Source organism: Citrobacter sp. RHB36-C18 (assembly GCF_013814485.1).
GTDB lineage: Bacteria > Pseudomonadota > Gammaproteobacteria > Enterobacterales > Enterobacteriaceae > Citrobacter > Citrobacter braakii.
Genome location: NZ_CP057125.1, coordinates 286698 through 748070, shown reverse-complemented (window position 1 = coordinate 748070; position 461373 = coordinate 286698). Strand labels below are relative to the sequence as shown.

At 52.6% G+C, this 461373-nt stretch carries 448 protein-coding genes, 6 tRNA genes, 4 rRNA genes, 1 other RNA gene, 4 pseudogenes and 1 riboswitch (2 of these 464 running past the window's edge); of the genes and pseudogenes, 201 read left to right on the top strand and 262 right to left on the bottom strand.

Translation table 11 applies throughout. The features are described 5' to 3' along the window. The 9 genes and pseudogenes from tssH to HVZ52_RS03600 all read right to left on the bottom strand — a co-directional run. Window positions 1-2525, bottom strand: the 5' portion of a protein-coding gene (gene tssH / locus HVZ52_RS03640; RefSeq protein ID WP_181598873.1) for a type VI secretion system ATPase TssH. 130 nt of this gene lie to the left of the window's left edge; only the first 2525 of its 2655 coding nucleotides appear in the window; it begins with the start codon at window positions 2523-2525; the stop codon falls past the left edge of the window. Between the two features lie 172 nt (window positions 2526-2697). Next, window positions 2698-3189 carry a type VI secretion system effector Hcp gene (gene hcp / locus HVZ52_RS03635; RefSeq protein WP_016154476.1) on the bottom strand — a complete coding sequence of 164 codons (492 nt, stop codon included), beginning with the start codon at window positions 3187-3189 and terminating at the stop codon, window positions 2698-2700. A gap of 5 nt (window positions 3190-3194) precedes the next feature. Further along, on the bottom strand, window positions 3195-4904 hold the full coding sequence (locus HVZ52_RS03630) for an OmpA family protein (RefSeq protein WP_181598872.1): 1710 nt from the start codon (window positions 4902-4904) through the stop codon (window positions 3195-3197). Continuing rightward, window positions 4901-5590, bottom strand: coding sequence for a type VI secretion system protein TssL, short form (gene tssL / locus HVZ52_RS03625; RefSeq protein WP_181598871.1), 690 nt, complete (start codon window positions 5588-5590; stop codon window positions 4901-4903). The genes HVZ52_RS03630 and tssL overlap by 4 nt, the downstream gene beginning before the upstream one ends. Beyond that, window positions 5587-6927 (bottom strand): type VI secretion system baseplate subunit TssK, encoded by a 1341-nt coding sequence (gene tssK / locus HVZ52_RS03620; protein WP_181598870.1) that lies wholly within the window; start codon window positions 6925-6927, stop codon window positions 5587-5589. The genes tssL and tssK overlap by 4 nt, the downstream gene beginning before the upstream one ends. Window positions 6928-6944: 17 nt before the next feature. After that, the gene (gene tssC / locus HVZ52_RS03615; RefSeq protein ID WP_181598869.1) at window positions 6945-8492 is read right to left on the bottom strand and encodes a type VI secretion system contractile sheath large subunit; all 1548 of its coding nucleotides are present in this window, start codon (window positions 8490-8492) and stop codon (window positions 6945-6947) included. 33 nt (window positions 8493-8525) lie between these two features. Next, complete coding sequence (gene tssB, locus HVZ52_RS03610) at window positions 8526-9023, bottom strand: type VI secretion system contractile sheath small subunit (RefSeq protein ID WP_016154481.1); 498 nt, start codon at window positions 9021-9023, stop codon at window positions 8526-8528. Between the two features lie 579 nt (window positions 9024-9602). Beyond that, window positions 9603-9777, bottom strand: a pseudogene (locus tag HVZ52_RS03605) (IS3 family transposase); the annotation flags it as partial. 111 nt (window positions 9778-9888) lie between these two features. After that, the gene (locus tag HVZ52_RS03600; protein WP_141875638.1) at window positions 9889-10476 is read right to left on the bottom strand and encodes a MarR family winged helix-turn-helix transcriptional regulator; all 588 of its coding nucleotides are present in this window, start codon (window positions 10474-10476) and stop codon (window positions 9889-9891) included. A gap of 183 nt (window positions 10477-10659) precedes the next feature. On the opposite strand from HVZ52_RS03600, the gene HVZ52_RS03595 reads away from it, so the two are divergent. From HVZ52_RS03595 to HVZ52_RS03585, 3 genes are read left to right on the top strand one after another with little or no spacing between them, the layout of a single operon-like run. Next, the gene (locus tag HVZ52_RS03595; RefSeq protein ID WP_046276182.1) at window positions 10660-10899 is read left to right on the top strand and encodes a thioredoxin; all 240 of its coding nucleotides are present in this window, start codon (window positions 10660-10662) and stop codon (window positions 10897-10899) included. Between the two features lie 8 nt (window positions 10900-10907). Next, window positions 10908-11648 carry a hypothetical protein gene (locus HVZ52_RS03590; protein WP_109018349.1) on the top strand — a complete coding sequence of 247 codons (741 nt, stop codon included), beginning with the start codon at window positions 10908-10910 and terminating at the stop codon, window positions 11646-11648. Window positions 11649-11689: 41 nt separating this feature from the next. Next, window positions 11690-12229: a redoxin domain-containing protein gene (locus HVZ52_RS03585; protein ID WP_053388763.1), complete on the top strand. Its 540-nt coding sequence runs from the start codon at window positions 11690-11692 to the stop codon at window positions 12227-12229. 180 nt (window positions 12230-12409) lie between these two features. Here HVZ52_RS03585 and gss read toward each other — a convergent pair whose 3' ends face one another. Both gss and HVZ52_RS03575 read right to left on the bottom strand, forming a co-directional pair. Beyond that, window positions 12410-14272, bottom strand: a complete 1863-nt coding sequence (gene gss / locus HVZ52_RS03580) for a bifunctional glutathionylspermidine amidase/synthase (protein WP_181598868.1) — start codon at window positions 14270-14272, stop codon at window positions 12410-12412. 153 nt (window positions 14273-14425) lie between these two features. Then, window positions 14426-16714: an FdhF/YdeP family oxidoreductase gene (locus HVZ52_RS03575; RefSeq protein ID WP_181598867.1), complete on the bottom strand. Its 2289-nt coding sequence runs from the start codon at window positions 16712-16714 to the stop codon at window positions 14426-14428. 218 nt (window positions 16715-16932) lie between these two features. Here HVZ52_RS03575 and yghU point away from each other — a divergent pair, with 218 nt between their 5' ends. Beyond that, window positions 16933-17799 carry a glutathione-dependent disulfide-bond oxidoreductase gene (yghU, locus tag HVZ52_RS03570; protein WP_016154488.1) on the top strand — a complete coding sequence of 289 codons (867 nt, stop codon included), beginning with the start codon at window positions 16933-16935 and terminating at the stop codon, window positions 17797-17799. Between the two features lie 50 nt (window positions 17800-17849). On the opposite strand, the gene hybG is transcribed toward yghU, so the two are convergent. The 11 genes from hybG to yghX form a co-directional block, all read right to left on the bottom strand. Further along, the gene (gene hybG / locus HVZ52_RS03565; RefSeq protein WP_003024459.1) at window positions 17850-18098 is read right to left on the bottom strand and encodes a hydrogenase maturation factor HybG; all 249 of its coding nucleotides are present in this window, start codon (window positions 18096-18098) and stop codon (window positions 17850-17852) included. Between the two features lie 30 nt (window positions 18099-18128). After that, the gene (gene hypA / locus HVZ52_RS03560; protein WP_016157467.1) at window positions 18129-18470 is read right to left on the bottom strand and encodes a hydrogenase maturation nickel metallochaperone HypA; all 342 of its coding nucleotides are present in this window, start codon (window positions 18468-18470) and stop codon (window positions 18129-18131) included. Beyond that, window positions 18463-18951 carry a hydrogenase-2 assembly chaperone gene (gene hybE / locus HVZ52_RS03555; RefSeq protein ID WP_016154490.1) on the bottom strand — a complete coding sequence of 163 codons (489 nt, stop codon included), beginning with the start codon at window positions 18949-18951 and terminating at the stop codon, window positions 18463-18465. The genes hypA and hybE overlap by 8 nt, the downstream gene beginning before the upstream one ends. Then, window positions 18944-19438 carry a HyaD/HybD family hydrogenase maturation endopeptidase gene (locus tag HVZ52_RS03550; protein WP_016157468.1) on the bottom strand — a complete coding sequence of 165 codons (495 nt, stop codon included), beginning with the start codon at window positions 19436-19438 and terminating at the stop codon, window positions 18944-18946. Before HVZ52_RS03550 ends, hybE begins: the two co-directional genes overlap by 8 nt. Then, a complete protein-coding gene (hybC, locus tag HVZ52_RS03545) occupies window positions 19438-21141 on the bottom strand; it encodes a hydrogenase 2 large subunit (RefSeq protein ID WP_003024476.1) in 1704 nt (567 codons plus the stop codon). The genes HVZ52_RS03550 and hybC overlap by 1 nt, the downstream gene beginning before the upstream one ends. Next, the gene (hybB, locus tag HVZ52_RS03540) at window positions 21138-22316 is read right to left on the bottom strand and encodes a Ni/Fe-hydrogenase cytochrome b subunit (RefSeq protein WP_016154492.1); all 1179 of its coding nucleotides are present in this window, start codon (window positions 22314-22316) and stop codon (window positions 21138-21140) included. The genes hybC and hybB overlap by 4 nt, the downstream gene beginning before the upstream one ends. After that, window positions 22306-23292 carry a hydrogenase 2 operon protein HybA gene (gene hybA / locus HVZ52_RS03535; protein ID WP_003828357.1) on the bottom strand — a complete coding sequence of 329 codons (987 nt, stop codon included), beginning with the start codon at window positions 23290-23292 and terminating at the stop codon, window positions 22306-22308. The genes hybB and hybA overlap by 11 nt, the downstream gene beginning before the upstream one ends. Before the next feature lie 2 nt (window positions 23293-23294). Further along, window positions 23295-24413 (bottom strand): hydrogenase 2 small subunit, encoded by a 1119-nt coding sequence (hybO, locus tag HVZ52_RS03530; RefSeq protein ID WP_016154493.1) that lies wholly within the window; start codon window positions 24411-24413, stop codon window positions 23295-23297. Window positions 24414-24602: 189 nt separating this feature from the next. Then, complete coding sequence (locus HVZ52_RS03525) at window positions 24603-24890, bottom strand: DUF2623 family protein (RefSeq protein WP_047358639.1); 288 nt, start codon at window positions 24888-24890, stop codon at window positions 24603-24605. An 85-nt stretch (window positions 24891-24975) separates the two neighbouring features. Next, window positions 24976-26616 carry a methyl-accepting chemotaxis protein gene (locus tag HVZ52_RS03520; protein ID WP_181598866.1) on the bottom strand — a complete coding sequence of 547 codons (1641 nt, stop codon included), beginning with the start codon at window positions 26614-26616 and terminating at the stop codon, window positions 24976-24978. Between the two features lie 214 nt (window positions 26617-26830). Then, a complete protein-coding gene (gene yghX / locus HVZ52_RS03515) occupies window positions 26831-27718 on the bottom strand; it encodes a YghX family hydrolase (RefSeq protein WP_047499231.1) in 888 nt (295 codons plus the stop codon). Window positions 27719-27873: 155 nt separating this feature from the next. Between yghX and HVZ52_RS03510 the strand changes: the two genes are divergently transcribed. Next, window positions 27874-28914, top strand: a complete 1041-nt coding sequence (locus HVZ52_RS03510; RefSeq protein ID WP_053388758.1) for an aldo/keto reductase — start codon at window positions 27874-27876, stop codon at window positions 28912-28914. A gap of 68 nt (window positions 28915-28982) precedes the next feature. On the opposite strand, the gene HVZ52_RS03505 is transcribed toward HVZ52_RS03510, so the two are convergent. Continuing rightward, a complete protein-coding gene (locus HVZ52_RS03505) occupies window positions 28983-29486 on the bottom strand; it encodes a hypothetical protein (protein WP_016154498.1) in 504 nt (167 codons plus the stop codon). 104 nt (window positions 29487-29590) lie between these two features. Between HVZ52_RS03505 and HVZ52_RS03500 the strand changes: the two genes are divergently transcribed. Both HVZ52_RS03500 and HVZ52_RS03495 read left to right on the top strand, forming a co-directional pair. Then, on the top strand, window positions 29591-29995 hold the full coding sequence (locus HVZ52_RS03500; protein WP_046276175.1) for a hypothetical protein: 405 nt from the start codon (window positions 29591-29593) through the stop codon (window positions 29993-29995). Between the two features lies 1 nt (window position 29996). Then, window positions 29997-30404, top strand: a complete 408-nt coding sequence (locus HVZ52_RS03495; RefSeq protein WP_016154500.1) for a hypothetical protein — start codon at window positions 29997-29999, stop codon at window positions 30402-30404. A 71-nt stretch (window positions 30405-30475) separates the two neighbouring features. Here HVZ52_RS03495 and exbD read toward each other — a convergent pair whose 3' ends face one another. Beyond that, entirely contained in the window at window positions 30476-30901 is a 426-nt protein-coding gene (exbD, locus tag HVZ52_RS03490) for a TonB system transport protein ExbD (protein ID WP_016154501.1), read from the bottom strand. A gap of 6 nt (window positions 30902-30907) precedes the next feature. Further along, a complete protein-coding gene (exbB, locus tag HVZ52_RS03485) occupies window positions 30908-31642 on the bottom strand; it encodes a tol-pal system-associated acyl-CoA thioesterase (RefSeq protein ID WP_075848586.1) in 735 nt (244 codons plus the stop codon). A gap of 250 nt (window positions 31643-31892) precedes the next feature. On the opposite strand from exbB, the gene metC reads away from it, so the two are divergent. Both metC and yghB read left to right on the top strand, forming a co-directional pair. Continuing rightward, complete coding sequence (metC, locus tag HVZ52_RS03480) at window positions 31893-33080, top strand: cystathionine beta-lyase (RefSeq protein WP_016157474.1); 1188 nt, start codon at window positions 31893-31895, stop codon at window positions 33078-33080. A 131-nt stretch (window positions 33081-33211) separates the two neighbouring features. Beyond that, window positions 33212-33871, top strand: coding sequence for a DedA family general envelope maintenance protein YghB (gene yghB, locus HVZ52_RS03475; protein ID WP_016154504.1), 660 nt, complete (start codon window positions 33212-33214; stop codon window positions 33869-33871). A gap of 77 nt (window positions 33872-33948) precedes the next feature. Here the strand turns inward: yghB and HVZ52_RS03470 are convergent, their stop codons facing one another. Then, a complete protein-coding gene (locus HVZ52_RS03470) occupies window positions 33949-34848 on the bottom strand; it encodes an AraC family transcriptional regulator (RefSeq protein WP_029139662.1) in 900 nt (299 codons plus the stop codon). Between the two features lie 194 nt (window positions 34849-35042). Here HVZ52_RS03470 and yqhD point away from each other — a divergent pair, with 194 nt between their 5' ends. The 3 genes and pseudogenes from yqhD to HVZ52_RS03455 all read left to right on the top strand — a co-directional run. Beyond that, a complete protein-coding gene (gene yqhD / locus HVZ52_RS03465; protein ID WP_003838168.1) occupies window positions 35043-36206 on the top strand; it encodes an alcohol dehydrogenase in 1164 nt (387 codons plus the stop codon). Window positions 36207-36511: 305 nt separating this feature from the next. Further along, a complete protein-coding gene (dkgA, locus tag HVZ52_RS03460) occupies window positions 36512-37339 on the top strand; it encodes a 2,5-didehydrogluconate reductase DkgA (protein ID WP_016154506.1) in 828 nt (275 codons plus the stop codon). 48 nt (window positions 37340-37387) lie between these two features. Further along, a pseudogene (locus HVZ52_RS03455) lies at window positions 37388-37568 on the top strand (hypothetical protein); the annotation flags it as partial. 85 nt (window positions 37569-37653) lie between these two features. Here the strand turns inward: HVZ52_RS03455 and HVZ52_RS03450 are convergent. Next, entirely contained in the window at window positions 37654-39825 is a 2172-nt protein-coding gene (locus HVZ52_RS03450) for a YgiQ family radical SAM protein (protein WP_003024532.1), read from the bottom strand. A gap of 199 nt (window positions 39826-40024) precedes the next feature. On the opposite strand from HVZ52_RS03450, the gene HVZ52_RS03445 reads away from it, so the two are divergent. Beyond that, entirely contained in the window at window positions 40025-41500 is a 1476-nt protein-coding gene (locus HVZ52_RS03445; protein WP_131405359.1) for a TrkH family potassium uptake protein, read from the top strand. Window positions 41501-41516: 16 nt separating this feature from the next. On the opposite strand, the gene ftsP is transcribed toward HVZ52_RS03445, so the two are convergent. The 4 genes from ftsP to HVZ52_RS03425 all read right to left on the bottom strand — a co-directional run bounded on the left by ftsP (window position 41517) and on the right by HVZ52_RS03425 (window position 46706). Next, a complete protein-coding gene (gene ftsP, locus HVZ52_RS03440; protein WP_016154508.1) occupies window positions 41517-42929 on the bottom strand; it encodes a cell division protein FtsP in 1413 nt (470 codons plus the stop codon). A 71-nt stretch (window positions 42930-43000) separates the two neighbouring features. Next, window positions 43001-43738, bottom strand: a complete 738-nt coding sequence (gene plsC / locus HVZ52_RS03435; protein WP_016154509.1) for a 1-acylglycerol-3-phosphate O-acyltransferase — start codon at window positions 43736-43738, stop codon at window positions 43001-43003. 195 nt (window positions 43739-43933) lie between these two features. Then, window positions 43934-46192 carry a DNA topoisomerase IV subunit A gene (gene parC, locus HVZ52_RS03430; RefSeq protein ID WP_049283274.1) on the bottom strand — a complete coding sequence of 753 codons (2259 nt, stop codon included), beginning with the start codon at window positions 46190-46192 and terminating at the stop codon, window positions 43934-43936. Between the two features lie 118 nt (window positions 46193-46310). Continuing rightward, a complete protein-coding gene (locus tag HVZ52_RS03425) occupies window positions 46311-46706 on the bottom strand; it encodes a YgiW/YdeI family stress tolerance OB fold protein (RefSeq protein WP_016154511.1) in 396 nt (131 codons plus the stop codon). A gap of 152 nt (window positions 46707-46858) precedes the next feature. On the opposite strand from HVZ52_RS03425, the gene qseB reads away from it, so the two are divergent. The 4 genes from qseB to HVZ52_RS03405 all read left to right on the top strand — a co-directional run bounded on the left by qseB (window position 46859) and on the right by HVZ52_RS03405 (window position 49900). Further along, on the top strand, window positions 46859-47518 hold the full coding sequence (gene qseB / locus HVZ52_RS03420) for a quorum sensing response regulator transcription factor QseB (RefSeq protein WP_181598865.1): 660 nt from the start codon (window positions 46859-46861) through the stop codon (window positions 47516-47518). Further along, window positions 47515-48864 (top strand): quorum sensing histidine kinase QseC, encoded by a 1350-nt coding sequence (qseC, locus tag HVZ52_RS03415; protein ID WP_181598864.1) that lies wholly within the window; start codon window positions 47515-47517, stop codon window positions 48862-48864. Before qseB ends, qseC begins: the two co-directional genes overlap by 4 nt. A gap of 109 nt (window positions 48865-48973) precedes the next feature. Beyond that, window positions 48974-49555 (top strand): NAD(P)H-dependent oxidoreductase, encoded by a 582-nt coding sequence (locus HVZ52_RS03410; protein ID WP_181598863.1) that lies wholly within the window; start codon window positions 48974-48976, stop codon window positions 49553-49555. A 30-nt stretch (window positions 49556-49585) separates the two neighbouring features. After that, window positions 49586-49900 (top strand): putative quinol monooxygenase, encoded by a 315-nt coding sequence (locus HVZ52_RS03405; protein WP_016154515.1) that lies wholly within the window; start codon window positions 49586-49588, stop codon window positions 49898-49900. A gap of 100 nt (window positions 49901-50000) precedes the next feature. On the opposite strand, the gene parE is transcribed toward HVZ52_RS03405, so the two are convergent. The 5 genes from parE to nudF are packed head-to-tail and all read right to left on the bottom strand — an operon-like array spanning window position 50001 to window position 54406. Then, entirely contained in the window at window positions 50001-51893 is a 1893-nt protein-coding gene (parE, locus tag HVZ52_RS03400) for a DNA topoisomerase IV subunit B (protein ID WP_003024571.1), read from the bottom strand. 28 nt (window positions 51894-51921) lie between these two features. Further along, entirely contained in the window at window positions 51922-52503 is a 582-nt protein-coding gene (yqiA, locus tag HVZ52_RS03395) for an esterase YqiA (RefSeq protein ID WP_019077695.1), read from the bottom strand. Then, window positions 52503-53330 carry a 3',5'-cyclic-AMP phosphodiesterase gene (cpdA, locus tag HVZ52_RS03390; RefSeq protein ID WP_016154517.1) on the bottom strand — a complete coding sequence of 276 codons (828 nt, stop codon included), beginning with the start codon at window positions 53328-53330 and terminating at the stop codon, window positions 52503-52505. The genes yqiA and cpdA overlap by 1 nt, the downstream gene beginning before the upstream one ends. A gap of 24 nt (window positions 53331-53354) precedes the next feature. Then, window positions 53355-53777: a DUF1249 family protein gene (locus tag HVZ52_RS03385; protein WP_016154518.1), complete on the bottom strand. Its 423-nt coding sequence runs from the start codon at window positions 53775-53777 to the stop codon at window positions 53355-53357. Beyond that, window positions 53774-54406, bottom strand: a complete 633-nt coding sequence (gene nudF, locus HVZ52_RS03380) for an ADP-ribose diphosphatase (RefSeq protein WP_019077696.1) — start codon at window positions 54404-54406, stop codon at window positions 53774-53776. The genes HVZ52_RS03385 and nudF overlap by 4 nt, the downstream gene beginning before the upstream one ends. A 199-nt stretch (window positions 54407-54605) precedes the next feature. Between nudF and tolC the strand changes: the two genes are divergently transcribed. The 3 genes from tolC to HVZ52_RS03365 all read left to right on the top strand — a co-directional run bounded on the left by tolC (window position 54606) and on the right by HVZ52_RS03365 (window position 58075). Next, entirely contained in the window at window positions 54606-56084 is a 1479-nt protein-coding gene (tolC, locus tag HVZ52_RS03375; RefSeq protein ID WP_094168678.1) for an outer membrane channel protein TolC, read from the top strand. Window positions 56085-56231: 147 nt separating this feature from the next. Further along, a complete protein-coding gene (locus HVZ52_RS03370; protein ID WP_016154521.1) occupies window positions 56232-56909 on the top strand; it encodes a DUF1190 family protein in 678 nt (225 codons plus the stop codon). A gap of 5 nt (window positions 56910-56914) precedes the next feature. Next, window positions 56915-58075, top strand: a complete 1161-nt coding sequence (locus HVZ52_RS03365; protein ID WP_019077698.1) for a glutathionylspermidine synthase family protein — start codon at window positions 56915-56917, stop codon at window positions 58073-58075. Between the two features lie 85 nt (window positions 58076-58160). On the opposite strand, the gene ygiD is transcribed toward HVZ52_RS03365, so the two are convergent. Next, window positions 58161-58949 (bottom strand): 4,5-DOPA dioxygenase extradiol, encoded by a 789-nt coding sequence (ygiD, locus tag HVZ52_RS03360; protein WP_016154523.1) that lies wholly within the window; start codon window positions 58947-58949, stop codon window positions 58161-58163. A gap of 147 nt (window positions 58950-59096) precedes the next feature. Between ygiD and zupT the strand changes: the two genes are divergently transcribed. Further along, on the top strand, window positions 59097-59870 hold the full coding sequence (gene zupT / locus HVZ52_RS03355; protein ID WP_016157488.1) for a zinc transporter ZupT: 774 nt from the start codon (window positions 59097-59099) through the stop codon (window positions 59868-59870). 65 nt (window positions 59871-59935) lie between these two features. Here the strand turns inward: zupT and HVZ52_RS23140 are convergent, their stop codons facing one another. Next, window positions 59936-60112 (bottom strand): hypothetical protein, encoded by a 177-nt coding sequence (locus HVZ52_RS23140; protein ID WP_016154525.1) that lies wholly within the window; start codon window positions 60110-60112, stop codon window positions 59936-59938. 397 nt (window positions 60113-60509) lie between these two features. On the opposite strand from HVZ52_RS23140, the gene HVZ52_RS03350 reads away from it, so the two are divergent. From HVZ52_RS03350 to dsbI, 3 genes are read left to right on the top strand one after another with little or no spacing between them, the layout of a single operon-like run. Further along, the gene (locus tag HVZ52_RS03350) at window positions 60510-62306 is read left to right on the top strand and encodes an aryl-sulfate sulfotransferase (RefSeq protein WP_016154526.1); all 1797 of its coding nucleotides are present in this window, start codon (window positions 60510-60512) and stop codon (window positions 62304-62306) included. Between the two features lie 23 nt (window positions 62307-62329). Continuing rightward, on the top strand, window positions 62330-62998 hold the full coding sequence (locus HVZ52_RS03345) for a thiol:disulfide interchange protein DsbA/DsbL (RefSeq protein ID WP_181598862.1): 669 nt from the start codon (window positions 62330-62332) through the stop codon (window positions 62996-62998). A 14-nt stretch (window positions 62999-63012) separates the two neighbouring features. Then, entirely contained in the window at window positions 63013-63690 is a 678-nt protein-coding gene (gene dsbI, locus HVZ52_RS03340; RefSeq protein WP_049041403.1) for a protein-disulfide oxidoreductase DsbI, read from the top strand. 83 nt (window positions 63691-63773) lie between these two features. On the opposite strand, the gene ribB is transcribed toward dsbI, so the two are convergent. Next, window positions 63774-64427, bottom strand: a complete 654-nt coding sequence (ribB, locus tag HVZ52_RS03335) for a 3,4-dihydroxy-2-butanone-4-phosphate synthase (protein WP_016154529.1) — start codon at window positions 64425-64427, stop codon at window positions 63774-63776. Window positions 64428-64533: 106 nt separating this feature from the next. Continuing rightward, window positions 64534-64683: riboswitch (FMN riboswitch) on the bottom strand. A gap of 132 nt (window positions 64684-64815) precedes the next feature. On the opposite strand from ribB, the gene ubiK reads away from it, so the two are divergent. After that, the gene (gene ubiK / locus HVZ52_RS03330; protein ID WP_003024618.1) at window positions 64816-65112 is read left to right on the top strand and encodes a ubiquinone biosynthesis accessory factor UbiK; all 297 of its coding nucleotides are present in this window, start codon (window positions 64816-64818) and stop codon (window positions 65110-65112) included. A gap of 34 nt (window positions 65113-65146) precedes the next feature. Here ubiK and glgS read toward each other — a convergent pair whose 3' ends face one another. The 4 genes from glgS to HVZ52_RS03310 form a co-directional block, all read right to left on the bottom strand. Then, window positions 65147-65353 carry a cell surface composition regulator GlgS gene (glgS, locus tag HVZ52_RS03325; RefSeq protein WP_019077704.1) on the bottom strand — a complete coding sequence of 69 codons (207 nt, stop codon included), beginning with the start codon at window positions 65351-65353 and terminating at the stop codon, window positions 65147-65149. Window positions 65354-65660: 307 nt separating this feature from the next. Then, a complete protein-coding gene (gene hldE, locus HVZ52_RS03320; RefSeq protein WP_016157492.1) occupies window positions 65661-67094 on the bottom strand; it encodes a bifunctional D-glycero-beta-D-manno-heptose-7-phosphate kinase/D-glycero-beta-D-manno-heptose 1-phosphate adenylyltransferase HldE in 1434 nt (477 codons plus the stop codon). Window positions 67095-67153: 59 nt separating this feature from the next. Then, entirely contained in the window at window positions 67154-69994 is a 2841-nt protein-coding gene (glnE, locus tag HVZ52_RS03315) for a bifunctional [glutamate--ammonia ligase]-adenylyl-L-tyrosine phosphorylase/[glutamate--ammonia-ligase] adenylyltransferase (RefSeq protein WP_181598861.1), read from the bottom strand. A gap of 125 nt (window positions 69995-70119) precedes the next feature. After that, entirely contained in the window at window positions 70120-71421 is a 1302-nt protein-coding gene (locus HVZ52_RS03310; RefSeq protein ID WP_047414043.1) for an inorganic triphosphatase, read from the bottom strand. Between the two features lie 241 nt (window positions 71422-71662). Here HVZ52_RS03310 and HVZ52_RS03305 point away from each other — a divergent pair, with 241 nt between their 5' ends. Beyond that, window positions 71663-72283 carry a TIGR04211 family SH3 domain-containing protein gene (locus HVZ52_RS03305; protein ID WP_016154533.1) on the top strand — a complete coding sequence of 207 codons (621 nt, stop codon included), beginning with the start codon at window positions 71663-71665 and terminating at the stop codon, window positions 72281-72283. Window positions 72284-72344: 61 nt separating this feature from the next. Next, the gene (locus HVZ52_RS03300) at window positions 72345-73580 is read left to right on the top strand and encodes a multifunctional CCA addition/repair protein (protein WP_047414044.1); all 1236 of its coding nucleotides are present in this window, start codon (window positions 72345-72347) and stop codon (window positions 73578-73580) included. Window positions 73581-73632: 52 nt separating this feature from the next. On the opposite strand, the gene bacA is transcribed toward HVZ52_RS03300, so the two are convergent. Together bacA and folB are read right to left on the bottom strand one after the other, a co-directional pair. Then, entirely contained in the window at window positions 73633-74451 is an 819-nt protein-coding gene (gene bacA, locus HVZ52_RS03295; RefSeq protein WP_016154535.1) for an undecaprenyl-diphosphate phosphatase, read from the bottom strand. Window positions 74452-74537: 86 nt separating this feature from the next. Continuing rightward, entirely contained in the window at window positions 74538-74906 is a 369-nt protein-coding gene (gene folB, locus HVZ52_RS03290; protein WP_003828442.1) for a bifunctional dihydroneopterin aldolase/7,8-dihydroneopterin epimerase, read from the bottom strand. Window positions 74907-75012: 106 nt separating this feature from the next. Here folB and plsY point away from each other — a divergent pair, with 106 nt between their 5' ends. After that, window positions 75013-75630 (top strand): glycerol-3-phosphate 1-O-acyltransferase PlsY, encoded by a 618-nt coding sequence (gene plsY, locus HVZ52_RS03285; protein WP_016154536.1) that lies wholly within the window; start codon window positions 75013-75015, stop codon window positions 75628-75630. A gap of 31 nt (window positions 75631-75661) precedes the next feature. On the opposite strand, the gene HVZ52_RS03280 is transcribed toward plsY, so the two are convergent. Next, a complete protein-coding gene (locus tag HVZ52_RS03280) occupies window positions 75662-76603 on the bottom strand; it encodes a LysR family transcriptional regulator (RefSeq protein WP_016154537.1) in 942 nt (313 codons plus the stop codon). Between the two features lie 212 nt (window positions 76604-76815). On the opposite strand from HVZ52_RS03280, the gene ttdA reads away from it, so the two are divergent. The 10 genes from ttdA to ureG all read left to right on the top strand — a co-directional run bounded on the left by ttdA (window position 76816) and on the right by ureG (window position 84891). Then, window positions 76816-77724 (top strand): L(+)-tartrate dehydratase subunit alpha, encoded by a 909-nt coding sequence (gene ttdA, locus HVZ52_RS03275; protein ID WP_016154538.1) that lies wholly within the window; start codon window positions 76816-76818, stop codon window positions 77722-77724. Then, window positions 77721-78326: a L(+)-tartrate dehydratase subunit beta gene (gene ttdB / locus HVZ52_RS03270; protein ID WP_016154539.1), complete on the top strand. Its 606-nt coding sequence runs from the start codon at window positions 77721-77723 to the stop codon at window positions 78324-78326. Before ttdA ends, ttdB begins: the two co-directional genes overlap by 4 nt. A 48-nt stretch (window positions 78327-78374) precedes the next feature. Continuing rightward, entirely contained in the window at window positions 78375-79838 is a 1464-nt protein-coding gene (locus HVZ52_RS03265) for an anion permease (RefSeq protein WP_049283285.1), read from the top strand. A gap of 123 nt (window positions 79839-79961) precedes the next feature. Further along, entirely contained in the window at window positions 79962-80786 is an 825-nt protein-coding gene (locus HVZ52_RS03260) for an urease accessory protein UreD (protein ID WP_220132813.1), read from the top strand. A gap of 10 nt (window positions 80787-80796) precedes the next feature. Next, window positions 80797-81099 (top strand): urease subunit gamma, encoded by a 303-nt coding sequence (locus tag HVZ52_RS03255; RefSeq protein WP_016154542.1) that lies wholly within the window; start codon window positions 80797-80799, stop codon window positions 81097-81099. 9 nt (window positions 81100-81108) lie between these two features. Beyond that, a complete protein-coding gene (locus HVZ52_RS03250; RefSeq protein ID WP_016154543.1) occupies window positions 81109-81429 on the top strand; it encodes an urease subunit beta in 321 nt (106 codons plus the stop codon). Next, window positions 81422-83125, top strand: coding sequence for an urease subunit alpha (gene ureC, locus HVZ52_RS03245; RefSeq protein WP_019077710.1), 1704 nt, complete (start codon window positions 81422-81424; stop codon window positions 83123-83125). Before HVZ52_RS03250 ends, ureC begins: the two co-directional genes overlap by 8 nt. Before the next feature lie 9 nt (window positions 83126-83134). Continuing rightward, window positions 83135-83593 carry an urease accessory protein UreE gene (gene ureE / locus HVZ52_RS03240; protein ID WP_016157501.1) on the top strand — a complete coding sequence of 153 codons (459 nt, stop codon included), beginning with the start codon at window positions 83135-83137 and terminating at the stop codon, window positions 83591-83593. Continuing rightward, on the top strand, window positions 83593-84264 hold the full coding sequence (locus HVZ52_RS03235; RefSeq protein ID WP_181598859.1) for an urease accessory protein UreF: 672 nt from the start codon (window positions 83593-83595) through the stop codon (window positions 84262-84264). The genes ureE and HVZ52_RS03235 overlap by 1 nt, the downstream gene beginning before the upstream one ends. A gap of 9 nt (window positions 84265-84273) precedes the next feature. Continuing rightward, entirely contained in the window at window positions 84274-84891 is a 618-nt protein-coding gene (gene ureG / locus HVZ52_RS03230) for an urease accessory protein UreG (protein WP_181598858.1), read from the top strand. Between the two features lie 48 nt (window positions 84892-84939). Here the strand turns inward: ureG and tsaD are convergent, their stop codons facing one another. Then, window positions 84940-85953 (bottom strand): tRNA (adenosine(37)-N6)-threonylcarbamoyltransferase complex transferase subunit TsaD, encoded by a 1014-nt coding sequence (gene tsaD / locus HVZ52_RS03225; RefSeq protein ID WP_181598857.1) that lies wholly within the window; start codon window positions 85951-85953, stop codon window positions 84940-84942. A gap of 235 nt (window positions 85954-86188) precedes the next feature. On the opposite strand from tsaD, the gene rpsU reads away from it, so the two are divergent. The 3 genes from rpsU (at window position 86189) to rpoD (ending at window position 90399) form a co-directional block, all read left to right on the top strand. Continuing rightward, window positions 86189-86404: a 30S ribosomal protein S21 gene (rpsU, locus tag HVZ52_RS03220; RefSeq protein ID WP_001144069.1), complete on the top strand. Its 216-nt coding sequence runs from the start codon at window positions 86189-86191 to the stop codon at window positions 86402-86404. Window positions 86405-86644: 240 nt separating this feature from the next. Next, window positions 86645-88390, top strand: coding sequence for a DNA primase (gene dnaG / locus HVZ52_RS03215; protein ID WP_019077713.1), 1746 nt, complete (start codon window positions 86645-86647; stop codon window positions 88388-88390). A gap of 164 nt (window positions 88391-88554) precedes the next feature. Next, complete coding sequence (gene rpoD, locus HVZ52_RS03210) at window positions 88555-90399, top strand: RNA polymerase sigma factor RpoD (RefSeq protein WP_016154549.1); 1845 nt, start codon at window positions 88555-88557, stop codon at window positions 90397-90399. A 45-nt stretch (window positions 90400-90444) separates the two neighbouring features. Here rpoD and mug read toward each other — a convergent pair whose 3' ends face one another. Beyond that, a complete protein-coding gene (gene mug / locus HVZ52_RS03205) occupies window positions 90445-90951 on the bottom strand; it encodes a G/U mismatch-specific DNA glycosylase (protein ID WP_181598856.1) in 507 nt (168 codons plus the stop codon). 125 nt (window positions 90952-91076) lie between these two features. On the opposite strand from mug, the gene HVZ52_RS03200 reads away from it, so the two are divergent. Further along, window positions 91077-91152, top strand: a tRNA-Ile gene (locus HVZ52_RS03200). Between the two features lie 538 nt (window positions 91153-91690). Further along, window positions 91691-92716 (top strand): phage portal protein, encoded by a 1026-nt coding sequence (locus HVZ52_RS03195; protein WP_181598855.1) that lies wholly within the window; start codon window positions 91691-91693, stop codon window positions 92714-92716. A 27-nt stretch (window positions 92717-92743) separates the two neighbouring features. On the opposite strand, the gene HVZ52_RS03190 is transcribed toward HVZ52_RS03195, so the two are convergent. The 8 genes from HVZ52_RS03190 to HVZ52_RS03155 form a co-directional block, all read right to left on the bottom strand. Next, the gene (locus HVZ52_RS03190) at window positions 92744-94414 is read right to left on the bottom strand and encodes a hypothetical protein (RefSeq protein WP_181598854.1); all 1671 of its coding nucleotides are present in this window, start codon (window positions 94412-94414) and stop codon (window positions 92744-92746) included. 324 nt (window positions 94415-94738) lie between these two features. Beyond that, entirely contained in the window at window positions 94739-95011 is a 273-nt protein-coding gene (locus HVZ52_RS03185; protein WP_023225877.1) for an ogr/Delta-like zinc finger family protein, read from the bottom strand. Then, on the bottom strand, window positions 95011-95772 hold the full coding sequence (locus HVZ52_RS03180; RefSeq protein ID WP_181598853.1) for a septation initiation protein: 762 nt from the start codon (window positions 95770-95772) through the stop codon (window positions 95011-95013). Before HVZ52_RS03180 ends, HVZ52_RS03185 begins: the two co-directional genes overlap by 1 nt. A gap of 399 nt (window positions 95773-96171) precedes the next feature. Next, window positions 96172-98844 (bottom strand): TOPRIM and DUF927 domain-containing protein, encoded by a 2673-nt coding sequence (locus HVZ52_RS03175; protein ID WP_181598852.1) that lies wholly within the window; start codon window positions 98842-98844, stop codon window positions 96172-96174. After that, the gene (locus HVZ52_RS03170; RefSeq protein ID WP_001075577.1) at window positions 98841-99224 is read right to left on the bottom strand and encodes a DUF5375 family protein; all 384 of its coding nucleotides are present in this window, start codon (window positions 99222-99224) and stop codon (window positions 98841-98843) included. The genes HVZ52_RS03175 and HVZ52_RS03170 overlap by 4 nt, the downstream gene beginning before the upstream one ends. After that, window positions 99221-99505 carry a hypothetical protein gene (locus HVZ52_RS03165; RefSeq protein ID WP_181598851.1) on the bottom strand — a complete coding sequence of 95 codons (285 nt, stop codon included), beginning with the start codon at window positions 99503-99505 and terminating at the stop codon, window positions 99221-99223. The genes HVZ52_RS03170 and HVZ52_RS03165 overlap by 4 nt, the downstream gene beginning before the upstream one ends. 31 nt (window positions 99506-99536) lie before the next feature. Then, a complete protein-coding gene (locus tag HVZ52_RS03160; RefSeq protein ID WP_181598850.1) occupies window positions 99537-99896 on the bottom strand; it encodes a hypothetical protein in 360 nt (119 codons plus the stop codon). Beyond that, entirely contained in the window at window positions 99889-100065 is a 177-nt protein-coding gene (locus tag HVZ52_RS03155) for a host cell division inhibitor Icd-like protein (RefSeq protein WP_024134542.1), read from the bottom strand. Before HVZ52_RS03155 ends, HVZ52_RS03160 begins: the two co-directional genes overlap by 8 nt. A gap of 175 nt (window positions 100066-100240) precedes the next feature. Here HVZ52_RS03155 and HVZ52_RS03150 point away from each other — a divergent pair, with 175 nt between their 5' ends. Next, window positions 100241-100417, top strand: coding sequence for a YlcI/YnfO family protein (locus HVZ52_RS03150; RefSeq protein ID WP_170872875.1), 177 nt, complete (start codon window positions 100241-100243; stop codon window positions 100415-100417). A 30-nt stretch (window positions 100418-100447) separates the two neighbouring features. On the opposite strand, the gene HVZ52_RS03145 is transcribed toward HVZ52_RS03150, so the two are convergent. From HVZ52_RS03145 to HVZ52_RS03130, 4 genes are all read right to left on the bottom strand, one after another. Further along, entirely contained in the window at window positions 100448-100639 is a 192-nt protein-coding gene (locus tag HVZ52_RS03145; RefSeq protein ID WP_058657987.1) for a helix-turn-helix domain-containing protein, read from the bottom strand. A gap of 146 nt (window positions 100640-100785) precedes the next feature. Then, window positions 100786-101568 (bottom strand): hypothetical protein, encoded by a 783-nt coding sequence (locus tag HVZ52_RS03140; RefSeq protein ID WP_064042835.1) that lies wholly within the window; start codon window positions 101566-101568, stop codon window positions 100786-100788. After that, window positions 101565-102965: a site-specific integrase gene (locus tag HVZ52_RS03135; protein ID WP_181598849.1), complete on the bottom strand. Its 1401-nt coding sequence runs from the start codon at window positions 102963-102965 to the stop codon at window positions 101565-101567. Before HVZ52_RS03135 ends, HVZ52_RS03140 begins: the two co-directional genes overlap by 4 nt. Window positions 102966-103663: 698 nt before the next feature. Continuing rightward, window positions 103664-103975 carry a hypothetical protein gene (locus HVZ52_RS03130; RefSeq protein ID WP_181599315.1) on the bottom strand — a complete coding sequence of 104 codons (312 nt, stop codon included), beginning with the start codon at window positions 103973-103975 and terminating at the stop codon, window positions 103664-103666. Window positions 103976-104588: 613 nt separating this feature from the next. Between HVZ52_RS03130 and HVZ52_RS03125 the strand changes: the two genes are divergently transcribed. The 3 genes from HVZ52_RS03125 to HVZ52_RS03115 are packed head-to-tail and all read left to right on the top strand — an operon-like array spanning window position 104589 to window position 105813. After that, window positions 104589-105071 (top strand): Hcp family type VI secretion system effector, encoded by a 483-nt coding sequence (locus HVZ52_RS03125; RefSeq protein ID WP_101701232.1) that lies wholly within the window; start codon window positions 104589-104591, stop codon window positions 105069-105071. After that, a complete protein-coding gene (locus HVZ52_RS03120) occupies window positions 105068-105547 on the top strand; it encodes a DUF2778 domain-containing protein (protein WP_181598848.1) in 480 nt (159 codons plus the stop codon). Before HVZ52_RS03125 ends, HVZ52_RS03120 begins: the two co-directional genes overlap by 4 nt. Beyond that, window positions 105547-105813, top strand: a complete 267-nt coding sequence (locus HVZ52_RS03115) for a hypothetical protein (RefSeq protein ID WP_047499199.1) — start codon at window positions 105547-105549, stop codon at window positions 105811-105813. The genes HVZ52_RS03120 and HVZ52_RS03115 overlap by 1 nt, the downstream gene beginning before the upstream one ends. A gap of 483 nt (window positions 105814-106296) precedes the next feature. Here HVZ52_RS03115 and HVZ52_RS03110 read toward each other — a convergent pair whose 3' ends face one another. The 5 genes from HVZ52_RS03110 to HVZ52_RS03090 form a co-directional block, all read right to left on the bottom strand. Beyond that, the gene (locus HVZ52_RS03110) at window positions 106297-106620 is read right to left on the bottom strand and encodes a DUF1889 family protein (RefSeq protein WP_071524484.1); all 324 of its coding nucleotides are present in this window, start codon (window positions 106618-106620) and stop codon (window positions 106297-106299) included. A gap of 113 nt (window positions 106621-106733) precedes the next feature. Then, window positions 106734-108545, bottom strand: coding sequence for a diol dehydratase reactivase subunit alpha (locus HVZ52_RS03105; RefSeq protein WP_181598847.1), 1812 nt, complete (start codon window positions 108543-108545; stop codon window positions 106734-106736). 10 nt (window positions 108546-108555) lie between these two features. Continuing rightward, window positions 108556-108984 (bottom strand): diol dehydratase small subunit, encoded by a 429-nt coding sequence (locus tag HVZ52_RS03100; protein ID WP_047358662.1) that lies wholly within the window; start codon window positions 108982-108984, stop codon window positions 108556-108558. A gap of 2 nt (window positions 108985-108986) precedes the next feature. Continuing rightward, window positions 108987-109571, bottom strand: coding sequence for a propanediol/glycerol family dehydratase medium subunit (locus HVZ52_RS03095; RefSeq protein ID WP_019077735.1), 585 nt, complete (start codon window positions 109569-109571; stop codon window positions 108987-108989). 11 nt (window positions 109572-109582) lie between these two features. Next, entirely contained in the window at window positions 109583-111250 is a 1668-nt protein-coding gene (locus HVZ52_RS03090) for a propanediol/glycerol family dehydratase large subunit (protein WP_181598846.1), read from the bottom strand. 391 nt (window positions 111251-111641) lie between these two features. On the opposite strand from HVZ52_RS03090, the gene HVZ52_RS03085 reads away from it, so the two are divergent. Genes HVZ52_RS03085 through HVZ52_RS03070 form a run of 4 tightly spaced genes read left to right on the top strand, consistent with a single transcriptional unit; the run spans window position 111642 to window position 114157 of the window. Then, window positions 111642-112070: a heme-binding protein gene (locus tag HVZ52_RS03085; RefSeq protein ID WP_003828504.1), complete on the top strand. Its 429-nt coding sequence runs from the start codon at window positions 111642-111644 to the stop codon at window positions 112068-112070. 22 nt (window positions 112071-112092) lie between these two features. Continuing rightward, window positions 112093-113256: a 1,3-propanediol dehydrogenase gene (dhaT, locus tag HVZ52_RS03080; RefSeq protein WP_016157511.1), complete on the top strand. Its 1164-nt coding sequence runs from the start codon at window positions 112093-112095 to the stop codon at window positions 113254-113256. A gap of 16 nt (window positions 113257-113272) precedes the next feature. Beyond that, the gene (locus HVZ52_RS03075; protein WP_016154583.1) at window positions 113273-113626 is read left to right on the top strand and encodes a glycerol dehydratase reactivase beta/small subunit family protein; all 354 of its coding nucleotides are present in this window, start codon (window positions 113273-113275) and stop codon (window positions 113624-113626) included. Continuing rightward, window positions 113627-114157, top strand: coding sequence for a cob(I)yrinic acid a,c-diamide adenosyltransferase (locus HVZ52_RS03070; protein ID WP_016157513.1), 531 nt, complete (start codon window positions 113627-113629; stop codon window positions 114155-114157). It abuts the gene before it with no gap. On the opposite strand, the gene dhaR is transcribed toward HVZ52_RS03070, so the two are convergent. Beyond that, entirely contained in the window at window positions 114135-116060 is a 1926-nt protein-coding gene (dhaR, locus tag HVZ52_RS03065) for a dihydroxyacetone kinase operon transcriptional regulator DhaR (protein WP_016154585.1), read from the bottom strand. The two genes, HVZ52_RS03070 and dhaR, sit on opposite strands and share 23 nt — an antisense overlap. A gap of 92 nt (window positions 116061-116152) precedes the next feature. Beyond that, window positions 116153-117250 carry a glycerol dehydrogenase gene (locus tag HVZ52_RS03060; protein WP_016154586.1) on the bottom strand — a complete coding sequence of 366 codons (1098 nt, stop codon included), beginning with the start codon at window positions 117248-117250 and terminating at the stop codon, window positions 116153-116155. A gap of 561 nt (window positions 117251-117811) precedes the next feature. Between HVZ52_RS03060 and HVZ52_RS03055 the strand changes: the two genes are divergently transcribed. Then, window positions 117812-119470, top strand: a complete 1659-nt coding sequence (locus tag HVZ52_RS03055; RefSeq protein ID WP_181598845.1) for a glycerone kinase — start codon at window positions 117812-117814, stop codon at window positions 119468-119470. A 65-nt stretch (window positions 119471-119535) separates the two neighbouring features. On the opposite strand, the gene cfa is transcribed toward HVZ52_RS03055, so the two are convergent. Next, the gene (cfa, locus tag HVZ52_RS03050; protein WP_019077741.1) at window positions 119536-120690 is read right to left on the bottom strand and encodes a cyclopropane fatty acyl phospholipid synthase; all 1155 of its coding nucleotides are present in this window, start codon (window positions 120688-120690) and stop codon (window positions 119536-119538) included. A 67-nt stretch (window positions 120691-120757) separates the two neighbouring features. Here cfa and HVZ52_RS03045 point away from each other — a divergent pair, with 67 nt between their 5' ends. Beyond that, entirely contained in the window at window positions 120758-121606 is an 849-nt protein-coding gene (locus HVZ52_RS03045) for a helix-turn-helix transcriptional regulator (RefSeq protein WP_016154589.1), read from the top strand. Here the strand turns inward: HVZ52_RS03045 and HVZ52_RS03040 are convergent, their stop codons facing one another. Then, the gene (locus HVZ52_RS03040; protein WP_019077743.1) at window positions 121607-122380 is read right to left on the bottom strand and encodes a siderophore-interacting protein; all 774 of its coding nucleotides are present in this window, start codon (window positions 122378-122380) and stop codon (window positions 121607-121609) included. 236 nt (window positions 122381-122616) lie between these two features. On the opposite strand from HVZ52_RS03040, the gene HVZ52_RS03035 reads away from it, so the two are divergent. After that, window positions 122617-123291 (top strand): PadR family transcriptional regulator, encoded by a 675-nt coding sequence (locus tag HVZ52_RS03035; protein ID WP_181598844.1) that lies wholly within the window; start codon window positions 122617-122619, stop codon window positions 123289-123291. A gap of 52 nt (window positions 123292-123343) precedes the next feature. Here the strand turns inward: HVZ52_RS03035 and HVZ52_RS03030 are convergent, their stop codons facing one another. Further along, window positions 123344-124864: a PAS domain-containing methyl-accepting chemotaxis protein gene (locus tag HVZ52_RS03030; protein WP_016154592.1), complete on the bottom strand. Its 1521-nt coding sequence runs from the start codon at window positions 124862-124864 to the stop codon at window positions 123344-123346. 430 nt (window positions 124865-125294) lie between these two features. Between HVZ52_RS03030 and ygjG the strand changes: the two genes are divergently transcribed. After that, entirely contained in the window at window positions 125295-126674 is a 1380-nt protein-coding gene (gene ygjG / locus HVZ52_RS03025; protein WP_049259762.1) for a putrescine aminotransferase, read from the top strand. Between the two features lie 90 nt (window positions 126675-126764). On the opposite strand, the gene HVZ52_RS03020 is transcribed toward ygjG, so the two are convergent. Further along, on the bottom strand, window positions 126765-127097 hold the full coding sequence (locus HVZ52_RS03020; RefSeq protein WP_016157522.1) for a tRNA-binding protein: 333 nt from the start codon (window positions 127095-127097) through the stop codon (window positions 126765-126767). Between the two features lie 209 nt (window positions 127098-127306). Between HVZ52_RS03020 and ebgR the strand changes: the two genes are divergently transcribed. The 4 genes from ebgR to HVZ52_RS03000 all read left to right on the top strand — a co-directional run bounded on the left by ebgR (window position 127307) and on the right by HVZ52_RS03000 (window position 133534). Continuing rightward, window positions 127307-128290, top strand: a complete 984-nt coding sequence (gene ebgR, locus HVZ52_RS03015) for a transcriptional regulator EbgR (RefSeq protein WP_181598843.1) — start codon at window positions 127307-127309, stop codon at window positions 128288-128290. A 206-nt stretch (window positions 128291-128496) separates the two neighbouring features. Continuing rightward, entirely contained in the window at window positions 128497-131589 is a 3093-nt protein-coding gene (ebgA, locus tag HVZ52_RS03010) for a beta-galactosidase subunit alpha (RefSeq protein ID WP_181598842.1), read from the top strand. Further along, window positions 131586-132035: a beta-galactosidase subunit beta gene (locus HVZ52_RS03005; RefSeq protein ID WP_016154597.1), complete on the top strand. Its 450-nt coding sequence runs from the start codon at window positions 131586-131588 to the stop codon at window positions 132033-132035. The genes ebgA and HVZ52_RS03005 overlap by 4 nt, the downstream gene beginning before the upstream one ends. A gap of 65 nt (window positions 132036-132100) precedes the next feature. Next, a complete protein-coding gene (locus HVZ52_RS03000) occupies window positions 132101-133534 on the top strand; it encodes an amino acid permease (RefSeq protein ID WP_016154598.1) in 1434 nt (477 codons plus the stop codon). Between the two features lie 212 nt (window positions 133535-133746). On the opposite strand, the gene HVZ52_RS02995 is transcribed toward HVZ52_RS03000, so the two are convergent. The 5 genes from HVZ52_RS02995 to HVZ52_RS02975 are packed head-to-tail and all read right to left on the bottom strand — an operon-like array spanning window position 133747 to window position 139374. Next, window positions 133747-134805, bottom strand: coding sequence for a glycoside hydrolase family 130 protein (locus HVZ52_RS02995; RefSeq protein ID WP_049283294.1), 1059 nt, complete (start codon window positions 134803-134805; stop codon window positions 133747-133749). After that, window positions 134789-136372: an alpha-glucosidase gene (locus HVZ52_RS02990; RefSeq protein WP_181598841.1), complete on the bottom strand. Its 1584-nt coding sequence runs from the start codon at window positions 136370-136372 to the stop codon at window positions 134789-134791. The genes HVZ52_RS02995 and HVZ52_RS02990 overlap by 17 nt, the downstream gene beginning before the upstream one ends. 11 nt (window positions 136373-136383) lie before the next feature. After that, entirely contained in the window at window positions 136384-137211 is an 828-nt protein-coding gene (locus tag HVZ52_RS02985; protein ID WP_016154601.1) for a carbohydrate ABC transporter permease, read from the bottom strand. After that, complete coding sequence (locus HVZ52_RS02980) at window positions 137212-138078, bottom strand: sugar ABC transporter permease (protein WP_181598840.1); 867 nt, start codon at window positions 138076-138078, stop codon at window positions 137212-137214. A 9-nt stretch (window positions 138079-138087) separates the two neighbouring features. Further along, a complete protein-coding gene (locus HVZ52_RS02975; RefSeq protein WP_181598839.1) occupies window positions 138088-139374 on the bottom strand; it encodes an ABC transporter substrate-binding protein in 1287 nt (428 codons plus the stop codon). A gap of 211 nt (window positions 139375-139585) precedes the next feature. Between HVZ52_RS02975 and HVZ52_RS02970 the strand changes: the two genes are divergently transcribed. From HVZ52_RS02970 to HVZ52_RS02955, 4 genes are all read left to right on the top strand, one after another. Beyond that, complete coding sequence (locus HVZ52_RS02970) at window positions 139586-140632, top strand: LacI family DNA-binding transcriptional regulator (protein WP_181598838.1); 1047 nt, start codon at window positions 139586-139588, stop codon at window positions 140630-140632. Between the two features lie 25 nt (window positions 140633-140657). Then, a complete protein-coding gene (locus HVZ52_RS02965; protein ID WP_101701246.1) occupies window positions 140658-142046 on the top strand; it encodes a phosphomannomutase CpsG in 1389 nt (462 codons plus the stop codon). Beyond that, on the top strand, window positions 142043-143110 hold the full coding sequence (ugpC, locus tag HVZ52_RS02960) for a sn-glycerol-3-phosphate ABC transporter ATP-binding protein UgpC (RefSeq protein ID WP_181598837.1): 1068 nt from the start codon (window positions 142043-142045) through the stop codon (window positions 143108-143110). The genes HVZ52_RS02965 and ugpC overlap by 4 nt, the downstream gene beginning before the upstream one ends. A 141-nt stretch (window positions 143111-143251) precedes the next feature. Beyond that, window positions 143252-145270: an NADPH-dependent 2,4-dienoyl-CoA reductase gene (locus HVZ52_RS02955; protein WP_181598836.1), complete on the top strand. Its 2019-nt coding sequence runs from the start codon at window positions 143252-143254 to the stop codon at window positions 145268-145270. Between the two features lie 56 nt (window positions 145271-145326). On the opposite strand, the gene rlmG is transcribed toward HVZ52_RS02955, so the two are convergent. Then, entirely contained in the window at window positions 145327-146463 is a 1137-nt protein-coding gene (rlmG, locus tag HVZ52_RS02950; protein WP_181598835.1) for a 23S rRNA (guanine(1835)-N(2))-methyltransferase RlmG, read from the bottom strand. An 83-nt stretch (window positions 146464-146546) separates the two neighbouring features. Here rlmG and HVZ52_RS02945 point away from each other — a divergent pair, with 83 nt between their 5' ends. The 4 genes from HVZ52_RS02945 (at window position 146547) to sstT (ending at window position 150845) form a co-directional block, all read left to right on the top strand. Continuing rightward, window positions 146547-147047 carry a M48 family metallopeptidase gene (locus tag HVZ52_RS02945; protein ID WP_016154609.1) on the top strand — a complete coding sequence of 167 codons (501 nt, stop codon included), beginning with the start codon at window positions 146547-146549 and terminating at the stop codon, window positions 147045-147047. 72 nt (window positions 147048-147119) lie between these two features. Further along, window positions 147120-148118, top strand: a complete 999-nt coding sequence (locus HVZ52_RS02940) for a Gfo/Idh/MocA family oxidoreductase (RefSeq protein ID WP_016154610.1) — start codon at window positions 147120-147122, stop codon at window positions 148116-148118. A gap of 271 nt (window positions 148119-148389) precedes the next feature. After that, the gene (locus HVZ52_RS02935; protein WP_016154611.1) at window positions 148390-149358 is read left to right on the top strand and encodes a TerC family protein; all 969 of its coding nucleotides are present in this window, start codon (window positions 148390-148392) and stop codon (window positions 149356-149358) included. A gap of 242 nt (window positions 149359-149600) precedes the next feature. Beyond that, window positions 149601-150845 (top strand): serine/threonine transporter SstT, encoded by a 1245-nt coding sequence (gene sstT, locus HVZ52_RS02930; protein ID WP_016154612.1) that lies wholly within the window; start codon window positions 149601-149603, stop codon window positions 150843-150845. 14 nt (window positions 150846-150859) lie between these two features. Here sstT and HVZ52_RS02925 read toward each other — a convergent pair whose 3' ends face one another. From HVZ52_RS02925 to uxaC, 3 genes are all read right to left on the bottom strand, one after another. After that, entirely contained in the window at window positions 150860-151414 is a 555-nt protein-coding gene (locus tag HVZ52_RS02925; protein ID WP_103284267.1) for a YgjV family protein, read from the bottom strand. Window positions 151415-151620: 206 nt separating this feature from the next. Continuing rightward, window positions 151621-153108, bottom strand: a complete 1488-nt coding sequence (locus HVZ52_RS02920) for an altronate dehydratase family protein (protein WP_016154614.1) — start codon at window positions 153106-153108, stop codon at window positions 151621-151623. Between the two features lie 15 nt (window positions 153109-153123). Then, a complete protein-coding gene (gene uxaC, locus HVZ52_RS02915) occupies window positions 153124-154536 on the bottom strand; it encodes a glucuronate isomerase (protein ID WP_181598834.1) in 1413 nt (470 codons plus the stop codon). Between the two features lie 472 nt (window positions 154537-155008). Between uxaC and HVZ52_RS02910 the strand changes: the two genes are divergently transcribed. The 11 genes from HVZ52_RS02910 (at window position 155009) to HVZ52_RS02860 (ending at window position 162285) form a co-directional block, all read left to right on the top strand. Next, the gene (locus HVZ52_RS02910; protein WP_016154616.1) at window positions 155009-156310 is read left to right on the top strand and encodes an MFS transporter; all 1302 of its coding nucleotides are present in this window, start codon (window positions 155009-155011) and stop codon (window positions 156308-156310) included. Between the two features lie 134 nt (window positions 156311-156444). Beyond that, on the top strand, window positions 156445-157221 hold the full coding sequence (gene exuR / locus HVZ52_RS02905) for a transcriptional regulator ExuR (protein ID WP_047499647.1): 777 nt from the start codon (window positions 156445-156447) through the stop codon (window positions 157219-157221). 348 nt (window positions 157222-157569) lie between these two features. Continuing rightward, window positions 157570-158232: a DedA family general envelope maintenance protein YqjA gene (gene yqjA, locus HVZ52_RS02900; RefSeq protein WP_003024820.1), complete on the top strand. Its 663-nt coding sequence runs from the start codon at window positions 157570-157572 to the stop codon at window positions 158230-158232. A gap of 18 nt (window positions 158233-158250) precedes the next feature. Then, complete coding sequence (mzrA, locus tag HVZ52_RS02895) at window positions 158251-158619, top strand: EnvZ/OmpR regulon moderator MzrA (RefSeq protein WP_029139667.1); 369 nt, start codon at window positions 158251-158253, stop codon at window positions 158617-158619. A gap of 147 nt (window positions 158620-158766) precedes the next feature. Continuing rightward, window positions 158767-159135, top strand: a complete 369-nt coding sequence (locus HVZ52_RS02890; protein ID WP_016154619.1) for a DUF1090 domain-containing protein — start codon at window positions 158767-158769, stop codon at window positions 159133-159135. Between the two features lie 33 nt (window positions 159136-159168). Further along, a complete protein-coding gene (locus HVZ52_RS02885; protein WP_003024832.1) occupies window positions 159169-159474 on the top strand; it encodes a YqjD family protein in 306 nt (101 codons plus the stop codon). Window positions 159475-159476: 2 nt separating this feature from the next. Further along, entirely contained in the window at window positions 159477-159872 is a 396-nt protein-coding gene (locus HVZ52_RS02880; RefSeq protein ID WP_016157537.1) for a phage holin family protein, read from the top strand. Beyond that, complete coding sequence (locus tag HVZ52_RS02875; RefSeq protein ID WP_003024845.1) at window positions 159872-160171, top strand: YqjK-like family protein; 300 nt, start codon at window positions 159872-159874, stop codon at window positions 160169-160171. Before HVZ52_RS02880 ends, HVZ52_RS02875 begins: the two co-directional genes overlap by 1 nt. Window positions 160172-160343: 172 nt before the next feature. After that, the gene (locus HVZ52_RS02870) at window positions 160344-160736 is read left to right on the top strand and encodes a DoxX family protein (protein ID WP_003024847.1); all 393 of its coding nucleotides are present in this window, start codon (window positions 160344-160346) and stop codon (window positions 160734-160736) included. A 72-nt stretch (window positions 160737-160808) separates the two neighbouring features. Beyond that, window positions 160809-161795: a glutathionyl-hydroquinone reductase YqjG gene (gene yqjG, locus HVZ52_RS02865; protein WP_016154622.1), complete on the top strand. Its 987-nt coding sequence runs from the start codon at window positions 160809-160811 to the stop codon at window positions 161793-161795. 124 nt (window positions 161796-161919) lie between these two features. After that, window positions 161920-162285 carry a DUF805 domain-containing protein gene (locus tag HVZ52_RS02860; RefSeq protein ID WP_016154623.1) on the top strand — a complete coding sequence of 122 codons (366 nt, stop codon included), beginning with the start codon at window positions 161920-161922 and terminating at the stop codon, window positions 162283-162285. 64 nt (window positions 162286-162349) lie between these two features. Here HVZ52_RS02860 and yhaJ read toward each other — a convergent pair whose 3' ends face one another. Further along, entirely contained in the window at window positions 162350-163246 is an 897-nt protein-coding gene (gene yhaJ / locus HVZ52_RS02855) for a DNA-binding transcriptional regulator YhaJ (protein ID WP_016154624.1), read from the bottom strand. Between the two features lie 104 nt (window positions 163247-163350). Here yhaJ and HVZ52_RS02850 point away from each other — a divergent pair, with 104 nt between their 5' ends. Both HVZ52_RS02850 and HVZ52_RS02845 read left to right on the top strand, forming a co-directional pair. Continuing rightward, window positions 163351-164052, top strand: a complete 702-nt coding sequence (locus tag HVZ52_RS02850) for a pirin family protein (protein WP_016157539.1) — start codon at window positions 163351-163353, stop codon at window positions 164050-164052. Between the two features lie 26 nt (window positions 164053-164078). Next, on the top strand, window positions 164079-164228 hold the full coding sequence (locus HVZ52_RS02845; protein ID WP_016157540.1) for a hypothetical protein: 150 nt from the start codon (window positions 164079-164081) through the stop codon (window positions 164226-164228). Between the two features lie 53 nt (window positions 164229-164281). Here HVZ52_RS02845 and HVZ52_RS02840 read toward each other — a convergent pair whose 3' ends face one another. The 14 genes from HVZ52_RS02840 to garP all read right to left on the bottom strand — a co-directional run bounded on the left by HVZ52_RS02840 (window position 164282) and on the right by garP (window position 181828). Next, window positions 164282-165592, bottom strand: coding sequence for a serine dehydratase subunit alpha family protein (locus HVZ52_RS02840; RefSeq protein ID WP_016154627.1), 1311 nt, complete (start codon window positions 165590-165592; stop codon window positions 164282-164284). A gap of 24 nt (window positions 165593-165616) precedes the next feature. Beyond that, window positions 165617-166948, bottom strand: a complete 1332-nt coding sequence (locus HVZ52_RS02835) for an amino acid permease (RefSeq protein ID WP_016157542.1) — start codon at window positions 166946-166948, stop codon at window positions 165617-165619. 326 nt (window positions 166949-167274) lie between these two features. Continuing rightward, window positions 167275-168639: an L-serine ammonia-lyase gene (gene tdcG, locus HVZ52_RS02830; protein WP_181598833.1), complete on the bottom strand. Its 1365-nt coding sequence runs from the start codon at window positions 168637-168639 to the stop codon at window positions 167275-167277. A gap of 87 nt (window positions 168640-168726) precedes the next feature. Next, the gene (locus tag HVZ52_RS02825) at window positions 168727-169122 is read right to left on the bottom strand and encodes an enamine/imine deaminase (RefSeq protein ID WP_016157544.1); all 396 of its coding nucleotides are present in this window, start codon (window positions 169120-169122) and stop codon (window positions 168727-168729) included. Between the two features lie 13 nt (window positions 169123-169135). Further along, the gene (gene pflB, locus HVZ52_RS02820) at window positions 169136-171430 is read right to left on the bottom strand and encodes a formate C-acetyltransferase (protein ID WP_016154631.1); all 2295 of its coding nucleotides are present in this window, start codon (window positions 171428-171430) and stop codon (window positions 169136-169138) included. 28 nt (window positions 171431-171458) lie between these two features. Further along, the gene (gene tdcD / locus HVZ52_RS02815) at window positions 171459-172667 is read right to left on the bottom strand and encodes a propionate kinase (protein ID WP_016154632.1); all 1209 of its coding nucleotides are present in this window, start codon (window positions 172665-172667) and stop codon (window positions 171459-171461) included. A gap of 31 nt (window positions 172668-172698) precedes the next feature. After that, a complete protein-coding gene (gene tdcC / locus HVZ52_RS02810) occupies window positions 172699-174030 on the bottom strand; it encodes a threonine/serine transporter TdcC (protein WP_016154633.1) in 1332 nt (443 codons plus the stop codon). Between the two features lie 22 nt (window positions 174031-174052). Then, the gene (gene tdcB / locus HVZ52_RS02805; protein WP_003828594.1) at window positions 174053-175042 is read right to left on the bottom strand and encodes a bifunctional threonine ammonia-lyase/L-serine ammonia-lyase TdcB; all 990 of its coding nucleotides are present in this window, start codon (window positions 175040-175042) and stop codon (window positions 174053-174055) included. A 98-nt stretch (window positions 175043-175140) separates the two neighbouring features. Then, window positions 175141-176079 carry a transcriptional regulator TdcA gene (tdcA, locus tag HVZ52_RS02800; protein WP_003828596.1) on the bottom strand — a complete coding sequence of 313 codons (939 nt, stop codon included), beginning with the start codon at window positions 176077-176079 and terminating at the stop codon, window positions 175141-175143. Between the two features lie 1088 nt (window positions 176080-177167). Further along, an RNA gene (gene rnpB, locus HVZ52_RS02795) (RNase P RNA component class A) lies at window positions 177168-177544 on the bottom strand. Window positions 177545-177576: 32 nt separating this feature from the next. After that, window positions 177577-178722, bottom strand: a complete 1146-nt coding sequence (gene garK / locus HVZ52_RS02790) for a glycerate 2-kinase (RefSeq protein WP_047358544.1) — start codon at window positions 178720-178722, stop codon at window positions 177577-177579. Window positions 178723-178787: 65 nt separating this feature from the next. Then, window positions 178788-179678 carry a 2-hydroxy-3-oxopropionate reductase gene (garR, locus tag HVZ52_RS02785; protein WP_016154635.1) on the bottom strand — a complete coding sequence of 297 codons (891 nt, stop codon included), beginning with the start codon at window positions 179676-179678 and terminating at the stop codon, window positions 178788-178790. 29 nt (window positions 179679-179707) lie between these two features. After that, the gene (garL, locus tag HVZ52_RS02780) at window positions 179708-180478 is read right to left on the bottom strand and encodes a 2-dehydro-3-deoxyglucarate aldolase (RefSeq protein WP_016157546.1); all 771 of its coding nucleotides are present in this window, start codon (window positions 180476-180478) and stop codon (window positions 179708-179710) included. A gap of 15 nt (window positions 180479-180493) precedes the next feature. Beyond that, window positions 180494-181828 carry a galactarate/glucarate/glycerate transporter GarP gene (garP, locus tag HVZ52_RS02775; RefSeq protein ID WP_065554768.1) on the bottom strand — a complete coding sequence of 445 codons (1335 nt, stop codon included), beginning with the start codon at window positions 181826-181828 and terminating at the stop codon, window positions 180494-180496. 403 nt (window positions 181829-182231) lie between these two features. Here garP and garD point away from each other — a divergent pair, with 403 nt between their 5' ends. Beyond that, on the top strand, window positions 182232-183803 hold the full coding sequence (garD, locus tag HVZ52_RS02770; protein ID WP_016154637.1) for a galactarate dehydratase: 1572 nt from the start codon (window positions 182232-182234) through the stop codon (window positions 183801-183803). Window positions 183804-183861: 58 nt separating this feature from the next. Here garD and HVZ52_RS02765 read toward each other — a convergent pair whose 3' ends face one another. Beyond that, window positions 183862-184671 carry a DeoR family transcriptional regulator gene (locus HVZ52_RS02765; protein ID WP_181598832.1) on the bottom strand — a complete coding sequence of 270 codons (810 nt, stop codon included), beginning with the start codon at window positions 184669-184671 and terminating at the stop codon, window positions 183862-183864. A 267-nt stretch (window positions 184672-184938) separates the two neighbouring features. Here HVZ52_RS02765 and kbaZ point away from each other — a divergent pair, with 267 nt between their 5' ends. The 12 genes from kbaZ (at window position 184939) to HVZ52_RS02705 (ending at window position 195363) form a co-directional block, all read left to right on the top strand. After that, the gene (kbaZ, locus tag HVZ52_RS02760) at window positions 184939-186216 is read left to right on the top strand and encodes a tagatose-bisphosphate aldolase subunit KbaZ (RefSeq protein ID WP_249417954.1); all 1278 of its coding nucleotides are present in this window, start codon (window positions 184939-184941) and stop codon (window positions 186214-186216) included. 19 nt (window positions 186217-186235) lie between these two features. Continuing rightward, window positions 186236-186709, top strand: a complete 474-nt coding sequence (gene agaV / locus HVZ52_RS02755; RefSeq protein ID WP_016157550.1) for a PTS N-acetylgalactosamine transporter subunit IIB — start codon at window positions 186236-186238, stop codon at window positions 186707-186709. 10 nt (window positions 186710-186719) lie between these two features. Further along, window positions 186720-187499, top strand: a complete 780-nt coding sequence (gene agaW / locus HVZ52_RS02750; protein ID WP_003839998.1) for a PTS N-acetylgalactosamine transporter subunit IIC — start codon at window positions 186720-186722, stop codon at window positions 187497-187499. Further along, the gene (agaE, locus tag HVZ52_RS02745) at window positions 187489-188367 is read left to right on the top strand and encodes a PTS N-acetylgalactosamine transporter subunit IID (protein WP_003024929.1); all 879 of its coding nucleotides are present in this window, start codon (window positions 187489-187491) and stop codon (window positions 188365-188367) included. Before agaW ends, agaE begins: the two co-directional genes overlap by 11 nt. Before the next feature lie 16 nt (window positions 188368-188383). After that, window positions 188384-188818 carry a PTS galactosamine/N-acetylgalactosamine transporter subunit IIA gene (gene agaF, locus HVZ52_RS02740; RefSeq protein ID WP_065554769.1) on the top strand — a complete coding sequence of 145 codons (435 nt, stop codon included), beginning with the start codon at window positions 188384-188386 and terminating at the stop codon, window positions 188816-188818. Beyond that, entirely contained in the window at window positions 188815-189948 is a 1134-nt protein-coding gene (gene nagA / locus HVZ52_RS02735; RefSeq protein WP_181598830.1) for an N-acetylglucosamine-6-phosphate deacetylase, read from the top strand. Before agaF ends, nagA begins: the two co-directional genes overlap by 4 nt. 301 nt (window positions 189949-190249) lie before the next feature. Then, a complete protein-coding gene (locus HVZ52_RS02730) occupies window positions 190250-191404 on the top strand; it encodes an AgaS family sugar isomerase (protein WP_016157554.1) in 1155 nt (384 codons plus the stop codon). A gap of 12 nt (window positions 191405-191416) precedes the next feature. Continuing rightward, window positions 191417-192292 (top strand): tagatose-bisphosphate aldolase subunit KbaY, encoded by an 876-nt coding sequence (kbaY, locus tag HVZ52_RS02725; RefSeq protein WP_016157555.1) that lies wholly within the window; start codon window positions 191417-191419, stop codon window positions 192290-192292. Between the two features lie 185 nt (window positions 192293-192477). Then, window positions 192478-192954 (top strand): PTS galactosamine transporter subunit IIB, encoded by a 477-nt coding sequence (gene agaB / locus HVZ52_RS02720; RefSeq protein WP_047413959.1) that lies wholly within the window; start codon window positions 192478-192480, stop codon window positions 192952-192954. Window positions 192955-193008: 54 nt separating this feature from the next. Further along, window positions 193009-193809 (top strand): PTS galactosamine transporter subunit IIC, encoded by an 801-nt coding sequence (gene agaC / locus HVZ52_RS02715; protein WP_181598829.1) that lies wholly within the window; start codon window positions 193009-193011, stop codon window positions 193807-193809. Next, window positions 193799-194590, top strand: a complete 792-nt coding sequence (gene agaD / locus HVZ52_RS02710; RefSeq protein ID WP_047499692.1) for a PTS galactosamine transporter subunit IID — start codon at window positions 193799-193801, stop codon at window positions 194588-194590. The genes agaC and agaD overlap by 11 nt, the downstream gene beginning before the upstream one ends. Window positions 194591-194643: 53 nt before the next feature. Further along, complete coding sequence (locus HVZ52_RS02705) at window positions 194644-195363, top strand: galactosamine-6-phosphate isomerase (RefSeq protein WP_016157559.1); 720 nt, start codon at window positions 194644-194646, stop codon at window positions 195361-195363. Between the two features lie 137 nt (window positions 195364-195500). Here the strand turns inward: HVZ52_RS02705 and rsmI are convergent, their stop codons facing one another. Further along, window positions 195501-196364 (bottom strand): 16S rRNA (cytidine(1402)-2'-O)-methyltransferase, encoded by an 864-nt coding sequence (gene rsmI / locus HVZ52_RS02700; protein WP_016154652.1) that lies wholly within the window; start codon window positions 196362-196364, stop codon window positions 195501-195503. 63 nt (window positions 196365-196427) lie between these two features. Between rsmI and HVZ52_RS02695 the strand changes: the two genes are divergently transcribed. From HVZ52_RS02695 to dolP, 4 genes are read left to right on the top strand one after another with little or no spacing between them, the layout of a single operon-like run. Then, window positions 196428-198479: a penicillin-binding protein activator gene (locus HVZ52_RS02695; protein WP_181598828.1), complete on the top strand. Its 2052-nt coding sequence runs from the start codon at window positions 196428-196430 to the stop codon at window positions 198477-198479. Next, window positions 198437-198832, top strand: a complete 396-nt coding sequence (locus HVZ52_RS02690) for a YraN family protein (RefSeq protein WP_016157561.1) — start codon at window positions 198437-198439, stop codon at window positions 198830-198832. The genes HVZ52_RS02695 and HVZ52_RS02690 overlap by 43 nt, the downstream gene beginning before the upstream one ends. Window positions 198833-198866: 34 nt before the next feature. After that, the gene (diaA, locus tag HVZ52_RS02685; RefSeq protein ID WP_003024948.1) at window positions 198867-199457 is read left to right on the top strand and encodes a DnaA initiator-associating protein DiaA; all 591 of its coding nucleotides are present in this window, start codon (window positions 198867-198869) and stop codon (window positions 199455-199457) included. A gap of 9 nt (window positions 199458-199466) precedes the next feature. Further along, window positions 199467-200042 carry a division/outer membrane stress-associated lipid-binding lipoprotein gene (gene dolP / locus HVZ52_RS02680; RefSeq protein ID WP_181598827.1) on the top strand — a complete coding sequence of 192 codons (576 nt, stop codon included), beginning with the start codon at window positions 199467-199469 and terminating at the stop codon, window positions 200040-200042. A 49-nt stretch (window positions 200043-200091) separates the two neighbouring features. Here the strand turns inward: dolP and HVZ52_RS02675 are convergent, their stop codons facing one another. Then, entirely contained in the window at window positions 200092-200727 is a 636-nt protein-coding gene (locus HVZ52_RS02675) for an NAD(P)H-binding protein (protein ID WP_016154656.1), read from the bottom strand. A 37-nt stretch (window positions 200728-200764) separates the two neighbouring features. Continuing rightward, entirely contained in the window at window positions 200765-201193 is a 429-nt protein-coding gene (locus tag HVZ52_RS02670) for a YhbP family protein (protein ID WP_181598826.1), read from the bottom strand. Window positions 201194-201236: 43 nt separating this feature from the next. On the opposite strand from HVZ52_RS02670, the pseudogene HVZ52_RS02665 reads away from it, so the two are divergent. Next, window positions 201237-201546 (top strand): annotated as a pseudogene (locus HVZ52_RS02665) (GIY-YIG nuclease family protein). Here HVZ52_RS02665 and HVZ52_RS02660 read toward each other — a convergent pair. Together HVZ52_RS02660 and HVZ52_RS02655 are read right to left on the bottom strand one after the other, a co-directional pair. Continuing rightward, window positions 201533-202036: an N-acetyltransferase gene (locus HVZ52_RS02660; RefSeq protein ID WP_016154659.1), complete on the bottom strand. Its 504-nt coding sequence runs from the start codon at window positions 202034-202036 to the stop codon at window positions 201533-201535. The pseudogene HVZ52_RS02665 and the gene HVZ52_RS02660 overlap by 14 nt on opposite strands. Next, on the bottom strand, window positions 202030-202554 hold the full coding sequence (locus HVZ52_RS02655; RefSeq protein WP_016154660.1) for an SCP2 domain-containing protein: 525 nt from the start codon (window positions 202552-202554) through the stop codon (window positions 202030-202032). Before HVZ52_RS02655 ends, HVZ52_RS02660 begins: the two co-directional genes overlap by 7 nt. Window positions 202555-202773: 219 nt before the next feature. Between HVZ52_RS02655 and HVZ52_RS02650 the strand changes: the two genes are divergently transcribed. From HVZ52_RS02650 to HVZ52_RS02640, 3 genes are all read left to right on the top strand, one after another. Continuing rightward, window positions 202774-203769 carry a peptidase U32 family protein gene (locus tag HVZ52_RS02650; protein WP_016154661.1) on the top strand — a complete coding sequence of 332 codons (996 nt, stop codon included), beginning with the start codon at window positions 202774-202776 and terminating at the stop codon, window positions 203767-203769. A gap of 8 nt (window positions 203770-203777) precedes the next feature. Further along, complete coding sequence (locus tag HVZ52_RS02645; RefSeq protein ID WP_181598825.1) at window positions 203778-204656, top strand: U32 family peptidase; 879 nt, start codon at window positions 203778-203780, stop codon at window positions 204654-204656. 80 nt (window positions 204657-204736) lie between these two features. Next, on the top strand, window positions 204737-205744 hold the full coding sequence (locus tag HVZ52_RS02640; protein ID WP_181598824.1) for a luciferase-like monooxygenase: 1008 nt from the start codon (window positions 204737-204739) through the stop codon (window positions 205742-205744). An 89-nt stretch (window positions 205745-205833) separates the two neighbouring features. Here the strand turns inward: HVZ52_RS02640 and mtr are convergent, their stop codons facing one another. The 12 genes from mtr to HVZ52_RS02580 form a co-directional block, all read right to left on the bottom strand. Further along, a complete protein-coding gene (gene mtr / locus HVZ52_RS02635; RefSeq protein WP_016154664.1) occupies window positions 205834-207078 on the bottom strand; it encodes a tryptophan permease in 1245 nt (414 codons plus the stop codon). 153 nt (window positions 207079-207231) lie between these two features. Then, window positions 207232-209163, bottom strand: a complete 1932-nt coding sequence (locus HVZ52_RS02630) for a DEAD/DEAH family ATP-dependent RNA helicase (RefSeq protein ID WP_016157565.1) — start codon at window positions 209161-209163, stop codon at window positions 207232-207234. Next, window positions 209156-209236: a protein YrbN gene (gene yrbN, locus HVZ52_RS02625; RefSeq protein WP_010723222.1), complete on the bottom strand. Its 81-nt coding sequence runs from the start codon at window positions 209234-209236 to the stop codon at window positions 209156-209158. The genes HVZ52_RS02630 and yrbN overlap by 8 nt, the downstream gene beginning before the upstream one ends. Window positions 209237-209342: 106 nt before the next feature. Next, entirely contained in the window at window positions 209343-210227 is an 885-nt protein-coding gene (gene nlpI, locus HVZ52_RS02620) for a lipoprotein NlpI (protein ID WP_003024982.1), read from the bottom strand. 109 nt (window positions 210228-210336) lie between these two features. Next, a complete protein-coding gene (gene pnp, locus HVZ52_RS02615) occupies window positions 210337-212469 on the bottom strand; it encodes a polyribonucleotide nucleotidyltransferase (protein WP_008785911.1) in 2133 nt (710 codons plus the stop codon). Between the two features lie 246 nt (window positions 212470-212715). Continuing rightward, window positions 212716-212985: a 30S ribosomal protein S15 gene (gene rpsO / locus HVZ52_RS02610; protein WP_000059465.1), complete on the bottom strand. Its 270-nt coding sequence runs from the start codon at window positions 212983-212985 to the stop codon at window positions 212716-212718. 272 nt (window positions 212986-213257) lie between these two features. Next, a complete protein-coding gene (gene truB / locus HVZ52_RS02605; RefSeq protein ID WP_016157566.1) occupies window positions 213258-214202 on the bottom strand; it encodes a tRNA pseudouridine(55) synthase TruB in 945 nt (314 codons plus the stop codon). Next, window positions 214202-214606 (bottom strand): 30S ribosome-binding factor RbfA, encoded by a 405-nt coding sequence (gene rbfA, locus HVZ52_RS02600; protein ID WP_003024988.1) that lies wholly within the window; start codon window positions 214604-214606, stop codon window positions 214202-214204. Before rbfA ends, truB begins: the two co-directional genes overlap by 1 nt. Before the next feature lie 220 nt (window positions 214607-214826). Further along, complete coding sequence (infB, locus tag HVZ52_RS02595) at window positions 214827-217517, bottom strand: translation initiation factor IF-2 (RefSeq protein WP_016154667.1); 2691 nt, start codon at window positions 217515-217517, stop codon at window positions 214827-214829. Between the two features lie 24 nt (window positions 217518-217541). After that, window positions 217542-219029 carry a transcription termination factor NusA gene (nusA, locus tag HVZ52_RS02590; protein ID WP_003024992.1) on the bottom strand — a complete coding sequence of 496 codons (1488 nt, stop codon included), beginning with the start codon at window positions 219027-219029 and terminating at the stop codon, window positions 217542-217544. A 28-nt stretch (window positions 219030-219057) separates the two neighbouring features. After that, window positions 219058-219510, bottom strand: a complete 453-nt coding sequence (gene rimP / locus HVZ52_RS02585) for a ribosome maturation factor RimP (RefSeq protein WP_003024996.1) — start codon at window positions 219508-219510, stop codon at window positions 219058-219060. Between the two features lie 207 nt (window positions 219511-219717). After that, window positions 219718-219794, bottom strand: a tRNA-Met gene (locus tag HVZ52_RS02580). A 334-nt stretch (window positions 219795-220128) separates the two neighbouring features. Here HVZ52_RS02580 and argG point away from each other — a divergent pair. Next, on the top strand, window positions 220129-221472 hold the full coding sequence (argG, locus tag HVZ52_RS02575) for an argininosuccinate synthase (protein WP_181598823.1): 1344 nt from the start codon (window positions 220129-220131) through the stop codon (window positions 221470-221472). A 204-nt stretch (window positions 221473-221676) separates the two neighbouring features. Here the strand turns inward: argG and HVZ52_RS02570 are convergent. The 3 genes from HVZ52_RS02570 to HVZ52_RS02560 all read right to left on the bottom strand — a co-directional run bounded on the left by HVZ52_RS02570 (window position 221677) and on the right by HVZ52_RS02560 (window position 223166). After that, window positions 221677-221763: transfer RNA gene (locus HVZ52_RS02570), tRNA-Leu, on the bottom strand. 9 nt (window positions 221764-221772) lie between these two features. After that, window positions 221773-222105 (bottom strand): preprotein translocase subunit SecG, encoded by a 333-nt coding sequence (secG, locus tag HVZ52_RS02565; protein WP_003025000.1) that lies wholly within the window; start codon window positions 222103-222105, stop codon window positions 221773-221775. 167 nt (window positions 222106-222272) lie between these two features. After that, the gene (locus tag HVZ52_RS02560; RefSeq protein ID WP_181546457.1) at window positions 222273-223166 is read right to left on the bottom strand and encodes a LysR family transcriptional regulator; all 894 of its coding nucleotides are present in this window, start codon (window positions 223164-223166) and stop codon (window positions 222273-222275) included. Window positions 223167-223314: 148 nt separating this feature from the next. Here HVZ52_RS02560 and iadA point away from each other — a divergent pair, with 148 nt between their 5' ends. After that, on the top strand, window positions 223315-224448 hold the full coding sequence (gene iadA, locus HVZ52_RS02555) for a beta-aspartyl-peptidase (protein ID WP_016154669.1): 1134 nt from the start codon (window positions 223315-223317) through the stop codon (window positions 224446-224448). A 10-nt stretch (window positions 224449-224458) separates the two neighbouring features. Then, a complete protein-coding gene (dcuC, locus tag HVZ52_RS02550) occupies window positions 224459-225925 on the top strand; it encodes a C4-dicarboxylate transporter DcuC (protein WP_019077781.1) in 1467 nt (488 codons plus the stop codon). A 45-nt stretch (window positions 225926-225970) separates the two neighbouring features. Here the strand turns inward: dcuC (HVZ52_RS02550) and glmM are convergent, their stop codons facing one another. From glmM to rlmE, 4 genes are all read right to left on the bottom strand, one after another. Next, window positions 225971-227308, bottom strand: a complete 1338-nt coding sequence (glmM, locus tag HVZ52_RS02545) for a phosphoglucosamine mutase (RefSeq protein WP_169329727.1) — start codon at window positions 227306-227308, stop codon at window positions 225971-225973. Next, entirely contained in the window at window positions 227301-228149 is an 849-nt protein-coding gene (gene folP / locus HVZ52_RS02540; RefSeq protein WP_103767066.1) for a dihydropteroate synthase, read from the bottom strand. Before folP ends, glmM begins: the two co-directional genes overlap by 8 nt. A gap of 98 nt (window positions 228150-228247) precedes the next feature. After that, complete coding sequence (gene ftsH / locus HVZ52_RS02535) at window positions 228248-230182, bottom strand: ATP-dependent zinc metalloprotease FtsH (RefSeq protein ID WP_019077783.1); 1935 nt, start codon at window positions 230180-230182, stop codon at window positions 228248-228250. 99 nt (window positions 230183-230281) lie between these two features. After that, window positions 230282-230911, bottom strand: coding sequence for a 23S rRNA (uridine(2552)-2'-O)-methyltransferase RlmE (gene rlmE, locus HVZ52_RS02530; RefSeq protein WP_003025015.1), 630 nt, complete (start codon window positions 230909-230911; stop codon window positions 230282-230284). A gap of 125 nt (window positions 230912-231036) precedes the next feature. On the opposite strand from rlmE, the gene yhbY reads away from it, so the two are divergent. After that, window positions 231037-231330 carry a ribosome assembly RNA-binding protein YhbY gene (gene yhbY / locus HVZ52_RS02525; RefSeq protein ID WP_003025016.1) on the top strand — a complete coding sequence of 98 codons (294 nt, stop codon included), beginning with the start codon at window positions 231037-231039 and terminating at the stop codon, window positions 231328-231330. A 153-nt stretch (window positions 231331-231483) separates the two neighbouring features. On the opposite strand, the gene greA is transcribed toward yhbY, so the two are convergent. Next, the gene (gene greA / locus HVZ52_RS02520) at window positions 231484-231960 is read right to left on the bottom strand and encodes a transcription elongation factor GreA (RefSeq protein ID WP_016154674.1); all 477 of its coding nucleotides are present in this window, start codon (window positions 231958-231960) and stop codon (window positions 231484-231486) included. Window positions 231961-232208: 248 nt separating this feature from the next. On the opposite strand from greA, the gene dacB reads away from it, so the two are divergent. Next, a complete protein-coding gene (dacB, locus tag HVZ52_RS02515) occupies window positions 232209-233642 on the top strand; it encodes a serine-type D-Ala-D-Ala carboxypeptidase (RefSeq protein ID WP_181598822.1) in 1434 nt (477 codons plus the stop codon). Between the two features lie 95 nt (window positions 233643-233737). Here dacB and cgtA read toward each other — a convergent pair whose 3' ends face one another. From cgtA to rplU, 4 genes are all read right to left on the bottom strand, one after another. Further along, window positions 233738-234910 carry an Obg family GTPase CgtA gene (gene cgtA, locus HVZ52_RS02510; RefSeq protein ID WP_016154676.1) on the bottom strand — a complete coding sequence of 391 codons (1173 nt, stop codon included), beginning with the start codon at window positions 234908-234910 and terminating at the stop codon, window positions 233738-233740. Window positions 234911-234925: 15 nt separating this feature from the next. Beyond that, entirely contained in the window at window positions 234926-235891 is a 966-nt protein-coding gene (locus HVZ52_RS02505; RefSeq protein WP_016154677.1) for a DMT family transporter, read from the bottom strand. A 127-nt stretch (window positions 235892-236018) separates the two neighbouring features. Continuing rightward, window positions 236019-236276 carry a 50S ribosomal protein L27 gene (rpmA, locus tag HVZ52_RS02500; protein ID WP_003025030.1) on the bottom strand — a complete coding sequence of 86 codons (258 nt, stop codon included), beginning with the start codon at window positions 236274-236276 and terminating at the stop codon, window positions 236019-236021. Between the two features lie 19 nt (window positions 236277-236295). Next, window positions 236296-236607, bottom strand: coding sequence for a 50S ribosomal protein L21 (gene rplU, locus HVZ52_RS02495; protein WP_003025032.1), 312 nt, complete (start codon window positions 236605-236607; stop codon window positions 236296-236298). A 257-nt stretch (window positions 236608-236864) separates the two neighbouring features. Between rplU and ispB the strand changes: the two genes are divergently transcribed. Then, window positions 236865-237836: an octaprenyl diphosphate synthase gene (ispB, locus tag HVZ52_RS02490; protein WP_046276012.1), complete on the top strand. Its 972-nt coding sequence runs from the start codon at window positions 236865-236867 to the stop codon at window positions 237834-237836. Between the two features lie 221 nt (window positions 237837-238057). After that, window positions 238058-238342: a DNA-binding transcriptional regulator SfsB gene (gene sfsB, locus HVZ52_RS02485; RefSeq protein WP_016154679.1), complete on the top strand. Its 285-nt coding sequence runs from the start codon at window positions 238058-238060 to the stop codon at window positions 238340-238342. A 59-nt stretch (window positions 238343-238401) separates the two neighbouring features. On the opposite strand, the gene murA is transcribed toward sfsB, so the two are convergent. The 7 genes from murA to mlaF all read right to left on the bottom strand — a co-directional run bounded on the left by murA (window position 238402) and on the right by mlaF (window position 243250). After that, a complete protein-coding gene (gene murA / locus HVZ52_RS02480) occupies window positions 238402-239661 on the bottom strand; it encodes a UDP-N-acetylglucosamine 1-carboxyvinyltransferase (RefSeq protein ID WP_003839949.1) in 1260 nt (419 codons plus the stop codon). Between the two features lie 53 nt (window positions 239662-239714). Next, a complete protein-coding gene (ibaG, locus tag HVZ52_RS02475) occupies window positions 239715-239969 on the bottom strand; it encodes a BolA family iron metabolism protein IbaG (protein WP_003025040.1) in 255 nt (84 codons plus the stop codon). A 169-nt stretch (window positions 239970-240138) separates the two neighbouring features. Next, window positions 240139-240432 carry a lipid asymmetry maintenance protein MlaB gene (gene mlaB / locus HVZ52_RS02470; RefSeq protein ID WP_016154680.1) on the bottom strand — a complete coding sequence of 98 codons (294 nt, stop codon included), beginning with the start codon at window positions 240430-240432 and terminating at the stop codon, window positions 240139-240141. Further along, on the bottom strand, window positions 240432-241067 hold the full coding sequence (gene mlaC / locus HVZ52_RS02465) for a phospholipid-binding protein MlaC (RefSeq protein WP_016154681.1): 636 nt from the start codon (window positions 241065-241067) through the stop codon (window positions 240432-240434). The genes mlaB and mlaC overlap by 1 nt, the downstream gene beginning before the upstream one ends. Before the next feature lie 18 nt (window positions 241068-241085). Beyond that, a complete protein-coding gene (mlaD, locus tag HVZ52_RS02460; RefSeq protein ID WP_016154682.1) occupies window positions 241086-241643 on the bottom strand; it encodes an outer membrane lipid asymmetry maintenance protein MlaD in 558 nt (185 codons plus the stop codon). A 4-nt stretch (window positions 241644-241647) separates the two neighbouring features. Then, window positions 241648-242430: a lipid asymmetry maintenance ABC transporter permease subunit MlaE gene (mlaE, locus tag HVZ52_RS02455; protein ID WP_003025053.1), complete on the bottom strand. Its 783-nt coding sequence runs from the start codon at window positions 242428-242430 to the stop codon at window positions 241648-241650. 7 nt (window positions 242431-242437) lie between these two features. Beyond that, on the bottom strand, window positions 242438-243250 hold the full coding sequence (gene mlaF / locus HVZ52_RS02450; protein WP_016154683.1) for a phospholipid ABC transporter ATP-binding protein MlaF: 813 nt from the start codon (window positions 243248-243250) through the stop codon (window positions 242438-242440). A 214-nt stretch (window positions 243251-243464) separates the two neighbouring features. Here mlaF and HVZ52_RS02445 point away from each other — a divergent pair, with 214 nt between their 5' ends. From HVZ52_RS02445 to npr, 11 genes are all read left to right on the top strand, one after another. Further along, on the top strand, window positions 243465-244442 hold the full coding sequence (locus HVZ52_RS02445; RefSeq protein WP_181598821.1) for a calcium/sodium antiporter: 978 nt from the start codon (window positions 243465-243467) through the stop codon (window positions 244440-244442). A 13-nt stretch (window positions 244443-244455) separates the two neighbouring features. Beyond that, complete coding sequence (gene kdsD / locus HVZ52_RS02440) at window positions 244456-245442, top strand: arabinose-5-phosphate isomerase KdsD (protein ID WP_016154685.1); 987 nt, start codon at window positions 244456-244458, stop codon at window positions 245440-245442. Between the two features lie 20 nt (window positions 245443-245462). Continuing rightward, the gene (gene kdsC / locus HVZ52_RS02435; protein ID WP_047358521.1) at window positions 245463-246029 is read left to right on the top strand and encodes a 3-deoxy-manno-octulosonate-8-phosphatase KdsC; all 567 of its coding nucleotides are present in this window, start codon (window positions 245463-245465) and stop codon (window positions 246027-246029) included. After that, window positions 246026-246601, top strand: coding sequence for an LPS export ABC transporter periplasmic protein LptC (gene lptC / locus HVZ52_RS02430; RefSeq protein ID WP_047358522.1), 576 nt, complete (start codon window positions 246026-246028; stop codon window positions 246599-246601). The genes kdsC and lptC overlap by 4 nt, the downstream gene beginning before the upstream one ends. Beyond that, window positions 246570-247118 carry a lipopolysaccharide ABC transporter substrate-binding protein LptA gene (gene lptA, locus HVZ52_RS02425; RefSeq protein ID WP_016154688.1) on the top strand — a complete coding sequence of 183 codons (549 nt, stop codon included), beginning with the start codon at window positions 246570-246572 and terminating at the stop codon, window positions 247116-247118. Before lptC ends, lptA begins: the two co-directional genes overlap by 32 nt. Window positions 247119-247124: 6 nt before the next feature. Beyond that, window positions 247125-247850 (top strand): LPS export ABC transporter ATP-binding protein, encoded by a 726-nt coding sequence (lptB, locus tag HVZ52_RS02420; protein ID WP_003025073.1) that lies wholly within the window; start codon window positions 247125-247127, stop codon window positions 247848-247850. A gap of 46 nt (window positions 247851-247896) precedes the next feature. After that, the gene (rpoN, locus tag HVZ52_RS02415; protein WP_016154689.1) at window positions 247897-249330 is read left to right on the top strand and encodes an RNA polymerase factor sigma-54; all 1434 of its coding nucleotides are present in this window, start codon (window positions 247897-247899) and stop codon (window positions 249328-249330) included. Between the two features lie 22 nt (window positions 249331-249352). After that, entirely contained in the window at window positions 249353-249640 is a 288-nt protein-coding gene (gene hpf, locus HVZ52_RS02410) for a ribosome hibernation promoting factor (protein WP_003025078.1), read from the top strand. Between the two features lie 83 nt (window positions 249641-249723). Then, window positions 249724-250215 (top strand): PTS IIA-like nitrogen regulatory protein PtsN, encoded by a 492-nt coding sequence (gene ptsN / locus HVZ52_RS02405; protein ID WP_016154690.1) that lies wholly within the window; start codon window positions 249724-249726, stop codon window positions 250213-250215. Window positions 250216-250260: 45 nt separating this feature from the next. Next, complete coding sequence (gene rapZ / locus HVZ52_RS02400; RefSeq protein ID WP_003025085.1) at window positions 250261-251115, top strand: RNase adapter RapZ; 855 nt, start codon at window positions 250261-250263, stop codon at window positions 251113-251115. Then, window positions 251112-251384 carry a PTS phosphocarrier protein NPr gene (gene npr, locus HVZ52_RS02395; RefSeq protein WP_003828770.1) on the top strand — a complete coding sequence of 91 codons (273 nt, stop codon included), beginning with the start codon at window positions 251112-251114 and terminating at the stop codon, window positions 251382-251384. Before rapZ ends, npr begins: the two co-directional genes overlap by 4 nt. A gap of 98 nt (window positions 251385-251482) precedes the next feature. On the opposite strand, the gene mtgA is transcribed toward npr, so the two are convergent. The 4 genes from mtgA to HVZ52_RS02375 form a co-directional block, all read right to left on the bottom strand. Continuing rightward, complete coding sequence (gene mtgA / locus HVZ52_RS02390) at window positions 251483-252202, bottom strand: monofunctional biosynthetic peptidoglycan transglycosylase (protein WP_181598820.1); 720 nt, start codon at window positions 252200-252202, stop codon at window positions 251483-251485. Next, window positions 252199-252852 carry an isoprenoid biosynthesis glyoxalase ElbB gene (elbB, locus tag HVZ52_RS02385; protein ID WP_016154692.1) on the bottom strand — a complete coding sequence of 218 codons (654 nt, stop codon included), beginning with the start codon at window positions 252850-252852 and terminating at the stop codon, window positions 252199-252201. Before elbB ends, mtgA begins: the two co-directional genes overlap by 4 nt. 229 nt (window positions 252853-253081) lie before the next feature. Continuing rightward, complete coding sequence (arcB, locus tag HVZ52_RS02380; RefSeq protein WP_016154693.1) at window positions 253082-255418, bottom strand: aerobic respiration two-component sensor histidine kinase ArcB; 2337 nt, start codon at window positions 255416-255418, stop codon at window positions 253082-253084. Between the two features lie 167 nt (window positions 255419-255585). Next, window positions 255586-256515: a TIGR01212 family radical SAM protein gene (locus HVZ52_RS02375; protein WP_049040958.1), complete on the bottom strand. Its 930-nt coding sequence runs from the start codon at window positions 256513-256515 to the stop codon at window positions 255586-255588. Window positions 256516-257199: 684 nt separating this feature from the next. Between HVZ52_RS02375 and gltB the strand changes: the two genes are divergently transcribed. From gltB to HVZ52_RS02355, 4 genes are all read left to right on the top strand, one after another. Then, entirely contained in the window at window positions 257200-261660 is a 4461-nt protein-coding gene (gene gltB / locus HVZ52_RS02370) for a glutamate synthase large subunit (RefSeq protein WP_181598819.1), read from the top strand. Window positions 261661-261672: 12 nt separating this feature from the next. Beyond that, window positions 261673-263091, top strand: a complete 1419-nt coding sequence (locus HVZ52_RS02365) for a glutamate synthase small subunit (protein ID WP_046276017.1) — start codon at window positions 261673-261675, stop codon at window positions 263089-263091. Window positions 263092-263276: 185 nt separating this feature from the next. Then, a complete protein-coding gene (gene codB / locus HVZ52_RS02360) occupies window positions 263277-264527 on the top strand; it encodes a cytosine permease (RefSeq protein ID WP_047358527.1) in 1251 nt (416 codons plus the stop codon). Continuing rightward, window positions 264517-265797 (top strand): cytosine deaminase, encoded by a 1281-nt coding sequence (locus tag HVZ52_RS02355; RefSeq protein WP_181598818.1) that lies wholly within the window; start codon window positions 264517-264519, stop codon window positions 265795-265797. The genes codB and HVZ52_RS02355 overlap by 11 nt, the downstream gene beginning before the upstream one ends. Before the next feature lie 60 nt (window positions 265798-265857). On the opposite strand, the gene nanQ is transcribed toward HVZ52_RS02355, so the two are convergent. The 6 genes from nanQ to nanR form a co-directional block, all read right to left on the bottom strand. Then, window positions 265858-266325: an N-acetylneuraminate anomerase gene (gene nanQ, locus HVZ52_RS02350; protein WP_181598817.1), complete on the bottom strand. Its 468-nt coding sequence runs from the start codon at window positions 266323-266325 to the stop codon at window positions 265858-265860. Between the two features lie 2 nt (window positions 266326-266327). Then, the gene (gene nanK / locus HVZ52_RS02345) at window positions 266328-267197 is read right to left on the bottom strand and encodes an N-acetylmannosamine kinase (protein ID WP_181598816.1); all 870 of its coding nucleotides are present in this window, start codon (window positions 267195-267197) and stop codon (window positions 266328-266330) included. Continuing rightward, on the bottom strand, window positions 267194-267883 hold the full coding sequence (locus HVZ52_RS02340) for an N-acetylmannosamine-6-phosphate 2-epimerase (protein WP_019077794.1): 690 nt from the start codon (window positions 267881-267883) through the stop codon (window positions 267194-267196). Before HVZ52_RS02340 ends, nanK begins: the two co-directional genes overlap by 4 nt. A 47-nt stretch (window positions 267884-267930) precedes the next feature. Continuing rightward, on the bottom strand, window positions 267931-269421 hold the full coding sequence (nanT, locus tag HVZ52_RS02335) for a sialic acid transporter NanT (protein ID WP_016154702.1): 1491 nt from the start codon (window positions 269419-269421) through the stop codon (window positions 267931-267933). A 116-nt stretch (window positions 269422-269537) separates the two neighbouring features. Next, the gene (gene nanA, locus HVZ52_RS02330; RefSeq protein ID WP_016157581.1) at window positions 269538-270431 is read right to left on the bottom strand and encodes an N-acetylneuraminate lyase; all 894 of its coding nucleotides are present in this window, start codon (window positions 270429-270431) and stop codon (window positions 269538-269540) included. Between the two features lie 134 nt (window positions 270432-270565). Next, window positions 270566-271357, bottom strand: coding sequence for a transcriptional regulator NanR (nanR, locus tag HVZ52_RS02325; protein WP_016154704.1), 792 nt, complete (start codon window positions 271355-271357; stop codon window positions 270566-270568). Between the two features lie 359 nt (window positions 271358-271716). On the opposite strand from nanR, the gene dcuC (HVZ52_RS02320) reads away from it, so the two are divergent. Continuing rightward, window positions 271717-273084, top strand: coding sequence for an anaerobic C4-dicarboxylate transporter DcuC (dcuC, locus tag HVZ52_RS02320; RefSeq protein ID WP_181598815.1), 1368 nt, complete (start codon window positions 271717-271719; stop codon window positions 273082-273084). Window positions 273085-273127: 43 nt separating this feature from the next. Here dcuC (HVZ52_RS02320) and sspB read toward each other — a convergent pair whose 3' ends face one another. From sspB to zapE, 5 genes are all read right to left on the bottom strand, one after another. After that, entirely contained in the window at window positions 273128-273631 is a 504-nt protein-coding gene (gene sspB / locus HVZ52_RS02315; protein ID WP_047358534.1) for a ClpXP protease specificity-enhancing factor, read from the bottom strand. A 5-nt stretch (window positions 273632-273636) separates the two neighbouring features. Then, the gene (sspA, locus tag HVZ52_RS02310; protein ID WP_003025132.1) at window positions 273637-274275 is read right to left on the bottom strand and encodes a stringent starvation protein SspA; all 639 of its coding nucleotides are present in this window, start codon (window positions 274273-274275) and stop codon (window positions 273637-273639) included. 316 nt (window positions 274276-274591) lie between these two features. Further along, the gene (gene rpsI / locus HVZ52_RS02305; protein ID WP_003025138.1) at window positions 274592-274984 is read right to left on the bottom strand and encodes a 30S ribosomal protein S9; all 393 of its coding nucleotides are present in this window, start codon (window positions 274982-274984) and stop codon (window positions 274592-274594) included. A gap of 15 nt (window positions 274985-274999) precedes the next feature. Further along, window positions 275000-275428: a 50S ribosomal protein L13 gene (gene rplM, locus HVZ52_RS02300; RefSeq protein ID WP_003025141.1), complete on the bottom strand. Its 429-nt coding sequence runs from the start codon at window positions 275426-275428 to the stop codon at window positions 275000-275002. A 218-nt stretch (window positions 275429-275646) separates the two neighbouring features. Continuing rightward, window positions 275647-276774 carry a cell division protein ZapE gene (gene zapE / locus HVZ52_RS02295; protein ID WP_181598814.1) on the bottom strand — a complete coding sequence of 376 codons (1128 nt, stop codon included), beginning with the start codon at window positions 276772-276774 and terminating at the stop codon, window positions 275647-275649. A 192-nt stretch (window positions 276775-276966) separates the two neighbouring features. Between zapE and zapG the strand changes: the two genes are divergently transcribed. From zapG to degS, 3 genes are all read left to right on the top strand, one after another. Then, window positions 276967-277365, top strand: a complete 399-nt coding sequence (zapG, locus tag HVZ52_RS02290) for a Z-ring associated protein ZapG (RefSeq protein WP_003025147.1) — start codon at window positions 276967-276969, stop codon at window positions 277363-277365. Between the two features lie 168 nt (window positions 277366-277533). Further along, window positions 277534-278913 carry a serine endoprotease DegQ gene (gene degQ / locus HVZ52_RS02285; protein ID WP_181598813.1) on the top strand — a complete coding sequence of 460 codons (1380 nt, stop codon included), beginning with the start codon at window positions 277534-277536 and terminating at the stop codon, window positions 278911-278913. Between the two features lie 89 nt (window positions 278914-279002). Continuing rightward, on the top strand, window positions 279003-280070 hold the full coding sequence (gene degS, locus HVZ52_RS02280; protein ID WP_181598812.1) for an outer membrane-stress sensor serine endopeptidase DegS: 1068 nt from the start codon (window positions 279003-279005) through the stop codon (window positions 280068-280070). Window positions 280071-280190: 120 nt separating this feature from the next. On the opposite strand, the gene mdh is transcribed toward degS, so the two are convergent. After that, on the bottom strand, window positions 280191-281126 hold the full coding sequence (mdh, locus tag HVZ52_RS02275) for a malate dehydrogenase (RefSeq protein ID WP_008785953.1): 936 nt from the start codon (window positions 281124-281126) through the stop codon (window positions 280191-280193). Between the two features lie 436 nt (window positions 281127-281562). Here mdh and argR point away from each other — a divergent pair, with 436 nt between their 5' ends. Both argR and yhcN read left to right on the top strand, forming a co-directional pair. Further along, window positions 281563-282033, top strand: coding sequence for a transcriptional regulator ArgR (argR, locus tag HVZ52_RS02270; protein WP_003025162.1), 471 nt, complete (start codon window positions 281563-281565; stop codon window positions 282031-282033). A gap of 376 nt (window positions 282034-282409) precedes the next feature. Next, window positions 282410-282676: a peroxide/acid stress response protein YhcN gene (gene yhcN / locus HVZ52_RS02265; protein ID WP_003025165.1), complete on the top strand. Its 267-nt coding sequence runs from the start codon at window positions 282410-282412 to the stop codon at window positions 282674-282676. Window positions 282677-282732: 56 nt separating this feature from the next. Here the strand turns inward: yhcN and HVZ52_RS02260 are convergent, their stop codons facing one another. From HVZ52_RS02260 to aaeX, 4 genes are all read right to left on the bottom strand, one after another. Beyond that, window positions 282733-283011, bottom strand: a complete 279-nt coding sequence (locus HVZ52_RS02260) for a barnase inhibitor (protein ID WP_016154709.1) — start codon at window positions 283009-283011, stop codon at window positions 282733-282735. A gap of 119 nt (window positions 283012-283130) precedes the next feature. Then, window positions 283131-285098: a p-hydroxybenzoic acid efflux pump subunit AaeB gene (gene aaeB, locus HVZ52_RS02255; RefSeq protein ID WP_016154710.1), complete on the bottom strand. Its 1968-nt coding sequence runs from the start codon at window positions 285096-285098 to the stop codon at window positions 283131-283133. Window positions 285099-285103: 5 nt separating this feature from the next. Next, window positions 285104-286036: a p-hydroxybenzoic acid efflux pump subunit AaeA gene (gene aaeA, locus HVZ52_RS02250; RefSeq protein WP_016154711.1), complete on the bottom strand. Its 933-nt coding sequence runs from the start codon at window positions 286034-286036 to the stop codon at window positions 285104-285106. A 7-nt stretch (window positions 286037-286043) separates the two neighbouring features. Further along, the gene (aaeX, locus tag HVZ52_RS02245; RefSeq protein WP_003025177.1) at window positions 286044-286247 is read right to left on the bottom strand and encodes a p-hydroxybenzoic acid efflux pump operon protein AaeX; all 204 of its coding nucleotides are present in this window, start codon (window positions 286245-286247) and stop codon (window positions 286044-286046) included. Between the two features lie 184 nt (window positions 286248-286431). On the opposite strand from aaeX, the gene aaeR reads away from it, so the two are divergent. Further along, the gene (aaeR, locus tag HVZ52_RS02240) at window positions 286432-287361 is read left to right on the top strand and encodes an HTH-type transcriptional activator AaeR (protein WP_016157586.1); all 930 of its coding nucleotides are present in this window, start codon (window positions 286432-286434) and stop codon (window positions 287359-287361) included. Window positions 287362-287455: 94 nt separating this feature from the next. On the opposite strand, the gene tldD is transcribed toward aaeR, so the two are convergent. The 8 genes from tldD to csrD form a co-directional block, all read right to left on the bottom strand. Continuing rightward, window positions 287456-288901, bottom strand: coding sequence for a metalloprotease TldD (gene tldD, locus HVZ52_RS02235; RefSeq protein WP_016154713.1), 1446 nt, complete (start codon window positions 288899-288901; stop codon window positions 287456-287458). 146 nt (window positions 288902-289047) lie between these two features. Then, window positions 289048-292848, bottom strand: coding sequence for an AsmA2 domain-containing protein YhdP (gene yhdP / locus HVZ52_RS02230; protein WP_046275080.1), 3801 nt, complete (start codon window positions 292846-292848; stop codon window positions 289048-289050). A 114-nt stretch (window positions 292849-292962) separates the two neighbouring features. Next, window positions 292963-294432, bottom strand: a complete 1470-nt coding sequence (gene rng / locus HVZ52_RS02225; protein ID WP_003828822.1) for a ribonuclease G — start codon at window positions 294430-294432, stop codon at window positions 292963-292965. Further along, window positions 294422-295015, bottom strand: a complete 594-nt coding sequence (locus HVZ52_RS02220) for a nucleoside triphosphate pyrophosphatase (protein ID WP_016157589.1) — start codon at window positions 295013-295015, stop codon at window positions 294422-294424. Before HVZ52_RS02220 ends, rng begins: the two co-directional genes overlap by 11 nt. Before the next feature lie 7 nt (window positions 295016-295022). Then, window positions 295023-295511: a rod shape-determining protein MreD gene (gene mreD, locus HVZ52_RS02215; RefSeq protein ID WP_003025196.1), complete on the bottom strand. Its 489-nt coding sequence runs from the start codon at window positions 295509-295511 to the stop codon at window positions 295023-295025. Further along, a complete protein-coding gene (gene mreC / locus HVZ52_RS02210; RefSeq protein WP_049283194.1) occupies window positions 295512-296534 on the bottom strand; it encodes a rod shape-determining protein MreC in 1023 nt (340 codons plus the stop codon). A gap of 64 nt (window positions 296535-296598) precedes the next feature. Further along, complete coding sequence (mreB, locus tag HVZ52_RS02205; RefSeq protein ID WP_000913396.1) at window positions 296599-297642, bottom strand: rod shape-determining protein MreB; 1044 nt, start codon at window positions 297640-297642, stop codon at window positions 296599-296601. Between the two features lie 306 nt (window positions 297643-297948). Beyond that, the gene (csrD, locus tag HVZ52_RS02200; protein ID WP_094761398.1) at window positions 297949-299889 is read right to left on the bottom strand and encodes an RNase E specificity factor CsrD; all 1941 of its coding nucleotides are present in this window, start codon (window positions 299887-299889) and stop codon (window positions 297949-297951) included. A gap of 225 nt (window positions 299890-300114) precedes the next feature. Here csrD and HVZ52_RS02195 point away from each other — a divergent pair, with 225 nt between their 5' ends. From HVZ52_RS02195 to HVZ52_RS02140, 12 genes are all read left to right on the top strand, one after another. Beyond that, complete coding sequence (locus tag HVZ52_RS02195; protein WP_046275077.1) at window positions 300115-301089, top strand: MDR family oxidoreductase; 975 nt, start codon at window positions 300115-300117, stop codon at window positions 301087-301089. Between the two features lie 119 nt (window positions 301090-301208). After that, the gene (msrP, locus tag HVZ52_RS02190; protein WP_103284293.1) at window positions 301209-302213 is read left to right on the top strand and encodes a protein-methionine-sulfoxide reductase catalytic subunit MsrP; all 1005 of its coding nucleotides are present in this window, start codon (window positions 301209-301211) and stop codon (window positions 302211-302213) included. Beyond that, on the top strand, window positions 302214-302813 hold the full coding sequence (msrQ, locus tag HVZ52_RS02185) for a protein-methionine-sulfoxide reductase heme-binding subunit MsrQ (protein ID WP_181598811.1): 600 nt from the start codon (window positions 302214-302216) through the stop codon (window positions 302811-302813). Window positions 302814-303205: 392 nt separating this feature from the next. Next, window positions 303206-303676, top strand: a complete 471-nt coding sequence (gene accB, locus HVZ52_RS02180; RefSeq protein ID WP_003025210.1) for an acetyl-CoA carboxylase biotin carboxyl carrier protein — start codon at window positions 303206-303208, stop codon at window positions 303674-303676. 10 nt (window positions 303677-303686) lie between these two features. Next, window positions 303687-305036, top strand: a complete 1350-nt coding sequence (gene accC, locus HVZ52_RS02175; RefSeq protein WP_003828838.1) for an acetyl-CoA carboxylase biotin carboxylase subunit — start codon at window positions 303687-303689, stop codon at window positions 305034-305036. Window positions 305037-305143: 107 nt separating this feature from the next. After that, entirely contained in the window at window positions 305144-305386 is a 243-nt protein-coding gene (locus HVZ52_RS02170; protein ID WP_016154721.1) for a YhdT family protein, read from the top strand. Next, entirely contained in the window at window positions 305376-306827 is a 1452-nt protein-coding gene (gene panF, locus HVZ52_RS02165; RefSeq protein ID WP_016157593.1) for a sodium/pantothenate symporter, read from the top strand. Before HVZ52_RS02170 ends, panF begins: the two co-directional genes overlap by 11 nt. A 12-nt stretch (window positions 306828-306839) precedes the next feature. Beyond that, window positions 306840-307721 carry a 50S ribosomal protein L11 methyltransferase gene (prmA, locus tag HVZ52_RS02160; protein ID WP_016154723.1) on the top strand — a complete coding sequence of 294 codons (882 nt, stop codon included), beginning with the start codon at window positions 306840-306842 and terminating at the stop codon, window positions 307719-307721. Between the two features lie 360 nt (window positions 307722-308081). Continuing rightward, window positions 308082-309047 carry a tRNA dihydrouridine synthase DusB gene (gene dusB, locus HVZ52_RS02155; RefSeq protein ID WP_003025224.1) on the top strand — a complete coding sequence of 322 codons (966 nt, stop codon included), beginning with the start codon at window positions 308082-308084 and terminating at the stop codon, window positions 309045-309047. Between the two features lie 25 nt (window positions 309048-309072). Then, on the top strand, window positions 309073-309369 hold the full coding sequence (fis, locus tag HVZ52_RS02150; protein WP_000462905.1) for a DNA-binding transcriptional regulator Fis: 297 nt from the start codon (window positions 309073-309075) through the stop codon (window positions 309367-309369). Between the two features lie 88 nt (window positions 309370-309457). Then, window positions 309458-310342: an adenine-specific DNA-methyltransferase gene (yhdJ, locus tag HVZ52_RS02145; protein ID WP_181599266.1), complete on the top strand. Its 885-nt coding sequence runs from the start codon at window positions 309458-309460 to the stop codon at window positions 310340-310342. Window positions 310343-310424: 82 nt separating this feature from the next. After that, entirely contained in the window at window positions 310425-310589 is a 165-nt protein-coding gene (locus HVZ52_RS02140) for a DUF2556 family protein (RefSeq protein ID WP_003025279.1), read from the top strand. A 46-nt stretch (window positions 310590-310635) separates the two neighbouring features. On the opposite strand, the gene envR is transcribed toward HVZ52_RS02140, so the two are convergent. Next, a complete protein-coding gene (gene envR / locus HVZ52_RS02135; RefSeq protein ID WP_016154726.1) occupies window positions 310636-311292 on the bottom strand; it encodes an acrEF/envCD operon transcriptional regulator in 657 nt (218 codons plus the stop codon). 413 nt (window positions 311293-311705) lie between these two features. Here envR and HVZ52_RS02130 point away from each other — a divergent pair, with 413 nt between their 5' ends. The 7 genes from HVZ52_RS02130 to HVZ52_RS02100 all read left to right on the top strand — a co-directional run bounded on the left by HVZ52_RS02130 (window position 311706) and on the right by HVZ52_RS02100 (window position 321104). Continuing rightward, window positions 311706-312869 carry an efflux RND transporter periplasmic adaptor subunit gene (locus tag HVZ52_RS02130; RefSeq protein ID WP_181598810.1) on the top strand — a complete coding sequence of 388 codons (1164 nt, stop codon included), beginning with the start codon at window positions 311706-311708 and terminating at the stop codon, window positions 312867-312869. Between the two features lie 11 nt (window positions 312870-312880). Continuing rightward, a complete protein-coding gene (locus tag HVZ52_RS02125) occupies window positions 312881-315994 on the top strand; it encodes an efflux RND transporter permease subunit (protein WP_142418145.1) in 3114 nt (1037 codons plus the stop codon). A gap of 272 nt (window positions 315995-316266) precedes the next feature. Then, a complete protein-coding gene (locus tag HVZ52_RS02120) occupies window positions 316267-316488 on the top strand; it encodes a lipoprotein (RefSeq protein ID WP_003025292.1) in 222 nt (73 codons plus the stop codon). Between the two features lie 460 nt (window positions 316489-316948). Next, window positions 316949-317974: an amino acid ABC transporter substrate-binding protein gene (locus HVZ52_RS02115; protein WP_003025295.1), complete on the top strand. Its 1026-nt coding sequence runs from the start codon at window positions 316949-316951 to the stop codon at window positions 317972-317974. A gap of 69 nt (window positions 317975-318043) precedes the next feature. After that, complete coding sequence (locus HVZ52_RS02110; RefSeq protein WP_049040272.1) at window positions 318044-319225, top strand: amino acid ABC transporter permease; 1182 nt, start codon at window positions 318044-318046, stop codon at window positions 319223-319225. A 9-nt stretch (window positions 319226-319234) separates the two neighbouring features. Continuing rightward, window positions 319235-320338, top strand: coding sequence for an amino acid ABC transporter permease (locus HVZ52_RS02105; protein ID WP_016157600.1), 1104 nt, complete (start codon window positions 319235-319237; stop codon window positions 320336-320338). A 7-nt stretch (window positions 320339-320345) separates the two neighbouring features. Continuing rightward, window positions 320346-321104 (top strand): amino acid ABC transporter ATP-binding protein, encoded by a 759-nt coding sequence (locus HVZ52_RS02100; RefSeq protein WP_016154732.1) that lies wholly within the window; start codon window positions 320346-320348, stop codon window positions 321102-321104. Between the two features lie 85 nt (window positions 321105-321189). Here the strand turns inward: HVZ52_RS02100 and rrf (HVZ52_RS02095) are convergent. The 7 genes from rrf (HVZ52_RS02095) to HVZ52_RS02065 form a co-directional block, all read right to left on the bottom strand. Then, window positions 321190-321305: ribosomal RNA gene (gene rrf / locus HVZ52_RS02095) — 5S ribosomal RNA — on the bottom strand. A 38-nt stretch (window positions 321306-321343) separates the two neighbouring features. Next, a tRNA-Thr gene (locus tag HVZ52_RS02090) sits at window positions 321344-321419 on the bottom strand. A 14-nt stretch (window positions 321420-321433) separates the two neighbouring features. Further along, window positions 321434-321549 (bottom strand): 5S ribosomal RNA (gene rrf / locus HVZ52_RS02085). A 98-nt stretch (window positions 321550-321647) separates the two neighbouring features. Further along, window positions 321648-324554, bottom strand: a 23S ribosomal RNA gene (locus tag HVZ52_RS02080). Between the two features lie 208 nt (window positions 324555-324762). Continuing rightward, window positions 324763-324838: transfer RNA gene (locus HVZ52_RS02075), tRNA-Ala, on the bottom strand. 108 nt (window positions 324839-324946) lie between these two features. Next, window positions 324947-325023, bottom strand: a tRNA-Ile gene (locus HVZ52_RS02070). A 71-nt stretch (window positions 325024-325094) separates the two neighbouring features. After that, window positions 325095-326636: ribosomal RNA gene (locus HVZ52_RS02065) — 16S ribosomal RNA — on the bottom strand. The 16S, 23S and 5S rRNA genes sit together here with 3 tRNA genes alongside, the layout of an rRNA operon. A gap of 469 nt (window positions 326637-327105) precedes the next feature. Between HVZ52_RS02065 and HVZ52_RS02060 the strand changes: the two genes are divergently transcribed. Then, on the top strand, window positions 327106-327660 hold the full coding sequence (locus HVZ52_RS02060) for a gamma carbonic anhydrase family protein (RefSeq protein ID WP_019078186.1): 555 nt from the start codon (window positions 327106-327108) through the stop codon (window positions 327658-327660). Here HVZ52_RS02060 and HVZ52_RS02055 read toward each other — a convergent pair. From HVZ52_RS02055 to dprA, 6 genes are read right to left on the bottom strand one after another with little or no spacing between them, the layout of a single operon-like run. Next, the gene (locus tag HVZ52_RS02055; protein ID WP_181598809.1) at window positions 327636-327893 is read right to left on the bottom strand and encodes a DUF1488 domain-containing protein; all 258 of its coding nucleotides are present in this window, start codon (window positions 327891-327893) and stop codon (window positions 327636-327638) included. The genes HVZ52_RS02060 and HVZ52_RS02055 overlap by 25 nt on opposite strands. Continuing rightward, on the bottom strand, window positions 327890-328711 hold the full coding sequence (gene aroE, locus HVZ52_RS02050; RefSeq protein WP_181598808.1) for a shikimate dehydrogenase: 822 nt from the start codon (window positions 328709-328711) through the stop codon (window positions 327890-327892). The genes HVZ52_RS02055 and aroE overlap by 4 nt, the downstream gene beginning before the upstream one ends. Window position 328712: 1 nt before the next feature. After that, window positions 328713-329285 (bottom strand): L-threonylcarbamoyladenylate synthase type 1 TsaC, encoded by a 573-nt coding sequence (gene tsaC / locus HVZ52_RS02045; protein WP_019078184.1) that lies wholly within the window; start codon window positions 329283-329285, stop codon window positions 328713-328715. A gap of 4 nt (window positions 329286-329289) precedes the next feature. Next, a complete protein-coding gene (locus HVZ52_RS02040) occupies window positions 329290-329832 on the bottom strand; it encodes a type I DNA topoisomerase (protein WP_181598807.1) in 543 nt (180 codons plus the stop codon). Between the two features lie 26 nt (window positions 329833-329858). Beyond that, window positions 329859-330332 (bottom strand): DUF494 family protein Smg, encoded by a 474-nt coding sequence (gene smg, locus HVZ52_RS02035; protein WP_003031162.1) that lies wholly within the window; start codon window positions 330330-330332, stop codon window positions 329859-329861. Further along, the gene (gene dprA / locus HVZ52_RS02030) at window positions 330304-331428 is read right to left on the bottom strand and encodes a DNA-protecting protein DprA (RefSeq protein ID WP_181598806.1); all 1125 of its coding nucleotides are present in this window, start codon (window positions 331426-331428) and stop codon (window positions 330304-330306) included. Before dprA ends, smg begins: the two co-directional genes overlap by 29 nt. A gap of 129 nt (window positions 331429-331557) precedes the next feature. Here dprA and def point away from each other — a divergent pair, with 129 nt between their 5' ends. From def to mscL, 5 genes are all read left to right on the top strand, one after another. Beyond that, window positions 331558-332067, top strand: coding sequence for a peptide deformylase (gene def, locus HVZ52_RS02025; RefSeq protein WP_003031159.1), 510 nt, complete (start codon window positions 331558-331560; stop codon window positions 332065-332067). A gap of 14 nt (window positions 332068-332081) precedes the next feature. Then, window positions 332082-333029, top strand: a complete 948-nt coding sequence (fmt, locus tag HVZ52_RS02020; RefSeq protein WP_016154740.1) for a methionyl-tRNA formyltransferase — start codon at window positions 332082-332084, stop codon at window positions 333027-333029. A 51-nt stretch (window positions 333030-333080) separates the two neighbouring features. Further along, window positions 333081-334370, top strand: coding sequence for a 16S rRNA (cytosine(967)-C(5))-methyltransferase RsmB (gene rsmB / locus HVZ52_RS02015; RefSeq protein WP_181598805.1), 1290 nt, complete (start codon window positions 333081-333083; stop codon window positions 334368-334370). Window positions 334371-334391: 21 nt separating this feature from the next. After that, the gene (gene trkA, locus HVZ52_RS02010; protein ID WP_003031153.1) at window positions 334392-335768 is read left to right on the top strand and encodes a Trk system potassium transporter TrkA; all 1377 of its coding nucleotides are present in this window, start codon (window positions 334392-334394) and stop codon (window positions 335766-335768) included. 141 nt (window positions 335769-335909) lie between these two features. Further along, window positions 335910-336323 carry a large-conductance mechanosensitive channel protein MscL gene (gene mscL, locus HVZ52_RS02005; protein ID WP_047414930.1) on the top strand — a complete coding sequence of 138 codons (414 nt, stop codon included), beginning with the start codon at window positions 335910-335912 and terminating at the stop codon, window positions 336321-336323. Here mscL and arfA read toward each other — a convergent pair. The 33 genes from arfA to HVZ52_RS01840 all read right to left on the bottom strand — a co-directional run bounded on the left by arfA (window position 336320) and on the right by HVZ52_RS01840 (window position 353259). Continuing rightward, the gene (arfA, locus tag HVZ52_RS02000) at window positions 336320-336538 is read right to left on the bottom strand and encodes an alternative ribosome-rescue factor ArfA (protein ID WP_016157605.1); all 219 of its coding nucleotides are present in this window, start codon (window positions 336536-336538) and stop codon (window positions 336320-336322) included. The two genes, mscL and arfA, sit on opposite strands and share 4 nt — an antisense overlap. 56 nt (window positions 336539-336594) lie before the next feature. Next, window positions 336595-337020, bottom strand: a complete 426-nt coding sequence (gene zntR, locus HVZ52_RS01995) for a Zn(2+)-responsive transcriptional regulator (RefSeq protein WP_016154744.1) — start codon at window positions 337018-337020, stop codon at window positions 336595-336597. A 10-nt stretch (window positions 337021-337030) separates the two neighbouring features. Further along, window positions 337031-337399, bottom strand: coding sequence for a DUF1992 domain-containing protein (locus HVZ52_RS01990; RefSeq protein WP_181598804.1), 369 nt, complete (start codon window positions 337397-337399; stop codon window positions 337031-337033). Window positions 337400-337505: 106 nt separating this feature from the next. Then, entirely contained in the window at window positions 337506-337889 is a 384-nt protein-coding gene (gene rplQ / locus HVZ52_RS01985; RefSeq protein WP_001216370.1) for a 50S ribosomal protein L17, read from the bottom strand. A gap of 40 nt (window positions 337890-337929) precedes the next feature. Continuing rightward, complete coding sequence (gene rpoA, locus HVZ52_RS01980; protein WP_003031139.1) at window positions 337930-338919, bottom strand: DNA-directed RNA polymerase subunit alpha; 990 nt, start codon at window positions 338917-338919, stop codon at window positions 337930-337932. A gap of 25 nt (window positions 338920-338944) precedes the next feature. Continuing rightward, complete coding sequence (rpsD, locus tag HVZ52_RS01975; RefSeq protein ID WP_003031138.1) at window positions 338945-339565, bottom strand: 30S ribosomal protein S4; 621 nt, start codon at window positions 339563-339565, stop codon at window positions 338945-338947. A gap of 33 nt (window positions 339566-339598) precedes the next feature. After that, window positions 339599-339988 carry a 30S ribosomal protein S11 gene (rpsK, locus tag HVZ52_RS01970; protein WP_003031137.1) on the bottom strand — a complete coding sequence of 130 codons (390 nt, stop codon included), beginning with the start codon at window positions 339986-339988 and terminating at the stop codon, window positions 339599-339601. A 16-nt stretch (window positions 339989-340004) separates the two neighbouring features. Continuing rightward, window positions 340005-340361, bottom strand: a complete 357-nt coding sequence (gene rpsM, locus HVZ52_RS01965; protein WP_003031135.1) for a 30S ribosomal protein S13 — start codon at window positions 340359-340361, stop codon at window positions 340005-340007. Between the two features lie 146 nt (window positions 340362-340507). Further along, on the bottom strand, window positions 340508-340624 hold the full coding sequence (gene rpmJ / locus HVZ52_RS01960) for a 50S ribosomal protein L36 (RefSeq protein ID WP_000868187.1): 117 nt from the start codon (window positions 340622-340624) through the stop codon (window positions 340508-340510). 30 nt (window positions 340625-340654) lie between these two features. Continuing rightward, window positions 340655-341986 (bottom strand): preprotein translocase subunit SecY, encoded by a 1332-nt coding sequence (gene secY, locus HVZ52_RS01955; protein ID WP_001118864.1) that lies wholly within the window; start codon window positions 341984-341986, stop codon window positions 340655-340657. 7 nt (window positions 341987-341993) lie between these two features. Continuing rightward, window positions 341994-342428 carry a 50S ribosomal protein L15 gene (gene rplO / locus HVZ52_RS01950; RefSeq protein WP_003031132.1) on the bottom strand — a complete coding sequence of 145 codons (435 nt, stop codon included), beginning with the start codon at window positions 342426-342428 and terminating at the stop codon, window positions 341994-341996. 3 nt (window positions 342429-342431) lie between these two features. Then, on the bottom strand, window positions 342432-342611 hold the full coding sequence (gene rpmD, locus HVZ52_RS01945; RefSeq protein WP_001140434.1) for a 50S ribosomal protein L30: 180 nt from the start codon (window positions 342609-342611) through the stop codon (window positions 342432-342434). A 3-nt stretch (window positions 342612-342614) separates the two neighbouring features. After that, complete coding sequence (gene rpsE, locus HVZ52_RS01940) at window positions 342615-343118, bottom strand: 30S ribosomal protein S5 (RefSeq protein WP_003031131.1); 504 nt, start codon at window positions 343116-343118, stop codon at window positions 342615-342617. Between the two features lie 14 nt (window positions 343119-343132). Further along, entirely contained in the window at window positions 343133-343486 is a 354-nt protein-coding gene (gene rplR, locus HVZ52_RS01935) for a 50S ribosomal protein L18 (protein ID WP_000358960.1), read from the bottom strand. A gap of 9 nt (window positions 343487-343495) precedes the next feature. Continuing rightward, window positions 343496-344029 carry a 50S ribosomal protein L6 gene (rplF, locus tag HVZ52_RS01930; RefSeq protein WP_003031129.1) on the bottom strand — a complete coding sequence of 178 codons (534 nt, stop codon included), beginning with the start codon at window positions 344027-344029 and terminating at the stop codon, window positions 343496-343498. Window positions 344030-344041: 12 nt separating this feature from the next. After that, entirely contained in the window at window positions 344042-344434 is a 393-nt protein-coding gene (gene rpsH / locus HVZ52_RS01925) for a 30S ribosomal protein S8 (protein ID WP_003031127.1), read from the bottom strand. Window positions 344435-344464: 30 nt separating this feature from the next. Next, window positions 344465-344770, bottom strand: coding sequence for a 30S ribosomal protein S14 (gene rpsN, locus HVZ52_RS01920; protein WP_003031125.1), 306 nt, complete (start codon window positions 344768-344770; stop codon window positions 344465-344467). A gap of 14 nt (window positions 344771-344784) precedes the next feature. After that, on the bottom strand, window positions 344785-345324 hold the full coding sequence (gene rplE, locus HVZ52_RS01915; RefSeq protein ID WP_003031123.1) for a 50S ribosomal protein L5: 540 nt from the start codon (window positions 345322-345324) through the stop codon (window positions 344785-344787). Window positions 345325-345338: 14 nt separating this feature from the next. Continuing rightward, on the bottom strand, window positions 345339-345653 hold the full coding sequence (rplX, locus tag HVZ52_RS01910) for a 50S ribosomal protein L24 (protein ID WP_003031122.1): 315 nt from the start codon (window positions 345651-345653) through the stop codon (window positions 345339-345341). A gap of 10 nt (window positions 345654-345663) precedes the next feature. Continuing rightward, a complete protein-coding gene (rplN, locus tag HVZ52_RS01905; protein WP_000613954.1) occupies window positions 345664-346035 on the bottom strand; it encodes a 50S ribosomal protein L14 in 372 nt (123 codons plus the stop codon). A 163-nt stretch (window positions 346036-346198) separates the two neighbouring features. Then, window positions 346199-346453 carry a 30S ribosomal protein S17 gene (rpsQ, locus tag HVZ52_RS01900; protein WP_003031120.1) on the bottom strand — a complete coding sequence of 85 codons (255 nt, stop codon included), beginning with the start codon at window positions 346451-346453 and terminating at the stop codon, window positions 346199-346201. Beyond that, complete coding sequence (gene rpmC, locus HVZ52_RS01895) at window positions 346453-346644, bottom strand: 50S ribosomal protein L29 (RefSeq protein WP_000644742.1); 192 nt, start codon at window positions 346642-346644, stop codon at window positions 346453-346455. The genes rpsQ and rpmC overlap by 1 nt, the downstream gene beginning before the upstream one ends. Beyond that, window positions 346644-347054 carry a 50S ribosomal protein L16 gene (rplP, locus tag HVZ52_RS01890; protein ID WP_000941212.1) on the bottom strand — a complete coding sequence of 137 codons (411 nt, stop codon included), beginning with the start codon at window positions 347052-347054 and terminating at the stop codon, window positions 346644-346646. The genes rpmC and rplP overlap by 1 nt, the downstream gene beginning before the upstream one ends. Before the next feature lie 12 nt (window positions 347055-347066). Continuing rightward, entirely contained in the window at window positions 347067-347768 is a 702-nt protein-coding gene (gene rpsC, locus HVZ52_RS01885; RefSeq protein WP_000529945.1) for a 30S ribosomal protein S3, read from the bottom strand. A 17-nt stretch (window positions 347769-347785) separates the two neighbouring features. After that, on the bottom strand, window positions 347786-348118 hold the full coding sequence (rplV, locus tag HVZ52_RS01880) for a 50S ribosomal protein L22 (protein ID WP_000448832.1): 333 nt from the start codon (window positions 348116-348118) through the stop codon (window positions 347786-347788). Between the two features lie 14 nt (window positions 348119-348132). Then, the gene (gene rpsS / locus HVZ52_RS01875; RefSeq protein WP_001138115.1) at window positions 348133-348411 is read right to left on the bottom strand and encodes a 30S ribosomal protein S19; all 279 of its coding nucleotides are present in this window, start codon (window positions 348409-348411) and stop codon (window positions 348133-348135) included. A 16-nt stretch (window positions 348412-348427) separates the two neighbouring features. Beyond that, complete coding sequence (rplB, locus tag HVZ52_RS01870) at window positions 348428-349249, bottom strand: 50S ribosomal protein L2 (RefSeq protein ID WP_016154746.1); 822 nt, start codon at window positions 349247-349249, stop codon at window positions 348428-348430. 17 nt (window positions 349250-349266) lie between these two features. Further along, a complete protein-coding gene (gene rplW / locus HVZ52_RS01865) occupies window positions 349267-349569 on the bottom strand; it encodes a 50S ribosomal protein L23 (protein WP_000617546.1) in 303 nt (100 codons plus the stop codon). Next, window positions 349566-350171: a 50S ribosomal protein L4 gene (gene rplD / locus HVZ52_RS01860; RefSeq protein WP_003031119.1), complete on the bottom strand. Its 606-nt coding sequence runs from the start codon at window positions 350169-350171 to the stop codon at window positions 349566-349568. The genes rplW and rplD overlap by 4 nt, the downstream gene beginning before the upstream one ends. 10 nt (window positions 350172-350181) lie before the next feature. After that, on the bottom strand, window positions 350182-350811 hold the full coding sequence (rplC, locus tag HVZ52_RS01855) for a 50S ribosomal protein L3 (RefSeq protein ID WP_003031117.1): 630 nt from the start codon (window positions 350809-350811) through the stop codon (window positions 350182-350184). A 32-nt stretch (window positions 350812-350843) separates the two neighbouring features. After that, window positions 350844-351155 (bottom strand): 30S ribosomal protein S10, encoded by a 312-nt coding sequence (gene rpsJ, locus HVZ52_RS01850; protein WP_001181005.1) that lies wholly within the window; start codon window positions 351153-351155, stop codon window positions 350844-350846. A 206-nt stretch (window positions 351156-351361) separates the two neighbouring features. Then, a complete protein-coding gene (locus HVZ52_RS01845; RefSeq protein ID WP_181598803.1) occupies window positions 351362-351745 on the bottom strand; it encodes a hypothetical protein in 384 nt (127 codons plus the stop codon). After that, window positions 351745-353259 (bottom strand): peptidoglycan-binding protein, encoded by a 1515-nt coding sequence (locus HVZ52_RS01840; RefSeq protein WP_181598802.1) that lies wholly within the window; start codon window positions 353257-353259, stop codon window positions 351745-351747. Before HVZ52_RS01840 ends, HVZ52_RS01845 begins: the two co-directional genes overlap by 1 nt. Before the next feature lie 166 nt (window positions 353260-353425). On the opposite strand from HVZ52_RS01840, the gene gspC reads away from it, so the two are divergent. From gspC to HVZ52_RS01780, 12 genes are read left to right on the top strand one after another with little or no spacing between them, the layout of a single operon-like run. Further along, window positions 353426-354223: a type II secretion system protein GspC gene (gspC, locus tag HVZ52_RS01835; protein ID WP_181598801.1), complete on the top strand. Its 798-nt coding sequence runs from the start codon at window positions 353426-353428 to the stop codon at window positions 354221-354223. 50 nt (window positions 354224-354273) lie between these two features. Next, complete coding sequence (gene gspD, locus HVZ52_RS01830; protein WP_249417953.1) at window positions 354274-356226, top strand: type II secretion system secretin GspD; 1953 nt, start codon at window positions 354274-354276, stop codon at window positions 356224-356226. A 6-nt stretch (window positions 356227-356232) separates the two neighbouring features. After that, the gene (gene gspE / locus HVZ52_RS01825) at window positions 356233-357723 is read left to right on the top strand and encodes a type II secretion system ATPase GspE (RefSeq protein WP_181598799.1); all 1491 of its coding nucleotides are present in this window, start codon (window positions 356233-356235) and stop codon (window positions 357721-357723) included. Continuing rightward, on the top strand, window positions 357720-358931 hold the full coding sequence (gene gspF / locus HVZ52_RS01820) for a type II secretion system inner membrane protein GspF (RefSeq protein ID WP_181598798.1): 1212 nt from the start codon (window positions 357720-357722) through the stop codon (window positions 358929-358931). The genes gspE and gspF overlap by 4 nt, the downstream gene beginning before the upstream one ends. A 54-nt stretch (window positions 358932-358985) precedes the next feature. Continuing rightward, a complete protein-coding gene (gene gspG / locus HVZ52_RS01815) occupies window positions 358986-359378 on the top strand; it encodes a type II secretion system major pseudopilin GspG (RefSeq protein WP_047358922.1) in 393 nt (130 codons plus the stop codon). Window positions 359379-359383: 5 nt separating this feature from the next. Continuing rightward, entirely contained in the window at window positions 359384-359875 is a 492-nt protein-coding gene (gene gspH, locus HVZ52_RS01810; RefSeq protein WP_181220918.1) for a type II secretion system minor pseudopilin GspH, read from the top strand. Further along, window positions 359872-360258, top strand: coding sequence for a type II secretion system minor pseudopilin GspI (gene gspI / locus HVZ52_RS01805; RefSeq protein ID WP_181220919.1), 387 nt, complete (start codon window positions 359872-359874; stop codon window positions 360256-360258). The genes gspH and gspI overlap by 4 nt, the downstream gene beginning before the upstream one ends. Next, a complete protein-coding gene (locus tag HVZ52_RS01800) occupies window positions 360242-360814 on the top strand; it encodes a type II secretion system protein GspJ (RefSeq protein WP_181598797.1) in 573 nt (190 codons plus the stop codon). The genes gspI and HVZ52_RS01800 overlap by 17 nt, the downstream gene beginning before the upstream one ends. Further along, the gene (gene gspK, locus HVZ52_RS01795) at window positions 360811-361797 is read left to right on the top strand and encodes a type II secretion system minor pseudopilin GspK (protein WP_181598796.1); all 987 of its coding nucleotides are present in this window, start codon (window positions 360811-360813) and stop codon (window positions 361795-361797) included. The genes HVZ52_RS01800 and gspK overlap by 4 nt, the downstream gene beginning before the upstream one ends. Window positions 361798-361807: 10 nt before the next feature. Continuing rightward, a complete protein-coding gene (gene gspL, locus HVZ52_RS01790; RefSeq protein WP_181598795.1) occupies window positions 361808-362953 on the top strand; it encodes a type II secretion system protein GspL in 1146 nt (381 codons plus the stop codon). Next, window positions 362950-363417 (top strand): type II secretion system protein M, encoded by a 468-nt coding sequence (locus tag HVZ52_RS01785; RefSeq protein WP_181598794.1) that lies wholly within the window; start codon window positions 362950-362952, stop codon window positions 363415-363417. Before gspL ends, HVZ52_RS01785 begins: the two co-directional genes overlap by 4 nt. Further along, window positions 363414-364193 (top strand): A24 family peptidase, encoded by a 780-nt coding sequence (locus HVZ52_RS01780; protein WP_181598793.1) that lies wholly within the window; start codon window positions 363414-363416, stop codon window positions 364191-364193. Before HVZ52_RS01785 ends, HVZ52_RS01780 begins: the two co-directional genes overlap by 4 nt. A gap of 37 nt (window positions 364194-364230) precedes the next feature. Here the strand turns inward: HVZ52_RS01780 and bfr are convergent, their stop codons facing one another. From bfr to fkpA, 11 genes are all read right to left on the bottom strand, one after another. After that, the gene (bfr, locus tag HVZ52_RS01775) at window positions 364231-364704 is read right to left on the bottom strand and encodes a bacterioferritin (protein WP_016154761.1); all 474 of its coding nucleotides are present in this window, start codon (window positions 364702-364704) and stop codon (window positions 364231-364233) included. A gap of 71 nt (window positions 364705-364775) precedes the next feature. Continuing rightward, on the bottom strand, window positions 364776-364970 hold the full coding sequence (gene bfd / locus HVZ52_RS01770; RefSeq protein ID WP_114681385.1) for a bacterioferritin-associated ferredoxin: 195 nt from the start codon (window positions 364968-364970) through the stop codon (window positions 364776-364778). A gap of 185 nt (window positions 364971-365155) precedes the next feature. Next, the gene (tuf, locus tag HVZ52_RS01765) at window positions 365156-366340 is read right to left on the bottom strand and encodes an elongation factor Tu (RefSeq protein WP_003031109.1); all 1185 of its coding nucleotides are present in this window, start codon (window positions 366338-366340) and stop codon (window positions 365156-365158) included. A 69-nt stretch (window positions 366341-366409) separates the two neighbouring features. Continuing rightward, window positions 366410-368524, bottom strand: a complete 2115-nt coding sequence (gene fusA / locus HVZ52_RS01760) for an elongation factor G (RefSeq protein ID WP_016154762.1) — start codon at window positions 368522-368524, stop codon at window positions 366410-366412. A 96-nt stretch (window positions 368525-368620) separates the two neighbouring features. Continuing rightward, complete coding sequence (rpsG, locus tag HVZ52_RS01755) at window positions 368621-369091, bottom strand: 30S ribosomal protein S7 (RefSeq protein WP_016154763.1); 471 nt, start codon at window positions 369089-369091, stop codon at window positions 368621-368623. Window positions 369092-369186: 95 nt separating this feature from the next. After that, a complete protein-coding gene (gene rpsL, locus HVZ52_RS01750) occupies window positions 369187-369561 on the bottom strand; it encodes a 30S ribosomal protein S12 (protein WP_003023654.1) in 375 nt (124 codons plus the stop codon). Window positions 369562-369686: 125 nt separating this feature from the next. Continuing rightward, on the bottom strand, window positions 369687-369974 hold the full coding sequence (tusB, locus tag HVZ52_RS01745; protein WP_137352407.1) for a sulfurtransferase complex subunit TusB: 288 nt from the start codon (window positions 369972-369974) through the stop codon (window positions 369687-369689). A 7-nt stretch (window positions 369975-369981) separates the two neighbouring features. After that, complete coding sequence (gene tusC / locus HVZ52_RS01740; protein ID WP_153689958.1) at window positions 369982-370341, bottom strand: sulfurtransferase complex subunit TusC; 360 nt, start codon at window positions 370339-370341, stop codon at window positions 369982-369984. Next, window positions 370341-370727, bottom strand: a complete 387-nt coding sequence (gene tusD / locus HVZ52_RS01735; RefSeq protein ID WP_016154766.1) for a sulfurtransferase complex subunit TusD — start codon at window positions 370725-370727, stop codon at window positions 370341-370343. The genes tusC and tusD overlap by 1 nt, the downstream gene beginning before the upstream one ends. Beyond that, window positions 370727-371449: a transcriptional regulator gene (locus HVZ52_RS01730; RefSeq protein WP_003023643.1), complete on the bottom strand. Its 723-nt coding sequence runs from the start codon at window positions 371447-371449 to the stop codon at window positions 370727-370729. Before HVZ52_RS01730 ends, tusD begins: the two co-directional genes overlap by 1 nt. A 167-nt stretch (window positions 371450-371616) precedes the next feature. Beyond that, a complete protein-coding gene (gene fkpA / locus HVZ52_RS01725) occupies window positions 371617-372435 on the bottom strand; it encodes an FKBP-type peptidyl-prolyl cis-trans isomerase (RefSeq protein ID WP_181598792.1) in 819 nt (272 codons plus the stop codon). A gap of 232 nt (window positions 372436-372667) precedes the next feature. Between fkpA and HVZ52_RS01720 the strand changes: the two genes are divergently transcribed. Beyond that, on the top strand, window positions 372668-372886 hold the full coding sequence (locus HVZ52_RS01720; protein WP_003023639.1) for a protein SlyX: 219 nt from the start codon (window positions 372668-372670) through the stop codon (window positions 372884-372886). A gap of 49 nt (window positions 372887-372935) precedes the next feature. Here HVZ52_RS01720 and slyD read toward each other — a convergent pair whose 3' ends face one another. The 4 genes from slyD to kefG form a co-directional block, all read right to left on the bottom strand. Next, on the bottom strand, window positions 372936-373541 hold the full coding sequence (slyD, locus tag HVZ52_RS01715) for a peptidylprolyl isomerase (RefSeq protein WP_003023634.1): 606 nt from the start codon (window positions 373539-373541) through the stop codon (window positions 372936-372938). 94 nt (window positions 373542-373635) lie between these two features. Next, a complete protein-coding gene (locus HVZ52_RS01710) occupies window positions 373636-373836 on the bottom strand; it encodes a YheV family putative zinc ribbon protein (protein WP_016154768.1) in 201 nt (66 codons plus the stop codon). A gap of 8 nt (window positions 373837-373844) precedes the next feature. Beyond that, window positions 373845-375650: a glutathione-regulated potassium-efflux system protein KefB gene (kefB, locus tag HVZ52_RS01705; RefSeq protein ID WP_101700382.1), complete on the bottom strand. Its 1806-nt coding sequence runs from the start codon at window positions 375648-375650 to the stop codon at window positions 373845-373847. Then, a complete protein-coding gene (gene kefG, locus HVZ52_RS01700) occupies window positions 375650-376201 on the bottom strand; it encodes a glutathione-regulated potassium-efflux system ancillary protein KefG (protein WP_003023629.1) in 552 nt (183 codons plus the stop codon). The genes kefB and kefG overlap by 1 nt, the downstream gene beginning before the upstream one ends. A 132-nt stretch (window positions 376202-376333) precedes the next feature. Between kefG and HVZ52_RS01695 the strand changes: the two genes are divergently transcribed. The 4 genes from HVZ52_RS01695 to HVZ52_RS01680 all read left to right on the top strand — a co-directional run bounded on the left by HVZ52_RS01695 (window position 376334) and on the right by HVZ52_RS01680 (window position 380546). Continuing rightward, window positions 376334-378235, top strand: coding sequence for an ABC transporter ATP-binding protein (locus HVZ52_RS01695; RefSeq protein ID WP_016154771.1), 1902 nt, complete (start codon window positions 376334-376336; stop codon window positions 378233-378235). 150 nt (window positions 378236-378385) lie between these two features. Then, on the top strand, window positions 378386-379408 hold the full coding sequence (locus HVZ52_RS01690; protein WP_016154772.1) for a hydrolase: 1023 nt from the start codon (window positions 378386-378388) through the stop codon (window positions 379406-379408). Next, window positions 379405-379623, top strand: coding sequence for a YheU family protein (locus tag HVZ52_RS01685; protein ID WP_003023615.1), 219 nt, complete (start codon window positions 379405-379407; stop codon window positions 379621-379623). Before HVZ52_RS01690 ends, HVZ52_RS01685 begins: the two co-directional genes overlap by 4 nt. Before the next feature lie 53 nt (window positions 379624-379676). Continuing rightward, complete coding sequence (locus tag HVZ52_RS01680; protein WP_003827751.1) at window positions 379677-380546, top strand: phosphoribulokinase; 870 nt, start codon at window positions 379677-379679, stop codon at window positions 380544-380546. A gap of 93 nt (window positions 380547-380639) precedes the next feature. Here the strand turns inward: HVZ52_RS01680 and HVZ52_RS01675 are convergent, their stop codons facing one another. After that, the gene (locus tag HVZ52_RS01675; protein ID WP_016154773.1) at window positions 380640-381047 is read right to left on the bottom strand and encodes an OsmC family protein; all 408 of its coding nucleotides are present in this window, start codon (window positions 381045-381047) and stop codon (window positions 380640-380642) included. A gap of 308 nt (window positions 381048-381355) precedes the next feature. Here HVZ52_RS01675 and crp point away from each other — a divergent pair, with 308 nt between their 5' ends. Together crp and HVZ52_RS01665 are read left to right on the top strand one after the other, a co-directional pair. Continuing rightward, complete coding sequence (gene crp / locus HVZ52_RS01670) at window positions 381356-381988, top strand: cAMP-activated global transcriptional regulator CRP (protein WP_000242758.1); 633 nt, start codon at window positions 381356-381358, stop codon at window positions 381986-381988. Between the two features lie 51 nt (window positions 381989-382039). Beyond that, the gene (locus HVZ52_RS01665) at window positions 382040-384127 is read left to right on the top strand and encodes a YccS/YhfK family putative transporter (protein ID WP_016154774.1); all 2088 of its coding nucleotides are present in this window, start codon (window positions 382040-382042) and stop codon (window positions 384125-384127) included. Window positions 384128-384169: 42 nt separating this feature from the next. Here the strand turns inward: HVZ52_RS01665 and HVZ52_RS01660 are convergent, their stop codons facing one another. From HVZ52_RS01660 to ppiA, 5 genes are all read right to left on the bottom strand, one after another. After that, window positions 384170-385387 carry an aspartate aminotransferase family protein gene (locus tag HVZ52_RS01660; protein WP_181598791.1) on the bottom strand — a complete coding sequence of 406 codons (1218 nt, stop codon included), beginning with the start codon at window positions 385385-385387 and terminating at the stop codon, window positions 384170-384172. Window positions 385388-385472: 85 nt separating this feature from the next. Next, window positions 385473-386036: an aminodeoxychorismate synthase component 2 gene (gene pabA / locus HVZ52_RS01655; RefSeq protein WP_016154776.1), complete on the bottom strand. Its 564-nt coding sequence runs from the start codon at window positions 386034-386036 to the stop codon at window positions 385473-385475. A gap of 31 nt (window positions 386037-386067) precedes the next feature. Next, on the bottom strand, window positions 386068-386670 hold the full coding sequence (locus tag HVZ52_RS01650) for a putative adenosine monophosphate-protein transferase Fic (RefSeq protein WP_046275257.1): 603 nt from the start codon (window positions 386668-386670) through the stop codon (window positions 386068-386070). Next, complete coding sequence (locus tag HVZ52_RS01645) at window positions 386660-386827, bottom strand: YhfG family protein (protein ID WP_016157626.1); 168 nt, start codon at window positions 386825-386827, stop codon at window positions 386660-386662. Before HVZ52_RS01645 ends, HVZ52_RS01650 begins: the two co-directional genes overlap by 11 nt. Window positions 386828-386933: 106 nt before the next feature. Next, window positions 386934-387506 carry a peptidylprolyl isomerase A gene (ppiA, locus tag HVZ52_RS01640; RefSeq protein WP_019078158.1) on the bottom strand — a complete coding sequence of 191 codons (573 nt, stop codon included), beginning with the start codon at window positions 387504-387506 and terminating at the stop codon, window positions 386934-386936. Window positions 387507-387770: 264 nt separating this feature from the next. On the opposite strand from ppiA, the gene tsgA reads away from it, so the two are divergent. The 6 genes from tsgA (at window position 387771) to HVZ52_RS01610 (ending at window position 394962) form a co-directional block, all read left to right on the top strand. After that, window positions 387771-388952, top strand: a complete 1182-nt coding sequence (gene tsgA / locus HVZ52_RS01635; RefSeq protein WP_016154778.1) for an MFS transporter TsgA — start codon at window positions 387771-387773, stop codon at window positions 388950-388952. 327 nt (window positions 388953-389279) lie between these two features. After that, entirely contained in the window at window positions 389280-391823 is a 2544-nt protein-coding gene (gene nirB, locus HVZ52_RS01630) for an NADPH-nitrite reductase large subunit (protein ID WP_016154779.1), read from the top strand. After that, window positions 391820-392146, top strand: coding sequence for a nitrite reductase small subunit NirD (nirD, locus tag HVZ52_RS01625; protein ID WP_016154780.1), 327 nt, complete (start codon window positions 391820-391822; stop codon window positions 392144-392146). Before nirB ends, nirD begins: the two co-directional genes overlap by 4 nt. 139 nt (window positions 392147-392285) lie before the next feature. Further along, window positions 392286-393095 carry a nitrite transporter NirC gene (gene nirC / locus HVZ52_RS01620; protein WP_181598790.1) on the top strand — a complete coding sequence of 270 codons (810 nt, stop codon included), beginning with the start codon at window positions 392286-392288 and terminating at the stop codon, window positions 393093-393095. Between the two features lie 11 nt (window positions 393096-393106). Next, on the top strand, window positions 393107-394480 hold the full coding sequence (gene cysG / locus HVZ52_RS01615; protein WP_053388951.1) for a siroheme synthase CysG: 1374 nt from the start codon (window positions 393107-393109) through the stop codon (window positions 394478-394480). A 311-nt stretch (window positions 394481-394791) separates the two neighbouring features. Beyond that, complete coding sequence (locus HVZ52_RS01610) at window positions 394792-394962, top strand: YhfL family protein (RefSeq protein ID WP_016154783.1); 171 nt, start codon at window positions 394792-394794, stop codon at window positions 394960-394962. Window positions 394963-395039: 77 nt separating this feature from the next. On the opposite strand, the pseudogene HVZ52_RS22990 reads toward HVZ52_RS01610, so the two are convergent. The 13 genes and pseudogenes from HVZ52_RS22990 to HVZ52_RS01550 all read right to left on the bottom strand — a co-directional run. Further along, a pseudogene (locus HVZ52_RS22990) lies at window positions 395040-395117 on the bottom strand (hypothetical protein); the annotation flags it as partial. Between the two features lie 158 nt (window positions 395118-395275). Continuing rightward, window positions 395276-396280, bottom strand: a complete 1005-nt coding sequence (gene trpS, locus HVZ52_RS01605; protein ID WP_016154784.1) for a tryptophan--tRNA ligase — start codon at window positions 396278-396280, stop codon at window positions 395276-395278. Next, window positions 396273-397031, bottom strand: coding sequence for a phosphoglycolate phosphatase (gene gph, locus HVZ52_RS01600; RefSeq protein WP_016154785.1), 759 nt, complete (start codon window positions 397029-397031; stop codon window positions 396273-396275). The genes trpS and gph overlap by 8 nt, the downstream gene beginning before the upstream one ends. After that, a complete protein-coding gene (gene rpe, locus HVZ52_RS01595; protein ID WP_003023561.1) occupies window positions 397024-397701 on the bottom strand; it encodes a ribulose-phosphate 3-epimerase in 678 nt (225 codons plus the stop codon). The genes gph and rpe overlap by 8 nt, the downstream gene beginning before the upstream one ends. 17 nt (window positions 397702-397718) lie before the next feature. Beyond that, window positions 397719-398555: an adenine-specific DNA-methyltransferase gene (gene dam, locus HVZ52_RS01590; RefSeq protein ID WP_016154786.1), complete on the bottom strand. Its 837-nt coding sequence runs from the start codon at window positions 398553-398555 to the stop codon at window positions 397719-397721. A 117-nt stretch (window positions 398556-398672) separates the two neighbouring features. After that, window positions 398673-399959: a cell division protein DamX gene (gene damX / locus HVZ52_RS01585; protein ID WP_046274532.1), complete on the bottom strand. Its 1287-nt coding sequence runs from the start codon at window positions 399957-399959 to the stop codon at window positions 398673-398675. A 96-nt stretch (window positions 399960-400055) separates the two neighbouring features. Further along, window positions 400056-401144: a 3-dehydroquinate synthase gene (aroB, locus tag HVZ52_RS01580; RefSeq protein ID WP_181598789.1), complete on the bottom strand. Its 1089-nt coding sequence runs from the start codon at window positions 401142-401144 to the stop codon at window positions 400056-400058. Window positions 401145-401201: 57 nt separating this feature from the next. Beyond that, window positions 401202-401723: a shikimate kinase AroK gene (aroK, locus tag HVZ52_RS01575; RefSeq protein ID WP_003023552.1), complete on the bottom strand. Its 522-nt coding sequence runs from the start codon at window positions 401721-401723 to the stop codon at window positions 401202-401204. Between the two features lie 404 nt (window positions 401724-402127). Further along, window positions 402128-403375 carry a DNA uptake porin HofQ gene (hofQ, locus tag HVZ52_RS01570; RefSeq protein WP_029139733.1) on the bottom strand — a complete coding sequence of 416 codons (1248 nt, stop codon included), beginning with the start codon at window positions 403373-403375 and terminating at the stop codon, window positions 402128-402130. Continuing rightward, on the bottom strand, window positions 403278-403691 hold the full coding sequence (locus tag HVZ52_RS01565) for a HofP DNA utilization family protein (RefSeq protein ID WP_153689952.1): 414 nt from the start codon (window positions 403689-403691) through the stop codon (window positions 403278-403280). Before HVZ52_RS01565 ends, hofQ begins: the two co-directional genes overlap by 98 nt. Then, window positions 403681-404136, bottom strand: a complete 456-nt coding sequence (locus HVZ52_RS01560) for a hypothetical protein (RefSeq protein ID WP_046274530.1) — start codon at window positions 404134-404136, stop codon at window positions 403681-403683. The genes HVZ52_RS01565 and HVZ52_RS01560 overlap by 11 nt, the downstream gene beginning before the upstream one ends. Continuing rightward, window positions 404120-404659, bottom strand: a complete 540-nt coding sequence (locus HVZ52_RS01555) for a PilN domain-containing protein (protein ID WP_181599265.1) — start codon at window positions 404657-404659, stop codon at window positions 404120-404122. Before HVZ52_RS01555 ends, HVZ52_RS01560 begins: the two co-directional genes overlap by 17 nt. Then, window positions 404659-405438 (bottom strand): hypothetical protein, encoded by a 780-nt coding sequence (locus HVZ52_RS01550; protein ID WP_016157634.1) that lies wholly within the window; start codon window positions 405436-405438, stop codon window positions 404659-404661. Before HVZ52_RS01550 ends, HVZ52_RS01555 begins: the two co-directional genes overlap by 1 nt. 120 nt (window positions 405439-405558) lie before the next feature. Between HVZ52_RS01550 and mrcA the strand changes: the two genes are divergently transcribed. After that, entirely contained in the window at window positions 405559-408111 is a 2553-nt protein-coding gene (mrcA, locus tag HVZ52_RS01545; protein ID WP_016157635.1) for a peptidoglycan glycosyltransferase/peptidoglycan DD-transpeptidase MrcA, read from the top strand. A 58-nt stretch (window positions 408112-408169) separates the two neighbouring features. Here the strand turns inward: mrcA and nudE are convergent, their stop codons facing one another. After that, on the bottom strand, window positions 408170-408730 hold the full coding sequence (gene nudE, locus HVZ52_RS01540) for an ADP compounds hydrolase NudE (RefSeq protein WP_016154795.1): 561 nt from the start codon (window positions 408728-408730) through the stop codon (window positions 408170-408172). A gap of 322 nt (window positions 408731-409052) precedes the next feature. On the opposite strand from nudE, the gene igaA reads away from it, so the two are divergent. The 4 genes from igaA (at window position 409053) to hslO (ending at window position 413234) form a co-directional block, all read left to right on the top strand. Beyond that, on the top strand, window positions 409053-411188 hold the full coding sequence (gene igaA, locus HVZ52_RS01535) for an intracellular growth attenuator protein IgaA (protein WP_181598788.1): 2136 nt from the start codon (window positions 409053-409055) through the stop codon (window positions 411186-411188). Between the two features lie 62 nt (window positions 411189-411250). Further along, the gene (gene yrfG / locus HVZ52_RS01530) at window positions 411251-411919 is read left to right on the top strand and encodes a GMP/IMP nucleotidase (protein ID WP_016157638.1); all 669 of its coding nucleotides are present in this window, start codon (window positions 411251-411253) and stop codon (window positions 411917-411919) included. A gap of 10 nt (window positions 411920-411929) precedes the next feature. After that, the gene (gene hslR / locus HVZ52_RS01525; protein ID WP_016154798.1) at window positions 411930-412331 is read left to right on the top strand and encodes a ribosome-associated heat shock protein Hsp15; all 402 of its coding nucleotides are present in this window, start codon (window positions 411930-411932) and stop codon (window positions 412329-412331) included. Window positions 412332-412355: 24 nt separating this feature from the next. After that, window positions 412356-413234, top strand: coding sequence for an Hsp33 family molecular chaperone HslO (gene hslO / locus HVZ52_RS01520; protein WP_016157640.1), 879 nt, complete (start codon window positions 412356-412358; stop codon window positions 413232-413234). An 82-nt stretch (window positions 413235-413316) separates the two neighbouring features. Here the strand turns inward: hslO and HVZ52_RS01515 are convergent, their stop codons facing one another. Then, a complete protein-coding gene (locus tag HVZ52_RS01515) occupies window positions 413317-415035 on the bottom strand; it encodes a DUF4153 domain-containing protein (protein WP_181598787.1) in 1719 nt (572 codons plus the stop codon). Window positions 415036-415413: 378 nt separating this feature from the next. Between HVZ52_RS01515 and pckA the strand changes: the two genes are divergently transcribed. Further along, the gene (pckA, locus tag HVZ52_RS01510; protein ID WP_016154801.1) at window positions 415414-417036 is read left to right on the top strand and encodes a phosphoenolpyruvate carboxykinase (ATP); all 1623 of its coding nucleotides are present in this window, start codon (window positions 415414-415416) and stop codon (window positions 417034-417036) included. Window positions 417037-417110: 74 nt separating this feature from the next. Here the strand turns inward: pckA and envZ are convergent, their stop codons facing one another. Beyond that, entirely contained in the window at window positions 417111-418463 is a 1353-nt protein-coding gene (envZ, locus tag HVZ52_RS01505; protein WP_029139732.1) for a two-component system sensor histidine kinase EnvZ, read from the bottom strand. Next, window positions 418460-419179, bottom strand: coding sequence for a two-component system response regulator OmpR (gene ompR / locus HVZ52_RS01500; protein ID WP_001157751.1), 720 nt, complete (start codon window positions 419177-419179; stop codon window positions 418460-418462). Before ompR ends, envZ begins: the two co-directional genes overlap by 4 nt. 225 nt (window positions 419180-419404) lie before the next feature. Between ompR and greB the strand changes: the two genes are divergently transcribed. The 6 genes from greB (at window position 419405) to HVZ52_RS01470 (ending at window position 426741) form a co-directional block, all read left to right on the top strand. Beyond that, on the top strand, window positions 419405-419878 hold the full coding sequence (gene greB / locus HVZ52_RS01495) for a transcription elongation factor GreB (protein ID WP_016154802.1): 474 nt from the start codon (window positions 419405-419407) through the stop codon (window positions 419876-419878). A 98-nt stretch (window positions 419879-419976) separates the two neighbouring features. After that, window positions 419977-422310, top strand: coding sequence for a Tex family protein (locus HVZ52_RS01490; protein ID WP_016154803.1), 2334 nt, complete (start codon window positions 419977-419979; stop codon window positions 422308-422310). A 431-nt stretch (window positions 422311-422741) separates the two neighbouring features. Continuing rightward, window positions 422742-422969: a ferrous iron transporter A gene (gene feoA, locus HVZ52_RS01485; protein ID WP_003023519.1), complete on the top strand. Its 228-nt coding sequence runs from the start codon at window positions 422742-422744 to the stop codon at window positions 422967-422969. 18 nt (window positions 422970-422987) lie between these two features. Further along, on the top strand, window positions 422988-425306 hold the full coding sequence (gene feoB / locus HVZ52_RS01480) for a Fe(2+) transporter permease subunit FeoB (RefSeq protein WP_053388953.1): 2319 nt from the start codon (window positions 422988-422990) through the stop codon (window positions 425304-425306). A gap of 11 nt (window positions 425307-425317) precedes the next feature. After that, window positions 425318-425554, top strand: coding sequence for a [Fe-S]-dependent transcriptional repressor FeoC (gene feoC, locus HVZ52_RS01475; protein ID WP_003023516.1), 237 nt, complete (start codon window positions 425318-425320; stop codon window positions 425552-425554). Window positions 425555-425790: 236 nt separating this feature from the next. Further along, window positions 425791-426741, top strand: a complete 951-nt coding sequence (locus tag HVZ52_RS01470; protein ID WP_094168849.1) for an Rpn family recombination-promoting nuclease/putative transposase — start codon at window positions 425791-425793, stop codon at window positions 426739-426741. Between the two features lie 44 nt (window positions 426742-426785). On the opposite strand, the gene bioH is transcribed toward HVZ52_RS01470, so the two are convergent. Continuing rightward, window positions 426786-427556, bottom strand: a complete 771-nt coding sequence (gene bioH, locus HVZ52_RS01465) for a pimeloyl-ACP methyl ester esterase BioH (protein ID WP_016157646.1) — start codon at window positions 427554-427556, stop codon at window positions 426786-426788. Between the two features lie 37 nt (window positions 427557-427593). Here bioH and gntX point away from each other — a divergent pair, with 37 nt between their 5' ends. The 3 genes from gntX (at window position 427594) to gntT (ending at window position 430607) form a co-directional block, all read left to right on the top strand. Further along, window positions 427594-428277: a DNA utilization protein GntX gene (gene gntX, locus HVZ52_RS01460; RefSeq protein ID WP_080859333.1), complete on the top strand. Its 684-nt coding sequence runs from the start codon at window positions 427594-427596 to the stop codon at window positions 428275-428277. Window positions 428278-428335: 58 nt separating this feature from the next. Next, window positions 428336-428911, top strand: a complete 576-nt coding sequence (nfuA, locus tag HVZ52_RS01455; protein WP_003023509.1) for a Fe-S biogenesis protein NfuA — start codon at window positions 428336-428338, stop codon at window positions 428909-428911. A 379-nt stretch (window positions 428912-429290) separates the two neighbouring features. Next, complete coding sequence (gntT, locus tag HVZ52_RS01450) at window positions 429291-430607, top strand: gluconate transporter (protein WP_003023507.1); 1317 nt, start codon at window positions 429291-429293, stop codon at window positions 430605-430607. An 80-nt stretch (window positions 430608-430687) separates the two neighbouring features. On the opposite strand, the gene malQ is transcribed toward gntT, so the two are convergent. Beyond that, window positions 430688-432775, bottom strand: a complete 2088-nt coding sequence (gene malQ / locus HVZ52_RS01445; RefSeq protein ID WP_181598786.1) for a 4-alpha-glucanotransferase — start codon at window positions 432773-432775, stop codon at window positions 430688-430690. Window positions 432776-432784: 9 nt separating this feature from the next. Then, window positions 432785-435178, bottom strand: coding sequence for a maltodextrin phosphorylase (gene malP, locus HVZ52_RS01440; RefSeq protein WP_181598785.1), 2394 nt, complete (start codon window positions 435176-435178; stop codon window positions 432785-432787). 629 nt (window positions 435179-435807) lie between these two features. Here malP and malT point away from each other — a divergent pair. Further along, window positions 435808-438513, top strand: coding sequence for an HTH-type transcriptional regulator MalT (malT, locus tag HVZ52_RS01435; protein ID WP_016154810.1), 2706 nt, complete (start codon window positions 435808-435810; stop codon window positions 438511-438513). 41 nt (window positions 438514-438554) lie between these two features. Here the strand turns inward: malT and HVZ52_RS01430 are convergent, their stop codons facing one another. The 3 genes from HVZ52_RS01430 to glpE form a co-directional block, all read right to left on the bottom strand. Then, window positions 438555-439313 carry a DeoR/GlpR family transcriptional regulator gene (locus tag HVZ52_RS01430; RefSeq protein WP_003023499.1) on the bottom strand — a complete coding sequence of 253 codons (759 nt, stop codon included), beginning with the start codon at window positions 439311-439313 and terminating at the stop codon, window positions 438555-438557. Between the two features lie 15 nt (window positions 439314-439328). Beyond that, window positions 439329-440159, bottom strand: a complete 831-nt coding sequence (gene glpG / locus HVZ52_RS01425) for a rhomboid family intramembrane serine protease GlpG (RefSeq protein ID WP_016154811.1) — start codon at window positions 440157-440159, stop codon at window positions 439329-439331. Between the two features lie 170 nt (window positions 440160-440329). Further along, on the bottom strand, window positions 440330-440656 hold the full coding sequence (gene glpE, locus HVZ52_RS01420) for a thiosulfate sulfurtransferase GlpE (RefSeq protein ID WP_003023495.1): 327 nt from the start codon (window positions 440654-440656) through the stop codon (window positions 440330-440332). A gap of 198 nt (window positions 440657-440854) precedes the next feature. Here glpE and glpD point away from each other — a divergent pair, with 198 nt between their 5' ends. After that, window positions 440855-442363, top strand: coding sequence for a glycerol-3-phosphate dehydrogenase (gene glpD / locus HVZ52_RS01415; protein ID WP_016154812.1), 1509 nt, complete (start codon window positions 440855-440857; stop codon window positions 442361-442363). Window positions 442364-442467: 104 nt separating this feature from the next. Here glpD and glgP read toward each other — a convergent pair whose 3' ends face one another. The 6 genes from glgP to asd all read right to left on the bottom strand — a co-directional run bounded on the left by glgP (window position 442468) and on the right by asd (window position 453307). Beyond that, window positions 442468-444915 (bottom strand): glycogen phosphorylase, encoded by a 2448-nt coding sequence (glgP, locus tag HVZ52_RS01410; RefSeq protein ID WP_016154813.1) that lies wholly within the window; start codon window positions 444913-444915, stop codon window positions 442468-442470. A gap of 19 nt (window positions 444916-444934) precedes the next feature. Next, window positions 444935-446368, bottom strand: coding sequence for a glycogen synthase GlgA (gene glgA / locus HVZ52_RS01405; protein WP_016154814.1), 1434 nt, complete (start codon window positions 446366-446368; stop codon window positions 444935-444937). Beyond that, entirely contained in the window at window positions 446368-447663 is a 1296-nt protein-coding gene (gene glgC / locus HVZ52_RS01400) for a glucose-1-phosphate adenylyltransferase (protein ID WP_016154815.1), read from the bottom strand. Before glgC ends, glgA begins: the two co-directional genes overlap by 1 nt. A gap of 13 nt (window positions 447664-447676) precedes the next feature. Next, window positions 447677-449653 (bottom strand): glycogen debranching protein GlgX, encoded by a 1977-nt coding sequence (gene glgX / locus HVZ52_RS01395; RefSeq protein ID WP_181598784.1) that lies wholly within the window; start codon window positions 449651-449653, stop codon window positions 447677-447679. Next, on the bottom strand, window positions 449653-451836 hold the full coding sequence (gene glgB, locus HVZ52_RS01390) for a 1,4-alpha-glucan branching enzyme (RefSeq protein WP_016154817.1): 2184 nt from the start codon (window positions 451834-451836) through the stop codon (window positions 449653-449655). The genes glgX and glgB overlap by 1 nt, the downstream gene beginning before the upstream one ends. A 364-nt stretch (window positions 451837-452200) precedes the next feature. After that, window positions 452201-453307 (bottom strand): aspartate-semialdehyde dehydrogenase, encoded by a 1107-nt coding sequence (gene asd, locus HVZ52_RS01385; protein ID WP_181598783.1) that lies wholly within the window; start codon window positions 453305-453307, stop codon window positions 452201-452203. Between the two features lie 191 nt (window positions 453308-453498). Here asd and yhgN point away from each other — a divergent pair, with 191 nt between their 5' ends. After that, a complete protein-coding gene (gene yhgN, locus HVZ52_RS01380; RefSeq protein ID WP_003023480.1) occupies window positions 453499-454092 on the top strand; it encodes an NAAT family transporter YhgN in 594 nt (197 codons plus the stop codon). A gap of 488 nt (window positions 454093-454580) precedes the next feature. Further along, window positions 454581-455027, top strand: a complete 447-nt coding sequence (locus HVZ52_RS01375) for a hypothetical protein (RefSeq protein ID WP_149382074.1) — start codon at window positions 454581-454583, stop codon at window positions 455025-455027. A gap of 94 nt (window positions 455028-455121) precedes the next feature. On the opposite strand, the gene gntU is transcribed toward HVZ52_RS01375, so the two are convergent. From gntU to HVZ52_RS01350, 5 genes are all read right to left on the bottom strand, one after another. Next, window positions 455122-456462: a gluconate transporter gene (gene gntU / locus HVZ52_RS01370; RefSeq protein ID WP_016154820.1), complete on the bottom strand. Its 1341-nt coding sequence runs from the start codon at window positions 456460-456462 to the stop codon at window positions 455122-455124. Beyond that, window positions 456462-456992 (bottom strand): gluconokinase, encoded by a 531-nt coding sequence (gntK, locus tag HVZ52_RS01365; protein ID WP_003023475.1) that lies wholly within the window; start codon window positions 456990-456992, stop codon window positions 456462-456464. Before gntK ends, gntU begins: the two co-directional genes overlap by 1 nt. Window positions 456993-457133: 141 nt before the next feature. Beyond that, a complete protein-coding gene (gene gntR / locus HVZ52_RS01360; RefSeq protein WP_016154821.1) occupies window positions 457134-458129 on the bottom strand; it encodes a gluconate operon transcriptional repressor GntR in 996 nt (331 codons plus the stop codon). 223 nt (window positions 458130-458352) lie between these two features. After that, the gene (gene yhhW, locus HVZ52_RS01355; protein WP_016154822.1) at window positions 458353-459048 is read right to left on the bottom strand and encodes a quercetin 2,3-dioxygenase; all 696 of its coding nucleotides are present in this window, start codon (window positions 459046-459048) and stop codon (window positions 458353-458355) included. Window positions 459049-459171: 123 nt separating this feature from the next. Beyond that, window positions 459172-460209 carry an oxidoreductase gene (locus HVZ52_RS01350; protein ID WP_016157655.1) on the bottom strand — a complete coding sequence of 346 codons (1038 nt, stop codon included), beginning with the start codon at window positions 460207-460209 and terminating at the stop codon, window positions 459172-459174. A gap of 455 nt (window positions 460210-460664) precedes the next feature. Between HVZ52_RS01350 and yhhY the strand changes: the two genes are divergently transcribed. Both yhhY and HVZ52_RS01340 read left to right on the top strand, forming a co-directional pair. Further along, the gene (yhhY, locus tag HVZ52_RS01345; RefSeq protein WP_046274516.1) at window positions 460665-461153 is read left to right on the top strand and encodes an N-acetyltransferase; all 489 of its coding nucleotides are present in this window, start codon (window positions 460665-460667) and stop codon (window positions 461151-461153) included. Window positions 461154-461199: 46 nt separating this feature from the next. Further along, window positions 461200-461373, top strand: the beginning of a protein-coding gene (locus HVZ52_RS01340; RefSeq protein WP_181598782.1) for a hypothetical protein. 711 nt of this gene lie beyond the right edge of the window; 174 of the gene's 885 nt are visible here — the first part of the coding sequence; it begins with the start codon at window positions 461200-461202; its stop codon lies off the right edge, out of view.

Sequence of the window (461373 nt, the reverse complement as noted above, 5' to 3'; positions counted from 1 at the left end):
AGAATCTGCTGATTCAGCAGACTGTCGACGTTACGCGCCCCGGTATCCGGAAGCAGGCAGGCGGCGGTCAGCGCGTCATACAGGCTCTCTTCAATATTCGTGGTCAGGCCGTAGTGACGGTTGAGGCGTTTGCTCACCTGCGCCAGCTTCATTTCCACGATGGTGCGCATCGCCGCTTCCGCTAGCGGACGATAAATCACGGTCTGGAAGCGGGCCAGCAGTGCCGGCTGGAAGTGGTCGCGTAAAATCGGGCGCAACAGCTCGTGCAGATCCGCTTCGGTCGCTTCCGGCTGTTCGTCCAGCAGTTGCATGATGTGGTCGCTGCCGAGGTTCGAGGTCATCAGAATAACCGTGTTGCGGAAGTCGATTTCGCGCCCTTCGCCGTCGCGCATAAAGCCACGGTCGAAGACCTGGTAGAACAGGTTCATCACGTCGCGGTGCGCCTTTTCCACTTCATCGAGCAGCACCACGCTGTACGGACGCTTGCGGACCGCTTCGGTCAGAATGCCGCCCTGACCGTAGCCGACGTAGCCCGGCGGCGAGCCTTTCAGCTGGGACACCGTGTGCGGCTCCTGGTACTCGGACAGGTTGATGGTGATGAGTGACTTCTCGCCACCGTACAGCACATCCGCCAGCGCCAGCGCGGTTTCAGTTTTGCCGACGCCACTTGGACCGACCAGCAGGAACACACCCTGCGGACCATTCTCTGACGTCAGCCCGGTCTTCGCCGCGCGCAAGCGCTGGGCGATAGCGTTGAGTGCCACGTCCTGACCCACCACGCGTTTGCTGATTTCATTTTCCAGGGTCAGCAGCTCAGTTTGCTCGTCTTTCATCAGGGAAGAGAGCGGCACACCGGTCCAGTCGGCAATCACATTGGCGACGGTGCGGACGTCCACATCCACCGACAGCAGCGGGTTGCTGTGCTGTATGCCGTTCAGCGCCTGTTGCAGCGCGTGCGCCTCACTCTGACGGGAGATGTCCTGGCGGCTTTCCAGCAGTTGTTCGGTGAGTTTCAGCTCCTCGCCGTACCGGGCTTCCAGTTCGTCAAGTTCAGCGATAAGGTCCTTCTCTTCCTGCTCAATGGCGGTCAGGCGTTCGCCGTGGCTCTGATTGCCAACTGCGATATCTTCCAGCAGCGCCTGCTTCTCTATGTCCAGCGAGGTCATCAGCGCGCGAATACGGGTCAGCGGCTCCGGCACGGTGTCGAGGCTCATCCGCACGCGGGCGCTGGCCGTATCGAGTAAATCGACGGCCTTGTCCGGCAACTGGCGGCCCGTCAGATAACGGCGGGACAGCGTGACGGCGGCGCGTACCGCATCGTCAGTAATATGCACGCCATGGTGTTCGGCATAGCGTGATTTCAAGCCACGGAGCATCAGGCAGGCCGTATCGTCATCCGGCTCGTCCACTTTCACCATCTGGAAGCGGCGCTCCAGCGCGGCATCGCGTTCAAAATACTGTTTGTACTCGCTCCATGTAGTGGCGGCGATGGTGCGCAGTTCACCGCGGGCCAGCGCCGGTTTCAGCAGGTTGGCCGCATCCGCGCCACCGGCTGAATTCCCTGCACCGATAATGGTGTGGGCTTCATCGATAAACAGCAGAATGGGTACGGGCGAATGCTGCACCGCATCAATCACATTTTTCAGACGTTGTTCAAATTCACCTTTCACACCCGCCCCCGCCTGCAGCAGGCCGAGGTCGAGGGTACGCAGTACCACGGTTTTCAGGCTTTCCGGCACGTTGCCTTCAGCGATTCGTAGCGCCAGGCCTTCCACCAGCGCAGTTTTGCCGACACCCGGCTCGCCGACCAGAATCGGGTTGTTCTTACGACGACGGGAAAGAATATCCACCATCTGGCGGATTTCAGTGTCGCGACCGAATACCGGGTCGATTTTGCCCTCTCTGGCTTTGGCAGTGACGTCGAGAGTGAATTTATCCAGCGCGTTCTGCAGGGCCGGGCTCAGTTCTCCCTCTTTTACCTCCGCGCCGACAGGACGCCCGACGAACTCCACTTCTCCGCCATGGCTCTGTGCCAGTTCGGCTTCCTGCTGTACTTCTGGGCGTTCATCGGACTGCGCGTCGAGCAGCGGGCGCAGGCGTTCCAGTTGGCTCTGCCCCAGGGTCAGCAAAGGCCACAGACCATCACAGTGAGCAAGTCGCTGGTTCTCCGTCAGCGCCATCAGCAGATGCACGCTGCGGATGTGTTCTTCGCCAGCGAGGGAGGCCAGTAGCCAGGCCTCCTGCAGCAGGCTCTGAATGTTGTCAGAGAGCTGTGGACGGCTGCGCACCGAACGCGACAGATTGTCGAGCCACGCCAGCAAATCCTGCCACAGTGCATCCATATCCCACTCATAACGGCGCGCCAGCACCGTCAGGTCGCCCTCGCCCTGCTCCAGCAGTTTCAGCAGCCAGTGCTCAGGCAGAATTTCCGCATGGGCACGGGTCTGGCAGAGCGAGGCAGCCCCTTCCATCGCGCGGGCACAGTACGGATTCAGACGACGTAACAGGATGGCTGGATTTTCCATTTTTCTCTCTCTTGATGGCTTCCGGGCACGCTACCGCCCTTCGCTGTTTCCCGTTCAGGGGACCAAAGCGCATGCGGTCGGGCTGGCGGTTTATGTTTTTTTTGCTCAACGCCCGACGGGCAGACGCTCAGCAAAAAGAAAAGCGGACAGAGAAGCTCTGCCCGCTCGTGACTTACGCGGTGGCGCGTTCGTTCCAGGAATCGGAATGAATGATGTTGCCGTCTTTGTAGGTCCAGGTGATTTTTTCGTAGCGCAACTCAATCTGCTCCAGATGGTTGTGCTTTTCGTAGGAAGGATCCTTGATGTCGTGCATCACCGGATTCACCTTCACCACCTTCACGTTCTCAAGCTTCGTGTTGAAGTACTCAACTTCCTGACCCGCGTCGTTGATTTTGTACCACTTGAATTCCGCAGACTTGAGGGTCTGACCGGTAGTCACCGCCTTGTACAGATACGGGCTGGACGAGTCGATTTCCTTGGTGAACAGGAACGGGGTGTGGATACGGGTACCGGTCAGCTTGCCGGTGTTGTTATCGGTCGGGATGTACAGGTTATGCTCCTGAGCGACAACTTCGATGCTGCCTTCACGATCCTGAACGTCCACAGAACCTTTAATGTCCGCGCCGCCGTCGTCTTTCAGCCAAAGATAAACAGGAATTGCCATGTGATTTACTCCATTACAGTTTTATCTGCGCCATCATCCGATGACGCCTGGGGATTGCCCGGTATCTGACAGGCATCGGCCTGCGGTACCAGACTGATTTCGACACGACGGTTAAGTGCGCGCCCTTCCGGGGTGTCGTTCGTTGCGATCGGGCGGCTTTCGCCATAGCCCTGCACCGCAAAACAGCTTTCCGGTACATCACCGGTATCACGCATCCAGTTGCGCACCGCTTCGGCACGCTTAAGTGAAAGCGTCTGGTTCAGTTTTGGATTGCCGGTGTTGTCGGTGTGACCTGACACCACAATCAGCCAGCCCGGTTTAGCTTTGATGCCAACCAGGGAGGTCACCAGCATTTTGGTGGAGCCCGGCTTGAGGTCGGATTTACCGGAATCGAACAGCGACATGCTGTCGAGGCGGACAATTTTCGGTACCGGTTTGGGTTTCGGCTGTGGTTCAGGCGGCGGAGGTGGAGGCACCCAGGAACGGATCGCATCCAGCACAGGCATTCGCAGACGCTCCCCCTGATACAGACCGAGCCCCATCCGCATCGGTACGCCATTGCGCGACCAATCATTCAGCTCTGCCGCATCGTCACGCAGGACAGCAACGGCATCGGCTTTGGGTCCGAAATCATGCATCGGGATACGGTCATAGCGGGAAATATCGAAGCTCACACGCTGCAGCAGCTGGCGATTGTTCCAGCCACTACTGAGCAGCGCAGTAATGGCCGCCAGCGTGAAAATCCCGAGCGCACAACGAAAGGCTCGCCCACGCGGCGTCAGGCCTCGCCCTTCGGGCAGCAGTGGCAGGATAAAATCCGGGAAGGGGGAGATAACCGTACTGTCCGTTCCTACCGGCTGCCAGCCCGCTACCTGCTGCATCGCAGTGTGACGGGAAAGCCACGCAGTCCAGGCAGATGTGGCCAGACTTCCGGCAAGGATCGGGCCCATTCCCCACAGCACCGCGACAGGCGCAATGACAGGAACGTCGGGGTTCTTATCCATAAAGACAGCTTTGACGTGCTGATGGAACCAGCTCATCAGGCTGTTCATCAACACCTGTTGCTGCATCGCAGGCGACCCACCGGTGGTAACCCATGTAGCGATTGAACTCGGCGCTGAAGATTCACGCCAGACCCTCACCCCTTCCCCCGGGATAGCCGCCTGCCAGAGCAGATCATTCGTCATCGCACTGCCAACCTGACCATTCAGAACCAGCGGCACGGAATGCCCGGTTTCTTTACGCAACTGGCTGATTTGCCAGCGCAGGGCCAGCAGACGACTGGTAAGGCGCTCGCTGTCGGCGTGTTTCTGTGGACAGACGCTGACCATCACCGACAGCTGGCGACCCCAGTCAGGTCGCAACCACAGTACCTGGCGGGCTGCCTGCTCCAGATCCTGATGATCCTCCACGCGGATCCAGCATCCCTGCGTGACAGTGAGCACCGGTGACTGCTGCATACATGCCAGCGGCAGATCGCCACAGACCAACACCACGGGCTGACGATAAGTGGCTTCCGGGAGGTCATCCAGACGCAGGGTGACGTCATGCTCAGCACGACGACTGGCGACATACCAGAACGCCAGGATAAGCCCCAGCATCGCCAACAGAACAAGCAAAGAAACCAGTCGGGACACCGGCAGGAAACCCAGGCAGACCACTGCACTCAGCAGGGCGGCCCACAACGCAAGCCCGCGCTGTTGTTCAGGACTCATTTCACGGCTCCCGGTAGCAGGGTCAGCAGCGTCTGATCCAACCAGTGATCCAGTCCCCACCAGAGTGCGGCGACTACCATCACGCTCAGGCCGATACGCACGGGCCATGACGCCAGCCAACCACCCATTCCTCGTCCGGTACGGCTTTCTGCCAGTATCGGGTGAGCCTGCGGATAGCTGAACGGCGTGACATGTTCACTGAGCGCGTTGACGAGTTTCTGGCGCTCCGGATCGTTCAGCGAGCGGAAACTGCCGAGAAACCCCAGCATCATGACCCGCTGGAAGCAGGTCACAACAGCGTGGTCGGGCGCCGGTTCACGCAGCACATCGCGCATCCGATCGCACAGCGTATCACCGGCATCCATGGTGCCAAGGAAGTGCCCCTGCAGAGGAATGTCATACCACTGCAGGCAGGCATCATCCTCCAAACCGCGACCTTTGACGGCTTCATCAAGCAGCGCACACTGTGCAGTGAGAATATGCTGACAGCTGGCTTCATCGAGTTCGCTCGCTTTCAGCTCACGCTGCACGCGTTCGACATCAGCAATGCAGCGCTCCCACAACGTGCGCCCTTCTCCATCCTGAAACGACGGACCGTGACGCAGGCTGATCACCTGCAGCCAGGTGTCCTGCAGCAGGGCATCAATATCAATGGACGCAGCAGCGCTGCGTTTAGGCTCACTCATGTTCTCAGTACCGCAAAGAGTTCAAGTTCAGGCTCGCCGAGCATGCCCGGAACGTAAAACATACAGGTGCCGCCCTGAAGCATTTCGCTGGCCAGAGGATGAGAGACATCGAGGCTGAAATACTGGTTTTCCAGACGCAGTGGGATGGCGGCTGGCACATGACGCAGGGGCATCAGGGGCACACCCACCCGTGATGAATTGACGATACTCCTGACATGATCGGGACTGCCGACCTTGCACTGGCGCGGGAATTGTTCCTGCAGCTGTGCCACCGGTATCGGTGAACGCACGGAGAGGTAGTAATCCGCCCCTTCGCGCAGGCGTGGGTCATGCAGACGGGCCTGCCAGAAGTGAAGCCGGGCATCATGCTCAAGCTCGATCGCTACCACCCGCGACGGCAGGCTGGCTTCCAGCAGGTCGCCCAGTAGGTCAAAGAGCGGCGGGAAGACGTTATTCAGTTGCTCATGCTGCCAGACAGGAATAGCACTCACCTGGTGTTCCAGCGAGAAGGTCAGCAGACTGCCCGCGAGCCTTGCCAGCTCCGGATACAGACGCTCCGGCGGACTTTGCGGGTGTCGCTGAAACTGTCCGAGCACGGGTTCTGCGCTGTTCAGGGCATTGAGCAACCAGAACAGAGACACGTCAGCCACGGCAAAATCGGCCATGCGCTCGTTACTTTCACGACGCATGTCCATCAGGCGACTCAGACGGGCACGCAGTTGCATCATCAGCTGTTCCAGTTGGGTCACCAGCCAGCGGCTGCCCTGCAGAGCCAGCAGTGGCGGAAGAAAGGTTTCATCGAGTGCCCAGCTCCCCTGTGAATCCTGCTGTAGACGGGCGACCGGACAGGTCAGGTAATCACTGTTGTTCTGATGGGCGAAACGCAACGTCAGCTCGGGCTGCATCACCGCAATCTGACGGGTATCGTCCCCAAAGGCGTTACGGACATCCCGCCAGCGCTGGCGATAACGCACAGGGCGCTCGACCACCTCATCGGGTTTAAGACAGTTGCCGCCATTTGCCCGCAGTAGCGGAAGCGCCAGAACCACCGCCACTTCCTGTGATTCGCCCTCAAGCGCCAGCACCGGCGGCAGGGAGTCGGCATTATCCGTGTCGATAAGCGTGCCGTCGGGGAAACGGATGTGCAGATGACGGGCCTGCAGGCGGCCCAGTTTCAGTGCATCCGGTTCGAAAGTGGCATCAATCATCCCCCAGGGATGGGAGAGGCCCAGTCGGGCAATGCATTCCGCAGACCAGGCCGCGTATGCGGCCTGTTGCTGGAAGTGCTGGGGAGAGACCATAACGCCCCTGCCCCATAACGGTTGTTCCGTTTTCATTGGCTTCCTGCCTTAGCTTATGACTTGGCTTTCGGCATCTGGGAAACCAGTGACAGATTGACGTCCATGCCTTCCACCTGGAAGTGCGGTACGGCGTACAGCTTCACGCGGAAGAAGCCCGGGTTGTCTTCAATGTCTTCCACTACCACTTTGGCGTCACGCAGCGGGTGAGAAGCCTGCAGCTCGTCGCCCGGATCGGTCATTTCAGTCACCAGACTGCGCACCCAGGTGTTGAGCTCAAGCTCCAGCAGACGACGGTCTTTGGTGGTGCCGATGTTTTCGCGCTGGATAAGCTTCAGGTAGTGCGCAATACGCGACAGCAGGAAGATGTACGGCAGACGGGCGTTGATACGGCTGTTAGCCGTGGCATCCGCGGTGTCATACAGTGCCGGCTTCTGGGTGGAGTTAGCGCTGAAGAAGCAGGAATAATCTCTATTTTTATAGTAGGACAGCGGAATGAAGCCCAGATTCGCGAATTCAAATTCGCGGGTTTCCGGGATCATCACTTCTGACGGGATCTTGACCTGATTGCCGGTGCCCAGATCGTACAGATGAATAGGCAGATCCTGCACGGCACCACCGGCCTGCGGGCCACGGATTTGCACACACCAGCCGTTGTTGATGAAGCTGCGAACCATATTAGAAGCGAACGCAAACGAGGCGTTAGTCCACAGGTATTTGTCGTGATCCGGACCTTTCACTTCTTCCACATAGTTGAAGCTGCGCACTGGCACGGTGTCCGGACCATAAGGCAGACGACCCAGTACACGCGGCATCACCAGACCGATATAGCGGGCATCGTCCGTCTCGCGGAAGGATTTCCACTTGATGTACTCCGCACGGTCAAAGTAGTTACCAATATCTTTGATGGCCGCCACTTCCTCCATTGAATCCTTGAGGAAAAATTTCGGGCCGGCTGAGCCGATAAACGGCATATGCGCTGCGGCAGACACTTTTGAAATATTGCGCAGCAGAGCGACATCCTGCGCAGAGGCATCGAATTCGTAGGCAGAAATCAGCGCGGCAATCGGCTCACCGCCCGGGGTGTCATACTCATCAATGTATGTATGTTTATACAGTCCACTCTGGATGATTTCCGGGCTGTCTTCGAAGTCCTGACGCAGGTCTTCTTTGGACATATCCAGCAGTTCAACCTTCACGTTCTGACGGAAATCAGTTTTGTCGACCAGGGATTTCACGCCGCGCCACAGGCTCTCCACAGCCTGGAATTCTTCGCTATGCATTACCGCATCCAACTGACGGCTAATCTGGTAGTCCAGCTCTGCGATATGGTGGTCAATAAGGTTTTTATCGAGTTTTTCAACTTTTGAGCCCGCTTTCGTCAGGCATTCGAGAAATACCTGCATCCCCGCCGTTAGACGCTCATTCGCAGTCGCATCCGACATCGCCTGCGCATCCTGCCAGATATCCAGCGCACTCAGCTCAGAGACCGGGTTCAGGTTGATTTTTTCAAACAGGGACGCATAAACCCCGCCCGCAGCAGGACGTTCCAGCACCACGCTTTCGCCACCAGTCGCATTCTCATTTTTTACAGACATCAGCATCTTCCTTTTTAATCCGTTAAATCATCGTGACCGTTATGGCTGTTTAGGTGCCAGAGCAGACAGCTCTGAGCGGAGTTCTGCGCTTAACGCCGGGTCGAGCAGAATTTTTTCCAGCTCCTTTCGGAAAGCCTGATTGTCCAGCAGGTTCGCTTTTAAATCGCGAAGCAGGTTACGCATGGAAAGCATTGCCTTCAGCTGAGGGATCTGTCGGGAAACCTGCTCCGGGGTGAAATCTTTCATGCTCTGGAATATCAGACTGATATTGTCTTCGCTACCATCACTGGCGAGCGTGTTTTTAACGGTCAGATTGACTTTTGGGGAATATTCGGAAAGAACTGAGTCGAAATTATTCTTGTTCAAGTTAACTTTTTTGCGCTCAGACAGTGGTGCAGATTCCTGACCATTACTGAAGTCGCCCGCCACCAGTAATTTCAGAGGGAGCTCAGTTTTCTTGCTGGCTCCCCCTGTATGCAGGTCAAGCTTTAGATTAATACGTGCCTTTGGCACTTCATTCTGGAAACTATCAGCCATCTCATCATCCCTCGGTTTATCACTGCGTGCATCTTTCAAACGAAAGTTCTTTACATGTGATAATAGAACAATGATCGACAATAGATCAAATTTACCGATCTTTAATCTATTTTAAGTAAATTCTTAGGAATTTTCCTCTAAATGTTAATAGTGAATAGTGCTGAGATGTCAGTAAAATGGACTATTACCAGCACACAAAACAAACATTTATGTCGCAGTAGTTAAAATGAACGGATAATTATTGATAAATGGATCTTGACTTGATCTACATCAATATAAGAAAGTTAAAAACACCAATGCGCTTTCAAGGAAATGGTTTTAGATCAGAAAGAAATCAAAGGGGGCAGTAAGTCATAGCCTTGCTTCATGTGGGAAACACCGCAATAGCCATAAGGAAAGCATCAGGAACATAATCGGTTTTATGTCCCGAAAGAGAGCGTTTCATTTAATGTCAGGGCTGTATGGCGCTCCTGTCAGGCTTCAGCATGACGGCCAGGAGTGCACGGGCCTGGGAAACCGCCATACACGATGACAAATCCCCAGTCACAAGAAATTCAATCGGTGCAATCAGCCTGCCCTCATCCGGAAGCCTCTCAGCGTTGACATGGTCACGATACTTCTTGCGCCAGCAAAACCATGGTTGATGTTATGCAACGCCAGAACCTGACCGCGTAATACAGCCCGTCTGCCGTCTGGTTTTTCAGGGGGTTTAACTGCTGCGATGAACCCCGAACACGTGGCAGAGTGAGCATATCACCTCTGTTCAGGTGGCCAAATTCAGTGTTCCACTACAAAATGCAGAGAATGCGCATACCATTTTCTGGATTTTTTTATGTCCGCACTTTACCCGTTCAAAAGCCAGTATCTAGCCCTTTCTCTCATTCTGAGCGCTAACGCTGCAACTATTTTCCGGCTCCTCAAATTCACGACAAATTAATGTGATACTTTCCATGGGAATCGGCTCTTCTGTTAGACCACACCAGGGATGCCCATTTATCGACTGATGAAACCGGCAAAAACGGCACTCACCAAACATTCTGGCCCCCTGATTTTTCTGCATACTCCGCAGATGGGCCAGAAAAACTGTTTTCAGCTGTTCCTCAGAAAAAGCTAATGAATCCCACGGCTCCTGCAGTGTCTCCTGCATGATGCTATGCATCACTTCACTCGCTTTGGATGTCAGAACCAGATGGACAACCCGTTTATCCTTACCGTCATTTTCTCTTCTAATCCAACCTTCACGCTCTAGTTTATTCAGGGACTGCGATACCGTGCCTTTAGTCAGCCCGAGGTATTCCGTGGTTGCAGCGGGCGTATTGGAATAACCATTGCATCGCGTTAAATAGAAAAGAATCTGAACCCATGTTGTGGGGAGTCCTTTCAGTTGCGGATGGCGATAAAAGCTGCCCATTTGCAGGCTCACCAGGCGTTCAAGAATATCAAAGAGTGTCACAGTTACCTGCCTCTGCTTGCCGGGATACGTGCTGGATAAGCAAACGTCCAGACTTTCTAACGATAGGGATTTACTGTCATCAATAGTATCGATTCAAAACCATATTGACAATATTTTCAGTGTGTGTGTAATATTAAATGATGTCGACTCGATACTATTTAATATTACACAAGGAAAGTCATCATGAGTAAAAAAGCCGTTTTCTTTCATGCAGGTTGCCCGGTATGCGTAGATGCAGAACACCAAATCGCACTGGCACTGGATCCCGCACAATACACGGTAGAAATCGTTCATCTCGGAAATGATAAAACCCGACTGAATGAGGCCATCGAAGCTGGTGTGCAATCTGTTCCAGCCCTGGTACTGGATGGTGGTATCCCGCTTCACATCAACTTTGGTGCGTTTATTAAAGATCTGCTTTAAGGATAAAAATGAAACGTATTGCGATTGTATTAGCAATGGCTATCGCCACCTCTGCCAGTGCACATGGCAATGAGCCTCATCAGGGCGGTATTAAAACCAGCGCCGACAAGGCTGTATTGGCTGAGTTTGATATTGTGCACACTAAAGTCACTACCGAAGGGAATGTTGCCACCTTCCATATGGCAGTTTCCGGCAAGGCAGGTAAAAGTAAGCCTGCAGTAACAGGTAAGCTGGCGGGAACGGAAATTTTCTCTTATGTCTGGCCGACAACGATCGATCCGTATGAAGTGGGATTTGAACATAAGGCCGGTATCCTGGCGCTGGCGGTAACATCCCATCCTGATCTGGATGATACGCCGCTGTATGATGAAAATGGCGATGGTAACCGCAACAATGATGGCGATCTGTGGCATACCCACTGGGTGGTGCTGAAGCCTAACGAGGTCTGCGGGCCTGGCGCACTGGCCGTAGTTGATATTCCTGAGGGACAAAAACCCCGGCTGCCAAAAACCTGGCCTGGCTTGCCGGTACTGTTGGACAGTCCGGGCTGGAATCCTACGCTGACAGGTGAAACTGTAGAAGTGAAAGTTCCGTTCGATAATATTGGCGTGGTCACTGCCAGCCAGTTTGATGGCGTAACTGCCGGGCTACGAGTTAATGCCTCCGTTCATGCGCCGCTACTTTGCGTCGAGGATGTATTTAAAGTGGCCTCTGGCAAGCTGACGCTGCCGGGGAAAGTAAACCAGTAACGGAAATTAACCCGCACCACAGTGCGGGTTCTGGAGTTAACATGAATATCATTCGTCATCCGCGAGCACCAGCATTGACAATTGAACGCTGGTTTAATACGTCACAGCCGATAACCCTGGAATCATTACGCGGCAAGGTCGTGGTAATGGAATCATTTCAGATGCTGTGTCCTGGCTGTGTTTCCCATGGACTGCCGCAGGTTTCACGTGTGTACGCCACTTTTCCACCGGATAAGGTGGCCGTTATTGGCCTACATACGGTTTTTGAACATCATGAGGTAATGACCGCACAGGCACTGGAAACCTTTCTATCAGAATACCGCATCCCTTTCCCCGTCGGGGTGGATATGCCGTCTCCTGACAATGATGTCCCCCAGACCATGCTGTCCTACGCTATGCGCGGTACACCTACGTTGACGTTAATTGATCAGCAGGGATACCTACGCCAGCAATATTTTGGTCAGGTAGACGACCTCGCGCTGGGAGCAGAAATCGGGGCGTTATTGAATGAGTCGTTGTCTGTTTCCGAGGACGCGTCTATGGCATCAGGGTGCAGTGATGGGCAGTGTGCCACTACATAATGAGATACTGGATATGGCGGAGAGTTTTTTCCTGCCCGTGGGAAGAGTGAAACATTATCCCCGGGCAGTGAAAAAGAAACCGCAACGCTATGCATTACGGTTTCCATCAAAAGCTAAACTGACAAGCATTAGGAGATATACTCCGGCTTTTCGCATTTCAATCAAGAACTCGCAAAAAGATTACTCTTCCTTCACTACAATCAGCGGCTCGATATCGCTCTCTTTTTTAATCACCAGCGACTCATCGCCGCGCAGGCAGGTCCCCCCATAGTTACCGCCTACGGTGAAGGTACAAACCTGAATATATTTACCGGCAATTTTTGGCAGACACCAAAGCTGCTGATAAATGTTCTTCTGCTCGGCAAACTTACCGCTGGTTTTATCCAGTAACTCTTCCTGATGGCTCACCAGATCGATGTTGCTGCCACAACGTCCTGCAATAGGTTTCACTGCATAACCGGTTTGCGCCAGCTCTTCATTAACAGTGAAATCAGTATCAAGCAGATAGCGGTGGTGTGGGAACAGTTGCCACAGGATCGGCAGAATCGCTTTATTACCAGGGATCACCGTCCACAGAGGTTCAAAGACCAGCACTTCCGGGCGCAGCAACACGTCGATTAAACGCACTTCCTGATTCGTATGCCCGGTACGAATTGGTACCGCAGCGTACTCCGTTTCACTGACCTCTCGCACCTGCTCAATCGCGGTTTCCCACGCCCAGGTTTTCCAGACGCAGTTCACCAGACGACCGTCCCCGTCAATCAGCTGACCGGCGTCATCCCAACGTAGCTCATCGAGGCCACGCAGAATTTTACTGTCAAACCCGGCCTGACGTAGCGCCTGCTGCATAAACTGAGCGTGGTAGTTTTCCTCTATATCTTTATCCTGCATGATGTGGACAAAAGGACGCGCGCGGCTGTGCTTCCAGGCCCCCGCCAGTTCGTTGATCAATCCTTCAGCTGGGTTGTGTCCCTGTCCTGTATAGCCCCGCTCGGCCCATCTTTCGAGGATCAAACCAGCTTCGGTATGGCACGATGCAGAATCGGCGTTGTACTCATACACCTTCAGTCCGCGTTCATCCATACAGAAATCCATACGTCCTGTAATCATATGATGCCGACGACGCTGCCAGGAAAGACGCAGACGCGGCCAGAGGATTTTCGGGATATCGAACAGCGCCAGCAGGTTGTCATCTTTCAGCACTTTGTCGGTCGCGTGCAGATACATCAGGTGCAGCTCGTTGGTGGCTTTGATCAGTTCCTGCTCTGCACTCTCGGTAATAGTGAAGTACTGATGCGGATCCTGATTAATCACGTGGCCGTTCGCCAGCACGTAGGCTTTCTGCAGCGGATCCTGTTCATCAAGCCATTTACCGTCAAACTGCCCGTTATCTTCCAGTCGCGCGCCGCCAATTCTCAACGAATCGTTGGCGATCTCCGGCTGCGGCAGGCTGTCACGGGTATCATCGGTCTGGATCATCCAGCCAAGGATGGTGGTGTCGTCAAAGGTATCACGCAGGGTGTAACAACCGTTTTCAACCACCATCTCCAGTTCGCGGGTCCACTGCTGTCCGGGAGGCAACGGCGTATGGAGCACGTTCTGTTCGGCAATACGGATTTTGTTTTCCAGCAACTGGGTGACGACCGCCACATGGCCGGTATCGTTAAACTCACCGCCTTTTTGCCAGATAAGCAGAGCACCGGCTACCGGCGCGCGGGGTGAACCATTCGGAAATGCCTGTAACGGCAGGATATTGTCATTCACTACTTCGCGTAGAAAGCGTAAGGAAAAGATCTCCCAGGCCATGCCTACATCGGTGAAGACCACGCCATAATTAAGGAAGAGAAAGCGGCGTGCGAACTCTACGCACTGCCATTTGTGGCCCATGTATTCGTCGTCGATATAGCTGCGAAATGCCGCATCATCGTCGTAGTCCCGTGGGTCGAGGGAGCTGTAATCTGAAGAGTAGATTGCTACGCCGCCTGGGGCGTAGCCCAATAATGTCCCGAATGGGGCATCCTGACTGGTCGTTCCTTTGCTCATGCACCTTACCTCAAAACAATACAGCCTGAGCAGGTTGGCGTGAATTTTTCGCTCTGATTGCCTGCTCTGCGACACTAACCGGACAGAGGTCGACATCATCATACACCTCAACGCAGCGGCTGGCGCTCAGAGGCGAAAAATTCGCAGCAGGAACTACGCTTTTGTCACGGTGACCGGTACGCTTTTATACGCCGGAGTCAAACTTTGTGTGTCCACCGCATCCAGCGAAAGCAGGACATTCGCTTCTGGCAGATAAGCGCCTATTGAGCCCACCGCCATGTTGTAAATCACCACCGTCAAGCCGCACATAATGCGATCCGCACAGGGCTGGCCGCGGTCGTCCAGCGCCTGAACGTTGACCACATCTCCCTGGCTCAGACCGCGAGTCGCCGCTTCTTCAGCGCTTAAAAACACCACATCCCGACGACCGGTAATGCCACGGTAGCGATCGTTCATACCATAAATAGTGGTGTTGTATTGATCGTGGCTGCGCAGCGTCGCCAGAACCAGTGCATCGGCAGGCTGATTTTCTCGCTCTACCGCCCGCTGATGGCTGACGATAAAGTTGGCTTTACCATTCGCCGTTCGCCATTCACGGCGCGAAGCGGGCGTATCCATACGAAATCCGCCCGGCTCGGCAATACGGGCATTGTAATCGTGGAACGCCGGGATCACGGCTTCAATGGCGTCACGGATCAGCGCGTAGTCCCCGGTTAACGCTTCCCAGTTGATCGGCGAAAGCGGCAGAGTGGCGTGTGCCATGCCCGCCACAATCGCGGGCTCCGATTTTAACCAGCGGGAAGCTGGCTTCAGCGCGCCGCAGGAAGCGTGGACCATCGACATCGAGTCTTCGACGGTCACCGACTGGATCCCCGTCGCCTGAATGTCGCGCTCCGTTCGACCTAATGCAGGCAGCAGGTAATTATGCTTTGCCAGCAGCAAATGCGATCTGTTCAGCTTGGTCGCAATATGCACCTGCAGATCCAAATTTTTCATCGCCGCAAAGGTACGCTGCGGCTGCGGCATCGCCACCGCCAGATTGCCACCCATGCAAATGAGCGCTTTTGCCTCTCCCAGTTCGATGGCCCGAATACTCTCCACGCTGGAGCGGCCATGTTTACGCGGCACACGGATAGAAAAATGCGTCTCAAGGCGCTGCAGGAAGTCTTCGGATGCCGCTTCGTTGATCCCCACGGAACGGTCGCCCTGCACGTTAGAATGACCGCGCAACGGGCAGATCCCCGCCCCAGGCTTACCCATATTGCCTTTCAGCAGCAGCAGGTTTACCAGTTGCTGGACGTTCTCAGTACCGTTTTTATGCTGGGTGATGCCCAGACCATAACAAATAATAGTGGCACGAGATTTACTGTAGCTGTGTGCCAGGTCCTCCATCTGACTGCGCGTCAGGCCCGAGTCCTGTTCCAGCTCCGCCCAGTTATGCTGACGTAAGTCATCATACAGCGCTGCATATCCAGCAGTATGCTCATCGATAAACGCATGATCGAGTGTCGGTTGCTGATCCAGTAAGATCCGCGCTTCATCCATTTCGATCAGCGCCTTCATGATGCCTTTGAGCAGCGAGGCGTCACCGCCCATTTTTACCTGGTAGTAGTCGTTGCTCAGCTGCGTCGACTGGCCGGTGAACATCTCTTTCGGGCTTTGCGGGAAACTAAAGCGCTCAAGCCCCCTTTCGTTCAGCGGATTGATAGAGATAATTTTAGCCCCGCGTTTGGCAACGTCGCGTAAGGTGGTCAGCATACGTGGATGATTTGTGCCAGGGTTATGCCCGATACAAATCACCAGATCGCAATGGTCAAAATCGTCAAGTTGAACGGTCCCTTTTCCAAGGCCAATGGCCGGCGTTAGCCCTGCGCTGGTCGGTCCGTGGCACATGTTTGAGCAATCAGGAAAGTTGCTGCTGCCATATTCGCGGGCAAAAAGCTGATACAGGAACGCCGCTTCATTTGACGTTCTGCCGGAGGTGTAAAACTCAACCTGCTGGGGTGAATCATAGCTGCGCAGACGCTCGCCGATCTCCTGGAAGGCGATATCCCAATCCACCGCCTGCCAGGTATCTGATGCTGCATCGTATTTCATCGGATGCGTCAAACGACCGATATTTTCCAGCTCATAATCGCTGTAGTGCCAGAGTGTGGAAACCGGGTGACGGCTGAAAAATTCCGGTGACGCTTTTTTACTGGTTGTCTCCCAGGAGACCGCTTTAACGCCATTTTCGCACAGCTCCATTGGCGCACGGTGCCCTGGGTCCGGCCACGCACAGCCCGGACAATCGAACCCTTTCACCTGGTTCATTTTGAACATCGCGATAATGTCGCGGGCGACAGCCTTTTGCGAAAACACCGAAGCAGTGACGGCTTTTACCGCGCCCCACCCACCCGCCGGGCCCTGATAACCGCTTACTCCTGGAACACCATTTTTCATTATTACTGCTTATTCACCGCCAATTTTTAATGGTGAATACGGTAGCAACTTCCGTCCAACATTGATTTCCTCTTCATGGAGTACGGACCGGGTACAATGAACGGGTTAGATTTATCTTCCCCTTTCAGCACAAAGCGACATAAAGTCCCAATCTGTTAAATTGAGTTCTACCTAACTGCTACACTGCATCAACACAACCACTCAGAAGGCAGGTCAATATGTCAGACAATACCTATCAGCCCGCGAAAGTCTGGACGTGGGAAAAATCGAACGGGGGCGCATTCGCCAATATCAACCGCCCGGTTTCCGGAGCCACCCACGAGAAAACGCTGCCGGTTGGCAAACATCCGCTGCAGCTCTATTCGCTAGGTACGCCAAACGGGCAGAAAGTGACGATCATGCTGGAGGAGTTGCTGGCGCAGGGGGTGAAGGGCGCGGAATACGATGCCTGGATTATCCGCATTGGCGATGGCGATCAGTTTTCCAGCGGCTTTGTTGAGGTGAATCCGAACTCGAAGATCCCGGCGCTACGCGATCACTCGCAAAACCCACCGGTTCGCGTATTCGAATCTGGCGCAATCCTGCTCTATCTGGCGGAGAAATATGGTTATTTCCTGCCGCAGGATTTGGCAAAACGCACCGAAACGCTGAACTGGTTATTCTGGTTACAAGGCGCAGCACCGTTCCTCGGCGGAGGCTTTGGCCACTTCTATAACTATGCTCCGGTAAAAATTGAGTACGCTATCAATCGCTTCACCATGGAAGCCAAGCGCTTACTCGACGTGCTGGATAAACAATTGGCGCAACATCAGTTTGTGGCCGGAGATGAATACACCATTGCCGATATGGCGGTCTGGCCATGGTTTGGCAATGTGGTTCTGGGCAACGTCTACGACGCAGCAGAGTTCCTTGACGCAGGAAGCTACAAGCACGTACAACGCTGGGCAAAAGAGATTGCAGCGCGTCCGGCGGTTAAGCGTGGTCGTATTGTAAACCGCACTAACGGACCGCTGAACGAGCAGCTTCATGAACGCCATGACGCCAGCGACTTCGATACCCAAACCGAAGATAAGCGCCAGAACTAAAATAAATTGCCGGATAGCAACCGCTATCCGGCAATTTCATTCAGGATTTGTCACGCGCTGGTGACGTCGTACTCCATGCGGCGAAGTGCGTCTAACGTGGCTTTAGCTTCATCTTCATCAATGATGCTCATGGCGAACCCTACGTGCACCAGCACCCATTGCCCGACCAGCTCAGCTGTATCACCTTCACAAATCAGGGCAATATTGACATCACGTTTGATGCCGCACACTTCAACCTGCGCAAGCTGGTGAATATCTTCACCAACGGCCAGAACCTGACCAGGGACTCCAATACACATATCTGACTCCGCCCCATAGCAACCTATGGGTTATTCGACTTCAATACTTTTCACTTTCAGTGAATCGCCAGCATCAACCCGCAGGCGATCGCCCTGACATTGTGGACACTGCGCATCATGCTGGGTGATTTCCACAACCTGACTGCAATCCCAGCACCATGCCTGGGCTGGCTTGTAATCAATATGCAGCTCACAACCCTGAGCCAGCGTCCCCTGACAGACGATGTCGAAACTGAAACGAACAGCGCTCTCTTCAACGCAGGAGAGCGCCCCGATTTCCAGCCAAACACCGGTTACACGTTTGACACCGTGCTGCTCTGCCTGCTGTTGAACAATCTCAACCGCGCTCTGACAAAGGGACAGCTCATGCATTTTCGCAGTTCCGACGACCCAGCAGCAACGCGCGGCGATTTAGCTGCGGCGCATTCGGATCGCTAACCGGCAGCGATAACAGCATTCGCGCGCAATCGTCAGTCAGACGCATGCCTTCTTGCGCCGACATACTGTGCGAAAGCGGCGACATCAGTGAGCAGGAAAGGTATTGCGATACGCCCTCCAGTTCACCAACGGTAAAGGTCATCTCGCCATACGGCAGACGCAGTCCGATTTTTTCGCTGACTTTACGCACCGGCCAGATCTGGTCCGGTCCGGGGAAAATCAGTGCGCTGAGCATCCAGGGCGTGATAACACACCCCGTCCACTGTCCTTCAAACAACGTAAATTCAGAGACATATACTGGCATGTTCGGATGCAGGAAAGAGAGATCGTGCATTGAACGCCGGGCAACCTCTTCAAACGCTGCCTGAATTTGCATCTTCGGGGCCGTCTGAAAACCGACAAACTCCTCAGACATGAGCCGCCTCCCGCGGGATCGCTTCAACACCTGATTCGCGAAGCGCGGCAAGAACCTGCTCAAGCGCAGGTTCAATCATCGCTTCAACCGTTGGCGTTAGTCCGATATGCGGCTCCAGCGATTCCGGAATAACACCGACTAACGTCAGCTTTTTCGGAAACTCGCCGGTGAAACGCAGGGCCGACAATACGTCGGCCAGACCAAGCTGGTGCGGTGAGATTTTGTTGGTAAACAGCGCCGGGATCTCTTCATCCCGCAGGACCATCATCGTTCCTGGCGTGTTTTTCTTCGACACAATGGCGTCAGCAATGATCAGATGATCTCTGTTCGCCATATCACCGAGAAGCTCCATCCCAGCCGTACCACCGTCCAGAACATCAACAAAGTCTGGCAGGACGTACCGTTGTTCTAATGCCTCAACGATACGTACCCCGATGGCTTCGTCGGTCAGCAAAATATTGCCGACCCCTAAGACTAATATCCGCATTACAGAACCTTAACTGAGACCACTTCGTTCCCATCAACGTCCACCACATGCACCGCACATGACATACAAGGGTCGAAGGAGTGAATGGTACGAACCACTTCCAGCGGTTTGTTTGGATCGGCAATCGGCGTACCTACCAGCGAGCGCTCATACGGTCCCACTTCATCATTAAAGTTACGTGGGCCAGAGTTCCAGGTTGACGGTACTACCGCCTGGTAGTTGCTGATAATGCCATCTTTGATCACCATCCAGTGAGACAGCATACCGCGCGGCGCTTCGAGGAAACCGACACCTTTAAATTCACCCGTTGCCGGGATATCCGGTTTCACGAAGGTAGTGTGGTCGCCTTTGCCGATGTTCACAATCAGCGCATTGTACTGATCCTGCAGAACGTTCTGCAGTTCACAGCAGTGAACGGTACGGCCAATAATACGGCCCAACGTAGAGTGCAGCTGTGACACTTCGATAGTTTTACCGGTCAGCTTGGTGTAAATCGCGATGATTTCATTCAGCTTGGCATGGGTAGACTCGCGTTTGGCCGCCAGTTTACACAGCATGTTGGCCAACGGCCCCACTTCAACCGTTTTACCGTAGAAGGTCGGTGCTTTAACCCAGGAGTACTTGCCATCATCTGACCAACCGGTGTAATCAGGAACCGTTGTGCCTTCCCACGGAGCCTGCGGCGCTTCGTCTTTGTACCAGGCGTGTTTCGCACTCTCCTGAATCCCTTTGATCAGGTACTCATCGGAGTGAGAGGTGATCGGACGATAGGTCGACAGATCTTCATTGGTGATGTAACCACCCGGGAACAGGAAGCTGCCGTTTTTACCGTCAGTCGGGAATTCCGGTGCGCTCAGATAGTTAACCGCACCTTGACCACGTTCCAGCCACTCAGGGTAGAACGCAGCAATAACCGCGGTATCAACCTTGTAAACCTGCTCAACGAAGTCGCTCAGCTTATCGATAAAGGACTTGATATACATCAGGCGCTCAAGGTTCAGCACGCCAAGGCCGTCGAGGTTAATTGGGTTAGCAACCCCGCCTACCGCCAGGTTCTGAATGTGCGGCGTTTTACCGCCCAACAGCGCCACAACACGGTTAGCATCACGCTGGCATTCCAGCGCCTGCAGGTAGTGAGCGACCGCAATCAGGTTCACTTCTGGCGGCAGTTGCATTGCCGGGTGACCCCAGCAACCGTTGGCAAAAATGCCTAACTGACCGCTGGCAACAAGGTCTTTGATCTTGTTCTGAACCTTAGTGAACTCTTCTGCGCTGTTCAGGTGCCAGGAGGACACGCCGTTCAGCATGGCAGACGCTTTCGCTGGATCTGCTTTCAGTGCAGAGGTGATATCCACCCAGTCCAGCGCAGAGAGCTGATAGAAGTGAACAATGTGGTCATGCGTGGTGTGCGCGGCCAGAATGATGTTACGGATATACTGTGCGTTCACCGGAACATCAATATTCAGCGCGCTTTCTGCTGCACGAACGGAAGAGATAGCGTGAGTGGTAGTACAAACGCCACAGATACGCTGCACAATCATCCAGGCATCGCGCGGATCGCGGTTTTTCACGATCTCTTCCATGCCACGCCACATGGTACCGGAAGCCCATGCTTTAGATACCACGCCATTTTCGATTTCGCAGTCGATGCGTAAATGACCCTCAATACGGGTTACCGGATCAATAGTAATTCTCTGGCTCATGCTTTGCTCGCCTCATGACGATTTTGATCGTTTTGTTTTAAAGGAGGAAGTATCGGCAGTAGACGAATGAGTACGATGTATGCACAAATCTCAATAGCCACAAAACCAATAGAAATCAACAGTTCTTCCCAGGTCGGGAAGTAGTGGTAGCCACCACCAGGATTGAACGCCACCAGCGAATAGGACAGACGCCATGTCGCACAACCCAGCAATGCGCTCAGCGCAGACAGATACAGCATGCGCGAGTCGTTACGCAACTTAGTGACGCGCAGCACCACCAGCGGGAAGACCATCAGCACGACTTCAATCCAGAACATCAGGGAGTAAAGATCGCCTGAGAACGCATAGGACAGCTTGTCGCGATAGATCAGTTCGCCAAAGCGCAGGACCACGAAAATCGCCAACAGCACACTGATGGTATTCGTCAGCTTGATGAACAAACTTTTCTCGTCCGGACCATTACCTTTCAGCCCGGCTTGTACCAACGAGCCTTCAAAGATGACGATCGAGAAGCCCATAATAAAAGCGGTTAATACGGAGAAAAGCGGCAACATTTCATAAGCTTGCCATAGCGGATGCACTTTATAGCCCGCAGAAATCATCAATGAACCCATTGAAGACTGGTGCATAGTTGGCAGCAGAGCGCCAAGGGCAATAATAAAGAACATCACTTTATTCAAACGTTTGAGAGAGACTTTCCACCCCAGACGTTCAAACAGAGCCGGAGCAAATTCCAGCGCCATGATGCCGATATAGATGGTCATGCAGACCGCCGTTTCGAACAGTACCGAGTTCACGTTGAAGTGGCCCGGAATGTAGAAATACGGCAGGTTCCAGTAACGACCGACGTCAATGGTGATCGACAGACCACCCAGCGAGTAGCCAAACAGGCTCGCCAGCAGCGCCGGACGTACCAGTGGATGGTATTGTCCTCTGTTGAAAACATACACCGCCCACGCCAGAGCCCAGCCACCGCACGCGAAGCCGGTACCAATCAGCAGGTCAAACGCGATCCATACACCCCATGGGAAACCGCCGTTCAGATCGGAGACTGAGCCCAATCCGAAGACCAGACGTTTCACGATCAGGAGCATACACAGGACGATAAGCGGCCCAAAAATAATGACCGGTTTGCTGATTATTTTTCCGCCCAGCGGTTTAGGATCATGACTCATGATCGTCTCCTCCATCGTGATGGTCGTTTTTCGTGTTACGACGAACCAGCACGGTTAAGCCCGCCAGCGCAGCCAGGGGTAATATCATGCCCTTGTACAAGGAATGTTGAACATGTTCGGAACGCGCACCGGTTGAAAGATCATCCAGTTTCGGCAGATCCAAATCCTCGTAAGGAACGCCCGTCAGTACCATAACCTGTGTACCACCACCCTCTTTCTCGCCGTACAGATGGGGGTAATACTTCGGTACCGTATGCAGATAGGTATCGCCTGCTTTCACCGTCTGACGCGGATAGTGGTATTCGCTGCCAGGCTTCAGCGCGAGACGTTTTTTCGCCTCAGCCATCAGCTCTTCACGCGTACCAAAAATCACCGCACCAGCAGGGCACACTTCAACACAACCCGGTAAACCGCCTTTGTCCAGACGCTCAACACCTTTCTGGTTACACAGTTCACATTTGTGAAGCGCACCAAACGGGTTGTTGTAGTCATACTTAGGCACATTGTACGGGCAGGCGACCATGCAGTAACGACAGCCCGTGCAGACATCTTTGTCATAGTGGACGATGCCAGTTTTCGGATCTTTCTTCAGCGCGGAGACCGGGCAAACGGAGACGCAGTTCGGATCGACACAGTGCATGCACTGCTTCTTAATGTATGCGTAGCCGTTTTCTTCCTGGTCTTTGTTAACGCCTGTTCCGCTACGCCACACCTGGATGATGTTATTGGTATACGGTGACAGTTTGTCGTTGTTCGACCAGGTCTGCTCGCCTTCCGGGTTACGCGCCGGGAAGTTGATATCCTGACACTTGGTAACACAGGCCTGGCAGCCTACGCACAGCGTCGAGTCATAGAGCATCCCAAGAGAACCAGGGATCGGCGGACGGTTTTCTGCAGCCGCATGGCTGATGGACGGCGCAGCGCCCAACAGCAATGCCCCGCTGGAGGCTGCTTTAATAAAGTTACGTCTGTTCACGGTTATTCTCCCCGTGAGTCAGCGTTATCTTTCTTCTGCTGACGCCCCAGTTCACGAACCGCCATCACGCTGACACCGGCAACCAGTCCTACTACGCCACCAAGCAGCCCAATCGCCCCGGCAGAAATATTGCCGCCTTCTTTCATATTGACGTCAGGTTTCTCGGAACGCGGTGTTTGGTTTTCCACATGAGCAAGCTGGTGAATACCTTTATGGAAACCGACACCTTCTTCGTTACAGCCGTAGCAAGGGTGACCGATTGCCACCGGCCACACGCCGCCAACATCGCAGAATTGCAGCGTTGAGCAGTTGCCGTAGGTTTCTGGTCCTTTACAGCCCAGATGGTAGAGGCACCATCCTTCACGGTGACCTTCATCGCCAAACTCTTTAGCAAAACGACCTGCATCGAAGTGCGGGCGACGTTCGCAGTGTTCGTGAATCAAACGACCATAGGCAAATGTCGGACGGTTTTTGGTATCCAGCTTCGGCGGCTTACCGTAAGTGATGATATGCGCGACCGTTGCAAGGAAGTTGTGCGGGTTCGGAGGACAGCCGGGGATGTTGATGATGGTTTTGCCTGGCAGAACTTCCTGCAAGCCGACGGCCCCCGTTGGGTTAACGCCAGCAGCAGCAACACCACCCCACGCGGCACAAGAGCCGATGGCAATGATAGCGGCAGCGCCTTCTGCGGCCCGGCGGATGTGATCTACGATCGGCTCACCGGCAACCATGCAGTAAATACCATTGTCTTTCAGTGGGATAGAACCATCTACAACCAAAACATATTGCCCTTTGTACTTCTCCAGAGCGTTATGTTTATTCTCTTCGACCTGGTGGCCGAAGGCGGCAGAGAGTACCTCATGGTATTCCAGAGAGATTGTCTCCAGAACGAGGTTTTCCACTGTAGGGTGTGTCGCGCGAAGTAGCGATTCAGTACAACCCGTACACTCCTGCGCACCAATCCAGATAACCGGTGGACGCTGAGGACGAGAAACTGATTCGGCCATTTCTGCGGCGGCTTTGCTACTGAGCCCCATGGTAGCGGCCAGTGCTGCACAAAGCTTCATGAAATCACGGCGATTGATGCCGTTCGAATTGATGAGAGAGTTATCTCCAGTCATTTTATAGTTATTCCGTTGCGAAGACCTGGCTTTTATTTTGCACCTTTCGCATGTTGCATATTGCGATCGGCGCGCCATTTACCACACTTTTTATATGGTTATGTGCATTATAATACTTCGGCGGAGCAACAAAACGAAGGCGTAGGTCAATAGTGTAATTAATTAAAGCAAGATAATACCCCTTTCGGATCAAGCTTCGAGACGATAGCCAGCCATGAAAAAACGAATTGTTGTACTGGACTGGTTCTCTTTAAAGAAATCCATAACCATCTCTTTATCCAGCCCATAGCGACGCGTGAGGATCCCCGCTTCCCACGCGCTGAGCTGTCGATCGCCCGTTTTTTCAAACATTCGATGAGAAAATCCCAGCACAAAACCGCGTTTATAATCAGCACAAAAATTGGCCGCCGTGCGTGCGCTATCCGCACTTGACGCGTTTAATCCGGCCATCAAGCCTTTTCCAAAATGGTTGTTCATGCATAACCTCCAATCGCTATATAATAAATTATATAGCGATTTTTTAAGCAAAGACCAGAGGTATCACGTACTTTTTTATGCCCGCTTAAAAGGACACCCATTCATCCTTTTTAGCAGTTGCAGACGTTTTGCTGTCTGCTGAAGGGGAAACGGTGCTGGCAGCGGCGTACTGCACATCGTTTGCTGAAAGGCGGAACTGTTGTACCGAGCGTTGCAGCTCTTCCGTTTGCCGTTCAAGCGCCACAGCTGCGGCGGAAACTTGCTCTACCAGCGCGGCGTTCTGTTGCGTTACGCTGTCCATCTGCGTGATCGCCACGCTCACCTGCGAAATGCCCTTATTCTGTTCTTCTGAGGCAGAAGCAATTTGCTTCATGATAACGGTCACTTCGGTGGCTCCGCGCAGAATCGCCTCCATGGTTAATCCCGTCTCTTTAACCAGTCGAGCGCCCTGATCGACGCGACGCGACGATTCGCCAATCAGCGTCTCAATCTCTTTCGCCGCCCCGGCGCTACGGCTGGCGAGGTTACGCACCTCACCGGCAACAACGGCAAAACCACGCCCCTGCTCACCTGCTCTGGCAGCTTCAACTGCCGCGTTCAGCGCCAGAATATTAGTCTGGAAGGCAATGCTATTAATAACAGACGTAATTTCCGCGATCTGTTTAGAGCTGGCGGCAATGCCGTCCATCGTCTCAACCACTTCTGAAACCAGGCTGCTCCCTTTACCTGCCGTCTCTGTCGCCGTATCGGCAAGCTGGCTGGCTTCACGCGCGTTTTCGGCGTTCAGTTTTACCGTTGCGGTCAGTTGCTCCATGCTGGCAGCGGTCTCTTCCAGCGCCGCAGCCTGCTCCTCAGTACGCGATGAGAGATCGTTATTGCCGGTGGATATTTCCGTAGCCCCTCGCCAGATGTTGTCACTACCTGAGCGAATTGTACTGACGGCTTCGCGCAGGCTGTCCTGCATCGCGCACAATAACGGCACCAGTTGGCCCACGCAGTTACGGCCAAAATCTTCGATTGGATGGCTGAGATCGCCCTGAGCAATCTGCTGGAACTGCTGGCGGATACGTCCCAGGGGTTTCACCATCATGGCGACGAGGTAACGGTCTGTGAAGAACAGGAGAGCAATACCGAGGATCACGGCGGTAATAATTAGCGTCCGGATGATAGACGTTTTGCCATCGACCATGACGCGCGTGGTATCAAGCCGCTCACCTGCCGTGGCGTTAAAACGTTCGGCACTGGCGCCAAATTCACGGCTCAGCGCTGGCGTAACGGTGCTGGCATGCTCCGCAAAGGCCGTAAGCGTGCCCTGCTGCGCCAGTTGCATTTGCGGAACCACCCCGTTATCCAGCAGCGCCTGCCACTTCGTCAGTACCGCCGCGGCAACGTCCGGATCCATAGGCCCCGGAGACAACGTTTTCATCTCCTGGAGTTTTTTGCTCATATTCTCCAGGGACTGCTGCGCTGGTGCAAAATCAGGCGTTCCGCCGCTCATTTTGACATCCATGGCGCGACTTAAGCGCGTTACGAAGCGAAAATACTGATCGTTCCCCTGACTGAGCACCGTCATCTGATGGACAAGATGACGGTCAATATCATTGCCTTCAGATATTTTTGATAAAGAATGAAGACTGAATAAACCCACGCCCGACCAGAGCAGGCAAAAAAGTCCCAGTATTGCCAACATGACAATACGAATAGTGAAGTTTTTCAGCAAACGCATAATAATTTCCTTGCCGTTGATGAGGAATTCGCCATCAGGCGATACTTATCCTTGTTATCGGCAGGCAACAGAGAAGATATAATGCATTCTTTATTTTTTTACTTTCTTAAGTATATCCAATATTATTTACACTATATCAACATGAATGCTAATGAAATTAGCTAGCATTATTATTCAGATAATTAACCTGAAGCATTAAATAATCCCTTGTTTTCTATCGTAAATATTTGTTAAACCATGCAAGAGTACGCTCCCAGGCCAAATCAGCGGCAGCATTATCATAACGCGGTGTCGAGTCATTATGAAAACCATGATTAACGCCGGGATAGATATATGCCTCATAGACTTTCTTATTGGCTTTGAGCGCCGCTTCATAGGCAGGCCATCCCTCATTAATTCGGGTATCTAATTGCGCATAGTGCAGTAATAAAGGCGCTTTTATTTTAGGGACATCTGATGCAGGAACCTGACGCCCATAAAAAGGCACTGCGCAGGCCAGTTCAGGAAAAGCAACTGCTGCGGCATTCGATACGCCGCCACCGTAGCAAAATCCGGTGATACCCACCTTTCCCGTCGCGCCTGAATAACGCTGCATAAATTCAATGGCGGCAAAGAAGTCGTTCATCAGCTTTACCGGGTCAACCTGCTGCTGCAACTCCCGACCTTTATCATCATTGCCAGGATAGCCCCCTACTGAACTTAATCCATCAGGCGCGAGTGCAATATAGCCCGCCTTCGCCACCCGCCGTGCCACATCCTCAATATACGGATTCAGCCCACGATTCTCATGCACCACCACTACCGCCGGAACTTTCCCCGTCGCTTTCGCAGGTTTAACCAGATACCCACGCACATCACCATGCCCTTCAGGTGAAGGATAAGTCATGTATTCCGCCAGGATATCAGGATCGGTGAACTCCACCTGCGTTGCGAGGGCATAATTGGGTTTCAACACATTGAATAATGCCAGCGCCGTCATACCACCGACTGCATATTTCGCAGCAAGATTGAGAAACTCGCGTTTCGTTATTTTGCCATGAGCGTAATAGTCATAGTAGTCGAGCAATTCTTGCGGAAAGTCTTTGGCAGTTAGACGCGGCATGGCAGCACTCCAGATCGATGTTTTTTTAAGCAAAGCACAGTGGTCTGTTTTTGCCCAGTTTTTCATTCCAGTGTGACCTGGTGAACGGGATATTCATCATGAACCCGCTAGAATAGAAACGTTGTTTCGAAATTCACCTGCACTAAGGAGATCTCATGGACTGGTTTGCCAATCCTGAACGTTACGAGCAGATGCTCTATCGCTACTGCGGGCGCAGCGGTTTACGTTTACCCGCGCTATCGCTGGGTTTGTGGCACAGTTTTGGGCACGTTCAGGCGCTGGATTCACAGCGCGCTCTGCTGCGTAAAGCATTTGATTTAGGCATCACGCATTTTGATTTAGCCAATAACTACGGGCCGCCTCCGGGCAGCGCAGAAGAGAATTTTGGCCGATTATTGCGCGAGGATTTTGCACACTATCGTGATGAACTGATCATCTCCACCAAGGCAGGCTATGACATGTGGCCAGGGCCATACGGTTCTGGCGGTTCGCGCAAATACCTGCTCGCCAGCCTCGACCAGAGCCTGAAACGCATGGGCCTCGACTATGTCGATATCTTCTACTCGCACCGCGTTGACGAAAATACGCCAATGGAAGAGACCGCCTCAGCGCTGGCCCATGCGGTGCAAAGCGGTAAAGCGCTGTATGTCGGCATCTCATCCTATTCTCCGGAGCGTACGCAGAAAATGGCCGAGCTGATGCGGGAATGGAAAATTCCGCTGCTGATCCACCAGCCTTCTTACAACCTGCTTAACCGTTGGGTAGACAGCAGCGGTCTGCTGGATACGCTGGAATCCAACGGCATGGGCTGCATCGCATTTACGCCGCTGGCCCAGGGGCTGCTGACGGGGAAATACCTCAACGGCATTCCGGAAGGTTCACGCATGCAGCGTGAAGGGAAAAAAGTTCGTGGGCTGACGGAAAATATGCTGACGGAAGAAAACCTTAACAGCCTGCGTTTGCTCAATGAGATGGCGCAACAGCGCGGACAGTCGATGGCGCAAATGGCCTTAAGCTGGCTGCTGAAAGACAACCGGGTGACGTCGGTATTAATTGGCGCCAGCCGACCGGAGCAACTGGAGGAGAACGTTCAGTCATTGGCTAACCTGACGTTCAGCGCCGAAGAACTGGCGCAGATCGATAAGCATGTCGCGGATGGTAAGCTGAATCTGTGGCAGGCCTCATCTGACAAATAGCCGTTTGTAACTCTGTGCCGGGAAGCGGCGTTAGCCTCCCCGGCACGTAACAGGGCCAGCCAATCCCTTCACACCTCTTCCGCTTTGATCTCTGGACGTTGAAATTCCGGCCACACCAGCGCGACAAGCGCAGGATAAGCCTCCAGACTGAACTCCCTGAAGCACTGGCGTAAGTTAAGCACATCCAGATCGGCATGCGGGACTTTCTCACCGCTCAGACAGCGCTTTTTTATATTGTCGTAATATTTATACACCGCAGAGTTGAGATCGCTACAACGCCGCTGTGCATCAAATAGCCCTGGCGTCTCATTTAGCTCCACCATTGTCATCCGCTTGATCGTTGAGTGGATAAAATCGATATATTCGTGATTAACGCGCCAATACCATACTGGGGTAATCGAATTCATCAGTACCGAAAAATGATCTTCCCCCTCTTCTTTACTCAGCATTTCCGGCTGGTTTTCAGAGTGCCCATTTTCTGCATATCGGTTTTTATTTGCACTGCGCATCAACAAAAGTACCCCGCAGGTAAGCAATAGCAGGGTAATAACAGAATAAAATATACTGTTCATATACTGGCTCCATTTTTTTTGATTTTAAAATTACGCCATGCTATTGTCAACGCAGCCTGGTTTATTTAGAACAACATATCATTGGCATCAAAGGATATTTCAACATGCTTCCCGAGCATCTTGTTCCCTCGCGTTTTCACTTATCCAGCTCATCTACTAATACCAGTCCCACAGATAATAGTGAAAATTTGACTCAGGGAAAGAGAACATTAAGCGATTACGAACCCGATATTTTGATTAGCTCTACCGCTAACGGCCAGGCGCGCAATATGTTATTTGAAGAGTGCGATCGCCATTTAAAAGAGCGCCTGTTTCGTGCCGCGAAAATTGAGTCCTTCACTCGCCTGCTCAATTCACTACAAGCGGAAGGCGACATTAACGCTCAAGAATTAAGTAAAATTTTATCGACAAAAACAGCCAGCGTAAATGAACAGGGCAATAAAATTTGGCTTAATTTAATTACGCGTGAGACCAGCGATCCTATTTTTTATTCTCTGGAAGAGAAATAAAATGAAAGATGTTGAGGATAATAATGTTTATTTGGCTTTAGATGACCATAAAAGCGATGAGTTTGTCTTAAAGCAAAATTTGGCCGTATTGATTGCCAATAAAAATGCGACGTTGGAAAGCGTTGCCCAGGAGATGGTTTCTATTCCCGCCGCGCTGGTGCGGATGAAATGGCAAAATCGTCGCGAAATTTATGCGCTACAGGCTAAAGAAGAGATCTATGGCGCCGCGATTGAAGCCATTATGGAGCAGCAACCAGAACTACGGGACAAAATCATGGCCCGGCTGGAGAGCACATACCAGCATATACTCAAGCGAGAAACAGCCACCTTACGCCTGACGCGTAAACTGTCTGAAGGGAACTACGAACCCACCAGGATAACGGCAGTCGCACTGGATGAGGACAGATAAGGGCGTGTGGGGAGAGCTGAATCAGGAGAGGAAGGCCGGGTAAGGCAACAACCATTACCCGGCAATCAGGATTACTTCGCTTTCACGGTCTCTTCACCGACCAGACCAATCTTCAGGAAACCCGCCTGATGCAGCGTATCCATAACTTTCATCATGGTTTCATAATCGACGGTTTTATCCGCACGGAAGAAAATCGTGGTGTCTTTCTTCCCATCGGTCAGCGTATTTAATTCGCTAATCATGGTGTCATCCGTCACCTGATTGTTGCCAATAAACATACTCTTATCGGCTTTAACAGACAGGTAAACCGGTTTTTCCGGACGCGGCTGCGGCGTGCTGGTGGAAGCCGGGAGATTCACCTTCACATCCACCGTTGCCAACGGTGCGGCCACCATAAAGATGATCAATAAAACCAACATAACATCGATAAACGGCGTCACGTTGATTTCATGCATTTCACCGTTATCGTCCAGGTTTTCATTAAAGCTCATTGCCATGGAACATTATCCTACACGTAATTTCTGCGCAGCACGTACCGGATGGGCAGAAGCGCTAGCGTTCAGGTCCAGATCGCGACTTTGCAGCAACAATACCTGTGCCGCGACATCGCCCAGCATCGCTTTATAGCTGCCAATCTGACGTGCGAAAATGTTGTAGATAACGACCGCAGGAATTGCCGCGATCAGACCGATCGCCGTCGCTAACAGTGCTTCTGCGATACCCGGCGCAACAACGGCCAGGTTGGTCGTTTGGGTTTGTGCAATGCCGATGAAGCTATTCATGATCCCCCATACGGTACCGAACAGACCCACAAATGGAGAGATAGCCCCGATGGTGGCCAGGTAGCCGTTACCACGTCCCATATGACGACCTACCGCCGCCACACGACGCTCCAGACGGAAGCCGGTACGCTCTTTAATACCTTCGTTGTCGTCGCTGCCTTCTGACAATTCCAGTTCGTTCTGCGCTTCGTAAATCAACTGTGCGCCCAAGCTTTTGCCATCAAATCCTGCAGCAATCTCATTTGCCTGGTCTAAAGAGCGGGCGTCCGCCAGCAGTTGCTGTTCACGCTTAAGGCGGCGTTTCTGAGTAAAGAACTCAAGGCTCTTACTAAAGAAGATAGCCCAGGTGACCACTGATGCCAAAATCAGCCCAATCATCACGCACTTAACCACGATATCGGCGTGCTGATACATACCCCAGACGGAAAGATCCGTCTGCATCAAATTATTACCCACTCTGTATCTCCAGGACGCAAATCACAAAATCTGAGCGTAATGATATCAAAACGACGTCGAATTGATAGTCGTTCTCATTACTATTTACATATTGCCGCACCTTTGGTTTCTTTTCCTTGCGCTTACGCAGTAAAAAAGTCACCAGAAGCATTTTGAGATTATTTTCTACTGTATGACCGTTCTGCAGGATGCGTCATCTTTGATTCATGGTAGTTTAGACATCCAGACGTATAAAAACAGGTAAGACGACATGGCAGATAAGCAACTTGAAACCAAACTCGTTCACGCAGGACGCAGTAAAAAGTACACGCTGGGCGCGGTAAATAGCGTGATCCAGCGCGCTTCTTCGCTAGTGTTTGACACCGTAGAGGCCAAAAAGCAGGCTACGCACAACCGTGCTAACGGTGCGCTTTTCTATGGACGTCGCGGAACCTTGACGCATTTTTCCCTGCAGGAGGCAATGTGTGAACTGGAAGGCGGCGCGGGTTGTGCGTTATTCCCCTGCGGCGCGGCGGCCGTTGCCAACACCATCCTCGCCTTTGTGGAACAAGGGGATCATGTGCTGATGACCAACACCGCCTATGAACCCAGCCAGGATTTCTGCACCAAAATTCTCGGCAAACTCGGCGTGTCCACCGGATGGTTCGATCCGCTGGTTGGTGCCGATATTGTGAAGCACATACAGCCGAACACTAAAGTCGTATTTCTGGAATCTCCCGGCTCTGTCACCATGGAAGTACATGATGTCCCTGCTATTGTTGCCGCCGTCAGAAGCGTCGCGCCGGATGCGATCATCATAATTGATAACACCTGGGCTGCCGGGGTGCTGTTCAAAGCACTGGATTTTGGCATCGACATTTCTATTCAGGCTGGTACCAAATATCTGATTGGCCATTCCGACGCCATGGTCGGCACTGCGGTAGCTAATGCCCGTTGCTGGGATCAACTGCGCGAAAATGCCTATCTGATGGGGCAAATGCTGGACGCCGATACCGCCTATATGACCAGCCGCGGACTGCGTACGCTAAGCGTTCGCCTGCGCCAACATCATGAAAGCAGCTTAAAGGTCGCCGAGTGGCTGGCCAGCCATCCGCAGGTCGCCCGCGTGAATCACCCCGCGCTACCCGGCAGTAAAGGCCACGAATTCTGGAAGCGTGATTTCACCGGCAGCAGCGGACTGTTCTCATTTGTATTGAATAAGAAACTAAATCATGAAGAGCTGGCCGCGTATCTCGACCACTTCAGCCTGTTCAGCATGGCCTACTCCTGGGGCGGTTTTGAGTCGCTGATTCTCGCTAATCAGCCGGAACACATTGCGGCAATCCGTCCGCAAGGCGAGGTGGACTTCAGTGGAACGCTCATCCGTTTGCATATCGGTTTAGAGAATGTTGACGATCTGATTGCCGATTTGGCCGCAGGATTTGCCCGAATCGAGTAAAATTGCCATAGATGGACATATATGCAGACACTTCTGGTGGAAAAGTCTGCAATTGTTGCGTCCGGGATCAAGGCATCCCGGACAATTCAGGAGTACAATCCACACATAAACGCTGTTCCACAGGAAAGTCCATGGTAGTCATTCAAGATATTGTCTCCGCGCTTTGGCAACACGATTTTGCCGCGTTGGCGGATCCGCACGTTGTGAGCGTGGTGTACTTCGTAATGTTCGCCACACTGTTTTTAGAAAATGGCCTGCTGCCTGCCTCCTTTTTACCCGGAGACAGCCTGTTATTGCTGGCAGGGGCGCTGATCGCTCAGGACGTGATGAGTTTTATACCTACCATAGCTATTCTGACTGCCGCAGCCAGTCTGGGCTGCTGGCTGAGCTACATTCAGGGACGCTGGCTGGGCAACACACGGACGGTAAAAGGCTGGCTGGCGCAATTACCTGATAAATATCATCAGCGCGCTACCTGCATGTTTGACCAACACGGGCTGATGGCACTGCTGGCTGGGCGTTTCCTGGCATTCGTTCGTACCTTGCTGCCAACAATGGCGGGAATTTCGGGCCTGCCAAACCGTCGGTTCCAGTTTTTTAACTGGCTGAGCGGTCTGCTGTGGGTCACCGTCGTCACCGGCTTTGGCTATGCGCTGAGCATGATCCCGTTCGTCAAACGCCATGAAGATCAGGTGATGACCTTTTTAATGATCCTGCCGATTGCCCTGTTAACCGCGGGTCTGTTGGGAACCCTGTTTGTCGTGATTAAAAAAAAATACTGTAGCGCCTGAGCATTAACCGTAGGCCGGGGTTCCCCCGGCATTTTCGCCTGATGACGTTTCGCTTATCAGGCCAGCGCTGAGCAAGTTTAACTCCCCTGCATCATTCGAATTCTGGCTGCATCCTCCCCCGGCGTTACGCCAAAGAAACGTTTGAATTCCCGACTGAATTGCGATGCGCTCTCATAGCCGACGCGCATGGCAGCCGCACTGGCCTTCATCCCGTCGTGGATCATCATCATCCGTGCTTTATGCAGACGATAGCTCTTCAGGTATTGCAGCGGCGACGTGCTGGTCACCGCTTTAAAATTATGATGAAACGCCGACACGCTCATGTTCGCTTCTGCCGCCAACTGTTCGACATTGAGATTTTCGGTGTATTTGGTTTCAATGCGCTTCAGCACCCGGCTTATCAAACTGAAATGCGTCTGGCGGCTAACCAGCGCCAGTAATGCGCCGCCGCGCGGCCCGGTCAGCACATGGTAGAGGATCTCGCGAATAATCTGTTTCCCCAGAATACGCGCATCCAGCGGTCGCTCCATCACATCCAGCAGGCGCTCAGCGGCGCACAGTATTTCGTCAGAAAGCGTCGCGGAGTTGATCCCGCTGGCCGCCATGGCGGGCTGGAACAGCTCATCTTCCCCAATGTCCATCAACAGCTCCTGCAATTGCAGAATATCGACATTCAGGTAGATACCGGCCAGGGGAACCTCCGGCGTTGCATACGTTTCACATTCAAAGGGTAACGGTACGGTTAGCAACAGGTATTCGTTGGCGTCATAACGAAATACACGTTCATTGATATAACCAATTTTATGTCCCGAAAAGAGAAATATGATTCCTGGCTGATACATTACCGGTGTACGCGCTGCCGGCTCAGTTCCGTGCAGCAGGCGGACATCTGGCAGCAGTTCGCTGAGTTTATTTTCATTGTTTTTCAGCTGCTTAATTTTATCTGTCAGCAGAAGGCAGATCTCATCACGGTTCATAGAGCACCATTTCATCATCGGTTTGCAACCATGACATAATGCGCAGATTTATCCGTTTTCTCCAGCAGTCTGTAGAAATGGGCAAGACATCGGCAGAAATGAGCATTGAGAGCAGCGCGGCTGACGACCACAATGTTCATCATCCGGCAGATACTCTCCTGCCCTCTTTTTTTACCCACATAAGGGAACGAGCAATGAACAACTTTAATCTCCATACCCCAACCCGCATTCTGTTTGGTAAAGGTGCGATTGCTGAGCTGCGCGATCAAATCCCTCAGGATGCTCGCGTATTGGTTACCTATGGCGGCGGTAGCGTGAAAAAAACCGGTGTCCTGGCACAGGTTCAGGATGCGCTGAAAGGCCTGGACGTGCTGGAGTTTGGCGGTATTGAGCCGAACCCGTCTTATGAAACGCTGATGAACGCGGTAAAAATCGTGCGTGATGAGAAAGTGACGTTCCTGCTGGCGGTAGGCGGCGGTTCGGTGCTGGATGGCACCAAATTCATCGCGGCTGCGGCACAATACGCTGACGGCATCGATCCATGGCGCATTCTGGAAACCCACGGCAACGACGTAACAAGCGCTATCCCGATGGGCTCCGTATTAACCCTGCCAGCAACCGGCTCTGAATCTAACTCCGGCGCGGTCATTTCGCGTAAAACCACCGGCGATAAGCTGGCCTTTATGACCCCATTTGTGCAGCCGGTATTTGCCGTGCTGGATCCGGTTTACACCTATACCCTGCCGCCGCGTCAGGTTGCGAACGGCGTCGTAGATGCCTTCGTACATACCGTTGAGCAGTATGTGACTTATCCGGTTGACGGGAAAATTCAGGATCGCTTTGCTGAAGGTATTCTGCTTACGCTGGTAGAAGAAGGCCCGAAAGCATTGCAGGAGCCGGAAAATTACAACGTGCGTGCGAACGTTATGTGGGCGGCAACCCAGGCGCTGAACGGTCTGATTGGCGCAGGCGTACCACAAGACTGGGCAACGCATATGCTGGGCCACGAACTGACCGCAATGCACGGTCTGGATCATGCTCAAACATTGGCTATCGTTCTGCCAGCGCTGTGGAATGAAAAACGCGATACCAAACGTGCCAAACTGCTGCAATACGCAGAGCGTATCTGGAATATCACTGAAGGTTCCGATGACCAACGCATCGACGCCGCTATTGCCGCAACCCGCGCTTTCTTCGAACAAATGGGCGTACCGACTCGTCTGTCTGACTACGGCCTGGACGGTAGCTCCATCCCGGCGCTACTGGAAAAACTGCAAGCGCACGGCGGTACAAAACTGGGCGAACATCAGGACATTACGCTCGAGGTCAGCCGTCGGATTTACGAAGCTGCCCGCTAAGGTTTTTTCACCTCCGCCTTTCATTTTTGGGTATTTATATTCTAAATATTTCGAGTTGCATAAAGGCGGCAAAGGAGAGAATCCCAGGAGCTTACATAAGTCAGTGACTGGGGGTGAAACGACAAACCTGCCGGGAGCAGATTTGAACGCTGCTTGCAGCGGACCTGAAAGGGCGAGGCTCATGGATGGGCCGCGTAATAAAGCCAACGCATATGCAGCTTGAAGTATGACGAGGATAGGCCAGACTTAAGTCACACCTAACTTACCGGGGCTTGCCTCGGTAAACTCAATTCAGGGGAGGAATTATGACCGGTCCAACCATTATTAAACTACAGGATGGTAACGTCATGCCGCAACTGGGCCTGGGGGTCTGGAAGGCAAGTAACGAAGAGGTCATCACTGCCATTCATAAAGCGCTGGAAGTGGGGTATCGCTCAATTGATACCGCTGCAGCGTACAAAAACGAAGAAGGTGTCGGCAAAGCAATACGCGATGCGGGCGTACCGCGGGAAGAGTTATTCATCACCACCAAGCTGTGGAATGATGACCAGAAACGCCCTCGGGAAGCCTTGCTCGAAAGCATGGAGAAACTCCAGCTCGATTACCTCGATCTTTATCTGATGCACTGGCCAGTGCCGGCGATCGACCACTACGTTGAAGCGTGGGAAAGCATGATCGATCTGCAAAAAGAAGGGCTGATTAAGAGCATCGGCGTGTGTAACTTTCAGATCAATCATCTCCAGCGACTGATGGATGAAACCGGCGTACCACCGGTGATTAACCAGATAGAACTTCATCCGCTTATGCAACAGCGCCAACTGCACGCCTGGAACGCAACGCATAAAATCCAGACCGAATCCTGGAGCCCGCTGGCGCAGGGCGGCAAAGACGTCTTTGATCAAAAGATCATCCGCGATCTCGCAGAGAAATATGGCAAATCACCGGCGCAGATTGTCATCCGCTGGCATCTGGATAGCGGCCTGGTGGTTATTCCGAAATCAGTCACCCCTGCGCGTATCGCAGAAAACTTTAACGTCTGGGACTTCCGCCTGGATAAAGATGAATTAGGCGAAATCGCAAAGCTCGATCAGGGCAAACGTCTGGGACCAGACCCGGACCAGTTCGGCGGTTAACCCCTTCTCTCCTGCCCGACCTCTCGTCGGGCCTTTACTGATTTGAATTTCGACGTAGACCACGTGCACAGCTAATTGAGTCCCATGCGATCTGCCCCACTGGAAGCCGATTGAATCGCAGCAGAACCAATTTTTCGAGCAGTATGAAGGATATCTGTCGTCACACGATCGTGAACGGGCGGATGATGCAAAATTGGCCGCATTAGCGGCCAGAATTCGTGAGGCATAATTACTGAGCACTTCTGCCAGATGGCACCTTATCCGGCCGACGGTCTTTCAGGCCCGGTAAACATTTCACTCCCGGGCAAGACAGATTAGCGCCCTGCTACTTTCCCACGTTTTTTGTTGGCGGCGGGCGTCTGGCGCTGATGCGCCACAGGCGTGTGCTTGGTCAACGCCGGACGGGTATGACGGTTCTGGCGACGCGCTTCGCGCATCTCTTCCAGCGTAGGCGCCGGAACCAGACATTCGCGACGACCACCGATAAGATGCTTTTTCCCCATATCTTCCAGCGCCTGGCGGATTAACGGCCAGTTGGCTGGGTCGTGGTAACGCAGCAGCGCTTTATGCAGACGACGCTGTTTATCACCTTTCGGCACCACCACGTCTTCACTCTTGTAACCAATTTTACCCAGCGGGTTTTTCCCGGTGTAATACATGGTTGTGGAGTTCGCCAATGGTGATGGATAGAAGTTCTGCACCTGATCCAGACGGAAACGACGTTGCTTCAGCCACAGCGCCAGATTCACCATATCCTCGTCACGCGTCCCAGGATGCGCAGAAATAAAGTACGGGATCAGGTACTGCTCTTTACCGGCCTGTTTAGAGTAGGTGTCGAATAATTCCTTAAAGCGATCGTAGCTGCCCATCCCCGGCTTCATCATCTTCGACAGCGGGCCTTCTTCAGTATGCTCTGGCGCAATCTTCAGATAGCCGCCCACGTGGTGGGTCGCCAGCTCTTTGATATAGCGCGGATCTTCAACCGCGATGTCATAGCGCACACCTGAAGCGATAAGGATCTTTTTAATGCCTTTCAAATCACGCGCACGGCGATAGAGGTTAATCGTCGGCTCGTGGTTGGTATCCATATGCGGACAGATATCCGGGTAGACGCATGACAAACGACGGCAGGTTTGCTCCGCACGCGGTGACTTACAGCGCAGCATATACATGTTCGCCGTTGGGCCGCCGAGATCGGAAATCACGCCGGTAAAGCCCGGAACGGTGTCGCGAATAGCTTCGATTTCATTGATGATCGAGTCTTCAGAGCGGCTCTGGATGATGCGGCCTTCGTGCTCGGTGATCGAACAGAACGAGCAGCCGCCAAAACAGCCACGCATAATGTTGATCGAGAAACGGATCATCTCATAGGCCGGAATGCGGCTGTCGCCATACGCCGGATGCGGCACGCGCTTGTACGGCAGCGCAAAGACGCTGTCCATTTCTTCGGTAGAGAGCGGAATGGCTGGCGGGTTGATCCAGATGTAGCGATCGCCATGCTTTTGCATCAGCGCACGCGCACAGCCTGGGTTGGTTTCGTGGTGCAGGATACGCGACGCATGTGCATACAGCACTTTATCGCCCTTCACTTTTTCGAAGGACGGCAGCAGCACGTAGGTTTTTTCCCACGGTTTCGGGCGCGGCGGCTGTACGGTTACCGCTTTCGCTTCCTGCTTTTTCGGTGCGACAGGTTTGTTGTCGGCACACGGCAAATCCTCACCGTATGGATGCGGGATCGGGTCAATTTTGCCCGGCGTGTCGAGACGCGTGGAATCCACCCCACTCCAGCCCGGCAGCGCTTCTTTAACCATAATCGCGGTGTTACGCACGTCACGGATCTGATCGATAGTTTCACCCATCGCCAGACGATGCGCCACTTCCACCAGCGGACGTTCGCCGTTACCGAACATCAGCATGTCGGCTTTTGAATCCACCAGCACGGAGCGACGAACGGTATCAGACCAGTAGTCGTAGTGCGCGGTACGGCGCAGGCTGGCCTCAATACCGCCGAGAATAACCGGCACATCTTTCCATGCTTCCTTACAGCGCTGGGTATAGACCAGCGTCGCGCGGTCCGGGCGTTTGCCCGCCACGTTGTCTGGCGTATAAGCATCGTCATGGCGCAGTCGGCGATCGGCGGTATAACGGTTGATCATCGAATCCATGTTGCCTGCGGTTACACCAAAGAACAGGTTCGGTTTACCCAAACGCATAAAATCGTCTTTGTTGTTCCACTCCGGCTGGGCGATAATCCCAACACGAAAGCCCTGCGCTTCCAGCATACGGCCGCAAATTGCCATGCCAAAGCTGGGATGATCGACGTATGCATCGCCGGTAACCAGAATGATGTCGCAGCTATCCCAGCCAAGTTGGTCCATTTCGTCGCGTGACATCGGCAAAAATGGTGCCGGGCCAAAACAGGCAGCCCAGTACTGCGGCCAGGAGAAAAGGTCTCTGTCCGGCTGGATCAGGGATATTGCGCTCATAGTGCTTCCAAAAATGGTAAAAAAATAATCAAAGGCCGGGGATTATACGCTGTATGTCGGCAAGAAATGAAGTGGAGTCTGAGTCAGACAAGTAGAAAGTGATTTAAATTGTTAAATTTTACGACGCCCATTTTTATCATTCATAATTAACACCATGCCGGCCAGCTGAGATAACTCTTTTTCGGCGGGGGATTTTTCATTGCGACTCAACGATTCACTGCATATTTCCCAGTTACGGGTAGTTGTTCACCTGTGCGGATTTCTGGTTCTTCTCTACAGCTTCTCCATGCTGCCGCCGATGACCATTGCTCTGTTAAATAAAGAGCGGAGCTTTTTCGCTTTTTTCAGCACATTTATGACGTTCTTTACCCTCGGCGGTGGAGCGTGGCTGGCAACCAAACATGCAGGAATTCAACTACGAACCCGGGATGGATTTGTCATCATCGTCCTGTTCTGGCTGCTGTTTTCGTTTATCAGCGCCATGCCGATGTGGATGGACGATGGCTTAAATCTCTCCTTTGCCGATGCCCTGTTCGAAGGGGTTTCCGGGATAACCACCACTGGCGCTACGGTGATTGACGACGTCAGCGCCTTGCCGAAATCGTATCTGTACTATCGGGCTCAGCTCAATTTTATTGGCGGCCTGGGGGTTATTGTCCTTGCCGTGGCGGTATTACCCCTGCTGGGTATTGGTGGTATGAAGCTGTATCAGTCTGAAATGCCAGGTCCCTTTAAAGAAGAACGCCTCACGCCAAGGCTTGCTGATACCGCACGTACGCTGTGGCTGACCTACGTCATTCTCGGCCTTATTTGTACTCTGGCCTACTGGATTGCCGGGATGTCGTTTTTCGATGCCTTATGCCACGGGCTGTCGACGGTCTCTCTCGGCGGATTTTCCACCCGTAGTGAGAGCATCGGCTTTTATAACAGCCACGCTATTGAGTTAGTCGCCGGACTGTTTTCACTGCTGTCTGCGTTTAACTTCACCCTCTGGTACGTTGCTATTGTGAAACGTACCTTTAAGCCCTTTCGTCGTAATGCCGAGCTGCGTTTCTTTCTGCTTATTGCGCTGGTTGTCACCCTGATCGCCACCTGGCAGGTCTGGCGGGCGGGTATGTACGGGATAACGGACAGCCTGGTGCATGCCTTTTTTCTGGCCAGTTCGATGCTGACAGATAATGGCCTGTCGACGGCGGATTATGCGCAGTGGCCTTCGCACACGATATTCATGCTGCTCAGCGCCAGTTTCTTCGGCGGTTGTATCGGCTCGACCTGTGGGGGGATTAAGGTGCTGCGTTTTTTGATTATGTTCAAGCAATGCCGTCAGGAGTTACACCAGCTCGCGCATCCTCGCGCCCTGCTGAATATCAAAGTGGGCAATAACGTGGTAAGCGACCGAGTAGTGCGTTCGGTATGGAGCTTTTTCTTTCTCTACGTTTTATTTACCAGCTTTTTTATCTGGGCGCTCAATCTGATGGGCTACGATCTCTTCTCCTCTTTCGCCACCGTTGCCGCCTGCATCAATAACATGGGGCTGGGATTTGGCATCACCGCAACGACGTTTGGCACCTTAAACGAGGAGGCAAAACTTCTGATGTGCGCGGCCATGATCATGGGGCGTCTGGAGATTTACCCCATTCTGATCCTGTTCTCGCGCATGTTCTGGCGGGCGTAACGGAAACTCCGGCGCATTACGGCGCCGGGTTCACCAACATCTGTCCGATCGATCCACGATCCGCCATTTCCAGCGTCTGACTGTTAAAGTAGAACGGGAAATGAGCCCAGGAAGGTTGTCCATAGTAGACCAGTAATTCAACCTGTCCGTCGACCCAGACGGTATCTTTCCAGCCCCGGTCTTCCGGGAACGGCATTGCGCCATTCACATTACGGATCAGGAACGAGACGCCTTCGATATGGAAAGACTGAGGCATATCCGCTCGTACCGTCCAGCGCTCCCAGGAGCCCTGCTGAGCGGTAATATCCATGCGGTTGACGTCCCACAGCTGACCGTTGATGCCGGGGTCGTCATCCAGACTGATATCACGGCTGCGAATCGGTGAACCACTGAGGATTTCCGTTGGCAGCAGGCGCATTGGCAGACTGTCGGTCACCAGCGGCAGGAGACCCGTCGGGCGCAGCGTCAATACCAGCGTAGAGATGAGAATACTGGAAGGCTCAAAGAATCCGCGGATCCTGTCGACAATGCTGGCCGCCTCACCACAGGTGATAGAGACCTCATTTCCGTTAGTCATATCCACCAGGATCTCACGGCGCTCGCCAGGCGCCAGCGAGAGCTGCTTCACCGAAACGGGCGCAGGTAAAAAGCCCTGATCGCTGGAAATCACATGCAGCGCGCGGCCATCGCTCATTTGCAACTGGTAACGACGCGAGTTTGAAGCGTTCAGCAAACGCAAACGCACCCAGCCGCGAGAGACTTCGACATACGGGCTTTGCGCCCCGTTGACCAGCAGCGTATCACCGACAAAACCACCGCTGCCGGGTTCGCTGTATTCCGGCGTACCAAAGTTGTCCAGACGCTTGTCCTGGATAATGATCGGAAAATCATCCACGCCGTAGTGGTTGGGAATAGACAGTGATTTACTCACTTCATCTTCAATCAGCCACATTCCGGCAAGACCGTTATAAACCTGCTGGGCAGTACGATTTGGCGTATTGGCGTGATACCACAGCGTAGCGGCATTCTGACGAATCGGCAGCACTGGTGCCCAGTCTGCATTAGGGGACATCATGCGCGCCGGGCCGCCCATCAGCGGGCCTGGCACCTGTAATCCAGCGACAGTCATCGAGACATTTTCAGTCAGACGGTTGCTGTAGATAAGCTTGACGTCATCCCCTTTCCAGACGCGGATCGTCGGTCCCAGGTAGCGACCGTTAATCCCCCAGACAGGTGCGCGCGTGCCTTGCGTGAAGGACCAGTGGGCGCGTTGCAGCGTCATAAATAACGGCTGCCCCCGACGGGACTCCAGCAGCGGAGGTACGGGTAACGGTTGTTGCTGACCGGCAGCATTAGCCTTCAGCGGAACAGCACCTGCACACAGTGCGATCCCCGATGCCTGAATGAACTGACGCCGACTGAATGACATATAAACTCCATGAAAAACTGGCGATTAACACGCAGGAAATCTTTTCCTGTAAAAAACCCGAATTGCGCGGATTAAACCTTACCGGCGGCTTCCCGCTCAGCAACTTCTTTATCGAGTTCTGCGATTTTTTGTTCCATCAGCGTACGGCAATGCGCTGCCAGTTCACGAACCTGATCTTTCCCAAAATGGCTAATATCTACCGGTGGCAACATCTCTACAATCGCCAGACCATTATTGAGTCGGTTGAGTTTTATCTTGTTCGAGGTGGTTGAAACGCACACCGGAATAACCGGGACACCCGCCGCAATCGCCGCATGAAACGCGCCGGTTTTAAACGGCAGCAGACCGCGACCACGGCTGCGCGTTCCTTCCGGGAACATCCAGATAGAAATACGACGTTTTTTGAAATGATTCACCACCGCCGCAATGGTGCTGTGCGCTTTGGTACGGTTGTTTCTGTCAATCAGCAGGTTGCCGGTTAACCAGTACAGCAGCCCGAAGAATGGGATCCACAACAGGCTTTTTTTACCTACCGTCACCGTCGGCGGCTGAACGATATTCGCAGCGGTAACCATGTCATAGTTGTTCTGATGATTACAAATATAGATAGCATTACCATAGTTCTGCGCGTCTGCCGGCATGCGGCACTCAACCTTCAGGCCATAAAGGGGAGCCAGGCGGCCAAACATATGACCGAACGTTGCGACGTGTTTTGGATTTCGTGGGCTGAACAGACAGTATATGCAACCGAAAATACAGACCAGAACGCAGTAAATAACAGTAATGATTAAACGAAAAATATATAGCATAACAACCTCTGAGGCCTAAGAGCCTGGCATTTTACGTCACCTGATTCATCACGCAGTATCAGGTTAGGGCTTTGTTAAGGGCGGCTCTCTGGAAAAGCGTATTGTTAATCGCAACGCACGAATAAACAACGGTTTCACGGGAATTTTTAACCTTGGCTCTCCCCGGGCTAAAACAGGGAGAGCCGGACGGTAGCGTTATTCTTCGCTGTCGCCGTGACTGGCGCGTCGAGGCGAGTCAATGTCAATGCGATCGATACGCTGCAGACCACGCATTAGCGTACCGCGACGGCCACGCTCGCCGGTCACTTTCTGCAACTCTTCAGGACGCAGTTTAATTTTGCGCTTACCGACGTGGATAGTCAGCGTGCTTTGTGGCGGCAGCACGTAGAGCTGCGCCAGGCCATCTTCACCTTTCGCCGCTTCCGCTGAAGGGATATTGATAATCTTGTTCCCTTTGCCTTTTGACAATTGCGGTAAATCGCTTACCGGGAACATCAACATGCGACCGGCCTGGGTGATTGCCAGCAGCATATCGGTTTCATCTTCAATCACAACCGGCGGCATAACGCGCGCATTTTCTGGCAGCGTAATCAATGCCTTACCAGCACGGTTACGAGCTACCAGGTCGTTAAAGGTGCAGACGAAACCGTAACCCGCATCGGATGCCATCAGCAGTTTCTGATCGTCGCCTTCCATCAGCATGTGCTCAACCGTCGCGCCCGGCGGCAGCGTGAGCTTCCCGGTCAGCGGTTCACCCTGTCCACGCGCCGACGGCAGCGTAATTGGATCGATGGCGTAGCTGCGTCCGGTCGAGTCCACGAACACCACTGGCTGGTTGCTCTTACCCTTCACCGCAGACTTAAAGCTGTCGCCCGCTTTATAGCTTAATCCCGGCGCATCAATGTCGTGGCCTTTCGCGCTACGCACCCAACCACTCTGGGACAGCACAATGGTCACTGGCTCTGACGGCAGCATGTCGTGCTCGCTCATCGCCTTCGCTTCTTCACGTTCCTGCAGCGGAGAGCGGCGTTCGTCGCCATAGGCCTCGGCATCAGCCTGCAGCTCTTTCTTCAGCAGGTTACTCATTTTACGCTCGGAAGCCAGAATGCCTTGCAGCTGATCGCGCTCTTTCGCCAGCTCATCCTGCTCGCCGCGGATTTTCATCTCTTCGAGTTTGGCAAGGTGGCGCAATTTCAGCTCAAGAATGGCTTCAGCCTGGGTTTCAGAAATGCCAAACCGCGACATCAGCTCGGGCTTAGGTTCATCCTCATGACGAATAATTTCGATCACTTCGTCAATGTTGAGGAACGCCACCAGCAAACCTTCAAGGATATGCAGGCGTTTAAGCACTTTTTCCAGACGATAGTTCAGGCGACGACGTACGGTATCGCGGCGGAACGCCAGCCATTCGGTGAGAATCTCCAGCAGATTTTTCACCGCCGGACGACCATCAAGACCGATCATATTCAGATTGATGCGGTAGCTTTTTTCCAGATCGGTGGTGGCAAACAGGTGGTTCATCACCTGCTCCATATCCACACGATTGGAGCGCGGGACAATCACCAGACGGGTCGGGTTTTCGTGATCCGATTCGTCGCGCAGGTCGTCTACCATCGGCAGCTTTTTATTGCGCATTTGAGCGGCGATCTGCTCCAGCACTTTTGCCCCGGAAACCTGATGCGGCAGTGCGGAAATCACCACCGCGCCGTCTTCTTTCGTCCATACCGCACGCATACGTACGGAGCCACGTCCGTTTTCGTAAATCTTACGAATCTCCGCCCGCGAGGTAATGATCTCCGCTTCGGTCGGGTAGTCCGGCCCCTGCACGATGTCCAGCAACTGATCCAGCGTCGTTTTCGGCTGCTCAATCAGGGTAATCGCCGCTTTCGCCACTTCACGCAGGTTGTGTGGCGGAATGTCCGTCGCCATACCAACGGCAATACCGGTCGTGCCGTTCAACAGAATATTTGGCAGACGCGCAGGCAGCATCTTCGGCTCCTGCATGGTGCCGTCGAAGTTTGGCACCCAGTCCGACGTTCCCTGGCCGAGTTCACCCAGCAGAACTTCCGCATATTTAGACAGGCGGGATTCGGTATAACGCATCGCCGCGAAGGATTTCGGATCGTCCGGCGCCCCCCAGTTCCCCTGCCCGTCGACCAACGGATAACGGTAAGAGAACGGCTGCGCCATCAGTACCATCGCTTCATAACAAGCGCTGTCGCCGTGTGGGTGGTATTTACCCAGTACGTCACCGACGGTACGGGCGGATTTTTTAAATTTGGCGCTGGCATTCAGCCCCAGTTCGGACATCGCGTACACGATGCGACGCTGAACGGGTTTCAAACCATCGCCAATAAACGGCAACGCCCTGTCCATGATGACGTACATGGAGTAGTTCAGATAGGCGGTTTCCGTGAATTCATGCAGCGCCAGGCGCTCTGCCATATCGCTCATTAATCGTGGTTCCTCAACTTTGTACCCCTCTATTGAAGGGCAATATTGCCGCAGATACTACCCTATCTGGCGTGTTGAGTCACAAAGAAAAGGGCCACGAGTGCGGCCCTGATGGGGATTATTTGGCAACTTTGGTAATCTGTTTCACGTCGATTTCAACGGAGTTCCAGTCTTTATCCACTTCCCCCTGGATTTCAACCACATCCTGTGGTGTGACGGTTACGCCGTTCCAGCGCTTGTGGTCGATATCCACATTCACCGTGCCGGTCGCATCTTTAAACACATACAGGTCGTCGGAAATACGCTCAACGATGTTCCCGCGCAGGGTAACCCAAGTGTCATCACGCAGTGATTTGGCGCTTTCTACCGTCGCGCTGCTACCATTCGGGCCGACAAATCCGCCATTTTGGCTTTGCGTGGTGGTTGTCGGTCCAGAGAAACCGCCCTGCTGCGCTGCCAGAACAGGTGCGGAACACAGTGCCATTACAGCAACCATTGCAGCTAATTTTTTCATCGTCATGTCTCCCTTTCATTTTGGTTTACGACTATTAAATAAGTTAATCCTTAACAAGTTCTTAAGGCAAAAAAAGATACTTTTTTTGCTGTACAGAGGCTGTAGTCACAAGGTTTACTGACGCTAATGAGAGCGGCTGCAGGGAAGAACATATGCGTATTTTACTGATCGAAGATGACATATTGATCGGCGACGGCCTGAAAACAGGTCTGAGTAAAATGGGTTTCAGCATCGACTGGTTTACCGAGGGTCGCCAGGGGAAAGAAGCGCTCTACAGCGCCCCTTATGATGCGGTGATCCTCGACCTGACGCTGCCAGGCATCGACGGACGGGACATCTTGCGCGAATGGCGAGCCAACGGAAAGCAGGAGCCAGTGCTGATTCTGACCGCTCGCGACGCGCTGGCGGAACGCGTTGAGGGTCTGCGTCTCGGCGCGGATGACTATCTGTGCAAACCCTTTGCGCTGATCGAAGTTGCCGCCAGGCTGGAGGCGCTGGTGCGCCGTGCCAGCGGCCAGGCGAGCAACATATTGCGCCATGGCCAGGTGACGCTCGATCCCGGCGCGCTGGTTGCCACGTCGGCAGATGAGCCTTTGTCTCTCAAACCCAAAGAGTTCGCTCTACTGGAGCTGCTGATGCGCAATAAGGGTCGCGTCCTGCCCCGCAAACTGATTCAAGAAAAACTGTATACCTGGGACGAAAACGTCTCCAGCAATGCGATTGAGGTACACGTCCATCACTTACGCCGTAAGCTCGGCAGCGACTTTATCCGTACCGTGCATGGCATTGGCTACACCTTGGGTGACACATGAAACTCACACAACGCCTCAGCCTGCGCGTCAGGCTAACGCTTATTTTTCTGATTCTGGCATCAGCGACCTGGGCCGTTTCCAGCTTTGTAGCCTGGAAGCAGACCACCGACAATGTCGATGAGCTGTTTGATACCCAACTGATGCTGTTCGCCAAGCGGCTCAGCACGCTGGATATCAGCGACGTCACCACCTCAAGCAATATGGCTCGCACGCCGAAGAAGCTCAAGCACGGCCATATTGATGACGACGCGCTGACGTTTGCCATCTTCACCATCGACGGCAAAATGGTATTGCACGATGGCGACAACGGCCAGGACATTCCCTACAGCTACACCCGCGAAGGCTTTACCGATGGCCAACTCAAGGGGGACAACGATGCATGGCGTTTTATGTGGCTGAATTCCGCTGACGGCAAATACCGCATTGTGGTAGGCCAGGAGTGGGAGTATCGAGAGGATATGGCGCTGTCGATCGTCACCGCCCAGTTAACACCGTGGTTGATTGCGCTGCCGCTGATGTTGCTAATCCTGGTGGTCATGATTAGCCGTGAACTCAGGCCGCTAAAAAAACTGGCGCAAGCTCTGCGCTGGCGCTCACCGGAATCGGAGGAGCCGCTCGACCCGAAAGGTGTGCCAAGCGAAGTACGCCCGTTGGTTGAATCGCTCAATCAGTTGTTTACCCGCACCCATTCCATGATGGTCCGCGAACGGCGCTTCACTTCTGATGCTGCCCACGAGCTGCGCAGCCCGTTGACCGCGCTGAAAGTACAAACTGAAGTGGTGCAACTGTCAGACGACGACCCGCAAACGCGGGAAAAAGCGCTGGTACAGTTGCATGCGGGAATTGAACGCGCCACCCGACTGGTCGATCAGTTACTGACGCTTTCACGCCTCGACTCCCTCGACAATCTTCAGGATGTGGCGGAAATCTCGCTGGAGGAGCTTTTGCAATCCGCGGTGATGGATATCTACCATCCAGCCCAGCAGGCGCACATCGACGTGCGTTTGCAGATTAACGCGCATAACATCATGCGCACAGGACAGCCGCTGTTGCTGAGCCTGATGGTACGAAATCTGCTGGATAATGCGATCCGCTACAGCCCGCGGGGTAGCATTGTGGAAGTGACGCTCAACGCCCGTAATTTTAGCGTCAAGGATAATGGTCCTGGCGTTGCGCCAGAGGTCCTGACGCACATCGGGGAACGCTTTTATCGTCCACCGGGACAAAGCGTGACCGGCAGCGGTCTCGGCCTATCGATTGTCCGCCGTATCGCAATATTGCATGGAATGTCAGCCTCGTTTGGCAACGCTCCGCAAGGTGGCTTTGAAGCGAAGGTCAGTTGGTAATTGCGTTATTATTGCTCAAATAGCAAAAGACTTTGCACATTTTGCTAATTTCACCGCGTCGCTGGTAGGGGTAAAATCGTCTTCAAACGTATTTCCCTGAGGACACAAAATGAGCAACATTCTGATTATCAATGGTGCGAAAAAATTCGCCCACTCCAACGGTCAGTTAAACGACACCCTGACCGAGGTCGCGGATAGCCTTCTGCGCGACCTCGGGCATGATGTTAAAGTCGTGCGCGCCGACAGCGACTATGACATTCCTGATGAAGTACAGAACTTCGTCTGGGCCGATGTGGTTATCTGGCAAATGCCTGGCTGGTGGATGGGTGCGCCGTGGACCGTGAAAAAATACATTGATGACGTGTTTACCGAAGGTCACGGTACGCTGTACGCCAGCGATGGTCGCACGCGTTCAGATGCGTCTAAAAAATACGGCTCCGGTGGGCTGATTCAGGGCAAAAAATACATGCTGTCACTGACCTGGAACGCACCGATGGAAGCTTTTACTGAAAAAGATCAGTTCTTCCATGGCGTTGGCGTTGATGGCGTTTATCTCCCGTTCCATAAAGCAAACCAGTTCCTGGGAATGGAAGCGCTGCCGACCTTTATCACCAATGACGTGATTAAAATGCCGGACGTCCCGCGTTATATCGCAGAATATCGCAAGCATCTGAACGAAATTTTTGGTTAACTGGTAACCTAGAATTAGAAGGAGTTAACCATGCTTACCGTTATTGCAGAAATCCGTACACGTCCAGGTCAACATCACCGCCAGGCGGTACTGGATCAATTCGCTAAAATCGTTCCAACCGTATTGAAAGAAGAAGGCTGCCACGGCTACGCGCCGATGGTCGATCATGCTGCTGGCGTCAGTTTTCAGACCACAGCCCCGGACTCAATCGTGATGGTTGAACAGTGGGAAAGCATTGCGCATCTTGAAGCGCATTTGCAGACACCGCATATGAAAGCCTATAGCGAAGCCGTGAAAGGCGACGTGCTGGACATGAGTATTCGTATTCTGGAGTCTGGCATTTAAGATTGTCGATTTGCCGGATAACGCCATAAACAGACGTATCCGGCTTATATTGCAATCCTCAGGCCTGGTAAGCCCAGCGCCACCAGGCATTCACGGTCAATTACCCTTCGAGATCCGCCAGGTCGCCTTTCTCCTGCAACCAGTTACGGCGATCTTCAGAACGCTTCTTGGCCAGCAGCATATCCATCATTGCGTTGGTACGCTGATCGTCTTCGTCATCGATGATGAGCTGCACCAGGCGGCGAGTGTTCGGATCCAGCGTGGTTTCACGCAGCTGCATCGGGTTCATTTCACCCAGACCTTTAAAGCGCTGCACGTTCGGCTTGCCTTTCTTGCGTTTTAACTGCTCCAGCACGCCCGCTTTCTCTTCTTCCGTCAGCGCGTAATACACCTCTTTACCGAGGTCGATACGGTATAACGGCGGCAGCGCCACATAGACGTGACCGTGTTTCACCAGCGTACGGAAGTGTTTCACAAACAGCGCGCACAGCAGCGTGGCGATGTGCAAACCATCGGAATCCGCATCCGCCAGAATACAGATCTTACCGTAGCGCAGCTGGCTCAGATCATCACTGTCCGGATCGATGCCGATCGCCACCGAAATATCGTGAACTTCCTGCGAGGCCAACACTTCATCGGAAGAGACTTCCCAGGTGTTGAGGATCTTACCTTTCAGCGGCATGATCGCCTGATATTCACGATCGCGCGCCTGTTTAGCCGATCCGCCCGCCGAGTCACCTTCGACGAGGAACAGTTCGGTGCGATTAAGATCCTGTGCGGTACAGTCCGCCAGTTTCCCCGGCAACGCCGGACCGCTGGTCAACTTTTTACGCACCACTTTTTTCGCCGCACGCAGACGACGCTGGGCACTGGAAATCGCCATCTCAGCCAGCAGTTCGGCTGATTGCACGTTCTGGTTCAGCCACAGGCTGAAAGCATCTTTCACCACGCCAGAGACGAATGCCGCGCACTGCCGCGAAGAGAGGCGCTCTTTGGTTTGTCCGGCAAACTGCGGATCCTGCATTTTTACCGACAGCACGTAAGCACAGCGATCCCAGATATCTTCCGCCGACAGCTTCACACCGCGCGGCAGAATATTGCGGTATTCACAGAACTCGCGCATTGCATCCAGCAGACCCTGACGCAGGCCGTTAACGTGCGTACCGCCCTGCATGGTTGGGATCAGGTTCACATAGCTTTCAGTCAGCAGCTCGCCGCCTTCCGGCAGCCAGAGCAGCGCCCAGTCCACGGTTTCTGTTTCACCGCTGAAATTACCGATAAACGGTTTTTCCGGCAGCGTCGGCAAGCCATTTACCGCTTCGCTCAGATAGTCATTCAGGCCATCCTGGTAGCACCAGCGCTGTTCACTGTTATTGACCTCGTCCTTAAAGGTGATCTCAACGCCTGGGCACAGCACCGCTTTGGCTTTCAGTACGTGCGTTAAGCGCGAAACGGAAAAACGCGGGCTGTCAAAGAAGCTTTCATCCGGCCAGAAGTGCACGCTGGTTCCGGTATTGCGTTTACCGCAGGTACCGACAACCTGTAAATCTTGCACCTTATCGCCGTTCTCAAACGCGATGTTGTACACCTGCCCGTCGCGGCGCACGTTCACTTCCACACGCTTCGACAGGGCGTTGACCACGGAGATCCCTACCCCATGTAAACCACCAGAGAACTGATAGTTTTTGTTGGAGAACTTACCGCCCGCGTGCAGACGACAGAGGATCAGCTCTACCGCCGGAACACCCTCTTCAGGGTGAATGTCTACCGGCATGCCGCGGCCATCATCAATAACTTCCAGAGACTGGTCGGCATGTAAAATCACGTCCACGCGTTTTGCGTGGCCCGCCAGTGCTTCATCCACACTGTTATCAATCACTTCCTGTCCAAGATGGTTCGGACGGGTTGTATCGGTGTACATCCCCGGGCGACGGCGTACCGGCTCAAGCCCAGTGAGTACCTCAATGGCATCAGCGTTATAAGTTTGCGTCATGGTTTAAATAAGCAATTCGAATTGATCGTCAGAAACTGTGCAGTCCAAGGAAATCGACAATCGGGTTGAAATAATCTTCGAAGCCCGTGAATGCGTGGTTTCCGCCCTCAATAACTGTCTGGCGGCAGGAGGCGTAATACGCCACCGCCTGGCGGTAGTCCAACACTTCATCGCCCGTTTGTTGAAGCAGCCAGATCAAATCCGGCGCTTCCAGCGGGTCAATCTGCATGACTTTAAGATCGTAAATATGGCGTGACTCTAGCACATATTGCTGCCCCGTGTAGGGGTTCTCGTTTTGACCGAGATAGTCGACCAGCAGTTCATAAGGTCGGACAGCAGGGTTCACCACCACCGCGGGCAGCATAAAACATTGCGACAGCCAGGTGGCGTAATAGCCTCCTAGCGAGGAACCGACAATTCCCAGCGACTCTCCGCCATGTTCAAGAATGATCGATTCCAGCATTTCTGCGGCCTGGGCCGGATACGGTGGCAACTGGGGTACGATCATCTCAATGTGCGGATGATGCTCCGCCAGCCAGTTTTTGAGCAAACATGCCTTCGCCGAACGAGGAGAACTATTAAATCCGTGAAGATAAAGAAGCGTAGACATCAGTAGCCTTCTGAAGCGGTATCAGGGTGGAACCGATTACCCTGCAGACGGCGCACCTGAGTCTGCAACGTCCCGTCAGCAAAAAGCTCCAGCGTCCGCCAGCCTGGGCTGATGGTATCTAACGTGAAGTTGGAACAGTGTGGCTTAAACTGCACACAGGTCGACGGCGTCGCCAGCAGGCGGCGTCCGTTCCAGTCCAAATCCAGTTCCTGATGAATATGCCCACACAACAAATACTTGGCACGAGGATAATTCACCAGCACGTTATCCAGCTCTGCGGCATTACGCAGGCTATGCTGATCGAGCCAGCTACAACCTGCTGGCAGAGGATGATGATGCAGAAGCAGCAAAGTATTGCGCTCAGGCGCATCGGCAAGTTTACGTTCCAGCCATTCGAGCTGAAATTCGCTTAATTCACCGTGGGGAACGCCGAACACCTGGCTGTCCAGCAACAGGATTTGCCACTGTTCACCAATAAAGACGCGTTTAGCGGGTGAAATCCCCGCGTCCTGTAGCGCGCTGTACATTGCCGGCTGAAAATCGTGATTGCCCGGTAGCCAAACGCAGGGCGCACGAAAGCTTGCGATGCCCTCAGCAAAATGCTGATAGGCCGCAGCGGATTGGTCCTGCGCCAAATCACCAGTCGCGACGATCAGATCGTATTCAGGCGACTCTGCATGTATTGCATCCAGTACGGATTGATAGCTGTCCCAGGTGTTTACACCCAGCAGCGTTTCATGCTTTTCGGCAAACAGGTGAGTGTCTGTAATTTGTAAGATCCTGACTCTGGCCTCACCAGCCAAAGGAAGGGTTAACAGGCTTTCCAAATGGTGTCCTTAGGTTTCACGACGCTAATAAACCGGAATCGCCATCGCTCCATGTGCTAAACAGTACCGTAACCAGTCGGCCAGAAACTGATTAATTTGATGCTTTTCGTCGCGTTGATGCAACTTTTTATTTGGATAATCATACCGCGCTTTGAAGCGAAAGATCTGCTGACTCGAACACACTTCGGCCACCCTCGCGTCATGATACAGGCGGACTGTCAATGACGGCAGGCTCCAGTAAGTGACCGCGGGTGCCGTTTGTTCGATCGCGACAAGCGTAGTGTATCGGGTCGATTCAACGATCGTTAACCGATATTGTGCGTTTGCGACCTGATAGCTCACTGTTTCATCGGCTGCGTCATTACGCGGCAGCAGACGGCGCAATTGCGAATAGTTGGTTTCGCACAGGCGCATCATTTCAGGGAAGTCAGGTGTGTAACGCTTCATTTTTTCCACTCAGTTTTTAACTCTTGATAGTGCAGTTGTAACCATTGCAAGGCGATGACAGAAGCCGCGTTGTCGATTTTCCCCTCTTCAACCCATTGATAAGCCTGCTCCCGGCTCACCACATGAACACGAATATCTTCGTTTTCATCAGCCAGACCGTGGATCCCGCTCGCGGTCGTGGCGTCCACTTCGCCAACTAAAATAGACAGGCGCTCACTGGTGCCACCAGGGCTTGCCAGATAGCTCAGAACGGGCTTCGTACGTTTAACTTCCAGCCCGGCCTCTTCCATCGCTTCACGACGAGCCACTTCCTCAACGGTTTCGCCCTCTTCAATCATTCCGGCCACCATTTCCAGGAGCCACGGACTTTCGCTGGTATCAAACGCTGCGATACGGATCTGCTCGACCAGAACAACTTCGTCCCGCTCAGGGTCAAAGGGTAGCAAGACTGCCGCGTGTCCGCGCTCAAAAATTTCGCGCTTTACCTCACCGCTCATACCCCCGTTAAACAGGCGATGGCGGAACCGATAAAGATCCAGTGAAAAAAAACCGCGGTATAGCGTTTCTCGTGCAATAATTTCTACATCATTTTTAGTGAAAGTCATTGGCAAGTTGTCTGGTTTACGCATTGTGCTGTCCTGAAACCAATAGTGATTAAAATGTGAATTTCAAGGTCGTTTGACTGATGTTTGAACGCCCTTGTGTTAAATTGATGCAAATTAACGCCGTATGGCACGTAACGCCAACTTTTTGAAGTGGCGGATTCTGCTAGAATCAGCAAATATTTTTACAATTTGATCAGCGCTAAATACTGCTTCACAACAAGGAATGCAAATGAAGAAATTGCTCCCCATCCTTATCGGCCTGAGCCTGTCGGGGTTCACTACTTTGAGCCAGGCAGAAAACCTGATGCAGGTTTATCAGCAAGCACGCCTGAGCAACCCGGAATTGCGTAAATCCGCCGCCGATCGCGATGCTGCATTCGAAAAAATTAACGAAGCGCGTAGCCCATTACTGCCGCAACTAGGTTTAGGTGCCGATTACACCTACAGCAATGGCTACCGTGATGCAAATGGCGTCAACTCCAACGCAACCAGCGCGTCATTACAATTGACTCAGACGCTGTTCGACATGTCTAAATGGCGTGCCCTGACGCTGCAAGAAAAAGCAGCAGGCATCCAGGACGTAACGTATCAGACCGATCAGCAAACGCTGATCCTGAATACCGCTACCGCTTATTTTAACGTACTGAACGCGATTGACGTGTTGTCTTACACTCAGGCACAGAAAGATGCGGTCTATCGTCAGTTAGATCAGACTACACAGCGTTTTAACGTGGGCCTGGTCGCCATCACTGACGTACAGAACGCCCGTTCACAATACGATACCGTACTGGCGAACGAAGTTACCGCGCGTAACAATCTGGACAACGCGGTAGAACAGCTGCGCCAGGTGACCGGTAACTACTACCCGGAACTGGCTTCGCTGAACGTTGATGGCTTTAAAACCAACAAACCGCAGGCGGTGAACGCGCTGCTGAAAGAAGCAGAAAACCGCAACCTCTCATTATTGCAGGCGCGTTTGAGCCAGGATCTGGCGCGTGAACAGATTCGTCTGGCGCAGGATGGTCACTTACCGACGCTGGGTTTGACCGCCTCTACCGGCGTTTCTGACACCTCCTACAACGGGTCGAAAACCAACACCTCCCAGTATGACGACAGCAACATGGGCCAGAACAAAATCGGTCTGAACTTCTCGCTGCCGCTGTACCAGGGCGGGATGGTTAACTCGCAGGTGAAACAAGCGCAGTACAACTTTGTTGGCGCGAGCGAACAACTGGAAAGCGCACACCGTAGCGTGGTGCAAACCGTGCGTTCTTCGTTCAACAACATTAATGCTTCTATCAGTAGCATTAACGCGTACAAACAAGCGGTTGTCTCTGCCCAAAGCTCTTTAGATGCGATGGAAGCAGGCTATTCCGTAGGTACCCGTACCATCGTGGATGTGTTGGATGCCACCACCACGCTGTACAACGCCAAGCAGCAACTGGCGAATGCGCGTTATACCTATCTTATCAACCAGCTTAACGTCAAATCTGCACTCGGTACGCTGAACGAGCAGGATCTGGTGGCGCTGAACAATACGCTGGGTAAACCGATCCCGACTTCTCCGGATAGCGTCGCGCCGCAAAATCCGCAGCAAGATGCCGCTGTGAATGACTTTAACAGCAACGGCAATATGCCTGCGGCTCAACCAACGGCTGCACGTTCAACCAGCAGCAACGGTAACAACCCGTTCCGTAACTGATGCTGATGACGGGGCTTCGGCCCCGTCTGAACGTAAGGCAACGTAAAGATCCACCCCTTCTTCCGCATTCTCGCCTCTTCCCGCTTCAATTTCGACCAGTCATCCTCTATTCTGAGCAGAGTTACCACTGGGTCCTGGAAGACATAAATGAAACGGACAAAATCTATACATCACGCCTCGTTCCGCAAAAGCTGGAGCGCGCGCCACCTGACTCCTGTCGCTCTGGCAGTTACCGCTGTTTTTATGCTCGCGGGCTGTGAAAAGAGTGACGAAACGGTTTCGCTTTATCAGAACGCGGACGACTGCTCTGCAGCTAATCCGGGTAAAAGCGCCGAATGTACCACCGCGTTTAACAATGCGCTGAAAGAAGCTGAACGCACCGCGCCAAAATACGCCACTCGCGAAGACTGTATCGCTGAATTCGGCGAAGGCCAGTGCCAACAGGCACCTGCACAAGCGGGCATGGCGCCGACCGGTGAAGGTCAGGCTCAGGCGCAGAATCAAAGCAGCGGCAGCTTCTGGATGCCGCTGATGGCAGGCTATATGATGGGCCGCATGATGGGTGGCGGTATGGGCGCTCAGCAGCCGCTGTTCAGCTCGAAAAATCCGGCCAGCCCGGCATACGGCAAATATACGGATGCCGGCGGTAAAAACTACGGCGCCGCAACGCCAGGTCGCACCATGACCGTACCGAAAACCGCCATGGCGCCGAAACCGGCTACCACCTCTACCGTAACCCGCGGTGGATTTGGCGAATCTGTGGCTAAACAGAGCACCATGCAGCGTAGCGCAAGCGGTACTACCACTCGTTCAATGGGCGGCTGATCGTCATGGAAAGAGTCAGTATTGTTGAGCGCCCGGACTGGCGCGATAAAGCCACCGAATACGGTTTCAACTTTCACACTATGTACGGCGAGCCGTACTGGTGTGAGGATGCGTATTATAAGCTCACGCTTGCTCAGGTCGAAAAGCTGGAAGAGGTCACCGCAGAGCTGCATCAAATGTGTCTCAAAGTGGTGGAAAGGGTCATCGCCAGCGATGAGCTGATGACCAAGTTTCGCATTCCGAAGCATACCTGGGGCTTTGTCCGCCAGTCCTGGCTGACACAGCAGCCGTCGCTCTATTCGCGTCTCGATCTGGCGTGGGACGGCACGGGCGAGCCTAAGCTGTTAGAAAACAACGCCGATACGCCAACCTCTCTGTACGAAGCTGCGTTTTTCCAGTGGATCTGGCTGGAAGACCAACTCAATGCAGGCAACCTGCCGGAAGGCAGCGATCAATTCAACAGTCTGCAGGAAAAGCTGATCGAGCGTTTCGCCGAGCTGCGTGAGCAGTATGGTTTTCAGTTGCTACATCTGACCTGTTGTCGCGATACGGTGGAAGATCGCGGAACGATCCAGTATCTGCAGGATTGCGCTGCCGAAGCTGAAATCGCCACTGAATTCCTCTATGTCGAAGATATTGGTCTTGGTGAAAAAGGTCAGTTCACGGATATGCAGGATCAGGTCATTGCTAACCTGTTCAAGCTCTATCCGTGGGAATTCATGCTGCGCGAAATGTTCTCCACTAAGCTGGAAGACGCTGGCGTTCGCTGGCTCGAACCAGCCTGGAAGAGCATCATCTCCAACAAAGCGTTATTACCGCTGTTGTGGGAAATGTTCCCGGATCATCCGAATCTGCTGCCTGCGTATTTCGCCGAAGATGACTATCCTCAGATGGATAAATTCGTCGTAAAGCCGATCTTCTCACGTGAAGGCGCGAACGTTTCAATTATCGAAAACGGTAAAACGATCGAAGCAGTGGAAGGGCCGTACGGCGAAGAAGGTATGATCGTGCAGCAATTCCATCAGCTACCGAAGTTTGGCGACAGCTATATGTTGATCGGCAGCTGGCTAATCAACGATCAACCAGCTGGCATTGGCATTCGCGAAGACCGCGCGTTGATCACGCAGGATCTCTCGCGTTTCTATCCGCATATTTTTGTCGAATGACTGAGAGTGCCGGGTGGTGGCTGCGTCTTACCCGGCCTACAGCATGAACTGTAGGCTCGATAAGCGCAGCGCCATCGGGCATTTATCATCCGACCTGCACCGACAACATACTCAAACTTCCCATCTCAATCCCGTCAACAGGAATAGTCACCGGCTCTTTGCCGTCCCAGGCACCTAATACGTACAGCAGCGGCAGATAGTGATCCGGTGTCGGGTTCGATAACGATCCCCCTTCATGATCGAGATAGTTCACCAGCGGGTGCTGTTCAACCGGTCCCTGCCATGTCAGGTTTGCTTTAACATATTCGTTGAATGAGGTCGCCCACGGATATGGCGTGTTCTCACCATGCCAACGCGCAGTGCGCAGGTTATGTACCACGTTGCCGCTGGCTACCAGCATAATGCCCTCATCACGCAGTGCCGCCAGCTTGCGGCCAATTTCAAAATGCCAGGCCGCAGGTTTAGTACTGTCAATGCTCAGTTGCACCATCGGAATATCCGCATGCGGGTACATCTTGATCAGCACGCCCCATGAACCGTGGTCAAAACCCCACGCCTCTTTGTCTAAGGTAACGGGCACCGGGGCCAGCAAGTCAACCAGATGCTGCGCCAGTTCCGGTGATCCAGGAGCCGGGTAATGGGTGTCATACAGCGCCTGCGGAAAACCGCCAAAATCGTGGATCGTTTTAGGCGCTTCCATCGCCGTCACGCCCGTGCCACGAGTGAACCAATGCGCCGAGACCACCACAATGGCTTTCGGGCGCGGCAACGTTTCCCCCAGTTGCTGCCAGGCGCGGGTATAAACGTTATCTTCCAGAACATTCATCGGGCTACCGTGACCCAAAAACAATGCTGGCATACGAGTTGAAGACATGATGATATCCTTACTGAGGGAGTCATTTTGATACCACCACAATACGCTTATTCGGCTGATGAAGAACTCAGATAACCATGATGAAGATCATCAGTTATTTTGACGATCCGACCCGGACAGCAGATTGATAAGGAGTTTTATTTGTCGATGTCAGTACCTTTACTTCTGACTTTACTGGCAGGCGCCGCCACGTTTATCGGCGCATTTCTCGGCGTGTTAGGGCAAAAACCCTCCAACCGCGTGCTCGCCTTTTCGTTAGGCTTCGCCGCAGGGATTATGTTACTGATCTCACTGATGGAGATGCTCCCAGCCGCACTGGCTGCTGAAGGCATGTCGCCGGTATTGGGCTACGGAATGTTTATCGTTGGCTTACTGGGATACTTTGGCCTGGACCGCCTATTGCCGCACGCGCACCCTCAGGATCTGGTACAGAAAACCACGCGGCCACTGCCCGGCTCCATTAAACGTACCGCGATTTTATTAACGCTCGGCATTAGCCTGCACAACTTCCCGGAAGGGATAGCGACGTTTGTTACCGCCAGCAGCAACCTCGAGCTGGGCTTTGGTATTGCCCTTGCCGTCGCATTACACAATATTCCTGAAGGATTAGCCGTTGCGGGTCCAGTCTATGCAGCCACGGGCTCCAAACGTACGGCGATATTCTGGGCCGGGATCTCGGGCATGGCGGAAATCCTGGGTGGCGTACTGGCGTGGTTAATTCTGGGGAGCCTGATCTCGCCGGTAGTGATGGCGGCAATAATGGCAGCAGTCGCAGGAATTATGGTAGCGCTGTCCGTCGATGAGCTAATGCCGTTGGCAAAAGAGATCGACCCGAATAATAATCCCAGCTATGGGGTACTTTGTGGAATGTCGGTGATGGGGTTAAGTCTTGTCATCCTCCAGTCCATGGGGATCGGCTAATTCAGAGGGCGGATGCCACCCTGCTAATTTACAGCATCCGCTCATCCATAGCAGAACGTGAAGGACTATTCCTGTTCCTTAACCGCGCTGTTATCTTCGCCAGAACGACGAAAGAGTTTGTTTCGCGCCTCGAGTAATGCATCCCGGTCTTGCCGAAATGCCCGACAATAACGCTTCATATGGCAATAATAACCAACTGCAACGAGTGCAATTAATACAATCCAGTACCAGGCGATAAACATTCTTTTACCCTTAAAATTTAACATCATTAAACATTTAACGTTAAAATTTTACACAACCTTATTCTTACATACTCCTATAGTGGCATATTCCAGAAACAAATATATGATTTCGATCATATAAACCAGCAGCTATGCAAATAGTTGACACCGTTATAAAAAATAAAACAATGTCGACAAGATCACACTGCGCAATAATAAATAATGCCCTTAAAATAACGCACTCATACCATCCAAAAAATAATAAAAATTAGCGCCTGCAAAATAATACACCACATCAATATTAATATATTCACCATAAAAGTAGCATCGGCAACACCATTTTTTATTATATTCACATCGTAAAAACATAATATATTCAGCACTGTTATATCTAAAGATAATATAAGGAGATATATCCATGTTTACACAGTACCGAAAAACACTTCTAGCCGGAACGCTTGCACTGACGTTTGGCTTTGTCGCAGGTAATTCATTTGCCGCGGGTTTCCAACCAGCCCAGCCTGCAGGAAAATTGGGTGCGATAGTCGTTGACCCATACGGAAACGCCCCTCTTACCGCACTGGTTGAATTAGATAGTCATGTTATTTCGGATGTTAAAGTTACCGTTCATGGTAAAGGTGAAAAAGGAGTCCCAATTACCTATACCGTCGGCAAAGAATCCCTCGCCACCTACGATGGGGTTCCTATTTTTGGCCTTTATCAAAAGTTCGCTAATAAGGTCACTGTTGAATATAAAGAAAATGGCAAGGCCATCAAGGAAGATTACGTGGTGCAAACATCTGCCATCGTTAATCACTACATGGATAACCGTTCTATTTCCGATTTACAGCAAACAAACGTTATTAAGGTCGCACCTGGCTTTGAAGACCGTCTCTATCTGGTGAATACCCACACCTTTACCGCGCAGGGCGCAGAATTCCACTGGCATGGTGAAAAAGATAAAAATGCCGGTATCCTGGATGCTGGTCCGGCCGGTGGCGCATTACCCTTTGATATCGCACCCTTTACCTTTGTCGTTGATACGGAAGGCGAATATCGTTGGTGGCTGGATCAGGACACTTTCTATGACGGTCATGACATGGATATCAACAAGCGCGGTTACCTGATGGGGATACGGGAGACACCGCGCGGCACCTTCACCGCCGTACAGGGCCAGCACTGGTATGAGTTCGATATGATGGGCCAGATTCTGGCCGACCATAAGCTGCCGCGCGGATTCCTCGACGCATCGCATGAGTCCGTCGAAACGGTGAACGGCACCGTACTGCTTCGCGTGGGTAAACGTGATTATCGTAAGGAAGATGGCATTCACGTACAAACTATCCGCGACCAGATTATTGAAGTCGACAAATCCGGTCGTGTTGTTGACGTGTGGGATCTGACAAAAATTCTCGATCCGATGCGTGATGCACTGCTGGGTGCGTTGGATGCGGGCGCGGTATGCGTCAACGTGGACCTCGCTCATGCCGGCCAGCAGGCAAAACTGGAGCCAGATACCCCCTACGGTGATGCCCTCGGCGTGGGTGCGGGTCGTAACTGGGCGCACGTTAACTCCATCGCCTTTGACGCCAAAGACGACGCCATCATTATCTCTTCCCGCCATCAAGGGGTTGTCAAAATCGGTCGCGATAAACAGGTTAAGTGGATCCTTGCACCGTCTAAAGGCTGGAATAAGGCGCTGGCAAGCAAGCTGTTAAAACCGGTTGATGATAAAGGCAACGCACTGAAATGTGATGAAAATGGCAAGTGCGAGAATACCGATTTCGATTTTACCTACACTCAACACACCGCATGGCTCTCCAGCAAAGGAACGCTTACCATTTTTGACAACGGCGATGGCCGCGGACTCGAACAACCGGCTTTACCAACGATGAAATACTCCCGTTTCGTCGAATATAAAATTGACGAGAAAAAAGGGACCGTCCAGCAAATTTGGGAGTACGGAAAAGAGCGCGGTTATGATTTTTATAGCCCTATCACCTCGGTTATCGAATATCAAAAAGATCGCGACACCATGTTTGGCTTTGGTGGTTCGATTAATTTATTTGACGTTGGACAGCCAACCATCGGCAAAATCAACGAAATTGACTACAAAACAAAAGAAGTCAAAGTCGAAATTAATGTCCTGTCAGATAAGCCAAATCAAACTCACTACCGTGCATTGCTGGTTCATCCACGCCAAATGTTTAAATAATTACATTAGATTAAGGATTAATTATGTCATCTAAATGGATCACTTCATTATTTAAAAGTGTGGTATTAACCGCCGCGCTTGCCTCACCGTTTGCAGCATCAGCGTTTACTGAAGGCACTGATTATATGGTTCTGGCAAAACCAGTTCCCAATGCCGATAAGACGTTGATCAAAGTATTCAGTTACGCCTGCCCATTTTGCTACAAATATGATAAAGCCGTGACAGGGCCCGTGTCAGACAAAGTCGCCGATGTCGTTACTTTCACTCCGTTTCATCTGGAAACCAAAGGGGAATACGGTAAGCAGGCCAGTGAAATCTTTGCCGTAATGATTGCCAGGGACATGGCTGCAGGTATTTCATTGTTTGACGCCAAATCACAGTTTAAAAAAGCCAAGTTCGCTTATTACGCCGCCTACCACGATAAGAAAGAGCGCTGGTCAGAGGGTAAAGATCCCGCCTCATTCATCAAAACAGGGTTGGATGCAGCGGGCATGAGCCAGGCTGATTTTGACGCGGCATTGAAGGATCCAGCCGTCCAGCAAACGCTGGAGAAATGGAAAGCAGCATATGATGTCGCCAAAATCCAGGGCGTTCCGGCTTACGTCGTCAATGGTAAATACCTGATCTACACCAAAAATATCAAATCTATTGATTCCATGGCTGAGCTTGTCAGAGAGCTCGCGAAAAAATAAACAGGGACCCGGCTATGGCTTTCATAAAAGGATCGTGGCGAGACTTACGCAATACACCGGTTGATACCCTGGTGAGATGGCAGGAACAGCGCTTTCTGTGGCTGTTGATGGCTTGCGCAATGGGTGGATTGATTATTCTGGCGCACTCGTTCTTCCAAATCTATCTCTACATGGCCCCCTGCGAGCAATGTGTCTACATTCGCTTTGCCATGCTGGTGATGGTTTTTGGCGGATTGATTGCGGCAATCAACCCCAAAAATGTTGTACTGAAGCTCATCGGTTGTATCGCGGCATTTTACGGCAGCATCATGGGCATTAAGTTCTCCATCAAACTTAACGGCATTCATTATGCTGTACATAACCCGGACCCGGATTCGCTGTTTGGCGTACAGGGATGTTCCACCGATCCGACATTCCCTTTCAATTTACCTCTGGCCAACTGGGCACCGGAGTGGTTTAAACCCACAGGAGATTGCGGCTATGACGCTCCCATCGTTCCCGACGGCGTGGCGCTCAGCAGTACGCAAAAGTGGTTTGTCGATCTGTACCAGCAGTCAGAAGGCTGGTATCTGATCCCGCCTTGGCATTTTATGAACATGGCGCAGGCCTGTTTGTTGGCCTTTAGTTTGTGCTTACTGTTGCTCGTCATTATGAGCGGCGCATGGGCATTAAAGCGGGTGAGAACCAAATAATCGGGGCAAGAAACAAAAAAACCGAAGCCTGGAAGATGGCTTCGGTTTTTTATGCTTACCGCGACTAACGTGGTAATTTGCGATTAGCTGGCTTTGCGCTCATGCGCCTGACGGTAAGCCACCAGGTCTTCGATAGTAACTACCGCCATATTATGCTTGCCGGCAAATTCGATACATTCTGGCGCACGCGCCATGGTGCCATCGTCATTGGTCAGTTCGCACAGCACGCCTGCCGGTTTAAACCCTGCCAGCGTCATCAGGTCGATGGTTGCTTCAGTGTGACCACCGCGGGTCAACACGCCACCTGCCTGAGCACGCAGCGGGAAAACGTGCCCCGGACGGTTAAGATCGGAAGGTTTAGCGCCATCCTGAATTGCCGCACGTACCGTAGTAACACGGTCCGCAGCGGAAACGCCGGTGGTCACGCCTTCTGCGGCTTCAATGGTGACGGTAAAACCGGTACCGTAAGCGCTGGTGTTATTTTCCACCATCATTGGCAGATCGAGCTGTTTGCGTCGGTCTTCAGTGATGCACAGGCATACAATACCGCTGCCGTGACGAATGGTCAGAGCCATCTGTTCAACAGTCATGGTTTCTGCCGGGAAAATCATATCGCCTTCGTTTTCACGATCTTCGTCGTCAAGCACCATCACACCGCGTCCTTCACGCAGCGCAGACAGCGCAAGTTCAACACGTTCGAAAGGCGTACCAAAAGAGGAAAGTAGCGTCTGATTCATGGTAAAAAAACCTCACTAAAATTATGGTTACCAGAATCAGGGCAGTCTTAGGAGTACCGTCTAAGCGGCAAAAAAATAACGTGAGCGGGTCCATGCCCGACTGGATCGTTACTCTCTCCCATCCGGACTCTAACCGTCGGCCCCGGAATTACACCGGATCTGCTGACCTTTGAGTTTGCACCCAAAGCGCTCGCGGGCTTTCAACCTGAGTTGATTTACCGCCGGTGGGGAATTTCGCCCCGCCCTGAGAATAAGCGGGTTAACTATAACGCTATTGATTACCTTCATCAACGCCTTTGCTCGTCTTAGCTTCACACAATTCTGGTTTATGCCTGTGCCAGTTCGCACTACAATAGGCAACAACACGTACCAGTTCAGGGAAACCACAATGATTGACCCGAAAAAAATTGAGCAGATTGCTCGTCAGGTTCACGAGTCGATGCCGAAAGGGATCCGCGAGTTTGGCGAAGACGTCGAGAAGAAAATTCGTCAAACGCTGCAGTCACAGCTGACCCGTCTGGATCTGGTAAGCCGTGAAGAGTTTGATGTACAGACTCAGGTTTTGCTGCGTACCCGTGAAAAGCTGGCGCTGCTTGAGCAACGTCTGACTGAGCTGGAATCGCGTGAAAAAACGGCAGAAGTTAAACCTGCTCCCGCGATCCCGTCAGTCGATCCGCAAGAGTAAAAACGACAACGGGCCGCAAGGCCCGTTTTTTCTGTTAGTGTTCCAGTTCTAGCTTCCTGGCCTCCGTCGCCTGCTGGCAGTACAGCGCATAGCGTTTGCAAAACCAGCTACGATGTTCTTCATCCATATTCCCAGTTATCGCCTGGATATCTACGGGATGGCCCTCAGCTTGCATCCTGGCAAAACTACGGGCCAGGAAATCGAAATTGTTCATTGAATACATATTGCTGTTCATGAGCATACCCTCCAGTTATTGAATATCTGTTAAGGCCATATGCTTTTTCTAATTTCAGTATTTCCCTGGATGCGAAGTTATTCTGTACATATTGTGCGCAAACGCACTGCGCTGGTTCACAGTTTCCCACGAAATCTAAGAGGGGTCGGATTTAAGGTCAGCGTGACGCACGCTTATTGTAACGTCATGTAAAAGTAAATCGGGAGGAGAAATCCCCTCTCCCCTTATTCCTTTACTCTGGGTTAAAGAAAACAGCAGCATCAATAGCAAGAAACGTATCGAATCCAAAAGTTCGATACGTTTCCAGCATTTGTTATTTATCGCTGTCTTTTTGGATCTTCTTGATGATATTGGTCGTTGAGCAGCCATCTTCAAAGTTCAGCACCAGCACTTCTCCGCCGTTCGCCCACACTTCTTTGCTGCCCGCAATATCTTCCGGCTTATAGTCGCCGCCTTTTACCAGCAGATCCGGCAGGATGCCGGCAATCAGACGCTGTGGTGTGTCTTCTTCAAAAGAGACCACCCAGTCGACGGCTTCCAGCGCGCCCAGCACGATCATGCGCTGTTCCAGCGGGTTGACCGGACGCGTTTCGCCTTTCAGACGTTTGGTCGAAGCATCGCTGTTTACCGCCACGATCAGACGATCGCCCAGCTTGCGCGCATTCGCCAGATAGGAAACGTGGCCCGCATGCAGGATGTCGAACACGCCGTTGGTCATCACCACTTTCTCACCGCGCTTGCGGGCGCTGGCTACGGCCTGTTTCAGCTCAGACTCGCTCATCACGCCAAAGCCAGTGTCGGCCCGACCGCGCACGGCGTTTTCCAGTTCAATCGGGGAAACGGTGGAAGTCCCCAGTTTACCGACGACAACACCCGCTGCGGCATTAGCAAAATAGCACGCCTCTTCCAGAGTGTTCCCCGCCGCCAGCGTCGCTGCCAGCACGCCGATCACCGTATCGCCCGCCCCCGTCACGTCATACACTTCCTGCGCCTGCGTCGGCATATGCAGTGGCGATTTGCCCGGTTGCAGCAGTGTCATACCCTGTTCGGAACGCGTGATCAGCAGCGCGGAAAGGTCGAAATCTGCAATCACTTTCATGCCGCGCTCAACCAGTTCATCTTCGCTTTTGCACTTACCGACCACCGCTTCAAATTCAGACAAATTCGGCGTCAGCAGCGTTGCGCCACGATAGCGTTCAAAATCGGTCCCTTTCGGATCGATAAGCACCGGCACCCCAGCCTTACGCGCCAGAGCAATCATCTGCTGCACGCTTGCCAGCGCGCCTTTGGCGTAATCGGAGAGCACCAAAGCGCCAATGGAGCCCAGAGCCTGGTTAATACGCTCATGCAGTGGCTGCGGATCCACGCCTTCAAAACCTTCTTCGAAATCCAGGCGAATCAGTTGCTGGTTGCGGGAAAGCACGCGCAGTTTGGTGATCGTCGGATGAGTTGGCACAGAAACGAAGTCACATTTTACGTTCACATCCGCCAGCGTTTTGCTCAGCGCACGCGCCGCGTCGTCAATCCCAGTCAGGCCAACCAGACGCGAATTCGCTCCCAGAGAGGCAATGTTCATCGCCACGTTTGCTGCGCCACCGGGACGTTCTTCAATGGTATCAACCTTCACCACCGGAACCGGCGCTTCAGGTGAAATACGGCTGGTAGGACCGTACCAGTAGCGATCTAGCATCACATCACCGACAACCATGACTCCTGCACGTTCAAACTCTGGCAGCGTTACTTTCATTCCTGTCTCCTGAGAGATTCTCTGAGGGTCTTAAAATTTGCGCGCGATAATAGCACACTTCACTCGGCAACCAGCCACTTCTGCCAGCTGTCACGCACCAGCGTACGTTCAGCGTCGAAGAGCTCCGGCGCCACATGGCCCGGAAGTTCCTGCAATGCAAGATGATGAAGTTCATCGCGCAGCGTCGTATAAGCACGGGTAAGCGCCAGCGCTTCCTGCTCATCCATAATGTCGTTTTGCGCCAGTAACTCCAGAATGCGCACGTTATCCGACCAGCGCGTCAGCTTCGGTTTTTCATGCGCATAGCGCAGCACCAGGTATTGCGTAATAAACTCAATGTCGGTGATGCCGCCTTCATCCGCTTTGATATCAAAACGATCGCGATGCTTATTGCCCAAATGGGCCCGCATTTTCTCACGCATTTCGCGCACATCGGTCTGCAAGGTTTTCGCATCGCGGACGAGGGTCATGATATCGCGACGAATCGCATCAAACTGAGAGGTCAACCGTGGGTCGCCGTACACCACTCGAGCGCGCACCAGCGCTTGATGCTCCCACGTCCAAGCTTCGTTGCGCTGGTAATCAGCGAAAGCCTCGGTTGATGTCACCAGCATTCCCGCCGCGCCGGACGGACGCAACCGCGCATCCACTTCATACAAAATACCGGATGAGGTGCGGGTGCTGAAAAGGTGCATAATGCGCTGCGACAGACGCAAATAGAACTGTCGCCCGTCAATCTCACGCTCACCATCCGTCATCACGTCCATAGGACAGTCATGCAGGAAGATCAAATCAAGATCCGAACTGTAGCCCAGCTCCCAGCCGCCCAGTTTGCCATACCCGACGACGGCAAAACCGCGCCCCTCGCGCCCGTCAAGATGAGTGGGTTGCCCGTAGCGAGCGACCATCTGCATCCACGCCTGCTGGACTACCGCATCAATAATAGCTTCCGCCAGCCAGGTTAAGTGGTCGCTCACCTTCATCACCGGCAGCGTACCAGCGATATCTGCCGCGGCAATGCGCAGCAATTGCGTTTGCTTAAACTGACGCAGCGCTTCCAACTGCTGCTCTTCGTCATCTTCCGGTACGCGCAGCAAATACTGGCGCAGTTCATCACGGTAGGCATCCGTCGCGGTGGGTTGATACAGGGTGTTTGGATCCAGCAGTTCATCGAGCAACAGCGGATACCGCGCCAGCTGGCTGGCGATCATCGGCGAGGCAGCACATAACGAAATCAGATGCTTAAGCGCTCCGGGGAATTCGCTCAGCAGCTCCAGATAGGTCGTACGGGTCACAATGCCTACCAGCAGCGGTGTGATGCGCGACAGCGGTACTGAGGCGTCGTCACGCGAACAGACATCGCTCAGCAGATGTGGCATTAAGTGATCCAGCACCTGGCGTCCGCGTGGGCCAATGGTGCGTTTATCCAGCTCTTTGCGAAAATCGGCAATCAGAGACAGCACGCGCCGGCGATCGTCATCCGCCAGATGCGTCAGCACCGGCGTGGTGTCATCTTCCTGTAATGCGTCCTGCCACAGTTCACGCCACTGTTCTGAGAGCGACTCTTCCTGGGTTTCTGCTTCGTCATCGCCAATCAACTCGTTAAACACCCGGCGCACGTTGTCCATATGACTGGCCAGCACATCGGTTAGCTGCTGCCAGTCATCGACGTTCATCCCCCACGCCAGCCGCGCGCGGTTCAGTTCATCGCCTGGCAACGTCTGGGTCTGCTCATCATTGATACTTTGCAGCAGGTTCTCCAGACGACGTAAATAGAGATAGGCTGCGTGCAGTTGTTCCGCGTCGGTATCTGACAGCAGGTGCAACGCATTGATGGCGCTGAGCGTGGGTAACAGCGAGCGGGATTGCAATGACGGCTCGCGCCCACCGCGAATAAGCTGGAATACCTGCACGATAAATTCGATTTCACGAATACCGCCCGCGCCCAACTTAATGTTGTCTTTCAGGCCACGGCGGCGCACTTCGCGGGCAATCATTCCTTTCATGTTACGCAGAGACTGGATCACGCTGAAATCAATATAGCGGCGGAAAACAAAAGGCCGCAGCATAGCGCGAAGCTCACTGACGTAAGTACCGTCGCAATCGCCCATAATGCGGGCCTTGACCATCGCATAGCGTTCCCAGTCGCGCCCTTGTTCCTGGTAATAATCCTCCAGCGCGGAGAAGCTCAGCACCAGCGGGCCGCTGTCGCCAAACGGGCGTAAACGCATATCCACCCGATAGACAAATCCATCCATTGTGGGCTGATCCAGCACTTTGATAAGCCGCTGGCCCATACGGGTAAAGAACTGCGCGTTATCCAGCTCGCGACGTCCGCCCTGCGTACTGCCGTGCTCCGGCCAGGCAAAAATCAGATCGATATCAGAGGAAAAATTGAGTTCGCCGCCGCCCAGTTTCCCCATGCCTAAAATCAGCAGCGGTTGCGCAACACCTTGTGGATTACAGGGCGTACCCCATTCACGACAGCAGGCGGTGTATAACCAGTCACGCGCGGCGACGATCAGCGTTTCAGCCAAATGGCTTAGCTGCTGCAAGATACTCTCTTCCGTCACCAGCGACAGCGTCTGCGCCCAGGCGATACGCACCATGATGCGACGGCGAAACAGGCGCAGCTCACGCATCAACGTGTTTTCATCGCTAACGTCGACCAATGCTTGCTGTAACCAATCAGCATAGTGTTGCCATTCATCCGCCTCGGGTGGCGTGCTTTCCAGTTCGACCAGCCATTCGGGATGGGCAATAATGCTGTCGCGAAAAAAATCACTGAATGTAAGCACTGACTTCGCCTGAATGCTAAGCGAGGACTCAGATATTGCTGCTGGCAGCCGCTCAACAACGGTCGGCCAGTACTGCTGTAACGGTGAAGAGAGCTGCTTCATTTATGGATTATCCTTTGAATAGTACCGGGCAGCGGCATGTTGCCTTATCCAGTCTGCATGACGCTTCCGCCCATCGCGTAAGCCTGATAGGCGCAGCGCCATCAGGCATCCCGGCCTCACCCTGATTATCGTTTTCCGCTGTGCAGCCAGAACGGTTCCAAAGCAATCGCCTCGTTGCGGAAGTGTTCAATTTCAATGTATTGGTTGGCCGCAATGGCGTGACGTAAACCCTGCCAGGTGGCGATCCATTCCGATGCGACCTTTTCGTCGTAGTATCCCGCCAGCATCAGCATGCTATCAATATTGCGCGTCAGGCGCGGAAGTTGATCGGCGTACTGATCGCCCAGCGGCTGAGCAAAAGCTGTTTTCAGTTCAGCAGCATGGCGCGAGAGATGGGTATCCGAGAAACGCTTAAAGGAGTCGGCTATTTTACCCTGCGCCTTCGCATCAAGGAACGGCTGCCACCCTTTGGTCACCAGCCATTCGGTCAGCGCCAGCTTGGCCATCGCCGTTTGCGTGCTGTAAACCGCGGAAACGGCAGAAACGTCAGACGCAATGATCGCTTCCGACTGGGTCAGCAAATCACGTAAGTGAGCACTCGCTTTTCTCGGCACATTACCGCCAAACAGCATCAGAATGTGACGCACCAGGCCCATCGCAGCCAGCACCTCGGCTTTCGCCCCTTTGACGCCGCGCACCCACAGCTCTTCATGGTACTGCCACTGTGATAATGCCAGCTCCAGCGCCGCTTCCAACCCTTGCTCAATACTCGCTTTTGCCGGAACCTTCAAAATGCGCGTCGGTTTGAGTTCACGCGGTGCATTCCCCTGAGCCAGATGATAGCCGCGCGCCGCTTTACTCAGGCTGCCCTGGCGTAAACCGGTTTGCGATACCAGCTGGTTTGCCAGCTTCAATACTGCTCGGGTATCGCCGCTTAACAGCTCCAGTTCAAGCTCACAGATAGGTTCAGCCAACTCGCCCGCTTTCACTTCCCCGAGATCGAGGGCCATTTCAATGCGGCTACCGTCGATATCAAGGTGCCATTTCTCACGGTAAAAATCGGTGCTGAAGAGCGGCTGTACCTGAGAGGCAAGTTCAGCGGGCAGTTCGCCATCAGGCCAGACTTCCGTTGGAAACAGGGAGAGATCCAACTCTGGCGCGTTCAGCGCAACGTTAAACTCCGGCCGCTGATGCAGGCCACCCGTCACTCGTCCGGCAATTTTCATGGTCATTTCGTAATGACCGTTCTCACCGCGAATACGCAGCCCCATATCGTGACCACGCAGCCACGCATCGGGCGTTTCGTAGTAGATATTCAGCAACTGGCTGGGCGCATGATGCTCTCCCCCCAGCGTATTCAGACGTTCACGTAGCGCATCTACGGCGTCACTATTGACGATAAATTTTAATTCGATTTCCTGGGCCATGGTCTTGTACTTATGGGTTATGTCACAGTTGAGAAAACTGACTGCGAACTAAGCTCGTTCTTTATTGTCAGTAGATAGTATTTTGCGCCAAATTGCCATGCAACGAGCAATTTGACGGGCGTAAAAGTTTCGAGTGGTGGCAAAAAGGACACAGATGATTCCGATTGATGTCGAATGCTTTGCGTAGAGACACTGATGCCACTACTATCGTTCCACTTTCTATGACAATAACGACAGCCTGATGCCAAAATTACGCCTGATTGGATTAACTTTACTCGCACTTAGCGCCACTGCAGTCTCTCATGCCGAAGAAAAGCGCTATGTTTCTGACGAACTGAACACCTGGGTCCGCAGCGGTCCGGGAGATAATTATCGCCTCGTGGGTACGGTTAACGCCGGCGAGGAAGTCACGCTATTACAGACCGATGCCAACACCAACTACGCCCAGGTGAAAGACAGCACCGGACGTACCGCCTGGATCCCACTGAAAGAGCTGAACAGTACGCCGAGCCTGCGTACCCGCGTTCCCGATCTGGAAAACCAGGTCAAGACCTTGACCGATAAGCTCAATAATATCGACACCACGTGGAATCAGCGCACCGCCGATATGCAGCAAAAAGTGTCGCAAAGCGACAGCGTAATCGACGGGCTGAAACAAGAAAACCAGAAGCTGAGGAACGAGCTTATCGTGGCGCAAAAGAAGGTCAGCGCAGCCAACCTTCAGCTTGATGACAAACAGCGCACCATCATCATGCAGTGGTTTATGTACGGCGGCGGCGTGCTAGGTCTTGGTTTGCTGCTCGGCCTGGTTCTGCCACACATGATCCCCAGCCGTAAACGTAAAGATCGCTGGATGAACTGAATCGCCTTCTCCGCCACACTGACATATGATTAAGGGATCATAATTTCAAAAGGAAAGTGGCGTGAAGATTTATCTGGTCGGTGGTGCTGTTCGGGATGCGTTATTAGGGCTACCGATTAAAGATAAAGATTGGGTTGTTGTCGGCGCCACGCCGCAAGAGATGCTCGACGCGGGCTACCAGCAGGTAGGCCGCGATTTTCCCGTGTTTCTGCATCCGCAAACCCGGGAAGAGTATGCGCTGGCGCGTACCGAACGCAAATCAGGCTCGGGGTATACCGGATTCACCTGTTACGCCGCGCCGGATGTGACGCTGGAGGCCGATCTTCAGCGTCGCGATCTGACCATCAACGCAATGGCCCGCGATGACGACGGCGAGATTATCGATCCGTATAACGGACGCGACGATCTGGAAAACCGTCTGCTACGCCATGTGTCCCCCGCCTTTAGCGAAGATCCATTGCGCGTGCTGCGCGTGGCGCGCTTTGCTGCCCGCTATGCGCACCTCGGTTTTCGTATCGCTGAAGAAACCATGACGCTGATGCGCGATATGAACGCCGCAGGGGAACTGGAGCACCTGACGCCAGAGCGAGTGTGGAAAGAAACAGAAGGTGCTTTAACCACCCGTAACCCACAGGTATTTTTTCAGGTCCTGCGCGACTGCGGCGCACTGCACGTCCTGTTTCCGGAAGTAGATGCCCTGTTTGGCGTTCCCGCGCCCGCGCAATGGCACCCGGAAATTGATACCGGTATTCACACGCTGATGACGCTGTCGATGGCGGCCATGTTAAGTCCGGAGGTCGACGTGCGTTTCGCCACGCTGTGCCACGATCTTGGCAAGGCATTGACGCCAAAAGCACTGTGGCCACGCCACCACGGTCACGGTCCGGCTGGCGTGAAGCTGGTCGAGCAACTGTGCCAACGCCTGCGCGTGCCGAATGACATCCGTGATTTAGCCAAACTGGTAGCCGAGTTTCACGACCTCATTCATACCTTCCCGATCCTGCAGCCGAAAACCATCGTTAAGCTGTTTGATTCCATCGATGCCTGGCGCAAACCGCAGCGCGTGGAGCAAATCGCCCTGACCAGCGAGGCCGACGTGCGTGGGCGGACCGGTTTTGAAGCGGCGGATTATCCGCAAGGCAGGCTGTTGCGTGAAGCCTGGCAGGTTGCGCAGGCGGTACCAACGAAAGACGTCGTTGAGGCGGGATTCAAAGGTCAGGCTATTCGCGAGGAACTGACCCGGCGTCGGATCGCGGCGGTGGCCGCCTGGAAAGAACAACGTTGCCCAAAAGCGTAGACAGAGCATTGCCGGATAAGCTTTAACGCCGCTATCCGGCAAGCTAGCAAAATCAGAAGAACACGACGTAAACGGCTGCCGCCACAATAAAGCGGTAAATCGCAAACGGAATAAACGAGATGCGCTTAATCAGCTGCAGGAAGGTTTTGATCGCCACCAACGCCACGATAAACGCCGTCACGAAACCAACTGCAAACATCGGAATATCTGATGCGCTGAGGAACGTCCAGCTTTTGTAGAGATCCAGCGCCGTTGCGCCCATCATCATCGGCACGGCCAGCAGGAAGGAGAATTCGGAGGCCGCGTAACGGCTTACTCCCATCAGCATACCGCCAGAAATCGTCGCCCCGGAACGAGAAAAACCCGGCCACAGCGCCAGACACTGGAAACAGCCAATCATAAACGCCTGGCGATAGGTCATATCATCCAGACCCGGCGCACGCGGCTCTTTCGGCTTCAGACATTCTGCGGCAATCAGCAGCACGCCCCCTACCACCAGCGCATACATCACGTTGATCGGGTTAAACAGCGATTTGATGATGTCGTGGAAAATCAGTCCCAGTACGACGGCAGGAACCATCCCCAACAGGATATGGCCCAGCGTCAGCCGACCTTTGCCAGTGCCTTCATGTGGGACCTTACCGAAGTGAATGCCAATCAGGCCAAACAGACGTCGCCAGAACATCACCACGACCGCCAGGATAGAGCCCAACTGGATAACCACCTCAAATGTTTTTGCGGTGTCACCCTCAAAACCCAGCAAGTGGCCAACAATAATCATATGGCCGGTACTGGAAACGGGTAAAAACTCCGTCAATCCTTCGACCACACCCAAAATTGCCGCCACCAGCAGCGAGTGCATATCACTCATTAATGAACCTCTAGATAGAGAAACCACGGCGAAAACGAGCCGACATAAAGACCCTTTTATACCCGTTTGATTTAGATATTATTAAGTTAATTATTTTCTTTCAGATTATTGCCACGCTCAATGATAACCCCGACGTTCGCCGCACGGGCTACCGCGCCAGGTTTACTGAGTTTGATCCGCACCCATGGAGAATTAAAACGGCTCAGCAGCAGATCCGCCACCTCTTCCGCCACACGTTCGACCAGCGCAAAGCGCCCGCCTTCCACATGATTAACAACCGTTTGAGCAATATCAGCATAGCTCAGACAATCAGCCACATCATCGCTTTTAGCCGATTTACGGTTGTCCCACGCCATTTCGATATCGAACACCAACTGTTGTTCGATCGTTTGTTCCCAGTCGTAAACACCAATAGTGGTGATTACAGAAAGTTGCTCTATAAATACAATATCCATCACGACCTGCCTGCTTTTTGGCTAACCCGGATACCACTTCCGGCGAAATATGCGTATTATCCACAGAAGTAGCGTTTTACACGACATTTTCAAAACGGAACAGCTTATGAGTGCAATCGCGCCTGGAATGATTATCTTCGCGTACCTCTGTGGCTCAATTTCCAGTGCTATTCTGGTATGCCGCCTTGCTGGATTACCGGACCCGCGTGACAGCGGCTCTGGGAATCCGGGCGCGACAAACGTATTGCGCATCGGTGGCAAAGGAGCCGCCGTCGCGGTGCTGATTTTCGACGTCCTGAAAGGTATGTTACCCGTCTGGGGTGCCTATGCGCTAGGCATTAGCCCCTTCTGGCTGGGATTGATCGCGATCGCCGCCTGTCTGGGTCACATTTGGCCGGTCTTCTTCGGCTTTAAAGGTGGGAAAGGCGTTGCCACCGCCTTTGGCGCAATTGCGCCGATTGGTTGGGATTTAACCGGCGTGATGGCCGGAACCTGGCTGCTGACCGTCTTATTAAGCGGCTATTCATCATTAGGCGCTATCGTCAGCGCGCTGATCGCCCCCTTTTACGTCTGGTGGTTCAATCCCCAGTTCACTTTCCCGGTGTCCATGCTGTCGTGCTTAATTCTGTTACGCCACCATGACAACATTCAGCGTCTGTGGCGTCGTCAGGAGCCAAAGATCTGGACCAAGCTGAAGAAAAAACGCGAAAGAGACCCAGAGTGATTTTAATGTCGGATAGCGACGCCACAGCGTCTTATCCGGCGTGGGGAATGTGATACCCCTCTACCGGTTTGCCTAATCGGTGCTGGCACCACGTCGCCAGAAACTCCACGCACACCCGAAGCTTCACGCTGCGGTACAGCGGCTCCTGATAAACCGCCCAGATATTGGCGCTTTGCGCATAGTCCGGCAGCACGCGCACCAGTTCACCGCTTGCCAGAAACGGCTGCAGGTCCCATTCGGAACGCAGCATAATCCCTTTTCCCTGTAGCGCCCACTGCAACACAATCTCGCCGCTGTTAGAGGAGAGATGTCCCGCCACCTTGACCGACTTTTTCTCCTGGCCGTTATCCAGCTCCCACACCCCGTGCGTCATATCGCGTTCTTTAGTGACCAGGCAATCATGACGACTTAATTCCTGCAGCGTTGTCGGCTCACCGTATTTTTGTAAATACGTCGGCGCTGCACATAATATTCTTCTATTTTTCGTTAACAAATGCGCAATATAATAATCCGGAATCTCGTCATTAATACGAATATCCAAATCGATATTATCCTGCGCCAAATCAATTTGCCGATCATAAAGTTCAAAATGCACCTGTAATTCAGGATAGCTATGCATCAGTTCGGTAATAGCCGGTGCAATATAACTGCGCCCAAAGCCAAAGCTACAGCCGATACGAATCATCCCTGCCGGGCGCGTTTTGAGTTGCGTGACGTCATCGACCAGATGCTGATAGCCCGCAAGAATAGCCTGCGCATGTTCATAACAACGTTGACCACTCTCCGTGAGTGTCACGCCGCGCGCGGAGCGGCTTAGCAGCGTCGTCCCCAGCGTGGACTCAAGGATCTGAATGCGTTTCGTCACAAACGCGGGCGTTTGTCCGAGCGCCGCGGCGGCGGCACTGAAGCTGCCGCTATGAACAATTTCAACCAGGACCTGCAGGTCTTTCGCGAGGGGATACGTGTTCAGCATGATCGGTATATCCGTAAAGTTGTTAACCGCAGTGTAATTCCCTCATGCATATTAAACCCTGCCTTTGCGCAATTTTTATTGCTTATCTGAACATCATTCACGATCTGTTAATTGGATATTCACAGTGGCAAATAATATAAACCCACATTTTTAGTGGTAGTTTGTGGAGGAGAATTTATTTCCAGATAAATAAAAGAACTGGAGTTAACAAGATGAGCAATCAAAATAACCAAAATGCGATAACTACGCTGACAAACATTGTCGCCGATTTTACCGCCATGATTTCTACCCGCATGCCTGACGACGTCGTAGATAAATTAAAACAGCTGCGTGAAGGCGAAACTTCGCCGATGGGTAAAATCATCTACCACACCATGTTTGACAACATGCAGAAAGCTATCGACCTGAACCGTCCGGCCTGTCAGGACACCGGCGAGATTATGTTCTTTGTGAAGGTCGGCTCCCGTTTTCCGCTGCTGGGCGAACTGCAAAGCATCCTGAAACAGGCCGTTGAAGACGCCACGGTAAAAGCGCCGCTGCGCCATAACGCGGTCGAGATTTTTGACGAAGTGAATACCGGCAAAAATACCGGTACCGGTGTGCCGTGGGTCACCTGGGACATCATCCCTGATAACGACGACGCGGAAATCGAAGTCTACATGGCAGGCGGCGGTTGTACGCTGCCGGGACGTTCGAAAGTGTTAATGCCTTCTGAAGGCTACGAGGGCGTGGTGAAATTTGTCTTCGAAAATATCTCCACGTTGGCAGTCAACGCTTGCCCGCCGGTGCTGGTGGGCGTAGGTATTGCCACCTCTGTGGAAACCGCCGCCGTCCTTTCTCGTAAAGCGGTGCTACGTCCTATCGGATCACGTCATCCGAATCCAAAAGCGGCCGAACTGGAACTGCGTCTGGAAGAAGGGCTGAACCGTCTGGGCATTGGCCCGCAAGGGTTGACCGGGAATAGCTCGGTGATGGGCGTGCATATCGAATCCGCCGCACGCCATCCGTCGACTATCGGCGTTGCCGTTTCTACCGGGTGCTGGGCACACCGTCGCGGCACTCTGTTGGTTCATGCTGACCTCTCCTTCGAAAACCTGTCTCACACCCGGAGCGCGTTATGAAAAAGATCCTCACAACCCCGATCAAAGCCGAAGATCTGGCCGACATTCGCGTTGGCGATGTCATCTACCTGACCGGTACGCTGGTGACCTGCCGTGACGTGTGTCACCGCCGCCTGATCGAACTGAAGCGCCCGATTCCTTATGACCTGAACGGCAAAGCCATTTTCCACGCGGGGCCCATCGTACGTAAGAACGGTGAAAAATGGGAGATGGTCTCCGTTGGCCCAACCACCAGCATGCGTATGGAAGCGTTTGAGAAAGACTTTATCGAGCAGACGGGCGTCAAACTGGTGGTCGGCAAGGGCGGCATGGGACCGCTAACGGAAGCAGGCTGCAAACAGTTTAAAGCGCTGCACGTAATCTTCCCGGCAGGTTGTGCGGTCGTGGCGGCAACCCAGGTTGAAGAGATCGAAGAGGTACACTGGACCGAACTTGGCATGCCGGAATCCCTGTGGGTATGTCGGGTTAAAGAGTTCGGCCCGCTGATCGTTTCCATCGATACCCACGGCAATAACCTGATCGCCGAAAACAAAAAGCTGTTCGCCGAACGTCGCGATCCTATCGTCGATGAAATCTGCGAACACGTGCACTACATCAAATAACCCTCCCGGAGAGGCGCTGCGCCTCTCCCTTTTCGTAGGGATATAACAATGGCACCTTTAGCTGGTTGGTGGCGATACCTGGCTCCGCTGGTGGTCATCGCCATTATTGCTGTACTGCCCGTCCCCAACGGCCTTGAGAGCCACACCTGGCTCTATTTTGCCGTTTTTACCGGTGTGATTGTGGGGCTTATTCTGGAACCTGTACCGGGCGCGGTGGTGGCGATGATTGGCATTTCGATCATCGCCGTCCTTTCACCGTGGCTGCTGTTCAGCCCGGAGCAACTCGCGCAGGACGGTTTTAAATTTACCGCCAAATCGCTGTCATGGGCGGTCTCTGGTTTTTCAAACTCGGTAATCTGGCTTATCTTCGCGGCCTTTATGTTTGGTACCGGCTATGAGAAAACCGGGCTCGGTCGACGTATCGCGCTGATGCTGGTGAAAAAGATGGGGCACCGGACGCTGTTTCTCGGCTATGCGGTGATGTTCTCTGAACTTATCCTCGCTCCCGTCACGCCATCCAACTCCGCGCGCGGGGCCGGAATAATCTACCCGATTATCCGCAACCTGCCGCCGCTGTATAACTCGCAGCCCAATAGCGCCAGTTCTCGCTCCATTGGCTCGTACATTATGTGGATGGGCATTGTCGCCGACTGCGTCACCAGCGCCATTTTCTTAACGGCGATGGCGCCGAACCTGCTGTTAATCGGCCTGATGAAAGGCGCGTCCCACACGGCGCTGAGCTGGGGCGACTGGTTCTTAGGCATGCTGCCGCTGAGTATTTTACTGGTGCTGATTGTGCCCTGGCTGGCGTACGTGTTGTATCCACCGGTGCTGAAATCCGGTGATCAGGTTCCGCGCTGGGCGGATACAGAGCTAAAAGCAATGGGACCGCTCTGCGCACGCGAGAAAAAGATGTTGGTGCTGATGGTCGGCGCACTGGTGCTGTGGATTTTCGGCGGCGATTACATTGACGCCGCGATGGTCGGATACAGCGTAGTGGCGTTGATGCTGGTACTGCGCATCATTAGCTGGGATGACATCGTCAGTAATAAAGCCGCGTGGAACGTCTTTTTCTGGCTGGCCTCGCTGATAACGCTGGCGACCGGGCTCAATAACACCGGTTTTATTACCTGGTTCGGCAAGCTGCTGGCAAACGGGTTGAGCGGCTATTCGCCGATGATGGTGATGGTGGCGCTCATTGTGGTGTTCTATCTGCTGCGCTACTTCTTTGCCAGCGCCACGGCGTATACCTCCGCCCTGGCACCGATGATGATTGCCGCCGCGCTGGCGATGCCGGAAATTCCACTTCCGGTCTTCTGCCTGATGGTCGGCGCAGCCATTGGTCTCGGCAGCATTCTGACCCCGTATGCCACCGGTCCTAGCCCTATCTACTACGGCAGCGGCTATTTGCCGACGGTAGATTACTGGCGACTCGGTGCTATTTTTGGCCTGATTTTCCTTGTGCTGCTGGTGATTACCGGTCTGGTCTGGATGCCCCTCGTTTTACTGTAAAACCCCATTGGGGCGGCATATTGTCGCCCCTTTATCCATAAGCTTCTCATATGATCGATTTCCCGATGCGCTGAGGCATACTTTTTTGTATGCAAACACCCTCATGCTGATAAGGGAAACGCTCTGGACACGGTTGCGCACGAGACACTCACACGGGGCTGGCAGGCCGAACTGGATCTGCATTTCACCCGCACTGGGCACAACACGGTGCTCGCCTCGGCGCGTCATCATGGTCCATTGACGGTTCAGCGCCCGTTTTACCCGGAAGAGGACGTCTGCCACCTCTATTTGCTTCATCCACCCGCGGGGATCGTCGGCGGGGATGAACTACACATTGGCGTAACTCTCAACGAAAACAGCCATGCGTTAATCACCCAGCCCGGCGCGGGAAAGTTTTATCGCAGCGGTGGGCCGCAGGCGTTGCTGCGCCAACATTTCACGCTCGCCCCGCACGCCACGCTGGAGTGGCTCCCCCAGGATACGATCCTCTTTCCCGGCGCCAACGCCACTATCCAGTCCGTCTTTCACATCGCGTCGGAGAGTCGACTGCTGGCCTGGGATCTGCTGTGCCTTGGGCGACCGGTTATGCAGGAGTCCTTCAGCCACGGCACGCTGCAAAACCGTCTGGAAGTGTGGCGAGATGGGCAGCCGCTGCTGATAGAGCGCTTGCAGTTGCAGAAGGGGGAGCTGAGCGGCGTCGCGCACCATCCCTGGGTCGGCACGTTGCTGTGTTATCCGGCCACTGAAAACATGCTGGAAGGCACGCGCGAGCGGCTGACGCCGCTTGGCGATTACGCCGGGGCAACGCTTAACGACTCACTGCTGACGATCCGCTTTCTTGCCGACGACAACCTGATTGTTCAGCGCGTTATGCGTGACATCTGGCAATTTCTGCGCCCGCTTTTGACACACAAACCGCCCGTACTACCGCGAATCTGGCAAACCTAAGAGACCCCATATGGAACTAACCCCCAGAGAAAAAGACAAGCTGTTGCTGTTTACCGCCGCGCTGGTGGCAGAACGTCGCCTGGCCCGCGGGCTGAAGCTGAACTATCCGGAATCGGTGGCGCTAATTAGCGCTTTCATCATGGAAGGGGCACGCGATGGTCAAACCGTGGCCTCGCTGATGGAAGACGGGCGTCACGTCCTGCGCCGCGATCAGGTGATGGAAGGCGTACCGGAGATGATCCCAGATATTCAGGTTGAAGCGACGTTTCCGGACGGATCAAAGCTGGTCACCGTCCACAACCCGATCGTTTAAGGAGCGGCAATGATCCCAGGTGAATATCAGATAGCCAAAGGCAATATCGCGCTCAATCAGGGGCGGGAAACCTGTACGATCGTGGTGGAAAACCATGGCGACAGACCCATCCAGGTGGGATCGCACTATCACTTTTCCGAGGTGAACCCGGCGCTGCGCTTTGACAGGCGGGCTGCACGCGGCTTTCGTCTAAACATTCCTGCGGGCACGGCGGTACGTTTTGAGCCGGGACAAAAACGCGAAGTCGAACTGGTGCGCGTCGCTGGCGCACAAAGGATCGTGGGTTTTCGCAGCGAAGTGATGGGGGCACTGGAGGCAAATGATGAGTGAAATTTCACGGCAGGCGTACGCCGACATGTTTGGCCCAACCACCGGCGATAAGGTACGTCTGGCGGATACCGACCTGTGGATTGAGGTGGAAAAAGACTTCACCACCTACGGCGAAGAGGTCAAATTCGGCGGCGGGAAAGTGATCCGCGACGGCATGGGTCAGGGACAAATGCGCGCGCAAGCGTGTGTGGATCTGGTGATAACCAACGCCCTGATCGTCGATCACTGGGGGATCGTGAAAGCGGATATCGGCATCAAGGACGCCAGGATCTTCGCCATCGGCAAAGCGGGTAATCCCGATATTCAGCCCGACGTCACGATCCCGATCGGCGTGGGAACTGAAGTCATCGCCGGGGAAGGCAAGATCGTCACCGCGGGCGGCGTGGATACGCATATTCACTGGATCTGCCCACAGCAGGCACAGGAGGCGCTGGTTTCCGGCGTAACGACGATGATCGGCGGCGGTACCGGCCCGGCAGCAGGAACTAACGCCACCACCTGCACGCCGGGTCCGTGGTACATCGCGCGCATGCTGCAGGCGGCAGACGCCTTGCCGGTTAACATCGGTTTGCTCGGCAAAGGCAACGGCTCAAACCCTGACGCCCTGCGCGAGCAAATCACCGCGGGCGCCATTGGCCTGAAAATCCATGAAGATTGGGGCGCTACGCCAGCCGCCATCAACTGTTCCCTGGAAGTAGCAGAGGAGATGGATATCCAGGTGGCGCTGCACAGCGATACGCTCAATGAGTCCGGTTTCGTTGAAGATACGCTGGCGGCGATTGGCGATCGCACCATTCATACTTTCCACACCGAAGGCGCGGGCGGCGGCCATGCGCCAGATATCATCACCGCCTGCGCGCATCCGAATATTCTGCCCTCCTCCACTAACCCGACGCTGCCCTATACCGTCAACACCATCGACGAGCATCTCGACATGCTGATGGTTTGCCACCACCTCGATCCGGATATCGCCGAAGACGTGGCCTTTGCCGAATCACGCATTCGCCGGGAAACGATCGCTGCCGAAGATGTGCTGCATGACATTGGCGCGTTTTCCCTGACCTCGTCCGATTCACAGGCGATGGGGCGCGTGGGCGAAGTGATCCTGCGCACCTGGCAGGTGGCGCACCGCATGAAGGTTCAGCGTGGTCCGCTGGCGGAAGAAACAGGCGACAACGACAACCAGCGCGTTAAACGCTACGTCGCCAAATACACCATCAACCCGGCGCTAACCCACGGCATCGCCCACGAAGTTGGCTCCGTTGAGCCTGGCAAACTGGCCGATCTGGTGCTGTGGTCCCCAGCCTTTTTTGGCGTAAAACCAGCGACGATCGTAAAGGGCGGGATGATCGCCTGTGCGCCGATGGGCGATATCAACGCCTCGATCCCCACCCCGCAGCCGGTGCATTACCGCATGATGTTCGGCGCACTTGGCGCGGCGCGGCATCGTACTCGGCTGACCTTTATTTCGCAGGCCGCTAACGCGCAAAACATCCCGCAGCAGCTCAATTTGCAAAGCGCCATCGCCGTCGTCAAAGGCTGTCGGACGGTGAAAAAGGCCGACATGATCCACAACGGCCTGCAACCCAATATCACCGTCGATGCTCAGACTTATGAGGTGCGCATTGATGGCGAACTTATCACCAGCGAACCGGCAGACGTTTTGCCGATGGCGCAACGCTATTTCCTGTTTTGAGGAGTGACGATGATCTACCTGACCCAACGCCTTGACCACGCCCACCGCGTCACCGCAAGCGTCACGCTACCCATTGATATTCGAGTAAAAAGCCGTGCCAGAGTGACGCTGAACGACGGTCGCGAAGCCGGGCTAATGCTTCCGCGCGGTTTGCTGTTACGCAGTGGTGATCTGCTGACCACCGAAGATGGCAGCGAGGTGATCGAAGTGATCGCCGCGCCGGAGTCGGTTTCCGTGGTGCGCTGCGCCGATCCTTTCCTGCTCGCCAAAGCCTGTTATCACCTCGGCAATCGCCACGTTCCGCTGCAAATTCTGCCGGATGAGTTGCGCTACCATCACGATCATGTGCTGGACGCCATGTTGCGCCAGTTCAGCCTGGAGGTGACGTTCGCTCAACTACCGTTTGAACCGGAAGCAGGCGCTTATGCCAGTGAATCACACGGGCATCATCACGCCCATGCGCACTGATGCATAACATCCAACAGTTGCGTCTGATGCAGCTCGCCAGCAGCGCTCTCCCGGTGGGGTCGTTTACCTGGTCCCAGGGTCTGGAGTGGGCGGTTGAAATCGGCTGGGTGAAAAGCGCCGATGACTTCTCTAACTGGCAAATCCAGCAGATGGAGCAGAACTTCTTTACCGTCGACCTACCGCTACTGGCGAGACTGTATCGCGCCTGCGAGCAGGACGATCTCGCTGCAGCACGCCGCTGGAGCGCTTACCTGTTGGCCTGTCGGGAAACCCGCGAACTACGGGATGAAGAACGCAGTCGGGGCGCGGCGTTTACGCGGCTGGTCACCGACTGGGAAGCAGATTGCTCGCGGGAGTGGCGCACGCTCTTTGTCGACAGCCAACTCTGCGGTATGGCCTGGCTGGGCGTGCGCTGGAAAATCCCCCTGACGGAGCTGGCGTTAAGCCTCGGCTACGGCTGGATTGAGAGCGCAGTGATGGCTGGCGTCAAACTGGTTCCATTTGGGCAGCAGGCGGCCCAGCGTTTGATCATTGCGCTCTGCAATCGGTATGCGCAAGGTTTGGCACAGGCGCTGGCGTGTTCTGACGCCAGCCTCGGCTCCGCAACGCCGTTGGCGGCCATCGCATCTGCCCGGCATGAAACCCAATATTCCCGATTATTCCGCTCCTGAGGAGAAAAAATGAGTAACAACAAGCATCCCCTGCGCGTGGGCGTTGGCGGCCCGGTTGGCTCCGGCAAAACGGCGCTGCTGGAAGCGTTATGCAAATCCATGCGCAGCAGCTATCAACTGGCGGTGGTAACCAACGATATCTATACCAAAGAAGATCAGCGCATTCTCACCGAAGCAGGCGCACTGGAGCCAGACAGGATCGTCGGCGTGGAAACCGGCGGTTGCCCGCACACCGCTATCCGTGAAGATGCGTCGATGAATCTGGCCGCCGTAGAGGCGCTGAGCGAGAAATTCGGCAATCTGGATCTGATTTTTGTGGAAAGCGGCGGCGATAACCTGAGCGCCACCTTCAGCCCGGAATTAGCGGATCTGACGATCTATGTGATCGACGTTGCCGAAGGTGAGAAGATCCCGCGTAAGGGTGGCCCGGGGATCACCAAATCTGATTTTCTGGTGATCAATAAAACCGATCTGGCCCCTTACGTGGGCGCCTCGCTGGAGGTGATGGAGCGCGATACCCTACGCATGCGCGGCGAGCATCCGTGGACGTTTAGTAATTTAAAATCCGGAGAGGGTCTGGAAAAAATTATCGCGTTTCTGGAAGAGAAAGGGATGCTGCGGGAGTAGAGTATTGCCCGGTGGCGCTACGCTTACCGGGCCTACAATATTATGTGCTTATGCCGCCGGTAATTCCGCCAGCGGCCAGCGAGGACGCACGGTCACGCCAAGATCCGCCGTTGCACCCGCTTTAAAACGCACCATGCCCGCGTAGGCGATCATCGCCCCGTTATCGGTGCAAAATTCCGGACGCGCGTAAAACACTTCGCCACGACGCTTGTGCATCATCTCGGCCAGTTTTGCGCGCAGCGTACGGTTAGCGCTCACGCCCCCCGCCATCACCAGACGTTTAAAACCGGTTTGATCCAGCGCGCGTTTACACTTGATCATCAGCGTATCAACCACAGCATCTTCAAACGCACGAGCGATATCTGCACGCGTCTGATCGTCATTTTCATTATTACGAATGGTATTCGCGGCGAAGGTTTTCAGGCCGGAGAAGCTGAAATCCAGACCCGGACGGTCGGTCATCGGGCGCGGGAAGACAAAGCGTTTTTCAACGCCTTGCGATGCAAGCTTTGACAGCATTGGGCCGCCAGGATAATCCAGCCCCAGCAGCTTGGCCGTTTTATCGAACGCTTCACCAGCGGCATCATCTATCGATTCACCCAGCAATTCATACTGCCCAATACCGGTGACGCTGATCAGCTGCGTGTGACCGCCGGAAACCAGCAGCGCAACGAAGGGGAAAGCAGGGGGATTATCTTCCAGCATCGGCGCCAGCAGATGCCCTTCCATATGGTGCACAGGAATTGCCGGTACGCCCCAGGCGAACGCCAGCGAACGTCCTACGGTTGCGCCGACCAGCAGCGCGCCAACCAGACCAGGACCTGCGGTATACGCCACCGCATCAATCTCTTTTGCCGTCAGTCCCGCTTCTTTCAGCGCGGCCTGGATCAGCGGTACGGTTTTACGTACGTGATCGCGCGAGGCCAGTTCTGGCACTACGCCGCCGTAGTCAGCATGTAATTTCACCTGACTATACAATTGGTTGGCTAAAAGACCTTTTTCATCGTCGTAAATGGCGATGCCGGTTTCATCGCAGGATGTTTCAATACCCAGTACACGCATGACTTGTTTTACCTCGCTCTATTACCGCGCAGTGTAGGACCAATGCGGGTTGATGTAAAACTTTGTTCGCCCCAGGAGTTCCGCTCGTGTATACTCCTTATCCTTATAAAAGTCCCTTTCAAAATCGCGTCGGTGCTTTACAAAGCAGCAGCAATTGCAGTAAAATTCCGCACCATTTTGAAATAAGCTGGCGTTGATGCCAGCGGCAAACCGAATTTATAAAGGTGAGAGTTACATGCCGGTAATTAAAGTACGTGAAAACGAGCCGTTCGACGTAGCACTGCGTCGCTTCAAGCGTTCATGCGAAAAAGCAGGTGTTCTGGCGGAAGTTCGTCGTCGTGAGTTCTATGAAAAACCGACTACTGAACGTAAGCGCGCTAAAGCTTCTGCTGTGAAACGTCACGCGAAGAAACTGGCTCGCGAAAACGCACGCCGTACTCGTCTGTACTAATCCATTGAGAGCCAAGGCTCTCAATTCAGACAGAGTTGTAGTTGTAAGGCCGTGCTTCCGGAAGGAATGCGCGGCTTGTTTTCGTTTATACGCGTCATCATTCAAGCTGCCTCTGCGTTGGCTGCAGTCGTTCCCTCCAGTCACGTACTGATGTACGCTCCTGAGGATTCGCTCCCTTGCCGTCTTGAAGCATCTTGAATGATTTTGTGTATATAAGTCATAAAAAAATAAACGGGGCATATGGCTGGACGAATTCCACGCGTATTTATAAATGACCTGCTGGCAAGAACCGACATTGTCGATCTCATCGACGCGCGGGTAAAGCTGAAGAAGCAGGGCAAAAATTATCACGCGTGCTGTCCGTTCCATAACGAAAAAACCCCCTCTTTCACCGTAAACGGTGAGAAACAGTTTTATCACTGCTTTGGGTGTGGCGCACATGGCAACGCCGTCGACTTTCTCATGAACTACGACAAGCTCGAGTTTGTGGAAACCGTCGAAGAACTGGCCGCAATGCACAACCTTGAAGTGCCCTATGAAGCAGGCAGTGGCCCTAGTCAGATAGAGCGCCATCAACGGCAAAGCCTTTATCAATTGATGGACGGCCTGAACACTTTTTATCAACAGTCTTTGATGCAACCCGCCGCTACCCCCGCGCGCCAGTACCTGGAAAAGCGAGGATTAAGTAGCGACGTGATCACCCGTTTTGCTATTGGTTTTGCGCCCCCCGGCTGGGACAACGTCCTGAAACGGTTTGGCGGCAATGCTGAGAATCGTAAATCGCTGGTCGATGCGGGAATGTTGGTCACCAACGATCAGGGACGCAGTTACGATCGCTTCCGCGAACGGGTGATGTTCCCCATCCGCGACAAACGTGGTCGAGTCATTGGTTTTGGTGGACGCGTGCTGGGCGATGCCCTGCCGAAGTATCTCAACTCCCCGGAAACCGATATTTTCCATAAAGGTCGCCAGCTGTATGGCCTTTATGAAGCCCAGCAGGATAACGCCGATCCGCAGCGCCTGTTAGTGGTAGAAGGCTATATGGATGTGGTGGCGCTGGCGCAATACGGCATTAACTACGCTGTGGCATCCCTTGGGACGTCAACCACCGCCGATCACATCCAGTTGTTGTTCCGCGCGACGAACAACGTAATTTGCTGTTACGACGGTGACCGTGCCGGACGCGACGCAGCATGGCGCGCGCTGGAAACCGCACTGCCCTATATGACAGACGGACGCCAGCTACGCTTTATGTTTTTACCTGACGGCGAAGACCCCGATACGCTGGTGCGTAAAGAAGGGAAAGAGGCCTTTGAAGCCCGGATGGAGCAGGCGCTGCCACTCTCCGCGTTTTTATTTAACAGCCTGATGCCACAGGTGGATTTGAGTACCCCAGACGGACGCGCACAGCTCAGCACGCTGGCATTACCGCTGATTACTCAGGTACCAGGCGAAACGTTGCGCATTTATCTGCGACAGGAGTTGGGAAACAAGCTCGGCATTCTCGATGACAGCCAGCTTGAACGTTTAATGCCAAAACTGGCAGAAAATGGGGCTTCCCGCCCTGTTCCACAGCTAAAACGTACGACCATGCGTATACTTATAGGGTTGCTGGTACAGAACCCGGGTCTCGCCCCGCTGGTTCCGCCGTTAGGCGCACTGGATAGCAATAAACTGCCTGGACTTGGCTTATTCAGAGAACTGGTCAACACTTGTCTGGCTCAGCCAGGTCTGACCACCGGACAACTTTTAGAACACTATCGTGGCACAAATGATGCTGCGACCCTTGAAAAACTGTCGATGTGGGACGATATAGCAGATAAAGATATCGCAGAAAAAACCTTCACCGACTCACTCAACCATATGTTTGATTCGATGCTTGAGCTGCGCCAGGAAGAGTTGATAGCTCGTGAGCGCACACACGGTTTAAGCAGCGAAGAACGCCGGGAACTCTGGACGCTGAACCAGGAACTGGCCAAGAAATAACAGAAAGACAAAAGTATTTAACGGCTTAACTGCCGAATATCGCTCGGGAAGCCCCCGACAGCCGCACGGAGAGGCAGCGGCAAAATATAAGTATGCCCTCGTTTTGCCGTTGGCGGTTTTACCGCCCAACACCAATCAAACGAATTAAGTGTGGATACCGTCTTATGGAGCAAAACCCGCAGTCACAGCTGAAGCTACTTGTCCAACGTGGTAAGGAGCAAGGCTATCTGACCTATGCCGAGGTCAATGACCATCTGCCGGAAGATATCGTCGATTCAGATCAAATCGAAGACATCATCCAAATGATCAATGACATGGGTATTCAGGTGATGGAAGAAGCACCTGATGCCGATGATCTGCTGCTTGCTGAAACCTCCAACAGCACCGATGAAGACGCGGAAGAAGCGGCTGCCCAGGTTCTGTCCAGCGTTGAGTCCGAAATCGGTCGTACAACTGACCCGGTCCGCATGTACATGCGTGAAATGGGTACCGTTGAACTGTTAACCCGTGAAGGCGAAATCGACATCGCTAAACGCATCGAAGACGGGATTAACCAGGTTCAATGCTCCGTTGCCGAATACCCGGAAGCCATCACCTACCTGCTTGAGCAATACGATCGTGTAGAAGCTGAAGAAGCGCGTCTTTCCGATCTGATCACCGGCTTTGTCGATCCGAACGCGGAAGAAGACATGGCGCCAACGGCGACACACGTCGGTTCTGAGCTCTCTCAGGAAGAGATGGATGACGATGCAGACGAAGATGAAGAAGATGATGACGACAGCAGCGATGACGACAACAGCATCGACCCTGAATTAGCGCGTGAAAAATTCGGTGAACTGCGTACTCAGTACGAAATCACTCGCGACACCATCAAAGCGAAAGGCCGCAGCCATGCTGCCGCGCAGGAAGAAATTCAGAAGCTGTCTGAAGTGTTCAAACAGTTCCGCCTGGTTCCGAAGCAATTCGACTACCTGGTAAACAGCATGCGCGTCATGATGGACCGCGTGCGTACTCAGGAACGTCTGATCATGAAGCTCTGCGTTGAGCAGTGCAAAATGCCGAAGAAAAACTTCATCACCCTGTTCACTGGCAACGAAACCAGCGAAACCTGGTTCAACGCGGCAATCGCGATGAACAAACCGTGGTCTGAAAAACTGCACGACGTGGCAGATGATGTTCACCGCGGACTGCAGAAACTGCAGCAGATTGAAGAAGAAACCGGCCTGACCATTGAGCAGGTTAAAGACATCAACCGTCGCATGTCCATCGGTGAAGCGAAAGCCCGCCGTGCGAAAAAAGAGATGGTTGAAGCGAACTTACGTCTGGTTATCTCTATCGCCAAGAAATACACCAACCGTGGTCTGCAGTTCCTGGATTTGATTCAGGAAGGTAACATCGGTCTGATGAAAGCGGTTGATAAGTTTGAATACCGTCGTGGTTACAAGTTCTCTACCTATGCAACCTGGTGGATCCGTCAGGCGATCACCCGCTCGATCGCGGATCAGGCACGTACCATCCGTATCCCGGTACATATGATTGAGACCATCAACAAGCTCAACCGTATCTCCCGTCAGATGCTGCAAGAGATGGGCCGCGAGCCGACGCCGGAAGAGCTGGCTGAACGCATGCTGATGCCGGAAGACAAGATCCGTAAAGTGCTGAAGATCGCTAAAGAGCCTATCTCCATGGAAACGCCGATCGGCGACGATGAAGATTCGCATCTGGGTGATTTCATCGAGGATACCACCCTCGAGCTGCCGCTGGATTCTGCTACCACCGAGAGCCTGCGTGCCGCAACGCACGACGTTCTGGCTGGCCTGACCGCCCGTGAAGCAAAAGTTCTGCGTATGCGTTTCGGTATCGATATGAATACCGACCACACGCTGGAAGAAGTCGGTAAACAGTTCGACGTTACCCGCGAACGTATCCGTCAGATCGAAGCGAAAGCGCTGCGTAAACTGCGCCACCCGAGCCGCTCTGAAGTGCTGCGTAGCTTCCTCGACGATTAATCTCGCCGCATAAGCATAAACGCCACCGCAAGGTGGCGTTTTTCTTTATAGTCCCCGCCTGGCCAGGGCGTCATTCACTTCCTGATACGCCTCCACCAGTTTATCCAGCGTAATCCGGCTTAATCCGCTGGGATTCGGCAAAACCCATATTTTCGTCGCGCCAATAGTCAGCGTTTGTTTTCCCCACTGCGCCCCACGCTGGCTGAGGCCCTGCTCAAATGCCTGCTTCCCAAGGATTGCGAGTCCGGCGGGCTGATACTCTTCTATTTTCTCAATGAGCTTACGACCGCCGTTGCGCATCTCCTGTAACTTCACTTCATTGGCTTGCACCGTCGGTCTGTCGACAAATTTAGTCACGCCGCAACGGAAGTCCAGCAAGTGTTGTGCCTCTTCGGGTTTGAGCTGGCGATCGGTAAATCCCGCCTGATGGATGACCTTCCAGAAGCGATTAGCGGGATGTGCAAAGGGGAATCCTGTACCTGCGGAAGACAACCCCGGATTGATGCCGCAAAACACCACCCGCAGCCCCGGCGCCAGTATGTCCTTAACCATAATTACTCCCATCAATACATCAGAGGAACAAGTATAACGGACTGAAAATACATTGTTTATAAAAACAGCATCCGTACGCTTATGTCTGGATTGCAACGCGGAGTTACTTTATAATCCACCGCCACGGCCCCTTAGCTCAGTGGTTAGAGCAGGCGACTCATAATCGCTTGGTCGCTGGTTCAAGTCCAGCAGGGGCCACCAAATAAAACAAGGACTTGCGAGAAATCGCAAGTCCTTTTTGTTTTATTAAGGCTACTTATAGGCTACTTATAGGCTACTTTTTTCGATTATTACTGATTATTTAAACAGCAAAAAACCTACATGAATTCAATCTCATCTTTAAAAATGTAAAAAAATCTCTAAATAAAAAGTCACGAATTCTTTGATTAACATCTGTCGGCTGAAAAATGATCAAAAAAGTTATCACACCCCACGCATTATACAATGCTGCTCGCAAACCAGCGCCAACTCTGGGAAGTCAGGGGGATACACCCTAAAGTATTTTTTTCACTTTATGTATACCAGAATGGCTTTAAATCACTCACCATCCAGCGCTATAACCGGGTTTAACCGTGTATACCATCGCCCATGTGATATGACGTATTCTCACTCATAAAACCCTTTATTGTATCGAATTTGACACAATGCCCGCCTGCAGTAATCAAACAGTCAAGCAAATATCGTTGTGCTGTTCATTACACACCTGATCCCTCAAGAATTGTTCACAGCGAGAAAGAATATGGATAATCAGGACAAAATTTCTGACCGTGAGGTTACTGCAACGGCAGAGCCGCAGTCCTCTGCAGAATGTTTCACCTTTGGCGATCCCATTCCAGTACTGGACCGGCGCGAACTGCTGGACTATGTGGAATGCGTGCAAATGGATCGCTGGTATGAGCCGCCGGTGAGTTTTGCAGGGTTGGCACGTACCTACCGCGCAGCCGTACATCACAGTTCACCAATTGCCGTTAAGCGCGACATTCTCAGCAGTACCTATATCCCGCATCGCCTGCTCAGCCAGCAGTCTTTCACCCGTTTCGTTCAGGATTATCTGGTGTTTGGTAATGCCTATCTGGAAAAGCGCACTAACCGGCTGGGTGGTGTCCTCTCACTGGAGCCAGCGCTGGCAAAGTATACCCGGCGCGGTGTTGACCTAGAATCCTACTGGTTTGTGAACTATAGCCTGACGACGCAGCCTTATGAGTTCACCAGAGGCAATATTTTTCACCTGATGGAGCCGGATATTAACCAGGAGATTTACGGGCTGCCCGGTTATCTCTCTGCCATTCCGTCAACCTTGCTCAACGAGTCCGCAACGCTGTTCCGCCGGAAGTATTACATCAACGGTAGTCATGCGGGTTTCATCATGTACATGACAGACGCGGCGCAGAATCAGGAGGACGTGAACAACATCCGCGAGGCAATGAAAAGTGCCAAAGGGCCGGGAAACTTTCGCAATCTTTTTATGTACTCGCCCAATGGTAAAAAGGACGGCATCCAGATCATCCCGCTGTCAGAGGTGGCGGCAAAAGATGAGTTTATGAATATCAAGAATGTGAGTCGTGATGACATGATGGCAGCGCACCGCGTGCCACCGCAGATGATGGGTATCATACCTAACAACACTGGTGGTTTTGGCGATGTGGAAAAAGCAAGTCGTGTGTTTGTTCGTAATGAATTACTCCCCCTCCAAAAACGTTGCGAAGAGTTGAATGAATGGCTAAATGAAAAAGTAATAAAATTTAGGCCATACTTATTAGATTAAATGAAAGGGCCTTAAACGGCCCACATTTTATTTTTTGCTAAACATCAAGCCTGTAGCTGTTCTTTTATAATTGGTTAGTTTTTCCTCTCTATTTTTAAAACTAGTTCTAATATCTTTTAGAGTTGGCAAACCCAATGTCCCAAGTGTAAAACTAGCCAAGGCTAATTCAGGTTTGTTAATTAATGCAGAAGCAATACCGAAAGCACCATTAACTATAAATGGTGCAACTTCCACACCTAAAATTCTTAGTTTTTCTTTTCTGATTTTTTCAAGGAAACGTTGATGTTGAATAAATGCCCTATCCACATTATCAATTACCCTTTGTGAAGAAGCATTATAATCACGAGGAGATGCACTAATTACCTCAGAAATACCGATTGATAGAATATTTCGTATTTCCGGCATTAATCCGTTACGCCTTATTTCAAGGATGTTATTCAAAGGGATATCTCCTAACCAAGAAAAACCGCCTTGCATCCCTTTGGATAAAGCATTGACCATATGTAACTCTTTTAAATTTTCATTATCAATGTTAAAGTCAAGAGCTTCATATTCCATCAACCAAGTGTAATAAAGCCAAGAGGTTTCTGCATTAATATATGGCGTACTTCTAAAATCTTGAGCATTTATTCTTGCTGCAAGTGCCTGTGGCATTCGACCAGTGCATGTGAACATCACCTCAATTCCTGGATTACCATTATGAACTGGGGATTTCATTTTCTCAGGATCGGCTAAATGCCGTTCTAGTTGCGCTCGTCCGCCGGGTCCCCACTCGGTATCAAAAATTAATCTTTCAGGGCGTTTTAATTCTCTAAAAACTTTATCAACATCAGTTAATGATGAACTAAAATCAAACAATTCATCCTTACTCTCAAAACTTCTGCCATATAGATATTGAGCATGGGCAAGAACAAAAGGCGTTGCGCGCGCATGCAGCCCCTCGTTATCATCACTACTAAAATCACGTTTATCAGGAAGAACTAGTACTATAGCAGGTTCAATATCCTCCAATGCTAAATTTCTGTAAGTCATGCATGTTAAAACGTGTTTCATTAATAAGAAACAAAAATGTTTTTTATTAGTAACACCATGTATTTTCCCCACTCTCAATATAGGGCACGGTAATATTATTGTATCGATATAAAGACCAGTGCAAGATACTGCATTTTCTGTATATGCAGGAAAAAGATCACCTGCAAAATTTGCTTTTAACTGTTCACCATCTTGGAGATGAATTTCACCAATTTCATAAGCTGTCTCCCAAAACTCCTTAACATCAGAAAGCAACTCTGGAAAAATCTGATCTAGATGATCTACGAAATCACTTTGTTCAGAAATGAAATGAGCTACTTGATACGGTTGAGCCTTACTTTTAATAAAGTCATCATAAAATTGATAGAAATTGCTGAATAGAATCTTAAAATACGCTTCTTGAAAGTCGACTATATTGTACTTTTTCTTAATTTCATTACGTTCAAAAAAATGATTTACTGCTGCACCCATCGCTCTGATGCGTCCATCAACGGTAGTTGGGTCAACTTTTCCATCAGGCCTTAACCTAATTTTATCGAAACTCTCTTTAAATCCATCCACAAGATGGCTAGCGATATGCATTTTACCAGCTTCAAGTTGTCTCTTGATTAAGAAAACACGATCAGTCAGACCAGATATGTAATCCTCATCGTAACCATTGTCCATAACCAACCCTCTACGTATTGAATAAAATTCGTTCCAAATTATCGAATAATACTATCGTTCCTTTTTTTGATAAAAACCATTACTTTCAGCGCTTACGTGCGCAGCCCCGCCCGCCTGCCCGCTTCGCTTAACAGAATGGTTTTCATGCACCCCGTAAATCGTCTCAGGAGCCGCCATACAAGGGCTTTCACGCCAAAAACGGCGCATGATACTCATGCGTTTTCATGCGCCATAGAGATGCACTCATGCGTTCTCAGGCCAGCCAGGAAAAAGCGTAAAAAAATCCCGGTACCGGGCCGGGATTAGGTAGCCGTTTTTTGCTAATCAGACAGGGATTTGCTGGCGGCTTGATAACTTTGATGCAGAGCCATAGCGATTGAGCGTTTTCAGTTGTTTTTCCGGCACTTGTACTTTGTCTGATTCCTGTTCATTACGACGGGGTTTCATAATTATCGTATCCACACTTTCCAGTGCGGTAAATGTGCAGGAACATTCAAGATTCTGGCACTGATACCATGAGCGTTTAACCGATGGTGCTTCATAGGCGGAGGTTCTGGCGTGTGCCGTAGTGCCGCATTCGGGACATTTAAGTGCCATCAGATACCCTCCGCGGCTCGGTTCCGTTTTTGCAGTTCTTCACGTTCCTGCCGGATCTTCATTTTATGAAGGGCCGCCGGAGAGGGAAGTTTGCGGAAATCAGCAAGGGCAGCATAATCCGGCGCAACACCTGCCAGTTTAAACACAGGGTCCTGTTCCGGCATCGCAGCGTTAGTAAGAGCCGGTTTGGTGATATGTTTGTGAATAAAGTCTTTCAGTACTGTGCCCGGGTCATTAACTGAATTCACCACACCCACAACGGCACTGGCTTCCCGCCCCATTGTGGTTTTGAGCAGGCTCAGTGTCTGGATTAACGCCTTACCATGCGACTGCATGAAGTCTTCCCAGATTTGCTTTGCGCGAATTTCCACAAGGGTGTTATGTGCGCTGATATACTGCCCGGCTAATTTCCCGGCTTCCTGCGGTAATAAGGCATTTTCGCTTTCCTGAGCTGCCAGCAGTTCATCAAAATCCTCAAGCGTTTCTCGTCCCAGCGCAATTTCAGTGCGCAGTTTTTTCATTTCCTTTGAGACTACGCCCTGGCTTTCACGAAACAACGTGCGCCACTCCTCATTCAGGGCGTTCGTCGTGGCTTCCATTTCAGCGCGGCGCTGGCGGATAGTTGCAATATTATCCGCAGCCGCTTTCTGCCGACGACGTGTTTCAAGCCATGCACTTCTGGCTGTGTTCAGGGTTTCCAGTGCCCGCTGCGTTACAGCCGGAAAAGTGGAAAGGCTGGTATTCTCTGCTGGGTTGTTCATGACTTCTCCTGTCGGGTTGGTTCGTTACGTCAATTGTGTCGTGGCTGACACAAGCGCACTACCGGTGCTCAGTGTGTGGTGGCTGGCACAACGGGCGTTTGCGGTTATTCAGACGTGGCTATGAAAGCCAGCCAGAAAAAATGCCTCTGTTTCAGTCTGCTTTATGTCCCTGATGCGGTGGAACAGGTGAAACATGTGTTACGGCATTGTTTTATAAAGTATTTATATGCACAGCACAGGTGGAACATCGCGGGTAACAAGGTGGAACAGCGGATCGGCTGGCGTTCCACCTGTTCCACCTCACTATTTCAAAAGGTGGAACAGGCTCAGCCCTTGTAAAATACGGTTGTTCCACCTGTTTCACCTGTTACCCTTAATAAATAAGACTCACGCAAAGCCTTAACCCGGCACCTCGCTGTTGAAGACATAGAGCCTGCGGGGATTCATCTCTGGCGGGCGAATGGTTGTCTGGAGCTTGCCATCGGTTGAGGGCAGCAGGTATCCACGATCCGCGCACAAACGCGCCACCTTGCGCGGGTCAAATCCACGGCAGATTTCTTTCCAGCCGGACGGCATGACGTAGAACGTGGTGACGGCTTCCGTTCCCTGCGCGGTACTGCCTTTCTCCACCCTGCGCCAGCCCACCATATTGCCAGGGCGGTTGCGCTCGTCGTGCCAGTCTGCAAAGCGGCTGTACTGATTCGCGGTAAAGAAACTGCGTACCTGCTCCAGTGCGGCAATATCTTCCTGATTGGCGGTGTGCCCGCGATCTTTAAGCCATGCGTTCAGGCAGACGCGGGTTGCCCGCAGCGCTTCCCCCTCATGCCAGCCGGTAATCCCCAGACGGGTTGCCAGTTCTCCTGCCATCGCCACCAGTGCAAAGCGGTTCACAGCCCGGCCCACCTGATTGCCCGCATCTTTCGGGGTCAGCGCGGCGGTATATTCCTTCATCAGTGACTTTGCCTGTGCCGTCAGCCCGTTAAGATCAGCGGTCAGGGCTTTCAGCCACTCCCTGAACGGCGAACCGTAGTAGCTGGACGTGGCCCACTCCAGATGTTCCGCCAGCGCCTTGCCGCTGTCGAAGCCGTGCAGTTCCTCAAATACGCCAAACTTCCCGGAATCGCTGGGGATCTGGATCATCCTGACTTCCATCCCGGCAAAGGTACGCTCCCCGGCTTTTGCCGCATGTTCAGTCAGTGACAGTTCGCCGGTTGAAAAGAACAGCAGCCGCCACTGCTTACGGGTGCGCAGCTCACCGTCCGTACCGGCACGGCCCTTGCCCTGACCGTTTGCCAGCATGTAGGCGATATTGCCTGCCTCGCGTCCGTCCACCTCCCGGATCTCATCGAGCATCATGGCGGCATCGTTGCGGCGGCTGGCGCATCCCTCCAGCGCGTTGCCGGTTGCCCGCCACGTCTGCCAGTAGTCAGGCCCGCCGCAGACGGAGGTTGCCGCTTTCATGGTGGTGGTCTTACCGTCCGTCGATTCCCCCTTGAGGTGGTAGCCGCCGCCGTCCATACCAACCAGCCGTAACAGAGGGGCAGCAAAAGCCAGACTGACGGCAAACGCCACGCGGGAGTTGCCGGTGCAGTAGCGGGAAACGTGCTCCCGCCATTCCTCCGTTGTGCCCGACACGCGGAAATCGCGCCCCTGCACGGAACTGGTCTGGAGAATGACACCCTCTGCACCTTCACCGCTGACCTCATCCTGCAGGACGTAAACCTGACCATGCCAGCCCGTGCGGCTGACGCAGGTCACGCGGCGTTCCGGTTTACACAGAGAGATATATTCCATAAGGCGTGCGCGGGCCTCACCGGTGGTGCTGATATAGGACAGTCCGTTGACCAGCAGTACCCGGCGCAGCTCCTCACCGCTGCCGCTCAGCATTTCCATCGGCATCGCCCAGCGGCGGAGTTCACCCCACGTATCTTCCCACTCCAGCAGTCGCCCGAAGTTACCGCCATCGGCATCGCAGGTGATTGCCGTCACGCGCAGCGGGTTGCATATTTTGACGTTCTGGATCTCCGTCTCACCGTTGCGCTGTACCTGTTTTTCATACCAGAGATATTCCTGGGTAAGACGGAACCCGTGCGGCAGCTGCGTGCGGCCTTCCCCGCACAGCTCCAGACCGTTACGAAAAGCTTCACGGGCACGGGTAATGCCGTGCTCCCGATGGAAGTCATTCCAGTCAGCCTTAATCTCTCCCGGTGGCAGCGTCATCCAGCCGCCGACGGCTTTTGCCGCCCGTTCAGCAAAGGATCTGCCGGGATTCTCGCCCCCGTCCTGAAAATCGTTATCACCGGCGATGATAATTTTTACCTCAGGCCAGCGTGCCCGCAGCGACTGCGCCACGTTGGGCAGGTTGCCTGCTGATATGGCAGCCACTACACATCCGGCGGTGAGCTGGCTTACCGTCAGCGCCGTGGCGTAACCTTCGGTAATCACCACCTGTACCGGCGGTTCAGACGGTAACGGGCTGAGCGCCACAAACGCGCCTTTCATCGTGCTGCCGGGCAGTATGCTTTTTTCACCCGTCGGGGCGATAAGCTGCGCACCGGTCACGGCTCCGGCGTTGGTGGTGAGCGGTAACAACAGGGAACCGGCAGGAAAATCCTTACCGCTGATATGCTGCACGCTTCCGGTCAGGGAGGCCGGATATCCGGCAAACCCTTTCCCGGTCAGATAGGGGCTTTCTCCCGTGTGGCTCTCTTTCATCAGCGCCGCCACGGTAAGGCTCATGTCGCGTTTAGGAGCTTTTTGCCTGGCGGGCTTAACGGGCAGTTCCTGCACGTCCGGCACATTAAGCACCTGCGCCACCTCCTGCGCTGCCTTTCTGACGCCGTAACCGGTCATGAGCTTAACCAGATCCAGACCATCACCATTGCCGCACTGGCTGCAAATCCACGTCCCGCGCCCGTCAAGGTCATCGAGGCGAAAACGATCCTTACCCCCACATTTCGGGCAGGGACCGTGCCTGCCGTTTTCAGGTACATCAATACGCAGCATCTGCAAAATAACGGGCCATTTCCCCCGCGCGGCGGCTGAAATCTGCGTAACCGTCTGTGTTGTCATACTTCCCCCTGATGCAGCGCCACACCCGTGCTGCAGAAGTCATCAAAGGCCGCCGGAAGCGTGCGGTACAGCTCCGCCATCACTTCACAGCCGCGCACAGTCAGTACCGGCGGCGCGGTCAGCAATGATGGTTCCAGCATGTCAGTCAGCAGCGCCAGCGCCGCCGCTGCTCCCTGTGCTTCGCCATATTCGTTAATCAATGCGCACTCGATATGCAGGGCAATGGCCATTTCAATACGTTCAACCGTCAGGCTGTGCGGACCATATTGATCGCAGCCGGTTTCAGTCAGCGCTTTCTGGCGCCATGCCGATGCAATAGCCCGCCGGTAAAGCGCAGTAGTCATTTCTGCCGGAAAAATAGAAACCTGCGGCTGGTTCATTGGGTGCCTCCTTCAATCAGTTCGCAACTGTGCGCAATATCCGTCAAATCTGCCCGCAGGTACTCCATCAGCGCGGCAATGCCTGGCGCACAGCCTGCATCCAGCGTTCCGCCCTGAAACGGGTATTCAGAAAAGAGAAGCTGGAGCATGTCGCAGGCATTTCTTGCGCGAGTCAGCTTTCCGAAACCGTCCTCTGACAATCCATAGGCAAAAGCACCGGTATTGTGTTTTTCAGGCAAAGTGTGGCCCTGAGCACTGTTGTGCCCGTTTGAAAAATTCATCGTGGATTACTCCGTTTTCAGCGGCGTTTTGTCAGAGAAACTTTGAATAGTGACTGTCGTCAGGTTCAGCAGAACGCCGTATGCTGCGCTCCCGCCAGCGGGAAAATACCACTGACGGATGCAGCGTCAGCGGGCCGGAGCCACTACCGCCTGCCGGAGCTGGTGAAGGTTTAAAGAGCGGCGCATCAAACAGGCGCGTATACCGCTGTTCAAACCATGCCAGAGGGCAGGAAGAAATCTGGTTGTCGCTGTCATAACGTATCAGCACTTCTCGGCTGAATTCAGGATTAACCAGCGCCACGGAGGGCGAGGCTTCAATTAATCGGATAATCGTGACGGTCCAGCCATGTTCATGCTGCCAGCGTTCGCCGGGTTGCGGATAATTACGCATGTTCACCTCCACATGGAATGCGACCGGCAAAGCTCAGCACGTAGTCCGGGGCAAGTCTGCGTCGCGCTGAACGCTCGTTATCTGCGGCGATCCTTAACATCACAGGACGGGCATTGCGTTGACTGCGGTTGATCGCAGCAAATAACCAGGTACACTTCTGTTTAGCCATCTTCGTTACCTCTTATAACGGTTGGTTAAATGCCTCTAGGGTGGTTCCAAGCAACCTAGAGGCATTGCAACTAGGTGTCGGACACAATGTATTTCAAGGTGTCCGACACGTCAAGTGTTGCAACTGTTCTTTTTTTGTCTATCATTGTCCGACACCTACCTTAAAGGACAAATCAATGGCGACTAAATCTATCAATGCGAAATCCAAAAGATTTGATGTGCGTGTACCTCATGAAATAGCTGATGCCGTAGAAAAACTTAAAAATACGGGTGAAAGCACTGGTCAATTTGTTGTTACAGCTTTAGAGGCAGAAATAAGAAAGCGTCAATTTGCTATTAATAAAAACAAGTGAGTTTTAGATATGGGCATTATAATGCCCATATTATGCATGTAATCTTTTAGTTGAGCTTATAAACTCGTCTAAATCTGTACGCAAATATATGACCTTTTTCAAGCCCGCCTTATAGAAGGGAATACAGACTTTACCTGTACTAGCCCAATTTGCCATTGTTGCTGGTGTAACACCAATGTATTCAGCCGCTTCTTTTCTTGTGAGTCGCTCTTTCATGTACATCGTTATCACCTCTTGTCTTGCTCGTTTTGGTGATTAGAACGATAAATCGAAAGCTAGCTCACTAAAAGAATCATTAGCCAAATAGTATGATCATTATGAGATAATAAGTATACTCATTGGCTAATGATCATTTAAAAATCATAGCGTTATTGTGTTATCAGTTTGAAGCGTCTTATGTATGGCTCATGAGGTGTCTGACATAGTTCACTACGGATATCTTGCACCCATCTCATCAATGTTTGCTTAGAAGGGGCATTTTTATGATTTGCAAAATGTACAGCTAACTTGTTACTTAATGAGTAATGTGATACGTCAGGATATTCTCCAATCGTTAAGCAAACTATTTTATATACTTCTTTATAATTTTTATTTCTTGGTCCTCTTTTTGTAGATACTGATTTTCCTACATCTTGAAAAACTTCATTACCATTTTTCAAATAGAAAGAAACAACTCTTCTGAACTGTGATTTATAGTAATCAAGATAAACTCGTCTTAATATTTCATCTTTTAGAACAGTTAGAATATCTTCCGCTTGTGAGATATAGCCCTGTTCTTTTAAAAAAACCACCATAGATAACGTGCTCAACTCATGCTCATTAAAAGATAATGAGTTATCTTTAGCCGTGAATTTTATATTATTGAAAACAGAATCGAAGTCTAAAACATTACCAGAAAAATCTCTGCCCTTTGTATTTCTTAAAACCCTATCAAAATTGAATTTCAAATCTCTCTTAGATGCACTTTCTATAATAGTAAGTAACGTTTCAAACACAAAACTGGTATCATAACGGTTAATCAATGATTGATTTAGTGCATTATTAAAACACTGAACAGCTTGAGGAGATAATATCCCGGACCGTTCTGAATATCCCATTAAAGCCTTTATTGTTTCATTTATAAATGGCTTAACATCCAAATCAGTATTCATTTCCTCTCCCTTAACAACTCTTCAAGAAGCTTAGATTTATCTTCCTGAGATAAACTTGCTAATAACTCTTTAGTATTGATAAATGGTACTTGAATACCTGCCTCTTGCATAATTTTCATTTCTATCCGCGCTGCAGGCTCAACCAACTCCTCAACAGGAAGACTTATATAACCAGCTGTCACATCAGAAACCCTACCTGATCTGTGATTCATAAGTCTTTTCAAAATATAAGTTCCTACACCACTCAACTCCGCAATTGTTGCAAATGTACGCCGAGCATCATGGCAAGTAAAATTAATAGGTAACTGACCGTCAAACTCACCAGATGAAGTAGCTGCAACAATTTTATCTATAACTTTACGGGGATCGGTGATCACTCCCCCCCTCAATGCAGGGAAAACAAATCTTGAGCTATTTTTTTTAAACTGTAGGCGTCTTTCAAAAATAACCTGCAATGTTTTAGTAATAGGTAACTCTAACGGTTCTCCATTTTTAGTTTTATCAATCCAAAAATAACCACCAGCTAAATTAACTCGTTCCCATTCAAGCCCAAATACTTCCCCCCTTCTTAAACCAGTAAATAGTGCCATATCAATAGCATCACAAACAGACAATGCATGATCATCTCTAATATCTAGAGCATGCTTTCGAACAAATTCAACTGATTTTAACCAACGGCCCAAGTCTTTATTGCGAATGCGTGTATTCTTTCTGACCAAGCCATGCCATTGCCGTTTGCTACTTAAAACAACCGTTGGCGGCTCAGGAAGTAATTTGCTACCAAGCTGATCCCTATAGTTATCATTTGCAAAATTATAAACCGCTCTCAATGCGCGCCCCCAAAGATCAGCTTGAGAACGACTCCCCTTACCTACCCCTGCTCTAAGTTTAGATAAACATTCCCCATACCAAACCGTTCCATCCGTAATTTTTTTATGACGGTTAAATACATCATCACGTGAGATATTTGCCATAGGCCTATCCAACCAATCACCAGAAAAGTTCTGTAATAGACCTCGATACTGATTCGCAGTTGCAGGCTTAAGTCGGTGTCCACGCGTCTTGATATACAATTCAAGGGCTTCACGCAAAGTTACGTTAGAAAGACTTTCTTCACGAGATACAACATTTGGGTTTCGCCCCGTCATACCTATGTCACCAAGCTTATCCAATGCCTTAGCCCTGGCTTGCTCAATCGTGATTTCTGGAAATCTCCCTAAAGTTGCACGAATAAATGCACCTTTAACTTTTCTAACAACGCAGAATGTCTTGATTCCCGAAGCTCCAACTCTTAGCCGAAGTCCTTTAACGTGAGAATCATGATAATCAACTTGTTTTCCTTTAGGGGCTGCAGGGAGTTCGGCAAGCTTTGACTTGGTAAACTTGAATGATTCCACGATGCGGTATCCTAGATCCTTAAAAAATTGCCTTAAAATCGCTTGGCCTAAGCCAGGATACCCCTAGGCTACCTTACATTATGATTTAAAGGGAACTATGTATAATCATGGTTAATCAAATAGAACCAATAACCCAATGAAAGATATAGATAAAAGTGTAAAATTATTTGTGGTTAATTTAATGCGCGATATCTCATAATCGCTTGGTCGCTGGTTCAAGTCCAGCAGGGGCCACCAAACACAGCAAGGGCTGGCGAGTAATCGTCGGCCCTTTTGTTTTTTCCGGGGATATGCCGGGGATATTCCAGAAAGGTAACCATGGTGATTTATGGTTATTTTATGACCGCCCACCATATCTACAGCATTTCTTGCTTAGTGCCATTCGCAAAACGTTAACATTTGCATACATTGACGATGTGTGGAGCTGGTGGACGAACTCCACGCATAAGCCCGCCCGCATCATATAAAAAAGGCTGGCACGTCTTTTTGCGTACCTTGCGTACCCAGTTTTTCACTGCGCAATCTGATGAATAGCGTTTCTGATGTTTGTCACGCTGCCAGCGAATGGCCCGTGTAACCCTGGCATTTCTAAGCATGAGAATGGCTCTTTGAACCTTAACATTTCTTAACATCTGGCTTGCCCCGGCGCAAGCTAATGGCTCGTAAAACCTTAGGAATTCTTAGGGGCTGGCTGGCGGTCATAAACGCCGCAAACCCTTTGCATTTGCACCCGCTAGGCGGTATGCGTCGATCAGTTTTTCGCGTTTTACCGACTCCGAATTCGCAGTTTTTTTTGCGCAGTTTTGCGTAGTTTTTTTTTGCGAATTCGCAGTTTGTTTATCTTTGGCATCGTCTTTCTTTTCTCCGTGCCGTCTTAACTTACCTGCTCCGGGTAACGTCGGCAAAATATTTTGCTCAGTACCCGGCGCAATATCCCGGCGCACGCCGTCGAACTCAAAAAGTACCGCTGCGGGATAGAAATCATCTCGAGCACTTGCGACAACAAACACACGTCTGCGTCGTTGGGCCACTTCCGAAAAATTGAAGATTACCCGCCGCCGGGAGAAGGAAAACCGCAGGAGCGGAAAAGGAAACCGGGCGATCAGTGGCGGCTCACGTCTGAGTGCCACGTTAATTAATAAAACAGGTTAATAATTATTAAAATAACCTAAAATGCAGATAATCAATATCCGATAGATAACAAACAATATCGAACAAATAATTTACATTACCCTGAATGATTTCATCGGTTTATCTCGGTGCGCAATCCATTCAAATATTCTATCATTACATTGAGCTGTTCCCGATTGGCGGCCAGCATCTCACCAGAAAGTGAACCACATAAAAATCCATGATAATGGACAAAGAAAAATGCTTCAGAATTTAAAGATCACTTATATTCTTCCAGTTTTTTTAATTCCAAATTATCGCATTTATGAATTTTTTATGTTTCTCGATTTCAATATTCTCCATTATACTTTCCTTTCATTTATTTTTTATATAAATCCAAATAACACATTCACATATATGTTATTTACCAGCTTACAATAAAATTATTTTAGACATACTAGCGGCTTAGGTTATAGGATTTAGTCACCTCATTAACTAAAAGGCGTTTATATAATGGCTATTCCTGCATATTTATTTTTAAAAGACGACGGCGGCGCGGATATCAAAGGTTCAGTTGATGTCCAGGATAGAGAGGGAAGCATAGAGATTCTATCTTTTGGTCATAGTCTGCATATTCCGACAGACAGCAGAACCGGAAAACTCACCGGCACCAGGCAACATGCCCCCCTTAACTTTCAAAAAGAGTTCGACTCTTCCAGCCCGTATCTTTACAAGGCTATTGCCACCGGGCAGACACTTAAAAGCGCAGAATTTAAATGGTACAGAATTAACGACGCCGGGCAAGAAGTTGAATACTTCAACATGTTGCTTGAGAACGTGAAGATCGTCAGCTCCGCGCCGCATATGCTCGATATCAAAAACCCGGCGACCGAAAAACATAATCATCTTGAAAACGTAGCCATGCGGTATGAGCGGATTACCTGGAAATACTGTGATGGCAACATTCAGTTTTCTGATGCGTGGAATGAAAGATGATCCGGTGCACCTTCCATCTTAATGGCGGACAGCTATCAACATTAAGTTGCCCGGGCGTGGGTTTTTTCCCGGCGTACTCAGGAAATGCAGGGCCACACAGGAATAACCCTGCTTCGATTACAGTAGTAAAAAAAGGGCCATTGCCGCCCGGTCTTTACTACATCGTGACGCGCCAAAGAGGCGGGCTTCACTCCCGCTGGCGGGATATGGTGCACGGCTTAGAGAGCGGCTCAGATCGCGATCTATGGTTTGCGCTTTATCGCCAGGATAGCCAAACTGATGATATCTCATTCATAGACGGTGTTGAGCGGGGTAACTTCCGTTTACATCCCGCGGGTAAATCGGGCATTAGTGATGACTGCATTACGCTACCCAGCCATGCAGATTACGCAATCTTACTTGAGGCTTTATTAAGCACACCATCAGTTATGGTTACGGCTCAATTAAAAGCGTTCGGCACAATACAGGTGTACTGATGAAACCGGCCACACATGTTTTTTTATGGCTTTCTGAACTGCTCGCCCTGACAGTGGTTTACACCCTGCTTTGTTACTTCATCCCTGATGAAGCGTTTATGGCGTGGTATGAGGAAAACTATGGATTCATACAGGAAGCGCACTGGAATGACGGGTTTTCACTGATTCTGTATTTTCTGGCTATAGCCATCACTACGTTTGCGATCTGGTTTATTGCTGCTGCCAGACAGAGGAAGTGGAAAAAATCACAGGGTGAAAACACATGACGTTTACGTGTCCAGGCTCTGCCAACGTATTACCTTGTGATTCGAACATGACCACCTGACAGGTTGCTACAGCGGAAATACACCACAAACGCGCCGAAGTTATTGGGCGCGTTTTTATTACCTGTAACTTTTAACGCTCCACAATCCATACTCAAAAAATCACAAAAATTACTGTATATAAAAAAGTGTCCACCTGTTCACCTTTTTGATTTTTATTATATTTATCATGAAATTAAGTGGTTAACATCCACTTCAGCCACGTCGATAATGTCCAGCTTGTTCGCTAAGACCAAATCAACTGAACCAGACTGATAGCGCTCTACCTGTTTGCACCGAAATGTGAAATGAGTAACAAGAAAAACAAGTCAGGCAGGGACGGAAAGTGTTTCACGTGATAAGGCGAGAACATGCGAAAGGCAACCCCCTCTGGACGTTGCCATCCAGAGATGGAAACGTCCGTTAGAGTTTGATTCGATAGTCAGCTCAAACTAGCTCTTTGAGCTGCTCCTGCATATAGGTTGAAAAATACTCTGGGTTCTTGATAAGGATGCGGTTACCGGAGGCCACTTTTTCTGCCCATCCGGCCACTTTTTTCGTGAACTCGGGATTCCATCCCTCCTGCTCACCCCGTGCCATCACAGCTTCCGGACTTGCTGGCACACCTAAGTCATGCAAATACTTTAAGATTCCCTTAGCGGTACTTTCATCCATTGAATGGGGTACTGACGCCGAAGTGTTCATACCACCAATAAAATCCAATGCTTTCTCAATTGCTGTTGGCATGCTCTTATCCTTAAAATTAACCACGTGAGAGACACATTTATACTATGTACCCAACTCCGCCGGGATATCAAAGAGAACATCACCTTTATTTGATTTACCCCGCAGCTAAACGCTTGCGGCGGCTGTTTTCTGCACGATTAATTCGCTATCCCGGCCAAAACCAGCCCGGTCGCTACCGCATTACGCGGCCCTTCGGTACCACGGATGTTTCCCTGTCCGGCAACCACGCCGTAATGCGCCAGCGCGTCGGTGATCATCTGCGGGATTTCGAAATCCAGCGAGGAGCCGCCCACCAGCACCACAAAAGTCATATCGCGAATAGAGCCGCCGGGTGACACCTGGCGTAAAGCCCGCAGGCAGTTGGTCACAAAAACCTTCTCTTTGGCCTGTCGGCGCACCAACCGAATTTTTTCCAGCGAGGTCTGGTTATCTACCGGGATCAGCTCGCCGTCTTTCAGATAAACGACTTTGGCAAACACTGACGGACTGAGCGGTTCGCGAAAAAACTCCACCGCGCCGTTCTCGTGGCGAATGCTGAACAGGCTCTCCACTTTTGCCAGCGGGTATTTTTTAATTTCCTCCGCCAGAAACGGATCGCTTAAGCCCAGCTCGGTTTGAATCAACAGGCTGACCATATTCCCCGCGCCAGCCAGATGGACCGCTTTCACAACGCCATCGCTATTGATAATGGCGGCATCGGTAGAGCCTGCGCCTAAATCGAGGATCGCCAGCGGTGCAGCACATCCGGGCGTTGTTAACGCACCGGCAACAGCCATGTTGGCCTCCACTCCGCCGACTTCAACCGGGATGTTTAAACGGGCGCTCAGCTCACTGGCGATGGCCTGCATCTGTAAGCGATCGGATTTCACCATCGCCGCAATGCCTACGGCGTTCTCCATTGAACACTCCCCGGCAATACCGCCCTGCACCTTGCGGGGAATAAACGTATCCACCGCTAACAGATCCTGAATATACACCGCGTTCATGTCGTGACCGGTCAGCGAGGCCATCACCTTACGCACCCGCTCCAGCATGCCACCTGCATGCGTACCTGCTTCACCACGAATATCGCACACGGGCGCACAGGTGCTCATCGCCTGCATAATGGCCTGTGCGCCTTGCGCTACGTCGGCTTCACCGCCACGCTTTTCGCCGCGGATAAAGATCTTACCCGCCGGGATCACCCTTGAGCGCACATCACCCTGCGGGGTTTTCAGCACCACGGCGGAACGGTTGCCAATTAGCGCCCTGGCGATGGGGACGATGGTTTGCGTTTCCTCGGGCGTCAGGGTAAAAAAGGTCGCGATGCCGTAAGGATTCGACAGCACACGCACCACCTGTCCTGGGGCTGCCACTTCCACCGCCGCCAGCACACCTTCCGGCACCTTCTCCAGCAGGGTGACTTCATCTACCACCGGCATTGTTCGACGCAGGCGATTGTTCACCAGCACGCCATCATCTTTTTTCAGGATCGCCGCCACCACGTTGACACCGCGATCCAGCGCCTCATTGATAAACCAAACCGCCTCGAGGAAATCCCTCTCCTCACCGACCAGCGGGATCCAGCCCTGGGTAAACCGATCTTCACTCAACGCCGCCAGCTTCTCCACGGCGATGGTGGTTCCCATTCCCACGCCAACGCCGCCGGGCGTTTGCGGGTTATGCCCAATCATTGTTGATTCGGTAATGATGGTTTCAGTGATGGTTTCCATCGCCACATCGCCAATCACCGGTGCCGCCTCGTTGATGCAGATTTTCGCCACGTCCTGAAGCGACCACGGGGTGTTATTCAGCGCCTGCTGCAGGGAGGCCACCACCCCGGCAATATTGTCCCGTGTGCCTTTCATACCGGTCGTAGCGACAATCCCGCTGGAGATAAACCGGCCATGCTGCGCCAACGCCACTTCGGTGGTGGCGTTGCCGATATCAATCCCTGCAATTAACGGCATACAACCTCCGTCACTGGCTGCCTTTACGCAGCTTGTTTCTCTGCAGATACACCTCTGCCGACTCGCGGACAAACCCGGCGTTCACCGTGGCATGCCAGGTATGTTCCAGTTCATCGGCAATGGCCTGAAGCTCGGCGAACGAAGAACGAAACGGCCGCAGCGCGTTGTAAATTTCAAGAATACGGGCATCCGGGATTGCTATAAGCTCCGCCGCACGACGGAAATTACGCGCCACGGCGTGACGCTGCATCTGTTCGGCAATCTGCGCCTGGTACTCCAGCGTTTGCTGAGAAATACGCACATCCTGCGGACCTACGCGGCCCGCCAGCACATTCTCAAGGGTAATCTCGGTTAGCGGTTTGCCGGTAGGAGTCTGGATTTTCTCAGGGCAGCGGGTTGCTAATGGATAATCCTGCGCGGTCATGATGTTGTCGTTCATGGTCATTCCCTTACAAGTGCAATATGCAGCGTGACAGGCGCAGCATCCTGCACCACGTGTTTGGTTTCTTTGATATGAAACAGCGCGGCCTTGGCCATAAATTTGGGGCGTACCATCTGGTCATTAACCACTGGCACTGGCGAAGGCGACTCTTTACGTGCATAGCGCGCGGCGTTTTTACCAATCTGGCGATAGGTTTCCAGCGTCAGCAGCGGAGCCTGAGAGAACAGCTCAAGGTTGCTCAGAGGCAGCAGATCGCGCTGATGAATCACCGTGGTTCCTTTCGACTGGATACCAATCCCGATGCCCGAACCGCTGAGATTTGCCGCATCCCATGCCATAAATGAAACATCCGAGGTGCGCAGAATCCTCACCACCCGAGCATGCAGGCCCTCTTCTTCAATGCCGGCAACCAGTTCTTTCAAAATCGCGTTGTGCGGCATATCAATCAATGTTTTGTGCTGATACTTATCAAAGGCCGGGCCGACGCCTATCACGACTTCATCCACGCGTTCGTCCGCTTTAGCCGCCTCGCCTTCGCTCACCTGCAAGGTGAAAACCGGCTTACGTTCAGTTGTGCATTCCACTGTGTACCGCCTTATTCGATCGAGCCGGGCTGAACCACGCCCGCAATATTTTTAATTTCCGCCCAACGTTCGGCAGAGATGCGATAGCCGGTGCCGGGTCCCTGATAATCGTTGATGTCATTAACGGCGCTGACGACGTCGAACTGACGATCCAGAATGGCCGACGTTTGCAGGTAATCACCAGTAACACGCTGCCTCAGCATGTTGAGGATATTGCTGGCGATGTCTTCGAAGCCGCTGGAACTCAATGCGCCGACGATATCCAGCCCGGTGATATTGCGCTTCATCATCTCTTCCACGGCAGCCAAATCTTCCACCACATTGCGCGCGGGCATATCTTTGCTGCCGTGAGCGTAAGTGGCGGCCTCCACCTCTTCATCGCTAATCAGCGGCAGGCCCAGTTCGCGGAACACCGCCTGAATGGCGAGCGCGGCCTTATTGCGGATGGCGATTGTCTCCTCTTCCGTGACCGGACGCAGGCCCCCGTCAACCATCAGATCGCGTTGCAGAATGTTGTAATCATCGAAGTCTTCAGCGTCGAAGTTCGACCCGGCAAACATGTTGTCGTAGTTCGGTACCGCGCTATAGCCGGAGAAGATAAAGTCGGTGCCCGGCAGCATCTGCATCAGGGTGCGAGCAGTACGACGAATATCGGAGTGGGAAAAGGTCTGGTCATTGGCGGAGGCCACTTCAAGGTCGAGCATCGAGGCAATCAGGTTTTCCGCCAGCACCGCGCGAATCCCCGACGGCACAGCGCCGGTCATGCCGATACAGCTGACCGCGCCGTTTTGTAACCCCTGTACGCCCGCGCCTTTGGTGATAAAAATGCAACGCGACTCCAGATAAAGCATCGATTTACTTTCGGAATAGCCCATCAGCGCTTCCGAGCCGGTGCCGGAGGTGTAGCGCATCTTCAGACCACGAGAAGCATACGCCGAGGCAAGAAACGCTTTTGACCACGGCGTATCATCGCCATCGGTAAACACCGACTCCGTGCCATATACCGACACCGTTTCGGCGTAGCTGGTTAGCCCGCGCATTCCCAGTTCCAGCTCCGTGGCCTCTTCAACGGAGCATTGCGTCAGCACGCCGGGGCGACCGCATTGGGACCCCACCAGCAGCGCCAGGGCGTTAAACGGCGCATAGCGGGCGATCCCGACCGTTGTTTCCTGTTCGGAAAAGCCACGGATCCCCGCTTCAGCAGCGTCGGCAGCAATCTGTACCGGGTTATCTTTCAGGTTGGTCACGTGGCACTGATTGGAGGGGGTGCGTCTGGCGCGCATTTTTTGCAGCGCCATCATCATCTCCACCACGTTCATTTGCGCCATCACCTCCACCGCTTTCGCCGGGGTGATGGCAGTCGTAATGGCAATGATCTCTTCCCGACTGACGTGGATATCCACCAGCATTCTGGCGATCTCCAGCGCGTCGAGCTGCATGGCGCGCTCGGCCTCGGGCACGTTAATCGCGTAATCGGCAATGAACCGGTCAATCATGTCGAACTCGGCGCGGCTCTTGCCGTCCAGCTCAACAATACGACCATTTTCCACCTTCACCGACGAAGCCGGATCGTAAGGGCTTTCCATTGCGATCAGCCCCTCTTCAGGCCATTCGCCAATTAGCCCATCCTGATTTACAGGCCGCTGGGCAAGCACTTCAAATCGTTTTGATCTTCTCATAGTTTATGGACTCAAAAGATAAAAAATAGGGACGCCGGGCCGTATTGCCGGGGACACAACACCCGGCATTCGCCTTTCATCAGCAATAGCCGAACTCTAAATGAGCAGGACAATAAAAAAATAAAATTAATTTCGTTCCAATTTGGCACGTAATAAAAAACCATCGTTTCATATTGAAACGCGGCTCAGGAATATTCACCACGAATTGTGACGAGGTTAAATGATCATTATCAATAAACGCCGCAACAGGAAACTAAAGGTAATATTTTTGAAATTCCCACCCTATTGACTTAATAACGCGGGGCGAGAAAATAAGATAAAGCCAATGATAAAAATAGCTGTTGCGCGATATTTTCGTGACCTCAGCCCTACAACCTTTTCAGGAGAGACTGTGAATAAGAGCCAACAAATCGCCACCATTACGCTGGCGGCTGCAAAGAAAATGGCGCAGGCCGTCGAGGCTAAAGCGCTTGAAATCAACGTTCCGGTGGTGTTTTCCGTGGTGGATCACGGCGGGAACACGCTGCTAATGCAACGTATGGACGACGCGTTTGTCACCAGCTGTGATATCTCTCTTAATAAAGCTTATACCGCCTGCTGCCTGCGACAGGGTACCCATGAAATTACCGATGCGGTACAACCAGGTGCCTCTCTATATGGCTTGCAGCTCACCAATCAACAACGAATTGTTATTTTTGGCGGCGGTTTACCTGTCATATTAAACGGCAAATTAATCGGTGCCGTTGGCGTAAGTGGCGGTACCGTCGAACAAGACAGATTATTAGCAGAAACCGCATTGAATTGTTTCTCTGAATTATAATTTAAATCTAAGAAGGTATATTATGAGCTATCGTATGTTTGATTACCTGGTGCCAAATGTGAACTTCTTTGGCCCCAATGCTATTTCCGTGGTCGGCGAACGCTGCAAACTGTTGGGCGGTAAAAAAGCGCTGCTGGTCACTGATAAAGGTCTGCGGGCGATTAAAGACGGCGCGGTAGATAAAACCCTCACACATCTGCGTGAAGCCGGTATTGACGTCGTGGTTTTTGACGGCGTTGAGCCAAACCCCAAAGACACCAACGTGCGCGACGGCCTGGAGGTCTTTCGGAAAGAGCATTGCGACATCATCGTTACCGTTGGCGGCGGTAGCCCGCATGATTGCGGTAAAGGCATCGGTATCGCCGCGACTCACGAAGGGGATCTCTACAGCTATGCCGGAATTGAAACCCTGACCAACCCGCTGCCGCCGATCGTTGCGGTGAATACCACTGCCGGGACCGCCAGCGAAGTCACCCGCCACTGCGTGCTGACCAATACCAAAACCAAAGTGAAGTTTGTGATTGTCAGCTGGCGCAACCTGCCGTCGGTCTCTATTAACGATCCGCTGCTGATGCTCGGCAAGCCAGCCCCACTGACTGCGGCCACCGGGATGGACGCCCTGACCCACGCCGTGGAAGCCTACATTTCCAAAGATGCCAACCCGGTCACCGACGCTGCCGCTATCCAGGCGATCCGCCTGATCGCCCGTAACTTGCGCCAGGCCGTGGCGCTGGGCAGCAACCTGAAAGCTCGCGAGAACATGGCCTACGCCTCCCTGCTGGCGGGTATGGCCTTCAACAACGCCAACCTCGGCTACGTTCACGCGATGGCGCATCAGCTTGGCGGTCTTTACGACATGCCGCACGGCGTGGCGAATGCCGTACTGCTGCCGCACGTGGCACGCTATAACCTGATCGCTAACCCGGAAAAATTTGCCGACATCGCAGAGTTTATGGGCGAGAACACGGACGGACTCTCCACCATGGATGCCGCCGAGCTGGCCATTCATGCTATTGCCCGCCTCTCCGCCGACATCGGTATTCCGCAGCATCTGCGCGATCTGGGCGTCAAAGAAGCCGATTTCCCGTATATGGCGGAAATGGCGCTGAAGGACGGCAACGCCTTCTCCAACCCGCGCAAAGGGAACGAGAAAGAAATTGCCGAGATCTTCCGTCAGGCATTCTGATAACGTAGGGGGCGCAATGTCACTTTCATCACCGGGCGTACATCTGTTTTATCACTCACGCTGGCAGGGTACTCGCGTGCTTGATGAGCTGTGCTGGGGACTGGAAGAGCAAGGCGTTCCCTGCCGGGCAATCTGTTGCGACGATCATGACTGCGCGCTGGCTCTCGGCAAACTGGCGGCCAAAAGTTCGGCGCTGCGCGTGGGTCTCGGTCTCAACGCCACCGGAGATATTGCCTTAACCCATGCCCAGTTGCCCGAGGATCGGGCGCTGGTCTGCGGGCATACCCGCGCCGGGACAGCACAGATCCGCACGCTCGGCGCCAATGCCGGTCAACTGGTTAAAGTTCTTCCCTTCAGCGAGATAAAATAAATGTACCGCATCTATACCCGAACCGGCGATAACGGCACGACCGCGCTGTTTGGCGGCAGTCGTATCGATAAAGACGACATCCGCGTTGAGGCCTACGGCACGGTGGATGAACTGATTTCCCAGCTTGGCGTCTGCTATGCCAGCACGCGCCAGGCCGAGCTACGCCAGGAATTGCACGCTATGCAGAAGATGCTGTTCGTACTGGGGGCGGAACTCGCCAGCGATCAGAAAGGACTCACACGCTTAAAACAGCGTATTGGCGAAGAGGATATTCAGGCGCTGGAGCAGCTTATTGACCGCAATATGGCGCAAAGCGGCCCGCTCAAAGAGTTTGTTATTCCGGGGAAAAATCTGGCATCGGCACAGCTGCACGTTGCGCGAACCCTGACGCGTCGGCTGGAGCGGATCCTCATCGCGATGGGCAGAACGCTGACGTTACGCGATGAGGCCAGGCGTTATATCAACCGACTGTCGGATGCGCTGTTCTCGATGGCCAGAATCGAAGAAACTACTCCAGATGTTTGCGCTTAAACTGGCTGGCATCAATGTCGTACTGCTTCATCTTACGCCACAGGGTGGTGCGACCAATATTCAGCAGTTGCGACATCTCCTGAACACGCCCACTGGTCACGCGGGCGGCATGGATAATCGCCTCTTTCTCGATGGCGGTAAAGGTCAGGCTGGCGGGCAGCAGTGAAGATGCCGTCTCCAGACCAGGGCGTTCGGCAAACAGATAATCCGGCAGATTGCTCAGCCGAATATGGCCGTTATCACTGCTGATGGCGATGTTTTCAATAATGCTGTTCAGCTCAAAATCATTACCCGGCCACGAATAGGCCACCAGTTGTGCCAACGCGTCGTCGTCGATCTTCAGGCTGGATGAAAAGCGTTTTTTCAGGCTATTCAACCGCGTATAAATCAGCGATGGAATACTGTTACGCCGCGCCCGCAGCGGCGGGATTACGATCTCAAAAGAGTGCAGCGCGTAATACAACTGACGGCTAAAGCGGTTTTGCTCCACCAGATTCGCGAGATCAACCGTGGTGGTAGCGATCACTTTGACATCCACCGGAATCAGCCGCCGGGCATCCAGGCGGGTTAAAACGCCCTGCTTGATCACCTGCAGCAGCGCGGATTGTAACTCCGGCGCCAGATATTCAATTTTTTCCAGAAACAGCGTGCCGCCGTTCGCCAGTTCAAGACGGCTTAGCCGCCCGTTTTCATCATCGGTGGGCGCACTGCCCATAAAATCCTGCCCCAGTACGCTGTTGGCATACAGCTGGCAGTTCACGGCGATATACGGCCCGCTGGCGCGTTCGCTTTCATTGTGAATGGCCTGACTCAGTAGCTCTTTACCGACGCCCTCTTCCCCGCACAGCAGGATCGGGAAACTTCCCCTCGCCGCCTGACGACCGAAATGGATCAAGCGTCGGGTTTCTGGATCGTCTGTCGACATCTGCTCAAAGGTGTGGCTCACCTTGCCGAGCTGGCTGGTCATCAGTTGACGCATTTGCTCCACCGGATGCAGCAGCAGGATAAAGCTGTTGCCCTGCTCTTCAACAATCGGTTTCAGGGTGATGACGGCATCAACAAACTGGTGCTGGCTTTCAAAGGTGACTTCGACATGATTCAGGCCGCGGGCATGTTTGATCGCCCGACGCAGCAGCATGGGGAGATTGAGCAGGTCGTTAATATTCTTCCCCTGGCTGGCCTGCGCGTCGAGATGCAAAAGCAGAGCCGCGCGCGCATTGAGGAACTGCAATACGCCCTGTTCGTTCCAGGCCATCACGCCATCATCCATACTCTCCAGCAGCCCGTACATCTGGTTCAGATGGCGGTTGGATTCAGCCAGCAGGCTGTCAGTCAGCAATGAGTTGCCGACTTCTCTGGCAATCGCCAGCGTCAGGGATAAATCAGAAACGCACTCATGCTCTACCAGACAGCACAGCGAGATGGAGCCAAACAGTCGACCATGGTTATCGAATACTGGCGTAGAGCAGAACGACCACGGATGCAACGCCTGTTTAAAGTGTTGATCGCCAGAGGTTTTTGTCGGCTGCCCCGGCATCGTCGCCAGCGACAACGCGCAACTGCCAATAATGCTTTCTGCACAGTAGCTGCCGTCGCGAAAACCGAGCTCCGCCAGTTGCTCCACCGTCTGCGGATCGCCGCAACGGCTGAGAATACAGGCTGATTCATCCAGAATTAGCAACGCGCACGGACGGCCGTCCATAAACTCCCAGGCATCTTCCAGCGCGGCCTGAGCAATCGTCAGCAGCGCCGTTTTGCGACGACAGATCGACTCAAAGGTCAGGCCCTGCGCCTGATGCGGCGCCTGCCAGGTTTCCCGCTGCATAAACTTGCTGCAACGATGCCATGACTGGGCAATGACCGAAGAGACTTCCTTCCCAATGTCCTGAGTGTGCGTCGTCATATCCCTTTCCGCTGTTTTACCATAGACAACCCCTCCGGCAGAGACTGTCAGAGGGGGGAGAAGATGCCGGATAAAAACTTACCGACGACTGATTAACGCGCCAGCCACTGCTGTCCCAGCAGGTCTGCCGTCAGTATCGCGGCATGTACGCTCTCAGGCGTCACCGGGAACGGCATATTGTGGATGGTTTCACCTTCCGCGCAGGTCGCTTTGGCCACGGCCATGATCTTGCCGTCAATGTCGTCTTTCACGCCCATTTCCGCTAACGTTACCGGCAGGCCTACTTTCTGACAGAAATTCAGCACGGTTTCGATCTCTTCCATCGGGCTGTTTTGCAGCACCAGTTGCGCCAGCGTACCAAAGGCGACTTTTTCACCGTGGTACAAATGGTGACACTCTTCCAGAATCGTAAAACCGTTGTGGATAGCATGCGCCCCTGCAAGACCGCTGCTTTCAAAGCCGATGCCGCTGAGGTAAGTGTTCGCTTCGACAATACGCTCCAGCGCATCAGTCACCACGCCAGCCTGCGCGGCAAAGCGTGCCTTTTCGCCTTCCGCCAGCAGGGTATCATAGCACAGGCGCGCCAGGCTCAGCGCCGCTACGGTGGACTGTCCGCCCGCCATGCTGGTCGCTCTGGCGTCATAACAGGCTTTCGCTTCAAACCAGGTTGAGAGCGCATCGCCCATCCCGGCCACCAGCAGGCGTACCGGCGCTTTGGCAATGATTGCGGTGTCCATCACCACCATATCCGGGTTTTTCGGGTAGATCAGATACTCTTCAAACTCACCGGCTTCGGTATAGATAACCGACAGCGCGCTGGTTGGCGCATCGGTAGAGGCGATAGTCGGGATCACCACCACCGGTAGCTTCTGGTAGTAACCAATCGCTTTGGCGGTATCCAACGTTTTCCCGCCGCCAATCCCAACCACGCCGCGGCAACCGTGCTGTTTCAGAATGGCAATCAGGCGATTAATTTCAATATGGCTGCATTCACCGTTGAAGCGTTCCGCGTGGCAGCTAATGTCGTGGCTGTGCAGGCCATTGAGTACCTTCTCTCCCGCCAGCTTCATCACGAAGTCATCCGCAATCACGAAAAAGCTGTCCGCCAGATTTTTAGCGTATTGACCAAATAAGGTGGAAGCGTCAGGGCCCTGGAGATATTTGGCTGGAGATTGAATAACTTTTAGCATTCCTTTCATCCTCAAATAAGTACATGTTTTTACATGGTGAGCCCTGGCGTTAACCTGTTTGGCCTGTTGCTGTCGGCAAAAACAGGAGGTACCGGAGCGATGCAATAACTGTATGGCGAGGCGTGAACAAAAAAATCTTTCGTCATTTTGTTCTGATATGAAACAGATAAAAACGAAGCACGTTCCATTCTGGAACGCTTATCCACAAAAATGATAAGGTTTGCGATCCCGATCCGTTCATTTACCCCCAAATCTCCAGCAAACACGAAGCTCAGTTCCTCTTTTACTCATGCAGTTATATTAAAACCGGCAAAAAAAGGCTGGCTGCGCCGTATGAGCGGCGCTGATCGCAGGAGAAAAAAGTCGAGCGAGCTCGCATTATGATCATTCCCCGCTTTTTTAAGTTTCATTTCGGAACAAAAAACAGCATCAACGTTCCGTAATGAAACTCATTTTAGCGTTGTTTTTTTCCACGCTGACTTCGCCAGAATCTCTTCATTGCCTCCGCACCATGATCCTACATTCGGGGGTTTGTCTTTCACTCAACCTCGAGGAGCCGTTATGTCTCAATTCTTTTTTAACCAACGCACCCATCTTGTGAGCGACGTCATCGACGGGGCGATTATCGCCAGCCCATGGAATAACCTGGCGCGTCTGGAAAGCGATCCGGCCATTCGCATCGTGGTCCGTCGTGACCTTAATAAAAATAACGTAGCGGTCATTTCCGGCGGCGGTTCGGGACACGAACCCGCGCACGTTGGGTTTATCGGTAAAGGCATGCTAACCGCTGCGGTCTGCGGCGACGTTTTCGCCTCCCCGAGCGTGGATGCTGTACTGACCGCGATTCAGGCGGTGACCGGTGAGGCTGGCTGTTTGTTGATTGTGAAAAACTACACCGGTGACCGTCTTAATTTCGGTCTCGCCGCCGAGAAGGCGCGTCGCCTTGGCTATAACGTTGAAATGCTGATTGTCGGCGACGACATCTCCCTGCCGGATAACAAACACCCACGTGGCATTGCGGGAACTATCCTGGTGCATAAAATCGCAGGCTATTTTGCCGAACGCGGCTATAACCTCGCCACCGTCCTGCGTGAAGCGCAGTACGCAGCCAGCAACACCTTTAGCCTGGGCGTAGCGCTTTCCAGCTGTCATTTGCCGCAAGAAACCGACGCAGCCCCTCGTCATCATCCGGGTCATGCGGAGCTGGGTATGGGCATTCACGGCGAACCAGGCGCATCGGTTATCGACACCCAAAACAGTGCGCAAGTGGTGAACCTGATGGTGGATAAACTGCTGGTCGCCCTGCCTGAAACCGGTCGTCTGGCGGTGATGATTAATAATCTTGGCGGCGTTTCCGTGGCCGAAATGGCCATCATCACCCGCGAACTCGCCAGCAGCCCGCTGCACTCGCGTATCGACTGGCTAATTGGCCCGGCCTCGCTGGTCACCGCGCTGGATATGAAAGGCTTCTCACTGACGGCCATCGTGCTGGAAGAGAGCATCGAAAAAGCACTGCTCACCGAAGTGGAAACCAGCAACTGGCCGACGCCGGTCCCACCGCGTGAAATCAGCTGCATAGCGTCATCTCAGCGTAGCGCCCGCGTGGAATTCCAGCCTTCGGCAAACGCCCTGGTGGCCGGGATTGTGGAGCTGGTCACCGCAACCCTTTCCGATCTGGAGACTCATCTGAATGCGCTGGACGCCAAAGTCGGCGATGGCGATACCGGTTCGACCTTTGCCGCCGGCGCGCGTGAAATTGCCAGCCTGCTGCATCGCCAGCAGCTGCCGCTGAATAACCTTGCCACGCTGTTCGCGCTGATTGGCGAACGTCTGACCGTGGTGATGGGCGGTTCCAGCGGTGTGCTGATGTCAATCTTCTTTACCGCCGCCGGGCAGAAACTGGAACAGGGCGCTAACGTTGTCGAAGCGCTAAATACGGGGCTGGCGCAGATGAAGTTCTACGGCGGCGCAGACGAAGGCGATCGCACGATGATTGATGCGCTGCAACCGGCCCTGACCTCGCTGCTCGCACAGCCGAAAAATCTGCAGGCCGCATTCGACGCCGCGCAAGCGGGAGCCGAACGAACCTGTTTGTCGAGCAAAGCCAATGCGGGTCGCGCATCGTATCTGAGCAGCGAAAGCCTGCTCGGAAACATGGACCCCGGCGCGCACGCCGTAGCGATGGTGTTTAAAGCGCTAGCGGAGAGTGAGCTGGGCTAAGATGTAACAAGGAGCGCTTCTCAGGTATTTACTGCCTGATGGCGCTTCGCTTATCAGGCAGAACGTTAACGATACACGCGGATCCCGCCCTCTACGCCGCGACTAAACAGCACCTGCCAAAGTTCAATATCTCTGGCGCGGAAAGCCCCGGCGCAGGCGCATAAATAGTAGTTAAACATTCTTCTGAAGGTGGCGGAATAACGTGATGACAGCTCCGGCCATGCTTGATTAAAGCGCTCGTGCCACGCCATTAGCGTTTTATCGTAATCGCTGCCAAAGTTATGCCAGTCTTCCATCACAAACCGTGATTCGCTGGCTTCGGCAATATGGGAGATCGCCGGTAAGCAGCCGTTCGGGAAAATGTATTTATTGATCCACGGATCGACGCTCATCCCTTTTTTATTGCTACCAATGGTATGTAGCAGGAACAGTCCGTCCGGTTTTAAACAACGGTCGGCGATGCTGAAATAAGTGTCGTAGTTTTTTGGCCCGACATGTTCAAACATCCCCACCGAGACAATGCGATCGTAGTGTTTATCGAGGTCGCGATAATCCTGCAGCAGAATCTTAACGTCCAGTCCTTCACAGCGCTGCTGCGCCATTTTTTGCTGCTCTTTGGAAATGGTGACGCCTTCTACTGCCACGCCATAATGACGCGCCGCATACTCCGCCAGCCCACCCCAGCCACAACCAATATCGAGTAAACGCATGCCCGGTTTCAGTTGTAGCTTCTCACAGATCATTTTTAATTTAGCATTTTGCGCATCGTCTAATGTGGTCGCGTCTTTCCAGTAAGCGCAGGAATATTGCATATGCGGATCAAGCATCAGTGCAAAGAGATCGTTACCAATATCATAATGTTCTTTGCCAACAATCCACGCGCGGCTCCGCGACTGCAAATTAAACAGGCGTGCGCTGGCAATACGTAAAATATCTTTCAGGTTACCCGGCATCTGCTGGTCAAGTTTTGCTTTCAGGATTTTGCAGAACAGAATATCGAGCCGCTCGCAGTCCCACCAGCCTTCCATATAGCTTTCGCCAAGCCCTAACGAGCCTTGTTGCAGTACCCGTTTAAAGAAACCGGCATGATGAAGTTGAATGTCCCAGGCACGGGAGCCATTAATCCTGATATCCGCTTGCGAAAGCAGCTCTTTTCCCATTCGGGTCCAGTTATCATTTGTTTCATTGACGATGACAGCATCTGAACAAAGCGAGTTCATGGTATTTACCAAAGGTGGGCTAAAAATTCTTACGCAAGATTATTATGGAAAAAAGAGTGTATGTATTATGATCCGCGGACAAGATCTATCGAGCAGCGGACACACCATCGGGAGCATTGACGATCTATTTATGGAAACTCTCGTGCAAAAACAGTGGAACTCCTTCCCGGATAACTCCATGACGGAACTGCCGCAGGATGTTTACTTTCGCTCTTATGTCCTGGAAGCCAATCATCATGTTCCACAGCATTCACACTCTTTTATGCAGTTTCATTTCGCCCGCAAAGGCAGTATGCGTATTGATGTTGCCGGCAAGTGCTGGATAATCCCGGCGCATTATGGCATCTGGATCCCAAATCATACGGAGCATGCGGTTTGGGCATTGGATGATGTGCATTTAGAGAATCTGGATATTAAACCGAGCTTTCTTGAAGAGAGCATCAATGAATGTAAAGTGGTGGCTATCAGTGATTTCGCCAGAGAGTTTATTCATTACGCCACGAATTTAATTTCGGGCCATTATGATAGCCAGTCAAAAGAGGGCAAGCTGGTTAGCGTCCTGGTCGACATTATTCTGCAGCTTCCGGAAGTCGCTTTTGTATTACCCTGGCCGCAGGATCGCGAATTAACCAAAGTTTGCCGAACAATACAAGAATCCCCGGCGCTGGAGCATTCGGTTGAATACTGGGCGCAGCATCTGGGTATGTCTGCCCGTACCTTTTCACGCCATTTCAAAAAAGAAACCGGATTGCCTTTCAGCGTCTGGAAGCAAAAAATGCGTATTCTGGAATCCGTATTAATGCTGAAGAAAAATAAAAGCGTGACCGCCGTGGCGCTCGACGTAGGGTATTCAAGCACCGCGGCATTTAGCTACGCATTCCGCCAGGCGTTTGGCGTTCCGCCATCTAATTACTGATTAACGACGCTGATGCCAGTAAGCCGCTGCGCGAACAAGTTGCTGATCGAACGCCTCGCTTTCAAAGCGAGCACTCAGGTTTTTGACCACCTTACCTTCGCCGGTAATCCAGATGTAGTAATCATCTGCAGGTACGCTTAGCTGCGATAAGTGTTCATTCACCGCCTGTTCGTCATGGCCGATAAACCACTGAATAGTAAATCCGTCGAGATGGGCAAAATAGTCCTGGTACGCGGCATCCTGCACACTTACCAGCGCCGTGACGTTCGGACGTACCGCTAAACGGCTGAGCGACTCCAGGCGTCGGCGCAGCGCAGGCATTCCCGATTCATCACACACGTAAACCTGATACGCATAGTCCTCTGGCACCACCAAAGAACCGCGCGGTCCGCCTACCGTCAGCTTGTCACCCTCGCGGGCATTCATCGCCCACGTACTTGCCACGCCACCGTCATGAATATAGAAATCCAGTGCCAGCTCATGGCGTGCTTCGTCATACAACGGCGTGTAATCACGGGATATCGGACGCACGCCGTCAGCCCAGACAATACCTTCATCGGTGACAACCGGCGGCACAAAGTGGCTGCCCGGTTCAGGGAAAAAGACCTTGGTATGGTCGTCAAAGCCGTGTGAGCTAAAACCATCCAGAGCGTCACCGCCCAGTACAATGCGCTGAAAGCCCGCGCTAATACGTTCTACGCGCAGGACGGTAAGTTCCCGAAAACGCAGTTCATTGCGAACGCGCTGCGGGTAGCGTGAGGTGTTTTTTGTCATTTTTTCGCCTTCGGAAAGATAATACGATATATCTAAATTAATTTTTAAATGATAATGATTGCTAATCAGCAAGATTGCAAGCACTTTTTTGATATAGTCGACTTCTGATTAACCGGCTAACACAACCCCTTTAAAACAGATAAAAATCATCAATTTAAACAAAAAACATTTTATAAGCTTGCACCAAAACAATATTTAGATATAAATTAGATATATCTAAAACACATCAGGAGACGATGATGCAAAACCATCATGAAGGTTGCTGCAAGCATACAGAGCACCAACACGAAGGCTGCTGCAAGGGTGAAGGACATCACCACGAAGGCCGCCACAACGAACACCATGCAGGTTGCTGCAAAGGTGAAGAACATCGCCATGAAGGCTGCAACAAAGAACATCACCACGAACAGGGTTGTGGACACCGCCACGCTCGCGGCGGCGGTCGTCGCCAGCGCTTCTTTGGTCACGGAGAATTACGCCTGGTCATTCTGGATATCCTGACCCGCGACGCCAGCCACGGCTATGAGCTGATTAAAGCGATTGAAACCCTGACTCAGGGCAACTATACCCCGAGCCCGGGCGTCGTCTATCCGACGCTGGATTTCTTGCAGGATCAAGAGCTGATCACCATCAGCGACGAGGAAGGCGGGCGTAAACAGATTGCGATCACAACCCAAGGCCAGCAGTGGCTGGATGAAAACCGTGAGCATCTGGAACATATCCACGAACGTATTAAAGCCCGCTGCGTGGGTTTTGAATTACGCAAGAACCCGCAGATGAAACGCGCGCTGGAGAACTTCAAAGCCGTGCTGGACCTACGGGTCAATCATGGTGATACCAGCGATGCGCAGATCAAAAAAATCATCGGTATTATCGATCGCGCTGCGCTGGATATTACTCAACTGGATTAATCTACAGAGCAGGCGGAACGCGTTTGCCCTGCGTTCCGCCTTATCGTTAATATTAATGCAGCACCGTAACCGCATCTTCCAGACGACCAGCGCGATGTTTCACCATCGCGGAAATCTGGGCGCTCTCTTCAACCAGTTCGGCGTTTTTCTGCGTAATGTTGCTTAATTCATTCACTGCGCGAGTCAGGCTCGAAAGACCATCTGACTGTTCCAGCGTTGAGTGACTGATTTGGGCGATCAACTGCGTCACGTTTTGCACCTGCGCCACAATATCATCCATCGTGCGCCCTGCGGCGTGAACCTGGTCGGATCCGGACTGCACCTTATCGGCGCTGGCATCAATCAGCTTGCGGATATCATTGGCTGCACTGGCGCTGCGGCTGGCAAGATGACGCACTTCTCCCGCCACCACGGCGAACCCTTTCCCCTGCTCACCCGCCCGTGCGGCTTCAACAGCGGCGTTCAGGGCCAGAATATTAGTCTGGAAAGCAATATCGTTAATCAGCGTGGTAATGGTGCCGATCCGCTGGGTGCTGTTGGCGATATCGTCCATAGTTTTGATGACGGTATCCATCGCCTCGCCGCCGTGCGTCGCCGCGCTGCTGGCTGCAATGGAGAGCTTGTCGGCCGCGGCGGCGGTCTCTGAGTTTTGCTTCACCGATGCCGCCATCTGATTCATAGTGGTCACCGTTTCCTGCACGTTCTCTACGGTCTGCTGCGTATGCTTGTTTAAATCATCGCTGCCTTTCGCCAGCGTTTCGCTGTCGCTGCGCACACAGCTCACCTGACTGGAGACATCATGGATGAGCCAACGGCACATTAGCCCCAGTTGCCCAACCGCTCGCAGCATCAGGCCCAGTTCATCACTGCGGTTAAGATGTGACACGCTGTTTCGTTCACCGGTCGCCACTTTTAGCGCCTGACGAGCGACATTCTCAATAGGACGCACAATCTGCCATTCGAAAATAGCCGTTCCTAGCATCATCACCAGCGCGCTTATCAGCAGTAACGGCCATTCGGCGCCCATTTGCTGCAATGCGGCCGCCAGTACGATAAACATAATTGCCATTACGCTGCGCACTCGCCAGCGAATCGGCAGCGCCGGGAGTTTACCCAGCCAGCCTTTGCGTACCACCAGTCCTTTATGGATACGTCGGTTGCAACGCCCTTCATTCAGCGCTTTATATAAAGGCTCCACCGCCGCAATCTCCTCGTCAGTGGCCCGGGTACGAATCGACATATATCCGGTGACACGACCTTCCCGCACCATCGGCACCGCATTGGCCCTTACCCAGTAGTGATCGCCATTCTTACGCCGGTTTTTCACAATCCCGCTCCATGGCTCGCCCTGTTTCAGGGTGTACCACATATCCGCAAACGCCGCTTTTGGCATATCCGGATGACGAACCAGATTGTGCGGCTTATCGAGCAATTCATTCAGTTGATAGCCACTGACCTGGACAAAGGTATCGTTCGCGTGGGTGATATAGCTTTGTAAATCGGTGGTCGACATGAGGGTGATATCATCATCCAGCGGTGTATTTTGCTGACTAACGTAGGGATGAGAAGACATGATTGCGTCCTGTGCAGGTTATCTGGTTGTTAACTCTTTCGGCTTATGTTATTTCGGCGATAATTTTTTTATCTTTAGTTGTTAAATTTGATTTAGATCGCAATTTGCGATTAAACCTCAAAATCTGTACGCATTCTAATCCATTGATTTAAAATACTTTCATCCAGTAACTATTCAACTACACTTCTACCAACGCACCGTCACAGTGCAAATATTGCTCACTTTTAGCGCAGAAAAGTGCTTTTCCGATCTGTTTTCGCGGTCTTAACCTGGGCAAAATGCCAGCAAATGTTAAACACCAGCATTAAATGTTGCGTGAATGAGATGTTTCCTGGTGTTTATCCCGATTTTTGCTAAGCGCGCCGGAATGGCGCAATCACTGCAATACTTAAATCAGTATCATGTGATACGCGAGCTCCGGGAGCATATTTTGAACAGGTTACCTTCCAGCGCATCGGCCCTGGCCTGCAGCGCACACGCACTGAATCTCATCGAAAAGCGCACGCTTGATCATGAGGAAATGAAATCATTAAACCGAGAGGTGATTGAATACTTCAAGGAGCATGTCAATCCGGGGTTCTTAGAGTATCGAAAATCTGTAACTGCAGGCGGGGATTACGGAGCCGTAGAGTGGCAAGCGGGAAGCCTGAATACGCTTGTCGACACCCAGGGGCAGGAGTTCGTCGATTGCCTGGGTGGATTTGGAATTTTCAACGTGGGGCACCGTAATCCAGTCGTGGTTTCCGCCGTACAGAATCAACTCGCGAAACAACCTCTGCACAGCCAGGAGCTACTTGACCCTCTGCGGGCCATGCTGGCAAAAACCCTCGCCGCGCTGGCGCCAGGTAAACTGAAATACAGTTTTTTCTGTAACAGCGGGACCGAGTCGGTTGAAGCCGCTCTGAAGCTGGCGAAAGCGTATCAATCGCCGCGCGGTAAATTTACGTTCATTGCCACCAGCGGCGCATTCCACGGTAAATCACTGGGAGCACTGTCCGCCACGGCTAAATCAACCTTCCGCAAACCGTTTATGCCGCTGCTGCCGGGTTTCCGCCATGTGCCGTTTGGCGATATTAACGCGATGCGCACCATGCTCAGCGAGTGTAAAAAGACCGGTGACGACGTCGCAGCCGTGATCCTCGAACCTATCCAGGGTGAAGGGGGCGTGATCCTGCCACCGCAAGGGTATTTGCCCGCCGTGCGTAAACTTTGCGATGAGTTTGGCGCGCTGATGATCCTTGATGAAGTGCAGACCGGCATGGGTCGTACCGGCAAAATGTTCGCCTGTGAGCACGAAAACGTGCAGCCCGACATTATGTGTCTGGCCAAAGCGCTGGGCGGCGGCGTGATGCCAATTGGCGCAACCATTGCCACCGAAGAAGTGTTTTCCGTCCTGTTCGACAATCCCTTCTTGCATACCACCACGTTTGGCGGCAACCCGCTCGCTTGTGCGGCTGCGCTAGCCACCATTAACGTCCTGCTGGAGCAAAATTTACCGGCTCAGGCGGAGCAGAAAGGCGATATGTTGCTGGATGGTTTCCGCCAGCTTGCGCGGGAGTACCCAGACCTCGTGCATGATGTACGCGGTAAAGGCATGCTGATGGCAATTGAGTTTGTCGATAATGAAATCGGCTACAACTTTGCCAGTGAGATGTTCCGCCAGCGGGTACTGGTTGCCGGCACGCTCAACAATGCAAAGACGATCCGTATCGAACCGCCGTTAACGTTAACGATCGAGCAATGCGATCTGGTATTGCGATCGACGCGCAAAGCCCTGGCAGCATTACGGGTGAGCGTGGAGCAGGTGTAATACAGGTCGGATGGCGCTGCGCATCTCAGGCTTACGGGATCAAATGTAGGTCGGATAAAAGCGTAGCCGCCATCCGGCAATTAGCACAACTTAAACAATCCGCACACCCGCTGGCATAAGGCGTTCTGGCGTCAGCAGCACGCTTTCGCTGCCATCGTCCGTCTCAGCGCAGAGCAACATGCATTCTGACGTTTCCCCGCGCATTTTGGCCTTTTGCAGATTACACAGCACCACCACCGTTTTCCCCATCAGCTCCTCTTCGCTGTAATAAGGCACCAGGCTGGTCACGGTTTGCAGCGTACGCTCTCCCACATCCACCTGCACGATATACAACTTATCAGCATTGTCATGGCGCTTTACCTGTGCGATTTTTCCAACACGTATTTCCATTCGGGCAAAATCAGCAAATGCGACGGTATCCATTGTGTTCTCCTTTGGTAAAATTTTACTAAATACTAGCAAAATATTTTCTTGGCATGGTTCTCAAAAGCGGGAAAATGACGTAGTCATCACACTCTGAAAGCCCAGTTTTACCCCAGGCATGTCAATTAAACGTACTTTTTTTACTGAAAACAGATGAATAGATAAGCACTTCATTTACAATGCGCAGGTAACTCAGGGAAAAGGCAAACATGGCAACACTTAAAGACATCGCAATCGAAGCTGGCGTGTCCCTGGCGACAGTGTCCCGGGTTTTAAACGATGACCCCACGCTGAATGTAAAAGAAGAGACCAAGCATCGCATTCTGGAGATCGCGGAAAAACTGGAGTACAAAACCAGCAGTGCTCGTAAAAACCAGACCAGCGCGCTCGGCCCCCAGCATATTCTGGCGCTCTACAGCTACCAGCAGGATTTGGAAATCAACGATCCTTACTATCTCGCGATCCGTCACGGAATAGAAACCCAGTGTGAGAAGCTGGGGATCGAACTGACCAACTGCTATGAGCACAGTGGGCTGCCGGAGAGCAAAAACATTACCGGCATTCTTATTGTCGGCAAGCCTTCTCCGGCTTTGCGTAATGCGGCAATAGCGCTTACTGACAACATCTGCTTTATCGATTTCCATGAACCCGGCAGCGAATATGACGCCGTCGATATCGATCTGGCCCGCATCAGTAAAGAGAGCATCGACTACTTCATCGCCCAGGGCGTCACTCGCATTGGCTTCATCGGCGGTGAAGACGAACCCGGCAAGGCAGATATCCGTGAAGCCGCGTTTGTCGAATACGGTCGTCTGCAGCAGGTCGTTTCTGAACAGGACATCTATCGCGGCGGTTTCTCCAGTTCATCAGGGTATGAACTGGCCAAAAAAATGCTGGCGAAAGCCGACTATCCCGGTGCCCTGTTTGTGGCTTCAGACTCGATTGCTATTGGCGTTCTGCGCGCCATTCACGAGCGTGGCCTGAACATTCCGCAGGACATTTCGCTGATTAGCGTTAATGATATCCCGACAGCGCGCTTCACCTTTCCTCCGCTTTCCACCGTTCGCATCCATTCAGAAATGATGGGCAGTCAGGGCGTCAACCTGCTGTTTGAGAAAGCCCGCGACGGGCGTGCGCTTCCTCTGCTGGTTTTTGTTCCCAGCAAGCTGAAACTGCGCGGCACCACCCGCTAAAATCCCCAGTAAACACGCCCGGTTTCTTCAGATGCCGGGCGCGCATTGTCATGCATTATTTTCTGCGCCCCATTATTTTCGTGATCCAGTTAAAGTAAATCACCTCACTCGCTATATTTTAGTAAAACTTTTACTAAAATCACCATCAATTACACTTACTCACCATTACAATGAATGGTTCCGATTTTTCTCCACCGGGAGGCCTTATGAATCGCTGGGAAAACATTCAGCTCACCCACGAAAATCGACTGGCGCCACGCGCATATTTTTTCTCTTATGACTCCGTTGCGCAGGCTCGCTCGTTTGCCCGCGAAACCAGCAGCCTCTTTCAGTTGCTAAGCGGTCAGTGGAATTTTCAGTTCTTTGAGCATCCGCTGCAGGTGCCGGAAATCTTTACGTCGCAGTTGATGAATGACTGGGGCAGCATCACCGTCCCAGGCATGTGGCAGATGGAAGGACACGGCAAACTGCAGTATACCGACGAAGGTTTTCCTTTCCCGATTGATGTCCCCTACGTTCCGACCAATAACCCCACCGGAGCCTACCAGCGCATTTTCTCCCTCAGCGAAGGCTGGCAGGGCAAACAAACGCTGATTAAATTTGATGGCGTAGAAACCTACTTCGAAGTTTACGTGAATGGTCAGTACGTCGGTTTCAGCAAAGGCAGCCGCCTGACGGCTGAATTTGATATCAGCGCGGTGGTAAAGACCGGTGACAACCTGCTGTGCGTTCGCGTAATGCAATGGGCTGATTCCACTTACGTTGAAGACCAGGACATGTGGTGGTCGGCGGGAATTTTCCGCGACGTCTATCTGGTAGGCAAACAGGCGACCCATATTCAGGATTTTACCGTTCGCACCGAGTTCGATGATGACTATCGCGACGCCACCCTCACCTGCGACATTGCGCTGGAAAACCTGGCTTCCACGCCAGCGATGGCGTCGCTCGAATACACCTTGTTTGACGGTGAGCAGGCGCTGCATAGCGGCGTGATTAACAATCTGGCAGTGGATCAACACACCCGCACCGCTTTTAATTTCAAGGTTAGCGCGCCGCAGCAGTGGTCAGCGGAATCGCCGTATCTTTATCATCTGGTGATGACGCTGAAAGATGCCAACGGCAATCTCCTTGAGGTCGTGCCACAGCGGGTCGGATTCCGCGATATCAAAGTTCGCGACGGTCTGTTTTACATCAATAACCGCTACGTGATGCTGCATGGCGTTAACCGTCACGACAACGATCATCTTAAAGGCCGTGCGGTTGGCATGGATCGCGTTGAAAAAGATCTGCTGTTAATGAAGCAGCACAACATCAATTCCGTGCGTACCGCTCATTACCCGAACGATCCGCGCTTCTATGAATTGTGCGATATCTACGGTCTGTTCGTGATGGCCGAAACCGACGTTGAATCTCACGGCTTCGCCAATATCGGCGATATCAGCCGGATAACAGACGATCCGCTGTGGGAAAACGTCTACGTTGAGCGCATCGTGCGCCACATCCATGCACAAAAAAACCACCCGTCGATCGTCATCTGGTCGCTCGGCAACGAATCCGGATACGGCTGTAACATCCGCGCCATGTATCACGCCGCGAAAGCGCTGGATGACACGCGTCTGATCCATTACGAAGAAGATCGTGACGCCGAAGTGGTGGATATCATCTCCACCATGTACACCCGTGTGCCGCTGATGAATGAGTTTGGCGAATATCCACATCCTAAGCCGCGCATCATCTGCGAATATGCTCACGCCATGGGCAACGGTCCCGGCGGGCTGACGGAATATCAGAACGTCTTTTATCAGCATGACTGCATTCAGGGACACTATGTCTGGGAGTGGTGCGATCACGGGATTCAGGCCAAAGATGACGACGGCAACGTCTGGTACAAATATGGCGGCGACTACGGCGACTATCCGAACAACTACAACTTCTGCCTTGATGGCCTGATTTATTCCGATCAAACCCCGGGGCCGGGTCTGCAGGAATACAAGCAGGTGATTGCGCCAGTAAAAGTACGCGCACAGGATCTGGCTCGCGGCGAGCTACGGGTAGAAAACAAACTGTGGTTTACCACGCTTGACGACTACACCTTGCATATTGAGGTTCGCGCCGAAGGAGATACGCTTTCTGCTCAGCAGATAAAACTGCGCGACGTCCCTCCTGACAGCGATACCCTGGTGCAATGCACACTGCCGGAGCTGGATGCGCGCGAAGCGTTCCTCAACGTCATCGTGACGAAAGATTCCCGTACGGCATACAGCGAAGCCGGGCACCACATCGCGACTTATCAGTTCCCGCTGAAGGCCAAAACGGCGGCTGCCGTACCGTTTAGCCTGAAAAACGCTACCCCTCTGACGCTGGAAGACAGCCGCCAGAGCTGCACCATACGCGGTTATAACTTCCATCTGACCTTCTCAAAACTGAACGGTAAGCCCATTAGCTGGACCGTTAACGGTGAGGAACTGATTACCCGTGAACCGAAGATTAATTTCTTCAAACCAACCATTGATAACCACAAACAAGAGTTCGAAGGCCTTTGGCAACCAAATCATTTACAGATTATGCAGGAGCATCTGCGCGATTTTGCCATTGAGCAAACCGATGACGCGCTGTTGATAACCAGCCAGACGATTATCGCCCCGCCGGTATTTGATTTCGGTATGCGCTGTACCTACCGCTGGCGGATTGCCGCAGACGGTCAGTTGAACGTGGAGCTTTCCGGCCAGCCTTACGGCGAGTACCGGGACATTATTCCGTGCATCGGCTTCACGATGGGCATCAACGGCGATTTGGGGCAGGTGGCGTATTACGGACGTGGTCCCGGTGAAAACTATGCCGATAGCCAGCAGGCCAACATCATCGATATCTGGCGCAGCAGCGTGGATGAGATGTTCGAAAACTATCCGTTCCCGCAAAACAACGGCAATCGTCAGGACGTGCGCTGGGCAACGCTAACCAACCGCCACGGCAACGGTCTGCTGGTGATTCCGCAGCGCCCTGTCAACCTGAGCGCCTGGCGCTATACGCCAGAAAATATCTTTGCCGCACAGCACTGTAATGCGCTGCAGCGCAGCGATGACATCACCCTGAATCTGGACCACCAGGTGCTGGGCTTAGGCTCCAACTCGTGGGGAAGCGAGGTGCTTGATTCCTGGCGCGTCTGGTTCCGTTCGTTCAGCTACGGCTTCACGTTGTTGCCGGTTTCCGGTAGCGAATCTAGCGCTCAAACCGCCGCCAGCCGCATCTTTGGTACCGGGTTCTTTTCCACGAATTTGCACAGTGAGAATACAAAATGAGGATCATCGACAACTTAGCGCAGTTCCAACAAATTTACGCATCCGGGAAGAAGTGGCAGCGCTGCGTCGAAGCGATTGAAAATATTGATAATATTCAACCAGGCGTCGCCCACTCTATCGGTGATTCCCTGAGCTATCGCGTGGAGACAGACTCCGCGACCGATGCGCTGTTTACCGGTCATCGTCGTTATTTTGAAATCCATTACTACCTGCAAGGACAGCAAAAAATAGAGTATGCCGCCAAAGAGGATCTCCAGGTGGTTGAATATTATCGCGATGAAACCGATCGCGAATATCTGAAAGGCTGTGGAAAAACCGTAGAAGTGCGCGAAGGACAAATGGTTATTTGTGACAACCATGAAGCCTATCGTTTTATTTGTAATAACGCAGTGAAGAAAGTCGTACTCAAAGTCACCATCGAAGATGGTTATTTTCATAATAAATAAAAACACAGGCGGCGCCGACGTTGCGCCGCCAGTACCCTATAATAATCAGGAATCGGAGATGTGCTATGTCTGATACCAAACGTAATACCATCGGCAAGTTCGGCTTACTTTCACTCACCTTTGCCGCGGTTTATAGTTTTAATAACGTTATCAACAATAATATTGAGCTGGGTCTGGCATCCGCACCGATGTTTTTCCTCGCGACGATCTTCTACTTTATTCCGTTCTGCTTAATCATCGCTGAATTTGTTTCGCTGAATAAAAACTCCGAAGCCGGTGTCTATGCATGGGTGAAAAGTTCGCTGGGCGGACGTTGGGCATTTATTACCGCCTACACCTATTGGTTCGTTAACCTGTTCTTTTTTACCTCGCTGTTACCCCGTGTTATCGCCTACGCCTCATATGCTTTTTTAGGCTACGAATACATTCTGACGCCGTTCGCAACCACTGTATTAAGTATGGTGCTGTTTGCCTTCTCCACCTGGGTTTCGACCAACGGCGCAAAAATGTTAGGACCAATTACTTCGGTCACCTCCACATTGATGCTGCTGCTGACCCTGTCCTACATCCTGCTGGCGGGTACTGCGCTGGTTGGCGGCGTACAGCCTGCTGACCCTATCACCGTAGACGCAATGATCCCGAATTTTAACTGGGCCTTCCTCGGTATCACCACCTGGATCTTTATGGCGGCAGGCGGTGCGGAGTCGGTGGCAGTGTACGTCAACGACGTCAAGGGCGGGTCAAAATCGTTCGTGAAGGTCATTATCATTGCCGGGATTTTTATCGGCGTGCTCTATTCCATCTCCTCGGTACTGATCAACGTCTTCGTGAGCAGCAAAGAGCTGAAATTTACCGGTGGTTCGGTACAGGTATTCCACGGTCTGGCGGCATACTTTGGCCTGCCGGAACTGATCGTTAACCGCTTTGTTGGCCTGGTCTCCTTTACCGCGATGTTCGGCTCTCTGCTGATGTGGACCGCAACGCCGGTGAAAATTTTCTTCTCTGAAATTCCGGCGGGTATTTTCGGTAAAAAAACCGTCGAACTGAATGAAAATGGCGTTCCGGCCCGCGCAGCCTGGATTCAGTTCCTGATTGTTATCCCGCTGATGATTATCCCAACGCTCGGCTCCAATACCGTGCAGGATTTAATGAACACCATCATCAACATGACCGCCGCCGCATCGATGCTGCCGCCGCTGTTTATTATGCTGGCTTACCTGAATCTGCGCGCAAAACTGGACCACTTACCGCGCGACTTCCGTATGGGTTCGCAAAAAACCGGCATTATTGTGGTATCGATGCTGATTGTCCTTTTCACCATCGGGTTTATTGCCTCGACCTTCCCGACCGGTGGTAACATCATGACCATTATTTTCTATAACGTCGGGGGGATTGTTATTTTCCTCGGTTTTGCCTGGTGGAAATACAGTAAATACATCAAAGGGCTAACCAAAGAAGAAAAAGCTATTGAGGCGGCTCCCGCGTCAGATATTAATTAAAATATCAATAACGATTAGAGCTGTCTGTTTTCTTGCTCACCTGAAATACAATGTGAAATTAAATATACAGACTTGCAGGGCATTTATTGCCCTGCAAGTCTGTTGCGTATTTTCATTATTTGCAGAAAAGATTCGTCCACCAGCGGCCGCAACGTGTGAATCGATACCCCTTGCCAGAAGGAGGTTTAGCAACCCAGAACGCTCTGCGGCATTTATTTAACCCCCAGATGCCGCCACAGTTTGTCCAGCGGCATTGTCGCCAGCGCCACACACTCATCGGCGGCGCCATACCAGACGTGCAGCGTCTCATCGCGGATCAGCGCCCCACAGGTGAACACCACGTTGCCGAAGAAGCCTTCGCGCTCGTAGGGCGCATCTGGCTCCAGCAACGGTACCGGTGATTTCGCCAGAATACGGGTCGGCTCGTTGAGATCCAGCAGCAGCGCGCCAAGGCAGTAGCGCTGATCGGCATCCACACCGTGGTAGATCTCCAGCCAGCCGCGATCGGTTTTTAATACCGGCGCGCCGCCGCCTGATTTACGGCAGTCCCAGGCATCGCCGGACCGTCCCAGCAGGTGGCGATGGTTGCCCCAGTGCAGCATATCCGGCGACTCGCAGATCCATATTTCCGGATGACCGAAGTGACACGGGGCCGGACGGGTCAGGGCGTGATATTTACCGGCGATCTTTTCCGGGAAAAAGCAGACGTCGCGGTTGTCCGGGCAGAGGATCAACCCTTTTTTCTCCACCGTGACAAAATCTTTGGTCACCGCTAACGCGGTAGAAATCCCCAGCGACGACACCGCCGAGTAGTTGATGTACGCGGTATCATCGATGCGGGTGATCCGCGCATCTTCGCAGCCGAACTCTTCATATTGCGTATCGGCGATGATAAACGGCTGGCTGTCAATCCGGAAGTTCACCCCGTCGCGACTGCGCGCCAGACGCAGATGCGACATGGAGGTCAGCCACACCCGCGCCGGATCGCTTTTCAGCACGATCACCCGCGGATCGCTGAAATCATAGCGTTCATCGCGACGATCGAAACTCGCTGTGGCCTGTACCCAGCCCGCATCGGTTTTTTCCAACAGCGGTACGACACGCTGCTGCGGGTCGGAATTGATCACGCTTTCCGCCACCCGCAGCAGCAAAACGATCTCCCCGTCACACTCCGTTACGCCAGCATTGAAAACACAATCGACCTTCCTGCCGGGCAGTGAAGGCGTCACGTCAGCCGGGGTAATCAACGGGTTTTTACTGTGCCTGTCCATGTACTCTCCTTTTGATCAAACATTGATTCTTACCAATCCATTGCGCGTCCTCTCCGTACAGCACTTCAGCCTCAATCTCCTGCCACGGATTGCGAACAGGCGCACCAAAGTTGATGGCGATCCAGACCTGCTCCGCCGCCGTCGAACGGGTAAACCAGACGCATTCGTCAGTGAGGTTAAGCGAGTCCTGCTGTCCCTGATGCAGCGCCGCAACACGGCGGCGCAGGGCGATCAGCCGTCGGTACTGATGCCAGAACGATGTCTCATCCTGCTGCTGGCGCTCCGCGTTAATCAGGGCGATATCGCCGCCGACGGGCATCCACGGTGCGACGGAGGAAAATCCGCCAAAGGGGGCGTCGCGCCAGGGCAGCGGCGCACGCGAACCATCCCGCGAATGTTCAATAGCCAGCGCCAGTGCCTGCTGTGGGCTGCTGCCTGCGGCAAGGGCGGTGCGGTAATGGGTTTTTCCCTGAATATCAAAAAGCTGCTCTGCCGTTTGCGGACGGTAGTCGGTCACCCCCAGCTCTTCTCCCTGGAAGATAAACGGCACGCCGCTCACCGTTAGCTGAAGCGCCAACACCGCCAGCGCCCGCCCGGTATCGCGCTCGTTTTCGCCAAAGCGGCTGATCATCCGCGACATATCATGGCTGGAGAAAAACAGCGTCGGTAAACCCGACTGCGCAGCCAGCGTGGTTTTTAACTGGCTGAAAAGACGGGAAACATCAAAGTTTTTCTGGCTGCCGATATTGAAATTAAACACCACGTCCATCAGCTGCGGACTTTGATAGCGGCTGAGCACGTCAGGGTCTTCGCTGCCGATTTCGCCAATCAGGAAATAGTCCCCCTGCGCCCGAACATGGGCACATAGCCGTTGCAGCGTTTCAGGGAGTCGCGGCTGATTGATGTCAAATTCATGGCGCTGCTCGCCGTTCTCTTCCGGGTTATCAGGCCCAATGCCGTCGGTAGTAAGAAAGTTGATGACGTCAAAGCGAAAACCGTCCACCCCCTGCGTAACCCAGAAATCCACTACCCGGTAAATTTCCTGTTCCACCGCCGGGTTGGCCCAGTTGAGATCCACCTGGCCGGGCGCGAATTTATGGTAATAAAACTCGCCGGTGTCTGGCTCAGCGGTCCACGCGCTGCCGGAAAAGAAAGAACGCCAGTTATTCGGCTGGCGGCGAAAAAGGAAATAATCACGATAGCGGCTGCCCGGATTATTCCACGCATCGCGAAACCAGGGATGTTCAGAGGAGACGTGATTGACCACCAGATCGATAATCACCCGAATGCCTCTGGCATGGCAGCCGTCAACCACCCGGCGAAAATCGTCGAGAGTGCCGAAACGGGCGTCAACGGCGTAGTAATCGCTGATATCGTAGCCGTTATCCACCAGCGGAGAGGGATAAAACGGCGTGATCCACACCGCGCCGATGCCCAGCGCCTGCAAATAATCCAGCCGGGAAATCAGGCCCGGAAAATCGCCCAGCCCGTCGTTATTGCCGTCGCAAAACGAAGGCAGATAAATTTGATAACAGGTACACGCCTGCCACCACGGTTGCTTTTTCACCGTCACGTTCCTTATTTCAGTGATAACGACATGCCTTCGAGGAAGTATTTTCTGAACAGAATAAACAGGACAACGATTGGCAGCATCTGCACCACCGACCCCGCCAGCACCGGTCCCAGGTAGATGCCGTAGGATTTGCTGAAGGTGGCGAGCAGCACCGAAAACGGCATTTTGTCCACTTCGCGCATCACGATCAGCGGCCAGAGGAAGTTGTCCCATGAGCTGGAAAAGGTGAACAGTGCGACAATCGCCAGAATGGATTTATTCAGCGGCATCATCACATGCCGCAAGATCCCCCACAGGCTGGCGTGATCGAGCCTTGCGGCGTACAGGTAATCATTCGGCGTGCCTTTAAAGCTCTGCGAAACCATAAAAATGCCCCAGGCGCTCATCGCATACGGCAGGATCATCGCCCCGTAGCTGTTGATCAGCCCCAGTTCACGCATCAGGACAAACTGTGGAATAATGAACATAAAGACCGGGAAAACCATCTGCACAATCAACAGGTTGCGAAACGCATTTTTGCCGCGAAACTCGGTTTTCGCGACGGCATATCCCACCAGCATTGAGGTCAGCGTGACGCAGACGGTAATGGTGAGCGACACGAACAGCGAGTTAACCAGGGTGCGCAAAAAAGGTTTGTCCGCCCGGTTGCTGTTATCGAACAGAAAAGCGTAATTCTCCAGCGTCAGATGACCGGAAAACAGCCCGGTCGTGTAGATTTGCGCCGTCGGTTTCAACGAGGAGATCACCATCCAGATAAAAGGATAGAGCCAGGTGAGCGCCAGCAAAAACATCACGGCGTGAATGAGCAGCGTTAAGGGAGTCAGTTTCTTCATTCACACAATCTCGATATGTTTTTCGAATACTTTGCGGAAGACCCAGATGGCGAGGAAACTGCATGCCGCAACGATAATCGACATGGTCGCCGCCCAGGTTGGCTTCATTTTCTGGAACGCCACTTCATACATCACCACCATCGGACTGGTGGTGCTGTTGAGCGGCCCGCCGCCGGTGATAAGATACGGCTCGGTAAAGATGCTGAACGCCACGGTAATCGCCAGCACCATCACCATCACGATTTGCGCGTTCATCATCGGCAGGGTAATCGCCCAACTTTGCTTAAACTTCCCGGTTTTATCCAACTGCGCCGCGCTGTAAATATCCGCGGGGATCGCCACCATCCCGGAATAGAGAATCAGCCCGTAATAACCGACGAATTTCCAGGTGACAATTAACGCAATGGATAACATGGCGCAGTCAGGATTGGTAAACCAGGGCACAGAGATGCCGAAACTGGCCTGTAAAAATTGATTGACCGGCCCGTATTCGCTGAACAGTTTTGCAAAGACGATGGAATAGGCCACCCCCGAAGAGATATTCGCCAGTAAAAAGCTCAGGGCAATAAAACTTTTCCCGTACCTAATTTTTCGTAATCCCGCGGCAAACAGCAGCGAGGCAAGAAAGACAATCGGGATATACCACATTAAAAAACGGCACACGTTCCACATCGATTGCCAGAATAACGCGTCATGAAACACGCCAATGATATTCTGTAATCCGCTAAACGTCGGCGTGCCAATAAATTGCCAGTTCGTCACGCTAAGCACGACCAGCCAGCACAGCGGATAAAACCAGAACAGCAACGAATAACCGATCCACGTGGAGGCCAGCAGGCCTCCGGTGCGGGATTCATATCCAGCCATTTTTTCCCCTTATTTCGCCAGCAACGTGTTAATTTCCTGCGCGGATTTATCGAGGGTGGCTGCCGGATCGGCGTGGTTGAAAATGACCTGCTCCAGCATCTGCGTCATGCTGCGCTGAATCTCCGTGGTTTGCGTAGTGGCCGCTGGCGGCAGCGCGACGTCCACGTAAGAAGCGATCGCCTTCTCCAGCGGGTTTTTCTCAAAGTAATTCACAAACAGCGGATTACTCATTAAATCACTGCGTGCTGGCGGCATACCGGTCAGCTCCAGCCAGCTCCGGTCGTGCTCGGCGTTGTTAAAGACCCACCGAATAAACGCCCACGCCTGCGCTTTGCGCTTGCTGGAACTGAAGATCACCACCCCTTTGCTGTCGCCGAACGTATACGGGTGCGCGTCGCCTTTCTCGGTGAGCATCGGCCCAATTTTCAGCGTTTTGAGGATCTCCGGATACTGCTTGTGATAGCGAGCGATATCCCACGGACCGCGCGCGGATGCCAGCACCTGCCCGGTCGCTAACGGATCGTCGGCGGCGGTGAAGTCGTAGCTGCTCCACTTGCTGTTAAAGACTTTCCCCATAAAGGTCAGTACCGCCTGTCCGGCAGGATCGGCAAACGTCGCCTGATGACCCGCGAGGTAAGGTTTACCGCCGTTTTGCGCATAATAAAGCGGAATAAAATCGAACCAGCGTTCCCACCAGTTTTTCCCGGCGGTCATCTGGATAACATAGCCGTTATTATCCGCCGCCCGGCGCTCTGCCAGCTGATAAAGCTCATCATAACGGGTCGGAACATGATCAAAACCGTACTGCTTGAGTAAATCGCCCCGCCACCACCAGACGATAGGATTAATATAGATTGGCAGAACATGTTGCTCGCCGTTTAATTGCCAGGCAGGAATAATTTTGCCCATCTGTCGGTTATTAACGAGTTCATTAAAACCACTCATTTTAGACAGGTCTTCAAGCTGACCAATTTCCACCAACTGGCTGGCAAAACCGATAAAGATATTACTGGAAATATCGGGTTCCGTGCCGGAAGCCAGCGCGTTCATTATTGCCTCTTCAGAACTGCTGGCGGCAGGAATGGGCGTAAATTCGACCGGGGTATGCGCCGGGTCTTTATTCCATTCTTTAACCATAGTATTCCAGAAGGCTTCTTCATTTTCGTTTGGTGCCACCCACATTTTAATTGGCGTTGTTGCTGTCTCTTCGGATTTTTTATCATCCGGACCGCAGCCAGAAATACAAAATGCGAATAGTACACAGGCTGTTAATTTAGCTAATTTTACAACTCTCACGATAACTCTCCATTTACTTTCAATAAGTATTGATTTACCGCTACCCTGCTATTGAATGGAGCGTAAATTAACACCCCCTTTTTATGTTTAACGTTAAACAAATCACAAAACGATTTTTGTTTAACGTTAAACTTTGCATCAACGTTCAACGCAATGGACGATAGAAATAAATAATTCACGCCAATATATAAACCCAACAAATATATTAAAAATGAAAATAAACGTTAATGATAATAAAGATAAGAAACGTATTACGATAAAATCATTGGCCAAGATTATGGGTATTTCCCATACCACGGTGTCGAACGCATGGAATAATCCGGAAAAATTATCTCCGGAGCTGCGCCAGCGAATTTTGCAATATGCCAGCGAGCTTGGCTTTCAGGGACCGGACAAGCTGGCGCGCGCGCTGCGTACCGGCAAATCTGACACCATCGGCGTGATATTCAACGACTCTATGAGTTACGTGTTTATCGATCCCCACGACATTGCGCTGATGCGGGGGATCGCCGTCCAGTGTGAAGAACAAAACGTCAATCTGGTCTTGATCCCTTTGCGTAAGCGGCAACAGACGCCGCTCAACACCCTGGTTGATGGCTATATTCTCAACGCCACGCATAACAATGCGGCCATGATCCAGCACGCGCTGGCTCATGGGCGTCCGGTGGTCACGCTCGATTTTCAGTTTCCCGACCACAGCAGCGTCTCCATCGATAACGCCTGCGCCATGCGCGATATTGCCCGCTATCTGGCCGATAATGGTCATCGGTATTTCGGCGTCATCGCTTTTCCGTCACAGCCCTCGGCGCAGGGAATGTGCGATCTGACCGCCCCCGTCACCGGCGACAACCTGCTGATGCTCTCCCGCGTGAATGCCTGCCGGGAGGTTTTCCAGCAGCGCGGCTTCGCCCTTGATACGTGCTGGCTGTATCAAACCCGACACGATGAAGAACACGGCGAACAGGCGGCCAAAGCGTTACTGGAAACCCATCCGGAGATCACTGCGCTTATCTGCCTTTCCGATCGCTTCGCCGTCGGCGCGATCCACTACTGCCAACGGCAGCAGCTGGCGGTTCCGCAGCGGGTTGCCGTTACCGGTTTCGATAATCTCGCCGTTGAGGTGGCGGGAATACGCCTGACCACCATCGCGCAAGACGCGGAAAAGAAAGGGGAAATGGCCGTCAAATTGCTGCTCACCAGAGGACCGGTGACCCACTATGAATTGCCTTACCAGCTCATCATTCGGGAGTCAGCCTGACTCATTAATTACAGAAGAGTAGATTATGGATGAACTAACCTGTTTTAAAGCCTACGACATTCGCGGTGAGGTTGGCGTCAACCTGACGCCGGATATCGCCTTTCGCATCGGTCGCGCTTACGCCGCCTGGCGCCATCCGCGCCGGGTAGTGATCGGCGCCGACATTCGCCTTAGCTCGGAATCGTTAAAATCCGCCGTGACCGACGGGCTGATTTCCAGCGGCGTGGATGTTATCGACATTGGTCTGTCAGGCACCGAAGAGATCTATTTCGCCACCCGGGAACTGCGTGCCGACGGCGGCATTCAGATTACCGCCAGCCATAACCCGGCGCAGTACAATGGTATGAAACTGGTGCGCGAAGAGGCGCGTCCGATCAGTAACGACAACGGCCTGCTGGAGATAAAAGCGCTGGCGGAGCGCAACGACTTTGCACCGATTGTCCATCGTGGCAGCCTCATCCCTTATGATAATCGCCCCGCCTGGATTGCCTGCCTGCTGCGCTTCCTTCAGCATCCGCCGACTCGCCCGCTACGTATTGTGACCAACGCCGGACATGGCACCGTCGGGCCTGCGCTTGACGCGATCGCCGACGGACTGGCCCGTGCGGGGGTTCAGATTGAGTTTATTCGCCTGCACCATCAGCCGGACGGTCATTTCCCGGCGGGCGTGCCGAATCCGATGCTGACGGAAAACCGCCTCATCACCCAGCAGGCGGTTATCGAGAATCAGGCTGATTTCGGCATCGCCTGGGACGGCGATTTCGATCGCTGCTTCTTCTTTGATGAGTGTGGCCGCTTTATTGAGAGCTACTACCTGGTTGGCCTGTTCGCCGAACACTTCCTGCAACGCTCCGCAGGCAGTCATATCATTCTGGACCCGCGCCTGACGTGGAATACGCTGGACGTTGTAACTCGCTGCGGCGGAATCCCGGTCATCAGCAAAACCGGGCACGCCTTTATCAAAGCGCGGATGCGCGAAGAGGACGCGGTCTACGGCGGAGAAATGAGCGGCCACCACTACTTCCGCGATTTTGGCTATTGCGACAGCGGGATGATCCCACTGGTATTGCTGCTGCAAATTATCGGCAGCGACAGCCGTCCGCTGTCGGCGTATATCGAACACGCCCAGGTGCGCTTTCCGGTTTCCGGCGAAATCAATCTGACGGTGGCCGATCCGCAATCGGTCATGCAATCCATCGCCGCTCACTATCTGCAAGCCGGCGGCCTGCGTGACGATTGCGACGGGTTGAGCATCGACTTCGTTGACTGGCGCTTCAACTTACGCGCGTCCAACACCGAGCCGCTACTGCGCCTGAACGTGGAAACCCGCGCGGATACGGCACTGCTGGCGCGCAAAACCGATGAACTTTTAACGCTGATTGCAGCCTGGGATTCTGACAAGGAGAGGTTATGACCGCGCTAAGCCTGAGTAATATTCATAAAGCCTGGGGCAAGAACACCATCATTGAAAATCTGTCGCTGGAGATCGCCTCCGGGGAGTTCATTGTGCTGGTTGGCCCTTCCGGATGCGGGAAATCCACGCTGCTGCGGATCATCGCCGGACTGGAAATCCCCGACGGCGGTAAACTGGTGATGGGGGGAAAAGAGGTTACCAGGCTTGCGGCGGGCAAACGCAACCTGTCGATGGTGTTTCAGTCCTACGCCCTCTACCCGCATATGACCGTCAGGGAAAATCTGTCATTCGGTTTACGTAATATCAACACGCCCGCCGCCGAGATTGATAAGCGGGTCGCTCACGCCGCCAGCATGCTGAAGCTGGAAGGGATGCTGGACAGGCTGCCGCAGAATCTGTCCGGCGGGCAGCGCCAACGTGTGGCGATCGGGCGTTCTATTGTCCAGCAACCGGAACTGTTTCTGTTTGATGAACCGCTGTCTAACCTGGATGCCGCGTTGCGGGTCGGGATGCGCCAGGAGATCCAGCAACTGCATAACACCCTGAAAAACACCATGATTTATGTAACGCACGATCAGGTGGAGGCGATGACGCTGGCCGATCGTATCGTGGTGCTTTACAAGGGAAAAATTGAGCAGGTGGGCACGCCGCTGGAGCTGTATAACACCCCGGCAAACCTGTTCGTCGCTGAGTTTATCGGCACGCCGAAAATCAATGTTCTGCCAGCGGTATGGCGCGAAGGCGCGCTGCATATCGCCGATAACCTCGTCTTCCGCCTCACCCGTCAGCCCGCAGGCGTTAGCGACGGGGACAAACTGTTTGTCGCCATCCGCCCGGAGCATATGCAGTACCAGCAGACCGGGGATTTCACATTGCAAGGGCGTACCCGGCTGTGTGAATTACAGGGCGACTCCACGCTGGTGTGGTTGGATTTAGCCGGCCACCCCGTGTGCCTGAAGTCTTTTCAACAGCTTAGCTTCATGCCGGATACACCGCTTACGCTCACCGTACAAGAGTCGCACCTGCACCTCTTTGACGGTCTGGGTAAACGACTGGCGTTCTGACCCACTTGCCCTTGCGTCCGCAGGGGCATTTTTTGAATCCCATCACAATCACGGCATTCCCCTTTTCCCTTTTACGCGGCGACGGCTAAATTATTAACTCATCCGACCACATAACAATAATTTTACATACTGGACACCTTTATGAGCTATCCGTCGCTGTTCGCCCCGCTCGATTTAGGCTTCACCACGCTTAAAAACCGCGTGCTGATGGGTTCAATGCATACCGGGCTGGAGGAGTATCCCGACGGTGCAGAACGGCTGGCCGCGTTCTACGCCGAACGCGCCCGTCACGGCGTAGCGTTAATTGTGAGCGGAGGTATTGCGCCTGCGCTTTCCGGCGTGGGGATGGAAGGCGGCGCGATGCTGAACGACACCAGCCAACTTGCACATCATCGCGTCATTACCGACGCCGTGCATGACGAAGGCGGCAAAATCGCCCTGCAAATCCTGCATACCGGGCGTTACAGCTACCAGCCGCATCTGGTGGCACCTTCTGCCATTCAGGCGCCAATCAACCGCTTTACGCCGCATGAGCTGACGCACGATGAGGTACTGCAGTTGATTGAAGATTTTGCCCACTGCGCTCAACTGGCGCGGGAAGCAGGCTATGATGGCGTCGAAGTGATGGGCTCGGAAGGCTATCTCATCAACGAATTCCTGACTCTGCGCACCAATCAGCGCAATGACGAATGGGGCGGCGAGTATGCCAACCGCATGCGTTTTGCCGTGGAAGTGGTGCGCGCGGTACGCCAGCGTGCCGGTAATGACTTTATTATTATCTTCCGCCTGTCGATGCTCGATCTGGTGGAAAACGGCGGAACCTTCGACGAAACCGTCCAGTTGGCGCAGGCGATAGAAGCCGCAGGGGCGACCATTATTAACACCGGTATTGGCTGGCATGAGGCGCGTATTCCCACTATCGCCACCCCGGTGCCGCGCGGCGCGTTTAGTTGGGTGACTCGTAAGCTGAAAGGGCATGTGACGATCCCACTGGTCACCACCAACCGCATTAACGATCCTCAAGTCGCCGATGACATTCTGGCCCGTGGCGATGCCGATATGGTGTCGATGGCCCGTCCGTTCCTCGCCGATGCCGAACTGCTGTCAAAAGCGCAAACCGGGCGAGCGGATGAGATCAATACCTGTATCGGCTGTAACCAGGCCTGCCTGGATCAGATCTTCGTCGGCAAAGTCACCTCATGCCTGGTGAATCCGCGCGCCTGCCATGAGACCAAAATGCCGATCGTTGCCGCCACTGTGCCGAAAAATCTGGCGGTTGTCGGAGCAGGTCCTGCAGGCCTCGCCTTCGCCATTAATGCCGCCGCACGCGGTCATCACGTGACATTGTTTGACGCGCATAGCGAGATTGGCGGGCAGTTTAATATCGCTAAGCAGATCCCCGGCAAAGAAGAATTTTATGAAACCCTGCGCTACTACCGCCGGATGATCGATGTGACTGGCGTGTCGCTGAAGCTGAATCACTTTGTCAGCGCACGCGATCTGTACCCCTTCGATGAAGTGATCCTCGCCAGCGGGATCGAGCCTCGCATGCCACCGATCGAGGGGATCGACCACCCTAAAGTACTGAGCTATCTTGACGTCCTGCGCGATAAAACGCCGGTGGGCAAACGCGTGGCGATCGTTGGCTGCGGCGGGATCGGTTTTGATACCGCCATGTATTTGAGCCAGCCCGGTGAGCCCACCAGCCAAAACATTGCGGAATTCTGCGTGGAATGGGGGATCGACACCAGCCTGCAACAGCCTGGCGGCTTACGCCTGGAAGGCCCGCACTTATCCCGCAGCCCGCGCCAGATAGTGATGTTGCAGCGCAAAGCCAGCAAACCGGGACAAGGTTTAGGGAAAACGACGGGCTGGATCCATCGCGCCACCCTGCTCTCACGCGGCGTGAAAATGCTCCCGGCAGTTAGCTATCAGAAAATTGATGATGATGGGTTACACGTCGTGTTGAACGGCGAACCGTTGATCTTTAACGTGGATAACGTGGTGATTTGCGCCGGACAAGAGCCGCGCCGTGAACTGGTTGATCCACTCCACGCGGCAGGTAAAACGGTGCATCTGATCGGCGGCTGCGATGTGGCGATGGAGCTGGATGCCCGACGCGCTATTGCCCAAGGGACGATGCTGGCGCTGGAAATTTAACAGTATGTATTTCGTAGGCCGGATAAGGCGGTCACGCCGCCATCCGGCACACACGATTAGCGGCGGCGACCGGTTTTGACCGCTTTTAGCACCACAAATTTATTATTGGTGGCGATGGTCACGCAGTTGCCGAAAATCTTCTTCAGCTTGTGGAAGTAGTCAAGGTGACGGTTAGCCACAATGTACAGCTCACCGTTGATTTTCAGGCAGCGGCGAGCGTGGTGGAACATCTCCCAGGCAATGTTATCCGTCAGCGCGTGCTTCTGGTGGAACGGTGGGTTACACAGCACGGCGTTAAAGCGGAACGGTTCGACGCCCGACAGCGCGTTGTTGATCATAAACTCACAGCGATCCAGCGCTTCAGGCATGTTACTTTCCACGTTCAAGCGGCTTGAAGCCACCGCCATCGGCGATTCATCAACAAATACCACGCTGGCTTCCGGGTTCTTCGCCAGCAGCGTCATACCGATGACGCCGTTACCACAGCCGAGGTCAACAATCTCCCCTTCGAGGTTTTCCGGCAGATTCTCGATAAAAAAGCGCGCGCCGATATCCAGTCCGGTACGGGAGAAGACGTTGGCGTGGTTATGGATAGTCCATTCGGTACCTTCCAGCTTCCAGCTTAGCGTTTGCGAGGCAGCGGCCAGCTCAGGTTTGCTGAACGTACAGTTGATTAAACGGGCTTTTTTCCACGCCAGCGTCGTGGTGGTTGGACCCAACACTTTTTCGAACAGCTCCAGCGTCGAGGTATGCACATCACGCGCTTTTGCCCCGGCGATGATACGCGTTTGCGGCGTCACCACTTCGCGCAGCGCGCGCAGTTGCTGCTCCAGCAGCGCCATGGTTTTTGGCAGCTTAATCAGCACCACGCCCGGCGCCTGCGGGTAGTCAGCCGTACTGTCGAGGAACTTGACGCTCGACTCGGCAATATCGTTATGACGCAGGTTCTCGCGTGTGGCAAGCTCGCTGAGATAGGAGTCGCCAATGCTGTACGGCGAATGTTGCGCCAGCGCACAGCCCAGCGCGCCAAAGGTATCATTCAGGATTAGCACCGGGCCGCTAATCTCGGTATCGTCCAGCTGTTGCAGCAGATATTCATCTGCCGCTTCCCACGCCAGCAGCGGGTTAACGTCATCCGTTTCCGGGAAACGTTTAAGTGACAGCGAACGGAAACCGTTGTCTATGTGGCTCATCGGCCCTCCTGAATGGTAAAATTTCGGCGTATCCCTGAAAAGGGTGCGTGAGTATACACTTTTTATGATTGGCATGGGCAAAGATGAACCAACTAACTTATCTCCAGGGCTACCCGGAACATTTACTTTCTCAGGTGAGAACGCTGATTGCTGAACAGCGTCTGGGCGCAGTGCTGGAGAAGCGCTATCCGGGGACGCATGATTTCGCGACCGACAAAGCGCTCTGGCAATATACTCAGGATCTGAAAAATCAGTTCCTGCGTAATGCCCCGCCGCTGAATAAAGTCATGTATGACAGCAAGATACATGTTCTGAAGAATGCGCTGGGGCTGCATACCGCCGTATCTCGCGTGCAGGGCGGTAAGTTAAAAGCCAAAGCGGAGATCCGCGTTGCCACCGTGTTTCGCAATGCCCCTGAACCTTTTTTACGCATGATCGTCGTTCATGAACTGGCGCATCTGAAAGAAAAAGAGCACGACAAAGCGTTTTACCAGCTGTGCTGTCATATGGAGCCTCAGTATCATCAACTGGAGTTCGATACCCGCCTGTGGTTAACGCAACAATCGTTAAAGCAAACTGCGTAGTCGCGCACTGGCTTTGTCTTCAGAGCATGCTAAATTGACGAAAGGATCCCTTTTCGCAGCCTGAAGGCCATTATGATACGTTTCGCAGTAATTGGCACAAACTGGATCACCCGCCAGTTTGTCGATGCCGCCCATGAAACCGGCAAATATAAGTTAACCGCGGTCTATTCCCGTAGCCTTGAACAGGCGCAGACCTTCGCCAACGATTACCCCGTCGAGCATCTGTTTACCTCACTGGAAGCGATGGCGCAAAGCGAGGCGATCGACGCCGTCTACATCGCCAGTCCAAACTCCCTGCACTTCCCGCAGACCGAGCTGTTTTTGCGGCACAAAAAGCATGTTATTTGCGAAAAGCCGCTGGCCTCAAACCTGGCGCAAGCCGAAGCCGCTATCGCCTGCGCGCGCGAAAATCAGGTCGTGCTGTTTGAAGCGTTTAAGACCGCCAGCTTGCCTAACTTCCTGCTGTTGCAGCAATCTCTACCCAAAGTCGGAAGAATCAGGAAAGCGTTTATTAATTACTGCCAGTACTCCTCGCGTTACCAGCGCTATCTGGACGGTGAAAATCCGAACACGTTTAATCCGGCGTTCTCAAATGGCTCGATTATGGATATCGGTTTTTACTGCCTGGCCTCAGCGGTTGCGCTGTGGGGTGAACCGCAAAGCGTTCAGGCCAGCGCCAGTCTGCTGGAAAGCGGCGTAGATGCCCACGGCGTGGTGGTGATGAATTACGGTGATTTCAGCGTCACACTCCAGCACTCAAAAGTAAGCGACTCGGTGTTAGCCAGTGAAATTCAGGGTGAGCAGGGATCGCTGGTGATCGAGCATATTTCCGAGTGTCAGAAAGTGTGCTTCGTTCCTCGCGGGGGGAAAACCCAGGATCTGACAACGCCTCAGCACATCAATACTATGCTGTATGAGGCAGAGGCTTTTGCTCATTTGGTTGAATCCGGCGAAGTGGATCACCCCGCACTGGCCGTCAGCCGTATCACCGCCAAACTGCAAACAGAGATTCGCCGCCAGACCGGCGTGATTTTCCCAGCAGATGAAGCGGTAACATCGCTGACAGCGTAAAGGTATGTAAAACGAATGTTGCAGGCCATTGACTGAATGCATGGCCTGTAATATTTTGTAACCCGCAAAGGGGAGTAACTTCGTTGTCGGTTGATCGTCATTACGATGTGTGAAAAACCACATCCGGTCGCCGGGCGATAACAAAGGAATACGTCATCGTATTCCTTTGTTGTTGTAAGTGAGACCTTGCCGAATGGCAAGGTCTATGCATAAAAAGCAGCGGCTAACGTCATTCGGCGTTGGCCGTTTTTTTTATGCATGGGGAAATACAATGAATACTGTCGGCACACCGTTGTTATGGGGTGGCTTCGCTGTCGTGGTGGTAATTATGCTGGCCATCGACCTGCTGTTGCAGGGTCGTCGTGGCGCGCATACGATGTCGATGAAGCAGGCTGCGGCCTGGTCAATCGTTTGGGTAACGCTGTCGTTACTGTTTAACGCCGTCTTCTGGTGGTACCTGGCACAAACTCAGGGCCGCGCCGTTGCCGACCCACAGGCGCTGGCTTTCCTTACCGGCTATTTGATCGAAAAATCGCTGGCAGTAGATAACGTCTTTGTCTGGTTGATGCTGTTCAGCTACTTCTCCGTACCGCCTGCGTTGCAGCGTCGGGTATTGGTGTATGGCGTGCTGGGAGCCATTGTTCTGCGTACGATCATGATCTTCGCCGGCAGTTGGCTTATCACCCAATTTGAGTGGCTGTTGTACGTGTTCGGTGCATTCCTGCTGTTTACCGGCGTGAAGATGGCGCTGGCGAAAGAAGATGCTTCCGGTATTGGCGACAGACCGTTAGTACGCTGGCTGCGCGGTCATTTGCGCATGACCGATACCATCGAAGATGAAAAATTCTTCGTGCGTAAAAACGGCCTGCTGTTTGTTACGCCGCTGATGCTGGTGTTGATTCTGGTTGAGCTGAGCGACGTCATTTTCGCCGTCGACAGTATTCCGGCTATCTTTGCCGTCACTACCGACCCGTTCATCGTGTTGACCTCAAACCTGTTTGCTATTTTAGGTCTGCGCGCAATGTACTTCCTGCTAGCGGGCGTGGCGGAGCGTTTCTCCATGCTGAAGTACGGTTTGTCGGTCATTCTGGTGTTTATCGGTATTAAGATGCTGATCGTCGATTTCTACCATATCCCGATCGCTATCTCGTTAGGCGTGGTATTTGGCATTCTGTTTGTGACGCTGATTGTGAACGCCTGGGTCAACCACCAGCACGATAAAAAGCAGCAAATACAGTAAGTTTCATCTGCTAGCTGAAAAGCCCGACAGCACACTGCGTGCGTCGGGCTTTTTGTTTATCATGTCAAAATAATGTTAACTCAAAGTTATAAAATATGATCTCAACGCGAAATCCAGGATATTTCGCTTCCAGAACCCTGTTCTTTCCTTATACTCAGCCATGCAAACATTTGCCCCATCCTGAAAGATGCGTCTACAGAACGCACAAAGGCAGGGCAACAACACAATGAAAGGATTACTACATGACTACGCAACGTTCATCGGGGCTATTCTCGCGCCTGGCGCAAGGGAGCCTGGTTAAACAAATTTTGATCGGTTTGGTTCTGGGGATTTTACTGGCACTGGTGTCAAAACCTGCGGCAGAAGCCGTTGGTTTACTGGGTACTCTGTTCGTCGGCGCGTTAAAAGCCGTCGCACCAATTCTGGTTCTGATGCTGGTAATGGCTTCTATCGCCAACCACCAGCACGGGCAAAAAACCAATATCCGCCCAATCCTGTTCCTCTACCTGCTCGGAACATTTTCCGCAGCGTTAGCGGCCGTTGTCTTCAGCTTCGCCTTCCCATCGACACTGCATCTTTCCAGCAGCGCCAGCGATATCGTACCGCCGTCCGGCATTATCGAAGTGATGCGTGGTCTGCTAATGAGCATGGTTTCTAACCCAATTGATGCACTGCTTAACGCCAACTACATCGGCATCCTGGTTTGGGCCGTCGGTCTGGGCTTTGCGCTGCGTCACGGTAATGAAACGACCAAAAATCTGGTCAACGATATGTCCAACGCTGTTACCTTTATGGTGAAGCTGGTGATTCGTTTCGCGCCGATCGGTATCTTCGGCCTGGTCTCCTCCACGCTGGCAACCACCGGTTTCGCCACGCTTTGGGGCTACGCACATCTGCTGACCGTGCTGGTAGGCTGTATGCTGCTGGTAGCGTTGGTGGTCAACCCGCTGCTGGTATTCTGGAAAATTCGCCGCAACCCATATCCGTTAGTGCTGGCCTGTCTGCGTGAAAGCGGCGTATACGCCTTCTTTACCCGCAGCTCCGCGGCAAACATTCCGGTGAATATGGCGCTGTGTGAGAAGCTGAACCTGGATCGTGATACCTATTCGGTGTCTATCCCGCTGGGAGCTACCATCAATATGGCTGGCGCGGCGATCACCATTACCGTGTTGACGCTGGCGGCGGTCAATACGTTGGGTATTCCGGTTGATTTACCGACGGCGCTGTTACTGAGCGTGGTGGCTTCGCTGTGCGCCTGCGGCGCATCGGGCGTGGCGGGGGGTTCTCTGCTGCTGATCCCACTGGCATGTAATATGTTCGGTATCCCGAATGACATCGCCATGCAGGTCGTTGCCGTTGGCTTTATCATCGGCGTATTGCAGGATTCCTGTGAAACGGCGCTGAACTCTTCTACAGACGTCCTGTTTACCGCTGCGGCCTGCCAGGCTGAAGACGAACGTCTGGCAAATAACGCCCTGCGCGGCTAATCTCTGCCCCTCCGTCACCGGACGGAGGGGTTCTCTTCTTGTACGCTTTTTTCAATTTTGAATGGATCAATTCCGCGTTTTTGCATCCGCCGGAAGCGAATAATGTTCAGGCCGTTCATCACCAGAAAACTACCTTCGATCATCGTCCCACCAATCGATCCCAACCAGAAATTATGGATAACCCAACAGGCGGTTGCGCACCACATTACGCAGCGCACGGTCAGCCCCTGGCAGCGAAACAGCGCCCAGGTGCTGGCCAGCGTGCCGATAATCGGCAACAGCTCCATCGCATGCTGTAATTTCGCCAGCCCGAGAACCAGGGTAAGGATAATAAAAACGGTCATTACCCACAGTTTGCGGGTATGCATCGAGACGAGTGTGCGGATGGTGTTTAGCTCTGCACTCATTCCCGCAGGCCAGGCGCCCATCAGAAAAAAATGCACGCCAATGGTGGCGCTGTAGATGGCAAGTTGCAGCCGGAACCGGCGCTCATCTCGATTGAAAAAGGTGGTAATGCCGATCAAAAAGGCGATGACACCTACGCCCTGGGCCAGCCAATACGCGGTCATGGGAGATCCTTGTGAGGAAACGCAAAAACAAACGGCGCTCCATATTATGAAACGCCGTTTTTAAAATCCACTCCATTTCGATTACCCAATAGATTTCGTGCTACCGCAAGGCGGTAAGTTCAGACATCCCCGGGAGCTTACTGGAGTAAGTGACCGGGGTGAATGGACGCAGCCAACGCGGCTGTCACGCGAAAGATGAAGGGTAATTACAATGTTACGCCGCTTTTGAAAATAGCCAGTTCCCGGAAATCGTTGCGCTCGTTGCAGGTTTGCTTGCCATTGGCGAACTCAACGATCGTATCGACAAACTCGCTCAGCAGCTGAGGCATCGCTTTACCGTGGATCAGCTGTCCGGCGTCAAAATCGATCCAGTGTTTTTTCTTGGCCGCCAGCTCGCTGTTGGTCGCAATTTTCACCGTCGGCACAAAACCGCCGTACGGCGTACCGCGGCCGGTGCTGAACAGCACCATATGACAGCCCGCGCCCGCGAGGGCACTGGTAGCAACCGCATCGTTACCCGGCGCGCTCAGTAAGTTCAGGCCGTGTGTCTTCAGGCGTTCGCCGTAGCGCAGTACGTCCACCACCTGGCTGGAGCCCGCTTTTTGCGTGCAGCCCAGAGATTTATCTTCCAGCGTGGTGATCCCGCCCGCTTTGTTGCCCGGCGATGGATTCTCGTAAATCGGCTGGTCGTGAGCAATGAAGTACTGCTTAAAGTCATTGACCATGGTCACCAGCTTGCCGAAGGTTTCTTCGTCACGGCAGTGGTCCATCAGCAGCTGCTCGGCACCGAACATTTCCGGTACTTCAGTCAGCACGGTGGTGCCGCCGTTGGCAATCACGTAGTCGGAAAAACGCCCCAGCATCGGGTTGGCGGTAATACCGGACAGGCCGTCAGAGCCGCCGCATTCCAGACCAAACTTCAGCTCGCCCAGCTTACCCGGCTCACGCTTATCGTTACGCATCACGTTGTACAATTGATGGAGATGTTCAATCCCCGCTTCCACTTCGTCTTCCTGATGTTGGCAGACCATAAAGTGAACACGCTCAGGATCGTACTCACCTAAAGTTTCGCGGAAGGCATCAACCTGGTTGTTTTCACAGCCCAGGCCGACCACCAGCACCGCACCCGCATTCGGGTGGCGCACCATATTTTGCAGCATGGTACGGGTGTTGATGTGGTCGTCACCCAGTTGCGAACAGCCGTAGGTGTGACTGAAAAGATGCACGCCGTCGATACCCTCGGCGTCGTTGGTCTCTTTCAGAAAGCGGGTCTGCATCTGACGCGCCATGGCGTTGACGCAGCCGACCGTCGGCAGGATCCACAGTTCATTGCGCACGCCGACCTCGCCGTTGGCGCGACGGTAGATCTGTACATCGCGATCGGCGGGTTGAACAAGCTCTGCCTGAAAATCAGGGTGGTAGCTATACGTATCCAGGTCGCTCAGATTCGTGCGCGTGTTGTGAGCATGAATATGCTCACCCGCCGCCACGTCCACCAACGTATGACCGATTGGCAAACCGTATTTAATGACGTTTTCGCCTTGCGCAATATCACATAAAGCGAATTTATGGCCACGAGAAACCGCTTGGCGCAGGATTACCGCTTGCCCATCAACGGTGACTTCGGTTCCTTCAGCCAAATCAGCGAGCGCTACCGCGACGTTATCCAGCGTATGGATCTTGATGTATTGCATACCTTCACCCAGGCCTTAGTTCAGTTCAATGGCGAAATAATCACGCGCATTGTTGAAGCAAATATTTCTGACCATTTCACCCAACAGCTGGATATCTGCCGGCGCTTCACCTGCAGCAACCCAACGGCCAATCATCTGGCACAGGATGCGACGGAAGTATTCATGGCGCGTATATGAAAGGAAGCTACGGCTATCGGTCAGCATGCCGACGAAACGGCTCAGCAGACCGAGCTGGGCCAGTTGCGTCATCTGACGTTCCATACCGTCTTTCTGATCGTTGAACCACCAGCCGGAACCGAACTGCATCTTGCCCGGCATACCTTCGCCCTGGAAGTTGCCGATCATGGTGCCCAGCACTTCGTTATCGCGCGGGTTCAGGCAGTAGAGAATGGTTTTCGGCAGCAGGTTCTGTTCGTTCTGCTTGCTCAGCAGTTTGGACAGCTCTTCGGCCATCGGGCGATCGTTGATGGAGTCGAAGCCGACATCCGCACCCAACAGTTTGAACTGACGCAGGTTGTTATTACGCAGCGCGCCGATATGGTACTGCTGTACCCATTCACGACGCGCGTATTCCGCACCGAGGAACACCAGCACCGCGGTTTTAAACTGGGCAACTTCATGCTCGTTCAGCGTTTCACCCGCCAGGCGGCGTGACAGAATGCTATCCAGTTCAGATTCGTTAGATTCAGCAAACAGCACCACGTCCAGCGCGTGGTCAGAGACTTTACAGCCGTGAGCCGCAAAGTGATCCAGACGTTTGGTCAGCGCAGCTTGCAGGTCGCTGAAGCGGCGGATATCCGTGTCAGACACCTCACCGAGCTTCGCCATATAGTCATTAAAGGTCGCCTGCTCAATGTTAAAGGCTTTATCCGGACGCCAGCTCGGCAGCACTTTCACATCAAAGCTTGCGTCTTTAGCAACGGCCGCGTGATGCTCCAGAGAGTCGATCGGGTCATCGGTGGTACCGACCATTTTCACGTTCATCTGCTGCATGATGCCGCGTGCGGAGAATTTGTCCTGCGCCAGCAGTTCATTGCACTGGTTCCAGATTTCGTCAGCCGTTGCCGGAGACAGCAGCTTACCTGTAATACCAAACGGGCGACGTAATTCGAGGTGGGTCCAATGGTACAGCGGGTTACCGATTGTGTGCGGAACAGTGGCGGCCCAGGCGTCAAACTTCTCGCGATCGGAGGCATCGCCGGTACACAGGCGCTCAGCGACGCCGTTAGTACGCATCGCACGCCACTTGTAGTGGTCACCCTTCAGCCAGATGTCATACAGGTTATTAAAACGGTAGTTTTCCGCGATTTGTTGCGGTGGCAAATGGCAGTGGTAGTCGAAAATTGGCTGGTCTTTGGCGTAATCATGATACAGACGGCGGGCAAATTCGGTGTCCAACAGGAAATCTTCAGTCATAAACGGGGTCATTATCGTCTTCCTCTCAGCGAGTGCGTCAGATTGCTTATGTTTTGATGTTGACAAAGTTATCACACCAATTTCCATACACTGAAGATATTTTCGTGAGTTAGATCAACAAATGGCGACAAAAAAATTACTCTCAAAGAGGTAAACCTCGCGCCAAGCCGCACCAGCACTGGCTTTGCTGAATCGAAATAATGACCACACGAAGATTCACACTTTTGTGATGGCACTCACCTTTTAAAGCTGTATGACAAGTTATCTTTTTGCCGTCGCGATACATAAGCCGACGGAATGCAAATTACCGATGTATCACCATCGGATTAACCGGTACGGAAACCGAATTAGCACAAATATTGACATGGCAGAGTTCGGGGAGTACCGGCTTTTTTTCGGTTACCCCCTCGTAAAAGAACATCCTCCTCCCTGAACTGGAAGATGACCGCTCGTTCGCGGACATAACAAAACGATGAGGTTTTACATGCGTAAAATTAAAGGGTTACGTTGGTACATGATCGCACTGGTGACGCTTGGCACCGTGCTGGGTTACCTGACACGTAACACTGTGGCGGCAGCTGCGCCAACTCTGATGGAAGAGTTACACATCTCCACCCAACAGTATTCCTATATCATCGCAGCGTATTCTGCTGCTTACACCGTAATGCAACCCGTTGCCGGCTATGTGCTCGATGTGCTCGGCACAAAAATTGGTTACGCGATGTTCGCCGTTCTGTGGGCCGTCTTCTGTGGCGCGACCGCACTGGCTGGTAGCTGGGGTGGACTGGCGCTGGCGCGAGGCGCAGTCGGTGCCGCTGAAGCTGCGATGATCCCTGCGGGTCTGAAAGCCAGTTCTGAATGGTTCCCGGCAAAAGAACGTTCAATCGCCGTGGGTTACTTTAACGTCGGTTCCTCTATCGGCGCGATGATTGCTCCGCCGCTGGTCGTCTGGGCTATCGTCATGCACAGCTGGCAGATGGCATTCATTATTTCCGGTGCCCTGAGCTTTATCTGGGCCATGTGCTGGTTAGTATTTTACAAACACCCACGCGACCAGAAAAAACTGTCTGATGAAGAACGTGATTACATTCTGAATGGTCAGGAATCACAGCATAAAAACAGCACCGCCAAGAAAATGTCTCTCGGTCAGATCCTGCGTAACCGCCAGTTCTGGGGCATCGCGCTGCCGCGTTTCCTGGCAGAGCCGGCCTGGGGTACCTTCAACGCCTGGATCCCGCTGTTCATGTTTAAAGTCTACGGCTTTAACCTGAAAGAGATTGCGATGTTTGCCTGGATGCCGATGCTGTTTGCTGACCTGGGTTGTATCGTAGGGGGTTACTTACCGCCGCTGTTCCAGCGCTGGTTCGGCGTTAACCTGATCGTTTCCCGTAAAATGGTCGTCACCATGGGCGCATTGCTGATGATTGGCCCAGGGATGATCGGTCTGTTCACCAGCCCGTACATTGCTATCGCCCTGCTGTGCGTCGGCGGCTTTGCTCACCAGGCGCTGTCCGGTGCGCTGATCACGCTCTCTTCTGACGTATTTGGTCGTAATGAAGTGGCAACCGCGAACGGTCTGACCGGTATGTCCGCATGGCTTGCAAGTACGCTGTTTGCGCTGGTCGTTGGCGCGCTGGCTGACACCATCGGCTTCAGCCCGCTGTTCGCCGTACTGGCGGTATTCGACCTGCTCGGCGCGTTAGTCATCTGGACGGTATTGCAGAACAAATCGGCCAGCGAGGTAGAGTCAGCTTCGCAAACTGGCGATCCCGCTGCGCAAAGTTAACCAGACACGATTTAACAAGGTTATGTAATGCTAAGCCGCCAGTCATCTGGCGGCTTTTTTATCGCCGCGAGTGGAGCCGTAATCGCAAAAGTGGTATAACAAATAGAGTCTGCCGTATCATGCCTGGAGCGCATATGGAAATCACCGAACCACGACGTTTGTACCAACAACTTGCCGCTGATCTGAAAGAACGCATTGAGCAGGGTGTCTACCTGGTGGGTGACAAACTCCCCGCCGAGCGCTTTATCGCCGATGAAAAAAATGTCAGCCGCACCGTGGTTCGTGAAGCGATTATCATGCTCGAGGTTGAGGGCTATGTTGAAGTGCGTAAAGGATCGGGGATCCACGTCATTTCAAACCAACCCAAACACTATGTCGCGCCAGATGAAAGTCTGGAGTTCGCCAGCTACGGTCCGTTTGAGCTGCTCCAGGCTCGCCAGCTCATAGAAAGCAACATTGCTGAGTTTGCCGCCACCCAGGTGACCAAACAGGACATCATGAAACTGATGGAAATTCAGGAGAAGTCGCGTAACGAAAAAAGCTTTCGTGACTCCGAGTGGGATCTCCTGTTCCATGTGCAGGTCGCGCTGGCAACACAGAACTCTGCCCTGGCCGCGATTGTTGAAAAAATGTGGACTCAGCGTATTCACAACCCCTACTGGAAGAAGCTGCACGACCACATCGACCTGCGCACGATAGATAACTGGTGCGACGACCATGACCAGATCCTGCGGGCGCTGATTCGCAAAGATCCACACGCCGCCAAACTGGCGATGTGGCAGCATCTTGAGAACACAAAGCAGATGCTGTTTAACGAAACCAGCGATGATTTTGAATTCAACGCAGACCGTTATCTTTTTACCGATAATCCCGTCATTCATCTCGATACGGCAGCTAACGGCGCAAAATAAACAATCTTAACGATGCAGGCGCGACAAAGCGCCTGTTTCTGACGCTTGGTAAGCATTAGGTATAAAGTGTCAGCCTGTGTAAATCCTCTCGCCTCCCTCCATTGCGATAAGCAAAATCACAGGACAACACCCGTAATTTCTATAACGGACTACGTTGACCTTTGTTACAATTAGTTGTTATTTGAATTTTTGTGTTTGAGAGCTTGCTTACTTCACAACTTTACAGGGAATAGTTCAGGCCGTGAATTTGTGTCAGACCGCGATCCATGTAAAAAACACCAATAAAATTGCGGCGTTACAAACTCCAGAATACCGGCATGACGACAACCGATTCTCCAGGAATATTGAATGGAACTACTGACTCAATTACTGAATGCTTTATGGGCTCAGGATTTTGAAACGCTGGCCAATCCCTCCATGATTGGCATGCTCTATTTCGTACTGTTTACCATTTTGTTTCTGGAAAATGGACTGCTGCCAGCAGCCTTTTTACCTGGCGACAGTCTACTGGTACTGGTCGGCGTACTTATCGCTAAAGGCGCGATGGGTTTTCCGCAAACGGTACTGCTGCTCACCACCGCGGCCAGCCTGGGTTGCTGGCTCAGCTATATCCAGGGGAGATGGCTGGGAAATACCCGCACCGTTCAAAACTGGCTGTCTCATCTACCCGCGCACTACCATCAGCGCGCACATCATCTGTTCCATAAGCATGGCTTGTCTGCCCTGTTGGTCGGTCGCTTTATCGCGTTTGTCAGAACATTACTGCCGACCATCGCAGGATTGTCCGGTCTGAACAATGCGCGCTTTCAGTTCTTTAACTGGATGAGCGGACTGCTTTGGGTTCTGATTCTCACAACGCTTGGCTATCTGCTGGGCAAAACGCCAGTGTTTCTCAAATATGAAGATCAGCTGATGTCTTGTCTGATGCTGCTTCCCGTGGTGTTACTGGTGTTTGGTCTGGCAGGTTCCCTGGTTGTGCTTTGGAAAAAGAAATACGGGAACCGAGGGTAAATTATGCTGAAATCATGCATAACACTCCGACGACTGGCCTGGACGACTACTTTTATGCTGTTTATCGGCGCGCTGCTCCTGACCTGGTCGGTCATCCGCCAGCAGGAGTCAACGCTTGCCATTCGTGCTGTAAACCAGGGAGCCACCATGCCTGATGGCTTCTCTATCTGGCATCACCTGGACGCCAACGGCATTCGCTTTAAAAGCATTACTCCGCAAAATGACGCGCTGCTGATCACCTTTGATTCCAGCGCGCAAAGCGCAGCCGCAAAGGTCGTGCTGGACCGAACGTTACCGCACGGTTTCGTTATTGCTCAGCAGGATGATGATAATCAGGCGGTACAGTGGTTATCCCGCTTACGTGATACCCCGCACCGTTTTGGTTAATCTCCAGGAATCTGAATTAGATCACTCACTTTGGTGATTTCATCATTTAGCGCCTATGATTAATAAACTGGGTTTATGACCCATTGCTTTATTATTCTGGAGCATCGGCCAAAGCCACAAGGTCGAATCACAATGGAAGGTTCAAGAATGAAATACCGCATCGCTTTAGCAATTAGTCTTTTCGCTCTCAGTGCCGGCAGTTACGCCTCCACCCTCTGTCAGGAAAAAGAACAGGATATTCAGCGGGAGATAAGCTATGCCGAAAAGCACAACAATCAAAACCGCATCAATGGTCTGAACAAAGCGCTGAGCGAAGTTCGGGCAAATTGTACTGACAGCAAACTGCGCGCCGACCATCAGAAAAAAATCGCCGAGCAGAAAAATGAGATAGCCGAGCGTCAACGTGATTTGGCCGAAGCGAAGCAAAAAGGCGATGCGGATAAGATAGCCAAGCGCGAACATAAGCTTGCTGAAGCTCAGCAAGAGCTGAAAGAACTCGAGACACGCGATTACTAAGTACGGTAACTAGCCACTCAACTGGAGAAAACTATGTCGAAAGATAATGCTACGGAAAACCTGCGCGCTGAGCTGAAATCTCTTGCGGATACGCTTGAAGAAGTACTTAGCTCCTCTGGCGATAAGTCGAAGGAAGAGATGAGTAAAATTCGCAGTAAAGCCGAACATGCGTTACGCGAGAGCCGCCATCGTCTGAGCGAAACCAGCGATGTGATTGCCAAACAGACCCGTGAGGCCGCGGCAAAAGCCGATAACTACGTACGCGAAAACCCATGGACAGGCGTCGGCATTGGCGCTGCAGTCGGTGTGGTACTTGGTGTACTGCTGTCGCGCCGTTAATAATGGCAGACTCTCAACACGCACAAGGTCCAGGCAAAGGCGTACTGGGTATTGGACAGCGGATCCTGACGATTCTCGTTGAGATCGTAGAGACGCGGCTGCGGCTGGCCGTCGTTGAGCTGGAAGAGGAAAAAGCCAATCTCATCCAGATCCTGCTGATGCTTGGGCTGACCATGCTGTTCGCGGCGTTTGGTCTGATGAGCCTGATGGTGCTTATCATCTGGGCCATAGACCCGCAGTATCGCCTGAACGCCATGATTGCCACCACCGTTGTGCTGTTGCTTTTAGCGCTTATCGGCGGGCTATGGACGCTGAGTAAAGCGCGTAAAACAACGCTGCTACGCCATACGCGCAATGAACTCGCTAACGACAGGCAGGCCCTGGAGGATGATGCATAATGAGCAGTAAAGTCGAACGTCAACAACGTAAGGCGCAACTGCTTGGACAGATCCAGCAGCAAAGGCTGGATCTGTCTGCCACTCGCCGCGACTGGCTGGAAGCCACCGAAGTTTACGATCGTGGCTGGAAGACGCTGCTGAACCTGCGTGGCTGGGTGTTGGTCGGAAGCAGTATTATGGCGGTTCGCACCATTCGTAACCCGAATCTGCTGGTACGCTGGGCTAAACGCGGCTTTAGCGTGTGGAGCATCTGGCGTCTGGTTAAATCGACCATCAGACAACAGCAACTGCGCGGCTAATCACCTCTCCCCCCTAACCTCAAATTTTTTGAAAATTTCTGACAGTTTTCCTTGCTAACAATTGTCATTAGCCGCGTTTATGATTCTCTCCATCGACAGCAACGACGCACTCTGCGACGTCGTTGCACAAAAAAACACAATAAGCCGCCTGAGTGGTTTCCTGGAGAGTATGATGAAGAAATTAGAAGATGTTGGTGTACTGGTAGCGCGCATTCTGATGCCAATCCTGTTTATTACCGCAGGTTGGGGAAAAATCACCGGATATGCGGGTACCCAACAGTACATGGAAGCCATGGGCGTCCCAGGATTTATGTTACCGCTGGTTATCCTGCTTGAGTTTGGCGGCGGTCTGGCCATCCTGTTTGGTTTCCTGACCCGTACTACTGCGCTGTTCACCGCGGGCTTCACGCTGCTGACGGCGTTCCTCTTCCACAGCAACTTTGCGGAAGGTGTGAACTCTCTGATGTTTATGAAAAACCTGACCATCGCAGGCGGCTTCCTGCTGCTGGCTATCACCGGTCCGGGCGCATTCAGCATCGACCGTGTACTGAATAAAAAATGGTAAGCGAGCTATACTAAACGCATCAAAAAGCGAGGAGACATCTCCTCGCTTTTGCTATCTGAGGAGGCGAAAATCATGGGACAACTCATTGACGGCGTATGGCATGACACCTGGTATGACACCAAATCAACCGGGGGAAAATTTCAACGCTCTGCATCAGCTTTCCGTAACTGGCTCACCGCGGATGGCGCACCGGGTCCAACGGGCGAAGGGGGTTTCGCCGCCGAAAAAGACCGCTATCATCTCTACGTTTCTCTGGCCTGTCCGTGGGCGCATCGCACGCTGATCTTGCGTAAACTCAAAGGGCTGGAACCGTTTATTTCCGTTTCCGTTGTGCATCCGCTGATGCTGGAAAACGGCTGGACCTTTGACGATAACTTCCCGGCGGCAACCGGCGATACCCTGTATCAGCACGAATTTCTTTATCAACTCTATTTACACGCCGATCCGCACTACAGCGGTCGGGTGACCGTTCCGGTGCTGTGGGACAAAAAGAACCACACCATTGTCAGCAACGAATCTGCAGATATCATCCGTATGTTTAACACTGCGTTTGATGCGCTGGGCGCGAAAGCCGGGGATTACTATCCACCCGCTCTGCAAACTAAAATCGACGAGCTCAACGGCTGGATTTATGACAACGTCAATAACGGCGTGTATAAAGCCGGATTTGCCACCAGTCAGGAAGCCTACGACGACGCCGTAGAAAAAGTCTTTCAATCTCTGGCGCGACTGGAGCAGATCCTTGGGCAACATCGCTACCTGACCGGGGACCAGTTAACAGAGGCCGATATTCGCCTGTGGACCACGCTGGTGCGCTTTGATCCTGTGTATGTGACGCACTTCAAGTGCGACAAACACCGGATTAGCGACTATCTGAACCTGTACGGTTTCCTGCGCGATATCTACCAGATGCCAGGCATTGCGGAGACCGTTAATTTCGATCACATCCGCAATCACTACTTCCGTAGCCACAAAACCATTAACCCGACCGGCATTATTTCTGTCGGACCGTGGCAGGACCTCAACGAACCCCACGGGCGTGATGACCGTTTTGCCTGATTTACACGGGTCCCCTTTGGGGGCCAAATAATTAATACTGCAAATATTTACCAGCATTCCATTCACGGCTATTCTTAATTTGATTGCTTTAAAAACAAGTAATTGAATACAGAACGAGGCAAAAATGGATTGGTATTTAAACGTATTAAAGAACTACTTTGGTTTTGGGGGCCGCGCGCGTCGTAAAGAATACTGGATGTTTGTGCTGGTCAACATCATCTTTACGTTCGTGCTGGGCATTCTGGACAGAATGCTTGGCTGGGAACGCGCCGGAGGGGAAGGCATATTAACGACGATTTATGGGGTTCTGGTCTTTATCCCGTGGTGGGCGGTGCAGTTCCGGCGTTTACATGACACCGACCGCTCGGCCTGGTGGCTACTGGTGCTGCTGATCCCGATCGTAGGCTGGTTGGTAATCATCATTTTCAACTGTCAAAACGGGACTCAGGGGAGCAACCGCTTCGGCGCTGACCCGAAACAACTGTCCTGATGTAATACACCATCTTGTCGGCCGGATAAGGTGCATTTGCACCGCATCCGGCGTAACAGCCCTGCTATTTACCCGCAAACAGCTTGGGAATTTCCCGCAAACACCAGGATTTCGCTTCGCCCATGCTGTCTCGACGCCAGGCCATAATAATATCAATTTCGCTTGTCGATTCCGGGCTAACCACACGCAACCGACCCGCCGCAATGTCCTCTTCCACCAGCGGGTATGGCATCGTCGCCACGCCAAGGCCGGCCAACAGCGCCTGGCGTTTATCTTCTATCGAACTCACCGTCAGACGCGGCTGTTTATCCAGCAGTTGAACCGTCAGCACCGGGCGTTCGCGGGCCGTGTCCGCCACCGCGATTCCACGGTACTTCACGCGGGTGACTTCCGATAACGGTTCCGGCTCCTGATGAATTGGATGATCCGGGGCCGCCACATATACGTTCATCAGCGAGTACAGCTTGCGCGAGTTGATTTCCGAAGATGAGCGAAAATGCATATCCGGCGCAATCACGATATCCGCCCGCCCCTGCTCCAGACGCTCCCACGCCCCGGCCAGAACTTCGGTAATAACGGAAAGCTGGGTATTGGCCTTCCCGGCAAGTCTGTCGATCAGCGGGAAAAACGCCGCCGTCGGCACCAGCGCTTCGGTGACGATGGTCAGATGCGTTTCCCAACCGCGAGCCAGCGCTTCGGCATCGGTGGTCAGCTTATCCGCAGCTTCCAACAGTACACGCCCACGTTCCAGCAGCATACGCCCGACGTTGGTGAATTTTGTGCGATGACCTGAACGGTCGAACAGCACGACGTCCAGCTCTTCCTCCAGCTTCTGCATGGTATAGCTGAGCGCGGAAGGAACGCGCCCCAGTTCGTCCGCTGCGGCGGCAAAGCTGCCACGCCGGTCTATTGCGTCCATGACGCGTAACGCCTCAAGCGTTAAAGCCCTTTCTTTGGCCATCTCGTTCTCATTCAGGAAATTTGAACATACCGGGCAGAATATCTGGCTAACAATGCAGCGTCTAGCCATTTAACATAAAAGGAAGTAAAGAGAGGTCAAGAACTATGATTACTACCCGTACAGCCAAACAATGCGGGCAAGCAGACTACGGCTGGCTGCAGGCCCGTTATACCTTCTCCTTTGGACACTATTTTGATCCTAAACTGCTGGGTTATGCCTCGCTGCGTGTTCTGAACCAGGAAGTTCTGGCACCGGGAGCCTCTTTCCAGCCACGTACCTATCCGAAGGTGGATATCGTCAATCTGATCCTCGAAGGGGAAGCGGAGTACCGCGACAGTGAAGGCAACCATATCCAGGCCAAGGCAGGAGAAGTTTTACTGCTCGCCACACAGCCGGGAATTAGCTACAGCGAACACAATATCAGCAAAGATAAACCGTTAACCCGAATGCAGCTCTGGCTGGATGCCTGCCCGCAGCGCGAAAACGCCTGCGTACAGAAAGCCACGCTGAGTGCCGGTAAGCATCAGTTGCTCGCCTCGCCGGATGGTGAACAAGGCAGCCTGCATCTGCGTCAACAGGTATGGGTGCACCACGTTGAACTGCAACAAGGTGAATCGCTGAGTTTTCAGTTACATGGGCCGCGGGCTTACTTACAGTCGATCCACGGCAGATTCCATGCGGTGACATCTGGCGCCGAAAAGGAAGCGCTCACCTGCGGCGATGGCGCATTTATTCGTGACGAAACTAACATAACGTTAGTCGCCGATACCGCGCTGCGCGCTTTGCTGATAGATTTGCCCGTATAGTCAGGGAAAACAATGGAGTACGACTATTGAGCAAGAAATCATCAAAAAAACGCCAGCCGCAGGTTGAGCCGAAAAAACAGGATACTGTGACCTTCGGCTATGAAGAAATGCTGACAGAGCTGGAAGCGATTGTGGCGGATGCCGAGCTACGGCTGGAAGACGAAGAAGCCGCCTGAAAAGGCGGCTTAGAGTTATGCCGGGGGCGATTCCGCCTTACCCGGCCTGCAGATTAATGTGCCTTACTGGCCATGATCTCAATGATCTGCTTGTCGGTTTCCTGCATCGAGCGACACGCCAGCGCACACAGGTTCGTGATAGATTGCTCCACGTTGTGCGCCACAATCCCTTCATTGCCGGTCACAGCGGTATCATCCAGCGCCATCAGCACCGCTTTCCACGCCGCAGATGCGCTGGTTGAAACTTTCATCGCGCAGCTGTTTGAGGCGCCATCGCAAATCATTCCGCTCACGTCGCCAATCATGCTGCTGATTGCCATCGCGATGGTGTTGTAGCGACCATCAACAATCCACGCCATCCCCGCCGCGGCGCCCATCGCCGCCGTGGTTGCCGCACACAGTGCAGACAAACGCGGAAGCTGATGATGGATGTAGATAGCGCTCAGGTGAGACAACATCAGCGCACGCGCCAGTTTTTCTTCATCCGCACCAAAGTGCTCAGCCACCACCATTACCGGAACGGTCGCGGTAATCCCCTGATTTCCAGAGCCCGAGTTGCTCATTGCCGGAAGCGTCGCTCCCCCCATTCGCGCATCCGATGCCGCACTGGTGCGGATCAGAATAGAGGTGGAGAGATCGTTCGCCAGCAAGCCACGCGCGCACTGCTTCTCAAGCGTGGTTCCGATGTGCAAGCCCCAGTTACCGCGCAGCCCTTCCTGGGACAGCGCACCGTTCAGTTTCGCCGCATCGAGAATAAAGCGGATTGACTCAAACGGTACCGCGTTCACGAACGCCAGAATCTCTTCCAGCGATGTGTGGGACAATACCGCCAACGGTGACTCCTGCTCCTCTTCCTGAGCGTTCTGTTCTGTCGTGAACACCACGCCCTTATTGGTCTCAATGTGCACAATGTTGGTATGACCACCAACAATCGTCACGCACGCCCATCCTTCAGCGCTATAAACCTTCGCACGGGAGAAAAGAATGTCCTCGCATGGCTCCTGCAGCATCACCGCGACCTTCCCGGCGGTAAGCATCGCTTTCGCATCGGCAATCGCTTGAGGCGAGGCGTCTTTCAGTACCTCTAAACCGGCGTGGGCATTTCCCCCCAGCGCACCCAGTGCCGCCGCGACAGGCAGCCCAACCATTCCGGTACCCGGCACGGTAACGCCCATGCCGTTTTTCATCAGGTTCGGTGAGACCCACGCATCAATGCGTTCAACCGCGCCGTCCAGCTCAGAGGAGGCGACCGCTGCCGCCAGAGCCAGAGAGATAGGTTCCGTGCAGCCCAGCGCAGGCTTAACTTCTTCCTGCACCGCGCGGATAAAACTATCCCATAATGGATTCAATGTAGTCTCAAACATAACAACAACCTTTGCTCAGATATCTCAGGAAAATGCCAGGAACGGAGAAACGCACAGCAGCAGGCCCGTGACAATAATCAGATACAGGGAAGCGCCTTTGTATTTGTGCAGTGCAGGAACTTTGTAGACCAACCAGGCCGGGATCAGACATCCCACCATGCCGAAGATAGGGCTACAAATAGAAGTGAAGCTCAGTACCGGCGCATTGAGCACAATGGCTCCCCACGCCAGCAGGATAGCGAAAACCATAATGCCGCGCTGAACCAGGGTCTCATTGATTTTCTCGGCTGGCATTTTGCGGCGCAGCACGTTCATCACGATCCCTTGAGTGGCTTCACGGAACCCTAAGTAAACGCCGAAGAAAGCGGTCATTACGGCAAAGATGTTCAGAATAACGCTGACGATTTTCACCCAGCCAGCACCCGCGCCGCTGATAAACTGCGCGGCAATCGCCAGAGCGGAAATGTTCTGCTCATAAGCTTTAACCGCTTCGTCATGGCCCATCGCCAGCGTGAAGGAAACGGCGTAGAAAAAGACGGTCACAAACAGAATACCGAACGCAATATTCATGGCTCGCAGGGCTTTATGGCGTGCCACTTCAATGGATTTATTGCGAGAACGATAGGAGATAACCATCGGGCTTAAGGTCTGAATAAACAGAATCGAAGTCAGGGTAAACGGCAGCGTGATAATCGCGTTTTTGATCAACAGTGCCATCGGCGGCAGTGAACCTACGTTATATAAATGCCACATCCCAACCATCGACACGCCAAGCGCCGCCACCACCAGCAGCTTGGTCAGTACCATACCGGTGGAGATTTTAAACAGCAGTTTTTCCCCGCGGGACGAGATAGCCACCAGGATGCAAATCAGCACCAGGCCATAGAACGGGCTGTCGGACAGTAACCCTTCAGTAACACCAAAAGTATGCAGGTAGGAGGCGCTATCGTTGGTGATGGCGGTGGAATAGACGAACATCCAGATAACCAGCATCACAAAATACAACGCACCTAACAGGATGCCCCAGTTCTTACCCAGATAGCCGCTGATTACGCTCGGGTAGTCTTTACACTCTGGGGACTCAGCCAGCGTATTAATAAACAGACGCTGGAACAGATACATGGCTGGATAGCCAATGATAGAGGAGAGCAAAAACACCCACAGCCCCATCAAACCCACCTGGACGGGAAGAAAAACAATCCCCGCACCAATTGCCATACCGATACTCATAATGACCCAGCCGGTGTCCATGCTGTCGAATTTAATGGCTTCGCGCCATTCACTTTCGGTCATTCCCGCCCGACGTGCCGGAGCAGATGCGTCGAGTATTACGCTATTATTCGTTGCCGTTTCCATAATTTTCCGCTCAATGTGTAGGTAGAGGTTTTTATATTTTTTTCGTACTGCCTCAATGCGATACGCAGTACTACGGTGCAGGTGAGCTATTGGAGTAATGAGGAAATCATACGCGCAGGATCAGAGAAAAACTTCACAAACAAACCCCTGTAATTTCTAAAAGTTAAGAAATATTTTCTCTTTTATTTCCATATAAAGAATTGAATTTCTATATTTGAAGCAGATCACAACAAAAAAGGCGCACTAACGTGCACCTTTTTTTATCATGCCATATTGATTAATTTATTGCCGGATAGCGCTGCGCTGACCAGGCACGGCTTTACACCTCAGGTACAAACCACTTTAATTGCCAACCCACCGCGTGAGGTTTCACGGTATTTGTCGTTCATATCTTTGCCCGTTTCATACATGGTCTCGATCACTTTATCGAGCGAAACGCGTGGTTCTGACGTTCGACGTAGCGCCATGCGCGCGGCGTTGACGGCTTTTACTGCGTTGATCGCATTACGTTCAATGCACGGTATTTGCACCTGTCCGGCTACCGGATCGCAGGTCAGCCCCAGGTTATGCTCCATGGCGATTTCCGCTGCAATGCAGACCTGCGACGGGCTACCGCCCAGCAGTTCCGTCAGACCGGCAGCCGCCATTGAACAGGCTACGCCAATCTCACCCTGGCAGCCCACCTCAGCACCAGAAATAGAGGCGTTCATCTTATACAGCGCGCCTATCGCCCCCGCGGCCAGCAAATAGCGGGCAATGGAGTTCGCATTCACCGGACGGCGGAACTTGTCGTAATAGGCCAATACGGCGGGAATAATCCCACATGCACCGTTGGTCGGCGCCGTCACAACCCGGCACCCGGCGGCGTTTTCTTCGCTCACGGCCAGCGCGAACATGTTGATCCAGTCAATAACGTTCATCGGATCGCTGGACAGATTATCGCTGGAAACCAGTAACCGGCGTAACGCCACGGCGCGACGCGGAACGTTAAGCGGCCCCGGCAGGACGCCTTCGGTGTTCATGCCGCGCTCAATCCCGGCGTGCATAACGTCCCAAATGGCGGCAAAGCCAGCATCGATTTCCTCTTTGCTGCGCATCGCCAGCTCGTTTTGCATCATCAAGCCGGAAACAGACAGCCCATTGCGCTCGCACAGTTTCAGCAGTTCGCTGGCGGAATGAAAATTGTAGGGCACGTGTGCTTCAACATCATGCACCTGCCCAAATTGCTCCTCTTCAATGATAAAACCACCGCCGACGGAGTAATAGGTTTTGCTTAATAGCCTCTCGGTGCCGTTCCACGCGGTGATACGCATGCCATTTTCATGGCGTGGCAGGGTTTCGGTATGAAAGAGAATATTTTCATCTGGAGAGAAATCGACAACATGCGTGCCCTCAGCAACCGGCAAACGTCCGGTACGGGCCACTTCCTGAGTAAAACCAGCGATTGAGTCTATATTAACGTTTTGCGGACTGTTACCGGCCAGCCCCATCATGATCGCGACATCTGTCGCATGACCTTTCCCGGTCAGGGAAAGCGATCCGTAAAGATCGACCACAATATGCGTGGCTCTGGGGAGTTCGCCGCTGCTGACCAACAGATCGATAAAGCTTTTACCTGCGTTCATTGGCCCCACGGTATGGGAGCTGGAAGGTCCAATGCCAATCTTGAAAATATCGAATGCGCTAATCATATCCACACCCTCGGATTGCCGTTCAGTGAAGACCAGGTTTCACACTCATTAAGGATTGGGGCGATCCTGAGATCGCCCCGCAAGGGATTACAGCGTGTCGCCACGTACGGCGATGGCTTCAATCTCCAGCTTCACATCCTTTGGTAAGCGGGCGACCTGTACGCAACTGCGCGTGGGGTAGATAGCCTGATGCTCATCAAAGAACTGCTGGTACACCTGGTTAATGGTGGCGAAGTCGTTCAGGTCGGATACGAAAACGGTAGTCTTCACGATATCGCTCACTTTCAAACCTGCGGACTCGACGATCGCTTTCACGTTTTCCAGGCTTTGACGTGCCTGATCGGCCACGTTTTCTGCCACTTCACCGGTCTGTGGACACACCGGGATTTGACCTGACGTCAACACCATGCTGCCCAGATCCACCCCCTGTACGTAAGGCCCAATCGCCCCTGGCGCACATTCGGTTGCAATAACTTTTCTCATAATCCCTCCGGCGTCAGAGCGCCTGGGTGAAAGTACGTGAAATAACATCCTGCTGCTGTTCACGGGTTAACGCGTTGAAGCGCACCGCATAGCCAGACACGCGGATCGTCAGGTTTGGATAGTTTTCCGGGTGCTCAATAGCATCCATCAACATTTCACGGTTCATAACGTTAACGTTCAGATGCTGCCCACCTTCCACATGCGCTTCATGGTGGAAGTAACCGTCCAGCAGACCAACCAGGTTGGTTTTACGCACCCCATCTTCTTTGCCCAGTGCAGCCGGCACAATGGAGAAGGTGTACGAGATGCCGTCTTTGGCATAGGTAAACGGCAGTTTGGCCACCGAGGTTAACGACGCAACCGCGCCTTTACGATCGCGACCGTGCATCGGGTTAGCCCCTGGTGCAAACGGCGTACCTGCGCGACGTCCGTCCGGCGTGTTACCGGTTTTCTGTCCGTACACCACGTTGGAGGTGATGGTCAGGATGGACTGCGTCGGCACCGCATTACGGTAGGTTGGCAACACCTTAATTTTCTTCATGAAACGTTCAACCAGGTCGCAGGCAATGCTGTCTACTCGCTCGTCATTGTTGCCGTATTGCGGATAGTCGCCTTCGATTTCGAAATCGACAGCCAGACCGTTTTCATCACGAATCGGTTTCACGCGGGCGTATTTGATAGCCGACAGAGAATCCGCCGCCACGGACAGACCCGCCATACCACAAGCCATCGTGCGATAGACATCACGATCGTGCAGCGCCATCAACGAAGCTTCATAGCTGTACTTGTCGTGCATATAGTGGATGATGTTCAGCGCGCTGATGTACTGCACGGCCAGCCAGTCCATAAAGTGGTCCAGGCTCTCCATCACCGTATCGTAATCCAGCACGTCATCCATCAGCGGTGCCGTTTTCGGCCCAACCTGAATTTTCAGCTTCTCATCCACGCCGCCGTTGATTGCGTACAGCAACGTTTTGGCGAGGTTGGCACGCGCACCGAAGAACTGCATTTGTTTGCCGATAACCATCGGGCTTACGCAGCAGGCAATGGCATAGTCATCGCTGTCAAAGTCGGCACGCATCAAATCGTCGTTTTCATACTGCAAAGACGAGGTGATGATAGACACCTGGGCGGCGTACTTTTTGAAGGCAATCGGCAGCGCTTCAGACCACAGCACCGTCAGGTTCGGCTCAGGCGCCGGCCCCATAGTGTGCAGCGTATGCAGGTAGCGGAACGAGTTTTTCGTTACCAGCGTGCGGCCATCCAGCCCCATGCCGCCGATAACTTCAGTCGCCCAGATAGGGTCGCCTGAGAACAGGGTGTCGAATTCCGGCGTACGCAGGAAGCGCACCATACGGATCTTCATAATGAAGTGGTCGATCAGCTCCTGCGCCTGCTGCTCGTTTAAAATTCCCGCTTTGAAATCGCGCTCAATGTAGATGTCGAGGAACGATGCGGTACGGCCCAACGACATTGCGCCGCCGTTCTGAGATTTCACCGCAGCCAGGTAAGCAAAGTAAACCCACTGCACCGCTTCCTGCGCATTACGCGCCGGGCGGGAGATATCGCAGCCGTACTTCGCTGCCATTTCCTGCATCTGCAGCAGGGCGCGACGGTGCTCAGACAGCTCTTCGCGCAGGCGAATCGTGGCTTCAAGATTCTGGCCCCACTCCAGGTTCGACTGGAGATCGGCAAACTGCAGTTCACGCTCGCGTACCAGGTAGCGGATACCGTACAACGCGACGCGACGATAGTCGCCGATGATACGACCACGGCCATAGCCGTCCGGCAGACCGGTCAGCACGCCAGATTTACGGCAGCGCAGCATATCCGGAGAGTAGGCGTCGAATACGCCCTGGTTATGGGTTTTACGCAGTTCAGTAAACTGGTATTCAAAATCAGCATCCATCTCACGACCATAAGCATCAAAAGAGCTCTTGATCATGTTGATGCCGCCAAACGGATGCAGAGCGCGCTTGAGCGGCTTATCCGTTTGCAGACCGACGATTTTTTCCAGTTCTTGTTCAATATAACCCGCATCATGTGCGGTTATCGTGGTGGCAATATTGGTATCGAAATCAACCGGCGCGTGCGTCGAGTTTTCAATACGGATGCCCGCCATAACTTTTTCCCACAATGCAGTGGTCGCTGGCGTTGCTTCGGCGAGGAAAGATTCATCCCCTTCATAAGGCGTATAGTTGTGCTGAATAAAATCACGGACATTAATTTCTTCTTTCCAGTCCGTACCTTTAAAGCCATTCCAGGCTTCGGCATACAGCATATCGCTGGTATCGATATTTACCTTCATGAAAAATAATCTCTCTGCTGAAAATTAATTATGCAAATTCTACTGGTATATTAATTTTGCCTAACGCAATGGCATCACGCGCAATCATTTTCTCTTCATTTGTGGGAATAACCGCACAAATAACACGAGCATCTTTATTAGAGATAATTCTTTCGCCATGGGAATTTGGCAGGCTATTCATCTCGCTGTCGATATTCACCCCTAAAACGGCGAGATGCTCGATAACCAGACGACGAATTAATACCGAGTTCTCACCTATTCCACCGGTGAAAATAATCCCATCAAGACGATGCAGCGAAGCGGCATGTCCGGCGATATGGCGCGCGATACGATGCACAAACGTTTTAATCGCCAACTGCGCACGCTCATGTCCCTCGTGCCAGGCTTTTTCTAACGTACGTAAGTCAGAGGACAAACCGGAAATACCCAGTAAACCGGACTCTTTATTCACAACGCGCTCAAGGTCGCTCAGCGTCTGGTTGGTTTCGCTGGCAATCCACGCCATGGCGCCGAAATCGACGTCACCGCTGCGTGTGCCCATCATCAACCCTTCCAACGGCGTCATGCCCATTGAGGTATCAACGCTCTGCCCGTTACGCACCGCGCAGATTGACGCGCCGTTCCCCAGGTGAGCCACAACCAGACCGGAGTCATCACTCTGCAGCTCAAGAAGCTCATGTGCTCGCTGAGATACATAGCGGTGCGACGTGCCGTGGAAGCCATAACGACGAACGCCTAACTCCTCAAAATATTTCCACGGTAGACCGTAAAGATAGGCCTCTGGGGCCATCGTCTGGTGGAAGCTGGTATCAAATACCGCAACCTGCTGCACGCCTGGGAAAAGGTGCTGTGCGGATTCAATCCCACTGAGGTTCGCATAATTATGTAACGGTGCTAAAGGCGATACCCGGCGAATATTATCGATAACGTCGTCAGTAATAATTGCTGATTCGGTAAAGATATTTCCACCGTGGGCAATGCGGTGGCCAATTAAGGCCACGCTGTCCATTAAATTACGTTTTTCCAGTTCAACGGCGATTGCTTTTAATGCGTCTTCGTAGCTGTGGTGAGCCAGCTTAGCTGGCTCTCCTCCATTAATTGCTATGAACGCATTTTCAGAGTTAATACCGTCCGCGATTCCCGCCATTAAAACTTCACAGTTCGCTGCATCCAGCACTGAGAATTTAATGGAAGACGAACCACAGTTAATAACCAGTACTACCGGAAACTCATTCATTTCACTACTCCGCTCATCCTGAGCTTAAGGATTAAAACAGTTTGTAGACAATGTTCAGGATAGTCAGCAGACCAATCACGGTAACAAACACGTTATCCAGACGGCCACGGTATTTCGCCAGTGACGGCGCTTTACGGATGGCATACATCGGCAGTAGGCAGAGCAGAGAGGCAATAATCGGCGCGCCCATTGCTTCAATCAGGTCCAGGATGTTCGGGTTGGCGTAAGCCACAACCCAGGTGGAGCCCATGATGAAGATCATGCTGATGGTATTAAGTTTGCCAGCGGAAACCTTAGTTTTATCGCCTTTGTAACCAAACTTCAGCACCAGACCGTTCAGACCTTCCAGCGTGCCCAGGTAGTGGCCGAAGAAAGATTTGAAGATAGCAACCAGTGCGATGATTGAAGCGCCGTACTCCAGAACGGTCGCGAAGGTGGACTTCGAACCGGACAGTGAAGCGAAGTGGTTCGCCAGGTAAGACAGTACTGGAATGTTCTGCGCTTTCGCATCCGCCATGTTTGCCGGAGAGAGCGTGAACAGGCAGCTAAAGGCAAAGAACATCACCACGGCAACCATCAGCATACTGGCGCGAGAGATGATTTTTGAACATTTCTGCTCAGTAAATTCGCGACCGTAATCTTTCTCATACTCTTCACGTTTAGAGACCACGAAGGAAGAAACGATAGGTGAGAAGTTGAAAGAGAACACCATGATGGAAATACCCAGCCACACGGTAACCAGGATGCCGTCATGGCCAGTCAGTGCGATATTGCTGAGATCAACCTGATCGATAACCGCAGAGTTCCAGTAAGGAATCAGTGACAGAGAGATCAGCACCAGGCTGGCAATAAACGGCCATACCAGGTAGCTCATCACTTTAACCATCAGATCCTTACCAAACCAGATGACGAATGCCATCAGCAGCAGCAGGAACAGTGCCACGAAGCCACGGTTTAACGCTGGCATCTGCAACTGGTTTTCCCAAAAGGTCATAAAGGTGTTGGTAATGGTGACGCCATAAATCCACAGCAGCGGACAAATCGCAAAGAAGTAGAGGAACGTGATAACCACGCCGCCTGTTTTACCAAAGTGCTCTTCAACCGTTTCTGTGATGTTACCGGAAGGGTTAGAACCGGAAAGACACAGGCGTGCCAGCGCCCGGTGGCAATAGAAGGCGATGGGGTATGCTAACACCAGCATTATCAGAATGGGGATCAGTCCGCCAAAACCAGCGCGGATAGGGAAGAACAGCACCCCGGCGCCGATGGCTGTACCAAATAAACCCAGTGTCCAGGTGGTGTCCGATTTGCGCCAGGACGACTGTTTTGTCTGGCTGGATACAATGCTATCAGTAGTACTCATATCCTATCCTCAACGAAGTATATTAAGCGTCAACTAAACCAGTAATTTGAGATACACGAGAAAGGTCGATATTACCGCCAGAAATAATGCTGACTGTTTTTCTGTTCTGGATATAGCTATCTAATTTCCCGCTTAATAATGCTGCGCAAGCCAGCGCGCCGGCACCTTCAGTCACAACTTTATTTCGCTGAATTAATGCCACCATGCTGTTGCGAATTTCATCTTCGCTGACCAGGACAATGTCATCCACCAACTCACGAACAATTTCATACGTTAAAGTACCCGGGCGGGAAACGTCACAACCATCCGCCAGGGTGCCGGTCGTTCGGTGCGTGGTTATTTCTCCAGCGTGGAAAGAAGCCGCCATGCCATGAACATTTTCAGACTGTACGCCAATAATTTTAATAGTCGGGTTAATAGATTTAATTGCCACCGCAATACCAGCAATCAGTCCGCCACCGCCAATTGGCACAATCACGTTATCGACATCGTACAGGTCTTCCAGAATTTCCAGACCAATAGTGCCCTGACCAGCAATCACTTTCGGGTCATCATATGGCGGAATAAAGATACGGCCTTCAGTTTCCACAATCTCGCTAACCTTAGCGATGGTGTCGTTGAAGTTGTCGCCGTGCAGCACAACCTCTGCGGAATAATCGCAGGTTGCAGCAACTTTAGACTTCGGCGCGCCTTTCGGCATGACCACTTTGCCGTCGATTCCGAGCATGGCGCAGGAGAGAGAAACCCCTTGTGCATGGTTACCTGCAGAGCAAGCCACCACGCCCTTACATCTTTCAGCTTCGGTTAATGAACTGAGCTTGTTAAACGCACCACGGATTTTAAATGAACCGGTACGCTGCATATTTTCAAACTTGAGGAAAATTTCCCCTTTGCAACGTTCACTAAAATAGTTAGAGCGAGGCATTCCCGTTTTATAAATTTTCCCCGCCAGTCTTTTTTTCGCTTCGAGGATATCTTCAATTGCAACTGGGAGATCGTATGTAATGTGCATTAGAACCTCTTACTAGGGTATTAAAGTAAATAGATAGCCGTGACCATTGTCAGAAATAGACAGATGGCGTTGATTTCGTGTTAAAACAAATTCAATCTTTAATCAATTTCAATTAATTGCCTTCGTCTCCGACAATTATATGATGAATACTCTTTGGCTAATTCCACCAAAATAGATGCTGCTTTTTTAATTCGATAATTTTTCGACCATACGGCGGCATAACGCGCGACGGGTAAGGTTTCTTCTACCGGGATAGTAATAAACTGGTTTGAGCCAAATGGTGTGGTCATATCGCAGGGAATTACTGTTAAGAAATCAGCATTGAGAACAAGATTATAAATCGTAACGACGGAGTCTGTTTTAACGATGTTTTCACTGCTGATGCCATTATTTTGTAACGTGGTTAGAAGTTCACTGTAGTACCCCATATTCGTTTGTGGCAACACCCACTGTTCGTTTTTCAACGCGCTCAGCGAGGTGATGCCGGTGCATGTTCGGGACTTGCTGGCAACCAGGATGAAGTCTGACTCAAAGAGCGGTTCAACATGCAGATCGTGCAGTTTCATCTCATCACTCAGCGTACCGATCGCGAAATCCAGACGCCCGTCACGAATCGCAGGTAAGAACGAGGAGAGCTGAGCTTCATACATGGAAACCTGCGCTTTCGGGAACACTTCTTTGAATTTTTTAATCATGCCGGACATGATGGTGAAGGCAATCAGTGAAGGAAAGCCAAACGACACATCAACGACCGCATTGCTCGTCATGCTGTTCATCTCATCAACCATGTTCTTCATTTCACGGGTAATAGATTCAGACCATGAGAGCATAACCTGACCTGCCTGAGTTAATGTCACACCAGTATTTTTGCGTACGACTAACTCAATACCGAAATAAGCTTCTACATCATTAATGATTTTGCTGACAGCCGGTTGAGTTAAACCTAATTCTTTTGCAGCTGAGCCGATAGAACCACTTCTAATGACTTCCTGAAAGACCACTAAGTGCTGTGTTTTAGGGAGTGTAATAGTATTCATATCGACCTGCGCTAATTACTTTATTGACGGCAGGAAGTGTACCAAATTAAGCGAACGAGGATATGTGCTACCACTCACAAATCCCCTTGACTTACATTTTGTAAGACTATTATTTAAATTGAAATCACTTAATAATCATATAGATATGAAATATCGATCTCACTTTATCCTGACTTTAATCAAAAAAAGATGGGGGGATAACGATTTTTTATGGCTATAACAACACCATTTCTCCTGCTATTTCTTAAAACCACGAAAGGCTATATTTCAATCAATTACAGAGTAATTACCAGGCAAAACAGCGCTTAAATTTAATAAGCAACTTATCAAATATAATTATATTTTATCGTTTATAGTGGTCAAATAACGTTATGCATCACGTTTTTTAGCCTTATTTGTTTGTAAAGAAACATTACATTTATTAATATTTAAACCAAAACATACAAAGCACTATCAAATGCAACATTACATTAACAGTGGTTTTGTACGATTTATCAGCCAGTAATTTTGTGATGGCGATCGATTGCGTTCTATTATTCTCGATAAAAACGTATCGCGCAGCGTTTTGTGCTAGTCATCACAAAAAATGAAATATCCCGCAAGACATTCCCTTAGATAAAAGAAGTTCAGTGCGTAAATAAAGGTCAAATAACGATGAGATGAATGGGAAATAAAGGCCAGATTCGTGGTGAACCAACTACAACACGACAGGAAAAACGTCTGCCGGATGGCAGTGTAAACGTCTTATCCAGTCTATAAAGCAAAAAACCTCGCCGAAGCGGGGTTTTTATAAAGAGTGAAGTTGACCGATAAGCCGAGTTCTTTTGAGCATAGCGTCGTGGACAGTCTGCCTATAAAGCAAAAAACCTCGCCGAAGCGGGTTTTTTATAAAGAGGTGAAGCTGACCGATAAGCCGCGTTCTTTTGAGTATAGCGTCGTGGACAGTCTGCCTACAAAGCAAAAACCCCGCCGAAGCGGGGTTTTTATAAAGAGGTGAAGCTGACCGATAAGCCGCGTTCTTTTGAGTATAGCGTCGTGGACAGTCTGCCTACAAAGCAAAAACCCCGCCGAAGCGGGGTTTTATAAAGAGGTGAAGCTGACCGATAAGCCGGGTTCTGTCGTGGACAGTCATTCATCTAGGCCAGCAATCGCTCACTGGCTCAAGCAGCCTACCCGGGTTCAGTACGGGCCGTACCTTGTGAACCCCTATTTGGCCTTGCTCCGGGTGGAGTTTACCGTGCCACGGACTGTTACCAGCCGCGCGGTGCGCTCTTACCGCACCCTTTCACCCTTACCTGATCCCACTTGCGTGGGCCATCGGCGGTTTGCTCTCTGTTGCACTGGTCGTGGGTTTCCCCCCCAGGCGTTACCTGGCACCCTGCCCTATGGAGCCCGGACTTTCCTCCCCTCCGCCCGTCTCCCCCGAAGAGGACGACGACGAAGCGGCGACTGTCTGGTCAGCTTCGGCGCGCAGTATAGAGGGTTTGCGGGGCATTGTCACCCCGCACTGCGCATTCCTATCGCCAACGTGGCGGCGATGTTTCTTGAAGCGCGATAAATATTATCAAATGCCCCACGAAAGGCCTCTTCCAGCGTGCTGATGGTGGTTAATACGCTAAACACCGCATCGATACCATATTGATGCACCACCTCCACATCGCGCGTCAGGCTGCCGCCAATACCAATTACCGGCTTGTGGTACTTCTTCGCGACATTCGCCACACCCACTGGCACTTTGCCGTGAATGCTCTGGCTGTCAATCCGCCCTTCTCCGGTCACCACCAGCGTACAGTCATGAATATGCTCTTCCAGATTGAGCGCCTGGGTCACAATCTCAATACCACTGCGCAACTCCGCACCTAAAAAAGCCATTAACGCGGCGCCCATTCCGCCAGCCGCACCAGAGCCAGGAACGTCTTTCACATCAACCCGCAGCGATTTTTTAATGATGTCGGCATAGTGAGACAGATTGCGGTCCAGTTCGATAATGCGTTCTTCCGTCGCCCCTTTCTGCGGGCCAAAAATGCGCGAAGCGCCAGTATCGCCGGTGAGTGGATTGGTTACATCGCAGGCCACGCGAATTGAGCAGGTTTTTAAGCGCGGATCCAGGCCCGTTATATCGATGGTGTTCAGACTCTCCAGGCTTCCACCACCGTTGCCAATCTCTGTCCCGTTGGCGTCGCAGAGTTTCGCCCCCAGCGCCTGTACCATACCCGCGCCGCCGTCGTTGGTCGCACTGCCGCCAATACCAATAATGATGCTCTGCGCACCGCTATCCAGCGCCTGCAAAATCAACTCCCCGGTGCCGCGCGACGTGGTGACTAACGGGTTACGCTTTTCAGGTGGAACCAACGCCAGACCGCTGGCTGCCGCCATTTCGATAAACGCGGTTTTACCATCTCCAGACATGCCCCAGCAGGCATTCACTTTTTCGCCCAGCGGCCCCGTCACCCACGCTGAATGTTCACTCCCCTGCGTAGCGGCAATCATGGCTTCGACTGTTCCTTCACCGCCATCGGCAACCGGGACAGAAACATATTGCGCATCGGGGAAAATTTCCCGAAATCCTTTTTCTATTGCCTGAGCTACCTCGGTGGCAGAAAGGCTTTCTTTATAAGAGTCTGGGGCAATTACGATTTTCATAGTTATGTAGCCTGACAGTGCCGCACAAGGCAAGAAATACAGGGCGCGCATCCGCGCCCTTCTTGTTAGCGAGTGACTTCCACTTTCGCCAGTTTTTCGTAGTAGCATGCGAGTGCGCTATGATCGGCGGTGCCCAGCCCATCAGCGCGTAGCGCCTGCATCATCTCCATGACTGCAGCAGTCAGCGGTAACTGAGCGCCAACGCCATGAGAGGTATCCAGCGCGTTCGCCAGATCTTTAATATGCAGGTCGATACGGAAACCCGGCTTAAAGTTTCTGTCCATAACCATCGGCGCTTTCGCATCCAGTACGGTGCTTCCCGCCAGCCCACCACGGATCGCCTGATACACCAGATCCGGGTTTACGCCCGCTTTGGTCGCCAGCGTCAGCGCTTCCGACATCGCCGCAATGTTCAGCGCCACAATCACCTGATTCGCCAGCTTGGTGACGTTACCCGCGCCGATATCACCGGTATGTACCACGGAACCTGCCATCGCCTTCATCAGATCGTAATATTTGTCAAAAATCGCTTTATCACCGCCAACCATCACCGACAAAGTACCGTCGATGGCTTTCGGTTCGCCGCCGCTTACCGGCGCGTCCAGCATATCCACGCCTTTCGCTTTCAGCGCGTCGCTGATTTCACGGCTGGCTAACGGCGCGATGGAGCTCATGTCGATCAGCACTGTCCCCGGTTTCGCCCCTTCAATAATGCCGCCCTCTCCCAGCGCCACTTCTTTCACATGCGGAGAATTCGGCAGCATGGTGATGATCACATCGCACTGCTCGGCAATATCTTTCGCCGTAGCGGCGGTTTCTGCGCCTGCGGCAATTACTTCCGCAATGGATTCCGGGTTACGGTCAGCAACCACCAGCGAGTAACCTGCCTTGAGGAGGTTTTTACTCATTGGTTTACCCATAATACCGAGGCCAATAAAACCAACTTTCATTGTCATGTCTTTATCTCTCTCTACTGTCGAGGGGGTTATTTCTTAAAAGAATCAGCCAATTTTTGCGTGGCTGAACGGAACACGCCAAGATCGCTGCCAACGGCAACAAACGTCGCGCCCCACTCCAGATAACGACGCGCATCCGCCTCTACCGGGGCCAGAATGCCGCTTGGTTTGCCGTGTGCTTTCGCGCGGGCAAAAATGTGCTGGATAGCTTTCTGCACATCAGGATGTGACGCATTGCCGAGGTGGCCTAACGCCGCAGCCAGATCGCTTGGGCCGACGAAGACCCCGTCGACGCCTTCTGTCGCCGCGATTGCGTCAACGTTATCAACGCCCTGCTGACTTTCGATCTGCACGATGATGGTGATGTTCTTATTCGACTGCGCAAAGTAGTCCGGTACGGTGCCAAACATATTGGCGCGATGGGATACGGACACGCCGCGAATACCTTCCGGCGGATAGCGGGTCGACGCCACGGCGTTCACCGCCTCTTCTTCTGTCTCCACGAACGGGATCAGGAAGTTGTAAAATCCGATATCCAGCAGGCGTTTGATAATTACCGGCTCGTTGGTCGGTACGCGCACTACCGGCGCGCTGGTGCTGCCTTTCAGCGCCATCAATTGCGGGATAAACGTCGATATGTCGTTCGGCGCGTGTTCGCCGTCCAGCACCAGCCAGTCAAAACCCGCCAGGCCTAAAACTTCGGTACTGATTGGGCTGGCTAATGCAGACCAGCAGCCAATCTGAATCTGTTGCGCCGCGAGAGCCGCTTTAAACTTATTCGGAAAAATCGTGTTATTCATCGCTTACACCTTTGTTTATTTCTGCAATTCCATACGTTTAATGTCACCGACAATAAACAGGTAGCAAACCATTGCCATCAGCGCCGAGCACCCTACAAACATCAGCGCAGCATTAAATGAGTGCAGCTCGCTCACCAGATACCCAATCACCAGCGGGGTGACGATGGAAGCCACATTGCCAAATACGTTAAATACCCCACCGCACAGACCGACAATCTCTTTCGGCGCAGTATCGGAAATCACCGGCCATCCCAGCGCCCCGAAGCCTTTACCGAAGAACGCCAGCGCCATCAGCGCCACCACCAGGGTGGTGTTATCGGTGTAGTTACACAGAATAATGGTCGAGGCGAGCAGCATTCCGAGCACAATCGGCAGCTTACGTGCCAGAGTGATGCTGAGGCCACGTTTAATCAGATAATCAGAGAACACGCCGCCGAGTACGCCACCGGCAAATCCGCACAGCGCAGGGATCGAAGCCACCAGGCCCACTTTCAGGATCGACATGCCTTTTTCCTGTACCAGGTAAATCGGGAACCAGGTGAGGAAAAACCAGGTAATTGTGTTGATAAAATACTGTCCGAAGAACACGCCGAGCATCATACGGTTAGTGAGCAACTGCTTGATATAATGCAATTTAGGACCGCCTGACTTCACATCACCCGGCTTTTTATGGTCCATATCCACGACCGCGCCGTTTTCAGAGATAAACTTCAGCTCTTCTTGCGACATACGCGGGTGATCGGTTGGGTTATGAATAAACTTTACCCACAGCCCGGTGAGCACAAAACCAATCACGCCCATCACGGTAAAGACATGTTCCCAGCCCCAGGCGAAGGTCAGCCAGCCCAGCAGCGGCGAAAACAGCGCCAGAGAGAAATACTGTGCGGAGTTAAAAATTGCGGACGCCGTACCGCGCTCTTTCGTCGGGAACCAGGCCGCCACGATACGGGCATTCGCCGGGAAGGACGGCGCTTCCGAGAAGCCCAGCATAAAGCGCATGATGAACATTGAAATACCCGCCCAGGCCAGCGGGAACATGTCTACAAAGCCCTGCAGGAAGGTAAACAGCGACCAGAAGAACAGGCTGTAGGTGTAGACTTTCTTTGAACCAAACTTATCCAGCAGCCAGCCGCCGGGGATTTGCATTAACAGGTAAGCCCAGCCGAAAGCGGAGAATATGTACCCCATTGAGATGGCACTGAGCTGTAACTCTTTCGCCACTTCCGTGCCGGCAATTGACAGCGTTGCACGGTCCGCATAGTTAACGGCTGTAACGATAAATATTATCAGCAATATTAAGTAACGGGTGTGCGTGCCTTTCTTTTTCTCGACAACTGTATCCAGAATCATTCTAATTACCTCGGGTACATTAAATTTTTATTATTATTGGGTAGATATTCCTGGTGATAAATTACTGATAATAAGAACGCATAATAATTTATCAGACGTTATGAAACCGTGATTTAGTATAATCAGCAGCGCCACGTTAATCATTGTGCAAGCGCTCATTAAACATGCGTTATTAAAATAATGTTTTGGGCATATGCACACATACATGGGCGCTAATGCACACATTTACGTATTGCTACCCCTGGTGGGGCGGCCTTGCTGAGTTTAAGTGATCATCATCACATTCTTGGCGATAAACTCCTGACATTCTTATTTCACGATACCGAATCTTTATTACTTATAATTAGATTCAAAATATAAATATCCACACTATTATCACCACCTTGTTGGAGAATACTGGACAATGGCCGACATCGAAATCAGACAAGAATCGCCAACGGCGTTTTATATTAAAGTTCACGAAACAGATAATGTGGCGATAATTGTCAATGACAATGGTCTGAAAGCTGGGACGCGTTTTCCAGACGGACTGGAACTCATTGAACATATTCCCCAGGGACATAAAGTGGCGCTCTTGGATATTCCTGTTCGCGGCGAAATCGTGCGTTATGGCGAAGTGATAGGCTATGCCGTTCGCGATATCCCACGCGGCAGTTGGATTGATGAATCAATGGTTGAGCTACCCAAGGCCCCGCCGCTGGAGACGCTGCCGCTAGCAACCAAAGTGCCAGAGCCGCTGCCGCCTCTTGAGGGTTACACCTTCGAAGGTTATCGCAATGCGGACGGTAGTGTCGGCACCAAGAATCTGCTCGGTATTTCCACCAGCGTGCACTGCGTGGCGGGCGTGGTGGATTATGTGGTGAAAATCATTGAGCGCGATCTGCTGCCCAAATACCCGAACGTTGACGGCGTGGTCGGACTCAATCATCTGTACGGCTGCGGCGTGGCGATTAATGCCCCAGCCGCCATCGTGCCGATTCGTACCATTCACAATATTGCGCTAAACCCGAACTTTGGCGGTGAAGTGATGGTCATTGGCCTCGGCTGCGAAAAACTGCAGCCAGAGCGCCTGCTGGAAGGCACGCACGATGTGAAAAGTATTCCGGTCGACAGCGCCAGCATCGTCAGCCTGCAGGATGAAAAACACGTTGGCTTTCAATCGATGGTTGCCGATATTTTGCAGGTGGCCGAACGCCATCTGGCAAAACTCAATCAACGCCAGCGTGAAACCTGCCCGGCGTCAGAACTGGTGGTCGGCATGCAGTGCGGCGGCAGCGATGCGTTTTCAGGCGTGACGGCCAACCCGGCGGTCGGTTATGCCTCCGACCTGTTAGTACGCTGCGGCGCCACCGTAATGTTCTCTGAGGTTACCGAAGTGCGCGATGCCATCCATCTTCTGACCCCACGTGCGATTAACGAAGAAGTAGGTAAACGCCTGCTTGAAGAGATGGCCTGGTACGATAACTACCTTGATATGGGCAAAACGGATCGCAGCGCCAACCCTTCTCCAGGCAACAAGAAAGGCGGTCTGGCAAACGTGGTGGAAAAAGCGCTGGGTTCTATTGCCAAGTCTGGCAAGAGCGCGATTGTCGAAGTCTTGTCGCCGGGCCAACGCCCAACCAAACGCGGCCTGATTTACGCGGCTACACCCGCCAGTGATTTTGTCTGCGGTACGCAGCAGGTCGCTTCCGGGATCACCGTGCAGGTGTTCACCACCGGTCGCGGTACGCCGTACGGCCTGATGGCCGTGCCGGTGATAAAAATGGCGACCCGTACCGAGCTGGCCAACCGTTGGTTTGACCTGATGGACATCAACGCAGGCACCATCGCCACCGGCGAAGAAACCATTGAAGACGTGGGTCTGAAACTGTTCGAGTTTATTCTCGACGTCGCCAGCGGGCGTAAGAAAACCTTCTCGGATCAATGGGGACTGCATAACCAACTGGCGGTGTTTAACCCGGCGCCAGTGACCTGATTCCTGAAAGCTAAATTCGATTACAGGTCGGGGAGTTCGCAAACTTCCCGCCTTTTTATCAGATACTCACCAGAACAACCTCAATCCCATGTTTACGTAAACCTTCCAGACTATCCTCTGGAATACCTTCATCAACAATAATCATATCAATCCGCTGGGTATCAATGATCTTATGCAGGCTGGAGCGGTTAAACTTCGTCGAGTCAGTAACGACAATGATACGCTCAGCCACTTCACACATCCGACGGTTGAGACGCGCTTCATCTTCGTTGTGTGTGCTAACACCACGCTCTAAATCGATAGCATCAACGCCAAGAAACAGCATGTCGAAGTGATAATTTTGTAGCGATTGCTCTGCCTGATCGCCATAAAATGATTGCGACTGACGACGCAAATGGCCGCCGGTCATCAGCAGCTCAACCCCTTCGGCATCCAGTAACGCATTGGCGACATTCATACCGTTGGTCATAGCAATGACGTTGGTTTGCTGGCGCATCAGGCGGGCAATTTCATACGTCGTGGTACCGGAGTCGAGAATCACGCGGTGCCCCGGTTTGATCAACTCCGCGGCGGCTCTGGCAATACTGCGTTTTACCGCCGTATTGAGTGAGCTCTTATCTTCAACAGAAGGCTCCACAACAAGCGCATTGCTTTCGCAAATCAGCGCTCCACCATAGGCGCGTACCGCAATCCCCTGTTTTTCCAGAAAGGCGAGGTCGTTACGAATAGTGACCGTGGAGACGCCAAAAAATAAAGAAAGATCGTTAACCTGAACGCTTCCCTGCTGCCGTAATCGCTGGATGATCTGCTCACGTCTTTCGCTAGTGCCGATAACGCGCTTGTCTGCAGAGGACTCGGTGTTACTCATATGAAATCCTTTAGTTGAATCTTTCGTTTTATTTCGTTTTGTCTATTAACGCCTTTCTTTTACGTGAATGCAAGCCCCGTAAACGAGTAAGAGCCAGACAGACTTACGCTGAAACCTTTCATTGCGTTTCTTTTGTGAAACAGATCGGAAAACTATTATCTTTCGTTTTATTTTTATACCACCATGATGCAGTATTAAATGAAACAAAACGAAAGAATGATGTCATAGTTACCTGACCTGGAGAGGAAAGTGAAACATCTAACTAAAATGGTCGAGCAACATAAATGGGGGAAGGCAAACGGGATTTATGCCGTTTGTTCCGCACATCCAATCGTACTGGAAGCCGCAATACGCTACGCCCATGCCAATCATACACCGCTGTTGATCGAAGCAACCTCTAATCAGGTTGACCAGTTTGGCGGCTATACGGGTATGACACCAGCCGATTTTCGCAGTTTTGTCTGCCGTTTAGCCGACTCGCTTAATTTTTCTCAGGATATGCTGATTTTCGGCGGGGACCATCTTGGGCCAAACCGTTGGCAAAATCTGCCAGCAGAAGAGGCAATGGCCAACGCTGACGATCTGATCAAGAGCTATGTCGCCGCAGGCTTTAAAAAGATCCACCTCGATTGCAGCATGTCGTGTACTAACGACCCGGTTCCCCTGACTGATGAAATCGTCGCCGAGCGCGCCGCACGCCTGGCAAAAGTAGCCGAAGAAACCTGTATGGCACATTTTGGTGAGTCTGACCTGGTCTATGTGATCGGCACAGAAGTTCCGGTTCCTGGTGGCGCACACGAAGCGTTAACCGAACTGGCGGTAACAACGCCGGATGCCGCACGTGCAACGTTACAGGCCCATTATCACGCCTTTGAAAAGCGCGGGCTGGAAGGTATCTGGCCGCGTATTATCGCCCTGGTGGTACAACCTGGCGTTGAATTCGACCACACACACATCATTGATTATCAACCGCAGAAAGCCGTGGCACTCAGCAAAATGGTGGAAGACTACGACACGCTGGTTTTTGAAGCGCATTCTACCGATTACCAAACGCCACAGTCCTTGCGCCAACTGGTGATAGATCACTTCGCCATTCTGAAAGTGGGACCCGCGCTGACCTTCGCCCTACGTGAAGCACTGTTTTCGTTAGCCGCTATTGAAGAAGAATTGCTGCCAGCAAAAGCCAGTTCAGGCCTGCGACATGTGCTGGAAAGCGTGATGCTTGATCGACCAGAATACTGGCAGAGCCACTATCACGGCGATGGCAACGCGCGCCGTTTGGCCCGCGGTTATAGCTACTCCGATCGGGTTCGTTACTACTGGCCGGACAACCAGATTGATGAAGCATTCGAACGTCTGGTGCGTAATCTGGCGGATGACCCCATTCCACTGCCGCTAATTAGCCAGTATTTACCCTTGCAGTACGTAAAAGTGCGCGGGGGAGATCTCAACGCCACACCGCGAGAACTCATCATTAACCATATTCAGGACATACTGCAGCAATATCACTGCGCCTGCCTAGGTGCTCCAGACCGTAACGAATAACAAAAAAGAGAAAAATACCATGCCAAACATTGTATTAAGTCGCATTGATGAACGTCTGATTCACGGTCAGGTTGGTGTGCAATGGGTCGGATTTGCGGGGGCAAATCTGGTGCTGGTCGCTAATGATGAAGTGGCTGAAGACCCAGTACAGCAAAACCTGATGGAAATGGTACTGGCAGAAGGGATCGCCGTACGCTTCTGGTCACTACAAAAAGTGATCGACAATATTCACCGTGCCGCCGATCGCCAGAAAATTCTGCTGGTTTGCAAATCGCCTGCGGATTTCTTCCGTCTGGTTGAAGGCGGTGTTCCTGTTAACCGTATCAACGTTGGCAATATGCACTATGCCAACGGCAAGCAACAAATCGCCAAAACGGTTTCTGTAGACGCTGCCGATATTACGGCGTTCAACGGGCTAAAAGCCGCTGGGGTGGAGTGCTTCGTTCAGGGCGTTCCAACAGAAGCCGCCCAGGACCTCTATAAACTTCTCTGAGGTATTCACAATGGAAATTAGTCTGTTGCAGGCTTTTGCGTTGGGTATTCTCGCCTTTATTGCAGGCCTGGATATGTTCAACGGGTTAACGCACATGCACCGCCCGGTTGTTCTCGGGCCGCTGGTCGGCCTGATTCTGGGCGATCTGCATACCGGTATTTTGACAGGTGGTACGCTGGAACTGGTGTGGATGGGCCTGGCCCCGCTGGCTGGGGCTCAGCCGCCAAACGTGATTATCGGCACTATCGTGGGAACCACGTTTGCCATAACGACAGGAGTAAAACCCGAAGTTGCCGTAGGAGTGGCGGTACCGTTCGCCGTAGCGGTACAGATGGGGATTACCTTCCTGTTCTCTGTGATGTCAGGGGTGATGGCTCGGTGCGATCGCATGGCAGCAAATGCCGATACCGCAGGAATTGAGCGGGTCAACTATTTGGCGTTGCTGGCGCTGGGGACCTTCTATTTTTTATGCGCGTTCCTGCCGATTTACTTTGGTGCGGAACATGCCAAAACCGCTATAGATGTTCTGCCGACTCGTCTGATTGACGGCCTCGGCGTGGCAGGCGGCATCATGCCAGCTATCGGCTTCGCCGTACTGCTGAAAATCATGATGAAAAACGTCTATATCCCCTACTTCATCCTGGGTTTTGTAGCCGCAGCCTGGCTCAAACTCCCTGTTCTGGCGATCGCAGCAGCAGCACTGGCAATGGCGCTGATCGATTTTCTGCGTAAATCACCTGAACCTACAGCTCCCGCAGCACAAAAAGAGGAATTCGAAGATGGCATCTAATCAAACGGCTCTGCCGAACGTTTCCGAAACCGAAGAAACGCTGCTGTCCGGCACCAATGAAAACGTCTACGAAGACCAGAATATCGGTGCCGAGCTGACGAAAAAAGATATCAACCGTGTTGCCTGGCGTTCAATGTTATTACAAGCCTCTTTTAACTACGAACGTATGCAGGCATCAGGATGGTTGTACGGCCTGTTACCTGCACTGAAAAAGATCCATACCAACAAGCGCGATCTGGCGCGTTCGATGAAAGGCCATATGGGCTTCTTCAACACGCACCCGTTCCTGGTCACGTTTGTTATCGGGATTATCCTTGCGATGGAACGCTCCAAGCAGGATGTAAACAGTATTCAAAGCACCAAGATTGCCGTAGGTGCTCCACTTGGCGGTATCGGTGATGCCATGTTCTGGTTAACGTTATTGCCTATTTGCGGTGGTATCGGGGCCAGTCTGGCGCTGCAAGGTTCTATTCTTGGCGCAGTTGTCTTTATTGTTATGTTTAACGTGGTTCATCTTGGTCTGCGCTTTGGGCTAGCACACTATGCTTATCGAATGGGCGTTGCTGCCATCCCGCTAATAAAAGCTAACACCAAAAAGGTTGGACATGCTGCATCCATCGTTGGGATGACGGTGATCGGCGCGCTGGTAGCGACCTATGTTCGCCTGAGCACTACGCTGGAAATTACTGCTGGCGACGCGGTTGTGAAACTGCAAACAGACGTTATAGACAAATTGATGCCAGCATTTTTACCGCTGGTCTACACATTGACTATGTTCTGGCTGGTCCGTCGTGGCTGGAGTCCTCTTCGTCTTATCGCCATTACCGTGGTGCTTGGCGTCGTAGGTAAGTTCTGTCACTTCCTGTAAATATAAGGGGTTGTAGATGTTAGGTATTATTTTGACGGGCCATGGCGGGTTTGCCAGCGGAATGGAAAAAGCGATGAAACAGATTTTGGGTGAACAGACTCAGTTCATCGCCATCGACTTTCCGGAAACCTCAACCACAGCCTTACTCACCTCGCAACTTGAACAGGCGGTGAGTGAACTGGATGCTCAGCAAGACATCGTGTTTCTAACAGACCTGTTGGGCGGGACGCCATTTCGCGTAGCTTCCACGTTGGCCATGCAAAGGCAAGGTACTGAAGTGATCACCGGTACCAATCTACAACTGCTACTGGAGATGGTGCTGGAGCGCGACGGCCTGAGCAGCGAAGCGTTTCGTGTGCAGGCATTGGAGTGCGGACACAGGGGTTTAACCAGTCTGGTGGACGAGCTGGGACGCTGTCGCGAGGAAAAACCCGTTGAGGAAGGGATATGACAAAGCGATTGCGCGCCAGGCGTCTACTAACCGAACAAGGATGGCTGGATGATCATCAATTACATATTAAAGACGGTATCATTGCAGCAATAGAGCCAATCCCGTCCGGTGTTATGGAGCGCGACGCTGAACTGCTTTGTCCAGCTTACATTGATACTCACGTACACGGTGGTGCAGGCGTCGATGTGATGGATGAGGCACCGGATACGCTCGACAAACTGGCGATGCACAAAGCGCGTGAAGGGGTAGCCAACTGGCTACCCACTACCGTCACCGCTCCACTACCGGATATTCACAGTGCGCTGGAGCGTATTGCCCGTCGCTACCATTCCGGCGGGCCTGGCGCACAGGTGCTGGGCAGTTATCTTGAAGGCCCATATTTTACGCCGCAGAACAAAGGGGCGCACCCGCCTGAGCTTTTCAGGGAACTGGAGCTCAGTGAACTGGATGAACTGATTACGGTTTCCCAGCACACATTGCGCGTCGTTGCGCTGGCACCAGAAAAAACTGGCGCATTGCAGGCTATCGAATATCTGAAGCGGCGCAACGTCCGAGTGATGCTGGGCCACAGCGCAGCCAACTGGGAACAAACCCGCGCGGCCTTTGATGCAGGTGCTGATGGATTGGTTCACTGCTATAACGGTATGACTGGCTTACATCACCGGGAGCCCGGTATGGTTGGCGCAGGGTTAACCGACCCTCGCGCCTGGCTGGAGCTTATCGCTGACGGACACCATGTCCACCCGGCGGCCATGAAGCTGTGCTGCTGTTGCGCGAAAGAGAGACTGGTGCTGATCACAGATGCCATGCAGGCAGCAGGAATGCCTGACGGGCGCTATTCGCTCTGCGGTGAGCAAGTGGAAATGCGCAGCGGAATTGTGCGTACCACGTCCGGTGGCCTGGCTGGCAGCACGCTCTCGGTTGATGCAGCCGTACGAAATATGATCGAGTTCACCGGGATAACGGCAGAAGAGGCAATTCATATGGCCTCTCTCCACCCTGCACGTCTGTTGGGAATCGATCGCCAACTGGGATCGTTAGCAGTGGGTAAACGTGCCGACGCGATCGCGCTTAATAGCGGGCTGCATTTACAACAGATCTGGATTCAAGGTCAGGCTCTCCCCCTTTGACCTTTCATTTTGTCTTGTGTTGGCCTGCGATCCTTGATCGCAAGCCCTTTCTTTTCCTTTCGCTTAAGGAAATACTCAACCACCTTACAACAACTCTTATCTTTATAGATCAATAAGATAATTGCATCCCTCGCTCTCACGATCACAATTTTCGTTTTATTTCATTTCATCTTATTGACCTTTCGATTTCTTTTCTATAGATTTTAATTAATAGATTATATGAGCAAGTGAAACGAAACGAAAGATAGCGATATTTTCGCCAGCGTCTTATGTGGATTTTACAAGACTAAGGACTTAAGTTATGCCAGAAACCTATACCCCCGTTACTGCGGTAACGGGCACCTGGACCGAAGAAGAGATCCGTCAACAACCTGCCAGTTGGATCCGTTCTCTCACCAATATCGACAATATTCGATCCGCCATTGATAGCTTTCTTGCGCCATTGTTGCGCAAAAACGATCTGCGGATCGTACTAACCGGGGCCGGGACCTCAGCATTCATTGGCGACATCATCGCCCCGTGGCTGGCAAGCTACACCGGAAAAAACATCACTGCCGTTCCGACCACTGACCTGGTCACCAATCCGATGGATTATCTGAATCCCGCACATCCACTGCTGCTAGTTTCTTTCGCTCGCTCAGGTAACAGCCCAGAAAGCGTTGCTGCAGTAGAACTGGCTAATCAGTTTGTATCTGAGTGTTATCACCTGCCAATCACCTGTAACGAAGCTGGTTGCCTGTATCAAAACGCAGTCGCAAGCGACAATGCCTTTGCTCTGTTAATGCCCGCAGAGACACATGACCGTGGTTTTGCCATGACCAGCAGCATTACCACCATGATGGCCAGTTGCCTGGCAGTATTCGCCCCAGAAAAAATCAATAGTCAGACCTTCCGCGACGTAGCCGATCGGTGCCAGGCGATCCTGACTTCACTGGGCGATTTCAGCGACGGTGTGTTCGGCAATGATCCGTGGAAACGGATCGTCTACCTTGGTAGCGGTGGATTACAGGGAGCTGCGCGTGAATCGGCACTGAAAGTTCTGGAACTGACTGCGGGTAAACTGGCTGCATTTTATGATTCCCCGACCGGCTTTCGTCACGGTCCAAAGTCGCTGGTTGATAACGAAACGCTGGTAGTGGTTTTTGTTTCCAGCCACCCCTATACACGTCAGTACGATCTCGATCTATTGGCAGAGTTACGCCGCGATCGTCAGGCGCTACGAGTTGTCGCAATTGCCGCACAAACCCATGAAGTGATTGAAGCTGGCCCACATATTCTGCTGCCGCCAGCACGCTCTTTCATTGATATGGAATTAGCGTTCTGCTTCCTGATTTACGCCCAGGTCTTTGCTTTGACGCAATCCATTAACATCGGCAATACACCGGATACGCCTTCTGCCAGCGGCACTGTGAACCGCGTTGTACAGGGCGTTGTTATTCATCCCTGGAACGCCTAAAAGGATCGTTATATGAGCATTATTTCCACAAAATACCTCCTGCTGGATGCACAAAAAAAAGGCTACGCCGTACCCGCCTTCAACATTCACAACGCCGAGACGATCCAGGCGATCCTTGAAGTATGCAATGAAATGCGATCGCCCGTGATCCTCGCCGGAACCCCAGGTACCTTTAAGCATATTGCACTGGAAGAGATCTATGCACTGTGCAGCGCTTATTCCACCAGCTACGACATGCCGCTGGCGTTACATCTCGATCATCATGAGTCTCTGGACGATATTCGCCGCAAAGTAAATGCAGGAGTACGCAGCGCAATGATCGACGGCAGCCATTTCCCGTTTGAAGAAAACGTGAAGCTGGTGAAATCCGTCGTAGATTTTTGCCATGCCAAAGATTGCAGCGTCGAAGCAGAGTTAGGTCGCCTCGGCGGTGTTGAAGATGACATGAGCGTGGATGCCGAAAGCGCCTTCCTCACCGATCCACAAGAAGCCAAACAGTTTGTTGAGCGTACCGGCGTAGACAGCCTTGCAGTCGCCATTGGTACGGCTCACGGCCTCTACACCAAAACGCCTAAAATCGATTTCCAACGGCTGGGTGAAATTCGTGAAGTAGTCGACGTTCCACTGGTACTACATGGCGCAAGCGATGTCCCTGACGAATACGTCCGCCGCACGATCGAACTTGGTGTGTGCAAAGTTAACGTTGCTACCGAGCTGAAGATTGCTTTTGCCGATGCAGTCAAAGCGTGGTTTGCGGAAAATCCACAAGGTAATGATCCCCGTTATTATATGCGGGTCGGTATGGATGCGATGAAAGAAGTGGTGCGTAGCAAAATTAATGTATGCGGCTCAGCAAACAAATTGATGGCTGTCCGCGAATTATCGTGACCATCGTTATATTTCTTTTTTATTCTTGAGTGCTATCTGCATAATGTCAGTTAGCACTCATTATTCGAATAATAGAGATATATAGCATTTAAATTATGCTGAATAAATTCATAAACTTGATACTGCAATAATAATATATTTCAATAATCAATGTAATTCAATCTTTTTATGGTGAGGATTAAAATATGAGTGGTCCAAAAATTCTGTTAACCCGCATTGATAACCGATTAGTACATGGACAGGTTGGCGTCACATGGACATCCACAATTGGTGCTAACTTGTTGGTCGTTATTGATGATGACGTTGCTCAAGATGAGATTCAGCAGAAATTAATGAGCATCACTGCTGAAACTTATGGTTTTGGCATCCGCTTTTTTTCCATAGATAAAACCATAAACGTTATCGGTAAGGCCGCACCACATCAGAAAATATTTCTTATTTGCCGGACGCCACAAACAGTAAGAAGATTGCTCGAAGGAGGTATTCAACTGAACGATGTCAATGTGGGTAACATGCATTTCTCTGAAGGCAAAAAACAGATAAGCAGCAAAGTTTACGTTAATGAACAAGATCTTGATGACCTGCATTTTATAAAAAAACAGGGTGTTAATATTTTTATTCAGGATGTCCCTGGAGATCAAAAAGAACAGATTCCTGATTAAAAGGCTAAACAACTTTTTCATAATAAAAGGATTTATTTTCTTGAGGTGATATATATGCATGAAATAACCCTTATTCAGGGTATATCCCTAGCTACATTAGTTTTCTTTCTTGGAATCGACTTTTGGCTGGAAGCCTTGTTTTTATTCAGACCGATTATTGTATGTACTTTAACCGGCGCTATTCTGGGTGATATTCATATTGGCCTAATAACAGGTGGTTTGACCGAGTTGGCATTTGCTGGCCTGACGCCAGCGGGCGGCGTTCAGCCACCTAACCCGATAATGGCCGGTCTGATGACTACCGTTATCGCCTGGTCAACCGGCGTTGATGCCAAAACCGCCATCGGTCTTGGTTTGCCCTTCAGCCTTCTAATGCAATACGTAATATTGTTCTTTTACTCAGCATTCTCTCTGTTTATGGCAAAAGCCGATAACTGTGCGAGAGAAGCAAACACAAGCGCATTTACGCGTCTGAACTGGCTGACAACACTGATTGTTGCTTCTTCATACGCCATCATCGCCTTCCTGTGTACGTATCTGGCACAGGGCGCTATGCAGTCACTGGTAAAAGCCATGCCCGCCTGGTTAACACATGGATTTGAAGTGGCGGGGGGCATTTTGCCTGCTGTTGGTTTTGGTTTGTTGCTCCGCGTGATGTTTAAAGCACAGTACATACCTTACCTGATTGCTGGCTTCCTCTTCGTCTGCTACATCCAGGTTAACAACCTACTGCCCGTCGCCGTATTGGGCGCAGTCTTCGCCGTATATGAATTTTTCAATGCGAAAGCCAAACAGCAGGCTCAACTTGCCACTAATAAAAACAATGAAGAAGAGGACTATAGCAATGGGATCTGAAATCAGTAAAAAAGACATTACTCGCCTTGGCTTTCGCTCGTCATTTCTTCAGGCCAGCTTTAACTATGAAAGGATGCAGGCAGGTGGTTTTACCTGGGCTATGCTCCCGGTACTAAAAAAAATTTATAAGGATGATAAAGCCGGTCTAAGCGCGGCGATGAAAGATCATTTAGAATTTATCAATACCCACCCTAATCTGGTCGGTTTTCTAATGGGATTATTGATCTCAATGGAAGAAAAGGGGGAAAACCGCGACACAATTAAAGGCTTGAAAGTGGCGCTATTTGGACCTATCGCCGGGATCGGCGATGCCATTTTCTGGTTCACCTTACTGCCTATTATGGCGGGGATCTGTTCATCTTTCGCCAGCCAGGGAAACATACTGGGACCAATTTTGTTTTTCGCCGTTTATTTGATGATCTTTTTCCTGCGCGTCGGCTGGACGCATGTCGGTTACTCGGTAGGTGTTAAAGCTATCGACAAAGTACGAGAAAATTCGCAGATGATCGCCCGCTCAGCAACGATCCTCGGGATCACAGTTATTGGCGGGCTTATCGCATCCTATGTGCACATTAACGTTGTAACTTCTTTTGCAATCGACAGTACCCACAGCGTGGCATTACAGCAGGATTTTTTCGATAAAGTATTCCCGAATATTTTACCGATGGGCTACACGTTACTGATGTACTACCTGTTGCGGGTGAAAAAAGCACATCCAGTACTGTTAATCGGCGTGACGTTTGTACTGTCAATTATCTCTTCAGCACTCGGCATACTTTAAACGAAATAAGGGTGAAGCAGCCTGCAACACCCTACTTCAAAAGGACTCGAAAAATGCAATATATTCAGTATTGCGACAATTATGACGTATTGAGCGATCGCGCCAGCGAACAGTTAATTACGCTGATACAGAATAAACCTGATGCAACCATCTGTCTGGCAACAGGAGGCACCCCCCTTCTCACATATCGCTACTTTGTCGAGAAAATTAACCAACGTAATATCGATTTTAATCGAGTGGTTTTCGTGAAATTGGATGAGTGGGTCGGTATTCCGTTGAACTCTCCTGCAACGTGTGAATCTTTCCTGCAACAACACATCGCTCAACCGCTGGGTTTACGAGCTGAACAGTTGGTTGGTTTTCAATCTGAAAATGTTAACGAGCAGGAATGCGAGCGCATCACAGAGATAATTGCCAGCCGAGGCGGCCTCGATTTATGTCTGCTCGGAATAGGCAAAAATGGCCATTTGGGATTGAATGAACCCACAGAGCTCCTGGAGCCGTTTTGCCATATCAGCGTACTTGAGGAGAAAACGCGCCATCATGACATGTTAAAAACAGCTGGTAGTCGTGTGACTCACGGCATTACGCTGGGATTGAAAGACATCCTGAATGCAAAAGAGATTTTGTTGCTGATAGCAGGTGAAGGGAAGCACGATGCGGTAGAAAAATACCTAGCCGCCTCCGTTACTACTACTATTCCTGCTTCATTTTTATGGTTGCACCGCAATGTCAGTTGCCTGATTGACGGCTCACAATATCCTGATAAATAAAATTTACAGCAACCGCCACATCCCCCTGACGCAGCAACGCGTTGCAGTTTGCCTTTTAACTGCAACGCTTTCAGCGATTTCTTCCGACATTTCTTCCGACATTTCTTCCGACAAGCCGGTGATTAATCCAGGCCTTCTTACTCCCCCTGCTGTTCCAGCGCGTACTTATACAGCGCATTCTTCTTCACGCCGTGGATCTCAGCGGCCAGTGCGGCGGCCTTTTTCAGCGGCAGCTCTGCCTGCAATAAGGCCAGCGTACGCAGCGCATCGGCCGGAAGGTCGTCTTCTTGCGCTTTGTGTCCTTCGACAATCAGCACCATTTCGCCTTTTCGACGGTTTTCATCTTCCTTGACCCACGCCAGCAGTTCGCCGACCGGCGCGCCGTGAATGGTTTCCCAGGTTTTGGTCAACTCACGCGCCAACACCACGTAGCGGGATTCGCCCCAGACGGCAACCATGTCTTCCAGGCTATCCAGCAAACGGTGGGTGGATTCATAAAAAATAAGCGTACGCGGTTCAGCCTCAATGGCTTTCATCGCATCACGACGCCCTTTCGATTTGGCAGGCAGAAAACCTTCATAGCAAAAGCGGTCTGAAGGCAGACCTGCAGCGCTCAGGGCAGCAATCGCCGCGCAAGGGCCTGGCAGGGGAACAACGCGGATCCCTGCTTCGCGACAGGTCCGTACCAGATGGTAGCCAGGATCGTTAATCAGCGGCGTTCCGGCATCAGAAACCAGCGCAATGTTTTGCCCTTCTTTAAGCTTCGCCACCAGCGTTTCGGCCTTTTGCTGCTCGTTGTGATCATGTAAAGCGAACAAACGCGCGTTAATCGCGAAGTGTTGTAACAAGAGTCCTGTATGACGAGTGTCTTCAGCGGCAATCAAATCAACGGCTTGTAAAACTTCGAGCGCTCGTTGGGTAATATCAGCCAAATTTCCTATAGGAGTAGGTACAATAAAGAGTTGGCCTTGAGAATTATCCGCCGATTCGTGTTGTTTCATTGTGTCGTCCGTATTGCCGATTTAATATTGAGCATTGAGTAAAAAAATATCACTGGATACAGTATGGTACCCTCAACATTTTCTCGTTTGAAAGCCGCACGCGCACTACCAGTCATTCTGGCTGCACTGATTTTCGCAGGCTGTGGCACCCAGGCGCCAGACCAGAGTGCAGCCCATATGCAGGGCACTGCGCAGGCTGATTCCGGCTTTTATCTGCAACAAATGCAGCAAAGCTCAGATGATAGCAAGACCAACTGGCAATTACTCGCCATTCGTGCACTGCTGAAAGAAGGCAAGAGCCAGCAGGCTATCGAGCTGTTCAACCAGCTACCACAGAAGCTAAGCGATACCCAGCGTCGTGAGCAGTCACTGCTGGCTGTCGAAATTAAGCTCGCGCAGAAAGATGTCGCTGGCGCACAGGCCCTGCTGGATAAGCTAACCCCCGCCGATTTTGATCAAAACCAGCAGGCGAGATACTGGCAGGCGCAAATCGACGTCAACCAGGGTCGTCCATCGCTGACGCTACTGCGCGCCCTGATCGCCCAGGAACCGCTGCTGGCCGCGAACGCTAAGCAGAAAAACATGGATGCCACCTGGCAGGCGCTGTCATCCATGACCCAGGAGCAAGCGCAGACGCTGGTCATCAATGCGGATGAAAACGTGCTGCAAGGCTGGTTAGATCTCCAGCGCGTCTGGTTCGATAACCGTAACGATCCAGACATGATGAAAGCCGGTATTGCTGACTGGCAGAAACGTTATCCACAAAACCCGGGTGCAAAACTGTTGCCAACGCAGTTGGTTAACGTGCAGAGCTTTAAACCCGCTTCCACCAGCAAAATTGCTCTGCTGTTGCCGCTGAACGGTCAGGCCGCTGTATTTGGCCGTACTATTCAGCAAGGCTTTGAAGCCGCGAAAAATATGGGTACTCAACCCGTAGCGGACCCTGCTGTTGCCGCGCCTGCTGCGGATACAGCGGCTGCGACGACCACGGAACAGCCGCAAACGACTGACGGTGTTGCCAGCCCGGCTCAGGCGTCAGTAAGCGATCTGACCAACGAGACGCCAGCACAGCCAGAAGCTACAGCTCCACAACCAACAGCGCCTACGCAGCCAACAACCGCCAGCACACCAGCGAATCCGTCCGCGGAGCTGAAAATCTACGACACGTCATCACAACCGCTGAATCAGATCCTGACTCAGGTTCAGCAGGATGGCGCCAGCATCGTGGTTGGCCCACTGTTGAAGAACAATGTTGAAGAGCTGATGAAAAGCAACACGCCATTAAACGTCCTGGCGCTTAATCAGCCGGAGTCGGTGAAAAACCTGCCGAACGTCTGCTACTTCGCTCTGTCGCCAGAAGATGAAGCGCGCGACGCAGCACGCCACATTCGCGATCAAGGAAAACAGACGCCGCTGTTGTTGATCCCGCGGAGTTCGTTAGGCGATCGCGTTGCCAACGCCTTTGCACAGGAGTGGCAAAAACTGGGTGGCGGCGTGGTGCTGCAGCAGAAGTTCGGCTCCACCGCTGAGCTGAAAATGGGCGTCAACGGCGGCTCGGGGATTTCCCTGACGGGTAGCCCGGTGGCCTCTTCTGTACCCGCGCAGCCTGGCGTGACGATTGGCGGTCTGACCATCCCGGCAGCACCTACCGATGCGCAAATCACCGGCGGCAGCGGTCGTGTTGATGCCGTATATATTCTGGCAACGCCGGAAGAAATTGCATTTATAAAGCCGATGATCGCCATGCGCAACGGTAGCCAGAGCGGTGCCACGCTGTACGCCAGCTCCCGTAGCGCGCAGGGAACTGCCGGCCCGGATTTCCGTCTGGAGATGGAAGGCTTACAGTACAGCGAAATTCCGATGCTGGCAGGCGCTAACGCCCCTCTCATGCAGCAGGCGCTGGGCGCGGTTCGTAACGACTACTCGCTGGCACGTATGTACGCGATGGGCGTCGATGCCTGGTCGCTTGCCAACCACTTCTCGCAAATGCGTCAGGTGCAGGGTTTCGAAATTAACGGCAACACCGGAGCCTTAACCGCAACGCAGGATTGTGTGATTAACAGGAAGTTATCATGGCTCAAATACCAGCAAGGACAAGTCGTCCCCGCCAGTTAACGAGTAAACAGACCGGTGACGCGTGGGAATCCACCGCGCGTGACTGGCTGCAGAGCAAGGGACTGCATTTTATCGCCGCCAACGTGCGTGAGCGTGGCGGCGAAATCGACCTGATAATGCGTGAAGGCAACACCACCGTATTTGTTGAGGTTCGCTATCGGCGCTCAGCCCAGTTTGGCGGTGCAGCGGCGAGTGTGACCCGGAGCAAACAACACAAATTATTACAGACCGCCCGCTTGTGGCTTGCACGCCACAATGGAAGTTTTGATACTGTGGATTGCCGGTTCGATGTGTTAGCCTTCACCGGAAATGATGTTGAGTGGTTTAAGGACGCGTTCAACGACCGCTCATAGTTGAAGATTCAGAGCCTGGTTCTTAAGGATTAGCGTGTTAGATAGAATTAAAGTCTGCTTTACAGAAAGCATTCAAACTCAGATAGCTGCGGCTGAAGCACTTCCGGATGCGATCTCCCGTGCAGCCATGACGCTGGTTCAGTCCCTGCTCAATGGCAACAAAATTCTCTGTTGTGGTAATGGGACGTCCGCTGCCAACGCACAGCATTTTGCTGCCAGCATGATCAATCGTTTTGAAACAGAGCGCCCAAGTTTACCTGCGATTGCACTAAATACTGATAATGTGGTCTTAACTGCGATTGCCAACGATCGCCTGCACGATGAAGTTTATGCAAAACAAGTCCGTGCGCTGGGACATGCAGGTGATGTTCTGCTGGCAATCTCTACGCGTGGTAATAGCCGCGATATCGTAAAAGCCGTTGAAGCCGCCGTGACACGCGACATGACAATTGTCGCACTGACCGGGTATGACGGAGGGGAGCTGGCCGGGTTATTGGGGCCGCAGGATGTTGAAATCCGTATCCCTTCACACCACAGCGCCCGCGTTCAGGAAATGCATATGCTGACGGTCAACTGCCTTTGCGATCTCATCGATAACACGCTTTTCCCTCACCAGGATGATTAAGGAGTACACATGAAGGCATTTTCGCCGCTTGCTGTGATTATCGCTGCCCTGCTACTGCAAGGCTGTGTCGCTGCCGCCGTTGTCGGAACTGCTGCTGTCGGCACCAAAGCCGCGACGGATCCTCGCAGTGTAGGCACCCAGGTAGATGACGGAACCCTGGAATTACGCGTCAATACCGCGTTGTCGAAAGATGCCCAGATCAAGAAAGAGGCGCGTATCAACGTGAGCGCGTATCAGGGTAAAGTGCTGCTGGTCGGTCAGTCGCCAAATAGCGAACTGTCTGCGCGAGCAAAACAGATTGCGATGGGCGTAGATGGTACCACTGAGGTCTTTAACGAGATCCGTCAGGGTCAGCCAATCGGCCTGGGCGATGCGTCTAACGATACCTGGATAACCACTAAAGTACGTTCCCAGTTGCTGACCAGCGATCAGGTGAAATCCTCTAACGTGAAAGTCACCACCGAAAACGGGGAAGTGTTCCTGTTGGGTCTGGTGACTGAACGTGAAGCGAAGGCTGCGGCAGACATCGCCAGCCGTGTAAGCGGCGTGAAACGCGTCACGACGGCTTTTACGTTTATTAAGTAAGACTGCTACAAATGCCGGATGGGGACGCCAGAGCGTCCTCTCCGGCATTTTATTTGGCTCTTTCGCGCAGTTCGGAAGAGGTCAGGATCGAAACGCCTTCATGTCCAGGCGCCAGTGCCTCCGCCAGCATAGCCCGGGCTACATCACGCGCCTCAATCGACTTCCAGTTCCCCGGCAGCAGCCGAAATAACGGCGCTAAAAACCTCTCATTCGCCCGCTGTTTATCCCGTTCTCCGAGTAACATTGAAGGCCGAACAATCGTCAGCCGCGGCCAATTTTGCGCGATCAGCGCCTGCTCCATTTCCCCTTTCACCCGGTTATAAAAAAACGGTGAATTGGCATTGGCCCCCATCGAACTGACCACCAGCATATGCTGAGCGCCCAACCGACGCCCCGTCAGGGCCGTGTCCACCACCAGCGTATAGTCAGCATGGATAAACGCTTCTTTGCTACCCGCTTCACGCCGGGTGGTTCCCAGACAACAAAAGACAATATCTACCGGATCGGTGACCTGCGCCAGCGCATCGGTTAGCTGCGGATCATAGGGATTATAGACGCCAGCCGTATCAGCCAGCGGTCGACGCGTCGGCGCCGTGATGGCATTGACCCGGGGTTCATTGAGCAGCATACGCAGCAAATTTCCGCCTACTAGCCCCGTTGCGCCTGTTATTAATACCTGACTCATCGCTAATCTTCCCCTGACTCTTTAATCACTCTATTAACTATAGATCACGTTGCCAGTGCATTTTTTTGCCAAAGCCCAGCGTGTTGTCCGTGAATTTGACTTCATCCAGTCGAATCTCCCACACGGGCGCAGGCAGCATTCTGGCGACCGGGAAACGGCGGTTGTAGGCTTTACGCGCAGCTTCACTCTCCTGCCCTTCAAGACGCCGGATTTCCCCTTTAAACTGTACGCCACGAATCAGGGCGACCGTTTTGGGCTGACCATTTACCGTGCCGGCAATCGGCGCGCGCGGCCCGGACATCTGCGCATGGCGCGTTTTCTCTTCGGTCAGCACATAGAACACCATCTTCTGCGCATCAAACAGGTAAAACGCATTGGCGCACCATAATTCACCGTCATGATGTACACACCAGGTCACGACGTGCTGCTTTGCCAGCCAGCGGGTCACCGCAGTCAGTGTTTCCATTTCTGTTCTCTTTTATACTGTAGGCCTGAAAATTATAACGTCGATGGTGACAATGACACCCTGGTATCTGTACCTGATCCGTACTGCGGACAACGCCTTATACACCGGAATAACCACCGATGTGCAGCGCCGCTATAAGCAGCATCAAAGTGGGAAAGGCGCGAAGGCGCTGCGCGGAAAGGGGGAACTCACGTTGGCATTTGCGGCTCAGGTCGGCGACCGTTCGCTGGCCCTGCGCTTAGAATATCGCGTCAAACAGCTTACAAAGCGGCAGAAAGAGCGCCTTGTTGAAGGCGAAGGGCTTGAGGCACTACTGAGCAGCCTGCAAACCCCCGGCGCTTAAAAACGATTGAAGTAGTCGTGGTATTCCACAAGGCCCGTCACACCCTCCAGCGCATCTTCCGCCAGGCGATGAACCTGGAACGCGCTTTCGGTACCCGGCCAGCGGCAACGCAGGTCATGATGGGCAGCCAGCTCAAAACCAAAGCGGCTGTACAGCGCCGGATCGCCCAGCGTAACCACCGCGGCGTAACCAAACTCGTTCAGGGAATCGAGTCCTTCATAGACCAGCTGACGCGCCAGGCCCTGTCCACGGTAGTTTTCATCCACCGCGAGCGGCGCCATGCCGACCCATTGCAGGTCTTCGCCCTGGACATCGACAGGGCTGAACGCGACGTAACCCACTACCTGACCTTCGTCATCGGTAGCAACCAGACCCAGCGTTATGAAACCGTCTTCACGCAGGTCGTGCACTAATTTCGCTTCCGCATCGCTCTCAAATGAACGACGCAGCAATGCATCAATACCTGGGGCATCAATGGGAATTTCAACTCGAATCAGCATGGCTCACCTACCGAAGTCTGTTTGGTTTCTGGCGACGTTTTCATTCCCGCCTCAACAAAATCCGCCAACTGCATCAGCATGACGCGCAACGCTTTAGGCATCTGATCCAGTTCGATGGCGTCCATCAGATTTTTAACATACAGCCCTAATTCTGTATCACCTTCAATCACCAGGCGACGCTGGAAGAACAGCGTATCCGGATCCTGCTTACGCGCCGCGATCATCAGGAGATCGCTGGCATCCGCGCTAAAACTCACATCCGCCTCTGCATTCTGGCTGACGATAAGTTTATCGTTCTCAACAGAGGTATACCATTTAAGGCCAATGTCACGCACATGAATGCTCAGCCAGCGACCGTCGAGAAACTCCAGCTCCCCATCGGCCAGCGCCTGACTAAACTGCCAGCTCAGGACCTGCTCCAGAACCTGGCGCTTCAGCGCAAAGGGCGTCAGTTTAACCGGTACACTCATCAGAGAAGGACCAAAATGTACTAAGCGTGAACGCAGTTTATCCAACACGAGCTTTACTCCCTGTTTCAATTATCCTGCTATTTTGCCATATCAAATAAACGACATAGCGGCATAAATCAACAATTCGCTACGAAATTGTTACCTCTTATTGGTATCACCAATACGACTTTAACTGCCTCAAATCAAAAATTGTCTCAGCAAGGTTAACTAAAATCCCTCTTCGTTAACATTTCTGCGCCCTTTACGGCGCAACGTTCAGGATAAATTATGGAGCTGCTCTGCCCTGCCGGAAACCTCCCGGCGCTTAAGGCGGCCATCGAGAACGGCGCTGATGCGGTCTACATCGGGCTGAAAGATGATACCAACGCCCGTCATTTCGCCGGCCTTAATTTTACCGAGAAAAAATTGCAGGAAGCGGTGAGTTTTGTCCATCAGCACCGCCGTAAGCTGCACATCGCGATTAACACCTTTGCGCATCCGGATGGTTACGCGCGCTGGCAACGTGCCGTAGATATGGCGGCGCAACTGGGTGCGGATGCGCTGATCCTCGCCGACCTCGCCATGCTTGAGTATGCCGCAGAGCGCTACCCGCATATTGAGCGTCATGTCTCTGTTCAGGCATCCGCAACCAATGAAGAGGCGATTAATTTCTATCATCGCAACTTTGATGTCGCCCGCGTGGTGCTGCCGCGCGTACTGTCTATTCACCAGGTGAAGCAACTCGCTCGCGTCACGCCAGTTCCCCTGGAAGTGTTCGCCTTTGGCAGTCTGTGCATTATGGCGGAAGGCCGCTGCTATCTTTCATCCTATCTGACGGGCGAGTCTCCTAATACGGTTGGCGCCTGCTCTCCTGCCCGTTTTGTTCGCTGGCAGCAGACCCAACAAGGGCTGGAATCCCGTCTTAATGAAGTGCTGATCGACCGTTATCAGGACGGAGAAAACGCCGGTTATCCGACGCTGTGTAAAGGCCGCTATCTGGTTGATGGCGAGCGCTATCATGCGCTGGAAGAACCCACCAGCCTGAATACGCTGGAGCTGCTGCCAGAACTGCTGGCGGCCAATATTGCCTCGGTGAAAATCGAAGGGCGTCAGCGTAGCCCGGCCTACGTCAGCCAGGTGGCGAAAGTGTGGCGCCAGGCGATCGACCGCTGTATGGCCGACCCGCAAAACTACGCCCCACAGGCCGCGTGGATGGAAACGCTCGGTTCAATGTCCGAAGGCACGCAGACCACGCTTGGCGCGTATCACCGTAAATGGCAGTGAGAGAAGCAATGAAATATTCCTTAGGGCCGGTGCTGTGGTACTGGCCGAAAGAAACGCTGGAAGATTTTTATCAGCAGGCCGCCACCAGCCAGGCCGACGTTATCTATCTTGGCGAAGCGGTGTGCAGTAAACGCCGCGCTACCAAAGTAGGCGACTGGATCGATATGGCGAAATCTCTCGCTGGCAGCGGTAAACAGGTGGTGCTGTCAACGCTGGCGCTGGTGCAGGCCTCCTCTGAGCTGGGAGAGCTGAAGCGCTATGTCGAAAGCGGCGACTTCCTGCTGGAAGCCAGCGATCTCGGTGTGGTAAACATGTGCGCCGAGCGTAAGCTGCCGTTTGTCGCCGGGCATGCACTCAACTGCTACAACGCGGTAACCCTGCGTTTGCTGCTCAGGCAGGGCATGGTGCGCTGGTGTATGCCGGTAGAACTGTCCCGTGACTGGCTGGTCAATCTGCTCAACCAGTGTGAAGAGCTGGGTATTCGCAATCAGTTTGAAGTAGAGGTACTGAGCTACGGGCATCTGCCGCTGGCGTACTCTGCCCGCTGCTTTACCGCACGCTCTGAAGACCGTCCAAAAGACGAGTGTGAAACCTGCTGCATCAAATACCCGAATGGGCGCGATGTGCTGTCGCAGGAGAATCAGCAGGTCTTTGTCCTCAACGGCATCCAGACTATGAGCGGCTATGTTTACAACCTCGGCAACGAGCTGACGTCGATGCAAGGCCTGGTTGATATTGTGCGTCTGTCCCCTTCAGGCAACGACACGTTCGCCATGCTTGATGCCTTCCGCGCCAATGAAAATGGCACTGCCCCATTGCCGCTTGCTGCCCACAGCGACTGCAACGGCTACTGGAAACGGCTGGCAGGTCTTGAACTACAGCCGTGATTAATAGCTCACTTTGTTAACAACATTCGCTAATCTTTAATGCAGTATTAAAAGATTAACCGGTAACAAAGTGAGCCGTTATGACTGACAAAACTATTCCGTTCTCGGTGCTGGATCTGGCGCCGATCCCTGAAGGATCTTCGGCAAAAGAGGCCTTCACACACTCGCTTGATCTCGCTCGACTGGCCGAAAAGCGCGGCTACCACCGCTACTGGCTGGCAGAACATCACAACATGACCGGCATCGCCAGCGCGGCGACCTCTGTGCTGATTGGCTATCTGGCTGCCAATACCACCACGCTGCATCTTGGTTCTGGCGGCGTTATGCTGCCCAACCATTCGCCGCTGGTGATCGCCGAGCAGTTCGGTACCCTGAATACGCTGTATCCGGGGCGCATCGATCTCGGGCTTGGCCGCGCACCGGGTAGCGACCAGCCGACCATGCGCGCGCTGCGCCGCCATATGAGTGGTGATATCGATAACTTCCCGCGCGACGTAGCTGAACTGGTGGACTGGTTCGACGCCCGCGATCCAAATCCTCATGTACGCCCGGTTCCCGGCTACGGCGAGCAGATCCCGGTCTGGTTATTAGGCTCCAGCCTGTACAGCGCACAGCTTGCAGCCCAGCTCGGCCTGCCATTTGCCTTCGCCTCGCACTTTGCTCCGGATATGTTGCATCAGGCGCTGCATCTGTATCGCACCCAGTTCAAGCCCTCAGCGCGGCTGGCAAAGCCGCATGCGATGGTGTGCATCAACATCATTGCCGCCGACAGCAACCGCGATGCCGAATTTCTTTTCACCTCAATGCAGCAGGCGTTTGTGAAACTGCGTCGTGGCGAAACCGGCCAGCTACCGCCACCGGTAGAGAATATGCATCAGCTGTGGTCCGCTTCCGAGCAGTACGGCGTACAACAGGCTCTGAGCATGTCGCTGGTTGGTGATAAGGCGAAAGTGCGACACGGTCTCGACGCCATTTTGCGTGAAACCCAGGCCGATGAAATTATGGTTAACGGCCAGATTTTTGATCATCAAGCACGTCTACATTCGTTTGACCTGGCGATGCAGGTGAAAGAAGAGTTGGTGGGGTAATCGTTGTTTTGCCCGGTGGCATTTGGCTTACCGGGCCTACGAGATCGTATAGGCCGGATTAGGCGCAACCGCCATCCGGCACTAAAAGGTTACTGGTACACAGGCAACAAATTCACGCTCGACAGAATATGGATAACCGCGTTGCCGATACCGAATACCAGGATCAGCGCAATCATCGGCTTGCCGCCCCAGACACGGAATTTCGGGCTGCCAAAACGCTCGCGGGATTTACGGGCCAGCAGCGCCGGAACAATGGCGGCCCAGATGGTCGCGGCAAGCCCTGCATAGCCAATGGCGTACAGGAAACCGTTCGGCCACAGCAGGCCACCGACAATCGGCGGGACAAACGTCAGCAATGCCGTTTTAAAACGTCCCATTGCCGAGTCATCAAAGCCAAACAGATCCGCCAAATAGTCAAACAGACCGAGCGTGACCCCGAGGAATGAACTCGCCACCGCAAAGTTGGAGAACACCACCAGCAGCAGATCCAGACTGCGGCTGTTCAGCACGCCGCTCAGCGCCTGTACCAGCACATCAATGTTACCGCCCTGCTGCGCAATACCGATAAATTCCGGACGCGGGATGTTACCCATCGTCCCCAGCAACCATACGGTATACAGCACCAGCGCCAGCAGCGTGCCGTACACCAGGCACTTAACGATGGTCTTCGGATCTTTGCCGTAATACTTCATCAGGCTCGGGACGTTGCCGTGATAGCCGAATGAGGCCAGGCAGAACGGTAACGTCATCAGCAGGTACGGCGTATACGAAGCGTTGCTCTGCGCCACGTTAAACAGCGTCGTGGGCGTAACATGCCCCAGCAGACTGCCGAAGGTCAGGAAAAAAGTAATCACCTTCGCGCCCAGCACAATCGCCGTCATGCGGCTAACCGCTTTGGTGCTTAACCACACCACGAACGCCACCAGCAGCGCAAAACCAAGACCCGCCGCGCGCGCCGGAACGTTCAGCGACATCTCCGAGAAGGTGTGATGCAGGATCGAACCACTCGCCGAGATATACGCATAGGTAAGGATATAGAGAACGAAAGCAATCGAGATGCCGTTCACAACGTTCCAGCCTTTGCCCAGCAGATCTTTCGTGATGGTGTCAAAGCTGGAACCAATGCGGTAATTGAGGTTAGCTTCCAGGATCATCAGCCCGGAATGCAGCATGCAAAACCAGGTGAAGATCAGCGCCGCCATTGACCAGAAGAACCACGCCCCGGACATGACCACTGGCAGAGAAAACATCCCTGCGCCAATAATGGTGCCGCCGATGATCACCACGCCGCCAAGCAGCGAAGGTGACGTTTGGGTGGTGGTTAGTGTTGCCATTTAGCCATCTCTCCAGTCATTTATATTGTGACTACATTTCAATGTGCTGCACTGTACCAGTACACGAGTACAAATGAAATAAAAAAAGCCCCGATTGTTGAGATCGGGGCTGTATATTTTACTTTACGGTATTAAACCGTAATTTCGCATGGATTACGCATCACCACCGAAACGACGACGACCAGCGGAATCATCACGACGCGGAGCAGAAGAATCGTCACGACGCGGACCGCGGTTGCCTTCACGACGTTCGCCGCTGAAACGACGACCTTCGCTACGACCGCCTTCACGACGCTCACCGCTGAAACCACGACCTTCGCCACGACCGCCTTCACGACGCTCACCGCTGAAACGGCCACCGCCACGACGCTCACCACCGGTGTGCGGAACTGCATCGCCAACCAGCTGCATGTTCATCGGCTTGTTCAGGATGCGAGTACGGGTAAAGTGCTGCAGCACGTCGCCCGGCATACCTTTCGGCAGCTCGATGGTTGAGTGGGAAGCAAACAGCTTGATGTTACCGATGTAACGGCTGCTGATATCGCCTTCGTTAGCAATCGCACCAACGATATGACGGACTTCAACACCGTCATCACGGCCCACTTCAATGCGGTACAGCTGCATATCGCCAACGTCACGACGTTCACGACGCGGACGGTCTTCACCACCACGGTCATTACGGTCACCACGCGGGCCACGATCGTTGCGGTCACGCGGACCACGATCGTCACGGTCGCGGAATTCGCGTTTCGGACGCATCGGCGCATCTGGCGGCAGGATCAGCGGGCGTTCGCCCTGAGCCATTTTCAGCAGTGCGGCTGCCAGCGTTTCGATATCCAGTTCTTCTTCCGGCTGCATTTTCGCCAGCAGAGCACGGTACTGATCCAGATCGCTGCTTTCCAGCTGCTGCTGTACTTTAGCGGCGAATTTTTCCAGACGGCGTTTGCCCAGCAGGTCTGCGTTCGGCAGTTCTACTTCCGGAATAGTCAGCTTCATGGTGCGTTCGATGTTACGCAGCAGACGACGCTCACGGTTCTCAACGAACAGCAGCGCACGACCCGCACGGCCCGCACGACCGGTACGGCCGATACGGTGAACGTAAGATTCGGAATCCATCGGGATGTCGTAGTTAACAACCAGGCTGATACGCTCAACGTCCAGGCCACGGGCCGCAACGTCGGTAGCAATCAGAATATCCAGACGGCCATCTTTCAGACGCTCCAGAGTCTGCTCACGCAGGGACTGGTTCATGTCGCCGTTCAGTGCAGCGCTACTATAACCGCTACGCTCCAGCGCTTCTGCCACTTCCAGGGTCGCATTTTTGGTACGAACGAAGATAATCGCCGCATCAAAGTCTTCTGCTTCCAGGAAACGCACCAGCGCTTCATTTTTACGCATGCCCCAGACGGTCCAGTAGCTCTGGCTGATGTCAGGACGGGTAGTTACGCTGGACTGAATGCGTACTTCCTGCGGCTCTTTCATAAAGCGGCGGGTAATACGACGAATCGCTTCCGGCATAGTCGCGGAGAACAGAGCGGTCTGATGACCTTCCGGGATCTGCGCCATGATGGTTTCAACGTCTTCGATGAAGCCCATACGCAGCATTTCATCAGCTTCGTCCAGTACCAGACCGCTCAGTTTGGAGAGGTCCAGAGTACCGCGCTTCAGGTGATCCAGCAGACGGCCCGGCGTACCGACAACGATCTGTGGTCCCTGACGCAGGGCACGTAATTGCACGTCATAACGCTGGCCGCCGTACAGGGCAACCACGTTCACGCCGCGCATGTGTTTAGAAAAATCCGTCATGGCTTCTGCAACCTGAACCGCCAGTTCGCGGGTCGGTGCCAGCACCAGAATCTGAGGTGCCTTCAGCTCAGGATCAAGATTGTTGAGCAGCGGTAAAGAGAACGCTGCAGTTTTGCCGCTACCCGTCTGGGCCATACCCAGAACATCGCGGCCGCCCAGCAGATGCGGAATGCACTCTGCCTGGATTGGAGATGGTTTTTCGTAACCCAGATCGGTAAGGGCTTCAAGGATAGGAGCCTTCAGGCCCAGATCTGCAAAAGTGGTTTCGAATTCAGCCATGTAGTACGTGTGCCTCAAAATTAATGGCGGCCAGTCTACATAACTCATCATGAAATTGATCTGCAATTTTCATTGAAAAGTGTGAACCGGCTCAAAGTAGGTGTATTAACGAACAACAACGCCCTCACCCGTGAAGGTGATGGCAATCAAAAAAGATTACGGGCTGATGTGTACGTCAGCTATTGCTGGTCCGATTCTGCCAGGTCATCTTGGTCCTGGCCCAGGAGCGATAATTCCAACAATGCGTATCGGTGCTCAACAAAGTTATGAACGTTGTTAGCCACCGCCAGTTTGAACAATGCCGTAGCGTTGTCCAAATCCCCCAGACTTAGGTAGTACTTACCTAAATAGAAGTTGGTTTCACTGAGATGCTCAGCGAGCGAGGTGTTATCCGTTGCGTCCGCCTTTAGGCGTTCCATCAGCGTTGCTTCGCTAATGTTGCCCAGGTAGAACTCGACAATGTTCCATCCCCATTGCTCTTTATCCGATTTCTCAAAGCGTTGCTTTAACGCTTCTTTAGCCTGCTTCTCATCGAGCTTCTGCTCGGCGAGATAAAGCCACAGACTACGGAAAGGATCATTGGGATCGTCTTGATAAAACGCTAGCAGATCATCTTGCGCTAACTTGTCGCGACCGCCGTAATACAATGCGATACCGCGATTTAAGTGCGCGTAGTTGTAAGTTGGATCAAGCTCAAGTACAGAATCAAACGCTTCATAGGCAGCATCAAAATTGCCTGCCTGCGTTAAATATATACCTAAGTAATTGAATACTTCAGGCATATCTGGTCGGATTGCCAGCGCTTGTGAAAAATCATTTCGCGCCAGTGCCCTCAGACCGAGACTATCATACAACACTCCGCGCTCATATAAAAGCTGTGCGCGTTCGTCATCGGTTAAAGCCCGACTGGCAAGAATTTGTTCCATACGTGCCAGAATCACTTCCTGCTGCAAAGTCGGTTGCAATGGTACTGCGAGGACTTCACTCTTACGCCAGGCGGAATTACTGCATCCAGCCAGCGTGAGTGCTGTCGCAACGAAACACCAGCGCAAAAAAGGCTTCATTTCCCACTCCCGAAGACAACGATTGAATGAACGTCCAGGTTCCCCGGTTGCTAACAAGGCGTCCTGCCGGGTTAAAAGCCCTCCGCTTTCACGGAGGGCAATGGCAACCTTACTCGCCTTGGCTTGCCGGAGCTTCCGGTTCGCCTGCAGGCTGAGACTGCTCAGTTGCTTCTTTAATGCTCAGACGTACACGGCCCTGGCGATCAACTTCCAGAACTTTGACCGGTACTTCCTGGCCCATCTGCAGGTAATCGGTCACTTTCTCAACGCGTTTGTCAGCGATCTGAGAGATGTGTACCAGACCTTCTTTACCGCCACCAATGGCAACGAATGCGCCAAAGTCAACGATACGGGTCACTTTACCATTGTAGATACGGCCTACTTCGATCTCTGCGGTGATCTCTTCGATACGACGGATAGCATATTTCGCTTTCTCGCCGTCGGTCGCAGCAATCTTCACAGTACCATCATCTTCAATTTCAATGGTGGTGCCGGTTTCTTCGGTCAGAGCACGGATAACAGAACCGCCTTTACCGATAACGTCTTTGATCTTGTCCGGGCTGATCTTGATGGTGTGGATACGCGGGGCGAACTGAGAAATGTCACCACGCGGTGCGTTGATCGCTTGTTCCATCACACCCAGGATGTGCAGACGCGCACCTTTAGCCTGGTTCAGAGCAACCTGCATGATCTCTTTGGTGATACCTTCAATTTTGATATCCATCTGCAGTGCAGAGATACCGTCGCGGGAACCCGCCACTTTGAAGTCCATATCGCCCAGGTGGTCTTCGTCGCCCAGGATGTCAGACAGAACAACAAAGTTGTCGCCTTCTTTCACCAGACCCATCGCGATACCCGCAACGGCAGCTTTGATCGGCACGCCTGCGTCCATCAGCGCCAGAGAAGCACCACATACGGAAGCCATGGAAGAAGAACCGTTAGATTCGGTGATTTCAGAAACCACACGTACGGTGTACGGGAATTTATCCAGTTCCGGCATCACTGCCAGTACGCCACGCTTCGCCAGACGACCGTGACCAATCTCACGACGCTTCGGAGAACCGACCATACCGGTTTCACCTACGCAGTACGGAGGGAAGTTGTAGTGGAACAGGAAGTTGTCAGTACGCTCGCCCATCAGCTCGTCAAGGTTCTGCGCATCACGAGTGGTGCCCAGGGTCGCAGTAACCAGCGCCTGAGTTTCACCACGGGTGAACAGTGCGGAACCGTGGGTACGCGGCAGAACGCCAGTACGCACGTCCAGACCACGGATCATGTCTTTTTCACGACCATCGATGCGCGGCTCGCCTGCCAGTACGCGGCTGCGAACAACATTTTTCTCGATAGCGTGCAGGATTTCACCCAGTTCGTTAGCGTCCAGGGTTTCGTCTTCAGCCACCAGAGTTGCGATGGTTTCAGATTTGATCACGTCAACCTGAGCGTAACGCTCTTGTTTGTCGGTGATACGGTAAGCATCGCTCAGACGAGCTTCTGCCAGTGCTGCAACGCGTGCGTTCAGCGCTTCGTTGACGGCTTCTGGCTGCCAGTCCCAACGCGGTTTGCCAGCTTCTTTCGCCAGCTCGTTGATAGCCTGAATAACAACCTGCTGCTGTTCGTGGCCGAATACTACAGCGCCCAGCATCTGGTCTTCGCTCAGCAGTTCAGCTTCGGATTCAACCATCAGTACGGCAGCTTCAGTGCCAGCAACAACCAGGTCCAGCTTGCTTTCTTTCAGTTCGTCCTGAGTCGGGTTCAGTACGTACTGGTCATTGATGTAACCAACACGTGCAGCACCGATCGGGCCGTTGAATGGGATGCCAGACAGAGTCAGCGCAGCAGATGCACCAATCATTGCCACGATATCCGGGTTAACCTGCGGGTTAACGGAAACAACGGTCGCGATAACCTGAACTTCGTTAACGAAGCCTTCCGGGAACAGCGGGCGAACCGGGCGGTCAATCAGACGCGCGATCAGAGTTTCGCCTTCACTCGGACGGCCTTCACGACGGAAGAAGCTACCCGGGATACGGCCAGCAGCGTAGGTACGCTCCTGATAGTTAACGGTCAGTGGGAAAAAGTCCTGGCCTGGTTTCGCTTTTTTCTGGCCAACAACGGTAACGAATACCGCAGTGTCATCCATGCTAACCATAACAGCGGCAGTCGCCTGACGCGCCATCATGCCGGTTTCCAGCGTAACGGTATGCTGACCGTACTGGAATTTACGAACGATCGGATTAAGCAAATTAATATCCTTTCTCTATTTTTTGACGGCACATTTTTGCGCCATCGTTAATACCCGATCTTCTGCGCATCCTCGCGACTAATGACAACCCTAACCCATAAGCATGAGTAAAGCCTCTCATTAGCCGCGCGAACCTCTGCAACGGAAGATCATTCATAGCAACAATACATTAGTTTCCAGCGAATTGCTGCCATCTGCTGGAAAAAAGGGGCCATGAAGGCCCCCTCTTTCTGAAACTCGAAAGAATTAGCGACGCAGACCCAGACGCTCGATCAGCGCGGTGTAACGTGCAACATCTTTACGTTTCAGGTAGTCGAGCAGTTTACGACGCTGAGAAACCATGCGCAGCAGACCACGACGGCTGTGGTGATCTTTTTTGTGCTCTGCAAAGTGGCCCTGCAGGTGGTTAATCTGTGCAGTCAACAGAGCAACCTGAACATCGGTAGAACCGGTGTCGTTTGCATCACGACCAAACTCAGAAACGATTTTAGCGGTAGCTTCAGTACTTAGAGACATTTTAAAACTCCAAAGTGTTAAGAATGAAAGGATGCCGATCTCTAATTCAGCTATCCCAGTGTATACACGCCTTCTTCAAACTGACCCTGCGCTGGCTGTGTCCGCTCACCTCGGTCACTTACCTGAGTAAGCTCCTGAGGATCCTCAGACCTGCCGCCTTGATGCAGCTCGAATGATTTTGTGTACACGCCACGCAGATTGTTAAACAATTTACGCGACGTTAAGCGGCAGTATTCTACTCGCAGCGCCCTTTTATCGCAAGACAGAGAGCGCTATGCAGGATACTCAACCACCAGGCGACGAGGGGCGACACGACCTTCATCGTCCATCTCCCCCATGCCGATAAACTTGCCATCATCGCCTTCCGTCACGCGCACCAGCCCTTCCAGCGGCGCACCTGACGTCCGTACCGGGTTACCATTTTTAAAGTAAACCGACGATGTTAAAGGCAAATTAACAACAGGGTAGTCCGATGCAGGACTGTCCATTGGCATCAGCAAAGGATCAAGCAGTTGCGCCGCCGGAATGTTCTGCTGTTCGGCCTGTTCAACCAGCGCATGCAGATGTTCCAGCGTAACCATACGATCCACCGGATACTTGCTGACCGTCAGACGACGCAGATACGTTACGTGCGCGCCGCAGCCCAGCTTCTCACCGAGATCGTCAACGATGGTGCGAATATAAGTGCCTTTGGAGCAGTGAACTTCCAGCTCCAGCTCGTTACCTTCGTGGCGAATAAACAGCAGCTCATAGACGGTAATCGGGCGCGCTTCACGCGGCACTTCAATGCCCTGACGCGCATATTCGTACAGCTTTTTACCCTGGTACTTCAGTGCCGAATACATTGACGGAATCTGCTCGATATCGCCGCGGAAAGTCTCCAGCGCGCTCGCAAGCTGCTCTGCGCTGAAGGTTACCGGACGCTCCTGCACGATTTGCCCATCGGCATCGGAGGTGTCGGTACGCTGGCCCAGACGGGCAACCACACGATAGCGTTTGTCAGAATCCAGCAAATACTGGGAAAACTTAGTCGCTTCACCGAGGCAGATAGGCAGCATGCCTGTCGCCAGCGGATCCAGCGCGCCGGTATGTCCCGCGCGGTTGGCATTGTAGATGCGCTTTACTTTTTGCAGTACGTCATTGCTGGACATGCCCTGCGGCTTATCCAGCAGCAGAACACCGTGAATGTCGCGACCACGACGACGAGGACGACTCATCAGTCCTCCTTGCTGTCGTCCGCTGGGTTCACACGACGCTCATCGTCATGTTTCACCACGCTGGTCACCAAGTTGGACATGCGCATCCCTTCAACTAACGAATTGTCGTAGAAGAAGGTCAGCTCAGGCACGATACGCAGACGCATTGCTTTACCCAGCAAAGAGCGGATAAAACCAGAGGCTTCCTGCAGTGCCTTAATGCCGTTTTTCACGGCAGCTTCGTCCTGATCGTTGAGGAAAGTCACGAACACTTTAGCGTATGCCAGGTCTCGGGACATCTCAACACCCGATACGGTGGTCATCATACCAACACGCGGGTCTTTGATTTCGCGTTGCAGGATGAGTGCGATTTCTTTCTGCATCTCCTGCGCGACACGCTGTGGGCGACCAAATTCTTTCGCCATAATAAATTCTCCAGAATAAAGACAAAAAAGGGGCCATAAGCCCCTTTTTAAATTTCTTGCCGGGTGGCGCTTCGCTTCCCCAGCCTACACTTAATCATCTTCTAAGGATTTTGGGTTGCAGCAAGGCGGCAAACTCGTAAATCCCCGGGAGCATAGATAACTATGTGACCGGGGTGAGCGAGCGCAGCCAACGCAGTTGCGGCCCAAAAGACGACGAAGATTATGCGATGGTACGTTTGATCTCGATAATCTCGAACACTTCGATCATATCGCCAACGCGAACGTCGTTGTAGTTCTTAACGCCGATACCACATTCCATGCCGTTACGGACTTCGTTGACGTCATCTTTGAAGCGGCGCAGGGATTCCAGCTCGCCTTCATAGATAACCACGTTGTCGCGCAGTACGCGGATTGGGTTGTGACGTTTAATCGTGCCTTCGGTAACCATACAGCCTGCGATAGCGCCGAATTTCGGTGATTTGAACACATCACGAACTTCAGCCAGACCAATGATCTGCTGTTTCAGTTCCGGAGACAGCATGCCGCTCATCGCTGCTTTCACTTCGTCGATCAGATGATAGATGACGGAGTAGTAACGCAGATCCAGGCTTTCTGATTCGATAACTTTACGTGCAGAGGCATCAGCACGGACGTTGAAGCCAACCAGAATCGCGTTGGATGCCGCAGCCAGGGTCGCGTCGGTTTCGGTGATACCACCTACGCCAGAACCGATAATCTTCACTTTTACTTCGTCGGTAGACAGTTTCAGTAAAGAGTCGGAAATCGCTTCTACAGAACCCTGAACATCGGCCTTCAGAACGATGTTCACTTCGTGAACTTCGCCTTCGGTCATGTTGGCGAACATGTTCTCCAGTTTAGATTTCTGCTGACGAGCCAGTTTAACTTCACGGAATTTGCCCTGACGGTACAGTGCAACTTCACGGGCTTTCTTCTCGTCACGAACAACGGTAACTTCGTCACCCGCAGCCGGAACACCGGACAGACCCAGGATTTCCACCGGAATGGACGGACCCGCTTCCAGGACTTCCTGACCCAGTTCGTTACGCATCGCGCGAACGCGGCCGTATTCGAAACCACACAGTACGATGTCGCCTTTGTTCAGCGTACCTTCACGTACCAGCACGGTAGCAACCGGACCACGACCTTTATCCAGGAAGGATTCGATAACCGCACCGCTCGCCATACCTTTACGCACAGCTTTCAGTTCCAGTACTTCGGCCTGCAGCAGGATAGCATCCAGCAGTTCGTCGATACCGGTACCCGCTTTCGCAGAAACGTGGACGAACTGGCTCTCGCCGCCCCAATCTTCCGGCATGATGCCGTACTGGGACAGTTCGTTTTTAACGCGATCTGGATCCGCTTCTGGTTTATCGATTTTGTTGACTGCAACCACTACCGGCACACCTGCCGCTTTCGCGTGCTGGATAGCTTCGATAGTCTGCGGCATCACGCCGTCATCTGCTGCAACAACCAGAACAACGATATCCGTTGCCTGAGCACCACGAGCACGCATGGAGGTAAACGCGGCGTGACCCGGGGTATCCAGGAAGGTGATCATACCGTTGTCAGTTTCAACATGGTACGCACCGATGTGCTGAGTAATGCCGCCCGCTTCGCCAGAGGCAACTTTCGTGGAGCGAATGTAGTCCAGCAGAGACGTTTTACCGTGGTCAACGTGACCCATGATGGTCACTACCGGTGCGCGCGGTTCTGCCGCAGCGCCGGTGTCACGGTCGCTCATTACTGCTTCTTCCAGCTCGTTTTCACGACGCAGGATAACTTTGTGGCCCATCTCTTCGGCAACCAGCTGTGCGGTTTCCTGGTCGATGACCTGGTTAATGGTCGCCATTGCGCCCAGCTTCATCATCGCTTTGATGACCTGAGAACCTTTGACTGCCATCTTGTTCGCCAGATCGCCAACGGTGATGGTTTCGCCGATCACAACGTCACGGTTAACGGCCTGAGCCGGCTTCTGGAAGCCCTGCTGCAGAGCGGAACCTTTACGCTGCTTACCGCCTTTACCGCCGCGAACCGCTGCACGCGCTTCTTCACGGTCAGCTTTAGATTCAGCGTGTTTGTTACCTTTCTTCGCCGGACGCGCTGCTTTCGTGCTGCGAGTACGACCACGACCGCCTTCTACTTCACGATCGTTCTCGTCTTCTGCCTGGCGAGCATGCTGAGAGGTGGTGACGTGATAATCGCTGGTATCTTCAACAGGTTCAGCGTTATTCACACCATTCTTCTCGTTTTCTTCCGCCATACGGCGAGCTTCTTCCGCTACGCGGCGCGCTTCTTCTTCAAGCTTGCGACGTGCTTCTTCTTCCGCTTTACGCTTCAGTTCTGCGGCTTCATTTTCACGGCGGGCTTTTTCGGCCTGGGCGGTTTTAGTCATATCGTCGGTCTGTTGATTGCTCACTTTGTCTTTTTCCGCAGCTTCACGTTTCGCTTTATCAGCGGCTTCACGCTTAGCTTGTTCTGCGGCCTCACGTTCGGCTTTTTGTTGCGCCTCGCGTTTGGCAGCTTCTTCTGCCTCACGACGGGCTTGCTCTTCCGCTTCACGCTGCGCCTGCTCTTCCGCGGCAAGGCGTTCAGCCTCTTGCGGATCGCGTTTCACAAAGGTGCGTGTCTTGCGGACTTCGATTTGTACCGATTTGCTTTTTCCACCGGTACCTGGAATATTGAGAGTACTGCGCGTTTTACGCTGCAATGTCAACTTATCGGGCGCTGAGCCGTTTTCACGGTTCAGATGCGCCAGTAAGGTTTGTTTCTCTTGTGCGGACACAGAGTCGTCAGCAGACTTCGGGATACCTGCATCAGCAAATTGCTGTACCAGGCGATCCACGGAGGTCTGTATCTCTGCAGCCAGCGTTTTTACGGTTACATCTGTCATACTGTTCCTTCCTGCTACAGTTTATTACGCTTCGTCGCCGAACCAGCAAATATTACGGGCAGCCATAATCAGCTCACCGGCTTTTTCGTCGGTCAACCCTTCGATATCAGCCAGATCATCAATGCCCTGTTCAGCGAGATCTTCCAGCGTACAAACACCACGGGCAGCCAGTTTGAAGGCCATCTCACGATCCAATCCTTCCAGATTCAGCAGATCGTCAGCCGGTTTGTTATCACCGAGACTTTCTTCCTGGGCCAGTGCCAGAGTGGTCAGTGCGTTTTTAGCACGCTCGCGCAGCGCTTCAACGGTCTGTTCATCCAGGCCGTCAATTTCCAGCAGCTCTTTCATTGGCACGTAGGCCAGTTCTTCCAGCGTCGCAAAACCTTCTTCCACCAGAACTGTCGCGAAATCTTCATCGATATCGAGATATTTGGTGAAGGTATCAATGGCTGCATGTGCTTCAGCCTGATGCTTCGCCTGCAGGTCATCAACGGTCATCACGTTGAGTTCCCAACCGCTCAGTTGTGAAGCCAGGCGGACGTTCTGACCATTACGTCCAATCGCCTGAGCCAGGTTACCGGCTTCAACCGCGATATCCATGGTGTGTTTGTCTTCATCCACCACGATAGAAGCGACGTCTGCTGGCGCCATTGCGTTAATCACGAACTGCGCCGGGTTATCATCCCACAGGACGATATCGATACGCTCGCCGCCCAGTTCAGTAGAAACCGCCTGAACGCGCGCACCGCGCATACCCACACAGGCGCCGACCGGATCAATACGCTTGTCGTTGGTCTTAACGGCGATTTTCGCACGTGAACCCGGATCGCGAGCAGCCGCTTTAATTTCGATCACTTCTTCGCCAATTTCCGGCACTTCAATGCGGAACAGCTCTATCAGCATTTCCGGTTTGGAACGGGTTACGAACAGCTGGGCACCGCGCGCTTCCGGGCGTACAGAGTAAAGAACGCCACGGATACGGTCGCCTGGGCGGAAGTTTTCACGCGGCAGCATGTCTTCACGCAGGATCACGGCTTCAGCATTGCTGCCCAGATCCAGAGAAATGTTGTCGCGGTTAACTTTCTTCACCACACCGGTGACGATTTCGCCTTCGTGTTCGCGGAACTGATCGACAACCATTGCGCGTTCGGCTTCACGTACTTTCTGTACGATAACCTGTTTCGCGGTCTGGGTGGTGATACGGTCAAAGGTGACAGATTCAATCTGATCTTCAACATATTCGCCCACGTTCAGGCTTTCGTCTTCGAAGCGTGCCGCTTCCAGCGTAATTTCTTTGGTCGGCTGAGTAACTTCTTCTACGATTACCCAACGACGGAAGGTATCGAAATCACCGCTTTTACGATCGATTTCTACGCGAACGTCGATCTCTTGCTCATATTTTTTCTTTGTTGCTGTAGCCAGCGCACTTTCCAGCGCTTCAAAAATTTTCTCGCGTGGCAGCGCTTTTTCGTTGGATACGGCTTCAACAACAGCCAAAATTTCTTTGTTCATCGCGGGCTTTTCACCTCAATCCAGACTGTTAAAAGTGGGGAACCAGGTTCGCCTTCTGGATATTACTCAGCGCGAACACTTCATCTTTACCTTCGACTGTGACCGTGATCATCTCACCATCCACCGCTTTGATAACGCCCTGCCATTTACGACGGTTTTGTACCGCCATACGAAGAACCAGCGTCACTTCTTCACCCAGGAAACGCACGTAGTGTTCAGCTGTGAACAGAGGACGGTCGAGACCCGGAGAGGAGACTTCCAGGTTGTAGGCAACGGTGATTGGGTCTTCGACATCCATCACGGCGCTTACCTGATGGCTCACATCAGCACAATCATCAACATTGATGCCATCTTCACTATCAATATAGATGCGCAGTGTGGATGTGCGACCACGAATAAATTCGATGCCGACCAACTCGTAGCCCAGGGCTTCAACTGGCGCTGTAATCATCTCTGTTAATTTTTGCTCTAATGTGGACAAGCCCACCCCCAAGACATAAAAAAAGGGCCTAAAGCCCAGTTATTCTGTAGTCAGATAACAAAAAACCCCGATAAATCGGGGCTTTATATAACTGAACCCTATAACCGCACCTGCGGTTCGGAAAACCTTCCGAAAGAATTTTTTTCAAATCCAGCTACGAAGGCCTAAGTCTTCACAGTATATTTGAAAAAGAACTCTAAGGGAAAGTGGTTGCGGGGGCCGGATTTGAACCGACGACCTTCGGGTTATGAGCCCGACGAGCTACCAGGCTGCTCCACCCCGCGCCTGAAACGTGGCAAATTTTACTCGTTTTGGGTAAAAAATGCAAATACTGCTGGGATTTGGTACCGAGGACGGGACGTAAAATCTGCGCACAGTATATTGATTCACTATGCGGTATGTCAACCTTGTTACGACTATGCAAATCAATGAATGCTGCCCAGCGAATATTCGACCAGATAAATGTGTCACCCGCACCGATATTTAACGAAATTATCACTAAACTCTTCCTGTCATCCAGAAAAGATGATTAAATGAAAACTCACTTATTTTGCATAAAAATGCAATTAGTATAATAAGCCGACCTCTTCACCAGTCTATCAAGCAGGGTTTTATTTTATGACGACGATTCTCAAGCATCTCCCGGTAGGTCAACGTATTGGTATCGCTTTTTCCGGCGGCCTGGACACCAGTGCAGCACTGCTGTGGATGCGACAAAAAGGGGCTGTCCCATATGCATATACTGCGAATTTGGGCCAGCCGGATGAGGATGACTATGACGCCATTCCTCGCCGTGCAATGGAATATGGTGCTGAGAATGCTCGCCTGGTAGATTGCCGTAAGCAGCTGGTTGCCGAAGGGATCGCTGCGATTCAGTGCGGTGCATTCCACAACACCACCGGCGGACTGACCTATTTCAATACCACTCCGCTGGGCCGTGCTGTCACTGGCACCATGCTGGTTGCGGCCATGAAAGAAGATGGCGTTAATATCTGGGGTGACGGTAGCACCTATAAAGGTAACGATATTGAACGCTTCTATCGTTACGGTCTGCTGACCAACGCCGAACTGCAGATTTACAAACCATGGCTGGATACCGATTTTATCGATGAACTCGGCGGTCGCCATGAGATGTCCGAATTTATGATTGCCTGTGGTTTCGACTACAAGATGTCCGTTGAGAAAGCGTACTCCACGGACTCCAATATACTCGGGGCGACCCACGAAGCAAAAGACCTCGAGTTTCTGAACTCCAGCGTCAAAATCGTCAACCCGATTATGGGCGTGAAATTCTGGGATGAGAGCGTGAAGATCCCGGCAGAAGAAGTCACCGTGCGTTTTGAGCAGGGTCATCCGGTAGCGCTGAACGGTAAAACCTTCAGCGACGACGTTGAGATGATGCTGGAAGCCAACCGCATCGGCGGTCGTCACGGTCTGGGTATGAGCGATCAGATTGAAAACAGGATCATTGAAGCGAAAAGCCGGGGCATCTACGAAGCTCCGGGGATGGCATTGCTGCACATCGCCTACGAGCGTCTGCTGACCGGGATTCACAACGAAGACACCATCGAGCAGTATCACGCGCACGGTCGCCAGCTTGGTCGTCTGTTGTATCAGGGCCGCTGGTTTGACTCTCAGGCGCTGATGCTGCGTGACGGTCTGCAGCGTTGGGTTGCCAGCCAGATTACGGGTGAAGTGACGCTGGAACTGCGTCGCGGTAATGATTACTCCATCCTCAACACCGTGTCTGACAATCTGACTTACAAACCAGAACGTCTGACGATGGAAAAAGGCGACTCAGTATTCTCTCCGGATGATCGTATCGGTCAGTTGACCATGCGTAATCTGGATATCACTGATACCCGCGAGAAGCTGTTCGGTTATGCGCAGTCTGGCCTGCTGACCGCCTCTTCCACAACCGGCCTGCCGCAGGTTGAGAATCTGGAAAACAAGGCGAAGTAAATATTCATCATCTTCAGGCCGCGAAAGCGGCCTTTTTTATGCGCAGAAAATAGGGATGTTCTGTTACCCTGAGGCCTGATAAGCTTGGCATCATCAGGTATTGTAATAGTCGGATGGCGTCCTAAATGTCTTATCCGACCTACAGAACTACCACAAATAACAGACGAAAAAAAAGACGCTTTGCAGCGTCTTTTTTTTGGAATTTGGTACCGAGGATGGGACTCGAACCCACAAGCCCGTTAGGGCACTACCACCTCAAGGTAGCGTGTCTACCAATTCCACCACCTCGGTACAGAATACTTAGCGTGGGATATCGCTGGTCGGCTGAGCCGGAGCAGCTGGCTGAGTTTGCTCGGTTTTCGCCGGTGCACTCAGATTTTCCCACTCACTTCCTTTATTGGTCTTATTGCTGTTCATGTTACCCAGCACCAGACTGATGATGAAGAACAAGGTTCCCAATACAGCTGTCATGCGGGTCATGAAGTTACCAGAACCACTTGAACCAAACAGAGTACCAGAAGCGCCTGCGCCAAAAGAGGCTCCCATATCAGCGCCTTTGCCTTGCTGCAGCATGATCAAGCCTACCAGGCCAATTGCCACAATAAGGAAAACTACTAAAAGAGCTTCGTGCATAATCAACCTGTTCCTTGCGGAGTTGCCGCGTACAATGCTTCGACCATTAAAGCGGGAATGTTTACTGTTTCCCACTGAAGCGGGTGTGAATACTAACCAAAGCGAATAACCTTCGCAAGGGCAATTTGTTGGCATTGTATCAACTGCGGAAAAAATCGCCATATCAATCAAAAACGCAGCAACTTCTCCCAGCATCTCTGCATGACGGCGCGTTGATCCTCAAGATTCGCCCATACCACAACGGGGATTTCACAAATCAGGTCAGCGTTTTCTGGCCAGCAGTGAATAATTTGCTGGTTCACCAACTCTTCCGCCACCATCGATTCGGGTAACCATGCCATTCCCATATGCCGCAGCACCATTTCTCGTATCGTTTCGCTTAAACCACTCTCAAACACTTTTTTCAGACGTGGGCGGACGCGTTGTTCAGCTGGCTCAATAATGCGTCTGACAAAGGTGTAGTCGCTATAGCATAGCCATGGGATCGGCGCATGCGGATCGTTAAGCGCATTAGCCAACTGCGCAGAAATAACCGGTATAAATCGCTCATACCGCCATAGTGAACGTTTTAACCCTCCGGCAATCTCCAGCCCCGGCTGCGAAGATGGTAAATCGTAGGTCACCAGCAGATCGATTTGCCTATCTATCAAGGCGTTAAAATGGTTGTCTATCCCCTGAATACTGGCATTAACAGTAAAATTTAACTGCGGTTCACTCTGTCGCAGATAGTTGATCATATCCGGCAGGATATTCACCGACAGCGTATGCAGGCTAACCATCACCAGCGTATTGTCCGTTGCTGGCGTCATCGCCGATAGCTCGTGGCGCGCCTCTGTTAGTGTACTGAGGACGTGCCGGGCATAGGGTTCAAAGCGTTCACCATAGCGTGTCAGCGTAACGGGGGTCGTGGTCCTGTCAAACAACGGCACCCCTAACACCTCTTCCAGCGCCTTTATACGCCGACTGAGTGCGGGTTGAGTAATATGCCGCTGCGCCGCGGCCTGAGAGTAGTTCCCATGCTGACTCAATGCCAGAAAATCTTCCAGCCACTTACAATCCACGTTGAACTCTCCACCATGCCATAACCGCATCCTCCAATACCAAATCGGTAATAGTCATAGTTATAGTAATGGCTTTATGGTGGGCATCATAACAACAATATTCCTTTTCACCTGCCGACTCTCACCCACGACGTTTGACAGGACCGATATGTTTACTTTATTGACCAATGCCCGTGTTTTTTCTCCCGAGGATTTAGGCCTCTGCTCCCTGCTCATTCATGCCGACCGAATTGTGGCGGTAGAAAAAGATATTTCCCTGTTTGATGGCGTCGACGAGGTCATCGATTGTCATGGCAAATGGGTTATCCCAGGCATAATCGATCAACATGTCCATCTTACCGGTGGCGGTGGCGAGGCTGGATTTGCCAGCCGAACGCCAGCCGTCAAGCTACGCGATCTGATTCAGGCAGGTATTACCACGGTTGTCGGCGTGTTAGGTACCGATGCCATTTCTCGTTCGCCCAAAGACCTCTACGCCAAAATGCAGTCTCTCAACCTTGAGGGATTACGCGCATTTATGCATACGGGAGCCTACGCGGTACCCAGCCCAACCATTACGCGATCCATCCGCGATGACATGACCTTCATTCCGGCGATTCTTGGCGTCAAAATCGCCCTCGCCGATCACCGTGGTTCTTACCCCTCTTTCCAGGAGTTGCTGAGGATAGTAAGCGATATCCGCGTGGCTTCCCTGCTGGCAGGCAAAAAAGGGTTACTGCATGTACATCTGGGGAATCTGCCGGAAGGGATGTCGCAGCTTATTGAGCTGTGTGATGCAGGCATTCCGATTCACCACATTTCACCGACCCATGTTGCGAGAACAGCGCCCTTGTTCGAACAGGCGATTGCGTTCGCTCATCGTGGCGGCCATATCGACGTTACGTCTGGCGGTAGTCGCTTTATGCCTCAGGAGCAGGCAATCCTCCACGCTCTGGAAGCCCAGGTTCCAGCCGATCGCATCACGATCAGCTCTGATGGTAATGGCAGTGTTCCGCGCTTTAACGCCCAGGGTATTGTGGAAGGCTTAAGCGCGGCACCGGTCGCAGGTAACCTTAATCTTCTTCCTCGCTTGATTGATGTGGGGATCCCGGTGCCACAAGCGATCGCGATGTTGACGGCAAACGTTGCGCGCTCGTTGGGTATTTCCGGCGGCGTGCTCTGCGCCGGGGAACGTGCCGATATCTGTGTACTCAATGATGACCTCTCGCTGGCCCATCTGTTCGCTGCGGGTAAGCCGTTGCTGCGGGATGGCGAGTGCCTGGTTACTGGCAACTTCGAGTAAGGGGGCAAGAATGTCATTATTACTGGCGCTAATTGCCATCATTTTTGCCGGACGTCTGATCCTCAAAAAATATCACCCCCAGTCAGTGTTGCTGTTGACTGGGATTGTGCTGCTGCTTATCGCGCATTTTAGCGGGATGACCACGCTCAGTGACCTGGTGAAAAAAAGCACCGGATTCGGCCCCTTTGATGCCTTTGAGTTTATTCGCGATACCCTGAGCGTGCGCCTCGGCGGCCTTGGGCTGCAAATTATGCTGATTGGTGGTTTCGCTACATATATGTCGGCCATTGGCGCAAGCCAGGTGCTGGTTCGGGTGACATCTCGCCCTTTGCAACGCCTGAACTCACCGTATCTGCTGTTGGGGCTGGCGCTGTTGCTGGGTCAATTCCTGTCGCTGTTTATCAGCAGCGCCACCGGGCTGGGTCTGCTGTTGATGGCGACGCTCTACCCGCTGCTGACCCGTCTTGGCTGTAGCCGCGCTGCCGTTGCCGCCGTTATCGCCAGTACCTGTGCGGTTGAATTTGGTCCCGGTTCCGGCAACTCGGTTCTCGCCGCCAAAACCGCAGGCATCGAGGTGGTGAACTATTTCGTGCAGGATCAGTTGCCGATCGTCGTCCCCGTTATTCTGTTCATCGCCCTGCTACATATTGTTGTGCAACGCTTTTTCGACCATCGGGAAAGCGGTGACGGTGTGGCTCAGCAGATGCAGACATTAACGTCGACCGATGAAACTGAAGCACCGATCGCCTGGCTTTTTCTGCCCATGCTGCCGCTGGTGTTGATGCTGGTGTGCAGTGATTTAGTATTCAGTTCGCTCAAAATTACGCTGGATACCGCCGTACTGATAAGCCTCGCCATTACCCTGGTTTGTGAGTATTGCCGTCATCGTAAGGCGCGCGAGGTGATGGCAGGCGTACAAAAAGTCTTTGACAGCATGGGCAGCGTTTTTGCCACCGTCGTCACGCTGATTATCGCCGGTGAAGTCTTTTCAGCCGGACTGAAAGCCATTGGCGCCGTCGATGCGCTGCTGTCGCTTTCCGGTGAATTTGGCCTCAGCGCCGCCTCTATTATCCTGCTGATGACCCTTATCACCTTTGCAATTTCAGCGCTAATGGGCTCAGGAAATGCGGCGTTTTTCTCCTTCGCCCCGATGGTACCGGACATCAGCCGTCATATCGGTAGCGACATCGCAGTCATGATGTTGCCTATCCAGATATCGGCGGGTATTGGTCGTACGTTATCCCCCATTGCCGGCGTCATCATTGCTATCGCGGGAATTGCAGGCGTCTCACCTGTGGACATTGTTAAGCGCACCGCGATTCCGATGCTGGGCGGTTGGTTACTGATGATTGCGCTGACCTTTGCCCGGTCAGGGCATTTGCTGGCGGTTCTGCCGTGGCTGGCAGTCCTTGTAATATTAATGATCGGTGGTTACTTCTGGCAGCGCCGACATAAACAGTCGCTTCCCGTACAGTAATAAAAAACCGGAGTCCCAGACTCCGGTTTTCACTGTCTTTAGTGATTACACCGCTTTGACGGCATCGGCAATACGGTGAGCGAATTCAGTCACCTGAGCTTCATCTTCACCTTCAACCATCACGCGAATTAACGGTTCTGTACCTGACTTACGCAGCAGAACACGTCCGCGATTGCCCAGTGCAGCTTCAACTTCAGCCATCACCGCTTTCACGTTTTCATGTTCCAGCGGATCGCCGCTACCTGCGGTGTAACGTACGTTAACCAGCAGTTGCGGGAACATTTTCATGCCGCTGCACAGGTCGTGCAAACTCATATGGTTGCGCACCATCGCCGCCAGTACCTGCAGGCCCGCCACGATACCGTCACCGGTGGTGGTTTTGTCCAGCAGGATCACATGGCCTGAGTTTTCAGCACCGATACGCCAGCCTTTTTCCTGCATTTTTTCCAGTACATAGCGGTCGCCGACTTTCGCACGGGCAAACGGAATACCCAACTGTTTCAGGGCCAGCTCGAGGCCCATATTGCTCATCAGCGTGCCTACCGCGCCACCGCGCAGTTGCCCCTGACGCAGGGCTTCACGGGCAATGATGTACATGATCTGATCGCCATCGACCTTATTGCCTTCGTGGTCAACCATAATGACGCGGTCGCCGTCACCATCCAGCGCAATACCCAGATCGGCTTTTTCCGCCATCACGCGCGCCTGCAGGGCGCGGACGTCGGTAGCGCCGACTTCTTCATTGATATTCACACCGTTTGGCTCACAGCCAATAGCAACCACGTTTGCGCCCAGCTCACGCAGTACACTTGGCGCAATATGGTACGTCGCACCATTAGCGCAATCCACCACGATTTTAAGCTCACTCAGACTCAATTCATTCGGGAAGGTGCCTTTGCAAAACTCGATATAACGACCGGCAGCATCAACGATACGGGTAGCTTTACCCAGTTCAGCCGAGTCCACGCAGGTGATCGCTTTTTCCATTTCGGCTTCGATAGCTTCTTCAACCGCATCCGGCAGTTTAGTCCCATCGATGGAGAAGAATTTAATCCCGTTGTCATAGTACGGGTTGTGCGAAGCAGAGATAACAATCCCGGCTTCAGCACGGAAGGTGCGCGTCAGATATGCAACAGCAGGTGTTGGCATTGGGCCTGTGAAAGAAGCCGACAGTCCGGCGGCAGCCAGACCCGCTTCCAGTGCGGACTCCAGCATATAGCCAGAAATACGCGTATCTTTGCCAATAATAATTTTACGTGAACCATGACGTGCCAGCACTTTTCCTGCAGCCCAACCCAGTTTGAGCACAAAGTCAGGGGTAATTGGGGCGTCGCCTACGCGACCACGGATCCCATCGGTGCCAAAATATTTACGATTACTCATAGCGTTTATTTTCCTTTGCAGACAATGTGGCTTCCACCACACGCATCGCTTCTACGGTTTCTTTGACGTCATGGACACGAACGATATGCGCCCCTTGCATTGCGGCAATGACCGCACACGCAAGGCTACCGCTCAGGCGTTCGGATGGCCCCACATTCAGCAACTGGCCAACCATTGATTTTCGTGACATCCCAACCAGCAATGGCAGATTAAAATGATGAAACTCAGCCAAACGTGCCAGTAATGTGTAGTTGTGAGTGAGATTTTTACCGAATCCGAACCCGGGGTCGAGCAACAATTTATCTTTTGTGATTCCAGCCTGCTCGCAACGTGCTATTTGTTCAACAAAGTAACGATTTACATCAGCAAAAACATCCTCGTACTTTGGTGCTTCCTGCATGGTTTTCGGCTGACCCTGCATATGCATCAGACAAACCGGTAATCCGGTTTCTGCTGCGGCTTCCAGCGCCCCAGGCTCCGAAAGTGAGCGAATGTCATTAATGATATGTGCGCCGACTCTGGCGCACTCGCGAATCACTTCTGCTTTTGAAGTATCGACCGAAATCCATACTTCAAAACGTTGAGCAATCGCCTCCACCACCGGGATCACTCGCTGCAACTCTTCTTCCACGCTCACATCGGCCGCGCCTGGACGCGTGGATTCACCACCCACATCAATGATAGTCGCCCCAGCGTTAATCATCAGGTTTGCGTGTTTTACCGCCTCAACCAGAGAGTTGTGCGCACCACCATCGGAAAAGGAATCTGGCGTGACGTTCAATATCCCCATGACGTGTGGATGGCTGAGATCCAGTGAAGACCCCTGAGCAAAGAGTTTCATAGTTTTATCCCTGATAACATCTTGAATATACAAATAAGAAAAACCCCGGGGCAAGCCCCAGGGTTTTAAATTAGAACACGGTCATCATCAACGATAACTTATTTGTCGCCCAGTTGCTCTGACATGGTGCCAGAGTCCGGCGCACGCGGTTCATCAACCGGACGCGGCGCACTCGGCTTGCCGGTGCTGCCAGAGTTGTTGTTAGAAGAACCCGGTTCTTCCCAACCCGCTGGCGGACGTACCTCGCGGCGAGCCATCAGATCATCAATCTGCGGCGCATCGATGGTCTCATATTTCATGAGCGCATCTTTCATCGAGTGCAGAATGTCCATGTTTTCGTTCAGCAGACGACGCGCACGGTCATAGTTACGCTCAATCAGCAGTTTAACTTCCTGATCGATAATACGAGCCGTTTCATCGGACATATGTTTAGCTTTCGCCACAGAACGTCCCAGGAACACTTCGCCTTCTTCTTCAGCGTACAGCAACGGACCGAGTTTCTCGGAGAAGCCCCACTGAGTAACCATGTTACGCGCCAGGTTAGTCGCGACTTTAATGTCGTTCGACGCACCGGTAGAAACATGTTCAACACCGTAGATGATCTCTTCGGCCAGACGACCGCCGTACAGCGTGGAGATCTGACTTTCCAGTTTCTGGCGGCTGGCGCTGATTGCGTCGCCTTCAGGCAGGAAGAAAGTCACACCCAGCGCACGACCGCGCGGGATAATCGTCACTTTGTGCACCGGATCGTGTTCCGGTACCAGGCGACCGATAATCGCGTGGCCTGCTTCGTGATACGCGGTAGATTCTTTCTGCGCTTCCGTCATCACCATGGAGCGACGTTCCGCACCCATCATGATTTTGTCTTTCGCTTTCTCGAATTCAACCATCGATACAACACGCTTGTTGCCACGAGCAGCAAACAGCGCCGCTTCGTTGACCAGGTTCGCGAGATCTGCACCGGAGAAGCCAGGCGTACCACGTGCAATGATTGCCGCATCGATATCCGGAGACAGCGGTACGCGACGCATATGCACTTTCAGGATCTGTTCACGACCGCGGACATCCGGTAGACCAACCACAACCTGACGGTCGAAACGGCCTGGACGCAGCAGCGCAGGGTCAAGAACGTCCGGACGGTTAGTTGCCGCGATAACGATAATGCCTTCGTTACCTTCGAAGCCGTCCATCTCAACCAGCATCTGGTTCAGTGTCTGCTCACGTTCATCGTGACCACCGCCCAGACCTGCACCACGCTGGCGGCCTACGGCGTCGATTTCATCGATGAAGATGATGCACGGTGCCGCTTTCTTGGCTTGTTCGAACATGTCACGCACACGAGATGCACCGACACCCACGAACATTTCCACGAAATCAGAACCGGAAATGGTGAAGAAAGGAACCTTCGCTTCACCTGCGATAGCTTTCGCCAGCAGGGTTTTACCCGTACCCGGAGGACCGACCATCAGGACGCCTTTCGGGATTTTACCGCCCAGCTTCTGGAAACGGCTCGGTTCGCGCAGATACTCAACCAGCTCAGCAACTTCTTCTTTTGCTTCGTCGCAACCAGCAACGTCTGCAAAAGTCGTTTTGATCTGATCTTCCGTCAGCATGCGCGCTTTGCTCTTACCGAACGACATGGCACCTTTGCCACCACCGCCCTGCATTTGACGCATGAAGAAGATCCAGACACCAATCAGCAGCAGCATTGGGAACCAGGAAATGAAGATAGAAGCCAGCAGGCTCGGCTCTTCAGGCGGTTCACCAACAACCTTGACGTTTTTGGTCAGCAGGTTATCAAGCAGCTTCGGATCGTTAACCGGAATGTAGGTCGTGTAACGGTTACTATCTTTCTTGGTAACGTTAATCTCACGTCCGTTGATCTTCGCTTCACGAACCTGGTCCTGATTGACCTCTTGCAGGAAGGTAGAGTAATCAACCTTACGGCCATTAGACTCGCTGGGCCCAAAGCTCTGGAATACTGACATCAGCACAACGGCAATGACCAGCCAGAGAATTAGGTTTTTCGCCATGTCACTCAAGGGATTAACCTCATATTACAACTGTGTTAAAAACAGCGTCAGGATACTCTATATCCAGTTTCTTTCAAACTTTCGTTTGAAATCTACCGGTTATGGTTTACGCCCGGTCGCTACAATATACACTTCACGCGAACGGGCGCGAGAAGAGTCCGGCTTACGAACTTTGACCTTCGTAAACAGGGAGCGAATCTCTCTTAGATACTCATCGAAGCCTTCGCCCTGGAACACCTTCACTACAAAACTACCACCTGGCGCTAATACATCACGAGCCATTCCAAGCGCCAGCTCTACCAGATACATGGCCCGGGGAATATCCACCGCCGGTGTTCCACACATATTTGGCGCCATATCAGACATGACAACTTGTACTTTACTGTCACCTACGCGCTCAAGTAACGCTTTCAGGACTAATTCATCACGAAAGTCGCCCTGAAGGAAGTCCACACCAACGATTGGATCCATAGGTAAAAGATCGCAAGCGATAATGCGGCCAGTGTTGCCGATCTGCGTAACCGCATATTGCGACCAGCCACCGGGTGCAGCACCGAGATCAACAATCGTCATCCCCGGTTTAAAAATTTTGTCACTTTGCTGTATTTCATCAAGTTTAAACCAGGCACGGGAACGTAACCCCTTTTTCTGCGCCTGCTGAACATATTTATCGCTAAAGTGTTCCTGAAGCCAGCGACTTGAGCTGGCAGAACGCTTTTTACCTGTCATTTCACATTCCCAAAGGGCAGTTCATCGTAACCAATGGTGTAAATTTCTACACAGCTATTTGGCGATATATGGGAGATGGCGGTAGAATGACCCGTTTTCAATCCCAACGTAAGCAAAAATATACGATGAATCTGAGTACTAAACAAAAACAGCACCTGAAAGGTCTGGCACATCCGCTCAAGCCTGTAGTTATGCTTGGCAACAATGGTTTGACCGAAGGGGTACTGGCCGAGATTGAACAAGCGTTAGAGCACCATGAACTTATCAAGGTGAAAATCGCCTCGGAAGATCGCGATACTAAAACCTTGATCGTGGAAGCTATCGTACGCGAAACCGGCGCCTGCAATGTACAGGTCATCGGTAAAACGCTGGTACTGTATCGCCCGACTAAAGAACGTAAAATCTCGCTGCCACGCTAAGAATATCCCAAAGTTGCACACGAAGTTTGTGTAAAACGCGGGATTTTCCGCTAGCAGGAGAGCAAAATGCCACGCTCTCTTCGTTGATAAAAGGCCGCTATGCGGCCTTTTTCCTTTCTTTACAATGTATCAACATCTTAACCAAGATGCGAATTACAGGTATTCTACCTTCGTTACTTCATATTCAACTTCACCGCCCGGCGTTTTAATAACCACCACATCATCCTGCTCTTTACCGATCAGGCCACGAGCAATAGGCGAGTTCACCGAAATCAGGTTCTGTTTAAAATCGGCTTCATCATCGCCGACAATACGCCAGGTCTGCTCTTCGTCGTTATCGAGATTCAGCACGGTAACCGTCGCGCCGAAAACTACGCGACCATTGTTCGGCATTTTTGTGACGTCGATAACCTGCGCGTTGGACAGTTTAGCTTCGATATCTTTAATGCGCCCTTCGCAGAAACCCTGCTGTTCGCGCGCCGCGTGATACTCTGCATTTTCTTTCAGGTCGCCATGCTCGCGCGCATCTGCGATAGCGGCAATGATTTCAGGACGGCGCACCGATTTCAGAAAATCCAGTTCTTCGCGCAGTTTTTCAGCACCACGTAAGGTCATTGGGATAGCTTGCATTTGTTATACCTCTTGAACATTCCTGTAGGGGGCGGCTGCTCTCACCCCGGCTGCTAAGCCCACTCTGGCATACGCCATGCCAGAGTCAGAAGCAAAAAAATACCGACCCGGGGCTCAGGGTCCCAGGTCAGCTACAATTCTCTATTTGATGATCATTTTACCCTGGAGTTCCCTATGGGTCATCGTTTACTTTTTGGGGCGTTGCGCCGTAGTATGACGGCCTGTTTCCAGGTTGTTAGCGCGAGATTATGCGATTTTCCAGATTTACCATTGGATTGACTGCCAGTATAGCGTTCAGCGTTCAGGCTGCGAACGTCGACGAGTATATCAATCAGCTCCCTGCCGGGGCCAACCTCGCCCTTATGGTACAGAAGGTTGGCGCACCTGCTCCTGCTATTGATTACCATAGCCAGCAGATGGCGCTGCCGGCCAGTACACAAAAAGTGATCACCGCGCTGGCGGCATTGATTCAGCTCGGGCCTGACTTTCGTTTTAGCACCACGCTTGAGACTAAAGGCAACGTGGAAGGCGGCGTTTTGAAAGGTGACTTAGTGGCGCGATTTGGTGCCGATCCGACGCTAAAACGTCAGGATATTCGCAATATGGTGGCAACCCTGAAAAAATCAGGCGTGACGCAAATTGCCGGAAATGTCATGATCGACACCTCCATTTTCGCCAGCCATGATAAAGCGCCTGGCTGGCCCTGGAACGACATGACGCAGTGTTTTAGCGCACCGCCCGCGGCAGCCATTGTCGATCGTAACTGTTTCTCGGTTTCACTCTATAGCGCGCAAAAACCTAACGATCTCGCCTTTATCCGCGTGGCATCTTACTACCCGGTCACCATGTTCAGTCAGGTGCGTACTCTCGCTCGTGGCTCTGCCGAAGCGCAATATTGTGAACTGGACGTGGTTCCAGGCGATCTCAACCGCTTTACGTTGACCGGATGCCTGCCCCAACGAGCCGATCCGCTGCCGCTGGCATTCGCTATTCAGGACGGCGCCAGCTATGCCGGGGCGATTATCAAAGATGAGCTAAAACAAGCCGGTATCACTTACAGCGGGACTCTGTTGCGCCAGACGCTGGTCAACGAGCCGGGGACCGTGGTAGCCAGTAAGCAGTCGGCGCCGCTGCACGACCTGCTTAAGATTATGCTGAAAAAATCGGACAACATGATTGCTGATACCGTTTTCCGTATGATTGGCCATGCACGATTTAACGTGCCAGGTACCTGGCGAGCAGGTTCTGATGCCGTACGCCAGATTCTGCGTCAGCAAGCGGGTATTGATATCGGCAACACCATTATTGCCGACGGTTCTGGGCTCTCCCGCCATAACCTGATTGCCCCGGCGACCATGATGCAGGTGCTGCAATATATCGCTCAGCACGATAACGAGCTGAACTTTATCACCATGCTGCCGCTGGCAGGCCATGACGGCTCTTTGCAATACCGTGCGGGTCTGCATCAGGCTGGCGTAGATGGCAAAGTATCGGCGAAGACAGGCTCACTGCAGGGGGTCTATAACCTGGCAGGCTTCATCACCACGGCAAGCGGTCAGCGCATGGCATTTGTGCAGTATCTGTCTGGTTATGCTGTAGAGCCAGCTGATCAGCGTAATCGCCGTATTCCACTGGTCCGCTTCGAAAGCCGGTTATACAAGGATATTTATCAGAATAACTGAGTATGTTTGCCGGATGGCAGCGCTAACGCACCTAATCCGGCCTTCTGAAACCTGGAAACAAAACCCCGGCAACATGGCCGGGGTTTTTAATGTGATTAACGCTTGTAGATGAACTCAACGCCTTCTTCGTCGTCTTCGTCCCAATCGTCATCCCAGTCATCTTCTGCTTCGTCTTCGACTTCAGCGAGTTGCTGGCGGTGATAATCATCCCACATGAACTCGACTTTCTCTGGCTGTTTCGCTTCTTCAGCCTGAACAATCGGGTTCTCGATGATAAAGGTCATCACATCCCAGCAGAGATCCTTCACGCCCAACTGGCTGGCGGCGGAGATCAGGTAATATTTACCTTCCCAGCCCAACGCTTCGGCGATCGCTTTCGCTTTCTCTTCCGCTTCAGCCTTGTCCAGCAAATCAATTTTGTTGAACACTAACCAACGCGGTTTAGACGCCAGATCCTGGCTGTATTTTTCAAGCTCGCCAATAATGATACGGGCATTTTCAACCGGATCGGAACCGTCAATCGGATCGATATCAATGAGGTGTAGCAGTACGCGGCAGCGTTCCAGGTGTTTCAGGAAGCGGATACCCAAGCCTGCGCCTTCAGCCGCGCCTTCAATCAGACCCGGAATGTCGGCAACCACGAAGCTCTTTTCGTTGTCCATACGTACCACACCCAGGCTCGGAACCAGAGTGGTGAACGGATAGTCAGCGACTTTCGGCTTCGCCGCGGACACCGCACGGATAAACGTCGATTTACCGGCGTTTGGCATGCCCAGCATCCCCACGTCCGCCAGCAGCATCAGCTCCAGCATCAGATCGCGTTTATCGCCCGGTGTACCCATCGTTTTCTGACGCGGAGTACGGTTGACCGAGGATTTGAAACGGGTGTTGCCCAGACCGTGCCAGCCGCCTTTAGCGACCATCAGACGCTGACCGTGTTTGGTCATGTCGCCCATGGTTTCGCCCGTGCCCTGATCGATTACACGCGTACCTACAGGCACTTTAATCGTGACATCTTTACCACGCTTGCCGGTGCAATCACGGCTCGCGCCATTCTGTCCACGTTCAGCGCGGAATGATTTTTCAAAACGGTAATCAATCAGCGTGTTCAGGTTTTCGTCGGCTTCCAGCCAAACGTCACCACCGTCACCACCGTCTCCACCGTCCGGACCGCCTTTTGGGATGTACTTTTCGCGGCGGAAGCTGACGCAACCATTACCGCCATCACCTGCAACGACCAGAATCGATGCTTCATCAACAAACTTCATTTTACTCTCCGTAAATCATTCGCCTGAGCGGGGCTGCGAAACCACCGTTTCATGCTTACGTAAACCGCCCCAAATTCGATGACCAATGGCGGAATACATCGCGCCCGCAACCACGATAAACGCACCGAGATAACCTAATAGGTTTAGCATCGGTCTGGCGAAGAAATCGGGCCAGGCCAGTGATAATAAATCTGAAAATAACAACGTAAACAGCGGAGTGAGCGTAATAATGGCGCTCACCTGTGCCGCCTGCCAACGCGCCATCGCTTCCGCGAGAGCACCGTATCCTACCAGCGTATTCAGGCCGCAGAATACAAGGCATGCCAGCTGCCAGTCACTGAGCTGCGTGATGACACCGGGTTTAGCCAACGGCAACAACGCAATCGTACATAAAGTGTACAGTAAAAACAGGATCTGCGGTGATGCCAGGCGGCGCAATAACACCTTTTGCGCGACCCCATAGCTCACCCAGACCATCGCCGCACCAACACCAAAGATAACGCCCCAGGTGTAATCGGTGAGACGGGTAAAAATTTCGATCAGACTGGTATTAAAAAACAGAACCAGGCCGCTCAGAAGCATAATGGCGCCAATCACCTGCGTACCGCGCATCTTTTCTTTTAGGATAAAGACGCTGGCAATCATCATACCAACCGGTGACAGCTGACCGATAACCTGCGAAGCCGTTGGGCTCAAATATTGCAAGGATGAACTAAACAGAATGAAGTTACCGAACAACCCACCGGTAGCGATAGCCAACAGGATCAGCCAACGCGCTTTGCGAAAAATACGCAACGGAGGGAGCTTTTTTTTAACCGCAAGAATAGCGCCAAGGCCAATGCTTGCCATTAAAAAACGGTAGAACACCACGGTAGGAGGCTCCATCACCTCCAGCACTTGCTTCATCGCTATTGGCAAAGCGCCCCAACATACTGCCGTTGTGAGTGCTAACAGAATACCAATACCTGCCTGCTGCTTCATGCCGTATTCCCTGCAAGGGCTCGTTTCCGGGTTATCACGGCGCGACGAGCGTATTTACCGGCCGTCGAATGTAAAAAGCCCCGCAACGTGTTGCGGGGCTTTTATCCGTTACCGGGACGCGAAAAACTTATTCAGCAACGATGCTGATGAATTTACGGTTTTTCGGGCCTTTCACTTCAAATTTCACTTTACCGTCTGCTTTAGCAAACAGAGTGTGGTCTTTGCCGCAACCAACGTTGGAACCAGCGTGGAATTTAGTACCACGTTGACGAACGATGATGCTACCAGCCAGAACTGTTTCACCGCCGAAGCGTTTTACGCCCAGACGTTTAGCTTCTGAATCGCGACCGTTACGAGTCGAGCCGCCAGCCTTTTTATGTGCCATTTAATCTGCTCCCCTTAACTTAAGCGCTGATGCCAGTGATTTTTACATCAGTGAACCACTGACGATGGCCCTGCTGCTTACGGTAGTGTTTACGACGACGAAACTTAACAATTTTAACTTTCTCGCCACGACCGTGAGCAACAACTTCAGCTTTGATAACGCCGCCATCAACGAAAGGAACGCCGATTTTGACTTCTTCACCGTTTGCGATCATCAGAACTTCTGCGAATTCAACAGATTCGCCAGTTGCGATGTCCAGCTTTTCCAGGCGAACGGTCTGACCTTCGCTTACTCGGTGTTGTTTACCACCACTTTGGAAAACCGCGTACATAAAAAACTCCGCTTCCGCGCACACCTTTTTGATGATTCAGAGTGCGCTATAAATATTCACAATAGGGCGCGAATATTACGCAAAACGCGAGCCTTTGACAAGTGCTACGTCAATACATGAAGAAAAAAAACACAACACGTACGGTAACGTTTATCTATGGCGTTTTTTCAGTACAATCAGCATATATTTATAACCCTAAACCCGACGTTACCTTCCGATACAGTGAGGTAATCGGGGCGAGAAGCCCGGCTTTTGCGATGAATTTAGAAAAAATCAATGAGTTAACCGCGCAAGATATGGCGGGGGTCAATGCGACAATCCTTGAACAGCTCAATTCCGACGTGCAGCTGATCAATCAACTGGGGTACTACATCGTTAGCGGCGGCGGAAAACGCATTCGCCCAATGATCGCCGTACTCGCCGCGCGTGCAGTTGGCTACCAGCAAAATGCACACGTTACGATTGCAGCCCTCATCGAGTTTATCCACACCGCGACCCTGTTGCACGACGATGTTGTGGATGAGTCCGACATGCGCCGCGGAAAAGCCACGGCGAATGCGGCGTTTGGCAATGCGGCCAGCGTGCTGGTCGGCGATTTTATCTATACCCGCGCTTTTCAGATGATGACCAGCCTCGGTTCGCTGAAAGTGCTGGAAGTCATGTCGAAAGCGGTCAACGTCATCGCCGAAGGTGAAGTCTTACAGTTGATGAACGTCAACGACCCGGACATCACTGAAGAAAACTATATGCGCGTTATCTACAGTAAGACCGCGCGTTTGTTTGAAGCGGCTGCCCAATGCTCTGGCATTCTGGCTGGTTGCAGCGAAGAACAAGAGAAAGGGTTGCAGGATTATGGCCGTTATCTCGGTACTGCTTTCCAGTTAATTGACGATTTGCTGGATTACAACGCGGATGGTGAGCAACTGGGTAAAAACGTCGGTGATGACCTCAACGAGGGCAAACCAACGCTGCCGCTGCTGCATGCCATGCGCCACGGCACCCCTGAACAAGCACAAATGATCCGCCAGGCTATTGAGCAGGGTAATGGCCGTCACCTTCTGGAGCCTGTTCTGGAAGCGATGAACGCCTGTGGTTCCCTGGAGTGGACTCGCCAACGTGCAGAAGAAGAGGCTGATAAGGCCATCGCTGCGCTGCAGGTACTGCCTGATACGCCGTGGAGAGAAGCGCTGATTGGTCTGGCGCATATCGCCGTACAGCGCGACCGTTGATACCCTGCGGCATCTTTCATCATCCCGTGCCCTGCACGGGATGCTTTTATAAATTCCAATAAACACGTCCCCCTCTCCAGCAACCTTCGCATAAATTTGGCATATTCTGAATATACTCACACTTTACATGAACATTTTAGAACATTCGTTCTCCGGGCGTTATAGTATCTCCACAACCGATCGTGGAACCATAAGTCGATAACCAAAGGAGAGATGAGTTTATGGAAAACAAGCTGATTGACTGGCATCCGGCCGATATCATCGCCGGACTGCGCAAGAAAGGGACCTCAATGGCCGCTGAATCACGTAAAAATGGATTAAGCTCATCAACGCTGGCCAATGCGTTAACACGCCCATGGCCAAAAGGTGAGTTGATTATCGCCCGATCGTTGGGAACCGACCCGTGGGTGATTTGGCCGTCACGCTATCACGATGCAAAAACACATGAGTTTATCGACAGAACGCGGATGATGAGGGGACGCAAAGAGAAACAGAATCCTGAATGAACACTGATGAGTAGTAACCCCCGGTTCACAGAACTGGGGGTTACAAGAGACGTAGACGATTACTCGCCTTTCACGCGCTCAATGTTTGCGCCCAGCGCGCGCAGTTTATCTTCGATGCGCTCATAGCCGCGATCGATGTGATAAATACGATCGACTACCGTCGTACCTTCAGCAATACACCCTGCCAGCACGAGGCTTGCAGATGCGCGCAGATCGGTCGCCATAACCTGTGCGCCGGAGAGCGTTTCCACGCCGTGGCAAATCACGGTATTGCTTTCGATTTCTGCGTGAGCGCCCATACGGCTCAGCTCAGGCACGTGCATAAAGCGGTTCTCAAACACGGTTTCCGTGATGAAACCCGTCCCTTCTGCCACCAGGTTCAGCAACGTGAACTGGGCCTGCATATCGGTAGGGAACGCCGGGTGCGGTGCCGTGCGCACATTGACCGCTTTCGGACGTTTACCGTGCATATCCAGGCTGATCCAGTCGTCACCAACTTCGATATCCGCTCCCGCATCACGCAGCTTCGCCAGAACGGCATCCAGCGTGTCAGGTTGTGCATTGCGGCAGATAATTTTGCCGCGAGAAATTGCCGCTGCGACCAGGAAAGTACCGGTTTCGATGCGGTCAGGCAGAACGCGATACACACCGCCGCCGAGGCGCTCAACGCCTTCGATGGTAATACGATCGGTACCCTGGCCTGTGATTTTTGCGCCCAGCGCAATCAGGAAGTTCGCGGTATCCACGATCTCCGGTTCACGCGCGGCGTTTTCGATGATGGTAGTGCCTTCGGCAAGCGTTGCTGCGCACATGATAGTGACCGTCGCGCCGACGCTCACTTTGTCCATGACGATATGTGCGCCTTTCAGGCGGCCATCAACTGACGCTTTCACATAGCCTTCTTCAAGCTTAATAGTCGCGCCTAACTGCTCCAGACCAGTAATGTGCAGGTCAACCGGACGCGCGCCGATGGTGCAGCCGCCCGGCAGTGAAACCTGGCCCTGGCCAAAGCGGGCAACCAGCGGCCCAAGCGCCCAGATGGATGCACGCATGGTTTTGACCAGATCGTACGGCGCACAGAAGACGTTCACGTCACGTGCATCAATGTGCACAGAACCATTACGCTCAACTTTCGCCCCCAACTGGCTCAGCAGCTTCATTGAGGTGTCAACATCCTTCAGTTTCGGGACGTTCTGGATCTCTACAGGTTCTTCAGCCAGCAGCGCCGCAAACAGGATCGGCAGCGCGGCGTTTTTAGCGCCTGAAATTGTGACTTCGCCCTGGAGCTTGGTTGGCCCCTGAACACGAAATTTATCCATTATTCTGTTCTCTGTTAAGAATTTATCTTCGCTACCGGCATATCACCCGTAGCTCAAAAACCGTTAAGTTTGCGATCGCGCGCCCATTCCGCTGGAGTAAACGCCTTAATCGACACGGCATGAATGCGGTTGTCCGCAATGTACTCCATCAACGGGCCATAGACCGATTGCTGTTTCTTGACCCGGCTCATGCCTTCAAACATCTCACCCACGGCAATAACCTGAAAGTGACTGCCGTCGCCAGAAACGTGGACTTCCTGGAGGGAGAGTGCATTCATCAGCACGCTCTGAATTTCATTATTTTCCATGGGCTCTTCATTCGTCAGATAGTGAAAACAGCCCAACATCTTAGAGCAAAGTGGCGCTGTCATAAATAAGCAAAAAGCCCCGCTGATAAATCAGACAAGGCTTTAGTGGCAGATCCCCCGCAGAGGATTTGCCGGATGGCGGCACAAGACCTTATCCGGCTTACAAAAATTAACGCGGAAGAACGTCGTCAGGCAAATTGTAAAGCTGCGCCAGCGTGTACACTTTATCGTTAACGCCAGCGAGCGAAACGCTGTTCCCCTGCTGCTTGCCCTCATTAATCAGGTGCAGCAGTAATGCCAGACCACCGGTATCCACCCGGGAAATCTGGTTCAGGTCGATGCAGGATACCCCTTTCATCGCCTCAACTCGCGCATCCCATAATGGGTTTAACACGTCCTGATCCAGCTCTCCCACCAGCACCAGCTTGTCGCCTTCACGCATCCAGGTGAGTGACTGCGTCATTATTTTTTCTCTTCCAGCGTGATTTTCTGCTGAGAAATAGATTTCAGCTGTGCCGTCAGGCCATCAATACCTTTCGTACGCAGCAGGTCGCTCCACTCATTCTGTTTGGTGGTGATCATACTTACGCCTTCAGCAATCATGTCATACGCCTGCCAGTTACCCGTCTGGGAATTTTTACGCCACTGGAAATCCAGACGTACCGGAGGACGACCGTTTGGATCGATGATGGTTACGCGGATAGGCACGATGGTCGCATCACCCAGCGGCTGCTCAGGGGCAATCTGATAGGTCTGGCCGTGGTACATCGCCAGCGCCTGACCGTAAGCCTGCTTCAGATATTCACGGAATGCGGCGAAATAGGCGTCACGCTGAGCCGGTGTCGCATCTTTGTAGTAGCGGCCCAGTACCAGTGCGCCTGCATACTTAACTTGCACGTAAGGCAGCAGTTCCTGATCGACCACCTGACGCAGGTAATCCGGGTTGGAACGGATTTTAGGTTGCTCGTTCTTCAGACGGTCAAACGTCTTCTGCGCCGCCTCATCCATCAGTTTGTACGGGTTCGTCTGGTCCGCTGCGGTTGCCGCGCTAAGTGGAGCAATCACCAGCATAGCCACCATCATCAATCGTTTAAACATACGTCGATTCTCCTGAGATTATTTCGTTGCGCCCGCAGGCGTAGTGGCTTCATTATTGCCTTCAGTTGCGGCTGGCGCATCGCCAGAATTCTTATTGTCATCACCTTTACTGTTGCTGTTGTAAAGGAACTGACCAATCATATCTTCCAGCACCATCGCAGATTTCGTGTCCTGAATCGTACCGCCATCTTTGAGGATAGACGTTCCCAGCTCAGGATCTTCAAAACCTACGTTCAATGCCAGATACTGTTCGCCCAACAGACCGGAAGTACGGATGCTCAGAGAACTGGTGTCAGGAATATGGTTAAAACGCGATTCAATTTCCAGCGTCACGCGCGGCAGGTACGTTTTCTGATCTAACGAGATGTCCGATACGCGTCCTACCACGACCCCGCCAATCCGCACCGGAGAGCGCTCTCTCAGACCGCCGATATTATCAAAGGTCGCATAAATCGTATAAGTCGGTTCAGTACGCATTGAGGTGACGTTCGCCGCCTTCAGGCAGACAAACAGCGCGGCCAGCAGCGCAACCAGCAGGAATAACCCGACCCAAATTTCATTTTTTTTCGTTTGCATGAACTCAATTCCCAAACATCAGTGCGGTCAGCACAAAATCCAGCCCCAGAACGGCAAGAGAGGCGTGCACTACGGTGCGTGTCGTTGCCCGGCTAATCCCGGCAGAGGTCGGGATAGCATCATAACCATTGAACAATGCAATCCAGGTGACCGTAATGGCAAACACCACGCTCTTAATCAGACAGTTGACCAGATCCAGACGCCAGTCGACGGCATTTTGCATAGCCGACCAGAAAAAGCCTGCATCAATACCTTTCCAGCTTACGCCAACCAACGACCCACCCCAGATCCCCACCGCGACAAATATAATCGTCAGCAGCGGCAATGAAATGACACCGGCCCAAAAACGTGGGGAGATCACTCGGCGCAGTGGATCGACGGCCATCATTTCCAGGCTGGAAAGCTGCTCGGTCGCCCGCATCAGGCCAATCTCTGCGGTTAAGGCCGATCCGGCCCGCCCGGCAAACAATAGCGCCGCAACCACCGGCCCCAGCTCACGTAGCAATGACAGCGCCACCAGCATACCGAGGCTGGTTTCCGCACTGTAGGTCGTCAGCACCAGGTATCCCTGCAACCCCAGCACCATGCCGATGAACACGCCAGAAACAATAATGATCAGCATCGATAAGACACCGACATTATAGAGCTGGCGTATCAGCAGCGGCGCATGTTTGCGAAACTCCGGCTTGCCGACAACTGCATTGAACAACATTAATCCGGCTCGCCCGAACGTCCTGAGGGTTTTTATTCCCCGATGTCCGAGTGATGCCAGCGCATTTAACAACATGGGTGGCTTAACTCCCTGTTTTGAGTAAATCGATGTGGTAGTCGCCCGCCGGGTAACGGAACGGAACCGGTCCATCGGCAATGCCATCGAGGAACTGACGCACACGCGGATCGGCATTTTCTTGCAGCGCCTGAGCACTACCGTAGGCCACTATTTTTTTGTCCGCCATAATATAGGCGTAATCCGCAATACTCAGCACTTCTGGCACATCATGGGAAACCACCACGCAGGTGACGCCCAGCGCGCTGTTCAGTTCAGAAATCAGCTTCACCAGCACGCCCATGGTGATGGGATCCTGGCCGACGAACGGCTCATCAAACATAATAAGGTCTGGCTCCAGCGCGATAGCACGTGCTAACGCGGCACGACGCGCCATCCCACCGGATAATTCAGAAGGCATTAATTTTGCCGCGCCCCGCAGGCCAACGGCCTCGAGCTTCATCATTACCGTGCTTTTCAGCAGCGGCGCAGGCAGCGTTGTATGCTCGCGCAACGGGTATGCAACGTTGTCAAACACATTCATATCAGTAAACAGCGCACCAGACTGGAATAGCATGCTCATGCGCTTACGCACGGTAAATAAACGCGAACGGGACATGGCCGGGACATTTTCGCCGTCAAACAGGATCTCGCCCTTATCGGGGGAGATTTGTCCGCCGATCAGACGCAACAGCGTCGTTTTGCCGATGCCTGATGGCCCCATGATCGCCGTCACCTTACCACGCGGCACCGTCAGGGAAATATTATCAAAGATGCAGCGGTCGCCTCGGGAAAAGCTGACATCGCGCATATCGATTAGATTCGCCACAGACTGACCCATTGATTCATCCTTTACTATTGCCTCGTTGATCGAAGAGTTTGGCGCTCAATTTAGCCCTGAACCCAACATATTTACAGATTATTACCTGTCCTGGTTAGCGAAAGCTGGCATTTGTTTTACTTTTTAGCCGCATAAAGTCAAAATTAAGAATTCGTGACGGCTTCCAGAAATCCTTCAAGTGGACCGGCGAGTATACCTGAAGAAAGGACTTTAGATGCTTTTAGCGACGGCGCTGTTAATAATTGGTTTACTTCTGGTGGTCTACGGTGCCGACCGACTGGTATTTGCCGCATCCATTTTATGTCGAAACTTCGGTATTCCCCCCATTATCATCGGGATGACCGTGGTCAGCATTGGTACATCGTTACCCGAGATAATTGTCTCCGTTGCCGCATCGATGAACGGGCAGCTTGATTTAGCCGTCGGTACCGCCATCGGCTCTAACATTACCAACATTCTGCTTATTTTAGGCCTGTCGGCGCTGATTCATCCTTTTACCGTGCATTCTGATGTTCTGCGTCGTGAATTACCGCTAATGTTGCTGGTAAGCATCTTAGCCGCATCGGTCCTGTATGACGGGCAATTGAGTCGCAGCGATGGTTTCTTTCTTCTGCTTCTGGCCGTGCTATGGCTGTTATTCATTGTTAAAATCGCCCGTCTGGCTGAGCGACAAGGTAACGACAGCCTGACCCGCGAGCAAATCGCGGAACTGCCGCGCGAAGGCGGGTTACCGGTCGCGTTTTTGTGGTTGGGTATTGCGCTAATTATTATGCCAATGGCAACGCGTATGGTGGTAGATAACGCAACCGTACTGGCGAACTACTTCGCCATGAGCGAACTCACCATCGGGCTGACGGTTGTCGCCATTGGTACCAGCCTGCCGGAGCTGGCAACGGCAATTGCGGGTCTGCGTAAAGGTGAAAACGATATTGCCGTCGGCAACATCATCGGCGCGAACATTTTTAATATTGTTATCGTCCTCGGACTGCCGGCGCTGATTACGCCGGGGGAAGTCAATCCGATGGCCTTCACCCGTGACTATAGCGTCATGCTGCTGGTGAGCGTAATTTTTGCACTACTCTGCTGGCGACGTCCGCGCCAGATTGGTCGCGGCGCGGGTGTGCTGCTGACCGGCGGTTTTATCATATGGCTGGCGATGCTGTATTGGTTATCGCCACTTCTCGTTGGATAACTGGAAACGCATTATGTCGCACTTAGAGTTGCAACCGGGTTTTGACTTTCAGCAAGCAGGCAAGGAAGTCCTGGCAATTGAACGTGAAGGCCTGGCGGAGCTTGATCAGTACATCAACCAAAATTTTACTCTCGCCTGCGAGAAAATATTCAGCTGCCCGGGCAAAGTTGTAGTGATGGGGATGGGGAAATCTGGACATATCGGGCGGAAAATGGCAGCAACATTTGCCAGCACCGGCACCCCCTCATTTTTCGTGCATCCAGGCGAAGCCGCACATGGCGATCTGGGCATGGTCTCGCCGCAGGATGTAGTCATCGCCATCTCTAACTCCGGTGAATCCAATGAGATAGCGGCGTTAATCCCGGTGTTAAAACGTCTTCATGTACCGCTTATCTGCATGACCGGTCGTCCGGAAAGCAGCATGGCGCGTGCGGCAGATGTGCATCTGTGTGTTAAAGTGCCTAAGGAAGCTTGCCCGTTAGGCCTGGCGCCGACCAGCAGCACGACCGCAACGCTGGTGATGGGCGATGCGCTAGCCGTGGCATTATTAAAAGCGCGTGGCTTTACCGCGGAAGATTTTGCGTTATCTCATCCCGGTGGCGCACTAGGCCGTAAGCTTTTACTGCGCGTTAACGATATTATGCATACGGGCGATGAGATCCCGCATGTGACTAAAAGCGCCAGCCTGCGTGACGCCTTACTTGAGATCACGCGTAAAAATCTCGGCATGACCGTCATTTGCGATGATGACATGAAGATTGACGGTATTTTCACCGATGGCGATTTACGTCGCGTCTTCGATATGGGCGTTGATGTTCGCCAGTTAGGCATTGCCGATGTGATGACCCCTGGCGGCATTCGCGTGCGTCCGGGCATTCTTGCCGTCGATGCCCTGAACTTAATGCAGTCCCGCCATATCACCTCGGTTATGGTTGCTGATGGCGACCGGTTACTTGGTGTGTTACATATGCATGATCTGCTGCGTGCAGGTGTAGTGTAAGAAACTCAAGGATAAAGAAAATGAGTAAAGCAGGTGCGTCGCTTGCGACCTGTTATGGACCCGTCAGCACAGACGTTATCACCCGGGCAGAGAACATCCGTTTGCTGATCCTGGATGTGGATGGCGTACTGTCTGATGGTCTGATTTATATGGGCAACAACGGTGAAGAGCTGAAGGCTTTTAACGTCCGCGATGGTTACGGAATTCGCTGTGCGCTCACTTCCGGTATCGAGGTTGCCATTATTACCGGACGAAAGGCTAAACTTGTAGAAGATCGCTGTGCCACATTGGGGATCACGCATTTGTATCAGGGGCAGTCAGACAAACTGGTCGCCTTTAACGATCTCCTTAGCAAACTGGCGATCGCTCCTGAAAATGTTGCGTACGTTGGCGATGATCTGATCGACTGGCCGGTGATGACACAAGTGGGATTAAGCGTGGCGGTGGCGGATGCTCATCCTTTGCTGATCCCGCGGGCCGATTATGTCACCCGCATCGATGGGGGACGCGGCGCGGTACGTGAAGTCTGCGATTTATTACTCCTGGCGCAGGGCAAACTGGACGAGGCCAAAGGGCAATCGATATGAGCAAAACCAGACGTTGGGTTATCATTCTACTGTCGCTGGCTGTCCTTGTGATGATTGGTATTAATCTGGCAGACAAAGACGACACCGCTGAGGTCGTCGTAAATAACAACGAGCCAACCTATAAGAGCGAACATACTGATACCGTTGTGTATAGTCCCGAAGGCGCACTGAGCTATCACTTGATCGCGCAAAACGTTGAATATTATTCGGAACAAGCGGTTTCGTGGTTTACTCAACCGGTATTAACCACATTTGATAAGGATAAAGTACCGACCTGGACGATCAAGGCTGATAAAGCAAAATTGACCAACGATCGGATGCTATATCTGTACGGCCATGTTGAGGTCAACGCCCTGGTGCCCGACTCTCAACTACGCAGAATGACGACCGATAACGCACAGATTAACCTGGTGACACAAGACGTCACTTCCGATGATCTCGTCACGTTATATGGCACAACATTTAACTCCAGCGGACTGAAGATGCGCGGCAACTTACGCAGCAAGAACGCCGAGCTGATTGAAAAGGTTAGAACCTCATATGAAATCCAAAACAAACAAACTCAGCCTTAATCTTGTGCTTGCCAGCGCACTTCTGGCCGCCAGCATCCCGGCATTCGCCGTCACCGGCGATACCGAGCAGCCGATTCACATTGAGTCGGACCAGCAGTCCCTTGATATGCAAGGCAACGTGGTGACCTTTACTGGCAACGTGATTGTGACTCAGGGCACCATCAAAATTAACGCCGATAAAGTCGTCGTAACCCGCCCTGGCGGTGAAGACGGTAAAGAAGTCATTGATGGCTACGGTAATCCTGCAACCTTTTACCAGATGCAGGACAACGGTAAACCGGTTAAAGGCCACGCCTCACACATGCATTATGAACTGGCGAAAGACTTCGTCGTTCTCACCGGTAAGGCTTACCTGGAACAGCTCGATAGCAACATCACGGGCGATAAGATCACCTATCTGGTGAAAGAGCAGAAAATGCAGGCCTTCAGCGATAAAGGCAAACGCGTCACCACCGTTCTGGTACCGTCGCAGTTGCAGGACAAAAACAAGGCTCCGGCAGAGAAAAAAGGTAACTGATTCGTTATGGCAACATTAACTGCAAAGAACCTTGCAAAAGCCTATAAGGGCCGCCGTGTGGTGGAAGATGTCAGTCTGACCGTCAACTCCGGGGAGATCGTCGGTCTGCTCGGTCCTAACGGTGCGGGCAAGACAACGACCTTTTACATGGTGGTCGGCATTGTCCCGCGTGATGCGGGCAACATTATCATTGATGACGAAGACATCAGCCTGCTGCCTCTGCATGCGCGCGCGCGTCGCGGCATCGGCTACTTGCCGCAGGAAGCGTCTATTTTCCGTCGCCTGAGCGTGTTTGATAACCTGATGGCGGTGCTGCAAATTCGTGACGATCTTACCAGCGAGCAGCGGGAAGATCGCGCCAACGAGCTGATGGAAGAGTTCCACATCGAACACCTGCGTGACAGCATGGGACAGTCGCTCTCCGGTGGTGAACGACGCCGCGTGGAGATCGCCCGCGCACTGGCCGCGAATCCGAAATTTATCCTGCTGGATGAACCGTTTGCCGGTGTTGACCCGATTTCCGTTATTGATATCAAACGGATCATCGAACATCTGCGCGACAGCGGGCTTGGGGTGCTGATTACCGACCATAACGTTCGCGAAACGCTGGCAGTGTGTGAGCGCGCCTACATCGTGAGTCAGGGCCACCTGATCGCGCATGGCACGCCAACAGAAATACTGCAGGATGAGCACGTTAAACGCGTATACCTTGGGGAAGACTTCAGACTCTGATAGGGTAGAAGACTTCACGTCACCGCAGGAGAGAACAACTCTGAACATGAAGCAAGGTTTGCAACTCAGGCTTAGCCAACAACTGGCGATGACGCCTCAGCTACAACAGGCTATCCGTCTGTTGCAGCTGTCCACGCTGGAACTTCAGCAAGAACTTCAGCAAGCGCTGGAAAGTAATCCACTGCTCGAGCAAACCGATCTTCACGACGAAATTGATACCCAGGAAAAACAGGACAGCGAATCCCTCGACACCGCAGATGCTCTCGAACAAAAAGAGATGCCAGAGGAGCTGCCGCTTGACGCCAGTTGGGATGAAATTTACACCGCCGGTACGCCTTCTGGCACCAGCGGGGATTACATCGACGACGAACTGCCTGTGTATCAGGGTGAGACCACGCAATCACTGCAGGATTACCTGATGTGGCAAGTGGAGCTGACCCCGTTCTCGGATACCGATCGCGCAATTGCGACATCCATTGTTGATGCGGTAGACGAAACCGGTTATCTCACCGTAACCCTGGACGATATTCTCGAAAGCATGGGCGATGACGACGTCGGCATGGACGAAATCGAAGCCGTGCTTAAACGCATTCAGCGTTTTGATCCCGTGGGCGTGGCGGCCAAAGATCTCCGCGACTGCTTATTGATCCAACTTTCACAGTTTGATAAAGCCACGCCGTGGCTGGAAGAAGCGCGCCTGATCATCAGCGATCACCTCGATCTGTTAGCCAACCATGACTTCCGCACGCTGATGCGCGTAACCCGGCTGAAAGAAGATGTGCTGAAAGAAGCCGTCAATCTTATTCAGTCCCTGGACCCCAGACCTGGGCAGTCTATCCAGACCGGGGAGCCAGAATACGTTATTCCGGATGTACTGGTGCGTAAGCATAACGATCGCTGGGTGGTCGAACTCAACGGCGACAGCATTCCACGGCTGCAGATTAACCAGCACTACGCCGCCATGTGCAACAGCGCGCGCAACGATGCTGACAGCCAGTTTATTCGTAGCAATCTGCAGGATGCAAAGTGGCTGATTAAAAGCCTGGAAAGTCGCAATGATACGCTGCTGCGCGTCAGTCGCTGTATCGTTGAACAGCAGCAAGCCTTCTTTGATCAAGGCGAAGAGTTTATGAAACCGATGGTGCTGGCGGATATCGCCCAGGCCGTCGAGATGCACGAATCGACCATTTCCCGAGTGACCACGCAAAAGTATCTGCACAGTCCGCGCGGCATTTTTGAATTGAAGTATTTCTTTTCCAGTCACGTTAACACTGAAGGCGGAGGCGAAGCCTCATCCACAGCTATACGTGCACTGGTGAAGAAATTAATTGCTGCGGAAAACCCCGCGAAACCGCTGAGTGACAGCAAGTTAACCTCTATGCTGTCAGAACAGGGTATCATGGTGGCACGCCGCACTGTTGCGAAGTACCGAGAGTCTTTATCCATTCCGCCGTCGAACCAGCGCAAACAGCTGGTCTGACCCAACCGATAAGGAAGACACTATGCAGCTCAACATCACTGGAAACAACGTCGAAATCACTGAAGCCTTACGCGATTTTGTTAATACAAAATTCGCCAAGCTAGAACAATATTTCGACCGGATTAATCAGGTCTATATTGTGTTGAAAGTGGAGAAGGTGACACATATCTCGGATGCAACACTGCATGTGAACGGTGGCGAAATTCATGCCAGCGCGGAAGGTCAGGATATGTACGCCGCCATTGACGGTTTAATTGATAAACTGGCTCGGCAGTTAACAAAACATAAAGATAAACTGAAACAGCACTAACTTGTCCGGGCAGTTAGCGGGTGCAGGACGGCCTGTTGTGTAGCACAACGGGCCATTTGTACAGTTAGCGCTTAGGTGAAATTATGACAAATAACGATACGACTCTACAACTGAGCAATGTTCTTAACCAAGAATGTACACGCGCTGGCGTTCACTGCCAAAGCAAGAAACGCGCGCTGGAAATCATCAGCGAACTGGCGGCAAAACAGCTCAGCTTGCCCTCTCAGGTGGTATTTGAAGCCATTCTGACGCGTGAAAAAATGGGCAGTACCGGCATCGGTAATGGAATTGCTATCCCGCACGGAAAGCTGGAAGAGGACACGATGCGCGCAGTTGGCGTGTTTGTGCAACTTGAAACGCCAATTGCTTTCGACGCCATTGATAATCAACCCGTCGATCTGCTTTTCGCCCTGCTGGTTCCGGCAGACCAAACCAAGACGCATTTGCATACGTTGTCGCTGGTCGCCAAACGTCTGGCCGATAAAACCATCTGCCGCCGCCTGCGCGCAGCACAGAGTGACCAGGAGTTGTATCAAATCATCACGGACACCGAAGGTGGACTGGATGAAGCATAACAACCCAATGGCATCCTTTTTTGTCGTTGTGAGGAGAAACAGTACATGGTACTGATGATCGTCAGCGGTCGTTCGGGGTCAGGAAAATCTGTCGCCCTGCGAGCGCTGGAAGATATGGGTTTTTACTGCGTGGATAACCTTCCCGTAGTGCTGTTGCCCGATCTGGCTCGTACTCTGGCCGATCGCCAGATTTCTGCGGCCGTCAGCATTGATGTGCGCAACATGCCTGAGTCCCCAGAGATTTTCGAGCAGGCAATGAACAATCTGCCTGAAGGCTTCTCACCACAGTTGCTGTTCCTTGACGCCGATCGTAACACCCTGATTCGCCGCTACAGCGACACGCGTCGCCTGCATCCTCTTTCCAGCAAGAACTTATCTCTGGAGAGCGCTATCGATAAGGAAAGCGATTTGCTGGAGCCGCTGCGCTCTCGTGCTGACCTGATCGTGGATACCTCCGAAATGTCCGTGCACGAACTGGCGGAAATGTTGCGTACCCGCCTGCTGGGCAAGCGTGAACGCGAATTGACGATGGTATTCGAATCCTTTGGTTTCAAACACGGTATCCCAATTGACGCGGATTACGTCTTTGACGTGCGCTTCCTGCCTAACCCGCACTGGGATCCGAAGCTGCGCCCGATGACCGGTCTTGACCGCCCCGTTGCCGCCTTCCTTGACAGGCACACAGAAGTACACAATTTTATCTACCAGACTCGCAGCTATCTTGAGCTATGGTTACCCATGCTGGAGACCAACAACCGCAGCTACCTCACCGTAGCTATCGGCTGTACCGGCGGGAAACACCGTTCGGTGTATATTGCAGAGCAGCTGGCAGACTACTTCCGCTCACGCGGTAAAAACGTACAGTCACGCCATCGTACGCTGGAAAAACGTAAATCATGACCGTGAAGCAAACCGTTGAAATCACGAATAAGCTGGGTATGCATGCTCGCCCAGCCATGAAACTGTTTGAATTGATGCAGGGTTTTGAAGCAGAAGTTTTGCTGCGTAATGATGAAGGAACGGAAGCCGAGGCAAACAGTGTTATCGCTCTGCTGATGCTGGATTCCGCCAAAGGGCGTCAGATAGAAGTTGAAGCCACGGGTCCACAGGAAGTGGAAGCCCTGGCAGCGGTGATTGCCCTGTTTAATTCAGGATTTGATGAAGATTAGTCGAGTACCTGAAGCGCTGCGCTCATCAGGCCTACACGGCAACGTCACACTCCCGTAGGCCGGATAAAGCATTTACGCCGTATCCGGCAATAAACCCGTTAATACAGCTTATTTTCCCGCATAAACGACTCACCGCCTAGCTGGCGCATTTGGCGCATAATCCACGCCTGACGGCTACGTACATAACCAGAAGGCGCATTCGCTTTAAAACGCAAAGGATTGGGTAATACCGCCGCCAGCAAGGCCGCTTCAGACAGACTCAGCCGACTGGCTGGCTTATGGAAATAGCGCTGCGCCGCTGCCTCCACGCCGAAAACCCCATCACCAAACTCAGCAATATTCAGGTAAACGGTCAGAATACGCTTCTTGGTCCAGACGGTTTCCATACCCAGCGTTAGCCCGGCTTCAAGACCTTTACGCACCCAGCTACGTCCATCCCACAGAAAGAGGTTTTTTGCCGTCTGTTGCGATAACGTCGACGCCCCGCGAATACGGTTTTCATTACGTTCGTTGTGCGCCAGCGCTTTCTCTATGGCGGAGACATCGAATCCCCAGTGCTCGGGAAACTTCTGGTCCTCCGCGGCGATCACCGCCAGTCCCATCCACGGTGAGATCTCATCCATGCTCACCCAGTCTGAGTGCGCCACATAACCGAAATCACCGGACAGCCATGCGCTCAGTTGCCGCTCGACCATCACGGCAGAGAAAGGGACTGGCATCACGCTGAAAAGTGCGATGCCCCCGCCCCAGAATACGGCGAGGACAACGACCGCCCGCAGAAAGATACGTCGCAGAAAGGCAGTAACTCCTTTTCTCATTCAGCCAGCACCAGCACACGTGATACCAGTTTATCGATACCACTCGCGGCCTGAGCAATGTCCTGCGCCAGCATATAGGCGGGAGTGGTGACGATTTTGTTGTCTTCATCAACGACAATGTCATCAACCGGACAAGGCACATGTTCTGCGCCCATCTCTTCCAGCACCTCTGCCGTATCAATATCAGTACCGATGGTCAGACGCAGCGGAAAGTCAAAAATTTTAGGTAACATGGCAGGCGCAATGCACATAAATCCCAGCGGCTTACCCGCCTGATGCATAGCCACCGCCAGCGCAGCTAAGTCGCTATCAACTCGGCACTCACTGCCCTGGCTGGCAAAATTGCTCAGATTTTTGGCCGCGCCAAACCCGCCTGGCACGATCAACGCATCCAGTTCCGTTGAGACTGCCTGAGCAAGTGGGCGAATATCACCGCGTGTTATACGGGCGGCTTCAATCAGCACATTACGCGTTTCCTGCATCGGCTCGCCGGTCAGATGATTAATCACATCCGCTTGTTGTTTATCCGGTGCGAAACAGACGGCCTGAGCGCCGTTGCGGGCAATCGCCAGAAGCGTGAGAACAGTTTCATGGATCTCTGCGCCGTCATACACGCCGCATCCGCTGAGCACTACACCCACTTTTTTCATCGTGATACTCCTTTCTCAACTGGCTGAAACATATTAGTTATTATGATTTAAATGCTACGCTTCACACATTTAACTGATTCATGTAACAAATTATTTAAGATTTGCTATCTTAACTGCGTGCGGCCTGAAAATTAGGGCTGCGCCCTTGTAAACAATGATAATAATTTACGGCGCAGCCACGATTTCCCTGGTGTTGGCGCAGTATTCGCGCACCCCGGTCAAGCCGGGGTCATTTTTTTTCCACGCTCGCCACCCAGGCCTTCAATACCGCCACGTCGTGCTGCCACTCCTGCTTCATCTCTTCAATCCATTCAGCAACATTATCTTCCCAGGCTGGAAGGTCTGGCGACTGGATTTGCTGACCTAACTGTTGCAGGTGGCGCAGCCCCACGGAACCTGCCGCGCCTTTAATTTTATGGCCTTCCTCAACAACGCCTTTTTTATCCCGTGCGGTCAGATTGGACTCCAGCACGCTCAAATATCCCGGCATCATCTTCTCAAACACCGCCAGTCCGTCGGTTATTAACTTCGGTCCCACCAGCTCGAGGTATTGTTCCAACATAGGAATATCTAACAGCGCTTGCGATTTACTGCTCTCTTCAGATGTCACAGTGCTCTCCTCTTTGTTTCGGGTATCCCAGTATTTTTTGATCATGGCGGTTAACGCCGGAACCGACAGCGGCTTACTCAGCACGTCGTCCATTCCCGCGTCCAGATACTCTTTTTTATCTTTCAGAACGTTGGCGGTAAGCGCAACCAGCGGCGGCAGGTCCTCACGGGCGTATTTTTGCGTCAGCTCGCGCGAGATATCCAGACCGGTCATATCCGGTAGCTGAATATCCAGCAGCACCAGGTCATATTCGCCCGGCGTGAACATTTCCAGCGCGGCTTTCCCGGTCATGGCGACATCCACGCTGTTGCCCAGTTTTTCCAGCACTGAACGCGCGACAATAACGTTCAGTTCGATATCTTCCACCAGCAGCACATTCAGGGCTGGCAGCGGCATGTCGTCGTCTTCAAAGGCGTCTTCAATCTCTTCCGCTACCGCAGGCGCATGCACGGTCAGCGTAAAGATGGAGCCTTTGCCAGCCTGGCTGGAGACCGTAATATCGCCGCCCATGTTTTTCGCCAGACGCTTCGATACGGCCAGTCCAATCCCGGTTCCCGTTGCCGGTTTGCCGCCATTGCTGTCCTTCACCTGATAATACATGGCGAAGATTTTATCTTGCTCATCCTGCGGAATACCGATCCCAGAATCTTCAACCTCGAAATGCAGTATATTCCCCTGGTCATAGCGCGCCCGCACGGTTACCTGCCCCTGCTGGGTAAACTTCACGGCGTTGCTGATCAGATTCCACAGAATCTGGCGCAAACGCGTGCCGTCGGTAATGACCTTATGCGGTAGTGGTAACGTCGGCTCAAGCACAAAACGCAGCCCTTTTTGCTGCGCCTGCAGGCCAGAGAGGTTTTCCAGATCCGCCATAAAGCTGGTGAAATCGATCGGTTGGTTATCGAGCTGAACTTTACGTCGCTCCATCTTATCCATGTCGATAATATCGTTGAAAATATTCCCCAGCGTCACGGCAGAGACGTGGATTGTTTTCAGGTATTTTTCCTGCTCAGCGGTCAGATCCGTATCCAGCAGGATCCGGCTTAAGCCGACAATGCCGTTAAGCGGAGTACGCAGTTCGTGGCTGATGGTAGAAATGAAGGTGGTCTTATCGCGGCTGGCGCGCTCTAACGCATCCTGATAACGCTTACGCTCGGTAATATCGCGCCCAAAACCCATCAGACCATGCCGCTTACCTACGCGGTCATAGTAAGGTACTTTGCGAATTTCAAAGCAGGCTTTGCGCCCGTCCGGATAGTCCAGCCACTGTTCGTAGGTGAGCGAGACGTTATGACGGAACACCTTTTCGTCGGTTTCAATGACCTTTTCTGCCGCCTCAGGGGAGTAAACATCAGCCGGTTTTAAATTCACCAACTGCTTTTCGCTCTTGCCGGTCAGCAGTTCCATGGCACGGTTACAGCCGGAAAATTCTTTATCTTCATTACGATAAAAAACCAGATCCGGCGAGGCATCAAGGAAAGAGCGTAAAAAGGAAGACTGCTGCTCAAGCTGAATCTGCGCTTCTTCGCGCTCTTTGATTTCAACCTTCAACTGCTCGAACGTATCCTGGCGCTCCGCTTCGGCTTTTTCGCGCTCAACAATTTCCTGATTAAGCTGGGCAATATTATCTTTTAACTGCACATTGAGCTTGAGATCGCGCTCGCGCATCTCTTCCAGCTTTTGTACCAGTCGTGACAAGCGTTGCCGGGACTCTTCCAGTTGCTCCACCACCACTGACAGAAAATAGACGGCCCAGGGGGTAATTAACAGACCAAAAAAGATAGAGCGGATAACATCAATGCTTTCTACCTGGCCATGCAGCACCATGGTGACAGCCATCTGCACCACAATCGCCAACACGACCAGCGCCAGCGCCAATAACAGCGAAAAGCGCACCAGACCCAATTTCATCATCAGGTCGACGTAATATTGCGCCAGCATACGGATTTGCTTCATAGAGGGTTCCTTCACGACAACTTGGCACAATAATACTCAATTCTCAGCGTGACGTTGAAGATTGTGCAAGAAATGCGGAGGTTATCGGTGAAATGACCGAGGAGAGATTCAACGTGGGCCTGATAAGCGTAGCGTCATCAGGCAAGCAGGCGCAGATTGCCGGATAGTTAGCTCCCAGGCTGAATCCACGGAGTGCCAAGCGCAGAGCCTTGAACACCATGAGCATTGAGATAGCGATCCAGTTCGACCATCCCGGTCCAGCGGTTTTCACACCATAGCGGAGCCAACAGCATTGGGCGACGCGCGCTGGCAGAGATTCGATGATAAATCACCTCTGGCGGCGTATGGCGGATCATCTCCCCGGCGGTAACCGTGTAGTCGTCCAGTTCAATTCCGTTCAGCCGTCCGGCTTCCCAGGCCTTTGCCATCGTACTGCCTTTCACAATATGCAGCGGATGCAGCTTAATACCGTCAACGCCCGTCTCCACCACTCGTTCCATGGTTTGCAGACAGTCTGCCTGTCCTTCTCCCGGCAGACCAACAATCAGGTGTGAGCACACTTTCAGCCCGCGCTCGCGCGCCAGCCGCGTGGTGTTCTGATAGCAGGCAAAATCATGGCCGCGGTTAATCCGGTGCAGAGTTTTGTCATGCGCAGTTTGCAGACCGAGCTCCAGCCATACCTCATAGCCGAGGTCTTTATACTCACAAAGCAGATCGAGTACCGCATCCGGCACGCAGTCGGGGCGCGTCCCAACGCATAACCCAACGATGTTGGCCTGGCTGACCGCCTGTTGATACATCGAACGCAGCACCTGTACTTCCGCGAAGGTGCTGGTATAAGCCTGGAAATAGGCCAGATAGCGTCTGGCGCGATTGACCAACTGCGCCTGATGCTCAAGCTGCTCGGCAATTGAATGGTGCTGCTGTGCTTCATCGGCAAACGAGGCGACATTACAGAAAGTACATCCGCCGCGTCCGATGGTGCCATCACGGTTTGGACAGCTAAATCCGCCGTGCAGCGTGAGTTTATGAACCTTTTGCCCATAACGGCGAGAAAGATCCCCACCAAACATATTGACTAATTTCTGTAACTGCATAATCTGGTAGACCGCGCCTTGAAAAGAGGCCAAAGCCTGCCATTTTTTGCCCCAGTCGGCGATGACCTGGATCAATCGCCCTGGCGAGCCTTTATTTATTGCATAACAAATCAAAATAATCGAAATTTCATTCACTCAAAATATAATTACTTTTCCTTATATCCAGCTGTTTTTTTTATCTTCTTATACTCTCAGCGTAAAAACAGTATCTTTAAGACGCTAAAACTCTAAAAACCAGCATAAAATGCCAAGTATATCGATAAACAAAGGGAGGACGAGAGATATCCGGCCTCTCTTACAGTGAGACAGATCACACTTCCCAGGGCATCCTCCTCAGGTTATATCAATGTATAAAACCCTTTTATTTCAATATTTTCATAAAGTTAATTGCCCAATAGCACATTTTTGCATAAATAAGATTGCCATTTGACCTGTGTGTGGATTCCCGATAACTTGGAAATCCGCTGGAAGCTTTCTGGATGAGCAGTCTGCTCATCATATTTATGCAGTAATTGAGATTCCCTCTGAAGCAAGTCCTCAAACTTGTTTGACCTGTGCGAAAAGGATAAAGAGGGCGAATGCGAGGTAAGCGTATGACACGCAAACCCCGTCGCCATGCTCTTGGTGTGCCCGTGCGCAACGGTCCAGATGGGAATCCCGCAGAGCCTGGGGAGGTTCACTGATATGTTGTACGATAAATCCCTTGAGAGGGATAACTGTGGTTTCGGCCTGATCGCCCACATAGAAGGCGAACCTAGCCACAAGGTAGTGCGTACCGCCATACACGCACTGGCCCGCATGCAGCACCGTGGCGCAATTCTTGCCGATGGAAAAACCGGCGATGGTTGCGGCCTGCTGTTACAAAAACCTGACCGCTTTTTCCGCATCGTAGCGCAAGAGCGCGGCTGGCGTTTAGCCAAAAACTACGCCGTCGGCATGATCTTTTTAAATAAAGACGCTGAGCTGGCAGCGGCTTCTCGTCGCATTGTAGAAGAAGAATTACAGCAGGAGACCCTGTCGATTGTCGGCTGGCGCGACGTGCCGACTAACGAAGGTGTTCTCGGTGAAATTGCGCTCTCCTCCCTGCCTCGTATCGAGCAAATTTTTGTTAATGCCCCTGCGGGCTGGCGTCCGCGTGATATGGAGCGTCGCCTGTTCATCGCGCGCCGTCGTATCGAAAAACGCCTCCAGGAAGATAAAGACTTCTACGTCTGTAGCTTGTCGAACCTGGTCAATATCTATAAAGGTCTGTGTATGCCGGCGGATCTGCCGCGCTTTTACCTGGACCTGGCGGACCTGCGTCTGGAATCGGCCATCTGCCTGTTCCACCAGCGCTTCTCCACCAACACCGTACCACGCTGGCCGCTGGCGCAACCGTTTCGCTACCTGGCGCACAATGGTGAAATCAACACCATCACCGGCAACCGCCAGTGGGCGCGCGCTCGTACCTATAAATTCCAGACGCCGCTGATCCCTGATCTGCACGACGCCGCACCGTTCGTTAACGAAACCGGCTCCGACTCCAGCTCAATGGATAACATGCTGGAACTGCTGCTGGCGGGCGGGATGGATATCATCCGCGCCATGCGTCTACTGGTGCCGCCGGCCTGGCAGAACAACCCGGATATGGACCCGGAGCTGCGCGCGTTCTTCGACTTTAACTCCATGCACATGGAGCCGTGGGATGGTCCGGCGGGTATCGTTATGTCCGACGGTCGCTTTGCCGCCTGTAACCTTGACCGCAACGGCCTGCGTCCGGCGCGCTACGTCATCACCAAAGACAAGCTGATTACTTGCGCTTCTGAAGTCGGGATCTGGGATTATCAGCCGGATGAAGTGGTTGAGAAAGGTCGTGTCGGCCCTGGGGAGTTGATGGTTATCGATACCCGTAGCGGGCGCATTCTGCATTCGGCTGAAACCGATGACGATCTGAAAAGCCGCCACCCCTACAAAGAGTGGATGGAGAAGAACGTCCGCCGTCTGGTGCCTTTCGAAGACCTGGCTGACGATCAGGTCGGCAGCCGTGAACTGGACGATGACACCCTCGCCAGCTACCAGAAACAGTTTAACTACAGCGCTGAAGAGCTGGATTCCGTTATCCGCGTGCTCGGTGAAAATGGTCAGGAAGCGGTCGGTTCAATGGGTGATGATACCCCGTTTGCCGTGCTCTCCAGCCAGCCGCGCATCATTTATGACTACTTCCGCCAGCAGTTTGCCCAGGTCACCAACCCGCCGATCGACCCGCTGCGTGAAGCGCACGTCATGTCGCTGGCCACCAGCATCGGTCGTGAGATGAACGTCTTCTGCGAAGCCGAAGGTCAGGCGCACCGTCTGAGCTTTAAGTCGCCGATCCTGCTGTACTCCGATTTCACCCAGCTCACCACCATGAAAGAGGAGCATTATCGCGCTGACCGACTGGATATCACCTTCGACGTGACGGAAACCACGCTCGAAGAGACCGTCAAAGCATTGTGCGATAAGGCTGAACAGATGGTGCGTAACGGCACAGTGCTACTGGTGCTCTCTGACCGTAATATCGCAAAAAACCGCTTGCCGGTTCCGGCACCGATGGCCGTTGGCGCAGTACAAACACGTCTGGTAGAACAAAGCCTGCGTTGCGATGCCAACATCATCGTTGAAACCGCCAGCGCCCGTGACCCGCACCATTTTGCCGTTCTGCTCGGTTTTGGCGCGACGGCCATTTATCCGTATCTGGCGTATGAAACGCTGGGACGTCTGATCGACACTCAGGCGATTGCCAAAGATTACCGGGCTGTGATGCTGAACTACCGTAACGGCATCAACAAGGGTCTGTACAAAATCATGTCCAAAATGGGCATCTCGACCATCGCCTCTTACCGCTGCTCGAAGTTGTTTGAAGCCGTTGGTCTGCACGATGATGTTGTGGCTTTATGCTTCCAGGGCGTGGTCAGTCGCATCAGCGGCGCGGGTTTTACCGACTTCCAGCAGGATCTGCTGAACCTCTCCAAACATGCCTGGCTGGCGCGTAAGCCTATCAGCCAGGGCGGTTTGCTGAAGTACGTTCACGGCGGCGAATACCACGCCTACAACCCGGACGTGGTGCGCACGCTGCAACAGGCAGTACAAAGCGGCGAGTACAGCGACTATCAGGAATATGCAAAGCTGGTCAATGAGCGTCCGGCGGCCACGCTGCGCGATCTGCTGGCGATTACACCTGGCGATGAAGCCGTAAGCATTAGCGAAGTAGAACCCGCAACCGAACTGTTTAAACGCTTTGATACCGCAGCGATGTCTATCGGGGCATTAAGCCCGGAAGCACACGAGGCGCTGGCCGAAGCCATGAACAGCATCGGTGGTAACTCGAACTCCGGTGAAGGCGGCGAAGATCCAGCACGCTACGGCACTAACAAGGTGTCGCGCATTAAGCAGGTGGCTTCCGGTCGCTTTGGCGTAACCCCAGCGTACCTGGTCAATGCTGATGTCATTCAGATTAAAGTCGCTCAAGGCGCGAAGCCGGGCGAAGGCGGTCAGTTACCGGGTGATAAAGTCACCCCGTACATCGCCAAACTGCGTTATTCGGTGCCGGGCGTGACGCTGATCTCCCCGCCGCCGCACCACGATATCTACTCTATCGAGGACTTAGCGCAGCTGATTTTCGACCTGAAACAGGTTAACCCGAAAGCGATGATCTCGGTGAAGCTGGTTTCCGAACCGGGCGTCGGCACTATTGCGACCGGCGTGGCGAAAGCCTATGCGGATCTGATTACGATTGCCGGTTACGACGGCGGTACCGGGGCAAGCCCACTCTCCTCGGTAAAATACGCGGGCTGCCCGTGGGAGCTGGGGCTGGTGGAAACTCAGCAGGCGCTGGTGGCTAACGGTCTGCGTCACAAGATCCGTCTGCAGGTCGATGGCGGTCTGAAAACCGGCGTCGATATCATTAAAGCGGCAATTTTGGGTGCAGAAAGCTTCGGTTTCGGCACCGGCCCCATGGTCGCGCTGGGCTGTAAATACCTGCGTATTTGCCATCTAAACAACTGCGCAACCGGCGTGGCAACTCAGGATGACAAACTGCGTAAGAACCACTATCACGGCCTGCCGTTCAAAGTGACTAACTACTTTGAATTTATCGCCCGCGAAACCCGCGAGCTGATGGCGCAACTGGGCGTGAAACGTCTGGTGGATCTGATTGGTCGTACCGACCTGCTCAAAGAGCTGGAAGGGTTTACCGCCAAGCAGCAGAAACTGGAGCTGTCTCGTCTGCTGGAAACCGCTGAACCGCATCCAGGTAAAGCGCTGCATTGCACTGAAAACAATCCGCCGTTTGATAACGGCGTGCTGAACGCCCAGCTGTTACAGCAGGCGAAACCGTTTGTCGACGAGCGCCAGAGCAAAACCTTCTGGTTCGATATACGCAACACCGACCGTTCCGTCGGCGCATCGCTGTCGGGCTATATCGCTCAGACGCATGGCGATCAGGGGCTGGCATCTGACCCGATTAAAGCGCACTTCAGCGGTACCGCAGGCCAGAGCTTCGGCGTGTGGAACGCGGGCGGCGTGGAGCTGTATCTGACCGGCGATGCCAACGACTATGTCGGTAAAGGCATGGCGGGCGGCCTGCTGGCAGTGCGTCCTCCGGTTGGCTCTGCTTTCCGTAGCCATGAGGCGAGCATCATTGGTAACACCTGCCTGTATGGTGCTACCGGTGGCCGCCTGTTTGCTGCGGGTCGTGCGGGTGAGCGTTTTGCGGTGCGTAACTCCGGCGCTATTACCGTGGTTGAAGGTATTGGCGACAACGGCTGTGAATATATGACCGGCGGCATCGTGTGTATTCTCGGCAAAACCGGCGTCAACTTCGGTGCAGGCATGACCGGCGGATTCGCCTACGTGCTCGACGAAGACGGTGAATTCCGCAAACGCGTGAACCCGGAACTGGTAGAAGTACTGAGCGTGGACTCGCTGGCTATTCATGAGGAACACCTGCGCGGTCTGATTACCGAGCATGTACAACATACCGGTTCTTCACACGGCGAAGAGATCCTGGCGAACTGGCCAGCATTCTCGGCGAAATTCGCGCTGGTAAAACCGAAATCCAGTGATGTGAAAGCACTGTTGGGTCACCGTAGTCGTAGCGCAGCAGAGCTGCGTGTGCAGGCGCAGTAAGGGGTAGCAGCAATGAGTCAGAACGTATACCAATTTATCGACCTGCAGCGCGTTGATCCACCGAAGAAACCGCTGAAGATCCGTAAGATCGAATTTATCGAGATCTACGAGCCGTTTTCCGAAGGCCAGGCCAAAGCACAGGCTGATCGCTGTCTTTCCTGCGGCAACCCGTACTGCGAGTGGAAGTGCCCGGTACATAACTACATTCCGAACTGGCTTAAGCTGGCGAATGAGGGACGTATTTTTGAAGCGGCAGAACTGTCGCACCAGACTAACACTCTGCCGGAAGTCTGTGGCCGAGTGTGCCCGCAGGATCGTCTTTGTGAAGGATCCTGCACGCTAAACGATGAGTTCGGTGCGGTAACTATCGGCAACATCGAGCGCTATATCAACGATAAAGCGTTCGAGATGGGCTGGCGTCCGGATATGACTGGCGTTCGCCAGACGGACAAGCGCGTGGCGATCATCGGTGCAGGTCCGGCGGGCCTGGCCTGTGCTGATGTGCTGACCCGCAACGGCGTGAAGGCGGTGGTATTTGACCGCCACCCGGAAATCGGCGGTCTGCTGACCTTCGGGATCCCGGCGTTCAAGCTGGAGAAAGAGGTCATGACCCGTCGCCGTGAAATCTTCACCGGTATGGGTATTGAGTTCAAACTAAACGTGGAAGTGGGCCGCGACGTGCAGCTTAACGATCTGCTGAAGGATTACGATGCCGTGTTCCTTGGCGTAGGTACCTATCAGTCGATGCGCGGTGGGCTGGAAAACGAAGACGCTCCCGGCGTATTTGATGCCCTGCCGTTCCTGATCGCCAATACCAAACAGTTGATGGGATTTGGCGAAAGCAGTGACGAGCCGTACATCAGCATGGAAGGCAAACGCGTCGTTGTTCTCGGCGGTGGCGATACCGCGATGGACTGCGTGCGGACCTCGGTTCGCCAGAACGCGGCACACGTAATCTGCGCCTATCGCCGCGACGAAGAGAACATGCCGGGTTCCAAACGCGAGGTGAAAAACGCGCGTGAAGAAGGCGTCGAGTTCCAGTTCAACGTCCAGCCTTTAGGCGTGGAAGTGAATGCCAACGGTAAAGTGTGCGGCGTGAAAATGGCGCGCACCGAAATGGGCGAACCGGATGCGAAGGGGCGTCGCCGCGCGGAGATCGTCGCCGGTTCCGAGCACGTTGTTCCAGCTGATGCGGTGGTACTGGCGTTTGGCTTCCGCCCGCACAGTATGGAGTGGCTGAAAGAGCACAGCGTCGAGCTGGATTCTCAGGGCCGTATTATTGCTCCGGAACGCAGCGATAACGCCTTCCAGACCAGCAACCCAAAAATCTTCGCTGGTGGCGACATCGTGCGTGGTTCGGATCTTGTAGTCACCGCGATTGCCGAAGGTCGTAAAGCGGCAGACGGTATCCTGAACTACCTGGAAGTGTAAGTAAGCGTCTTCTGGCATCTCATCTTCAAACGCTGATGAGATGCCAGATTCCTCGCAATACCCCTGCCCCCTCCCCTCTATCAACACCGTGAAAGAGAACTAAAAAAACATACGGAAACGTTTGCTTTATTCTGAGAACTGTATATTATGCGGCGGATTTTTTGGGCAAAATTCATGGAGGCGTTGTGTCGCAGGACAACAATTATAGCCAGGGCCCCGTCCCTCTGGCGGCGCGGAAGGGCGTGATTCCACTAACGTTTGTCATGTTGGGACTCACATTTTTTTCCGCCAGTATGTGGACCGGTGGCACACTCGGTACCGGTCTTTCCTATAATGATTTCTTCCTGGCAGTTCTCTTCGGTAATCTTCTCCTCGGTATTTACACTGCATTTCTCGGTTTTATCGGCGCAAAAACAGGGCTCTCAACCCACCTTCTGGCACGTTACTCATTTGGTTTGAAAGGTTCATGGCTTCCCTCACTGCTCTTAGGCGGTACACAGGTAGGCTGGTTTGGCGTTGGTGTGGCCATGTTTGCTATCCCGGTTGGCAAAGCGACGGGGATTGACGTCAATATTCTGATTGCGGTTTCCGGTCTGTTGATGACCCTGACTATCTTTTTTGGCATCTCGGCGCTGACCGTTTTATCTATCATCGCCGTACCTGCCATCGTCGTTCTTGGCAGCTACTCCGTCTGGCTGGCGGTGAGCGATGTCGGCGGTTTAGACCATTTAAAAGCGATAGTGCCGCAGACACCGCTGAATTTCTCCACCGCACTGGCGCTGGTGGTAGGCTCATTTATCAGCGCAGGCACGTTAACCGCCGACTTTGTCCGCTTTGGCCGCAACGCCAAAGGTGCGGTACTGATTGCCATGGTGGCATTTTTCCTTGGCAACTCGTTGATGTTTATCTTCGGCGCTGCGGGTGCCGCCGCTGTTGGACAGGCGGACATCTCTGACGTGATGATTGCTCAGGGCCTGCTGCTGCCCGCGATTGTGGTGCTCGGCCTGAATATCTGGACCACCAACGACAATGCGCTCTACGCTTCAGGTTTGGGATTTGCCAATATTACCGGCCTTTCCAGCCGTTCGCTGTCGGTGGCTAACGGTATTATCGGCACACTGTGCGCACTGTGGCTTTACAATAACTTTGTCGGTTGGCTGACATTTTTGTCGGCAGCGATTCCTCCAATTGGTGGAGTGATTATCGCCGACTATCTGCTGAACCATCGCCGATATGCCGACTTCAGCAAAGCACAATTTATTTCCGTAAACTGGATAGCTATCCTGTCCGTTGCACTGGGCATTGCCGCCGGTCACTATATTCCCGGTATTGTACCCGTCAACGCCGTACTCGGCGGCGTATTCAGCTATATCCTGCTGAACCCACTTTTCAATCGCAGCCTTGCTAAATCACCAGAGGTCAGCCATGCAGAATAATAACATCACCATTCGTCAGGCGCGTTTACAGGGACGCGAAGGATTGTGGCAGCTCACGGTTGAAAACGGACGCTTCAGCCGAATTGAGGCTCAGGACGCCGCTACGTTGCCGCAGGGGGAAGTGCTTGATGCCGAAGGTGGCCTGGCAATCCCACCGTTCGTAGAGCCACATATCCACCTGGATACCACGCAAACCGCGGGGGAGCCGAGCTGGAACCAGTCTGGTACGTTATTTGAAGGCATTGAGCGCTGGGCCGAACGTAAGGCAATGCTCACTCACGATGACGTCAAAGCGCGCGCCATGCAGACTCTTAAGTGGCAGATGGCCAACGGCATCCAGTATGTCCGCACTCACGTTGACGTTTCCGACCCTACGCTGACGGCGCTGAAAGCCATGCTGGAGGTGAAGCAAGAAGTCGCTCCGTGGGTAGAGCTACAGATTGTCGCGTTCCCGCAAGAGGGCATTCTTTCTTATCCCAACGGTGAAGCGTTATTAGAGGAAGCCGTGCGTTTGGGGGCCGACGTCATTGGCGCTATCCCCCACTTTGAATTTACGCGTGAATATGGCGTGGAGTCGTTGCACAAAATTTTCGCCCTCGCGCAAAAATACGACAGACTTATCGACGTGCACTGTGACGAAATTGACGATGAGCAATCACGCTTTGTTGAAACCGTCGCGGCGCTGGCCCATCGCGACAATATGGGCGAGCGCGTGACCGCCAGCCATACTACGGCAATGCACTCCTATAACGGCGCGTATACTTCCCGTCTTTTCCGCCTGTTGAAAATGTCCGGCATTAACTTTGTCGCGAATCCACTGGTGAATATTCACCTGCAAGGGCGCTTTGACACGTATCCTAAACGCCGCGGCGTTACACGCGTCAAAGAGATGCTGGAGGCAGAGATCAACGTCTGCTTCGGCCATGATGACGTCTTCGATCCGTGGTATCCGCTGGGCACTGCGAATATGCTGCAGGTACTGCACATGGGGTTACATGTGTGTCAGCTGATGGGATACGGACAAATTAACGATGGCCTGAATCTGATCACCACCCACAGCGCGAAAACCCTGCACCTGCAGGACTACGGTCTGAGCGTGGGGAATTCCGCGAACCTGGTGATTTTACCGGCAGAGAATGGGTTTGACGCGGTTCGTCGCCAGACGCCTGCACGTTATTCCATTCGTCACGGGCGAATCATTGCCGAGACTGTGCCGAGCCAAACGACGCTGCATCTGACGCAGCCGGAAGCGGTGACGTTTAAGCGCTAGGTTGTAATATCCGGTGTCGGATGGCGCAAGCCTTGCCATCCGACACCGTCACTCTCATCGTCAGGTGTGTAATAAACTGGCGCGCACCTTGATCACCACCTTTTTGATGTCCACCGGAGCCTGTACCACGCAGCCCGGCTTATGCGGCTCGCCCGGCATAAAAATCACAAATCTTCCCGGCTTCAGTACCATCGCCTGCTCATCGGCAATCTGGCTACACAGCTGATAATCATCCTCAACGTGCATCTCTTCGCACTGACGAGCAGAATCAGTCATCCCGAACAGAATGCGTTCTTCACCGGATAACAGCACCTGAATATCAATGTATTCCCTGTGCAGTTCCGCTTTCTTTTGCTCTGGGCTCTGCGTTGCAAATTGCATGACATTCATAAAAATATTATCGCCCTGCAACTCGTAGCGCCCTGGCGTTTTCTCCTGCGGATTCGCCGCAACAGCCAGCGTTAACGCCTGCTGCAAAACCGGATGTAATCCGGCAGAAGGCAATGAACGCAACTCATCTGACATCATAATCAATCTCCCTGGGCCAACAGCGCGGCCCCCAGTAATCCAGCGTCATGACGGTAATGCGCCGCCCGTAATTCTACGTGGTAAGCCGAAGGCTCTTGTGCCAGATAGTTTTCCACCAGCGCCAGATACCCTGGCGCCAGCCCCACGCTGCCGCCAATCACCACAATCTGGCAATCGAGCGTGGCCTTCACATCGGCGACAAGCCTTGCCAAAGTACGTGCCGAACGATGGATCAACCGACTGGCCTGCTCATCACCCTGCCCGGCGCGGCTAAAAATGGTTTTTGCGTCGCATCCAGCAAGCGCGCCTTCGGCAGCCGCCGCGATCCCACGACCGGAAGCGATCGCCTCGACACAACCCACACGCCCGCAACCGCACACCGGCCCATGCGGATCAGCCAGCGTATGTCCCAGATGCCCGGCCAGACCGCCAATCCCGGTCAGCAGCTTCCCATCACTTACCACCCCGCCGCCTACACCGGTGGAGACGGTGATAAACACCATATCGCGGTACTCGCCGCCAAGCGCATGATACTCAGCCCACGCCGCGGCCTGCGCGTCATTGACTGCCAGCGTCGGCAAAGCGGTGAGATCTTTTAGCGTTTGCACCAGAGGAAAATGCAGCAGCCCGCCGAGGTTGTGCGGGTTCAGCGCCAGTAGAGAACCGTCGCGGATAATCCCCGTTGAGGCGATCGCCACCCGCGTTGCCTGCCCCTGTAGCGGCGCAACCAGTGCTTGTAACGCGGCACGCAGAGCATCCGGTGTTTTGCTGGCGGGCGTCGGCAATTCATGACGCTCTTGAATTTGCAGGCTGCTGTCTACCAGCGCAACAGCCAGTTTGGTGCCGCCAATATCAATCGCCAGCGTGGTCATAGCACCGCCTTTTTAAGCGCTGTGTTGTACCACTGGCAAATGTGCTCCAGCCGGGTAATGGCTGAGCCGACTGTCACCGCCCAAGCGCCATGACGCATCGCCTCAGCGGCCTGCGCTGGCGTGTTGTAACGTCCTTCAGCAATCACCCGACAACCCGCGTCACTTAAAGACTTCACCAGAGCCAGATCCGGCTCTTCGGGCGTTTCTGGCGTGGTATAGCCAGAAAGGGTAGTGCCAATGATTTCGGCACCGAGTTTCTGGCAGGCCATGCCATCCGCCATGGACGAACAGTCAGCCATCGCAAGGCGTTGGTGATGATGAATACGTGCCAGTAAGGTTTCTACAGGTACCGGACGTACGCGATCGGTACCGTCGATGGCGATGATGTCAGCGCCTGCCTGCGCTAACGCATCAACATCCTCGAGATATGCGGTGATGCGAACCGGAGAGTCATCAAGGTCACGTTTGAGAATGCCGATAATCGGCACCGAAACTACCGCCCTGGTCGCTTTCAGGTTTTCCACCCCTTCAATGCGTAACGCCACCGCGCCAGCCTGTTCTGCGGCCAGCGCCATCGCCGCAACAATTTCCGGTTTATCTAACGGGCTGTCAGGAACAGGCTGGCAGGAGACAATCAGCCCGCCGTTCGCGGCAATCTTGATATCCAGTTGTTCAAGTAACGACATGCTTATTCCCTTATGACTATTGCCCGGCGCAGGACCGGGCAAACGGATTAACTTTTGGATTTCACCATGGTGCTTTTGTCGCCGCCGAACGGCACGGCCCCGCTAAACGGTTTGCCATCAATGGCATCATGCGTACGCAATGCTTCAGGCCGCAGCCAGCGCTGTACGCGAGACGGCATATCGAGACCAATCAGCAGGATCACCACAAATGTCAGGCCGAAAGAGAGCGATCCCAACGCGGTGCCCAGATCCAGTCGTTGGGCAATCAGCGCACCGATGATCGGTGCCAACGCCCCGCCCAGTGCACCCACGTTGTAGGTGAAGCCCAGACCCGCCGCACGCTGGTCGGTATCGAAATAGCCGCCAATCAGTTTGGGTAAGATCCCTGAGATCCCCTGACCGAGCATTTGCTGGAAAAACAGCAGTAAACCCAGTACCCAGACGTTTGAGCCGCCAATCGCAAACACTGGAATAATCAGCAACTGCGAAGCCAGCAGACTGCAGACATAGGCCTTACGCGTGCCCAGCCAGTCGCCAAGAAAACCACCGACACAACAACCGACCGCCGCGCCAAAGCCGCTAAAGAAGAGCACCCTGGCGACAGTGGAAGGGTCATACAGCAATTCGGTTTTCAGATAGGTTGGCAGCAGCGCCTGAATCGGCCACGAGTAAAGGAAGGCAAACAGCACAACCACCATCAGCATGACGCCCGTCGGCCAGCGTTTCCCGCTGCTTTGCACCATAAAACTAATGAAGATAAACGCACATATCAGGCCAAGGACCGCCACGATAGCCGCATTTTGCAGGTTGCCTGCAAAGCAGAACCACAGCGCGGTTGCGGCGGCGAGAGTCATCACAATATTGATAACCCGATGTTCGCCCCGGTAGAGAATGTCCACCATCGTGCGTACCGGCGCTTTGCCTTCGTGTTTCTCTTTCCAGTCTTCCGCTTCCGGAATATTTTTACGCAGCCAGAGGGCGAAGATAATCGGCAAAATGCCGATGAAGAACAGCGCGCGCCATCCCCAGACCGGGACCACCAGGCTGTAGACCTGCGCGGCGATCACTGCGCCTACAGAGAAGCCGGAAATCAGGAAGCCGCTGGCTTTGTTTCGCAAGTGCCTGGGCCAGCTTTCAATAACATAAGTTGCGCTGGAGCCGTACTCACCAGCCATCCCCATACCGATAACCAGGCGGGCGATAAACATGGTGGTGTAGCCCGGCGCGAAGCCGCAGGCCAGCGTCCCCACAGAGAACAGAATGATACTGGTGACCATCGCCAGGCGGCGTCCATAACGGTCGCCCATCGCGCCCAGCATTAACCCGCCAAACCAGCGGGAGATAAAAGCGGCCGAGATCAGACTGGCCGCCTGCACCGTCGTCAGTCCGAATTCGCCTTGTACTTCCGTCAGCACAAGGGCGATTAATACAAAATCAAAACCATCAAGCAAATATCCCAGCCAGGCGGCGGAAAATGCCCGCCATTGCGCCCGATTGAGATGGCGATACCACGGGATGCTCTGGGTAGAAGTACTCATTTTACTCTCCCGACGATCTTTATTTTCGTTGTGGTGCCGGATGGCGGATTCGCCTTATCCGGCCTACGAGTCTTGTTTTTGCAGGCCGGATAAGCATTGTGCTATCCGGCGTCCGATCAGTCGCGTTCCAGCATTAATTGCTGGGCCAGCGCTTTCAGTTCCGGCAGATATTGTTCATCTACCGGGGCAAATGGTTTACGGCACAGCGGAACAGAAACCACGTCCATATAGTGCAATACCGTCTTCAGGCCGCGGAACACGCCAACCTTAATGAGCAGATCGATAACCTTATTGCACTCGGTTTGCAGCTTTTGCGCCGTACGGATGTCGCCTTCTTTGAGCGCTTTCACAATTCCCTGATAACGCCATCCCATAATGTTGTAAGTGCTACCGATACCGCCATCTGCGCCCGCCAACAGACCAGAAGCGAAGATCTCGTCATAACCGTTATAAAGCACCAGATCGGGGTGAGCGCGGCGGATCTGTTCCATCTGATAGAGATCGCCTGAGGTTTGCTTCAGCGCGCCAACGCCCGGCAACGTCACCAGCGTGTTGATCTGATCCAGCGTCAGTTTTACGCCGCTCAGCGCCGGGATGTTATAGACCACCATCGGCAAGCCATCAGCGGAATCAATAATTGCGCGGTAGTGATCGCAGTGCTCTTCAAAACTGAACGGATAGTAAAACGGTGTGACGGCTGAAACCGCATCAAAGCCGTAGCGATGCGCGGCACTCGCCAACTGTTGGCTCTCTTCGGTACTCACTGTGCCAACGTGAGCGATCAGCGTCACCTTGCCTTTCGCTTCTTCGGCAACAATTTCCAGTACCTGCTCTCTCTCAACGCGGTTTTGGACAAATGCCTCACCCGTAGACCCACCGACATACAGCCCGTCGATCCCTTGCCCAATGTTGAAACGCACCAGGCGGCGCAGGCTCTCAATGTCCAGTCGCTGTTGGCTATCGAATGGGGTTAACAACGCTGGCATTACGCCTTTTAAATCTCTTGCCATAGCTACCTCTGATGATGATTAGTGTTATCTGACTGCATACCTTTATACCTGTTATACCAGATCAAATAAGCAGCAATACAATACAGAACGCTTATAGTGCGATCTGCCTCACTAAACGATCGTCAGGATCGCGATTACTTACGCAATTTTTTACTTTTGCTAAAGGCGTGCCAGGTAGCGGAAACGCTGTTGAGATGTTCTTGCAGTGCGCGGTCAGCTTCCTCAGGGTCGCGCTGACGAATCGCGTCGACAATAGCGATATGCTGCTGATAACTCACGTTATTGTGCTCATACAACTCTTGGTCGGCTACGGTCGGACGGGCGGCAATTAGCCAGTCTAACAGCGCAACATGGATAGCCATAAAGATGGGATTGCCCGGGATCTCCGCCAGTATGCGGTGAAAATCAACGTCCGAGCGAATGAACAGCGTATTGTCATCGAGTGACTGGCTGTTGATCTCCAGTGCTTTCGCCAGTCTGTCGATTTGCTCATCCGTCGCATGTTCTGCGGCGTATCGTACCAGGCTGGATTCAAAGAACAGTCGCAACTGTTCGAAGTGGGCAATGCCGCCGGGATGCGCGAGGAAATCTTTCGCCATACCGGACAGCTCGCTGATAATGGTATCAGCTGAAGGACGCGAAACGCGGGCGCGCTCGCCATTGTTGATTTGCACCAGACCTTTGCGTTTTAACGCTGCCAGCGCTTCTCGTACAGAAGGACGGCCCACGTTAAAGAAGGCCATCAGCTCCCGCTCAGACGGCAACTGTTCGCCCTCGCCAAATTCCCGACGACGAATCATCTGCTCCAGTTCTTCTTCAACCATTTCAGACAGCTTTTTACGCGCCAGCGGGCGGTTGCGTAAGCTACGGCCAATGGTGGATGGAGAGTCTTCAGCTTGCGAATCAAATGCGTTCATAGGGCCCATTCAGCTAAGTCGTGGTGACAAATAACAGCGGGTTTATCCTAACACAGGATCGAAAGCAGGGTGAAATGATGGTCAATCAGACTGTCGGGCTTATTGGCGGTCTAACCCATCCGGATATTTTGTTACGCTAAAACATTCAGCTTATCTTTAATTGAAAACAATCATATTCGCTTCGTGAAATTTATGAACATGAACGTGATAAATTATCATAACCATCTATTTTATAACGATAAATAATTTAAACATCGAATTAAAAATAAGATATTCACTCCATAAAAATCGCCCGAAAAAATATAACATCCGTTTGGACAACAGCGTTATTACCGGATTTATCTTCTTCTCTGGCATGGAGTGAAACAATGTTCGGCATCATTATCTCTGTCATCGTTTTATTAACGATGGGTTACCTGATCCTCAAAAACTACAAACCGCAGGTAGTGCTGGCAGCCGCGGGGATCTTCCTGATGATCTGCGGCGTCTGGCTAGGCTACGGCGCGCTGGTCGATAACGACAAGAGCAGCGGCTATCTCCTGGTCGATATTTACAACGAAATTCTGCGTATGCTTTCCAATCGGGCGGCCGGACTAGGGTTATCAATCATGGCGGTAGGTGGTTATGCCCGTTATATGGACAGGATGGGGGCCAGCAGAGCGATGGTTAGCCTGTTAAGCCGTCCGCTTAAGCTAATCCGCTCACCCTATGTTGTTCTTGCCGCCACCTATGTGATTGGTCAGATCATGGCGCAGTTCATCACCAGCGCTTCCGGGTTAGGCATGCTGCTGATGGTGACGCTGTTCCCGACGCTGGTCAGTCTTGGCGTGAGCCGTTTATCCGCGGTGGCGGTCATTGCCACTTCAATGTCAATTGAATGGGGCATTCTGGAAACCAACTCTATTTTTGCCGCGCAGGTGGCGGGCATGAAAATCGCTACCTACTTCTTTCACTATCAGTTACCCGTCGCATCGTGTGTTATCGTCGCCGTCGCTATTGCACATTTTTTCGTTCAGCGGCAGTTTGATAAAAAAGCATTCCCGGAAAGCAACGGATTCGCTGAACAAAAGACGCTGGAAAACGTGCCACCTCTCTATTACGCCATTCTACCCGTCATGCCGCTGCTTCTGATGTTGGGCTCGCTTGCCCTGGCACATATGGGGTTAATGAAAACAGAGCTGAATCTGGTGGTGGTCATGCTGATGAGCATGACGCTGACGATGTTTGTCGAGTTCCTGCATAAACATAATCTGCGCGAAACGATGGATGACGTGCAGGCCTTCTTTGACGGCATGGGAACCCAGTTTGCCAACGTTGTCACGCTGGTGGTCGCCGGTGAGATCTTTGCGAAAGGGTTGACGACTATCGGGACTGTCGACGCTGTAATAAAAGGTGCAGAGCATTCCGGCCTTGGCGGTATCGGCGTGATGATCATCATGGCCGTGGTCATTGCCGCCTGTGCGATTGTCATGGGGTCAGGTAACGCGCCGTTTATGTCTTTTGCCAGCCTGATTCCAGATATTGCCGCCGGACTACATATTCCTGCGGTAGTGATGATTATGCCGATGCATTTTGCTACTACGCTGGCCCGGGCGGTATCCCCCATTACAGCGGTCATTGTGGTGACATCAGGTATTGCGGGCGTATCGCCCTTTGAAGTGGTAAAACGTACGGCCATCCCGATGGCAGTGGGATTTGTGGTCAATATGATAGTCACCATCACGCTGTTTTACTGATCCCGAAGGCAGAAAACAGAACAGGCCCCAAAGGGCCTGTTTTTTATTTCACTACGCGTAGCGCTGGACGCCCACCGCGAGGCGGCGGCGGAGTGTCATCCGGATCGTTGTCGTCGCCATTGTCAGGCTTATCGCCATCAATGACCGACATGACCGTTTCACTTTCAAAACCAGTTGCGTCGTTGTCGTCATCATTTAAGCTGGCGACATCTTCGTCGTAGGCGGCTTCCGGCTCGAACATAGTACCGGCGCCATTTTCACGAGCATAAATTGCCAGAACTGCCGCCAGCGGTACAGAAACCTGACGCGGCACACCACCGAAGCGCGCGTTAAAGCGCACTTCATCGTTAGCCAGTTCCAGGTTACCCACCGCACGCGGTGCGATATTCAGAACAATTTGCCCATCACGCGCATATTCCATAGGAACCTGCACGTCCTGAAGCGTCACATCCACCACCAGGTGCGGCGTAAGCTGGTTGTCTAACAACCACTCATAGAATGCGCGCAGCAGATACGGACGGCGTGGTGTTAGCTGTGGCAAATCCATACAGGTTAACCCCGGCCCAGACGCATTTCACGTTCAGGCTCAGTCAGAGAAGCCAGGAAAGAATCACGTTCAAAGACGCGAGTCATGTACCCTTTCAGTTCTTTCGAACCTGCACCGTTGAATTCAATGCCCAGCTGCGGTAAACGCCACAGCAGCGGCGCCAGGTAGCAGTCTACCAGGCTGAACTCGTCGCTCAGGAAGTAAGGTTTCTGGCCAAATACTGGTGCAATTGCCAGCAGTTCTTCGCGCAGACGCTTACGCGCGACTTCGGCTTCAGAAGCAGAACCGTTCACGATGACGTTCATCAGCGTGTACCAGTCTTTTTCAATACGCTGCATGTACAGGCGGCTTTCACCACGCGCAACCGGATAAACCGGCATCAGCGGCGGATGCGGGAAGCGCTCATCCAGGTATTCCATAATGATGCGAGATTCCCACAGGGTCAGCTCACGATCCACCAGTGTCGGTACGCTCTGATTCGGGTTGAGGTCGATCAGATCCTGCGGTGGATTGTCCTTCTCCACATGCTCAATCTCGAAACTAACACCTTTCTCAGCCAGCACAATGCGGACCTGATGGCTATAGATGTCAGTAGGACCAGAAAACAGCGTCATTACCGAACGTTTGTTGGCAGCGACAGCCATGAAAACCTCCAGGTATATTCAGAATTTTTACTGCTACCAGCCACTAAGTGGCCAGCCAGAAGTGATGTCACCCATATTCGGGAAAGCCATTACTGTTCAAAATACAAACAAAAAATGAACGATACCGGACATTTGGGCAGAAAATTGGATGATAGTTTACCAGATTTTGTGACCTTTGTGGTGAGTCGATTCTTGAAATGGGGAAAAAGAGGTGGCAATCAGCGGATTACCGTGGTTATACGGAGAGCAGTAACGATAAAAAAACCCGCCGAAGCGGGTTTTTTCGCAAATTGTTGTCTGCCGAAGCAGAGTACAATTAACGTTTGGAGAACTGAGGACGACGACGAGCTTTACGCAGACCGACTTTCTTACGTTCAACCTGACGAGCATCACGGGTAACGAAGCCAGCTTTACGCAGTTCGCCACGCAGGGATTCGTCGTACTCCATCAGAGCGCGGGTGATACCGTGACGGATCGCACCAGCCTGACCAGAGATACCACCACCTTTAACAGTGATGTACAGATCCAGTTTCTCAACCATGTCGACCAGTTCCAGCGGCTGACGAACTACCATGCGGGCAGTTTCACGACCGAAGTACTGTTCCAGAGAACGTTGGTTGATTACGATTTTACCACTGCCCGGTTTGATGAAAACGCGAGCTGCGGAACTTTTGCGGCGACCAGTGCCGTAGTATTGATTTTCAGCCATTGCCTATAATCCCGATTAGATGTCAAGAACTTGCGGTTGCTGTGCCGCGTGGTTGTGCTCGTTGCCAGCGTAAACTTTCAGTTTACGGAACATAGCACGACCCAGCGGGCCTTTTGGCAGCATGCCTTTAACCGCGATTTCAAGCACACGCTCAGGACGGCGAGCAATCATCTCTTCAAAGGTCGCTTGTTTGATACCGCCGATGTGACCGGTGTGGTGATAGTACACTTTGTCAGTACGCTTGTTGCCAGTTACAGCAACTTTGTCAGCGTTCAGAACGATGATGTAATCACCGGTATCTACGTGCGGAGTATATTCCGCTTTGTGCTTACCGCGCAGGCGCAGAGCCAGTTCGGAAGCCAGACGGCCCAGAGTTTTACCGGTCGCGTCAACAACATACCAGTCGCGTTTTACGGTTTCTGGTTTAGCTGTAAAAGTTTTCATTAAAAGCTTACCCAAATAAATAAGTTACACGTTGGTGAACACCCAAACGTTTTGTCAGTTGAGGTTCACACGACATTGTCCAGCAAACCTACCCCTTCGAATAGCCTATGCCGGCGCATAGAAAGTTTTGGGAAAAAAACTCTCTCGTAACGTGGGGTCGCAAGATTATAGAGAAGTCAGGGTCAAAGATCGACCCCTTTATGTGATTTGCAGCAGGTTTAACCGGCTAAATGTTCCCGCTTCAGATACTCTTCGCTTTGCATCTCCTGCAAACGCGACAAACAACGCTGAAATTCAAACTTCAGACGCTCGCCCTGATAGATTTCATAAAGAGGTGAGGCCGCACTGACCACCAGCTTAACGTGGCGTTCGTAGAACTCATCCACCAGTGCGATAAAACGCCGCGCTTCGCTCTCCATCAGCGTCGTCATGACCGGCACATCAGACAACAGCACCGTATGAAACAGACGCGATAGCGCAATGTAGTCATGCTGACTACGCGCATCGACACAGAGCGTGGTGAACGACACCGCCAGCGTTTGGTTTTCGACGGCCAGCGTCTGCATCGGACGATGATTGATCTCCAGCGTCGGCGCATGTTCACTTTTCGTTCCCGCTAATGCCAGCCACAGCTTATCCATCTGCTGACGAGTTTCCTCATTCAGTGGTGACAACCACAAATGCGCCTGCGTTAAGGTGCGCAGACGATAATCGACGCCAGCATCGACATTCATGATGTCACAATGCTGTTTGATGGCATCAATGGCAGGAAGAAAACGCGTGCGTTGCAAACCGTTACGATACAGCTCATCAGGCGGAATATTGGAGGTTGCCACCAGCGTAATACCACGGGCAAACAGCGCCTTCATCAGACCGCCGAGCAGCATGGCGTCGGTGATGTCAGAAACAAAAAATTCGTCAAAGCACAGCACGTCCGTTTCGGCCTTAAAGCGGTCGGCAATGATTTCCAGCGGATCGCTCTGCCCCTGCAGGGCCGTAAGCTCTTCATGGACGCGCAGCATAAAACGGTGAAAGTGCAAACGCTGTTTACGCCCGCCCGGCAGGCTATGGAAGAACAGATCCATCAGCCACGTTTTTCCGCGCCCGACTCCGCCCCACATATACAAACCACGCACCGGCGCGTTGGTCGATGACTCACGTTTTCCCAGCAATTTGCCAAAACGCGCCATCAGTCCGCTCTCCTGCGGCGCAGGACGTGCTGGCGTCGAAAGCTCCTGGAAAATTGTTTCCAATCGATTCACTGCTTCTTGTTGTACGTTGTCGGGATGATGACTGCCGTCTTTGAGGGCTTGCTGGTAACGCGATGTCGGGGAAAGGCTTTGCATGATGTTATTGTTATTCCTTGAGAATCGATGTGCCGTCGCTCACGGTTGACGAAAAAAAGGCCGTTCTACATTACGTGATATAAACACGGGATTCCACTTCTACGGGATTAGCGGTTATAGTGGCATAATCAGGCGCAGGCATGGAGCCTAAAGCCAACACCCTACGGAAACACAAGACAACGGGAGATGTTCATGACCTGGGAATATGCGCTAATTGGGTTAGTCGTCGGTATCATTATTGGTGCTGTAGCCATGCGTTTTGGTAATCGTAAATTACGCCAACAGCAGGCATTGCAGTACGAACTGGAAAAAAATAAAGCTGAGCTGGAAGAGTACCGCGAAGAGCTGGTGAGCCACTTTGCCCGCAGCGCTGAACTGCTGGATAACATGGCGGACGATTATCGTCAGATCTACCAGCATATGGCGAAAAGCTCCAGCAACCTGCTGCCGGGTATGTCACCGGAAAATAATCCGTTCCGTAATCGTCTGGCAGAGTCCGAAGCGGGTAACGATCAGGCGCCGGTTCAGATGCCGCGTGACTATTCTGAAGGCGCATCTGGCCTGCTGCGTAGTGGCGCAAAGCGCGACTAACTGCACATCGTTAAGAAATTTATTGGGCGCAGCAATTGCGCCCTCCGCTTCTCTTCCTGTCCCAGCTATTATTTAGTCGTTAGCCTCATTGTGACCAAACCGAAAATTCAATAACATCAAACTGTTTTGAATCATCTTCCGTTTACTCAAGGTACGAGAGCAGGATCCATGAAAAAACACACCCAGCTGTTGAGTGCATTAGCGTTAAGTGTCGGGTTAACTCTCTCGGCGCCATTCCCAGCCGTAGCGTCGATTCCCGGCCAGGTTCCCGGCCAGGTTCCCGGTCAGGCTGCGCTCCCCAGCCTCGCACCGATGCTGGAGAAAGTGTTACCTGCCGTGGTGAGCGTAAGGGTCGAAGGCACCGCCGCTCAGGGGCAGAAAGTCCCGGAAGAGTTCAAAAAGTTTTTTGGTGATGAACTTCCCGATCAACCTGCACAACCTTTTGAAGGGCTGGGTTCCGGGGTCATCATTGATGCCGCCAAAGGCTACGTCCTGACCAATAATCACGTCATCAATCAGGCGCAAAAAATCAGCGTTCAGCTTAATGATGGCCGTGAGTTCGACGCTAAGCTTATCGGCAGCGACGACCAGAGCGATATCGCTCTGCTGCAAATTCAACACCCCAGCAACCTGACGCAAATTGCCATTGCCGACTCCGACAAACTCCGCGTCGGTGATTTCGCGGTGGCCGTGGGTAACCCGTTTGGTTTGGGGCAAACGGCCACCTCCGGCATCGTATCGGCTTTGGGTCGCAGCGGGTTGAACCTGGAAGGTCTGGAAAACTTTATTCAGACCGATGCCTCCATCAACCGGGGTAACTCCGGCGGCGCGTTGCTAAACCTCAATGGTGAGCTGATTGGCATTAACACCGCGATTCTGGCCCCCGGCGGCGGTAGCATCGGTATTGGTTTTGCGATCCCGAGCAATATGGCACGCACGCTGGCGCAGCAACTGATGCAGTTTGGTGAAATCAAACGTGGTCTGCTGGGAATTAAAGGCACCGAAATGACCGCCGATATCGCCAAAGCGTTCAAACTGGACGTGCAGCGCGGCGCGTTTGTCAGCGAGGTTCTGCCTAACTCTGGCTCCGCAAAAGCAGGTGTGAAGTCTGGTGACGTCATTACCAGCCTCAACGGCAAACCGCTCAACAGCTTCGCCGAACTGCGTTCACGCATAGCGACAACCGAACCAGGGACCAAAGTCAAACTGGGCCTGCTGCGTAACGGTAAACCGCTGGAGGTTGAAGTAACCCTGGATACCAGTACATCATCTTCCGCCAGCGCGGAGATGATTGCTCCTGCGTTGCAAGGGGCTACGCTCAGTGACGGTCAGCTTAAAGACGGCACCAAAGGCATCAAAATTGATAACGTTGAAAAAAGCAGCCCAGCCGCGCAGGCCGGTCTGCATAAAGATGACGTTATCATTGGCGTTAACCGCGATCGTGTAAACTCGATCGCCGAAATGCGTAAAGTGCTGGAAACGAAACCGTCGATCATTGCTCTGCAGGTAGTGCGTGGTAACGAGAGTATTTACCTGCTCCTGCGTTAACGCATGCAACCGGACATCAGCCCCCCGTGTGATGTCCGGTAAACTCGTGATATGCTGCTGCCGTTCCCTTTATTAATGACGCCGCCATCATGTTTGTGAAGCTTTTACGTTCGGTCGCGATTGGTTTAATCGTCGGCGCTATTCTGCTGGCCGCGATGCCCTCTCTGCGAAAAATAAATACGCTTACCGCGCCACAGTTCGACAGTGCAGATGAAACGCCCGCCAGCTATAACCCGGCGGTTCGCCGTGCAGCGCCTGCCGTCGTTAACGTTTATAACCGTAGTATGAACAGCACAGCACATAACCAGCTTGAGATCCGCACACTCGGCTCAGGCGTTATCATGGATCAGCGCGGCTATATCATTACCAATAAGCACGTCATTAATGACGCCGACCAAATCATCGTCGCGTTGCAGGATGGGCGTGTATTCGAAGCGCTGCTAGTGGGTTCTGATACATTAACCGATCTTGCGGTGCTGAAAATCAACGCGACTGGCGGACTGCCGACAATTCCAATTAATAACAAACGCGTGCCGCACATCGGCGATGTCGTCCTCGCCATTGGTAACCCGTACAACCTTGGGCAAACCATCACTCAGGGGATTATCAGCGCCACCGGTCGTATTGGCCTGAACCCGACTGGACGGCAAAACTTCCTGCAAACGGATGCCTCCATCAACCACGGCAACTCCGGCGGCGCGTTGGTCAACTCGCTGGGCGAGTTAATGGGTATTAACACGCTGTCATTTGATAAGAGCAACGATGGCGAAACCCCGGAAGGGATCGGCTTTGCTATTCCGTTTCAGTTGGCAACCAAAATCATGGATAAGCTGATTCGTGACGGGCGCGTGATTCGTGGCTACATCGGCATCAGCGGTCGCGAAATTGCGCCACTGCACGCCCAGGGCGGCGGGATGGATCAAATTCAGGGGATTGTGGTTAACGAAGTGGCTCCAGACGGTCCGGCAGCGCAGGCAGGAATTCAGGTTAACGATCTGATTATTTCGGTCAATAACAAACCGGCGGTATCTGCACTGGAGACCATGGACCAGGTGGCAGAGATTCGCCCTGGTTCGGTTATCTCTGTTGTCGTGATGCGTGATGACAAGCAGTTGACGCTGCAGGTAACGATTCAGGAATACCCGACTACAAACTAAATCACAAACGAAATGATGTAAAAAAACCGGAGATAGCTCCGGTTTTTTTATGCGTCAAATTCGCGATATTTGTAGGACGGATAAAGCGTTAAACACCGCCATCCGGCCTACATAAAGGCGTTATTTAACGAACTCTTCACCCAGGGTGATATCTTTCTTCAGCGTATCCAGCATACCTTCCAGCGAGCTCTGCTCAAATGCGCTCAGCTTGCCGATAGACTGGCGTTCTTCTACGCCGTTTTTACCCAACAGCAGCGGCTGAGAGAAGAAGCGAGCATACTGGCCGTCGCCTTCAACGTAAGCACATTCAACCACGCCTTTTTCGCCGCTCAGCGCGCGAACCAGTGACAGGCCGAAACGTGCTGCAGCCTGACCCATAGACAGGGTTGCAGATCCGCCACCGGCTTTAGCTTCCACAACTTCAGTACCTGCATTCTGGATACGTTTGGTCAGGTCAGCCGCTTCTTGCTCAGTGAAGCTCACGCCAGGGATTTGTGACAGCAGCGGGAGAATGGTCACGCCAGAGTGGCCGCCAATAACCGGGACTTCAACGTCACCAGGCTGCTTGCCTTTCAGTTCCGCAACAAAGGTGTTGGAGCGGATGATGTCCAGCGTGGTCACGCCAAACAGTTTGTTCTTATCGTATACGCCTGCTTTTTTCAGCACTTCTGCAGCGATAGCAACGGTCGTGTTCACTGGGTTGGTGATGATACCGATACATGCTTTCGGGCAGGTTTTAGCAACCTGCTGCACCAGGTTCTTCACGATACCGGCGTTAACGTTGAACAGGTCGGAACGATCCATACCCGGTTTACGTGCGACACCCGCAGAGATCAGTACCACATCAGCACCTTCCAGTGCAGGGGTAGCGTCTTCGCCGCTGAAGCCTTTGATTTTCACAGCAGTAGGGATATGGCTCAAATCAACGGCCACGCCAGGCGTTACTGGAGCGATGTCGTACAGGGAGAGTTCTGAACCTGAAGGCAGTTGGGTTTTTAACAGTAATGCTAGCGCCTGACCGATACCACCAGCAGCGCCGAGGACTGCAACTTTCATCCTAAACTCCTTATTATATTGATAAGCAAAGTGTCTATTGCTCCGCGGCGGCGACCTTAATTCACAAATCCAACGAATACAACAACCACGCGTCAAGAATGCGTAGTCACGCAAATTTGGCTTTTATGCATTTAACTTACGTAAAATAAAACCTAAGTTACGTAATTCAAAACCACCCGCACAGTAGAGCAACTTTCCAACAGGTGCTGACAATATACCCTACCCACCTCTCAAAACAACATCAATTTGATAACATTTAATTTACTTTTAACCTTATTTGCGAGCCGTGACACAGGCATGTTTCTTGATAACGAAATTTGATAAAATTCCGCTCTTTCATAACATTATTTCAGCCTTGAACAAGGCAGACTGTTTGCATAAAAATTCATCTGTATGCACAATAATGTTGTTTCTACCGCCATATTACGGGTGACTTATGCGAAGCTCGGCAAAACAAGAAGAATTAGTAAAGGCGTTTAAAGCGCTGCTTAAAGAAGAAAAGTTCAGCTCTCAGGGCGAAATCGTCCTCGCGTTGCAGGATCAGGGCTTTGATAATATCAATCAGTCCAAGGTTTCTCGCATGCTGACCAAGTTCGGCGCCGTGCGTACCCGCAATGCGAAAATGGAAATGGTGTACTGCCTGCCGGCAGAGTTAGGGGTACCTACAACATCCAGTCCACTGAAAAATCTGGTATTGGATATCGATTACAACGATGCAGTTGTGGTTATTCATACCAGCCCTGGCGCTGCTCAGTTGATTGCACGTCTGCTGGACTCATTAGGTAAAGCGGAAGGGATTCTGGGTACAATTGCCGGTGACGATACCATCTTCACCACCCCAGCTAAGGGTTTTACGGTAAAAGATTTGTACGAAGCCATTCTGGAACTGTTTGAACAAGAGCTGTAATACTTCCTCCCCGTCGCCTCGCGGCGGGGGAAAAACCTCTGTATCCACCCTCCTCCCTCTATTATCCACTGTCATTGATTTAACAAATGGTGCGTTTAACCGTCAAAAGTCATTCACATAGCGAATATGAAGAGTTAAAAACGCACATTTTGCAAAAATTCATATCTCAATGATTTAATTGAATTTATTATAAAACCGATGTTTAAAACCCTATTTTTAATTCTGTTTGGTTATAAAAAATATTTTTCTTAACACTTAATCCGCATGGAAACAATTAGCGTGGTATTAATTTATCGAGTGATTAGTGTATACTTGATTTTGTGATGAGGGTCACGAAACGCAGACCCCAATAAAAGAATTCGACGAGGTAAATATCATGAAAATCAAAACGACTATTGCAACCTTAAGCCTTCTTTCTGTTCTCTCTTTCGGTGCAAGCGCCGCAGTGACTCAGGTGAACTCACAAGAAGCACAGAACCTGCAATCCATGGGCAGCATCTCCGTATCTCAGATCGGTAGCTCACCAATGGACATGCGTCAGGCCATCGCCGCTAAAGCTGAAAAAGCGGGTGCCAGCAGCTATCGCGTCACCGAACTCCGTGAAGGCGCTCACTGGCACGCAACTGCAGAACTCTACAAATAAACCCTCGTCGTCTAGTCCGACGACTTGCCCCCGCCTGCCGGGGGCTTTTTTATGCCTTACATTGAGTGACGAACGTTAAAGCGCAGCTGTCCTTCCAGCTCTTCTTCCGCTTCATCGAACAGTAAAATCAGCGCGCCGTATCGCCTGCGTAGCTTGTCCGGCAAATGAACAAATTCAATCTCCAGCGGCAGCGGTAAAACGTCCCCGATAACCACCTCCCACAGAGAATCTAAATCAACCACCTTTTCCCGGGCGAGACCGAACGCGCGCGTAAACTCACGGTAGAAATCCCCCTGGTCTTCTATCTCGTCAAAATCAAATGTATAGATGTTCATCTATAGCCACCATCCCGACGCCAGTCACTCTACAGACCATCAATATGCAGGAACCTCCTGCATTTTCAGGTAAGTATAGCCATAAAAAAACCGACGCTTTTAGCGTCGGTTTCCAACTCTTAATTACTGGTCAGCGCATGCTGGTATTTGTGCAGCATCCCGCTAAGTCGTTTTACCGGCTCGGTCACCTGCGGTGGTGCTTGCCAGATGATTAATTTCTCCTGATAGATCTCAAGCTCCTCCAGCAACTGGCTAAAGTAGCGTCGGCGCTTGTCGTCGTTGCCTGCGGAAATCACGTGATCCGCAGTGCGACGAAGCTGGCGATGGAACGCGGATAGATCCTCGTTTACCGGTATCGGCGCATCGCGCAGGCGCTGATGCGCAATGATCATCGTCAGCGCCAGGCGAAACTTCGCCAGGTCGCCGGGAAATTTGTTCATCAGCAAAAACAGCTGCTGATAAAGCGCCGGGAGATGGTTTTCTTTACGACGTACCACGTTGGTGGTCATCGCTGAAACCGCCGCCGAGACAAACTGGTTGAGCAACACGCGACCCGTTCTGTCACGAGAGTTATCGCGCACCAACAGAATGACGATAAATGCCAGCACGCAGCCAACAATTTGCCCCAGCGCACTGTCAAGGAACTGGCTAAAGTGGAAGGTCATCGGGTTATCCAGCACGATGATATTAATAGTGCTGGCCAGAGCCCCCATTGATCCCAGTCGTCGTTTCTGTACCTCTATACCCAGAAAGAACCCCAGCACCGCCAGGCTCAGGCACAGTAACAACATGCTTTGTTGCGTATTGGGGATAATCACCAGGAAATAGAGCGCCCCGAGCGGTAACGCCGCCAACGTACCGTAAATAAAGTCTATTGCCACCATGCGCGGGTTGGGCAAACGCATTGCCAGCGAAGTGACAACCGCAATCATCACCATTGCGCCGCTGCCGGAGGTCCATCCGGTCCACAGCCAGAATAAAGTTCCCAGCACACAAGAAAGCGTGGTGCGCCAGAAGTTGACCATCGCATGATGGCGCTCGGCAGACTCCACCTTCACTACTGGCTCACCTTGCAGGATCTCTTCTTCCGTGGCGCTAATTTTGGTATTACTCAGTACACCGCGTTTGAGCAACAGGTAGCGCGTCGCGGCGCCTGCCCAACTATATATCGTGATCGGCGTTTCGCGTTCGCCGGTCCAGGCAATCACCCGCCGCATCCGCTTCAACTGTTTATGAACATCCTGCACCGTTTCAACCGGCATATTGAACAACTCGCGGAAGGTATCAGTGATCAGTTCGGGTCGAGTGTTCTGAATAAGATAGGTTTCGCAGGACTGCGTGATGAGCGTGAGTGACAGCGTGTTCAATGCTTTGAGTCTGCGGTTAGCCCGCCCCCAGCGTGAGGACTCCATATTCAGGTTACTTCGCATGCCTTCCAGTGCCGCCGTACGCCGGACTAAATCGCCCCAGGCTTTGTCCACTTCTTCACTGTCACCATGCTTAATGCACAGCTGCATAAGCTGATACTGCGCCACCAGCAGGCTGTCCAGTTCGACATCAATCTCCTGTTTCACCGAACGGGGCGAAAAGAGCAGATCGGCCACAATAGCACAGACAATCCCCATCACTATTTCACTACAGCGTTCGAGCGCAAATTGCGGCGTCAGCAGCGGTTCAGCCTGGATGGTAATGACGATGATCAGCGCCGTATAGCCCGAAAGTCCCCAGGCATAGGAGTTTTCGATCTTCACAAGCGACGAGATCCAGGTACAAAAACCGGCCCAGATACAACACACCAGGATCATCAATAACGGGGCGCGGATCATGCTGATGATAATGATCAGTGCAGCAATACAGCCAATAAATGTCCCGACAATACGCAGCATGCCGCGATAGCGTATAGCACCAGAATAGGGCTCTCCGCCAGCGGCAAAGGCCGGGCCAGCCGCCACAATGGCGGCGGTCAGCACCGCCCAGCGCGGGGTCTCAAGTTGGAAGTGAAAGCCAACGAACAGCGCCAGTACAATCGCGCACGCCAGTTTCACCGCAAAGCGGATATGCTGGTTGGCAATAGAGAAAATGCCCATCACGATTAGCCAAACTCGCGCAGGCGGTGCGCCATTTTACGGAAGAAGGATTCCCGGCTTGCATCGCGATCCTGCTTGCCGGTAATGACGACGGTAGCCGTAGTCCCCGCAGGCCACAGGGTTCCCTGCTGCTCATCAAGACGAATTCGCACCGGTACACGCTGCGCCAGACGCACCCATTCGAGATTGGAATCAATGGTCGCCATACCCTTTGCGTCCCGCGTGCTGCTGGCATTCGTTACGCCAGCCGCCACGCTATCAACGGTGCCCTTCAGCACATGATTACTGCCCAGCGGGGTGATCTCTGCGCGATACCCAGGGCGGACGCCTTCCAGCTTGGTTTCTTCCATATAGGCCAGCACATAAAAAGAATGCTGTTTGACCAACGCCACCGCCGTAGAGCCGCGAGTAATAAATTCGCCGCTGTAGACGTTCAGGTTAGTCACCCAGCCATCTGCTGGCGCGCGAATGACGGTACGTTCCAGATCTAATTTCGCCAGGTCGCGGGTCGCCTGCGCTTTCGCAAGCTGGTGTAATACGGTTTGCAGGACATTGTTTGACTGGTCGATCTCTTCACGAGACATAGCCTGCACGCCCAGCCGGTTACGACGGCTGGCCTCCTGGCGTTTTTCCTGTGATAACACCTGATAGTAGGCGACGTCTGCTTCCGCTTCTTCGAGCGCTTTTTTATAGCGCGGCTGATCGATGGTAAACAGGACCTGGTCTTTCTTCACCAGTTGATTATCATGAACGTTAACGTTAGTGATAAGCCCGGCGACATCCGGGGCTATTGCCACAACGTCGGCGCTGAAGCGCGCATCACGCGTCCACGGCGACTCGGTGTAGAACACCCATGCGCGGAAAATGGCGATGAAGGCCAGAATGACCAGTACGAGAGTCGTGGCCGTACGGGAGAGTTTTCTTGTTAGTGTTTTCACTTCAACCTCAAACGAACAGGCGCGTTATTAAATAGAACAGGCAGCAATACAGCGCGGTGTTAAACAGAGCCGGGTGCCAGACAAAATCATAGATGCCAGTTGGAACCAGTACCCGGCGCACCAGCCAGAAAATCGCCAGTGACAAAAGTAATTCGAAAAAAATCGGTGGGAAGGACAGACCAAACACCACGATAACGGGAAACAGACTCATGTTGACCTTGGTAGCTTAAGAGAGTGCAGGTGATAGATTTTCTAGCGTATGTCACCGCAGAGAAGGGCAAGGATGAGCCAGGCGAGAGCGACATAGCTGTTATTTGAATAATAATATATTAACGTAACTGTTATGCTGTTATCTATATTATGTGATCTAAATCACTTTTAAGTCAGAGTGAACAATGGAACGATTAAAACGTATGTCGGTATTTGCCAAAGTTGTCGAACTGGGCTCCTTCACCGCCGCCGCAAGACAGCTACAAATGAGCGTTTCATCGATAAGCCAGACGGTCTCTAAACTGGAAGATGAGCTACAGGTCAAGCTGCTAAACCGCAGCACACGCAGCATTGGGCTAACCGAAGCCGGTAAAATTTATTATCAGGGCTGCCGCCGGATGCTGCACGAAGCACAGGATGTTCACGAGCAGCTTTATGCCTTTAACAACACGCCCATCGGCACCTTGCGCATTGGTTGTTCTTCAACCATGGCACAAAATGTCCTCGCTGGGTTGACCGCAACGATGCTGAAAGAGTACCCAGGATTGACGGTAAATCTGGTAACAGGCATCCCGGCACCGGATTTAATCGCCGACGGTCTGGACGTGGTTATTCGCGTCGGCGCGTTGCAGGACTCCAGCCTGTTTTCACGTCGCCTGGGAACTATGCCGATGGTGGTCTGCGCCGCTAAAAGCTATCTCGCTCAGTTTGGCGTGCCGGAAAAACCCGCCGATCTCAGCAACCACTCGTGGCTGGAATACAGCGTGCGCCCGGATAATGAATTCGAACTTATCGCTCCGGAGGGGATCTCTACCCGCCTGATCCCGGAGGGGCGCTTCGTGACTAACGATCCGATGACGCTGGTGCGCTGGCTGGCAGCAGGCGCGGGTATTGCCTATGTGCCGCTGATGTGGGTGATCAATGAGATCAATCGTGGCGAAGTGGAGATCCTGCTGCCCCGCTACCAGTCGGATCCACGTCCGGTCTATGCACTGTATACCGAAAAAGACAAACTACCGCTCAAGGTCCAGGTGGTGATTAACTATCTGACGGATTATTTTGTCGATGTGGCGCAGCTGTTTCAGGGAATGTACGGCCGGGGCAAAGAGAAATAAAAAAGCCCGGTAGCGCTTTGCTTACCGGGTCTACATTCAGTGCCAACGCACATTCCAGGCCGGATACGCTGAGCGCTATCCGGCGACCGGGTCGTTACGCGGTGCCACCTACGGTCAAGTTATCCACCTTCAGCGTCGGCTGGCCCACGCCCACCGGCAAGCTTTGTCCTTCTTTACCGCAAACGCCAACCCCGTTATCCAGTTTCAGGTCGTTACCCACCATCGAAATCTGCTGCATCGCTTCGATACCGGAGCCAATCAGCGTTGCGCCTTTCACCGGTTTGGTCACTTTACCGTTTTCAATCAGATACGCTTCGGACGTCGAGAATACAAATTTCCCGGAGGTGATATCCACCTGACCGCCGCCAAAGTTAGGCGCATAAATACCGTATTCAACGGATTCGATGATTTCCTGCGGCGTGGATTTCCCCGGCAGCATATAGGTGTTGGTCATACGCGGCATCGGCAGGTGCGCGTAAGATTCACGGCGACCGTTACCCGTTGGCGCTACGCCCATCAGGCGCGCATTCAGTTTGTCCTGCATGTAGCCTTTCAGAATGCCGTTTTCGATCAGCACGTTGTACTGACCCGGTGTCCCTTCGTCATCGATAGCCACAGAACCACGACGGTCCGCCATTGTGCCATCATCCACGACGGTACACAGTTCTGACGCCACCAGCTCACCCATGTGACCGCTGAATACCGAAGTGCCACGGCGGTTAAAATCACCTTCCAGACCATGACCGACCGCTTCATGCAGCAGAACACCAGGCCAGCCAGCGCCGAGTACCACCGGCAGCGTACCTGCAGGCGCTGCTACCGCGGACAGATTGACTAACGCCATCCGTACGGCCTCTTTCGCCCACGCGTCGGCACGGACTTCACCATCAAGGTCGCCAAGGAAATAGTCATAGCCAAAACGACCGCCGCCACCGCTGGCGCCGCGCTCACGCTTACCGTCCTCTTCGACCTGTACGCTTACGGACAAACGTACCAGCGGGCGGACGTCAGCGGCCAGCGTACCATCAGTCGCGGCCACCAGGATCAGTTCATAAACACCGGTCAGGCTGGCGGTCACTTCCTGGACGCGTTTGTCGGCGGCACGGGCCACGTTGTCTACGCGGCGCAGGATATCGAGTTTTTCTTCACGGCTCATGCTCTGCAACGGATCAACCGAGGTGTAAAGCGCCTGATGCTCCACGGCCCCCAGCGTTTTTACTTTGCCGTCACCGTTGTCACGCACGATAGTACGCGCGGCATGAGCGCTTTGTTCCAGCGCCAACAGGCTAATCTGGTCTGCATAGGCAAACCCTGTTTTCTCGCCGCTGATGGCGCGCACACCAACGCCCTGATCGATATTGTAAGAACCATCTTTAATGATGCGGTCTTCTAAAACCCAGGATTCGTGATAGCTCGACTGAAAATAGAGATCGCCGTAATCAAGACGGCGTTCGGCCAGTTGGCCCAGGATGGCAAACAGATCCTGATGTTTCAGGCCATTTGCCGCTAGCAATTGTTCACTTACCAGGTTCAGACTCATCGTTTTGATTACTCATTTAATTCTGCCGGATAGCGGAAAAACGCCTTATCCGGCCTACGTTGTTAGGCTGCTGTAGGCCGGATAAGCGCTGCGCCATCCGGCAATACTATGTACTGAGATTGGGGCAATTACTCGCCCCCGTCAAATCATTGCTGGCTTTCTTTGCGCGGCTGACGCAGAACTTCGTTAATTTGCGGCTTATCGACCGGACCGGTGATGCGATAGCGCAGAATCGAGACTTTGCTCCACAGCGGCCCCAGCACCTTACTGGCGGCAAACACCGCCGCACCAACAATCGGGTTGACGGCAAACGCGGCGGCAACGCCTACGGTGGCAGATATTTCTGGTGCAACGATGGCTTCCATGTCCAGATCCCGGCGTACCAGGTTCACTGAACCTTTCATCGCAATATCGGCTTCCAGACCGTCCACCAGCGTGTCGTCGGTATGCATCACACCATCTTTGATCCACGCCGTGCTGCGAATCGAGTCGAAATAGAAGCCTTCGCTGAAGGTGTCGCTAAAATCAAAGCGCAGTTTACGCAGTAACGCATCGAAGCTTAGCAGACGTAACAGTTGCCCCGCATGTCCGGTACTGAGTTCGGTAAGTTCGCCTTTGCCCAGCCGGGTACGCAAAATACCATTCAGCGAGGCTACATCAGGATCCCACGGCGGATTACGCCAATGCAGATCATACTCCACGTTGAATGAAGAATTGCGAATCGGCGTTGATACGCCAAAGAAACCGGCTGCGGAGTCAATTTTATTGCCGCTCAGTTTACCCTTCAGCGACGTTCGCTCCTTGCCCGGCGCATTCACCCACACGCCGTCGGTGGTCAGTCTGGCAAAACCCGTATCCAACAGACCGTTACTCAAGGTCAGCGTGTCGCCTTTAATCGCTACATCGGCGTCAATGCGCCCGTATTTCTGTCCCCACATCCAGCACTCGGCACAGCGCAGCTGAAGGTCCGGCCAGCCACGGAAGCTGACGTTGTCGATGGCTGAGAACGGCGAGGCTGGCGTACTATTTTGTGACGGTTTTGCCGCGCTTGGGTTGTAATAAAGATACTTAATATTGGCCAGCCACGGCGCATTATTGCGCATAGCCAGCGTGGCGTTAATTTCACGGCCCTGCGCCTGCACGGTGGAGCCATTGCTCGCAGGCTCAGAAACGATACTCAAATTATTCCACTGTTGACCGCCCAGGGATAACGATGGCGTACGCACCGTGATGCGCTGTGGGAAGTTAGCGTTGCTGCCCACGTTATCCACAGCGCCTTTCTGGAATAACGCCAGCCATTGCGCGCCATCCATAGGGGGAAGATTAAGCTCTATGCCTTGCTGATCGGGTAACGCGGGCACGGTGCGGCTTTCCGACGCCCAGATTGCGCGGTCAAGCGTCAGTTTCTGATTCAGCAGCCAGCGGCTATTAAAATGATTTTTACTGCCAGCGTTGCCGGTCAGATCAAAGCTGCGCAGATTGCCGTTGGCCTTAACGTTCACCGGCAACGCCTCACCGGCCGCCTTATTCAGCGGAGAAGGTAAGTGACTACTTACATTCTTGAGGTCGCCCTTTAACTCAACGTTATAGGTCGGCCCGGCATGATACGGAAGATCGATTCCTACCTTGCCATTCCACGCTATGCTACCGTTCAACGCGTCGTTGACCTGCGCCGGTAAAATCCCCATGCGGCTTGGCTGCCAGTCACCTTGCAGATTCACGGCTACCTGATAGGCTTTCGCCCCTTCGGTCGTGGAAAAGTCGACGTTCAGCGGCTGATTAAACCAGTTCGCGGTCATCGGCTCACTCTTCAGATCACCGTTGATAAAGCTGAATTTACCATTCAAATTCTTCAGCGTGCTGTCGAGCGGTTTAATAAACAGGCTGTTATTACGCAGGTTGACGTCACCTTTGGCGGTAACCAGCGAGCCGTCTAACGGAATATCAAGATGTAAGCGAGCATTCACATCGCCGTCAATCTGCAGCTGCTCAAGCGTAGCGCCGAGTGAATCCTTCAATGGCGTCTCATCAAAATAAGGTCCAACCGCCTTGCCCGGCCCGTTGATGTCGGCATCAATCAGCAGTTTTTCTTTTGCATAGTCGGGGATGTTAGCCGTCAGATTACTGGCCTTCACACCGCCCAGATTAACGCTATCGGTCTTCATCCACAGACCGTCGTTAATGAAGTTCAGTTCAATATTAAGGTCAGTCAGCGCGGGCCAGTCGGGCTGGAAAGCAAACTTCGCATTGCGAAGCGGCACCAGTACCTGGAACTGCCCTTCATTGTGTAGATACGGGAACAGATGCGGGTCGCCGCCATACACCAACGTGGCGTTATCCGCTTCGCCGCCCTGAATAGCGCCGCTGAGGTAATCAACCAGCTCTTTGCCCATCAGGTTTTCCGGGAAGTAACGCCAGGCCTGAGAGCCATCGTCGGTGCTGATACCTGCCAGAATGCCCAACCATGGCTCATCATTGGCGGGCTGCAGATAGCGAAAACCACCGCGTGCGCGTACCGCTTTCGCTTTAACATCAATGTTGCGCCCATCTAACTGGAAACCTTTATCATTCTTCAGCCAGCTTAGCGTCGCTACGCCATCCTCTATTTCCAGCGGTGCGCGAAAGACGGTTTCATACGGCATTTTAGCTTGCTTCATGGAAGCAGTGAGCGCCCCGTTTTCAACGCTGCCCGCGAGCGTACCGGAGAAATGTTCTGCCCCTGGCAGCAGCTTCCACTGTTTCCAGGCCAGATTGGTCCACGAGGACTGGAAGCGAGTTTTTTCTGTTGCCTGTAACGGGATATCCAGCGCCAGCACATCTATTTTGCCGCTCGGCTGCGTGGCCCGCCAGATATCACCCAGCGCAGGCGATAACTTGGCCGCCATCGGACGCAGCCCTTCTAACCCGGCCAGCTCCAGATTGCTGGCGCGGATGCGTAGCTCGTCGCTGCGTTTGTTATTCTCGCCGCCGACTTCCTGTTCAGGGATCCAGGCCAGCGTTAACGCCCCGCTTGGCCAGGGTTTATCATCCATCGTGATACGGGTATCGGGAATGGAGAATTGCCAGCCCGACTGCTCGCGGCTGATGTGCGCCGTCAGGTTATCGACGGAGAGCGTGTGCGTACGACTCTCTCCCAGCCAACTTGCCCCACCTTTTTTCAGCCAGACATCGCCGCCGGAAACGACACCTTTTCTGATCGTCATCCATGCTTCCAGGCTAAAACGCGCGGTTTGCAACGCGACATTATCCTGCATCCATTTACCCAGCCACGGCTTGACGTCGATATCGTCGGCCTGCAGCCAGACCCGACCGTTATTCAACAGCCCGTTGTCGTCACGCAGATCCATTCGCACCTGCATAACACCGTGCTGCCCGGTCAAACTGGAGAGACTGACCTGGCCTTCAGCGCGATGCCGGTTTTTACCGTTAAGCCAGGTAAGCTGTGGGATCGCCAGTTCTGCACGCTGGCCTGAGAGGGTTAAAAAGCTAATCTGGCTGTCGCGTAGATCGAAATGATCAAACTGACGCAGGAAGAGATCGCTCAGGTGGCCGGCTTCAATTCCATCACCGCTTTCGCTGCGCTGGATGGGGGTATTGGTACGCAGCTGCAACTGCCAGAAGGTGAGATCGCGAAACTGCCAGCGCATGTGCAGCAAGCTTTGCCAGACATCCAGCGCTAATGTAACGCGCTTTACCGAAAATTCACCGCCATCTTTAAGCTGCGCGTGGATATCACGCGCTTCAAGAGTAGGGCCGAAATTTTGCCAGCTAGCGGAAAGTTGGCTGGCGGAGACGGGCAGACCGGTAGCGGATTCAATCTTGCCAAGGATGGCCGGACGCCAGCTATCAAGATGAGGCAGCGCAAGGCGCAGCCCACTGACCAGCAGCGCTGCGATGACAACGAATGCGGCTCCAGTGAGCAGTAATATCCCCGGCAATCGCCTCACGCGCCTCTCCTTGTCTACCAAAAAATGTGACTCACAAAACCGTCTTGCCGGATGGCGGCGTGAACGCCTTCTCCGGCCTGCAAGGTATCGCCATTAGGCGTTTACCAGGCCAGATTACATCATGACAACGTCGAACTGTTCCTGGTTATACAGCGGTTCGACTTGTACTTTAACCTGTTTGCCGACAAAGATTTCCACTTCCGCCAACGCATGTGACTCTTCCCCCTTCAGGGTTTCAGCCACTGCCGGAGATGCATAAACCAGGAAACGATCGGAGTCATATGCATGGTGTACCCGCACGATTTCGCGCATGATTTCATAGCATACAGTTTCCACGGTTTTCACCGTACCGCGCCCATGACAGGTCGGACACTCGTTGCACAACACATGCTCCACGCTTTCACGCGTGCGTTTGCGCGTCATCTCCACCAGGCCCAGTTGAGAAAAACCGTTGATGCTGGTTTTTACGCGATCCTTGCTCAGCGCCTGTTCCAGAGAGTGCAGCACCCGTCGACGGTGATCTTCATTATTCATGTCGATAAAATCGATAATGATAATGCCGCCGAGGTTACGCAGACGCAGCTGACGAGCAATGGCCTGCGTTGCTTCAATATTAGTATTAAAGATAGTGTCGTCGAGATTACGATGCCCAACAAACGCTCCGGTATTGATATCGACGGTGGTCATTGCTTCGGTTTGATCGATGATCAGATAGCCGCCGGATTTCAGTTCAACCTTACGTTCCAACGCGCGCTGGATTTCATTCTCAACGTCAAAGAGATCAAAAATGGGCTGGCGCCCGCTGTAATGTTCCAGCTTGCTAGTCATCTCGGGGATATATTCCGCTGTGAACTCCAGCAACGCTTCATAGGTCAGACGAGAGTCAACGCGGATCCGGTCAAGCTGGGCATCGGCAAAATCACGCAACACGCGCTGCGCCAGCGCCAGTTCGCCGTACATCTGGTAGCGCGTTTGCGGGCGCTTTTTACGCTCCATGACTTTAGTCCAGACGCGCTTCAGGTAGGCAGCATCCGAGGCCAGATCCTCCTCGCAGACGCCTTCCGCCGCTGTGCGAATGATGAATCCGCCCTGTTCATCGCAGTAATCCGCCACCACTTTTTTCAGGCGTTCGCGTTCGGTTTCGCTTTCGATACGTTGGGAAACGCCAACGTGCGAAGCACCCGGCATAAAGACGAGGTAACGGGAAGGAAGCGTGATGTCCGTCGTCAGGCGTGCGCCCTTAGTTCCCAACGGATCTTTTACTACCTGCACCATCAGATCCTGGCCCTGGCGCACCAGTTCAGAAATGTCGCGCACGGTGAACTGTTTTTGTTCTTCACCCGCCACGCATTCGGTGTGCGGCATGATGTCTGAAGCGTGAAGAAATGCGGCTTTATCCAGTCCAATATCTACAAAAGCCGCCTGCATACCCGGAAGTACACGACTTACACGACCTTTGTAGATATTGCCTACGATTCCGCGTCGCGCCTCACGTTCAATATGAATTTCCTGCAGAATACCGCCATCAATGTAAGCCACCCGAGTTTCCGATGGCGTTACGTTTACCAACAATTCAGCCGTCATGTTTATCCCTTTTCTCACGCAGTGCGTTAAAATTGGTCAGCAACTCATACGTTTCTACCAGCGGTAAGCCGACTACGGCGTGATAGCTGCCATTGATCTTCCTGACAAAACAGCCACCCAACCCTTGAATACCGTATGCACCTGCTTTATCCATTGGTTCACCGCTGGCAACATAGCCCGCGATGTCCTCATCGGTTAGTGCTCTGAACGTCACTTCCGTCACCACCAGACAGTCCAGACTGTGCCGGCGGTCGGCCAATGCCACGGCGGTCATGACCTGATGCGTTTTGCCCGACAGTTTGCGCAGCATTACTGCGGCATGGGCGGCGTCGTGTGGTTTTTCCAGCACTTCGCCATTAAGGATAACAATGGTATCCGCACCCAATACAGGCAAATCACGCTGCGCCAGCGCCACGCCAGCCTGCGCTTTTTCGCGTGCCAGACGCGAAACATACTGCTGCGCGCTCTCCTGCGGGTGTCGCTGTTCTTCAATCCCAGGCACCAGCCGTTCAAAGGTAACACCAAGCTGAGCGAGCAGTTCCTGACGACGTGGAGAACCAGAAGCAAGATACAGAGTATTCATATCAACCTTATTGCACCGCAAACTGCTGACGGACCTTACGCATCAGTAAGAATAGCCATGGCCAAAGCACACCATTCACTACACTACTCCAGAACACTTCGGGTCTGAAAGAGACATTGATCACTAAAAACTCGGCCCAGAAAACAATAATATCCACGACCAGTGATAACAACATGACCACCAGCGCCTGTTGCCAGAGCGCGAGGTTACGGAATAGTTGGAATTTCAGCGCGACCAGATAAGCAATGATACTCATCGACAATGCGCGCACGCCAAGCGTGGAGCCGCTGATGAGATCCAGTATGGCACCCACCACAAACCCCGTGCCCACATTTACGCGATGCGGCAGCGCCAGGATCCAGTACAACAAGATGAGCAGTACCCAGTTTGGCCGGAAAACCAGAATATCGTCCGGCCAGGGCATGACTTGCAGCAACAGTGCAATAAGGAACGAGAGCCAAATCACCCAACGTCCCTGGCTACGATAGCTTGCCACTTACTGTCCTCCCGGCTTACGCGGAGCAGGTTGTGGCGGCGTGGTATCCGCAGACGCTGGAGTCACGCCTGTGGCGGGAGCTGGCACTGGCGCAGGCGGCCCCATGGCATCTGGTGCAGGCAGAACTTGCGGCATCATTTGCATCAGGCGTTCATTGGCAACGCGGTGCACTTCTTCTGGCGTCATCGGATTTGCGCCGTTACGATCGGCGCCCCACAACAGCAGCAGATAACGCAGACGCTGCAGACCTGCGGTCGGGCGTGCCTGAATCACGGTATAAGCACGCTGAGTGTCCAGCTTAACGGAAGAAACAACACCAACCGGATAGCCTTCAGGGAAACGTCCCCCCAGACCCGAGGTAACCAGCACATCGCCAACGCGAATGTCGGTGTTGGCCGGCAGGTGTTCGAGCTGAAGATCGTCGGTGCAGCCGTTACCGGCAGCGATCACGCGGATATCGTTACGCAGTACCTGAATGGGCAGAGCATGCGTCGCATCGCAAATCAGCAGCACGCGGCTGGTCAGTTTAGCCACCGCTACGACCTGACCCACAACGCCTTTGTCGCTAATAACCGGCTGACCTTCGTAGACACCGTTAACGCTCCCTTTGTCGATCACCACCTGATCGCTGTAAGGGTCATTAACCGTTGAGATGACCTGCGTCACCATCTTTTGTTCGTCCTGACGCAGCGGCGATCCCAGCAGCTCACGCAAACGCGCGTTCTCCTGTTTATATTGCCCCAGCATCAGCAGCTCGCTGTTTTTCAGCAGCAGTTCCTGACGCAACGCCCGATTTTCAAGTTCGAGTTGGTCACGCGAAGCCAGCGTTTGCGAAACGCCGTCGAGTAATTCACGAGGACCATTTGAGATAAAGTAGAAAGGACTGACGGCGGTATCCATGTACGTTCGGATTTGACTAAACGTACCCAAGCGGCTGTCGGCAATAATAACGCCGAGCGCCACCAGCACCGCCAGAATAAGGCGAATCTGTAGCGACGGGCCACGGCTAAAAATTGGCTTCATAGTCTATGCGTATTCTCGTATCAGAGCGGAAGGGCAACCCGCGGGCTACCCTACCTGCATCCGATTACTCTTCGCTGAACAGGTCGCCGCCGTGCATATCGATCATTTCCAGCGCCTTGCCGCCACCGCGCGCCACGCAGGTCAGCGGATCTTCAGCAACAACAACTGGAATACCGGTTTCTTCCATTAACAGACGGTCAAGGTTACGCAGCAGAGCACCGCCACCGGTCAGTACCATGCCGCGTTCGGAGATGTCAGACGCCAGTTCTGGCGGACACTGTTCCAGTGCAACCATCACCGCACTCACGATACCGGTCAGCGGTTCCTGCAGGGCTTCCAGAATCTCGTTGGAGTTCAGGGTAAAGCCGCGTGGAACACCTTCTGCCAGGTTACGGCCGCGAACTTCGATCTCGCGCACTTCGTCGCCCGGATAAGCGGAACCGATTTCGTGTTTAATACGTTCTGCGGTGGCTTCACCGATCAGAGAACCGTAGTTACGACGAACATAATTAATGATGGCTTCGTCGAAGCGGTCACCGCCAATACGTACAGAAGAGGAGTAAACCACGCCGTTCAGGGAGATAACGGCAACTTCAGTTGTACCACCACCGATATCCACAACCATAGAACCGGTTGCTTCAGAAACTGGCAGACCCGCCCCGATCGCAGCCGCCATCGGCTCTTCGATCAGGAATACTTCACGGGCACCTGCGCCCTGAGCGGATTCACGGATCGCGCGGCGTTCAACCTGAGTTGCTCCAACCGGTACACATACCAGTACGCGCGGGCTTGGGCGCATGAAGCTATTGCTGTGCACTTGTTTGATAAAGTGCTGGAGCATTTTTTCAGTCACGAAGAAGTCAGCGATAACGCCGTCTTTCATAGGGCGAATGGCAGCGATATTGCCCGGTGTACGACCCAGCATCTGCTTCGCGTCATGGCCCACTGCGGCTACGCTTTTTGGCGAGCCGGCACGATCCTGACGAATGGCCACAACAGAAGGCTCATTCAATACGATGCCTTGTCCTTTCACATAAATAAGGGTATTCGCGGTACCCAGGTCAATGGACAGGTCATTGGAAAACATGCCACGAAATTTTTTCAACATACTAAGGGATAATCCTGAAAGCTGGGGCGGAAAACAAAATCCGCTTACTTTACCAACCACACGCAGCAGCGACAAGGCGCAAAAATCATCTGCTACGGTGAAAATTAGTGCAGTTCGTTTCCTTTGTTACAAAATCGGCCTGAGTCCATCAGGGCTGAATAAATCAGCAGCACTCCTCGCTTTTGTTTGCAACCTGTCAAAGGTCATTCACCTGCATGTTTGCTGTTACAACCTGGCGAGCAGACAAGCACACCCCCAGAAGGCACAGCGCGCGTTATTCTACGTGAAAACGAATTAAACGGCAGGTTAAACCGAGTATCTTTGCGAATATTTTTTCACGTTAGTGTCAAGTGGCTGTGATGCGGCAAAAAAATCCCCTTGCCCACCCGCAACTCCGCGTTCCGTCAGCGTATGCCACTCGCTACGCGAACGAACGCCCGTGGCGTAAACCTGCGTTGGTGTTCCAGAACAAGCCTCCACCAGGCTTTGCACCAGGAGCTGGTTTTCGGTTCGCTTATCAATATTCCTCACCAGGCTTGGATGCAGCTTCAATAACTCAACGTTAAGCTCTTTGATCCAACTGGTGCTCACCAGCGTTAAACCCGCCTGCGTAACGGCAATTCGCACACCCAGCGCATTCATCAATCTGATGACGGGCTGTAACCGGCTGATATGTTGACAGACATCTGCCTCAGCAAGTTCAATAATTATGCGTTTGCGTAATGATTTTTCGCACTGCATCAGCGTATCACGTAGCCAGCGCTGAAAACGTGGGCGAATTAGCGATTCAACCGTTGTCTGCATCGCCAGGTTTTCCTGCGGCCAATAGCCCAACAGTAAGATCAGACGGCTGATTTGCAGGCGGTCATATTCTTCTGCCAGGCCAAACTGCAGGACCATCGGCATATATTCCGCCGAAATAACCTCTTCGCTGCCATCAAAAATACGGCACATCAGCTCCCGGTGGTGCACCCGTCCTTCACGGGTTACCGCAGGCTTTTGATAAATTCTTGGTCCACCCCGGCTGAGCATCTGTTCGATCAGCGTTCGCCAGCGTACGTTACCCCGACCTTTTTCCGGTAGTGAGTCATCATAGACCGACCAGCTGTTCCCACCCTGCAATACCGAGTTCCGCGTGGCGGCTTCGGCGTGATCCATCACTTGTTCCGTCGACTGACCGCTGCGGCAAACACAAATGCCAATATGAACCATATCGGCACGGTCGATCATTTTATTAGCCGGAAGCGCATCTACCGCTTTTAATAATTGCCCGGCAATACTTTCCGCCTCTTTCAGCGTGCGGTGTGGCAACAGGATGGCAAAATCGCTACGGTGGTAGCGCGCCAGCAACGCGCCCGGATAGCGCGTCATAAAAGTCGACAACAAATTGATTAGCGTTGAAATTTGTTCTTCCGCAAGGGTAATTCCCCAGCTATCGCGCAGCAGCGTAAAGTCCGGCAGGCGTACCATCATCACGACGCCATGCGATCCCACTTTTTCCTGATCTTCCAGCAGCGTTGCCAGTTGGTTATCAAAGAACAGGCGGTTGCTTAGCCCGGTTTTTGTATCCTGCGCCACATAGGAACGAATCAGCGTATCCAGTCGGCTACGTTGCTCGCGGGCACTTTGAATTTCGGTCAGCAGCATATCGAGCGCGCTACTGGTACGCGCAGGCCATTCATAAACAGTCCCCCGTACGTTCGGTCCACGTTCGCCGTTAAGAATGCGCGTTGAACGAATCTCCAGCAACTCTTGACCTGAAAGCTGACGCTGAAGCCAGCGCACAGACAAAAAGAGCATCAATATAATGAAAGCAATCGCCAACGTGAGCGGCGCGGTAGTCATCAGCGAATGGAAATAGTTGCCCATGGGATCCTGATAAACCAGACGCAGCGACATGCCCGGGTGTTTGACCAACGGGACGGTGACATCACGATACAGATTGTTCGTCCCCGCCGGGCGGTAGCTGCTGGTTCGGGAGTGGTCATACACCACGCGTTCGCCCTGAAGCAGTTCGACGCGCACGATATCAACCGAAACCATCAGTTCATCGATTTGCGGGGTTAGCGCAACGACATCGCGGGAGACAAGGTGCGTATCAATCGCCGTCGCCACCGCCTGAACACGGGTGGTGAACTTATATTGAATCGCGTTATAGAAACTCAGCGAGCAGCCGATCAGAGTTACGAAGATCGTTAACCCTGTAAGCAGCGTCACAAAAGCTGAAAATTTCGTCGTTAATCGCATCCTTGTGTTAACTCCGACAGTTATGAAACAGGCATGAAAGTGATAAAGCGGCGCGAAAATGCAAAACTGAACGCAAAATCCGTCCATTTATACAAACAGTGTGGGCATACTACCAAATTAGGTATATCTGGCAATTTATTGCGCGGAATCGGCATCATGTTTTGATTAGCGAGTATAGTCTTCATTAATAATTTTCCAATCCACTATACGAATTGAGGACAGGTTATGCAGGCTTTGATCTTAGAACAGCAGGACGGAAAAACCCTCGCATCCGTTCAACCCCTCGACGAAAATCAGCTACCGGAAGGCGATGTGACGGTGGATGTCCACTGGTCAAGCCTGAACTATAAAGACGCCCTGGCTATCACCGGCAAGGGTAAAATCATTCGCAATTTTCCGATGATTCCTGGTATCGATTTCGCCGGTACCGTGCGCGCAAGCGAAGATCCCCGTTTTCATGCAGGTCAGGAAGTTTTACTGACCGGCTGGGGCGTGGGTGAAAATCATTGGGGTGGACTGGCCGAACGCGCACGCGTGAAAGGCGACTGGCTGGTTGCGCTGCCACAAGGGCTGGACGGACGGAAAGCCATGGTCATCGGGACCGCTGGCTTTACCGCCATGCTGTGCGTCATGGCGCTTGAAGATGCAGGTATTCGCCCGCAAGACGGTGAGATTGTCGTCACCGGCGCCAGCGGCGGCGTGGGCAGCACGGCCGTGGCATTACTGCATAAGCTGGGTTATCAGGTTGCGGCGGTTTCGGGTCGCGAAAGCACTCACGACTACCTGAAGAGCCTGGGCGCTAACCGTATCCTTAGCCGCGATGAATTTGCTGAATCTCGCCCGTTGGAAAAACAGCTGTGGGCTGGTGCGGTTGATACCGTTGGCGACAAAGTTCTGGCAAAAGTCCTGGCACAGATGAACTACGGTGGCTGCGTTGCCGCCTGCGGTCTGGCTGGCGGTTTCGCTCTGCCGACGACGGTGATGCCATTTATTCTGCGTAACGTTCGTTTGCAAGGGGTGGACTCGGTGATGACCCCGCCGGCACGCCGGGCAGAAGCCTGGGCGCGTCTGGTTAAGGATCTACCGGAATCTTTCTATGCTCAGGCCGCCACGGAGATTACGCTGGCGGATGCGCCGAAGTTTGCCGATGCCATCATCAATAACCAGGTGCAAGGTCGTACGCTGGTGAAGGTGAAGTAACAAGCTCTGGCGCAGAAATTTACACTTAATTAACGAAATTTCGCGGCATATCTACAGACTCCCTGCCATATTAACTACGCGTCCCCTGTCAGTTATGACGCGTAAGCCGGGAGTCTGTTATGAAGAAATTACGTCCATTTACAGAAGCCGACGTCACTGACGAGTCGGCTTTTTTTATGCAACGCCGCCAGGTACTGAAAGCATTAGGGTTCAGCGCCGCCGCGTTGTCTTTCCCCCTCTCTGCACAGGCTGACCTTCTTAGCTGGTTTAAGGGGAATGACCGCCCGCCCGCGCCCGCGGGTAAGCCGCTTGATTTCAGTAAACCCGCCGCCTGGCAAAATTCGCTTCCTTTAACGCCGGCGGATAAAGTTTCTGGCTACAACAACTTCTATGAGTTCGGTCTCGATAAAGCGGATCCGGCAGCCAATGCTGGCAGTCTGAAAACCGATCCGTGGACGTTAAAAATCAGTGGTGAGGTGGCAAAACCACTCACCCTCGATCACGATGCGCTGACCGCCCGTTTCCCACTGGAAGAACGGATTTACCGGATGCGCTGTGTGGAAGCCTGGTCAATGGTCGTGCCATGGATTGGTTTTCCGTTACATAAACTGCTGGCGCAGGTTGAACCCACCAGCAACGCAAAATATGTCGCCTTCGAAACGATCTACGCACCGGATGAGATGCCTGGACAAAAAGATCGCTTTATTGGCGGCGGGCTGAAGTATCCCTATGTTGAAGGACTGCGTCTGGATGAAGCTATGCATCCACTCACTCTGCTTACCGTGGGAGTTTATGGAAAAGCTCTTCCCCCACAAAATGGCGCGCCCATTCGCTTAATTGTGCCGTGGAAATACGGATTTAAAGGCATTAAGTCGATCGTGAGTATTAAACTAACCCGCGAACGCCCCCCGACAACCTGGAATCTGGCCGCCCCCAATGAATATGGATTTTATGCCAACGTGAATCCGCATGTCGATCACCCGCGCTGGTCCCAGGCCACTGAGCGTTTTATTGGCGCAGGCGGTATTCTGGACGTTCAGCGCCAACCCACGCTGCTGTTTAACGGTTACGCCGACGAGGTCGCTTCGCTGTACCGTGGTCTTAACCTGCAGGAGAATTTTTAAGTGCGCCTGACTGCAAAGCACATTACCGGACTGAAAGTTTGCCTGCATCTTGCCGGCTTTTTACCGTTTGTCTGGCTATTTTGGGCGGTGAATCACGGTGGTCTGAGCGCAGACCCGGTCAAAGATATCCAGCACTTTACCGGTAGGACAGCTCTGAAATTCTTGCTGGCGACCTTGCTGGTCTCTCCCCTCGCGCGCTACGCTAAACAGCCATTATTGATACGCACACGGCGCCTGTTAGGGCTATGGTGTTTCGCCTGGGCAACGTTGCATTTAACCAGCTACGCACTCCTGGAACTGGGCATTCATAATCTGGCGCTGTTAGGACGGGAATTAATCACGCGACCTTATTTGATGCTGGGCATTGCCAGTTGGGGCATATTATTCGCCCTCACGTTAACCTCCACCCAGTCGGCTCAGCGAAAACTGGGCAAAAATTGGCAGTATTTGCACAACTTCGTCTATCTTGTGGCGATCCTGGCACCCATACATTATCTGTGGTCGGTAAAAATTATCTCCCCTCAACCGATTATTTATACAGCACTCGCTGTGGTGTTGTTAGCCTGCCGTTACAAGAAGTTTCGCCAGTGGTGGCGGTAGTTTCACGTTATGTGCAGTGCGTTACAAAATGTGGACGATCCGATTTTCTTTACATGTTAACGGTTGATTATCTTCCCTGATAAGACCAGTATTTAGCTGCCAATTGCTACGAAATAGTTATAATGTGCGACTTTGCTATCCCCGGTAGCGTTTTTAGAGCGCTGAAAGGGTGACATTCGCATGTTGAAGGTATATTTTGTCTTTTACCCGAAAATGGCAGAAGATAGCCGCACAATGACTAACAAGTCTGGCAATCTCACTTAATGGCAACCGCACCCAGTGCAATGCCTGAGATGCGTGGCATCTTGTCACTCACTGTTATAAAAATGCTATACAGACGGCGGTAAAACGCTTGTCACAATCTCACTAAACAAAGAGTACGGAACCCACTCATGGATATTCGTAAGATTAAAAAACTGATCGAGCTGGTTGAAGAATCAGGCATCTCCGAACTGGAAATTTCTGAAGGCGAAGAGTCTGTACGCATCAGCCGTGCGGCGCCAGCTGCAAGTTTTCCAATGATGCAACAGGCTTATGCTGCACCAGTGATGCAGCAGCCAGCTTTGTCTAACGCTGTCGCACAAACTGCCTCTCCAAGTATGGAAGCTCCGGCAGCAGCGGAAATCAGTGGTCACATCGTACGCTCCCCAATGGTTGGTACGTTCTACCGCACCCCGAGCCCAGATGCGAAAGCGTTCATCGAAATCGGCCAGAAAGTGAATGCGGGCGATACCCTGTGCATCGTTGAAGCCATGAAAATGATGAACCAGATCGAAGCCGACAAATCCGGCGTAGTGAAAGCGATTCTGGTAGAAAGCGGTCAACCGGTAGAATTTGACGAGCCGCTGGTCGTCATCGAATAACGAGGCGAACATGTTGGATAAAATTGTTATCGCCAACCGCGGTGAGATCGCCCTGCGTATTCTGCGTGCCTGTAAAGAGCTGGGCATCAAGACTGTCGCTGTGCATTCAAGCGCGGATCGCGATTTAAAACACGTATTGCTGGCGGATGAGACGGTCTGTATTGGCCCGGCTCCGTCCGTAAAAAGCTATCTGAACATCCCGGCTATCATTAGCGCTGCTGAAATCACCGGCGCAGTGGCAATTCACCCGGGCTATGGCTTCCTCTCTGAGAATGCCAACTTTGCTGAACAGGTAGAACGTTCCGGCTTTATCTTCATCGGCCCGAAAGCCGACACCATCCGCCTGATGGGCGACAAAGTGTCCGCAATTACCGCGATGAAGAAAGCTGGCGTACCGACAGTCCCAGGCTCTGACGGCCCGCTGGGCGACGACATGGACGCTAACCGCGCTCATGCGAAGCGCATCGGTTATCCAGTTATTATCAAAGCCTCCGGCGGCGGCGGCGGTCGCGGTATGCGCGTCGTGCGCAGCGATGCCGAACTGGCACAATCCATCTCCATGACCAAAGCGGAAGCGAAAGCGGCTTTCAACAACGACATGGTTTACATGGAGAAGTACCTGGAAAACCCACGCCACATCGAAATTCAGGTGCTGGCGGACGGTCAGGGTAACGCGATTTATCTGGCAGAACGTGACTGCTCCATGCAACGTCGTCACCAAAAAGTCGTCGAAGAAGCACCAGCACCGGGCATTACTCCGGAACTGCGTCGCTACATCGGCGAGCGTTGCGCCAAAGCGTGCGTTGATATCGGCTATCGCGGGGCAGGTACTTTCGAGTTCCTGTTCGAAAACGGCGAGTTCTACTTCATTGAAATGAACACCCGTATTCAGGTTGAACACCCGGTAACCGAAATGATCACCGGCGTTGACCTGATCAAAGAGCAGCTGCGCATCGCTGCGGGACAACCGCTGTCCATCAAGCAGGATGAAGTTGTGGTTAAAGGCCATGCGGTAGAATGCCGTATCAACGCCGAAGACCCGAACACCTTCCTGCCAAGCCCGGGTAAAATCACGCGTTTCCACGCGCCGGGTGGCTTTGGTGTGCGCTGGGAGTCTCATATTTACGCAGGCTACACCGTACCTCCGTACTATGACTCAATGATCGGTAAGCTGATCTGCTATGGCGAAAACCGCGACGTAGCGATCGCCCGTATGAAAAACGCATTGCAGGAACTGATCATCGACGGTATCAAAACCAACGTTGATCTGCAGATCCGCATCATGAATGACGAGCATTTCCAGCACGGTGGAACCAATATCCACTATCTGGAGAAAAAACTCGGACTTCAGGAAAAGTAAGCGTGCGTTAACTGAAAAGGCCGGAAATTCCGGCCTTTTGTTTTTCTCCCCTCCCGCACGTGCCATAAGGTACAATCCCCGCTTTCTTTATCCACAAGGGACAAAAAATGGACGCTCGTTTTGTTCAGGCCCATAAAGAGGCGCGCTGGGCGCTGTGGCTGACCCTTTTATATCTTGCCACATGGTTAGTGGCCGCTTACTTACCAGATTCCACGCTCGGTTTTACCGGCTTACCACACTGGTTCGAAATGGCCTGCCTGCTAACGCCGCTGGTTTTCATCGTGCTGTGCTGGGCGATGGTGAAGTTTATCTATCGCGACATTCCGTTGGAGGATGACGATGCAGCTTGAAGTTATTTTGCCGCTGGTCGCCTATCTGTTGGTGGTCTTCGGTCTTTCCGTTTACGCCATGCGTAAGAGATCGACCGGCACTTTCCTGAATGAATATTTCCTCGGCAGCCGCTCGATGGGCGGGGTCGTATTAGCCATGACGCTAACGGCAACCTACATTAGCGCCAGCTCGTTTATTGGCGGTCCTGGCGCCGCTTACAAATACGGGCTGGGATGGGTGCTGCTGGCGATGATCCAGTTGCCCGCCGTTTGGCTTTCTCTGGGGATTCTTGGTAAGAAATTCGCGATTCTGGCGCGCCGTTATAATGCCGTTACCCTCAACGATATGCTGTTTGCCCGCTACCAGAGTCGCCTGCTTGTGTGGCTGGCAAGCCTTAGCCTGCTGGTCGCGTTTGTCGGAGCAATGACCGTACAGTTTATTGGCGGCGCACGTTTGCTTGAAACCGCTGCGGGTATACCTTACGAAACCGGTTTGCTTATTTTTGGCGTCAGTATCGCATTGTATACGGCGTTCGGCGGTTTTCGCGCCAGCGTACTGAACGACACCATGCAGGGTATGGTGATGCTGATTGGTACTATTGTTCTGCTGGTCGGCGTCGTTCATGCTGCCGGTGGCCTCAGCAATGCGGTGGTAACCCTGCAAACTATCGACCCTAAACTGGTCTCGCCGCAAGGCGCGGATGACATTCTGTCACCCACGTTCATGACCTCATTCTGGGTACTGGTGTGCTTTGGCGTAATTGGGCTGCCGCATACAGCAGTACGCTGCATCTCTTATAAAGACAGCAAAGCTGTACACCGCGGCATTATCATCGGCACCATCGTAGTGGCGATCCTGATGTTTGGTATGCATCTGGCGGGTGCGTTGGGGCGTGCGGTGATCCCTGATCTGACAGTGCCGGATCTGGTTATCCCTACGCTAATGGTCAAAGTGTTGCCGCCGGTAGCTGCTGGGATCTTCCTCGCGGCCCCCATGGCCGCGATCATGTCGACGATCAATGCCCAATTGCTGCAAAGTTCCGCTACGATCATTAAGGATCTGTACCTGAACCTGCGTCCGGAACAGCTGAAAAACGAAACCCGGCTGAAGCGCATGTCGGCAGTGATTACCCTGTTGCTCGGCGCGTTACTGCTACTGGCTGCCTGGAAACCGCCAGAGATGATTATCTGGCTTAACCTGCTGGCATTTGGCGGGCTGGAAGCTGTCTTCCTGTGGCCGCTGGTACTGGGCCTGTACTGGGAGCGGGCAAACGCGGCGGGCGCTTTGAGCGCGATGATTATCGGCGGCGTTCTTTATGCCGTACTCGCTACATTTAACATTCAGTACCTGGGTTTCCACCCGATTGTGCCCTCGTTACTGATAAGCTTGCTGGCTTTCCTGATCGGCAACCGTTTCGGTTCTGCCGTCCCGCAAGCCGCCATATTGACTACTGATAAATAAAAGAGTTTTGCCATGCCATGGATCCAACTGAAACTGAACACGACCGGTGCCAACGCTGAAGAGTTGAGCGATGCGCTGATGGAAGCGGGCTCCGTTTCCATTACTTTCCAGGACACGCATGATACGCCGGTATTTGAGCCTCTGCCGGGCGAGACTCGCCTGTGGGGAGATACCGACGTTATCGGCTTGTTCGATGCAGAAACCGACATGAAAGAAGTGGTTGCCATCCTGGAGCAGCATCCGCTGCTGGGTGCAGGCTTCGCGCATAAAATCGAACAGCTCGAAGACAAAGACTGGGAACGCGAATGGATGGATAACTTCCACCCGATGCGCTTTGGTGAACGTTTGTGGATTTGCCCAAGCTGGCGCGATGTCCCGGATGAGAATGCCGTCAACGTGATGCTGGACCCAGGTCTGGCGTTTGGTACCGGCACTCACCCCACCACCTCCCTATGCCTGCAATGGCTGGACGGTCTCGATCTTAACGGCAAAACGGTTATCGACTTCGGCTGCGGCTCCGGCATTCTTGCCATTGCGGCACTGAAGCTGGGTGCGGCAAAAGCCATCGGCGTAGACATCGATCCGCAAGCAATTCAGGCCAGCCGTGATAACGCCCAGCGTAATGGCGTTTCTGAGCGTCTGGAGCTTTATCTGCCGAAAGACCAGCCAGAGGCGATGAAAGCCGACGTGGTGGTCGCAAACATCCTCGCAGGCCCATTACGTGAACTGGCACCGTTAATCAGCGTACTGCCCGTTGAGGGCGGTTTACTGGGGCTTTCTGGCATTCTTGCCAGCCAGGCGGAAAGCGTCTGTGAGGCCTATGCCGAACTCTTTACGCTCGATCCGGTTATCGAGAAAGAAGAGTGGTGCCGCATTACCGGTCAGAAAAAATAATCCCCTCTCGTTACCGTTGGTAACGCAATAATCGCTCTTTTTTTCGCAAAAGGATTTGCGGAAATGAGAGCGAGATCGCATTACAAAGCCACTATTTGCTCACAAAAACAGCTTTTTATCCTGATAACCTGAGGCTGGCCGTAATAAAAAAAGAGAAGTTTTCGGAATTTATAAACGGATGAAAAATTAGCACAACCACGTATCAAACTGATTATTAAAGATTTTAATTTGAAACTGTGTACTTAACCAGCAATTCATTGATCCACCTCAGTGGATTGGTCAAAGTTTGGCCTTTCATCTCGTGCGAAAAATGCGTAATATACGCCGCCTTGCAGTCACAGTATGGTCATTTCTTAACTCATGCGCATCGGACAATACCAGCTCAGAAATCGCCTGATCGCAGCACCTATGGCTGGCATCACTGACAGACCATTCAGGACGCTGTGCTATGAGATGGGAGCAGGATTGACGGTATCCGAGATGATGTCTTCTAACCCGCAGGTTTGGGAAAGTGACAAGTCTCGTTTACGGATGGTGCACGTTGATGAGCCAGGAATTCGCACGGTGCAAATTGCCGGTAGCGACCCTGTTGAGATGGCCGATGCCGCACGTATTAACGTGGAAAGCGGCGCCCAGATTATTGATATCAATATGGGGTGTCCGGCTAAAAAAGTGAATCGCAAGCTCGCAGGTTCAGCCCTCTTGCAGTACCCGGATCTAGTGAAATCAATACTAACCGAGGTCGTCAATGCAGTGGACGTTCCTGTCACACTCAAGATTCGCACCGGCTGGGCTCCGGAACACCGTAACTGCGTAGAGATTGCCCAACTGGCTGAAGACTGTGGCATTCAGGCTCTGACCATTCATGGACGCACCCGCGCCTGTTTGTTCAATGGAGATGCTGAGTACGACAGTATTCGGGCAGTTAAGCAGAAAGTTTCCATTCCGATTATCGCGAATGGCGACATTACTGACCCGCATAAAGCCAGAGCTGTACTCGACTATACGGGGGCGGATGCCCTGATGATAGGACGTGCAGCTCAGGGAAGACCCTGGATCTTTCGGGAAATCCAGCATTATCTGGACACTGGGGAGCTGCTGCCCCCGCTGCCTCTGGCAGAGGTGAAGCGCTTGCTTTGTGCGCACGTTCGGGAACTGCACGACTTTTATGGTCAGGCAAAAGGGTACCGAATTGCGCGTAAACACGTATCCTGGTATCTCCAGGAACACGCTCCGGATGACCAGTTTCGGCGCACATTCAACGCCATTGAAGATTCCAGCGAACAGCTGGCGGCGTTGGAGGCATACTTCGAAAATTTTGCGTAAACAGAAATAAAGAGCTGACAGAACTATGTTCGAACAACGCGTAAATTCTGACGTACTGACCGTTTCTACCGTTAACTCTCAGGATCAGGTAACTCAAAAGCCCCTGCGTGACTCGGTTAAACAGGCACTGAAGAACTATTTTGCTCAATTGAATGGTCAGGATGTTAACGATCTCTATGAGCTGGTACTGGCTGAAGTAGAACAGCCCCTGTTGGACATGGTGATGCAATACACCCGCGGTAACCAGACCCGTGCTGCCCTGATGATGGGCATCAACCGTGGTACGCTGCGTAAAAAACTGAAAAAATACGGCATGAACTGATACTAATCAGCGAAATGTTTGTTTTAAAAGGCGCTACTCGGCATGGGGAAGCGCCTTTTTTATTAACGTCACACGGGAGGCTTTGGCGATGAACGCAAGATGTGAACCTGTCTATTTTGGCGATGAATCTAAAAAGATAATCCTGGGTGATGCTCTGACCGAACTGAAAAAGCTGTCGTCAGAAAGCGTCGATCTCATTTTCGCCGACCCACCTTATAACATCGGTAAAGACTTTGACGGGATGGTGGAATCCTGGGACGAAGAGGCATTTTTGGCATGGCTGTTTGAGTGCATTGACGAGTGCCATCGCATTCTCAAACCACACGGCACCATGTACATCATGAACAGTACGGAGAACATGCCGTACATCGATCTCAAATGCCGCCAGCTCTTTACCATCAAGAGCCGTATCGTGTGGTCATACGATAGCTCCGGGGTGCAGGCCAAAAATTACTTTGGTTCGATGTATGAACCGCTTCTGATGATGGTAAAAGATCAGAAAAACTACACGTTTAATCGTGATGATATTTTGGTTGAAGCCAAAACGGGCGCTAAACGTGCACTGATAGACTACAGAAAGAACCCGCCCCAACCTTACAACCAGAAAAAAGTACCGGGCAATGTCTGGGAGTTTCCACGCGTTCGTTATCTGATGGACGAATACGAAAATCACCCGACTCAAAAACCCAAAGCCCTCCTTGAACGCATCATTCTGGCGTCCTCCAGTCCAGATGACAGCGTGCTGGATCCGTTTGCCGGTAGCTTCACTACCGGTGCCACTGCCGTGGAATTAGGTCGCAAGTTTGTCGGGATTGAAATCAATGCCGAGTACGTAAAAATGGGGCTCAGAAGAATGAGCATTGGTTCGCATTTTTCAGAGAATGAACTTGCAAAGGTGAAAAAGCGGAAGACAAAAAATCTGTCTAAAAAGAGTCGATTAACAGCAAAGAGCGGCGATCTTTCAGCAAAGTAAAGGCATTGTAAGTCTGCTTTTCAGCTTGCAGATTTCGTGTATATTCCCTGCACGCTTGGGCATGAATACATAGGGTTTGGTAATGATTCGCAAGTATTGGTGGCTGGTTGTTTTTGCGGTCTTCGTTTTTCTCTTTGATGCGCTGCTCATTCAGTGGATAGAGCTGATGACAACGGAGCACGATAAGTGCCGGAATATGAATTCTGTGAACCCCCTCAAGCTGGTCAACTGCGTCGACCTCGAATAGCACGACGAAAAATACGTCGACAGCCGTCAGGCCCTGGCGGCTAAAACTACCCTGGCTGATTTTCACTCTGCATTAATTGCATTACACAGCCGTCTGGGCTTAACATTTTTAATACGTTATCAACTAATACTGGCGCTTGCCCATACAAATCATAACTCACTGGATTCATTAACCAGTTTTTTATTATCCCGCTAAAGCTACCGTGCAGAATAATGATGATGACATCTAAATCCAGACTGGTAGCAATCAGATTTTCATCCACGCACTTTTGCAGTGAATCACGAATGCTTTGATGACTGAGACCTATTTTATCGCGAATGGTCTGTTCTGATATCATATCGTTATGAAATTCACATTTATGATATAAAATTTGCATTAATGCCTGCTGGCGAGGATTCTGTGCAATATATTGCAATCCCACCACAAACTTTTCACGCAGTCGCTGTAAAGGATTATCACCCCAACGACCAATAAGCTTATCCTGAATAAGATCGCGTAATGGAGGTTGTTGTAACCATAGCGCATTGAACAATTGCGTCTTATTTTCAAAATGCCAATAGAGCGCCCCCCGCGTCACGCTGGCGGCATCCGCAATGTCGTTTAACGTCGTATTGCTAACACCACGCACGGCAAACTGCATAATCGCTGTTTCTATCAGGTGCTGTCGTGTTTTGAGGGCATCAGCTTTCGTTTTTCTGGCCATGGTTTCGACTGTCTGAGGTAAGGTAGAGAATGATTAACTTTCTTATGTAATATTTGCTAAACGGAACAAATGTATCACTTAGCGTTTATTTAGACGAGTTCTAAAACAGTTAATTATGGATATTGCACACGAATAAACAAAACAAATAACAACCACCAATATATTCACCAACCAAATACTTATTTCAATATGTGTTTATGCGCATCATTGCATTACTATTAAAACCATAATGAAACAACCGAAGATTAATCCTTTTTTGTTTTTACGTGCCGTGTATCGCGCCCATAAATAAGTATTGCTTACATCGCAAGCTAATAATTTGTAGGATAGCCAACCATTATTTTTACTTGTGCGCGTTATCGCCTCTGCGTTACCCGGTTAATAACGAGCGTTCGGTTTTTTAAGGAATAGAAATGACGAAAAATGCCAGGTTTTCACTCCTGCCCTCATTCATCATCATGTCCGCTGTATTACTCGCCGGTTGTAACGATCAGGGAGAAACACAAGCTCACCCCGCAGAGCCGCAGGTGACTGTCCATGTCGTCGAAAAGGCGCCTTTAGCCGTGACGACCGAATTACCAGGGCGCACAACAGCATTTCGTATTGCTGAAGTCCGTCCTCAGGTCAGCGGGATCGTACTTAAACGGAATTTTACCGAGGGAAGCGATGTTGAAGCCGGTCAGTCGCTTTATCAGATCGATCCTGCGACATACCAGGCTGACTACGACAGCGCCAAAGGCGAACTGGCAAAGAGCGAAGCGGCGGCAGCTATCGCACATTTAACGGTAAAACGTTATGTCCCACTGGTTGGCACTAAGTACATCAGCCAGCAAGAGTACGATCAGGCCATTGCTGATGCTCGCCAGGCCGATGCCTCCGTTATCGCGGCAAAAGCGGCGGTCGAAAGCGCTCGTATCAACCTGGCCTACACCAAAGTGACATCGCCCATTAGCGGACGTATCGGTAAATCTAACGTCACCGAAGGCGCATTAGTCACGAATGGCCAGGCAACTGAACTTGCTACCGTGCAACAACTTGATCCTATTTACGTCGACGTAACACAGTCCAGTAATGACTTTATGCGCCTTAAACAGTCCGTTGAGCAAGGGAGCCTGCATAAAGACAGCGCCAGCAGTACCGTCGAACTGGTGATGGAAAATGGTCAGTCGTACCCGCTGAAAGGTGCGTTGCAGTTCTCTGATGTCACCGTTGATGAAAGTACCGGATCCATCACCCTCAGGGCCGTATTCCCTAACCCACAGCACACGCTGCTGCCGGGCATGTTTGTGCGTGCTCGTATTGATGAAGGCGTCCAGCCGAATGCCATTCTCGTTCCCCAACAAGGGGTAACACGTACGCCACGCGGCGATGCAACGGTGATGGTTGTCAATGACAAGAGTCAGGTCGAGGCTCGCACCGTCGTTGCTACACAGGCGATAGGTGATAAGTGGTTAATCAGCGAGGGCTTACAGCCTGGCGATAAGGTTATCGTCAGCGGATTGCAGAAAGCGCGTCCCGGCGTAAAGGTTAAAACAACCACCGATACCGAAACTCCAGCCGCAAAAACTGCGCAATAAGGTAACCGGACATGGCTAACTTTTTTATCAATCGCCCTATTTTTGCCTGGGTTCTGGCCATCATTCTGATGATGGCAGGGGCTCTGGCAATCATGCAACTGCCCGTTGCACAGTATCCGACCATTGCACCTCCTGCGGTCGCTATTTCTGCCACCTACCCAGGTGCGGATGCGCAGACAGTACAAGACACGGTTACGCAGGTTATCGAACAGAATATGAACGGTATCGATAACCTGATGTATATGTCCTCCACCAGCGATTCCTCCGGGAGCGTCACCATTACTCTGACTTTCGAGTCGGGTACTGACCCGGATATCGCACAGGTCCAGGTGCAAAACAAATTACAGTTAGCGATGCCCTTACTGCCACAGGAAGTACAGCAGCAGGGGATCAGCGTCGAGAAATCCAGTAGCGGTTTCCTGATGGTGGCGGGTTTTGTCTCCGATAATAACAATCTGACGCAGGATGATATTTCCGACTATGTGGCGTCTAACGTTAAAGACGCAATAAGCCGAACAGCTGGTGTCGGCGATGTCCAGATGTTTGGTGCACAGTACGCAATGCGCATCTGGCTCGACAGCAACGCAATGAACAAATATCAGTTGACTCCGCTGGACGTTATCAATCAACTGAGAACGCAAAATAATCAGATTGCCGCAGGACAACTGGGAGGCGCGCCATCCGTCCAGGGTCAACAACTTAATGCCTCCATTATCGCTCAGACACGCCTGAAAACGCCGGAAGAGTTTGGTCGCATAACGCTGAAGGTGGGCCAGGATGGCTCAATGGTTCACCTCAGAGATGTAGCCCGCATCGAACTCGGCGGCGAAAACTATAACATGGTGACGAAAATTAATGGTCAGCCTGCAACAGGCCTGGGCATTAAGCTGGCGACCGGTGCAAACGCGCTGGATACTGCCGCAGGCGTCAAAGCAAAGCTGGCTGAGTTACAACCTTTCTTCCCGCAAGGTTTGCAAGTGGTTTACCCCTATGACACTACACCATTTGTAAAAATCTCGATTAACGAGGTGGTGAAAACGCTGTTTGAAGCCATCATCCTTGTGTTCCTGGTGATGTACCTGTTCCTGCAAAATCTGCGCGCCACGCTGATTCCAACTATCGCAGTGCCTGTCGTGCTGTTGGGAACATTCGCGATCCTCGCCGCATTTGGATTCTCCATCAACACGCTAACGATGTTCGGAATGGTGCTGGCCATCGGCCTGCTGGTCGATGACGCTATCGTGGTAGTAGAAAACGTCGAACGCGTCATGGCGGAAGAGAAACTGCCGCCCAAAGAGGCGACGCAGAAATCCATGGTCCAGATCCAGGGCGCGCTGGTCGGGATCGCGATGGTGCTCTCGGCGGTATTTATCCCCATGGCGTTCTTTGGCGGCTCGACCGGCGCCATTTACCGCCAGTTCTCTCTGACCATTGTTTCAGCGATGGCGCTTTCTGTTCTGGTCGCCCTGATTCTTACGCCAGCGCTTTGCGCAACGCTGCTAAAACCCGTTTCCGCCGGACATGTTGAAAAGAAAGGCGGTTTTTTCGGATGGTTTAACGCCCTGTTCGATAAAAGCGTCGGGCATTACAGCAATAGTATCAGCGGTATTCTGCGCAAAACCGGACGCTACTTGTTGCTATATGTTCTTATCGTCGGCGGAATGGCAGTTCTGTTTTTACGCCTCCCTACCTCCTTCTTGCCCGATGAGGATCAGGGGGTCTTTATGACAATGGTGCAACTTCCTGCCGGTGCGACACAGACGCGCACACAGCAGGTGCTGGATCAGATTCAGAATTACTACCTCAACCAGGAAAAAGCGAACGTAAAATCGGTGTTCACCGTTAATGGCTTCAGCTTTAGCGGCCAGGGACAGAACTCCGGTATCGTCTTTATTAGCCTCAAACCATGGGAAGAGCGTTCGGGCGATGAAAACGGCGTGACGGCTATCGTCGAACGTGCGACCAGGGCGTTCAGCCAGATTAAAGATGGACTGGTGTTCCCGTTCAACATGCCTGCCATTCTTGAACTGGGTACCGCGACCGGCTTTGATTTTCAGTTAATTGATCAGGCTAACCTCGGTCATACAGAACTGACGAAAGCCCGGAACCAGTTGCTGGGTATGGTGAGAGAACATCCAGATTTGCTGGTGCGCGTGCGCCCTAACGGTCTGGAAGATACCCCGCAATTTAAGCTGGATATTGATCAGGAAAAAGCCCAGGCGTTAGGCGTAAGTCTGTCGGATATAAACCAAACGATTTCCACGGCCCTTGGTGGCACCTATGTGAACGATTTTATCGATCATGGCCGAGTGAAAAAGGTATACGTTCAGGCTGACGCGCCGTTCCGTATGTTACCCAACGACATCAACAATCTCTACGTACGTAGTGGGAATGGTGAAATGGTGCCATTCTCTGCGTTCAGTTCGTCGCATTGGATTTATGGTTCACCCCGCCTGGAGCGTTACAACGGTATGCCATCAATGGAAATACTGGGAGAGGCCGCGCCGGGTCGAAGCACCGGTGAAGCCATGGCGCTCATGGAAAACCTGGCAGCACAGCTGCCAACCGGTATCGGCTATGACTGGACGGGGATGTCATATCAGGAACGGCTCTCCGGCAATCAGGCACCTGCGTTATACGCTATTTCGTTAATCGTCGTCTTCCTGTGTCTCGCCGCATTGTATGAGAGCTGGTCTATTCCATTTTCAGTCATGTTGGTTGTACCGCTCGGCGTGGTCGGTGCGCTTCTGGCGGCGTCCATACGCGGTCTGAATAACGACGTTTACTTCCAGGTAGGTCTGCTGACTACCATCGGTCTTTCCGCCAAAAACGCTATCCTTATCGTGGAGTTTGCCAAAGACCTGATGGATAAAGAAGGTAAAGGGTTGATTGAAGCCACACTGGAGGCGTCACGCATGCGTCTTCGTCCAATCCTGATGACATCCCTGGCGTTTATTCTGGGGGTTATGCCTCTGGTTATCAGCCACGGAGCGGGTAGCGGGGCACAGAATGCGGTTGGTACAGGCGTAATGGGAGGCATGCTGACCGCGACATTGTTGGCAATCTTCTTCGTCCCCGTCTTCTTCGTTGTCGTCAGACGGCGTTTTAGTCGGCGCAACGTTTAATTTGTAAAATAAAGGCGTCTTCGGACGCCTTTTTCACCCAAGATGCCCCTCTTTATTTATTAATAAGATAGCCATTTATTTCTAATAAACCCTTCCTGAAAAACTCGCCAGTCACCTTTCTTTTTATCCATTATTTTTACAATCCACATGAATTGAGATTATTCCTCATGTCAGTATTTTTTTAAGAAGTGGTAAAATAATCGCCGAGTTCGCAGATGGCTTAGCGTTTGTCTTTGCTCAATTAGCGAAACGCTTATTTTTGAGGTAACACCATGAAAAGATTAATATCCGTTGCATTGCTTACCGCATTCCTGGCCGGCTGTGCACACGATTCTCCTTGCGTACCTGTATACGACGATCAGGGGCGCCTGGTTCATACCAATACCTGTATGAAAGGCACCACGCAGGATAACTGGGAAACAGCCGGTGCCATCGCCGGTGGCGCAGCAGCCGTTGCCGGGCTGACGCTTGGGATAGTCGCCCTGACCAAATAAATCTTCTTAAAAGCGCGGTGGGTACCGCGCTTTTTGCAATAAGAATTAAATCTTTATATAAGACAAAACGTTGGTATATAGCACTCAACGTATAATAAAATTATTATAGATTTGCCTCACATATCCACGATTTGAAATTAGCATTTTTTCAGTTCTTCGTAACAGCGCGCTTTCTTTTCATTATTCTCACGTCATCAATATTAACGTACGAAATCGTTATCACGCGTCCGGTTTGATTTTTAAATTTTTTGCGCCGAAATGTGGCTTACGTTTCAATTTTGCACCACTTCAGGGCGCTGCATTTATTTTTTCCTGTCTACACTCTGGATATTGCGTCGAATAATCGTGCGCAAAAACCTGGCACTACCTTTGCTTAAAAGAGTATGGCCATAGCCACAGACAGGTAAAAGACGTTTTCAGAACGTTTCCATAACAATAATTCCTCCACACAGGATGCTCTATGAAAAAGATGATAATAGCCAGCCTGGCTGCGGCCGGCGTGCTGCTTGCGGTTGCAAATCAGGCACATGCCGGCGCAACACTTGATGCCGTAAAGAAAAAAGGTTTTGTGCAGTGTGGGATCAGTGACGGGTTGCCTGGCTTTTCTTATGCCGATGCAAGCGGTAAGTTCTCAGGTATTGATGTCGACGTATGTCGTGGCGTTGCCTCCGCCGTATTTGGCGATGATAGCAAAGTAAAATATACCCCGCTCACCGCCAAGGAACGCTTTACCGCACTACAATCAGGTGAAGTCGACATGCTCTCTCGTAATACCACCTGGACCTCCTCTCGTGACGCAGGAATGGGAATGTCTTTCACTGGCGTAACGTATTACGACGGCATTGGTTTTCTTACCCACAATAAAGCGGGTCTCAAGAGTGCTAAAGAGCTGGATGGCGCAACGGTTTGTATCCAGGCAGGAACAGATACCGAACTGAACGTGGCTGACTACTTTAAAGCCAACAACATGAAGTACACCCCTGTCACTTTTGACCGCTCGGATGAATCAGCTAAAGCTCTGGAATCTGGACGCTGCGACACGCTGGCTTCCGACCAGTCTCAATTGTACGCCCTGCGAATCAAGCTGAGTAATCCTGCGGAATGGATTGTCCTGCCAGAAGTTATTTCTAAAGAACCGCTGGGACCTGTTGTACGTCGTGGAGACGATGAGTGGTTCTCCATTGTTCGCTGGACGCTGTTCGCCATGCTGAATGCGGAAGAAATGGGCGTTAACTCGAAAAACGTCGATGAAAAAGCGGCTAATCCTGCAACGCCGGATATGGCACACCTGTTAGGCAAAGAAGGGGATTATGGTAAGGATCTGAAGCTTGATAACAAATGGGCTTACAACATTATCAAGCAGGTAGGTAACTACTCGGAGATCTTTGAGCGTAACGTGGGATCGGAAAGCCCACTGAAGATCAAACGTGGACAGAACAACCTCTGGAATAACGGTGGCATTCAATATGCGCCACCGGTGCGCTAATACGTAGTGATGTAACGGGCGCCGCGACTGCGGCGCTCAGTCCAGAGTCATAGTTACCGAGGTTTTCTTATGTTCCATCGCCGCTCAATCGTAAAAGGATCGTTATCCTTTTCTAACCCTGCGGTCCGCGCCTGGTTATTTCAAATACTTGCCGTCATTGCAGTCATCAGCATTGCGGTCTATCTCATCCATAACACGATAAATAACCTGAATAATAGCGGTATTACCTCGGGATTCTCTTTTCTCGATCGCAGCGCCGGATTTGGTATTGTCCAGCATCTGATCGATTACGAGCAAGGCGATACGTATGGCCGTGTTTTTATCGTTGGCCTGCTCAATACGCTATTGGTTTCTGCACTGTGCATTGTTTTTGCATCAATTCTCGGTTTCTTTCTCGGACTGGCACGCCTGTCAGATAACTGGTTATTACGAAAGCTCTCGACGATCTACATCGAAACGTTCCGCAATATACCGCCGCTGCTGCAGATCTTCTTTTGGTATTTCGCCGTATTACGTAACCTGCCCGGCCCACGTCAGGCCGTTAACGCGCTGGACTTGATGTTTCTGAGTAACCGGGGACTCTATATTCCGGCACCGCAAATGGGAGAAGGATTTTTTGCCTTTTGCGGCGCTGTAATTATCACTATCGTCGTCACTATCGGGCTATTTCGCTACAACAGAATGCACCAGACTAAAACCGGTCAGCTACGCCGGACCTGGCCCACGGCTCTGGCGCTGATCGTGCTTTTACCGATGATCTCACAGTGGCTGTTTGGCGCAGCGCTTCACTGGGATATCCCCGCCCTTCGCGGTTTTAACTTCCGTGGCGGTATGGTGCTTATTCCCGAACTGGCTGCCCTGACGCTGGCGCTTTCAGTGTATACCTCGGCGTTTATTGCAGAAATTATTCGAGCGGGAATCCAGGCCGTTCCTTATGGGCAACATGAAGCAGCACGCTCGTTGGGTCTACCAAATCCGGTGACACTGCGCCAGGTGATCATCCCACAGGCGCTACGCGTCATCATTCCCCCATTAACCAGCCAGTATCTGAATATCGTCAAAAACTCCTCACTTGCGGCCGCTATTGGCTACCCGGATATGGTTTCACTGTTTGCCGGCACGGTACTCAATCAAACAGGGCAAGCCATTGAAACTATTGCTATCACGATGTCGGTGTACCTGATCATCAGCCTGAGCATTTCTCTGCTGATGAATATTTATAACCGCCGTATTGCACTGATTGAGCGCTAAGGAGCCATGATGACAAAAGCACTGCTGTCTCACCCCTCGCGTCAGAATAGTAACCCGGCAAGCCGCAGTCTACTCTGGATGCGTAAAAACCTGTTCTCCAGTTGGTCAAATAGCCTGCTCACGCTGCTGTGCGTTTGGCTGATTTGGTCATTTCTTCCGCCACTGCTGAACTGGGTATTCTTTCAGGCCAACTGGGTCGGTTCAACCCGCGCAGACTGCACCAAAGCTGGGGCTTGCTGGGTGTTCATTCATGAACGCTTTGGGCAATTCATGTATGGACTTTATCCCCACGATCAGCGCTGGCGCGTAAATCTGGCCCTGATCATTGGCCTGGCCTCTATCGTCCCTATGTTCTGGAAATCTATTCCCCACCGTGGCCGCTATATCGCCGTCTGGGCCGTCGTTTATCCCGTGGTGGTCTGGTGGTTGATGTACGGTGGTTTTTTCGGACTTGAGCGCGTAGAAACCCGACAGTGGGGCGGATTAACACTGACGCTTATCATTGCATCCGTGGGGATTGCGGGCGCGCTTCCGTGGGGTATTTTACTGGCGCTTGGACGTCGGTCTCATATGCCAGTCGTGCGGATTTTATCCGTCATTTTCATTGAGTTCTGGCGCGGTGTGCCGTTGATTACCGTCCTTTTTATGTCCTCGGTCATGCTTCCTCTGTTTATGTCTGAAGGGACCAGTATCGACAAACTTATCCGGGCGCTGGTCGGCGTGATTCTTTTCCAGTCGGCGTATGTCGCAGAAGTGGTTCGCGGAGGGTTACAGGCCCTACCAAAAGGTCAGTATGAAGCCGCTGAATCACTGGCGTTAGGGTACTGGAAAACGCAAGGGCTGGTCATTCTTCCGCAAGCCCTCAAGCTGGTTATTCCGGGTCTGGTTAACACGATTATCGCCCTGTTTAAGGATACCAGTCTGGTCATCATCATCGGCCTGTTTGATCTCTTCAGTAGCGTGCAGCAGGCAACTGTGGACCCTGCATGGTTGGGTATGTCGACGGAAGGATATGTTTTCGCCGCACTGATTTACTGGATCTTCTGTTTTAGCATGTCGCGTTACAGCCAACATCTGGAAAAACGTTTTAACACCGGGCGTACACCGCACTGAGGAATTTATGAGCCAATTATTAATGCCGTCTACCGACGCGATGATTACGCTGGAAAACGTCAACAAATGGTACGGACAGTTTCACGTCCTGAAAAACATCAACCTGAAGGTAAAGCAGGGAGAACGCATCGTATTATGCGGACCTTCCGGTTCGGGTAAATCGACAACTATCCGCTGTATCAACCATCTGGAAGAGCATCAGCAAGGACGTATTGTGGTGGATGGGATCGAACTCAATGAAGATATCCGCAATATTGAGCGCGTCAGACAAGAAGTTGGCATGGTTTTTCAGCACTTTAATCTCTTTCCTCATTTGACGGTCCTGCAAAACTGCACGCTGGCACCAATCTGGGTACAAAAGATGCCGAAAAAAGAGGCTGAAGCTCTGGCAATGCACTACCTTGAGCGAGTTCGTATTGCTGAACATGCGCATAAATATCCTGGGCAAATCTCTGGTGGGCAGCAACAGCGTGTAGCCATTGCACGCTCGCTGTGCATGAAACCCAAAATCATGTTATTCGATGAACCCACATCAGCGTTGGATCCTGAAATGGTAAAAGAAGTGCTTGATACCATGATAGGTCTGGCGCAATCAGGCATGACTATGCTGTGTGTTACCCATGAAATGGGCTTTGCCCGCACAGTGGCCGACCGGGTGATCTTTATGGATCTTGGCGAGATTGTTGAACAGGCAGCACCGGATGAGTTTTTTGCTCACCCCAAATCTGAACGCACGCGTGCGTTTTTGTCGCAGGTTATCCATTAAAGCCATGCGCCGGATACAGCACTGGCGTTTAACAGATAAAACAAAAGGCCCAGTCGAAAGACTGGGCCTTTTGTTTTTATTTGATGTCTGGCAGTTCCCTACTCTCGCATGGGGAGACCCCACACTACCATCGGCGCTACGGCGTTTCACTTCTGAGTTCGGCATGGGGTCAGGTGGGACCACCGCGCTACAGCCGCCAGACAAATTCTTTTCTAAGTGCCAAACTTTAACCGAAAAACTGGTGCTGATACCCAGAGTCGAACTGGGGACCTCACCCTTACCAAGGGTGCGCTCTACCAACTGAGCCATATCAGCACACTAAATTTGATGCCTGGCAGTTCCCTACTCTCGCATGGGGAGACCCCACACTACCATCGGCGCTACGGCGTTTCACTTCTGAGTTCGGCATGGGGTCAGGTGGGACCACCGCGCTACAGCCGCCAGGCAAATTCTGTTTATCAACACACCTCTCGGGCCTGTCGATGTAATCTGTAATCAAGCTGAATTTCGATGTCTCTTTCGCCAAAACATCTTCGGCGTTGTAAGGTTAAGCCTCACGGTTCATTAGTATCGGTTAGCTCAACGTATCGCTACGCTTACACACCCGACCTATCAACGTCGTCGTCTTCAACGTTCCTTCAGGACCCTTAAAGGGTCAGGGAGAACTCATCTCGGGGCAAGTTTCGTGCTTAGATGCTTTCAGCACTTATCTCTTCCGCATTTAGCTACCGGGCAATGCCATTGGCATGACAACCCGAACACCAGTGATGCGTCCACTCCGGTCCTCTCGTACTAGGAGCAGCCCCCCTCAATTCTCCAGCGCCCACGGCAGATAGGGACCGAACTGTCTCACGACGTTCTAAACCCAGCTCGCGTACCACTTTAAATGGCGAACAGCCATACCCTTGGGACCTACTTCAGCCCCAGGATGTGATGAGCCGACATCGAGGTGCCAAACACCGCCGTCGATATGAACTCTTGGGCGGTATCAGCCTGTTATCCCCGGAGTACCTTTTATCCGTTGAGCGATGGCCCTTCCATTCAGAACCACCGGATCACTAAGACCTGCTTTCGCACCTGCTCGAGCCGTCACTCTCGCAGTCAAGCTAGCTTATGCCTTTGCACTAACCTCCTGATGTCCGACCAGGATTAGCTAACCTTCGTGCTCCTCCGTTACTCTTTAGGAGGAGACCGCCCCAGTCAAACTACCCACCAGACACTGTCCGCAACCCGGATTACGGGTCTACGTTAGAACACCAGCCATTAAAGGGTGGTATTTCAAGGTTGGCTCCATGCAGACTGGCGTCCACACTTCAAAGCCTCCCACCTATCCTACACATCAAGGACCAGTGTTCAGTGTCAAGCTATAGTAAAGGTTCACGGGGTCTTTCCGTCTTGCCGCGGGTACACTGCATCTTCACAGCGAGTTCAATTTCACTGAGTCTCGGGTGGAGACAGCCTGGCCATCATTACGCCATTCGTGCAGGTCGGAACTTACCCGACAAGGAATTTCGCTACCTTAGGACCGTTATAGTTACGGCCGCCGTTTACCGGGGCTTCGATCAAGAGCTTCTCCTTACGGATAACCCCATCAATTAACCTTCCGGCACCGGGCAGGCGTCACACCGTATACGTCCACTTTCGTGTTTGCACAGTGCTGTGTTTTTAATAAACAGTTGCAGCCAGCTGGTATCTTCGACTGATTTCAGCTCCATGAGTAAATCACTTCACCTACATATCAGCGTGCCTTCTCCCGAAGTTACGGCACCATTTTGCCTAGTTCCTTCACCCGAGTTCTCTCAAGCGCCTTGGTATTCTCTACCTGACCACCTGTGTCGGTTTGGGGTACGATTTTGTGTTACCTGATGCTTAGAGGCTTTTCCTGGAAGCAGGGCATTTGTTACTTCAGCACCGTAGTGCCTCGTCATCACACCTCAGCGTTAACAAGACTCCGGATTTACCTGGAATCTCCGCCTACATGCTTAAACCGGGACAACCGTCGCCCGGCTAACATAGCCTTCTCCGTCCCCCCTTCGCAGTAACACCAAGTACAGGAATATTAACCTGTTTCCCATCGACTACGCCTTTCGGCCTCGCCTTAGGGGTCGACTCACCCTGCCCCGATTAACGTTGGACAGGAACCCTTGGTCTTCCGGCGTGCGGGTTTTTCACCCGCATTATCGTTACTTATGTCAGCATTCGCACTTCTGATACCTCCAGCATGCCTCACAGCACACCTTCAACGGCTTACAGAACGCTCCCCTACCCAACAACACATAGTGTCGCTGCCGCAGCTTCGGTGCATGGTTTAGCCCCGTTACATCTTCCGCGCAGGCCGACTCGACCAGTGAGCTATTACGCTTTCTTTAAATGATGGCTGCTTCTAAGCCAACATCCTGGCTGTCTGTGCCTTCCCACATCGTTTCCCACTTAACCATGACTTTGGGACCTTAGCTGGCGGTCTGGGTTGTTTCCCTCTTCACGACGGACGTTAGCACCCGCCGTGTGTCTCCCGTGATAACATTCTTCGGTATTCGCAGTTTGCATCGGGTTGGTAAGTCGGGATGACCCCCTAGCCGAAACAGTGCTCTACCCCCGAAGATGAGTTCACGAGGCGCTACCTAAATAGCTTTCGGGGAGAACCAGCTATCTCCCGGTTTGATTGGCCTTTCACCCCCAGCCACAAGTCATCCGCTAATTTTTCAACATTAGTCGGTTCGGTCCTCCAGTTAGTGTTACCCAACCTTCAACCTGCCCATGGCTAGATCACCGGGTTTCGGGTCTATACCCTGCAACTTAACGCCCAGTTAAGACTCGGTTTCCCTTCGGCTCCCCTATTCGGTTAACCTTGCTACAGAATATAAGTCGCTGACCCATTATACAAAAGGTACGCAGTCACCCCATAAAGAGGCTCCCACTGCTTGTACGTACACGGTTTCAGGTTCTTTTTCACTCCCCTCGCCGGGGTTCTTTTCGCCTTTCCCTCACGGTACTGGTTCACTATCGGTCAGTCAGGAGTATTTAGCCTTGGAGGATGGTCCCCCCATATTCAGACAGGATACCACGTGTCCCGCCCTACTCTTCGAGTTCACAACACATGCACTTTTGTGTACGGGACTATCACCCTGTACCGTCGGACTTTCCAGACCGTTCCACTACCACACATGCTGATTCAGACTCTGGGCTGCTCCCCGTTCGCTCGCCGCTACTGGGGGAATCTCGGTTGATTTCTTTTCCTCGGGGTACTTAGATGTTTCAGTTCCCCCGGTTCGCTTCATTACGCTATGTATTCACGTAATGATAGTGTGACGAATCACACTGGGTTTCCCCATTCGGAAATCGCCGGTTATAACGGTTCATATCACCTTACCGACGCTTATCGCAGATTAGCACGTCCTTCATCGCCTCTGACTGCCAGGGCATCCACCGTGTACGCTTAGTCGCTTAACCTCACAACCCGAAGATGTTTCGTAAAACACTTCAGTGTTGCGAAAATTTGAGAGACTCGAACACACCGCTTTTCATTTCTTGTTTACGGAGAAATGAAACAGTGTGTCGTTTCAATTTTCAGCTTGATCCAGATTTTTAAAGAGCAAAACTTCGCAGTGAACCTTTTCAGGTACACTCTGAAGTTTTCTTGTGTTTTTGCAGTAAGGAATGGTGGAGCTATGCGGGATCGAACCGCAGACCTCCTGCGTGCAAGGCAGGCGCTCTCCCAGCTGAGCTATAGCCCCATCGTAGTTAAATCTCGTTTAACCTTAATTTCTGTTGAGGCAAGGCGTGGTGACGCGAAGCATACTGAAGTATGTGAGCGTCGCCGCAACGCAGCATCAGCAGAAATTTGGTAGGCCTGAGTGGACTTGAACCACCGACCTCACCCTTATCAGGGGTGCGCTCTAACCACCTGAGCTACAAGCCTGCAGAGATTTTCTTACTGCTAATTTTCATCAGACAATCTGTGTGAGCACTACAAAGAACGTTTCTTTAAGGTAAGGAGGTGATCCAACCGCAGGTTCCCCTACGGTTACCTTGTTACGACTTCACCCCAGTCATGAATCACAAAGTGGTAAGCGCCCTCCCGAAGGTTAAGCTACCTACTTCTTTTGCAACCCACTCCCATGGTGTGACGGGCGGTGTGTACAAGGCCCGGGAACGTATTCACCGTGGCATTCTGATCCACGATTACTAGCGATTCCGACTTCATGGAGTCGAGTTGCAGACTCCAATCCGGACTACGACATACTTTATGAGGTCCGCTTGCTCTCGCGAGGTCGCTTCTCTTTGTATATGCCATTGTAGCACGTGTGTAGCCCTACTCGTAAGGGCCATGATGACTTGACGTCATCCCCACCTTCCTCCAGTTTATCACTGGCAGTCTCCTTTGAGTTCCCGGCCGGACCGCTGGCAACAAAGGATAAGGGTTGCGCTCGTTGCGGGACTTAACCCAACATTTCACAACACGAGCTGACGACAGCCATGCAGCACCTGTCTCAGAGTTCCCGAAGGCACCAAAGCATCTCTGCTAAGTTCTCTGGATGTCAAGAGTAGGTAAGGTTCTTCGCGTTGCATCGAATTAAACCACATGCTCCACCGCTTGTGCGGGCCCCCGTCAATTCATTTGAGTTTTAACCTTGCGGCCGTACTCCCCAGGCGGTCGACTTAACGCGTTAGCTCCGGAAGCCACGCCTCAAGGGCACAACCTCCAAGTCGACATCGTTTACGGCGTGGACTACCAGGGTATCTAATCCTGTTTGCTCCCCACGCTTTCGCACCTGAGCGTCAGTCTTTGTCCAGGGGGCCGCCTTCGCCACCGGTATTCCTCCAGATCTCTACGCATTTCACCGCTACACCTGGAATTCTACCCCCCTCTACAAGACTCTAGCCTGCCAGTTTCGGATGCAGTTCCCAGGTTGAGCCCGGGGATTTCACATCCGACTTGACAGACCGCCTGCGTGCGCTTTACGCCCAGTAATTCCGATTAACGCTTGCACCCTCCGTATTACCGCGGCTGCTGGCACGGAGTTAGCCGGTGCTTCTTCTGCGAGTAACGTCAATCACTGCGGTTATTAACCACAATGCCTTCCTCCTCGCTGAAAGTACTTTACAACCCGAAGGCCTTCTTCATACACGCGGCATGGCTGCATCAGGCTTGCGCCCATTGTGCAATATTCCCCACTGCTGCCTCCCGTAGGAGTCTGGACCGTGTCTCAGTTCCAGTGTGGCTGGTCATCCTCTCAGACCAGCTAGGGATCGTCGCCTAGGTGAGCCGTTACCCCACCTACTAGCTAATCCCATCTGGGCACATCCGATGGCAAGAGGCCCGAAGGTCCCCCTCTTTGGTCTTGCGACGTTATGCGGTATTAGCTACCGTTTCCAGTAGTTATCCCCCTCCATCGGGCAGTTTCCCAGACATTACTCACCCGTCCGCCACTCGTCACCCAAGGAGCAAGCTCCTCTGTGCTACCGTTCGACTTGCATGTGTTAGGCCTGCCGCCAGCGTTCAATCTGAGCCATGATCAAACTCTTCAATTTAAGTTTGATGCTCGTGAATTAAACTTCGTAATGAATTACGTGTTCACTCAGAGACTTGGTATTCATTTTTCGTCTTGCGACGTTAAGAATCCGTATCTTCGAGTGCCCACACAGATTGTCTGATAAATTGTTAAAGAGCAGTTGCGACGCGCTTTAGCGCTCTGTCGCGAGGTGGCGTATATTACGCTTTCCTCTTTCAGAGTCAACCCTCATTTTCAGGTTTTTCTCTTCAACCGAACCGGCTGTTTGCGTGAAGTGATTCACATCCGCCGTGTCGATGGAGGCGCATTATAGGGATCCCATTTTTTAGCACAAGTATTTTTTGGATCTTTTTTGCTGAGTGCTTGTTTTTCACCCCTTTCGCTATATTCCTGCGCAATTTGGCTGATTTTTGATAGCTAAATCACTTGCACAGTCTCAATAATCCAACCAAAGTCTTCATTACTGCTCTATTTTCATTGAGGTAAACATGTCTGATGTATTACGTCCTTATAAGGATCTTTCCCCACAGATCGGAAAACGCGTGATGATCGACACCAGTAGCGTCGTCATTGGTGATACTCGTTTGGCTGATGACGTCGGGATTTGGCCGTTGGTTGCGATTCGTGGCGACGTCAACTATGTACAAATCGGCGCCCGTACAAACATTCAGGACGGCAGCGTTCTCCATGTCACACATAAATCCACATCTAATCCGCAAGGTAATCCATTGATCGTGGGTGAGGATGTGACGGTCGGTCATAAAGTCATGCTACACGGCTGCATCGTTGGCAACCGCGTATTGGTCGGTATGGGATCAATTTTACTGGACGGCGTAGTGGTAGAAGACGACGTTATGATTGGGGCAGGAAGCCTGGTGCCGCAAAACAAACGCCTGGAGAGTGGATATCTGTACCTGGGTAGCCCGGTTAAACAGATCCGGCCATTAAGTGACGAAGAGAAAGCAGGCTTAAAATACTCTGCTAACAACTACGTTAAATGGAAAGATGAGTATTTAAATCAGAGTAACCAAACCCAACCCTGAGAGTTTTCCTGCTGGTCCTGGATCAATGCTTCGGCCTCTTCTTCCAGGTCCCAGCGATGCTGTTGAAAGGTTTCCAGCCATTGTTCAGGCGTGCAGCCGCCAAAGCGGGACGCCAACGTCTCCCCTGATATAGCGCATGTTAACTGCATACCATGGACCAACGCAGGGAAAACAACGGCGCTAATATCCGTCAGCCATTCTTCTCGATCGGGAAACTGGATCGCCTGATTCATGCCGACATTTCCTGTTGCATGCTTTTGATGACGGGCTCAATCTGTGGCAATACACCATGCCAGAGTAAAATGGCGTGCGCTGCTTGTCCCACCAGCATCCCCAGACCATCGGCATACTGTTTCGCCCCATGTTCAGCACACCAGGAAAGGAACGGTGTATTCCCTTGCTGATAAAACATGTCATAGCAATAGACAGAGGAGTGAATAAGCGATGTCGGAATGGCTGGTACCTCACCGCTAATTCCGCTAGATGTCGCATTAATAATTAAATCAAAACTGTAATTATCAAGATCGTCCATTCCCACCGCCTGCACGCTGCCGGTATGGGAGAAGATTTGTGCCAGTTCTTCTGCGCGCGAAGCAGTACGGTTAACGATGGTTACCGCACAATCCAGAGAAAGAAGAGGTAATAAAACCCCCCGGGATGCGCCACCGGCACCAATCAACAGAACTCGCGATCCGGGGCGAATGAAAGATAAACGTTCAAGATCGCTTAATAAGCCGATACCATCCGTGTTATCTCCCAGTAAACGCCCATCCTCAAGTCGTTTAAGAGTATTGACCGCTCCAGCAAGCGATGCCCGCTCCGTTAATTCATCGGCACGCGCAAACGCCTCTTCCTTAAAAGGCACAGTGACATTTGCCCCCTTCCCGCCTTCAGCAAAAAAGGCATTCAGCGTATTCACAAAATCATTGATAGGTGCCAGTACACGTCCATAGGAATGATCAATTTTCAACTGCTCTGCAAATTGCTGATGAATAAAGGGCGATTTACTGTGCGCTATCGGATTACCAAAAACAGCATAGGCTTCTTTCATATTACCCCTGTCGAAACTGTTCACCGGTCAGAGCATCACGGATCTCCGAAGGATTCAAACGCCCTCCGGTCTCCCCCTCAACTACGGGAAAGTCTGTACCAAACTGCGCGCGGACTTCCTCTACCGTTCTGCAAGGCGGTAAGCCACTCAAATTAGCACTGGTGGAGACTAACGGTTTGCCATAAGCCTGGCACAATGCAACCACCAGCGGATGATCGGTGACTCGCACGGCCAGCGAGTCAAAACGACCGGTCAACCAACGAGGCGTAGTCGCGGGCGCAGGGAAAACGAAGGTGACAGGACCAGGCCAGCGAGCGAACACAGCCTCACGTTGAGCATCTGAAAGCGTGCTATCGTCAATATAGGGCTTGAGCTGGTCAAAATTTGCCGCAATCAAAATTAAGCCTTTATCGACTGGGCGTTGTTTTAGCGCCAACAGACGGGTAACAGCCGTTTCGCTGTCGGGATCGCAGCCGACACCAAATACAGCTTCTGTTGGATAGGCGATGACTTTTTCTTGTTTCAGAACCGCTATCGCAGCAGCGATAGGGCCTGTGGGCAGGTTATTATTCACTTTTTTATTCCGCCGAGAACGGCTTTCCACATTGTTTACTGGCACAGAAATGCTTCACACCCTGCGCGGTTTTCTTTTCGATGAGTAGCGGATAATGGCACTCAGGACACTCTCCGGCTAACGGTTTGAAGTTAATGACAAACTGGCACTCCGGATAGCGATCGCAGGAGTAAAACGTTTTGCCATAACGGGAACGCCGCTGGACCAAGTGGCCAGTCTGGCATTGAGGACAGACTATTGCTGTTTCATCTGGCTTGTCGATAAGTTCGGTGTGTTCACACATTGGATAATCGCTGCATCCAATAAACATCCCGAATCTTCCCTGTCTCAGCACCAGCTCGGCGCCACATGCAGGACAAAGCTTACCCTCCAGAACTTTGACAATATGTCCGTCCGCGGAAGATTTCAGCGGACGGATGTAATCGCATTCTGGATAGTGTGAACAACCGAGAAACGGACCGTGTTTCCCGGAACGAATAACCAGTTCAGCCCCACATTGTGGGCAGGGCTCGTTTTTACGCACCGTAAACAGTGCTGATTTAGCCATAACAACTCATACTGAATGAAGATTGATTAATGCAGCATACCTTCATTCACTTCAAAGAGTAATTCTTCCATTTGCTGATAGGCATTTTCACAACCTGGAATATTGAAAAGCACCATCAGGATCACCCACTTCAGGTCTTCCAGATCGAACTCTGCCGTATCCAGCGCGAGTACGCGCTCAATGACCATTTCTCGTGTTTCGAGGTTTAGCACCTGAATCTGTTCCAGGAATAGCAGGAACCCTCTACAGCTTGCATCCAGTCGATCGCACTCTTCTGCGGTATAAATACGTATAGAAAGAGGATCAGATGCCAGTTGCATAGGTTCGGCAAGACCATCCTGATAATCAGCAAGCTTTTCCAGCCAAAGTAACGCGTTGTAGATGTCTTCACGATCAAAACCAGCGTCGGTAAGATCCCGTTCCAGTTTGTCCTGATCCACACGCAGCTCAGCTTCGTTATGGATATATGTCTCAAACAAATACATTAGTACGTCGAACATGGCATGCCCTCCTCAATCGGACATAGCCGCCGGGTACAGCTGCGATCCATCCTGCTAACTCCAGTTCGAGCAGTTGAGCCACTACCTCTGGCACAGGTTGGCCGGCACGTTCAGCGACGACGTCAACAGGTGTTACCTCATCTCCTACGTTAGCCAGGAGCTCCGGAAATGGCAATGCCACCTCTTCGTGATCTGGCGAATAAATTGATTTTTCAGGTTCATCTGGCAACCATTGCAGCCCATATTGCAAATTTTCCAGAATTTCTTCTGGGGCCGTCACAAGCGTGGCTCCCTGCTGAATAAGCCAATGTGGACCTTCACTTCCCGGACTCCCAATCGGTCCAGGCAACGCAAAAACCTCCCGCCCTTGTTCCAGTGCACAACGCGCAGTGACCAGTGACCCGCTACGCTGAGCAGCTTCTACAACCAGGACTCCTTTACTTAGACCACTAATAATGCGATTTCGTCGGGGAAAATTGCGCGGCAAAGGAAGCGTATCTAATGGGAACTCAGACACCAGTGCGCCTCCAGCCTCAATCAGTCGTTTAGCCAGACTGACATGCTGTCGTGGATGAATGGTCTCAAGCCCATTTCCCAGCACCGCAATACTCGTGCCTTCTCGGTTTATCGCAGCATTGTGCGCCACACCATCAATCCCCCGGGCCAGGCCGCTGGTGATCGTCACACCGCATACTGCAAGCTTTTCACAAAACAGCCGCCCCCAGCGTTCGCCATACCAGGAGAGCTGTCGGCTACCGACGACGGCAACCTGAAACGAGCTAAGGCATATGGGATTTCCTGCCACAAAAAGCACCCCAGGATAATCCTCAATTGCACGGAGCTGTGCCGGATAATGCTCGCTGTCGGCAACCACAAAATGATGGTTGGGCTGTTCAAGCCAGCGCAGCGTTTTTTCCAGCGTCTGATCTGGAAAGGTTAAAAAGCGCCGGGCCTGGCGGGGAGAGAGTCCAGCATGATGAAGTACCACGTTGTTAATACACGGCTGAGTATTGAGCCAGTGGGCAACGCGCACCATCTCATCACCATACAGTTCATTCACTTGTGCTAAACGTAGCCAAATCTCGATTTTGGTCATCCCTGTTCCCCTGCCACAAGCAGTCCTGGCAATCTTTGCGATTGGTCACTGATGCTGTCAATCAGAGGGGGTTTTGTCTAGAATAGAGGTAATAATCTTTTCAACTCCTGAACACAACTCTGGATAACTATGTCAGTTTTGCAAGTGTTACATATTCCGGACGAGCGCCTTCGCAAAGTCGCAAAACCGGTCGAAGAAGTGAATGCAGAAATTCAGCGTATCGTTGATGATATGTTCGAAACGATGTACGCCGAAGAAGGTATCGGTCTGGCAGCAACTCAGGTCGATATTCATCAGCGCATCATTGTTATTGATGTCTCTGAAAATCGCGACGAGCAGTTGGTACTCATTAACCCAGAGCTGCTGGAAAAAGACGGCGAAACAGGTATTGAAGAAGGCTGCCTGTCTATTCCCGAACAGCGTGCGTTAGTACCGCGCGCAGAGAAAGTAAAAATTCGTGCGCTCGATCGCAACGGCAAATCTTTTGAACTGGAAGCCGATGGCCTGCTGGCTATCTGCATTCAACATGAAATGGATCACCTGGTCGGTAAACTGTTTATCGATTATCTGTCTCCGTTGAAGCAACAACGCATTCGTCAGAAAGTTGAAAAACTCGACCGCCTGAACGCCCGAGCTTAAGGACAAGAATCAACGTGTCAGACTCACTACGTATTATTTTTGCGGGTACACCTGACTTTGCAGCGCGTCATCTCGACGCGCTGTTGTCTTCTGGACATAACGTCGTTGGCGTGTTTACCCAACCGGACCGTCCGGCGGGACGCGGTAAAAAGCTGATGCCCAGCCCGGTAAAAGTGCTGGCGGAAGAAAAAGGGATACCGGTTTTCCAACCCGTCTCTCTTCGTCCTCAGGAAAACCAGCAGCTGGTTGCTGATTTACGCGCAGACGTGATGGTAGTGGTAGCATATGGCCTGATACTGCCAAAAGCCGTACTGGAAATGCCGCGTCTGGGTTGTATCAACGTTCACGGTTCCCTGCTTCCACGCTGGCGTGGCGCAGCCCCAATCCAGCGCTCACTGTGGGCAGGCGACGCCGAAACTGGTGTGACCATCATGCAGATGGATGTTGGCCTCGACACCGGTGATATGCTGCTTAAGCTGTCCTGCCCGATAACTGCAGAAGATACCAGCGGTTCGTTATACGATAAGCTGGCAGATTTAGGACCTCAGGGGCTGATTGAAACGCTAAAACAGCTGGCGACTGGCACCATAAAACCCGTTGTACAAGATGAATCACTGGTTACGCATGCAGAAAAACTCAGCAAAGAAGAGGCCCGTATCGACTGGTCGCTTTCAGCCGCTCAGTTGGAACGCTGCATCCGCGCCTTTAACCCGTGGCCAATGAGTTGGCTTGAAATCGACGGCCAGCCAGTGAAAGTCTGGCAAGCTACGGTTATTACAGCGAACACACAGGCCGCACCAGGCACTATTCTTGAGGCGACAAAACAGGGTATCCAGGTCGCAACGGGCGACGGCATCCTGAATCTCGTCTCTTTGCAACCTGCCGGTAAAAAAGCCATGAGCGCGCAGGATCTGCTTAATTCGCGCCGGGAATGGTTTGTACCCGGTAACCGTCTGGTATGACGGTTCATCTCTTTAAGCCCGGTATCTCCGGGCATTTTTATTTTTGCGCTTATGAAAAAACATCTTAATTTACGCAGTATGGCGGCCCAGGCCGTCGAACAGGTTGTCGAAAAGGGACAATCATTAAGCAACGTGCTGCCCGCCATGCAGCAAAAAGTTGCCGATAAAGACAAAGCACTGTTGCAGGAGCTTTGCTTCGGCGTGTTGCGTACACTCTCCCAACTGGAGTGGATGATCCAGCAGTTGATGGAACGTCCAATGACGGGCAAACAGCGCACCGTTCACTATCTGATCATGGTGGGCTTCTACCAACTGCTGCATACTCGTATTCCACCGCATGCGGCTTTGGCAGAGACCGTAGAAGGCGCGGTCGTTATTAAGCGTCCGCAGCTTAAAGGGCTGATCAACGGCGTGCTGCGCCAGTTTCAGCGCCGCCAGGAAGAGCTACTGGCTGAATTCTCTCAAAGCGATTTACGTTTCTTACACCCCTCCTGGCTGGTGAATCGTATTAAGACCGCTTATCCGCAGCAGTGGGAAGCCATTCTTGAAGCCAATAACCAGCGACCGCCGATGTGGTTACGTGTCAATCGTAACCATCATACGCGCGATGCCTGGCTGGACCTGCTGACCGAAGCGGGATTAACCGGTTTCCCGCATCCAGATTACCCGGATGCAGTGCGTCTGGAAACGCCAGCTCCTGTGCACGCCCTCCCAGGTTTTGATGAAGGCTGGGTAACCGTCCAGGATGCTTCCGCTCAAGGATGCATAAACTATCTGTTGCCGGAGGACGGTGAACAGATCCTCGACCTATGCTGTGCGCCGGGGGGCAAAACCACTCACATTCTGGAAGTTGCTCCGCACGCTAACGTAATGGCTGTCGATGTTGATGAAAAACGCTTATCGCGCGTTTTCGACAATCTAAAACGTCTGGGTATGAAGGCAACCGTAAAACAGGGTGATGGCCGCTATCCGCAGCAGTGGTGCGGTGAACAACAGTTTGACCGTATTTTGCTGGACGCTCCGTGTTCTGCCACCGGAGTGATCCGTCGCCATCCGGATATCAAATGGCTGCGTCGCGACCGGGATATTGCTGAACTTGCCCAGTTGCAGGCTGAAATCCTGAATGCAACCTGGCCACATCTTAAACCTGGCGGCACGCTGGTTTATGCAACCTGCTCTATCCTGCCAGAAGAAAACCAACAGCAAATTGCCGCCTTCCTTGCACGCACGCCAGATGCGGTATTAAGCGTCACTGGTACGCCGGAAAAACCTGGACGTCAGAATTTACCGAGTGCAGAAGATGGTGATGGCTTCTTTTACGCTAAGCTAATCAAAAAGTGATGAGATAACGGGTCGCGACTGATGAAAATTATCATTCTGGGCGCAGGGCAAGTTGGCGGTACGCTGGCTGAAAACCTGGTCGGAGAGAACAACGATATCACGGTAGTCGATACCAATGGTGAGCGCCTGCGTAGCCTGCAGGACAAGTTTGATCTCCGTGTCGTGCAAGGGCATGGTTCGCATCCCCGCGTTCTACGTGAAGCCGGTGCCGACGATGCCGATATGCTGGTTGCCGTAACCAGCTCAGATGAAACAAATATGGTTGCCTGCCAGGTAGCTTATTCACTGTTTAACACGCCTAATCGTATCGCTCGTATTCGTTCACCGGATTACGTTCGTGATGCGGACAAGCTATTTCAATCTGATGCGGTGCCTATCGATCACCTGATTGCGCCTGAGCAACTGGTTATCGATAGCATTTATCGCCTGATTGAATATCCGGGCGCATTGCAGGTAGTGAATTTTGCCGAAGGAAAAGTCAGCCTGGCCGTGGTGAAAGCCTATTACGGTGGGCCGCTGATTGGTAATGCGCTGTCGACAATGCGTGAGCATATGCCGCACATCGATACCCGCGTTGCGGCGATTTTCCGTCATGACCGACCGATCCGTCCGCAAGGTTCTACCATTGTTGAAGCGGGCGATGAAGTTTTCTTCATCGCGGCCTCGCAGCATATTCGCGCCGTAATGAGCGAATTACAGCGTCTGGAAAAGCCTTACAAACGCATTATGTTAGTGGGCGGTGGGAATATTGGCGCCGGGCTGGCACGGCGACTAGAAAAAGATTACAGCGTCAAACTGATTGAACGTAATCAACAGCGCGCATCCGAGCTTGCAGAGAAACTGCAAAATACGATCGTCTTTTTTGGTGATGCCTCGGATCAAGAGCTTCTGGCGGAAGAACATATCGATCAGGTTGATCTGTTCATTGCGGTAACCAACGATGATGAAGCGAATATCATGTCGGCGATGCTTGCCAAACGGATGGGCGCCAAGAAAGTGATGGTGTTGATCCAACGCAGAGCATACGTCGATCTGGTGCAAGGCAGCGTGATCGATATTGCGATTTCACCGCAGCAGGCAACCATCTCTGCGCTGCTCAGTCATGTGCGTAAAGCGGATATTGTTGGTGTATCTTCACTGCGCCGTGGCGTCGCGGAAGCCATTGAAGCCGTTGCACACGGTGATGAAACGACGTCACGGGTTGTGGGTCGCTCAATTGATGAAATTAAACTTCCACCAGGAACCATTATTGGCGCCGTTGTGCGTGGTAACGATGTGATGATTGCCAATGATAACCTGCGTATTGAACAGGGCGATCACGTAATTATGTTCCTGACAGATAAAAAGTTTATTACCGACGTCGAGCGACTATTCCAGCCAAGTCCGTTCTTCCTGTAATAATTTGGGCGCTGAAACTGCGCCTAAATTATTTCCCTTTATTTTTCATGGTTTAATAAATTTCTATTTAGGCAATACATAAATGGAAATTGCCTAAACATTTGTTAAACTTATAAACGTCAGCTGCATAGGGAGAATAAGATGAGCATTATTAAAGAATTTCGCGAATTCGCGATGCGCGGGAATGTTGTCGATTTGGCAGTAGGTGTCATTATTGGTGCGGCATTTGGGAAGATTGTTTCATCACTGGTTGCCGATATCATCATGCCGCCGCTGGGGTTGTTAATTGGTGGAATTGATTTTAAACAGTTTGCTTTAACACTACGTGATGCACAGGGAGATATCCCTGCAGTCGTTATGCATTACGGTGTATTTATTCAGAATATCTTTGATTTCGTTATTGTTGCGTTTGCTATCTTTATGGCAATCAAGCTGATCAACAAACTGAACCGTAAAAAAGAGGAAGAGCCAGCAGCACCGCCAGCGCCATCGAAAGAAGAAGTATTGCTGAGTGAAATTCGTGACCTGCTGAAAGAACAGAATAACCGCTCTTAAGCACTCACTGAAACAAGAAGGCCAGTGGTAAAAAAGTGAATGACTTTCTTGCCACTGGCCTCCCAGTTACCCCGATTACCATGTTTACCTTTACGTAGATAACTTCCTTTCCCTTTCTTATTTTTCTCAACGCGCTGCCTGAACAGTGGGTCATGTAGAAGCGCCTCAATGGCGTTATCTTTTATCTGCCCTTTAGTGTGCTGATAACGACTCATAATACCTCCAGTTGTCGTAATTTACGCCGCGAGTGTAGACCTGACCGTTCAATAAATCAACAGCCTGATGGTGATCCACTGGCGCCTTGCTCAAGTGCTTCAAGGATAGAGCAGTACACGCTGCTGTGTGCCTTACCACAACACGCGTCATTCAATCGCTGCAGCGACCGTTGCATCGCCTGAAGCTCAGCTATTCTCGCTTCCACTTCCTGCAATCTTTCCTGGACGATCCCTTTTGATTCCTGGCAGGTATGGTGTTCGGGATCGATGCGGATCGAAAGCAGTTCGCGGATCGATTCCAGAGTGAAACCAAGCTGACGGGCATAGCGAATAAACTTTAGACGCTGAAGATCGCTTTCCGTATAGAGACGAAACCCGCCTTCTGTACGTATTTCATGTTCCATCATCTGCTGCTTTTCATAGTAGCGGATAGTATCAGGCGTCACGTCAGCCAGTTTCGCTAATTCACCAATACGGTACATGCTATCTCCGCTATTCGTCGTTGATCTTCTGCAGCAGCTTATCTGCGTATTCACCGTGTAAAAACTCGGTGCTGAGTCCAGCCTGCCGAAGTTTCAGTTCCAGTAGTGACAGTCTTCGACTCACTTCCTGATAATGGGGATCATATTTGCGGATCCCTGCAAGTATTTCAAGCAGTTGTATTGCCTCTCTGCGCTGCTCAAGCTCAGGAGGAAGACATCCCGCATTTTTTAATAAACGGAATCCGGCTCGAAGTTCCGGCGGAATGTGGGAATCATCGTCAAGAACCAACGGTTCTCCTGTACCAGGCAAACCATCAAACTCACCTTTAGACTGCGCATCAGTAATATGGCGCTCTGCCCACTGGTCCAGTAACCACATACAACACTCCAGTGATGAACAAAAAGAGTACAGATATTGTAGGTAAGTGGGGATATGACGGATATAAAAAAACCCGCCGAGGCGGGTTTTTTTACGTTACTACAGATTACTCTGCAGCAGCTTCTGTTTTCTCTGAACGATCAACCAGCTCGATGTATGCCATCGGCGCGTTGTCGCCTGCACGGAAGCCACACTTCAGAATGCGAGTGTAACCACCGGCGCGGCTCGCGAAACGCGGGCCCAGTTCGTTAAACAGTTTTGCCACGATCTCGTTATCACGAGTGCGGGCGAATGCCAGACGACGATTAGCTACGCTATCAGTCTTGGCAAGAGTAATCAGCGGCTCAACTACGCGACGCAGCTCTTTCGCTTTCGGCAGAGTCGTCTTGATGATTTCATGACGAACCAGTGAACCTGCCATATTGCGGAACATAGCCTGGCGATGGCTGCTGTTGCGGTTCAGTTGACGACCACTCTTACGATGGCGCATGACCTTATCCTTCTCAGTAAAACCTTAACCTGTGATCCGGTTACTCGTCAGCGATGCTTGCCGGTGGCCAGTTTTCCAGGCGCATGCCCAGAGACAGTCCACGGGAAGCCAGCACGTCTTTAATCTCAGTAAGAGATTTTTTACCAAGGTTAGGCGTCTTAAGAAGCTCAACCTCAGTACGCTGTACCAGATCACCGATATAGTGGATAGCTTCTGCTTTGAGGCAGTTAGCAGAGCGGACAGTCAATTCCAGATCGTCAACAGGGCGCAGCAGGATCGGATCGAATTCTGGTTTCTCTTCTTTAACTTCCGGCTGACGTACATCACGTAAGTCAACGAAAGCTTCAAGTTGTTCAGCCAGAATGGTTGCCGCACGACGAATCGCCTCTTCAGGATCGATTGTGCCGTTGGTTTCCATTTCGATGACCAGCTTGTCCAGGTCGGTACGCTGTTCTACACGCGCTGCTTCAACATTGTAGGCAATACGCTCTACAGGGCTGTAGCATGCGTCGACCAGCAGACGGCCGATTGGGCGCTCATCTTCTTCCGAATGAATTCGGGTAGAAGCCGGCACATAACCACGACCGCGCTGAACTTTGATACGCATGCTAATAGATGCATTCTCATCGGTCAGGTGGCAGATCACGTGCTGTGGCTTGACGATTTCGACATCACCATCATGGGTAATGTCGGCTGCAGTCACAGGGCCAATGCCAGATTTATTCAAGGTAAGAATAACGTCATCTTTACCCTGAACTCTCACCGCCAGCCCTTTCAGGTTGAGCAGGATTTCCAGGATATCTTCCTGAACGCCTTCTTTGGTGCTGTACTCATGTAGTACACCATCAATCTCAACCTCGGTCACCGCGCAACCCGGCATCGATGAGAGCAGAATACGGCGCAGTGCGTTACCCAAAGTATGGCCAAAGCCACGCTCTAAAGGCTCAAGGGTCACCTTGGCGTGCGTCGAACTCACTTGCTCGATATCTACCAGGCGCGGTTTTAGAAACTCTGTCACAGAACCCTGCATTGTGTCCTCTCTTTGGTACTAAGCTTTACTTGGAGTAAAGCTCGACGATCAGGTGTTCGTTAATGTCCGCAGACAGATCAGAACGCTCCGGCTTACGCTTGAACGTACCTTCCATCTTGCCAGCATCAACTTCCAGCCAGGTTGGCTTTTCACGCTGCTCAGCCAGCTCCAGAGCGGCTTTCACGCGAGACTGCTTCTTCGCTTTCTCACGAATGCTAACAACGTCATTCGGACTAACCTGATAAGAAGCGATGTTAACAACACGACCGTTTACCATAATTGCTTTATGGCTGACCAGCTGACGTGCTTCTGCACGAGTGGCACCGAAGCCCATACGGTATACAACGTTGTCCAGACGACCTTCCAGCAGACCCAACAGGTTTTCACCGGTGTTGCCTTTCAGACGTGCTGCTTCTTTGTAGTAGTTACGGAACTGACGCTCCAGCACACCGTAGATACGGCGAACTTTTTGCTTTTCACGCAACTGCACACCATAGTCAGACAGACGCGGTTTACGCGCACCGTGCTGGCCAGGAGCTTGTTCAATTTTACACTTGGTATCGATCGCGCGAACGCCAGACTTAAGGAATAAGTCAGTGCCCTCACGACGGCTCAGCTTGAGCTTAGGACCCAAATATCTTGCCATTTTCTTTCTCCAACAATCCTAGAAACGACAGCGTTATACGCGACGTTTTTTCGGCGGACGACAACCGTTATGAGGGATCGGAGTCACATCAGTAATATTAGTGATGCGGAAACCAGCGGCGTTCAGAGCACGAACAGTAGATTCGCGACCTGGACCCGGTCCTTTGACCATAACTTCCAGATTCTTGATACCGTATTCTTTTACGGCTTCAGCGCAACGCTCTGCTGCAACCTGAGCTGCAAACGGAGTGGATTTGCGAGAACCACGGAAACCGGAACCACCGGCTGTTGCCCAACCCAGTGCGTTACCCTGACGATCAGTAATGGTAACGATGGTGTTGTTAAAAGAAGCATGGATATGAGCCACGCCGTCAGAGACTTGTTTTCTTACACGTTTACGTGCACGAATTGGTGCCTTTGCCATTATTCAATCACCCCGATTATTTCTTGATCGGTTTGCGCGGACCCTTACGGGTACGTGCGTTGGTCTTGGTACGCTGACCGCGAACCGGGAGACCACGACGATGACGCAAACCGCGATAGCAACCAAGGTCCATAAGGCGCTTGATGCTCATGCTAACTTCACGGCGCAGATCACCTTCAACGACAAATTTGGCAACTTCGTCACGCAGCGTGTCGATTTGTTCTTCAGACAGCTCACTGATCTTAACATCTTCAGCGATACCCGCGGCAGCCAGAATGGCTTTAGAACGGGTCTTGCCGACGCCGTAGATCGAAGTTAATGCGATCACAGCATGTTTCTGATCAGGAATGTTAATGCCTGCTATACGGGCCACTATGCACTCCTACTATTTAATATGTACGCACCATGCTGAAAAGCCCGTTTTCAGGATACTCAAATGGAAACGCACAGACATACAAAAGATTGGCTGGCTAATCTAGCCAGCTCAACCCAACTTTGCAAGAAAAATATGCGAATAAATCAGCCTTGGCGCTGTTTATGCTTCGGCTCGGCACTGCAAATCACACGGATGACACCATCACGCTTAACGATTTTGCAGTTACGGCATAATTTCTTGACGGAAGCACGAACTTTCATTTTTACTCTCCGTAACTTCTCGGGCGACTGTTAACGGCCGTAGCCTTTCAGATTCGCCTTCTTCAATGCAGACTCGTACTGACTTGACATCATCAGAGTTTGCACTTGAGCCATAAAGTCCATAATCACGACAACAACGATAAGCAGTGAGGTCCCACCGAAGTAGAACGGTACTTTCATTGCATCACGCATGAACTCCGGGATCAGGCAGATAAAGGTAATGTAGAGCGCACCAACCAGAGTCAGGCGGGTCATTACTTTATCGATATACTTCGCCGTTTGCTCTCCCGGACGAATTCCTGGTACAAATGCACCGGACTTCTTCAGGTTATCTGCTGTTTCACGCGGGTTGAAAACCAACGCCGTGTAGAAGAAACAGAAGAATATGATTGCAGACGCATAGAGTAACACATAAAGCGGTTGCCCAGGCTGCAAATACAGCGAAATTGTTGTCAGCCAGTTCCAACCAGTCCCGCCCCCGAACCATGACGCGATGGTCGCTGGGAACAGAATAATACTGGAAGCGAAGATTGCCGGGATTACCCCCGCCATATTCACTTTCAGCGGTAAATGTGTGCTCTGTGCAGCATAGACACGACGACCTTGCTGACGTTTCGCGTAGTTTACCACAATGCGGCGTTGACCACGCTCAACAAATACAACAAAGAACGTCACTGCAAATACTAATACTGCAACCAACAGCAACACGAGGAAGTGCAGGTCGCCTTGACGCGCTTGCTCGATAGTATGGGCAATGGCTGGCGGGAGTCCCGCGACAATACCGGCGAAGATAATGATTGAGATACCGTTGCCGATACCACGTTCAGTAATCTGTTCGCCCAACCACATCAGGAACATCGTCCCTGTAACCAGACTTACAACAGCGGTGAAATAGAATGCAAAGCCTGGATTCATTACCAGGCCCTGCATACCAGGCATATTCGGCAGACCGGTAGCAATACCGATCGACTGGAATATTGCCAGCACCAGAGTACCGTAGCGGGTGTACTGGCTGATCTTACGACGACCAGACTCCCCTTCTTTCTTAATTTCTGCCAGCGTTGGATGAACCACCGTCAGCAGCTGGATAATAATCGACGCCGAAATATACGGCATGATCCCCAGAGCAAAGATAGAAGCACGGCTGAGAGCACCACCAGAGAACATGTTAAACATTTCAATGATGGTGCCTCGCTGTTGCTCAAGCAGTTTGGCAAGTACAGCGGCATCAATACCAGGGATCGGAATGAAAGAGCCAATACGGAACACAATCAGCGCGCCGATTACAAACAGCAGTCTGCGTTTCAGCTCGCCTAAGCCACCTTTGGCACTTTGAAAATCTAATCCCGGTTGTTTAGCCATCTGCTACTTATTCCTCGATTTTACCGCCAGCAGCTTCGATAGCAGCACGAGCGCCTTTAGTAACACGCAGGCCACGAACAGTTACCGGAGTAGTGACTTCACCAGCCAGAATCACTTTCGCGAACTCGATCTGGATACCGATAATGTTAGCTGCTTTCAGCGTGTTCAGGTCTACAACACCGCCTTCAACTTTAGCCAGGTCAGACAGACGAACTTCGGCTGTAATCGCTGCTTTACGTGAAGTGAAGCCGAATTTCGGCAGACGACGGTACAGAGGCATCTGACCACCCTCGAAACCGCGACGTACGCCACCGCCAGAACGAGACTTCTGACCTTTGTGACCACGACCACCGGTTTTACCGAGGCCAGAACCGATACCACGACCCAGGCGGCGAGCCGCTTTTTTAGAGCCTTCGGCCGGAGACAGAGTATTTAAACGCATCTCTTACTCCTCAACTTTAACCATGAAGGAAACCGCGTTGACCATACCACGAACAGCAGGAGTATCCTCGCGCTCTACGGTGTGACCAATACGACGCAGACCCAGGCCAAGCAGCGTTGCCTTATGTTTCGGCAGACGACCGATTGCACTGCGGGTTTGAGTAATTTTAATAGTCTTTGCCATGGTTTATTTCCCCAGAATTTCTTCAACGGATTTACCACGCTTGGCAGCGACCATTTCCGGAGATTTCATATTTTCCAGGCCATCGATAGTTGCACGAACCACGTTAATCGGGTTAGTAGAACCATACGCTTTAGCCAGAACGTTACGAACTCCAGCGACTTCCAGAACGGCGCGCATTGCACCACCGGCGATGATACCGGTACCTTCGGAAGCCGGCTGCATGAATACACGAGAACCCGTGTGAGTACCCTTAACCGGGTGCTGCAGGGTGCCGTGGTTCAGCGCGACGTTAATCATATTGCGACGGGCTTTTTCCATCGCTTTCTGGATCGCTGCTGGAACTTCACGCGCTTTACCGTAACCAAAACCAACGCGACCGTTACCATCACCAACTACAGTCAGAGCTGTGAAGGAGAAAATACGACCACCTTTAACGGTTTTAGATACGCGGTTAACCGCGATCAGCTTTTCCTGCAGTTCGCCAGCTTGTTTTTCGATGTGAGCCATCTTACACCTCTACCTTAGAACTGAAGGCCAGCTTCACGGGCAGCATCTGCCAGTGCCTGGACACGACCATGATATTGGAACCCGGAACGGTCAAAAGAAACATCTTTGATGCCTTTTTCCAGAGCGCGTTCAGCAACAGCTTTACCTACAGCTGCAGCAGCGTCTTTGTTACCGGTGTACTTCAATTGTTCAGCGATAGCTTTTTCTACAGTAGAAGCAGCTACCAGAACTTCAGAACCGTTCGGTGCAATTACCTGTGCGTAAATATGACGCGGGGTACGATGTACCACCAGGCGAGTTGCGCCCAGCTCCTGGAGCTTGCGGCGTGCGCGGGTCGCACGACGGATACGAGCAGATTTCTTATCCATAGTGTTACCTTACTTCTTCTTAGCCTCTTTGGTACGCACGACTTCGTCGGCGTAACGAACACCCTTGCCTTTATAAGGCTCAGGACGACGGTAGGCGCGCAGATCTGCTGCAACCTGACCGATCAGCTGTTTATCAGCGCCTTTCAGCACGATTTCAGTCTGAGACGGACATTCTGCAGTAATACCCGCAGGCAGCTGATGGTCAACAGGGTGAGAGAAACCTAAAGCCAGGTTTACTACATTCCCTTTAACCGCTGCACGATAACCTACACCAACCAGCTGTAGCTTCTTAGTGAAGCCTTCGGTAACACCGACAACCATTGCATTCAGCAGGGCACGCGCGGTACCAGCCTGAGCCCATCCATCTGCGTAACCATCACGCGGACCGAAGGTCAGTGCATTATCTGCATGATTTACTGCAACAGCATCGTTGAGAGTACGAGTCAGCTCGCCGTTTTTACCTTTGATCGTAATAACCTGACCGTTGATTTTTACATCAACGCCGGCAGGAATAACGACCGGTGCTTTAGCAACACGAGACATTTTTTCCTCCGATTAGGCTACGTAGCAGATAATTTCGCCACCAAGACCAGCTTGGCGCGCTGCACGATCAGTCATAACACCTTTAGAGGTAGAAACAACTGCGATACCCATGCCAGCCATAACTTTCGGCAGCTCGTCTTTACGCTTATAAATGCGCAGACCTGGGCGACTGACACGCTGAATGCTTTCTACAACAGCTTTACCCTGGAAATACTTAAGAGTAAGTTCCAGTTCCGGCTTGGTGTCGCCTTCAACTTTAAAATCTTCAATAAAACCTTCTTCCTTCAGCACGTTGGCAATTGCCACTTTCAGCTTGGAGGAAGGCATGGTGACCGCAGCTTTATTCGCGGCCTGACCGTTACGGATACGGGTCAGCATATCCGCGATCGGATCTTGCATGCTCATCTGTCTTTACTCCCGTGATTCAATTGGTAATTACCAGCTAGCCTTTTTCAAGCCTGGTACTTCACCGCGCATAGCGGCTTCACGCAGTTTGATACGGCTCAACCCGAACTTGCCCACATAGCCATGCGGACGACCTGTTTGACGGCAGCGGTTACGCTGACGGGACGGGCTGGAATCACGCGGCAGAGACTGCAGCTTGAGAACTGCGTTCCAACGATCTTCGTCGGTCGCGTTCACATCAGAGATAATAGCTTTCAGTTCAGCGCGTTTTGCGAAGTACTTATCAGCTAAAGCTACGCGCTTTACTTCGCGTGCTTTCATTGATTGCTTAGCCATTCAGTAACCCTACCTTACTTGCGGAACGGGAAGTCAAAGGCAGCCAGCAGAGCACGGCCTTCTTCATCAGATTTCGCAGTAGTGGTAATGGTAATATCCAAACCACGCACGCGGTCGACTTTATCGTAGTCGATTTCTGGGAAGATGATCTGCTCACGGACACCCATGCTGTAGTTACCACGACCGTCGAAAGACTTAGCGGACAAGCCACGGAAGTCACGGATACGTGGAACAGCAATAGTGATCAGGCGCTCAAAGAACTCCCACATGCGTTCGCCACGCAGAGTTACTTTACAGCCGATCGGATAGCCCTGACGGATTTTGAAGCCTGCAACTGATTTGCGTGCTTTGGTGATCAGCGGTTTTTGACCGGAGATTGCTGTCAGGTCAGCTGCTGCGTTATCCAGCAGTTTCTTGTCAGCGATCGCTTCACCAACACCCATGTTCAGGGTGATCTTCTCGACCCGAGGGACTTGCATGACAGAATTGTAGTTAAACTCAGTCATGAGTTTAGCGACTACTTCGTCTTTGTAGTAATCATGCAGTTTCGCCATCGTACTACTCCAAATTACTTGATAGTTTCGCTGTTAGATTTAAAGAAACGGACTTTTTTGCCGTCTTCGAATCTAAAGCCTACACGGTCAGCCTTGCCGGTTGCCGCGTTGAAGATAGCAAGGTTAGAGATCTGAATAGCTGCTTCTTTCTCTACAATGCCGCCTGGTTGGTTCAGGGCCGGAACCGGCTTCTGATGTTTCTTAACCAGGTTGATACCTTCAACAATGACCTTGCCGGAAGACAGGACATTCTTAACTTTACCGCGTTTACCTTTATCTTTACCGGTTAACACGATAACTTCGTCATCACGACGGATCTTCGCTGCCATGATTCGCTCCTTAGAGTACTTCTGGTGCCAGAGAGATAATTTTCATGAACTTCTCGTTACGAAGTTCACGAGTTACCGGCCCAAAAATACGCGTACCGATAGGTTGCTCGCTGTTATTGTTTAAAATAACGCATGCATTACCATCGAAGCGAATGACAGAACCGTCCGGGCGACGAACACCCTTCTTGGTGCGCACCACTACCGCCTTCAGCACATCACCTTTTTTGACCTTACCACGCGGAATTGCTTCCTTGATGGTGATCTTGATGATATCGCCGACGCCTGCGTAGCGACGGTGCGAGCCACCCAGAACCTTGATACACATTACGCGACGTGCACCGGAGTTGTCGGCGACGTTCAGCATAGTCTGTTCTTGGATCATTTTAGTGCTCCGCTAATGTCAACTACTACTGAGACCCGAAAATCAGGTCGTTAAAAAAGCCCCATATCGGGGGCGCGGCATTATAACACCGCTTCAACGATATGGGTAGAAAAAATAAACGGCTCATCGCTGAGCCGTTTATTCGTTGAGAATGCCTACTGTATTACAGAACGGCTTTCTCTACAACGCGAACCAGCGTCCAGGACTTAGTCTTGGACAGCGGACGGCATTCGCGGATTTCAACCACGTCACCAGTACCGCATTCGTTGTTCTCGTCATGTACGTGCAGTTTGGTCGTACGCTTAATGAATTTACCGTAGATCGGGTGTTTCACAAAACGTTCGATAGCAACAACGATGGATTTCTCCATTTTATCGCTAACAACGCGACCTTGCAGAGTACGGATTTTATCGGTCATTACGCACCCGCCTTCTCAGTCAGTAAAGTCTTAACGCGTGCGACATCACGACGCACTTGCTTCAACAGGTGAGACTGTTGCAGCTGGCCACTTGCAGCCTGCATACGCAGGTTGAACTGCTCACGCAGCAGATTCAGCAGCTCGGTGTTCAGCTCTTCAACACTCTTCTCACGCAGCTCTTTTGCTTTCATTACATCACCGTCTTAGTTACAAAGGTGGTTTTAATCGGCAGTTTCGCTGCTGCCAGCTTGAATGCTTCACGGGCCAGCTCTTCCGGTACGCCGTCCATTTCATACAGGACTTTACCCGGCTGAATCAAGGCAACCCAATACTCCACGTTACCTTTACCTTTACCCATACGCACTGCCAGCGGCTTTTCAGTGATCGGTTTGTCCGGGAATACACGGATCCAGATCTTACCTTGACGCTTAACTGCACGGGTCATAGCACGACGTGCTGCTTCGATCTGACGGGCAGTCAGACGACCACGGCCAACAGCTTTCAGACCGAAGCTGCCGAAGCTAACATCCGTACCCTGCGCCAGACCGCGGTTACGGCCTTTGTGCATTTTACGGAATTTTGTACGCTTTGGTTGTAACATCAGCGACGCTCCTTATTTACGGCCTTTACGCTGCTGCTTTTTAGGTTGCGCAGCCGGTTTTTCCGGTTGTTCAACAGCAGCCATACCACCCAGGATCTCGCCTTTGAAGATCCACACTTTAACGCCGATTACACCGTAAGTGGTGTGCGCTTCAGAGGTGTTGTAGTCGATGTCAGCACGCAGAGTGTGCAGAGGTACGCGACCTTCGCGGTACCATTCGGTACGTGCGATTTCCGCGCCGCCCAGACGGCCGCTAACTTCAACTTTAATACCTTTAGCGCCCAGACGCATTGCGTTCTGTACAGCACGCTTCATAGCACGACGGAACATAACACGACGTTCCAGCTGAGAAGTGATGCTGTCAGCAACCAATTTTGCATCCAGTTCAGGTTTACGCACTTCGGCGATATTGATCTGAGCAGGAACGCCAGCAATATCCGCTACGACTTTGCGCAGTTTTTCTACGTCTTCACCTTTCTTACCGATAACGATACCCGGGCGAGCGGTGTGAATGGTCACACGGATGCTCTTAGCCGGACGCTCGATAACGATACGAGATACAGACGCTTTAGCCAGTTCCTTAGTCAGGTACTGACGTACTTTAAAATCGCTGTCCAGGTTGTCAGCGAATTCTTTGGTGTTCGCAAACCAGGTTGAGTTCCATGGTTTTACAATACCCAGGCGAATACCATTAGGATGTACTTTCTGACCCATTGCTAGTCTCCAGAGTCTCAGCGATCGGACACAACCACAGTAATGTGGCTGGTGCGCTTCAGGATGCGATCTGCACGACCTTTTGCACGCGGCATAATGCGCTTCATGCTCGGGCCTTCGTCTACGAAAATTTTCGTAACTTTCAGATCGTCAATGTCAGCGCCATCGTTGTGTTCAGCGTTAGCAATGGCAGATTCCAGGACTTTCTTGACCAGTACAGCCGCTTTCTTATTGGTGTAGGTCAGAATATCCAGAGCCTGCGACACTTTCTTACCGCGAATCAGGTCTGCAACAAGGCGAACCTTCTGAGCAGAAGAACGAGCATGGCGATGTTGAGCTAAAGTTTCCATCTCTTCCTCCTACCTTATTTCTTCTTCGCTTTTTTATCAGCAGCATGGCCGCGATAAGTACGAGTCGGTGCGAATTCACCCAGTTTGTGACCGACCATTTCGTCGGAAACAAATACCGGAACGTGCTGACGACCATTATGGACAGCGATGGTCAAACCGATCATGTTAGGAAAGATCGTTGAACGACGGGACCAAGTGCGCAGGGGCTTCTTGTCTCCGCTTTCCACCGCTTTCTCTACCTTCTTCAGCAAGTGCAGGTCAATAAAAGGACCTTTCTTGAGAGAACGTGGCATGGCTTATCCTCTAAAATTATTTGCTACGGCGACGTACGATGAATTTATCAGTACGCTTGTTGCTGCGGGTCTTCTTACCTTTGGTCTGAACGCCCCACGGAGTTACCGGGTGCTTACCAAAGTTACGACCTTCACCACCACCATGTGGGTGGTCGACTGGGTTCATCGCAGTACCGCGAACGGTAGGACGAACACCACGCCAGCGTGCAGCACCTGCTTTACCCAGAACGCGCAGCATATGCTCAGCATTGCCAACTTCGCCCAGAGTTGCACGGCAGTCTGCTTCGACTTTACGCATTTCACCAGAACGCAGACGCAGGGTGACATAAGCACCATCACGAGCAACGATCTGAACGTAAGTACCAGCGGAACGTGCCAGTTGACCGCCTTTACCTGGTTTCATTTCTACGTTATGAACGGTAGAACCAACCGGGATATTGCGCATCGGCAGGGTGTTACCTGCTTTGATTGCAGCATCAACGCCAGATTGAACCTGGTCGCCAGCTTTCAGGCCTTTAGGGGCCAGGATGTAACGGCGTTCACCGTCTTTGTACAGAACCAGCGCGATGTTCGCGGAGCGGTTCGGATCGTACTCAAGACGTTCAACAACTGCCGGGATACCGTCTTTGTTACGTTTGAAGTCAACAATACGATAAGCCTGCTTGTGACCACCACCGATGTGACGAGTGGTGATGCGGCCATTGTTGTTACGACCACCGGATTTGCTGTTTTTTTCAACCAGCGGAGCAAAAGGTTTGCCCTTGTGCAGCTCTGGGTTGACCACTTTAACAACGTGGCGACGACCCGGAGATGTCGGTTTACATTTAACAACTGCCATTGTATTACTCCTCCGACTTACTCAGCGCCGCCGACGAAGTCCAGATTCTGGCCTTCCTTCAGGGTGACGTAAGCTTTTTTCCAGTCGCTACGACGACCGATACGCTGTCCGTGACGTTTAACTTTCCCTTTAACTACCAGGGTGTTAACGACTTCGACTTCGACTTCAAACAGTTTCTGCACAGCAGCTTTGATTTCTGCTTTGGTCGCGTCTTTAGCAACTTTGAGAACGATGGTGTTAGTTTTTTCCATCGCAGTAGACGCTTTTTCAGAAACGTGCGGTGCGCGCAGCACTTTCAGCAGACGTTCTTCACGAATCATGCCAGCATCTCCTCAACTTGCTTAACAGCATCAGCAGTCATTACGACTTTGTCGAAGGCGATCAGGCTAACCGGGTCGATACCAGTTGCATCGCGTACGTCAACCTTATGCAGGTTGCGCGCAGCCAGGAACAGGTTTTCGTCCAGCTCACCGGTGATGATCAGCACATCTTCCAGAGCCATGTCTTTCAGTTTCTGTGCCAGCAGCTTAGTTTTAGGCGCTTCTACAGAGAATGATTCGACAACGATCAGACGATCCTGACGTACCAGTTCGGACAGAATGCTTTTCAGCGCGCCGCGGTACATCTTTTTGTTAACTTTTTGACTGTGGTCCTGTGGACGAGCAGCGAAGGTCACGCCACCTGAACGCCAGATCGGGCTCTTGATAGAACCTGAACGCGCACGGCCGGTACCTTTCTGGCGCCACGGCTTTTTGCCTGAACCAGTTACTTCAGCACGAGTCTTCTGAGCACGAGTACCCTGACGAGCACCAGCTGCATAAGCAACAACAACCTGGTGAACCAGCGCTTCGTTGAAATCACGACCGAAGGTAGTTTCGGAAACAGTCAGCGCGCTCTGCGCGTCTTTCAATACTAATTCCATTGCTATCCCCTTACGCCTTCACAGCTGGTTTAACGATCAGGTCGCAACCGGTCGCACCCGGAACACCACCTTTAACCAGCAGCAGGTTGCGCTCAGCGTCAACACGTACTACGTCCAGGCTCTGAACGGTTACACGTTCGTTGCCCAGCTGACCTGCCATTTTCTTGCCTTTGAACACTTTGCCCGGAGTCTGGTTCTGACCGATAGAACCCGGAACGCGGTGGGACAAGGAGTTACCGTGAGTAGCGTCCTGGGTACGGAAGTTCCAGCGCTTAACGGTACCAGCGAAACCTTTACCTTTAGAGGTACCGGTTACGTCAACTTTTTTAACGTCAGCAAACAGTTCAACGCTAATGTTCTGACCAACGGTGTATTCTTCACCATCTGCCAGACGGAACTCCCACAGGCCGCGGCCAGCTTCTACGCCAGCTTTAGCAAAGTGGCCAGCTTCCGGCTTAGTTACGCGGTTAGCTTTTTTAGCACCGGTGGTAACCTGAACAGCGCGATAGCCATCGTTAGCCAGATCTTTAACCTGAGTAACGCGGTTTGCTTCAACTTCGATAACGGTTACTGGGATAGATACGCCATCTTCAGTGAAGATGCGGGTCATACCCACTTTTTTACCGACTAAACCAATCATTGTATCAACCTCTCAATCGCTCGATGACCTGATTAACCCAGGCTGATCTGCACGTCTACACCGGCAGCCAGGTCCAGACGCATCAGAGCATCAACGGTTTTTTCAGTTGGCTCAACGATGTCAACCAGACGCTTGTGAGTACGGATCTCGTACTGATCACGCGCGTCTTTGTTGACGTGCGGGGAGATCAGAACGGTGAAACGCTCTTTGCGGGTCGGCAGCGGGATCGGACCACGAACCTGCGCACCAGTGCGCTTGGCAGTCTCGACGATTTCCGCGGTTGATTGATCGATCAGACGATGATCAAACGCTTTCAAACGGATACGGATTCTTTGGTTCTGCATGAGACCAGAGCTCCAATTATTTTATAGACGAAATAGTTACTCCTCAAACCCATTACGATTGATGGGAGAGTGTAACCGTTCTTACGTAGCCCCCTGATTGGGAGCGTTGTTGACGGTAAACCGCCACAGTTCATATCGAACTACCCGTCAGATTTGACAGGCTGGCGTATTATACGTATAGCCGGTACGGATGCAAGTGATTATGGCTATTTGCCATCGATTTCTCTCAGCGCTTGTTGCACACGTGAGCGCAATACTTCGCCATCCGGCACTTCCTGCCCGGACGCTTCATCATAGGGTATCTCTTCCAGCATACTGTCACCCTCTTCGTTCTGGGTGGGTAAATCGATGCGTATCGGCAGAGGTTTCCGCTTAAAAATGTAATGCACATCCGAGAGTCGATACGCCTGAGAATCGGGCACTCCCTGCGTGGTGGCTGTCGGATGGCGCACCAACCAGACATAATGTCCGTAGTAGCCGCACATTAGCATCAGGCTGACCCACAACAGCCAGCAACAGGAATGCAGCGCCTGCCGCCAGCGGCAACTCAACACTGTTTTCACATCAATGGGTTGATAGATGTGCATCATCACATACGCTCCTTAGATGACACATGTGTGAGCACAGGTGCCGCCTCATTGATTAATACCGGCGCGTCTCCAAGACTCTGACGCAGCCTTATCAGCGTCTCTTTTCCCGGCTTACCATCCACAGGCAAATTCTCCCGCTGCTGGAATGCTTTGACCTTTTCGATTAACCATGGCGTCCATGAGCCTGATTTATCGCCGGGAACGCCCAGCGCGCGGCTCAGCATCGTATCAAACCAGATGATGGTTTCCGCCGGACTCTTTTCACCGATCTGCATTTTCCTGTCAGGCGTTAAATAGAGCATCAGGGTATAATTTCCCTGCCAGTGCTTCGCCAGCCACTCCTGACTGACGATCCAGGTTTTATTATCAATGATAAGATCCAGCTCGTTTCCTGATACACGCATCACAACACCGTAGACCGGTTGTTTATCGATATTCAAATGCGCGATCCACGGCAACCCGCGCCTGATGAGGTTATCTAAACGTTCCTTGCCGCTTTCGCACACCAACTCAGCGCGATCGGCCTGGTCACACCATGCCTCGTCATGCGCTGTGTCGAATCCCCAGACGCTGAATAATTGCTGCATGGCATCGCGTAATCCTCCCCGTGCGTCGCCAATATCCGGCAGGTTTTCCTTTTTTTGCGTCATCGCCACCGTTAACCCGGCGGGCAGAGGAAGTTGAAGGGGAAAAACATCGACCGCCAGCCAGCCGAACGTCAAAGCCAGCGCAGCGTAAAGTCCGGGCAGTATTCCCTTGCGCAATACGCAAGAGCGGAGAGTAAATGTTTCCAGCAACAATTTTTCCTGTTGAGCGGTTAACACATCCGCTTGCCTGTCCGTTGCCATTTTTCTCGCCGCCCGGGCGATGCGCCTCAGCAACGCCAGGTTTCCCTGCACTGCCCGAACCGCTTTGCGCACAAATTCATGACGCATGCGCACAGGCTCGCCATCCGCCTCACGCAGTTGCTGTTGATGCATAAAATCAAGATATTCATCGTCCGTCGGCGCAGCGATGATCGCCGACAGCGTAATACGCCGTTTAAGTCGTCGGTTACGCCTGAGCGCTTCGCCCCCCACCAGTAGCAAGCTGGCGCCAGCGTCAAATGAAGCCGCCAGATGACGGAAATTATCGACAAATGCCGGAAGATGTCTGGCGAGTGCGTCAGCATTATCAATGACAATTATTATTGGTTGCGCTGCCGGACTAAGGGCAGGCATCAGCGTTGACCAGAAACGGCTAATTCTCACATCTCGCCAGTCTGGCTGGAGTTTTCCGTGCGTACACGCCGTGTGTGTCAATTGACAGAAACCAGATAAACCGGTGGCGGTAAACACCACTACCCTGCCGGGAAAATCCTTACCTAACTGATAAATAAGCGTCGATTTACCACACCCCGGTTTGCCGCATAATACGCCCACATCGCCAGCGCCCAGCTCATGAATAAAGATATTCTTGATAAGGGTATGTTGCGAAAAAGAGTAAATTGCATACGGTAATTCGCGTTCAGTCATCGATAAGTTCCAGTAATTGATGCGTGCATTTAACTCATTATATGTCAGGTAAATATTATCAATTTTTTATATTTGAATTAAACGACATGTTCCGACGATTAAATTGAAAACCTGAAAGTAAGCCTATATCATGCTTCTCCCGAAAAGAACAGGCGTGCTATTAACAATGGATGTTATCGCGAAGCAATTTACCTTTATATTTAAGAGAAAGCGTAACGATGTGCTGTACTGCGTTATGTTTTTTGTCGGTGCCATTGTTATTATTCATTCGTTATATGCCTATAGATTATTTATTGATTCGATCAATACGAAAAACAAAACCAGTCACTCAATAACGCCCGTTGTCCTCAGGCTGCCAATGAATTTACCGAAAAACAGTAGGGAAAATGCGACTGATAATAAAGAAGATGTTTCAATTAAAAATTCGATGCTCAATCTCCAGCTAAATGGCATTATTGCGAGCACGCTAAAAACACGTTCACAGGCTATTATCACCATTAATGAGAAAGCAAAATTTTACAGTACCGGAGATAAGCTTGACGATCTCCCTGACGTAAAAATTACGGATATTGATAATAATAGCGTGACGATTGATAACAATGGCTCCCGGCAACGCATCGCTTTTATTGATGAGCCTGATATATTCTCCAGGGCACCGGCACCATCGCTGCCACATGACAGCGCGCCACATTCCCTCAGCGACATCATTATTACTAACTTTATCTATCAGCAGGAAGCGCTACAGGGCGTCAGATTAAACGCCCGTGGTCCGGTTGAACGTTTTATAGCAACCGGACTCAGGCCTGGCGATATTGCGATCAAAATGAACAACCATCCGCTAACTCAGGAAGCGTCAGCAAAAGCGGCACTACAGGAATTTGTAACCTTAAACTCTGCCCAGTTCACCGTAATACGAAACGGTCAGGAAGCGTTGGTGAATGTATCCGTTACTGAAAATGATTAACCTTAAGGACGACAAAATTGCGCAAAGGAATTAAAAAAACGGCTGCATGGATACTGGCGCTACAGTTTTGCTCCTTTCCATTTCAAACTATGTCAGCGCAATATTCGGCAAACTTCCAGGATGCGGATCTCCGGGAGTTTATTACCTCGGTCAGTAAGCAAATGGGCAAAACCATTCTGATCGATCCGTCCGTCCAGGGAAAAATCTCCGTTCGCAGCTTTGACAGTTTCAACGAGGAGGAATACTACCAGTTTTTTCTCAGCGTTCTCGATATCTACGGCTACTCGGTTATCACCCTGGATAACGGCCTGCTGAAGGTTGTTCGCTCCGCAACGCTTAAGACCGCGCCGGGAAAAGTATTGGCACAGTCGCAACCGGCGGTCGGCGATGAATTTATCACCCGCGTCGTGGCGCTGAAAAATGTCCCGGTACGCGATCTGGCTCCGCTATTACGCCAGATGATGGACAGCGGCGGCATCGGCAACGTCGTACACTATGATCCTTCTAATGCGCTGTTGATCACCGGTAAAGCCAATATAGTCAATCGCATCCTTGAGGTTGTGAAACGGGTCGATGTTATCGGTACTCAGGAACGTGAGCTTATCAAACTGCGCTACGCCTCGGCAGTTGATTTATCTGACGTAATTAACAGCCTGATTCGCGAAGAATCAAAGGAAAACCCAACGCAGATCCTGCTGCCTAAAATTGTCGCCGACAAGCGCACCAACGCCCTTCTTATCAGCGGGCCGGACAATGTGCGCCAGCGGATGAAATCTTTAATCGCTAAACTGGATATCGAACAGACCACGCAAGGCAATACTCGCGTGTTCTATTTGAAATACGCCAAAGCCACTAAAATCGTTGAAGTGCTGACCGGCGTGTCGACCAAACTGACGGAAGACAAGCAGTCGTCTTCGCAGAGCGTGGCTACCCCTTCCCGGGATGTCTCGATTAACGCCGATGAACAAACCAACTCAGTGGTCATTACCGCAGACCAGAGCACCATGCAGGAGCTGGAAAAAGTCATCGCTCGTCTGGATATTCGCCGCGCACAGGTACTGGTTGAAGCCATCATTGTGGAAGTCCAGGATGGCAACGGCCTGAATCTTGGCGTGCAATGGGCCAACAGCAACGTCGGCGGTCAGCAGTTTACCAAAACGGGGCTGCCGATTTTCGACGCCTCAAGAGGCGCGCGCCAGTTTGATAAAAATGGTTCGATGACCAGCGACAACCCTATCGCCAGCGCGTTAAGCAGTTTTAACGGCCTGGCGACGGGCTTCTTTGAAGGGGACTGGAGCGTCCTGCTCACCGCGATCTCCTCCGACAACAAAAACGATATCCTCGCCACCCCCAGCATTGTGACGCTGGATAACAAAGAAGCGTCGTTTAATGTCGGTCAGGATGTGCCGGTGCTTTCCGGCTCGCAAACGACCTCCGGCGACAACGTCTTTAATACGGTCGAACGTAAAACCGTCGGCACCAAACTGAAGGTCACACCGCAAATCAACGAAGGCGACGCGGTGCTGATGGAGATCGAGCAGGAGGTGTCGAGCGTCGATACCGCTTCCGGTAACGCCAGCGATCTCGGTCCGACGTTCAACACCCGTACTATCCAGAATGCCGTGCTGGTCAAAAGTGGCGAAACCGTGGTACTGGGTGGCCTGCTGGATGATTCAAGCAAAGAGCAGGTTTCCAAAGTACCGCTGCTGGGCGATATCCCTGTTCTCGGACAGCTATTCCGCTACACCTCAACGGAAAATGCGAAGCGTAATTTGATGGTCTTTATCAGGCCGACCATTATTCGCGACGACGAGGTTTATCGTTCGCTCTCAAAGGATAAATACACCCGATTTCGTGAGTTACAGCAGCAGCGTATTGATAAGCAATCCAGTGGATTGGTCGGCGTGAAGGACGAAGAACGCCCGATGCTTAAAGAGCTGAATTTCGATGTGCCGACCGACGCGCCCAACAGCCAGCCATCGCGCAATCCCTTCCGGGAATGATCCAACATGACTGACTTATGGACGCGCATTCCTCCCCAGCATCCTCTGCCGCTTAATTACGCGCAGGGGCAAAAATTTGGTATCGCGGTCGCGGCGGATGAATTGTTCTACCGCACCGACACACCGCTGGAAAACGTGCTCGAGGCCAGCGTTGCCTGTCAGCGCTTCAGCCGCCTGACGCCAGCGCAATTTGACGACCACCTGGAGCAACTTTTCCAGCACGGCGCCGGAGAGTCCCGGCAGATTGCCCAGGATATCGATCAGGAGATCGACCTGACGGCGCTGAGCGAGGAGTTACCCGACAACGCCGATCTGCTCAGTGATGAAAACGACGCACCGGTTATCCGACTGATCAACGCGGTCCTTCATGAAGCCGTGAGGGAAGGCGCGTCGGATGTGCATATCGAAACCTTCGAAAAATCGCTGGTGGTGCGTTTTCGTATCGATGGTGTCCTCAAGCCAGTCCTTCAGCCCGCTAAAAAACTGGCACCGCTGCTGATTTCACGTATCAAAGTCATGGCGCGACTGGATATTGCCGAAAAACGACTGCCGCAGGATGGGCGTATTTCCCTGCGCCTCGGACGCAAAAATATTGACGTCCGCGTTTCGACGTTGCCCTCGCAGTACGGCGAAAGAGCTGTATTGCGTCTGCTGGATAAAAACAGTCTGCGCCTGACGCTGGAGAATATGGGGCTATCGGCGGTGGATAGCCTGCGGCTGAAGGGTTTAGTACAGCAGCCGCACGGCATCATTCTCGTCACCGGCCCGACGGGGTCGGGAAAAAGCACCACGCTGTATGCGATTCTCGCCGAGCTGAATTCCCCCCAGCGTAATATCCTGACCGTCGAAGATCCCATCGAGTACGAGCTGGAAGGCGTCGGACAAACCCAGGTAAACAGCCGGGTGGATATGTCTTTCGCCAGGGGACTGCGCGCCATCCTGCGCCAGGATCCGGACATCGTCATGGTCGGCGAAATTCGTGACGCCGAAACCGCGCAGATAGCGGTTCAGGCATCGCTCACCGGACATCTGGTGCTTTCCACCCTGCACACTAACAGCGCTTGCGGTGCGATCACCCGATTACGAGATATGGGCGTTGAACCTTTCCTGCTCTCATCATCGCTTAGCGGCGTTATCGCCCAACGCCTGGTGCGTCGCCTCTGTCCGGCCTGCCGCGTGCATGCTCCCATTCCTGACTCTCAGAAATCCCTCCTGCACGCGCTCGATCCCACCGCTCAGACAATCTGGCAGGCTTGCGGATGCAGCGAATGTCGGGGGACAGGCTATCAGGGGCGACTGGCGATTCATGAAATTATGCTGGTGGATAAAACTATGCGCAGCATCATCCATCGCGACGCCGATGAACACGCGCTGGAACAGTGCCTGCGCCAGCAAAGCCGGAGCCTGCGGGAGAACGGCCTGCTGCGCGTGCTGGCGGGCGAGACCACGCTTGAGGAAGTCATGCGGGTCACCTCTGCGCAAGAGGATACGCAATGAAATATCAGTGGCAAGCAATGGATGACCGCGGCGCAACCCGCCGTGGAACGCTGGATGCCGCCAGCAGCAAAGAGGCGCGCGAGGCGCTACGCGCCCAGGGTCTGCACCCGCTGGTGTTAAATGAGAAAAAGGTCATTTCGCTGTTCCGGACGGTAAAAAAAACGCCTCGTTTACGGCTTAGCGGGAGTGAACTGGCGCTGTTCACCCGCCAGCTCGCCACGCTGGCCAACGCTTCGCTACCGCTTGAAGAGGCGCTGTTCGTTATTGGCCGGCAGAACAAAAATAATAAACTGGGGCTGGTGCTACACGACCTGCGCGAACGGATCCTCGCCGGACATACGCTTTCCGAATCGCTGGCCGCCTGGCCGCGGATCTTCGATTCCGTTTACCGCACGCTGGTGAAAGCCGGTGAAAAAAGCGGACAGCTCGGCTGTGTGCTGGAAAAGCTGGCTGACTACAATGAGTTACGCCAGGCAACGCGCAGTAAACTCATCCAGTCACTGATTTATCCTTCCCTGCTGACCAGCGTGGCGATCGCCGTCGTCGCTATCCTGCTCACCACCGTAGTACCCAAAATCGTGGAGCAGTTTCTGCATATGAAAGAAGCGCTGCCGATGTCCACGCGCGTGTTGCTGGCAATCAGTGGTGCCATGCGCGACTACGGATTGTGGGTAATCGCATTGCTGCTGATTGCCTTTTTCCTGTTTCGCCACTGGCTCACCCGTCCCGGCAAACGGCATCTGCTTGACCGCTGGCTTCTTGATTTCAAACCCAGTCGCGCCCTGCTGCGCGCTATCCACTGCGCCCGTTATCTGCGCACCCTGAGCATTCTCAATATCAGCGGCGTTCCGCTGCTGGAAGGGATGACGCTGGCAACCGAAGGCATCGGTAACCGAGAAATTAGTCAGCGGCTGGGTCAGGCCGCGGAGCGCGTGCGCCAGGGTTCAGGATTTCATCTCGCCCTGGAAAAATGCGATCTCTTCCCGCCGATGATGCTCTACATGATTGCCTCCGGGGAAAAAAGCGGCCAGCTCAGCGAGCTAATGGCGCGCGCCGCCGACCAGCAGGAAACACTGCTACAAAACCGAATTGCGCTGACGCTGGCGCTGTTTGAACCCGTGCTGATTATTACGATGGCGATGATTGTGCTGTTCATCATCGTCTCGGTTCTGCAACCCATTTTGCAACTCAACTCATTGGTAAGTTAAGGATAAAACGTGAATAGTGATGCACATAAGCAGCGAGGATTTACGCTGCTGGAGATGATGGTGGTGCTGGTTATTTTGGGCATCCTCGCAAGCCTGGTCGTCCCCAGTTTAATGGGCAATAAAGACAAAGCCGATCACCAGAAAGCCGTCAGCGACATCGTGGCGCTGGAGAATGCGCTGGATATGTACAAACTGGATAACTATCGCTATCCGCTGACGGCGCAGGGGCTAAAGGCGCTGGTCGAAAAACCGACCGCCAGCCCAATCCCGGAAAATTATAACGCGAAGGGCTATATCAAGCGTCTGCCACAGGATCCCTGGGGTAATGAGTATCTGCTGGTAAGCCCCGGTGAACACGGCGATTACGATATTCTCTCCGCAGGTCAGGACGGTGAACCCGGCACCGCTGACGACATTACTAACTGGGAACTGGGTAAAGCGAAATAATCGGAATGAGGCAGAAGGGATTCACGCTACTGGAAGTCATTCTGGTGCTGACGATTACCGCGCTTGGCGCCTCGCTGGTGATGATGACCTACGGGCGACAAAATGATACCGCGAAAGCTATTACCGCAGCCGAGCAGTTGGCGGCGCTGACTGAATATGCCGCTGACTGGTCAACCATGGAGGACCGCAGTACCGGTATTGAGCTCCGCGAACAAGGCTGGCGCATCGTCACACCGATTGGCAATCGCTGGCAGACGCCAACCCGGTTCTATCGCCTGGCGACCGAGGGCAAGTGGGAAAGCGACTGGCAGGTGGCTCTGTTCCCGGCGTCGCTCGCCAGGCAATCCGTCGGCATGCCGCAAATTCTGATTCACCCGGACGGTGAAATTACGCCGTTTACGCTACACATCCGCAGCCGTAAAAATAATACGCTGCTGTTCACGCTCGCCAGCACCGGCGGGCTGCCGCTGGTGCTCACCCGAGGCGAAAGCCGATGAGCCAAAGGCAATCAGGAATGACGCTTCTGGAAGTGCTGCTGGCGATATTCATTTTCGCCACCTGCTCTCTCGCGCTACTCAACAGCCTGCACGGTCAGGTTAGCGCCACCGCAAAAATGGAAGAACAGGTACTTGCCGGTTGGGTAGCGGATAATGTGCTCAAAACCTATCAACTGGCCGGGCAGAGCCCCGCTAAAACAGCGACAGGCAGCAGCATTATGGGTAAACGCCGCTGGGACTGGTCGTTGACAGTCTCACCCGTCGATACTTCCGGCCTCAACACCTGGACAGCTGACGTCACCCTTGAGGACAAGCAGAAGATCCGCCTGCAGCGCTTTATTCTCTCGCCGCAAGGAGGACCGCAAAATGTCTCCCAGCCCTGAGAAACAGCGCGGCTTTACCCTACTGGAAGTTTTACTGGCTATTGCCCTGTTCGCCATGCTCAGCCTGCTGACGGCGCAGATGCTGACAACGACAATTGACAGTAACGAGCAGACCAAAAAGCATCAGCAGCGTTTTTCCGCTATCGTGCGTACCGTCAATTTGCTGGATAAAGATATCCGACAGCGGGTGCCGGTAACCGAATTGCAGGGCGAAAAAGAGACGCTGATGCTGACGACAGCCAGCAGTAACAGTTATCCTGGCGCCTGCTGCGCGCCCGATATCCAGCGAGTTCAGTGGTATCTGCAGGATTATACTTTATACCGCACGCTCTGGCGCTACCCGGAAGATGCAACTCCGGCCATCACTCAGCCGATGCTCAATGGTGTGAACGCCTTCACGTTACGTTATTACAACAGTAAAGAGAAAGCGTGGACGGACACGGCGACAATCCCATCTCCTGGCGCGATGGAAGTCACTCTTAAACTTGCTGATTCCGGCACAATAACTCGTCTGACGCTGTGGCCAGAGAACCGCCAGCCAAGAGAACAGCAATGACCCGGCAAAAGGGCGTGGCGCTGCTGGTAGTGCTGATGATCCTGGCAATTATGGCGGCGCTGGCCAGCGAAATGACCGTGCGCTACCAGATCAACCTCAAACGCACCAGCTACACCCGGATGCGGCTACAGCAAAACTGGCTGGCAGAGCTGGCTGAAAGCCAGGCCATGCGTATTCTTGAACAGGACCTGCGGGATAATGAGAAATACCTCACTCACGAGCAGCTCTGGGCGCAGCCGCAGCGTATTCAGCTCGCCAGCGGCGATGTTGTCAGTTGGCAGCTATCTGACGAGCAGGCCTGTTACAACATTAATGCGCTGATTAACGCCCCGACCGACCGAATGAAAGAGCCGCCCGCCAGCGTGAGCGTCTTTCTCGCGCTGCTGGACAACGTTGGCGTCACCCATGCCCAGGCTGAGGCGCTGGTTGATGCTATCGCCGACTACATCGATAACGACGATATCCCACGCGCCTCCGGTGCCGAAAATGAGTATTACCAGACAAGTAACGACCCCCACACCATTGGCGGACGACGTATCTGGTCAATCAGTGAGCTCAAAAAAATCAAAGGGATGACGCTTTCTCTTTACCAGCAAATCTCCCCGCTACTCTGCGCGCTGCCTGATGATGAGCTAAAAATCAACATCAACACCCTGACGCGCCGAGATGCACCGTTGCTTGCGGCGATGCTCAATAATGCTGTCCCACCACGCGAGATTGAGCGCTTTTTTGATACCCCACGCAAAGGACGCAAAATCAGCATTGAGACGTTGTTAAAGACATTCGATAAGGATAATCCGGCTCATAAGCTGTCGCAGACCACATTCAAAAGCATTGCGGTGGCGACCAGTCGTTACTTCCGCCTTGAAACGACTATCGAACAGGGCGATAGCGCCGGGAGCACCATCAGCCAGTTGGAATACGATCCCAAAAGAAAGGCTCTGTTTATTACAGCCCGCAAAAGCGTGGCGCGCGACCATTAAAGGGAACTAAATGACGCCAGACACATTACTGCTACGTCCGCTGCCGGGAAAACTGGAATGGTGCTGCCCCAACGAGGCGCAGCCTCCGGTTATTGTTGAACAGGCGGATTACCTCCAGCCAAACGCGCTGGCCGACCTGCCGGATGCCGGTAACGCCTGCCTGTTCCTGTCGCCTGATTATTTCTGTTTTCGCCGCGTCGAATTACCGACGGAAAACTACAAAATCAGTGAACAAACGCTGGGCTGGCTGGTGGAGGACGCCGTTGTCGGTGATACAGACAGCCTGCACTGGACGGTTCTCGCCAGAGAAGAAAACACGCTCCATCTCGCCGGGATCGCCAGGACCACGCTGAACGATCTATTGACGACTTTCCGCACAGCTGGCGTGACGTTGACGTATATCGTTCCGGATGGTTTCTGGCTGCCGTATGTCACGGATAGCTGGAGTCTGCTAAAACAAGATGAGCGATGGTTAATCCGTTACGACGCGTGGAAAACAGGCGTGCTGAGTGAAGCACTGCTCACGCATTTACTCGCCAGCCATACAGAGCAAAAAATCATCAGCGCCAGCCCGCTTCCTGTGCCTCACGCTTATGTCGAATACCTTGACTGGCAGCCGCCGCTGGCGTGCGCCTGCAATGGCGATAATATTCAGGACATTAACGTATTACACGGCAGCTTCCGCCCTTTGCCCCCGACACAACCGACCCCGCGTCTGCTGAAATATGCCGCCATAGCAACATTTGCCCTGGCGATAGCGCTCTTCTCAGGGCTGAAAGGGGTGATGCTCTGGCAGCTTCATCAACAGAAACAGGCGCTCTCAGCGGAAGGTGCCACCCTGTGGAACCGCTATTTCCCAGGTGATAACCGCAACAGCAATTTTAAATATTTCTTCGAATCGTCCGCGAGGGATCGCTATCCGGATGTGCTGACGTTACTGACTCAGCTACAGACCCGATTAAGCACATTGCCGGGGCTTACCATCCGCGAGGTCAGCTACCGGCTCGAACAGCGCCTTTTTACCCTGACACTCAACGTTCGCGATCCGGAACATCTTCGCCGCTTTATGGTGCAGACAAACGACGAATTTATCCTGACTCAACCGCCAGAAGGGACGACAGATAGCGTCCGGCTGACCCTGAAGGAGCGCAAATGAATATGAATAGCTGGTGGAGCGAAAAAAACGGCAGAGAGCAACGCAGTCTGATATTTCTCGCCGTTTTCTGTCTGCTGGCGGGATTCTGGTACGGCGTGGTTCAGCCCCTGGATAACGCTATTGCACAGCAGAGGCAGGAAAATGACCGTCTCAGGAGTGAGATCCAGTGGGTAAATGAGGCGATTCAGCGTCGCGGATTAGTTGCCAGTAGACCGGGCACAAAGACCGATCCGGCACTGATACAACATAGCGCGCAGCAGGCAGGTCTGAATATCAGCGTGCTAACATCCACTCCCGATCATTTTGCGATCTCGCTTCCCGTTGTCAAAACCGAACCATTATTTGCATGGCTTAATACCCTACAAAATGAGGGAATACAGGTTTCGCAACTCACGTTTAGCGCCCGCCCGGTCGCCGGGGAGATTGCGGTGGAAGCCCTTGAACTCTATCCGGTGGGGAAATGACGGAACTCATTAACATTGCAGCAATGGCGCTTGTCGGGCTGATAGTCGGTAGCTTTATGAATGTAGTGGTTTATCGACTGCCGATCATGATTGAGCATCGGCACAGCGAAACATGGAATATCGCCTGGCCTCCGTCGCACTGTCCGCACTGCCAGCACAGGCTATCGGTGCGTAACACTATTCCACTATTCAGTTGGCTGTGGCAGCGGGGGCGTTGCCAGGACTGCGCGCAGCCCATTTCATGGCGTTACCCACTGACTGAACTGGCGTGTTCTTGTGTTTTTGCGCTTAGCGCCGCGTTTGTCCCTTCAATGTCAGATGCGATTGCCATCATGACGCTGTTCTGGTTTATTTTCGCCCTGGCGCAAATTGATCTCCGGACGTACCTGCTGCCGGATGTGCTGACGCAGCCGCTGCTCTGGCTCGGTCTGCTATATCACAGCGTTTACGACAGAGAGATGTTATCCGACGCGCTGTACGGCGCTGTCGCTGGCTATCTGACGCTATGGCTGGTCTGGTGGGGATGCAAAATACTCGCGGGCAAAGAGGGCATCGGCCTGGGTGACGCTAAGCTACTGGCGGCGATGGGTGCCTGGTGTGGATGGTCAGCGCTACCGCCCATTTTACTCGCTGCATCATTGCTGGGCATTGCCTGGTGGCTGATCCTACGCCTTACCCGAAGGACGTCGATACCGCTTATCGCGTTCGGTCCGTGGCTTGGACTGGCAGGCTGGTTGATTTTCAGCGCGCAAAGCTCAGGTGTTATCGGGTACTGAAAGGAGCGGCAGGACTGCCGCTCTGCAAAGTTTGCGTCTACGCTTCGCGAATCTGTGCCTGAAGATAGTTCTGGAGTCCCATCTTCTGGAGCAGATCCAGTTCCGTTTCCAGCCAGTCAATGTGACCTTCTTCATCAGCAAGGATTTCGATCATCATATCCCGGCTAACGTAGTCATGGACGCTGTCGGCATAGGCAATGGCTTCACGTAAATCTTTAGCTCCATCGAGTTCGAGTCGAAGATCGGATTGCAGCATCTCTTCAACATCTTCGCCTATACCCAACTTACCAAGATCCTGTAAGTTTGGGAGCCCTTCTAAGAATAAAATACGCTCGATATATTTATCAGCGTGTTTCATCTCATCGATAGATTCATGGTACTCAACATCATTGAGACGAGTCAGTCCCCAGTTTTTGAACATACGAGCATGGAGAAAATACTGGTTGATTGCGACAAGCTCATTTCCCAATAGTTTATTGAGATAATTTATGATTTTAACATCACCTTTCATTTTATAGTCCCTCCGCTTCCACTCTTAGAGCGTAGATGGGGCTACAGGGATGTCAAAAAAAAGAGTGTGACTTAGGCGGTCTCTTTAAATTCTGGCATTTGCGTTAATTCATCCTGCATGACTTCGCGGGCAGCACGAATGCACTTACCACATTGATTTCCAACAGGAATAAATTTACGCAATTGCTGAAAGGACTGAGGATGAAACTGGCGAACAGCCTGACGTATTTTTTTATCACTTATCGCATTACACAAACAAACGTACATGATCGCTCCCGTTCAATTTCTGCGCAAAGTGTAAATGAGAATAGTTATGATTACAATAGCACAACGCTATTTACGCAGCGGGAGAATGAATGAAAAATGCGAATAAATATGACAACTGCTAAATAGCGGACAGCAAAAAGGGCGCCGAAGCGCCCTTTTTAAGCTCAAAGCTAATTAATCAATAATTAGCTCATTACTTTAGCAACAACGCCCGCACCAACAGTACGGCCGCCTTCACGGATTGCGAAACGCAGACCGTCGTCCATCGCGATTGGGTGGATCAGGGTAACAACCATTTTGATGTTGTCGCCCGGCATTACCATCTCAACGCCTTCCGGCAGTTCGATGGTACCAGTCACGTCAGTAGTACGGAAGTAGAACTGCGGACGGTAACCTTTGAAGAACGGAGTATGACGGCCGCCTTCATCTTTGGACAGAATGTACACTTCAGATTCGAACTTGGTGTGCGGCTTGATAGAGCCCGGCTTAGCCAGTACCTGACCACGTTCGATTTCTTCACGTTTGATACCACGCAGCAGAACACCAACGTTCTCACCAGCACGGCCTTCGTCCAGCAGTTTGCGGAACATTTCAACGCCAGTACAGGTAGACTTAGCAGTCTCTTTGATACCAACGATTTCAACTTCTTCACCAACTTTGATGATACCGCGCTCTACACGACCGGTAACAACGGTACCACGACCGGAGATGGAGAATACGTCTTCGATAGGCAGCAGGAACGGCTTGTCAATCGCACGCTCTGGTTCTGGGATATAAGAATCCAGGAAGCCAGCCAGTTCGATGATTTTCGCTTCCCACTCTGCTTCGCCTTCCAGCGCTTTCAGAGCAGAACCACGAACGATCGGAGTGTCGTCGCCCGGGAAATCGTACTGAGACAGAAGTTCACGAACTTCCATTTCTACCAGTTCCAGCAGCTCTTCGTCATCAACCATGTCGCATTTGTTCAGGAACACGATGATGTACGGAACGCCTACCTGACGACCCAGCAGGATGTGCTCACGAGTCTGCGGCATCGGGCCGTCAGTCGCAGCAACAACCAGGATCGCGCCGTCCATCTGCGCAGCACCGGTGATCATGTTTTTAACATAGTCGGCGTGGCCCGGGCAGTCTACGTGTGCGTAGTGGCGAGTCGGGGTGTCATATTCAACGTGAGAAGTGTTGATGGTGATACCACGAGCTTTTTCTTCCGGCGCGTTATCGATCTGGTCGAATGCACGAGCAGCACCGCCGTAGGTTTTAGCCAGTACGGTGGTGATTGCAGCGGTCAGGGTAGTTTTACCGTGGTCAACGTGGCCGATGGTGCCGACGTTAACGTGCGGTTTTGTACGTTCAAATTTTTCTTTAGACACGGCTATATTCCTTACTATAGTGCTCTCCCCTGGGGAGAGAGCACGGGACTTAGGTTTTAATCCTGTGGCTTATTTACCACGGGCTTCAATAACGGCCTGAGCAACGTTGTTCGGCGCATCGTCGTACTTCAGGAACTCCATGGAGTAAGAAGCACGGCCTTTGGTCAGAGAACGCAGCTGGGTTGCATATCCGAACATTTCAGACAGCGGAACTTCAGCATGGATAACAACGCCAGTGACGTTGGATTCCTGACCACGAAGCATACCACGACGGCGGCTCAAGTCACCGATTACGTCACCGGTGTTCTCTTCCGGAGTCTCTACTTCAACCTTCATGATAGGCTCAAGCAGAACTGGTTTCGCTTTCTTAAAGCCATCTTTGAAGGCGATAGAAGCGGCCAGTTTAAACGCCAGCTCAGAGGAGTCAACGTCATGGTAAGAACCGAAGTGCAGACGCACGCCCAGATCAACAACCGGGTAACCAGCCAGCGGGCCAGATTTCAGCTGTTCCTGGATGCCTTTATCAACGGCCGGGATGTATTCGCCAGGAATTACACCACCTTTGATGTCGTTGATGAACTCGTAGCCTTTCGGGTTTGAACCCGGCTCCAGCGGGTACATGTCGATAACAACATGACCGTACTGACCGCGACCACCAGACTGCTTAGCGTGTTTACCTTCGATATCGGTAACTTTCGCGCGAATCGCTTCACGGTAAGCAACCTGAGGTTTACCGACGTTCGCTTCAACGTTGAATTCACGCTTCATACGGTCAACGATGATGTCGAGGTGCAGCTCACCCATACCGGCGATAATGGTCTGGTTAGATTCTTCGTCAGTCCAAACGCGGAATGACGGGTCTTCTTTAGCCAGACGGCCCAGAGCCAGACCCATTTTTTCCTGGTCAGCTTTGGTTTTCGGTTCTACCGCGATGGAGATTACCGGCTCAGGGAATTCCATACGCTCCAGAATGATCGGGTGATCCGGGTCACACAGAGTGTCACCAGTGGTCACGTCTTTCAGACCGATAGCAGCAGCGATATCGCCCGCGCGAACTTCTTTGATCTCTTCACGTTTGTTAGCGTGCATCTGTACGATACGGCCAAAACGCTCGCGTGCAGTTTTCACTGAGTTCAGGATGGTGTCACCGGAGTTAACCACACCAGAGTACACGCGGAAGAAGGTCAGGTTACCCACGAACGGGTCGGTAGCGATTTTGAATGCCAGAGCAGCAAACGGCTCTTCATCGCTAGCATGACGCTCAGCCGGAGTATCTTTACCGTCGTCCAGAATACCGTTGATCGCAGGTACGTCGACTGGGGATGGCAGGTAATCAATTACCGCATCCAGCATCGCCTGAACACCTTTGTTCTTGAACGCAGAACCACAGGTTACCAGGATGATTTCGTTGTTCAGAACGCGCTGACGCAGAGCTTTTTTGATCTCTTCTTCAGTCAGTTCTTCACCACCCAGGTATTTCTCCATCAGCTCTTCTGAAGCTTCCGCAGCGGACTCGATCAGGTTCTGGTGCCATTCTTCAGCCAGTTCCTGCATGTCAGCCGGGATATCTTCATAAGTGAAGGTTACGCCTGCATCTTCTTCGTTCCAGTTGATGGCTTTCATTTTCACCAGGTCAACAACACCGGTGAACGCTTCTTCAGCGCCAATCGCCAACTGCAGCGGAACAGGGTTCGCGCCCAGACGGGTTTTGATCTGACCAACAACTTTCAGGAAGTTCGCACCCATACGGTCCATTTTGTTAACGAACGCAATGCGTGGAACTTTATATTTGTTTGCCTGACGCCATACGGTTTCAGACTGAGGCTGAACACCACCAACTGCGCAGTAAACCATTACTGCACCATCAAGCACACGCATGGAACGTTCTACTTCGATAGTGAAGTCAACGTGCCCCGGGGTGTCGATGATGTTTACGCGATGCGGTTCATACTGCTTAGCCATACCAGACCAGAATGCAGTAGTCGCTGCGGAGGTGATAGTAATACCACGCTCCTGCTCCTGTTCCATCCAGTCCATGGTGGCTGCGCCGTCATGAACTTCACCGATTTTATGGTTTACACCGGTGTAGAACAGAATACGTTCGGTAGTAGTGGTTTTACCGGCGTCGATGTGCGCACTGATACCGATGTTACGGTAGCGCGCGATGGGTGTTGTACGAGCCATTTGATTCCTCGTTTATCTTTTAGGCGTTCAATTTAAGTAGCCCAAAGCGGGCTGCTTACTAGAAGCGCCCGCCTGGTGACTAAAACTCCGAAGGGATTACCAACGGTAGTGTGCGAACGCCTTGTTGGCTTCTGCCATACGGTGAACGTCTTCACGTTTCTTAACTGCAGTACCTTTGTTTTCTGCAGCATCAGAAAGTTCGTTCGCCAGGCGCAGAGCCATGGATTTATCACCGCGTTTACGAGCAGCTTCAACGATCCAACGCATTGCCAGGGCATTACGGCGAACCGGACGGACTTCAACTGGAACCTGATAAGTAGAACCACCAACGCGGCGAGACTTAACTTCGACAGTCGGACGCACGTTTTCAAGGGCTACTTCAAAAGCTTCCAGGCCATCTTTACCAGAACGCTGAGCCAGGGTCTCCAGCGCGCTGTATACGATGGTTTCTGCAGTAGATTTTTTACCATCTACCATCAGGATATTTACAAATTTAGCCAGCAGCTCTGATCCGAACTTAGGATCCGGCAGAATTTTACGCTGACCAATGACGCGACGACGTGGCATGGGAATACTCCGTTGTTAATTCAGGATTGTCCAAAACTCTACGAGTTTAGTTTGACATTAATATAAAACGTTTGGCCTTACTTAACGGAGAACCATTAAGCCTTAGGACGTTTCACGCCATACTTGGAGCGTGATTGCTTACGGTCTTTAACGCCGGAGCAGTCAAGCGCACCGCGAACGGTGTGGTAACGAACACCCGGGAGGTCTTTTACACGACCGCCACGGATCAGGATCACGGAGTGCTCCTGCAGGTTGTGACCTTCACCACCAATGTAGGAAGTAACTTCAAAACCGTTAGTCAAACGCACACGGCATACTTTACGCAGTGCGGAGTTTGGTTTTTTAGGAGTGGTAGTATATACACGAGTACATACGCCACGTTTCTGCGGGCATGCTTCCAGTGCAGGCACGTTGCTCTTTGCAACTTTGCGTGCGCGTGGTTTGCGTACCAGCTGGTTAACTGTTGCCATTAAATAGCTCCTGGTTGTAGCTTTCGCTTCGTAAACACGTAATAAAACGACCTCATACAATATGAGGACGCAGAATTTTAGGTCGGTGTCGAAAAGGTGTCAAGAAATATACAACGATCCCACAATTACCAGGACATCTGGTTGGGATGCTTCACCGTAAGTCTGACGAAGTCAGTATAGCTAACCCTGACGACACTGTCTGAAATTTGACCACCCAAGCCGCGAGCTTTAATGTCTTCTTCCAGTACATAGACCTTAATGGAGGCATTTTGCAGACTTTCAAGGAAACGGCTTCCTTCTATTGCCGCGGTCACGCCATCCTGAAGCAATAAAAGTTCATCGTCTTTATCAATCAGGCGAAGAAGAGAGGAGAAATCGGTAAGCCACGCGGAACGATGTAATGTGTGCAGCATGAGTATCTCAAAACCTTAAAATGACGTCATAGTTGCCTAGCTCACGGCGTAAATCTTCCGGTTCTAACGCTGTCGCATCGACCACAAAATCCCCCCCCTGCTGGAGGCCCCGCTCGCGTAACGAGGCGGCACAAAGCCAACATTGATCGATATCGTACAACCCTAACAGCTTGAAGGTTGCGATATAGTCGCGAGCCAGCACGACATCCGGCTGTTGTCCCTGGAGGATTTGAAAAACGCCATCGCCGATAAAAAATACGCCGAGGTCTTCCGTTAACGCCGATGTCGCCAGTAAGGCATCTAACCCTTCGCGGCCAGACGAACTGCCATGCGGCACGGTAGAAAAGACAAAAGCAACACGTTTCATTAAAACTGCACCACGCGATCGCAGGTCAGGGATGCCTCAGCCAGCGAACCCAGCCCGCTGAGGTTAAAACCTGATTGTAAATTAGCCCCTGCCAGTCCCAGTCGCTTCGCTTCTGTTTCATCAACGACGCCACGACGCAGCGCCGCAGCTACGCAGATATTCAGCGTCACGCCATGCTGCTGGTTCAGCTGTTGCCAGGCCCGCACCAGATCATATTCATCACTGGCAGGTGAAGTCAGGAAGTTGGCGTTATACACACCTTCACGATAGAAAAAGACGCTGCATAGCTCATGCCCTTCTTTGAGTAACGCGTGAGCAAATTGCAACGCGCTGCTCGCCTGCTGCGTGCCATAAGCTGGCCCCGTCACCATAATGGCAAAACGCATTACTTGTCTTGCCCCTGGAAATCGCCGCTTTTGAACTGACGAATATAGAGGTAAACCGTGTGCTTGGAGATGTTCAGCCGATCGGCGACCTGGTTAATGGCATCTTTAATATCGAAGATACCTTTCTCATACAGATTCAGGACAATCTGGCGATTCTTGGCATTGTTGGAAACATTACGATCGGCATTCACTTCTTCAATCGTGAATTCCAACGTTTGGGTAACCAGGTCTTCCACCGAAGAAGCGAAGTTAACGGCAGAACCCACTTCCGGGGTTTCCGGAGGAATAAAGGTATTCATTATCTGCGAGAATGGAACATCAAGGTTCATGTTGATGCACAGCAGACCAATCACGCGATGCTCACGGTTGCGAATGGCAATCGTCACCGACTTCATCAAGACACCGCTTTTCGCACGTGTGAAGTAACACTTCGACACGCTGCTATCCGCACCCGTCATATCATGCAGCATACGCAACGCAAGGTCAGTAATCGGCGAGCCAATTTTGCGGCCCGTGTGTTCACCGTTAGCAATGCGGATGGCAGAGCATTTCAAATCCTGCAAAGAGTGCAATACGATTTCACAATGGGAACCAATGAGCATCGCCAACCCGTCCACAACCGCTTCGTAGGATTTGAGGATATCGAAATCGGTTTGATCGAAAGGACGTTGATCCAGTAAATCTAGCTCACTGGTTTCGTTGGTTAAAAGCGACCTGGACATGAAAAAAAGCACTCCTTTTCAGGAGCCTGTCGTTATGTTGTCAGGGCAGGCTCATCACTATTATAGGGGCATCTAAAGTAATACAGCGCACAAGGCGCTTTCCAGTATTAATTATATCCTGTCGATAATAAAAAACCGCCGCCCTGTGGGCGGCGGTATCTGGTTACTTACTGTTTGCTGCTGTCCGCAGCTTTAGCTGCCGGTGCAGCATCTGGCTGCGCATCGGCTTTCGGTGCCGGTTTGATGTCTAACAGTTCAACATCAAAGACCAGCGTAGAGTTAGCCGGAATGCCCGGTACACCGGTTTTGCCGTAAGCCAGATCCGGCGGGATAACCAGCTGGATTTTGCCGCCTTTCTTGATGTTTTTCAGGCCTTCGGTCCAGCCTGGGATAACACCGTCAAGACGGAAAGAGAGCGGCTCACCGCGGGTATAAGAGTTATCAAACTCTTTACCATCAATCAGCGTACCTTTGTAGTTGACTACCACGGTATCGCTATCTTTCGGTGCAGCGCCGGTACCTTCTTTCTCTACTTTATAGACCAGGCCAGTAGAAGAGGTTTTAACGCCCTTCTCTTTAGCAAATTTCTCGCGGTAAACTTTACCTTTGGCTTCATTGTCAGCCGCGTCTTTTTCCATTTTCGCCTGAGCGGAGCTCTTCACGCGTGCTTCAAACGCCTGCAGAGTTTGTTCGATTTCCTGGTCAGACAGTTTGCTCTTGTCTGCAAACGCATCCTGAACGCCAGCGATCAGCTGATCTTTATCCAGTTTGATGCCCAGTTTTTCCTGCTCTTTCAGAGAGTTTTCCATATAACGACCCAGGGACGCGCCCAGCGCGTAAGCGGCTTTTTGGTCGTCATTCTTGAATGCTGCTTTGCTGTCAGCAGTAGCGGCTGGTTTCGCAGCGTCAGCAGCGAAGGTGATCGGGGCATGCAGAGCAACAGCCATTGTGGTCGCCAGCAGCGTTACTTTAAACAGTGATTTCATCCATATCTCCAGGGCCGGGGCATCTCACCCCAAGGTTAGCTAACATAAAAATGTACTATAAAGCGTTGCAGAACAAATCAACATACGGGCACGCCCTATTATCACCACTTTTCAGACTCTTTTTGTTTAAATTAGTTTCGTGACCGAAGATTGAGTGCTGTGCAAACAGGCAAAGTTAAGTAGAATTCGCCGCAGTCCGCGATCTGCCGGAGAAAAAAGAAAGAGGTGAATCATGCAGGATACAACAATGGAAACTCGCCTGGCTGAACTGGAAAGTCGCCTGGCATTTCAGGAGATAACCATTGAAGAGCTCAACGTGACGGTGACCGCGCATGAACTGGAAATGGCAAAACTCCGCGACCATCTGCGTTTATTGACGGAGAAGCTCAAGGCAACGCAGCCGTCCCACATCGCGTCGCAGTCTGAAGAGACCCCGCCGCCACATTATTGAGACATAAAAAAAGCGGGATATTCCCGCTTTTTTTTATGCCGTATAACGATTAGTGGCAACCGCAACCGCCGCCGTTACCTTTACCGCCACCGCCGCAGCAGCCTTCGCCACCGTGCTCGTGACCATGGTCGTGACCGTGACCACCGCAGCAACCGTCATGACCGTGGTCATGATCGTGGTCGTGACCGTGCGCACCGTGAACGTGGCCGTGAGCCAGCTCTTCTTCGGTCGCTTCGCGGATAGCGACAACTTCTACGTTGAATTTCAGATTCTGGCCAGCCAGCATGTGGTTACCGTCAACCACAACGTGGTCGTCTTCCACTTCGGTAATTTCTACCGGTACTGGACCCTGGTCAGTTTCAGCCAGGAAACGCATGCCAACCTGAAGTTCGTCAACGCCCATGAAGACGTCTTTAGGAACGCGCTGCACCAGGTTTTCGTCGTACTGACCGTATGCGTCGTTTGCGCCAACAGCAACATCGAATTTGTCGCCAACTTCATGACCGTCCAGCGCTGTTTCCAGGCCAGAAATCAGGGAACCGTGACCATGCAGGTAGTCCAGCGGTGCACTCACCGGAGACTCATCAACCAACACACCGTCTTCTGTACGTACCTGATAGGCCAGGCTGACCACCAGGTCCTTTGCTACTTTCATGATATCTCCTGAGCATGGAAAGAATAGTGGCGCAGATTGTAGCGGAATTCTGCACCCGTGTACCCTCTAGCTTAAAAAAAGCTGCGCCATATCGCTAGTCCGGATGAAAAATCCCGATCACTTGCTCTTCTTTGCGAACGTGCTCGCGCGCCTCTTTATCCGCTTCCCGCATCTGATGACCGCACTTAACACACTCAACAATATCGATATTATTTTCGCGCCACATCGCCAGCGTATCCTGCGCCTGGCAGGACGGACATTTTGCGCCTGCGATAAAACGTTTACGAATTGCCATGGTTACCTCTACTCAAATTCATCCCAGCCATCCAGCTGACGTCGCTCTTGCTGCATCTCTCGTTGGAAAATCTCCTCAAGCTCGCGCCGGGCTTCCCTGGCTCGGGAGATTTGTACCGTATCCGTGTGCATGGGGATCAGTTCCCGCAACATGCGCATATCCAGCCGCCGAAAATGCAGCTGAGCGCGCTGAGCCTGGTGCGGATGCATCCCTAGCGTAACCAGCGTTTTTCGCCCTAACTCCAGCGCACTGGAAAATGTTTCGCGGGAAAACTGCGTCACACCAGCCTGTAATAACTCATGCGCCTCTACACGTCCGCGCGCACGCGCAAGAATATGCAAATGCGGAAAATACTGTTGGCACAGCTCCACCAGCTTCATAGTGTCTTCAGGTTCATTACAGGTAATAACAATAGACTGTGCGGCTTCTGCACCCGCGGAACGCAACAGATCCACCTGCGTGGCATCACCGTAATAGACCTTATAGCCATATTTGCGCATTAAATTCACTGCGCTGATATCTCTTTCCAGGACGGTAATACGCATTTTATTGGCCATCAACAGACGACCAATAACCTGACCAAAGCGCCCGAAACCCACCACAATCACCTGCGGTTTATCATCTTCCACCCAGGGTTTTTCATCTTCTTCATCCGTGCCGTTAAACTGGCGGGAGAGCCATTTATCAATCAACTTCATCACCAGCGGCGTGGTCATCATCGACAGCGTGACGGTCACCAACAACAGCGCCATTTGGTCACCCTGAAACAGCCGTTGGGAAGAGGCCGTTGAAAACAGCACGAAAGCGAATTCACCGCCCTGGCTTAAAACCCCGGCAAACTGCATCCGTTCTGAGCTTCTCATGCCGTTAAGATGCGCCAGTACATACAGCACCAGCATTTTTACTACCACCAGCACTATCACGCTCGCCGCCACCCACAAAATATGGGTATAGAGCACGCCAAGGTTAAGCGACATACCTACGGAGATAAAAAACAGGCCAAGCAACAGGCCTTTAAACGGATCGATTGCCGTTTCCAGCTCATGTCGGTATTCACTTTCCGCCAGCAGAACGCCCGCGATAAAGGTCCCCAGCGCCATCGACAGACCCAGCGCATCCATAAATAAAGCAGAACCCAGCACTAACAGCAGCGTGGCGGCGGTGAACACTTCCCGCACGCCAGAATCCGCAATAAAGCGGAAAACCGGACGCAGCAAATAACGCCCGCCTATCAGCATGCCGGCAAAGGCCAGCACCTTCATCCCCACTTTGATCCAGTCAAAATGTTCGTCAGCAGATCCCGCCAGCAGCGGAACCAGCGCCAACGCGGGGATCACCGCCAGATCCTGAAACAGCAGCACCGAAAAGCCCAGCTGTCCGGATTCACTGCGATTCATGCCTTTTTCGCGCATCAACTGTAGCGCCATAGCAGTCGATGACATCGCCAGACCAATGCCGCCAACCACTGCTGCCTGCCAGGAGAACGCTGTAAGCATCAGTAGCCCTGCCAGCACGACCGCGCTTAGCATCACCTGCGCGGCGCCGACGCCAAAAATTGAACGCCGCAATTGCCACAGTTTGGCTGGATTAAGTTCCAGCCCAATGATGAACATCAGAAAAACTACGCCCAGTTCGGAAAAGTGTAAGATTTCATCCACATCGCTGATGAACCCTAATCCCCATGGGCCGATAGCAATCCCCGCCAGCAAGTAACCCAGCACCGGACCGATACCCAGCTTTGAGGCCAGCGGAACGGCAGCCACCGCCGCGAAGAGGAACAACACGCCGGCAGTCAATAAATCAGAACCTTCCATCAGCGGCCTCCCACAGGGATCGGATTCGCCAGCCAGTCACCATACGCTTTCGCATGGCTGTCCAGCTCCTGTTTCGTTTGCCGTCTGGCCCAGTAGACAATGATAGGGCTCATCCAGTGCATGCGGCACATACCGGCCGTTAGCTCAAAAGGGCGCAGTACATCGCTCATTGGATAACGGTTTAGCGCGTCATAGCGGTAGGCGCTTTCCGGCTCGCCGGTAGTGATAACGCTCCGCCAGTACTTTCCCGCCAGTTGATTCCCCCCAGGGCCGCTGGCAAATCCTCGACTCAGTACGCGGTCAAGCCACTCCTTTAACAATGCCGGGCAGCTATAGGTGTAGAGCGGATGCTGAAAAACAATCACATCATGCTCGCGCAGCAGCGCCTGCTCATGCGGAATGTCGATAAAAAAGTCAGGATAGTGCGCGTACAGGTCGTGCACGGTAACATTGCTGAGCTGCATGGCCGGTTTAAGCAGTACCCGGTTCGCGACCGAGTCCTGAGATTCCGGATGGGCATACAGCAGCAAGACTTTCGCTGGCTGGAACATCATCCCCCTCCCGGTTTTGTCTTTTGTCTATTTTCGACGTTTTGGGCTACCATTGCGCCTCGGTGCGGCAAACAGCCCACACATTACATTATCATAATGATAAATTAACATAGTCTGAACATACGGCGCCTTATGATTGTTTTCTCATCGTTACAAATTCGTCGCGGCGTGCGCGTCTTGCTGGAAAATGCCACGGCCACCATTAATCCAGGGCAGAAAGTTGGCCTGGTAGGTAAAAATGGCTGCGGTAAATCTACCCTGCTGGCATTGCTGAAAAATGAACTCAGCGCCGACGCTGGAGGATTTACCTATCCGGGAAACTGGCAGCTCGCGTGGGTTAATCAGGAAACGCCTGCGTTGCCACAGCCGGCGTTGGAGTATGTGATTGACGGCGACCGCGAGTATCGTCAACTGGAAGCACAGTTGAACGATGCCAACGAACGTAACGATGGACACGCCATTGCCACCGTCCATGGCAAGCTGGATGCCATCGACGCCTGGACTGTGCGCTCACGCGCCGCCAGCCTGCTGCATGGCCTCGGCTTCTCCAACGAACAGCTTGAACGTCCCGTCAGCGATTTCTCCGGTGGCTGGCGTATGCGTCTCAACCTGGCTCAGGCGCTGATTTGCCGTTCAGACCTGCTGCTGCTCGATGAACCGACCAACCACCTCGATCTCGACGCGGTGATCTGGCTGGAAAGATGGCTGAAAAGCTATCAGGGCACGCTGATTTTGATCTCCCACGACCGCGACTTCCTCGACCCGGTGGTGGATAAAATTATTCATATCGAACAGCAAACGATGTTCGAGTACACCGGTAACTACAGCGCGTTTGAAATCCAGCGTGCGACCCGCCTCGCACAGCAGCAGGCAATGTACGAAAGCCAGCAGGAGCGCGTGGCGCATCTGCAAAGCTATATCGATCGTTTCCGCGCCAAAGCCACCAAAGCAAAGCAGGCGCAGAGCCGTATCAAAATGCTGGAACGCATGGAGCTGATTGCCCCTGCGCACGTGGACAACCCGTTCCACTTCAGCTTCCGCGAGCCGGAAAGCCTGCCGAACCCGCTGTTAAAGATGGAAAAGGTCAGCGCCGGCTACGGCGACCGCGTCATTCTCGATTCGATCAAACTGAATCTGGTACCGGGGTCTCGCATCGGCCTGCTCGGACGCAACGGCGCGGGTAAATCTACGCTGATTAAGCTGCTGGCCGGCGAACTGGCTCCCATCAGCGGCGAGATTGGCCTGGCAAAAGGCATCAAGCTGGGTTACTTCGCACAGCACCAGCTGGAGTTTTTACGCGCCGATGAATCACCTATTCAGCACCTGGCGCGCATGGCGCCGCAGGAGCTGGAGCAGAAACTGCGAGACTACCTCGGCGGATTCGGCTTCCAGGGCGATAAAGTCAGCGAAGAGACTCGCCGCTTCTCCGGAGGTGAAAAAGCGCGTCTGGTGCTGGCATTGATCGTCTGGCAGCGCCCGAACCTGCTGCTGCTTGATGAACCGACCAACCACCTGGATTTGGATATGCGTCAGGCGCTGACCGAAGCGCTGATCGATTTCGAAGGCGCGCTGGTTGTGGTCTCGCACGACCGTCACCTGATTCGATCTACTACCGATGACCTCTATCTGGTGCACGACAAGAAAGTCGAGCCGTTTGATGGCGATCTTGAGGATTATCAGCAGTGGCTGAGCGATGTGCAAAAACAGGAAAACCAGAGCGACGAACCGGTAAAAGAGAGCGTTAACAGCGCCCAGGCACGTAAAGACCAGAAGCGTCGCGAAGCTGAACTGCGCACCCTGACGCAACCGCTACGTAAAGAGATTACCCGTCTGGAAAAAGAGATGGAGAAACTGCACGCACAGCTGGCGCAGGCGGAAGAAAAACTCGGCGATAGCGAACTGTACGACCAAAGCCGCAAAGCCGAACTCACAGCATGCTTGCAGCAGCAGGCCAGTGCGAAATCCGGACTGGAAGAGTGCGAGATGGCCTGGCTGGAGGCTCAGGAACAGCTTGAGCAGATGCTGGCCGAGTAATCATGAGTGCCGGATAAGGCGAAGCCGCCATCCGGCACTATAGCCGATGATTGCCTGCTGACTGACTCGCGACAAAATCACATATTGGCTAACCCGCACGCGCTGTGCGCGGTATAGTTATTCTTTCCGATTATTAATTGCTCTGGTGTTATGGTTGAAATCACGTCCACAGAAATAACTCCACCTACCGACGATTCGCGAGAATTCCGCCCGATGCGCGGTATCAGTAACCGCCATCTGCAGACGATGCTGCCGCGTTTAATTCGCCGCAAGGTGAAGTTCGACGCCCACTGGCAGCGTCTGGAATTGCCCGACGGTGATTTTGTCGATCTGGCATGGAGTGAAGATCCGCAACAGGCGAAACACAAACCGCGCCTGGTGGTTTTTCACGGTCTGGAAGGCAGTCTGAACAGCCCGTACGCACATGGCCTGATTGAAGCAGCGCAAAAGCGCGGTTGGCTGGGCGTGGTGATGCATTTTCGCGGCTGTAGCGGCGAACCCAATCGTCTGAACCGTATTTATCACTCCGGTGAGACAGAAGATGGCACCTGGTTTTTACACTGGCTGGCACGTGAGTTCGGTCGCGTGCCGACCGCGGCGGTAGGCTATTCGCTCGGTGGAAACATGCTGGCCTGCCTGCTGGCAAAAGAAGGTACTGAGATTCCAATTGATGCCGCGGTTATCGTTTCCGCGCCTTTCGTGCTGGAAGCCTGTAGTTACCATATGGACAAGGGATTCTCCCGGGTCTATCAGCGCTACCTGCTAAACCTGTTGAAAGCCAATGCCTCGCGTAAGCTAGAGGCGTATCCAGGATCGCTGCCGGTGAGTCTGGGCCAGTTGAAATCTCTGCGTCGCATTCGCGATTTTGACGATCTGATCACCGCCAAAATCCACGGTTTCGCTGATGCTATAGACTATTACCGTCAGTGTAGCGCTATGCCGTTGCTCAACCAGATTGCCAAACCCACGTTGATTATCCATGCCAAAGACGATCCGTTTATGGATCATCACGTGATCCCTAAACCGGAAAATCTGCCCTCACAGGTAGAGTATCAACTGACGGAACACGGCGGCCACGTCGGATTCATTGGCGGCACGGTGCGCCGTCCTGAGATGTGGCTGGAATCCAGAATCCCGGACTGGCTGACAACGTATCTGGAGGCATCATCATGATCATCCCCTGGCAAGATATCTCCCCGGACGCACTGGACAATCTGATTGAAAGCTTTGTCTTGCGCGAAGGCACCGATTATGGTGAACATGAACGCTCGCTCGAACAAAAAGTCGCCGACGTCAAACGCCAACTACAATCTGGTGAAGCCGTGCTGGTATGGTCCGAACTGCATGAAACGGTCAACATTATGCCGAGGAAGCAGATTCACGAGTAATCCGTAACCGACGGCCGACTATAATAAAAATTCAACCTATTCATGGAGTTGTTATGTCTGCCAAACATCCGGTGATTGCGGTAACAGGGTCCAGCGGCGCGGGGACCACCACCACCAGCCTCGCGTTTCGTAAAATTTTCGCGCAGTTAAATCTGCGCGCCGCCGAGGTGGAAGGTGACAGTTTTCATCGTTATACCCGTCCGGAAATGGACATGGCGATTCGCAAAGCGCGCGATGCCGGGCGGCATATCAGCTATTTCGGCCCCGAAGCTAATGACTTCGGTCTGCTGGAGCAAACCTTCATCGAATACGGCCAGACGGGCAAAGGTCAGTCGCGAAAATATCTGCACACCTACGATGAGGCCGTACCGTGGAATCAGGTTCCGGGTACATTTACGCCCTGGCAGCCGCTGCCTGAACCGACGGATGTCCTGTTCTATGAAGGACTGCACGGCGGCGTCGTAACCCCACAGCAAAACGTGGCCCGGCATGTCGATCTGCTGGTTGGCGTAGTGCCGATCGTGAACCTGGAATGGATTCAGAAGCTGACCCGCGATACCAGCGAGCGGGGACACTCGCGCGAAGCGGTGATGGACTCGGTGGTGCGCTCAATGGACGATTACATCAATTACATTACGCCGCAGTTTTCCCGTACGCACATTAACTTCCAGCGCGTACCGACCGTTGATACCTCCAACCCCTTTGCCGCCAAAAGTATTCCATCCCTGGATGAAAGCTTTGTCGTGATTCATTTTCGGAACCTGGAAGGGATCGACTTCCCGTGGCTACTGGCCATGCTGCAGGGATCATTCATTTCCCATATCAATACGTTGGTTGTTCCGGGCGGGAAAATGGGTCTGGCGATGGAATTGATTATGCTGCCGCTGGTCCAGCGACTGATGGAAGGCAAAAAGATAGAGTAAGGTGTTATTTTGCCGGATGGCGGCTGATGCCTTATCCGGCCTACGCGTTTATATCCTGTAGGCCTGATAAGTGAAACGCCATCAGGCATGACATCACGAAGCAGCAACCACTTCATAGGAGTGGGTAATGTTCACCGCCTTTTCCAGCATCAGCGCCACAGAGCAATATTTTTCCGCAGAGAGATCGACTGCGCGCGAAACGGACGCATCTTTCAGATCGTTACCCGTTACGATGAAATGCAGGTTAATGTGGGTAAACAGGCGCGGCGCTTCATCACGACGCTCTGAGGTCAGTTTCACTTCGCAGTTGGTCACATCCTGACGACCTTTTTGCAGGATCGAAACCACATCAATTGCGCTGCAACCGCCCGCAGCCATTAATACCATTTCCATCGGGCTCGGCGCTTTATCACCGGAATTACCGTCCATCAAAATTTGGTGACCAGAGGCGGACTCACCGAGGAAGGTTAACCCCTCAACCCACTTTACACGCGCTTGCATATTTCGTAACTCCAATGTTTCAATTTTCCTGACAGATTACGCGTACATAACAATTCTCGCAACGGAAGGCGACCTGCGTCATGCTGAAGCGAGACACCAGGAGACACACGGCGAAAGCTATGCTAAAACAGTCAGGATGCTACAGTAATACATTGACGTACTGCATGTATGCAGAGGACATCACATTACAGGCTGCAGTTAATTTTTGACAGCCCCTTTCCCAGGTAGCGGGAAGCATATTTTTGCAAACCCAGAGGCAGCGTCGTTTTCTGGCTCTGGAGACAGCTTATAACAGAGGATAACCGCGCATGGTGCTTGGCAAACCGCAAACAGACCCGACTCTCGAATGGTTCTTGTCTCATTGCCATATTCATAAGTACCCATCGAAGAGCACGCTGATTCACCAGGGTGAAAAAGCGGAAACGTTGTATTACATCGTTAAAGGCTCAGTGGCAGTGCTGATCAAAGATGAAGAAGGGAAAGAAATGATCCTTTCTTATCTGAATCAGGGCGATTTTATTGGTGAATTAGGCCTCTTCGAAGAAGGTCAGGAACGTAGCGCCTGGGTACGTGCCAAAACCGCATGTGAAGTCGCTGAAATTTCATACAAAAAATTTCGCCAATTAATCCAGGTCAACCCGGATATTCTGATGCGCCTGTCTTCACAGATGGCTCGTCGCCTGCAGGTCACGTCTGAAAAAGTCGGCAACCTTGCCTTCCTCGACGTAACGGGTCGTATCGCGCAGACTCTGCTGAATCTGGCGAAACAGCCTGATGCGATGACCCACCCGGACGGCATGCAGATTAAAATCACCCGTCAGGAAATCGGCCAGATCGTTGGCTGCTCCCGTGAGACCGTTGGTCGTATTCTGAAGATGCTGGAAGATCAAAACCTGATCTCCGCACACGGTAAGACCATCGTCGTCTACGGCACCCGTTAACCCCATCGAAGTGGCGCGTTACTCAGTGATGCGCCACTTTTGTTTACACCGATGTGGCGAAGACTGATATACCACCCAGAGATCAACTACGCACTACGGCAGACGCTGGTGCTATGTTTACCTGTGGCTGTTGGTCTGATCATCGGTCAGCTTCATCTGGGGCTCCTCTTCTCCCTGGTCCCTGCCTGTTGCAACATTGCCGGCCTTGATACCCCGCACAAGCGCTTTTTCAAACGTTTAGCTATTGGCGCGTCTTTGTTTGCCGGTTGCAGTCTGATCATGCAGTTGCTGCTGGCACAGGCCATACCGCTGCCGCTTATCCTCACCGGACTGACGCTAATTCTTGGCGTAACCGCCGAGCTCAGCCCTCTGCATGCCCGACTGTTACCGGCCTCACTTATCGCCGCGATTTTCACGCTAAGCCTGGTCGGGAACATGCCCGTCTGGGAACCGTTGCTGATCTATGCGCTGGGCACGTTATGGTACGGCCTGTTCAACTGGTTCTGGTTCTGGATGTGGCGCGAGCAGCCGCTCCGTGAATCGCTCAGCTTGTTGTACCGTGAATTAGCCGATTACTGTGAGGCCAAGTACAGCCTGCTGACCCAGCATGCCGATCCGGAAAAAGCGCTGCCTCCCCTGCTGGTTCGCCAGCAGAAAGCGGTGGATCTGATTACCCAGTGCTACCAGCAAATGCATATGCTGTCGGCGCATCGCAACAACGATTACAAGCGCCTGCTGCGTGCCTTTCAGGAGGCGCTGGATTTGCAGGAGCATATTTCCGTCAGCCTTCACCAGCCGGAAGAGGTGCAAAAGCTGGTCGAACGTAGCCACGCCGAACAGGTGATTCGCTGGAATGCGCGCACCGTCGCCGAACGCCTTCGGGTACTGGCCGATGATATTTTGTATCACCGTTTGCCGACCCGTTTCTCGATGGACAAGCAGATTGGCACGCTGGAGAAAATCGCCAACCAGCATCCGGACAATCCGGTGGGACAATTTTGCTACTGGCACTTCAGCCGTATTGCCCGCGTGCTACGCACCCAGCGACCGCTGTACGCCCGAGATTTAATGGCTGACAAGCAGCGTCGGTTGCCGCTGATCCCGGCCCTGAAAAACTATCTGTCGTTGAAATCGCCGGCGCTGCGTAATGCCGGACGCATCAGTGTCATGCTGAGTATCGCCAGCCTGATGGGCAGCGCTTTGCACCTGCCAAAGCCTTACTGGATTTTGATGACGATCCTGTTCGTCACGCAAAATGGCTACGGAGCAACCCGGGTACGTATTTTACACCGTTCAGCAGGAACGCTCGTTGGACTGGTCATTGCCGGAGTCACCCTGCACTTTCATATTCAGGAAGGTTACACGCTGGCAGGCATGCTGCTGATTACCCTGGGTAGCTATCTGATCATGCGCAAAAACTACGGCTGGGCTACCGTCGGCTTTACGGTCACGGCGGTATACACCCTGCAACTGCTGACGCTGAACGGAGAACAGTTTATCGTGCCGCGGTTTGTCGATACGGTTATTGGCTGCTTAATCGCCTTTGGCGGTACACTCTGGCTGTGGCCGCAGTGGCAGAGCGGCCTGCTGCGTAAGAACGCCCATGATGCGTTAGAAGCCGATCAGGAGGCCATTCGCCTGATCCTCAGCAACGATCCGCAGGCCACGCCGCTGGCGTATCAACGCATGCGGGTCAATCAGGCGCATAACACGTTGTTCAACTCACTGAACCAGGCGATGCAGGAGCCAGGATTCAACTCGCACTACCTGGCGGACATGAAACTGTGGGTCACGCACAGCCAGTTCATCGTCGAGCACATCAACGCGATGACCACACTGGCAAGGGAACACACAATGCTGACGCCGGATTTAGCGCAGCGGTATCTGGAATCCTGTGAAATTGCGCTCCAGCGCTGTCAGCAGCGGCTGGAATATGACGGACCGGGAAGCTCAGGCGATGTGAATATTCTCGAAGCGCCAGAGATGCTGTCCCACGGTCCGTTAAGCACCCTTGAGCAGCATCTGCAACGGATACTGGGGCATCTGAACACCATGCACACCATTTCGTCGGTAGCATGGCGTCAGCGACCGCACCACGGAATCTGGCTGAGCCGCCGTCTGCGGGACATGAAAGGTTAAGATCGACTGCCGGATGTGCTGTGCTTATCCGGCAACAGGTAATCAGGCAACGACTTTCGCTACCGCTTGTGCGAAACGCTGCATCCCTTCATCGATATCCGCCTGCTCAACTACCAGCGACGGCGCGAAACGCATCACGTCCGGTCCGGCGTTGAGTACCATCACCCCTTCGTGCGCGGCGGCATACAGGAAATCGCGCGCCCGGCCTTTAAACTGCGGCTTCAGCTCGGTGCCAATCAGCAGCCCCATCCCGCGAATATCGCTGAAAATGTCGAACTGTTGATCAATTTTGTGCAAATGCTGGACAAACGTCTGACGTTTAGCCTGAATACCTTCCAACACTTCCGGCGTGTTGATGATATCAAACGCTGCCCCCGCAACTGCGCAGGCCAGCGGATTGCCACCGTAAGTGGAACCGTGCGAACCCACATGAAATGCGGAGGCAATCTCTTGGGTGGTCAGCACCGCGCTCACCGGGAAGCCGCCGCCGAGAGCCTTCGCGCTGGTGAGGATATCCGGCGTCACGCCATAGTGCATATAGGCAAACAGATCGCCGGTACGGCCCATCCCGCTCTGCACTTCATCAAATACCAATAGCGCCTGGTGTTGGTCGCAAAGTTCACGCAAACCTTGCAGGAATTCCGGCGTTGCCGCAGTGACGCCACCCTCCCCCTGAATAGGCTCAACCACCACCGCACAGGTGTGATCGTCCATCACCGCTTTAACCGCATGCAGATCGTTAAACGGTACATGGATGATATCCGCTGGTTTTGGTCCAAAGCCGTCAGAGTATTTCGGCTGCCCGCCGACGGATACGGTAAACAGCGAACGACCGTGAAACGCATTATGGAAGGCAATGATTTTGGTTTTGAACGGGCTATGGCGCACGCAGGCATAGTGGCGCGCCAGCTTAAAGGCGGTTTCGTTAGCTTCAGTACCCGAGTTCATGAACAGCACGCGCTCGGCGAAGGTCGCATCAATGATTTTACGGCCCAGGCGCAACGCCGGTTCGTTGGTGAAAACGTTGCTGGTATGCCACAGGGTTTCACCCTGGGTTTTTAACGCCTCCACCAGGGCCGGATGGCAATGCCCTAGTGCAGTAACTGCAATGCCGCCCGCGAAATCAACATACTCTTTGCCCTGTTGATCCCAGACTCGACTCCCTTTTCCTTTTACCGGGATAAACTCAGCCGGTGCATAAATCGGCAGAATCACTTCATCGAATGTCGCGCGCGTAATTGCAGTTTGTTCAGTTGCCATGTCATTGCCACCCTGTTAAGCAGAAATGTTAGTGAAATTATAATCACAAAATATGAATAAAAAATCACTGAATAGCAACCACAAATCACCTGTTGAGGAAATTAGCCAGCAGTTGATGCCCCTGTTCGCTGAGAATACTCTCCGGGTGAAACTGCACACCTTCCATATCCCACTCGCGGTGACGAATGCCCATAATCTCCTGCGTTTCACTCCAGGCCGTCACCTCAAAGCAGTCAGGAAGCGTCGCGGGGGCAACCACCAGAGAGTGGTAGCGCGTCACCGTTAATGGGTTGGCGAGCCCCTGAAAAACACCCTGCCCGTTATGCGTAATTGGCGAGGTTTTACCGTGCATCACTTTAGCTGCCCGAACCACTGTCGCGCCAAAGGCCTGCGCCATAGCCTGATGTCCCAGACAAACACCCAGCAGGGGCGTCTTGCCCGCGAAATGACGAATAACATCCAATGAGATACCAGCGTCATCCGGCGTGCAGGGGCCTGGGGATATTACGATTTTTTGCGGGCTTAGCGCGTCGATTTGCGCCAGCGTCAGTTCGTCGTTGCGCCTGACAAGGACATCAGCGCCCAGTTCGCAGAAGTATTGGTACAGGTTCCAGGTAAAAGAATCATAGTTATCGATAAGCAGGATCATGGCGGCTCCGGTACATAAGAACCGCGCTATTCTACTCAGTTTCCGGGGCTTCGCTTACCACTTTACGAAATATAGCCCTAAGCGCAGACAGGTCCCCCATCGCCCCACTCTGATTAGCCAGGTTCCACTCCTCAACCGGAATGTCATCCCAGCTCAATATATACCCGGCATGAATCGCTAACTGTTCGAAAAAAATTCGCTGCGCCAGACCGCTGCCAATACGAAACGGATGCAGCATGTTGATTTCGCAATAATAGTGAGCAAGACGATCCACAAACTTATCTTCCGGTAACCCCACCAACCAGGACTCGTCTTCCAGGTCCTGCATCAGCGCATTGCCCTCTTTCTCGATATAAGCGAAATGGCAAAAGCGGGTCTCGCCCTGGTAAATATCCACTTCTCGCAGATGTCCCGCCCAGTCAAAAATATCCCGATACAGTTGGCGATGAATGGCGCACAGATGCGGCAAGCCCCGTTTAAGCGGGCCTAATTCGATAGTGGCCGCACGCAGCGCCGTCAGTTCATACGCCGCCTGCGCCAGGCGCTGCGCCTGATGAATCCCCAGACGGTTACGCATGACATTCAGGCCCGGATACAAATAGGGATCGCGTCCATCACCGAATTTATCGCTCATAGTGCCCCCTCAACTCTTCAAGACGCGCCAGGGCGTCTTCCGTGCTCAAAGTCACCCGTGGAATATCTACCCCTTCCAGCCGTCGACTGGCCTGGAAATTGGCATTTCGCCGTTGTTCCCAGAGTCTGGACTTTTGTTTATCGGTGAGTTTTTTCACGTGACCTCCCTGAATGAGCCGACACTTGCCACAAGTATAAGCGGCAATTTCAGGTTACGCAGAGAAGGGAAAGAACGCGGACAGGAACTGCCCGCGTAAAAGACGTTTACGGCAGGACTTTGGCAGACAGGATAACAATCGGTTTTGACGGGACATTCTGGTAAGGACCAACATCATGGGTCTGCACCTGAGAGATCTTATCCGCGACATCCATACCTTTCACAACTTTACCGAAGACCGCGTACCCAAAGTCGCGCTGGCCGTGATCGAGGAACGCATTGTCTGCAATATTGATAAAGAACTGGCTGGTCGCGCTGTCTTTATCTGCTGTACGCGCCATGGCAATCGTGCCGCGGGTATTACGCAGTCCGTTATCAGCTTCATTCTTGATTGGCGGGTTAGGTTTCTTCTGCTGCATCTGCTCGGTAAAACCGCCGCCCTGCACCATGAAGCCAGGGATCACGCGGTGGAACGTGGTGTTGTTATAGAAACCGCTGTTGACATAATCGACAAAGTTTTTCACTGAAACTGGGGCTTTCTGACTGTTCAGCTCCAGCTCAATGTTACCGGCAGAGGTTGTCAGCAGGACATGCGGGTCACCTTTTGCTGCCAGTGCTGCGGGAGAAAGAGCAGAAAGAGCGAGAACAGCTGCAACAGCCGCCAGAGTCGATTTGAGCATGAGAATTCCTTAACAAGAGCAGAAATGAAGCAAGTGAATTGATTCTAAAGAGCCTTCAAGAACAAGGCCATCCCTTTACTTAATTTTACGTACTTGAAACAAATGTAACCTTATAGCCTCAAGATTCAATGCGATCTAGATCACATAAAAAAATGTAACGTAGCAAGTAATTACCAATAAACATTTAAATGCATCACTAAAGCGCCTAAAATCTGCCCGCTCACGGCGCAGTCAATGCGCCTAACACTTCTATACAGGCCAGTCATGACTAACAGCAATCGCATCAAGCTCACATGGATTAGCTTTCTCTCCTACGCCCTGACAGGCGCGTTGGTAATTGTCACCGGGATGGTGATGGGAAACATCGCAGATTACTTCCATTTGCCCGTTTCCAGTATGAGTAACACCTTCACCTTTCTGAATGCCGGCATTCTGATCTCTATTTTTCTGAATGCATGGCTGATGGAAATTGTGCCACTGAAAACCCAGTTGCGCTTTGGCTTTATCCTGATGGTTCTGGCGGTCGCCGGACTGATGCTCAGCCATAGCCTGGCCTTGTTCTCAGCCGCCATGTTTGTACTGGGTCTGGTGAGCGGTATCACCATGTCGATTGGTACGTTCCTGGTGACTCAGATGTACGAAGGTCGCCAGCGCGGTTCCCGCCTGCTGTTTACTGACTCCTTCTTCAGCATGGCCGGCATGATTTTTCCGATGGTGGCAGCATTCCTGTTAGCGCGCAGCATCGAATGGTATTGGGTTTATGCCTGCATCGGCCTGGTATACGTCGCCATTTTCCTGCTGACCTTCGGTTGCGAATTCCCGGCGCTGGGTAAACACGCGCAGCAACCGGACGCGCCTGTGGTAAAAGAAAAATGGGGCATTGGCGTGCTGTTCCTGGCGATCGCCGCGCTGTGCTACATCCTCGGTCAGTTGGGCTTTATCTCCTGGGTGCCGGAATACGCCAAAAGTCTGGGCATGAGCCTGAACGACGCAGGTAAACTGGTCAGTGACTTCTGGATGTCTTACATGGTTGGCATGTGGGCATTTAGCTTTATCCTGCGTTTCTTCGATTTGCAGCGCATCCTGACCGTACTGGCGGGTGTGGCTACCGTCCTGATGTATCTGTTTATCACCGGTACGCCGGAGCATATGCCGTGGTTCATTCTGACGTTGGGCTTCTTCTCCAGCGCGATTTATACCACCATCATTACCCTCGGCTCCCAGCAGACGAAGGTCGCATCACCTAAACTGGTTAACTTCGTTCTGACCTGTGGCACCATCGGTACTATGCTCACCTTCGTGGTCACTGGCCCTATCGTGGCGCACAGCGGTCCGCTGGCGGCATTGCAGACGGCTAACGGCTTGTATGCGGTCGTATTCGTGATGTGCTTTATTCTTGGGTTCGTCACGCGTCATCGCCAGCATAACGCGCCCGCAACGCATTAATCTGAGTGCCGGATGGCGATGCTAACGCATCTTATCCGGCCTACAAGACAAGCTGTTCGTAGGCCGGATAAGGCGCAGACGCCCTCCGGCCTATTCCCGCGCCCTCTTCTTTCTCTGGTGCTGTAGGCCAATTCTTACAAAAACCCCTTAATTTGTACGCTATTTATACAAACACGAAAAGCCTGTTAATTCCGTAACTTATAAAAATGCAGTTAAATCAGCTATATACCTCTTAAGGAGTATATAAAGGCGAATTTGATTTGCATCAATAAGCGGGGTTGCTGAATCGTTAAGGTAGGCAGTAATAGAAAAGAAATCGAGGCAAAAATGAGCAAAGTCAGACTCGCTATTATCGGTAATGGTATGGTCGGCCATCGCTTTATTGAGGATCTTCTTGATAAATCCGACGCTGCCAATTTTGATATTACCGTCTTCTGTGAAGAACCCCGCAAAGCGTACGACCGTGTCCACCTGTCGTCCTACTTCTCCCACCACACCGCCGAAGAACTTTCTCTGGTGCGCGAAGGATTCTACGAGAAGCATGGCGTTAAGGTGTTAGTGGGCGAGCGCGCAATCACCATCAACCGCCAGGAGAAGGTGATCCACTCCAGCGCGGGTCGTACGGTCTATTACGATAAGCTGATCATGGCGACAGGCTCTTATCCGTGGATCCCACCGATTAAAGGTTCGGAAACCCAAGACTGCTTCGTTTACCGCACCATCGAAGACCTCAACGCCATTGAGTCTTGCGCGCGCCGTAGCAAACGTGGTGCCGTCGTCGGCGGTGGCCTGCTGGGTCTGGAAGCCGCCGGTGCGCTGAAAAGCCTCGGCGTTGAAACCCACGTGATTGAATTTGCCCCGATGCTGATGGCCGAACAGCTGGATCACATGGGTGGCGAGCAGTTACGTCGCAAAATTGAAAGCATGGGCGTGCGTGTCCACACCAGCAAAAACACTAAAGAGATCGTCCAGGAAGGCACCGAAGCGCGCAAAACCATGCGTTTTGCCGACGGTAGCGAACTGGAAGTCGATTTCATCGTCTTTTCTACCGGTATTCGCCCACGCGACAAACTGGCCACCCAATGCGGCCTCGACGTTGCGCCGCGCGGTGGTATTGTGATTAACGATACCTGCCAGACTTCTGATCCGGACATTTATGCCATCGGCGAATGCGCCAGCTGGAACAACCGCGTGTATGGTCTGGTCGCTCCAGGCTACAAAATGGCGCAGGTTGCCGTTGACCATATTCTCGAAACCGAAAACGCCTTTGAAGGCGCGGATCTGAGCGCCAAGCTGAAGCTGCTTGGTGTTGACGTCGGCGGGATTGGCGACGCGCATGCGCGCACGCCGGGCGCCCGTAGCTACGTCTATCTCGACGAAAGCAAAGAAGTCTACAAACGCCTCATCGTTAGCGAAGATAACAAAACCCTGCTCGGGGCGGTTTTAGTCGGTGACACCAGCGATTACGGCAACCTGCTGCAGCTGGTACTGAACGCCATCGAACTGCCGGAAAACCCAGACTCACTGATTCTGCCAGCTCACGCGGGCAGCGGTAAGCCGTCTATCGGTGTCGATAAACTGCCGGACAGCGCGCAGATTTGCTCCTGCTTCGACGTCACCAAAGGCATGCTGATCGCCGCTATCAACAAAGGCTGCCACACCGTTGCGGCGCTGAAAGCTGAAACCAAAGCTGGTACCGGCTGCGGCGGGTGTATCCCGTTGGTAACGCAGGTCCTGAACGCAGAACTGGCGAAACAGGGGATCGAAGTTAACAACAACCTGTGTGAACACTTCCCGTACTCGCGTCAGGAACTGTTCCATCTGATCCGTGTAGAAGGAATTAAAACCTTCGAAGAGCTGCTGGCAAAACACGGGAAAGGCTACGGCTGTGAAGTGTGTAAACCAACCGTAGGTTCCCTGCTGGCCTCCTGCTGGAATGAGTACATCCTCAAACCACAGCACACGCCGCTGCAGGACACTAACGACAACTTCCTGGCGAACATCCAGAAAGACGGTACCTACTCCGTGATCCCGCGCTCCGCGGGCGGAGAAATTACTCCTGAAGGCCTGGTGGCCGTGGGCCGTATCGCGCGTGAATTTAACCTGTATACCAAAATCACCGGTTCTCAGCGTATCGGCCTGTTCGGCGCGCAAAAAGATGACCTGCCGGAAATCTGGCGTCAGCTGATTGAAGCGGGCTTTGAAACCGGTCACGCATACGCCAAAGCCCTGCGGATGGCGAAAACCTGCGTAGGCAGTACCTGGTGCCGTTATGGCGTCGGCGATAGCGTCGGATTCGGCGTGGAGCTGGAAAACCGCTACAAGGGCATTCGTACCCCGCACAAAATGAAATTCGGCGTCTCCGGCTGTACCCGTGAATGTGCGGAAGCTCAAGGCAAAGACGTGGGTATCATCGCCACTGAGAAAGGCTGGAACTTGTACGTTTGCGGTAACGGCGGGATGAAACCTCGTCATGCAGACCTGCTGGCAGCGGATATCGACCGCGAAACGCTGCTCAAATACCTTGATCGTTTCATGATGTTCTACATCCGTACCGCTGACAAACTGACCCGAACCGCACCATGGTTAGACAACCTGGAAGGCGGTATCGAATATCTGAAATCGGTCATCATCGACGACAAACTGGGGCTAAACCAGCACCTGGAAGAAGAGATGGCCCGTCTGCGTGAAGCGGTGGTCTGCGAGTGGACAGAGACGGTTAACACCCCATCCGCACAGGTTCGCTTCAAACACTTTATCAACAGCGATCAACGCGATCCGAATGTCCAGGTTGTGCCTGAACGTGAACAACATCGTCCGGCCACGCCCTATGAGCGTATCCCGGTGACTCTGGTGGAGGAAAACGCATGAGCCAGTGGAAAAACATCTGCAAAATCGATGACATTCTGCCTGCAACAGGCGTCTGCGCCCTGTTAGGTAGCGAGCAAGTTGCGATTTTCCGCCCGTATCACAGCGACCAGGTGTTTGCGATCAGCAACATCGACCCGTTCTTCGAGTCCAGCGTGCTTTCTCGTGGGCTGATTGCTGAACATCAGGGCGAATTGTGGGTCGCCAGCCCGCTGAAAAAACAACGCTTTCGCTTAAGCGACGGTCTGTGCATGGAAGACGAACAGTTCTCCGTGAAACATTACGAAGCCCGAGTGAAAGACGGCACGGTGCAACTGCGCGGTTAATAAATTTTTGGGAGGCGCAACGCCTCCCCTTTTTTGACGTATTTGTAGGTCTTTTATTTGTAGGCCTGATAAGCGTAGCGCTATCCGGCCTACGGTTACGATTTCTTTTTATTGTTTGTACTTCAAGGATAATCAACACATGTTCACAGACACTATTAATAAGTGTGCGGCTAACGCTGCGCGCATCGCACGCCTCTCGGCTAATAACCCGCTCGGATTCTGGATCAGTTCGGCAATGGCAGGAGCCTATGTGGGTCTCGGCATCATTCTTATTTTCACCCTCGGTAATCTGCTCGACCCGTCCGTACGTCCTCTGGTAATGGGTGCAACCTTTGGAATTGCCTTAACGCTGGTTATTATCGCCGGTTCTGAACTGTTCACCGGACACACGATGTTCCTGACGCTTGGCGTTAAAGCGGGCACCATCAGTCACGGTCAGATGTGGGCAATCCTGCCAAAAACCTGGCTGGGTAACCTGGTCGGATCCGTGTTTGTCGCTCTGCTTTACAGTTGGGGCGGCGGTAGCCTGCTGCCGGTCGATACCAGCATCGTCCATTCGGTGGCGTTGGCGAAAACGACCGCGCCAGCAACGGTCCTGTTCTTTAAAGGCGCGCTGTGTAACTGGTTGGTTTGTCTGGCAATCTGGATGGCAATTCGTACCGAGGGCGCAGCAAAATCCCTCGCTATCTGGTGGTGTCTACTGGCGTTTATCGCTTCCGGTTACGAGCACTCGGTTGCCAACATGACGCTGTTTGCCCTCTCCTGGTTCGGCCACCACAGCGAAGCCTATACCCTGTCAGGAATTGGTCATAACCTGTTGTGGGTGACACTCGGTAATACTTTGTCCGGTGTCGTATTCATGGGATTGGGTTATTGGTATGCTACGCCAAAATCGGAGCGTCCTGCTCCGGCAAAAATCAACCAGCCAGAGGCTACTGCCAATAATTAAGGGGTAATGTCGTGGATCATTTGCCTATATTTTGTCAACTACGTGACCGCGACTGCTTGATCGTCGGCGGTGGTGATGTCGCAGAACGCAAAGCGCGGTTACTGCTGGAAGCGGGCGCCCGTATAACGGTTAATGCGCTGGCGTTTATTCCGCAGTTCACCGTATGGGCAGATGAAGGCATGCTGACGCTGGTTGAGGGACCGTTCGACGAGTCCCTGCTCGACACCTGCTGGCTGGCTATTGCCGCCACCGATGACGATGCCGTCAACCAAAGCGTCAGCACCGCCGCAGAATCACGTCGTATTTTCTGCAACGTGGTCGATGCGCCAAAAGCAGCCAGTTTTATCATGCCCTCCATTATCGACCGCTCGCCGCTGATGGTGGCGGTCTCCTCCGGCGGTACATCGCCGGTGCTTGCCCGTCTGCTACGTGAAAGACTTGAATCTGTGCTGCCTCAGCATCTGGGCCAGGTCGCGCAATATGCAGGCAAGTTACGCGCCCGAGTGAAAGAACAGTTTGCCAGCATGGGTGAACGTCGCCGCTTCTGGGAAAAATTGTTCGTGAATGACCGCCTGGCGCAGTCGCTGGCGAACAGTGACCAGAAAGCCGTCGAGGAAACCACCGAGCAGTTGCTCAGTGAACCGTTGGACCATCGAGGCGAAGTAGTGCTGGTTGGCGCCGGTCCTGGCGATGCCGGGCTGCTGACGCTGAAAGGTCTACAGCAGATCCAGCAAGCGGATGTCGTGGTTTATGACCGTCTGGTATCCGACGACATCATGAACCTTGTACGCCGCGATGCCGACCGGGTGTTCGTCGGTAAACGCGCGGGCTACCACTGTGTACCGCAGGAAGAAATTAACCAGATCCTGCTGCGTGAAGCGCAACAGGGCAAACGCGTCGTGCGCCTGAAAGGTGGCGACCCGTTCATCTTTGGCCGTGGTGGCGAAGAGCTGGAAACCCTGTGCCATGCCGGTATTCCATTCTCCGTTGTGCCAGGTATTACCGCAGCATCCGGTTGTTCCGCCTATTCCGGCATTCCACTGACCCATCGTGATTACGCCCAGAGTGTACGTCTGGTCACCGGGCACCTGAAAACCGGCGGCGAGCTGGACTGGGAAAACCTGGCGGCAGAGAAACAGACGCTGGTGTTCTACATGGGCCTCAATCAGGCGGCGACTATCCAGGAAAAACTGATCGAATTTGGCATGCAACCCGATATGTCTGTCGCGCTGGTAGAAAACGGTACCTCCGTGAAGCAACGCGTTGTTAACGGGGTGCTTTCGCAACTCGGCGAACTGGCGCAGCAGGTTGAAAGCCCGGCGCTGATTATCGTCGGCCGCGTGGTTGGACTACGCGATAGGCTGAACTGGTTCTCGAACCATTAATTTAACGCTGAAAAATGCCCTGATGTTGGACTGCCCCCATAAAGTTGGACAGTTCATATTCAGGGCATTTATTTATCTTCCGATAGAAATAAATCAAAAACCGATACACGCTATATACTCGCCTCAGTAGCCCGACCGTCAATCATTAATTAAATGTATTTTTAAAACATTTAAATTTATTGAAAGCATATTTTATATAAAACTTGTTATGTCCTAATCCGGACTACTTTAAGTTTATTTTAGTTGATATCTTAACCGCCGAGAAATGGATTTCATCCATTTAAAAATAGATATCTTACAAGGATTTTAACATGCTGAAATTTGCAAAAATCACTATCGTTGCTGGTGTTCTGGCTACGCTGACCGCGTGTACTGGTCATGTCGATAACAAAAAAGATAACTGCACCTACGATTACTTCCTGCATCCGGCAATTTCTATTTCTAAAATTATTGGTGGCTGTGGCCCGGCTGCAGATCTGTAACAGAAGCGATTGCGCAAATACAAAAAAACCGGGAAATCCCCGGTTTTTATATTTATAGGTTAAATGCTCATTCACACGTTACCGCACTTCTCGCCGAGCAAGTAGCGGGCCAGGGTTGTCAGTCCCTCCTCTCTCTTGATAAATATCCGACGCATTTTATATTCTCAGTAAATTGAATATTTATATCTTCATTAAATTGATTGATATAAGGAAATATGCAAACGGCGAGGCGCTTCATATTTTTTGAGATTCACCAGCGAACAGGCGAAAAAAAACCGGGTAGAACCCGGTTTCTTCAGCAACGCAGAGCGCATTACGGCTTGGCGACAAAACCAATCGCTTCGTAAACCGCTTTCAGCGTAACAGACGCGCGTGCGCTGGCTTTTTCAGCGCCATCTTTCATCACCTGCTGCAGGAAAGCTTCATCGTTACGGAAACGGTGATAACGCTCCTGAAGCTCGGTCAGCATGCCGGAAACGGCCTCTGCGACTTCACCTTTCAGATGACCATACATCTTGCCTTCAAAGTGTTGTTCCAGCTCCGGAATGCTCTGGCCGGTAACGGCAGAGAGGATATCCAGCAGGTTGGAAACACCCGCTTTATTCTGCACGTCGTAGCGTACAACAGGCGGCTCTTCGGAATCGGTCATCGCACGTTTGATTTTCTTAACCACGGATTTCGGATCTTCCAGCAGGCCGATCACGTTGTTGCGGTTGTCATCCGACTTGGACATTTTCTTCGTCGGCTCCAGCAGCGACATCACGCGCGCACCGGATTTAGGAATGAACGGCTCAGGCACTTTGAAGATGTCGCCATACAGGGCGTTGAAGCGCTGGGCGATATCGCGGCTTAGTTCCAGATGCTGTTTCTGATCTTCGCCAACCGGTACCTGGTTGGTCTGATACAGCAGGATGTCTGCCGCCATCAGCACCGGATAATCAAACAGACCGGCGTTGATGTTCTCCGCATAGCGTGCGGATTTGTCTTTGAACTGGGTCATACGGCTCAGCTCGCCGAAATAGGTGTAGCAGTTCAGCGCCCAACCTAACTGCGCGTGTTCCGGTACATGAGACTGGACGAAAATGGTGCTTTTTTCAGGATCGATACCGCATGCCAGATACAGCGCCAGCGTATCGAGCGTTGCTTTACGCAACTGCTGAGCATCCTGACGAACGGTGATGGCATGTTGGTCAACGATGCAGTAGATGCAATGGTAGTCATCCTGCATGCTCACCCACTGACGCAGCGCACCCATATAGTTGCCAATGGTCAATTCACCTGAGGGCTGTGCGCCACTAAAAACGATGGGCTTAGTCATTTTTTGATTCCTGATTTTCGCTATGCGGAAGCCCGAGAACGGGCAGTAGTTCATTAATACGGTCGTAAATAACGTCGGGTTGGCTCAGCGCGATCGACTCGCCGTAGTTGTAGCCATAAGTCAGGCCAACGGACGGACAGCCAGCAGCTTTTGCCGCCTGAATATCATTACGTGAATCCCCTACGAAGAGCAATTGCTCAGGCTTGATGCCAAGCTTGCTTGCTACCAGCAGTAGCGGATCCGGATGCGGTTTTTTATTCTGCACGTCGTCACCACCGATGACCACGCTAAAGTATTTGGCGATATCTAACGCCTCAAGCAATGGCGCGACAAACGGGGTTGGTTTGTTGGTCACCAGACCCAGCGGCAATCCTTTCGCATGCATCGCGCCCAGCGTGTCGGCAACATCAGGGAACAGGAATGTCCCCTCTTCTGCGACATCGCCGTAGTATCTGTCGAACAGCTTACGCAAAATACGCACCTGTTCTTCGGCGGGGATATCATCGTCAACGGGCGGTTTACCCATTGTCTTACGTAGTGTGGCGCGCTCCTGACGCGACCACGCCAGCGCGCGCTCCATCAGTACATCTGCACCGTTGCCAATCCAGGTGATAACGCGTTCTTCACCGGCAATCGGCAGTTCCAGCGCATACAGCGCCATATCCACCGCTGCGGTTAATCCCGGCGCGCTGTCGACCAGCGTACCGTCGAGGTCAAATGCAACGCCCCGAATATCCTGAAACTTATCCATGACTTACCTTCGCCAGTTCATTGCGCATTTCATCAATGACTTTTTTGTAGTCTGGTTGGTCGAAAATAGCAGACCCTGCGACAAACATATCTGCACCCGCCGCCGCGATTTCACCAATGTTGTTCACCTTGACGCCGCCGTCCACTTCGAGGCGGATATCGTAGCCAGATTCATCAATACGACGACGCACTTCGCGCAGCTTATCCAGCGTTTGTGGGATAAAGGACTGCCCGCCAAAGCCTGGGTTAACGGACATCAGCAGGATCACATCGAGCTTATCCATGACGTAGTCCAGATAGCTCAGCGGTGTTGCCGGGTTAAACACCAGGCCCGCTTTACAGCCATGCTCTTTGATCAGCTGTAAAGTGCGATCGACGTGCTCGGAGGCTTCCGGGTGAAAAGTAATGATGCTCGCGCCGGCGGCGGCGAAGTCCGGGACAATACGATCGACCGGTTTCACCATCAGATGAACGTCAATCGGAGCGGTAATGCCATATTTACGCAGCGATTTCAGTACCATCGGGCCGATGGTCAGATTCGGTACGTAGTGATTGTCCATGACATCGAAGTGTACGACGTCGGCACCGGCAGTCAGCGCTCTCGCGGTGTCCTCACCCAGGCGGGCAAAATCAGCCGACAGAATTGAGGGGGCGATCAAATACTGTTTCATCCGCTTCTCCTTGAGAATTATTTCTTCGCAGGCGTTACAACTCCTGGTTTATACAGTGCCAGCAGTTCGTTCACCTTTTTACGCGTGCCGCCATTGCTGCTAATGCTGCGCCGCACTTTGACCTGAAAATGTTTCGCCGATCGGTACCATTCGCGGGTATCGGGCGTGTCATGGTTCGAAATTAACACCGGGATCTGCTTACTGACTAGCTTTTCTGCCATCTCGGCCAGATGCGCCTGCTCTTTTGGACTAAAGCTGTTGGTATGATACGCGGTGAAATTTGCCGTCGCCGAAAGCGGTGCATAAGGCGGGTCACAATAGACCACAGAGTTGCTATCCGCACGGTCCATGCACTCTTCATAGGAGAGACAATGGAACTCCGCATTCTGCGCTTTTTCAGCAAAATGGTACAACTCGGCTTCCGGGAAGTAAGGTTTTTTATAACGACCAAACGGTACATTAAACTCGCCGCGCAGGTTATAACGGCACAATCCGTTGTAACCAAAGCGGTTCAGATACAAGAACAGCACTGCACGGCGGAACGGATCCTGACTGGCATTAAATTCTTCTCTGAACCGATAGTACACCTCAGCCTGATTAGTTTCAGGCATAAACAGCTCACGCGAAGCCTGCACATACTCATCGGTACGTGTCTTCACGATGTTATAGAGACTGATGAGGTCGCTGTTGATATCGGCAAGAATATAACGAGAAAAGTCGGTGTTGAGAAACACCGACCCGGCACCCACGAAAGGTTCAATCAGGCATTCACCCTGAGGTAAATGCCGTTTGATATCATCAAGCAGGGGGTATTTCCCCCCTGCCCATTTCAAAAAAGCGCGATTTTTTTTCATGCTGACTAACTAATTACACCTTCTCCGGCTGTGGAGAAAGCTCCGACAGCATCCTGCGCTTTAGTCTTTGTCCCGCAATTGGGCGAAACAGCAAACCATTGCAGAACATATCCTATCTTACTTCAAATCGGCCTGAACCTGGTGCAGCGGTTTTGCCCACGGATTTTTCGCCTGAATATCGGCGGGGAGCGTAGACACTGCACGTTTCGCATCTTCTTTAGACGCATACACGCCTGTTACCAGAACATACCACGGTTGACCGTTACGCGTCGTCTGATACACCACGTAGTTTTTCAGGTTTTCTTTCTTCGCCCAACCGTTAAGGTTGTCGTAGTTAGAAGAACTGCTGAGCTGCAGCGTGTAATGGCTGGACGGCGCAGATTTTAACGCTCCGACATTTCCTGCACTTTTCGCTCCACCAGCAACAGGTGTTGACGTTGTTGCCGTCGCAGTTGGCGCAGGCGTTGTAGTCGCGGTTGCTTTCGGCTCAACGGTCGCCTTCGGCGTAGCGGTAACCACTGGTGCTTTGGTTGTAGTCGTCGGCGCAGTTGCAGTTGGTTTTGCCTGAGCAACAGGTTTCGGCTCTGTCTGCGTCGCTTTCACCGTAGTTTGCGGTTTGCTCTTCGGCTCAATAACGGCCTGTTTACGTTCCTGGTGTGTCGCAGCAGGGCGTTCAGTCGTTTCCGTTTTCGCAGTCTGGCGCACAGCATTACCATTACGAACTGGCGCAACGGTCGCAGGTTCGGTCGGCAGCGTAGAGTTAACCACTACATTGTTAACCTGCTCCTGGCCTTGCGGTTGCGTCAGAGCGTTGTTCAGATCGCCCTGCACTTCAACACGCTGCTGGCCTTCAGTTGCCGCAGGTGTCTGACCTTGAGTTGGGGTAGAGGAAATCGGCGGTAGGGAAACATCCTGCTGGGTATTGCCAGCGGTCTGCTCAGCGCCTGCTGCAGGCGTAGTCGTGCTCGCCTGATCCGTCGCGTTGTTGCCAGAAAGATCGATGCTCTTCTCGCCAGATCCAGCCTGCTCACTGGGAGATGATGAGGGGGCTTTCAGCGCAGAACCGATACCGATGATCAGCAGCAACAGCACCAGGACACCGACACCCATCATCATATACTGACGAGAGGCAGGCTTGCTGGCGGGTTTCTTACGCTTGCGCGGACGGCGTTCTACACGCTCTTCATCCACATCATCGTCATCAGATTCATACTCTTCTTCAATGTCCCGTTCTTCTTCACGCTCTTTACGTGCGCGCGCAGGACGGCGATCGTCAGCATCCAGATCAACATCATCAAAATTGATTTGCGGCTCATTATCGCGTTCAGACGATTGACGAGAACGACCAGTACGACGATCGCTGGGATCGGGTTTCAGCTCGTCTTCTGGTTTGAATTCATCCATTTAACACCCCACTCAAAGGTTAATGCTTACGACTTTGCACATAACCTGAAGCTAAAAGACCTACGTTTCGCAACGCAAGCCAGACCTTTCTTGTTGTTACGCCGGCTGGCAATCAGCAATAGCGTTAAGAACCACCTCGTGCGACACTCCGCCGCGCACTTCACTCTTCCCTAATGCCAGCGGAAGCACTAAACGAATCTCTCCCGCTAACACTTTTTTATCTCGCAGCATGTGCGGCAGATAAGCCTCGCTGGACATTTCACGCGGTCCATTGACCGGCAAGCCCGCTCGCTGCAGCAGCGTAATGATGCGCAGCGTATCAGCGGAGGTAAACTGTCCAAGACGTTCTGACGTACGAGCAGCCATTACCATACCTGCTGCAACGGCTTCACCATGTAACCAATTGCCATAACCCATTTCAGCTTCGATCGCATGGCCAAACGTGTGTCCCAGATTCAGTAAAGCACGTAAGCCCATTTCACGCTCGTCCGCTGCGACAACTTCTGCTTTCAGCTCACAACAACGACGAATACAGTACGCCATCGCCGGACCATCCAGACGCAATAACGCATCCAGATTTTCTTCCAGCCAACTGAAAAATTCACCGTCAAGGATGATGCCGTATTTGATCACTTCCGCCAGCCCCGATGCCAGCTCACGCGCAGGAAGCGTTTTCAGACAATCGAGATCCACCACCACGGACGCCGGTTGGTAAAACGCGCCAATCATGTTTTTACCGAGGGGATGGTTTACGGCGGTTTTGCCGCCAACGGAGGAGTCGACCTGCGACAACAGGGTTGTCGGGACTTGAATAAAACGAACACCACGCTGATAGCTGGCTGCCGCAAAACCGGTCAGATCGCCTATCACGCCGCCGCCAAGTGCGACTAACGTGGTATCACGACCGTGCGGTTTTTGCAGTAACGCAGTGAAAACCGTATCCAGAACCGTCAGGCTTTTATACTGCTCGCCATCGGGAAGGATAACGCTATCAACGTTAACACCCGCCTGTTCAAGTACGCCGCGAACCTTATCGAGATAAAGGGGAGCCAGGGTTTCGTTGGTCACCAACATAACCTGATCGCCCGATTTCAGCGGTAAGAATGAAGCTGGCTCATTAAACAAACCAGCCGCGATGGTGATAGGGTAACTACGTTCCCCGAGAGTGACTGTAATCCTCTCCATTACGCGACATCCACCTTAGTTACTTGTACCCGCAGACGAGTGTGTATTCAGCCAGAATTAGTTGCTTTCCAGCATATGAATAATCTGGTTTGCTACGACTTTTGCGCTCTGATCGTCGGTGCGAATGGTCACGTCAGCAATCTCTTCGTACAGAGGATTGCGTTCGTCAGCCAACGCTTCCAGAACTTCACGAGGCGGCGATTCTACCTGCAGCAGCGGGCGTTTCTTGTCACGTTGAGTTCGCGCAAGTTGTTTTTCAATTGTCGTTTCAAGATAGACCACGACGCCACGCGCGGAAAGACGGTTACGTGTTTCACGTGATTTAACAGAGCCACCGCCAGTTGCCAGCACAATACCCTGTTTTTCCGTCAACTCGTTGATGACTTTTTCTTCGCGATCACGGAAGCCGTCTTCACCTTCTACATCGAAGACCCAGCCCACATCAGCTCCGGTTCGTTTCTCAATCTCTTGATCAGAATCGTAAAATTCCATATTGAGTTGTTGAGCTAACTGGCGCCCAATAGTGCTTTTTCCGGCACCCATAGGCCCAACCAGAAAGATATTGCGTTTCTCTGCCATTTTTTCGGTACTACTAAGACTATTCGTTAATGGTAAACCCGCTTCGCAGACACTCAGCGCAGCAGGACATGAACTGAAACCTCATAAGATATTGCGAGAGTCAGACTGAAAATTATCTCAATACTCAAGCGGGTTTGGCAACTGAATAAATCACCAAACCTTACGCATTTCTGGTCGTGGCAGGCATGCTACCCTGCAAACATCAGACCTGGCGACGTATCGCGCAGCCAAATGACACCAAATAAGCCTATGACACACCACCAGAAAGGCAAAGCGTATTTACTGCCGCATAAGTAAAGAAAAGTACCGACACTCAAATCGGTACTCCTTGTATGCTAAATACACCCGCACGTCAAATCTCTGAAACGTGTTCAGTGCAAAAACAACGGCTTTTCATGCATAAGTTATTGCGTTGAAACCAGTCTGGGCGTAATAAAAACCACTAATTCACGCCGTTCGTCTTCTTTACCATCATGACGAAAGAGAGAGCCAAGCCAGGGGATGTCGCCCAACAGCGGCACGCTGTCGGCTGCGGATTTATTCTTATGTGAAAAAATCCCGCCCAGCGCAATCGTCTCGCCGCTTTTTACCTCGACCTGGGTTTCAATCTCCTGCTTATCAATAGCCAGAACTTCGCCATCCGCCTGCTGTAGCACCTGCCCGGGAACATTCTGGCTTATATGCAGTTTCAGTCTGATTCGTCCTTTCTGCAATACGGTGGGCGTGACTTCCATCCCTAATACAGCTTCCTTGAACTCGACGGATGTCGCGCCGCTTTCACCGCTGGAGACCTGATAAGGGATCTCACTACCCTGCTTAATACTGGCAGGTTGCAGGTGAGAAGCCAGTAAGCGTGGACTGGCGATGATGTCCAACTGCTGTTTTTGCTCCAGCGCAGACAGCTCCAGCTCGAGTAAATGACCGTTAATACGGCCAATGTTAAATCCCACACGGGATGTGGCTGTGGGTACAGAAAGATCGCTGGCAAGCGTTGTGACGTTCCCCACCGCCCCCGATTGCTGTGCGTCAGCCAGCGACCACTTCACCCCCAGCTCACGCAAGCTTTTTTCATTAATCGTCACGATATGCGCCGCCAGTTCGACTTGTGCAACCGGCAGATCCATTTGCGCTACCCACGTTTCCAGTGCGTTAAGCGCAACGCTATTATCACGCAGCAGTAAGCGGTTGGTGCGTTTATCCACCGTCATGCTTCCTTTGGCGCTGAGCAGCTTTTCTCCGGCTTTTGCCAGCTCGGAGGCATCAGCATATTGCAAAATGATACTGCGATGTTCCAACGGCAGGCTGGCCTGAAGCCGTGCCTGCTCATTGTCCTGACGAGCCGCATTTTCACTCTGCCATTGAACAGAATGCACATGCAGAATGTTGCCTTCCTGACGTAATACCAGCCCGGCGCTTTTCACCACCGTTTGCAATGCCTGCTTCCAGGGCACATCCGTCAAATGCAGTGACAGCACACCGCTGACATCCGGTGAAACTACCAGGTTTTTCTTTTCCTGTTCGGCCAGCGCCTGCAATACCTGCACAACCGGCACATCATCGACCACCAGCGTCACGTTTTGTGATTTCGCCGCCAGTACGCTCTGAATCCCGACCACCAGTACGAGTACTATCCATGCCATCCATCGCTTCATTTATCGCTCCTTGTCGTTGCCACTGCCACTGCGACGGCTCGCAGTTTTTCCCTGTGTCGAGGATTACGCTCTGGGCCGTTATCTGCGTAACCGTCCAACCGTTTTTCAGGACATCATTTCGCTCAACCCGCTGCCATTTTTTCTGGCTATCCTGAACAATGCCAATGGGTCGCGCGCCCTGGCTCAATATTCCCTGATAGCGCCATGCCGACAGCTCAGCAATTTGGCAACGGTCCTCCGGTGGCAGGAAGGGATTACGCATACCGGTGAGTATCAGTACGCTTACGCACGCCAACAGCCAGCGTTCAACCATCATTCAGGCGCTCCAGTTGTAGTGTTAACAGCAGCTCCGCACCTTCTGCGTAAAGAGAAAACCGGCGGACGTTCATCCCTTGCTCCGCCAATTGGTCAAACATCGGCGGGATGACATCCCAGCCTGGCTTCAGCGTCATTTCTCCGCCCTGTGCGGAGGGTTGCCAGTGGATAAGATGTGCAAGAGGAGTCTGAAACAGCAGTGGAGAGAACGGAATCAGCGTCTCTTCAGGCTCTTCTGGCGATGCCACCAGCAGATATAAATTTCGCCATTGTGCCTGAATGGCCGCTCGTTGCTGATTTAGCGCCTCTTGTTGCATAACTCGTTTCTGCGCGGTGGAGCTGAGGCATAACATGACGACGATGAGCAGTCCCAGCATCCAGCCACAGCCGCAGATGAGCCGAAAGCGCGGCGACTGCGCTAACCAGCTATCACAAAGCGTTTTCATGCGCACCGCTCCGCATCAGTCGATAGTGGAATTGCCAGCGTCCCTGCGCATCCTGCTGCGTTTCGCCAGGGCTACCCAATTTAAACAGCGGCAGCTGGCGTAATTGCGCTTCCAGCGCCTTCAGCGCGGCAAAGCTCAGCGTGTTTCCCGTCAGTTCCAGTGTCTCCTGCTGCCAGGTGATTTTTGTTAACCACGCCTGCTCCGGCAGTAATTCCGCCAGCCCTTGCAAAACCCGCTGCCAGCTTCGGGTCTGCTCACGCTGTTTGTTCCGCGCTTGAACCTGTTGCCATCGTTGCTGGCGCTGCTGCACACGCGACTTTAGCGCCATTAAAGCCTCGGCCCGCGTCTTTTCGGCATCCGCTAACAACAATTCGACCTGGTTTTCTACGCTCAAAACGCTGTAATAGCGCAACAACACGCCGCTACTAAGCAGTAGCGAAGCGCCAAATAAAACACTCCAGAAGCGTAGGCAGGCGCGACGTCGCGCCTGGCGCCAGGGCAGAAGATTGATGGTCGCTATCATCAACATGTGCCTCCCATAGCGAGTCCCAGTGCAATGGTGAAGCGATGGCTTTGCGTTGGAATTGGCGGCTGGCGTACAGACACCACGCTTAAAGGATCGAAGCCGCTGGGATCGCATAGCGCAATGGCTGTCGTGGAAAGCGATAATGTCGCGGCAAGCTCGTCGATACAGCCAATATCGCCCGTTGATTTACGCCCCCATGCCGAACGGGTCGCCCATAGCCACTGGGTGTCATCACGCCATACCAGACACTGATGACGTTCTGGCAGGTAAGGTATAAATCGCTGTAACGCGCTGGCATCCGGCGTAATCGCCGTAACCTGCACCTTCAACGTTTGGATAAGCGTCAGAAGCGCTGAAATCTCTTTGCTTTGCGCGGCAGTGACGTTAAACGCCGGGCTTAACGTGTCTTCGCTATAATCAAAATGCAGCGCATCCGGCGCCATATCCAGCTCACGCGCCATCGAACCGGATAACCATGCGGCTTGCTCCGGCTCGCGCAGCATCATTTCCGGACGAGGGTACTTTTTTTGTAACGTCCTGTTGGCAGGAAAAGAGAGATGAATATGGTGTCGGCGAGGAAGCTCCCGGCTCCACGGCAGTAGCGCTGCGACAAGCTGTTCAGGCTCGCGAATGTGGCCATCGACGATAACCTGAGGCGTCAGCGGTATACGCCACCAGCGCTGGAGAAACCAACCGGATGCGTCGTGAACTACGGCGACAGCCAGCGCTTCATGTTGCTGAATATGCAGACCAATTTTCCAGATATTGAAAGCCATTGCTGATGATCTCCTTATCACCCGTTGCTTTAACGGGTATATCAATGCGTCTGGCTTGCCTTTATACTACCGCGCGTTTGTTTATAAACTGCCCAAATGCCACTAAATGGGAAATCTCCAGTGAAGTTCGTAAAGTATTTATTAATCCTTGCAGTATGTTGCATCCTGCTGGGAGCAGGCTCGATTTATGGCCTCTATCGCTATATTGAGCCGCAATTACCTGACGTCGCGACGCTCAAAGATGTGCGTTTACAGATCCCGATGCAGGTTTACAGCGCTGATGGCGAGCTGATCGCGCAATATGGCGAGAAACGTCGAATCCCGGTCACCCTGGATCAGATGCCGCCGGTAATGGTTAAAGCCTTTATCGCTACCGAAGACAGTCGTTTTTATGAGCACCACGGGGTAGACCCGGTGGGGATCTTCCGTGCTGCCAGCGTCGCGCTGTTCTCCGGCCATGCATCACAAGGGGCCAGCACCATCACCCAACAGTTGGCGAGAAACTTCTTCCTGAGCCCGGAACGTACGCTGATGCGTAAGATCAAAGAAGTGTTCCTGGCGATCCGCATTGAACAACTGCTGAGTAAAGATGAGATTCTCGAACTGTATCTGAACAAGATTTACCTGGGATATCGCGCCTATGGCGTAGGTGCTGCCGCGCAGGTCTATTTCGGTAAGACGGTTGATCAGCTCAGCTTAAGTGAAATTGCGGTGATTGCCGGCCTGCCAAAAGCGCCGTCAACCTTCAACCCCCTCTATTCGATGGAAAGGGCAACCGCGCGACGTAACGTCGTGCTGTCGCGTATGTTGAGCGAAAACTACATCACGCAGGCCCAGTACGATCAGGCGCGCGGCGAAGCCATTGACGCCAACTACCACGCGCCGGAAATCGCCTTCTCCGCGCCGTATCTCTCTGAGATGGTGCGCCAGGAGATGTATAATCGTTATGGCGAGAAAGCCTATGAGGACGGGTATCGCATCACCACCACCATTACGCGCAAAGTACAGCAGGCTGCTCAGCAGGCAGTACGTAACAACGTAATGGATTACGACATGCGCCACGGTTACCGCGGCCCGTCAAACGTGCTGTGGAAAGTGGGTGAAAGCAGTTGGGACAGCAAGAAAATCACCGATACGCTGAAAGCGCTACCGACTTATGGTCCCCTGCTACCGGCGGTTGTTACCAGCGCCAATCCGCAGGAAGCCATTGCCGCGCTGGCGGATGGTACGTCAGTGTCATTACGGATGGATGGCATGCGCTGGGCGCGTCCTTACCGCTCGGATACCCAGCAAGGCCCGACGCCGCGCAAAGTGACTGATGTGGTGCAAACCGGGCAGCAAATCTGGGTACGCCAGGTTGGCGATGCCTGGTGGCTGGCGCAAGTACCGGACGTCAACTCCGCACTGGTCTCCATCAATCCGCAAAACGGCGCGGTGCTGGCGCTGGTCGGTGGTTTTGACTTCAACCAGAGCAAGTTTAACCGTGCAACCCAGGCGTTACGCCAGGTGGGTTCCAACATCAAACCATTCCTGTATACCGCCGCGATGGATAAAGGTCTGACGCTGGCGAGCATGCTCAACGATGTGCCGATCTCCCGCTGGGATGCCGGCGCGGGTTCCGACTGGCAGCCGAAGAACTCACCGCCGCAATACGCCGGTCCTATCCGCTTACGTCAGGGGCTGGGTCAGTCGAAAAACGTGGTGATGGTACGCGCCATGCGCGCGATGGGCGTGGATTACGCAGCAGAGTATCTGCAACGTTTCGGCTTCCCGGCACAGAACATTGTGCACACCGAGTCGCTGGCGCTGGGTTCTGCCTCATTCACGCCGTTGCAGGTGGCGCGCGGTTATGCAGTGATGTCTAACGGCGGCTTCCTGGTCGATCCGTATTTCATCAGTAAGATCGAAAGCGATATGGGCGGCGTTATCTTCGAGGCGAAGCCGAAAATTGCCTGTCCGGAATGCGATATTCCGGTGATTTATGGTGATACCCAGAAATCTAACGTGCTGGAGAACAGTAACGTCGAAGATGTCGCCGTCTCGCAGGAACAGCAGAATGCCGCCGTGCCTATGCCTCAGCTTGAGCAGGCAAACCAGGCGCTGGTCGCGCAAAGCGGCACGCAGGAGTACGCTCCACATGTGATCAACACGCCGTTGGCCTTCCTGATTAAAAGCGCCCTGAACACCAATATCTTTGGTGAGCCGGGCTGGATGGGAACCGGTTGGCGTGCAGGTCGCGATTTACAGCGCCATGATATCGGCGGGAAAACCGGGACCACCAACAGCTCTAAAGATGCATGGTTCTCCGGCTACGGGCCTGGCGTGGTGACGTCGGTATGGATCGGGTTTGATGACCATCGCCGCAATCTCGGACACACGACGGCTTCTGGGGCGATCAAAGACCAGATCTCCGGCTACGAAGGCGGCGCAAAGAGCGCACAGCCTGCCTGGGATGCCTATATGAAGTCCGTGCTGGAAGGCGTGCCTGAGCAGCCGCTGACACCGCCGCCGGGTATCGTGACGGTCAATATCGATCGCAGCACCGGTCAACTGGCAAGCGGTGGCAACAGCCGCGCAGAATACTTCATTGAAGGCACTCAGCCGACGCAACAGGCGGTGCATGAGGTGGGGACGACCATTATCGATAATGGTGAGACGCACGAACTGTTCTGATCCCTGACCGATCAAAAAAAGGCGCTTCGGCGCCTTTTTTATTATTTGCGAAGAGAAATTAAAGCCGCCCTTGTCCTTTCAGCCATTCGCGCACGAGGAACAGCGCACTCACATTACGCGCTTCGTGAAAGTCAGGATCTTCCAGCAGATCCATCAAATGCGCCAGCGGCCAGCGCACCTGCGGTAATGGTTCAGGCTCATCACCTTCCAGCGATTCAGGATATAAGTCCTCCGCCACCACGATGTTCATTTTGCTGGAGAAATAGGAAGGCGCCATGCTGAGTTTCTTTAAAAACGTCAGATCTTTTGCGCCAAACCCCACCTCTTCTTTCAGCTCCCGATTCGCCGCTTCATACACGCTTTCGCCAGGATCGATTAACCCCTTAGAAAAACCCAGTTCGTAAGATTCGGTCCCGACCGCGTATTCGCGGATGAGGATCAGGTGGTCGTCCACAATCGGCACAATCATTACCGCTTCACGCGTGGACGGGCGCATACGTTCATAAACGCGGCGTACGCCATTGCTGAACTCAAGGTCCACGCTTTCGACTTTAAACAGCCGGGATTGGGCGACGGTTTCCACTTTCAAAATCGTGGGTTTCTGTAATGATTTGCTCATTGTGAGGATCTTTGCTGTGAAATCTGGGGTTATTGTGCGATATACCGCACGGTTTCGGCAATGTGAATTGCCGTTTATTTACATTTATGTAACGTACTAAAAGTTAATCCCTATTTCAAATTAAAAGTCAATAGGTTGAAATAACTCCAGGAATTTGCTGATATTCCATTTTTAGTGATTTTGCTATGATTCGCATTTACTGGGCTGTACTTAAAGATGCTCAAGTTCGACTCCACACTTGCCGATAGCCAACCACAGAATCACGAATATTGAACAGGGTGCGACTGACCACGCCTGACAGACTAAGTAAGATGGGGAAAGCATGAGCACCATTCTGATTTTTTTAGCTGCTTTGCTGGCCTGCTCATTGCTTGCAGGATGGCTACTCAGAACGAAATCCAGACGGAAAAATTTACCCTTGAGCAACGTCTTCTCAGACGCCTCGAAGCGTAAACTCACGCCTGAAGAGCGCAGTGCAGTCGAAAACTATCTCGAAAGCCTTAGTCAAATTCAGCAGGTACCTGGTCCAACGGGTGCCAGCTCCGCGCCGGTGTCATTAACGCTGAATGCCCAAAGTAATAGCGTCATCGTGCTTACGCACGCGATTACACGTTACGGCATTACTACCGACGATCCTAACAAATGGCGTTACTATCTTGATTCCGTTGAGGTACATCTTCCCCCTTTCTGGGAACAATACATCAATGACGAAAACAGCGTTGAGCTAATCCACACCAATACGATACCGCTGGTTATCTCCCTGAACGGCCATACGCTGCAGGAATATATGCAGGAAGCGCGTGGCTATGCGTTACAGCACACCGCCTCTACCCAGGCGTCCATTCGCGGTGAAGAAAGCGAGCAGATTGAACTGCTGAATATTCGCCAGGAAACCCATGAAGAATATGCGCTTAGCCGCCCATCGGGATTGCGCGAGGCGTTACTGATTGCCGCATCGTTCCTGCTGTTCTTTTTCTGTTTGATAATCCCGGATACGTTTGTTCCGTGGACAGTTGGTGGCGCGGTGCTGCTGCTAGCTGCGGGTCTGTGGGGGCTGCTCGCCCCACCATCTAAAACCGCCCTGCGGGAAATTCATTGTCTGCGCGGTACGCCGCGTCGCTGGGGGCTGTTTGGCGAAAACGACCAGGAGCAAATTAATAATATCTCACTAGGTATTATTGATCTGATTTATCCACCGCACTGGCAGCCTTACATCGCACAAGATCTTGGCCAGCAAACGGATATTGATATTTATCTCGATCGCCACGTTGTTCGCCAGGGACGTTTTTTATCGCTGCATGACGAAGTCAAAAACTTCCCGTTACAGCACTGGCTGCGCAACGCCGTCATCGCGGGCGGCTCGTTGCTGGTGCTACTGATGCTGCTGTTTTGGATCCCGCTGGATATGCCGATAAAGCTTACGCTTTCCTGGATGAAGGGCGCACAAACTATCGAAGCCACCAGCGTTAAACAGCTTGAAAACGCGGGCGTTCGCGTGGGTGACACGCTGCATCTGAGCGGTACGGGTATGTGTAACATTCATACCCAGGGGAGCTGGAATGCGCAGCCTTCCGCGCCGTTTATGCCTTTCGATTGCACGCAAATTATCTGGAATGACGCGCGCGCATTACCGCTGCCTGAGTCCGATCTGGTGAATAAAGCCACCGCGCTCACGCAGGCGGTGAACCGCCAACTGCACCCCAAAGCGGATGATGACTCTCGCGTCAGCGCATCGTTACGCTCGGCAATTCAAAAGTCCGGAATGGTGTTACTGGACGATTTTGGCGAGATTGTCCTGAAAACGGCCGATCTGTGCGCGGCCAAAGATGAATGTGTACGTTTAAAAAATGCACTGGTTAACCTTGGTAACAGTAAAGACTGGACAGCGCTTGTGAAACGGGCGAACGCAGGCAAACTGGATGGCGTGAACGTGCTGCTGCGTCCGGTAAGCGCAGAGTCGTTGGATAATCTGGTGAATACCTCTACGGCGCCGTTTATTTCACGCGAGACTGCGCGAGCGGCCCAGACGCTGAATAGCCCAGCCCCTGGCGGTTTCCTGATTATCAGCGACGAAGGCAGCGATCTGGTCGATCAGCCGTGGCCGACAACCTCGCTATATGACTATCCCCCACAAGAACAGTGGAACGCCTTCCAGCGTCTGGCGCAGATGCTGATGCAGACGCCGTTTCGCGCGGAGGGGATCGTCACCAATATTTCGACCGACGCCAATGGCACCCAGCACATTGGCCTGCACCGTATCCCGGATCGTTCAGGATTATGGCGCTACCTTGGCACGACGCTGCTGATGTTCTCCATGCTCGGATGCGCTGTCTACAACAGCATACAGGCTTTCAGACGCTACCAGCGTCACCGCTCCCGCATCACGGAAATTCAGAGCTACTACGAAAGTTGCCTGAATCCAACGCTGATTGACAACCCGGAAAGCCTGATTCGATAACACGCTCGCGCGACAGGATATGCTACCCTGTCGCGCATCATGTTTTCTTCTGGGGAGTTTCCATGCAGATCAATATTGCCTGGCAGGATGTCGATACCGTGTTGTTAGATATGGACGGCACGCTGCTCGACCTGGCATTCGATAACTATTTCTGGCAAAAACTGGTGCCGGAAACCTATGGCGCGAAACAGGGTATCTCTCCCCAGGAAGCCCAGGACTATATTCGTCAGCAGTATCATGCCGTGCAGCATACGCTAAACTGGTACTGCCTGGATTACTGGAGCGAATGCCTGGATCTTGATATTTGCGCCATGACAACGGAACAGGGACCGCGCGCCGTTTTGCGTGAAGATACCGTACCGTTTCTTGATGCCTTAAAAGCCAGCGGCAAGCGCCGTATTTTGCTCACCAACGCGCATCCCCATAACCTGGCGGTGAAGCTGGAGCATACCGGTCTGGCCTCACACCTTGATTTATTACTTTCCACCCACACATTTGGTTATCCCAAAGAGGATCAGCGGTTATGGCACGCTGTGGCTGAAGAAACGGGAATGAGTGCAGAGAAGACGCTGTTTATTGACGACAGCGAACCCATTCTCGACGCCGCTGCTCTGTACGGTATTCGTTACTGCCTCGGCGTGACCAATCCCGACTCAGGCATCGCGGAAAAACAGTACGCACGCCATCCGTCACTGAATGACTACCGCCGACTGATCCCCTCACTGATGTGAAGGAGACGCCATGAAAGAAAAGCCCTCTGCTGATGTCAGGCTGGATAAATGGCTGTGGGCTGCGCGCTTTTACAAAACGCGTGCGCTAGCCCGCGAAATGGTTGAAGGCGGTAAGGTGCATTACAACGGCCAGCGCAGCAAACCGAGCAAGATTGTCGAGCTGAACGCCACCCTCACCCTGCGCCAGGGAAATGACGAGCGAACGGTCATTATCAAGGCTATTACTGAGCAGCGTCGCCCGGCCACGGAAGCCGTTACGCTGTATGAAGAAACCGCGGAAAGCGTAGAAAAACGCGAAAAAGTGGCGCTGGCGCGTAAACTTAACGCGTTAACCATGCCGCACCCGGACAGGCGACCGGACAAGAAAGAGCGCCGCGACCTGTTACGATTTAAACATGGCGACAGCGAGTGACTGTCACCTGCAAGAGAGATGATTATGCCGCAACATGACCAATTACATCGTTATCTGTTTGAAAACTTTGCCGTGCGCGGCGAGCTGGTGACCGTTTCGGAAACCCTGCAACAGATCCTCGAAAATCATACTTACCCGCAGCCGGTCAAGAACGTACTGGCTGAACTGCTGGTCGCCACCAGCCTGCTCACCGCCACGCTGAAGTTTGCCGGTGATATCACCGTACAGCTGCAGGGCGATGGTCCGCTGAGCCTGGCCGTCATTAACGGCAACAACAATCAGCAGATGCGCGGCGTGGCCCGTATGCAGGGCGATATCCCTGAAGGCGCTGATCTCAAAACGCTGGTAGGCAACGGCTACCTGGTGATCACCATTACCCCAGAAGAAGGCGAGCGCTATCAGGGCGTGGTTGGTCTGGAAGGCGACACGCTGGCCGCCTGTCTGGAAGATTACTTCATGCGTTCTGAACAGCTGCCGACACGTCTGTTTATCCGTACTGGCGACGTCGATGGCAAACCCGCTGCTGGCGGGATGCTTCTGCAGGTAATGCCGGCGCAAAACGCGCAGGCAGATGATTTCGATCACCTGACAGCCCTGACCGAAACCATCAAAACTGAAGAGCTGTTAACGCTCCCGGCCAACGAAGTGCTGTGGCGCTTGTACCACGAAGAAGAGGTTACTCTCTACGATCCGCAGGACGTTGAGTTCAAATGCACCTGTTCACGCGAACGCTGCGCTGGCGCACTGAAAACGCTGCCGGACGAAGAAGTGGACAGCATTCTGGCGGAAGAAGGCGAGATCGATATGCACTGCGATTACTGCGGGAGCCACTATCTGTTTAATGCCATGGACATTGCTGAGATCCGCAGCAACGCTTCCCCGGCGGACCCGCAGGTACATTAATCACCACTGCCTATCCGGCCCACTATCGTCGACCGGATAGGCGTTCGCACCGCCATCCATCAAAACGCTATCCGGAACACGCTCACTCGTTGTAATAATTCATCGGCAATCGGGTGCCATCAATGGTGATATCACGCCAAACTCTGGGGGCTGAATTCAGTTGATGATTCGCCACCGCCTGCAGCAGTTTCTCCTTATTGAATCCTGCAGGTAGCTGACCTGATGCGATGACTTCCCATTTATCCTCTTTCCTGGCAAAGACCAGACTCTCACCATCGCCAAAAGCATACAGCACCTGCTCAGGCTTACCATCCGCATTAAGGTCCTGATCGACCAGGACGCATGCATCCTGCTCAACGCAGGATGTAATGCGGTAGCTCTGCCCTTTGACAAACGTCCAGAAGGTCTCATCGGGTTGCCTGCTACCTGGAGCAATCATCACTTTCGGCGCTAGTTGAGTGGCAGTCAGGTTCTGCATGGGATCGCGACGTCCTTGCAGCAGAGAATTTAAGTCGCGCCGACGCTTACTGTCTTGGTTAAACGCCGCATCTTTTTGTAATGCCTCCAACGCCGCACGTCCCGGTTTTCCGCTCTTACCCAACATATACAGGCTGACCTGATCCGGCTTAATTTTGCCGCTGTGATACAGCCCCATATGGCTGTTGACGCTGATGCGCCAGGCATCAATAACCGGCGACGACAGCAAAATCAACAGCCCCAACGCCAGCAACGACACGCAAAGAATCACCTTCCCCTGAAGCTCAAGCGGATTGCGCCCACGGCGTAAAATACTCGCCAGATAGCCAAACGACCAGAGCAGCAGCACGCAGACCACCAGCACGCCATATAAGCGCTCGGGCGTCCAACCGTACTGTTGAATTCGCACCCACAGTGACCAACCGGCAATCAGCATATAGATGGGCGCGACAACCAGGGCGCATTTGATCAGGTAGCGTAACGCGGCTGGATAGGGAAGCGCCTCTTTCTGCGGCTCGCGAACGATAGCCATCAACAGCAGCAGGAGCAGCGCCAGCGTTGACATCAACCCGGCCGCAGACACCCGCTGCGAGATAGCCTCCAGGCCGGTGAAGGGCAAGGTCAGTACAAACATCAGCGCCAGCAGCGCGACCAGGGGTAACAGACCAGTGGCGATCAAAGTCAGTAACTTTTGGACCGCCGCAACCAGACGCGACTGCGTGCGGGTCAGTACCACCGCCAGTGCGGTAACCAGGCCAAAGGCCACGTAGCCAAACCAGTCGGTATCAAAGAAAAGCGTATCGAAGAAGGTAATACCAACTAGCTTAAACATCTCGCTCCATAGCAGGAGCACCATCCAGAACAAACCGTTGGCAACAAAGACAATCAGTAACGTCAGCGCATTAAGCCACAAACTAGCATAAAACTGCGCATAGCGGGCCTGCTGGCGGGATGCGTGGAGCGAGTACTGAATCCATGGCAATGCCAGCATCGCCATCAGCAGTAAGCGCCAGCCGTACAACATAAAAATATCATTTTGCCGCCACTTATCGCTGCCCTCGACTTGCCACTTTAGCCAGACGCTCATCGCCAGCACGACAACAAAGATCAGCGCCATCCAGTACCACAGCGCACGTTGTTTGAAAGAGACAACGGTGAGTAAAAGCGCCGAAGAGAGAGCAATTGTCGCGGGCATGCCATAGAACAGCCAGCCGTCATTATGCGGCACCAGATATATCATCAGCAGGTAGCACAATATCCCCTGTAACAGGCCGATAGATATCATGCCCCAGCGAGAAGTACGTGAAAGTTCAACACTATCCATGTCGTCACCCAGAATGAAGAGAAAAGGTAATTATCGCATCAACTTCACAATTTTGAGCATTGATAGGCCGATCCCGGACCACTGCGACGGGAAGTGAATCGATATTGTTTATGTATGAGTTACGTTATTTTCTTACGTGAATGCGATTACACTCACAAGTTTCCCGCCAAAAACACTCTCTATTAACGTTTTAAGAACATTTTCCACAACAAAAAAGGGTTTCCTGCCATAATATCCGCCTCTTTGTGACAGGAGTCGCAGCGCATTCGGTTATCCGTGATTTTCCCGGATGCGTAAATCTATGAGCCTTGTCGCGGTTAGCAATCCCTAAAAAACCTTACTATTCCAGGTAATACATATTGGCTAAGGAGCAGTGAAATGCGTGTGAACAACAGTTTAACCCCGCAAGATCTCAAGGCTTATGGTATCAATGACGTTCAGGATATCGTTTACAATCCAGACTACGACACGCTTTTCCAGGAGGAACTTGATCCAAACCTGGAAGGTTATGAGCGTGGCGTGTTAACAAACCTGGGCGCCGTTGCCGTTGATACCGGTATCTTTACCGGACGTTCGCCAAAGGATAAGTATATTGTCCGTGACGACACCACGCGCGACACGCTCTGGTGGTCCGACAAAGGTAAAGGTAAGAACGACAACAAACCGCTCTCCCCGGAAACCTGGCAGCATCTGAAAGGATTAGTCACCCAGCAGCTTTCCGGCAAGCGTCTGTTTATCATTGATGCATTCTGCGGCGCTAACGCCGATACCCGCCTTTCCGTACGCTTCATTACCGAAGTAGCCTGGCAGGCGCATTTTGTTAAAAATATGTTCATCCGCCCAAGCGACGAAGAGCTGGTTGATTTCAAACCTGATTTCATCGTGATGAACGGCGCTAAATGCACTAACCCGCAGTGGAAAGAGCAGGGTCTGAACTCCGAAAACTTCGTGGCTTTCAACCTGACTGAGCGTATCCAGTTGATTGGTGGCACCTGGTACGGCGGCGAAATGAAGAAAGGTATGTTCTCCGTAATGAACTACCTGCTGCCGCTGAAAGGCATTGCCTCCATGCACTGCTCGGCAAACGTCGGGGAAAAAGGTGATGTGGCAGTCTTCTTTGGCCTGTCCGGTACAGGTAAAACAACGCTGTCCACCGATCCGAAACGCCGCCTGATTGGCGATGACGAACACGGCTGGGATGACGACGGCGTGTTTAACTTTGAAGGCGGTTGCTACGCGAAGACCATCAAACTGTCTAAAGATGCCGAGCCGGAAATCTACAACGCAATCCGTCGTGACGCGCTGCTGGAAAACGTCACCGTGCGCGCAGATGGTTCCATCGACTTCGACGACGGTTCCAAAACCGAAAACACCCGCGTGTCCTACCCGATTTATCACATCGATAACATCGTTAAGCCGGTGTCAAAAGCGGGTCACGCCACCAAAGTGATCTTCCTGACCGCCGACGCGTTTGGCGTGCTGCCGCCGGTCTCTCGCCTGACGGCAGACCAAACCCAGTACCACTTCCTGTCTGGCTTCACCGCCAAACTGGCCGGTACCGAACGTGGCGTCACCGAACCAACCCCAACCTTCTCAGCCTGCTTTGGCGCAGCATTCCTGTCACTGCACCCAACGCAGTACGCAGAAGTACTGGTGAAACGTATGCAGGCGGCAGGTGCGCAGGCATATCTGGTTAACACCGGCTGGAACGGTACCGGCAAGCGTATCTCTATCAAAGATACTCGCGCGATTATCGACGCTATCCTGAACGGTTCGCTGGATGACGCAGAAACGTTCCGTCTGCCGATGTTTGACCTGGCTATCCCAACCGAGCTGCCGGGCGTGGATACTCGCATTCTCGATCCGCGTAATACCTATGCTTCTCCGGAGCAGTGGCAGGAAAAAGCCAACGCACTGGCGAAACTGTTTATCGAGAACTTCGAGAAATACACCGATACCCCTGCGGGTGAAGCGCTGGTTAGCGCCGGACCGAAGCTGTAACGAAGAGTGCCGGATGGCGGTTTCGCCTTATCCGGCCTACAGCAACAAAAAGGGAGGCATTTCGCCTCCCTTTCTTATGCGTCTTTCGTGATGCCCTGCGCGCGAGTGAAGGGAACCGGAAGCCAGGCGCGGATCGACAACCCTCCTCGTTCACTGGTGCCAATTTCCAGCATACCGTTATGGTTATCGATAATACGCTGCACAATCGCCAGACCCAGGCCCGTGCCGCTGGTACTACGCGCGCTGTCGCCGCGGACAAACGGCTGGAACAGGTGTTTACGCTGCTCCGGCTTGATGCCCGGACCATCATCTTCTACCTGGAACCAAGCGCGATGCGTCTCCGTACCGCTGCTGACCTTAATCCAGCCGTTGCCGTAACGGGCGGCGTTAACCACCATATTGGCAACCGCACGCTTGATCGACAGCGGGTGCATTTTCACCTGAATGCTGCCCGGCAGCAGCGCAGTTTCGATTTCACGTTCATAGCCGCTTTCCGCTGCGACCACTTCGCCTAACACCGAGTTCAGATCCGCCATCTCCATCGGCATCTCCTGACCGGTACGCAGATAATCGATAAACTGCTCGATAATGGCATTACACTCTTCGATGTCCTTATTGATGGATTCCGCGAGATAACCATCCTCTTCGCCCATCATTTCGGTCGCCAGGCGAATACGCGTCAGCGGAGTACGTAAATCGTGGCTCACGCCCGCCATTAACAGCGTACGGTCATCGGCCAGTTGCTTCACACCCGCAGCCATATGGTTAAAGGCTCGGGTAACGGAGCGCACCTCTGAAGCGCCATACTCACGCAGCGGCGGCGGAATGATACCTTTCCCCACCTGCAGCGCTGCATGTTCAAGATCCACCAGCGGTCGGTTCTGGATACGGATAAACAGCCACGCGCCACCGATAGCCAACAGCATAATCGCCAGCGTGTAGCGGAACAGCGGTGAGAAATCGCCCTGATGGATCTCCGTCAGCGGCACGCGTACCCAGATATTGGGCGACAGCCAGGTTTTCAGCCATACGACCGGCGAGCTTTTGTTCACCTCAACGCGGACTTCCGTCGGACCGCCCAGTTGCTGCGCCATCTGATGGCTTAAGAATTCATAGTGTTGCGCCCAACGCAGTCCTGCTTCTTCAGCTGCCTCGTTGGAATAGAGGGAAATACCCAGCTCACGATAAATTTCCCGGCGGAATGCGGGCGGCACCACCAGTTGCGTACCGTCCTCCAGCTGCAGTTTATCGGTCATCAGCATACGAACTTCGTAGGCCAGGACCTTATTAAACTGCTGGAGGCTCGGCAGTATCGCGAAGTTCAGCACTACCAGGTAAGTCGTCACCAGGCTGGCAAACAGCAAGGTGACGATGAGCAATAACGTGCGGGCAAACGAACTTCGTGGCGAGAAGCGCATTCGCCTCATGCTTTAGAACCGTCCGGAACAAAGACGTAGCCGAGACCCCACACGGTCTGAATGTAGCGCGGATGCGCCGGGTCCTCTTCCACCATACGGCGCAGACGAGAAATCTGGACATCGATAGAACGCTCCATCGCCGAATATTCACGACCACGGGCCAGGTTCATCAGCTTATCGCGGGACAGCGGCTCGCGCGGGTGGCTTACCAGCGCTTTCAGTACCGCAAATTCCCCACTGGTGAGCGGCATTGGCTCATCTTCACGGAACATTTCACGCGTACCGAGGTTCAGTTTAAACTTACCAAAAGCAATGACCGCTTCTTCCTGAGAAGGCGCGCCCGGCAGTTCGTTCGCCTGACGACGCAGTACAGCGCGAATACGCGCCAGCAGTTCTCGCGGGTTAAACGGTTTCGGAATGTAATCGTCAGCGCCGATTTCCAGCCCAACGATACGATCGACTTCTTCACCCTTCGCCGTGACCATAATGATCGGCATCGGGTTGCTTTGACTGCGCAGGCGGCGGCAAATAGACAGGCCATCTTCTCCCGGCAGCATTAAATCCAGCACCATCAGGTGAAAGGACTCACGGGTCAGCAGACGATCCATCTGCTCAGCGTTAGCGACGCTTCGAACCTGGAAGCCCTGCTCGGTCAGATAACGCTCCAGAAGCGCACGCAAGCGCATGTCGTCATCGACCACCAGAATCTTATAGTTCTCTTGCATTGTTATTACTCCCAAAGGTTCGCAACAATTAAGTGTATATTCTTAAGAAAGCTAACGTGAGTCACCAGCGAATTCTGGTATGAATTCCAGGCTAAATTGTTACAAAGCATATTAAACAGCAGCTTAAGTATACAATGTTTCTCGCAATACATTATTTATTCTGTTGATATGCTCGCGTAATACTAATTGTGCGCATCATCACAGAGTCGAAGGTAAAACAATAAGATGAAAACGCCCCTGATAACCCGCGAAGGGTATGAAAAACTCAAACAAGAGCTGAATTACCTCTGGCGTGAAGAGCGCCCGGAAGTCACTAAAAAGGTTACCTGGGCCGCAAGTCTGGGTGACCGCAGCGAAAATGCCGACTACCAGTATAATAAAAAGCGTCTGCGTGAGATCGACCGCCGTGTCCGTTATTTGACCAAGTGCATGGAGAATTTGAAAATCGTCGATTACTCCCCGCAGCAAGAGGGCAAAGTCTTCTTTGGCGCGTGGGTCGAGATTGAAAATGACGATGGCGACATCCGTAAATTCCGTATTGTCGGCTACGATGAGATCTTCGGTCGTAAAGATTACATTTCTATCGACTCACCGATGGCGCGGGCGCTGCTGAAAAAAGAGGTCGGCGATCTCGCGATAGTCAACACCCCTGGTGGTGAAGCCAGCTGGTACGTGAACGAAATTGAATATGTTAAGTGAGACCGGAACAATCCGAAGCCCCGGTAGATGACTGGCATTTTTGCCAGTCAATCCGTATAACTATCCCCTGATTTTTTATCCTATAGACGAAGCTATCCATGATGAATGATTCTTTCTGCCGCATTATCGCAGGTGAAATTCAGGCTCGTGCTGAACAGGTAGAAGCTGCCGTTCGCCTGCTTGACGAAGGGAACACCGTGCCGTTTATCGCACGTTATCGTAAGGAAATCACCGGCGGTCTGGACGATACGCAACTGCGTAATCTGGAGACCCGTCTGGGATATCTGCGTGAACTGGAAGACCGCCGTCAGGCAATCCTGAAATCTATCGGCGAGCAAGGCAAACTGACCGACGATTTGGCGAACGCGATCAACGGCACGTTAAGTAAGACCGAACTCGAAGATCTCTATCTGCCGTACAAACCTAAGCGCCGCACCCGTGGGCAGATAGCCATTGAGGCCGGACTGGAGCCGCTGGCAGATCTGCTGTGGAACGAACCGTCCCATGACCCGGAAACCGAAGCTGCAAAATATCTCAACGCCGAAAACGGCGTGGCCGATACCAAAGCCGCCCTCGATGGCGCACGCTACATTCTGATGGAGCGCTTCGCCGAAGACGCTGCGCTGCTGGCAAAAGTGCGTGATTATTTGTGGAAAAACGCCCATCTGGTTGCCGCCGTGGTTAGTGGCAAAGAAGAGGAAGGCGCTAAGTTCCGCGATTACTTCGATCACCACGAACCTATTTCTACCGTTCCATCCCACCGTGCGCTGGCCATGTTCCGTGGTCGTAACGAAGGCGTGTTGCAGCTTTCACTAAATGCCGATCCGCAATTCGATGAGCCGCCAAAAGAGAGCCACGGCGAGCAGATTATCCAGGATCACCTGGGACTGCGCCTGAACAACGCCCCCGCTGACAGCTGGCGTAAAGGCGTTGTTAGCTGGACGTGGCGCATCAAAGTGCTGATGCACCTTGAAACTGAGCTGATGGGTACCGTGCGTGAACGTGCGGAAGATGAAGCGATCAACGTCTTTGCCCGTAACCTGCATGACCTGCTGATGGCCGCCCCGGCTGGGCTGCGCGCCACAATGGGTCTCGATCCGGGTCTGCGTACCGGTGTAAAAGTGGCGGTGGTTGACGGTACCGGCAAGCTGGTCGCGACCGACACTATTTATCCGCATACCGGCCAGGCAGCCAAAGCCGCCGTTGCCGTGGCGGCGTTGTGTGAAAAATACAACGTTGAGCTGGTCGCGATTGGTAACGGCACGGCGTCGCGCGAAACCGAGCGTTTCTTCCTCGACGTGCAGAAACAATTCCCGAAAGTGACCGCACAGAAAGTGATTGTCAGCGAAGCCGGGGCATCGGTTTACTCTGCTTCCGAGCTGGCGGCGCTGGAGTTCCCGGATCTCGATGTTTCGCTGCGTGGCGCGGTGTCTATCGCCCGTCGTTTGCAGGATCCGCTGGCGGAGCTGGTGAAAATCGATCCGAAATCTATCGGCGTGGGCCAGTATCAGCACGATGTAAGCCAGACGCAGCTGGCGCGCAAGCTGGATGCGGTGGTGGAAGACTGCGTGAATGCCGTCGGCGTCGATCTGAATACCGCTTCCGTGCCGCTGCTGACCCGCGTTGCTGGCCTGACGCGCATGATGGCGCAAAACATCGTCGCCTGGCGCGATGAGAACGGTCAGTTTCAGAACCGTCAGCAACTGCTAAAAGTTAGCCGCCTGGGGCCAAAAGCCTTTGAACAGTGCGCGGGATTCCTGCGTATCAACCATGGCGATAACCCACTGGATGCTTCTACCGTTCACCCGGAAGCTTATCCGATTGTGGAACGCATTCTGGCCGCAACCGAGCAATCGCTGCGTGACCTGATGGGCAACAGCAACGAACTACGCAATCTGAAAGCAGCCGATTTTACCGACGAACGCTTCGGGGTGCCGACCGTCACCGACATCATCAAAGAGCTGGAAAAACCGGGCCGCGACCCGCGTCCTGAATTTAAAACCGCGCAGTTTGCTGATGGCGTAGAAACCATGAACGATCTGCTGCCGGGAATGATTCTGGAAGGGGCAGTCACTAACGTCACGAACTTCGGCGCGTTTGTTGATATTGGCGTTCATCAGGATGGTCTGGTGCATATCTCTTCATTGTCGAATAAGTTCGTCGAAGATCCACACACCGTGGTGAAAGCGGGCGACATTGTGAAGGTGAAAGTGCTGGAAGTTGACCTGCAACGTAAGCGTATCGCACTGACCATGCGTCTGGACGAGCAGCCGGGTGAAACCAATGCGCGTCGCGGCGGCGGGAATAACGATCGCACTCAAAGCAATCGCCCGGCACCAAAAGCCGCGAAACCTCGTGGTCGTGACGCACAGCCTGCGGGTAACAGCGCCATGATGGATGCGCTGGCGGCGGCAATGGGTAAAAAACGCTAGTGTAACTTTTGTGCCGGATGGGGGGGTAACCTCCTTATCCGGCTAACTTGTTGCAATTAATTTGTAAGCCGGATAACACGCGTGAGCGTCGCCATCCGGCATATTTAGTCTATTTCCCGCTTTCTACCGCCATATATTTATCACTTCATTAACAGATGAAACCTTAATTAAACATTAAGATCCTCACTAATTATTTCCGTGAATCATTCGTTCTCAACCAGAATAAATATTGAGGAATATCAAAATTGGCGCAAATTATTATCCAATTGTACATTCCGTCACATTTATTCTATTGATGATAGAAACCATTCTCATTATCATTGATCTGTTGATTATTTACTCTTTCCTTACGTTGGCTAATCATCTGGCCTCATGCCGCCTTGTCGCCCCATGAGGTAATCATCCAGTTAGCGAGATATAAGTAGGTCCCTATGCAATTCACTCCTGACAGTGCGTGGAAAATTACCGGTTTTGCCCGTGAAATCAGCCCGGCTTATCGTCAGAAACTGTTGTCACTTGGCATGCTACCCGGCTCCTCTTTCAACGTGGTACGCGTCGCCCCACTCGGCGATCCTATCCATATCGAAACGCGTCGCGTAAGTCTGGTATTGCGTAAGAAAGATCTGGCGTTATTAGAAGTGGAAGCGGTTTCCTGTTAATACAGTGAGTCTATAAAAATGAAAAAACTAACCATTGGTTTAATTGGCAATCCTAATTCCGGCAAGACTACTTTATTCAACCAGCTTACCGGCGCACGCCAGCGTGTAGGCAACTGGGCTGGCGTTACCGTTGAGCGTAAAGAAGGTCATTTCGCAACGACGGACCACCAGGTCACGCTGGTTGATTTACCCGGCACCTATTCTCTGACGACAATCTCATCTCAGACCTCTCTCGATGAGCAGATCGCCTGTCACTATATTTTAAGCGGCGACGCGGATCTCTTGATCAACGTGGTCGATGCTTCAAACCTTGAACGCAACCTCTACCTGACGTTGCAACTGCTTGAGCTGGGCATCCCCTGCATCGTCGCGTTGAATATGCTGGATATTGCCGAGAAGCAGCAAATCCGTATTGATATCGATGCCCTCTCCGCTCGCCTTGGCTGCCCGGTGGTTCCGCTGGTATCCACCCGCGCCCGCGGCATTGAAGCGCTGAAACTGGCGATCGATCGCTACAAAGAAAACGACACCGTCGAGCTGGTTCATTATGCCCAACCGCTGCTGCAGGAAGCGGATTCCCTCGCCGATGCGATGGCCAAAGATATGCCGTTAAAACAGCGCCGCTGGCTGGGCCTGCAGATGCTGGAAGGCGATATCTACAGCCGGGCCTACGCGGGGGATGCCGCGCAAAACCTTGATGCCGCCATTGCACGTCTGAGCGAGACAATGGACGATCCGGCACTGCATATCGCCGATGCGCGCTATCAGTGCATTGCCGCTATCTGCGATACCGTCAGCAACACCCTGACGGCAGAGCCGAGCCGCTTCACCACCGCAGTAGATAAAATCGTCCTCAACCGCTTCCTCGGGCTGCCGATTTTCCTGTTCGTGATGTACCTGATGTTCCTGCTCGCCATCAACATTGGCGGCGCGCTGCAACCGTTGTTTGACGTCGGCTCCGTAGCGCTCTTTATCCATGGTATTCAGTGGATTGGCTACACGCTGCACTTCCCGGACTGGCTCACTATCTTTTTGGCGCAAGGTCTTGGCGGCGGGATTAACACCGTGCTGCCACTGGTACCGCAAATCGGCATGATGTACCTGTTCCTCTCCTTCCTTGAAGACTCCGGTTACATGGCGCGCGCCGCGTTTGTAATGGACCGTCTGATGCAGGCGCTGGGACTGCCGGGCAAATCGTTTGTCCCGCTGATCGTCGGCTTTGGCTGTAACGTACCGTCAGTGATGGGCGCACGTACGCTGGACGCCCCGCGTGAACGTCTGATGACCATCATGATGGCGCCATTTATGTCCTGTGGCGCTCGTCTGGCGATTTTCGCCGTCTTTGCCGCAGCGTTCTTTGGTCAGAACGGTGCGCTGGCGGTCTTCTCACTGTACGTACTGGGTATCGTTATGGCGGTATTGACCGGTCTGATGCTCAAACACACCATCATGCGTGGCGAAGCAACGCCGTTCGTGATGGAGCTGCCGGTGTACCACGTGCCGCACATTAAGAGTCTGATTATTCAGACCTGGCAACGCCTGAAAGGCTTCGTTCTGCGTGCGGGTAAAGTCATCATCATCGTCAGCATTTTCCTCAGCGCGTTTAACAGTTTCTCGCTGAGCGGAAAAATCGTCGACAACATCAACGACTCTGCTCTGGCCTCCGTCAGCCGCGTAATCACGCCGGTCTTCAAGCCGATTGGCGTTCACGAAGATAACTGGCAGGCAACCGTAGGTCTGTTCACCGGCGCGATGGCGAAAGAAGTGGTTGTCGGTACGCTGAACACGCTCTATACCGCAGAAAACATTCAGGAAGAAGAGTTCAACCCGGCAGATTTCCACCTCGGTGACGAGCTGCTCGGCGCGGTAGATGAGACCTGGCAAAGCCTGAAAGACACCTTCAGCCTGAGCGTACTGGCTAACCCTATTGAAGCCAGCAAGGGCGACGGTGAAATGGCTACGGGTGCAATGGGCGTGATGGGCGAAAAATTTGGCAGCGCTGCCGCCGCTTACAGCTACCTGATTTTCGTGCTGCTGTATGTGCCATGTATTTCGGTAATGGGCGCTATTGCACGTGAATCCAGCCGTGGCTGGATGGGCTTCTCGATTCTGTGGGGCCTGAACATCGCCTACTCTCTGTCGACGCTGTTTTATCAGGCGGTCAGCTACAAAGAGCACCCGACCTACAGCCTGGTGTGCATTTTAGCTGTCATCCTGTTTAACATTGTGTTGCTGGGCCTGCTGCGTCGAGCTCGCAGTCGCGTGGATCTCGCACTGCTGGCGACCAACAGGACGGCAAGCTCCTGCTGTTCCAGCACCACTGGCGACTGCCACTAAGGTTATCGACAATGGCATCGCTTATTCAGGTTCGTGATTTATTGGCTTTGCGGGGACGCATGGAGGCAACTCAAATTAGCCACACGCTGCACACCCCGCAGCCCATGATTGACGCCATGCTGAATCAGTTAGAAAAGATGGGCAAAGCGGTGCGGATTCAGGAAGATGCCGATGGGTGTCTTTCCGGAAGCTGCAAGAGTTGTCCGGAAGGTAAAGCCTGCCTGCGCGAGTGGTGGGCTTTGCGCTAGTTCGATGCCGGATGGCGCTACGCTTCCGGTCTAAAAATGACTGCAAACGTCCTGGCCGGATAAAGCGTTTATGCTGATATCCGGCTTTTTGCGTAATGGATTCCACAAAGATGTCTTTGTTTCAGCAAAGCAGATCTATCCTCCAGCCTGTCGCGCATCGTTATCAACTCGTGGATGATTACTGGCGACCAGGGAAGTAGAGTCTCGTCATCTTGTTTCTCAGGTGACGGATCGCCATGAATACTGACACGACTGCTACGCCGCATGACGCGATTTTTAAAACGTTCTTAAACCACCCTGCTACCGCACGCGACTTTCTTCGGCTCCATCTTCCAGCCTCTTTGCAAAAACTGTGCGATCTGAAAACGCTACAACTGGAATCGGGCAGCTTTATTGAGGACGATTTGCGCGCGTACTATTCCGATGTGCTGTGGTCATTAAAAACCCGCGAAGGCGATGGCTATATTTACACCATCATTGAGCATCAGAGTACCGCCGATGCCCATATGGCATTTCGGCTGATGCGTTATGCCATTGCGGTCATGCATCGTCATTTGGCTGCAGGTCACAAAAAACTCCCGCTAGTGATACCCATGCTTTTTTATCATGGCGCGGCAAGCCCATACCCCTACTCACTCTGCTGGCTGGACGAATTTGACGACCCAAAGGCTGCCAGACAACTTTATACCGCAGCGTTTCCACTGATCGATATCACCGTGGTTCCCGATGACGAGATCATGCAGCATCGCCGGATGGCGCTGTTGGAACTCATCCAAAAACATATTCGTAAACGCGATTTGATGGGGCTGGTAGAAAAACTGGCCATCCTGATTATTAAAGGACACGCTAATGACAGCCAGTTGAAAGCCTTGTTTAATTATCTAATGCAGGTCGGGGACACCACACATTTTACCGAGTTTCTTCATGAGGTCGCCGAACGTTTACCCCAACATAAGGAAAAGTTGATGACTATCGCCGAAAGATTACGACAAGAAGGGCATCTTAATGGTCTTCAGGAAGGTCATATGAAAGGGTTACAAGAGGGGTTACAAACGGGCTTGCAACAAGGTAAACGAGAGGAAGCTTTACGTATTGCATCAACCCTGCAGGCTGATGGTATCGACCCGCTGACCATCTTCAGAATTACCGGACTGACCGCTGAGGATCTGGCTACGCGCAGCCATTAATCTCAAGCCCGGTAAGCGTGGCTCTACCGGGCAACACAACAGATTTATAGGCGTTTTTTTAACGCCACCAGCGCTGCGCAGAACTCTGCAGGATGCGAGATAAACGGTGCATGCGCCGCTTTAGCAAATATCAACGACTCGCTATGCGGCCACAGGGCATCGAGCATTGGGACCACTTTGCGCGGAACCAGTCCATCGAGATAGCCGTACAACCGCAGAAAAGGCATGTCCACAGCGCACAGAGGCTCACGCAGATCGACCGTTTTCAGGATCTCCAGTCCGCCATTGAGCACCTCGACCTTCGGCATGGGTAACGCCAGCACTGTTTTCTTCAGTGCTCGCGCATCCTGACGCGCGGTGTCCGTGCCCATCGTCTGCAACGCCAGAAAACGTTCCACCGTACGCTGGAAATCTTCGCTCAACTGCTGCTGGAAACCTGCCAGCACTTCTGGCTTGATACCCGGCCACTCGTCGCGCGCGCTAAAGCAAGGGGAAGACGCCACGGTCACCAGCGCCTGAACACGTTCAGGATGGGTTAACGCCACCTGGCTTGCGACCAGCCCGCCCAGACTCCAGCCAAGCCAGATGGCTTTCTCCGGTGCCTGTTTTACTACCCGCTCAGCCATCTCTTCCAGCGACATTGCGCCGAACCCCTGGCTGCGACCAAATCCCGGTAAGTCGACAAGATGCAGCGTGAAATGCGAACTCAATTCCTCGCTTATGCAATGCCACACTTGCGCATTCAGTCCCCATCCGTGCAGCAGCACAAGATGGCAATTTCCCGAACCCTGGGTCTGCCACCAGATGTCATTCATCAGTTATTGTTCTCTTTTAGCCTGAAAGGATGCTTCTATGCTAACAGTACCGGGATTGTGCTGGCTATGCCGAATGCCCCTGACGTTAGGGCATTGGGGGATCTGTTCAGTCTGCACACGGGCAACGCATCAGCACGTCAGCCGGTGCCCTCAATGTGGACTCCCTGCCGCGCATACCGTCGTTCCCTGCGGGCGCTGTCTGCAAAAACCACCGCCGTGGCAGCGACTGGTTACCGTCAGCGACTATGCTCTGCCGCTGAGCGGGCTTATCCACCAGCTCAAGTTTTCCCGACGTGGCGAAATGGCCCCCGCCCTTTCACGCTTGCTGTTGCTGGAGGTATTACAGGCCCGGCGCGTCAGCGGTCTTCCTCTGCCGGACAGGCTCGTCAGCGTCCCGCTCTGGCAGCGCCGGCACTGGCGCAGAGGGTTTAATCAGAGCGACTTACTGTGTCGTCCCCTGGCTCGCTGGCTAGACTGCGACTGGGACAGCCGGGCCATCACGCGGGTTCGGGCAACCGCCACACAGCACCATCTCAGCGCCCGATTACGTAAACGTAACCTGAAAAACGCCTTTCGCCTTGAATTGCCAGTGCAGGGACTCCATATGGTCATTGTGGATGATGTCGTCACTACCGGAAGTACCGTCGCGGAAATCGCGCAGCTGCTTTTACGCAACGGCGCGGCGACTGTCCAGGTATGGTGCCTGTGTCGAACCTTGTAGAGCCTCGATGATGGGCGTATTATAACCAAGTAAAATAGTCAACTATTAGGCCATTACTATGATCCATATTTCCGATGCTGCACAAGCGCACTTTGCCAAACTGCTGGCAAATCAGGAAGAAGGGACACAAATCCGCGTATTTGTGATTAATCCCGGCACGCCTAACGCTGAATGCGGCGTTTCTTATTGTCCGCCGGACGCCGTGGAAGCAACCGACACCGCCATTAAATTTGACCTGCTGACCGCATATGTTGATGAACTGAGCGCACCGTATCTGGAAGATGCAGAAATCGATTTCGTTACCGACCAGTTAGGCTCCCAGCTGACCCTGAAAGCACCAAACGCCAAAATGCGTAAAGTTGCCGATGATGCGCCGCTGATGGAACGCGTGGAGTACATGCTGCAATCGCAGATCAACCCACAGCTGGCAGGTCACGGTGGTCGCGTCTCTCTGATGGAAATCACCGATGAAGGCTACGCTATTCTGCAGTTTGGCGGCGGATGTAACGGCTGTTCAATGGTGGATGTAACGCTGAAAGAAGGTATCGAGAAACAGCTGCTGGCTGAATTCCCTGAACTGAAAGGCGTTCGCGATTTAACCGAACACCAGCGCGGCGAGCACTCTTACTACTAACGCCTCAACCTGTAGAGTTTCCGTAGGCCCGTTAAGACGCATCCGCGCCGCCATCGGGCATTGATGCCGGATGGCAGCGTAATCGCTTTATCCGGCCTACAACCTTGCATTTCTCCGCATATTTCCTGCAACAATCCCCCTCATAATTTGACCAGCCTCTCATAATTTAAATTTTGCCTGCCCAGGTGATTTTCAAGCGCCGTATGTTACCCGTATCATTCGCATCAGCACCTAACACACACATAACAGCCAGCTAAACTGATTAGTTTTGAAGGCAACCAGCATTGGTGCTGAGAATGCTCTGTTCCCGGTCGGGACAATCGGAATTTGTCATCTAAACACTGACGTTACCCATAACAAAGTAAAGGCCAGGTAAATCATGCCATTAGTCATCGTTGCTATCGGTGTAATCTTGTTACTCCTCCTGATGATCCGTTTCAAAATGAACGGTTTCATCGCTCTCGTCCTGGTGGCGCTTGCTGTCGGATTGATGCAAGGGATGCCACTGGATAAAGTCATCGGTTCGATTAAAGCCGGTGTCGGCGGAACCCTTGGCAGCCTCGCCCTGATTATGGGTTTTGGCGCCATGCTGGGCAAAATGCTGGCGGACTGCGGCGGCGCACAGCGCATCGCAACCACCCTGATTGCTAAATTCGGCAAAAAACATATTCAGTGGGCGGTGGTATTAACCGGCTTCACCGTCGGTTTTGCCCTGTTCTACGAAGTCGGCTTCGTGCTGATGCTGCCGCTGGTGTTCACCATCGCCGCTGCTGCCAACATCCCGCTGCTGTATGTTGGCGTGCCGATGGCTGCTGCGCTGTCCGTAACTCACGGCTTCCTGCCGCCGCACCCAGGTCCGACCGCTATTGCCACCATTTTCCATGCAGATATGGGTAAAACCCTGCTGTTTGGTACGATTCTGGCAATCCCGACCGTTATTCTCGCTGGTCCGGTGTACGCTCGCTTCCTGAAAGGTATCGATAAGCCAATCCCGGAAGGTCTGTACAGCGCGAAAACGTTTACTGAAGAAGAGATGCCTGGCTTTGGCGTCAGCGTCTGGACCTCCCTGGTACCGGTTATCCTGATGGCGATGCGCGCCGTGGCGGAGATGATTCTGCCAAAAGGCCACGCTTTCCTGACGGTGGCAGAATTCCTGGGTGACCCGGTTATGGCAACGCTTATCGCGGTGCTGATTGCAATGTTCACTTTTGGTCTGAACCGCGGACGTTCGATGGATCAGATCAACGACACGTTGGTGTCCTCCATCAAAATCATCGCGATGATGCTGTTGATCATCGGTGGTGGCGGTGCCTTCAAACAGGTCCTGGTGGATAGCGGCGTGGACAAGTACATCGCGTCAATGATGCACGGTTCAAACGTTTCTCCGCTGCTGATGGCATGGTCTATCGCTGCGGTACTGCGTATCGCACTGGGCTCCGCAACCGTAGCGGCAATCACCGCTGGTGGGATTGTGGCACCGCTGATTGCAACGACCGGCGTAAGCCCTGAGCTAATGGTTATTGCGGTTGGTTCCGGTTCCGTCATTTTCTCCCACGTGAACGATCCGGGCTTCTGGCTGTTCAAGGAGTACTTCAACTTGACCATCGGTGAAACCATCAAGTCATGGTCAATGCTGGAAACCATTATCTCCGTCTGCGGTCTGGTAGGGTGTCTACTGCTGGGTATGGTGGTCTGATAAAACTGTGCCGGGTGGCGCTTCGCTTACCCGGCCTACCTGCTATCACCCTAATAAAGCCGGGGAAATCCCCGGCTTTATTACTTCTTCTTCGCGGCCGCTTTTCGGCGCTTATCCAAATCCTTAATCAGCTTGTTCACACCGTCATCGGCAAACATCTGCTCCAGCGTGGCGGTGAGCTTACGCCGCCAGTTTTTGTACTGGTTGCTGGTCCCCGGAATATTGACCGGCTCAGCCATATCCAGCCAGTCTTCCGGTTGCAGGCCCAACAGCGCACTGTTGCTGTCAGCGATGTAGCGTTGCATGCCGCGATTAAGAATCGGTGTCATCGACATCAGCGACGCCTTGTGACCAGCACGTTTTGGCAGGCACCCGTATTTGTGCAGTGCGTCCAGCAGCCCCTGTTTCGCCAGTTCTCTGTCCTGATACAGCCCACGCAGCACGACTTCATCCGGATACAGACCCAGTGCCTTACCCAGCGTCAGATCGCCGCTATCCCAATAACCTTTAAGCGTAGGAAGGTCATGCGTCGCCGCGACTGCCATTGATTGTTCCGGGTACGCTTTCGGCGCGCGAAAGTTTTTCTCATGGTCATTCTCAAAATAAAGCACTTTGTAGGAGTACACGCCGCTGTCACGCAGCTTGCTGACGATCTCTACCGGCACAGTCCCCAGATCTTCACCAATTACCATGCAGTGATGACGTTTACTTTCCAGCGCCAGAATTGAAAGCAGATCGTCGACCGGATAATGCACGTAGGCGCCGTGATCGGCAGTTTCACCGTAAGGGATCCACCACAGACGCAGCATCGACATAACATGGTCGATACGCAACGCACCGCAGTTCTGCATATTGGCACGCAGCAGTTCGATAAACGGTTCGTAAGCGCGTGCCGTGATGATATGCGGATCCATCGGCGGCAATCCCCAGTTTTGCCCGAGCGGACCGAGAATATCCGGCGGTGCGCCAACCGAGGCTTTCAGGCAATACAACTCGCGGTCGCACCAGGTTTCCGCCCCGCCTTCGGCCACGCCGACAGCCAGATCGCGATATAATCCAATCGGCATCGCAAAGCCCTGGCTGGTTTTCCAGCAATCAGCAAACTGGGTATACGCCAGCCACTGCAACCACAGGTAGAAATCCACTTCATCACGATGCTCTTCGCAAAAGCGTTTTACCTCTGGCGAATCCACCGACTGGAAAGCTTGCGGCCACACCGGCCAGCCCCAGCGCAGTGCGTCCTCTTTCACCTGATGCGCATGCAGCGCATCAAAGGCCGCCTGCCAGTACAGGCTATCCCCTTCCTGAATCACAAACTGACGAAATGCCGCCATCTGCTCATCGTCACGTGCAGAGAAGCTTTTCCACGCCATACGCAGCGCTGTCATCTTCAATGCGGTAACGGCAGAATAATCAACCCACTCGGCATCACGCGCGCGTTGCAGAGCTTGCTGAGTCGCGGGTTTCTGCCACCAGGCTTGCGCCTCTTTACTCAGGCGAAAATCGTCTACTGCGTTCACATCAATATAAATAACGTTCAACCAGCGGCGTGACGACGGGCTGTACGGACTGGCACTCTCCGGGTTCGCCGGATACAGCGCGTGAATCGGATTCAGGCCGATAAACGCGCCGCCGCGTTGCGCCACCTCCACCAGCATGGCACGGAGATCGCCAAAGTCGCCAATCCCCCAGTTTTTTTCTGAACGCAGGGTATAGAGCTGAACGCATGCGCCCCACAGCTTCTGCCCGGCTAACAGAGCCTGCGGCTCATAGCAGCGTTTCGGCGCGACGATGATGCGGCAATGGGTACGCAACTCCCCCTGGGTGAGGGTAAGCGTGTGATACCCTTCCGGCAGCTTCGCCGGAAGGTTGAACGATTTACCGCCGACGGCATGCCCTTTGTGCTGCACGCCCTCTTCGGTGGTCAGCAGCCAGTTAAACTCTCCGCGTCCCTCAACTGCCAGCGGCATTTTCTTACCAGCGGTATAAACCATGACATTCGGCACCGGGGTCACCGCCACCTGAGCGGTGGCGGTGGAGCGATGCATAGCGTCAAGCAAACGCCGCTTGGTTTCGACGCCAATAGACTGCGGTTTACCGTGGGCATTAATGTAATTGGGGCTGATCCCCGCCGCCAACGCGGCATTATCCAGACGTTTGCTTTCCATCGCGATTCCTTAACGTTTCGCCTGCCAGATACGAGTCTGATAATCGCGGATGGAGCGATCCGAACTGAACATGCCGCAACGCGCGGTATTCAGAATCGCCGCCCGGGTCCAGGCTTCCTGGTCACGATACAACACGTCAACGTGCTTCTGGGCTTCAACATAGGCCGCGAAGTCCGCCATTACCAGATACGGGTCACCGCCCTGCTTGCCGATACTGTGCAGCATCTGGTCGAAGGCATGTTTATCGCCGTCGCTATACTTCCCGCTTTCCAGCTCTTTCAGAACAGCATCCAGCACTTTATCTTTCTTACGCCATTTCACCGGGTCGTACCCTTTGGCCTTGAGCGCCTTCACCTCTTCCACGGTATGACCAAAGATAAAGATATTCTCGTCACCGACCTTCTCGGCGATTTCGACGTTTGCGCCATCCAGCGTACCGACGGTTAACGCACCGTTCAGCGCCAGCTTCATGTTACCGGTGCCGGAAGCCTCTTTCCCTGCGGTGGAGATTTGCTCAGAGATATCCGCCGCTGGGATCAACATTTCCGCCGCCGAGACACAATAATCCGGCAGGAATACGACCTTCAGCTTGTCGCCCACTTGCGGGTCGTTATTGATGGTTTCTGCAACCTTGTTAATGGCAAAGATGATATTTTTCGCCAGGTAGTAACCCGGAGCGGCTTTCGCGCCAAACAGGAATACGCGCGGCACGCGATCGGCCTGCGGGTTCTCACGGATTTCTTTGTATAACGCCAGAATATGCAGCAAGTTGAGGTGCTGACGCTTGTACTCATGCAGGCGTTTAATCTGAATATCAAAGAGAGCGTTAGTCGTTATCTCAATACCGGTACGCGCTTTAATAAACTTCACCAGACGCGCTTTGTTCGCCAGCTTGATGTCACGATACTGCTGACGAAACTTCGCGTCGTCGGCGTATTTTTCCAGGTTAATCAACTGATCGAGGTCGTTGGCCCACTCTTTTTTCAGCGATTTATCCAGCAGCGCGGCAAGTGCCGGGTTGCACTGCTTAATCCAGCGACGCGGAGTAATCCCGTTAGTGACGTTATGGAATTTGTTCGGCCAGAGCTGATGATATTCCGGGAACAGATCCTTCACCACCAAATCGGAGTGCAGCGCCGCCACGCCGTTAACCGCAAAGCCGCTGACCACGCACATGTTGGCCATACGCACCTGTTTGTTGTGCACCACCGCCAGCTTCGCCCAAACTTCAGCGTCACCCGGCCAGGTTTTATCGACCAGCTTCTTAAAGCGGTCGTTAATCTCTTTGATGATTTGCATATGGCGCGGCAGTAGTGCTTTCACCAGCTTCTCGTCCCAGCACTCCAGCGCCTCTGGCATCAAAGTGTGGTTGGTATAAGCAAAGGTCTTACTGGTAATAGCCCACGCATCGTCCCAGCTCATCTGGTGCTCATCAATCAGCACACGCAGTAGCTCAGGGATGGCGATGGTCGGGTGAGTATCGTTGAGCTGAATCACCTCAAAATCAGCCAGCTCATGCAGTTTACGCCCTGCCAGATGATGGCGGCGCAGAATGTCAGCTACGGAGCAAGCGCACTGGAAGTATTGCTGCATCAGGCGCAGCTTTTTACCCGCGGTGTGGTTGTCGTTCGGGTACAGCACTTTGGTCAGTTTTTCAGCGTCGATGCCCTGCTGCTCTGCGCGCAGGAAATCGCCGTCATTAAATTTGGTCAGGTTAAACGGATGTGCGTGGCTGGCCTGCCACAGACGTAGCGGTTGCGCCACGCCGTTACGGTAGCCGAGAACCGGTAGATCCCAGGCCTGGCCGGTGATAACAAACCCCGGCTCCCAGTGCCCTTCTTTGGTGACCTTGCCGCCAATCCCTACTTGCACATCCAGTGCTTCGTTGTGACGGAACCACGGATAGCTGCCGCGATGCCAGTCATCCGGGGCTTCCATCTGCTGCCCATCGGCAAATGACTGACGGAACAGGCCGTACTGGTAGTTGAGACCATAGCCCGTCGCCGATTGACCGACTGTCGCCATCGAATCAAGAAAGCAGGCCGCCAGGCGTCCCAATCCACCGTTACCCAGCGCCGGGTCGATCTCTTCTTCCAGCAGGTCGGTCAGGTTAACGTCATGCGCTTTCAGCTCATCGCTCACGGCCTGATACCAGCCGAGATTGAGTAAGTTGTTGCCGGTCAGACGGCCAATCAAAAACTCCATCGAGATGTAGTTAACATGGCGCTGATTTTTTGCCGGCTTCGCCGCAGGCTGGGCGCTGAGTAACTCAGCCAACGCCCCACTCACTGCCTGCCACCACTGGCGCGACGTCATTTCTTGAGCCGACAGTAAACCGAAGCGCTGCCACTGACGCGTCAGGGCAGCCTGAAATTGATCTTTGTTGAAAGTAGGCTGTGACATAGGGGTTCCAGATCCTTAGGTAATAAAACAACGTTATCGCTAGTTTGCCAGGCTCGTTGTTGACCTTCCTCATCCTGGCACGGATTAGGCAGGGAGGAGGAGCGGGGATGAGCATAAAAGTGTGATCGCTGCCACTTAAAGAGGGTGTTATCGCCCGTAAATTCGCGTAAGTCCGGCATAACGCCCCTGTAATGCCCAACGGACGACGCATTAATAACAAGAGATAAATCGACAATATCAAATAGAGGGGTGACGATGGGAAACAATCTGTAAACAGAGAAATAGTTTCTAACCTGAAATATCCAAGGTGGATAAGATAATTCACATAAAACTTTTAAGTCGGCCACAAAATTCGGCTCTTTACATTAAGCAACTGAGTAACCTTATAAAATGGGAGGTATTTTTCGGCTCAGCCAAAATACCGACGGATCCAGTCGCCACGCCTGTTGTGACTCTTTAAAGCAATTAATGTAATAGATGTTTAGATTTGTGACATAGTGCAAAATCAGACACACAAAAAGTCCGCTTAGCTTGCATAAAACACTAATCTGGCCGACCTTATATCTATTAATTACGAAGCGCAAAAAAAATCATTTTTCCCCATTTTCACACAGTGAAGTGACTAACTTATGTTGATTCCGTCTAAATTAAGTCGTCCGGTTCGACTCGACCATACGGTGGTTCGTGAGCGCCTGTTGGCTAAACTTTCCGGCGCGAACAATTTCAGGCTTGCCCTGATAACAAGTCCTGCTGGTTATGGAAAAACAACGTTGGTTTCACAATGGGCAGCGGGGAAGAACGACTTAGGCTGGTACTCTCTGGATGAAGGCGATAATCAACAAGAGCGCTTTGCCAGCTATCTGATCGCCGCTATCCAGCAGGCAACCGGTGGACACTGCACCACCAGCGAAGCGATGGTGCAAAAGCGCCAATACGCTAGCCTGACGTCACTGTTTGCGCAGCTATTTATTGAACTGGCCGAGTGGCACCGCCCGCTCTACCTGGTAGTGGATGATTATCATCTCATCTCCAATCCGGCAATTCACGAAGCGATGCGTTTCTTCCTGCGTCATCAGCCTGAGAACCTCACGCTGGTCGTGCTGTCGCGCAACCTGCCGCAGTTGGGTATTGCCAACCTGCGAGTACGCGATCAGTTGCTGGAGATAGGCAGCCAACAGCTGGCGTTTAACCACCAGGAAGCCAAACAATTTTTCGATCGACGTTTGTCCTCACCTATCGAAGCGGCAGAAAGCAGCCGGATGTGCGATGACGTTGCTGGCTGGGCCACGGCGTTACAGCTGATTGCCCTCTCCGCCCGCCAGAACAACCACTCTGCACACCAGTCCGCACGCCGCCTCGCCGGGATCAACGCCAGCCATCTGTCCGATTATCTGGTTGATGAAGTGCTGGACAGCGTCGACCTCGGCACCCGTCATTTCCTGCTGAAAAGCGCCATTCTGCGCTCAATGAACGACGCACTGATCGTCCGGGTCACTGGGGAAGAAAACGGCCAGATGCGGCTGGAGGAGATTGAGCGCCAGGGATTATTCTTGCAGCGGATGGATGACGTCGGTGAGTGGTTCAGCTACCACCCGCTGTTTGGCAGCTTTTTACGCCAGCGCTGTCAGTGGGAACTGGCAAGCGAACTGCCCGAAATACACCGCGCCGCCGCTGAAAGCTGGATGGCGCAAGGCTTCCCCAGCGAAGCTATCCACCACGCGCTGGCGGCAGGCGACGCGCATATGCTACGCGATATCCTGCTTAACCATGCGTGGGGACTGTTTAACCACAGCGAACTGACATTACTGGAAGAGTCGCTGAAAGCCCTGCCGTGGGAAAGTCTGCTGGAAAATCCGCGTCTGGTTCTGCTGCAAGCCTGGCTGATGCAAAGCCAGCACCGCTACGGCGAGGTTAATACCCTGCTGGCACGCGCTGAGCAGGAAATGAAAGGCGACATGGAACCGACGCTGCACGCCGAATTTAACGCCCTGCGTGCGCAGGTCGCGATTAACGACGGCAATCCTGACGAAGCCGAGCGCCTGGCAAAGCTGGCGCTGGATGAGTTACCCATCGCCTGGTTCTATAGCCGTATCGTCGCCACCTCGGTACACGGTGAAGTCCTGCACTGTAAGGGCGATCTCACGCGTTCTCTGGCGTTAATGCAGCAAACCGAGCAAATGGCACGCCATCATGACGTCTGGCATTACGCGCTGTGGAGTTTAATCCAGCAAAGCGAAATTTTGTTTGCCCAGGGCTTTTTACAGGCCGCCTGGGAGACTCAGGAAAAAGCGTTTCAGCTGATCAAAGAGCAACATCTGGAACAGTTGCCGATGCACGAGTTCCTGGTGCGTATTCGCGCGCAGCTGCTGTGGGCATGGGCGCGCCTGGACGAATCGGAAGCGTCTGCCCGCGCGGGTATTGAACTGCTTTCCACATTCCAGCCGCAGCAGCAGCTACAGTGCCTGGCGCTGCTGATTCAATGTTCGCTGGCCCGGGGGGATCTGGATAATGCGCGTAGCCTGCTTAACCGCCTGGAAAACCTGCTGGGTAACGGTCACTATCACAGTGACTGGATCTCGAACGCCGATAAGGTACGGGTGATTTACTGGCAAATGGTGGGCGACAAAAATTCGGCCGCCAACTGGCTGCGCCACACGCCGAAACCGGAATTCGCCAATAACCACTTCCTGCAAAGCCAGTGGCGCAACATCGCCCGCGCGCAGATCCTGCTGGGCGAGTTTGAACCGGCTGAGATTGTGCTGGAAGAGTTGAATGAAAATGCGCGCAATCTGCGCCTGATGAGCGATCTGAACCGTAACCTGCTGCTGCTTAATCAGCTCTACTGGCAGGCAGGACGCAAAAATGACGCACAGCGCGTGTTACTCGACGCGCTGCAGCTGGCGAACCGCACCGGATTTATCAGTCACTTTGTCATTGAAGGTGAGGCCATGGCGCAGCAACTGCGTCAGCTGATTCAGCTCAATACCTTACCGGAACTCGATCAGCACCGCGCCCAGCGTATTTTGCGTGAGATTAACCAGCATCACCGCCATAAATTCGCCCACTTCGATGAAGGATTCGTTGAGCGTCTGCTTACTCACCCGGAAGTACCGGAGCTTATCCGGACCAGCCCGCTGACCCAGCGCGAATGGCAGGTTCTGGGACTGATTTATTCGGGCTACAGCAACGAGCAGATCGCCGGAGAATTGGCCGTCGCGGCAACGACCATCAAGACGCACATCCGCAATTTGTATCAAAAGCTCGGCGTCGCACACCGCCAGGATGCGGTGCAACATGCGCAGAAACTGCTGAAAATGATGGGGTATGGGGTTTAGTTAATGCCTGATACGCTACGCTTATCAGGCTTGGAATTAACTTAGCACAGCTCTAACTGAATATGATGGTCCGCAATAACCTGCATCACGCCAGCTGGCGGCAGCGTGTCGGTATACACCGCATCCACCATGCTGATACTGCCCATATTCACCATCGCGTTACGCCCAAACTTCGAGTGATCCACCACCAGCATCACATGCCGTGAATTCTCAATAATCGCGCGCTTGGTGCGAACTTCGTGATAATCAAACTCCAGCAGGGAGCCATCGCTATCGATACCGCTAATCCCTAAGATGCCGAAGTCCAGGCGGAACTGAGAAATAAAGTCGAGGGTCGCTTCGCCCATAATACCGCCGTCGCGGCTACGCAGTTCGCCACCGGCGAGTATGATGCGGAAATCCTCTTTCGCCATCAGCGTATTCGCCACATTGAGGTTGTTGGTCACAATGCGTAAATTGCTGTGATTGAGCAGCGCGTGAGCCACCGCTTCCGGCGTAGTGCCGATATCAATGAACAACGTAGAACCGTTCGGGATCTGCGTGGCAACTTTGCGGGCAATGCGCTCTTTTTCCGCCGTCTGTGTCGCTTTACGGTCATGCCACGGGGTGTTGACCGAGCTGGAGGGCAGCGCCGCGCCACCGTGATGGCGCAAAATCATGTTCTGATCGGCCAGATCGTTAAGATCGCGGCGAATCGTCTGCGGGCTGACGGAGAAATGCTCCACCAGCTCCTCAGTACTGACGTATCCCTGTTTCTTTACCAGCTCGATGATCGCGTCATGTCGTTGTGTTTGCTTCATTATTGTTCCCTGAAATTACGTTCGTTTTCGTACATTCATAGTATCGGCAAACGCCATTGCCAGACCCACGGCCAGCCCGGCGATATGTGCGCCGTTCGCCATCGACATGCCGAACACATCAAACCAGCCGGCAACAATCCAGATCAAAGCAAAGATAATCAAACCACGCTGCAGGAAAATACCACTTTGTGGATCGCGCTCGCCGCGCAACCACACATAACCCATCAGCGCATATACCACGCCAGACAGCCCACCAAACCACGGGCCGCTAAATTTCTGCTGAACGTAGCCGCTTAGCAGGGCGCTGATCACGGTAATTACAATCAGTTTTCCGCTGCCCAGACGCTTTTCAACCGCACCGCCGAGATACCACCACCACAGCAGGTTGAACAGAATATGCATCAGCGAGAAGTGCATAAAAGCGTGGGTGAAATAACGCCAGAATTCAAATTTCAGCGAAGGGTCAAACGGCCATGCCAGCCAGAGCATCACGGTCTGGTCGCCCAGCGTGTTCATCGCGATAAAGACCAGCACACACGCGGCCATCACCACCCAGGTTACCGGGCCTGCGCGTTCGCGCAATGTGGCCAGGAACGGATAACGCTGGTAGCGCAGACCGCTGTCGGTATGACCCGACTGCCAGCTTGCTGCGAGGTAACGCGGATCGCCTGGATTCTCCAGAAATCGCGCCAGCTCAGCATGCACGCGCTCAGCCTGGGACTCATCCGCCAGCCAGACATCCGTTTGCTGATGTTGTTGAATCGTCAGGATAACGCCCTGTGTCGCCATATAATCAACAAATGCCTGCGCCACGCGGGGGTTAGCAAAAGAGGTAATCATCAACATGGTTGCTGTCGCTTATTCCACACAAAAGAGGACAGTATATATACCCTTCTTACTTCGAGCTGCATCTTTGTTGGCTTTCCTCACTCACTCCGGTCACATACTGTTCGTACGCGCCCGGAGATTTGCTGCGTCGCCGTCGCGATGCAACTCGAATTAATTTGGGTATAGTCTTACGAACCGTATGCCACTTCTGCCGGAAAATGTCGATGCCAGGCGTCGAAGCCGCCGTCAACACTGTAAACCGCGTCATAGCCCTGCTGAAGAAGATATTGCGCCGCGCCTTTACTGCTGTTGCCGTGATAACACATTACTAACACGGCGGTGTCGAAATCATGCTCGCGCATAAATGACCCCAGCGTGTCGTTCGTCAGATGAAACGCCTGCGGGGCGTGACCCATCGCATAGCTTTGCGGGTCGCGGATATCCACTAACACCGCGGCCCCCTGGTGCAGCTTCTGATGCGCTTCTTCGACATTAATACATTCAAACTGATCCATTGCTCTCTCTTCTTTATATTGCAGGTGACGCTTTTCAGACATGTTACTTCTTAGTGTACGTCCCGACGGCAGTTAAACGCCATAATGTTATATGTATCACTGTAAATTGTTTATCCGATGTTACCAATGGCCCGATTCTTTGCTATTATGCTCGATAACGAACATTAATGAGCTATAACGAAAGTGCGAGAGGCCAGCATGGAAACCAAAGATCTGATTGTGATAGGTGGAGGCATCAACGGTGCCGGTATCGCGGCAGATGCCGCTGGACGCGGTTTATCCGTGCTGATGCTGGAAGCGCAGGATTTAGCCTGCGCCACCTCTTCCGCTAGCTCCAAACTCATCCACGGTGGCCTGCGCTACCTGGAACACTACGAATTTCGCCTGGTGAGCGAAGCGCTGGCCGAACGTGAGGTGTTGTTGAAAATGGCACCGCATATCGCCTTCCCGATGCGCTTTCGTCTGCCCCATCGCCCGCACCTGCGTCCAGCGTGGATGATCCGCATTGGTCTGTTTATGTACGATCATCTGGGCAAACGCACCAGTTTGCCGAGTTCGACCGGTTTGCGTTTTGGCGCAGATTCCGTAATGAAACCTGAGATTGTGCGCGGTTTCGAATATTCTGACTGCTGGGTAGACGATGCGCGACTGGTTTTGGCAAACGCCCAAATGGTCGTACGCAAAGGCGGAGAGGTGTTAACCCGCACTCGCGCTACCTCCGCTCGCCGTGAAAACGGTTTGTGGATTGTTGAAGCTGAAGATATCGATACCGGTAAAAAGCACACCTGGCAGGCGCGTGGTCTGGTCAATGCCACCGGCCCATGGGTGAAAGAGTTCTTCGACGACGGCATGCATCTGCCATCGCCGTACGGTATTCGTCTGATTAAAGGCAGCCACATCGTGGTGCCGCGCGTCCATACCCAGAAGCAAGCTTATATTCTGCAAAACGAAGATAAACGTATTGTGTTTGTCATCCCATGGATGGACGAATTCTCGATCATCGGGACGACTGACGTCGAATACAAAGGCGACCCGAAAGCGGTAAAAATTGATGAGAGTGAAATCAATTACCTGCTGAAGGTCTACAACGCGCACTTTAAGAAACAGCTGGGCCGTGACGATATCGTCTGGACCTACTCGGGCGTACGTCCGCTGTGCGATGACGAGTCCGACTCGCCGCAGGCTATCACCCGTGATTACACGTTGGATATCCACGACGAAAACGGCAAAGCGCCGCTGCTGTCGGTCTTTGGCGGTAAGCTGACGACCTACCGTAAGCTGGCCGAACACGCGATGGAAAAACTGGCGTCGTACTATCAGGGAATCGGTCCGGCGTGGACAAAAGAGTGCATTCTGCCAGGCGGTGACATCGGCGGCGATCGTGAAGATTACGCGGCCAAACTGCGCCGTCGCTACCCGTTCCTGACCGAGTCGCTGGCACGCCATTATTCGCGCACCTACGGCAGTAACACCGAATGGATTATCGGGGAAGCCACCTCGCTTGCCGAGTTAGGTGAAGACTTCGGCCATGAGTTCTATGAGGCCGAGCTGAAATATCTGGTCGATCACGAATGGGTGCGCCGTGCGGAAGATGCGCTGTGGCGTCGCACGAAAGAAGGTATGTGGCTGAACGCTGAACAGCAGTCGCGCATGACCCAGTGGCTGGCGGAGTACATTGAGAAACAGCAGCTGTCGCTGGCGTCTTAAGACACTCGATATAAAACTGTAGGCCCGGTAAGCGTCAGCGCTACCGGGCCTTTTGCCGGATGGCGGCTAACGCCTTACCCGGCCGACAGATCGTCCTGCCCTTGTTACAACCGCACCGAGTCGATATGCCAGATGTTTTCGGCGTACTCTTTGATCGTCCTGTCCGACGAGAAGTAGCCCATGTTGGCGATATTAATCATCGACTTGGTGGTCCACTCTTCCGGGTGGCGATACAGTTCGTCAACCTTATCCTGGCAGTCAACGTAGCTGCGATAATCCGCCAGAACCTGATAGTGGTCGCCAAAGTTGATCAGCGAGTCAACCAGGTCACGATAGCGCCCCGGCTCCTCAGGGCTGAATACACCGCTGCCAATCTGCGTCAGCACCTGGTGCAGCTCTTCGTCTTTCTCGTAATACTCACGCGGCTTGTAGCCCTGGCTGCGTAAGGCTTCGACCTCTTCCGCCGTATTACCAAAGATAAAGATATTTTCTGCGCCCACATGCTCCAGCATCTCGACGTTGGCACCGTCCAGCGTCCCAATAGTCAGCGCGCCGTTGAGGGCAAACTTCATATTACTGGTACCAGAGGCTTCGGTCCCGGCCAGCGAAATCTGCTCAGACAGGTCGGCAGCAGGAATAATCACCTGCGCCAGGCTGACGCTGTAGTTAGGAATAAACACCACTTTCAGCTTGTCACCAATTTGCGGATCGTTGTTGATCACTTTCGCGACGTCGTTGATCAGGTGAATGATGTGCTTCGCCATGTAATAGGCCGAAGCCGCTTTACCGGCGAAGATATTCACGCGCGGCACCCACTCGGCGTCAGGATCGGCCTTAATGCGGTTGTAGCGGGTGATCACATGCAGCACGTTCATCAACTGGCGTTTGTATTCGTGAATACGCTTGATCTGCACATCAAACAGCGATTTCGGGTTCACCACCACGTTAAGCTGCTGGGCAATGAGCGTTGCCAGACGTTTTTTATTCTCCAGTTTCGCACGGCGCACCGCCTGATTTACCAGCGGGTAATCGCAGTGCTGTTCAAGCTCGCTTAGCTGGCTGAGATCGGTTCGCCAGGTGCGGCCAATGTTCTCATCCAGTACCTCAGAGAGCGATGGGTTAGCCAGCGCCAGCCAGCGGCGTGGCGTCACGCCGTTGGTGACGTTACAGAAGCGAGTCGGGAAAATCTTCGCAAAGTCAGCAAACAGCGACTGCACCATCAGGTTGGAGTGCAGCTCAGAAACGCCGTTAACCTTGTGGCTCACCACCACTGCGAGCCATGCCATACGCACCCGGCGGCCATTGGATTCATCGATAATCGACGTCCGTCCCAGCAGACTGGTATCGTTCGGATACTGTTCCTGCAACGTCTTCAGGAAGTAGTCGTTAATCTCAAAGATGATTTGCAGATGGCGCGGCAGAATTTTGCCCAGCATATCGACAGGCCAGGTCTCCAGCGCTTCGCTCATCAAGGTGTGGTTGGTATACGAGAAGACCTGGCAGCAGACCTCAAACGCATTATCCCAACTGAATTTGTGCTCATCGATCAGCAGACGCATCAGCTCAGGAATCGACAGTACCGGATGGGTGTCGTTGAGGTGAATGGCGATCTTATCTGCCAGGTTGTCGTAGGTTTTGTGCAGTTGATAATGACGGTTCAGGATGTCCTGCACCGTGGAGGAGACCAGAAAATACTCCTGGCGCAAACGCAGCTCGCGTCCTGAATAGGTGGAGTCATCCGGATACAGCACGCGGGAGACGTTCTCGGAGTGGTTTTTATCTTCCACCGCCGCAAAGTAGTCGCCCTGGTTAAATTTACCGAGGTTGATTTCGCTACTGGCCTGGGCATTCCACAAGCGCAGCGTATTGGTGGCGTCTGTGTCATAACCGGGAATAATTTGGTCGTAGGCTACCGCGAGGATCTCTTCAGTTTCTATCCAGCGCGTTTTCTTGCCTTCCTGCTGAATACGCCCGCCAAAGCGCACTTTGTAGCGCGTATTGTGGCGTTTGAATTCCCACGGGTTACCGTATTCCAGCCAGTAGTCCGGTGACTCTTTCTGTCGGCCATCAACAATGTTCTGTTTGAACATGCCGTAGTCATAACGAATACCGTAGCCGCGTCCCGGCAGACCCAACGTTGCCAGTGAGTCCAGGAAGCAGGCCGCCAGGCGCCCGAGGCCACCGTTGCCAAGACCAGGGTCGTTTTCTTCATCGATCAGATCTTCAAGATCCAACCCCATACCTTCCAGCGCATTTTTGACATCGTCATAAATACCCAACGATAACAGTGCATTGGAAAGTGTGCGGCCAATCAGAAACTCCATTGACAGATAATAAACCTGTCGAGTTTCCTGGGATAATTGCGCACGGTTAGAACGCAGCCAGCGCTCCACGAGACGATCGCGCACCGCGAACAACGTGGCGTTCAGCCACTCATGTTTATTGGCAATGACCGGGTCTTTACCAATCGTGAACATCAGCTTGTAGGCGATAGAATGCTTAAGTGCCTCTACGCTGAGTGTGGGCGATGCATAAGTAAATGGAGCATTCATATAGGTGATTCCTGGATATCTATTTCAAACGATAGTAAAGCTCACGGTATGACTTCGCCGCGACTTGCCAGCTAAAATCCATGGTCATGGCCTGACGTTGTACAAACCGCCACAGCGAAGGCCGGGACCACAATACGAAAGCACGCCGGATCGCGCGTAGCAGCGACCAGGCATTACTATCTTCAAATACAAACCCACTGGCGATACCATCCGCCAGGTTTTCCAGCGAACTGTCAGAGACCGTATCAGCCAGCCCACCGGTGCGCCGCACCAGCGGCAGCGTGCCGTACTTCAGTCCATACAACTGCGTTAAGCCACACGGCTCAAAACGGCTGGGAACCAATATAACGTCGGCCCCACCCATGATGCGGTGCGAGAAGGCTTCGTGATAGCCAATCTGTACGCCCACCTGTCCTGGATGTTCCGCCGCCGCGGCGAGGAAACCTTCCTGTAAAACCGGATCGCCCGCGCCGAGCAATGCCAGTTGTCCACCCTGCTCTAACAACCCCGGTAGCGCTTCCAGCACCAGATCCAGCCCTTTCTGACTGGTCAGGCGGCTGACTACGGCAAATAACGGCACTTTGTCGTTAACCTTAAGTCCCATCGCGATCTGTAGCTGGCGTTTGTTCTCCGCCTTCTCTTCCAGCGTTTCACGCGTATACCGCGACGCCAGCAGCAGATCGGTTTCCGGGCTCCAGATTTTTTCATCAACGCCGTTCAGCACACCGGAAAGACGTCCTTCACGATGACGCTGCTGCAACAGACCTTCCATGCCGTAGGCAAACTGCGGCTCGGTAATTTCCCGCGCGTAGGTCGGACTGACCGCCGTAATGTGGTCGGCGTAGTACAACCCGGCCTTCAGGAAAGAAATCTGCCCGTTAAACTCCAGTCCGTGCACGTTAAAGAACGACCATGGCAATTGGATGTCATCCATATGCTTTGCATAAAACATGCCTTGATACGCCAGGTTGTGCACAGTGAACACCGATTTCGCCGGATGGCCGCGCGCCGCCAGATACGCCGGGGCCAGACCGGCATGCCAGTCGTGCGCATGCACCACATCCGGGCGCCAGAATGGGTCAAAGCCACAGGCCATTTCACTGCCGACCCAACCCAGCAGTGCAAAACGCAGCACGTTATCGGTATATGCAAACAGGTTAGTGTCGTGATACGGGCTACCGGGACGGTCATAGAGATGCGGCGCGTCAATCAGGTAAATGCCCACACCGTTGAAATGCCCGAACAACAGCGTAATACGTCCGGCGAAGGTATCGCGACGCGTCACTACCTGCGCATCGGGAATGCCGCGACGGATATCAGGAAACGCCGGGAGCAGCACGCGGGCATCCACACCGTCCGCGATTTGCGCTGCGGGTAACGCCCCAATAACATCCGCCAGTCCCCCGGTTTTTAACAAAGGGAACATCTCTGAACAAACGTGTAAAACCTGCATTATCGCTCCTGTTTGATCTGCAGTTTGCGCAGCATTTCACGCGTGACCAGTACAATACCTTCCTCTGAACGGTAGAAACGACGAGCATCTTCTTCCGCGTTTTCACCAATCACCATGCCTTCAGGAATAACGCAGGCGCGGTCGATAATGCAACGACGTAAGCGGCACGAACGTCCCACCCACACTTCAGGTAACAACACTGCCGAATCAATGTTACAGAATGAATTCACCCGCACTCGCGGGAACAGAACGGACTGCACTACCACCGAACCAGAAATAATACAGCCGCCGGAAACCAGCGAGTTCAGCGTCATTCCGTGGCTACCGGAACGGTCCTGAACAAATTTCGCCGGCGGCAGTGATTCCATATGCGTACGGATTGGCCAGTCCTGGTCGTACATATCCAGTTCAGGCGTCACCGAAGCCAGATCGAGGTTTGCTTTCCAGTAGGCTTCCAGCGTTCCCACATCGCGCCAGTACGGCTCGGATTCCGGGTCAGACTGTACGCAGGACAATGGGAATGGATGTGCATATGCCATGCCAGCTTCGGTGATTTTCGGGATGATGTCTTTGCCAAAATCGTGACTGGATTTTTCATCGAGGTCATCTTCCGCCAGCAGTTCATACAGATAATCGGCGTCGAAGATGTAGATCCCCATACTGGCAAGCGATTTGGTCGGATCATTAGGCATCGCTGGCGGGTTGGCAGGTTTTTCAACGAACTCGATAATTTTATCGGTGTCGTCCACGTCCATTACGCCAAACGCGCTGGCCTCTTCAATAGGCACTGGCATACAGGCCACTGTGCAACGCGCGCCTTTCTCAACGTGGTCGATCAGCATGCGTGAGTAGTCCTGCTTATAAATATGATCGCCCGCGAGGATCACCACATATTCCGCTTTATAGCGTCGAATGATGTCCAGGTTTTGGGTCACCGCATCCGCCGTACCGCGATACCAGTTTTCACCCTGCATCCTCTGCTGGGCAGGCAGCAGATCGACGAACTCGTTCATCTCTTCACTAAAGAACGACCAGCCGCGCTGAATATGCTGCACCAGCGTGTGTGACTGGTACTGAGTGATCACGCCGATACGGCGGATCCCGGAATTAAGACAGTTGGATAAGGCAAAATCGATAATGCGGAACTTACCGCCAAAGTGCACGGCAGGCTTGGCACGCTTATTGGTTAAATCTTTCAGGCGAGTACCGCGGCCACCGGCCAGGATCAGGGCAACAGATTTTAATGGCAGCTGGCGCGCCAACATTACACGATCGTTCTTCTCTAAACTTACCATGACTAACTCCTTTTTATCTTCTCTGGAACACACACAGTCCGTGCGCAGGTCCCTGCCAGACCGCCGTAAGCACCGGATTATCCTCTCCGGCAAATGGGGGAATGGCGTGCCATTCCCCTTCAGGTAAAACGATATCTGTCACCTCAAGCGTGGCGTTTATTGCAATCAGGAAACGATCTGAAAGCAGGATTTGCATCTGCCTCGGGCCGTTATGCCACTCATCCGCACTTAAGGGTTGTGCGTACTTATTCAGCCAACGAACATTGCCATCGCCCTCTTCCCACCAGCAATCGCCTGTTAATGCAGGTATTTGCCGGCGCAGATGAATCAACGCGGCGGTAAATGTGGTTAGCCCACTGTTTGCCTGCTGCCAGTCCAGCCAGGTTAAGGCGTTATCCTGGCAGTAAGCGTTATTATTACCGTGCTGGCTATGACCATGCTCATCACCCGCCAGCAGCATCGGCGTCCCCTGGGAGAGCAACAGCGTGGTTAACAGCGCATGAATGCTGTCGCGCCGCCGCTCAATCAGGTCCAGCGAGCCGCCTAATCCTTCTTTACCATGATTGTCACTGTAGTTATTGCTAGTGCCGTCGCGATTTTCCTCACCATTCGCTTCATTGTGCTTATTTGTGAAGCAAACGCAGTCGCGTAGCGTAAAACCGTCATGCGCGGTCACCAGATTGACCGTGGCGCTGGGATTGCGGCCCGGGCGTTTAAACACGTCGCTGGATGCGGCAAAACGTCCGGCAAACTCGCCCAACGAAAGATTACGCTGGAGCCAAAAACGTCGCGTCGCATCGCGGAAATGGTCATTCCACTCGGCAAACGGCGGGGGGAAATTCCCCACCTGATACCCGCCTTCACCAATATCCCACGGTTCCGCAATCAGCTTGGCGCGTGAGAGCAGCGGACAGTTTTGGATCGCGGTAAACAGCGGAGCATCCTGACGAAACTCAGGCGTACGCCCCATGACGGAAGCCAAATCAAAACGAAAACCATCCACATGGCAGGTTTCAACCCAGTAGCGCAGGCACTCGCATGCGTATTCCACAACGCCAGGATGGCTCAGATTGATGGTGTTCCCACAACCGGTCCAGTTGTAGTAATCGCCATCATCTCTGATCCAATAATAGCTACGGTTATCAATTCCGCGCAGCGAGAAGACAGGTCCTTCGAGATCCAGCTCGGCGCTGTGGTTTAAAACGATGTCGAGAATGACCTCAATACCCGCTTTATGCAGCGCTTTTACCGCGTCGCGAAACTCATCAAGCGCACTCTCCGGCGAGCTGGCATAGGCCGGATGCAGCGCATACATCGCCACCGGGTTGTAGCCCCAGTAGTTTGACAGGCCCAGCCGCTGAAGCCGCGGTTCGCTGGCGAAATGCGCCACCGGTAACAGCTCCAGCGCGGTAATGCCGAGGCGCTTGAAATAGTCGATCATCACCGGATGACCCAGCGCTTTGTAGGTCCCGCGCATCTCTTCCGGCAGGTCAGGATGCAAATACGTCAGCCCTTTGACATGCGCTTCGTAAATTACGGTATTGCCCCACGGCGTGCGCGGCGGGGCATCATCCTCCCAGTCATAATGGTCGGACACCACCACGCCCTTCAGCGCGATGGCGGCGTTATCATGATGATCCGGTTCATTCAGCCCACCGTGCAGCAGTGGGTTATCTTTTAACTCGCCATCCACCCGACGCGCGCAAGGGTCAAGCAGCAGTTTCGCCGGATTAAACCGGTGGCCCTGCTGCGGTTGCCACGGACCATGTACGCGATAGCCATAGCGTAGACCGGGACGGGCGTTGGCCAGATAGCCGTGCCAGACATCGCCGCTACGCCCCGGCAGGTCGTAGCGGAGTTCGCAGCCTTGCTCATCGAATACGCATAATTCAACGCGTTCAGCGTGGGCCGAAAAGAGGGTGAAATTGACGCCATGGCCGTCATACGTTGCACCATGGGGGATGGCGTTGCCGGTTGCCAGTTGCGTCATTATCCCTCCCGCACCAGCCAGATCGTTGCCAGCGGTGGCAACGTCAGGCTCAGTGAGTGCTGACGACCATGACTGGCGATTTCATCGCTGTGCACCGCGCCGCCGTTACCGGTATTGCTACCGTGATAATGCATCGAGTCGGTATTGAGGATTTCGCGCCATTTGCCCGGCTGATTGATACCGAAGCGATAGCCGTGGCGAGGTACTGGCGTAAAGTTGCTGATAACGATGATTTCATTACCGACTTTGTCACGACGAACGAAAGCCAGCACCGAACGTTCTTTGTCATCCACCACCAGCCACTCGAAGCCATAGGCGTCAAAATCAAGCTCGTGCAGCGCTTTGTGATGACGATAAGTAAGGTTCAGATCGCGCACCAAACGCTGTACGCCGTGGTGCCAGTTATCGCCGCCTTCCAGCAGATGCCAGTCGAGGCTGGCGTCGTGATTCCATTCACGCCCCTGAGCAAACTCGTTGCCCATAAACAGCAGTTTCTTACCCGGGAAGGCCCACATCCAGCCGTAGTAGGCGCGCAGGTTGGCAAACTTCTGCCAAGCGTCCCCCGGCATGCGATCGAGAATTGATTTTTTACCGTGTACCACTTCATCGTGCGACAGCGGCAGGACAAAGTTTTCGGTGTAGTTGTACAGCATGCCGAAGGTCAGCTTATCGTGATGGAACTGACGATGAACCGGATCCAACTTCATGTAGTCCAGCGTGTCGTGCATCCAGCCGAGGTTCCACTTATACCAGAACCCTAAACCGCCCATATCCTGTGGCCTTGAAACGCCGGCAAAGTCGGTGGACTCTTCCGCCATGCTCACGGCCCCCGGCACCTGCTCGCCAAGAATACGGTTGGTATTACGTAAGAACTCAATGGCTTCGAGGTTTTCACGACCGCCAAATTCGTTCGGGACCCACTCCCCTTCTTTACGGCTGTAGTCGCGATAAATCATCGACGCCACGGCATCTACGCGCAGCGCATCGATACCAAAACGTTCAATCCAGTACAGGGCATTGCCTACCAGATAGTTACTGACTTCACGGCGACCGTAGTTGTAGATCAGCGTGTTCCAGTCCTGGTGATACCCTTCGCGCGGGTCGCTATGCTCATACAGATTGGTGCCATCAAACTCTGCCAGACCAAAGTCGTCCGACGGGAAATGGCCCGGCACCCAGTCGAGAATGACGTTCAGTCCAGCCTGATGCGCGGCATTCACAAAATAGCGGAAATCATCACGCGTCCCGAAACGACGGGTCGGCGCATACATACCGGTAGGTTGGTAGCCCCAGCTACCGTCGAACGGATGCTCATTAATCGGCAACAGTTCGAGATGGGTAAAGCCCATCCACTTGACGTAAGGCACCAGTTGATCCGCCAGTTCGCGGTAGCTCAGCCAGAAGTTGTTATCGGTATGACGACGCCATGAGCCCAGGTGCACTTCATAGATAGAGATCGGCGCGTCAAACTGGTTGGCTTTTTTTCGCTCCTCGCTTTGCACCACTTTTTCCGGCAGACCGCAGATAAGCGACGCGGTTTCCGGGCGCATTTGCGCTTCGAAGGCGTAAGGGTCCGCTTTGATTCGCAGCTTACCGTTCGCATCGATCATCTCGTATTTATACAGTTGACCATGCTGCGCGCCGGGGATAAACAACTCCCAGATACCGCTTTCTTTGCGCAGGCGCATCGGGTGGCGACGGCCATCCCAGTAGTTGAACTGCCCAACCACTGACACGCGTTGAGCGTTAGGTGCCCAGACGGAGAAGCGCGTACCGGTTACGCCATCCATGGTATCCGCATGCGCGCCCAGCGTTTCGTAAGGTCGCAGGTGCGTACCTTCAGATAACAGCCAGGCATCCATATCCTGGATCAGCGGGCCAAAACGATAAGGGTCATCAATCAGATTCTCCTGTCCATGCCAGACAACAGCTAACTGATAGCGAAAGAAATTTTTACGGCGGGGAAGTACAGCACAGAAAAAACCGCGAGAGTCGAGGCAGTCCAGCTTGCCGACTTTGCGTCCGGTTTTGGGTTCGATCACCCACACTTCGGTGGCGTCAGGTAATAGGGCGCGGACTTCAAGTCCAGCGTCAGTTTGGTGCATACCGAGTACGGAAAAAGGATCCGCAAAATGGCCTGCAATTAGCGCATTAATCACGTCTCTATCGATACGAACGGACATGGTTGTCATCCTGTTTTATGGTGTCACGCCTTCCAACTGATCTTCGACATCAGGTAGTGACACTTTTTTTGACCTGAACGGCGCAGCACAATTGTGCATCCTCTCTGCGTCGTCCCACCTTCAGGCAACAACTTAATACCTCCGGTACTAAGTCACCCTTAAAGAATAGCCAATGCTTTATCTTACTCCTGGTAAAAAATGAAACATCTGCGCTTACTCCTGTATTACGCAAAAAAATGGGTGACTCAGCACCCATTGTTAAAACACGCAATCACTCTGCCGGAAAGCCGTATTGACTGATCCGGCCAGGTGGTTCGCGTCGTTTGTAGGCCTGATAAACGTGGCGTCATCAGGCAGTCCCACATTACGCCAACTGACGCAGCATACGGCGCAATGGCTCTGCAGCACCCCACAGCAACTGGTCGCCCACGGTAAAGGCTGACAGGAACTCCGGTCCCATATTCAGCTTACGCAGACGGCCTACTGGCGTGGTCAGCGTGCCGGTAACGGCCGCCGGGGTTAACTCACGCATGGTGATATCCCGATCGTTTGGCACGACTTTGGCCCACGGATTGTGCGCTGCCAGCAGTTCTTCCACGGTCGGAATAGACACATCTTTTTTCAGTTTAATGGTGAACGCCTGGCTGTGGCAGCGCAGCGCACCGACGCGCACGCACAGACCATCAACCGGGATCACGGAAGAGGTGTTAAGAATTTTGTTGGTTTCAGCCTGTCCCTTCCACTCTTCGCGGCTCTGACCGTTATCAAGTTGTTTGTCGATCCACGGAATCAGGCTACCGGCCAACGGTACGCCAAAGTTATCAACCGGCAGTTCACCGCTGCGGGACAGGGTCGTCACTTTACGTTCGATATCGAGAATAGCAGAGGAAGGGGTTGCCAGTTCATCGGCCACATGGCCATACAGATGACCCATCTGGGACAGCAGTTCGCGCATATGGCGCGCGCCGCCGCCGGAGGCCGCCTGATAGGTCGCCACGGAAACCCAGTCAACCAGGTCATTGGCAAACAGGCCACCGAGGGACATCAGCATCAGGCTAACGGTACAGTTACCGCCGACAAAGGTCTTAATACCTTTGTTCAGGCCGTCAGTAATGACATCCTGGTTAACCGGATCGAGAATGATGATGGCATCGTCTTTCATGCGCAGCGAAGAGGCCGCGTCAATCCAGTAACCCTGCCAACCGCTTTCACGAAGCTTTGGATAGATTTCGTTGGTATAATCGCCGCCCTGACAGGTCACGATGATATCGAGCGCCTTCAGCGCATCCAGATCAAAAGCGTCCTGAAGCGTGCCGGTCGCGGTTCCACCGAATATCGGTGCCGCCTGCCCGAGCTGGGAAGTAGAAAAGAAAACAGGGCGAATGGCGTCGAAGTCACGCTCCTCAACCATGCGTTGCATGAGAACAGAGCCGACCATACCGCGCCAGCCGATAAAACCAACATTTTTCATAGCGTTTTTTTCCTGCAGAGATGTGTGCTGTGTATGCTAACCAGTATCCTACTGGCCTATCCTTCACCATACAAAAAGCAGCCAAAGTCGCAAGTGAAATTAATCAATGATAGCGAAGCCATCAGTAATGCGACTTATCCCGCTGCGCAAGCAAGCAGAAAGTCCGCAGTAATTATCAGGGAATTTGAGTTATGAATGAAATCATTTCAGCGGCAGTTTTATTGATCCTTATTATGGATCCGCTCGGAAATCTGCCCATTTTCATGTCCGTATTGAAACATACCGAACCCAAACGCCGCCGCGCGATTATGATTCGCGAGCTGTTTATTGCACTGTTGGTGATGCTGATATTCCTGTTTGCGGGCGAGAAAATACTGGCATTTCTTAACCTGCGCGCGGAAACCGTTTCGATCTCCGGGGGCATCATTTTGTTCCTGATCGCCATTAAGATGATTTTCCCCAGCGCCACCGGGAATAGCACCGGGCTTCCGGCAGGCGAAGAGCCGTTTATCGTGCCGCTGGCGATTCCGCTGGTAGCCGGTCCGACAATCCTGGCTTCATTAATGCTGTTGTCGCATCAATACCCTAATCAGATGGGGCATCTGGTGATTGCTCTGCTGATCGCCTGGGGTGGTACTTTTGTGATTTTGCTGCAGTCGTCGCTGTTTTTGCGTCTGCTGGGCGAGAAAGGGGTGAACGCACTGGAGCGCCTGATGGGGCTGATTCTGGTGATGATGGCTACCCAGATGTTCCTCGACGGCGTAAGGATGTGGATGAAGGGGTAATCTCTCCTTTTTGGCTCAGATAGCATGTTACCCGGAGAACAGTTCCGTTCACGTTATGCTCATTGCTTCTCTGAGATCTCGTCACCAGTGAACGTGTTAAGGGGGCTACGCAGCCCCCTTAACAATCCAGGCTCTCCGGCACCGCTGTAATTTCAGGTATTCCTTACGCTTTTAACTCGCTGAAAAAACGTATTTTCATTTCTGCGAGGTGCCTTCCGGAATGCCCTCTTGTCAGCATCGCGGATAAACATTATCTTCTCGCTGCACCTGCAAAATCAGGTGCCAGAATTAGCCTTCTGAAAATCATACTGGCGACATATACTTCTATGTCGTGCGACCGATTTCGTCTCAATGGCGGGTCGAGCGGGGGCGTCGCAAGACGCGCCGGTATCCAGTATGACCGGTAAGGCTAACTCCGCTCGATTCCGCCACCCGCGAGATTAGCCTCTCCGGTGGTGGTTTAAATAAAACATACTGGAGGCTGCCCTATGGCGACTACCCCTCTCTTTTCACACTCTTTATTTACCCTGCCCTTTAGCCATGCCACGGATTTCACCGAACTGGCGGATAACTGCGAGCGTTTTGTCGAAGGGCTGGTTGAATGCCATGACCCGGTTGAAAAACTGGCGGTTTGTGCACGTCTGTCGGCCTGTCTCGCGTTATTGCAACCGACCTTAACGGAGCCTGTACCGCAGCATCTGCAAGCGAGCCTGACGGTAGAAACATTCCCGACCCGTTTTCCCCTTTTCGAGCCGGAACCAGACCAAATGGGGCGCTACTGTCAGTTATTAACGCACCTGCTGATGAGTAAAACGCTGTCTGACGAGATGGAACGAGTGACGGGTGACTTACTGCAGGATCTGGTGGGCTATTTCGCCGATACGCTAAAAGCGCCGCGCTGGCTGAAAACAGAAGAAGGGCTGGTCGTGCTATAAAAAAGCCGGGTAGCGCTTGCGCTTACCCGGCCTATGGTGTGGATGTGTGCTCGTTTCCAGGCCCGGTAAGCGCAAGCGCCACCGGGCAATGCCATCAGCTCAACAGCTGAAAGGCAATCATACCGACAATCGCACCGACCGTGCCGAGGATGGTTTCCATCATCGTCCAGGTCTTCAGCGTTTGCGCTTCGGTCGCACCGGTAAATTTACCGAACAACCAGAAACCGGCGTCGTTAACGTGGCTGACCACGATAGAACCGCCCGCGATACAGATAGACAGTGCCGCCATCTGGGCACCGGAGTAGTTCAACTGCTCAATCACCGGCATCACCAGACCGACCGCCGTTAAGCAGGCCACAGTCGCGGAACCCTGAATGATACGCACCGCCGCCGCCAGCACGAAGCAGGTGATGGCAATCGGCAGGCCCATACCGGTTAACGCTTCGCCCAGTGCCGGACCGACGCCAGAATCAACCAGAACCTGTTTGAACACACCGCCCGCACCAATCACCAGCAGAATAATCCCCGCCGGCTGCAGCGCATGGCCACAGATCTCCATCACGCGGTCTTTTGGCATGCCCTGGCGCACCGCCAGACCGTAAATCGCCACCAGACAGGCAACCAGAATCGCGGTAAACGGGTGACCGATAAACTCGAACCATTCATAGGTTGTAGAACCGACCGGAACAAAGCGTGCGGCGATAGTTTTCAGCCCCACCAGTACCAGCGGCAGCAGGATAAGCGATAAGCTGAAGCCAAAGGACGGCATTTTGCCTTCGCCCAGATGCGGCTCGGAAATATCTTCCGGTACGTGCAGCTCGACGTAACGGCTGATGAAATTCCCCCACAGCGGCCCGGCGATAATCATGCCCGGAATCGCGGCACACAGGCCAATCAGGATCATCCAGCCAAAGTCGGCGTGCATCTGAGAGGCCAGCAGCATCGGCGCAGGCCCAGGCAGCAGGAATGCCGCAGCAGCCGCTACGCCCGCAAACAGCGGGATCACAAGCTTAACCAGGTTTGTCCCCGTATGGCGCGCCATTGAGAATGCCACGCTAATCAGCAGCACAATCGCCACCTCAAAGAACAGCGGCAGCGCGCAAATCAGACCGGCCAGGCCAATCGCATAATGTGCGCGGCTGTGACCGAAGGATTTCAGCATTTTGACGGCAATCTGATCGACAGCTCCGGTCTCATGCAAAATCTTGCCGAACATCGCCCCCAGCGCCACAACAATCGCCAGGAAACCGAGCGTGCCTCCCATCCCTTTTTCCATGGTCGCCGCGATTTTATCGAGCGGCATACCGGAAAAGAGACCTGCACCAATGGATACCACCATCAAAGCAACGAAGGCGTGCATACGCGCCTTCATCACTAAAAACAGCAGTAATAAAACGGACCCTACTGCTGTTAAAACAAGCGTTAATGTACTCACTACTTACTGCCCTGGTTAATAACCTCAATGGTGCTGGCGACCACACCGTCCAGTGGTTGATCGATATCGACCACCAGTACATCGTTTTCATTCGCACCCGGTTCTTCCAGCGCTTCAAACTGGGTCACCAGCATCTGCGTTTTGAAGAAGTGACCTTTACGCGCTTTCAGGCGGCTTTCGATAACGTCAAAATCCCCTTTCAGATAGATGAAAGAGAGGTTCGGGTTACCGTCGCGTAGCTGGTCGCGATAGACTTTTTTCAGGGCGGAACAGACGATCAGCGAAACCTTGTTGGTACGCTGCATCGCAAAGGCGGCGTCATTCAACGCCTGTAACCACGGTTTGCGGTCGTCATCGTTGAGTGGCTCACCAGAAGCCATTTTCATGATGTTGCTGCGCGGATGGAGAAAATCGCCATCAAGAAACGCGGCCTGCAGTTGATGCGCCACTTCGCTGGCGACAGCAGATTTACCGCTGCCCGATACGCCCATCAGAACGTAAACGTGGTGATCATGATTAGTCGTGCTCAAAGCGTTGCCCCCACTGGTACAAGAATCAGGAAATTGTTACGGGTAACTGTTATCGGTAACATTGTCCAGCCGGATAAATAGAGAAGCAATATCCATTCGTGCTCGAAGTGTATAAGTGTGAGCTACTTCAAACTTGTTGGCTTAAATAGATCCGCCCGGTGACAAGGTGAAACCTAAATCTAACATTTTAGGTGTGACGGCCTCACCGCGGATGCGCGCCAGCAGACGTTCTGCGCCAATACTGCCCATGCGTTCACGCGGCGTGAGCACGCTCGCCAGACGCGGCTCCATCACCTGCCCGATGTCGTGACCGTGGAATCCGGCAATCGCCATGTCATCAGGGATTCTCAGCCCTAAACGCTGGCATTCGAAGGCCGCCCCTACCGCCAGGTCATCGTTGGTACAAAAGACACCATCAAGCTGCGGGTATTCACGCCGCGCCTGACGGATAAGTTCAATACCGGAGGAGTAGGAAGAAGACTGCTCCACCATCACGCTGTACGGCACCAGGTCGGCATCGCGCATTGCCTGCTCGTAGCCTCTCTGTTTGATGATAGTACGTTCATCAAGGCGTGCGCCAAGATAGGCAACATGACGGTGCCCGCGGGCGATGATAGCGGCTGTCATCTGACGCGCGGCTTCGAAGTTGTCGAAGCCCACGGCAATATCAAGGCATGGGGATTGGCTGTCCATCAGCTCAACCACCGGGATACCGGCAACCTCAATCATTTTCAGCGTACGGGGCGTATGGCTACGTTCGGTGAGGATCAGGCCATCAATATTCCACGACAGCATTGATTCCAGACGCTCTTGTTCCATCTCAGGCTTATAGCCGTAGTGCGCCAGCATGGTTTGATAACCATGAGCGTCAGTGACAGCCTCAATGCCGCGTAGCACTTCAGCAAAAACCTGGTTGGTGAGAGACGGTAACAGCACGCCGATAGCGCGGCTGGTGGCGTTAGAAAGGATATCAGGAGCGCGATTGGGAATATAACCCAGCTCATCAAGTGCAGCGGCAATTTTGCCCCGCAGCGCCACGGAGACCTGCTCCGGGTTACGCAAAAAGCGGCTGACCGTCATTTTGGTTACGCCCACGCGGTCGGCTACATCCTGAAGTACGGGTCTTTTCTTTTTCATCGTCCTGAAGCGTTAAAAAGGGATAGATTCCCCCAGTTTACCACGGACGTGCGTGAACCTTCGCAGAGAAAAAAAGGAGTTTTTTATTGTGAGAAATACACAAAATCATTCGAGTTGCATCAAGGCGGCGACGCAGTAAATCCCCGGGAGCGTACATTAAGTACGCGACCGGGGTGAGCGAGGAAAGCCAACACAGATGCAGCTTGAAGGATGCCGTGTATTTTTATACTGGCGGCAGATCAAACAACAACACTTCGCTGTCGCTGTCGGCATGAATAGAAATGGCCTGTTCATCCCAGATTGCCAGACCATCGCTGGTGGTCGCTTTGGTCCCGTTAATTGTCACGTTACCTTTTACTACCTGGATCCAGACGCGGCGTTCAGCGGCAATCTGATGCACCGACTGCTCATCTTTGATCAGTGCCCAACGGTACAGTTCCATATCCTGGTACACTTTCAGCGAGCCATCACGGGCATCCGGCGACAGCACCAGTTGTTTACCCTGAGCGGCATCAAAACGGCGCTGCTCATAGCGTGGGGTAATACCGTTTTCCTGCGGCATGATCCAAATCTGATACAGATGCAGCTTCTCAGTATTGCTCGGGTTGTACTCCGAGTGACGGATCCCCGTCCCGGCGCTCATTATCTGGAACTCACCGGCCGGAACCTGCTCTTTGTTCCCCATGCTGTCCTGATGTTCCACCGCGCCTTCCAGCACGTAAGTCAGGATTTCCATGTCTTTATGGGGATGAGTACCAAAGCCCTGACCTGCGTCAATCACGTCATCGTTAATCACGCGCAGTGCCGAGAACCCCATAAAATTTGGATCATAGTAGTTGGCAAAAGAGAAGGTATGCCAGGAATCGAGCCAGCCATGATTAGCGTGGCCACGGTCATTAGCTTTGCGTAAGTAGATCATTGTGTTCACCCCCAGATGTTTTCGATGGAGTAAGTGTGGACTCAATCCGCCGGGGATCATAGAGGGTGAAAATTGACTCCTCTGTTCAAAAAAAATGAACAAGTCCAGAGGAGTCTGCGCAGGCTATTTGGCGAGAGTTATCGTCGCCGGAGAAGCCTGTTCAAAGGCGCGTTCGAGGAGTTCCAGGTTGGTAAGAACTTCAGATTCCTTGACGTAATTAGGCGTACCGGCTGTCAGCGTCTGGTAAAGCGCATCATAGACGCGACCATAGTCCCCCACTTCCGGCTGCACCTCTTCTTTTACCGTCAGGCCGTCATCATTGACGTACTCCAGCATCCCAATGGAATCGTCAGCAGCGAAACCTGGCTCACCTGGCATGATATTGGCCTTCAGGCTGGTTTCCTGCTGGTCGATGCCGTACTTCACAAACGAGCCTTTGGTACCGTGAACGATAAACTTCGGATAGTCGATTTTCACCAAGTGACTGGTTTTAACAATGGCTTTCAGGGAGCCGTAGAACAGCTGTGCTTCAAAGGTATCGTCCGGGTTCGCTTTGTTGCGCAGGCTGCGGATGTCATAGGCCACGCAATCGGGACGACCGAACAGCGAGATAATCTGATCCATGGTGTGTACGCCCAGACCATAGAATGCGCCGTCCTGCGGCAGTCCCGGCTTGGTTTCCGCCACGGGGCGGTAGTAATCGAAATGGCTTTCAACCTCAACAATTTCACCGAGCTTGCCGCTCTCAATCGCTTTTTTAGCGGTGAGGAAGCAGGAATCAAAACGACGGTTCTGATATGGCGTAACGGTCAGCCCTTTGCTTTGCGCCAGTTCGAACAGTGCTTTTGCTTGCGCAAGCGTCGGCGTGAAGGGTTTCTCAACCAACACGTTTTTACCCGCTTCCAGCGCGCGTTTGGCGTATTCAAAATGGCTGTCAGCATGGGTACAGACGATCACCAGCTTCACCTGCGGATCGTTTAAGATCTCGTCAAGGTCACTGGTGAAGTGAATATGTGAATATTGTGGCGCCTGCTCTTCCGGCTTGGCGTGACGGCGAAAAATGTGCGCGACATGCCAGCTATTTTTGCGGTTGAGGACGTACGGCAAATGGTAGCGAGTGGTGCTTTTACCAAAACCAATAAATGCGCAGTGTAAGGTCATGAGACGATCCTTTCGAAGGTGATTGTCTACACCATAGCGCAAAGCGGCTGGAGACTGAATGTTGGATTCTTTGCCGGATGGCGCTTGAACTGCACCACAGGGCGACAGGATCGGCCGTCGGCGTCGCAGGCAGTTTGTTCACGGCAAGCGTGCAGGGCCCGGAGCGTACTAAATGTACGTGAGGAGCACGAGCACTTCCCGGGGACGAAATGGCAAGTAAGCCAGGCAGACACAAAACCTCAAAAAAAAGCCAGCAAAAGCTGGCTAAAGTAATACTGGAAGCAATGTGAGCAATGTCGTGCTTTCAGGTTCTCCGTAGGGGTTCCCCTGAACGCAGAGCAATAATAATCATTCTCATTCGCACTTGTCTACTTATTTTTGCAAAAAAATGCAGTTGACGGAATTTTCTTTCTCAGCGAGTGTAAATACACAATTAACCCTGCTGGAGATAAGGAATGAGTGAGATAGTGATACGCCACGCTGAACCGAAAGATTACGACGCAATTCGTCAGATCCACGCCCAGCCGGAGGTGTACCACAACACGCTACAGGTTCCTCATCCTTCCGTGGAGATGTGGCAGGAGCGGCTAGCCGATCGACCCGGTATAAAACAGCTGGTCGCTTGCATTGATGAAATTGTCGTTGGTCATTTGTGCATCGACGTTGCCCAGCGTCCGCGGCGCAGCCACGTGGCCGATTTTGGTATCTGCGTGGATGCACGGTGGCACAATCGCGGCGTTGCCAGCGCGTTGATTCGTACGATGATCGACATGTGCGACAACTGGCTGCGCGTCGAGCGTATTGAGCTAACGGTATTTGTTGATAATGAGCCGGCCGTGGCGGTGTATAAGAAATACGGCTTTGAAATCGAAGGCACAGGTAAGAAATACGGCCTGCGCAACGGTGAATACGTTGATGCCTACTTTATGGCGCGTATGAAATAAATGTAAGGGCGAGTCTTATCGCCCTTCTTATTGAAAGGACGCAAGAGTGAAAAAGTACCTTCTCCTGGTGTTGCTGGCAGCACTCTCCCCTGCTTTCGCCACTACCGTACAAAATCTCGATTCCGTGCCCAGCGCTATTCAACACCCGGAAGGTAAACAGATTTTTGCTGAGCAAATGGCGGGAGCAACCCCTGCCAAAGGATTTGGCGAGCTTCCACAG

Coding starts and splice junctions, on each gene's coding strand:
- hcp (WP_016154476.1), bottom strand. CDS start 3,189: ATGGCAATTCCTGTTTATCTTTGGCTGAAAGACGACGGCGGCGCGGAC.
- HVZ52_RS03630 (WP_181598872.1), bottom strand. CDS start 4,904: ATGAGTCCTGAACAACAGCGCGGGCTTGCGTTGTGGGCCGCCCTGCTG.
- tssL (WP_181598871.1), bottom strand. CDS start 5,590: ATGAGTGAGCCTAAACGCAGCGCTGCTGCGTCCATTGATATTGATGCC.
- tssK (WP_181598870.1), bottom strand. CDS start 6,927: ATGAAAACGGAACAACCGTTATGGGGCAGGGGCGTTATGGTCTCTCCC.
- tssC (WP_181598869.1), bottom strand. CDS start 8,492: ATGCTGATGTCTGTAAAAAATGAGAATGCGACTGGTGGCGAAAGCGTG.
- tssB (WP_016154481.1), bottom strand. CDS start 9,023: ATGGCTGATAGTTTCCAGAATGAAGTGCCAAAGGCACGTATTAATCTA.
- HVZ52_RS03595 (WP_046276182.1), top strand. CDS start 10,660: ATGAGTAAAAAAGCCGTTTTCTTTCATGCAGGTTGCCCGGTATGCGTA.
- HVZ52_RS03590 (WP_109018349.1), top strand. CDS start 10,908: ATGAAACGTATTGCGATTGTATTAGCAATGGCTATCGCCACCTCTGCC.
- HVZ52_RS03585 (WP_053388763.1), top strand. CDS start 11,690: ATGAATATCATTCGTCATCCGCGAGCACCAGCATTGACAATTGAACGC.
- gss (WP_181598868.1), bottom strand. CDS start 14,272: ATGAGCAAAGGAACGACCAGTCAGGATGCCCCATTCGGGACATTATTG.
- HVZ52_RS03575 (WP_181598867.1), bottom strand. CDS start 16,714: ATGAAAAATGGTGTTCCAGGAGTAAGCGGTTATCAGGGCCCGGCGGGT.
- yghU (WP_016154488.1), top strand. CDS start 16,933: ATGTCAGACAATACCTATCAGCCCGCGAAAGTCTGGACGTGGGAAAAA.
- hybG (WP_003024459.1), bottom strand. CDS start 18,098: ATGTGTATTGGAGTCCCTGGTCAGGTTCTGGCCGTTGGTGAAGATATT.
- hypA (WP_016157467.1), bottom strand. CDS start 18,470: ATGCATGAGCTGTCCCTTTGTCAGAGCGCGGTTGAGATTGTTCAACAG.
- hybE (WP_016154490.1), bottom strand. CDS start 18,951: ATGTCTGAGGAGTTTGTCGGTTTTCAGACGGCCCCGAAGATGCAAATT.
- HVZ52_RS03550 (WP_016157468.1), bottom strand. CDS start 19,438: ATGCGGATATTAGTCTTAGGGGTCGGCAATATTTTGCTGACCGACGAA.
- hybC (WP_003024476.1), bottom strand. CDS start 21,141: ATGAGCCAGAGAATTACTATTGATCCGGTAACCCGTATTGAGGGTCAT.
- hybB (WP_016154492.1), bottom strand. CDS start 22,316: ATGAGTCATGATCCTAAACCGCTGGGCGGAAAAATAATCAGCAAACCG.
- hybO (WP_016154493.1), bottom strand. CDS start 24,413: ATGACTGGAGATAACTCTCTCATCAATTCGAACGGCATCAATCGCCGT.
- HVZ52_RS03525 (WP_047358639.1), bottom strand. CDS start 24,890: ATGAACAACCATTTTGGAAAAGGCTTGATGGCCGGATTAAACGCGTCA.
- HVZ52_RS03520 (WP_181598866.1), bottom strand. CDS start 26,616: ATGCGTTTGCTGAAAAACTTCACTATTCGTATTGTCATGTTGGCAATA.
- yghX (WP_047499231.1), bottom strand. CDS start 27,718: ATGCCGCGTCTAACTGCCAAAGACTTTCCGCAAGAATTGCTCGACTAC.
- HVZ52_RS03510 (WP_053388758.1), top strand. CDS start 27,874: ATGGACTGGTTTGCCAATCCTGAACGTTACGAGCAGATGCTCTATCGC.
- HVZ52_RS03505 (WP_016154498.1), bottom strand. CDS start 29,486: ATGAACAGTATATTTTATTCTGTTATTACCCTGCTATTGCTTACCTGC.
- HVZ52_RS03500 (WP_046276175.1), top strand. CDS start 29,591: ATGCTTCCCGAGCATCTTGTTCCCTCGCGTTTTCACTTATCCAGCTCA.
- HVZ52_RS03495 (WP_016154500.1), top strand. CDS start 29,997: ATGAAAGATGTTGAGGATAATAATGTTTATTTGGCTTTAGATGACCAT.
- exbD (WP_016154501.1), bottom strand. CDS start 30,901: ATGGCAATGAGCTTTAATGAAAACCTGGACGATAACGGTGAAATGCAT.
- metC (WP_016157474.1), top strand. CDS start 31,893: ATGGCAGATAAGCAACTTGAAACCAAACTCGTTCACGCAGGACGCAGT.
- yghB (WP_016154504.1), top strand. CDS start 33,212: ATGGTAGTCATTCAAGATATTGTCTCCGCGCTTTGGCAACACGATTTT.
- HVZ52_RS03470 (WP_029139662.1), bottom strand. CDS start 34,848: ATGAACCGTGATGAGATCTGCCTTCTGCTGACAGATAAAATTAAGCAG.
- yqhD (WP_003838168.1), top strand. CDS start 35,043: ATGAACAACTTTAATCTCCATACCCCAACCCGCATTCTGTTTGGTAAA.
- dkgA (WP_016154506.1), top strand. CDS start 36,512: ATGACCGGTCCAACCATTATTAAACTACAGGATGGTAACGTCATGCCG.
- HVZ52_RS03450 (WP_003024532.1), bottom strand. CDS start 39,825: ATGAGCGCAATATCCCTGATCCAGCCGGACAGAGACCTTTTCTCCTGG.
- ftsP (WP_016154508.1), bottom strand. CDS start 42,929: ATGTCATTCAGTCGGCGTCAGTTCATTCAGGCATCGGGGATCGCACTG.
- plsC (WP_016154509.1), bottom strand. CDS start 43,738: ATGCTATATATTTTTCGTTTAATCATTACTGTTATTTACTGCGTTCTG.
- parC (WP_049283274.1), bottom strand. CDS start 46,192: ATGAGCGATATGGCAGAGCGCCTGGCGCTGCATGAATTCACGGAAACC.
- HVZ52_RS03425 (WP_016154511.1), bottom strand. CDS start 46,706: ATGAAAAAATTAGCTGCAATGGTTGCTGTAATGGCACTGTGTTCCGCA.
- qseB (WP_181598865.1), top strand. CDS start 46,859: ATGCGTATTTTACTGATCGAAGATGACATATTGATCGGCGACGGCCTG.
- qseC (WP_181598864.1), top strand. CDS start 47,515: ATGAAACTCACACAACGCCTCAGCCTGCGCGTCAGGCTAACGCTTATT.
- HVZ52_RS03410 (WP_181598863.1), top strand. CDS start 48,974: ATGAGCAACATTCTGATTATCAATGGTGCGAAAAAATTCGCCCACTCC.
- HVZ52_RS03405 (WP_016154515.1), top strand. CDS start 49,586: ATGCTTACCGTTATTGCAGAAATCCGTACACGTCCAGGTCAACATCAC.
- parE (WP_003024571.1), bottom strand. CDS start 51,893: ATGACGCAAACTTATAACGCTGATGCCATTGAGGTACTCACTGGGCTT.
- yqiA (WP_019077695.1), bottom strand. CDS start 52,503: ATGTCTACGCTTCTTTATCTTCACGGATTTAATAGTTCTCCTCGTTCG.
- HVZ52_RS03385 (WP_016154518.1), bottom strand. CDS start 53,777: ATGAAGCGTTACACACCTGACTTCCCTGAAATGATGCGCCTGTGCGAA.
- nudF (WP_019077696.1), bottom strand. CDS start 54,406: ATGCGTAAACCAGACAACTTGCCAATGACTTTCACTAAAAATGATGTA.
- tolC (WP_094168678.1), top strand. CDS start 54,606: ATGCAAATGAAGAAATTGCTCCCCATCCTTATCGGCCTGAGCCTGTCG.
- HVZ52_RS03370 (WP_016154521.1), top strand. CDS start 56,232: ATGAAACGGACAAAATCTATACATCACGCCTCGTTCCGCAAAAGCTGG.
- HVZ52_RS03365 (WP_019077698.1), top strand. CDS start 56,915: ATGGAAAGAGTCAGTATTGTTGAGCGCCCGGACTGGCGCGATAAAGCC.
- ygiD (WP_016154523.1), bottom strand. CDS start 58,949: ATGTCTTCAACTCGTATGCCAGCATTGTTTTTGGGTCACGGTAGCCCG.
- zupT (WP_016157488.1), top strand. CDS start 59,097: ATGTCAGTACCTTTACTTCTGACTTTACTGGCAGGCGCCGCCACGTTT.
- HVZ52_RS23140 (WP_016154525.1), bottom strand. CDS start 60,112: ATGTTTATCGCCTGGTACTGGATTGTATTAATTGCACTCGTTGCAGTT.
- HVZ52_RS03350 (WP_016154526.1), top strand. CDS start 60,510: ATGTTTACACAGTACCGAAAAACACTTCTAGCCGGAACGCTTGCACTG.
- HVZ52_RS03345 (WP_181598862.1), top strand. CDS start 62,330: ATGTCATCTAAATGGATCACTTCATTATTTAAAAGTGTGGTATTAACC.
- dsbI (WP_049041403.1), top strand. CDS start 63,013: ATGGCTTTCATAAAAGGATCGTGGCGAGACTTACGCAATACACCGGTT.
- ribB (WP_016154529.1), bottom strand. CDS start 64,427: ATGAATCAGACGCTACTTTCCTCTTTTGGTACGCCTTTCGAACGTGTT.
- ubiK (WP_003024618.1), top strand. CDS start 64,816: ATGATTGACCCGAAAAAAATTGAGCAGATTGCTCGTCAGGTTCACGAG.
- glgS (WP_019077704.1), bottom strand. CDS start 65,353: ATGCTCATGAACAGCAATATGTATTCAATGAACAATTTCGATTTCCTG.
- hldE (WP_016157492.1), bottom strand. CDS start 67,094: ATGAAAGTAACGCTGCCAGAGTTTGAACGTGCAGGAGTCATGGTTGTC.
- glnE (WP_181598861.1), bottom strand. CDS start 69,994: ATGAAGCAGCTCTCTTCACCGTTACAGCAGTACTGGCCGACCGTTGTT.
- HVZ52_RS03310 (WP_047414043.1), bottom strand. CDS start 71,421: ATGGCCCAGGAAATCGAATTAAAATTTATCGTCAATAGTGACGCCGTA.
- HVZ52_RS03305 (WP_016154533.1), top strand. CDS start 71,663: ATGCCAAAATTACGCCTGATTGGATTAACTTTACTCGCACTTAGCGCC.
- bacA (WP_016154535.1), bottom strand. CDS start 74,451: ATGAGTGATATGCACTCGCTGCTGGTGGCGGCAATTTTGGGTGTGGTC.
- folB (WP_003828442.1), bottom strand. CDS start 74,906: ATGGATATTGTATTTATAGAGCAACTTTCTGTAATCACCACTATTGGT.
- plsY (WP_016154536.1), top strand. CDS start 75,013: ATGAGTGCAATCGCGCCTGGAATGATTATCTTCGCGTACCTCTGTGGC.
- HVZ52_RS03280 (WP_016154537.1), bottom strand. CDS start 76,603: ATGCTGAACACGTATCCCCTCGCGAAAGACCTGCAGGTCCTGGTTGAA.
- ttdA (WP_016154538.1), top strand. CDS start 76,816: ATGAGCAATCAAAATAACCAAAATGCGATAACTACGCTGACAAACATT.
- ttdB (WP_016154539.1), top strand. CDS start 77,721: ATGAAAAAGATCCTCACAACCCCGATCAAAGCCGAAGATCTGGCCGAC.
- HVZ52_RS03265 (WP_049283285.1), top strand. CDS start 78,375: ATGGCACCTTTAGCTGGTTGGTGGCGATACCTGGCTCCGCTGGTGGTC.
- HVZ52_RS03255 (WP_016154542.1), top strand. CDS start 80,797: ATGGAACTAACCCCCAGAGAAAAAGACAAGCTGTTGCTGTTTACCGCC.
- HVZ52_RS03250 (WP_016154543.1), top strand. CDS start 81,109: ATGATCCCAGGTGAATATCAGATAGCCAAAGGCAATATCGCGCTCAAT.
- ureC (WP_019077710.1), top strand. CDS start 81,422: ATGAGTGAAATTTCACGGCAGGCGTACGCCGACATGTTTGGCCCAACC.
- ureE (WP_016157501.1), top strand. CDS start 83,135: ATGATCTACCTGACCCAACGCCTTGACCACGCCCACCGCGTCACCGCA.
- HVZ52_RS03235 (WP_181598859.1), top strand. CDS start 83,593: ATGCATAACATCCAACAGTTGCGTCTGATGCAGCTCGCCAGCAGCGCT.
- ureG (WP_181598858.1), top strand. CDS start 84,274: ATGAGTAACAACAAGCATCCCCTGCGCGTGGGCGTTGGCGGCCCGGTT.
- tsaD (WP_181598857.1), bottom strand. CDS start 85,953: ATGCGTGTACTGGGTATTGAAACATCCTGCGATGAAACCGGCATCGCC.
- rpsU (WP_001144069.1), top strand. CDS start 86,189: ATGCCGGTAATTAAAGTACGTGAAAACGAGCCGTTCGACGTAGCACTG.
- dnaG (WP_019077713.1), top strand. CDS start 86,645: ATGGCTGGACGAATTCCACGCGTATTTATAAATGACCTGCTGGCAAGA.
- rpoD (WP_016154549.1), top strand. CDS start 88,555: ATGGAGCAAAACCCGCAGTCACAGCTGAAGCTACTTGTCCAACGTGGT.
- mug (WP_181598856.1), bottom strand. CDS start 90,951: ATGGTTAAGGACATACTGGCGCCGGGGCTGCGGGTGGTGTTTTGCGGC.
- HVZ52_RS03195 (WP_181598855.1), top strand. CDS start 91,691: ATGGATAATCAGGACAAAATTTCTGACCGTGAGGTTACTGCAACGGCA.
- HVZ52_RS03190 (WP_181598854.1), bottom strand. CDS start 94,414: ATGGACAATGGTTACGATGAGGATTACATATCTGGTCTGACTGATCGT.
- HVZ52_RS03185 (WP_023225877.1), bottom strand. CDS start 95,011: ATGGCACTTAAATGTCCCGAATGCGGCACTACGGCACACGCCAGAACC.
- HVZ52_RS03180 (WP_181598853.1), bottom strand. CDS start 95,772: ATGAACAACCCAGCAGAGAATACCAGCCTTTCCACTTTTCCGGCTGTA.
- HVZ52_RS03175 (WP_181598852.1), bottom strand. CDS start 98,844: ATGACAACACAGACGGTTACGCAGATTTCAGCCGCCGCGCGGGGGAAA.
- HVZ52_RS03170 (WP_001075577.1), bottom strand. CDS start 99,224: ATGAACCAGCCGCAGGTTTCTATTTTTCCGGCAGAAATGACTACTGCG.
- HVZ52_RS03165 (WP_181598851.1), bottom strand. CDS start 99,505: ATGAATTTTTCAAACGGGCACAACAGTGCTCAGGGCCACACTTTGCCT.
- HVZ52_RS03160 (WP_181598850.1), bottom strand. CDS start 99,896: ATGCGTAATTATCCGCAACCCGGCGAACGCTGGCAGCATGAACATGGC.
- HVZ52_RS03155 (WP_024134542.1), bottom strand. CDS start 100,065: ATGGCTAAACAGAAGTGTACCTGGTTATTTGCTGCGATCAACCGCAGT.
- HVZ52_RS03150 (WP_170872875.1), top strand. CDS start 100,241: ATGGCGACTAAATCTATCAATGCGAAATCCAAAAGATTTGATGTGCGT.
- HVZ52_RS03145 (WP_058657987.1), bottom strand. CDS start 100,639: ATGTACATGAAAGAGCGACTCACAAGAAAAGAAGCGGCTGAATACATT.
- HVZ52_RS03140 (WP_064042835.1), bottom strand. CDS start 101,568: ATGAATACTGATTTGGATGTTAAGCCATTTATAAATGAAACAATAAAG.
- HVZ52_RS03125 (WP_101701232.1), top strand. CDS start 104,589: ATGGCTATTCCTGCATATTTATTTTTAAAAGACGACGGCGGCGCGGAT.
- HVZ52_RS03120 (WP_181598848.1), top strand. CDS start 105,068: ATGATCCGGTGCACCTTCCATCTTAATGGCGGACAGCTATCAACATTA.
- HVZ52_RS03115 (WP_047499199.1), top strand. CDS start 105,547: ATGAAACCGGCCACACATGTTTTTTTATGGCTTTCTGAACTGCTCGCC.
- HVZ52_RS03105 (WP_181598847.1), bottom strand. CDS start 108,545: ATGCCGTTAATTGCAGGGATTGATATCGGCAACGCCACCACCGAAGTG.
- HVZ52_RS03100 (WP_047358662.1), bottom strand. CDS start 108,984: ATGAACGACAACATCATGACCGCGCAGGATTATCCATTAGCAACCCGC.
- HVZ52_RS03090 (WP_181598846.1), bottom strand. CDS start 111,250: ATGAGAAGATCAAAACGATTTGAAGTGCTTGCCCAGCGGCCTGTAAAT.
- dhaT (WP_016157511.1), top strand. CDS start 112,093: ATGAGCTATCGTATGTTTGATTACCTGGTGCCAAATGTGAACTTCTTT.
- HVZ52_RS03075 (WP_016154583.1), top strand. CDS start 113,273: ATGTCACTTTCATCACCGGGCGTACATCTGTTTTATCACTCACGCTGG.
- HVZ52_RS03070 (WP_016157513.1), top strand. CDS start 113,627: ATGTACCGCATCTATACCCGAACCGGCGATAACGGCACGACCGCGCTG.
- dhaR (WP_016154585.1), bottom strand. CDS start 116,060: ATGACGACGCACACTCAGGACATTGGGAAGGAAGTCTCTTCGGTCATT.
- HVZ52_RS03060 (WP_016154586.1), bottom strand. CDS start 117,250: ATGCTAAAAGTTATTCAATCTCCAGCCAAATATCTCCAGGGCCCTGAC.
- HVZ52_RS03055 (WP_181598845.1), top strand. CDS start 117,812: ATGTCTCAATTCTTTTTTAACCAACGCACCCATCTTGTGAGCGACGTC.
- cfa (WP_019077741.1), bottom strand. CDS start 120,690: ATGAACTCGCTTTGTTCAGATGCTGTCATCGTCAATGAAACAAATGAT.
- HVZ52_RS03045 (WP_016154589.1), top strand. CDS start 120,758: ATGATCCGCGGACAAGATCTATCGAGCAGCGGACACACCATCGGGAGC.
- HVZ52_RS03040 (WP_019077743.1), bottom strand. CDS start 122,380: ATGACAAAAAACACCTCACGCTACCCGCAGCGCGTTCGCAATGAACTG.
- HVZ52_RS03035 (WP_181598844.1), top strand. CDS start 122,617: ATGATGCAAAACCATCATGAAGGTTGCTGCAAGCATACAGAGCACCAA.
- HVZ52_RS03030 (WP_016154592.1), bottom strand. CDS start 124,864: ATGTCTTCTCATCCCTACGTTAGTCAGCAAAATACACCGCTGGATGAT.
- HVZ52_RS03020 (WP_016157522.1), bottom strand. CDS start 127,097: ATGGATACCGTCGCATTTGCTGATTTTGCCCGAATGGAAATACGTGTT.
- ebgR (WP_181598843.1), top strand. CDS start 127,307: ATGGCAACACTTAAAGACATCGCAATCGAAGCTGGCGTGTCCCTGGCG.
- ebgA (WP_181598842.1), top strand. CDS start 128,497: ATGAATCGCTGGGAAAACATTCAGCTCACCCACGAAAATCGACTGGCG.
- HVZ52_RS03005 (WP_016154597.1), top strand. CDS start 131,586: ATGAGGATCATCGACAACTTAGCGCAGTTCCAACAAATTTACGCATCC.
- HVZ52_RS03000 (WP_016154598.1), top strand. CDS start 132,101: ATGTCTGATACCAAACGTAATACCATCGGCAAGTTCGGCTTACTTTCA.
- HVZ52_RS02995 (WP_049283294.1), bottom strand. CDS start 134,805: ATGGACAGGCACAGTAAAAACCCGTTGATTACCCCGGCTGACGTGACG.
- HVZ52_RS02985 (WP_016154601.1), bottom strand. CDS start 137,211: ATGAAGAAACTGACTCCCTTAACGCTGCTCATTCACGCCGTGATGTTT.
- HVZ52_RS02980 (WP_181598840.1), bottom strand. CDS start 138,078: ATGGCTGGATATGAATCCCGCACCGGAGGCCTGCTGGCCTCCACGTGG.
- HVZ52_RS02970 (WP_181598838.1), top strand. CDS start 139,586: ATGAAAATAAACGTTAATGATAATAAAGATAAGAAACGTATTACGATA.
- HVZ52_RS02965 (WP_101701246.1), top strand. CDS start 140,658: ATGGATGAACTAACCTGTTTTAAAGCCTACGACATTCGCGGTGAGGTT.
- ugpC (WP_181598837.1), top strand. CDS start 142,043: ATGACCGCGCTAAGCCTGAGTAATATTCATAAAGCCTGGGGCAAGAAC.
- HVZ52_RS02955 (WP_181598836.1), top strand. CDS start 143,252: ATGAGCTATCCGTCGCTGTTCGCCCCGCTCGATTTAGGCTTCACCACG.
- rlmG (WP_181598835.1), bottom strand. CDS start 146,463: ATGAGCCACATAGACAACGGTTTCCGTTCGCTGTCACTTAAACGTTTC.
- HVZ52_RS02945 (WP_016154609.1), top strand. CDS start 146,547: ATGAACCAACTAACTTATCTCCAGGGCTACCCGGAACATTTACTTTCT.
- HVZ52_RS02940 (WP_016154610.1), top strand. CDS start 147,120: ATGATACGTTTCGCAGTAATTGGCACAAACTGGATCACCCGCCAGTTT.
- HVZ52_RS02935 (WP_016154611.1), top strand. CDS start 148,390: ATGAATACTGTCGGCACACCGTTGTTATGGGGTGGCTTCGCTGTCGTG.
- sstT (WP_016154612.1), top strand. CDS start 149,601: ATGACTACGCAACGTTCATCGGGGCTATTCTCGCGCCTGGCGCAAGGG.
- HVZ52_RS02925 (WP_103284267.1), bottom strand. CDS start 151,414: ATGACCGCGTATTGGCTGGCCCAGGGCGTAGGTGTCATCGCCTTTTTG.
- HVZ52_RS02920 (WP_016154614.1), bottom strand. CDS start 153,108: ATGCAATACATCAAGATCCATACGCTGGATAACGTCGCGGTAGCGCTC.
- uxaC (WP_181598834.1), bottom strand. CDS start 154,536: ATGACCCCGTTTATGACTGAAGATTTCCTGTTGGACACCGAATTTGCC.
- HVZ52_RS02910 (WP_016154616.1), top strand. CDS start 155,009: ATGCGTAAAATTAAAGGGTTACGTTGGTACATGATCGCACTGGTGACG.
- exuR (WP_047499647.1), top strand. CDS start 156,445: ATGGAAATCACCGAACCACGACGTTTGTACCAACAACTTGCCGCTGAT.
- yqjA (WP_003024820.1), top strand. CDS start 157,570: ATGGAACTACTGACTCAATTACTGAATGCTTTATGGGCTCAGGATTTT.
- HVZ52_RS02890 (WP_016154619.1), top strand. CDS start 158,767: ATGAAATACCGCATCGCTTTAGCAATTAGTCTTTTCGCTCTCAGTGCC.
- HVZ52_RS02885 (WP_003024832.1), top strand. CDS start 159,169: ATGTCGAAAGATAATGCTACGGAAAACCTGCGCGCTGAGCTGAAATCT.
- HVZ52_RS02880 (WP_016157537.1), top strand. CDS start 159,477: ATGGCAGACTCTCAACACGCACAAGGTCCAGGCAAAGGCGTACTGGGT.
- HVZ52_RS02875 (WP_003024845.1), top strand. CDS start 159,872: ATGAGCAGTAAAGTCGAACGTCAACAACGTAAGGCGCAACTGCTTGGA.
- HVZ52_RS02870 (WP_003024847.1), top strand. CDS start 160,344: ATGAAGAAATTAGAAGATGTTGGTGTACTGGTAGCGCGCATTCTGATG.
- yqjG (WP_016154622.1), top strand. CDS start 160,809: ATGGGACAACTCATTGACGGCGTATGGCATGACACCTGGTATGACACC.
- HVZ52_RS02860 (WP_016154623.1), top strand. CDS start 161,920: ATGGATTGGTATTTAAACGTATTAAAGAACTACTTTGGTTTTGGGGGC.
- yhaJ (WP_016154624.1), bottom strand. CDS start 163,246: ATGGCCAAAGAAAGGGCTTTAACGCTTGAGGCGTTACGCGTCATGGAC.
- HVZ52_RS02850 (WP_016157539.1), top strand. CDS start 163,351: ATGATTACTACCCGTACAGCCAAACAATGCGGGCAAGCAGACTACGGC.
- HVZ52_RS02840 (WP_016154627.1), bottom strand. CDS start 165,592: ATGTTTGAGACTACATTGAATCCATTATGGGATAGTTTTATCCGCGCG.
- HVZ52_RS02835 (WP_016157542.1), bottom strand. CDS start 166,948: ATGGAAACGGCAACGAATAATAGCGTAATACTCGACGCATCTGCTCCG.
- tdcG (WP_181598833.1), bottom strand. CDS start 168,639: ATGATTAGCGCATTCGATATTTTCAAGATTGGCATTGGACCTTCCAGC.
- HVZ52_RS02825 (WP_016157544.1), bottom strand. CDS start 169,122: ATGAGAAAAGTTATTGCAACCGAATGTGCGCCAGGGGCGATTGGGCCT.
- pflB (WP_016154631.1), bottom strand. CDS start 171,430: ATGAAGGTAAATATCGATACCAGCGATATGCTGTATGCCGAAGCCTGG.
- tdcD (WP_016154632.1), bottom strand. CDS start 172,667: ATGAATGAGTTTCCGGTAGTACTGGTTATTAACTGTGGTTCGTCTTCC.
- tdcC (WP_016154633.1), bottom strand. CDS start 174,030: ATGAGTACTACTGATAGCATTGTATCCAGCCAGACAAAACAGTCGTCC.
- tdcB (WP_003828594.1), bottom strand. CDS start 175,042: ATGCACATTACATACGATCTCCCAGTTGCAATTGAAGATATCCTCGAA.
- tdcA (WP_003828596.1), bottom strand. CDS start 176,079: ATGAATACTATTACACTCCCTAAAACACAGCACTTAGTGGTCTTTCAG.
- garK (WP_047358544.1), bottom strand. CDS start 178,722: ATGAAAATCGTAATTGCCCCAGACTCTTATAAAGAAAGCCTTTCTGCC.
- garR (WP_016154635.1), bottom strand. CDS start 179,678: ATGACAATGAAAGTTGGTTTTATTGGCCTCGGTATTATGGGTAAACCA.
- garL (WP_016157546.1), bottom strand. CDS start 180,478: ATGAATAACACGATTTTTCCGAATAAGTTTAAAGCGGCTCTCGCGGCG.
- garP (WP_065554768.1), bottom strand. CDS start 181,828: ATGATTCTGGATACAGTTGTCGAGAAAAAGAAAGGCACGCACACCCGT.
- garD (WP_016154637.1), top strand. CDS start 182,232: ATGGCCGACATCGAAATCAGACAAGAATCGCCAACGGCGTTTTATATT.
- HVZ52_RS02765 (WP_181598832.1), bottom strand. CDS start 184,671: ATGAGTAACACCGAGTCCTCTGCAGACAAGCGCGTTATCGGCACTAGC.
- kbaZ (WP_249417954.1), top strand. CDS start 184,939: ATGGTCGAGCAACATAAATGGGGGAAGGCAAACGGGATTTATGCCGTT.
- agaV (WP_016157550.1), top strand. CDS start 186,236: ATGCCAAACATTGTATTAAGTCGCATTGATGAACGTCTGATTCACGGT.
- agaW (WP_003839998.1), top strand. CDS start 186,720: ATGGAAATTAGTCTGTTGCAGGCTTTTGCGTTGGGTATTCTCGCCTTT.
- agaE (WP_003024929.1), top strand. CDS start 187,489: ATGGCATCTAATCAAACGGCTCTGCCGAACGTTTCCGAAACCGAAGAA.
- agaF (WP_065554769.1), top strand. CDS start 188,384: ATGTTAGGTATTATTTTGACGGGCCATGGCGGGTTTGCCAGCGGAATG.
- nagA (WP_181598830.1), top strand. CDS start 188,815: ATGACAAAGCGATTGCGCGCCAGGCGTCTACTAACCGAACAAGGATGG.
- HVZ52_RS02730 (WP_016157554.1), top strand. CDS start 190,250: ATGCCAGAAACCTATACCCCCGTTACTGCGGTAACGGGCACCTGGACC.
- kbaY (WP_016157555.1), top strand. CDS start 191,417: ATGAGCATTATTTCCACAAAATACCTCCTGCTGGATGCACAAAAAAAA.
- agaB (WP_047413959.1), top strand. CDS start 192,478: ATGAGTGGTCCAAAAATTCTGTTAACCCGCATTGATAACCGATTAGTA.
- agaC (WP_181598829.1), top strand. CDS start 193,009: ATGCATGAAATAACCCTTATTCAGGGTATATCCCTAGCTACATTAGTT.
- agaD (WP_047499692.1), top strand. CDS start 193,799: ATGGGATCTGAAATCAGTAAAAAAGACATTACTCGCCTTGGCTTTCGC.
- HVZ52_RS02705 (WP_016157559.1), top strand. CDS start 194,644: ATGCAATATATTCAGTATTGCGACAATTATGACGTATTGAGCGATCGC.
- rsmI (WP_016154652.1), bottom strand. CDS start 196,364: ATGAAACAACACGAATCGGCGGATAATTCTCAAGGCCAACTCTTTATT.
- HVZ52_RS02695 (WP_181598828.1), top strand. CDS start 196,428: ATGGTACCCTCAACATTTTCTCGTTTGAAAGCCGCACGCGCACTACCA.
- HVZ52_RS02690 (WP_016157561.1), top strand. CDS start 198,437: ATGGCTCAAATACCAGCAAGGACAAGTCGTCCCCGCCAGTTAACGAGT.
- dolP (WP_181598827.1), top strand. CDS start 199,467: ATGAAGGCATTTTCGCCGCTTGCTGTGATTATCGCTGCCCTGCTACTG.
- HVZ52_RS02675 (WP_016154656.1), bottom strand. CDS start 200,727: ATGAGTCAGGTATTAATAACAGGCGCAACGGGGCTAGTAGGCGGAAAT.
- HVZ52_RS02670 (WP_181598826.1), bottom strand. CDS start 201,193: ATGGAAACACTGACTGCGGTGACCCGCTGGCTGGCAAAGCAGCACGTC.
- HVZ52_RS02660 (WP_016154659.1), bottom strand. CDS start 202,036: ATGCTGATTCGAGTTGAAATTCCCATTGATGCCCCAGGTATTGATGCA.
- HVZ52_RS02650 (WP_016154661.1), top strand. CDS start 202,774: ATGGAGCTGCTCTGCCCTGCCGGAAACCTCCCGGCGCTTAAGGCGGCC.
- HVZ52_RS02645 (WP_181598825.1), top strand. CDS start 203,778: ATGAAATATTCCTTAGGGCCGGTGCTGTGGTACTGGCCGAAAGAAACG.
- HVZ52_RS02640 (WP_181598824.1), top strand. CDS start 204,737: ATGACTGACAAAACTATTCCGTTCTCGGTGCTGGATCTGGCGCCGATC.
- mtr (WP_016154664.1), bottom strand. CDS start 207,078: ATGGCAACACTAACCACCACCCAAACGTCACCTTCGCTGCTTGGCGGC.
- HVZ52_RS02630 (WP_016157565.1), bottom strand. CDS start 209,163: ATGGCTGAATTCGAAACCACTTTTGCAGATCTGGGCCTGAAGGCTCCT.
- yrbN (WP_010723222.1), bottom strand. CDS start 209,236: ATGAAAATTGCAGATCAATTTCATGATGAGTTATGTAGACTGGCCGCC.
- nlpI (WP_003024982.1), bottom strand. CDS start 210,227: ATGAAGCCTTTTTTGCGCTGGTGTTTCGTTGCGACAGCACTCACGCTG.
- rpsO (WP_000059465.1), bottom strand. CDS start 212,985: ATGTCTCTAAGTACTGAAGCTACCGCTAAAATCGTTTCTGAGTTTGGT.
- truB (WP_016157566.1), bottom strand. CDS start 214,202: ATGAGTCGTCCTCGTCGTCGTGGTCGCGACATTCACGGTGTTCTGCTG.
- rbfA (WP_003024988.1), bottom strand. CDS start 214,606: ATGGCGAAAGAATTTGGTCGCCCACAGCGTGTCGCGCAGGAGATGCAG.
- infB (WP_016154667.1), bottom strand. CDS start 217,517: ATGACAGATGTAACCGTAAAAACGCTGGCTGCAGAGATACAGACCTCC.
- nusA (WP_003024992.1), bottom strand. CDS start 219,029: ATGAACAAAGAAATTTTGGCTGTTGTTGAAGCCGTATCCAACGAAAAA.
- argG (WP_181598823.1), top strand. CDS start 220,129: ATGACGACGATTCTCAAGCATCTCCCGGTAGGTCAACGTATTGGTATC.
- secG (WP_003025000.1), bottom strand. CDS start 222,105: ATGCACGAAGCTCTTTTAGTAGTTTTCCTTATTGTGGCAATTGGCCTG.
- iadA (WP_016154669.1), top strand. CDS start 223,315: ATGTTTACTTTATTGACCAATGCCCGTGTTTTTTCTCCCGAGGATTTA.
- dcuC (WP_019077781.1), top strand. CDS start 224,459: ATGTCATTATTACTGGCGCTAATTGCCATCATTTTTGCCGGACGTCTG.
- glmM (WP_169329727.1), bottom strand. CDS start 227,308: ATGAGTAATCGTAAATATTTTGGCACCGATGGGATCCGTGGTCGCGTA.
- folP (WP_103767066.1), bottom strand. CDS start 228,149: ATGAAACTCTTTGCTCAGGGGTCTTCACTGGATCTCAGCCATCCACAC.
- ftsH (WP_019077783.1), bottom strand. CDS start 230,182: ATGGCGAAAAACCTAATTCTCTGGCTGGTCATTGCCGTTGTGCTGATG.
- rlmE (WP_003025015.1), bottom strand. CDS start 230,911: ATGACAGGTAAAAAGCGTTCTGCCAGCTCAAGTCGCTGGCTTCAGGAA.
- yhbY (WP_003025016.1), top strand. CDS start 231,037: ATGAATCTGAGTACTAAACAAAAACAGCACCTGAAAGGTCTGGCACAT.
- greA (WP_016154674.1), bottom strand. CDS start 231,960: ATGCAAGCTATCCCAATGACCTTACGTGGTGCTGAAAAACTGCGCGAA.
- dacB (WP_181598822.1), top strand. CDS start 232,209: ATGCGATTTTCCAGATTTACCATTGGATTGACTGCCAGTATAGCGTTC.
- cgtA (WP_016154676.1), bottom strand. CDS start 234,910: ATGAAGTTTGTTGATGAAGCATCGATTCTGGTCGTTGCAGGTGATGGC.
- HVZ52_RS02505 (WP_016154677.1), bottom strand. CDS start 235,891: ATGAAGCAGCAGGCAGGTATTGGTATTCTGTTAGCACTCACAACGGCA.
- rpmA (WP_003025030.1), bottom strand. CDS start 236,276: ATGGCACATAAAAAGGCTGGCGGCTCGACTCGTAACGGTCGCGATTCA.
- rplU (WP_003025032.1), bottom strand. CDS start 236,607: ATGTACGCGGTTTTCCAAAGTGGTGGTAAACAACACCGAGTAAGCGAA.
- ispB (WP_046276012.1), top strand. CDS start 236,865: ATGAATTTAGAAAAAATCAATGAGTTAACCGCGCAAGATATGGCGGGG.
- sfsB (WP_016154679.1), top strand. CDS start 238,058: ATGGAAAACAAGCTGATTGACTGGCATCCGGCCGATATCATCGCCGGA.
- murA (WP_003839949.1), bottom strand. CDS start 239,661: ATGGATAAATTTCGTGTTCAGGGGCCAACCAAGCTCCAGGGCGAAGTC.
- ibaG (WP_003025040.1), bottom strand. CDS start 239,969: ATGGAAAATAATGAAATTCAGAGCGTGCTGATGAATGCACTCTCCCTC.
- mlaB (WP_016154680.1), bottom strand. CDS start 240,432: ATGACGCAGTCACTCACCTGGATGCGTGAAGGCGACAAGCTGGTGCTG.
- mlaC (WP_016154681.1), bottom strand. CDS start 241,067: ATGTTTAAACGATTGATGATGGTGGCTATGCTGGTGATTGCTCCACTT.
- mlaD (WP_016154682.1), bottom strand. CDS start 241,643: ATGCAAACGAAAAAAAATGAAATTTGGGTCGGGTTATTCCTGCTGGTT.
- mlaE (WP_003025053.1), bottom strand. CDS start 242,430: ATGTTGTTAAATGCGCTGGCATCACTCGGACATCGGGGAATAAAAACC.
- mlaF (WP_016154683.1), bottom strand. CDS start 243,250: ATGGGTCAGTCTGTGGCGAATCTAATCGATATGCGCGATGTCAGCTTT.
- HVZ52_RS02445 (WP_181598821.1), top strand. CDS start 243,465: ATGCTTTTAGCGACGGCGCTGTTAATAATTGGTTTACTTCTGGTGGTC.
- kdsD (WP_016154685.1), top strand. CDS start 244,456: ATGTCGCACTTAGAGTTGCAACCGGGTTTTGACTTTCAGCAAGCAGGC.
- kdsC (WP_047358521.1), top strand. CDS start 245,463: ATGAGTAAAGCAGGTGCGTCGCTTGCGACCTGTTATGGACCCGTCAGC.
- lptC (WP_047358522.1), top strand. CDS start 246,026: ATGAGCAAAACCAGACGTTGGGTTATCATTCTACTGTCGCTGGCTGTC.
- lptA (WP_016154688.1), top strand. CDS start 246,570: ATGAAATCCAAAACAAACAAACTCAGCCTTAATCTTGTGCTTGCCAGC.
- lptB (WP_003025073.1), top strand. CDS start 247,125: ATGGCAACATTAACTGCAAAGAACCTTGCAAAAGCCTATAAGGGCCGC.
- rpoN (WP_016154689.1), top strand. CDS start 247,897: ATGAAGCAAGGTTTGCAACTCAGGCTTAGCCAACAACTGGCGATGACG.
- hpf (WP_003025078.1), top strand. CDS start 249,353: ATGCAGCTCAACATCACTGGAAACAACGTCGAAATCACTGAAGCCTTA.
- ptsN (WP_016154690.1), top strand. CDS start 249,724: ATGACAAATAACGATACGACTCTACAACTGAGCAATGTTCTTAACCAA.
- rapZ (WP_003025085.1), top strand. CDS start 250,261: ATGGTACTGATGATCGTCAGCGGTCGTTCGGGGTCAGGAAAATCTGTC.
- npr (WP_003828770.1), top strand. CDS start 251,112: ATGACCGTGAAGCAAACCGTTGAAATCACGAATAAGCTGGGTATGCAT.
- mtgA (WP_181598820.1), bottom strand. CDS start 252,202: ATGAGAAAAGGAGTTACTGCCTTTCTGCGACGTATCTTTCTGCGGGCG.
- elbB (WP_016154692.1), bottom strand. CDS start 252,852: ATGAAAAAAGTGGGTGTAGTGCTCAGCGGATGCGGCGTGTATGACGGC.
- arcB (WP_016154693.1), bottom strand. CDS start 255,418: ATGAAGCAAATCCGTATGCTGGCGCAATATTACGTCGACCTGATGATG.
- HVZ52_RS02375 (WP_049040958.1), bottom strand. CDS start 256,515: ATGCAGTTACAGAAATTAGTCAATATGTTTGGTGGGGATCTTTCTCGC.
- gltB (WP_181598819.1), top strand. CDS start 257,200: ATGTTGTACGATAAATCCCTTGAGAGGGATAACTGTGGTTTCGGCCTG.
- HVZ52_RS02365 (WP_046276017.1), top strand. CDS start 261,673: ATGAGTCAGAACGTATACCAATTTATCGACCTGCAGCGCGTTGATCCA.
- HVZ52_RS02355 (WP_181598818.1), top strand. CDS start 264,517: ATGCAGAATAATAACATCACCATTCGTCAGGCGCGTTTACAGGGACGC.
- nanQ (WP_181598817.1), bottom strand. CDS start 266,325: ATGATGTCAGATGAGTTGCGTTCATTGCCTTCTGCCGGATTACATCCG.
- nanK (WP_181598816.1), bottom strand. CDS start 267,197: ATGACCACGCTGGCGATTGATATTGGCGGCACCAAACTGGCTGTTGCG.
- HVZ52_RS02340 (WP_019077794.1), bottom strand. CDS start 267,883: ATGTCGTTACTTGAACAACTGGATATCAAGATTGCCGCGAACGGCGGG.
- nanT (WP_016154702.1), bottom strand. CDS start 269,421: ATGAGTACTTCTACCCAGAGCATCCCGTGGTATCGCCATCTCAATCGG.
- nanA (WP_016157581.1), bottom strand. CDS start 270,431: ATGGCAAGAGATTTAAAAGGCGTAATGCCAGCGTTGTTAACCCCATTC.
- nanR (WP_016154704.1), bottom strand. CDS start 271,357: ATGGGCCCTATGAACGCATTTGATTCGCAAGCTGAAGACTCTCCATCC.
- dcuC (WP_181598815.1), top strand. CDS start 271,717: ATGTTCGGCATCATTATCTCTGTCATCGTTTTATTAACGATGGGTTAC.
- sspB (WP_047358534.1), bottom strand. CDS start 273,631: ATGGATTTGCCACAGCTAACACCACGCCGTCCGTATCTGCTGCGCGCA.
- sspA (WP_003025132.1), bottom strand. CDS start 274,275: ATGGCTGTCGCTGCCAACAAACGTTCGGTAATGACGCTGTTTTCTGGT.
- rpsI (WP_003025138.1), bottom strand. CDS start 274,984: ATGGCTGAAAATCAATACTACGGCACTGGTCGCCGCAAAAGTTCCGCA.
- rplM (WP_003025141.1), bottom strand. CDS start 275,428: ATGAAAACTTTTACAGCTAAACCAGAAACCGTAAAACGCGACTGGTAT.
- zapE (WP_181598814.1), bottom strand. CDS start 276,774: ATGCAAAGCCTTTCCCCGACATCGCGTTACCAGCAAGCCCTCAAAGAC.
- zapG (WP_003025147.1), top strand. CDS start 276,967: ATGACCTGGGAATATGCGCTAATTGGGTTAGTCGTCGGTATCATTATT.
- degQ (WP_181598813.1), top strand. CDS start 277,534: ATGAAAAAACACACCCAGCTGTTGAGTGCATTAGCGTTAAGTGTCGGG.
- degS (WP_181598812.1), top strand. CDS start 279,003: ATGTTTGTGAAGCTTTTACGTTCGGTCGCGATTGGTTTAATCGTCGGC.
- mdh (WP_008785953.1), bottom strand. CDS start 281,126: ATGAAAGTTGCAGTCCTCGGCGCTGCTGGTGGTATCGGTCAGGCGCTA.
- argR (WP_003025162.1), top strand. CDS start 281,563: ATGCGAAGCTCGGCAAAACAAGAAGAATTAGTAAAGGCGTTTAAAGCG.
- yhcN (WP_003025165.1), top strand. CDS start 282,410: ATGAAAATCAAAACGACTATTGCAACCTTAAGCCTTCTTTCTGTTCTC.
- HVZ52_RS02260 (WP_016154709.1), bottom strand. CDS start 283,011: ATGAACATCTATACATTTGATTTTGACGAGATAGAAGACCAGGGGGAT.
- aaeB (WP_016154710.1), bottom strand. CDS start 285,098: ATGGGCATTTTCTCTATTGCCAACCAGCATATCCGCTTTGCGGTGAAA.
- aaeX (WP_003025177.1), bottom strand. CDS start 286,247: ATGAGTCTGTTTCCCGTTATCGTGGTGTTTGGTCTGTCCTTCCCACCG.
- aaeR (WP_016157586.1), top strand. CDS start 286,432: ATGGAACGATTAAAACGTATGTCGGTATTTGCCAAAGTTGTCGAACTG.
- tldD (WP_016154713.1), bottom strand. CDS start 288,901: ATGAGTCTGAACCTGGTAAGTGAACAATTGCTAGCGGCAAATGGCCTG.
- rng (WP_003828822.1), bottom strand. CDS start 294,432: ATGACGGCTGAATTGTTGGTAAACGTAACGCCATCGGAAACTCGGGTG.
- HVZ52_RS02220 (WP_016157589.1), bottom strand. CDS start 295,015: ATGAATACTCTGTATCTTGCTTCTGGTTCTCCACGTCGTCAGGAACTG.
- mreC (WP_049283194.1), bottom strand. CDS start 296,534: ATGAAGCCAATTTTTAGCCGTGGCCCGTCGCTACAGATTCGCCTTATT.
- mreB (WP_000913396.1), bottom strand. CDS start 297,642: ATGTTGAAAAAATTTCGTGGCATGTTTTCCAATGACCTGTCCATTGAC.
- csrD (WP_094761398.1), bottom strand. CDS start 299,889: ATGCGATTAACGACGAAATTTTCAGCTTTTGTGACGCTGCTTACAGGG.
- HVZ52_RS02195 (WP_046275077.1), top strand. CDS start 300,115: ATGCAGGCTTTGATCTTAGAACAGCAGGACGGAAAAACCCTCGCATCC.
- msrP (WP_103284293.1), top strand. CDS start 301,209: ATGAAGAAATTACGTCCATTTACAGAAGCCGACGTCACTGACGAGTCG.
- accB (WP_003025210.1), top strand. CDS start 303,206: ATGGATATTCGTAAGATTAAAAAACTGATCGAGCTGGTTGAAGAATCA.
- accC (WP_003828838.1), top strand. CDS start 303,687: ATGTTGGATAAAATTGTTATCGCCAACCGCGGTGAGATCGCCCTGCGT.
- HVZ52_RS02170 (WP_016154721.1), top strand. CDS start 305,144: ATGGACGCTCGTTTTGTTCAGGCCCATAAAGAGGCGCGCTGGGCGCTG.
- panF (WP_016157593.1), top strand. CDS start 305,376: ATGCAGCTTGAAGTTATTTTGCCGCTGGTCGCCTATCTGTTGGTGGTC.
- prmA (WP_016154723.1), top strand. CDS start 306,840: ATGCCATGGATCCAACTGAAACTGAACACGACCGGTGCCAACGCTGAA.
- dusB (WP_003025224.1), top strand. CDS start 308,082: ATGCGCATCGGACAATACCAGCTCAGAAATCGCCTGATCGCAGCACCT.
- fis (WP_000462905.1), top strand. CDS start 309,073: ATGTTCGAACAACGCGTAAATTCTGACGTACTGACCGTTTCTACCGTT.
- yhdJ (WP_181599266.1), top strand. CDS start 309,458: ATGAACGCAAGATGTGAACCTGTCTATTTTGGCGATGAATCTAAAAAG.
- HVZ52_RS02140 (WP_003025279.1), top strand. CDS start 310,425: ATGATTCGCAAGTATTGGTGGCTGGTTGTTTTTGCGGTCTTCGTTTTT.
- envR (WP_016154726.1), bottom strand. CDS start 311,292: ATGGCCAGAAAAACGAAAGCTGATGCCCTCAAAACACGACAGCACCTG.
- HVZ52_RS02130 (WP_181598810.1), top strand. CDS start 311,706: ATGACGAAAAATGCCAGGTTTTCACTCCTGCCCTCATTCATCATCATG.
- HVZ52_RS02125 (WP_142418145.1), top strand. CDS start 312,881: ATGGCTAACTTTTTTATCAATCGCCCTATTTTTGCCTGGGTTCTGGCC.
- HVZ52_RS02120 (WP_003025292.1), top strand. CDS start 316,267: ATGAAAAGATTAATATCCGTTGCATTGCTTACCGCATTCCTGGCCGGC.
- HVZ52_RS02115 (WP_003025295.1), top strand. CDS start 316,949: ATGAAAAAGATGATAATAGCCAGCCTGGCTGCGGCCGGCGTGCTGCTT.
- HVZ52_RS02110 (WP_049040272.1), top strand. CDS start 318,044: ATGTTCCATCGCCGCTCAATCGTAAAAGGATCGTTATCCTTTTCTAAC.
- HVZ52_RS02105 (WP_016157600.1), top strand. CDS start 319,235: ATGACAAAAGCACTGCTGTCTCACCCCTCGCGTCAGAATAGTAACCCG.
- HVZ52_RS02100 (WP_016154732.1), top strand. CDS start 320,346: ATGAGCCAATTATTAATGCCGTCTACCGACGCGATGATTACGCTGGAA.
- HVZ52_RS02060 (WP_019078186.1), top strand. CDS start 327,106: ATGTCTGATGTATTACGTCCTTATAAGGATCTTTCCCCACAGATCGGA.
- HVZ52_RS02055 (WP_181598809.1), bottom strand. CDS start 327,893: ATGAATCAGGCGATCCAGTTTCCCGATCGAGAAGAATGGCTGACGGAT.
- aroE (WP_181598808.1), bottom strand. CDS start 328,711: ATGAAAGAAGCCTATGCTGTTTTTGGTAATCCGATAGCGCACAGTAAA.
- HVZ52_RS02040 (WP_181598807.1), bottom strand. CDS start 329,832: ATGGCTAAATCAGCACTGTTTACGGTGCGTAAAAACGAGCCCTGCCCA.
- smg (WP_003031162.1), bottom strand. CDS start 330,332: ATGTTCGACGTACTAATGTATTTGTTTGAGACATATATCCATAACGAA.
- dprA (WP_181598806.1), bottom strand. CDS start 331,428: ATGACCAAAATCGAGATTTGGCTACGTTTAGCACAAGTGAATGAACTG.
- def (WP_003031159.1), top strand. CDS start 331,558: ATGTCAGTTTTGCAAGTGTTACATATTCCGGACGAGCGCCTTCGCAAA.
- rsmB (WP_181598805.1), top strand. CDS start 333,081: ATGAAAAAACATCTTAATTTACGCAGTATGGCGGCCCAGGCCGTCGAA.
- trkA (WP_003031153.1), top strand. CDS start 334,392: ATGAAAATTATCATTCTGGGCGCAGGGCAAGTTGGCGGTACGCTGGCT.
- mscL (WP_047414930.1), top strand. CDS start 335,910: ATGAGCATTATTAAAGAATTTCGCGAATTCGCGATGCGCGGGAATGTT.
- arfA (WP_016157605.1), bottom strand. CDS start 336,538: ATGAGTCGTTATCAGCACACTAAAGGGCAGATAAAAGATAACGCCATT.
- zntR (WP_016154744.1), bottom strand. CDS start 337,020: ATGTACCGTATTGGTGAATTAGCGAAACTGGCTGACGTGACGCCTGAT.
- HVZ52_RS01990 (WP_181598804.1), bottom strand. CDS start 337,399: ATGTGGTTACTGGACCAGTGGGCAGAGCGCCATATTACTGATGCGCAG.
- rplQ (WP_001216370.1), bottom strand. CDS start 337,889: ATGCGCCATCGTAAGAGTGGTCGTCAACTGAACCGCAACAGCAGCCAT.
- rpoA (WP_003031139.1), bottom strand. CDS start 338,919: ATGCAGGGTTCTGTGACAGAGTTTCTAAAACCGCGCCTGGTAGATATC.
- rpsD (WP_003031138.1), bottom strand. CDS start 339,565: ATGGCAAGATATTTGGGTCCTAAGCTCAAGCTGAGCCGTCGTGAGGGC.
- rpsK (WP_003031137.1), bottom strand. CDS start 339,988: ATGGCAAAGGCACCAATTCGTGCACGTAAACGTGTAAGAAAACAAGTC.
- rpmJ (WP_000868187.1), bottom strand. CDS start 340,624: ATGAAAGTTCGTGCTTCCGTCAAGAAATTATGCCGTAACTGCAAAATC.
- secY (WP_001118864.1), bottom strand. CDS start 341,986: ATGGCTAAACAACCGGGATTAGATTTTCAAAGTGCCAAAGGTGGCTTA.
- rplO (WP_003031132.1), bottom strand. CDS start 342,428: ATGCGTTTAAATACTCTGTCTCCGGCCGAAGGCTCTAAAAAAGCGGCT.
- rpmD (WP_001140434.1), bottom strand. CDS start 342,611: ATGGCAAAGACTATTAAAATTACTCAAACCCGCAGTGCAATCGGTCGT.
- rpsE (WP_003031131.1), bottom strand. CDS start 343,118: ATGGCTCACATCGAAAAACAAGCTGGCGAACTGCAGGAAAAGCTGATC.
- rplR (WP_000358960.1), bottom strand. CDS start 343,486: ATGGATAAGAAATCTGCTCGTATCCGTCGTGCGACCCGCGCACGCCGC.
- rplF (WP_003031129.1), bottom strand. CDS start 344,029: ATGTCTCGTGTTGCTAAAGCACCGGTCGTTATTCCTGCCGGCGTTGAT.
- rpsH (WP_003031127.1), bottom strand. CDS start 344,434: ATGAGCATGCAAGATCCGATCGCGGATATGCTGACCCGTATCCGTAAC.
- rpsN (WP_003031125.1), bottom strand. CDS start 344,770: ATGGCTAAGCAATCAATGAAAGCACGCGAAGTAAAGCGCGTAGCTTTA.
- rplE (WP_003031123.1), bottom strand. CDS start 345,324: ATGGCGAAACTGCATGATTACTACAAAGACGAAGTAGTCGCTAAACTC.
- rplX (WP_003031122.1), bottom strand. CDS start 345,653: ATGGCAGCGAAGATCCGTCGTGATGACGAAGTTATCGTGTTAACCGGT.
- rplN (WP_000613954.1), bottom strand. CDS start 346,035: ATGATCCAAGAACAGACTATGCTGAACGTCGCCGACAACTCCGGTGCA.
- rpsQ (WP_003031120.1), bottom strand. CDS start 346,453: ATGACCGATAAAATCCGTACTCTGCAAGGTCGCGTTGTTAGCGATAAA.
- rpmC (WP_000644742.1), bottom strand. CDS start 346,644: ATGAAAGCAAAAGAGCTGCGTGAGAAGAGTGTTGAAGAGCTGAACACC.
- rplP (WP_000941212.1), bottom strand. CDS start 347,054: ATGTTACAACCAAAGCGTACAAAATTCCGTAAAATGCACAAAGGCCGT.
- rpsC (WP_000529945.1), bottom strand. CDS start 347,768: ATGGGTCAGAAAGTACATCCTAATGGTATTCGCCTGGGTATTGTAAAA.
- rplV (WP_000448832.1), bottom strand. CDS start 348,118: ATGGAAACTTTAGCTCAACATCGCCATGCTCGTTCTTCTGCTCAGAAG.
- rpsS (WP_001138115.1), bottom strand. CDS start 348,411: ATGCCACGTTCTCTCAAGAAAGGTCCTTTTATTGACCTGCACTTGCTG.
- rplB (WP_016154746.1), bottom strand. CDS start 349,249: ATGGCAGTTGTTAAATGTAAACCGACATCTCCGGGTCGTCGCCACGTT.
- rplW (WP_000617546.1), bottom strand. CDS start 349,569: ATGATTCGTGAAGAACGTCTGCTGAAAGTGCTGCGCGCACCGCACGTT.
- rplD (WP_003031119.1), bottom strand. CDS start 350,171: ATGGAATTAGTATTGAAAGACGCGCAGAGCGCGCTGACTGTTTCCGAA.
- rplC (WP_003031117.1), bottom strand. CDS start 350,811: ATGATTGGTTTAGTCGGTAAAAAAGTGGGTATGACCCGCATCTTCACT.
- rpsJ (WP_001181005.1), bottom strand. CDS start 351,155: ATGCAGAACCAAAGAATCCGTATCCGTTTGAAAGCGTTTGATCATCGT.
- HVZ52_RS01845 (WP_181598803.1), bottom strand. CDS start 351,745: ATGATGCACATCTATCAACCCATTGATGTGAAAACAGTGTTGAGTTGC.
- HVZ52_RS01840 (WP_181598802.1), bottom strand. CDS start 353,259: ATGACTGAACGCGAATTACCGTATGCAATTTACTCTTTTTCGCAACAT.
- gspC (WP_181598801.1), top strand. CDS start 353,426: ATGGATGTTATCGCGAAGCAATTTACCTTTATATTTAAGAGAAAGCGT.
- gspE (WP_181598799.1), top strand. CDS start 356,233: ATGACTGACTTATGGACGCGCATTCCTCCCCAGCATCCTCTGCCGCTT.
- gspF (WP_181598798.1), top strand. CDS start 357,720: ATGAAATATCAGTGGCAAGCAATGGATGACCGCGGCGCAACCCGCCGT.
- gspG (WP_047358922.1), top strand. CDS start 358,986: ATGATGGTGGTGCTGGTTATTTTGGGCATCCTCGCAAGCCTGGTCGTC.
- gspH (WP_181220918.1), top strand. CDS start 359,384: ATGAGGCAGAAGGGATTCACGCTACTGGAAGTCATTCTGGTGCTGACG.
- gspI (WP_181220919.1), top strand. CDS start 359,872: ATGAGCCAAAGGCAATCAGGAATGACGCTTCTGGAAGTGCTGCTGGCG.
- HVZ52_RS01800 (WP_181598797.1), top strand. CDS start 360,242: ATGTCTCCCAGCCCTGAGAAACAGCGCGGCTTTACCCTACTGGAAGTT.
- gspK (WP_181598796.1), top strand. CDS start 360,811: ATGACCCGGCAAAAGGGCGTGGCGCTGCTGGTAGTGCTGATGATCCTG.
- gspL (WP_181598795.1), top strand. CDS start 361,808: ATGACGCCAGACACATTACTGCTACGTCCGCTGCCGGGAAAACTGGAA.
- HVZ52_RS01785 (WP_181598794.1), top strand. CDS start 362,950: ATGAATATGAATAGCTGGTGGAGCGAAAAAAACGGCAGAGAGCAACGC.
- HVZ52_RS01780 (WP_181598793.1), top strand. CDS start 363,414: ATGACGGAACTCATTAACATTGCAGCAATGGCGCTTGTCGGGCTGATA.
- bfr (WP_016154761.1), bottom strand. CDS start 364,704: ATGAAAGGTGATGTTAAAATCATAAATTATCTCAATAAACTATTGGGA.
- bfd (WP_114681385.1), bottom strand. CDS start 364,970: ATGTACGTTTGTTTGTGTAATGCGATAAGTGATAAAAAAATACGTCAG.
- fusA (WP_016154762.1), bottom strand. CDS start 368,524: ATGGCTCGTACAACACCCATCGCGCGCTACCGTAACATCGGTATCAGT.
- rpsG (WP_016154763.1), bottom strand. CDS start 369,091: ATGCCACGTCGTCGCGTCATTGGTCAGCGTAAAATTCTGCCGGATCCT.
- rpsL (WP_003023654.1), bottom strand. CDS start 369,561: ATGGCAACAGTTAACCAGCTGGTACGCAAACCACGCGCACGCAAAGTT.
- tusB (WP_137352407.1), bottom strand. CDS start 369,974: ATGCTGCACACATTACATCGTTCCGCGTGGCTTACCGATTTCTCCTCT.
- tusC (WP_153689958.1), bottom strand. CDS start 370,341: ATGAAACGTGTTGCTTTTGTCTTTTCTACCGTGCCGCATGGCAGTTCG.
- tusD (WP_016154766.1), bottom strand. CDS start 370,727: ATGCGTTTTGCCATTATGGTGACGGGGCCAGCTTATGGCACGCAGCAG.
- HVZ52_RS01730 (WP_003023643.1), bottom strand. CDS start 371,449: ATGTCCAGGTCGCTTTTAACCAACGAAACCAGTGAGCTAGATTTACTG.
- fkpA (WP_181598792.1), bottom strand. CDS start 372,435: ATGAAATCACTGTTTAAAGTAACGCTGCTGGCGACCACAATGGCTGTT.
- HVZ52_RS01720 (WP_003023639.1), top strand. CDS start 372,668: ATGCAGGATACAACAATGGAAACTCGCCTGGCTGAACTGGAAAGTCGC.
- slyD (WP_003023634.1), bottom strand. CDS start 373,541: ATGAAAGTAGCAAAGGACCTGGTGGTCAGCCTGGCCTATCAGGTACGT.
- HVZ52_RS01710 (WP_016154768.1), bottom strand. CDS start 373,836: ATGGCAATTCGTAAACGTTTTATCGCAGGCGCAAAATGTCCGTCCTGC.
- kefB (WP_101700382.1), bottom strand. CDS start 375,650: ATGGAAGGTTCTGATTTATTGACTGCCGGCGTGTTGTTCCTCTTCGCG.
- kefG (WP_003023629.1), bottom strand. CDS start 376,201: ATGTTCCAGCCAGCGAAAGTCTTGCTGCTGTATGCCCATCCGGAATCT.
- HVZ52_RS01695 (WP_016154771.1), top strand. CDS start 376,334: ATGATTGTTTTCTCATCGTTACAAATTCGTCGCGGCGTGCGCGTCTTG.
- HVZ52_RS01690 (WP_016154772.1), top strand. CDS start 378,386: ATGGTTGAAATCACGTCCACAGAAATAACTCCACCTACCGACGATTCG.
- HVZ52_RS01685 (WP_003023615.1), top strand. CDS start 379,405: ATGATCATCCCCTGGCAAGATATCTCCCCGGACGCACTGGACAATCTG.
- HVZ52_RS01680 (WP_003827751.1), top strand. CDS start 379,677: ATGTCTGCCAAACATCCGGTGATTGCGGTAACAGGGTCCAGCGGCGCG.
- HVZ52_RS01675 (WP_016154773.1), bottom strand. CDS start 381,047: ATGCAAGCGCGTGTAAAGTGGGTTGAGGGGTTAACCTTCCTCGGTGAG.
- crp (WP_000242758.1), top strand. CDS start 381,356: ATGGTGCTTGGCAAACCGCAAACAGACCCGACTCTCGAATGGTTCTTG.
- HVZ52_RS01665 (WP_016154774.1), top strand. CDS start 382,040: ATGTGGCGAAGACTGATATACCACCCAGAGATCAACTACGCACTACGG.
- HVZ52_RS01660 (WP_181598791.1), bottom strand. CDS start 385,387: ATGGCAACTGAACAAACTGCAATTACGCGCGCGACATTCGATGAAGTG.
- pabA (WP_016154776.1), bottom strand. CDS start 386,036: ATGATCCTGCTTATCGATAACTATGATTCTTTTACCTGGAACCTGTAC.
- HVZ52_RS01650 (WP_046275257.1), bottom strand. CDS start 386,670: ATGAGCGATAAATTCGGTGATGGACGCGATCCCTATTTGTATCCGGGC.
- ppiA (WP_019078158.1), bottom strand. CDS start 387,506: ATGCTCAAATCGACTCTGGCGGCTGTTGCAGCTGTTCTCGCTCTTTCT.
- tsgA (WP_016154778.1), top strand. CDS start 387,771: ATGACTAACAGCAATCGCATCAAGCTCACATGGATTAGCTTTCTCTCC.
- nirB (WP_016154779.1), top strand. CDS start 389,280: ATGAGCAAAGTCAGACTCGCTATTATCGGTAATGGTATGGTCGGCCAT.
- nirD (WP_016154780.1), top strand. CDS start 391,820: ATGAGCCAGTGGAAAAACATCTGCAAAATCGATGACATTCTGCCTGCA.
- nirC (WP_181598790.1), top strand. CDS start 392,286: ATGTTCACAGACACTATTAATAAGTGTGCGGCTAACGCTGCGCGCATC.
- HVZ52_RS01610 (WP_016154783.1), top strand. CDS start 394,792: ATGCTGAAATTTGCAAAAATCACTATCGTTGCTGGTGTTCTGGCTACG.
- trpS (WP_016154784.1), bottom strand. CDS start 396,280: ATGACTAAGCCCATCGTTTTTAGTGGCGCACAGCCCTCAGGTGAATTG.
- gph (WP_016154785.1), bottom strand. CDS start 397,031: ATGGATAAGTTTCAGGATATTCGGGGCGTTGCATTTGACCTCGACGGT.
- rpe (WP_003023561.1), bottom strand. CDS start 397,701: ATGAAACAGTATTTGATCGCCCCCTCAATTCTGTCGGCTGATTTTGCC.
- dam (WP_016154786.1), bottom strand. CDS start 398,555: ATGAAAAAAAATCGCGCTTTTTTGAAATGGGCAGGGGGGAAATACCCC.
- damX (WP_046274532.1), bottom strand. CDS start 399,959: ATGGATGAATTCAAACCAGAAGACGAGCTGAAACCCGATCCCAGCGAT.
- aroB (WP_181598789.1), bottom strand. CDS start 401,144: ATGGAGAGGATTACAGTCACTCTCGGGGAACGTAGTTACCCTATCACC.
- aroK (WP_003023552.1), bottom strand. CDS start 401,723: ATGGCAGAGAAACGCAATATCTTTCTGGTTGGGCCTATGGGTGCCGGA.
- hofQ (WP_029139733.1), bottom strand. CDS start 403,375: ATGAAGCGATGGATGGCATGGATAGTACTCGTACTGGTGGTCGGGATT.
- HVZ52_RS01565 (WP_153689952.1), bottom strand. CDS start 403,691: ATGATGGTTGAACGCTGGCTGTTGGCGTGCGTAAGCGTACTGATACTC.
- HVZ52_RS01560 (WP_046274530.1), bottom strand. CDS start 404,136: ATGAAAACGCTTTGTGATAGCTGGTTAGCGCAGTCGCCGCGCTTTCGG.
- HVZ52_RS01555 (WP_181599265.1), bottom strand. CDS start 404,659: ATGATAGCGACCATCAATCTTCTGCCCTGGCGCCAGGCGCGACGTCGC.
- HVZ52_RS01550 (WP_016157634.1), bottom strand. CDS start 405,438: ATGGCTTTCAATATCTGGAAAATTGGTCTGCATATTCAGCAACATGAA.
- nudE (WP_016154795.1), bottom strand. CDS start 408,730: ATGAGCAAATCATTACAGAAACCCACGATTTTGAAAGTGGAAACCGTC.
- igaA (WP_181598788.1), top strand. CDS start 409,053: ATGAGCACCATTCTGATTTTTTTAGCTGCTTTGCTGGCCTGCTCATTG.
- yrfG (WP_016157638.1), top strand. CDS start 411,251: ATGCAGATCAATATTGCCTGGCAGGATGTCGATACCGTGTTGTTAGAT.
- hslR (WP_016154798.1), top strand. CDS start 411,930: ATGAAAGAAAAGCCCTCTGCTGATGTCAGGCTGGATAAATGGCTGTGG.
- hslO (WP_016157640.1), top strand. CDS start 412,356: ATGCCGCAACATGACCAATTACATCGTTATCTGTTTGAAAACTTTGCC.
- HVZ52_RS01515 (WP_181598787.1), bottom strand. CDS start 415,035: ATGGATAGTGTTGAACTTTCACGTACTTCTCGCTGGGGCATGATATCT.
- pckA (WP_016154801.1), top strand. CDS start 415,414: ATGCGTGTGAACAACAGTTTAACCCCGCAAGATCTCAAGGCTTATGGT.
- envZ (WP_029139732.1), bottom strand. CDS start 418,463: ATGAGGCGAATGCGCTTCTCGCCACGAAGTTCGTTTGCCCGCACGTTA.
- ompR (WP_001157751.1), bottom strand. CDS start 419,179: ATGCAAGAGAACTATAAGATTCTGGTGGTCGATGACGACATGCGCTTG.
- greB (WP_016154802.1), top strand. CDS start 419,405: ATGAAAACGCCCCTGATAACCCGCGAAGGGTATGAAAAACTCAAACAA.
- HVZ52_RS01490 (WP_016154803.1), top strand. CDS start 419,977: ATGATGAATGATTCTTTCTGCCGCATTATCGCAGGTGAAATTCAGGCT.
- feoA (WP_003023519.1), top strand. CDS start 422,742: ATGCAATTCACTCCTGACAGTGCGTGGAAAATTACCGGTTTTGCCCGT.
- feoB (WP_053388953.1), top strand. CDS start 422,988: ATGAAAAAACTAACCATTGGTTTAATTGGCAATCCTAATTCCGGCAAG.
- feoC (WP_003023516.1), top strand. CDS start 425,318: ATGGCATCGCTTATTCAGGTTCGTGATTTATTGGCTTTGCGGGGACGC.
- HVZ52_RS01470 (WP_094168849.1), top strand. CDS start 425,791: ATGAATACTGACACGACTGCTACGCCGCATGACGCGATTTTTAAAACG.
- bioH (WP_016157646.1), bottom strand. CDS start 427,556: ATGAATGACATCTGGTGGCAGACCCAGGGTTCGGGAAATTGCCATCTT.
- gntX (WP_080859333.1), top strand. CDS start 427,594: ATGCTAACAGTACCGGGATTGTGCTGGCTATGCCGAATGCCCCTGACG.
- nfuA (WP_003023509.1), top strand. CDS start 428,336: ATGATCCATATTTCCGATGCTGCACAAGCGCACTTTGCCAAACTGCTG.
- gntT (WP_003023507.1), top strand. CDS start 429,291: ATGCCATTAGTCATCGTTGCTATCGGTGTAATCTTGTTACTCCTCCTG.
- malQ (WP_181598786.1), bottom strand. CDS start 432,775: ATGGAAAGCAAACGTCTGGATAATGCCGCGTTGGCGGCGGGGATCAGC.
- malP (WP_181598785.1), bottom strand. CDS start 435,178: ATGTCACAGCCTACTTTCAACAAAGATCAATTTCAGGCTGCCCTGACG.
- malT (WP_016154810.1), top strand. CDS start 435,808: ATGTTGATTCCGTCTAAATTAAGTCGTCCGGTTCGACTCGACCATACG.
- HVZ52_RS01430 (WP_003023499.1), bottom strand. CDS start 439,313: ATGAAGCAAACACAACGACATGACGCGATCATCGAGCTGGTAAAGAAA.
- glpG (WP_016154811.1), bottom strand. CDS start 440,159: ATGTTGATGATTACCTCTTTTGCTAACCCCCGCGTGGCGCAGGCATTT.
- glpE (WP_003023495.1), bottom strand. CDS start 440,656: ATGGATCAGTTTGAATGTATTAATGTCGAAGAAGCGCATCAGAAGCTG.
- glpD (WP_016154812.1), top strand. CDS start 440,855: ATGGAAACCAAAGATCTGATTGTGATAGGTGGAGGCATCAACGGTGCC.
- glgP (WP_016154813.1), bottom strand. CDS start 444,915: ATGAATGCTCCATTTACTTATGCATCGCCCACACTCAGCGTAGAGGCA.
- glgA (WP_016154814.1), bottom strand. CDS start 446,368: ATGCAGGTTTTACACGTTTGTTCAGAGATGTTCCCTTTGTTAAAAACC.
- glgC (WP_016154815.1), bottom strand. CDS start 447,663: ATGGTAAGTTTAGAGAAGAACGATCGTGTAATGTTGGCGCGCCAGCTG.
- glgX (WP_181598784.1), bottom strand. CDS start 449,653: ATGACGCAACTGGCAACCGGCAACGCCATCCCCCATGGTGCAACGTAT.
- glgB (WP_016154817.1), bottom strand. CDS start 451,836: ATGTCCGTTCGTATCGATAGAGACGTGATTAATGCGCTAATTGCAGGC.
- asd (WP_181598783.1), bottom strand. CDS start 453,307: ATGAAAAATGTTGGTTTTATCGGCTGGCGCGGTATGGTCGGCTCTGTT.
- yhgN (WP_003023480.1), top strand. CDS start 453,499: ATGAATGAAATCATTTCAGCGGCAGTTTTATTGATCCTTATTATGGAT.
- HVZ52_RS01375 (WP_149382074.1), top strand. CDS start 454,581: ATGGCGACTACCCCTCTCTTTTCACACTCTTTATTTACCCTGCCCTTT.
- gntR (WP_016154821.1), bottom strand. CDS start 458,129: ATGAAAAAGAAAAGACCCGTACTTCAGGATGTAGCCGACCGCGTGGGC.
- yhhW (WP_016154822.1), bottom strand. CDS start 459,048: ATGATCTACTTACGCAAAGCTAATGACCGTGGCCACGCTAATCATGGC.
- HVZ52_RS01350 (WP_016157655.1), bottom strand. CDS start 460,209: ATGACCTTACACTGCGCATTTATTGGTTTTGGTAAAAGCACCACTCGC.
- yhhY (WP_046274516.1), top strand. CDS start 460,665: ATGAGTGAGATAGTGATACGCCACGCTGAACCGAAAGATTACGACGCA.